Genomic DNA, 459,186 nt, shown 5'->3' on the forward strand with positions numbered 1-459,186 from the left:
CCACGCCCCAACGCCGGGCGAGGGCGGTGAGGAGGGCGAGGCCCCGGCCCGACTCGTCGTCCGTGGTGGCCTGTTGGAGTATCGGCAGGGTGTTGGGGGCGGGGTCCGTGACCTCGACTCGGGTGTGGCCGTGGGGTGTTGGGAGGACGCGGATCGTCACGGGGGTGCCGTCGCCGACATGGTCGATCACGTTCGTGATCAGTTCCGTCGCGCACAGGCGGACGTCGTACGAGTGCTCGCGGAGGCGGTGCCGGAGATCCGGGACCGCCTCCGGCGTTGCCAACAGGCTGTGCTCGAAGCTCACTTGGGCGCGGCCTCGCGGAGGATGGCCGCGAGGGCCAGGGCGGTGGTGGTGGGGCAGTTGCCGAGGGAGAGGAGGTTGAGGGGCGGGTTGTAGCGGCTGGCGTAACTGACGATGTCCAGGCCGAGGGAGGGGAACTGGAGGTTGTGGAGGGCGAGGGCCTGGCGGAGTACCTCAGCGACATCGAGCGAGGGGAGCGGACCATGCCGATCGAGTTGGCACGGCACGTGGACCAACGGCTTGGTACGGATGGGTACTTCGGGCGGAACTGTGAGGATGTGCGGAAGGCGCGGAAGTCCGGGCATGCCGCGTACTTCACCGACGTACTGGCGATGGAGAAACGGGCACGGGAGACGGCGGCCTGGGAGCCGATGCTGATTCCGGGGCCGCTTCAACTGGAGCCGTACATCAGGGCGGTGGTGCTGGCGGCTCACCCCAACGAGAGTGAGGAGTCCCTCGCCGCGAAGGTCGCCGACCGGCGCGAGCGGGCCTGGCTGTACGAGGGCAGGAGCTCGCCCGAGAGCTGGGTCGTCCTGCACGAGTCGATCCTGTGCGAACCCCTTCTGCCGCCGAGCGAGATGGCGGACCAACTCGCCCACGTCGTCGAGGTGTTGAGCAAACGCCGGGTCCAGCCCCAAGTGATGCCGAGGAACGCGGGCGTCGTCCCCTTCGCGATGGGCTCGACGAAGTTCATGACCTTCCCCGACGCCCCTCCGGCGCTGTACACGGAGGGCATGTACAGCGGCCAGTTGATCGACGATCCCCAACTCGTACAGCACTACTCGAAGGCATACGTCCGCCTCAGGTCTGCTGCGTACGACCCCAGAACGTCCCTGAAGATGATCGAACGGGCGGCCGAGGACTACCGCGTCGGCAAGCTTCCGGCGTGACTTGCGTACAGCCGCGACACGCGGATCCACGCCACCCCGGCCCCCCAGCTCAGGCCCGTTCCACCCGAGTTGCGTCCGCCCCCCAGCTCGCCAGCAGCCGTAGCGCCTCCGCGCTGGAGGAGTCCGGCTCCGCGTGGTACGTCACCAAGGTCTGCTCAGGGTCCGCCCCCAGGCTGAACCCCTCGAAGGACAGGGTGAGTTCGCCGACCAGCGGATGGTTCAGGCGTTTCACGCCGTTCTTCTTCTGCTTGACGTCATGCGCGGCCCACAGCCGGCGGAACTCCTCGCTCTTGACGGAGAGTTCGCCGACGAGGGCGGAGAGGCGGGGGTCGTCGGGATAGCAGCCGGCCTCCCAGCGAAGGGTGGCGACGATGTCGCTCGCCTTCTCCTCCCACGGCGTGAACAGGTCCCGGTAGTCGGGGCGCAGGAAGGTCAGGCGGGCCCAGTTCCGCTCGGCGGCGGGCAGTTCGGACCAGTCGCCGAAGAGGGCCGCGGCGAGCCGGTTCCACGCGAGGATCTCGGAACGCCGCCCGATGATGTACGCGGGGACACCGTCCATGGCGGTGAGGAGATGGTGCAGGGAGACACGGACCTGCTGAGGCCGGCCACCCCCCGCCTTCTTCTTGTGCTGCTTCGGCTTCGCGAGGTGCATGAGGTGCGCGTGCTCGGCCTCGGTGAGCCGCAGCGTCCGCGCGATCGAGTCGAGGATCTCCGCCGAGACGTTGCGCCCGTTGCCCTGCTCAAGACGCGTGTAGTACGCGACGGACACCCCGGCGAGCTGCGCCAGCTCCTCCCGCCGCAGCCCCGGCACCCGCCGGTGCCGCCCGAACCCCGACAGCCCCACGTCCTCCGGCTTCAGCCGGGCTCGCCGGGTCCGCAGAAACTCACTCAGCTCGGCCCGCCGGTCCAGCCCTGTCGGCAGCTCCTCGTCCATACACCCAGTATCGGTCACACCGCACCGTCGTACGTTCCTGATCCTGTCCCCGCCAGTAGTACGACCAGTGGACGTAGGCAGAGCTGTGACCTGGGTGAATGCTCGACACCGTGGCAAGGTGGAGGACGTGCCCGGCCCGAAGGCAGGCCGGGACGCACCCCCCCCGCTAGGAGAACCTCGGCATGACCACCGTCGCCGCGTACGCCGCACCCGCCGCCAAGGCCCCGCTCGCCCGCACCACCATCGAGCGCCGCCCGGTCGGCGAGTTCGACGTCCAGATCGACATCAAGTTCGCCGGAATCTGTCACTCCGACATCCACCAGGCCCGCGAAGGCTGGGGCACCGCCATCTTCCCGATGGTCCCGGGCCACGAGATCGCCGGCGTCGTCTCCGAGGTCGGCCCCGGCGTCACGAAGTACCAGGTCGGCGACCGGGTCGGCGTCGGCTGCATGGTCGACTCGTGCGGCGAGTGCGAGAACTGCCAGGCCGGCGTCGAGCAGTTCTGCACGCAGGGCAACGTCGGCACGTACAACGCCATCGGCAAGGACGGCGAGCCCACGTACGGCGGCTACTCGCAGCAGGTCGTCGTCACGGAGGGCTTCGTCGTCCGCATCCCCGACGGCCTCGCGCTCGACGTCGCCGCGCCGCTGCTGTGCGCCGGCATCACCACGTACTCCCCGCTGAAGCACTGGGGCGCGGGCCCCGGCAAGAAGGTCGCCGTCATCGGTCTCGGCGGGCTCGGCCACATGGCCGTCAAGATCGGTGCCGCGCTCGGCGCCGAGGTCACGGTCCTCTCGCAGACCCTCAGCAAGAAGGACGACGGCCTCAAGCTCGGCGCCACGCACTACTACGCGACCAGCGACGCCGACACGTTCAAGCAGCTCGACGGCACTTTCGACCTGATCATCTCGACGGTCTCGGCGCCGCTGAACTTCGGCGCCTACCTCTCCCTCCTCAAGACCGGCGGCGCGCTCGTCAACGTCGGCGCCCCCGAGGAGCCCATCTCCCTCAACCTCTTCTCCCTCATCGGCGGCAACAAGACCCTCGCCGGTTCGATGATCGGCGGCATCGCCGAGACCCAGGAGATGCTCGACTTCTGCGCCGAGCACAACCTGGGCTCCGAGATCGAGCTGATCTCGGCGGAGGAGATCAACGACGCGTACGAGCGGGTCGTGAACAGCGATGTCCGGTACCGGTTCGTGATCGACGCGGCGACGATCTGACCCTGACGGTCGTACGACGCTGAGGCTGGTCCTCCGGTATCCCCTACCGGAGGACCAGCCTCATGCCCGTCTCCCCAGCAGCCACAACAGGTACGGCCCCCCGACCAGCGCGGTGAGCGCCCCCACGGGTATCTCCACCGGAGGTACTAGTACCCGCGCCACCAGATCCGCCGTCACGAGGACGACCGCCCCGGTCAGCCCCGACGCGACGAGCGGCAGCTGCGGTGTACGAGTGAGCCTGCGCGCCAGCTGCGGAGACGTGAGCGCTACGAAGCTGATCGGCCCGGCGGCACCGGTCGCCGCGGCGGCGAGTACTACACCCAGGACCGTCAACCCCAGCCGCATCCGGTTCACCCGTACCCCTAGCCCCGCAGCGGTATCCGCGTCGAGCCCCAGGGGCCGCACCGCACGGCTCGCCCACACCAGCGCCGGAAGCGCCAGCAGGAGTACGGCGGCCAGGGGCCGCGCCTGCTCCCACCCGCGCCCGTTGAGGCTCCCTGTCAGCCACAGCTTGAGCTGCTCGGCGGCGTCCAGTTCGCTGTCGGCGAGGTACAGCTGGACCACGGCGGAGAGGGCCACCCCGATGCCCACGCCGGTCAGCACGAACCGGTTCGGCTGAAGCCCGTTCCGCCAGGCCAGGGCGTACACGAGGGCCGCGGCGGCGAGGCCGCCCAGCACGGCTACGACGGGCATCGCGGACGGCGACGAGACGGCGCCGGTCGCCAGTGCGCCGACGGTCGCCGCAGCCGCCCCGTGCCCGACGCCGATCACGTCGGGACTGGCGAGCGGGTTCCGGGTCACGGTCTGGATCAGGGCACCGGAGACCCCGAGCGCGAGCCCCACGAGGGCGCCGACGACGATGCGGGGGACCCGTAGCTCCGTCACCACCAGGTCGTACGGCCCCGGCGTCCCCCTGAGGGCGGCCCACACGTCACCCGGGGGTACCAGGGTCTGCCCCAGACAGGCGGAGGCGAGCATCGCGGCGCCGAGGAGGACGAGGAGGGCGGCGGCGACGGCGAGGGAACGCCGGTGGACGAGGAGGGAGAGGCGGGGGGTGGGGCGTAGTACCAGGGAGCCAGGGTGTACGCCGCTGGTGGGACCGCCGGAGTTCGGGCGGCCGGGGTTCGGGTCGCCGGGGTTCAGGCCGCCGGGCAGCGGACCGCCGGGCTCCGGGTCGCCGGAAGAGCCGACCGAAGGTGCGCCGGAGAGCCTCATACGACCGCCTTCTTCCGCCGCACCAGCACCACCAGCACCGGCACCCCCACCAACGCCGTCATCACCCCGGCCGGCACCTCGGCCGGCGCCCGCACCACCCGCCCGGCCACATCCGCGAGGACCAGCAGCGCCGCACCCGACAGCGCCGACAGCGGCAACAGCGAACGATGCCCTCCCCTGCGTACCAGCCGACGCGCGACATGTGGCACCACCAGCCCCACGAACACGATCGGCCCGGCGGCGGCCACAGCGGACGCCGTCAGCAGCGTCGCCCCCAACGCCGCGGCCCCGCGCACGAGTCGCACCCGATGCCCCAGCCCCCGAGCCGTCTCGTCCCCGAGGGCCAGCGCATCAAGACCCGGCGCGCACACCATCACCAGCACCGCCCCCACCAGCAGGAACGGCAGCATCCGTACGACGCTCCCAGCGTCCCGCCCGCTGAGCGCACCGACCTGCCAGAACCGGAACTGGTCGAGCGTCGCGGACGACGAGGTGAGGACGACGGTCGTCCCGCCCGCCGTCATCGCCGCCAACGCCGTGCCCGCGAGGGCGAGTTTGACCGGCGAGGCACCACCCCGGCCGCGCGAGGCGACCGCGTACACGAGACACGCGGCGACGACCGCACCCGCGAACGCGAACCACACGTACCCGCTGAAACCGTTCGCCCAGCCGAACGCGATCGCTGTGACGACACCGGCCGCCGCACCCTGGCTGAGACCGAGGATGCCGGGGTCGGCCAGCGGATTCCTGGTGACAGCCTGTAGCGCGGCCCCCGCGAGCCCCAGCGCCGCACCGGCCGTGAGCCCGATCTCGGTGCGGGGCAGCCGCAGGGACCGTACTACCAGGGCATCAGGGGACTCACCCTGATGGAGCAGCGCGTCCAGGACCGCCGCCGGGGGTACGGCTCTAGTACCCACGGCGAGGCTGAGCACGACGGCGGCGGCCACCACGAGGGCAGCCGCCGGCCAGACGATCAGGCGCCGGGTCACTTGGTCAGGTGCTCCGCGAGCTCCCCGACGACCAGGCGCGCGGCGGTGGGACCGGCGTTCAGGTACCAGGGGTCGTCGTCGACCTGCACGGCGTGACCCGCCTCGACCCCCTTCATGCCCTTCCACAGCGGGCCCGCGACCGTGCTCGCCGCGTCCGTCTTCGACGCGTCGCCCTGCACCGAGTAGAAGATCCAGTCGCCGTCCGCTGTATCGATCTTCTCGCTGCTGATGTCCTGCGAGATGGCCTTGAACCGCTGCGACGCGGGACGGGTGAGACCCATGTCCACAGCGAGCGAGCCCGTGAAGGAGGAGACCCCGAACATGCGGGTGCGTTCAGGGGTGAAGCGGATCATGGAGACGGTGGGCGACCCCTTCACCGCGGTCCCCTTGGACTTCGCGTCCGCGACGATGCCGTTCAGCAGGGTCCGCGCGGCCTGGCCCTTGCCGACCGCGTCCCCCACGAGTATGAGATCGCGCTTCCAGTTGATGCCCTGACCTGCGGTGACGACCGTCGGCGCGATCTTCGACAGCTTCGGGTACAGGTCGGCGAGGGACTTGTTGACCAGGATCAGGTCCGGCTTCGCCGTCGCGAGGGACTCCAGGTTGGGGGCCTGGCGGGTGCCGGCGTCCGACATCTTGGCCAGCTCCGGCTTGTACTGCGGGAACGTAGCGCTCAGGTAGTCAGGTACTAGTCCCGCGTTCGTAGCGCGCGTCGAGGCGGTCGGTACGACACCGAGGGTGAGGAGGTCGTCGAGCTGGCCGGTGCTCAGTACGGCGATCTTCGTGGGCGCCGCCTTGATCGTCGTACTCCCCTCGTAGTGCTTGACCGTCCTCGGGAAGCCGCCGTCCTTGGCGACGTCCGAGCCCATACCGGCGGCGAGCGCGCCGGGCGCGGCGGCGGGGCCCTCGGAGGCGCCGGCGACCTTGTTGACGCCGCCGGGGGTCCTGGCGTCGGTGGTGGTGCCGTCCGAGTCGGTCGAGCAGCCGGTCAGGACGGTGCCTGCGATCAGGGCGGCGGTCAGGACTGCTGTCGGCTTGGACGTGCGCACGGGGGGACTCCGGGGGCATAAGGGGTTTGCCCAGGCAAGGGGGGTCTCGCTAAGGCAAGGCTTACCTTAACCTCTCTTTTTGTGACGGGCCTTTGCGGGGGCCTGGTCAGGCGGCTCCGTGGTCCTCGGGGCGCTCGATGGGGAGGTTCGTGATGCCGAGGTCCCTGCGCATGTGCTGGCGTACCTCGTAGAGGCTCTCGGACGCTTTCTTCAACCGGTCGAGGAGTTCGTCCAGAGACTCCGGGTCCTGGCTGCCGGGGGAGTTCTGCTCGTGCCTCGCCAACTGGGTGTGGATGCGCTGGAGTTGGTGCACGAGACGGCCTGCCGCCTGCAATACCTCGTCCGTGACGACCAGTTGGGCCGTCGCGTACGCCTCCCTCAACTCGCGCTGGGCGTCGGCGCGTTCGGCGGTCTGGGCGGCCAGGTCACGCGCCGGGGTCGCTGCCAGCGCCTCCCGGTGCTGCCACAGCAACAGGTGCAACTCCCTTATCGCCCGGTTCAGTTGCACGTACGACGCCCTGCGCGCCTCCACGTTCTCCCGCTGCTCCACCGCGTCCCGCTCCGCCTCCCTCTCCAACCTCGCGTGCTCCAGCTCCATAGACGTGGAGCGCAGCGCGCCTCGGTGGGCGAGGACGCCGGACAGGAGGGTGCCGGCGACACCGACGACGGCGACGATGAGGGCACTGGTCGAGGGCGACATGGAGGAGACCGTAGCTCAGCGGCCCAGCCCCTCGTACGCCGTCGTCACCATCTCCAACCCCCGGTTGTCCTCGCCGGGGCGGCGCATCTGGTTCGTCACGTACGCGACCGTCATACCGGCGTCCGGATCCACGAGGACCAGGGAACCTCCCCAGCCGCCCCAGCCGAGGGTGTTGCCGAAGAGGCCGTACCCCAGGCCGTACTGGACGGACATGCCGAGGAGCCTGTCCTCGCCGGTGAACTGGGTGCGGCGCGCGAGGTCGAGGACGGGGCCGGTGAGGCGGCGGGACTGGACGAGGGCGACCGAGCGGGCGTTGCCGTAGCCGCTCGCGGCGGGGATCTGGGAGCGGCGCCAGGAGGGGGAGTTGCCGTGGCGGACGCGTACGGGGGTGGGCGGGGTTGTCGACGTCGTCGGGGTCGCCGAGTCCGTGTGCCCCGGCGTGTCCGAGGAGCCGCCTCCCGGTGCGCTGGCGGCGTACTCCTCCGTCTCCCCCTCGGGAGGGACGCTCGCGGCGACCCGGTGGTCGTGCTCGGCGGCCAGCCCGATGTGGAAGTCCGCCCCGAGGGGCCCCGCGATCTCCGTCGCGAAGTAGTCCCCGAGAGGTACCCCGGTAATCCTCCGGACCAACTCGCCCACCAGGTACCCCTGGGTCAGCGAGTGATACCCCGCCTCCGTACCCGGCTCCCACTGCGGAGTGAGGCCCGCGAGCCGCGCGGTCGCGGCGTCCCAGTCGTACAGCTCCTCCACCGTGCCCGGCCAGTCGGGGAGTCCGGCGGTGTGCGAGAGGACATGCCGTACGAGAACGTCCTTCGCCCCGAACTCCGGCCAGTACCGGGCGACTTCGGCGTCCGGGTCCAGCGAGCCCCGCTCGATCAGCGTCAATGCCGTCAGCGCGGTCATCGTCTTCGTCACCGACCACACGTTCGTGATCGTGTCCCGCTGCCAGGGGACGCCGCGCGCGGCGTCCGCGTACCCGCCCCATACGTCCACGACGGGCTCACCGCCCACGAACACGGCGACCGAGCCTCCCGCGTCACCCTCGTCCAGCAGCCGGGCGAGGAGGTTGGGGACGCCGAGGAAGAGGTCGTCGTAGGTGCCCTGAATGTCGGCCATGCAGTGCATTAGCGGGGGCGGGGCGGGCGGATGGCAACCGAATTACCTTGGCGGGAACGGGAGTTGGTGGTTCCGGCTGGTCAACCGGGTACGTTCGTCACGCGCATGGCGTACGCGAGGAGCCGACCGAACCGCAGGTGGTCCAGCGGCGCGTATCCGGGCCGGGTGAGCGCTTCGATCCCGTCGAGCGTGTCGGCCAACTCCTTCGCGGCGTCGGGACCTTGCCGACCGAGATCCGCCAAGTACGCGACGGCACAGGCGTCCAGTCGTGCGTGCGACTCGGCAAGAGGGGTCTCCCCGGCCGAGGCCGGCCAAGGCCAACTCCGAAACGCCGCATGTCTGTTCGCAACCGCCGCGATCAACCCGAGCCGCGACGGAGGCACCGTACCCGGCCAACGCGGCCCCCGGAACACGGCCGGATCCCGCACGCCCGGAGTCCGCCGCCCCGCCGCCTTCTCGACCCGCCGCCGCCCCGCGAACTCCCTTTCCTGGAACAGGAATACGTCCCTGCTCTCCTCCAGGACAGCCGGCGCACACGGCAGCGCCGCAGGTTCCGTACGCAAGTCCGGTGCGAGCGCCGCGAGATAGGCCCACGTCGCGTTGAACCCGAGCGGACAGTACCGCCCGACGGCACACCTCAACTCCCCGCGCCTGCGCACGAACGGCAGGCTCTCGTCGCGAACCCGGCGGGCATGAACGGTGAAACTCATGTCCGGTAAGTCACCCCCGTGCCCCCCAACCCGCAGTACCCGCCCGGGTTATGGGCCAGGTACTGCTGATGCAGCGAACTGGCCGGATAGAACGGATACTCCTCCGCCGCCAGAATCTCCGTGGTGATCTCCCCGTACCCAGCCTCCGCAAGGCACTTCTGATAGGCATCCCGCGACGACTCGGCGGCCTCCACCTCGGCGGACGTGCGAGTGAAGATCAGCGACCGGACATGCGTCCCGACGTCATTCCCCTGCCGAAACCCCTGCGTGGGATCGTGCCCTTCCCAGAAAACCCGCAACAACCCGTCGTACGAAACCAGTTCGGGGTCATACACGACCCGCACGGTCTCCGCATGCCCGGTCAACCCGGTCCGCACCTCGTCATCGACGGGAAACGGCGTAAACCCGCCCTGAAACCCGACAGCGGTGGTCCAAACCCCCGCAGGCAACTGCCAATACCGCCGCTCCCCACCCCAAAAACACCCCAACGCGAACTCGGCCACCCGGCACCCCTCGGGATAAGGCCCCTGCAACGCAGTCCCGAGCACCGCATGCCGCTCCGGCACCGCGTACGCCAACTCCCCCCGGCCTACCGGCGCTTCCTCCCGCGTAGGCATCCGCAACTCCCGCCTCCGACCGAACACCACGACAGCCCCTCCCGACCCGCACGGACATGAACTCCCCATTGTCCGACGCACCTTGTTCCCCGCACAGGGCCCACCCGGCCGGGGGAGAACGCCTTTCGGCCGTTGCCGGACGCGGGTTGCCTCATCCGGCAGGTTGAACATCCTCCGGTACGCCCCTTCAATGGCGGGATGACGACGGCGCGGACGCCCGCTTCCGCAATGCTGGCCGACACCGTTCCACTGGACGCGGTCATGGCCCAACTGGGCCGCCACAGACCCGTCTTCCACTCCGAGGCCGACCTGCAACACGGATTCGCCCGGGTGTTGTGGGAACTGGCGCCGGACGTGGAATCCAGGCTGGAGGTACCGCAGCGCGGGGAGCCGGGACGGCGGAGGTACCTGGATCTGCTGTGCATCGGCCGGACCCGTACCGCGATCGAGTTCAAGTACTTCACCCGGGGATGGACGGGTACCTCAGGGGTACCCCCTGAGGACTACGCCTTGAAGGACCACGCCGCGACGGACCTGGCCCGCCTGCACTTCGTACGCGACATAGCCCGGCTGGAGCGGTTCCGTGCGGAACGGAAGCAGAACGGCCTCGCCGTCATGGTGACCAACGAAGCGTCCCTGTGGACTCCCCCCGCCCCCGGCCGCAAGCAGACCCGCGACGAGGACTTCCGCATCCATCAAGGACGCACGCTCACCGGTACGTTGCTGTGGGCCGGGGGAACGTACAAGCGCAACACCTGCACCCTGCTGGGAACTTACGACCTCACCTGGAAGCCGTACTCCGAACTCGGCGGCCAGGGAGGGGAGTTCCGCTACCTGGCCGTGGAGGTCGGGTCGGTCTCGTTGCGGGACGCGGCTCAGTCGCCCGCCTTCGCGACGCCGATCGGGCACGAGACTCCCGTGCCGCCGATGCCGCAGTAGCCTGCCGGGTTCTTGTCGAGGTACTGCTGGTGGTAGGACTCGGCGGGGTAGAAGGGGCGGGTGTCGGCGGGGAGGATCTCCGTGGTGATCTCGGGGTGGCCGGCGTCCGCGAGGACCTTCTGGTACGACGTGCGGGAGGACTCCGCCTCGGTGGCCTGGGCGGGGGAGTGGGTGTAGATCGCCGAGCGGTACTGGGTGCCCACGTCGTTGCCCTGGCGGAAGCCCTGCGTCGGGTTGTGGGACTCCCAGAAGGTGCGCAGGAGGGTGTCGTACGAGACGACGGCGGGGTCGAAGACCACACGGACCACCTCCGTGTGCCCGGTCATCCCCGAGCAGACCTCTTCGTAGGTCGGGTTCTCGGTGTGACCGCCCTGGTAGCCGACGAGGGTCGTCCACACGCCCGCCGGGAGCTGCCAGAACTTCCGCTCGGCACCCCAGAAGCAGCCCATCGCGAAGTCGGCGACCTCGTACTCCTCGGGGTAGGGGCCCTGAAGGGGCGTGTCCAGCACGCTGTGCCGCTCCGGAACCTGGTACACGGGCGCCGCCCGGCCGGGGAGCGCCTGCTCCGGGGTGGGCAGTTGGGGCGTACGGCCGAAGAGCATCGCGTCTCCCTGTGGATCTGGGGCGGGTCCGCCGTCGCGGGCGGCGGCGCCCGGTACAACGTCCGGGACGCCGCGAGCATTCCGCGGGGCGGGATGGAGGCGGGGAGGCAGGGGTGGGGCGCCGGCCGGAGGTCCGCTGCGACACGTATGCCCGGGGGAGGGACGGATACGCCGCAGGGCGCGGGGGTACGGCTCCGGCGCTGGACCCGTACGCCGCCGTACCCCGCCGGTACTACCCGGGTACGTCCCCGGAGCCGCCCTCGTACCCCGCCGTGAACGCCGCACGGCCCCTGGTACTACCCGGGTAATACTCGGCCCCCTCGAACTCCGGCGGCGGCCTCACCCAGCGCCGTCACGCCGCCCCCCCTCACGCCCGCAACGTCGCCGGACTCCCCCCGTTCGCCTCGTACCCCGCCACCGCCAGCGCCCGGTACACCGCGAACTCGCCCGCCGGGTCCTCCGACAGCGTCCACGGCAGCGCGCCCACGTGGCCGTCGACATGGACGAGCTGGTTCATCGCCTCGGCCCACCGCTCGCTGCGGACCAGGAAGAACACCAGCAGATGCCGGACGTGCGCGAGCATCGGGTCGTCGCGGCGCGCGGAGTGCACCGCGTGCAGCGCGCCGTGCATCGCCTTGGTGACGACCTCGCTCTGGTAGAAGCCGCGCACGAGGTTGACCTCGGGAAGGTGCTCGAAGACAGCGAACAACGGCATCGCCGCGAGCAGCGAACCCTGGGGCGCGCGGGCTGCGGCGGCCTCCGCGAAGGACTGGGCGATCTCCCGCGAACCGTGCCACTTCTCGCACCAGTAGTGCAGGGCCGAGAGATGCGCGCCCATGTGGTTCGGGGCACGGTCCAGGATCTTCAGCCAGAGCTGCTCGAACTCCTCGCGGGAGTAGTTCAGCCCGCGCGCGATGGACAGCTCGACGATGTACGGGACCGGGTCACCGGGGGCGAGCAGCGCCGCCTGCCCGCACGCCTCCTTCGCCTCCTCCATGATGATCCGGAAGTCGTCGGTCCCCGGCGCGGACGTCCGCCACGCCTGCTGCACCAGGAACTCGGCGTGCACCGCCGCACCGCCCGCGTCCTTCGGCTGCTCGGCACGCCACACCCGCAGCCACTGCCCGCCCGGGCTGTCGCTCACCCCGCCCGGCCGCTGCTGCAACTCCAGCGAGGCCGCCCCCGCGAACGCCTGCACCCGCTGCCACCGCACCTCGCCGTCCTTCGCGGTGCCCGCCAGCAACTGCTGCGCCGCGCGGTAGTCCTGCGACCGCTGCACCACGTCCAGCACATCGACCAGGTCCCGGTCGGGACCCGGCAGCCGGACGTCCAGCTCCTCCTCGCGTGTGAAGCCGTAGTTCGCCGGGTCCGCCGCGTCCGGGTGCCCCGGCGAGACCAGCTCGATCCCGCCTCGCCTGCGCCGCAGGAACGGCAGCAGCACGAAGCTCAGAAGCAGCGCCGCGATCAGGACCAAGAGAATCTCCATGTCCAAAGCGAACCAGACCCGACCGACAATTGGCGAACCCCCTCCCACTGCCTGTGGATAACTTCGCGCCCCCCGACCCGAACCGCCGTCCCGAACCGTCTCCGTCCGAACCCGTACAGCACCACCGCTCCGAGCGCACTACCCTCGGAACCCATGAGCGACAGGCACATCAGTCAGCACTTCGAGACGCTCGCCATCCACGCGGGCAACACGGCGGACCCCCTGACCGGGGCGGTCGTACCGCCGATCTACCAGGTCTCGACCTACAAGCAGGACGGCGTCGGCGGCCTGCGCGGCGGCTACGAGTACAGCCGCAGCGCCAACCCGACGCGCACGGCGCTGGAGGAGAACCTCGCGGCGCTGGAGGGCGGCCGTCGAGGGCTCGCGTTCGCGTCGGGGCTGGCGGCCGAGGACTGCCTGCTGCGCACCCTGCTGAGCCCGGGCGACCACGTGGTCATCCCCAACGACGCGTACGGCGGCACGTTCCGGCTGTTCGCGAAGGTCGTCGCCCGCTGGGGCGTGGAGTGGTCGGTCGCCGACACCAGCGACCTCGCGGCCGTGCGCGCGGCGATCACGCCGAAGACGAAGGCCGTGTGGGTCGAGACCCCCTCCAACCCGCTGCTCGGCATCACCGACATCGCCGCCGTCGCGCAGGTCGCGCACGACGCGGGCGCGCGGCTCGTCGTCGACAACACGTTCGCGACGCCCTACCTCCAGCAGCCCCTCGCGCTCGGCGCGGACGTCGTCGTGCACTCGCTGACGAAGTACATGGGCGGCCACTCCGACGTCGTCGGCGGCGCCCTGGTCACCGCGGACGAGGCGCTCGGCGAGGAACTGGCGTACCACCAGAACGCGATGGGCGCGGTCGCCGGGCCCTTCGACTCCTGGCTGGTGCTGCGCGGCGCGAAGACGCTGTCCGTGCGCATGGACCGGCACAGCGAGAACGCCGTGAAGGTCGCCGACATGCTGACCCGGCACGCGCGCGTGACGAACGTCCTCTACCCCGGTCTGCCGGACCACCCCGGGCACGAGGTCGCGGCCAAGCAGATGCGGTCCTTCGGCGGGATGATCTCCTTCCGGGTGACCGGCGGCGAGGAGGCGGCCGTCGAGGTGTGCAACCGCGCGAAGGTGTTCACGCTGGGCGAGTCCCTCGGCGGCGTCGAGTCCCTGATCGAGCACCCGGGCCGGATGACGCACGCGTCGGTCGCCGGTTCCGCCCTGGAGGTCCCGGCCGACCTGGTCCGCCTCTCCGTGGGCATCGAGAACGTCGAGGACCTCCTGGAGGACCTCAAGCAGGCGCTCGGCTGACCTACCAGCCGACCATGGGTGGGGTCGTCTCGGACGGCGGCTCCACCCACGGCTGTGCCACGGCGGCCCACACGGCGAACGCGACGACCCCCGCGACCAGCACCGTCCACATCACCCGCCGCGCCAGCCGCCGCCACCACAGCAGCCGCCCACCGCGCCGCACGGCCTCGGCGACCACCTCGGCCGGTACCACCAGCACCGGCCCCTCCATCATCCGCCGCACGACGACCTCACGGTTCGACCGGCCGCTCACGACGGCACCGCCTTCGCCCCGCCCACCACCGGCGCGGGACCCCGGGGCGGATGCAGGAGGTTCGTGGTGGCGCGGTGACAGATCGCGCGGGCGCGTTCGGGGGAGAGGCCGAGGAGGGCGGCGATCTGTTCCTCCGCGATGCCCTCGTGGTGGCGCAGGACCAGGATCAGGCGCTCCTGGGGGGTGAGGCGGGCCAGCGGGGAGCCGGGGTGGGTGGTGTGGTGGCGCCACGCGGAGTGGGCGAAGCGGGTGGCCAGCTCCCCGCGCGCGTGGTCGTAAGGGTCGCTGTCCTGGACGCGGTCCCAGGACGCGTACGTGCGCGCGAGGGTGAGCGCCAGCAGGCGTCGCGCGCGCGGGTTGTCGTCCGCGACCTCGCCGGTGATGAGCGTGGCCGTCCACAGCAGCCGCCCCCCGGCCCCCGCGACGAACGCCTCGAACTCCCGCACCCGGCACCTCCCCCGCCGTCCTGACCGTCCTCATCTGAGACCGGCGACCCCCGACCGGTCAACCCCCGTGCCCGGTGAAGCGTCTGACGACGTGAAGACCCTCAGGACTCCTGTGCGGGCTCCGCCCCCGGCAGGCCCTGGGAGGACATGCGCGCGGAGAGGGCGGTGTTGAAGCGGGTGAGCAGGGAGCAGAACACCTCGCGCTCCTCGGGCTGCCAGTCCTGCGTCAGCTCGGCCATCAGCTGGCGCCGGGAGGACCGCACCTCCTCCAGGCGGGACGTGCCGCGCGGTGACAGCTGGAGGACGACGGCGCGGCCGTCCTCGGGGTGCGAGGTGCGCTTGACGAGGCCGGTGTCGACGAGGGGCGCGACCTGCCGGGTGACCGTCGAGGAGTCGATGCCCATGCTCGCGGCGAGCGCCTTCACGCCCATCGGGCCCTCTTTGTCGAGGCGGTTCAGCAGCAGGTACGCGGCGCGGTCCATGGAGTTGCGGACCTGGCCCACGCCCCCGAGCCGGGTCTGTTCGGCGCGGCGGGCGAAGAGGGCGACCTCGTGCTGGAGGTCGTCGAGAAGACCGGTGTCACCGACGGTCGTCATGTCCATCGACATTTCAGGTGTTGTGGGCATGGCCGGGGGCTCGCTCCATCATGGGGGTGCTGGGTTGGGGGACAGGGTACGCGGCCGGACGGGCAGTCGTACCGGCGCTGCGCAAACCCGTCCCGCGCCTTGGTCGGCGCACTCGTTCCCGCCTGTGAACTGCGATGCTGGAGGCATGAGCTACAGCACGGCTGACTCCTTGCGGCCCGTCACTCTCGACGACGTCCGGGGCGCACAGAAGATGCTTTCGGGGGTGGCCCGCATGACGGCCATGGAAGGCAGCCGGCACCTCACCCAGCTCGTCGGCTCCCCGGTGCACTTCAAGTGCGAGAACCTCCAGCGCACGGGTTCGTTCAAGCTGCGCGGCGCGTACGTACGGATCGCCGGTCTGCTCCCCGAGGAGCGCGCGGCCGGTGTCGTCGCCGCGAGCGCGGGCAACCACGCGCAGGGTGTCGCGCTCGCCTCGGCGCTGCTCGGCGTGCACGCGACGGTCTTCATGCCGCAGGGCGCGCCCCTCCCGAAGATCAGCGCGACCCGGGAGTACGGCGCGGAGGTCCGCCTGCACGGCCAGGTGGTCGACGAGACGCTCACGGCGGCGCAGGAGTACGCCGCTCGGACGGGCGCGGTGTTCATCCACCCCTTCGACCACCCGGACGTCATCGCGGGCCAGGGCACGGTGGGCCTGGAGATCCTGGAGCAGTGCCCGGAGGTCCGCACGATCGTCGTCGGCATCGGCGGGGGCGGGCTCGCGGCGGGCATCGCGGTCGCCGTGAAGGCGCTGCGCCCCGACGTACGGATCGTCGGCGTCCAGGCGTCCGGCGCCGCCGCGTACCCGCCCTCGCTCGCGGCCGGGCGGCCCGTGTCGGTGCGCGGCCCGCTGACGATGGCCGACGGCATCAGGGTCGGGCGCCCCGGTGACGTGCCGTTCGCGATCGTCCGCGACCTGGTCGACGAGGTGCGTACGGTCTCGGAGGACGCCCTGTCGGCCGCGCTGCTGCTGTGCCTGGAGCGGGCCAAGCTGGTCGTCGAACCGGCGGGCGCGAGCCCCGTCGCCGCGCTGCTGAGCGAGCCCGGCGCGTTCGAGGGGCCGGTCGTGGCGGTGCTGTCGGGCGGGAACGTCGACCCGGTGCTGATGCAACGCGTCCTGCGGCACGGAATGGCCGCGCAGGGCCGCTACCTCGCCGTACGGCTGCGGCTCACGGACCGGCCCGGTGCCCTCGCGACGCTGCTGGGGGTGCTGTCGGGGACCGACGCGAACGTCCTCGACATCAGCCATGTCCGCACCGACCCGCGGCTCGGGCTGGCCGAGGCCGAGGTCGAACTCCACCTGGAGACCAAGGGCCCGGCCCACTGCACCGAGGTCGGACAGGCTCTGCGGGCCGCCGGCTACACCGTCATCGACTAGGAAACCGCAGGTCACGAGAGTGCCGCTAGCCCGGACGGGTGAAGTGTATTGAGCAACGCGATACATCGCGTTATGGTGTGTCGTATGTCGCTCGAACGTTCTGTCGGGCGATCCGGAAGCCGCGAACCTACGCTTCTCGCACGACCCGTTTCACCCGAACCGAAGAATCCCCGAACACCCCGATGACGTGGAGAGCCCAATGCCGGGTGCCATCTACGCCGAAGGACTCGTCAAGACCTTCGGTGACGTCAAAGCCCTCGACGGCGTCGACCTCGACGTCCCCGAGGGCACGGTCCTGGGCCTGCTCGGCCCCAACGGCGCGGGCAAGACCACCGCCGTACGCTGCCTGACGACCCTGCTGCGCCCCGACAGCGGCCGGGCGGTCGTCGCCGGGCTCGACGTCCTCAAGCAGCCCAACGAAGTACGCCGGTCCATCGGCCTGTCCGGCCAGTTCGCCGCGGTCGACGAGTACCTGACCGGCCGGGAGAACCTCGTCATGGTCGGCCGCCTCTACCAGATGGCACCCCGGCAGGCGAAGACCCGCGCCGCCGAACTCCTCGACCGCTTCGACCTCATGGACGCCGCCGACCGCACCGCCAAGACGTACTCCGGCGGCATGCGCCGGCGCCTCGACCTCGCCGCCGCGCTCGTCGTCTCCCCGCCGGTCATGTTCATGGACGAACCGACGACCGGCCTCGACCCCCGCAACCGCCTGCTCCTGTGGGACGTCATCAAGAACCTCGTCGCCGGCGGCACGACGCTGCTGCTCACCACGCAGTACCTGGAGGAGGCCGACCAGCTCGCGCACGACATCGCCGTCGTCGACCACGGCCGGGTCATCGCGCGCGGTACGTCCGACCAGCTCAAGGCGCGCACCGGCGGCGAGCGCGTCGAGGTCGTCGTCCACGACCGGGCGCACATCCCCGTCGCCGCCGACCTCCTCACCGCCTCCGGCAAGGGTTCCGTCACCGTCGAGGAGCACACCCGCCGGCTCACCGTCCCCGTCACCGGCGGCGCCAAGCTCCTCGTCGAGATCATCCGCGAACTCGACCTGCGCGGCATCGAGATCGACGACATCGGGCTGCGCAGGCCCACCCTCGACGACGTCTTCCTCTCCCTCACCGGGCACGTCGCCGAGGAGAAGACCGACAACGGCAACGGCACCGAGAAGAAGGGCAGGGCCGCGACATGACCACCACCGAGCCCCGCGTCGTCCCCGCCCCGCCGCACCCCGCCGTGCAGTCCTTCCGGGACTCCATGGTCGTCGCCAAGCGGAACCTGATCCGCATGTCCCGCATCCCCGAAATGGTGCTGTTCGGGGTCATCCAGCCGGTCATGTTCGTCGTGCTGTTCGCCTACGTCTTCGGCGGGTCCATGAAGATCGGGAACAGTACCGATCCCGGCGTCTACAAGAACTTCCTGATGGCCGGGATCTTCGCGCAGACCGTGACCTTCGCGACCGCCGGAGCGGGCGCCGGTATCGCCGACGACATGCACAAGGGCCTCATCGACCGGTTCCGCTCCCTGCCCATGGCGCGCGGCGCCGTCCTCACCGGCCGTACGGTCGCCGACCTCGTCCAGACCGCGCTTACCCTCGTCGTCCTCGCCGTCGTCGCCCTCCTCGTCGGCTGGCGGCTCGGCACCGCGCAGCCCACCAACTTCGGCAAGATCCTCGGCGGCTTCGGCCTGCTGCTCCTCCTCGGCTACGCCTTCACGTGGATCGGCGCGCTGATCGGCCTCTCGGTCCGCACGCCCGAGGCGGCCACCTCCGGCGGCCTCATCTGGCTCTTCCCGGTCACCTTCATCTCCAACGCGTTCGTCGACTCCGGCCAGATGACCCCCTGGCTGCGGCACATCGCCGAATGGAACCCCTTCAGCGCGACCGTCCAGGCCTGCCGCCAGCTCTTCGGCGACCCCGGCCTGTCCCGTTCCGACGCCTGGCCCATGCAGCACCCCGTCTGGGCCTCGGTCCTCTACTCCCTGCTGATCATCGTCGTCTTCCGCACGCTGGCGGTCCGCAAGTACCGCTCGGCGACGGCATGATCGGCCCCCGTACCCCCGTACACGACGAAACCCCCGGCACCGAGGCGGCGGGGGTCTGTCGAGGGCGTGGGGCGGGTCAGCCGTTGTACGGGACCGCCTTCAGGATGCGGACCATCGCCTTCTTGCCGTTGGGGAGTTCGTACTCCGCGTCCTCGCCGACCTTGTGGCCGATGACGCCGGAGCCCAGGGGCGACTGGGGCGAGTACGTCTCGATCTCCGTGCTCGCGTATTCGCGGGAGGCCAGGAGGAACACCAGGGTGTCGTCCTCGTCGCCGTCGAAGGCGATGGTGACGACCATGCCGGGAGCGACCGTGCCGTCCGTGGACTGCGGGGTCTCGCCGACCTTGGCGCTCTCCAGCAGCTGCGTGAGCTGGCGAACGCGAAGCTCCTGCTTGCCCTGCTCCTCCTTGGCCGCGTGGTACCCGCCGTTCTCGCGCAGGTCACCTTCCTCGCGCGCCGCCGCGATCTTCGCGGTGATCTCCGAGCGCGCGGGACCAGTAAGGTGCGCAAGCTCGTCCTTGAGCTTGTTGTACGCCTCCTGGGTCAGCCAGGTGACGTTCTCGCTGGTCTGGGTCACAGGTGCTCCTCGTCGGTACTGGGAATACAAAGCATCGCCCTACCCCGAAGCATGTTCCTTCAGGGACGGGCGAAACCACGAGCCTAACAATTCGACGGCGGAAGGGGGAGGACATAAGTCACCGGAAAACCGTCACCGCAGGTCACAGCAGCCCCGCAGGCGGGATACGTCGAACGGGTGAGCGTGGGCCTCAGCCCGGATGGCACCCGAGCAGCTCGGCGGTCGTCCCCCGGGCCGTCGTACGGAGCGTGACGACCTTGTCGATCCGGGTGTCCGAGCCGGTGAAGCGGAAGTCCGCGCGGCCGACCTCGGCGCCGTTCTCGGCCTGGGAGCGGACCGTGCAGTAGCCGCTGGTCCCGGAGTCCTTGCGCACTTCGAGGTGGACCGAGACGGAGGAGTCGGAGACCTGGAAGGCGATCAGCTCACCGCTGATCTCGTTCTGGCCGACGTAGTGCCAGCCGAACCAGCCGATGACGCCGAGGAACAGGACGCCCAGGACCCCGCCGAGGACCTTCAGCCGGTGGTCGGCCCGGACGTCGGACGTACGGCCGTAGCGCCCCTCGGGCGCGCTCGCATGTGCCGTACTCATGATGGTCCTCCGGGCCCCGGAACAATTCGTCCCCCGATTCGGTCACTATAGAAGCCCCCCCGCGCGCGGGCGACCACCGCCCCTCGGCGACCTCCCTACGGGGCGGACCGACGTGATTGCACACCGGACGACCGGGTGCCGACTGACTGAGGATGAGTCTTGACTGATCAGCTGCGACTGATGGCCGTCCACGCCCACCCCGACGACGAGTCGAGCAAGGGCGCGGCCACCATGGCGAAGTATGTGGCCGAGGGGGTGGACGTCCTGGTGGTCACCTGCACGGGCGGGGAGCGCGGCTCCATCCTGAACCCGAAGCTCCAGGGTGACGCGTACATCGAGGCGCACATCCACGAGGTGCGCAAGAAGGAGATGGACGAGGCCCGCGAGATCCTCGGGGTCAAGCAGGAGTGGCTCGGCTTCGTCGACTCCGGCCTGCCCGAGGGCGACCCGCTGCCCCCGCTCCCCGAGGGCTGCTTCGCCCTGGAGGACGAGGACAAGGCCGCCGGGGAACTCGTCCGCAAGATCCGTTCGTTCCGTCCACAGGTGATCACCACCTACGACGAGAACGGCGGCTACCCCCACCCCGACCACATCATGACCCACACGATCTCGATGATCGCCTTCGATGCGGCGGCGGACACCGAGAAGTACCCCGAGTCCGAGTACGGCCCGGCGTACCAGCCGCAGAAGCTCTACTACAACCAGGGCTTCAACCGGCAGCGCACCCAGGCCCTGCACGACGCGATGATCGCCCGCGGCATGGAGTCCCCCTACGAGGAGTGGCTCAAGCGCTGGGACGAGTTCGAGCGCGTCGAACGCGTCCTGACCACGCACGTCCCGTGCGCCGACTACTACGAGATCCGCGACAAGGCGCTCATCGCGCACGCCACCCAGATCGACCCCGACGGCGGCTGGTTCCGTGTCCCGATGGAGCTCCAGAAGGAGGTCTGGCCCACCGAGGAGTACGAGCTCGCGAAGTCCCTCGTCTATACGTCCATCCCCGAGGACGACCTCTTTGCGGGCATCCGCGACAATGCCTGACATGAGCGCAAGCGTGAGCCTGGCAATGACGCATCTCGTCCCCCTCGCGAAGGAGGTCGACGAGAACAAGGTCACCCCCGGCGTCCTCGGCTTCATCGTCTTCGCCGCCATGGCCTTGGCGGTGTGGGGGCTGATGAAGTCGATGAGCAAGCACATGAACCGGGTCGACTTCAAGGAACCCGGGGGTCCCTCCGCACAAGAGGCCCCGGCGTCGGCTCCCGCAGCTGAGAAGCCGGCCAAGGGCTGACCGGCCGGTGGCTCGGTCGTACTACGGGTACGTCGTGACGACCGGGCCGCACAGTGTCATGTGACTGCCGTCACAGCACTGGTGCGGCCCGCTCCAGCCGCCGGTCCATCCCGCAGTGCAGCGCGTACGCGAACCCCAGCGGGTTGCGGAACGTGTCCGCGAAGTGCCGGGCCAGCGTGTGGGCGATCTCACCCGCCGTGTCGGCGGCGCCCAGATAGCGGGTGACGAACGCGTACGCGTACTCCGCCGCGAACACCTGCGGCATCTCGATCTGCGGGCCCAGCACGCCGCCCGCGCCCGCCGTGATCAGCGCGCCGCCGAGGTACGTGAGGTCCGCGCCGCCCGGCAGACCCGCGTAACACGCGTTGAACAGCACCAGCGGACGGTACGGCAGCAGGCCCGCCGTCCGCCTCGCCAACACCGTGTGCGCGTCGATGTCCTGACTGTCCGTCAGGCGTACGACCAGCAGGGGTGCGCTCGCGTCCTGCGCGGCCTCGAACCTGCCGTGGCACCAGAAGTACATCAACTGGTCGTCCATACGGCCCGACTTGAGCGCCGCCAGCAGCTCGTCACGGCGGGAGCGTTCCACGCATACGGTGCCCTCCGTGAGCGCCGTCGCCACGTCCGCCGCCCTCGTGCGGCCGTGCGGGTCGATGTTCTTGTCGTGGTTCAGGCTCACGACCGGGACGGGCGGGGGGAGTTGGAGGTCGGCCTCGTCCGGGAAGTCCGCGTACCTGCCGCCCGTCTGCTCCATCTGGTGGCGGTAGCCCAGGAAGCGGTGCAGGGGGTTCTCCTCAACTCCTGTCGGGAGCGCGAGCATGGGCCAGGGCAGGAACAGGGGCGAGTCCACCCTGATTCTGAGCGGCTTCTCGCTGGTCAGCGCTTCCTGCACGACCCTCCGCAACCGGTCGGCTCCCCGGCCGTCCGCGCCGAGGAGTTCGTGCCACAGGAGGTAGGCGCCCTGCTCGGCCAACTCGTCCAGGATCTCCGTGAGTTCGGGTTCGTCCGTGAGGTCCATGCGGGTCGCGTAGGGCTCGCTCACCGGTATGCCGGTTGCCGGGTCGGCCGGTTCGTATGCCACCAACTCCCTTTTCCACAACGCCCGTAGCCTTGCCGCGCTGGTTCGGATCGTCGCCGGGGAGACGTCCAGGCGGGCCGTGTACTCGTGCGGGGACGGGGGGAGTGCCGTGCCGTACGCGCGGGCCCTGATGCGGTCCTCCGCGTACGTGTCCAGGGTCAGGACCAGGTCCGGGTGGCGGATCGTCGACGCGGGGTGGCGGGTGAAGCCGTGGCTGGGGTCCTGGGTGATGCGGAGGGGTAGTTCTTTCGGCACCGGTCAGGTCCTCCCGAGGGAGGTGGGGGTGGTGCCGGTCAGGTCGGCTCCGGGGGTGTCCGTTACGTCGAACTCCGTCTCCAGCTCCTGGAGGACTGTGCCGGTGAGGTGGTGTTCCACGGTGAAGCGGATGCGGTGGCGGCCTGGGCGGTGGGGGGTGAAGTGGAACTCGGCGCCGGCGTCGGTGTTGTCCGGGGGGCCGGGGCGGATCGTGACGGCGTGGTCCGGTTCGATGTCCGCCGGGGTGAGGGGGGTGGCCCTCGCGGTGAGCCAGGGGAGGGCGGGGGTCGTGGACCAGGGGTGGTGGGGGCCGGGGATGACCTGGAGGGTGAGGCGGTTGTCGTCGTGGAGGGTGAGGCGGACGCGGGATTCTGTTGTGGGGAGGCGGAGTTGGGTGCCTTCGTAACGAGGCTCCGGGATGAGGAGGCGGGCGGCGAAGGGGATGCGGAAACGGCCGTGTTCCCAGGGCCATTCGGTGGTGGCCAGGAGGGCGGGTGGGTAGCGGCGGGCGAGTTCGTGGAGGGCTTCGGGGGGTGGGTCTTCGTTGTTGGCGAGGGCTTGGGCGAGGGTTACCCAGGCGAGGCCGGCTTCGTCGCCGATGGATTGGAAGCGGGCTCGGGCTTTGGCGAAGGCGTGGGGGCTGGAGGGGAGGTGGGGGGTGCGGATGGCTAGTTCGAGGGAGGCCCAGGCTTCGCCGTGGGGGGAACCGAGGCCAGCGAACGCCTCGACGTTCCGGGTGAGTTCGTGGATCAGGACCGTGTCGGAGTACAGGGGGTGCCGGGTTCGTATGCATCTGAAGTGCCGTGACCAGGTCGCGCAGAGTTGGTCCGAGGACACGAGCGGTTTCCAGCGGCTCAGGCGGGGGGTCTTCGGTAGCGCGAAGAACAAGTCGGCCCAGTCGCGGACCCGCCCGGACTCCTGACGTGGTCTCGTGGACGTGGGTTCGAGAGAAGCGTCGTTCACGAAACCGCTGACGCCCAATAGCAGGGTGAGCCGCTGCTGTTCGACGCCCACCTGCTCCACGCCCGCAGTGTCCTGGACGTCATGGAACGCCACCCGAGCGGCGTCGATCACTTTCTCCGCCTCGTCGAAGTCGCCGCTCAGCAGCCGCCAGTGACCGTAGTGGAGCATCGCCCACGCCTCGCCGCGCCGGTCCCCGGAGACCTGGTGCGCCTCAATTGCGCGGCGCAGTAAGGGGCCTATGCCGCGCAGGTCGCCCCGGTCGCAGGCGATGGAGGCGCGGGTGTGCAGGAGCCAGCCGTCGGCGGGGCGGCGTTCGGGGATCTCGGCGAGCAGTCGGGTGGCGTCGCGGAGGTTCCCTCGCTCCCACGCGCCCACGGCAGGTCGGAGTTGAGGAGGGACGACAACCGGTGAACCCACGAACCGCCAGAGCGCGGCCAGCGCCAACGTCTGCTGGGAGCGCTCCAGTTCCTGCGTCAGCGACCGCGCGGCATCCTTGCCCGCCCGGTCGTCCGGGGACAGGTCCAGGAGGCGTCCGGCGAGCAGGACGTACGTCCAGCCGAGCCGGTCGACCGCTTCGGGCCGGTGGGTATCCAGCAGCAGCCAGTGCAGTGCTGTTACGGCACGGGAGCGGGTCTCGTCGGGGGACCAGTGCCGGGTGATCTCGGTGGCGGCCGTGCTGTGGAGCCGTATCCCCGCGCTGTTCATGTCGGCCAGACCCGCTCTGGTCAACTGGCGAGCAGATTCGGGTGGCAGGTCCACCAGGAAAGCGAGCGGCACGCGAAGAGGGCCGGTCGTGGTCAGCGCGGCCAGGTTCTCGTACAGCCGCCTTGCTTCGGGCCCCAATGCCTCCGGGAGGACTGGCGGCACCTCGGGCGATGCGGTGACGGCCAGCACCATGACCGTTCCGTCCATCGCCAGCGGCGCCACGGTGTCGAGCAACGACCGGCCAGGGCCGTCGAGTTGCAGGACCAAGCCCTCGACCCCCGACAGCACCCGGCGGCACAGCCGGACGACGGACTCCGCGAACTCCCGAGGCGAGCCGACCAGTTCCTCGACGTCCGAGTCCCCCACCCGCTCCCGCACCCCCGGCTCCGCCAGCACCCGCAGCAACGTCACCTCAGGCGGCTCGGACACCCCAATGTCCTCGACCCGGATCACCGGCACTCCAGCAGGAAGCCGCACCTCCCCCTCCAGCACCATCATCCGATACCGGACCAACTCCTCGTACACATCCATGACTCAGCCCCCTCAAGCCGCCCCCGCCGACACCGCCACCCCCATGACTTCCCGCGCATGCCTCCCCGGCACCATCCGCAGCCGCCAAGCCTGCCACCCCGCCTCCAGATTCACCCCCCGCTCCAGCACCAGCCCATACGCGTCGACGAAGTCACCAAGCTTCTCGTCCCGCAAGTCATGCACCTCCCGCCCGAGTTGGAGCAACTCCTCCTGTGCGACAGCGGTCCCGATCTCGACCCCGCCGGGGGAGGCGTACGGCAGCAGCGTGCAGCGCAGGAAGCGTGCCCAGTCCTCCCCCCGCCGGTCCCCGTACGACGCGAAGAGGGCCATCGCCTCGTCGCACAGCGAAAGCGCCTGCGCCGTACGCGCGTTGCCCGCGTCGACGACGGCGAGTTCGAGGCACGTCCACGCCTCCCCGTGCGCGACCCCGATCCGCTGGAAGTCGGCGCGCGCGTCCACCAGCAACTGCCGGGCGAACCCGGAGTTGCGCAGGGACCCGGTCTGCGCGGCACGCTGATCGCGGGTGACGCGGGCGGAGTGATGGCGGGCGCAGGCCAGGCCGTACACGTCGCGCATGCGCGAGAACATGGTCCGGGAGCGCTCCAACTCGCGGACGGAGCGATCGAGTTGACCCATCTCCTCCAGGGCGAGCCCCAGGTAGTAGACGGTCCACGCCTCTCCCCGCGCGTCCTCGTTCTCCCGGTGCCGCGCGGCGGCGGCCCGCAGATCCTCGGCCGCGAGCACCGCGTCCCCGGCCATCAGCCGGGCCCGCGCGAGCTGCGTCAACGCCCACGCCTCACCACGGGAGTCACGGGTACGCCCGTACAGTTCGAGCGCCCGGTTCAACTCCCCGAAGGCACCGTCGAGTTCACCGCGCCGCAGATTCAACTGCCCCAACTGGTAGTGCGCCCACGCCTCCCCGTGCACGGACCCGCCCCGTCGGTGCAGGACGAGCGACTCGGTGAGCAGCTCCAGCGCCTCGGACAACCGCGCCCGGTCCCGCTCGACGGCGGCCAGCGCGTGCATGCTCCACGCCCGGTCGGTCGCCAACTCCGGTGTCTGTTGCAGGTCGATGGCCTCGCGCAGCTTCACGGCGGCCTCGACCAGGTTCCCCTGGTGATGCAGCGTGATCCCGAGCGAGCACAGCGCCCGCGCGGCCCCGGCGTCGTGATGCGACTGAAGGTACAGGTCGACGACGGACGTCAGCGTCGTGCGCGCCTTGTCCAGCTCACCGAGCTGCCGCGCGGCGATCCCGGTACGCCACTGCACGGACCGCACCAGCAGCCCCCGGTCGATGGACTGCGCCAACTCGCTGATCTCACCGAGCCGGTAGAGGTCACCGCGCAGCAGGCAGTAGTCGCACAGCGCGCCCAGCAGCGAGAGCACGGCGGCCTGGTCGACGCCCTCGGCGTGCCGCAGCGTCGAGGTGATGAAGCTGGACTCGTCGTCGAGCCAGCGCAACGCCTCGTCCAGGGACGTGAATCCGTGCGGGCTGAACCGGTCGGACCGCGTCGACATGTTGCCGTCGACCAACCGGAGCACGGAGTCGGCGAGTTCGGAGTAGCTGACGATCAACCGCTCCTGCGCGGCGACGAGTTCGCTCGTCTCCTCCTCGTCCTGCAACCGTGCGGCGGCGAACGTACGCACCACGTCGTGCAGCCGGAACCGGTCCCCGCGCACCCGGTCGATCAGCCCGGCGCGCGCCAACTCGCCCAGCAGCCGGGCCGCTTCGGTCCGGTCCGTGGCGAGGAGCGCGGCAGCGGCGGCGGCCCCCAGCGAGGCCCGCCCGGCGAGCGCGAGCCGGCGCAGCAGCCGCCGGGTCTGCTCGGGCTGGTCGGTGTAACGCAGCCACAACGCACGGTCGGTGGGCTGTACGGGGCCGTACGCGCCCAGTTCCGTGGCGAGTTGACGCGGCGAACGCGGGCCCAGCGCGGAACCGGCGATGCGCAGCGCCAGCGGGAGGCCGCCGCACAGGTCCAGGACCCGGTCGGTGGACTCCGCGTCGTACGGGCCCGTGCTGTCCTGCGCGGCGGCGGCCAGCAGCTCCTCCGCGCCGGCCGCCTCCAGCGGGCGTACCGGCAACTCGTGGACCCACGCGCCGAGTTCGGCGGGCAGCGGGAGCGGCGTGCGGGACGTCACCAGGACCAGGCTGTCCGAGCGCTCCGGGATCAGGGTGCGGACCTGCGCCGGGTCCGAGGCGTCGTCCAGGACGACCGTGACCGGGAGTTTCGTCAGGTGCTGGTAGTACAGCTCGCTCAGCCGCTTCACCTGCTGGTCCGCCGACGACCGCTCCCGGAACAGGAGTTGCTCGCGCGGCGCGCCCAGCCGGTTCAGCAGGTGCAGCAGCGCGTCCCGCGTCGACAGCGGGCCCTCGTCCGAACTGCCGCGCAGGTCCACGACACACGCGCCCCGGAACTGGTCGCGCAGATCGTGCGCCGCGCGCACCGCGAGTGCCGTACGCCCGCTGCCGGGGTCGCCGTGCAGCACCACCACCGTCGGCCGCGTCCGCGTGGACGCCCGGCCCGCCTGCACCCACTGCCTGATCCTCGCCAGCTCCTGCCGCCGCCCCGCGAACACCCCCGACGACTCGGGGAGTTGGGCGTACGACTGCTCAAGCAGCGTACGGCCGCGCGCGGCTGCGCTCTTGTCGGCGCCCTTCAGCTGCGGGCCCGTCGCCTTCGGGCCCGTCGACGCGCTCAGCACCCGCTGCTGGTCGAGGAACGGGCGGATGCCCCGCACCTCCAGAGCTGTCAGCCACTGGAGCCGGAGCTGTTCGGCCCCGCCCGGCTGTCCGGCGGCGCCGGCGCGGCGGCTCGCGGCCGGCAGGTGCGTGCCGGCTACCTTCACGACCGTCGCGGCGGCGCCGACGACCCCGACCGCGAGGCCCGCGCCGAACGCCGTACCCGTGTCCGTCCCCAGCACCAGGTCGGCCAGCGTCGTCGTCACCGCCGCGACTCCCGCGACCAGCAGGGGAGTTCGGCCGCCCTCCTCGGCGTACCGCTTCCCGAAGCTCACGTTCGCCGCCTCGGTCTCGCTCAACGCCCGTGTGTACGCCTCGTACTCGGCGCCGGCGGTCTCCGCCATGGCGTCCAGCGCCCCGCGCGCCCGCCCGAGCAGCACCTTCCCGTCCGTCCGCCCCCCGGACCTCCGCACCTCCTCCTCAACAGCCCGAACCACCAACCGCTCGGCCTCGACCCGATGACTGTCGCGCATGTCCCGTCCCCCTCCGGCGGCAACAGCTGTCCTTGGTCAAGTGTGCGGCGGGGGGCGCCCGGATGCGAAGGGCAGAACTGGCACCGTCCTGTCACAACTCGCTGCCGGGGACCGGCAGGGAAGGGCGCGGGGGCGCACCGCTGCGCCGCGAGCACCCCCGCACCCCGCGCCGCGAGCACCCCGTAGCCCCTGGTACGCGAGGATGACCCCATGACGAACCGCCTCGCGAACGAGACGTCCCCCTACCTCCTCCAGCACGCCGACAACCCCGTCGACTGGTGGCCCTGGTCGGCCGAGGCGTTCGAGGAGGCCCGGCGGAGCGAGCGGCCGGTGCTCCTGAGCGTCGGGTACAGCTCGTGCCACTGGTGCCACGTGATGGCCCACGAATCCTTCGAGGACCAGCAGACCGCCGACTACCTCAACGAACACTTCGTCAGCGTCAAGGTGGACCGCGAGGAGCGGCCCGATGTGGACGCCGTCTATATGGAGGCCGTGCAGGCGGCGACCGGGCAGGGCGGCTGGCCCATGACCGTGTTTCTCACGCCCGACGCCGAGCCGTTCTACTTCGGTACGTACTTCCCGCCCGAGCCGCGGCACGGCTCGCCCTCCTTCCGGCAGGTGCTGGAGGGTGTGCGGCAGGCATGGACCGGCCGCCGGGACGAGGTCGCCGAGGTCGCCGGGAAGATCGTGCGGGACCTGGGGGAGCGCGAGCTGTCGTTCGGGGACGCGCAGCCGCCCGGCGAGGAGGAGTTGGCCGCCGCGCTGCTGGGGCTGACGCGGGAGTACGACCCGCAGCGCGGTGGTTTCGGGGGCGCGCCGAAGTTCCCGCCGTCCATGGCGATCGAGTTCCTGCTGAGGCACCACGCGAGGACGGGCTCGGAGGGTGCGTTGCAGATGGCGGCGGACACCTGCGAGCGGATGGCGCGGGGCGGCATCTACGACCAGTTGGGCGGCGGCTTCGCCCGGTACTCGGTCGACCGCGACTGGATCGTGCCGCATTTCGAGAAGATGCTGTACGACAACGCCCTGCTGTGCCGCGTGTACGCCCACCTGTGGCGCTCGACGGGTTCCGAGCCGGCCCGCCGGATCGCCCTGGAGACGGCGGACTTCATGGTCCGCGAACTCCGCACGCCCGAGGGCGGGTTCGCGTCCGCGCTGGACGCCGACAGCGACGACGGCACCGGGAACCACGTAGAAGGCGCGTACTACGTGTGGACCATGGACGAACTCCGCGACACCCTCGGCGAGGACGCCGGTCTCGCCGCCCTCTACTTCGGCGTCACTGAGGAGGGCACCTTCGAGGAAGGCGCCTCGGTCCTGCAACTCCCGCAGACGGAGGGCGTGTTCGACGCGGACAGGATCGCCTCGATCCGCGCCCGCCTCCTCGCGAAACGCGCCGAACGCCCCGCCCCGGGCCGGGACGACAAGGTCGTGGCGGCCTGGAACGGCCTCGCGGTCGCGGCCCTCGCGGAGACCGGCGCCTACTTCGACCGCCCCGACCTGATCGAGGCGGCGGTCACGGCGGCCGATCTCCTCGTCCGCGTCCACCTCGACGACCACGCCCACCTCTCCCGCACCAGCAAGGACGGCCAACCCGGCGCCAACGCGGGCGTGTTGGAGGACTACGGCGACGTCGCGGAGGGCTTCCTCGCCCTGGCCGCCGTCACGGCCGAGGGCGTCTGGCTGGACTTCGCGGGCCTGCTCCTGGACCACGTCCTGGCCCGCTTCACGGACCCCGAGTCGGGCGCCCTGTACGACACGGCCTCGGACGCCGAGCAGTTGATCCGCCGCCCCCAGGACCCGATGGACAACGCGACCCCCTCCGGCTGGACGGCGGCGGCGTCGGCACTCCTGTCGTACGCGGCCCACACGGGAGCCGAACCCCACCGCACCGCGGCCGAAAAATCACTCGGCGTCGTCAAAGCGCTCGGCCCCCGGGTTCCCCGCTTCATCGGCTGGGGCCTGGCCGCGGCGGAGGCCCTCCTCGACGGACCGCGCGAAGTCGCCGTCGTGGCAAGGGAGTTGAGCGATCCGGCCGGAAAGAACCTACACCGACAGGCACTTCTGGCCACGGCCCCCGGGGCTGTTGTGGCCTATGGTGTGACGGACAGTGACGAATTCCCCTTGATCGCCGATCGGCCACTTTCGGGAAGTGAAGCAACGGCGTACGTCTGCCGTAACTTCACGTGTGATCTCCCGACGACCGACCCCGATCGCCTGCGCACCGCGCTGACCGGCCCGAACGGTCAGACCACTTGATCATTACCGGCCAAAAAAGAGACCACGTGTCCGGATATACGCAGCTAAGAACAACTCGGCTCTGAAACAAGCTATTTATCGGAAGACCTCCCCCCGTTCACAGTTTCCACTTAGTGTCAGCACATGACGCGACGCATGTGACGCGCCGTCGCGACAGGGGGCACTGAGATCTGGGGGGATCTTTTCTTGTTCACGTCCATCTTCATATCCGCCGTCTCGCTGGCCCTTTTCGGGATGGCCGCCTTCACCCTGTGGTGGCAGATGCACGCCTGGCGTACGCCGGAGGTGCTCGCCTCGACGAGTTTCGGCCAGCCGGACGGGGGTCAGCACACCTCGTTCTCCCTGCTGCTGCCGGCGAGACACGAGCAGGCCGTCCTCGACCACACCATCCGCCGGCTCCTGGAGTCGACCCACACCGACTTCGAGATCATCGTGATCGTCGGCCACGACGACCCCGAGACCACCGAGGTCGCCGAACGCGCCGCCGCCCGCGACCCCCGGGTGCGCGTCGTCATCGACACCCACGAGACGAAGAACAAGCCGAAGGCGATGAACACGGCGCTCCCGCACTGCCGGGGCGGCGTCGTCGGGGTCTTCGACGCCGAGGACCAGGTCCACCCCGAGCTCCTCGCGCACGTCGACCACGCCTTCCGCGCCACCGGCGCCGACGTCGTCCAGGGCGGCGTCCAGCTCATCAACTTCCACTCCAGCTGGTACAGCCTGCGCAACTGCCTGGAGTACTTCTTCTGGTTCCGCTCCCGGCTCCACCTGCACGCGCAGAAGGGGTTCATCCCGCTCGGCGGCAACACGGTCTTCGTACGGACCGACGTCCTGCGGGAAGCGGGCGGCTGGGACTCCAACTGCCTCGCCGAGGACTGCGACTTGGGCGTCCGGCTGTCGTCCGTCGGCAAGAAGGTCGTCGTCGCCTACGACTCCGACATGGTGACCCGCGAGGAGACCCCGGGCTCGCTCATGTCCCTGCTCAAGCAGCGAACTCGCTGGAACCAGGGCTTCCTTCAGGTCTACCGGAAGAAGGACTGGAAGCAACTCCCGGGCTTCGGACAGCGGTTGCTGGCCCGCTACACCCTCATGACCCCGTTCCTCCAGGCGTTCTCCGGCGTCGTCATCCCGCTGAACGCGGCGATCGCGCTCTTCCTCGACGTCCCCGTCGGCATCGCCTTCGTCACCTTCCTGCCGGCCGTCACCGCGCTCGTGACGTTCGTCTTCGAACTCGTGGGCCTCCACGACTTCGGCAAGCAGTACGGCCTGCGCGTGCGCTTCGTCCACTACGTCAAGCTCGTCGTCGGCGGCCCCTTCTACCAGGTCCTCCTCGCGGGTGCCGCGATCCGCGCCGTCTGGCGCGAGCAACGCGGGCGCAACGAATGGGAGTTGACCGAGCACACCGGTGCGCACCTGACCACCCGAGAGGACGTTGCCGCGTGACCTCCACGCTCCCGACGGTGACCACCCCGAAGATCCCCACGCAGCGCACCGTCGCGCCCCTGACCACCCCGGCGCCCCGAGCGCGCCTCTCGAAAAAACCCGATCTCCTGCTGTGCGGCGCCCTGTTGCTCGCCATCCTCGTCGTCCAGGGCTGGAACATAGCCGCCTACCCCACCCTCAGCGACGACGAGGGCACCTACCTCGCCCAGGCGTGGGCCGTCCAGGAGGGCAAGGGCCTCGCCCACTACACCTACTGGTACGACCATCCCCCGCTCGGCTGGCTCCAGTTGGCCCTGCTGACCTGGATCCCCAAGGCCCTCGACCCCGCCGCGATGACCGTCGGCTCGATGCGCGCGGTGATGCTCGTCGTCACGGCGTGCAGCGCCACCCTGCTGTACGTCCTCGGCCGCCGCCTCTCCCTCCCGCGCTGGGCCGCCGGACTCGGCATGGCCCTCTTCGGGCTCTCCCCGCTCTCCGTCGTCCTCCAGCGGGAGATCTTCCTCGACAACCTCGCGGTGATGTGGACGCTCCTCGCGTTCACGCTGGCCGCCTCCCCGAGCCGCCATCTGTGGCACCACTTCGGCGCCGGGATCGCCGCCGCGACGGCCGTCCTGACGAAGGAGACGATGCTCTTCGTCCTGCCCGCCGTGCTGCTCACGATGTGGCGCCACAGCCACCGCGACACCCGCAAGTTCGCCCTCACCGGCGCGATCACCGCGTGCGTCCTGATCGGCGTCTCGTACCCCCTCTTCGCCCTGCTGAAGGGCGAGTTGTTCCCGGGAGGCGGGCACGTCTCGCTGTGGGACGGCATCAAGTACCAGATGACCAGGCCGGGTTCGGGCTTCATCCTCGACAACGGCTCGGGCGGGCACGGGGTGTTGCAGTCCTGGCTCTACTACGACACCGTCCTGATCGTCGGCGGCCTCGCGGGCGCGCTGCTGCTCCTGGTCACCTGGCGCTGGTCGGTCACCGCCCGCGCGCTCGCCGGGCCCTCGCTCGCCGTCGCGATCCTGGCGGCCGTCGCGCTGCGCCCCGGCGGCTACCTCCCCGCGATGTACATCATCCAGGCGCTGCCGTTCCTCGCCCTGGTCCTCGCCGGCGCGGTCGCCTCGCTCGCGCACACGATCCTGCACAAGCGGCGCGGCTCCGCCGAGCACCACTGGGTCAGGTACGGGCGGTACGCGGTCGCGGCGACGCTCGCCGTCGCCGCCGCGCTGTACGTCGTACCCCGCTGGTACGACGGCGACCGCACCGCCGTGACCGCCGACGCGAACGGTCCCTACCGGTCGGCGGCGAAGTGGCTGGACCACCGGGTCGCCGACCCCGCCGCCACCCGCGTCCTCGTCGACGACGCCCTCTGGCTCGACCTCGTGCACGCCGGGTACCGACCCGGCCTGGGCGCCATCTGGTTCTACAAGGCCGACCTCGACCCGGCGGTCACCAAGACCCTCCCGAACGGCTGGAAGGACGTCGACTACGTGGTGGCCTCCCCGACGGTACGGCGCGACGCGCGCGACCTGCCGACCGTGAAGGCGGCGCTGACGCACTCGACGCCCGTCGCCGTCTTCGGCATCGGCGAGGACCGCATCGAGATCCGCAAGGTCGGAGGCGCGCTGTGAGCCAGGAGTACACCGCACCGGTCCCCGACGTCCGCGAGGACGACATCCCCGAACCCGGCGCCGTCACCATCGTCGTCCCCACCTTCAACGAGTCCGCGAACATCCGCCGACTCCTGCGCCAGATCCGGGAGTCCGTCCCCCGCAGCCTCCCCTGCGAGGTCGTCTTCGTGGACGACTCCACCGACGACACCCCCGAGGTGATCCGGGACGCGGCCGAGGACTGCCCGTTCCCGGTGACCGTCCTGCACCGTGAGGAACCGGTGGGCGGCCTCGGCGGCGCCGTCGTCGAGGGGATCCGGGCGGCCGGGTCGGACTGGGTCGTCGTGATGGACGGCGACTGCCAGCATCCCCCGTCCCTGGTGCCGGAGCTGGTGGCGACCGGCGAGCGCTCCGGCGCCGTACTCGTCGTCGCCTCCCGGTACCTCAAGGGCGGCAGCCGCGCCGGGCTCGCCGGCGGCTACCGGGTCGCCGTCTCGAAGGGCGCGACCTGGCTCACCAAGTCCCTCTTCCCGCGCAGGCTGCGCGGGATCAGCGACCCGATGAGCGGGTTCTTCGCGATCCGGCGCAGCGTCGTCAGCGCCGACGTCCTCAAGCCCCTCGGCTACAAGATCCTCCTCGAACTCGCCGTCCGCAGCAGGCCGGAGCGGGTCGCCGAGGTGCCGTTCGTGTTCCAGGAGCGGTTCGCCGGGGAGTCCAAGTCCACGGCGAAGGAGGGGATGCGGTTCCTGCGCCACCTCCTCGGGCTGCGCACCGCCTCGCCCCTCGCCCGCATGATCGGCTTCGGCCTGATCGGGCTGAGCGGGTTCCTGCCCAACCTGGTCGCGCTGTGGGCGCTGACCCGTGCCGGGCTGCACTACCTGCCCGCCGAGATCCTCGCCAACCAGTTCGGCGTGGCCTGGAACTTCGTCCTCATCGAGCACCTGCTCTTCCGCGACCGGCGTGCACACCGCCGCTGGTGGGACCGGGTCGGCAGGTTCGCGCTGCTCGCCAACGCGGACCTGGTCCTGCGCATCCCGCTGATCGCGCTGTTCGTGCACCGGTTCGGGATGGGCGCGCTCTCCGCGACCGCGCTCGCGCTGGTGACGACGTTCGTGCTGCGGTTCGTGGGCACCGAGGCGCTGGTGTACCTGCCGAGGAAGAAGAAGCGCACGACCGCGTGACCTGTTCGTGAGCAGCCTGTCGAGGCCGGTCGCCGGAAGCCGCGCGACGCCTCACCCGAAGCCGCGCGACGCCTCACCGAAAGCCGCCCGACGCCGGTCAAGAGCCGCCCGGCGTCGGCCGGTTGCCCCATCCCCGAAGGGAGCCGCATGAAACTGCCCCTCAACCACCGCAGAAAGACCGCCCTGTTGGCCGTCGCCGGCCTCACCGGCGGCCTGCTCCTCACCTCCCCGCAGCCCGCCTCCGCCGCGAACCTCGTCCTCAACCCCGGCTTCGAGACGGCCGGTTCGGGCGACATGCCGTACTGCTGGGAGAAGTCCGGCTGGGGCGACAACGACTTCACGTTCACCACGACCTCGGACGCGCACTCCGGGTCGAAGGCGATGAAGGTCGAGCTGACCCGGCGCGTGAACGGCGACCGCAAGGCCCTGATCACCGAGTCCGCGGCCTGCGCACCGACGGTCGTACCGGGCAAGCAGTACGACCTGTCCCTCTGGTACAAGTCGACGACCCCCGACACCTCCCTCACCCTCTTCCGGCACGACGCCACCGCCGGCTGGCAGTACTGGACCGACCTCAAGACCCTCGACCTGGCGGCGACTTGGGCCCAGGCGAGCGTCCGCACCCCCGAGGTCCCCGCCGGCACCGACCGGATCACCTGGGGCGTCTCCGTGTACGGCACCGGCTCGGCGACGACCGACGACTACACGATGGAGCAGGTCCCGGACGTCACCCCGCCGCCGACCTGCACGGGTACCAACGCCCAGTGCGCAGACGGCAGTTGGAACGTCCTCCCGACGCAGAACCCGGTCCGCTCGATGCACTCCGTCGTCCTCAACAACGGCAAGGTGCTGATGATCGCCGGCTCCGGGAACAGCGAGGAGCAGTTCGCGGCCGGTACGTTCACCTCCGCCGTGTACGACCCGGCGAACGGCACGTACAAGGTCGTCCCCACGCCGAAGGACATGTTCTGCTCCGGGCACGTCCAGCTCCAGGACGGGCGCGTGCTGGTGATGAGCGGCAACAAGGCGTACCCGGTCGCCGGCGGCCACGGCTACGAGGGGTACAAGGACTCGTACGTCTTCGACCCCGTCACCGAGACGTACAGCAAGACCAACGACCTGAACGACGGCCACTGGTACCCGTCCGCGACCGTCCTCGGCGACGGTGACGTGCTCTCCTTCGGCGGGCTGCGCGAGGACTCCTCCGGGTCCGTGACCGCCGAGCGCTGGTCCGACGCCGAGCAGCAGTGGCTGCCGCTGTGGCGGGTCAACCAGACCTGGTCGTACTGGGGGCTGTACCCGGCGATGGTCCTCATGCAGGACGGCCGGCTCTTCTACACCGGCAGCCATGTCTTCGGGAACAACATCCCGGGGACGGGTTCGGCCGTCTACGACTACGACGCGAACACCGTCACCCAGATCCCCGGCCTCCAGAACAAGGACCAGCGCGACCAGTCCGCCAGCGTGCTGCTGCCCCCGGCGCAGGACCAGAAGGTCCTCACCCTCGGCGGCGGCAACATCGACTCCAACCCCGAGGGCAACCGCCTCACCGACCTCATCGACCTCAAGCAGCCCAACCCCGCGTACGTCGCCGGCCCGCCGATCCCGCAGGGCACCGTCGACCTCGGCAACGGCCCGGTCCAACAGACCGGAAACCAGGGGAAGATGTACGTCTCCGCGGTCCTCCTGCCCGACGGCAAGGTCCTGGAGACCGGCGGCGCCCTGCACAACCGCGCCAACCCCGTGTACGAGTCCTCGCTGTACGACCCGGCGACCAACACGTTCGACCAGGTGGCCGCCGATCCCGAGGCGCGCGGCTACCACTCCTCGGCCGTGCTCCTCCCGGACGGCCGGGTGCTGACCACCGGCGACAACCCCGGCAACGGCACCTGGAACCACAACGTGTCCGTCTACTCGCCGCCCTATCTCTTCAAGGGCCCGCGTCCGGCGATCACTTCACTCATCGACACCGAGTGGCAGTACGGCGACACCCAGCGCATCACCGTCGACCGGCCCATCGCCAAGGCCGAGCTGATCCGTCCGGCGGCGGTCACGCACTCCTCCGACCCCAACCAGCGGTTCGTGGACCTGCCGCTGTCGGTGGACGGCAACAACGTCGACCTGAACGTCACGAGCAACCCCAACCTGGCGCCGCCCGGCTGGTACATGCTGTTCGCGGTCGACGCCAACGGCGTTCCCTCGGTGGCGAAATGGGTCCACCTGACCGGCCCGAAGGCGCTCGCGCTCGCCAAGACCGAGGCCGCACCCCATGTCCACGATTTCGCCGCCAAGTTGACCGGCAAGGTCACCGGCCCCGGCGCCAAGAAGCAGTCCCAGAAGGTCAGTCCGACCATCTCCGGCTGCGACCGCCACTACGGCTCGGTCAACGTCTGCGTACCGACGACGTTCCCGGCCGACGTGAAGAAGACGACGGCCGCGCGCTGCGCGTGGCTCGCCAAGAACGAGTACGGCCGTCTGACCGTCAACGGCGGTGACGATCCGCTAGGGCTGGACCCGAACCGCAACAAGGTGGCGTGCGACGCGAAGGATCTGAAGCGCGGCTGACCTTTCGAGGTGGGCAACAGGAGCCCCGTACCCGGCACTCGACCGGGTACGGGGCTCCGCTCATTCCGCCTTGCGCAGCGGGCAGCTCACGGGCAGGACCCGCTCGGACAGCTGCCCCGCGAGGTGCGTGTCCGTGAGGTCCGCCTCGGCCAGCCAGTCCGCCGCCGTCAACTGCTCGACCAGGTCCTTGAGTTCGTCGGTGTCGACCGGGACCCACGCGGTGAGCCTGTCCAGCGCGATGCCGTTCCCGCCGGGGCCGAGGCGGCCCGACGCGTCGGTCTGGGCCGCCAGGGCCAGGGTGAGCAGCCGGGTGGTGGCCGGTGCCTTCTTCTTGCGGAGCTTCTTGTCCGAGACGACCCGCTGGGCCCAGCCGGAGAGCTTGGGCCGCATCTTCTTGCCGAACGTGAACGGGCCCGCCTCGTCCTCGGCCGGCACCAGCGAGGGGACCGTGATCGGGGTGGGGTTCTCCGGCCGGGAGGCGAGCAACTCCTCGGCCGTGCACGGGATCTCCAGCCAGCCGCTGCCGGTCAGCTCCTCGACGAGGGCCTGCGGATCGGTCAGGCCCAGGCCCGCGAGGTCCTGGCCGACAAGGTTGCCGGTGCCCGTGTGCGCCGTGCGCAGCGTCAGCATCAGCACCGCCAGCCGGGCCTCCGGGCCGGGCAGGGGCGCGTGCTCGGCGACGTACGCCAGGACCGCGCGCGCGTGCTCCCACTGGGTCAGGCCGGTCAGCAGCCGGGTCACGGCCGGGCCGTCGCCGTCGACGACACCGTCGACCGGGCCGCTGTAGGCGATGCCGGTGCCCGTGCCGGTGCGCTGCTCGTGCTGCATACGGATCGTGGCGGCGGCCTGCTCGGCACGCTGCGCCTCGAACCGCAGGACACCCTCCAAGGTGGCGTCCGCCCACGCGACGAAGGCGCGCGCCTTGCGCTCCTGGAGGTCGGCCAGGACCGAGAGGTCGGGCTTGTCGCGCTTCTGGTAGGCGCGGAAGAGGTTCCCCAACTCGATGAGCTCGTCCCGCAGTTCGACCGGGCGCAGGTCGTGGGGGATGACGCGCTGGGCGATCTTCGCGATCTGCGGGCGGCGGCGGGCGGGGGCCGTCTTGGGCGCGGGGCGGGGGGCCGGGAGGGGGGTGGCGGGCTGGTGGTCGGAGAACTGGGGGGTGATGGGCTGGTGATCGGAGAACTGCGGGACGGCGGGGCGGCCGGGGGGCGTACCGGTGCCGGGGGCCGTGGCTGCGGCGGCGTGCGCGGGGTTGTGTACGCCCCCGGCTGCGCCTGCGCCCCCACTCGCGCCTGCGCTCGTACCCGCAACAGCCGACCGTTCGGCCGCCTGCCCCCCGGCTCCCTGCGCGGTGCCCACCGTCCTGGCCCCGGGCGTGGCCGCGACACACCGCGAGCAGCACTCCATGGCCTGCCACCACCGCCCCTCCCGGTCGGTGACCACGGCCAGCACGACCGGCCCACCGCACCGCCAGGGCTCGGCCCGAGGGGTCCGCCCGACGGCGGGCATGTGCGTACGGCAGCCGTCGGCCCTGCACGCGCAGTACACCCCGTCCCGGGGAGCCGGCGCGGCACGCAGATGCGCCTTGAGGTGAGCGACCGCAGCCGCCCGCCCCTCGGCCGCGGTCGGAAAGCGCTGCTCGGCACAGGCGGGACGACTGCACGACACCCGCACCACCCCGCCCCGGCCGACGGGGTCCAGCCGCACCGTCCACCGGCGCCCCGGCACCCGCTCGTCCACCCCGCCCACCTCGGCCTGCGTCATCCTGTGTCTTCCTCCCGTGCCCTGCCCAAAATGCTAGCCGCCGCCACCGACAGTGCCGAACGGCCTACGCGGACGCCGAAGCCACCGTACGGGGGCGCCGACGGCCCTGGGAAACTCAGAGCCACGCTCAGCCCGGCTCCCCCCGGAAACTCACCGCCTCCGCCACGATCGCCTCCAGCTGCTCGTGGTGCGCCCCCTTCCAGTACGCCTTCCCGCACTCCCCGCACTGCGCGAACACGTCGTACGACGCCTGCGTCCCCTCGCGCAGGCGGTCCGCGACCTCCGCCTTCGTCGCCGGGCGGAGCAGGCCGTTGCAGGAGGTGCAGCGGGTCCAGGGGGAGAGGGTGGGGGCGAAGCGGGTGAGGGTCTCGCGGAGCTGGGTGCCGGGGGACGTGTCGTAGACGTACGCGCCCGCCCAGAGCTCGCGGCGGCGCAGCAGGCCCCGGTCCCGGCTCAGGAGGACGCGTTTCTCGGCCGCCGAGCGGGACGCCAGCGCGGGATCGCCGATGTCCGTCGACTCGTACGCCGTGTCCACGCCCAGCAGGCGCAGGCGCCGCGCCAGGGTGCCGAGGTGGACGTCGAGGAGGAAACGCAGGGGCGCGCCCGGGACCCGCTGGGGCAGGACATGCGCCCGCACCTCCACCGACTCGCCGGGGGAGGGGACGTACGAGGCCGGCACCTCGCGGCCGTCCACCACCAGCGCCCCCACCTCCGTGAGGGGCACTCCGGCGGACTCCACGACGTGGCCCAGCGTCGAGACGCCGTCGATCCTCAGGGTCGTGGTGGCGCGGCGGACGAAGAGGGAGAGGGCGGGGGCGACTCGGAAGTGGATCTGCGGTGCGGTCGTCACCCGGCCAGCATGGAGGCGCTCGCCGGTCCGCTCAAGAGGTTTGCTGCCGCAGCCCCGGCGGACCCTTCTCCAGTACGTCGAGGGCGCGGTCGAGCAGGTCCAGCAGGTCGTCCTGGAAGTCGTTCTCCGCCCAGTACAGCACGATCTCCGACAGCCCCCCGACCAGCGACATCGTGTAGACCCGCGCCTCCAGGCCGTCCTTCTCCCGGCCGGTCCGGGAGGCGACCGCCTCGGCGAGCAGCTTCCCGGTCACCGACATGCTCTCCATCATCCGGGAGCGTACGGCGGGGACATGGGCGAGGAGGTGGGAACGGAGCCGGGTGTTCTTCTCCTCTTCAGCGGAGAGGCCCGCCCGCACCGCGAGTCGCATGATGTGCCGAAGGGACACCATCCACGGCTCGTCGGCGGGGCGTTTCGCCAGTTCATGGAGGAGCAGCGAGTCGAACTCGTCCGTGAGGACGATGTCCTCCTTCGTCGGGAAGTACCGGAAGACCGTGGACGGCGACACCTCGGCGCGTTCGGCGATCTGCTCGATCGTGGTCGCCTCGTACCCCTGCTCCCCGACGAGGGCGTACGTCGCGGTGCGGATCGCCGTCCGGGTCTTGATCTTCTTCCGTTCACGCAGACCGAGGGGGGAACCGGCGTCGAGGGAGAGGTGACTGGGGGGTGCCATGTACCTCATTGTCGTGCATCGGCCTGGTCAGGGACCACGTCCACAGCCTCGGGCGCCCCGTCCTCGGCCCTCGGCAGGAACGCCGCCGCCAGCAGCGCCGCGATCAGCGCGCAGACGCCGCACACCAGCAGCGCGAGGTTCATGCCATGGACGTACGCACTGTTCGCGGAAGCACCGAGACCGGGAACCCCGGCCTTCTCCGCCACCAGATGCGCCGCTACGACGGACTCCCCGGCCGTGTGCGCGAGGCCGGACGGCAGTCCCGTCACGTCGAGCCGGTCGCGGAAGTCGCTCGCGATGAGGCTGCCGAGCAGCGCGATGCCGATGGCCGCGCCGACCTGGCGGAGCGTCATCAGCAGCCCCGCCCCGCTGCCCGCGCGGTCACGCGGCAGGGCGCCGAGCGCGCCGTCCATGGCGGGGACGACGGAGAACCCGAAGCCGAGGCCGGTGATGGAGAGCCACAGCGCGGTGAACCCGTACCCGGAGTCCACCGTCGTACGGCTCCCGAGGAGCGCGGAGAACGCCAGCACCGCGAGCCCGGCGCTCACCACCGCCCGCGCGCCGAACCGCTCCACGACGGGTTGCGCGGCGCGCGCGGCGACGAGCAGGCCGCCCATCATCGGCAGCAGCCGTACGCCCGTGCCGAGCGCGTCGTTGCCCAGGACGGTCTGGAGGTACAGGGGGAGGACGAACAGCAGGCCGGACAGCACGAACATCACCAGCGTCGCGGCGAGCGTGTTGAAGAGGAAGCCGCGCTGGGAGAGCAGGGACATGTCCAGCATGGGCCGCGCCATACCGCGCTCGCGCAGGACGAGGCCCGTGAGGAGTACGGCGGACAGCGCGAACATCGCGACGATCAGCGGGTCGCCCCAGCCGCGCGTCGGCGCCTCGATGATCGCGAAGATCAGCGCGCCGAGGCCGGACGCGGTGAGCGCGGCGGACACCGTGTCGACCTTGGGGGAGGAGGGGTCGTTCGTCTCCGGGAGCAGGAAGACACAGGCGGCGATGCCGATCGCGGCCATCGGTACGTTGACCAGGAAGACCGAGCCCCACCAGAAGTGGTTCAGCAGCCAGCCGCCGATGATCGGGCCGAGCGGCAGGCCCAGCGAACTCGCGGCGGAGATGATGCCGACCGCCTTCGTACGCTCGTCCGCGCCGAACAGGGACGGCAGGACGGACAGCGCGAGCGGGGTGACCAGCGCGCCGCCGATGCCCATGAACGCGCGGGCCGCGATGACCCAGTTCACGTCGCCGGCGAGCGCGCCCAGGAGGGAGCCGGCGAGGAAAAGCACCAGTCCGACGACCAGCATCCGCCGCCGCCCGAACCGGTCACCGAGGAGCCCTGCGGGGAGCATCAGCGCGGCGAACACGACGACGTACGCGTCCGCCATCCACTGCTGCTGCCCGATCGACGCGCCGAGATCTCCGGCCATCGTGGGCAGGGCGACGTTGAGGATCGTGAGGTCGAAACCGAGGGTGAGCATGCTGGCGACGAGCGCGCCGAGGGCCCACCAGCGGCGGGGGTCGGGAGTGACAGTGTCCATGAAATGAGAGTAACTCTCAAAAGGTGGCAACAGTCAATCGGACTTGACTGTCTCTTTGCTTGGGGGTGCTTCCGAAACCCCGCCGGACATGACGAAGGCCCACCACCCGCATCCCGTCGAGGTGGACGGGAGGGGTGGCGGGCCCGGGGCGTGTACTCCGCCAGCCGTTCCCCGAGTCGGGCCGCCGGCTCCCTCGGCAACCTCGTCAAGCGCAGCTGATCTTCGTCTAGCTCATGTTGCAGCGATAGACACGGAACGGAACGGAACTTTCTAGTGCGAGATCCCGCCACGCGAGATACCTGCCGATATCCGGTTCCTGGATCAGCTCCCGGCTGATCTGGGTGCCATCGGTGCGGTAATTGAGATGGACGACGGTCTTTTCGTCGAAGAGCCAGAAATCCTGCGCGGGCAGTCCGGGGTTCGGCCGATCGGTCAGATCGATGATGCGGTAGTCCTCCCCCGCCTCGACATTTCCGGGGATGCACCATTCGAAGAGATAGCGGCTGTAGGACGTGAGCGGCCGACGCACGATCTTGGCGCGGGTCATGGTCCGCCCCGCCGCCGCGTGCCCCCGGACGGTCTCGTACCACGGCGCGTTGAAGTCCTCCGGCCTCGGCTCCCCGGCCTGGAAGGCCCGGACCGTTTCCGCCTCTGCGGGCATGGTGTACGTCTGGTGCACTTCGAGCCGGAACGCGGAGCGCTCGAAGTCGCGGAAGTACGCCTGCCACTCCTCGCCGTCCAGCAGCACAGGGCTAGGTCGTTTCTGATGGCTCTTGGACGGTGTCGCGGAGCCAGATGACGATCGCTGTGACGGTCAGGGTTCCGTTGAAGATGTAGTCGCGCTTGTCATACCTCGTTGCGACAGCGCGGAACTGCTTCCACTTGTTCACACACCGCTCAACGGCGTTGCGGCGGCGGTACTGGGTTTTGTCGAAGGCCGGGGGCCGGCCCCCGGCCCGTCCGCGGTTCTTGCGGTGGGCCCGCTGGTCGTCGGGCTGCGCGATGGTGGCCTTGATACCGCGCCGCCGTAGGTAGGCCCGGTTGTCGCGGCTGGAGTACGCCTTGTCGCCACGGACCCGGTCCGGCCGGCTGCGCGGGCGGCCCGGTCCACGGCGCCGGATGCGCAAGCCGTCCAGCACCGGCGCGAACATCGGGCTGTCACCACGCTGGCCCGGCGAGGTCAGCCAGGTCAGCGGGCGGGCCCGGTCGTCGGACAGCAGATGGACCTTGCTGGTCAGCCCGCCCCGCGAGCGCCCCAGTGCCTCGCGTCCATCTGCCTCCTCGCGCGTTCCGCCCCCTTTTGCGGGTGGTCGGCCGGAGGCTTGCGGGGCGCTCCGGCCGCATGCTGATGCGCCCGGCAGGAGGTCGAGTCGATGTTGACCGCCCACTCCTGCCGGGAGGTTTCGCGGGCGTGGGCCCGGTCCGGGTCGCCGGCATCCGCTTCGATCTGCAGCTCTTCCAGGATGGTCTGCCAGGTTCCGTCGGCCGACCAGCGGCGATGACGCTCGTAGACGGTCTGCCAGGGCCCGTACCGTTCCGGCAGATCAGGCCAGGGAACCCCGGTCCGGGCCCGGAACAGCACCCCGTTGACGACCTTCCGGTGATCAGCCCACTGCCCGCCCGGCCTGCCGTTCCCGGGCAGAAAAGGCTCGATCTTGTGCCACTGCGCGTCCGAGAGCTCGTGTCGCCGCACCATACGAGCGGCCTGCCCACGCGACAACGAGATCCACCCCGCCCATCAAGAGCCATCAGAAACGACCTAGAGCCACCCTCGGGCACGAGCGGCCTCCTTCAGGATGTCTTCCGGGATGAGTACGACCGACTCACCGTCCGGCGTCGGGTGAGCCACGTCGTAGCCCTGGACTGCCAGCATCCCGGGTTCCGGCGTCGTGTACACGGTCGGGCAGTCGCCGTTCCCGCACTTGTCGTCGCCGCCGCTGCCGCACGGCCCGCCGGCGACGATCCGCAGTTCGTCCACTGAACCCCTCCGGTTCTCTGTGGTGAGCAAGCTACGGACCGTCCTACCCCCGTCACAAGGACGGCCAGCCGTCCAGTCACGTAGTTGCATAGAGACGACGTGAACCAGCACCGCGAGAGGGCATGGAAAAGGCCACGGCATCGAACCGTGGCCTTGAAAGTCGTGCGGGGTCTACCCGTGCTGATAAGCCACCAGCGAGATCCCCACGTAATGCACCACGAACGCCGCCAGCGTCAGCGAGTGGAACACCTCGTGGAAGCCGAACCAGCGCGGGGAGGGGTTCGGCTTCTTCATGCCGTAGATCACGCCGCCCGCGCTGTAGAGGACACCGCCGACGATGACCAGGACCAGGACCGCGATGCCGCCCGCGCGCATGAAGTCGGGGAGGAAGAAGACGGCCGCCCAGCCCATCGCGATGTAGCAGGGGGTGTAGAGCCAGCGGGGTGCGCCGACCCAGAAGACCCGGAAGAGGATGCCGGCCGCCGCCGCGCCCCAGATGCTCCACAGCAGCCACGTGCCCTTCGAACTCGGCAGCAGCAGCATCGTCAGCGGGGTGTAGGTGCCCGCGATGATCAGGAAGATGTTGGCGTGATCCAGCCGTCGCAGGATGCCGTCCATGCGGGGGCTCCAGTTCCCCCGGTGGTACACCGCGCTCACGCCGAACAGCAGGCAGGCGGTCAGGATGTAGATCGCGCAGGCGATCCGGGCCTTCGGCGAGTCCGCGAGGGCGGTCAGGAACAGGCCCGCGATCAGGACGGTCGGGAACATGCCCAGATGCAGCCAGCCGCGCAGCTTCGGTTTGATCGGCTCGGCGAGGTGCTGGGCCTGCTGCTTGAGCTGGTGTGGCAGGGAGGGCGCAGTCATACGCGAAATCGTACCTACGGAGCCGTAAGTTACGTATCAGTACGACAAGACGACCAGCGCGGAGTGGCCATCCTCTCACGGGCGTTGCGGCCCACGGAAGGGCGCCTGTCGACCCGTAGAAGTCGGCAAAGTTCCGCCGTTCGCCCCACCCGCGCCACCCCCTGTTCCCCTCTGCGGTCGCGCGAACACGTGGCGAGCCTCACTCCGCTCATATGTGACGCCCTCTGGACAGATGCGCCGACCCGGCGGATGATCAAATGAGTGCGGACGGCACCGGATGAGCGCCCTTCAGTGAAGCGTCCGGGTCGTGGCCCCCACGGGGCAACAAACAAAAACCCTCGTCCCAGTAGGAGCAATCGTGGCGCGCGACATCGCGGCTCCCCCCACCCCTCACCAGGAGCTGGCCTCCTGGGTGAACGAGATCGCCGAACTGACCCAGCCGGACAGCGTCGTCTGGTGTGACGGATCCGAAGCCGAGTACGACCGACTTTGTGCGGAGTTGGTCGACAAGGGCACGTTCAAGCGGCTCGACCCGATCAAGCGGCCGAACTCCTACTACGCCGCCTCCGACCCGACCGATGTCGCGCGGGTCGAGGACCGGACGTTCATCTGCTCCGAGAAGGAGGAGGACGCCGGTCCCACCAACCACTGGAAGGCCCCCGCCGAGATGCGGGAGATCTTCACGGGTGAGCAGGGTGTCTTCCGGGGCTCCATGCGCGGCCGGACCATGTACGTCGTCCCGTTCTGCATGGGACCGCTGGGCTCCAAGCTCTCCGCGATCGGCGTCGAGATCACGGACTCCGCGTACGTCGCCGTGTCGATGCGGACGATGACGCGCATGGGGCAGGCGGTTCTGGACGAGCTGGGGACCGACGGGAAGTTCGTGCGTGCCGTGCACACGCTCGGCGCTCCCCTCGCAGCCGGCCAGGCCGACGTCCCCTGGCCCTGCAACTCCACCAAGTACATCTCCCACTTCCCCGAGACCCGCGAGATCTGGTCGTACGGCTCCGGGTACGGCGGCAACGCGCTGCTCGGCAAGAAGTGCTACGCCCTGCGCATCGCCTCCGTCATGGCCCGCGACGAGGGCTGGCTCGCCGAGCACATGCTCATCCTGAAACTGACCCCGCCGCAGGGCGAGGCCAAGTACGTCGCCGCCGCGTTCCCGTCCGCCTGCGGGAAGACGAACCTGGCGATGCTGGAGCCCACCGTCTCCGGGTGGACCGTCGAGACCATCGGCGACGACATCGCGTGGATGCGGTTCGGGGAGGACGGGCGGCTGTACGCCATCAACCCCGAGGCCGGGTTCTTCGGTGTCGCGCCCGGCACGGGTGAGCACACCAACGCGAACGCGATGAAGACGCTGTGGGGCAACTCCGTCTTCACGAACGTGGCGCTGACGGACGACGGTGACATCTGGTGGGAGGGGATGACCGAGGAGACCCCCGGTCACCTCACCGACTGGAAGGGCAACGACTGGACGCCGTCCTCCGACGCGCCGGCCGCCCACCCCAACGCCCGGTTCACCGTCCCCGCCTCGCAGTGCCCGATCATCGCGCCCGAGTGGGAGGACCCGCGCGGCGTCCCGATCTCCGCGATCCTCTTCGGCGGGCGGCGCGCCTCCGCCGTACCGCTGGTGACCGAGTCCTTCGACTGGAACCACGGTGTCTTCCTCGGCGCGAACGTCGCCTCCGAGAAGACCGCCGCCGCCGAGGGCAAGGTCGGTGAGCTGCGCCGCGACCCCTTCGCGATGCTGCCGTTCTGCGGCTACAACATGGGCGACTACATGGCCCACTGGATCGACGTCGCCAAGGACAAGGACGCGGACAAGCTCCCCAAGATCTACTACGTCAACTGGTTCCGCAAGGACGACGCGGGACGGTTCGTCTGGCCCGGCTTCGGTGAGAACTCCCGTGTCCTGAAGTGGATCGTGGAGCGCCTGGACGGCAAGGCGGAGGGGGTGAAGACCCCGATCGGCATCCTCCCGACGAAGGCGTCCCTGGACACGAAGGGCCTCGAACTCGCCGACTCCGACCTGGAGTTCCTCCTCACGGTGGACAAGGAGATCTGGCGCGAGGAGGCGTCGCTGGTCCCGGCCCACCTCAACACCTTCGGCGACCACACGCCGAAGGAACTCTGGGACGAGTACGAGGCGTTGGTGTCCCGCCTCTCGTAACCCCCTGTACTCCGCGGCCGGTTCACCGATCAGTCCCTGACCAGACGCGTCGTCACGAACCGGCCGCGGTACTTACCGGCGAGGCCCTGTACAACGGCGTACGGGGCCGGGCCCACCATCCCTTCCGTCAGCCCCGACGGATGTGGGTGGTGGGCCTTCGTCATGTCCGGGCGCCGGTTCAGGTCGTCACTCCGGCGACGATCCACGCGACGGTGACGACCCACATGAGTGCCGCGAGGACGACCACGACGGTGCACACGGCCCTCATGCGAGCCTCAGCTCGGACGGCGGGGCATCCCATTCGACGCCGCCGCCCTCGGGGCGGACGTACGCCATGAGCTGTGAACGGCGGTAGGCGGGAGGCTGGTCGGGGTTCTCTTGCTTGATCAAGGCCATGAGGGTGCCGGTGCGTCGGCCGTCGGTGACGGTCTTCCCGATGTGCTCAGTGGTGACCACGGGTCGCCTCCCGCGCGCAGTCGGGGCAGTTCTCGTAGGGGCAGGGGGTGTAGGCCGGAGTGGGAAGTTCGACCTTCCCCGTCGCGGGGTCGAGGGTGCCGCCGTACTCGGTCCGCCAGTCGGACTCTTCGGTGCCGTCGAGGAGTTGGACGAGTCGGGGTTCGCCCAGGGCGGTCACGCGGGCGTTCAGGGGCCTCACTTCGGCTCCCCGGGGTGCGTGTTCGTGACGTGCATCTTCCAGAGGACGGCGGCGTCGCTCGCGGCGGAGGGGTCGTGGTTCTCGTTCGGGGCGCCGTCCTTCGTCTTCGTGGCCATGTGCCGGAACCACTTGTCGACGAACACCTTGCAGTCGTCGCACTCGTCGATGATTTCGGGCTTGATGAATTCCTGGGGGTACGGCGTACTGTTGTTCATCGCCGTTGATCTCCTGGTGGTCGGGGTTTCCTCCTCTTCAGGGAACGACCCGTTCCGGGGCCTGCGCTACTGGCATCCTCGTTACAACCACACTGGGACAAGGGGGAGTTAGGCCATGGCCACGACTTACGGCGAGTGGTTGAAGGAAGCGCGGACCGCCAAGGGGTGGACTCAGCAGGAGTTGGCGGATGCGGCGATCATGTCCCGTTCGCACATTGCTGCGATCGAGAACGGGACTCGCCATCCCAGCGAAGAGGATGCCAAGAGGCTTGACCTGGCGCTGGGTACGGGGAATGTGCTGGCTACTTTCCGGCCGGGAAAGAAAGGTGACGTCCCCGACTGGTTCGAGCGTGCGCGCGAGTTGGAGCAACAGGCGACGACCATTCGGGAATTCGGGCTGTCGTACGTCCCTGGCTTCTTGCAGACCGAGGCATATGCCACGGCCGTCATCGGCACGGGGTACCCCCGGAAGAGCGAAGAGAAGCGTCACAAGGCCGTTGTGACACGGCTTGAGCGGGCCAAGTTGCTGAAGGACCCGACGACTCCGGAAGTATGGGCGCTGCTGGATGAGGCGGTCATCAGGCGTCCCTTTGGCGGACCCAAGGTCATGGCAGATCAGCTGGCCCACGTCGTGGCGCTTGTCGAGTGCGAGAGGATCAGGGTCAACGTGCTGCCGTTCACTGCCAGTTCGCACCCGTTGCTGGACGGACTGACAACGCTGATGTGGTTCGTGGATCAGCCACCCATCGCGTACACCGAGGGCATGCGTACGGGAACGGTGCATGACTCCCCCTCTATGGTTGAGGAGATCCAGGGAGCCTACGATCTTGCCTTGAGTGAAGCCCAACCGCTCCAGCAGTCACTAGCCCTGTTGAGGGCAGCAGAGAAGGAATACCGGCAACATGGCTGAGCAGCGCATAACGGACACGTCCACCCTGAGCGGTTGGCGTAAGTCTTCGTACAGCGGAGCGCAAGGGGGGAGCTGCGTCGAGGTCCTGGACGGCTACACGGCTGCCGTACCCGTCCGGGACAGCAAGAACCTCACCGGCCCGGCCCTGATCGTCCCGGCGGGCGGCTGGACCTCGTTCCTGGCGGCCGTCAAGCGCGGGCAGCTCTGACAAGCACCCAAGACCGTGGCAGCAGAAGACCTCCGCAAGTTCAGTGCGGGGGTCTTCCGGCTGTCCGGGCTAGTTCAACCAACCGGGGAGATGCCGCACCTGGGCAGTCGGCCTGAGCTTCCGAACCATGATCGCGTACAGCGGTGAGTCGTCATGCGACTTCGACTCGCCCACTTTGGTGTAGCCCCAACGCTCGTACATGGCCTGCACTCGGGGGTGTTCCGCTTCGACCTGGAGCGAGGCCAGGTCGGCAGTCACCCCGTTGAGCAGCGTGTCGTGGATTTTCTGCGCTCGGCCTGTGCCGCGCCATTTGGGGGTCACCATCAGTTCGGACAGGGCGAACACAGAGCCCCTGAGGTCGGAAGGGCGTTTGTGTCCCAACCACCAACTGGTCGGCTTGAACATCGCGCCATATGCGTAGCCGACCGGTTCATCGTCCTCCCAGCCCATGATGCATCGCCAGTCCTCTTTGGACGACCAGCGATCAAGGAAGTAGGTGAAGCGCTCCCGTGAGTGAAACGGGTTGGGGTCGTCCGCATACACCTCGTCATGGATGTCCAGCAACAGTGTGCGCATGTCCTGAGCGTCGCGGTGCCTGTAGCGCTTCAGATCCATTGGGCGGACTCCTCGATCCAGTCGGTGACCTCGGGAGCCATCGAACCAGACGCTATGAGGCGCTTTCGTGTCATGGCCAGAGTCCTGGCTGTGCGTTGCGAACCGCCGGGCAAAGGCAGCAGCGCGCACGCTTGACGGCTCGTCGCGCAAGCAAGCTCAAGCTCCCCTTGGTTGACCTGCGCGGCTGACAAGTGAGCGGTGTACAGCGCGCGATTCCTCACCATTTCGACCGAAAGGGAAGAAAGTGTGCGATGTAAGTGATACTCGGCCTTTCTGTGATCTTTCAATGCGGTCCATGTAAAAGCTGACAGTGCGTCGAACTCGCTGCGGTCGTAGAACCTGATCCACTCGGGACGCTGCTGGTCAGTAGCGCGTTCAAAGGCCCGCTCGGCATCTCCGAGCGCACGCATGGCTTCTGATGGCCGGTGTGTGCGGGCCAGTCCGTTGGCATTTCGGATGTGTCCGAGCGAGGCGTATAGAGGGTCTCGCCGAGAGATCGACGACCGCTTCATGACCTCGGCGCCGGCCACGGCTTCGGCGTGATTCTCACTCTGGCTGGAGGTGAGGAAGAGGTGGTTCCAGACGTGGTACATCACCTCGCTGTTCCGAGACAGGCCGGCGAAGGTCAGGGCCTTGTCCACATGCGCGCGTGCCCGCTGCGGTGCACGGCCGTCGATCGAGGCGAAGGCCGCAGTGCTGAGTACTTCTGCGGCGAGCTGATGAAGCATGTCCCGTACACGGGTTGAGGCGGTGGCCAGGACCAGGGAGGACTGGATTCGGGAGGCCAACTCCGTGGCAAGGCTCTCCACCTGACGCGGGCCTCGCCCCGCGTCATCGTGCCGAAGAATGGCCACGTAGTCCTGATGCAGGCGGCGGACATCGTTGACGCCGAGTTGCCCACGGTTGGTGGAGCCCGAGGCCGCAACAGCACTGCTCTTCTTGCGGGCCGTGAACCCCAGGTCCTCGGCGGTGGCAGAGAGAACCTGTTCCAGAGATCGCCTGATGCGTTCCTGCGGCCATTTCGTGGCACCGCGTCGCCACCGCCGCACATCGGCATCGGTGACGTTTCCTGGCCTCCCGGTCAGAAGTTCGATCTCGATGTTGACCTGACGCGCCAACTCGGCTTGCTTAAAGCCAAGTTCCGCCATCCGGGCTTCGAGCTTCAAGTTCACCTCTGGCATACGTTCACGATAGTTCCGAGCGACTACAGAGCCACGGGCGAAGGCAAAATTCACCGGTGCCACGTGAGGGCGTGCCCTTGTGTTTCACCTGTTCCGGTGGCCGTTGCTGCCGTTGACTGAGTACTCCTCCCAGTCAGCGCACGGCACGAGGTGATGAGATGTCGGAGCCCACGCCCCAGGTCGTAGAACGTCCTGGTGGACCGTCGAGCAACCGCTCCCAGGACGCCTACGAGGAGCTTCGGGAACTGCTTCGGCGGATCGAGGTGTTCCCTTCCGGAATGCGTGTGGACTGGGCCACCGAAGGACGGGAGGCACCTGTCGTCGTCGGTGCTCTCAGCGTCGTAGACGTCTTGAGGATCAACCGAGCCCTGAAGCGGGCGTTCACAGGTGAGGTCGGGGAGAGGGACAACCTGATCCGTGCTCGTATGGCGCAGCTCAATCGGGACCGTCGAGCAACCCCACCGCCGACGTGCCTGGAGTCTGAGGAGGCGGGTTTGTGATCGGTTCTGTTCCGGGGTCACTTCGCTAACAGAATCTCTGCCCCTGCCCGACATATCCGAAGAGAAGCTTCTTCCGGCGACCGGGAGGGTCAGTAAGCGCACAACAAAGCGGAGTTCGCCCTCCGCGTATCAACGCACTTGGAGGAAGTATGCCCCTGAACACCCCGGACCTCTACAGGCTGTCCATCAAGGAGGCTGAGTTCACGGCTTACTGCGGCGGAAACCTGGGCGGTGACAACGAGACGTGCGTGACGGTCGCCACCATCCCCGGCGTGACCGAGGCGTTCGTCATCCGCGACAACAAGCCCGGCGCCACCAACGTTGACCTGCGGTTCACCGGCTCCGAGATGGACACGTGGGCCATCAAGTGGGTGCGGGAGCGCGGCCTGACCGTCTGACCTGGCCGTCCCCTCAGACAGCACCACGACCGCCCCCGAAACCTTGGGGGCGGTCCCCAGCCCCTGCGGAGATCGAACATGAGTTGGCCTGGTGGACAGCCCGGACACTGGCATGGGTTCGCCTGGTCGGGAAGCCCGGCTCGGTACTTTCGAGAAGGCCACCGGCGGCCTCCGCACCCTGACGCACCCGAATTCGGAGTTCCGCACCACGAGAGTTACCGTGAGGCCGCCTTGGAGTTCGCGAACTCCAACCTTCCGCCTCTGATTCTGGGCCATTGGTTGATGAAGCGAGGGCAAGCGGCGGCCGACCGTACTTGGACTGATGTAGATGACGTTCTGGGCTGGCTGAAGCGGAATTATCTAGACAATCCGCCGTTTGTGAGAGAAGACGGAAAGCGAGCCTATCTTTCGCCGGAAGAGAAAATCGTGCATGCCTCCGACGCCCTGTCCAGAGGAACGGACATCGCTTGGGTGTACTACACCCCGTCTCAGAATATTCAGTCACTTCACGTCGTGTGCTGTCCGCACCGGATTTTTCCCGATGTGGCTTGCCCTTTCCCTCCGCACCTTCCCGACTGAGGAGATCGGTATGTCCTTGCGTCATCTGCTTCCTGAAGGCGGAGTTATCGAACTTCTGGAGTCGTGGCCTGACGAGCCCCGTTTGTACGAGCGCGGGACGACCGAGCTGGATCAGTACGTTGACGAAGACTTCTTCGAAACCTGGGCGTTCAATGGGTGTGTGCCGGCGGTTGAGGTAGCCGTTATGAACCACGGGGCCAACCCCCCTATGTCAGTCATCAACCCTCTGGGGTTCATGACTGGCGGGCGGACGGACGGCAGCAAGCTGAGGGCGTACCACGAGCGGGGATTCACGATCCGCCTGGGCAATCTTCAGAGGGTCGTTCCTGCCCTTAACAGCATCTCCCGGAAAATCCAGCAAGAGACTGGGTACTCGAACTACCTCCACGCATTTCTGACGCCTCCCGGTGGCCAGGGGCTAAGCCATCACTGGGACCAGCAGATGGCCGTCATCGTGCAGATTTCAGGGACGAAGACCTGGGAACTATGGCTGCCCAAGTGCAAGAGTCCCATGAGGCTCCATCTGGAATCGCCACGCGTTTGGCAGGAGAGCTGGAGGGCGGAGTGGGAGGCCAGGGGACCGGACCTGGTGTATGAGTTGCAGCCTGGGCAAAGCCTCTTGCTTCCCCGAGGATGGGTTCACAACCCTCATTCCAAGGATGCGACCGAGGACAGTATCCACTTGACCTTCGCCATCCGAGAGCGAACCCCATATTGGCTTGCGGAACAGCTCTTGGGGCGGGTGATCGAGTCTGAATATTTCCGTAGGGTTATTCTCCCGAGAGAAATCCACGGAACCGGACTCGCGTGCGAGGTCGACGAAACGCGAAGGGCGCTGATCAGCTACTTGGAAGGCGTCAGCCCGGAAGGAATGGCTTCCGTGATGCGTGAAGCCGCTCTTTCGGACCTGGAGTATACGACGTGAGAGAAAAGAGGTAGTGCTCCCATCGGGGGCCATATGGTCACGGCTTCCCGGCTGGGCAAAGCTGATGTGGTTCGAGGGTCAGCCACCCGTCGCGTACACGGAGGGCCTGCGTACCGGCAAGGTGCGTTACTCCCCTGACGCAGTCGAGGAGGTCCGGGGTGCCTACGACGTTGTCCTGAGCGAAGCCAGACCGCTGCGGGAGTCCGTGGCCATGCTGAAGGCGGCGACGGAGGGATTCAGGCAACGCGGCTGAGCAGTGCATAGCGGACGCGTCCACCTTGAGCGGTTGGCGCAAGTCCTCGTACAGCGGGCCACAGGACGGCTGGACCTTGTTCCTGGCGGCCGTCAAGCACGGACAGCTCTGGCAGAGTCGGAAAGTCGTCGGGGTCGTCTTGCAGGGGCGTGGGGCGTGGGGCTGTGTCGATGTGCGGCTCCCCTGCGCGGGGCGACCAGCCGCATCCCACCCACACCCGACACACAACCCCCCGGCGTACAAAAAAGTGGCACCCGGTCCGCGCGTCGCTGCGGGTGCGCGCGGACCGGGGCCGATCGGGGGTGGACCCCGTGGGGGGAACTAGTGGACGGCGAGGGCCGCCGTGTGGGCGTCCATCCGCTGCGCCGCCAGGATCGCGGACGTCGTGTCCGCGCGGGACGCGGCCACCAGCAGGGCGCGCCCGGCGAGGGCGTGGGCCCGTCGGTGCAGCGACACAGTCGAGTGGCTCGCGGCGTCCGCGTACGAACGCAGCGGGACCCGGCCGCCACGCAGCCGCGTGACCTGGTGGGCCAGGCTGTGCGCCGCCTTCTCCAGGTCCGGCGTCGAGGACTGGGCCCGGAGTTCGTCGGTCACGGCGAGCAGCGCGGAGAGGTGGCCCGCGAGCTGGATGTCCAGCTCTTCCTCACGCGTGCGGTACGGGACGTCGGAGGCGTGCACAGGCGTGCTGTGGACCGACTTCGTACGGATCGGCTCGTACATGAGGATGGCCTCCTGTGCTCTGACAGGAAACCATCCTAGCTTGGATTCTGTCTAAAGTTGGCGGCACTACAGAATTGACGCCCCTCGTCACCGACGGTCAGTGCTGGGCGTACCCGTCGAGGAAACGCCCGATCCGGGTGACCGCGTCCTTCAGGTCGGCGGCCGTCGGGAGCGTCACCACGCGGAAGTGGTCCGGCTCGGGCCAGTTGAAGCCGCTGCCCTGGACGACCATGATCTTCTCCTGGCGCAGCAGGTCGAGGACCATCCGCCGGTCGTCCTTGATCCTGTAGACCTGCGGATCGAGGCGGGGGAAGAGGTAGAGCGCCCCCTTGGGGCGGACGCAGGTGACGCCGGGGATCTGCGTCAACAGCTCATACGCCGTGTCCATCTGTTCCTTGAGGCGCCCGCCGGGGAGGACGAGGTCGTTGATGGACTGCCGTCCGCTGAGCGCGGCGACGACACCGTGCTGCCCCGGCATGTTCGCGCACAGCCGCATGTTCGCGAGGATCGTGAGGCCCTCGATGTAGGAGTCCGCGTGCGCGCGGGGCCCGGAGATGGACATCCACCCGACCCGGTACCCGGCGACGCGGTACGCCTTGGACATGCCGTTGAACGTGAGCGTGAGGAGATCGGGCGCGACGGCGGCGGTCGCCGTGTGCGTGGCGTCGTCGTACAGGATCTTGTCGTAGATCTCGTCGGAGCAGACGAGGAGGTTGTGGCGGCGGGCGATGTCGGTGAGGCCCCGGAGCATCTCCTCGTCGTACACCGCGCCCGTCGGGTTGTTCGGGTTGATGATGACGAGCGCCTTGGTGCGGTCGGTGACCTTGCGCTCGATGTCGGCGAGGTCGGGCATCCAGTCGGACTGCTCGTCGCAGCGGTAGTGGACGGCGGTGCCGCCGGACAGGGAGACGGCGGCCGTCCAGAGGGGGTAGTCCGGGGCGGGTACGAGGACCTCGTCGCCGTCGTCGAGAAGGCCCTGCATCGCCATGACGATCAGCTCGGAGACGCCGTTGCCGACGAAGACGTGCTCGACGTCGGTCTCGATGCCGAGGGTCTGGTTGTGCATGACGACCGCGCGCCGGGCGGCCAGCAGCCCCTTCGCGTCGCCGTAGCCGTGGGCCGTGGAGACGTTGCGGAGGATGTCCTCCAGGATCTCCGGCGGGCACTCGAAGCCGAACGCGGCCGGGTTGCCGGTGTTGAGCTTGAGGATGCGGTGACCTGCCGCCTCCAGCCGCATTGCCTCTTCGAGGACCGGGCCCCGGATCTCGTAACAGACATTGGCGAGCTTTGTGGACTGGATCACCTGCATGCCAGGGAGCTTACGGCCCGGTCACCGGGGTAGGGACGTGTTTTGCGCCACGTGGGGGTCAAAGAGGCCCGGCCGAAAACAAGTGCTTGTTCCCAGCGGTATGGATGTTGATTATGTGCATGACAAACATCTAGCCAGCAGCATCCAGTCACAGAGGGGACCCCCACATGAGAAAGCCTCTCGTCGCCGCGTTCTTCGCCCTGGCCCTGGCCGGGGTGGGCGCGGCACCCGCCGTCGCCGCGCCGGACGCGTCGGCCGCGACCGTAGGGAAGATCGCCACGGCGCCGGCCGCCACCCAGGCCGAAGCGGCTCCCGCGCTGAAGGCCGTCACCCTCGCCGGGACCGTCGCGCTCAGCAACTGTTCCGGTTCGGTGATCCGCTTCCCGAACTCGCTCGACACGGACCCGGCGCTGGTCATGTCCAACGGCCACTGCCTCACCGCCGGGTTCCTCGACCCGGGCGAGGTCGTCGTCAACCAGGCGTCCAGCCGGACCTTCGGCCTGCTCAACTCGGCGGGCACGCAGGTCGCGACGCTGCGCGCCAGCAAGATCGCGTACGCGACGATGACCGACACGGACGTGTCGATCTACCAGCTGACCAGCACGTACGCGACGATCCGCAACAACTACGGGATCGCGCCGCTCACCGTCCAGAACACGCACCCGACCGTCGGTACGGCGATCACGGTGGCCTCCGGGTACTGGAAGCGGCTCTACAGCTGCAACGTCGACGGCTTCGTGTACCGGCTGAAGGAGGGCGACTGGACCTGGAAGGACTCGCTCCGCTACACCTCCGCCTGCCAGACCATCGGCGGCACCTCCGGCTCCCCGGTCGTCGACCAGGCCACCGGCAACGTCGTCGCCGTCAACAACACGGGCAACGAGGACGGCGCGCAGTGCACCGTCAACAACCCGTGCGAGGTCACCGAGTCCGGCACGGTGACGGTCCGCAAGGGCATCAACTACGCGCAGGAGACGTACCAGATACCGGCCTGCTTCACGACCGGCAACCAGCTCAACCTGAACGCGAGCGGCTGCATCCTGCCGAAGCCGTAACGGAGTTCGTGTGCGGGGGCCCGTCCCACGGGACTGTGACGGGCCGCCCCGCGACACAGGTTCAGAAAAACGTCCGTACGTATTCGGCCACCGCGCCGTCCGCCTCCACCACCGGGATCAGCGGCCACTTCTCGAACGTCGTGCACGGATGCGACAGCCCGAGCCCGACCCAGTCACCGACCTCCAGATCCACGCCGGGTCCGGTTTCCAGCCAGGCGTGCTGATCGGAGAGCGCGGTCACCGAAACGCCGTCCGCCGTACGCTCGTCGCCCCCGCGCCGGACCACCTCGACGACCGGCAGCCCGAGGTCGTACGCCACGTCCCGTTTGCCCGCGTTGATGAACGCCTGGTGCGCGGTGGGCCTCGACACCACCTGCGCCCACAGCCTGAACGCCGGTTCCAGGGACCCCTCTTCGGGGACGCGGTTGAAGGGCGTGTGGTCGCGGTAGTGCAGGTGGTCGTGCGTGACGTACGCCCCCGAGCGCAGCAACTTCAGTACGGGCGCCGAGAGTTCGGGCATCTCCGCGAGGACGTCCGTCACCGCGTCGAACCACTCGCTGCCGCCCGCGCTGACGACGATCTCCGGCCCAGCGAACCGCCCCTCGCGGTCGAAGTCGACGGCCAGCGCGACGAGTTGGCGGGTCCAGTCGCGGACGGCGTCCGCCGAGGCGTCCGGCACCTGAGCCTCGTACCCCGCCACGCCGACGAGTTGGAGCGTGCGCGTCTTGGAGACCGCGTCGGCGACGACGGAAGCCTCCGGCGCCGTGCGTACCCCCGTGCGCCCCTCGGGGCCCGCCGCGAGTTCGACGACGACCTCCAACGGGCGTACCGCGCCCGCCTCTTGGAGCGCCGCGTCCATCAGCTCGACGCCGCGTACGGAGTCGACGTAGCAGATGTGGCGGAAAGCGGGGTCGGCGTCCTGTTCGGCGGCGAGCCAGCGGAGGGACGCCGGGTCCACCAGTTCGTTGGCCAGGAAGATGCGGGAGACGCCGAACTCCCTTGCCACGCGGACCTGGTGGGGCATCGCGAGGGCGATGCCCCAGGCGCCGTGGGCGAGTTGGCGGTGGAAGAGGGCCGGGGCCATCGTCGTCTTGCCGTGCGGGGCGAAGGCGAGGTGGTGGCGGGCCGTGTACGACTCCAGGAGCGCGAGGTTGTGGGCCAGGCGCTCGGCGGAGAGGGTGAGGACCGGGGTGGGGAAGCTGTCCGTGAAGAGGTTGCGGCGTTCGGCGGTCAGCTCGGCGACCGTACGGCCGTCGGCGTCCGGCGGTAGGCCCTTGAAGCGGTGGTCGAGGCGCTCGGCCGCGAGGCCGGCGAGGGCCTCCGGGGCGCCGGACGTACGGGACAAGGTCACTCCAGGTCGCGGCTCTGTCGTATAACGAAGTCGGGGCCGACTGTGTGCGGCACAGGATCTTCGACCATACTGCCCGCTGTGGAGCAGCGCATAGGACCGAGCAGCAAGCCCCTGGAAGGCGCCGGGTTCGACCCGGCCTTCATCCCCGGGCTCACCTCGCCCGTGGCGGCGAAGCCCTCCGGGGAGACGGCAGAGGAACCCGAGGACGCGAAGCCCTCGCCGGAAGCGGCTTCGGAGGAGGCCGCGAAGCCTTCGGGGGAGGCCGCCGTGAAGGGGGCCGCCCTGGAGGAGGCCGACGCCGAGGAGGCCCCCGGTGAGGAGTCTTCCGGCGAAGAGGAGGAGGCGCCCGCCGACGGCCCCGTCTTCGAGGCGGCCGACCGCCGCGCCTCCTTCGTCGCCGACCACAAGGGTGTCCGCCTCGCCCTCGACGACCAGAACTGCGAGTTCCGGTGGGACGAGATCGGCGCGGTCGAGACGGAGACGACCCGTTTCGGCAAGCGGTTCACGATCACCGTCCACACGCCCGACCGCCGCTGGTACCCGATCGAGATCGAGGCCAAGTCCCGTTCCGTGTTCCCCGGTTGGGAGCGCGAACTGGACGCCGTCCTCGACGCGTACTTCGAGGACGACGCCCAGCAGAAGGAAGAGCCGAAGGAAGAGCCGGAGGAGTCAGCGGCGGAGACCGACGACTAGCAGTACTGCGCCTGCTTGCCGATCGACCGGTACATGCAGTCGGAGTTCTCCAGCAGTTGCAGCACCGCGTCCCGGTTGCGCGACGTCTCCCGCTCGATCACCTCGTCGGGCGGGTAGAAGCCGCCGCCGGACGAGGACGACGGGTACATCTCGAAGGTGAACGAGAAGATCTTGTGCGTCCCCCAGAGGTAGTCGTCGATCGACCCGTCGGTGATGTACAGGTCGCTCGACTGCTCCGGGGTGTACCCGTTGCTCGCGGCCATCTTCTGCCCGACGGCCTTGAACGCCGCGTTGTCGTCGGCGGTCATGCCGGTCGCGGTGTCGGAGGTCGTGTACCCGAACGGCCACAGCACGAGCTGGCTGTACGTGTGGAAGTCGATGTTCGTCTTGATCTGCTGCACCCCGCCGACGACCCGGCTGCGGACGAAGTCGGCGACGACCTTCACCTCGGGCGCGGACTCGGCGGCCGTGCCCCGATACGTCTCGGAGGACGTCGACCCCGAGGAGCCGCCGCAGCAGCCCCAGCGGTAGTTCCAGTTCCGGTTGAGGTCCGTACCGACCGCGCTGGAACCGGAGTTGGGCTGCCGGTTCTTGCGCCACGAGCGGTACGAGCCGGTGGCGATGTCGTACTCGCCGCCGTCCGGGTTGAGGTCGGGGACGATCCAGATCTCGCGCCCGTTGACCATGTTGGTGATCCGTGAGTCGGTGCCGTACCCGGCGCCGAGTTCGCGGATCAGGTAGAGCGCCATCTCGACGGTGAGGTGCTCGCGCGCGTGCTGGTGGTGCGTGAACAGCACCTCGGGCTCGGCCTCGTCGGTGGCGACGTTGTCGCTGATCTTGATCGCGTAGATGTCCCGGCCCTGGTACGACGTGCCGATGACGCGCTTGCTCATGATGCCCGGGTAGGCCGCGAGCCGCTGGTCGATCTCCGCGTTCATCTCGGCGTAGTTGTGGTACCGCGAGTCCGCCGAGGGGAAGTCGAACAGCCGCATCTCGTCCTCGGCGAGCCGGTCCGGCGCGGCGCCGAGCGGGGTCACCTCGTACCCGGCGGCCTTGAGCTGCTTGATCTGGTCGCTGTGGCCCGATACGACGACGGCCTCGGAGTCCACCTCGTCGATGCTGACCCCGGCCCGCATGATCGCGGTGCGTACGGGCGCGGTGTTGTTGTGGACGTGGATCTCGTACTGCCGGATGTCGTCCGAGGCGGGGGCGGCCTTGGCGGCGCTGTCCGCCGAGGCGCTGGTCACCGACGCCGAGACGGGGGCGGCGAGCGTCAGGGCGAGGAGTGTGGCGAGGGCGGCGGTGCGTCTGCCTGATCGGGGGTTCGAGCCGCGGATGCGAAGGCGCATGAGGTCTCCTTGTGTCTCCAGTCCGTCCGGATTGTCCGGAGGGGTGGGGGTGGAGCAGGGGAGCTTTGCTGTGTACGGACTGTGCGGCGTGTCGCTCATGGTCGGGGGTGTGGCATGAGCAGGTCAAGAGCGCCTCATGGAAGGGCTTTGCGCGCGCCCCCTTGCCGTATACGAGACTTTGCGCATCCTTGACGTTCATGGCGGACACCACGGGAAACCCCACGACCCTCGCCCCCTCCACCCCCGTTCCCCGCAAGGCCAGTTGGCGCCACATCGGACCCGGCGTCGTCGTCGCGGCGACCGGTGTCGGCGCCGGTGACCTGGTCGCGACCCTCATCGCGGGCAGCAACTTCGGCTACACGCTCCTCTGGGCGGCGGTGATCGGCTGCCTGGTGAAGATCTCCCTCGCCGAGGCCGCCGGACGCTGGCACCTCTCCACCGGCCGCACCCTCTTCGACGGCTGGGCGAGTCTCGGCCGCTGGACCCTCTGGTTCTTCGGCGTGTACGCCGTGATCTGGGGGTTCGTGTACGGCGCGGCGGCGATGTCGTCCAGCGCGCTGCCGCTCCAGGCGCTGTTCCCGGACGTGATGGACCTCAAGTGGTGGGCCGTCGCCTGCGGTCTCTCCGGGCTCGTCTTCGTCTGGTTCAACAAGTACGCGGTGTTCGAGAAGGTCATGACGGTGCTGGTCGGCGTGATGTTCGTCGTCACCGTCTACCTGGCGATCCGGGTGACCCCCAACATCCCCGACGCCGTCGCCGGGTTGCTCCCGGTCCTGCCCGACGAGAAGGACTCGGTCCTCAACACGCTCGGCCTGATCGGCGGGGTCGGCGGGACCATCACCCTTGCGGCGTACGGGTATTGGGTCAACGCGAAGGGGTGGACCGACTCCGGGTGGATGAAGGTCATGCGGCTGGACAACCGGGTCGCGTACGCCACGACCGGCATCTTCGTCGTCGCGATGCTGTTCGTCGGGGCGGAGCTGCTGCACTCCGCGAACATCGCCATCGCCAGCGGTGACAAGGGACTTGTCCAGCTGAGCGACATCCTGGAGGCCGAGTACGGCTCCGCCACCGCCACGTTCTTCCTCATCGGGTTCTTCGCGACGTCGTTCACCTCGCTGATCGGCGTCTGGCACGGGGTGAGCCTGATGTTCGCGGACTTCGTCTCCCGGGTCAGGGGTGTCGGCGACTCGACCGCCGAGGACATCGCGTCCGGCGCCCGCGAGCGGTCGTGGCCGTTCCGCGCGTACCTGCTCTGGCTGACGTTCCCCCCGATCGTCCTGCTGTTCCAGGGCCAGCCGTTCCGGCTGATCATCCTGTACGGGGTGCTGGGCGCCGCGTTCCTGCCGTTCCTCGCGCTGACCCTGATCTGGCTGCTCAACTCCCGCCGTACGCCCGCCGAGTGGCGCAACGGGTGGCTCAGCAACGGGATGCTGGTGGTGGCCGGGGTGCTGTTCGTGGTGCTGTGCGCGAAGCAGGTGTGGGACCAGCCGTGGTCGGAGTTCTTCTGATCGGAGTTCTTCTGAGGGGTGTGATCAACTCCCGCCCTGCTGAAGCCACTTCGGGCTGAGCGCGATCGACCGCAGCTCCTTGGTGGACAGCGCCGGGGTGGTGCGGGTCGCCGGGGTCTGCTGGGTGGCCGCGTTGAAGGCGCTGATCACGACGCGGAAGCCGTCCGTGCGCAGGGTGTCGACCGTCCACATCACGACGCCCGGACCGCCCTTCTCGCCGGGGCCCTCGTGGGTGGCCACGAGGGTGCCGTCGGGGAGGGTCTCGGCGCCGGAGCCGAACAAGTCGTCCTTCACGTCGGCCATGTCGGGCTGGACGTTGATCTGGACGTAGCTCTGTCCCTTGCCGTCGTCGACGACGACGTACGCGAACTCGGGGTCGCCGTCGGGGCTCTTGGTGACGACCTTGAGGTGCTTGGGGAGCAGCGAGGCGAGGGTCTTGCCGACGGTTCCGGTCCGGGCGGGGGGAGTTGAGGGGGCGGGTGCCTCGGGGGTGCTGCCCGCTGTGAGCGCGCGCAGTTCCGCCGAGGACACGAGCTTCGTCAACTGGGCGGGGGAGAGCGGGGGATAGGCCCGGGTGACGTTCTCGCCCTTCTCCGCCGGGGCGTTCCACTCCATCAGGGTCACGTACTTGCCGTCCGGGGTGGCGAGGTCCGCGTACCAGAGCCGCGTCTCCTTGAGGCGGTTCGGGTACTCGTACCCCTGGAAGACGGTGACCTTGGAGCCGTCCGCGAGGCGCCGCGTCGTGCACGTGTCGGCGGGGACCAGGACCGGGTCCGGGCAGCCGTCGGTGCCACGCGAGGAGGAGGGGCCGACGGAGAGGGAGAGCGCGGCGGCGCCCTTGCCGTCGTCGAAGACGCCGGAGACGCTGGAGCCGCTGTCCTGGCCGACGGTGAACGTGCCTTTCGGCAGCAGCTTCTTGAGGATCTCCGTGATGTCCGGGGAGGTGGGGTTCGACGCCGGTGCCGATGCCGCCGGCGTACCCGTGCCGACGTCCCGGGGGGTGTCGCCCGGTGAGGTCAGGAGGGCGCCGCCGACGCCCAGCGCCGCCACCCCGGCCACGCTGCCGCCGATCACCGCGAACCGCTGCCGCAGACGCCGGGTACGGCCCCGGCGGACGCCGCCCTCGACGAGTTCCGTGCGGTCGGTGGTGAACGTGTCGCCGGTCTCGCGGAGGGTCTCGGCGAGGTGCCGCTCGAAGGGGTCGTACTCGGGCATGGTGAACCGCCTTGTCGGTCAATGGAGTTGAATGTCAGAACTTCGGCACTTCAGGGCCGCGCGTACTCGCCGATCCCCTCGCCGAGCAGCTCCCGCAGCCGCCGCAGCGCACGCGTGCTGCGGCTGCGGACGGCGGACGACGTCGTGTGCAGCGCGTGCGCGGTCTCCTCGATCGAGCGGTCCTCCCAGTAGCGCAGGACGACGACCGCGCGGTCCTTGGGGGAGAGCCGGGCCAGCGCTTGCAGCAGCGTCAGCCGCAGCGGCGCGTCCGCCTCCTCGGCGGCCGGCAGGTCGGGGAACGCGTCCGTCGCGCGCTCACCGCTGCTGCGGCGGCGCCGGTGCGTGAGGAAGACGCGGGTGAGGACGGTCTGTGCGTACGCCGCCGGGTTCTCGGCCTTCGAGACGCGCCCCCAGCGGACGTAGATCTTCCCCAGCGCCTCCTGCACGAGGTCCTCGGCCAGGTACGTGTCCCCGGCCGTCATCAGACACGCCGACCGGTACAGCTGCCCGGCGCGCGCCGCGGCGAACTCCGCGTACTCGTCCGCCCGCGACTGTCTCATCCGTATCCCCCCGCTGTACCGGCGCCCTCTGCCCCTGTCGACGCGGTGGCCCCCGGGAAATGTTTCAAGGAAGGCGCGCACTCCGCTTGTGGAGGGTACGTGGAGGTGAGTTGCGGCGGTTTGGGGGCAGTTGGCCGGTGGCGCTCCGGAGAAGAGTTCGTTACCGGCTCACGAAAGCTGTTCTCCCCGTGGTGAGGCGTGGATACAGTGCTGAGGTAGTCACGCAATGAAGTCATCCCGGTGCACCGGAGTAACGCCGGTGTGCCGGATCGCGGGAATCGGGGAGCTGCGCGTGCCAACTGCCATTGCGGTGACCGGTGCGGGCCTCGCGCTGCCGGCGCAGGACGAGCGGACGGTGCCCGCCGTCGTGCTGGAGGGCATCGAACGCCAGCCGCTGGAACAGGCCGTGGCCACGGTGCAGAGCGCCGTGGAGAGTTACGGCCATCTCGTCGTCGTCTGTTCCAAGGCCGCCCCCGCCGCCGTCGTCCAACGGCTGTACACGGTCCGCTCGTTGCTGGAGAGCGACCGCATCGCCATCCTCCAGCCCGACCTCCCGCCCCTCGGTCTCGCCGTGCTGGCCCGCCAGTTGAGGCAGCTCGCCTCCTGCGACCTGAGCCCCGGCGTCCTGGCCTCCGCAGGGCGGCTCCTCACCCACTACATCCACGCCGGCGCCCTGCTCGGCTCCGTCGCCCGCCTGGACCACGTACCGGTCACCCTCACCTCGCACGCCCGCTCCTGGGTCCCCGGCAGCCAGTTCGCCGTCCTCGCCCACCCCCAGCCGCAGTTGGTGAAGGCCGGGCCCGGAGTCACCGTCCCCGGGCCCGAGTTCGGTACGTGGCTGCTGCTCGCCAAGGGGCAGCTCCCGTCGGAGTGGGTGACCGAGACCCTCGCCCCGGCCTGGCGCGCGCAGGGCCTGCGCGAGACCCCGCTGCCCGCCGAGTCCGCCGTGTGGTGGGGGACCGGCAAGCTCGTCGAGTTCTGCGCTTATCTGCCGGATCTGTCGGTGCTGTACCAACTCGTCACCTCCGTACGGCAGTCGGTGTGCCACTGGTGCGGTGTCGACGTCATCGGCGACCGCTGCGTGTTCTGCTCCGCCACCCCGCCCCCCGTCCCCGCCGAACCGGTCCGCGCGCTCACCACGGGCGGCCCCCGCCACGCGCTCCCGGCCGGCTAGCCCGCCCGTCCGCTGGACCCGATCCCCCAACGAGGTTGCACGGCTCATGAACTCCCGTCAGCGCCGCGGCGTGATCCTTCTGCTCCTGTCGGTCCTGTGCGCCCTCGGCGCGTTCGCCGGCGTGCTGTCCGTCGTCGACGACGTCAAGTCGAAGGTCGGGCCCGAGGTCGCCGCGTACCAGGTCAAGAGTGACGTGGCGCCCTACACCGCCCTGTCCGCCGGGCAGTTCGAGAAGATCTCGATGCCGAAGCGGTGGCTGTCGGACAACGCCGTCACCGACCTCGCCGCGATCCGCGGCAAGATCGCCGTCACGACCCTCAAGGCCGGCTCCCTCCTCCAGAGCGACATGGTCGTCGACCAGCCCGCGCTGCGGCCCGGCGAGCAGGAGGTCGCCATCATGATCGACGCGGCGACCGGCGTCGCCGGGAAGATCACGGCGGGCGCGTCCGTCAACGTGTACGCCACCTTCGAGGGCGCCCGCGACGCCGACCCGGACGTCTCGAAGATCATCGTCACCAACGCGCGCGTCCTGGACGTCGGCAAGCTCACGGCCCTCGAACCCGACCGCGACGAGCGCGCCACCGGCCCCACCCAGGCGGTGCCGATCACCTTCGCCCTCTCCACGCTGGACGCCCAGCGCATCACGTACGCCGAGTCGTTCGCGAAGCGGGTCCGGCTCGCGCTGGTCGCGCCCGGCACCGGCACGGCCGTCCCGGAGAAGGACCGCACCTACCAGCTCGCCACGGACAAGTGAGAGGCCGACCATGCCCACGAGGATCCTCCCGGCCGTCGGCGACGCGGACGCGGTCCGCTCCCTCGTCTCCCTGCTGAGCCAGCTGCCCGACGCGGAACCGGTCCCGCCGGTCACCGACTCCACCCAACTCGTCGACACGCTCGCCCGGTTGGCCGCCGAGTCCGTCGACGAGCTGCCCGAGGTCGTCGTCGTCCACGAACGCATCGGCCCCGTACCGGCGCTGGAACTCGTCCGCGAAGTCGCCCTGCGCTTCCCGGCGGTCGGCGTCATCCTCGTCACCACCGACGCGAGTCCCGGCCTCTTCTCCGCCGCGATGGACTCCGGCGCGCGCGGCCTCATCACCTTCCCCCTCGCCTACGACGACCTCGCGACCCGCGTCCAGGCCGTCGCCCAGTGGTCGACCGGCGTGCGGCGCCATCTCGGCGGCTCCACCGACGTGTTCACCGGCCCCGGCGGCACGGTCGTCACGGTCAGTGGCGCGAAGGGGGGCGTCGGCACGACCCTCACGGCGATCCAACTCGCCCTCGCGGCCCAGGCGTCGGGCCGTACGACCGCCCTGTGCGACCTGGACCTCCAGACCGGCGACGTCGCCTCCTACCTGGACGTCCAGTTCCGCCGCTCGGTGGTCGACCTCGCGGCCATCACCGACATCTCCCCCCGCATCCTCGCGGAGGCCGTCTTCCGCCACGACACGGGCGTGGACCTCCTGCTGGCCCCCGGCGACGGGGAGCGGGGCGAGGAGGTCACGGACCGGGCGGCCCGGCACATCGTCGGTGCGCTGCGCGCCCGCTACGAGGTGGTGGTGGTCGACTGCGGCGCACAGCTGAGCGGCGCGAGCGCGGCGGCGGTGGAAACGGCGGACACGGCCCTGCTGGTCACGACCCCCGACGTCGTGGCCGTCCGAGGCGCCAAACGCACCGTCCGCATGTGGGACCGCCTCCAGATCCGCAAGGCGGAGGAGACGACGGTGGTGGTCAACCGCCACTCCCGCGCGACGGAGATCCAACCGGCCCTGATCCAAAAAATCACCGGAACGGCCTTGGCGGCAACGGCAGTTCCGGCGCATTTCAAGGAGCTACAGGCGGCCGTCGACTCGGGCCGTCTGCACGCCCTGGACCCCAAGGGCTCGGTACGCCAGGCCCTTTGGGCCCTCGCGGGCGAACTCGGCCTCGCCAAAGCCTCGGAGGCCCCGCAGGGACGCCGGGCGCGCGGCGGGGACCGGGGGTCGGCGGGACTGCGGCGGCGGAAGGAGTGAGCGCGATGAGACACCGGGTGATCGGCGGGGCGGAGCGCGGACCCTTCGCCGAGGGCTGGCGCGGGCTCGTCGGCGTGACGGGGCGCGCGTCTGCCGGCGGGGCCGGGCGCGGGTTTCCCGGCGCGGCGTGGCGCGGATCCGGCGGGGCGGGCGGACGCGGGCTCGCCGGGCGGATCAGGCGCTGGCTCACCAGCGCGGCGGGGCGTGGGTCTGTCGGTGCGGCGAGCGTCTTGAGGCACCGCCCCTACAGGTTCACCGGTGCGCCGGGCCGTGTGCTGACCGGCGTGGCGGGACGCCGCCCCACGCGCCCGCAGCAGCACCGGTCCGCCGCCTCCTCGCGTCACCCGGTCGCCGCCCCTCCGCCACGCCGCCTCACCGGCGACCGGGGCCAGGTCGCCGTCGAGTTCACCGGCATGCTTCCCGTCATCCTCGTCACGCTCATAGCCATCTGGCAGTGCGTGCTGGTGGGTTACACGTACACGCTCGCCGGGAACGCCGCCGATGCGGCCGTGCGGGCGGGGACGGTCGTGGGTCCGGGGGCGCGGGTGGGGGCGTGCCAGGAGGCGGGGACCGAGGATCTGCCGGGGGCGTGGCAAGGGGGAGCGCAGGTGGACTGCGGGGGGTCCGGGTTCGTCACCGCGACCGTCAAGCTTCAAGTGCCCGTGCTCTTCCCGGGAGTTCTGTCCCTGCCCTTCGAAGTCACCGGGCGCGCGGGGGCCGTCGAGGAATGGCACGGGCCCTGACATGAGGAAGCACCGTGGAGACCGGGGGCAAGTCGCCATCGAGTACCTGGGGTTCCTGCCGATCCTGCTGCTCGTCGGGATGGCCGTCGTCCAGCTGGGGATCATCGCGTACGCGGGACAGCAGGCCGGTACGGCGGCGCGGGCCGGGGCGCGGAGCGAGGCGCGGGAGGCCGGGACGGCGGGGCAGGCGTGCGGGGACGCCGTCAGTAGCTGGCTCGCGGACGGGACCAGCTGCGTCGCCACGAACCTCGGGACCGACGTCCGGGTCACCTCCTCCGTCGACATCCCGTCCGTGTTCTTCGGGTGGGGCGACTTCGGCCCCGCGCAGCGGACCGCGACCATGCCGAACGACCAGCGAACGGAGTCCCCATGAGCCTCAGGGCACGGATCAACACGCCCGAGGAGAACGGCAGTCGGGGCGAGGACGGCCACCTGGTCGCGACGTACCGCGCGAAGCTCCTGGAGGAGATCGACCTCGCGGAGATGACGTCGCTCGCGGCGGCCGAACGCCGCGCACGGCTCGAACGCGTCCTCGGCCACATCATCAGCCGCGAGGGCCCGGTCCTGTCGACGTCCGAACGCGCCAGGCTGATCAGGCGAGTCGTGGACGAGGCCCTGGGCCTCGGCATCCTGGAACCGCTCCTCGAAGACGCCTCGATCACCGAGATCATGGTCAACGGCCCGGACGCGATATTCGTCGAACGCGGCGGCCGGGTCGAGCAGTTGCCGCTGCGGTTCGCCTCCGCCGACCAGCTGATGCAGACCATCGAACGCATCGTCTCCACGGTCAACCGCCGCGTGGACGAGTCGAATCCGATGGTCGACGCCCGCCTCCCCTCCGGCGAGCGCGTCAACGTCATCATCCCGCCGCTCTCCCTCACCGGCCCGATCCTCACGATCCGCCGCTTCCCCCGCTCCTTCACCCTCCACGAACTCGTCGGCTTCACCTCCCTCGACGAGCACATGCTGTTCCTGCTCGCGGGCCTCGTGCAGGCCAAGTTCAACGTGATCGTCTCGGGCGCGACCGGCACCGGCAAGACGACCCTCCTCAACGCCCTGTCCGGACTGATCCCCGAGGGCGAGCGGATCATCACCATCGAGGACTCGGCGGAACTCCAGCTCCAGCAACAGCACGTCGTACGGCTGGAGTCGAGGCCGCCGAACGTCGAGGGCAAGGGCCACATCACGATCCGCGACCTGGTCCGCAACTCCCTGCGCATGCGCCCCGACCGGATCGTCGTCGGCGAGGTCCGCGGCGGCGAGTCCCTGGACATGCTCCAGGCGATGTCCACGGGCCACGACGGCTCGCTCGCCACCGTCCACGCCAACAGCGCCGAGGACGCCCTCACCCGCCTCCAGACGCTCGCCTCGATGTCCGACGTCGAAGTCCCCTTCGTCGCCCTGCACGACCAGATCAACAGCGCCGTCGACGTGATCATCCAGCTCACCCGGTTCGCCGACGGCGCCCGCCGGATCACCGAGATCGCGATCCTCGACAGCCACGGCGGCGAACCGTACCGGCTGGCCACCGCCGCCCGCTTCGACGCCCTGCCGATGTCCTCCGACGGCCGCATCCACGGCAGCTTCCGCTACTTCCCCCTCCCGCGCCGCACCGCCGACCGCCTGTACATGGCGAGCCAGCCCATCCCGCAGGCGTTCGGCGTGGCGCAGACCCCGGCCGAACTCGCGATCCGAGAAGCACGCTAGGCAGGACGACCATGGACCTCGACCAGCTCACCACGCTCACGACGGGCCTGACCGTCCTGTGCCTCACCCTGGCCGTCGCGGGCCTGCACGCGTACGCCACCGGCCGCGCCCAGCGCGCCGCCCTCGTCGACCGGCTCTCCTACACCGGCCAGTTGCCGCCGCCGGGACGCCGCCGCCGCTTCCGCGACCTCGACCGCCGCATCCGCCGCACCGGTCCGGGCCGTTCGCTGGAACGCCGCCTCGCGACGACCGGACTCGACGTCACCCCGGGCGAGTTCACCGCCTACCTGCTCGGCGCGGTCGCCGGACTCTGGCTGGTCACCCAGGCCGTCCTCGCCCCCTTCTTCGGCCCCATCGCCGGTCTCCTCGCGGTCGGTTCGGCCGTCCAGTTCCTCAACTGGCAGCGGCAGAAGCGCATCGAGCGGTTCATCAACCAACTCCCCGAACTGGCCCGCATCCTGGCCAACGCCACCCAGGCGGGCCTCGCCCTGCGCACCGCGATAGGGATGGCCGCCGAGGAGCTGGAGGCCCCCGCCGGGGAGGAACTCGCCAAGGTCGCCAACCAGTTGGCGGTCGGGCAGTCCCTGGACGACGCCCTCGGCGAACTCGCCCACCGGCTCCCCTCCCGCGAACTCGTCGTCCTCGTCACCACCTTGGTCCTCTCCAACAAGGCCGGTGGCCAAGTCGTGGGCGCCCTGCGGAACTTGACCGAGACGCTGGAGGAGCGCAAGGAGACACGGCGCGAGATCCGCACCCAGCTCTCCCAGGTGAACCTCACCGCGTACGCCGTACCCCTCCTGGGCGTCGGGTCGTTGTTCCTCATGGACGGCGTCAAGGAGGGGGCCCTGGAACGCATGACCGGCTCGCCGCTCGGCCAGGGCGCCGTCCTCATCGCCTTCGGCCTGTACGCCGTCGGCTTCGTCCTCATCCGGCGCATGTCCCGGATCGACGTCTGAGCGGGGGGAGTTGGACATGGCTCTGCTGCTCGCGCTCCTGATGGCGGCCTCCGTGTGGGGCGCCTTCACCGGCATCCGCATGTACCGCGCGGACGTCAAACTGCCCCCCGACCTCGCGCTCGCCCTGGAGGTCGGCGCGACCCGGACAGGCGCGGTGGACTCGGTGGTCGACCGCATGGGCATGCGGTACGCCCCCGCCGTCCTGCGCCTGATGGGCCCCCGCCTGGTCGCCAAGTACCGCCGCCGCATCGACCTCGCGGGCAACCCCGGCGGCCTCACCATCGACCGCTACGCCGCCCGCCGCGCCGTCTACGGCACGCTGGGAGCCGTAGGGGCCCTGATCTTCTTCCTCCGGGGCAACCCCCTCATCGCGCTGCTGATGCTCGCCTTCGGCGCCGTGTGGACCGAGGTCGGCATCTGGTCCGCGATCCGCGTCCGCAAGGACGTCATCGAACGCACCCTCCCCGACTTCCTCGACGTCCTCGCGGTCGTCGTCAGCGCGGGCCTCGGCTTCCGGCAGGCCCTCGACCGCGTCTCGACCCGCTACGAGGGCCCCTGGGCGGACGAGATCCGCATCACCCTGCGCCAGATGGACCTCGGCATGAGCCGCCGCGAAGCCTTCGCGGAACTCCGGCGCCGCAACGACTCCGAGCAGGTCGCCATGTTCGTCTCGGCGTTGCAGCAGGGCGAGGAACTCGGCGCGCCCATCGTCGACACCCTGGTCTCCATCGCCAAGGACATGCGCCGCACCGACGCCCAGAACGCCCGCCGCAAGGCCGCCCGCGCGGTCCCCCGGGCCACCCTGATGATCACCACGTTCATGGTCCCGGCGACGATGCTCCTCCTCGGCGCCGGCCTGCTGCTGGGGTCGGGCACCGACTTCGGCACGATCACGGGGAAGTAGGCGCCGCCATGGGGGTGTTGAGACGAAAGGGGATACTCCGCTCACCGGCTCCCCTCGCCCTCCAGGTCAACGCCCTCCAGGCCCTGTCCCGCCAGGTCTTCGGCTTCCGCCTCGCGATGATCGCCCTCGCCGCCCCCTCCGCCCTCCTCAACGCCTCACCGGGCGTGGGCGTCCGCCTCGTCGGCACGGCCGTCGTCGTCACCTTCATGGTGTCGTACGCCCTCCTGCGCGACTGGGAACGCTTCGGCCCGCTGCTCCTGAGACACCCCGGCCTGCTGGCGGTCGACACCCTGCTCGGCTCACTGCTGCTCGTCTCCGCCGGACCCGACACGACCCTCGCCTACGTCAGCGTCTGCACCCCCCTCCTCGCCGGAATCCTCTACGGCTGGCGCGGCGCCGCCTGCTTCGCCTCCCTGCAAGGCGTGATCCTGCTCCTCGTCCATACGACCCTGGCGGCCCGATCCGGCGCCGGGGTCGCCGAACGGCTGCTGCTCCCCGGGTTCTGCGTGATCACCGGCGCGCTCGGATCCGCCCTGCGGGGACTGATGCTGAGGTTCGGCGAGGCCACCGAGGCGCTCGCCCGCACCCGCGCCCGCCTCGCCGCCGCCGAGGCCGTCGCCGCCGAACGCGACCGGCTGGCACGGGAGATGCACGACTCCCTCGCCAAGTCCCTGTACGGCGTCGCCCTCGCCGCCGAGGCGCTCGCCGCCGGTGCCGAGCAACCCGTGCGCGAGCAGGCCGAGTTGATCGCGGGCGCCGCCCGGCGCGCGGCCGGGGAGTCACGGGAGCTGCTGACCGACCTGCGGGGCGGGGCGGGCGAGGAGCTGGACGTACTCGACGAACTGGCCTCCCGCACAACCGACTTCGCGTCCCGTACCGGGCTGCCGGCCACCTATCGCGCGACCGGTGAGCGCAGCGCCGTACCCGTACCCCCCTTCGTGGCGCGGGAGTTGCTCACCATCGCCGCCGAGGCGCTGGACAACGCGCACCGGCATGCCGACGCGAGCCGGGTCGAGGTGAGCGCGGGGGTGCACGGGGGCGTCCTGCGCGTCACCGTCCACGACGACGGCAAGGGGCTGCCGCCCGGCACCAGCCTCGACGCGCTGCGGCGGGCCGGGCACTTCGGGCTGCTCGGGATGAGTGAGCGTGCCGTGGCCCTCGGGGCGCGGCTGCGGATCGGGCGGGGCGGGCCGGGGACCGAAGTGAGTGTCGAGCTTCGACTCCCGCTCCAGGTGGGACAGTTCGAGAAGGGGGCGGCGTGACGGAAGGGGAACGGCGGATGAAGGTTCTCGTGGCCGACGACAATCCCGTGGTCCGCGCGGGGCTCGCCGCGCTGCTCGGCGGGGCCGGTGGCATGGACGTCGTCGCGCAGGCGGTGAACGGGCGGGAGGCGTGCGAACTCGCCGAGCTGCACCGGCCCGACGTCGTCCTCCTCGACGTCCGGATGCCCGAGGTCGACGGGCTCGCCGCGCTGCCCCGGCTCGTGCGGGTCTCGGCGGTCCTCATGCTGACGTACAGCGGGGAGTCCGAGACCGTGCGGGGTGCTCTGCGGCTCGGGGCGCGGGGGTATCTCGTGCACGGGGAGTTCGGGGTCGAGCAGTTGGTGCAGGCCGTGCGGGATGTGGTGCGGGGGCGTGCGCACTTGACGCCTACCGCCGCCACCGCGGTGCTGGAGGGGCTGTGGGACCCCTCGGGTGAGAGTGCGACTGCACACGGTGACCTCTCCTCAACTGCCCATTATTCAGGCACTTTCAGCAAAGGACTTTCACAAGTGCAACCGCTTGTGGGACAGTCTCCCTCAAGCAGGGGGAGGTTCCGGCTCAGTGCGAGGGAGGCGGAGATCATGGACCTCATCGCGTCCGGCATGTCGAACCAGCAGATCGCCGTGTCCTGTTTCATCAGCGAGAAGACCGTCAAGAACCACATCAACCGGATCTTCGCGAAGCTGCACAGCACGAGTCGCGCGGAGGCCACGGCGAAGTGGCTCGGCACGGCGCCGCCGCCGGTGCGGGGGGTGAGCTGAGCGATGCGTTCCCCTTCTTGGGCCCACATTTGGGCCCCCGGACCCTCGCGATCCGCTTGCCGCACGGCTTACGCTGCCGCCGAACGCGGGGAGCGCGGCGCTGCGACCGGAGGACAGGGCGATGAGGAATCTGCGGGACGACAAAGGCCAGACCGCGGTGGAGTACCTGGGCATCATCGCCGTGGTGGTGGCGATCGTGCTGGCGATCACAGGGACGGACATCGGGAACACGATCTACACCGCGATCACGGATCAGATCGCCAACGTCGTGGGCGGCTGAACCGGACACGCCGGTCCGGCGACGCGGGGCAGGCCTTCCCCATCTACATCACGGTGGTGGGCGGCCTGCTCCTGCTCGCGTTCGCCTACCTCGCGGTCGGACAGGCCGGAGCGAAACGGGGTGACGCCCAGGCCGCAGCGGACGCGGCGGCTCTGGCGGCGGCCCAGGAGACCAGGGACCGGCTCGCCGGCGCCTGGGTGGACAACGTCCTCGACCCGGCGAAGTGGAACGACATCTTCAACGGTTCCCCCTGGTACGACGGGTGCGGACGCGCGGCGCAACTCGCCGAGTCGAACGGGGCACACCTGGACGGATACGGGTGCGTCACCCAGGACATGGGCTACACGGTCTACGTGCAGACGGACGGCACCGTCGGCGACTCGGTCGTACCCGGCACGGAGAACACCCACGCCGAGGCCCACGCCCAGGCCGTGATCAAGGCGCTGTGCTCCTTCGACCCGCTCCCCGATCCCACCCCGACCCCCACTCCGACACCGACCCCCACTCCCACGGGAGACCCCGGCGGCGAGGAGCCCCCGCCGGTCCAACTGCCACAGCTCGACTGTGGCGGTGTCGAGTGGCCCTTGGACCCGCAGAACCTCCATCTGCCGGAACCCCAGGACCTCTTCGACGTCCATCTGGTCGACTGAGACGCCACGACTTCAAGGAAGCAAGGGGCATGAGCATGCGGTTCACCACGAAGGCCCGCAGGAGCGTGGTCGCACTGACCGTCGCCGCCGGTCTCGCTCTCGGGGCGACCGGATGCGGCGGTGGCGGCGACGACAAGAAGCCCGAGGCGTCGGCGCCCGCCTCCAGCGGCAAGAACGGGTCCGAGCCGAACCCCCAGCAGGGTACGGACGACCCGCCCATCGCGGAGCTGAAGGGGACGAGCGGGCTGATGCTCCAGATCACCGCCGCGAGCCGGGACTCCGGCGGCTTCGTCACGGTGAACGGCACCCTCAAGAACGACGGCGGCGAACGCATCACGGTACCGGCGGCAGTCCGCGGGGACGAGACGGAGGTCCTGCGCCACGGCATGTCCCTGGGCGGTGCCACCCTCGTCGACAGCCAGGCCAAGAAGCGTTACTACGTCCTCCGCGACACCGACGGCCGCCCCCTCACCACCACCGGCTTCACCTCCCTCAAAGCCGGCGAGGCATTGGCCGTCTTCATGCAGTTCCCCGCCCCTCCCGAGGCCACCAAGGAAGTCACCTTCCAGCTCCCCACCTTCGCCTCCGCCCCCCTCCAGATCACCGGCTGAGCCCGCCCATGACCCGCGCACGCACGACGCTCACCCTCACCGCCACCCTCCTCCTCACCCTCACCACCCCCGCCCACGCCACCGACGACCCCAGCGTCCCCCCCGGCACCGAACCCTCCGCCTCCGCCCCCGTCCAGGTCGACCCCAACGACCCCGACCTCAAGCTCCCGCAGGGGGGGACCCTCGCCACCCCCAAGGTGCTCGACATCAAGCAGGTCGTCGAGGACCAGACCGGCGACGAACGCCGGGAGGACACGAACGCGGACGTCAAGTTCGCGCTCCAGGCGGAGGTCCTCTTCGGCAGGGACAGCTCGAAGATCACCCCCACGTCGAGATCCCGCATCGCGGCGATCGCCGGGGAGATCAAGAAGCAGAACGCGACCCGCATCAGAGTCTTCGGCTTCACCGACGACCTGGGCTCCTCGGCGCACGGCGACGTCCTCTCCCGCCAGCGCGCGAACGCCGTACAGGCGGTCCTCGACGACGAGTTGAACGACCCGAACCTCACGTTCGACGTCCGGGGCTACGGCGAGCAGTACCCCATCGCGGACAACGCGACGGAACAGGGCCGCAAGAAGAACCGCCGCGTGGAGATCACGTTCCCGAGGGAGGGCTGAGGGACGGGCACAGGGCCCGAAGGCCGCCGTCCCTCAGGCCACACCCACCACCTCCACCCGGACCCCCGCCACGACCCCCCACCCGGCCATCACCCCCGCCTCCGCCTCCAGCACATGCCGGGCCCGCACCCGAGGCAGCCCCAGCCGCCCCGGAACCATCGTCCGCACGGCCAGCACCCTCAAGTCCCCGGACAGATAAGCCACATCGATGGCCATCCGCATCCGGAACGTATGAATCCCGGAAGCGGGGGACAACAGCAACGCCCCTTCGACGGACGACCGCCCGAGCAACCCCTTCGTACGGGCCCGGTACGACGAGGCGACCTCCAACGGCACCGACGTCGAAGACACCCCGTGCACGACCAGCACCCCGCGCCCGTCCCGCCAGCGTCCCATCACACGCCTCCCGATAAGGAGTTGTAGCCACCCGGCCCTCTGGATAGTAAGTCCCCATGACGATCAGCCTCGGTGCCATCCTCCGCCCCCAACTCCCCCCGGAACGCCTCAAGCAGGCCGTACGCCTGGCCGACGAGGCGGGACTGGACGAACTCTGGCTGTGGGAGGACTGCTTCCTCCAGGGCGGCCTCACCGCGGCGGCGGCGGCACTCGCCTGGACGGACCGCGTCCGCATCGGCGTGGGCCTCCTCCCGGTCCCGCTCAGGAACGTCGCGCTGACGGCGATGGAGACGGCGGCCCTGCACCGCATGTTCCCGGGCCGCCTGTCGCTGGCGATCGGCCACGGCGTCCAGGACTGGATGGCCCAGGTGGGCGCCCGCCCCGACTCCCCGCTGACGCTCCTGACCGAGTACACCGGCGCCCTGCGCGCCCTCCTGGACGGCGAACGCGTCACCCGCAAGGGCGTGTACGTCACCCTGGACGACGTGACCCTCGGCTGGCCCCCGCAGACCCCCGCCGAGATCCTGGTCGGCGGCGTCGGCCCCCGCACCCTGCGCCTCGCGGGCCGGATCGCCGACGGCACCGTACTGAACGAGTCGGCCACCCCGGACCGCGTACGCGAGATCCGCGCCGCCGCGAAGACCCCGCACCGCATCGTCGTGTACGTCTTCGCCGCGACCGGCCCCGACGCGGCCCCGCGCCTCGCCCGCGAGCTGGAACACCTCGGCCTGACGGGAGTGGGCGTCGCCGGGGACGCGGAGACGGTGGCGGCGGAGGTACGCCGGTACGCCGAGGCGGGCGCCGACAGCGTCGTACTCCTCCCGACACCGGACGAGCCGGACCCGGAGGGGTTCCTGAGGTTCGCGGCGCGGGAGGTACGCCCCCTCGTGGCATAAGACCGACCGGTCCGAGCGCACAAGAAAATCAGCGGCACCCCCACCCACCCCCTTGCCACCATCCCCGTATGACCGACGAAGCCACCTACGCATCCCTCGTCGCCGAAGCCGACTCCGCCCCCACCGACGGCTGGGACTTCTCCTGGTTCGAGGGCCGCGCCACCGAGGCGCGGCCCTCCTGGGGCTACGCCCTCTCCCTCGCCGCCCGCCTCGACGCCGCCGATGCCGCGCTGGACCTGGACACCGGGGGAGGGGAGGTCATGGAGTTCGCCCTGTCCCGTACGACGACCCCGCCCCGCGTCCTCGCGGCGACCGAGGCATGGCCCCCGAACGCGGCCAGGGCGACCCAACTCCTGCGCCCCCGCGGCGTCGTGGTCGTACGCCCCGGCGAGGACGGCGAACTCCCCTTCCCCGACGCCGCGTTCGACCTCGTCTCCAGCCGTCACCCGGTACGCCCGCACTGGGCGGAGATCGCCCGCGTGCTCACCCCGGGCGGCACGTACTTCGCCCAACACGTGGGCCACCGCAGCGTGTTCGAGCTGGTGGAGGAGTTCCTCGGCCCGCTCCCGGACGAGGTCAGCCGCGACCGGCACCCGGACGTCGAGACGGAGGCGGCGCGCAGAGCGGGGCTGGAGATCACCGACCTCAGGATGGAGCGCCTGCGGATGGAGTTCCACGACATCGGCGCGGTCGTCCACTTCCTGCGCAAGGTCGTCTGGATGGTCCCCGGCTTCACGTCCGCCCGGTACGAGACGGAACTGAGGGCGCTGCACGGCCGTATCACCGCCGAGGGCCCCTTCGTGGCGTACAGCGCGCGGCACCTGATCGAGGCGCGCAGGCCGGTCGCCGGATAAATGGCCGGGAACCGTCGCCGCGCCTCCCCGATCTCCACAGGGTTTCCACATCGTTATCGCGAACAGGTGCCCCGACCCCCCGGCATCACGTAGATTCGGCCACGGCAATTCGCGCGAGCAAAGCTGCGTGGGCGTCATCGCGCAGTGGAGGGGACCGCGCGGTGACGCCTCCGTCAAGAAGACGCCGCACGCCGCGTTCCCCCGTGCGAGGGACCCCCGTACACCCGCGTTTTCCGGCCACGAAACCCCCGTGAACAGGGCTTCCACCCCCGGATCGGCGTCGCCACCCAACTCCGGAGAGTAATAATTTCGCGTCGATGTGCGCAACATCCCTCACGAAGGGTTATGGTGGAAACCCCCCCTCGGGCCGGTCCGTATCCCCCCCACGGACCGGCCCGTTTTATTGAGCAGGATCGGGGGGCGTGCTGGATCGAGGGGCGGCCGATCCGAAGTCTTTTAGGGGCGCGGGGAACTGCGCGAGCAACCACGACGCACCCGCAGACGCACAACTAAGCACCCCTACCCCTTAGATTAGGCGCCCAATCCCCGGCCCAACTCCCAGTAGGGGTAAGCTCCCCGCCTGCGGGGACCGCCGTCGAGGAGGGGCTGAACATCACGTGATCCTGCGCGACAAACTGCGCGGCCTGCTGGTCAGGCTCTACGCGCGCCGGGTGGAAGGCCACCTCGACCACACCCAGGTGCCCAAGCACATCGGCGTCATCATGGACGGCAACCGCCGCTGGGCGAAGGCGGCGGGTTCGAGCACCGTCCACGGCCACCGCGCCGGCGCCGACAACATGTCCGAGTTCCTCGGCTGGTGCGCCGAGACGGATGTGAAGGTCGTCACGTTCTGGCTCCTGTCGACGGACAACTTCGACCGCCCGAAGGACGAACTGGTCCCGCTCCTCGGCATCATCGAGGACGTCGTCCGGACGCTCGCCTCGGACGGCCGCTGGCGGGTCCACCACGTCGGCACGAAGGACCTGCTGCCGGACCAGATGCAGCTCACGCTGAAAGAGGCGGAGCAGGCGACCGAGGACGTCGACGGAATACTGGTGAACGTCGCGATCGGCTACGGCGGCCGGCAGGAGATCGCCGACGCCGTCCGCTCGATGCTCCAGGACGCGCAGGACAGGGGCGTCTCGATGGACGACCTCGCCGAGTCCGTGGACATCGACATGATCGGCCGCCACCTCTACACGAGCGACCAGCCGGACCCCGACCTCGTCATCCGTACCAGCGGCGAACAGCGGCTGTCCGGGTTCATGCTGTGGCAGACCGCGCACTCCGAGTACTACTTCTGCGACGTGTTCTGGCCCGCCTTCCGCAAGGTCGACTTCCTGCGCGCCCTGCGCGACTACGCGGCCCGCCACCGCCGCTTCGGCGGCTGACCAAGGCCGACCGGCAACCGGTTTCGAAGCCTCCCACCACACACGTAACAAGCTGTTCACCAGGACGCCGTGCTTCGCCATGGCATGACGGCGCAAATTAGAGGGCATAAGCCAAGCAGGTCGACACCCGACCCACGGGTGTCGGATCTCAGCGGACGGCACGGGGCCGTCCGCCCGGGAGGCCCTTTGCACCAGCACGACCGTGCGGTCACGGCACGGACGCAGCAGTGGAGGGCCGGTTCTCGGCCCGTGCAAACGGGTCTCGGACCGGTCCAGCTCCACTCCGTCGCTCCCCGACCTCTTCCGAGGGGGTACGTCCTTCCGTGGTGACCAGCACAAAGCGCCACAAGTCCGACCGGCGCACCTATGTTCTCGACACCAGCGTCCTGCTGGCCGACCCGTCCGCGATGGCCCGATTCGAGGAGCACGAAGTCGTGCTCCCGATCGTGGTGGTGACCGAACTGGAGGCCAAGCGGCACCATCCCGAACTCGGTTACTTCGCCCGGCAGGCCCTGCGCCAGCTGGACGACTACCGGGTGAAGTTCGGCCGCCTGGACGCGCCCATCCCGATCGGGGAACTGGGCGGCTCGATCCGTGTCGAGCTCAACCACTCGGACCCCAGCATCCTGCCCAGCGGGTACCGGCTGGGGGACAACGACACCCGCATCCTGGCGGTCGCGCGCAACCTCCAGGCCGAGGGGTACGACGTCACCGTCGTCTCGAAGGACCTGCCGCTGCGCATCAAGGCGTCCTCGGTCGGCCTCATCGCCGAGGAGTACCGCGCCGAGCTCGCCATCACGGACTCCTCCGGCTGGACCGGCATGTCCGAACTGACGCTGCCGGGCGACCAGGTGGACGTCCTCTTCGAGGAGGGCCATGTGTACGTCCCGGAGGCCGCGAACCTCCCCGTGCACACCGGCCTCACCCTCCAGTCCGAGCGCGGCAAGGCCCTCGGCCGGGTCACCCCCGAGGGCAACATCCGCCTCGTACGCGGCGACCGGGAGGCGTTCGGCATCAAGGGCCGCAGCGCCGAGCAGCGCATCGCGCTGGACCTGCTGCTCGACCCGGACGTCGGGATCGTGTCGATGGGCGGCCGGGCCGGCACCGGCAAGTCCGCGCTCGCCCTGTGTGCGGGCCTGGAGGCGGTCCTGGAGCGCCGCCAGCACAAGAAGGTGATGGTCTTCCGCCCGCTGTACGCGGTCGGCGGGCAGGAGCTCGGCTATCTCCCCGGCTCCGAGGCCGAGAAGATGAGCCCGTGGGCGCAGGCCGTCTTCGACACGCTGTCGGCCGTCACGAGCCGCGAGGTCATCGAGGAGGTGACCGCGCGCGGGATGCTCGAAGTGCTCCCCCTGACCCACATCCGGGGCCGCTCCCTGCACGACGCGTTCGTCATCGTCGACGAGGCCCAGTCCCTGGAGCGGAACGTCCTGCTGACGGTCCTCTCCCGGATCGGCGCCAACTCCCGCGTCGTCCTCACCCACGACGTCGCCCAGCGCGACAACCTCCGGGTGGGGCGGTACGACGGGGTCGTGGCCGTCGTCGAGAAGCTGAAGGGACATCCGCTCTTCGCGCACGTCACCCTCACCCGCTCCGAGCGCTCCCAGATCGCCGCACTCGTGACCGAAATGCTGGAGGACGGCCAGATCTGACCCGCTTTCGACAGCAGTCCGGCGCCGTTCCGCAAAGGCCGAGAGCCTAGCGGGACGGCGCCGCCGTGTGTGAGCGTTCGCCGAAATCCCTTGCCCCACAGGCGATGTGAGCTTTCACACCCAACTCGGAATTGTCATCGGCGGCTTGTTACGGCAGAGTCTCGGTTCTGTCAGGCCCCGCGTACGACACAGCTGTACCCCCAGCGGTTCAGCGCCCCAAACTTCACATACGACGTCGTACGCCGCCCGATTACCAGAAGGCGCCCCCTTTCACGGGAGCGCCGGTGGGCCAGCGCTTCCCGTGACCCTTATTCGGAGGCCAGTGCCAAGGGGCACGATCGCGTCCGCCAGGGTCACCGAAGCGGGCGATGCTGGAAGGAAACCGTGTGAGCCGGGTCTCGGTCCGTGGGTTCGCAGTGGCTTCGGCCACCGCGGTCACCGCCGTCGGAAGTGTCGTGGGCGTTGCCTCGGGCAGCGTCGCCGCGCCGCAGAGCAACGATGCGCAGACGACGGCGGACGACGCCATTCTCCTCGCGGACATCCCCGTGGGGCAGCAGGCGGAGATCCAGACCGCCTCCCTGACGCAGCAGGCCGCCTACCAGGCCATGGCCGCGGACGAGAGCGCGAAGAAGGGCGCCGAGGAGGCAGCCCGCAAGGCCGCCGCCGAGGTCGCCATCGCCAAGAAGGAGGCCGCCGAAGAGGCGGCGAAGGCCAAGGCTGAAGCCGAGGCCAAGGCGAAGGCCGCCAAGGGCGACTTCCCGGTCCTCAGCTCCTACTCCATCTCGGACATCCAGTCGATGGCCCGCCAGATGGTCGCCGGCGGCCAGTGGCAGTGCTTCTCGAACATCGTCGACCACGAGTCGAGCTGGAACTACCGCGCGGTCAACGCCTCCTCGGGCGCGTACGGCCTGTTCCAGGCGCTCCCCGGCTCCAAGATGTCCTCGGTCGGCTCCGACTGGCAGACGAACCCCGCGACGCAGATCAAGTGGGGCCTGAACTACATGAACGAGCGCTACGGCAGTCCCTGCGACGCGTGGTCGTTCTGGCAGGCCAACAACTGGTACTAGACCCACCGGTCTCTCAACCTTCTTCAGCCCCTCCCCGTCCTCAGGGGAGGGGCTGTCGCCCTGTACGGTCTCCTTCGACGCGACTCCCGGGGAGGAGTGGTGGCTGGAACCGGGAGGACCCGGGAAACCCGGGAAACCGGGGCAAAGGGACGGACACGGATCATGTCGCGAGTGCCAGGGTGGCTCGGCCGGCTCGGCGCCGGTCTCACCGAGATCGGCGAGCGGCTCGACGAGCGGCGCGCGGAGGTCGAGCGGGACGGGGGAGTGCTGGACGAGCCGAAGCCGGAGCCCCGCGCGAAGCCGACGGCACCGGACACCGCGCCGGACGACCCGGAGCCGTACGCCGCTCCGCGCCCCGTGCGCCGTCGTACCCGGCCGCCCGTCCCCCGTACCGACCCCGCGCATGCCGTCCCCTGGGGGGTGCGGGTCGCCGCCGAGGCCGGCTGGCGGCTGCTCGTGCTCGCCGGGACCGTGTGGATCCTCATGCGGGTCATCAGCGCGGTGCAGCTCGTCGTCTTCGCCTTCGTCATCGGCCTGTTGCTCACCGCGCTGCTGGAGCCCGCCGTCGCCGCGCTCAAGCGGCGGGGGGTGCCGCGCGGGCTCGCGACCTCCCTCACCGCCGTCCTCGGCTTCGTCGTCATCGGGCTGCTCGGGTGGTTCGTCACCTGGCAGGTGATGGAGAACATCGACGACCTGTCCAACCAGATCCAGTCCGGCATCGACGACCTGCGGCGCTGGCTCCTCGACAGCCCCTTCCACGTCACCGACAAACAGATCAACGCGATCGCCAAGAACCTCCGTGACGCGGTCGGCGACAACGCGGACGAGATCACGTCGGCGGGCCTCGAAGGCGTGACGGTCATCGTCGAGCTGCTGACCGGCATCCTCCTCGCCGCCTTCTCCACCCTGTTCCTGCTCTACGACGGCCGCCGCATCTGGGAGTGGACCCTCAAGCTCGTCCCCGCGGCGGCCCGCGAGGGCGTCGCCGGCGCCGGTCCCCGCGCGTGGGCGACCCTCACGGCGTACGTCCGGGGCACGGTCGTGGTCGCCCTCATCGACGCCATCTTCATCGGCCTCGGCATCTACTTCCTCGACGTCCCCATGGCCGTCCCGCTGGCCGTGTTCATCTTCCTGTTCTCCTTCATCCCGCTGGTCGGCGCGGTGGCCTCCGGCGCCCTCGCGGTCCTGGTCGCCCTGGTCACGCAGGGCCCCTTCACGGCCGTCATGACCCTCGCCGTGGTCCTCGCCGTCCAGCAGATCGAGGGCCACATCCTCCAGCCCTTCATCCTCGGCCGCGCGGTCAGCGTCCACCCCCTCGCGGTCGTCCTCTCCGTCGCGGCGGGCGGCATGGTCGCGGGCATCGGGGGAGCGGTGGTCGCGGTGCCGCTGGTGGCGGTGACGAACACGGTCGTCGGCTACCTGCGGCGGTACGCGAGCGAACAGGCGGAGCTGGAGGCGGAGTTCGAGGCGGAGTTGGAGGAGGGGCCCGCTCAACAGGGCTGAGCGGGGTCGTCGTACGGCGCAGCCCCCGGCAACTCCCGCCCCAGCCTCGCCAGCGGCGACAGCGCCATCACCACCGGTGAGAGCAGCATCGCCGCAGCCGTCACCAGCAGACCGGTCCGCAGCCCCCACGCCTCCGCGAGGAACCCTCCGGTGAGCGAGCCGAGCGGGGCGAGCCCCATCCCGACGAACGTGATCGTCGCGGCGACCCGGCCCTGCATCGCGTCCGGGGTGACGGACTGGCGTACGGCCATGACGGTGACGTTCACGAGCTGTCCGCCGAGGCCGAGGACGAAACCGGCCGCGACGAGTACGGGGACCGTCGCGGCGGAGGAGCCGTGCAGCGCGGGTACGCACAGGAAGGCGCCGTCGCCGAGGGCCGCCGCGCACACGAGTACGGGGCCGTGACCGAACCGGGGCGGGAGGCGGGCGGCGAGCAGGGAACCCAGCAGCGCGCCCGGCCCCGGCGCGGCGAGGACCAGCCCGATCACCGTCCCCGAGAGGTGGAGTTCTCTCGGCAGGAACAGGAGGTGGACGGTCGTCGCCGCGGCGAAGGAGAACTGGAACGCGGCCGAGGCGAGGCAGACCGTTCGCAGGATGGTGTCGTGGACGACGAACCGCAGACCCGCACGGACCCCGCCGGGCCGGCCGGGGATCGGCTCGGCCCGGCGTATCCGCCGGATCGACAGGAACGACAGCGCGAAGAACACCGAGCTGAGGGCTAAGGCGACCGGAGCCGTCAGCAGCGAGACCGCCGAACTTCCCAGCGCCGGGCCCCCGATCTGCGCCGCGGACCGACTGCCTTCGAGCGCGCTGTTGCCCCGCACGAGTCGGCCGCGTTCCACCAGCCGTACGAGCGACGCCTGATACGCCACGTCGAAGAACACGGACAGCGTTCCGACGACGAAGGCGAGCACGAACAGACCGGGCATCCCGAGCCACCCGAAGAGACCGGCGAGCGCGGCGGCCCCCAGCGCCAGCGCGCGGCCCGCGTCGGTGAGCGCCATCGTCGTACGGGTTCGCCACCGGTCCACCCACGCGCCGGCGAGGAGCGCGAACAGGAGGACCGGGACCTGGCCGGCGGCTCGCAGGGCGCCCAACTGTCCGGCGCCGGCGTCCAGCGCGAGGACGGCGAGCAGGGGCAGGATCACGAGGGTCGCGTGCTCGGCGAGCTGGGAGGAGGTCTGGCCGAGCCAGAGACCGCGGAAGTCGGGGTTGCGCCAGAGGCTCATCGGCGATGGTCCCGCCCCGGGGAGGGCGGCGGCAACCAGATTTCGCCCTCCCGGAATCCCTTCCGCCGACCGCCTGGCCCGCCTCGCCGCGGCTGTGAGAACCCTGTTGCGGACCTGTGACAACCCTCCCTGACCTGCGGGAACAACCCCCAGCTCAGGGCCTACACACTCCGCGTATACACACCACGTATACACCGCATGTACAGTCCTCCCCATGTCCATCGGTCACACCCTCCTGGGACTCCTGGAGTCCGGACCCCGTCACGGTTACGACCTGAAGCGGGCGTTCGACGAGAAGTTCGGTCACGACCGGCCGCTGCACTACGGCCAGGTCTACTCGACGATGTCGCGGCTGCTGAAGAACGGCCTCGTGGAGGTCGACGGCATCGAGGCCGGCGACGGCCCCGAGCGGAAGCGGTACGCGATCACCGGCGCCGGCGTCACGGACGTCGAGCGCTGGCTGGCGACGCCGGAGAAGCCGGAGCCGTACCTCCAGTCGACGCTCTACACGAAGGTCGTCCTCGCACTGCTGACGCACCGCGACGCGGGCGACATCCTCGACACGCAGCGCTCGGAGCACCTGCGCGGCATGCGCATCCTCACCGACCGCAAGCGCAAGGGCGACCTCGCGGACCAACTCATCTGCGACCACGCCCTGTTCCACCTGGAAGCGGACCTGCGCTGGCTCGAACTCACCGCCGCGAGGCTGGAGAAGCTCCGCGAGGCAGTGACCCGATGACCCCGACCACCCGACCGACCCCGATACCAAGGACGGTGGCCCCGTGACCGCTCCCGCCGGCTCCCTCCTCACCGCCGAGGACCTCCGCAAGGCGTACGGCCCCACCCTCGCGCTCGACGGCGCCGAGTTCTCCATCCACCCCGGCGAGGTCGTCGCCGTCATGGGCCCCTCGGGGTCGGGGAAGTCGACGCTGCTGCACTGCCTCGCCGGGATCGTGACGCCCGACTCGGGGTCGATCATGTACGACGGCCAGGAGATGGCGACGATGAACGACGCCCGCCGCAGCGCCCTGCGCCGCTCGGAGTTCGGGTTCGTGTTCCAGTTCGGCCAGCTCGTACCGGAGTTGACCTGCGTCGAGAACGTCGCCCTGCCGCTGCGGCTGAACGGCACGTCCCGCAAGGCCGCCGAGAAGACGGCGCTGGGCTGGATGGAGCGCCTTGAGGTGGACGACCTGTCCCGCAAGCGCCCCGGCGAGATCTCCGGCGGCCAGGGCCAACGCGTCGCGGTGGCACGGTCGTTGGTGACGAGCCCGCGTGTCCTGTTCGCCGACGAGCCGACCGGCGCGCTCGACTCCCTGAACGGCGAGCGCGTGATGGAGCTGCTGACGGAGGCGGCCCGCACGACGGGCGCGGCCGTCGTCCTGGTCACCCACGAGGCCCGCGTCGCCGCCTACTCGGACCGCGAGATCGTCGTCCGGGACGGCAAGTCGAGGGACATGGAGCGCGTCGTATGAGGAGCACGAGATCGTGGTCCCGGGACCTCGGCATGGGGATGCGGTTCGCGTTCGCCGGGGGCCGCGAGGGCTGGTCGAGGGCGCTGCTGACGGCCATGGGCGTGGGCCTCGGCGTCGCGCTGCTGCTGCTCGCGGCGGCCGTCCCGGGTGCGTTGAGCGCGCGGGACGCGCGGGACGCCGCGCGCTCGGACTGGTCGTACGACTCCGGGACCGAGCCGAAGAAGGGTGACGACACCGTCCTGGTGATCCGCGCCGACACGACGTTCCGCGACAAGGCGGTGCGCGGACGCCTGGTCGAGCCGGAGGGTCCGCGCGCTCCGCTGCCGCCCGGCGTGAAGGAGTACCCGAAGACCGGCGCGATGGTCGTCTCGCCGAAGCTGAGGGAACTCCTCGACTCCGGTTCGGGCAAGCTGCTGCGCGAGCGGCTGCCGTACGACATCGTGGGGACGATCGGCGACCAAGGCATCGTCGGTTCCCAGGAGTTGTCGTTCTACGCGGCCGTGCCGAACCTCGCGGAAAAGGCCCCCGATACCCAGGTCATGCGGTTGGACAAGTGGGGACGGACCGGCAAGCCGCCGTCCCAGGCGCCCGATCCGATCCTCGTCCTGCTCACCGTCATCGTGATCGTCGTGCTGCTCATGCCGGTCGGCGTGTTCATCTCGGCGGCCGTCCGCATCGGCGGCGAGCGGCGTGACAAACGGCTCGCGGCGCTGCGGCTCGTGGGGTCGGACGGGTTGATGACGCGGCGGATCGCGGCCGGCGAGGCGCTCGCGGGAGCGCTCCTCGGACTCGTGCTCGGCGCCGCGTTCTTCCTGATGGGCCGTCAACTGGCGGGCGAGATGGAGATGATGGACGTCAGCGTGCAGGCGCGCGACCTGGTCCCCTCGCCGCTGCTGACGCTGCTGGTGGTCGTCGCGGTGCCCGCCGCGGCCGTCGGCGTCACCCTGTTCACGCTGCGCGGCGTCGTCATCGAACCGCTCGGCGTGGTGCGTACGGCGCGTCCCTCGCGGCGCCGGCTGTGGTGGCGGCTGCTGCTGCCGATCGCCGGAGCCGGACTGCTCTACCCGATGATGGGCCAGGGCCGCGACGGAGGCACCTTCAACGAGTACCTCGTCGTCGGCGGCGTCCTCCTGCTGCTGGTCGGCGTCACCGCGCTGCTGCCGTGGCTGGTCGAGACGGTCGTCGCCCGGCTCGGTTCGGGCGGGGTGTCCTGGCAACTGGCCGTACGACGGCTCCAGTTGAGCAGCGGTACGGCGGCCCGGATGGTCAACGGGGTGGCCGTCGCGGTGGCCGGCGCGATCGCGCTCCAGATGCTGTTCGCCGGAGTGAGCGGTCAGTACACCGAGTCGACGGGAAAGGACACGACCCGCGCGGGGATGCAGGTGTCGGCGCAGTTCGACCAACTCGTCGACTACGAGACCGCGTTCGGCAAGACCGAGGGTGTGCGGCGGGCCTCCGCGCTCGCCACGGTCTACGTCGGTAACCGGGCGTACTTCAAGCCCGAGAACCAAAGCGGCCGTTACCTCCGGGCGACGATCGGGAGCTGCGAGAGCCTGAAGGAGGTCGCCCAACTGCCGACCTGTAAGGACGGGGACGTCTTCCGGATCGGCAGGGAGGACGGGACCTACGAGAGCTCCGACTACGACGTGGGCGGCAAGGACCAGGGCCTCCTCAAGGCGGGCAGCACGCTCTACTACAACGTGGACGACAACAGCGACGAGACGGCGCCGTGGACCGTGCCGAGCGGCGTGAAGCCCGCGCGGACCATCGACGACCCCACGGGGGACCGGCGCTACGGGGTGCTGATCACCCCGAAGGCCACGCCGAAGGGGATGGCGAAAGCCGCGTGGGGCAGCGTCTACCTCAGCCTCGACGACTCCGTCCCCGACGCGGCCGACTTCGTCCGCAACACGGCGGCCCGCCTCGACCCGGCGTCCGACCCGATGATGTGGCACGACACCAAGGTGTCCGAGGAGTACGACAAGATCCGTACGGGTCTGCTGGTCGGCGCGGCCTGCGTCCTCGGCCTGATCGGCGCGAGCCTGCTGGTCTCGCAGCTCGAACAGCTGCGTGAGCGGCGGAAGTTGCTCTCCGCGCTGGTCGCCTTCGGCACCCGGCGCCGGACCCTCTCCCTGTCCGTGCTGTGGCAGACGATGGTCCCGATCGCCCTCGGCCTGATCCTCGCCGCCGTCATCGGCATCGCACTCGGCGCGATCCTGCTCCGCATGACGAGCGAGAGCATCCACGTCGACTGGGCCGGAGCTCTCACGATGACCGGTATCGCGGCGGGGGTCGTCCTGCTGGTGACCCTGCTGAGCCTGCCGCCGCTGCTGAAGCTGCTGCGGCCGGACGGACTGCGCACGGAGTAGCGACTCCGGTTCCCCGTCGGCGCCTTGGGTGAGGGGGACCGGTACCGGGCGGCGTGGGGAAACAGGGCCGCCCTCGGGCGAGCGGGCCGTGGGGGCCTGCTCGCCCGACTCCCTTCCACGGCACGGCTTTTCACGGCCCGGTCTGCGAAGCCCCGACCGTCCGCACCGGCAACGCCCGCAGCGACTCCCGCAACGCCGCCGCCAGTTCGCGGTACTCGCCCGCCCGCGCCGCCCCCGTCCGCGTTACGAGGGCGATCCGCCGCGAGGGCGCCGGAGCCGCGAACGCCGACACCAGCAGATGCGGGCTGCGCGCCGTCTCCACCGTCACCGCCGTACTCGGCAGCAGCGTGCAGCCGAGGCCGCCCGCGACGAGCTGGACGAGGGTGGAGAGGCCGGCGGCCGTCGTCGTGACCGGGGTGTCGCCCCGGCCGGCTTCGCGGCAGATGTCGAGGGCCTGATCCCTCAAGCAGTGCCCCTCGTCGAGAAGAAGGAGGTTCAGCTCCCTCAACTTCTCCCGGGGGACGTCCCGTTGGCCGCCGAGGGGATGGTCCAGCGGAGTCACCAGGACGAAGTCCTCGTCGAACAGCGGGAGTTCGACGACGCCCGACACGCCCAGCGGGATCGCGAGCAGCAGCAGGTCCAGGCGGCCCGTCGTGAGGCCGTCCAGGAGACTCGTCGTCTGCTCCTCGTGGACCTGGAGGTCCAGCGCCGGGTAGCGGCCGTGCACCAGGTCGATGACCGTGGGCAGCAGGTACGGCGCGACGGTCGGGATCACCCCGAGGCGCAGCGCCCCCGTGAACGGCGCGCGCACCGCCTCCGCCTCCTCCAGCAGCGACCCGACCTCCGCGAGCACCGCCCGCGCCCGCACCGCGATGCGCTCGCCCGCCGGGGAGAGCAGCACCTTGCGCGTCGTCCGCTCCAGGAGCGTCACCTCCAGAGCCTCCTCCAGCGCGGCCACCGCCCCCGACAGCGCGGGCTGGCTCATGCCGATCGCCGCCGCCGCGTCCCGGAAGTGCAGGTGCTCGGCGACTGCGGCGAACGCCCTCAGCTGAGCGAGACTGGGCTGGCGCCTTCTGGCCCCGGCATTACCCACGGTCACTGATAACCACCTCCGATCAACACTCCCGAGTGTAGCTATTTCCGTAATTAATGCACCTTGTGCAAGCATCTGCGTCGTCCGACCCCCTCGACCCTCTCGCTACAAGGAGCGCTCATGCTCACTGTCGGTGACAAGTTCCCCGAGTTCGAACTGACCGCCTGTGTCTCGCTGGAGAAGGGGAAGGAGTTCGAGACGGTCCACCACAAGTCGTACGAGGGAAAGTGGCTGGTCGTCTTCGCGTGGCCCAAGGACTTCACCTTCGTGTGCCCCACCGAGATCGCCGCGTTCGGCAGGCTGAACGACGACTTCGCCGACCGTGACGCCCAGATCCTCGGCTTCTCCGGCGACTCCGAGTTCGTCCACCACGCCTGGCGCAAGGACCACGACGACCTGCGCGACCTGCCGTTCCCGATGCTGGCGGACTCCCGGCACGAGCTGATGCGCGACCTCGGCATCGAGGGCGAGGACGGCTTCGCCCAGCGCGCCGTCTTCATCGTGGACCCCAACAAGGAGATCCAGTTCACGATGGTCACCGCCGGGTCCGTCGGCCGGAACCCCAAGGAGGTGCTGCGCGTGCTGGACGCCCTCCAGACCGACGAGCTGTGCCCCTGCAACTGGACCAAGGGCGAGGCGACCCTCGACCCCACCAAACTCCTGGCGGGTGAGTGACGTTGAGTCTCGACGCCCTCAAGTCCCGGATACCCGACTACGCCAAGGACCTCCGCCTCAACCTGAGTTCGGTCATCGCCAACTCCGAACTCCCGCCGCAGCAGCTGTGGGGCACGGTCCTGGCGACGGCCATCGCCTCCCGCTCACCCGTCGTCCTGCGTGAACTCGCCCCGGACGCGCGGGAGATGCTGTCGCCGGAGGCGTACCGGGCCGCGAAGTCGGCCGCCGCGGTCATGGCGATGAACAACGTCTTCTACCGCACCCGGCACCTGCTCTCGGACCACGAGTACGGCAACCTCCGCGCGGGCCTGCGCATGAACATCATCGGCAACCCCGGCGTCGAGAAGGTCGACTTCGAGCTGTGGTCGTTCGCGGTGTCGGCGATCAACGCGTGCGGGGCGTGTCTGGACTCGCACGAACAGGTGTTGCGGAAGGCGGGAGTCGACCGCGAGGTGATCCAGGAGGCGTTCAAGATCGCCTCGGTGATCCAGGCGGTCGGGGTCACGCTGGAGGCGGAGGAGATTCTCGGGGACTGACATACGCGTACGGCGGCCCCGCTGAGCGGGGCCGCCGTAGTGCGTTGGCGCCGACGGCCCAGCTCCCCTCACCGCCAGGAGGGTTACGCCCCGTCCCGGAACCCCGATCCCGACCCTGAACCGGACCCCCCCGGCGGCCTCCCCCTGCGCGGCAGCGGCCCCGCACCCCCCGGCAACCTCCCCGCCTCCTGCAACGCCTTCCGCAACAGGAACTCGATCTGCGCGTTGGCGGACCGCAGTTCGTCACCGGCCCACCGGGCCAGCGCGTCGTAGACGGACGGGTCCAGCCGCAGCAGGACCTGCTTGCGCTGCGGCCGACGCTCGCCGGGAGAGGGGGAGGAGGTCACTGGTAGAGGGTCCCGGTGTTGAGGACGGGCTGGGGCGCGCGGTCCCCGCAGAGGACCACCATCAGGTTGGACACCATCGCCGCCTTGCGCTCGTTGTCGAGTTCCACGATGTCCTGCTCGGTGATGCGGGCGAGCGCCGCCTCGACCATGCCCACCGCGCCGTCGACGATCTCGCGCCGGGCCGCGACGACCGCGCCCGCCTGCTGCCGCTGAAGCATCGCGGAGGCGATCTCAGGAGCGTACGCGAGATGCGTGAAGCGCGACTCGATGATCTGGACACCGGCGGTGTCGACGCGCTCGCGCAGTTCGACGGCCAGCTTCTCGGTGATCTCCTCGGCGTTGCCGCGCAGGGAGAGACCGCCCTCGTCGTGGGCGTCGTAGGGGTACTCGATGGCGATGTGCCGGACGGCCGCCTCGGTCTGCGTGGAGACGAACTCCAGGTAGTTGTCGACCTCGAAGCTCGCCTGAGCGGTGTCCTCGACCCGCCACACGACGACGGCGGCCAGCTCGATGGGGTTGCCGTACGCGTCGTTGACCTTCAGCACGGGCGTCTCGTGATTGCGCACCCGCGTCGAGATCTTCGCGCGGGACGAGAACGGGTTCACCCACCGCAGCCCGTCGTCCCGCAGCGTCCCCCGGTACCGCCCGAAGAGCTGCACGACCCGCGCCTCACCCGGCGCGATCATGTTGAGCCCGGTGAGGACGAAGAGCGCGACGACGGCGACGACGATGCCGCCGGTGATGAGGACGGCCTTGGCGGCGACGGCCGTGACGGCGGCGGCCGAGATCGCCGCGCCGATGCCGCCGAACAGCCCGAGGAGCCCGAGCGACAGGGCGAGCCCGCCGCCGACGCTGTGCGCCGGGAACTCTCGTACCGGATTGTCCGTCATGTTCTGTTCGGTCATGGGATGTCCCCCCGAGGTCACTAGCGTTGGTCTAGCTAAGTGATATCACTTTTTCGGCTCACGGCAACCCTTGGGCGTTCGGAAGCGTCGAAAACGTTGGGGAGGAACGGGTGTGCCCCTGGGGCCCGTTGTGCCCGGGTGCTCATTCTCACGCCCGTAAGAGTCCGCATCGGCGGACCTTTGTCATAGAGAGCGATGTTAGTTTTCTGAGCTGACCTGCCCACCGGGGCTGATCTGCCTCACGGGCACTGGAGTGACTGCCGAGAAGGAAGCGGAGCGAGCGGACTCATGGGACGAGCGGACGACAGACGTGCGCGACAGCGCGGTGGCCGCCGCGCCGCGCCCAGGGAACGCTCGGAGCAGGTGGCCACGGAGCCGCCCGCGGGTCCTTCGTACGAGGCTCCCGGCGCCGCTCCCGGCGGCCCTCCCGGCGCCTCGGAGCCGATACCCGGCGGCCGGGCGGCAGCGCGCCGCGCGGCACAAAAGAACGGTAAGAAAAAGGGTAAGGACGCGACCGGCCCCAAGGGCAAGGACGGCCGTAGCTTCCTGCGCAGGATGTTCACCTGGAAGAAGATCCTGGGGACGTTCCTCGGCGTGTGCCTCCTCGGCATCGGCACCTTCATCGCCGCGTACATGATGATCGACATCCCGGCCGGGAACGCCGACGCGCTCAAGCAGAGCAACGTCATCCGCTACAGCGACGGCACGGTCCTCGCCCGCGACGGCGACCTCAACCGCGAGAACGTCGCCCTCTCCAAGATCCCGAAGGACGTCCAGCGCACCTTCGTCGCCGCCGAGAACAAGACCTTCTACAGCGACTCCGGCATCGACCTCAAGGGCACCGCCCGAGGCATCCTCAACACCATCGCCGGGCGCGGCGCGCAGGGCGGTTCGACCATCACCCAGCAGTACGTCAAGAACTACTACCTCACCCAGGAACAGACGGTCACCCGCAAGCTCCAGGAGATCGTCATCTCCCTGAAGCTGGACCGCCAGAAGTCCAAGGACTACATCCTCGCCGGGTACATCAACACGAGCTACTACGGCCGTGGCGCGTACGGCATCCAGGCGGCGGCCCAGGCGTACTACCGCGTCGACGCGGACCGCCTCAGCGTCGAACAGGGCGCCTACCTCGCCGCCCTCCTCCAGGCCCCCAGCCAGTACGACTGGGCGGCGGCCACCCCGACCGGCAAGAAGCTCGTCCAGGCCCGCTGGAACTACGTCCTGGACAACATGGTCGGCCAGAAGTGGCTGGACAAGACCAAGCGGGACGCGATGACGTTCCCGATCCCGCTCGACCCCAAGCCCGCCGCCGGCAACAAGGGCCAGGTCGGCTACCTCGTCGACGCGGCGAAGAAGGAACTCTCCCGGCAACTCGTCGCCACCGGCCGCGCCGCCAGCAGGTCCGAGGCCGATGCCCTGGTCACCCGGGGCGGCTGGACCATCACCCTCAACATCGACAAGAAGAAGCAGGCGGCGCTCGAAACGTCCGTCAAGGAGCAGCTCACCAGCAAGCTGGACAAGAAGAAACGCTCCGTGGACGGCGACGTCCAGGCCGGGGCCGCATCCGTCGACCCGAAGACCGGGAAGGTCCTCGCGATGTACGGCGGTACGGACTACCTGGAGCACTACCTCAACAACGCGACCCGCACCGACTACCAGCCGGCGTCCACGTTCAAGCCCGTCATCCTCGCCGCCGCCCTCGCGCACGACGCGAAGACACAGGACGGCGACACGATCAACGTGAACTCGATGTACGACGGCACCAGCAAACGCCCGGTCGTCGGCAGTCCGATCGGGTTCGCGCCGGAGAACGAGGACGACCAGGACTACGGCCAGGTCACCGTCCAGACGGCGATGAACAAGTCCATCAACTCGGTGTTCGCCCAGCTCGGTGTGGACGTCGGGATGGACAAGGTGATGGACACCGCCAAGGCGCTGGGCATGGACACCGCCGACCTGAAGGCCGTCCCCGCGCAGACCCTCGGCACCATGGGGGCGAGCCCGCTCCAGATGGCGGGGGTGTACGCCACTCTCGACAACCACGGCAAGAAGGTCACCCCGGCGCTCATCGAGGAGGCCGAGTCCTCCACGATCACCATCAAGCCGAACCCGATCGGCGAACAGGTCATCACCCGCGAGGCCGCCGACACGGTCACGTCCGTCCTGACCGGCGTGGTCGACGACGGTACGGCCAAGACGTCCGTGCGGGACAACCCGAACCGCAACGGGCAGAAGGTCGCGGGCAAGACGGGTACCTCGGACGACAACAAGTCGGCCTGGTTCACGGCCTATACGCCGGACCTGGTGACGTCGGTCGGCCTCTTCGGCGAGTCCGCGAAGCCGCCGCACCCGCAGGTCACGCTGACCGGCGCGACCGGGCTGATCCCCGGCAAGGGCCGTATCAACGGCGGTGGTTACCCGGCGCAGATCTGGGCCGACTACACGTTCGGCGTCTCCTCGAAGGTCTCCAAGTTCGACCTGGAGACCACGCAGGGCGCGGCGGTCCAGCCGACGGTCACGGCCACCCCGTCCCCGAGCCCCTCGCCGAAGCCGAGCAACTCCCCTTCGCCGTCCCCGTCCCCGAGCAAGTCGCCCAGCCCGTCCCCGACCCCGACCCCGACGAACTCCCCGTCGCCGTCGTCGAGTCCGACCCCGAGCAACTCCCCGACCCCGACACCGACGGGCGGGGACACGCTGGGAACGAGCGGGGGGAACCCGTTCGAGCCGAGAGAAGGCCAGTAACAAGAAAGAGGCGCCCAGTACTTGGAAGTACGGGGCGCCTCTTTCTTGCCTGCTGTCAGTTCCTGTTCAGCTCGAACCAGACAACCTTGCCGGTGGAGAGCCGCGTAGCCCCCCACCGCCGGGCCAGCTTGTTGACGAGGTACAGCCCCCGCCCGCCCTCGTCCGTCGCGCGAGCGTTCCGCAGCCGGGGCAACTGCGGTACGTCGTCCCCGACTTCGCAGCGCAGGACGTCGGTCCGCAGCAGCCTCAGCGTCACCGGCCGGGAGGCGTACCGCACCGCGTTGGTGACGACCTCGCTCACCAACAGCTCGACGGAATCGCTGAGTTCCTCAAGTCCCCAGCGAGCCAGCGCCCTTCGCGCGAGCCGCCGCGCACGGCCGGGCGCCGCGTCCTCCGGCTCCAGGAACCAGTACGCGACGTCACTGGGCGCGATCCCGTCGAAGCGCGCGGCGAGCAGCGCGATGTCGTCGTCCCGGTCACCGGGACCGAGCATGTCGAGCACCTCGTCGCACAGCGCTTCGAGCGGCGGCGGATGATCGGGCCCGGTCAGCTGCGCGGTCGCGGCGAGCTTCTCGCGCAGGGCCTCTATCCCGGTCCAGACGTCCCGCAGCCGGGACTCCACGAGCCCGTCGGTGTACAGGAGCAGCGTCCCGCCGGCCGGCGCGTCCAGTTCGACGGCCTCGAAGTCGACTCCCCCGACTCCGATGGGCGCGTTCGGCGGCACCTTGAGGACCTCGGCCCGGCCGCCGAGGTGCAGCAGGACGGGCGGCGGATGACCGGCGTTGGCGACGGTGATGCGGTGCGACACCGGGTCGTACACCGCGTAGAGGCAGGTGGCCATGCGGTCCTGGCCGAGCCGCTGGGCCTGCTCGTCGAGGTGGTGCAGGACCTCCTGGGGCGGCAGGTCGAGCCCGGCCAAGGTCTGGGCGGTCGTACGGAGCTGGCCCATGATCGCGGCGGACGTCATCGAGTGGCCCATGACGTCGCCGACGACGAGGGCGACGCGGCTGCCGGGCAGCGGGATCGCGTCGTACCAGTCGCCGCCGACGCGGGCCGTCTCGGCGGCGGGGAGGTAGCGGGAGGCGAGGCGGACGCCGGTGGGGCGGGGGAGGTGGTCGGGCAGCATCGTGCGCTGCAACTCGTCCGCGATGTACGCCTCACGGCCGTACAGGACCGCCTTGTCGATGCCCAGCGCGCTGTGCGTGGCCAGTTGGGCGGCCACCAGCAGGTCGTCCGGCTCGAAGGGGAAGCGGTCCGCGCGGCGGATGAAGACCGTCGCGCCGATCACCCGGCGCCGACCGCGCAACGGCGCGAGAATCGCGCGCTGCCCGCCGGGGACGACCAACTGGCTGTCCTCACCGAGGAGTTCCGGCAGCGCGGCGCGTGCGGCGGGCGCGTCAGCGAACACCGGCCGTACCCCGCGCAGCACCTCCGCGAGCGCCCCGCCCTGCCGTACCTCGCACAACTCGGCGATCGCGGACGACAGTTCGGAGATCTCGGACGGCTCGGGCAGCGGCGCCGGGATGATGAACCCGGCCTCCGAGTCCTGCTCCTCGGGGATGCGGTCGGTACGGCGCAGGCGCAGCACCAGGGGTCCGGTGGGCCGTTCGTCGCCGACCGGCAGCGGGTCGCGCAGGTAGACGAGGATCGCGTCGGAGAAGGTCGGCACGGTCGCCCGGCACAGGCCCATCACGATCTCGTCGAGGTCGATGCCGCGCGCGATGCGCCGGGTGGCCGCGCCGACGAACCTGAGCCGGTCCCCGTCGCGCCGCATCGGCGTCGGCTGGCCCGGCGGCAGGCCCTCGCCCTTGCGCCGCTCCTGCGGCACTGCGCCGCCCGGCTGCGCGGGGATGGACTCCGGTGAGGGCCGGGGGCGGTGCGCGTCGGGCTCCGCGGCCACCGGCTGCGAGTGCTCGGGGTCCTTGCCCATGTCGCTCGCGTTGCTTGTGCCGCTTGTGCCGCTGGGGTTGCTCGGGTTGTCACCGCCCGGCTCGTACGGCGGTGTCTCCAGTGCCGCGGTGCCCGGCGTGTGCGCCGGGGAACGCAGGAGCGCCCCGCGGGGATCCGCGGGGTCGGCGCCCTGAGGGCGTTCGAAGGAGGTCGGGTGCTCCGTCACGCGTGTCGAATCCGTCCGTCCGGGGCTGCGCGCCGTACGCGCAGTCGGTCCCGCAGAAAATCCGATACCCGGAATACGTGTCCCCGGAACGGGAAACCGGCGTGAGCGCAGGCTGTTTCCGTGCCGGCCGGTGACGGCTTGCCGCCGTCCGGCCCGGTGTTGCCCTCGTACCCCTCGCTCACGTCCTGCCGCCCCTCGGTGACGTTCGGTCAGACCTGGTGTCTGCTCCGGGAGTTACTGCCGCACTGCCCTTCCGGACGACGATCCTACGGTTGCCGTCCCGGGGCGCATCAAGGGTCTCATGGTGAAGCATGCATGGGGGTACGGTCCCAGTCCTGCGGCAGAACGGGGACGTTCCAGGACGGATCCGGGCGCCAGCTCTCCCAGCCGTCCCGGTACGGCGCCCCCCAGGCGCGGATCACCTCCACCGCGGCGAGCCCCGCCGCGCGCACCCGCGCCGCCGCCTCGGTGTCCATCAGCCCGACCCGCTGCGCCTGCGCGAACTCGTCCTCGTCGAGCCATTCCCAACTCCGGTCCGGATGTACGCAGATGTCGAGGAAGTGGTCCTCGGAGTCCACGCCGCCCGCCCAACGGGCCAGCGGCTCCTCCAGATTGACGTACCAGTTCTTGAACTGCCAGCCCGGTTCCCAGAACAGCCACACCGACCACGGCTCGCCGGGCCGCGCGAGCTTCAGGACGCCGGTCCCGAACCAGCGGCCCCGCCGGAGGGTACGGGGCTTCGTGTACCGCGTCTCCAGCGGCTCCTGGTGCACCGGGGTGCCGTCCGCGAGGCCCGGCTTCACGCAGTCCGTGCCGGGCGCGAGCCAGACCGCGAGGAGGTCGGCGTCGTCCCGTACGACGGTGACGGGGCGGGCGATGTGGAAGCCCTCCGAGCCGTTGGCCCGGTAGCGCCACAGGACGGGGGTGCCCGGCGCCCAGCGGACCGGCGGGGAGCCACCCGTCACCGAACCGTTCACGCCGCTCACCGCTCCCTCGTCTGCCATGACCAGATATTAGGTGCCCAGGCCAATCAGCGCTGTGGCTTCGGTCATGGTTCTCGCGATCTTAAAGCTGCGTCACCGCTGGTTACGGATGTGTCATCCGCAGGACATCCAGCGCCTCGTCGAGCTGCTCGACCGTCAGATCCCCCCTCTCCACGTACCCGCCCTCGACGACCACCTGCCGGATCGTCTTCCTCTCCGCGAGCGCCTTCTTGGCGACCTTCGCGGCCTCCTCGTACCCGATGTACTTGTTGAGCGGCGTCACCACCGACGGCGACGACTCGGCGTACTCGCGCGCGCGTTCGCGGTGCGCCACGATGCCGTCGACCGTGCGGTCCGCGAGCAGGCGCGAGACGTTCGCCAGCAGGCGGACCGACTCCAGGACGTTCTTCGCGATCACCGGGAGCATCACGTTCAGCTCGAAGTTGCCGGCCGCGCCCGCCGTCGCGACCGTCGCGTCATTGCCCGTGACCTGCGCCGCGACCATCAACACCGCTTCCGGGATCACCGGGTTGACCTTGCCCGGCATGATCGAGGAGCCCGGCTGGAGGTCGGGGAGCGAGATCTCGGCGAGGCCCGTGCGGGGCCCCGACGACATCCAGCGCAGGTCGTTGGCGATCTTCGTGAGGCCGACCGCGATCGTCCTGAGCTGTCCGCTGGTCTCGACGATGCCGTCCCGCGCGCCCTGCGCCTCGAAGTGGTCGCGGGCCTCCGTGAGCGGCAGGCCGGTCGCGCGGGCCACCTCCGCGATCACCGCCGCCGAGAAGCCGGGCGGAGTGTTGATGCCGGTGCCCACCGCCGTGCCGCCGAGGGGGAGTTCGGCGAGGCGGGGGAGCGAGGCGCGCAGGCGCTCGACGCCGTACGTCACCTGCGCGGCGTACCCACCGAACTCCTGTCCCAGCGTGACCGGGGTCGCGTCCATCAGGTGCGTGCGCCCCGACTTGACGACGTCCGCGAACTCCCGCGACTTGCGGGTCAGGGACGCCGCGAGGTGCTCCAGGGCCGGGATCAGGTCGTGCGTGACCGCCGCCGTCGCCGCGATGTGGATCGACGAGGGGAAGACGTCGTTCGACGACTGGGAGGCGTTCACATGGTCGTTGGGGTGCACGTCCTTGCCGAGGCGCTCCGTCGCCAGGGTCGCGATCACCTCGTTCGCGTTCATGTTGGACGACGTTCCCGAGCCCGTCTGGAACACGTCCACCGGGAAGTGCTCGTCCCACTTCCCCTCGGCGACCTCCGCCGCGGCCTCCTGGATCGCCCGCGCGATGTCCGCGTCCAGCACCTTGAGCTCGGCGTTGACCTTCGCCGCCGCGCCCTTGATGCGGGCCAGCGCCTCGATGTGCGCGCGCTCGATGCGCTGGCCGGAGACCGGGAAGTTCTCCACGGCCCGCTGCGTCTGGGCCCGCCACTTCGCGTGCGCCGGGACTCTGACCTCGCCCATGGAGTCGTGCTCGATGCGGTAGTCGCTCATGTCCCGTACAGCGAACGGGGTCGCTCACTTGTTCCTGGCGGGGCGGATGTTCACCCGATCCGGTGAGGTCGGCCGCACAGCCGGAGGCGGTACCTGCGGCGGCGACGGCGGGCCCGAGCGCGGTGAAGGAGACGAGCCCTCGGTATCGAAAGCACACGGCCATCGGCAACAGGCGCATATGCCTCCCACGGCTGCCGCCCGCCGACCCGTTATTCCCGTGCGCCGCCCCCGCCGACCCCCGTAACCTTCCTCGCAAGGCGGGGTCGTAGCACAGAGGTAGTGCGCCGCGACATCATCTCGGAGGACGCCGGTTCGAATCCGGCCGCCCCGCCCCTTCAGTCGTACGCGTTGCTCATCCGGGAGCCGCCGGAACCGGATTCTCCGGATCGTCGAGCCAGACGGTCTCCGCGTCGGCGGTGACGGTCAGGCCGAACCGTCCGAAGCCGGGTTTCCCCTGCTCGTGCCACCACCTGTACGCCGATGCGGCCTCGTCCCAGAGGCGGCGCGGCCCCGCCTGCCATACGCGTGCGGGAGAGCCGTCGTGGAACACCGCGCACGCCCACGAGCGGTCGGTGAGTCCGTAGAACCACACAGGGCGTTTCCCGTCCCGCTTCTCAGCGGCGACGTGAACGCACTCGCGGAGACTCGCCCCGACGGCGAACCGCCGTGGATCGAAGCGTTCCCCGAGGAAGTCGCCTTCCGTGATCGTGGTGGACGACCTCTCGCGGTCGGGAGAGCCGTCGACGTAGTCGGAGTGGACGATGGACGGGAGTCGTTGAGTCCGTGCCTTCATGAACTCGACGGGGCCGGTGAAGGGGCCCGTGGCACTTTCGCCGTCCCCGGCGACCGCCAATCGGACAACGGCGTCGTCATGGCCGTAGTGCGTTCCCCAAGGGGCGACGATGACGCCGCCCGGCCGGCACTGGCGCACCCACGCGAAGGGCACGGAACGGATCCCGCACGTCGCGATGACCCTGTCGTACGGGGCTCCCTCCCAAACCCCCTTGAGCCCGTCGCCCAGCACGACCCGCACCGGGAGTACGCCTCGCGCCTGAGCCGCGACTCCGGGGTCGACCTCGACCGTGGTGACGTTCCCGGCGCCCAGCCGGTGTGCCAGCAGAGCCGCGTTCCAGCCGGTGCCGGTGCCGATCTCCAGTACGCGGTGCCCTGGCCGTACGCCGAGATCCCGGAGCATCCTGAGCACGACGGACGGCATGGACGCGGACGACGTCGCGACGCCCCCGGGCTCCGGGCCCACATGCTCTTCGTCGTCCCACTGCGTGACCAGGGGGACGTCCGACTCCGCATACCGCCACCAGAGTTCCGGCTCGGCCGGCCTCGACACGGGCACGCACCTCCCCGTCTCCATGTCGAACGGCCAGACGAGGTCGGGGAGGAACGGGGCACGGGGGACCGCGGCGAAGGAGGGCGCCCAGTCGGAAGAGAGGGCACCCCCGGCCGCGAGAACACGCCCCAACTCTTCCCAGCCGGGACTCAACTGACCCGCTTCTTGGGCGGGTTGGGGACGCCGGGGCCACCGTCCGGGGTGGGCGGGGCGGGCGGTCCGGGCCAGGGCTCGCCGGGCAGGCCGTCTCCGCCGCCAGTCATGTCAAGCATGTCGAGCACCTCCAGATGTGCGGTGGTTTCTCGTGGGCTTCTCAGGATGTGCGGTCGATCTCGAACCAGATGGTCTTTCCGACCGCGTAGTGGTCGTTGACCATGCGCGCGTCGACATGCCAACGGTCGGCCAAAGCCGCCACCAGCTGGAGACCCCGCCCTGCGTCGGCGTCCACGTCGGCATGCCGGAGGGTCGGGAATTCGTTGGAAGCGTCCGAGACCTCGATCCGTAGGGTTTCAGGGCTGAGCATGAATACGGTCTCGATCTCCCGGCCCGGCGGAACGTGTGCATGATTCACCGAGTTGGTCATCAGCTCGGAAAGCAGGAGAACGGCAACATCCTCCAGCTCGACCCCGCCTTGATTCGCCAGGTACTTCCGCAGCTGCGCCCTCGCCAGCCGAACGCATTTCGGATTCCTCTTCCAGCTCCACCGCATGACATCTGAAGCCGGGGCTTCCTCCTGAGTGACGTCGGCCATTCGACCCCCTTGTCCGCCTTGTTGCTGTCCTGACCCACGGTAGTGACGAGACGGGAGCACATCCATTGTTATTGGCGTTGTCGGGTGAAAATCATGGACCACTCGGCCAGAAGGGTCCGGAACTTGTCGCCAAACACTGCGTATCGCTTGTATGCCTCGAAGTCGCTTAAGTAGGCAGTCACGTCTCTGTGGTCACGCAATATCAGAGCGCCTGTGCCAGTTTCCACGGTGGCGAGGCGGCGGTCATAGAGCGTGAATGTGTTGAGTGGTCGTTCTGGAATATGTCCGCCCAGCGGGATCACTCCTATGTGAACGTTCGGAAAGCGGGAGACTGATGCGAGCCGGTCGAGTTGCATGGCCATGGCCATGGGGGGCAGGAGTGGCCACCTGACCGCTTGTTCGGTCAGAATGAAGGTGAACGACTTCGAGTTGTCGTAGAGAACCTGTTGCCGTTCCAGCTTCTTCGCGATGGTCTTCGACTGGTCGCCAGGAACATCGGCAATGCTCGCGCGCACGTATTCGGGTGTGGCGAGGAGCCCGGTAATCATGGAGAGCAGGAAGAATCGGAACTCTGTCGAGACTGCTTCGAGTCTAGCTAGCTCGTTCTGTTTCTTGTCCAATCCTTTGCGGCGAGACGACCAGTGGTCTTGCCATTCGGTATTGGCCGTCCTGGCCAGTGAAAGAATCTCGGCCGCAATGGGAGTGTCGGCTCCGAGGGCTTCCAGGATCAATTCAACGTCGACAAGAGAGGGAGTGAGCTTGCCGCTCTCGATGTTACTCACCTTGGTTTGAGACATGTTGCAGCGGCGAGCGAGCCAGGATTGTGTTTTCCCGGCTCGTCTGCGCTGGCCTCTCAGGGCTTCCGCTAGGTCAGACCTGGATTGACCTAGGCTTTCGGGCTCAAACGTCAATGCCCTTCACGTACTCCTCAAGGGGCATCGACTCGGCTACCGCGATGAGCTGGTATTCGATGAACCTGGCCACATCCCCTTCGTAGACTTCGCGGTTTATCTGCTGCCCGTCCGGGCGGTAATTCATCAGCACCACTTCGGCGTGGTCGAACATCCAGAAGTCCTGAACGCCGGCCAGCGGGTTGTCCCGGTCGGTCACGTCGAGAATGCGGATCCGCTCACCCGCCAGCGAGTGCGGCGCGTAATACTGAGCGAACTCGAATTGCAGATAGTCCGTCAGTGGTCGCGTAACGATGTGCACGCGCCCTTGGATGCGCCCTTCTGCGGCTTGTCGGCGCAGCCGGTCGGTGTACTCGTTCGACACGGCTTGGGGGTCTATTCGGGCCCCCGCTTTGAACGCCTCGAACTCGGCTGCTTCCTGCGGCATGAGGTACTGGGGCAGGGTCTCAAGTCTCCACGCTTCCCGCTGAAACCCTTCGAAGCGTGCCGCCCACTCCTCACCAGCCAAGAACACGAACCGCCTCCCTCAGTACGCTCTCGGGGATCTCCACAAGCCCTTCACCCTCGGACGGCGTGAACGCCTGGGAAAGGTCGCCCTGGACCACGAACGAGCCGTTGGCGGTGCGGTAGACGTTCGGGCAGTCGTCCTTGCCGCAGTTGCCGTCTCCGTCGCCGGTGAGCCGGGTCAGTTCCACGCGTGCCATGCCGAAACCCCCTTGTGGCTGGCCCTTGTCGGGGCCTGTGGTCATGACGGTACGAGGGGCCGGAATCCTCGTCCATGAGGCAACGTCAATATTCGCGTAGTCGGGTAAATCGAGGCCCCACGGGCAGCAGCAGAGCCCCCGGCAGGGTGCCGAGGGCTCTGTGAGTCTGTCGGGAGGCGGCTCAGACCAGCCCGGGCCCCCGTACCGGAATCGTCGTGAACGTAGGCGCAGGCGCCGGGTCCTGGAAGAAGTCGTTGCCCTTGTCGTCCACGACGATGAACGCGGGGAAGTCCTCCACCTCGATCTTCCACACCGCCTCCATGCCGAGCTCCTCGTACTCGACGACCTCGACCTTCTTGATGCAGTCCTGGGCGAGGCGGGCGGCGGGGCCGCCGATGGAGCCGAGGTAGAAGCCGCCGTGGGTGTCGCAGGCGGCGGTGACCTGCTGGGAGCGGTTGCCCTTGGCGAGCATGACCTTGGAGCCGCCGGCGGCCTGGAACTGGGCGACGTACGAGTCCATGCGGCCGGCTGTCGTGGGGCCGAAGGAGCCGGACGCGTAGCCCTCGGGGGTCTTCGCCGGGCCCGCGTAGTAGACCGGGTGGTCCTTCAGGTACTGGGGCATCTCCTCGCCCGCGTCGAGCCGTTCCTTGATCTTCGCGTGGGCGATGTCGCGGGCGACGACCAGCGGGCCGGAGAGCGAGAGGCGGGTCTTGACGGGGTACTTGGTCAGCTCGGCGAGGATCGTGTCCATCGGCTGGTTGAGGTCGATGCGGACGACGCCCTCCTCGTCGGCGGAGAGGTGCTCGTCCGTCGTCTCCGGCAGGAACCGCGCGGGGTCGGTCTCCAGCTGCTCCAGGAACACGCCCTCGGCGGTGATCTTCGCGACGGCCTGCCGGTCGGCGGAGCAGGAGACGGCGATGGCGACGGGGCAGGAGGCGCCGTGGCGCGGGAGGCGGACGACGCGGACGTCGTGGCAGAAGTACTTGCCGCCGAACTGCGCGCCGATGCCGATCTTCTGGGTCAGCTCGAAGACCTTCTCCTCCAGCTCCTTGTCCCGGAAGCCGTGCCCGAGCGCGGAGCCCTCGGTGGGGGCCTCGTCGAGGTAGTGCGCGGAGGCGTACTTCGCGGTCTTGAGGGCGTACTCCGCCGACGTGCCGCCGACGACGATCGCGAGGTGGTACGGCGGGCAGGCGGCCGTACCGAGCGAACGGATCTTCTCCTCCAGGAACTTCATCATGGAGGCCTCGTTCAGGACCGCCTTGGTCTCCTGGTAGAGGAAGGACTTGTTGGCGGAGCCGCCGCCCTTGGCCATGAAGAGGAACTTGTAGGCGCCGCCGTCGGTGGCGTACAGCTCGATCTGCGCGGGCAGGTTGGAGCCGGTGTTCTTCTCCTCCCACATGGTGATCGGGGCCATCTGGGAGTAGCGCAGGTTGAGGTTCAGGTACGCGTCGTAGATGCCGCGGCTGAGGGCCTCCTCGTCGCCCCCGCGCGTGAGGACGTTCTGGCCGCGCTTGCCCATGACGATCGCCGTGCCGGTGTCCTGGCACATGGGCAGGACGCCCGCCGCCGCGATGTTCGCGTTCTTGAGGAGGTCGAGGGCGACGAACTTGTCGTTGGAGGACGCCTCGGGGTCGTCGACGATCCGGCGCAGCTGCGCGAGGTGCGCGGGGCGCAGGTAGTGCTGGATGTCGTGGATGGCCTCCTCGGCGAGCTTGCGCAGCGCCTCGGGCTCGACCTGGAGGAACGTGCGACCGTCCGGCCCCTCGACGGTGGAGACGCCTTCGGAGGTCACCAGCCGGTAGGGCGTGGTGTCCTCTCCCAGGGGCAGCAGATCGGTGTACGCGAACTCAGGCATCGACGCCCATTCCTCATTCGACGGGGTGGCGGTCGGCGGTCGGCGCGGGGGCCGGCCTCCGTTGGCGAGCGCTGTCCAGCGTAGAACCTGCCACCGACAACGCCCCGGTGAGGCAAGGCTTAGTTCGATGATAATGAAAATCCCGTGGGGGTGTCGCGATCTATCGTGTTTCGCTACGCTGCTGTCGTGGACCTTCAGAAGCACACGCCGCCACAGCCCGCCCCGGCCCCCACCGACCTGCGCGCCTCGGACGCCGACCGTGACCGCGTCGCCGACATCCTCCGTGACGCCCTGGCCGAGGGCCGCCTCACAGCCGACGAGCACGCCGAGCGCGTCGAGGGCGTACTCGCCGCGAAGACGGTCGGCGAGCTGGAGGTGTTCGTCCAGGACCTCCCGGCCCCCGGCCAGAGCCGTACGGCGCCCCCGCCCCGCCCGGCGGGCCCCCCGCTGCCCGCCGACCCGGACGACAACATCGTCGCCGTCTTCAGCAGCGCCACCCGGCGCGGGCGCTGGCGCGCGGGGCGCCGTATCCACGCGTACGCGGTCTTCGGCAGCGTGGAGATCGACCTCAGCGAGGCCCTGTTCGAGTACCAGCAGGTCGTCGTCAAGGCGTACGCGGTGTTCGGCAGCGTCGAGGTCCGCGTCCCGGAGAACGTCTCGCTGCGCGGGAACGGCGGCGGCATCCTCGGCAGCTTCGAGGTCGACACGATGGACTCGGGCGATCCGGACGCGCCGGTGGTGCATCTGGACGGCTGGGCGGTGCTCGGCAGCGTGGAGGGCAAGCCCCGGCGCGGGCGCCTCGTCGCGGACATTCTCGATCGGGTTCAGCGCAAGGTGGATCGCGGTTTGCGCAAGCATCTGGACCGTTGACGCTCGTGAAGGGATGCGAAACCCGCGGTTCGGAACTCAGTGCATAGGTGCGCGTACAGCGGGTAGGGCTTGCTGCATCGCCTCTCGCAATCGTCTCTCGCTCGCGAAGCCGTCGTCAGGAGTAGACCGTGCCGCAACCGCCGCATTCGTCCCTGGTAGCTGCCGTTCCGGCCCAGCGGGTGCCCGTGCGGGACCAAGACGCCCCATGGCATACGGAGGCGGTGTGCCGTCGCGACGAGGCCGGACTGTTCTTCGCCCCCTCCAAGGAACCCACCGCGGCCCGCCTCTCCCGCGAGGAGGCCGCCAAGCGCGTCTGCGCCCGCTGTCCGGTCATGGTCCAGTGCCGCGAACACGCGCTGCTCCAGCCGGAGCCGTACGGCGTCTGGGGCGGGCTGACGGCGGCCGAGCGCCGCGTCGTCCTCGCGCGCAGGCGCCGCAGGGAGCTGGAGCTGAAGAAGGCGACGCGAGCGGCCGACAGCACCAGGGTCGCGCAGGCGGGTTGAGGAAACCCGCTCGCAGGAGCAGGAGAGGGCGTTCCCTGGGGAACGCCCTCGTTCTTGCTCCCGCCGCTCCCGCCGTTTCTACTTCGCCCGGTCGAAATCCACCGCGCTGTAGGCCCGCAGCTTCCGCAGCCGGTGCTCGGAGTCGATCCGCCGCACGGTCCCCGACTTCGAGCGCATGACGATGGAGTCGGTGGTGGCCGTCTCCGAGCGGTAGCGGACGCCGCGCAGCAGCTCCCCGTCCGTGATGCCGGTGGCGACGAAGAAGACGTTCTCGCCCGTGACGAGATCCTCGGTCGTGAGGACGCGGTCGAGGTCGTGGCCGGCGTCGAGGGCCCGCTCGCGCTCCTCCGCGTCCTTGGGCCAGAGCTTGCCCTGGATGACGCCGCCGAGGCACTTCACGGCGCAGGCGGAGATGATGCCCTCAGGGGTGCCGCCGATGCCGAGCAGGAGGTCGATGCCGGTGCCCTCGCGCAGGGCGAGGATGGAACCGGCCACGTCGCCGTCGGAGATCAGCTTGATGCGGGCGCCCGCGCGCCGGACCTCGTCGATGATGCCGGCGTGCCGGGGGCGGTCGAGGATGACGACGGTGACGTCCTCGGGCTTGGCCCGCTTCGCCTTGGCGACCCGCCGGATGTTGACCTCGACAGGCGCGTTGATGTCGACGAACTCGGCGGCCTCGGGCCCGGTGACGAGCTTGTCCATGTAGAAGACGGCCGACGGGTCGAACATCGCGCCCCGCTCGGTCGCCGCGAGGACGGCGATCGCGTTCGGCATCCCCTTGGCCGTGAGGGTCGTCCCGTCGATGGGGTCGACGGCGATGTCGACCTCGGGCCCGGTCCCGTCCCCGACCCGCTCGCCGTTGAACAGCATCGGCGCCTCGTCCTTCTCGCCCTCCCCGATGACGACGACGCCGTTCATCGAGACGGTCGAGACGAGCGTGCGCATCGCGCGTACGGCGGCCCCGTCGGCGCCGTTCTTGTCGCCGCGCCCGACCCACCGGCCCGCGGCCATCGCGGCGGCCTCGGTCACCCGGACGAGTTCGAGGGCGAGGTTGCGGTCGGGGGCCTCGGAGGGGACGTCCAGCTCGGACGGCAAGTGATGGTGCTCGGACACGAAGCGCACCTTTCTGACCGATACGACGACGGCCGGGGCGAGGTTCTGACTCCTGACTCTAACTCCAGTACGAAAAAATGAGCAGGGGACCCCACGGATGAGCGCGCGGGGCACCTGCGACGATAGGGGGCGTGGCAGGTTCGAACGGCAAGCAGAAGTCGGCCCGGGACATGATCCTCTCCCTGGGGCTCATCGTGGCGGCGGCACTGGTCATCTACCTCTTCATCCCGCACGACGACGGGGAGCCCGACCTCAAGCGGGTCGACTACACGGTGGAGCTGGCGACGGCCCGCCGCGCGGCGTCGTACCCGATCTCCGCGCCCGTGGGGCTGCCGGAGACCTGGAAGGCGACGTCCGTACGGTTCGACGGCGCGGACTCCGACGCCTGGCACCTCGGCTTCCGCGCGCCCGACGGGCAGTACGTCCAGGTCGAGCAGTCCGCCTCGGCGAAGCGCGACCGGTTCGTGGACGACGCGAGCCAGGGCGCGACGGCGACGGACGTCACCGACGAGATCGCCGGCGCGAAGTGGACCCGCTGGACCGGCGGCCGGTACGACGCGCTCGTCCTGACCGGCGCCGACGGCTCCACCACGGTCGTCGCCGGCACGGCCTCCTTCGACCGCCTCGCGGAGATGGCGCGGGCGCTCAAAACGGCCTGAGACACGGCCTGGCACGCAGAAACCCCCCGGTGCTCCCGGGGGGTTCCGTCCTGCCGTACGGCGCTGATCAGACCGTCGTGACGACGTCCTCGTACGCCAGGCGCGGCGAGCGCGGGTACGAGGCGCCCTCGGCGGCGTGACCGATGTTGACCACCATCAGCGGGGTGTGGTCGTCGTCGAGGAACTCGCCCCGGACGCCCTCGAAGTCGACGCCGGTCATCGGGCCGGCCGCGAGGCCCGCCGCGCGCACGCCGATGATGAAGTACGCGGCCTGGAGGGCGGCGTTCACCTTCGCGGAGCCCTCACGGGCCGGGCGCTCGGCGAAGAAGAGGTCCTTGGCCTGCGGGAACGCCGGGAACAGGGTCGGCAGCTCCTCGTGGAACTCGTTGTCCGCGGAGAGGATCGCGACCAGCGGCGCGGCCTGCGTCTTGGCCTGGTTGCCCTCGGCCATGTGCTTCACCAGGCGCTCGCGGGCCTCCGCCGAGCGGACCAGGGTGATGCGCAGCGGCGTCTGGTTGAACGCCGTGGGTCCGAACTTGACCAGGTCGTAGATCGCCTGGACCTGCTCGTCGGTCACCGGCTCGTCCGTGAAGGCGTTCGCGGTGTGGGCCTCACGGAACAGCAGGTCCTGGGCGGTGGGGTCGAGAACGAGAGACATGCGTGGCTTTCCTTAGGTGCGCGTCCGGGTACGGGACGCCGTACCGGTTGACGGGTACGACCGTACGCCACAGAAGTTCAAGGTTCAACCAAATGCCGCGCAGCTCACTCCGCCTCCTCCTCGTCCCCCTCCGCCAGCGCCGCGTCCAGCCGCGCCCGCGCGCCCTCCAGCCAGCGGCGGCACACCTTCGCGAGCTCCTCGCCGCGCTCCCACAGCGCGAGGGACTCCTCCAGGCTCGTACCGCCCGCCTCCAGCCTGCGCACCACGTCGATCAGCTCGTCCCTCGCCTGCTCGTAGCCGAGGGTCTCCTGCTGGGTGTCGGTCATCCCTGTGCTCCCCGCTGCTCCTGTGTCACCCGTACCGCGAACTCGCCCTCGGCGACCCGCGCGCGCAGTGTCTCGTCCGCCGCCACCTCGTCCGGGTCGCGGACCACGTGGCCGTCCTGCCGCTGGAGGACCGCGTACCCCCGCTTCAGCGTCGCCGCGGGGGAGAGGGCCACCACGCGCGCGTGCGTGTGCGACAGCTCCGAGTCCGCGCGGTCCAGGACGTGGCCCAGCGTCCGGCGCGAGCGCTCCAGCAGCGATGCCACGTGGTCCTCCCGCTCGGCCACCATCCGGTGCGGATCCTGTATCGCCGGCCTCGCGAGCGCGTGCGCCAGCCCCCGCTCCTCCCGGTCCACGAACCCCTCCACACACCGCCGGGCCCTGCCGCGCAGCATCCGTACGCGCTCCAGCTCCTCCCCGACGTCCGGTACGACCTTCTTCGCCGCGTCCGTGGGGGTCGAGGCGCGCAGGTCCGCGACGTGGTCCAGCAGGGGGTTGTCCGGTTCGTGCCCGATCGCCGAGACGACCGGCGTACGGCACGCCGCGACCGTCCGTACGAGCTGCTCGTCCGAGAACGGCAACAGGTCCTCGACGCTGCCGCCGCCCCGGGCCACGACGATGACGTCCACGGCGTCCATCGCGTCCAGCTCCTTCACCGCCTGGACGACCTGGGTGACCGCGTGCACGCCCTGTACGGCGACGTTGCGCACCTCGAACCTCACGGCGGGCCATCGGTGCCGGGCGTTCTCCAGCACGTCCCGCTCCGCCGCCGACGCCCTCCCGCACACCAGCCCGATCAACTGCGGCAGGAACGGCAGCCGCTTCTTGCGCTCCGCCGCGAACAGCCCCTCACTCGCCAGCGCCTTCTTCAACTGCTCCAGCCGCACGAGCAGTTCCCCCACGCCGACGGGCCGGATCTCGGCGGCCCGCAGCGACAGCTGGCCCCGGGGCGCGTACCACTCCGGTTTGGCCAGGACGACGACCCTGGCGCCCTCGCCCACGACATCGGCGACGGCGTCGAACACCTGCCGGAAACAGGTCACCCCGACCGAGATGTCATGGGAAGCGTCCCTGAGCGTCAGGAAGACGACCCCGGCGCCGGGCCTCCTCGACAGCTGCGTGATCTGCCCCTCGACCCACACCGCCCCCAGCCGGTCGATCCAACTCCCGATGAGCCGCGACACCTCCCCGACCGGCAAGGGAGCTTCAGCGGACGTGTTGACAGCCATGTGCCCGAGAGTATCGGCCGGGACTGACAACGGGGGTGGGCCGTTCGGCTGAGGGGCTGTTGTGGCCGGGTGCGGGGCCGTGGGCCTTTCAGGCCGCTGTCAGCGCCGCCAGCGCGCGGTCCATCGCCGCGTTGAACTCTTCCGGCGCCAGCGGCAGCCGGGACTTGACGTCCCGGCTCCACTGGTCGGCGAGGACCTCGGCGGAGCCCGCCTCGACGCCGTCGAGCGCCGCGTCGGCCAGGTCGGACGGCGCGAGCTTGGCCACCGGCCAGCCCGCGGCCATGTCGGTGTCGGCCAGGCCGAGGTGCACGGCCGTCACGAGCGTGCCCTGCCCGGCGAGCTCCAGGCGGACGCCGTTGGTCATGGCCCAGGCGGCGGCCTTGGCGAGGTGGTAGGCGTTGGCGCCACTGCCCCCGAACCACGACATCGCGGAGAGGACGTTGACGATCGCGCCCCCGCCGTTCCCGGCGAGCGCCGGCGCGAACTCCCGGATCATCCCCAGGTGGCCGAACACGTTGGTCTCCAGCTCGTGCCGCACCGCGTCCAGCGAGCCGGTCACCAGGTCGGTACCCGTCTGTACGCCCGCGTTGTTGACGAGCAGCGAGACGTCCGGGGCGGCCTCGGCGGCGGCCCGCACGGACGCGGGGTCGGCGATGTCGAGGCGCAGCACCTCGACGCCGGGCAGGTCCACGGTCTCCGGCCGGCGGGCCGTCGCGTAGACCTTGCGGGCCCCGCGTTCGAGCAGGCGCTGCGTGAAGGCGCGGCCCAGGCCGCGGTTGGCTCCGGTGACCAGAGCGACTGAGTTCTCGATGTCCATGCCCGGTACGCTAGAACCTGACGCTGACGTCAGAGGCAAGCAGTGCTGGGGGAGAGGATCGCCATGACCGTCACAGAGCCCGGAGCCGAGCGGCTGATCCGCATCGGCGAAGTGGCACGGGGCGCCGGAGTCTCCGTACGCGCCGTGCGCTACTACGAGCAGCAGGGGTTGCTCGTCGCGCGGCGCAGCGCGTCGGGCCAGCGCCTCTACCGGCCGGACGCCGTCGCCCGGGTCCGCTTCTTCCAGCAGATGTACGCCGCCGGCCTGACCAGCCGCAGGATCACGGAACTCCTCCCGTGCTGGGACGCGGGCCACACCGACGCGGACCAGCGAGCGATGCTGCGCGCCGAACGCGACCGCATCCGGGCCAAGGCGGACGACCTGCTGGCCACGCTGGAGCGCCTGGACGAGGTCATCGCGGTCACGGACACGCATCCGTAGGGGGCCGGTTCGGACGTCGCACCGGCGAGTTACGGCTGGAGCCACCACGAGCCGCAACGCCGGGCACTCGCACCCGACGAACCACAGTCACCCCCACCCACCTCAGGGGCGCGGGGCTGTATCGATGTGCGGCTCCGCCGCGCGGGCGCGACAAGCCACGACGAACCCGCACCCGCCCACTCACCCCACCTCCGGCCCCCTTCAGCCCGCGCGCACGCGCTGAGCCATCAGCACCGCCACCCCCACCGCCAGCCACACCACCCCCACCACCAACGCCGTACCCGACGCCTCCACGATCACCGCGACCGTGATCGCCGCACCCAGCGCGGGAACCGCGACGTGCCGCCACCAGCTCACCGGCCCGCCCGCGCGGCGTACCGCGAACCAGCCGACCACGCTCGCGTGGAGCAGCGTGAACGCGGTCAGCGCGCCGACGTCGACGACCGAGACCAGATGGTCCATGCCGTCGTCGCGGCGGGCGGCCCAGACCGCGGCGACGAGGGTGATCAGCGCCGAGGTCAGCAGCGCGGGGCGGGGGACGCCCGAGGTGGTCCGGGACAGGGCCCGGGGGAGTCGGCCGTCGCGGGACATCGCGAAGAGGAGGCGCCCGGCGGCGGCCTGCCCCGCCAGCGCCGCGAACGCCGCGCCGATCGCCTTGCCGACGGCGACGAGGTCGTGCAGCCAGGTGCCGACGGACGCCTCCACGGCGTCGTAGAAGGCCGAACCCTGCCGGGAGGGGTCGGCGGACAGCCGGGCGGACGAGAGGGGCTCCAGGAGGGCCACAAGGTACGTCTGGGCGATGAACAGGACGCCCGCGAGGGCGAGGCAGAAGAGCAGGGCGCGGGCCACGCGCGCGGAGCCGCCCGTGACCTCCTCCGCGAAAGAGGCGACCGCGTCGAACCCCAGGTACGACAGGACCGCCACGGAGACCGCCCCGAGGACGGCGGACCACGCGAACCCGCCCTGCGTGCCGTCCCCGGTGAACGGCGACAGCCACCCCCGCTCGGCGCCGTCTCGCGCGAGGACGACGACCGCCGACACGACGAACACCAGCAGGACGGCGATCTCCATCGCGAGGACGAGGAACCCCACGCGCGCGGCGGCGCGTACGCCCCACAGGTTCAACAGGGTCGTGACGACGACGGCGAGGGCGGTCCACACCCACCGGGACACCTCGGGGACCAGGGAGTTCATCGCGATACCGGAGAAGAGGTAGGCGACGGCGGGGATCAGGACGTAGTCCAGCGAGGCCATCCACCCGGCGACGAACCCGGGCCCGTCACCGAGCCCCACGCGCGCGTACGCGTAGACGGACCCGGCCTGAGGGGCGACGCGCACCATCTGGGCGTAACTGAACGCGGTGAACGCCATGGCGACGGTGGCGACGGCGTACACGAGGGCGACGGCGCCGTGGGACTTCGCGTCGAGCGTGCCGTACACACCCACCGGCGCCATGGGCGCGATGAACAGCAGCCCGTAGACGACGAGGTCACGGAAGCCGAGGGTGCGCCGCAACGGCGCCGTATCGACGTCCTTGGGGGTGCCGGTCATCGAGAACCTCCGCTCCCGCGCGCGTAGCGTGCCGTCAGTCTCCCCGAGGAGAGGATCTCCGGCCCCTCGGGCGCACCCTTACGATGGGACGCATGACCGCTTCGCCGCGCCGCCGTGTCCTGCTCGCCGCCCCCCGTGGCTACTGCGCGGGTGTGGACCGCGCCGTGATCGCCGTCGAGAAGGCCCTGGAGCAGTACGGGGCCCCGATCTACGTCCGGCACGAGATCGTCCACAACAAGTACGTCGTCCAGACCCTGGAGAAGAAGGGCGCGATCTTCGTCGAGCGTACGGAGGAGGTGCCGGCGGGGAACATCGTGATGTTCTCGGCGCACGGCGTCGCCCCCGTCGTCCACGAGGAGGCCGCGCGCGGGCGCCTGGCCACGATCGACGCGACCTGCCCGCTCGTCACGAAGGTCCACAAGGAAGCCGTCCGGTTCGCGAACGACGACTACGACATCCTGCTGATCGGCCACGAGGGCCACGAGGAGGTCATCGGGACCTCCGGCGAGGCCCCGGAGCACATCCAGCTCGTGGACGGCCCGGGGGACGTCGAGAAGATCACCGTCCGCGACGAGTCGAAGATCGTCTGGCTCTCCCAGACGACGCTGTCCGTCGACGAGACGATGGAGACCGTCGACGCCCTCAAGGAGAAGTTCCCGCAGCTCATCTCCCCGCCGAGCGACGACATCTGCTACGCCACGCAGAACCGCCAGCTCGCGGTCAAGCAGATGGGCGCGGAGGCGGAGCTGGTGATCGTCGTCGGCTCCCGCAACTCGTCCAACTCCGTACGGCTGGTCGAGGTCGCCAAGCTCGCGGGCGCGCGCGAGGCGTACCTCGTGGACTTCGCGAGCGAGATCGACGAGGCGTGGCTCCAGGGCGTGACGACGGTCGGGGTCACCTCCGGCGCGTCCGTGCCCGAGGTCCTCGTCGAGGAGGTCCTGGAGTGGCTCTCCGTGCGCGGGTACGGCGATGTGGAGCTGGTCAAGGCCGCCGAGGAGTCGATCACGTTCTCGCTGCCGAAGGAGCTGCGCCGGGATCTGCGGGACGAGGCGGCGGCACTGGTGGCGGAGCGCGGCGGGAGCGGGCCGGAAGCGGCCTGAAGCCGTCTTGACGGCCTCGGCTGGGTGACTGTCAGTGGGCCGTCGTAACGTGGAGCCATGCAGATCTTCGGTGTGGACATCGGCGGTTCCGGGATCAAGGGCGCTCCTGTGGACCTGGACAGGGGCGACCTCGCGCAGGAGCGCCACAAAGTGCTCACCCCGCACCCGGCGACGCCGGACGCGGTGGCCGACGGCGTCAAGGAGGTCGTCGACCACTTCGGCTGGACGGGGCCCGTGGGGCTCACCTTCCCGGGCGTGGTGACCGGCGGATCCACGGTGCGTACGGCGGCCAACGTCGACAAGAGCTGGATAGACCTGGACGCGCGGGCGCTGTTCTCCGAGCGGCTCGGGGGGCTGCCGGTGACGGTCGTGAACGACGCGGACGCGGCGGGCGTCGCCGAGGTCAACTTCGGCGCCGGGCAAGGGCGCAAGGGGACGGTCATCCTCCTCACCTTCGGCACCGGCATAGGCAGCGCCCTCTTCGTCGACGGCGCGCTCGTGCCCAACACGGAGCTGGGCCACCTCGAACTGCACGGTCACGACGCGGAGACCCGCGCCTCCAGCAAGGCCAGGGAGGACGGCGAGCTGACGTGGGAGCACTGGGCCCACCGGGTGACCAAGTACCTGGCGCACGTGGAGATGCTCTTCTCGCCGGAGCTGTTCATCATCGGCGGCGGGGTGAGCCGCAAGGCCGAGAAGTTCCTGCCGCACGTCCAGGGGATCGCGGCGGAGATCGTGCCGGCGCAGTTGCAGAACAACGCGGGGATCGTGGGGGCGGCGATGCGCGCGGCGGGGTAGCGGGTCAGCGTCCGGGGGGCGCGGGGTGCCGGTCCGCCGGGCGGGGCCGGAACCGGCGTACGGCGACCACCACCAGCGCGGCCAGCGTCCCCCCGTACAGCCAGCCCGCCTGCGTCGCCAGCGCCGTCACCAGGCCCATCAGGGTGGCGCCCACGCCGTCGCCGTCGTCCGTGACGAAGACGATGCCGACGGCGAAGGCGATCGGCAGCACGACCGGGGCGGAGATCAGGTCGCCGCGGCGGGTCCAGAGGGCCGTCAGCAGGCAGACCGGCAGGTAGAGCACGGCGTACACGGTCGTGGAGTCGCCGACCAGGAGGCTGACGAGGAGGCCGAGGGCGGTCATCAGGGTGGCACTGAAGAGGCCGCTGCCGAGGCCGGTGAGGCGGGGGGTGGCGCGCGGGGGGCGTGGCGCGGCGGTCCGGCCGGCTTGGAGGGAGCGGTTGCGGCGGGGGGTGCTGCGGCTCTGGGCGGGGGATGTGCGGCGGGGGGCGGCGAGTGGGGGGCTGCTGCGTACGGGGCCGGGGTCGCCGTTGCGGTTGGGCCGTACGGGAGTTGAGGCACGGGGAGTCGAGGCGGCGTTCCCGTCGGTGCGTACGCCCCCTGCGGTGCCCTTCGTGCCGGGTGGCCGTTCCCGCTTCGCTGGGCGGGGGACGTCTCCCCGGGGGCCGAGGAGGCTCAGCGCGTCGACGGTCGCCTCGGTGAACTCGTTCGCGCCGGTGCCGTTCGGGCGGGACCTGCCGTTGCCTGCCATGCCGGGCACCTCCACGCGGTCTCGCACCGGGCTTGTCGTACGCGCGGCCCTCCCCCTGCCGGGGAGCCGCCGTCACCCACGGATGGGTCGGTGCACTCGTCCACGTTAGGTCGGTTTATGTGGAGAATCCGGTGCGGGACACGCCGTCGGACCGGGCCTGTGCATGCGTTCGAGACGGACGGCGGGGCGGGGACGCGTACCGCTTAGACTGGGGGATCGGCCGGGTTTCCGGGCCGCGCCGGGGTCACCGGCCGAGTCCCCACCGCCCCGGCTCCTGGCCCTCCACTCACGGGAAGTCGCAACGTGTCGCTCACGATCGGAATCGTCGGTCTGCCGAATGTCGGCAAGTCGACCATGTTCAACGCCCTGACCAAGAACGACGTGCTGGCGGCCAACTACCCGTTCGCCACGATCGAGCCGAACGTCGGCGTCGTGGGCGTCCCGGACCCGCGCCTCGGCAAGCTCGCGGAGATCTTCGGCTCCCAGAAGATCCTCCCGGCGACCGTCGACTTCGTCGACATCGCGGGCATCGTGAAGGGCGCCTCGGAGGGTGAGGGGCTGGGCAACAAGTTCCTCGCGAACATCCGCGAGTCCGACGCGATCTGCCAGGTCATCCGCGCCTTCCAGGACGAGAACGTCGTACACGTCGACGGCAAGGTCTCGCCGAAGGACGACATCGAGACGATCAACACCGAGCTGATCCTCGCCGACCTCCAGACGATCGAGAAGGTCCTGCCGCGCCTCCAGCGGGAGTCGCGCATCAAGAAGGACATCGGGCCGAAGGTCGCGGCGGTCGAGGCGGCGAAGGAGATCCTGGAGAAGGGCGACACCCTGTTCTCCGCGGGCATCGTCCAGGGCTCCGGCAACGAGGAACTCCTCCACGACCTGCACCTCCTCACCACCAAGCCCTTCCTCTACGTCTTCAACGTCGACGAGGACGAGCTGACCGACGAGGACTTCAAGAACGAGCAGCGCGCCCTGGTCGCCCCCGCCGAGGCGATCTTCCTCAACGCCAAGCTGGAGGCGGACCTCGCCGAGCTCGACGAGGAGGAGGCGATGGAGCTCCTGGAGTCGGTCGGCGTCGAGGAGCCCGGCATGGCGACCCTGGCCCGCGTCGGTTTCGACACCCTGGGCCTCCAGACCTACCTCACCGCAGGCCCCAAGGAATCCCGAGCCTGGACCATCAAGAAGGGCGCCACCGCCCCCGAGGCGGCCGGCGTCATCCACACCGACTTCCAGAAGGGCTTCATCAAGGCGGAGGTCATCTCCTTCGCGGACCTGGTGGAGACGGGGTCGGTGGCGGAGGCGCGCGCGAAGGGGAAGGCGCGGATGGAGGGCAAGGAGTACGTGATGCAGGACGGGGACGTGGTGGAGTTCCGCTTCAACGTGTAGGGCCTGACTCAGCACTTCAGCGGCGGTCGGACGGACCCCCTTCGCCGGGCGGTTAGCGACAGGCGGAGGGGGCAGCATTTCCGGCGAGCGGACGAAGCGGTAGCGACGTCCACCGGGGGGTGTGAGTGAACACGTTCGAGGTTGCCGCGGTGACCGTGATCGCCGTGCTGCCGGGTGCTCTCTACCTCTTCGCGGTGGAACGTGAGACGGCCGTCGTCCGGGCCGGGCTGGCGGACCGCGCGATGCGGGTGGCGGCGATCGCGGCCCTGTTCCATGTGGCGTTCGCTCCGCTCACCGCGTGGGCGTATCCGCGTGTCTGGGAGTCGGGGCGGCTGACGCGGCCTCCGGTGCCGTGGGCCTGGTGGTGGCTGCCGCTCCCGTACGTCGTCGTGCCGCTGTTGGCGGGGGCCGCCGTCGGCAGTGCGTTCCGCAGGGGGCGCCGCTGGGCGCGGACCATCAACGGGCACACACCCGAGCCGCTGGCCTGGGACGCCCTGTTCGGCCATGACTCCGCGCTGTGGCTCCGCATCAGGCTGCGGGACACCGACGGCGGCACCAACGGCTGGATCCTGGGGGTCTTCGCCCGTGATGCGCGCGGCCGGCTCGACTCCCGCGCCTCGGCGTATCCGCAGCCGCGTGACCTCTACCTCTGCGACACCGCGGCGGCCCTGCCGGACGGTAGCTTCCGGCGTGGAGCCGACGGGCGACCGGTACTGCGCAACATCGGCCTTCTGATCTCCTGGGAGGAGATCACCTATATCGAGGTGATGTGGGGATGACCACGGATCAGCCCGAAGCGCACGAACAACCGGACAAGGCGCTGGCCGAACCGGAACAGACGACAACGCCGGACGACGATGTCGATCCGACCGAGACGCTGGGAGGCGGCGCCGGCCGCTCGCACGGGCGCTCGATGCTCACCCCGGACCAGATGCGTCCGCCTCCACAAGAGGCCATGGAGGGACCTCCGGCGCCGGTCCCGCCCGGAGAGGGGGGTACCACGACGGACCCTGGCACCGATGACTGACGGTTACCGGTTGCCGGCGCTTCACGTCAGGCACCGGTGTACGCGAAGGTGGCCCAGGCGAACGGATTGACCAGCAGACCCCGCCGCAGGACGCCGGCCTGCGCACGGGCGAGTGCCACCGAGGGATGGGCGCCGCCGAGCCAGCACTGGTAGAACTCCGTCATGAGCGGCGCCGTGAAGTCGTCGAAGCACATCCACTGCGTGGCGACGATCCCGCGCAGACCGGCCTGGACGAGCGCGGCCGGCAGTCCCACCACCTCGTCGGGCAGGGCGTCGCCGGTCACGGCGGTGCCGCAGGCGGAGAGCACCGCGAACGCGGCACGCACCCCACGTGCGGCCAAGAGGTCGCGTACCTCCAGTCGGGCGTCACCACCGAGATGGAGGCCACTGCCGAGCGGATTGCCGCCGTCCACGTCGCCATGTCCGGTGAAGTGCAGGACGTCGGTGGTTCGCAGCGCATCGAGCAGACACGCCCTGGAGACCTGCTCGGGTTCGATCTCCGTCAGCGTGACACCGGTGGGACGAGCGGACCTCACGCCGCTCAACTCCGCCACCACGTCCAGGGGAGGGTCGCTCCCGTCATGAGCCGGCGCCGGGTGCACCAGGGTGAGCCGGGTGATCGCCGGCCGGCCGCGCGCGGCGCTGCGCAGGGCCGCGGCGTGGGGGGCGTAGGAGAGCGCGGTCCTCTCCAGGAGGAACCACCACTCGTCGACCTGTTTCGAGGCACAGGTGCCGGCCGCGTGGAGCGGCAGCATCCCCAGCAGCCCTCCCGGCAGAAGGACGGCCCGTTCACAGGCACCGAGCACCTCGGCGACCGGCCGCATCACCTTCTCCCAGAGGTCGTTGACCACGTCTCTGGTCAACTGCCCGCGCGTCCTGCCGTACTTCGGGGACTTCTGTAGGTCCTGGAGGACTTCGGCTTCCCGCAGCCTGTCGCGCAGTCTCTGTACGACGCCCACGGTGAGCGCCGGCAGATCCACCGGTACGGGACCGGTCCTTCGGCACTCCTCGCCGGTCACCACGAGAGCCGCGCCGCCGTCCCCGGTCACGGTGAGATACACCAGGGGAGCGTCCGCGGCGAGTGTGACGATCTCCTGCCAGTCGGGAGAAGCCACGTCGCCGGACCTGTCCTGGCCGCGCGCTCGCACCAGGGCCAGCTGCCGCCGGCATGCGGCCATTCTCGCGGCTCCCTTCCACTCCGTACCGGCCGCGAGTTCCTGCCGCCGAAGCTCGTCCAGCTCACGCGTGAGGTTCTCGACGGCCCGTGCCGTCCTGGCGTCGTCCCCGACGGCCGGAGCGGGACCCGCGCGCTGGCCGAGTCCCTCGGCCAGCAGAACACCACGGGCTCCCTCCAGAGCGAGCACGGCCTCGATCCTGTCCTCGGCGGCGGACGAATTCGCCAGTTCCCTCGCGCACATCGGGAGAGCGTCGGCGGCCAGCGCCAGGGCCGACTCCTTGTCCGCACGGGTGATCTGGGTGTGCGTGAGCGCGGGGAGCACACGGAACGCGGCGGCATAGGCCCGGGCAGCCTCCTGCCGGCGGCCGTCCCGTAGCGCCCACCCGGCCTGCTGGGTCGCCGCGTCCCAGGCCGTACGCAGATTGCCGCGCGCGCCGGTCAGATAGGACTGCTCGAACGCGTCCCGGGCGAGTGGCCTGTACCGTTCGTCCCCGGTGCTGTCCGCGAGGAGCATCCGTGTCGTGGCCAGACTCAACTGCGCTGCCGCGATCACCGACTCCTCGGTGAGATCCGGCGCACGGAGAAGCTCCAGCAGCACCTCTTCCGCCCGGCGCAGATCACTGACCGGTGCTCCGGGTCCGCTGAGGGCTTGGGCGAGGAAGATCCGGGTACCGAGCCACGTCAAGCGCGCTCCCGTCGTGTCACCCGGTGGGGCGTAGGGGATCAGGTCCAACTCGGCGACAGCGGCACGCATGTCGGAGCCTGAGTCCGGGCCGGCCGGAAGGTCGGCGTACTTCAAGGACACGAGCCATGCCTTGACGGCCTGAAGCTGCTGTCCCGCCACGTGGAGTCGCGGATCCGAGCCGCCCCGGCGAGACGGCAACCGGGCGACTCCTCGCTCGACGGCGCGGAATGCCTCCTCCAGGTCGGCCCTGACCCGGTCCGGACGCACCGGAGGATCGGGGTGCACCAGGAATTCACGGTTCAGGTGGTAGCGAGCTCCCAGCGCCCCGGCCAGGCCGCAGTCGGCCAAGTGGATCTCGGCGGCGAACGCCGACCGTTCGGTTTCGTCGGCCGCTTCCCATACCTCCAGGCAGGTACGCCATGAGGAGATCGCCGCGTCGAGGCACTGCCGGTCGCCCATGTGGGCCTGGCTGAAGCGGACCGTGGCCAGGTAGACCAGGCTGTACATCCGACGGGCCGGTCCGGACGGCCGGTCCAGGTGTCCGCCTGCGAACATCACCCGTCTCGCGTCGTCGATGACGCCGGTCCCGAGCATCGACTCCGGCAGTGTCCGCAACCGCTGACGCAGTTCGTGCGCCTCGACCCTCGACGTCTCCTCGCCGGGTTCCTCCAACTCGTCGTGCGTCTGTACCGCGTCGGCGCAGTCCTGCCGCGTCCACCGGGGAATGCGCAGCAGCGCCCTCGCCCTGAGAACCGCGTACTCCTCAGTCACCGTGTCGGCCTGACAGCGGCGTCGGCGTGGACAGTGCTCATCGCTCGGTGTAGACGCGGACCTGTTGCGGACGCACGATGCGCTCGTCCATCCGGTAGCCGTGCCGCACGACTTCGGCGACCTCCCCGCTCTGCTCCGGGGAGAGCGGGGCGAGCGTCCCCACGGCCTCCTGCTTCTCGGGATCGAACGGGCTGCGGGTGACGGGGACGCGGGTCATGCCGTACTTCTCCAGGAGGGCCAGCAACTCCGCGGCGACGGAGCCGGCGAGGGCGTCGTCCTGCGCGGCCTGCCGCTCGATCCGGTCGACGAGGAGGACGAGGTCGTAGAGCAGCGGCTGTACGACTCGGCCTTCGGCGGCCCTGTGCGCGTGGTCGAGCTCTGTCAGCAGCCCGTCGAGGCTCCGGTGGACCTCCCGGTCGTTGAGCAGCCGACGGCGGAACTGGTCACCGAGTGCGGCCAGTTCCTCCCGCATACCGTCGACGGCATCGGCCACGACGGCGAACGGGTCGGACTCGGCCGCCGGGCCGGGCGGCGGCTCGGTCGGTTCCACGAGCCGGGGGACGGGCGGCTCCTCCGGCCGGGGCACGTGCGGTGGGGTGGTCATGGAACTCTCCTGGTCCGTGGCCTCAGGTGCGGGGGCAGGTCGTTGTAGGCGTGCCGCCAACGCGGCTTGATGCCCATCGCGGCCGGCAGCCCGAAGAATCCGGCAAGGGGCAGCAGGCCGAACGCCGACGGCAGGAGCACGATCATGAGCACGAGGCAGACGGCCATGACCGCGGCCATGCTCTTGTGCCAGCCCCAGGTCTTGGCGAGTGCCTTGCCCGCGTCCGCCCGGTAGGCGTTCAGGCGGATGAAGAGCCCGGCGTCCGAGATGCTGACGGCCAGCGCCTGGTCCACGCAGTGCGTGACCGTCGAGGCGCTGGTCTCCGAGGCGATGACGTACCGCCTCCTCACCGGGTGCCAGACCATGGCGCCCTCGGCGCGCAGCGACCAGATCCGGCCGATCTGGTCGCGGACGGCCACGTCACCGGGCTGTCTCGTCAGGGCCTGCTCGTAGCTGCTCAGCGCCTCGTCGTAACGCCCGGCCTGGTAGAGGCAGTTGGCGGCGGTGACCCGTGATCCGACGTCGCCGGGCGCGAGCCGGGCCGCCGCCAGATGCCAGTCGGCGGCGGCGGAGAGGTTGCCGAGCTGTTCGTGCACCTGGGCGATCAGGGTGTGGGTGAGTGCGTCGCGGGGGTACAGCGCCAGGGCCCGCTGGAACTCCTGCAACGCGTCTTTCAGCAGACCTTGGCCGGCATGGACGGCACCGAGCAGTCGCCAGGCGTCGCCGTTGCCGTCGTCGTGGTGCACGGCTTCCCGCAGCTCGTACAGCGCGCCCTCGTTGTTGCCCTGGCTGATCAGGCTGCGGGCGTGTGCCACCCAGTCCCGGCCGCCCAGGGTGGGTTGTGGCGGTGGCGGTGGCGGTGGTGTGGGTGTCGGCTTCGGTGCCCGCGCCTGGTCCAGTCTGCGGTGGTAGGCGTTGCGCCGGGTGCGGTCGAGCAGTTCCTCCCGCGCCTGGGAGATCAGCTCCACCTTGACCTCGGCCTCTCGCCGCTTCCTGGCGTCGGGGGTCCGGCTCGCTCGGCGCAACCAGGTGCGGCCGGCCTCGTCGAGCAGCTCGGAGACCCTGTCCGCGGTCGCGGACCGGTCGATGCCGAACTCCGCGTAGTAGTCGGGAACGTCGTCGGTCGTCATCGCTGCCGTCGGGACCTAGAGAGTCGGGATGCGAGCGACGCGGTCACCCAGCTCGGCCAGCTCGGCCGGGTCCAGGTTGTCGGGACGTTCGAGCTCGAACTCGCCGAGCCAGGTGCCTGTCGTGGCGTCCTTCACCTCGACGTGGATGACGCCGTCGACGTCGTAGGAGTAGAACACCTCGAACGGCGCACCCTTCGGGTAGCGCGGGATGTCGATGGTGCCCTCCCCGACCGTTTTCACGTACTCCAGATCCTCCCCCTCCCCCTCCGTCACCCGGACCCTGAGCCGGCTCTGCTGGTCGATGAGGGTGCAGAAGGTTTTGCTTCGCTTGGTCGGCACGGGTGTGTTGTGCAGGATGATCTCCTCGTTGTACTCAAGGGAGTGGTCGTTCTCGCGGGTCGTGATCATGCCGAGAGACTGCGAGGTGACGTCCCTGATGGACTTCACCTTCCCCTTGGTGAGGCGGGCCAGGCCGTCGCCGGGAGCGGAGTCGACGCTCGCCCCGCTGCCGACGTACTTCCGCTTCTCCTGCGCCTCCTCGGCACGCACCGCGACGTCCAGCGCGACCAGCGCGGCGCCGAGCGCGACCACCTCGTCCTGGGCGATGCCGCGCTCCGGGTCTCTGCCGGAGAGCCGCCGCATCAGCTCCGGCACCATGGGCATCCGGGTGGAGCCGCCGACCAGCAGCAGCCGGTCGATGTCGGCCCAGCCGAGCCTCGCCTCCGACAGCACACCTTCGGTGATGACGCGGGTGCGGTCGAGGAGTTCGGCGGTGATCTCCTCGAACTTCTCGCGGGTCACCCGGATCTGCTCGTGGCGGCCACCGGCGGAGAGCACCACGACGGCCTGGGGTGCGGTGGAGAGGGTCCGCTTGGCGATCTCCGCCTTGTCGCGCAGTTCGGCCTGTAGAGAGCTGTCGTCGTCGAGGTCCGGACCGCCCGAGGCCATGAACGCGTCGTTGAGGTGGTTCATCAGCACGCTGTCCCAGTTGAAGCCGCCGAGGTCGCGGTTTCCGTCGGTGCCGATCACCGTGTAGTCGCCGTCCTCGACCCGCATGACGGTGACGTCGAAGGTGCCGCCGCCCAGGTCGTAGACGAGCACGGTGCCGATCGCCGCGGGACCCTCGCCGTCGTCCTGGCCGTCCAGGGAGGACTGGTCGAGGCCGTAGGCGAGCGCAGCCGCTGTGGGCTCGTTGACGATACGCAACACCTCGAACCCGGCGAGCCGTCCGGCGTCCTGCGTCGCCTTGCGCCGGACGTCGTCGAAGTACGCGGGTACGGTGATGACCGCCTGCTCGACCGGCTCGCCGAGCGTCATCTCGGCGTCCTCCTTGAGGCGCTTGAGCAGCAGAGCGGAGATTTCCTCAGGGCGGTACGGCGTACCGGAATCCGAGTGGTAGACGGGGTTGGCCTCTCCCATGTAGCGCTTGACGAACTGCACCACGTGGTCGGGAGCCGTGGCCGCGGACCGCTTCGCCTGGGAGCCGACGATGACGGTGTCGCCCTGGAACATCACCACGGACGGGGTGATGTTCTCGCCCTCCCGGTTGCGGACGATGGACGGCCTTCCCGACCGGTCGGCGACCGCCATGGCGCAGTACGTGGTCCCGAGGTCGATCCCCACCACACGCGTCACCGCGCATTCCCCCTTATGTGCGCAGAACTGCTGACAGTCCCGATTATGCTCATTCCGGGGCTGGTTGACTGCCTTTCGACGAGAGTGCTTCAACGCTTCGGCCCGGCCCGCGCTTCGGTCGGGCCCGTTTTCCGGTTCCCGGCCGTGCGTGGACCAGCGGTTGGGCGGACCGTAGCGACGGAGGGGGTGGCCGGGCGGGAGAGGAAGGCCCGCGCGCGGGAGGCGGTCGCCGGGATACGGGCGCTCACCGAGGAGGCCGCGTCCGTCGTCGTCCTGTGCGAACCCCGGACCGCGCCGGCCCTCGAACGCCAGGCGGTGGCCCGTGCGCACCGCATGGGCCAGGTCAGGCCGGTCCGGGTGCACCGGCTGCTCGCCACCGGGGGAGTTGACGAATGCCTGCTTCAACTCCTCGCGCACAAGGCCCGGTTGTTCGACGCCTACGCCCGGCGCAGCGCCGTGGCCGAGGCCACCCCCCCGCCGACGCGGGTGACTCGCCCCGCGCGCCGATGTCACCCCTTCCGGACCGACACCCCCGTGAGCTGCGCCCCCGCCGCCGACGGCCCGCTGTCCAGCACCAGGCGCAGGATCCGCGACACGTCCTCCGTGGAACCCCCGCACCCCTGCTCGTCCGCCTCGGGATGGTACGCGCGCTGCCGTGCGCAGGTCTCCGAGCCGGCGATCAGGTGTGCGGCGAGGGCCGCGAGCGTCGACGGGTCGGCGCCCGGCGGGAGTTCGGCGGCGCAGACCGAGGCGAGGCGGTCGCGCAGGGCCGGCTGCCAGGCGGAGTACCAGTTCGGCGGCGTCCACAGCAGCTCGCGGGTGAGGCGGGCGGCGGCCCGTACCGTGGGGTCGCGGTCCAGCAGCCCGGTGAGCGCGAGAGTGAAGGACGCGAGCCAGTCCATGGACGACGCCGGGTGCGCGGGCAGCCCCGTGAGGGCGGCCCGCGTCGTGCTGACCCCCAGCTCGCCGACCGTCCTCGCCAGGTCCTCCTTGGACGCGAAGTGGAAGGTGAGCGCACCGAGCGAGGCGTCCGCGGCCTGCGCGACCCGGGTGAGGGAGGCGCCCTCGTAGCCGTCCCGGTCGAAGACCTCGGCCGCCGCGGCCACCAGAGTCCGCCGCGTCCGAACGGCCCTCTGCTGCCTCATGCCGCCCCTCCCTGAACACGCACCGCCAACAGGACAAACAGCCAGTAAAACAAAAACCTCACTAACCTTAGGCAGCTGTTCCGACGCGGTGTCAGGTTCGGGGAGCTGTCCCGAAAACAAAAAAGCCATTATTCTTTCGTGCGGTCGAGATCTGGAATCCGGCCGAGACTTGTGGCGAATCGCTTGGGGGCAGCGTGGACATCAAGGTACTCGGAACGTTCTCGGTCAAAGTGGACGGCATGCCCGTCCTCCCGGCCGCCCGGCTGACCCGCCAGACGCTGGCGCTCCTCGCCGCCTACCCCGGCCAACTCGTGCCCACCGCGGTGCTCGCCGAGGAGGTCGCCCCCCAAGAGCCGCCCGGCACCGGCAGGTTGGTCGTCCAGACAGCCGTACGGGAGCTGCGCGAGCGGTTCGCGGAGGCGCTGCGCGGCGGCCGGCGCGGCGAGGACCTGCTCTCCGAACTCCCGGGCGGATACCGGCTGGAGACCGGCGCGGGCACCCTCGACACCTGGGACTTCGACCGGTACGCGGGCGCCGGCTACCGCGCGATGGAGGCGGGCGACGCGGAGAGCGCGGCCCGCAGACTGCGCCAGGCCCTCGCCCTGTGGTCCGGCGAGGCGTTCAGCGGCGTGGAGGCGGGCCCACGGCTCCGGTTGAGGATCGACGACCTGGAACGCTCCCGCAGGCGCGCCGTCGACCAGTGGATCGAGGCCGAGCTGCGCGCGGGCCGCGACCGCCAGCTCATCACCGAACTCGTCGCCGTCATCGCCCGGTTGAGGCTGCGCGAGCCGCTCTACGAACGCCTCCTGGAGAAGCTCCACCCGGGCAACACCTCCCAGACCGCTCTCACCGCGTACTGGCAACTCCGCCGCGAACACCCGGCCTCGACGGCCGCGGGGGCGTGACGAAGAAAGACGCGACGAAGAAAGACCGGCATGTCCGGATAAAGAAATGCGGCACACAAATAGACCGGGCAGCGGTGGGCCGCCACGGATTTCGGCCGAGCCGCCGCCCGGAGAGCCGCTTTCACGCCACGGGGATTCCGTCCCTCGTCCACCCCGCCGCGCCACCGGCCGCGCCTCACTCTACGGACGCCGCACCCCCCGGCAAGAAACGCGCGGGAACAATGTCAAGTCCTCGACCTGATGGACTCCGCCGCACCTGACGTACTGCTCACAGGCCCGTTGGCCGGGGCTCGGCAGCGGCCCAAGAATCCTGGCGAGCCGTCACCCGCATCCCGCGCCGCGCCCCGCGCCGCCGGTTTCCTCCGAGCGCGCCACGGCTCGCCCCGCACCGCAGGCCGTGACCCCTCAGCTCTACGGAGACCCCAGTGGACAACACCCTGCTCGACATCCGGCTGAAACCCGCGCGGCAGCAGCCGGCATGGGACGACCTGGAGCAACTGGAGCGCGTACGCGACGAGTTGGTCCGGCGTCCCGCACTGGTCGCGGGAGCGGACGTACGGGCCCTGCGCGCCGCCCTCGCCGAGGTCGCCGCCGGGAACGCCCTGGTCGTCCAGGCCGGCGACTGCGCCGAGGACCCCGACGAGTGCACGGTCTCCCACGTCGCCCGCAAGGCCGCCGTCCTCGACCTCCTCGCGGGCGCCGTCAAGATGATCGCGCACCGTCCCGTCGTCCGCATCGGGCGCATCGCCGGGCAGTTCGCCAAGCCCCGCTCCAACGACACCGAGACCGTGGACGGCGTCGAACTCCCCGTGTTCCGGGGGCACATGGTCAACTCGCCCGAGTTCGACAAGGACGGCCGGCGGCCCGATCCGCTGCGGCTGCTCACCGGGTACATGGCCGCCGCCGAGATCATGGAGCACCTCGGGCGGCGCGGCGGCATCGAACCGCCCGTGTGGACCAGCCACGAGGCGCTCCTCCTCGACTACGAGATCCCCATGCTGCGCCGCGACCGCGAAGGACGGCTGCTGCTCGCCTCCACCCACATGCCGTGGATCGGCGAACGCACCCGGCAGGTCGACGGCGCGCACGTCGCGCTGCTCGCCGAGGTCGTCAACCCCGTCGGCTGCAAGGTCGGACCCAGGACGACGGGCGACGAACTCCTCGCGCTCTGCGAGAAGCTGGACCCCGAGCGCGAACCCGGACGGCTCACGCTGATCGCCCGCATGGGCGCCGACGCGGTCGCGGGCAGGCTGCCCGAGCTGGTCGCCGCCGTACGCTCCGCCGGGCATCCCGTGAGCTGGCTCACCGACCCCATGCACGGCAACACCGTCACCACCGCCGACGGCGTCAAGACGCGGCACACCGAGACCGTCCAGCGGGAGATCGTCGCGTTCCAGGAGGCCGTGCGCTCCGCCGGGGGCGTCGCGGGCGGGCTCCACCTGGAGACCACCCCGGACGACGTCGTCGAGTGCGTCACCGACTCCGGTTGCGCGACCGGGCGTTACACCTCCCACTGCGACCCCCGGCTCAACCCCGGCCAAGCGGTGGCGGTCGCCTCCGCGTGGCACCCTGCGAAGTGAGGAACTCCATGGACGGCATGGCGAACAGGACCGCGCTCGTGACGGGTGCGGCGGGCGGTATCGGTACGGCGATCGTCCACGCGCTCGCGTCCGCCGGGGCGCGGGTCGCCGCGGTCGACCGGGACGTGCGGGAACTGCTTGAGGTCACCACCAAGCTCTCCACCGGAGGGCTCGACATCGCGCCGCTGCCCGCCGACATCACCGACGAGGACGCGGTACGGCGTGTCGTCGACGAGACCGAACAGCGGCTCGGCGGCATCGACTTCCTCGTCAACGCGGCCGGGATACTGCGGCTCGGCACTGTTCGGGGGTTCCGTACGCAGGACTGGGCCGACACCTTCGCCGTCAACGCGACCGGGGTGTTCCACATGACCCGGGCCGTCGTCGACCGGATGATTCCCCGGCGGAGCGGGGCGATCGTCACCGTCGCGTCCAACGCCGCGCGTACGCCGCGCGGTGAGATGGCCGCGTATGCCGCGTCCAAGGCCGCCGCCGCGCAGTTCACCAAGTCGCTCGGGGTGGAGGTGGCTCGGTACGGGATCCGGTGCAATGTCGTGGCGCCGGGGTCCACCGATACGCCGATGCTCAGTTCTATGTGGGCCGATGAGAGTGGGCGGCAGAAGACGATCGACGGGTCGCCGGAGGCGTTCAAGCTGGGGATTCCGCTGGGGAAGATCGCTCGGCCTGAGGATGTGGCGGCTGCGGTGTGCTTCCTGCTGTCGGACGAGGCTTCGCACATCACGCTGCATGACCTGACGGTCGACGGAGGGGCGACGTTGGGGGCTTAGGCCGTTGCCGACTGCTGCGCCGTTGTGGCTGGTCGCGCAGTTCCCCGCGCCCCTGAGGGGCATGTCCTGAACCCCACTTGAAAGGAAACCCATGGCCGGGCTGCCGTCCATCGACCCCTACCCGATGCCCACCGCCGAGTCCCTTCCGGCCCGCATCCCCGGGTGGACCGTCGATCCCTCGCGAGCTGTTCTTCTCCTTCACGACCTTCAGCGCTACTTCCTCCGGCCCCTTCCCGACGCTCTGCGTACCGAACTCATCGGCAACGCGGCCGAGTTGACCTCCTGGGCCCGGGACGCCTCCGTGCCCGTCGCCTACACCGCCCAACCCGGTGGCATGACTCCCCAACAGCGCGGGCTCCTCAAGGACTTCTGGGGGCCCGGGATGCGCGTCGACCCCGCTGACCGGGAAGTCGTCGAACCCGTCGCTCCCCGAGACGGGGACTGGCTGCTCACCAAGTGGCGGTACAGCGCGTTCTTCAACACCGATCTGCTGCGGCGGATGCGGGACGCCGGGCGGGATCAGCTGGTCGTGTGCGGGATCTACGCGCACGTCGGCGTGCTGGCGACCTGCGTGGAGTCGTACACGCACGACATCGAGACGTTCCTGGTCGCCGACGCCGTCGCGGACTTCGGGGAGAGCGACCACCGGATGGCTCTGGAGTACGCGGCCCGCTGCTGCGCGGTCGTCCTGCCGACGAAGGAGGTCCTGGGATGACAACGGACGCTCTACAGAGGGTGCTTGAGGGGTCCGCCGGGCCGTTCGCCGTGTTGTTCCGGCCGGAGACGGCGGGGCCCCGTTCGCTGGACGTGCTGCTCGGGGAGGTCCGACTCCCCTCCACGCTCGGGGAGATACCGCTGTCCGACGACCGCGGGCCCGGCGCCGAAGTGCTCGTCCTCATCCCCTACCGGCAGGTCGCCGAGCGGGGGTTCGAGAGCCACGACGACGGCGCGCCGCTCATCGCGATGAGCGTCACCGAACAGGAGACCCTGCCGCTCGCCGAGGCGCTGGCACGCATCCCGGACGCCGGGATCGAGCTGACGGGGGGTCACTTCGACGTCGGGGACGAGGAGTACGCCGAGATCGTGCGGCGCGTCGTCGCGGACGAGATCGGCACCGGTGAGGGCGCCAACTTCGTGATCAAACGGTCGTTCACGGCCGACATCACCGGGTACGGCGTCCACTCCGCGCTGACGTTCTTCCGCCGCCTCGTCGAGCGGGAGACCGGGGCGTACTGGACGTTCGTCGTGCACACCGGGGAGCGTACGTTCGTCGGCGCGACGCCCGAGCGGCACGTCAGCCTGCACGACGGCACCGCCGTCATGAACCCGATCAGCGGGACGTACCGCTACCCCGAGTCCGGGCCGACCCTGCCCGGCGTCCTCGACTTCCTCGCCGACCGCAAGGAGGCCGACGAGCTGTACATGGTCGTCGACGAGGAACTCAAGATGATGGCCCGGATCTGCGTGGACGGCGGGCGAGTTGTCGGGCCGTACCTCAAGGAGATGGCGCGGCTCGCGCACACCGAGTACTTCATCGAGGGGCGCTGCGACCGCGATCCGCGCGAGATCCTGCGCGAGACGCTCTTCGCGCCGACCGTCACGGGCAGCCCGCTGGAGAGCGCGTGCCGGGTGATCGCCCGTCACGAGCCGCGCGGGCGGGGGTACTACAGCGGGGTCGCCGCGCTGATCGGGCGCGACGAGCGGGGAGTCCGCACGATGGACTCCGCAATCCTCATCCGTACGGCGGACATCGACGCCGGTGGCCGGGTGCGCATCGGCGTCGGCGCGACCCTCGTACGGCACTCCGACCCCCTCGCCGAGGTCGCCGAGACCCGGGCCAAGGCGGCCGGGCTGGTCGCGGCGCTGGAGGCGGGCGGGCCGACCCGGTTCACCTCGCATCCCGAGGTGCGGGCGGCGCTGGAGCGACGGAACCTCTCCGTCGCCGACTTCTGGCTGGCGGACGGCGCAGCGCAGGTCGGCTCCCGGCCCCGGCTCGCCGGACAGCGGGTGCTCGTCGTCGACGCGGAGGACACGTTCACGTCGATGATCGAGAAGCAACTCAAGGCGCTGGAGCTGGAGGTGACGGTCCGTCGGTTCGACGAGCCGTACGTCTTCGACGAGTTCGACCTCGTCGTCATGGGCCCGGGGCCCGGCGACCCCCAGGACACCGGGCACGTGAAGATCGCCCACCTCGACGCGGCGGTGAGCTGCCTGCTGCGGGAGCGGAGACCGTTCCTCGCGGTCTGCCTGAGCCACCAAGTCCTCGCCCGGCGGCTGGGGTTGGACCTGGTCCGGCGTGACGTACCGAACCAGGGGGTGCAGAAGGAGATCGACCTGTTCGGGGTGTCCGAGCGCGTCGGCTTCTACAACACGTTCTCGGCGCGGGCGGACCGGGACCGGCTGACCCTCCCCGACGGCACGGAGGTCGAGGTCAGCCGCGATCCGGCGACCGGGGAGGTGCACGCGCTGCGGTCGGGGCGGTTCGCTTCGATGCAGTTCCACGCGGAGTCGCTGCTGACGGTGGACGGGCCCCGGATCACGGCGGGGCTGCTCGACGCGCTGGTGGCGGGGCTGCCGGCGCTCGCGTCGTGAGGGGCGGGGCCGACTCCCGGGCCGGGCAGGCGAGTTGCCCCACCGGCGAGACCGGGGCGCGGACCACCGGCGCCCCCGGCCCCGTCCCGCACCTGACCGGCCCGCGCCTCACCGCCCCCGGCCCGCACCTCACCGGCCCCGGCCCGCACCTCACCGCCCCCGCCCCGCACCTCACCGGCCCCGTCGCGGTCCTCGTCGGCCCCATGGGCGTCGGCAAGTCCACCGTCGGCCGGCTCCTCGCCGCCCGGCTCGGCACCGGCTTCCGGGACACCGACGGCGACATCGTCACCGCCGAGGGCCGCACCATCGCCGAGATCTTCGCGGCCGACGGCGAACCCGCCTTCCGTACCGCCGAGAAGCGGGCGGTCCTCCGGGCGCTGAACGGGCACGGCGGTGTCCTCGCCCTCGGCGGCGGGGCCGTCCTCGACCCCGGTACGCGCGCGCTGCTCGCCGGACGCCGGGTGCTGTACCTGACGATGGGTGCCGCCGAGGCGGCCCGGCGGCTGGACCTCGGCGCCGGGCGCCCCCTGCTCGCCGCCGACCCCCTCGACCGGTGGCGGGAGTTGATGGCCGCACGCCGTCATCTGTACGAGGAGGTCGCCACGGCGATCGTCGCCACGGACCGGCGTACACCGGACGAGGTGACCGAAGCGGCCCTGGACGCGCTGGAGTTGAAGACCGCTGCCCTGCCGCCCCCCACAACCCCCCTTCAAGGAGCCCCCCTTGACCAGACTCCGCTGGCTCACCGCCGGTGAATCCCACGGCCCCGCCCTGGTCGCCACCCTGGAAGGTCTCCCCGCCGGAGTCCCCATCACCACCGCCGAGGTCGCCGACCACCTTGCCCGGCGGCGGCTCGGGTACGGCCGGGGTGCCCGGATGAAGTTCGAGCGGGACGAGGTCACCTTCCTCGGCGGCGTCCGGCACGGTCTCACCCTCGGTTCCCCGGTGGCCGTCATGATCGGCAACACCGAGTGGCCCAAGTGGGAGAAGGTGATGGCCGCCGACCCGGTGGACCCCGCCGAACTCGACGGCGTACAGCGGGGCGCCCCGTTGACCCGCCCGCGTCCGGGCCACGCCGACCTCGCCGGGATGCAGAAGTACGGATTCACCGAGGCACGGCCGGTGCTGGAGCGCGCGTCGGCGCGGGAGACGGCGGCCCGTGTGGCGCTGGGCGCGGTCGCGCGGGCGTATCTCCAGGAGACGGCCGGCGTGCGGATCGTCAGCCACGTCGTCCAACTGGCGGGCGCGCGGGCGCCGTACGGAGTTCTCCCCACCCCGTCCGACGTACGCGGACTCGACGCGGACCCGGTGCGCTGTCTCGACGCCGACGCCTCGAAGGCGATGGTCGCCGAGATCGACCGGGCCCACAAGGACGGGGACACGCTCGGCGGGGTCGTCGAGGTGCTGGCGTACGGCGTACCGGTCGGGCTCGGGTCGCACGTGCACTGGGACCGGCGGCTCGATGCCCGGATCGCCGCCGCGCTCATGGGAATTCAGGCGATCAAGGGCGTGGAGGTGGGCGACGGCTTCGCGCTCGCGGGCGTCCCGGGTTCACAGGCCCACGACGAGATCGTGCGCGGGCCGGACGGCGTACGGCGGGCCAGTGGGCGCGCGGGCGGGACCGAGGGCGGGCTGTCCACCGGTGAACTCCTGCGCGTGCGCGCCGCGATGAAGCCGATCGCGACGGTCCCGCACGCGCTGCGGACCGTCGACATGGCGACCGGCGAACCCGCCGTCGCCCACCACCAGCGCTCCGACGTCTGCGCGGTGCCGGCCGCCGGGATCGTCGCCGAGGCGATGCTCGCGCTCGTCCTCGCGGACGCGGTCGGGGAGAAGTTCGGAGGTGACAGCGTTGTGGAGGTCCGGAGGAACATTCGCGGATATCTGGAAACCCTTTAGCCGGCCGCGCCCCGTTTTTCCGCAGGGCTGAATCTGTTTTCCGCAGGGCTGAATCTTCATCAAGTACCCTGTCCTGTCGGCCACTTCGATCACCGATCTGACTGTCCGCTGCTGAAGTGTCGCAGAGCGTTGACCGATGGCCGGGCAGACCTCTACCTTCCGGGAAGATCGCATTTCGAACTACGGGGGATGGGTTGGGTGATGGAGCCGCCGAACTCGGACAGTCACATACTCGCCGTGCTGGAACTCCTCGCGGAGGACAGCCCGCCGAGCCGCTTCGACTCGCTGCTCGTACGGGCCCGCCGTGAGGGCCTGCCCGACGCGGAACTCGGGCGCCTGAGCCGGGCCGTACAGCTCGCCCGTGCCCTGCCCGAACGGCCCGGCAGACGCCGGCAGTGGGAGGACGACCTCACCGCGCTCGTCGACACCGCCCGCGACCTGATGGACGCGCCCGACGTCGACGCGCTGCTGCGGACCGTCGCGCGGCGCGCCCGCCGGCTCCTCAGCCTCGACATCGCCTTCGTCGTCCTCACCGACCTCGACGGCGAGATCCGCGGGCACGCGGCCGAGGGGTCCGTCACCGACCTCAGCACCAACGTCGACCTCGTCTCCGAGGGCAGCGTCGGGGCGCGCGTCCTGCGCACCAAGTCGCCCGCGTGGACCGCCGACTGCCTCCTCGACCACTCCTTCATCACGTCCAAGGGGCTCGACGAGGCCACCCAGGCGGAAGGGCTGCGCGCCCTCCTCGCCGTCCCTTTACGCGTCGGTGACTCCGCCGTCGGCGTCCTCTACGGCGCCCAGCGCGCCGTACGGCACTTCACGCCCGACGAGGTCGGCGCGATGATCCAGTTCGCCGACCTCGCGGCTCTCGCCGTCGACAACGCGCGCCTCCTCCAGCACGCCCGGCACCAGTCCACCGAGCTGGAGCAGGACAACTACCGGGTGCGCGCCGGGCTCGTCCGGCTCCAGGAACTCACCGACGCGTACGGGCGGATCATGAGCCTGCCACTGGTGGGGGCGAACCTCGCGACGATCGTCTCGGCGACGGGGGCCGCGCTGGACGGGCGGGCCCGGCTCTTCGACCCCGCCGGGAGGCTGCTGGCGAGCAGCGAGGGCGAGGACGAGGGCGCGGACGGCTTCGGCGGGGCCGCGGTCGCGGGTGCTCGCGGTACCGTCGCCGAGGCCATCCTCGACGCCCACGCCCGGCGGACCACCGTCCGTACCCCCGGCGGGGTCTGGGTCGCGCCCGTCATCGCCGGGGCCGAGAACCTCGGGTACCTCGTCCTCGACCCCGAGACCCCGCTCGTCGGCGCCGACGAGCGGCTCCTCCAGCTCGCCGCGCAGGTGTGCGCCGTTCAGCTCCTCATCCAGGGCAGCGCCGGCCTCACCGAGGGCCCCCAGCGCGACGAGCTCCTCGACGAACTCGTCTCCGCGCCGCCCCGCGCGCCCCGCCGGATCGCCCAGCGCGCGCGTCAGCTCGGCGTCGACCTCGACGAGCCGTACGTCCTCGTCGTCATGCGGCCCGAGGGTGGTGACCACGGGCGGGCCACCGTCTGGTCCCTCTCCTACGTCCACCGCATGACCGGCCTCAAGACCGAGCACGACGGCTGCATGGTCCTCCTCCTGCCCGGCACCGACGCGTCCGCCGCCGCGCGGGCCGTCGCCGGGGAGCTGTCGCCGCTGCTCGGGCGGCCGGTGTCCTGCGGGGCGGCCGGGCCGGGGCGGGGGGTCCTTGAGGTGCGGCGGATCTTCCAGGAGGCGGTGCGGTGCCTGGACGCGGTGACGGCCCTGGACGCGCCCGGTGCCACCGCCGCGCCCCAAGACCTCGGCTTCCTGGGCGTGCTGCTCTCCGACGACCGTGACGTCCGTGGCTTCGTCGACTCCACGATCGGGCCGATCCTCCGCCACGACGAGGAGCACTTCACGGAGTTCGCGGTCACGCTGGAGGCGTACTTCGCGGCGAAGTCCAGCCCCACAGGTGCCGCCGGCGCGCTTCACGTCCACCCCAACACGGTCTCCCGCCGCCTGGAACGCATCACCGCCCTCCTGGGTCCCGACTGGCAGAACCCCGGGCCCCTGCTGGAGATCCAACTGGCCTTGCGTCTCCACCGGGTCCGGGACGTCCTGCGCCGCTGAGTCGTACCGAACCCTGTCGGCGGGGGCTCGGTACGAGGGTTACAGGTGGGGCGGCATCGTCAGGGCGTGGTCCGCCCGTGCCAGCGACATCGCCGTGTGGGCGGCCGACGCGAGGGTCACGTGGCGGTGCCAGCCGGGGAAGGAGCGGCCCATGAAGTCCCGCAGGCCGCACGGTTCGCCTATCTCCGTGAAGTCCGTCTCCACCCGGCGGGGCAGTCGGGTGAGGCGGACCAGGCGGCCCACCGGCGACTGGCTCAGGTTCGTCAACCACGCCGCGGACGGCGGCTGGTTGGGGTCGGACCACTCGCCCAGGAGGAGCATCGGGTGGCGGCGCCCCTGCGCGTCGGGGACCGTCACGCGGACCACGGACGCCAGCGCGGAGCGCACCGCGCCGGCGTTGGCCGGGTCGGGCCACGTCACCGGGCGGCGCAGCCCCTTCGTCGCCTCCAGGATCTGCGACGCGCACAGGAGCCCGGCGCGGAAACCGGGAAGCGCGCGGTCGGCGACAGCCAGCCGCGTCGCCGCCGTCACCCGGGCCAGCACCGGGACCCCGGCGTCCGTGAGCCGCGTCAGCGTCGCCGCCGTCGTACCGCCCCGGACGTCGAGGACGACGGGCCTGCGCGCGACGCCGCCGCCCCGCTGGACGACCTCCAGGACGGCTTCCGCCGTGCACTGTTCGAGGCTCTCGGCGGGCGCTTTCTCCGGGACCTCCGCCCGGTCGCGGCGACGCCGGTCGCTGACCCAGGGGTCGGTGAGGAGGAGGCGCCAGTGGACGGGCGCGCTGAGCCGTTCGGACGCGTACCAGACGCCGATCGCCTGCTGTCCGGAGAAGAGCTGGCCCAGTTGGGGTGCGAACAGCCGGTCCACGCCGACGGAGTGCTCGCCGGCCTTGGGGATGTGCATGGAGCGGACGACCCACGCCTGGGCGGGCGCGAGCCGCTCCGTGTAGGCCGCGAGCGCGGCCCGCATGGGGCGCCAGTCCCATGTGGAACAGGAGATGAAGTGGTGCAGGCCCTGTTCCGCGCCGGGGTCGCCCAGGTGCGCGGCGATGTTCCGTACGGACTTGCGGCCGCTCGTGGTGAGCAGGCCCTGGAAGTACATCTCGGCCTTGCGCCGTTGGTCCCTTCTGCGGAACGGCGCGAACAGGACCCGGCTCAGGTCGGCGGCCACGGCGTCTACGGCCGGGGCGGGGGGCCGGCCCGCGGACTGGTGGCGTGTGGTCACGGACCCGGCGGGTGCGGACCCGGCGCAGGTGGACACAGGCACGACGGTCTCCTCAGCGGTGTGTGGGGGGACAGCTACTGTCGGTCGCTGTCCCAACCGTCTCTTTGGTCACCGCCCTGTAACCAGGTGGGCCCGCTATCGACTTTGGGGCGCCCGGTGGTTGTCCCGGCCCCATGTGCGAAGCCGTGATGACAACGCCGTCAACAAACGGCTTGCACCGCGTCTGCAACGAGCGGTGTAAGTGTTCCCGGACCACACCGCCCGCCCCCGCCCGGGGTCAGCCGCCCGTCCCGCCCCCGGATGGGGCAGCAAGCGGACGCGGGCCCACCGGACGGGGGGTGTGGACCTCGGGGGCGCGAGGCCGGTCACGTGGGGATGGTTCGCCGGGGATGCGGGGGAGGAGGGCCGGGCTGGTGCGTCTGACCTGCGGAAACCGTATGGGCCCACCTTCGGAGGACGCTCTCCCGGTGGGATGGGGACAGTGACGGCCGCCCCCCTCGGCCCCGCCCCGGAAACTCGTGACAGGCCCTCGCCCCACGACCCCCGCAGCTCCAGAGTCCGCCGCGCCCACACCCCGACCGCGCTGTCCACCCCGGCGACGTCCGCGAGCCCGGCGAGCAACTCCCGTGCCAGGGGCGCCGCCTGTGAGGCCGGTACCCCCGCCGCCGCCGACAGCTCTTCGCGGGCCGCCCCGTCCGCTCCGTCCGCGAGGAACGCCAGCGGCGGCCACACCCCGGCCGCCGAGAAGGCCGTACCGTGCGAGACGTCCACGGCTCCGGCCCACCGCGAGGTGAGCGCGTTCGCCGCCTGCACGGCCGTACGCATACGCGTTTCCGCCCCCGGTTACCGCTCGCTTACGATGCGCTCGCACATCTGTGTGAAAACCGGACCGTCCGAACCAGGAGCACGCCACCCGTGTCGACACTCCCGCCCGAGCCTCAGGACAACCCGTTCCGCGCCCCGGAGCCGGGACAGGTGCCGGTCGCCGCGCCGGTGCCGCAGGGCTGGGGACAGGGCTGGGCGCCGGGGCCGTTCCGGCCGGTGCGGCAGGTCAACGGCGTGGCGATCTCCGCGCTCGTGCTCGGCGCGCTGTGCTTCCTGCCCGCCGTCGGGATCGTCCTCGGGATCGTCGCGCTCGTCCAGATCAAGCGGCGCGGCGAGCGCGGGAAGGCGATGGCGGTCATCGGGATCGTCCTGTCGTCCCTCGGCCTCGCCCTGTGGCTCGTCGCGCTCACCACGAACGTCGCCCGCGACACCGTCCACGCCATCGAGGATGCCGCCGAGATCACCACCGTCTCCGCGCTCGACACGGGTGACTGCTTCGACCTGCCGCCGGGCGACACGATCGGCTCCGACGTGTACGACGTCGACGAGGCCGACTGCGCGGACCCGCACGACGCCGAGATCTTCGGCGTCGTACCCGTCGGCGGCGACGACTTCCCCGGGCGGGCGAAGCTGCGGGAGGTCGGCAACGAGAAGTGCTACGACCTCAAGCTCCGCTACACGATGGACCCGTGGGCCGTGCCGGACGGCACCGACTGGTACACGCTGCTCCCCGAGCGCGACGGCTGGGAGTCCGGCGACCGCGCGATCACCTGCGTGTACGCGCGCTCCGACCTCGGCAGCCCCATGCTCGGCTCGCTGCGCCGCGACGAGACCAACCTCGACGACGACCAGATCGCCTTCCTGACGGCCATGTCCGCGATCGACGACGCCCTGTACGCCGAGCCCGACGACTACCCGGAGGAGGACCTGCCGGCCAACACGGCGTGGGCCGCCGAGGTCCGTGACGCGCTCGGACAGCAGGCGACGGCACTTCAGGCGCGCCCCTGGTCCGACGCGCGGACCTCGATCGACCTTCTCGTCCGGGACCTGCGCGAAGCGCGCGAGTCGTGGCGCAAAGCCGCCGTGGCCGACGACGCGGACGCGTACTACGACGCGTACGACGCCGGGTACGCGTTCGTCGACGGTGCCACGACGATCGGGGCGCGCAGTGCGCTGGGGCTCGCGGTCACCGTGCCCTCGTCAGCCGACGACAGCGGCAGGCTCGACGTCTGAGGTGTGAACGCGGCTATACCGGGAGAAAGTTCCGGCGTAAAGCTCCACCCCGGATTTTGTCATCACATCGAGTGATTCTCTGGCCTTTGCTTGCATGGAGGAACCCACGGTTGCCAGGCTGTAGCTGTCTGTAAAGCCTGATGGGAGCGGCCTTGTGAGTATCGGTGAGCAACCGGCGTATCTGAGGGTCGCGGGGGATCTGCGCAGGAAGATCGCCGACGGTTCGCTCCCGCCGCACACGCGGCTGCCGTCCCAGGCGCGCATCCGCGAGGAGTACGGGGTCTCCGACACGGTCGCGCTGGAGGCGCGCAAGGTGCTGATGGCCGAGGGGCTGGTCGAGGGCCGCTCCGGGTCGGGGACGTACGTCCGTGAGCGGCCGGTCCCGCGCCGGATCGCCCGCTCCGGGTTCCGGCCGGTCGGGGGCGCCACGCCGTTCCGGCAGGAGCAGGCCGAGGGGGATGTGCGCGGAACCTGGGAGTCCAGCAGCGAGCAGGCCGCCGCGGACGCGGCTGTCGCCTCCCGGCTCGGGATCGAGAAGGGGGGGCGGGTCATGCGGACGCGGTACGTCTTCCGTGAGGGCGGGCGGACGATGATGCTGTCCACCTCCTGGGAGCCGCTGGCCCTCACGGGGCGCACGCCCGTCATGCTGCCCGAGGAGGGGCCCCTCGGGGGGATGGGGGTCGTCGAGCGGATGCGGGCCATCGACGTCATCGTCGACAACGTCGCCGAGGAGGTGGGGGCCCGGCCGGGGCTCGCGGACGAGCTGGCCGCGCTGGGGGGTGTGCCCGGGCATGTGGTGATCGTGGTGCAGCGGACGTACTTCGCGTCGGGGAGGGCGGTGGAGACCGCGGACGTCGTGATCCCGGCCGACCGGTACCGGGTGGCTTATCACTTGCCGGTCCGCTGAGGGGCCCTTCGGGGACCGGGCGGGGGCTCTGCGGGGTTCTGGTGGGCTTTCCCGCTGAATCCGGTCGTTTCTCGTCGGTCCCGTAGGCCGGTGGATTTCCGGGCCGGGCGGGCGGGAGCGGGCGGATCTCCCGCTCCGCGAGGTCGGTCGGGGGGTGTACGCCCCCTCCTGGCTGGCTTGTTGCATGTCTGTTGGTGAAAAGCCGTGTTCGGTGCGTGAAGGTTGGGCGTAGGCTCGGGCATATGCGGAGTGCGGTTTCCTCAGCGGGTGGGGCGTGCGGGAGGGGCGGGGCGCGATGACCGACAACAACACCATCTCCCTGCCCTGGCTGGTCATACGTCAGGACGACAACGGGAACCGGTACCGGGTGGGGCGTTACGCGACCCAGGACGAGGCGCAGAAGATCGCGGACAGTCTGGACGGTGCCGGGCATCGGCAGATGTATTGGGTCGAGCGGGCGGGCCAGCACGGGGATCCGAGCCGCAACTGACCGGTGGGGGCGGGAGGTCGGGGTGTCCCTGTGGTGGGTGGCGGGGCGGCGCCACGGTGCAGGACTCCGGCCCCTTCCCCGGCTCCCGTAGGCTCCCGCGCATGACTGAGCGGATCGTGGTGGTCGGGGCGGCGCTTCTCGACGGGGGGCGGCTGCTCGCTGCTCGGCGCAGTGCGCCGCCCGAGTTGGCCGGGCGCTGGGAGCTGCCCGGGGGGAAGGTGGAGCGCGGGGAGAAGGCCGAGGACGCGCTGGTGCGGGAACTCCGGGAGGAGTTGGGGGTGGACGCGGAGGTCGGGGAGCGGGTGCCGGGGGAGTGGCCGCTCCGGTCGCCGTACACCCTTCAGGTCTACGTCGCCCGGCTGCGGCCCGGTTCACCCCGGCCTGCGCCGCTGGAGGACCACGACGACCTGCGGTGGCTGGGGCGGGACGAGGTGTGGGGCGTCGAGTGGCTGGAACAGGATGTGGAGGCGGTGCGGGAAGTGGTGGGGAGGATGGGTACGGGGGTGGAGTGAGGCGGGGGTGGGCGACCGCGCGAGGGGTCGTGGGTGGTGTGTGCCGGAGTGCGGGGGCGGGTGTGCGCCGGGTGGGGTGGTGTGCGCCAAGTCGGGTGGTACCGGGCGTGCGATATCGGGTATGTGGTTATCGAATATCTGAAATCGGACATGGTGTGCATCGCTGTGCTGGGAAGTGATCGGCGTGATCGACACCGAAGGCGACTGCGCCGAGTGGACGTTCCCGGCGGATCCGGGAGCGGTGCGCGGGGCTCGTGCGGTTGTTCGGGGGCAGTTGCGGGGGTGGCGGCTGGAGGGGGTGAGCGATGTCGCGGTGCTGCTCGTCAGCGAGCTGGTGACCAATGCCCTGCGGCATGCGGCCGGGCCGATCCGGCTGCGGCTCGTCCGTCCCGCCGGGCTCGGTGGCGTACTCGTCGTCGAGGTCTCCGATCCGCTGCCCGACCCGCCCCGGGAGCGCGCGGCCCGGCCGGAGGACGAGGGCGGCAGGGGGCTCCAGCTGCTCGCGTCCGCGGCGAACCGGTGGGGTACGCGTCCGGACGCGTCCGGCAAGACGGTCTGGTTCGAACTGGCGGTGTCCGAGTGACCTGCGAAAACGCCGGCGCGGGCGCCTCGTCGGCGGCGTACGTCGGTTTTCGGCCAGGGGCTCGTGTCGATCCGAGTGGTTCGAGGGTGTGCCCGCTGGTTAGAAGAGTGGAAGTGTTGGAACGGAACGGTCCAAAAAACGCCTGGGCCGTGCTGTGATCGTGAACACCGTGCCGTGCGGCCCCGTAGTGCTGGATACTGCGGGCAGCCGCCCCTGGTGACCGGTACCGGGCGCGGTGAGCTGGAGGGGACGGTTCGCGTGAGCGAGATACCAGCGAAGGCCACGGAGTCGCCCGACCCGTCGGACGCCGCAGGCGCCTTCGGCGATGGCGCCTCGGCCGGAGGGGCGGGGCCGAGGGACACCGGGCGACCGGGCGCCCCGGGCCGCACCGACGCGTCCGAACCACGCCGGGCGACTCCCGACGACGCGCGGAACGAGACGCGGGACAACCCCGGCGCAGCGCACGGCCAGTCCCACGAGGTCTCGCGCGGCAGCGCTCCGGCCCGCTCCAGCGCCTCGCACGGGGACACCCCGGCCCGCTCCCGTGACACCTCCACGGACGCCCCCACCCCACGCCGGACAGGCGCACGCGGTGGCGACCCCACGGGCTCGGGGCCGAACCCCGCAGGCGCCGCGCACGGCGAGGCCGCCGCCGGTCCGCGTGCCAGCTCCGTACCCCCCTCCGCCCTCTCCGACATCCCCCCCGCCGACGCCGTCTGGCAGAGCAGCCCCCCGGGGTCCATCTACGACTACATCCGCGTCGCCTCCTTCTCCATCGGCCCCGACGGGCTCGTCGATCAGTGGAGCCTCAGGGCCGAGCAGATCTTCGGGATCGCCGCCGAGCGGGCTGTGGGGCTGGATCCGATCCAGGCGTTCATCGACCCCGACCTGCGCGCGCGGGGGCAGCGGAAGATGGCGGAGATCCTGGACGGGCGGGAGTGGACCGGTGTGGTGCCGTTCAAGGTGCCGGGGAGCGGGGAGCGGGGGCTCGCCGAGGTCTATGTGATGCCGACGACGACGCCGGACGGCGACAGGGCCGCCGTGTGCATCGTCGTCGATGTGAGGACCTTGCGGAGCATCGAGACCGACCTCGCCGCCTCGCAGTCGATTTTCGGCCAATCCCCGTTCGGGTTCCTGCTGATCGACCCGGACCTGAGAGTGCGGCGGGCCAACGAACGGTTCGCGTCGTTGTTCGGGGGGACGCCGGACGACCACCGGGGGCGCGGCGTCACTGATTATTTGCAGCGGTCGGAGGCCGAGCGGGTCACCGCGATCCTGAAGCGGGTGCTCCAGACCGGCGATCCGATCACCGACATGCACGTCACGGGCTTCACCCCGGGCTCGGACGAGCGCAGGCACTGGTCGATCAACCTGTACCGCGTGCACAGCGGCAGCGGACGCCCGATCGGCATCGCCTGGCTCGGCATCGACATCACGGCACGCAGAGCGGCGGCCAGGGAAGCGGCTGCGGCCCGCCGCAACCTCGCCCTCCTGAACGAGGCCGGCGCCCGCATCGGCAACTCCCTCGACCTGGAGACGACGGCCCGCGAACTCCTCGACGTGGTCGTCCCCGGCTTCTGCGACCTCGCGACCGTCGACCTCTACCAGGGCCTGCTGGCCGGCGACGAGACCCCGCCCGGCCTCGCGGACGGCAGCGCGGAACTCCGCCGCGTCGCCTTCGCGTCGGCCGTCTCGGACGTCCCGTTCACCGCGACCGGCGGCACGCCGATCCCCGTCGGCGCCGTCCACCACTTCCCGTTCACGTCCTCCCGCGCGGACGCGCTGCGCACCGCACGCCCCCAGCACATCTCCGGCGAGGAGGGCGGCCTCGTGCAGTCCACGCTGGCCGTGCCGATGGTCGCGCACGACACCGTCGTCGGGCTCGCGCAGTTCTCCCGTACGAAGGGGAGCGAGCCGTTCGGCGACCGGGACCGTGACCTGGCGGTCGAGCTGGCGGCGCGGGCCGCCGTCAGCATCGACAACGCGCGGCTGTACCGGCGCGAACGCGAACGCGCGTTGATACTGCAACGCTCGCTGCTGCCGCCGGGCGACCCGATCGCCTCCGGGCTCGACATCGCCTGCCGCTATCTGCCGGGCAACGCCGCCACGGGGCGCCCCAGCGAGGTCGGCGGCGACTGGTTCGACGTCATCGAACTGCCGGGCCACCGTACGGCGCTGGTCGTCGGGGACGTCATGGGGCGGGGGCTGCGGGCCGCCGTCGCGATGGGGGAACTCCGCACGGCCGTACGGACGTTGGCGCTGCTCGACACCGAACCCGCCGAAGTCCTCACCGCGTTGGACGAGATCGCGCGCGGGCTCGGTACGCCGGGGGGTGTCCAGCAGGCGACCCGTGCGGCCCGGCGGCCCCGGGAGGCGGACCTCTCCGAGGTGTACCTCGCGACGTGCGTGTACGCGGTGTACGACTCCGTCACCCGCCGGTGCACGTTCGCCAACGCGGGGCATCTGCCGCCGGTGCTGGTGGAACCCGGCGAGCCCGCGCTCATGCTGGACGTGCCGCCGGGGATGCCGCTCGGGGTGGGCGGGGAGCCGTTCGAGGAGGTCGAAGTCGAGCTGCCCGAGGGGGCGTTGCTCGCGCTGTACACGGACGGGCTGGTCGAGTCCCGTGACCATCCCCTCGATGAAGGGCTCCAGGCGTTCGTGGGGGCGTTGACCGATCCCTCCCAGCCGCTGGAGGACGTCTGCGATCACGTTCTCAACACGCTCGACTCCCATCATGGTGAGGACGACATCGCGTTGTTGATGGCCCGGGTGCAGGGGTTGCCCGCGGAGTCCGTCGGGGACTGGACGTTGCCCCGTGAGCCCAAGAGTGTGGGGCGGGCTCGGGAGTACGCGCGGGCGCAGTTGGTGAACTGGGACCTCGAACCCCTTGTCGACACGACCGAGTTGCTGGTGAGCGAGCTCGTCACGAACGCGTTGCGGTACGGCGAGGGGGAGATCCGGCTTCGGCTCCTGCTCGATCGGACGTTGGTGTGCGAGGTGTGGGACTCGGGGTTGGTCCAGCCTCGGCGGAGGCGGGCACGGGATACGGACGAGGGGGGTCGGGGGCTGCAACTCGTGGGGTTGCTGTCCGCGGCGTGGGGCTCCCGGCGGACCCCCCGGGGGAAGACGGTCTGGTTCGAACTCCCGCTGCCGGACGGGGACTCGACGCCGGTCGATCCTGCGGAGGCGTTGTTGAGCCTGTTCTAGGGGGCGGGATCGGACTGTGGGGCGGCTGCGGGTCCGTCGTGGCTGGTCGCGCCCACGCGGCGGTGGCCGCAAATCGACATGGCCCCGCGCCCCTGGAAGACGTGCAGCCGCCCCGCCCCATGCAAAACCCCTTGGGGCCGACTGGCCTGCTCCGGAAGACTCCCGCAGTGACCTCACCCCGAACCCACCTCACCACCCCCGACCTCGCCCCCCTCACCCGCGAAGCCTTCGGGAAGCGCCGTCAGCTTCTCCGCTCCGAACGTCTCCGTGGCGGCTCCAAGAAGGGCGTCTACCGGCTCCACCTGGACGACGCCCGCACCGCCATCGCCTACGTCTGGTCCCCCGACGAAAACTACTGGGACCACACCCAACCCCCCGACCCCCGCCACCCGTTCTCCCCGGCGACCGGACTCGACCTCCTCGTGGCCGCCCACGACCGCCTGACCGCCGTAGGCGTCCGCACCCCGCGCATCCTGTACGTCGGAGCGGACACGGTCGTAGCCGAGGACGTCACCGGCGGCACCCTGGAGGACGTACTCCAACGCGACCCCCGGCACCCGGCGTTGGACCGCCTCGCGGAAGCCCTGCGGGTCATGCACGCTCATGAGAATGCGCGGTACGGGAAGGTCGCCCTCGTCGATTCCGGCGGCGTCTCCCATGGGACCTCGTGCGAACAGGTCGTCTACGAAGGGGCGTTGAGGGAACTCGACAAGGGCGTGGCGCTGGAGCCGCGACTCGCCGCCGTACGCGAACCCCTCGCCGAGCGGATCGAGAGCCTTTACGGGGCCGTCCGGCCGCGCCGGCGGCACGCCTTGATTCACGGCGAACTCGGCGCCGATCACGTCCTGTTGACGGAAGACGGCGAGCCGGTGCTGATCGACGTCGAGGGGCTGATGTACTTCGACCTGGAGCAGGAGCACGTTTTCCTGGAGCTGCGCTTCGGGGACTGGTACGAACGCCTGCCGCACCCCGAACTGGACGGCGACAGACTCCGGTTCTACCGGCTGTGCATGCATCTCGGCCTGGTCAGCGGCCCGTTGACATTGATCGGGGGAGATTTCCCCGACCCCCGGTTCATGAAAGGCATCGCGGAGCACAATCTGGGAGAGGTGCTGCGTCTCCTGGCGGACGCCCGCTGAAACCGCCGGCCGCAAGCTTCACCGGAAGTTCATACCCGCTTCGCCGTCAGGGATCCACGTGTTGGTTGTGCGGCAGATGTGCACGCCCTAGCGTCCACATCTCCGAACTCTGTGAGGGATCCTCCCTGATGCGATCGCTACTCACCAGCAAGGCCGTCCGCCGTGCGCTGCGCCCGGCGGCGGAACTCATCGACCAGCGCATCGAACGGCAGGTCCGCAAGGCCGTGAAGAGCGCGGCTCCCGCACCCGCGTCGGCGGACATCCAGCGTGAGCTGAAGCAGCTGCGCGATCGCCAGCGCCCCATGGAACTGTTCTTCGACGGCACGGGACGCGGCGTCTCCCGGATGCCGGGCGGCGAGCACCTCGAAAAGGCGATCAGCGAGCTGACGGTGGTGACCGGCGACCGCGAGGGCTCCGAGCGGGCCGTCGCGCAGGCGTTCCGGCTGCTGATCGCCGTGGAGGCGCTCGGCGTCGGCCGGATCGCGGGCGGCACGATGAACATCGTCGGCAAGCTCTCCGCCGTCCCCCTCCTGGACCCGCCGAACGACGAGATCCTGGAGATCGGCACCCTGTACGGCATGTTCAGCGCGGCCCTGATCCGCATGATGGAGCGCGCGGGCCGCGACCCGCAGCTCACGATCGTCGACCCGCTCGCGGGCACGCAGCTCCAGCCGGGCACGACGATGGGCGACGACGCGACGGGCACGCCGGTGCGCGGCGCGGCCGTCCGCACCAACCTCTCGCTGGCCGGTGCGGCGGGCGCCTCCGCCCGCATCCAGCAGGGCTTCTCCGAGGACCCCGAGGTCCGCGCGCTGGTCTCCGACCGGAAGTACGGCGCGATCATCGTCGACGGCGACCACTCCGCGAACGGGGTCGCGCAGGACCTGGAGTGGGTCGAGGAGATCATCGCGCCGGGCGGCATCGTCGTCCTCGACGACTTCGGTCACCCCAAGTGGCCCGGGATCAAAGAGGCGTTCGACAAGCACATGGCCGGGGAGACCAGGCTCGAATTCCTCGGTTCCGTGGCGCACTCGGGGTACCTGCGGGCGAAGAAGGGCTAAGAAGTCCTACGCCGGATCTTGTTGCCGAGCCACACCAGCGGGTCGTACTTGCGGTCGACGGCCCGCTCCTTCAACGGGATCAGCGCGTTGTCGGTGATGTGGATGCCCTCGGGGCAGACCTCCGTACAGCACTTGGTGATGTTGCAGTAGCCGAGGCCGTGTTCGTCCTGGGCCGCCGTCTTGCGGTCCAGGCCGGACTCCTGGGCCGCGTCCAGCGGGTGCATGTCCAACTCGGCGACCCGCATGAGGAACCGGGGTCCCGCGAACGCCGTCTTGTTCTCCTCGTGGTCGCGCACGACATGGCACGTGTCCTGGCAGAGGAAGCACTCGATGCACTTGCGGAACTCCTGCGAGCGGTCCACGTCCTCCTGCATCATCCGGTACTCGCCGGGACCCACCCCGGCGGGCGGCACGAACGCCGGAACCTCCCTGGCCTTCTGGTAGTTGAAGCCGACGTCCGTCACCAGATCGCGGACGACCGGGAAGGTCCGCAGCGGGGTGACCGTGATGGTCTCCGTCCGCTCGAACACCGACATGCGGGTCATGCACATCAGTCTCGGGCGGCCGTTGATCTCCGCCGAGCACGAACCGCACTTGCCCGCCTTGCAGTTCCAGCGCACGGCCAGGTCCGGTGCCTGGGTCGCCTGGAGGCGGTGGACGATGTCCAGTACGACCTCGCCCTCGTTGACTTCGACGGTGAAGTCCTCCAGGCCGCCGCCCCCGACGTCACCCCGCCACACCTTGAAGCGGGCCTCGTATCCACTCACTCGTACAGCTCCTCTTCGGCGAGGTACTTGACCAGCTCCTCCTTGTCGAAGAGGGCGAGCAGGTCGGGGCGGATGGGGGTGGTCGTCTCACGGGTCAGGGTGATCTGGTCGCGCTCGGTCAACTCGCCCTTGGGGTAGGTGAGTTGGCACAGGAGATTGACGTTGCGCCAGGACCGCTCCATCGTCGGGTGGTCCTCGCGGGTGTGGCCGCCCCGCGACTCCGTACGCTCCAGCGCCGCCCGCGCCACGCACTCGCTGACCAGCAGCATGTTCCGCAGGTCCAGGGCGAGGTGCCAGCCGGGGTTGAACTGCCGGTGCCCCTCGACCCCGGCGCGGCGGGCGCGGACCCTCAACTCGGCGAGTTTTTCGAGGGCTTGGGCCATCTCGCCCTCGCGCCGGATGATGCCGACGAGGTCGTTCATGGCCTGCTGGAGCTCCTGGTGGAGGGTGTACGGGTTCTCGGGCGCCCTCGGCGAGGGCCGGTGAGCCTCCGGCACAGGCCGAGCGACGGCCGACGGGCTCTCCGCCCCGGCCCCGGCGCCCACGCCCGCCGACCCGGCCCCGCCTCCCGCTGCTGTGGCCCCGGCCCCTGCCTGCGCGTCCCCCGAAGCCCCCGGTGTCGCCCCCGCGTTCGCCCACACGGCCCCGGCGTCCACGCCCGGTGGCTCGGCTCCGTCTCCCGCTGCTGCGGCCCCGGCCCCTGCCTGCGTGTCCCCCGAAGCCCCCGGTGTCGCCCCCGCCCCCGAGGCTCCTGACGCCCCCGCGTCCGTCCACCCGGTCCCAGCCGCCACCTCCTCCTCCGCCGAGAACGGCCTGAGCGCCTCAGCCGCCGCCGCGTCGACCGCCCCCTCCTCCACCACCGGCCGTACCTCCAGGTCGTCCACATAGTTCGCCGCGTGCCACCCCGCCCTGCGCCCGAACACCAGCAGATCCGACAGGGAGTTGCCGCCGAGCCGGTTCGACCCGTGCATCCCGCCCGCGACCTCCCCCGCCGCGAACAGCCCCGGCACCCCGCGCGCAGCCGCCGTGTCGGAGTCGACGGCGATGCCGCCCATCACGTAGTGACACGTCGGCCCCACCTCCATCGCCTCGGCCGTGATGTCGACGTCCGCCAGTTCCTTGAACTGGTGGTACATGGACGGCAGCCGGCGCCGGATCACCTCGGCCGGCATCCGCGTCGACACGTCCAGGAAGACCCCGCCGTGCGGGGAGCCCCGGCCCGCCTTGACCTCGGAGTTGATCGCGCGGGCCACCTCGTCGCGCGGCAACAGCTCAGGCGGGCGGCGGTTGTTGTCGGGGTCCTCGTACCAACGGTCGCCCTCCGCCTCGGACTCGGCGTACTTCTCCTTGAAGACGTCCGGGACGTAGTCGAACATGAACCGCTCGCCCTCGGAGTTGCGCAGCACCCCGCCGTCCCCGCGCACCGACTCGGTGACGAGGATGCCCTTCACGGACGGCGGCCAGACCATGCCGGTCGGGTGGAACTGCACGAACTCCATGTTGAGCAGCGGCGCCCCGGCGAGCAGCGCGAGGGCGTGGCCGTCGCCGGTGTACTCCCAGGAGTTGGACGTCACCTTGAACGACTTGCCGATGCCGCCGGTCGCGATCACGACGGCCGGGGCCTCCAGCACGAGGAAGCGGCCCGTCTCACGGTCGTACGCGAAGACCCCGCAGACCCGGCCGTCCGGGGACTTCAACAGCCGTGTGACGGTGTGTTCCTGAAAGACCTTCAGGTGCGACTCGTAGTCGCCGGTCTCCTTGTGGTCCTCCTGCTGGAGGCCGACGACCCGCTGTTGCAGCGTACGGATCAGCTCCAGGCCGGTGCGGTCGCCGACGTGCGCGAGGCGCGGGTACTCGTGGCCGCCGAAGTTGCGCTGCGAGATCCGGCCGTCCTTCGTGCGGTCGAAGAGGGCGCCCCAGGTCTCCAGCTCCCAGACCCGGTCCGGGGCTTCGCGGGCGTGCAGCTCGGCCATCCGCCACTGGTTGAGGAACTTGCCGCCGCGCATCGTGTCGCGGAAGTGGACCTGCCAGTCGTCACCGGAGTTGACGTTGCCCATCGCCGCCGCGATGCCGCCCTCGGCCATCACCGTGTGCGCCTTGCCGAACAGCGACTTGCAGATCACGGCCGTACGGGCGCCGCGCTCGCGCGCCTCGATCGCGGCGCGCAGCCCGGCGCCGCCGGCACCGATCACGACGACGTCCCACTCCTGGCGGTCGACCACGGACATCAGAAGGCCCCACTCATTAGAAGAATCGCGGATCGTCGAAAGCACCGGATGCGACGAGGTACACGTAGAAGTCCGCGGCGGCCACGCTGATCAACGACGCCCAGGCCAGCAGCATGTGACGGTCATTCAGCTTCCCCACGAACCGCCACGCCCGGTACCGCACCGGATGCCTGGAGAAGTGCTTGAGCTTGCCGCCGACGATGTGCCGACAGGAGTGGCAGGAGAGCGTATAGGCCCAGATCAGGCCGATGTTGACGAGGAACACCACCGAACCCAGGCCCATATGGCCCCAGTTGTAGTGCTCGTCGCGGAACGACAGCACGGTGTCGTAGGTGAGGATCCCCGCGACGACCAGAGCCGCGTAGAAGAAGTACCGGTGGACGTTCTGGAGGATCAGCGGGAACCGCGTCTCGCCGGTGTACTTGGCGTGCGGCTCGGCCACCGCGCAGGCCGGGGGAGAGGCCCAGAAACCCCGGTAGTACGCCTTGCGGTAGTAGTAGCAGGTCAGCCGGAAGCCCAGCGGGAAGACCAGGATCAGGATCGCCGGGGAGATCCCCCACCAGCCCCCGAAAAGCCCGGCGTTGGGCCCCGAACGCATCGGGTCGCAGTTCTCCGCGAGGCACGGCGAGTAGAACGGCGAGACGTACGGCGCCGCGTAGTAGTCGGCGTTCGCGAACGCCCGCCACGTCGAGTACGCGACGAACGCGAGCAGCCCGGCGGCGGTGACGGCCGGCGCCAACCACCAGCGGTCGGTGCGCAGATGGGGTGCGGAGATCGCGGCGCGGGTCGGGGCGCGGACGCCGCCCCGGCGAGGACGAGGGTCTGTACCGGGTTCCGTGTCGGTTGCCAAGGATGACTCCCGTTCGGTGGTCAGGGTCGGTGGCGGTTGCCCACTCCCTCGTCGTCCGAGTCCGTCCACAAGGAGCTGTCGTACGGGGTGTCGGGGATGGGGACCAGGTCGGGACGGCGGGCCGCCGGGCCCGGGGTCGCCTCGCGCAGCAGCGCCAGGCTCTCGCGCAGATGGTTCGTGTCGGAGTGGACCCGGCGCAGCTCCAGCGAGCCGGGGTCGCACTGCTTCTCCAGCCGGCCGAGGGCACGCACCAGGTCGTCGAGGCAGCGCTGGACCGACGTGAGTTCGTCGTGAACGGACATGACGCGACCTCACTTCCGTGGGCGGACATGACGTTTCATGCGCCTGCGAGTGTCGCGCGTCACGCCACCCGGTGTGAAGCGCCGTGCACGGATTCGGTGACCGACGGGGCGCACGGGGGCAGATTTGCGCCGGGGTACAGGACGGGAGGCGCCGCGCGGCAGGGGCGCGCGCTGCCGGACGTACGCCGGAGCGCGTGACGGCGAGGAGAGCGCGCGGCCCCGGACGCGCCGTACACATCCCCCGCGTTGCGCCGTGCGAGTGGCCTTGTGCCCCGCCCCCGTCGTGTCGGGAGACCTCCGCGCACCCCGTCCTCTTCAGTGGCGGCGTACGCCCGCCCGTACATCCGATCAAGGGTTGATCGGACTTTACGTCGATCCGCGAGCGCCCCTCCCGCGGAGCCGGAGGTAACAGCGATGTCATACGACGGCGTCAGCACCCGCGCGGTCATGCGCTCGGTCGCCTTCCTCACCGCGGGTGCGCTCGCGGTCCCCCTGCTGAGCGGCTGCGCCGGCGACGACGAGGCCACCGAACCCCTCGCCGGCCAGCAGATCGCCGCCGCCGGCCGGGCCCTCGTCGCCGACGGCGGCACCCTGCGCTGGGCCGTCGACGACGTGCCCGACACCTTCAACACCTTCCAGTCCGACGCCGACGCCACCACCACCCGCGTCGCCCAGGCCGTCCTGCCGGCCATGTACCGCCTCGACGCGAACGGCCGCCCGCAGCGCGACGCCGACTACCTGGAGTCCGCGAAGGTCGTCGAGACCGAGCCCCAGCAGGTCGTCCTGTACCGCCTCAACCAGCAGGCCGTGTGGAGCGACGGCCGCGAGATCGGCGCCGCCGACTTCGCCGCCCAGTGGCGCGCCCTGTCCGGCAAGGACAGCGCGTACTGGACCGCCCGCAACGCCGGGTACGACCGCATCGAGAAGGTCGAGCGCGGCGCCAACGACCTGGAGGTCCGCGTCACCTTCAGCCGCCCGTACGCCGACTGGCAGTCCCTGTTCTCGCCGCTGTACCCCAAGGACGTCATGGGCACCCCGGACGCCTTCAACGACGGGGCGCGCCGCAGGCTCAAGGTCACCGCGGGGGTGTTCGCGCTCACCGACGTCGACCGCAAGAAGGACGTGATCCGCCTCACCCGCAACGCCCGCTGGTGGGGACGGCCCGCGAAGTTGTCCGAGATCCGCCTCACCGCCGTACCCCGCGCGAAGCGCTCCGCCGCCCTCGCTGCGGGCACCGTCGACCTCGCCGACATCGACCCCGCCGACGCGACCCGCATCGGCGAGGCCGCGAAGGGCACCGGCGGCCCCCTGACCGGCGCGGGCAGCGGCCGTACCGCCGCGAAAGCGCTGCGCACGGCGATGGCCCAGGCGTCGGCCGCCGCGAAGGCCGAGAGCGACGAGTACGAGGAGGAGGGCACCGACCGCAAGGTCCGCGCCGCCACCAAGCTGCGCAGGGCCATCGTGGCCTGGGAGAAGCAGCAGCAGACCCTCCAGGGCTTCGAGGTCCGCAAGTCCCTGGAGCCCGCGTACACGCAGCTCGCCATGAACGGCGAGAACGGCCCCCTCGCCGACGAACGCGTACGGCGCGCGGTCGCCCGCGCCCTCGACCGCACGGAACTGGCCTCCGCCGTCCTGAACCCCCTCGGCCTCCCCGCCGCCCCCGTCGGCTCCCACCTCGCCCTCGCCGGCCAGGACGCGTACGCCGACGGCAGCGGCGCGCTCGGCGGCCAGGACACGGCCGAGGCACAGGCCCTGCTGACGGACGCGGGGTGGGTGGCCGGGGGTCCGGTGACCGAGAAGAAGCCCGGGGAGAAGGGGGCGGGGCCGCAGAAGCCGGCGGATGCGGACGGGGGCGGCGACGGGACGTACATCGTGGGGGAGGACGACAAGGCACCCTCCTCCGACGCCTCGGCCCGAGCCCAGGACGGCAAGCAGTACGCCAGACAGAACGGCGCCCCCGGTGCGTACGCCCCGAAGGGCACTCCCGCCCCCGGCGGCGCCGCAGGTCCCCTCGCCAAGGACGGCAAGGCGCTCACCCTGCGCTTCGTCGTCCCCTCGGGCCCCGGCTCCGAGTCCCTCAGGGTCGTCGCCGAGCGGATCTCCCGGATGCTCGTCAAGGTCGGCATCCGCACCGACGTCAGCAAGGTCCCCGACGAGAGCTACTTCAAGGACCACGTCGCCTCGGGCCAGTACGACCTCGCCCTCTACACCTGGCCGGCCTCGGCGTTCCCCGCGACGGACGCCCGCCCCATCTACTCCAAGCCGGTCCCGGCGGCCGACGGCTCCCTGAACGTCGAGCAGAACTACACCCGGGTCGGCACGGACCAGGTCGACCAGCTCTTCGACCAGGCGATCTCCACCCTCGACGCCGACGAGTCCCGCTCCCTCATCCGCAAGGCGGACTCCCGCATCTGGGCCGCCGCCGGCTCCATCCCCCTCTACCAGCGCCCCCAGCTCACCGCGGCCCGCAAGAACCTGGCGAACGCGGGAGCCTTCGGCTTCCAGACCCCGGTCTTCGAGGACATGGGGTTCTTGAGGAAGGGGGCGAAGGTCTCGCCGTCGCCGACTCCCTGACGGGAAAGGCGTTTGCCGCGTCGGCCCCGGGACCAGCATCATCAGGCTCACACGACGATCGTGTGAGCCTGACGGCGGTCGTACACGGGGGGAACGGATGCGCGGTCTGATGTGGGCGGCGGCAGTGCTGGCTGTAGGTCTCGCGGCGTGCACCACGGACTCCGGCGACGGCGACGGCGACGGCGAGGCGGCCACCCCGACTCCGGTGACGACGAAGCAGGCGTGCGGCGACGGGACGTTCACCTGGTCGGCGATCCGCAGGACGGAGCAGTTGGCGGGCATCTCCCAGGCCCGGGAGGTCACGGGAGAGGTGGCTCGCAGCGGTGTCGAGCTGGAGCTGCCGATGCGACGCGTCTTCACTCCCCAGGTCTCGGTCGACGCCCAGGGGCCGGCACTGCCTTCCGCGGAGATCCTGTTCTCGCTGGGCAAGCAGGCCGGGGAGATCGACTCCACCGCTCGCACACTGGCCGAGGACTTCGGCATGGAGTATGTGTTCACGCAGGTCAGCGGCCGGGTCCTGACCCTGGAAACCTCTCCCGTCCCGATCAGCGGCGCCGGGGTGTTCGTCCGGTACGACGGGGTCACCGACGTCCAAGGAGATTTCCGTTACACCTGCGCCGACGGAACGTCCGTCCAAGGACATGCCCGCAGCTGGTCCGGCGGTGTCAGCGGGATCCTCAACTGCGAGAAACCCCTCGATGGCGGGGTCGTCTCCGCTGCCGCCGCCCGGAGCGCCTGCGAACCCGGTTCCGCCGCGCTGAGGTCCTCCTGACCCTCCCGCGAGCCACTGCCCTCCGGTGGCCGTAAAATAGGGTAAGGCCGTGGCATGTCAAGCCCGGCAGGGTCTGTGTCGTAGGCAGAGGCCTTCCTCAGATCTCTCAGGAGAACGCCGCACTATGGCCACGCGCCACGACATCCGCAATGTCGCCATCGTCGCTCACGTCGACCACGGCAAGACGACCCTGGTCGACGCCATGCTCAAGCAGGCCGGTGCCTTCGCCGCGCACGCCGCCGAGTCGCTCGACGACCGCATGATGGACTCGAACGACCTGGAGCGTGAGAAGGGCATCACGATCCTCGCCAAGAACACGGCGGTGAAGTACCACCCCAAGGACGGGGCGGAGGTCGTGACCATCAACATCATCGACACCCCCGGCCACGCCGACTTCGGCGGCGAGGTGGAGCGCGGCCTGTCGATGGTCGACGCGGTCGTCCTGCTGGTCGACGCCTCCGAGGGCCCGCTCCCGCAGACCCGCTTCGTCCTGCGCAAGGCCCTCCAGGCCAAGCTCCCGGTCATCCTGTGCATCAACAAGACGGACCGCCCGGACTCCCGTATCGACGAGGTCGTCAACGAGGCGTACGACCTCTTCCTCGACCTCGACGCCGACGAGGACCAGATCGAGTTCCCGATCGTCTACGCGTGCGCGCGGGACGGCGTCGCCTCCCTGACCAAGCCGGAGAACGGCACGGTCCCGCAGGACAGCGACAACCTGGAGCCGTTCTTCTCCACGATCCTGTCGCACGTCCCGGCTCCGGAGTACGACGAGGAGGCGCCGCTCCAGGCGCACGTCACGAACCTCGACGCCGACAACTTCCTCGGCCGTATCGCGCTGCTGCGCGTCGAGCAGGGCGAGCTGCGCAAGGGCCAGACCGTCACCTGGATCAAGCGCGACGGCTCGATGACCAACGTGCGCATCACCGAGCTGCTGATGACCGAGGCGCTCACCCGCAAGCCGGCCGAGAAGGCCGGTCCGGGTGACATCTGCGCGGTCGCCGGTATCGGGGACATCATGATCGGCGAGACCCTCGCTGACCCCGAGAACCCGATCCCGCTGCCGCTCATCACGGTCGACGAGCCCGCGATCTCGATGACCATCGGCACCAACACCTCGCCGCTGGTCGGCCGGGGCGGCACCGGCAAGGGCGCCGACAACAAGGCGGCCGTCAAGGACCGCAAGGTCACCGCCCGCCAGGTCAAGGACCGCCTCGACCGCGAGCTGGTCGGCAACGTCTCGCTGCGCGTCCTGGACACCGAGCGCCCGGACGCCTGGGAGGTGCAGGGCCGCGGTGAGCTGGCGCTGGCCATCCTGGTCGAGCAGATGCGCCGCGAGGGCTTCGAGCTGACCATCGGCAAGCCGCAGGTCGTCACGAAGGAGGTCGACGGCAAGACGTACGAGCCCGTCGAGCGCATGACGATCGACGTCCCCGAGGAGCACATGGGCGCGGTCACGCAGCTCATGGGCGTCCGCAAGGGCCGGATGGACAACATGTCCAACCACGGCTCCGGCTGGGTCCGCATGGAGTTCGTCGTCCCCTCGCGCGGCCTGATCGGCTTCCGTACGGAGTTCCTGACCGGGACGCGCGGTACGGGTATCGCGCACTCCATCCACGAGGGCCACGAGCCGTGGTTCGGCACGCTGACGACCCGTAACAACGGCTCGCTGGTCGCCGACCGCGCGGGCGCCGTCACCGCGTTCGCGATGACCAACCTCCAGGAGCGCGGCGTCCTGTTCACCGACCCCGGCACCGAGGTGTACGAGGGCATGATCGTCGGCGAGAACTCGCGCTCCGACGACATGGACGTGAACATCACCAAGGAGAAGAAGCTCACCAACATGCGCTCCTCCTCCGCCGACTCCTTCGAGGCGATCGTCCCGCCGCGCAAGCTGTCCCTGGAGCAGTCCCTGGAGTTCTGCCGCGACGACGAGTGCGTCGAGGTGACCCCGGAGGCGGTCCGCATCCGCAAGGTGGTCCTGGACCAGCGCGACCGCGCCCGCACGGCGAGCCGCGCGAAGCACAACTGACCTTCCCGCTGAGCGAGTCGGGCCTCCCGCAGGAGCGGGAGGCCCGACTCGTGTGCGTTCCGTGGGGCAGGGGTGAAGAGGGTGGCCGTAAGGGGGACGTAGGGAAAACCCTTCATCCTGCTCCGGAGGCCGCACTCGGGGCCTTTTCCCTATTAATCTGCTGGGGGTGGGGGTGTTCTGCGCGACTTCGCCGCGCCACCGCCGTATACGACTCCGGCATGCGGGTGCGGGCATGGTGATGCCCCCTTGCAGAGGGTCGCTTCAGTCGCAATCGATTTTTCTCCCATGCGTGTCCGGAATGCGGACACCCACCCCCGATAGATGTGTAACAAGTCCGTTTCGCAGGGATCTTTCTGCAAACCGTTTGTCCGGATTTTGGAAGAAGTACACGTCAGGTGTGATCGAACCGAGACCTTATCGGTGTGGTTCGGCCAGTGCCGATGGCAGATAGTTAGGCGCGTAGAGCTCGGATCAACGGGTGCTCGGCGTCTTCAGGTGGCGCCGCTCGGCTCGCGAGCGCTGTGGGGGCACAGACCACTCAGTCACCAATGACGGTGATCTTGTGCTGTGTGCTTGCCGTCGATGAACCAATAGGACTCTCTGGAGGAGGAACCCATGCGCGGTGCGAGAAGCGCCAAGTGGGTCGCGATAGCCGCGGTTGTGGCGCTGGCCGCGACCGCCTGTGGTGGTAGTGACAGCGACAACGACAGCGGCAGCGACAAGGCCGCCGTCGACCCGAACGGCACGTTCACCGTCGAGTCCGGCGAGCCGGAGAACCCGCTTCAGCCGGCGAACACGATGGAGTCCTACGGCTCCATCGTCATCGACTCGCTGTTCACCCCTCTGGTGACCTATGACGCCAGCGGCAAGATCGTCATGGAGAACGCGCAGTCCGTCGACACCACGGACAACAAGACGTTCACCGTCAAGCTGAAGGCCGGCTGGACCTTCCACGACGGCACCCCGGTCACCGCCTCGTCCTTCGTCAAGGCGTGGAACTGGGCCGCGAACCCGGACAACAAGCAGACCAACAGCTTCTGGTACTCGGACATCGAGGGCTACGACAAGGTCGCCCCGGCGGAGGGCAAGCCCACCGCCAAGGAGCTGTCCGGTCTGAAGGTCGTCGACCCCACCACCTTCACGATCACGCTCAGCAAGCCGATGCCGTACTTCATCTACAAGCTCGGCTACCGCGGCTTCGACCCGCTGCCCGACTCCTTCTTCAAGGACCCGGCGGCGGCGGGCCAGAAGCCGGTCGGCAACGGCCCCTACAAGTTCGTGAGCTGGGAGCACAAGAAGTCGATCCAGGTCGCCAAGTTCGCCGGCTACAAGGGTGCCAACCCGGCCAAGAACGGCGGGGTGATCTTCAAGAACTACTCCACCCCCGAGACGGCCTACGAGGACCTGAAGTCCGGCAACCTCGACGTCACGACCCAGATCGCGACCAAGGACCTCCCCGTCTACAAGACGGACCTCGGCAAGCGCGCGATCGACCAGCCGTACTCCGCGATCCAGTCCATCGCCCCCGCCTTCTACGGCGCGCAGTGGAAGAACGCCAACCCGAAGGTCCTCCAGGGCCTTTCGATGGCGATCGACCGCGACACCATCACCAAGACGGTGCTCCAGAACACCCGTGAGCCCGCCACCGGCTGGGTCGCCAAGGGCGTCCTCGGCTACCAGCCGAACGCGGCCGGCGACGTCACGACGTACAACCCCACCAAGGCCAAGCAGTTGATCAAGGAGGGTGGCGGCGTTCCGGGCAACGCCATCTCCATCCAGTTCAACTCCGACGGCGGCCACAAGGAATGGGTCGAGGCGGTCTGCAACTCGATCACCAACGCCACCGGCGTGAAGTGCACGGGCGAGGCCAAGCCGGACTTCCAGGCCGACCTCCAGGCCCGCAAGGCCAAGCAGGTCAAGTCCTTCTACCGCTCGGGCTGGGTGCTGGACTTCCCGATGAACGCCAACTTCGTCCGTGACCTCTTCGGTACGCGGTCGGACGGCAACCAGAGCGGCTTCTCCAACGCGACCCTCGACAAGGAGATCGCCGCGGCCGACTCGGCGGCGAACCTGGACGCCTCGGTGAAGGCGTACCAGGAGGTCGAGAAGCAGCTCCCGAACTACATGCCGAGCATTCCGCTCTGGTACTACAAGGTCAACGCGGGCTACTCGGAGCGGGTCCAGGGCGTCGCCTTCAACCAGCAGGGTGACCCGATCCTGACCGGCGTCGAGGTCAAGAAGAAGTAACCACCAGCCCGTACCCCGGGGCGCGACTGCCCGCGCCCCGGGCAACGGCAGTGGCCGGGGGGCCCTTTCCGTGCGCACCATTCAGGGGTGCGCAAGGGAAGGGCCTGTTGGCGCTGCTGTGACTTTTTATGGAGGCACGATGGGGCGCTACGTCGCACGACGACTGCTCCAGATGATCCCGGTGTTCTTCGGGACAACCTTGCTCATCTTTCTCATGGTCTACGCACTGCCCGGTGACCCCGTGGCGGGTCTGTTCGGCGACAAGGCGGGCAGCCCGCAGGTGATCGCCGCGCTGAGACACCAGTACGGCTTGGACCAGCCGATCTGGGAGCAGTACTTCAACTACATGAAGGGGATCCTCCTTCACGCGGACTTCGGTACGCAGATCGCCAGTGGCCGCCCGGTCACCGCCGTGCTCGGTGACGCCTTCCCGGTGACCCTGCGCCTGGGCGGACTCGCCTTCGCCATCGAGGTCGTCGTCGGTATCGCGCTCGGCGTCTTCGCCGGCCTGCGCGCGGGCCGCGCCGCCGACACCGGCATCCTGCTGCTCACGCTGCTGCTGATCTCGGTGCCGGTCTTCGTCCTGGGCTTCATCCTCAAGGTCGTCTTCGCGTTCGAGCTGAACTGGCTGCCGCCGAACGTCAACGACTCCACGAACTTCAACGAGCTGCTGATGCCGGCCATCGTGCTGGCGACCGCGTCGCTCGCCTACGTGACCCGGCTGACCCGTACCTCGGTCGCCGAGAACAAGCGCGCCGACTACGTCCGTACCGCCATCGCCAAGGGCCTGCCCCAGAGCCGGGTGGTCGGCGTCCACGTCATGCGCAACTCGCTCATCCCCGTCGTCACCTACCTGGGCACCGACATCGGCGCCCTCATGGGCGGCGCGGTCATCACCGAGGGCCTGTTCAACATCCAGGGCGTCGGGGGCACGATCTACCAGGCGATCATCCGTCGTGAGGGCACCACCCTCGTCGGCCTGGTGACCATCCTGGTCCTCGTCTACCTCATCGCCAACCTCCTCGTCGACCTGCTGTACGCGGTCCTTGACCCGAGGATTCGCTATGCCTGACATCACCAAATCCGTCGTCGAGGCCGCCCCCGAGGTCGCCGAGGCTCCCGAGAACGCCCCCCAGGCGCCCAAGCCCGAGCAGGCGCGCAGCCTCTGGGGCGACGCCTGGCAGGACCTGCGGCGCAACTGGATCTTCATCGTGTCCGCGGTGCTGATCGTGCTGCTGCTGGCCATCACGTTCTTCCCCGGCTGGTTCACCAGCGCCAGTCCCACCTACGGCGACCTGGCCCATCACTACCTCCAGAAGCCGAAGTACGGCAAGGTCTTCTCCGCCGAGTGGCTGGGCTACGACCAGCAGGGCCGCAGCGTCTACGCGCGGCTCGTCTACGGCGCCCGGGTCTCCATAGCCGTCGGCTTCGGCACCACCGTGGTGGTCACCGTCGTCGGTGGTCTGGTCGGCATGATCGCCGGGTACTTCGGCGGCATCATCGACTCGATCCTGTCCCGTGTCGCCGACGTGTTCTTCGGGATCCCGTTCCTGCTCGGCACCATGGTCGTCCTCAACACCTTCGTGGACCGCACGACCTGGGTCGTCATCGGCGCGCTGAGCGTCTTCGGCTGGACGCAGGTCGCCCGTGTCATGCGCGGCGCGGTGATCACCACCAAGCAGGCGGACTACGTCCAGGCGGCCAAGGCGCTGGGTGCGAGCACCACCCGCATCCTGTTCCGGCACATCCTGCCGAACACCCTCGCGCCCGTGATCGTCGTCGCCACCATCTCGCTCGGTGTCTACATCGGCGCCGAGGCCACCCTGTCCTTCCTGGGTCTCGGCCTCAACGGCGTCTCCTGGGGCAACGACATCTCCGACGGCGGCGACCAGATCCGCATCGCCCAGTGGATCATGATCTACCCGTCGATCATGCTCATCGTCACGGTGCTGGCGTTCATCATGCTCGGTGAGGCCGTCCGCAACGCCCTCGACCCCAAGTCGCGCTGAGGGAGGCGTACGACGTGACCATCATCGAAGAATCCACTGTGCCGTCCCCCCGTGACGGCGAGGACGCCCCGCTGCTCGAAGTGCGCGATCTGCACGTCGAGTTCCACACCCGCGAGGGTGTGGTCCGAGCGGTCAACGGCGTCAACTACAGCGTCAAGCCCGGCGAGACCCTCGCCGTGCTCGGCGAGTCCGGCTCCGGCAAGTCCGTGACCGCGCAGGCCATCATGGGCATCCTCGACATGCCCCCGGCGCGCATCCCGCAGGGCGAGATCCTCTTCCGCGGCCAGGACATGCTGAAGATGTCCGGCGAGGAGCGGCGCAAGATCCGCGGCAGCAAGATCGCCATGATCTTCCAGGACGCCCTCAGCTCGCTGAACCCGGTGCTCTCCGTCGGCTACCAGCTCGGCGAGATGTTCCGTGTCCACCAGGGCCTCTCCAAGAAGGAGGCCAAGGCCAAGGCGATCGAGCTGATGGACCGGGTGAAGATCCCGGCCGCCGCAGCCCGCGTCGACGACTACCCGCACCAGTTCTCCGGCGGTATGCGCCAGCGCATCATGATCGCCATGGCGCTGGCCCTGGAGCCGGACCTGATCATCGCCGACGAGCCCACCACGGCTCTCGACGTGACCGTCCAGGCCCAGGTCATGGACCTGCTCGCGGAGTTGCAGCGCGAGTTCAACATGGGCCTGATCCTCATCACCCACGACCTCGGCGTCGTCGCGGACGTCGCCGACAAGATCGCGGTGATGTACGCGGGCCGGATCGTGGAGCGGGCCCCGGTCCACGAGCTGTACAAGCGCCCGGCACACCCCTACACCCGGGGGCTGCTGGACTCGATCCCGCGCCTGGACCAGAAGGGCCAGGAGCTGTACGCGATCAAGGGCCTGCCGCCCAACCTGCTGCGCATCCCCACCGGTTGCGCCTTCAACCCACGCTGCCCCAAGGCCGAGGACGTCTGCCGGGAGAAGGTGCCGGCGCTCGCTCCGGTCACCGAGCAGGACGGCACCGAACTCGTCGGCCGCGCCTCGGCGTGCCACTTCTGGAAGGAGACGATCCATGGCTGAGCTCAGCAAGAAAGACGAGCAGCAGGACGCCACGCCGAACGTCTCCGAGGTGGAGGTCGTCGACGCGGCCTCCGAGGAGGAGGCGGTCAGCGCCATCGAGGCGCCGGTCGAGCGCGGGGAGCCGATCCTCCAGGTCCGGGGTCTCCAGAAGCACTTCCCGCTCACCCAGGGCATCCTGTTCAAGAAGCAGGTCGGCGCGGTCAAAGCCGTCGACGGCGTCTCCTTCGACCTGTACCAGGGCGAGACCCTGGGCATCGTGGGCGAGTCCGGCTGCGGCAAGTCGACGGTCGCCAAGCTCCTGATGAGCCTGGAGACGGCGACGGCGGGCGAGGTCTTCTACAAGGGCCAGGACATCACCAAGCTGTCCGGGCGGGCCCTGAAGGCGGTCCGGCGGAACATCCAGATGGTGTTCCAGGACCCGTACACCTCGCTCAACCCCCGTATGACGGTCGGTGACATCATCGGCGAGCCGTACGAGATCCACCCCGAGGTGGCTCCGAAGGGCGACAGGCGCAAGCGGGTCCAGGAACTGCTGGACGTGGTCGGCCTGAACCCGGAGTACATCAACCGCTACCCGCACCAGTTCTCGGGCGGTCAGCGCCAGCGCATCGGCATCGCCCGCGGCCTGGCCCTCAACCCCGAGATCATCATCTGCGACGAGCCGGTGTCGGCCCTGGACGTCTCCGTCCAGGCCCAGGTCATCAACCTGATGGAGCGCTTGCAGGACGAGTTCAACCTCTCCTACATCTTCATCGCGCACGACCTGTCGATCGTCCGGCACATCTCGGACCGCGTCGGCGTCATGTACCTCGGCAAGCTCGCCGAGATCGGCACCGACGAGCAGATCTACGACCACCCGACGCACCCCTACACCCAGGCGCTGCTGTCGGCGGTCCCGGTCCCGGACCCGGACGCCCGTGCCAACCGCGACCGCATCATCCTCACCGGCGACGTCCCGTCCCCGGCCAACCCGCCCTCCGGGTGCCGTTTCCGCACCCGCTGCTGGAAGGCCCAGGACAAGTGCGCCGAGGAGATCCCGCTGCTGGCGATCCCCGAGCGCTTCAAGGGGCAGGACACTCCGGCGGCTCATGAGTCGGCGTGCCACTTCGCCGAGGAGAAGGACGTCGTCCACGCGGCGTGACACGGTGAACGACACGGTTCCCGGCACCTTCCGAGGTGCCGGGAACCGGTGTTTTCGCAGAACGGAGTTGTGACGGCGATGCTGCACCACGTCGAACTGTGGGTCCCCGACCTGCCGCGCGCGGCAGCGGAGTGGGGCTGGCTGCTGGGGCGCCTCGGCTGGCGGCCCTACCAGGAGTGGGACCGCGGCAGGAGCTGGCGCGACGGACCGACGTACCTCGTCGTCGAGGAGTCTCCGGCGCTGACCGCTCCCCACCACGACCGGCTCCGCCCGGGCCTCAACCACCTCGCCTTCCACGCCGGTTCACCGGCCGACGTGGACACGCTGACGGCGGACGCGCCCGCACACGGCTGGCAGCCCCTCTTCGCCGACCGGTACCCGCATGCGGGCGGTCCCGACCATTACGCCGGCTACTTCGTGAACTCCGACGGGTTCGAGGTCGAGCTGGTCGCCGGGATCAGGCGGCCGGCTTCAGCTTGAAGAAGAACTGCTGCTTACCGCCGCACCACATGGCCTCGCTGCCGACCATGCCCACATCGAAGTAACGGCTGAGAGTGATGGCGCTCTTGTTGAACGTGACGGTCTTCTTGATCGGGTACGTCTGCGTCAGGGACTTGCCGCCCTTGATCAAGGCGGTGTACCTGGCGCCGGGGCTGTAGACGGCCGAGTTCTTGCCGTTCACCAGGTTGACGCGGCCCACGCTGACGTCCTTGCCGGCGATGATCGCCTTGTAGGTCACCGAGATCCGGTCGACGTACGCGCTGTCCTTGGTCACCTTCCCGAGGTACCAGGTGGCCTGCGCCGTGAGCTGGTTCCCCTTCTTGCAGGTCGCCTGCCCGGCGGCGTCGATGCTCAGCGTCTGCGTCTTGTACGCCGCCGCCGCGGTCGTCCGCTTCGCGGTGGTCGTGGTGCCCAGCAGGGTCGTCGCCGACGCCTGACTGACGAAGACACCCAGAGTCGCCGCGGCGGACACAGCGGCGACGAAGAGGCTCTTAGAGGTTTTGCGCATGAAACTACTCCCCGTGTTTCGGCGTCTCCTGGTCTGATGGAGACGTGCTGATCCTTGCAAGGGAGCGGCCTGAAATCAAACATATTTTCGAGGTGCGGGTGCAAAGAAGGTGAAGCTCAGCCCGCCCAGTGGCACGCCACCCGTGCCTCCCCGCCCCCGCCCAACACCCCCGGATCCTCCGTCCGGCACCTCCCCGCCACCCCCGCCCGCTCCGCCTCCCCGCTCGCCAGCACCGGGCACCGCACCCGGAAGCGGCAGCCGCCCGGGATGCGGGACGGGTCCGGGGGCTCGCCGGTGAGGACGACGGGGGTGCCAGGGGCGTCGGGGAGGACCGACAGCAGGGCCTGGGTGTACGGGTGCCGGGGCGCCGTCAGGACCTCCTCCACCGTCCCCGTCTCCACGATCCGGCCGAGGTACATCACCGCGACCCGGTCGGCGATGTTCCAGGCGAGGCCGAGGTCATGGGTGACGACGAGGGCCGCGAGGCCCAACTCCTCGCGCAGGCGCAGGAGAAGGGCGAGGATCTCGCCGCGTACGGAGGCGTCGAGGGAAGCCACCGGCTCGTCGGCCACCAGGAGTTCCGGTTCCAGGACCAACGCCCCGGCGATGACGACCCGTTGACGCTGGCCGCCGGACAGTTCGTGCGGATAGCGCAGGAAGAACCGCTCGGGAGGCCGCAACCCGGCCCGCGACAAGGCCCCCGACACGGCGGCGCGTTCGTCACCGCCGTACCCGTGGATGCGCAAGCCCTCGGCGACCGCGTCGTAGACGGTGTGCCGGGGGTTCAACGACCCGCTCGGGTCCTGGAGCACGAGCTGTGCCTTGCGCCGGTACGCCTTCAGCGCACGGGAGTTGTACGCCAGCGGCGCCCCGGCGAAGGTGACCTGGCCGGCGCTGGGCCGGACCAGTCCGAGCAGGGCTCGCGCGAGGGTCGTCTTCCCGCACCCCGACTCGCCCACGAGAGCGACGACTTCACCGGCGCGGACGGCCAACTCGACGCCGTCCACGGCCCGTACGGGTGGGCCGCCCCGGCGCCCGGGGAAGGTGACGTGGAGGGAATCGGCGGTCAGGAGGGGCACCGGGGGCTCCTTGCGTGGGGGCGGGAGAAGGGCTGAGGGGGCGGGGCGCAGGCGGTGGTCGCCTCATGGGCGCTCGCGCCGGATGGCTGCCTCGCGCACGGCTCACAGCCCGCGGAGCACGCCCCTCGGCGCCGGTCACCACGGGGCCGGTCACCACAGGGCCCCGGACAGGCACCCGCCATTCCCCGCCCCCCACTCGTGAACAGCCGCCACCCGGCACCCCGCGTGAGCAACGGCGGGCCGTTGATGGCCGGGGTCGGCACCCCGTGCGAGCAACGGCCGGCCCCACCCCTCACAGCGCCTCCCCCACCCGCACACAAGCAGCCACCCGCCCCACCCCCGCCCCCCGCAACACCTGGTCCTCCCGCCCGCAGACCTCCAACGCCACCCCGCACCGAGGATGAAACGCACACCCGCCCGGCAGGTCGGACGGATCCGGCGGATCCCCGGGCAACCCCCGTGGCGCGAACCGAGCCGCCGGGTCCCCGACCCGGGGGAACGCCGACGCGAGAGCGCGGGCGTACGGATGCCGGGCCCCCTCGAAGACCTCCCGCGCCGGACCCTCCTCCACCACCCGCCCCGCGTACATCACGGCGAGCCGGTCGCACGTCTCCGCGAGGACCGCCAGATCGTGGCTGATCATGATGAGGCTCAGGTCCTCCTCGGCCACCAACCCCTCGATGAGCCGCAGGATCTGGGCCTGGACCATGACATCCAGCGCCGTGGTCGGCTCGTCGGCGACGATCAGGTCCGGCGCGCACGCGAGGGCCATCGCGATCATCACGCGCTGGCGCTGCCCCCCGGAGAGTTCGTGGGGGTACGAGCGTCCGCGCGCCGTCGGCAGCCCGACCTGCTCCAGCAGCTCACCGGCCTTGCGGCGGGCGGCAGTTGCCGTCACCCCGCTGTGCAGGACGATCGGCTCGGCGATCTGGTCGGACACGCGGTGGACGGGGTTGAGGGAGTGCATCGCGCCCTGGAAGACGATGGACGCCCCGGCCCAGCGGACGGCCCGCAGCCGCCCCCAGCGCATCGCGAGGACGTCCTCGCCGTCCAGCAGGATCCGCCCCTCGACCCGTGTCCCGGCAGGCAGCAACCGCAGCAGCGCAAGGGCGAGGGTCGACTTCCCGCACCCCGACTCCCCGGCCACACCCAGCTTCTGACCAGACGTCAGATCGAGGTCGACGCCCCGCACCGCCGCGAACCCGCCCGCGTACGTCACCCGCAGATCCCGTACCTCAAGGACGCTCAACGCCCCACCCCCAGCCGGGGGTTGAGCACGGACTCGACCGTGCGCCCGCACAGTGTGAACGCCAGCGCGACGACGGCGATGGCGATGCCGGGCGGCACGAGGTACCACCAGTCGCCCGCGCTCACGGCGCCGGCCTCCCGGGCCTCCTGGAGAAGTCCGCCCCAGGACACGACAGTCGGATCTCCCAGTCCGAGGAACGCGAGGGTCGCCTCCGCGAGGATCGAGGACGACACCATGAGCGTCGTCTGCGCGAGCACCAGCGGCATGACGTTGGGCAGGACGTGCCGGACCATGATGTGCCGGTGCCCGCCGCCGAGCGCGGTGGCGCGCTCGATGTACGGCCGGGACTCGACGGCCAGCGTCTGCGCGCGCACGAGACGGGCTGTCGTCGGCCAGGAGGTCACGCCGATCGCGAGGATCACCGTCCCGAGGGACCGGGACAGGACGGTCGCGAGGGCGATCGCGAGGACCAGCGCGGGCATGACGAGGAACCAGTCGGTGACCCGCATCGCGACGGTCGCGTACGCGCCCTTGAAGTGCCCGGCGGTCACCCCGATCAGCGTGCCGATGGTCACCGAGAGGACCGCCGCGAGCAGCCCGACGAGCAGCGACACCCGCGAGCCCCAGAGCACGAGGCCGAGCAGGTCGCGGCCGTAGCGGTCGGTGCCGAGCCAGAACTCGCCGCTCGGGCTCTCCAGGGGCTGCCCGGGGGCGTCGGTCACGCCGGTGACGTCCGCGCCGACGGTCAGGGGAGCGGTGAGGGCGACGAGCGCGAACGCGGTGAGGGCGGCGAGCCCCAACAGGCCCGCGCGGTGCGTGCGGTAGGTGTTCCAGAAGCGTACGGCGCCGAGGCGTCGCCGCTGCCAGGCCATGGTCGTCATCGGGCGGCCACCCTCGGGTCGAGCAGCGGATAGACGAGGTCGGCGACGGTGTTCATGACGATCACCGCCGAGGCGAAGAAGAGGAACAGGCCCTGGACCAGGGGGAGATCGGGGACGCTGAGCGCCTGGTAGAAGAGCCCGCCGAGGCCCGGCCAGGAGAACACCGTCTCGACCAGGATCACCCCGGCGACGGTCCGGCCGAGGTTGACGAAGACGAGGGTCACCGTCGGCAGCAGCGCGTTCGGCACGGCATGGCGGCGCCGGACGACCGCGTCCCGAAGTCCCTTGGCGCGCGCGGTCGTCAGGTAGTCGCTGCCCATCTCGTCGAGCAGCGCGGACCGCGTCACGAGCAGCGTCTGCCCGTACTCGACGGCGACGAGCGTGACGACGGGCAGCACCAAGTGGTGGGCCACGTCCAGGACATACGCGAACCCCTCCTCACCGCCCGTCTCCATCCCGCCGGTCGGGAACAGGCCCGGGACCGGACCCGCCCCGACCGCGAAGACGATGATCAGCAGCAGCCCCAGCCAGAACGACGGCACCGAGTAAAGGACCAGCGCCAGACCGGTGTTGAAGCGGTCACCGAGTCCGCCGTGCCGCCAGGCGGAGCGCGTGCCGAGGGCGATGCCGAGGACCGTGTAGAGGACGAACGCCGTCCCGGTCAGCAGCAGCGTGTTCGGCAGGGCCTCGCCGATCTTGTCGACGACCGGCGTCCGGAACTGGTACGACGTCCCGAGGTCACCGGTCAGCGCCTTGCCGCAGTAGTCCGTGAACTGCCGCCACACCGGCAGGTCGAGCCCGAACTCCCTGCGGTACTGCGTGAGTTGCTCCGCCGACACCGGCCGGCCCCCGGTCATCGTCTTCACCGGGTCGCCCGGGATCAGCCGGAACAGGAAGAACCCGGTGACCAGTACGGCGAGCAGCGAGACGACCGCCCCGCCCACCTTGCCCGCGCCGTACCGGAGATAGCCGCTCGACGCCCTCGGCCTGCGCGCCTCCCCGACGACGACGGCGACCGTGTCGCTCACTCCCGGTCCTCCGCCCCCGCGCGCCGCCGCAGCCCGAGGAACACCCCGGCCCCGGCCAGGAGCACGGCCCCGGCGACGATCCCGGCGATCGCCCCGCCGGACATCCCCGACGAGGACGTGCCGGACGACGCGGCCGGCACCGCCGACCACCAACTCCAGTACCCGTCCTGTCCGTAGATGTTCCCGGCGGCCTTCGGCATCGTCTCGATGGAGGCGATCTGGTCGGTGCGGTACGCCTCGACGGAGTTCTGGTACGCCATGACGTTCATGTACGCCAGGTCGTACAGCCGCGACTCCATCCGCTTCACCAGGTCGGCGCGTTTCGCCGGGTCGTACTCGGCCAACTGCCGTGCGTACAGGGCGTCGTACTGCTTGTCGCAGATGAAGTTGTCGGTCGCGCCGGTGTCCTTGGGGGTCGCGGGCAGGGCCGCGCAGGTGTGGATGGAGAGGACGTAGTCCGGGTCCGGGTTGACCGACCAGCCGTCGAAGGCGAGGTCGTAGGTGCCGGCGAGCCAGGGGTCGGTGACGTTGTCGAGGCAGTCGAGACGGACGCCGATGCCGAGCTTGTCCCACCACTCCTTGAGGTACTGGCCGACCGCCTTGTCGTTGGGGTCCGTCGCGTGGCAGAGGATGCGGTACGTGATCGGCTTGCCGTCCTTGCCGAGGCGGCGGCCGTCCGCGTTCTTCTTGTAGCCCGCCTGGTCGAGGAGTTGGGCGGCGCGCTCCGGGGCGTAGAAGAGTTTCTGGGCGGGGGAGGGTTTCCAGTAGTACTCGATGAAGCGGGGCGGGATGTAGCCCTCTCCCTCCACGGCATGGCCCTGGAAGACCTTGTCGATCAGTGTCGTGCGGTCCACCGCGCGGAAGAGGGCCTGGCGGACGCGCTGGTCGAGGAGGGAGGGGTGGCCGTCCCCGAAGCGGGTGCCGTCCTTCGCGCGGGCGCCGGGGTTGACGGCGAGGGCGTAGAAGCGGCGGCCGGGAGCGTCGTTGACCTTGATGTTCTGCTGGGTGGAGAGCGACTTCGCCTGCGCCGGGGTGAGGTTGTTGACGAAGGAGACCTCGCCCTTCTGGAGCGCCGCGACCGCCGCGTCACCGTCCTTGTAGTACTTGAGGAGGAGCTCGTCGAACTTCGGGGCGCCCCGCCAGAAGTCCTTGTTGGCCTTGAGGCGGACGTAGCTGTCGGGCTTGTAGTCCGTGATGACGAACGGGCCGTCGCCGACGATCGGGAACGACTTGTCGTTGTTGAACTTCGAGAAGTCGCCGACCTTCTCCCACACGTGCTTGGGGACGATCGGCATGTCCAGGGCGGTCATCGTCGCCTGCGGGCTCTTCAGTCTGACGACCAGTTCGGTCGGCGTCGGGGCCGTCACCCGCGCGAAGTTCGTGACGTAACTCCCGTTCGCGGTGGCCGCCTTGGGGTCCGTCATCATCTTCGTGAACGTCCACGCCGCGTCCTCGGCGGTGACCCGCTCGCCGTCCGACCACTTGGCGTCCGAGCGGATCGTGTACGTCCACGTCAGCTTGTCGGGGGAGGCGGACCACTTGGTCGCGAGGCCCGGGACCGCGTGCGCGTCGCCGGGGTCGTAGTCCGTCAGGTACTGGTACGTGAGGCGCAGGAGGCTGGTGCTGACGAGGCGGGTGGCGAGGAAGGGGCTCAGGGAGTCGACGCTCTGGGCGACGGCGATGGTGAGTACTTTCGTATCGTCCTTCGCGTACGCCTGAGGTGCTCCGGCGAACACGGGGAGGAGTGACGCGGTGAGGGTGGCGGCCGTCAGGAGGCGCCCGGGTCGGTTCATCGCACATGACCTCGCTTCACACGACTCGCACAGGGACCGGTTGTCGGACGGTGTACCAGGGCGCGGAAGCCGTCGTCAACGATGCGTGCACCCCGTGTGGCCTGCGGAAACGCGGCGTTGATCGGATTGTCGGACGGCAATGGTCGAGACCGGTGAAGCGTGGCTGGTGAAACGTTGACGGCTCGCCGGTGACCTCACCGGCGAGCCGTCTCATCTCACTGTCCCGTCAGGACTACTTCCACTCCAGGCCCCAGACGTTGCTGTCCTTCTTCACCGGAGCGGTGATCCACTTCGCCCAGACCTTCTTCTCGATGTACTTGCAGTGCGCGTCGTAGTGGTACGCGTACTTCGTCGCGAGGAACTTCTTCGACTCGTGGAACATCGTCATGCGGACCTTGGTCTTGCCCGCCTTGTTCTTCGCCGGGATCGTGTACGACCAGCTGCTCGACTTGGTCCAGGTCTTGCCGACCGTGACGCTGAACGAGGTGCTGGCCTTGGCGAAGATGACACCGGCCTCGGTGCCGAGGGTCGCGGTGCCGCTCGCGTTGACGGCCGCCGTCGTCGTCTTGTTGTACGTGAGGGTGCCGCCGAGGTCGTCGTACATCCAGTCGCTGTGCAGGTTCGAGGACTGACGGACCGTCGACTTGTTGGTGATCGTGTAGCGGGTGCCCGCGTCGGGCGGGCAGGCGGCGGAGGCGGGGCCCGCCGAGACGGCCACGACACCGCCGGCGAGGATGGCGGACGCGACGACGGAGCTGGCGATTTTCCGCACGGAATCGGTTCCCTTCGATGAGCGGTTCACCGGCGGCGGTGGTCCGGGTCGCAGGTCCCGGCGCCGTGGCGAGGTGAAGGTTGGCCGTGGGGCGGGCGGGGTGACAACCGGGTTGTGCGGCAGGGGAGTTGGGGGAGGGGTTGACACGGAGACGGGGGCGCGCGGCAAAACGCCCATAGTGTCGACGGGGGTGGTGGAGTTGGCGGCACTGGGGGTGATTCGCCCCTATGTCTGAGCCGAATAATGTGACCTGGTTCACATCTTGGGGGCGTATGCCTTCCTCGGTATAAACACCCTCCGGAATGGTTCCCTCCGGTGAACCTCAAAAGTTGCCCAAACGAGGAACCACCCCCCGTGTCGCGGGTGTCCCCTGGGCATCGGCGCTCACTGCTTCGGCGCCGTCACCACGGGGAGATGAAGAAACATGGTCGTCCAGACCGAAGAACCACGTATCCAGCACGCCACCCGCGCCGGCTCCGGCTGGGACTGCCTCGGCACCCCCCTCGGCGCCGCGGTCAAGGCCCGCCGCGTAGAACTCGGCCTCACCCAGGAGCGCCTCGCCGCCCAGGCCGGCATGAGCCAGGGCGCCCTCTCCCGCCTCGAACGAGGCAGGGCCGTCCCCACGCTCCCGCTCCTCGAGCGCCTCGCCTCCGCCATGTCCGCCAACCTCCTCATCGCGCTCTCCCCGACGGGAACGGTCCAGGTGGCGTTCCGGGTGCCGGGCACCCAGGCGCGCCGCGCCCTGCCGGCGAGACGCCTGGCCGGAGTGCGCTGACCGCCGCGCCGGCGCCGTACGGGGCGGATGTTCCGTACGGCGCCGGCGCACCCGGCGTACGACCCGTGGCGCACCCCCCCGTCCCGCGAACGGACGCCCTAAATGTGCTGTATGTCCAACCTCTGGTGATAGTGGCCGGTAACGGACAGTGCCCGCCGCCCCCGACAAGGCGCGGACAGACGCAGTGCACAGAGGGAGGCATCCATGCGTGGAGCCACGCACGCCAAGTGGGTCGTAGGGGCGGCGGCGGTCGCCCTGGTGGCGACGGGATGTGGCGGGGACGACAACGGCGGCGGGGGCGGGAGCGGGGGCGGCGGCGGGGTGCTGACCGCGTCCTGGGGCGACCCGCAGAACCCGCTGGAACCCGCCAACACCAACGAGGTGCAGGGCGGGAAGGTCCTCGACATGACCTTCCGGGGACTCAAGCGGTACGACCCCGAGACCGGCAAGGCCAACGACATGCTGGCCGACAAGATCGAGACGACGGACTCGCAGAACTTCACGGTCACCGTCAAGGACGGGTGGACGTTCAGCAACGGCGAGAAGGTGACCGCGAAGTCCTTCGTGGACGCCTGGAACTACGCGGCGAGCCTCAAGAACAACCAGAAGAACGCGTACTTCTTCTCGTACATCGACGGCTTCGCCAAGGCGCACCCCGAGGACGGCAGCGCGCAGACCGCCGACACGCTCTCCGGACTGAAGGTCACCGGCCCGCTGACCTTCACCATCAAGCTCTCGCAGAAGTTCTCGACGTTCCCGGACACGCTCGGCTACAACGCCTTCGTCCCGCTGCCGCAGGCGTTCTTCACCGACCACGCGGGCTGGCTGAAGAAGCCGGTCGGCAACGGGCCGTACCAGATCGACTCGTACACCAAGGGCTCCCAGATGGCCCTGAAGAAGTGGGACGCCTACCCCGGCACCGACAAGGCCCAGAACAGCGGCGTCACCCTCAAGGTCTACACCGACAACAACACGGCGTACACGGACCTGATGGCCGGCAACCTCGACCTCGTCGACGACGTGCCCGCCGCGCAGCTGAAGAACGTCAAGAGCGACCTCGGCGACCGCTACCTGAACACACCCGCCGGGATCATCCAGACCCTCGCGTTCCCGTTCTACGACAAGAACTGGAACAAGGCGGGAGGTGAGAAACTCCGGCAGGGCCTGTCGATGGCGATCAACCGTGAACAGATCACGGACACGATCTTCCAGAAGACCCGTACGCCCGCCACCGACTGGACCTCCCCGGTGCTCGGCGAGACCGGCGGCTACAAGGCGGGCCTGTGCGGCGACGCCTGCAAGTACGACCCCGCCGGGGCGAAGAAGCTGATCCAGGAGGCCGGCGGGCTGCCCGGCGGCCAGGTCAAGATCAGCTACAACGCGGACACCGGCTCCCACAAGCAGTGGGTCGACGCCGTCTGCAACTCCATCAACAACGCCCTCGGCAACGACAAGGCGTGCGTCGGCAACCCCATCGGCACCTTCGCCGACTTCCGCAACCAGATCACCCAGCACAAGATGAGCGGCCCCTTCCGCGCCGGCTGGCAGATGGACTACCCGCTCATCCAGAACTTCCTCCAGCCGCTGTACTACACCGACGCCTCCTCCAACGACGGCCAGTGGTCCAACAAGGACTTCGACAAGCTCGTCGACCAGGCGAACGCGGAGACCGACACCGGCAAGGCCGTCGGCGACTTCCAGAAGGCGGAAGAGGTCCTGCGCGACAACATGGGCGCCATCCCCCTCTGGTACCAGAACGGCAGCGCCGGCTACTCGGACCGCCTCTCGAACGTCAAGCTCAACCCGTTCTCCGTACCGGTCTACAACGAGATCAAGGTCGGCTGACCCGTCATGGGACGCTACGTCGTCCGGCGCCTGCTCCAGATGGTGCCCGTCTTCGTCGGCGCCACGCTGCTGATCTTCCTCATGGTCAACGTGATGGGCGACCCCATCGCCGGCCTGTGCGGCGACCGGCAGTGCGACCCCGCGACCGCGGCCCAGCTCAAGAAGGAGTTCGGCCTCGACAAGCCGGTCTGGCAGCAGTACCTGACCTACATGGGGAACGTCTTCACCGGAGACTTCGGTACGGCGTTCAACGGCCAGAAGGTCACCGAGCTGATGTCGACGGCGTTCCCCGTCACGATCCGCCTCACGATCGTCGCCATCCTCATCGAGATCGTCGCCGGCATCGCACTCGGCGTCGTCACGGGGCTGCGGCGCGGCAAGCCGATCGACACGGCCGTACTCCTCGTCACCCTCGTCGTCATCTCCGTCCCCACCTTCGTCACCGGTCTGCTGCTCCAGCTGCTGCTCGGCGTCGAGTGGGGGTGGATCAAACCGTCCGTCTCCACGGACGCGCGGTTCGGCGAACTCTTCGTCCCCGGTCTTGTGCTGGCGTCCGTGTCCCTCGCGTACGTCACCCGGCTCACCCGGACGTCCATCGCCGAGAACCGGCGCGCCGACTACGTCCGTACGGCCATCGCCAAGGGGCTGCCGCGGCGGCGTGTCGTCGTCCGGCACCTGCTGCGCAACTCCCTCATCCCCGTCGTCACGTTCATCGGCACGGACGTCGGGGCGCTCATGGGAGGGGCGATCGTCACCGAGCGGATCTTCAACATCCATGGCGTCGGATACCAGCTCTACCAGGGGATCCTTCGCCAGAACACGCAGACGGTCGTCGGTTTCGTGACCGTGCTGGTGCTCGTCTTCCTGGTGGCGAACCTGCTCGTCGACCTCCTGTACGCCGTACTCGACCCGAGGATCCGCTATGCCTGAACCCCAGGAACCCGAGGGGGTGATCGCCGGGACCGGGATGGGCGCGGCGATGGACCTCGCGGTGAGCGAGGGAGCCAGCCTGGAGGGGGGCGGCGGCCCTCAGGGGCCCTCCGAGAAACCCCGCTCCCTGTGGTCCGACGCGTGGCGCGACCTGCGCCGCAACCCCGTCTTCATCCTCTCCGCGCTCGTCATCCTCTTCCTGGTCTTCGTCTCCCTGTGGCCGTCGGCCATCGCGTCGGGGAGCCCGCTCAAGTGCGACCTCGGCAAGGCCCAGCAGGGCTCCTCCGGCGGGCATCCCTTCGGGTACGACGGGCAGGGGTGCGACGTCTACACGCGTACGGTGTACGGCGCGCGCACGTCCGTCGCCGTCGGCGTCCTCGCCACCCTCGGCGTCGCCGTCTTCGGCAGCGTCCTCGGCGGCCTCGCCGGGTTCTTCGGCGGCATCTGGGACTCCGTCCTCTCCCGGATCACCGACATCTTCTTCGCGATCCCGGTGGTCCTCGGCGGGCTGGTCCTGCTGTCCGTCGTCACCAGCAACACGATCTGGCCGGTCATCGGCTTCATGGTGCTGCTCGGCTGGCCGCAGATCTCCCGCATCGCCCGGGGTTCGGTGATCACGGCGAAACAGAACGACTACGTCCAGGCCGCGCGGGCGCTCGGCGCCTCCAACTCCCGCATGCTGCTGCGCCACATCGCCCCCAACGCGATCGCCCCGGTGATCGTGGTGGCGACGATCGCGCTGGGCACGTACATCGCGCTGGAGGCGACGCTCTCGTACCTCGGCGTCGGCCTGAAACCCCCGAGCGTGTCGTGGGGCATCGACATCTCCGCCGCTTCCCCCTACGTCCGCAACGCCCCCCACGCCCTCCTGTGGCCCTCCGGCGCCCTCGCGATCACGGTCCTGGCGTTCATCATGCTGGGCGACGCGGTACGGGACGCCCTTGATCCGAAGCTGAGGTGAGGGCGGTGAGGCGGGAGTGGGCGGGCGCCGCGTACGGCGCCGGCGCGGGCTGTGTCCGGCAGGGCCGGGAGTCGGCGGTCCGTTCCGGGGGCGGATGGGGGACGGGGTCCGGGTTGGGCGATGCGTATCAGGGCGGCGCGACCTATGTCCGGCTGCGGTGCGTCTCGCGGTCCTGCGCGGTCTTCCCGTCCGGGGCCGTGTTCCCCGTGTCGGGGCGCGTCGCGCGTCCGGCCGGGTCGCTCGCTGTTTCTTCCCTCCTCGGTTCCATCTCCCCGTCCCCGCTTGTTCGTTCCCGTCCGTTCCCGTCCGTTCCCGTCCGTTCCCGTCCGGAGTGAGGTGAAGCGACGTCATGTTGCTCGAAGTGCGTGATCTGCATGTGGAGTTCCGTACGCGGGACGGGGTCGCCAAGGCGGTCAACGGGGTGTCCTACGGAGTGGAGGCCGGGGAGACGCTGGCCGTGTTGGGGGAGTCGGGGTCGGGGAAGTCCGTGACCGCTCAGGCGATCATGGGGATTCTCGATGTGCCGCCGGGACGGATCGGTGGGGGCGAGATCCTGTTCCAGGGGCAGGATCTGCTGAAGCTCAAGGAGGAGGAGCGGCGGAAGATCCGGGGCGCGCGGATGGCGATGATTTTCCAGGACGCGCTGTCTTCGCTGAATCCCGTGCTGACCGTGGGGGATCAGCTGGGTGAGATGTTCGAGGTGCACCGGGGGATGTCCCGGAAAGACGCCCGCGCCAAGGCCGTCGAACTCATGGACCGGGTACGGATTCCCGGTGCCAAGGAACGTGTACGGCAGTACCCCCACCAGTTCTCCGGCGGTATGCGTCAACGCATCATGATCGCCATGGCGATGGCCCTCGAACCCGCGCTGATCATCGCCGACGAACCCACCACGGCCCTCGACGTGACCGTCCAGGCCCAGGTCATGGACCTGCTCGCGGAGTTGCAGCGCGAGTTCAACATGGGCCTGATCCTGATCACCCACGACCTGGGGGTCGTCGCGGACGTCGCCGACCGGATCGCCGTCATGTACGCGGGCCGGATCGTCGAGCAGGCACCGGTGCACGACATCTACAAAGCACCGGCTCATCCCTATACACGCGGACTGCTTGATTCCATCCCCCGTCTTGACCAGAAGGGGCAGGAGCTGTACGCGATCAAGGGATTGCCGCCCAACTTGATGAACATCCCTACGGGTTGCGCGTTCAACCCTCGCTGTCCGATGGCTCAAGACATCTGCCGGACGGATGTACCGCCCCTGCACGACGCCGGCGAACACCGCACCAGCGCCTGCCACTTCTGGAGGGAGTGCCTCAATGGTTGATTCAACAGTTGAGCCGATCCTCGAAGTCACTGGACTGGTCAAGCATTACCCGTTGACTCAAGGCATCCTGTTCAGGAAACAGGTCGGTGCGGTCAAAGCGGTTGACGGTGTTGATTTCGCCGTCAACAGTGGAGAGACCCTCGGGATCGTAGGGGAATCGGGCTGCGGCAAATCAACTGTCGCCAAGATGCTGGTCAATCTTGAGCGCCCCACCGAAGGGGCGATCAAGTACAAGGGCGAGGACATCACCAAGCTCTCCGGCAAGGCGCTCAAGTCGGTGCGCCGGAACATCCAGATGGTGTTCCAGGACCCGTACACGTCGCTCAACCCCCGCATGACCGTCGGCGACATCATCGGCGAACCGTACGAGATCCACCCCGAGGTGGCCCCGAAGGGCGACCGGCGCAGACGGGTCCAGGACCTCCTGGACGTGGTCGGCCTGAACCCGGAGTACATCAACCGCTACCCGCACCAGTTCTCCGGCGGACAGCGTCAGCGCATCGGCATCGCGAGGGGCCTGGCGCTGCGCCCGGAGGTGATCGTCGCGGACGAACCGGTCTCGGCGCTGGACGTCTCCGTACAGGCGCAGGTGATCAACCTGCTGGAGCGCCTCCAGAGCGAGTTCGACCTGTCGTACGTGTTCATCGCGCACGACCTGTCGATCGTCCGGCACATCTCGGACCGGGTCGGCGTGATGTACCTCGGCAGGATCGTGGAGATCGGCAGGGACGCGGAGATCTACGACCACCCCACGCACCCGTACACGCAGGCGCTGCTGTCGGCGGTCCCGGTCCCGGACCCGGCGGCGAGGGAGCACAGGGAGCGGATCATCCTCTCCGGCGACGTGCCGTCCCCCACGAACGTCCCGTCGGGATGCCGTTTCCGCACGCGCTGCTGGAAGGCGCGGGAGAGATGCGAACTGGAGGTCCCGCTGCTGGCGGTCCCGGCGGAGTTCAGAGACGTCAGCGGCCCGGCGGCACACGACTCGGCATGTCACTTCGCGGAGGAGGCGCTATCCATCAGGCGCTCCGCGCCGGGGGTCGTCCCGCCGGAAGACGATCAAGGAAATGCACCCTGAAATCAACCCAAACGCACAGTAACCGCGTTAACGCGCAGGCAACTTTCCCGACCCGGTTCCGATATACGGACGCTCCAAGCTGAACAGCGTACGGCCGTGCGGGTGCCGTAAACGGGCCGGGAGCGCCATGTCTCCCGGCCCGTTGCCGTACCCGCCTCAGCCCTGGGGCAACCCCAGCGACCGCCTCAGGAAGTCCAGTTGGAGCCTCAGCAGGTTCTCCGCCACCTCCTCCTGGGGTGTCATGTGTGTGACCCCCGACAGTGGCAGCACCTCGTGCGGGCGTCCGTCGGCCAGGAGGGCCGATGACAGGCGCAGGGAGTGTGCGACGACCACGTTGTCGTCCGCGAGGCCGTGGATGATCATCATCGGCCGGTGGACGGGAGCCGCGTCGACCAGTCCGGCGTCGTCCACGAGGGAGTTGCGCCGGTAGACGTCGGGCTGCTCGGCGGGGTGGCCGAGGTAGCGCTCCTGGTAGTGGGTGTCGTACAGGCGCAGATCGGTGACGGGCGCGCCGACGACGGCCGCGTGGAAGACGTCGGGACGGCGCAGGACGGCGAGCGCGGCCAGGTAGCCGCCGAAGGACCAGCCCCGGATCGCGACCCGGCCCAGGTCGAGCGGGAACTCCCCGGCGAGCGCGTGGAGGGCGTCGACCTGGTCCTCCAGGACGACAGCGGCGAGCTCGTCGCGGACGGCCTTCTCCCAGGCCGGCGACCGCCCCGGCGTACCGCGCCCGTCGGCGACGACGACCGCGAACCCCTGGTCGGCGAACCACTGCGAGGTGAGGTGGGGGTTGTGCGCGGAGACGACGCGCTGGCCGTGCGGACCGCCGTACGGGTCGAGGAGCACCGGCAGAGGAGTGACACCGTCATGGTCCCGGGGCATGAGCACGGCGCACGGAATCCGGCGTGCGCCCCCCTGGGTGAGCTGAACGCGCGGGGACAGACCGGGATCTTCGGCGTACGAGGCGACGGTCGTGACGGGCTTGCCGTCCCGCAGGACGCGCGCGACGGACCCGGGGCGCTCCAGGGTCGCCGACACGAGGACCATGACGTCCCCTGAGCGCACCGCCGAGTGGACGCCGGGCTCCTGCGAAAGGCGCTCCACGCCCAGCTCGTTGACGCGGTAGACGTGCACCTCGCCGGTCTCGGGGTCGGCCTCCTCCCCGGCGGAGGCCGACACGAGCACGTCGTCGCCGGAGACGTCCAGGACCGCTCGCACATGCAACTGCGCCGTCGTCAGCGGACGTTCCCCGACGGCCAGCACGCGCGCGCCGCCCTCGTCGGCGATGCGGACGAGCTGTCCGGAAGGGCTCCAGCAGGGCACGCCGGGGAAAAGATCCAGCCAAATCCGATCTTCGTCCGCGTGCACCATCCGGGTCGCCCCGGAGTCGGTGTCGACGGCCAGGTACAGCTGGCTGTGCTGGTCGCGCGCTTGCACGAGCAGCAGCGGCGCACCCGCCGCTGACCAGTGCACACGCGCCAGGTACGGGAATTGCGCACGGTCCCAGACGACCTCCGTGCGGGACCCGTCGAGGCCCAGCGCGAACAGGCGTACGATCGCGTTCTCGGTGCCCGCCTGCGCGTACGGAATGTGCCGTGGCTCACGTTCCGGATGGGCCGGGTCGGAGATCCACCACCGCTTCACCGGCGTGTCGTCCACGCGCGCCACGAGCAGCCGGTCCGACTCCGGCGACCACCAGAACCCCCGGTGCCGGTCCATCTCCTCGGCGGCGATGAATTCGGCCAATCCATAGGTGACGGACGCCGATTCGGGTTCGGCGAGCGCGCGGTCGCCGTCCCCCTCCGCGCCGACGACCCGCAGGGCGCCGCCCGCGACGTACGCGACGTGCCTCCCGTCGGGTGCCGGACGGGGGTCGATCACCGGTCCGGCGACGGGGAGCCCGCGTGCCGTGCAGGCCCGCAGATCGGCCGTGAAAAGCCGCCCTGACAAGGCGAAAGAGGCCAGCTCGACGGCCGCGTCGGTGGCGTATCCGACGATGCCGGCGCCACCCTCGCGGGTACGTTCGCGGCGGGCGCGCTCCTCGGGCGGAAGGTCCTCGCCGGCGCCCCCGAGAAGGGCGACGGGATCGGCCGCGAGGCGCTCGGAGCCGTCCGCCGGATCGAGGACCCACAGGGCGTTCGCACGGTCCGTACCGGAGGGCGAGCGCAGGAACGTGACACGTTCTCCGCCCGGCGCGGCGCTGAACGAACGCGGCGCGCCGAGGGTGAACCGCTGGGTACGGGCGTGCCGCCGGGGGAAGGAGTCGGCGGGAGAACCGCTCTCGATGGTCATGTCCCGACCCTACGAGGCATGTTGGCCGCGCGCCCCCTTGCGCGTCCGTGCGCCGAAGGATGCGCGCATATCCGTAGCTATGATCACTACCGCTGCGTGGGTATGAACCTGCTGGCTGTTGTATGGATTTACACGTTCTCCCGCTCTGTTCCCCTGGTACCCGGGTTCTTGGAGGTGAGCCGCCGTGGCACTCTCGATATCGGCGGTGGTGCTGCTGGCGATCGTCGTCTTCTTGCTGGTCAAGAAGTCGGGCTTGAAGGGCGGTCACGCCGTCGTGTGCATCCTGCTCGGTTTCTATCTGGCGTCTTCCACGATCGCTCCGACGATCAGCGATCTGACGACGAGCGTGGCGAGCATGATCGGAGACCTCAAGTTCTGATGTCCGCCTGCCCGGATCGGCGCTGATCAGTCCTGTCCGTTTCGAGAGCCTCTGAGGGATCACGTTCCGGTCCCTCGTAGGCTGACCCCATGACGGATCTCCCCTCCCGCAGGCTCCTCCTGGTGCACGCGCACCCGGACGACGAGTCGATCAACAACGGCGCGACCATGGCCCGGTACGCGGCCGACGGCGCGCGGGTGACGCTGGTCACCTGCACGCTGGGGGAGCGCGGCGAGGTCATCCCGCCCGGACTGGCCCACCTGTCCGGCGCGGCCCTCGGCGCGCACCGCCGCCAGGAGCTGGCCGACGCGATGCGCGCGCTCGGCGTCGACGACGTACGCCTGCTCGGCGGAGCCGGGCGCTACGGCGACTCCGGGATGATGGGGACCGCCGACAACGACGACCCCGCGTGCTTCTGGCAGGCGGACGTCGAGACGGCCGCGGGGCAGCTTCTCGACGTCATCCGCGAGGTGCGGCCCCAGGTGCTCGTCACGTACGACGAGAACGGCGGCTACGGCCACCCTGACCACATCCAGGCGCACCGCGTCGCCATGCGCGCGGCCGAGCTCGCCGACGCCGAGGGTGTACCCGTCGCGAAGGTCTACTGGAACCGCGTCCCGCGCGCGGTCGCCGAGGGCGCGTTCGCGAGGCTGGAAGAAGACCTCCCGGCGCTGCCGTTCGACAAGGCGGGCGAGATCGCCGACGTCCCCGGAGTCGTCGACGACGGACTGATCACCACGGCGATCGACGGCGGACCGTACGCGGACGCAAAGGTGACCGCCATGCGCGCGCACGCGACACAGCTCGAAGTGGAGCCAGGGGGGCGGTACTTCATCCTGTCGAACTACCTCGCGCAGCCGTTGTTCACGACGGAGTACTACCAACTCGCGCGCGGAGAGAGCGGGGCGCGCGGCGTGGACGGCACGGACGACACGGATGGCATGGACGCTCGGGGCCGCGAGACCGACCTCTTCGCCGGGCTGGAGGTCTGATGTCGATCGACCTCGCCCAGCCCCTCAAACCCCCGTCCGCGGCCCGGATCGTGGCCTACCTCGGCCTCCTCCTGCTCGGCGCGGCGACCGGTGCCGCCGGTTCCCTCGTCCAGGCGGGCTGGTTCCCCGGCGGGCTCCTGCTCGCGCTCGCCGGAGCCGCGGGACTGTTCCTCGGCGGCGCGCGGGCGACCGGCATGCGCGCGGGGGCCGTCGCTCCCGCCGCCGGGTGGATGATCGCCGTCGTGCTGTTGACGGCCGGGCGTCCCGAGGGCGACTTCCTGTTCGCGGCGGGCGGCGGCTCGTACCTCTTCCTGCTCGGCGGCATGGCAACAGCTGTGATCTGCGCCACCCTTGGTGCCGGGAGGCAACCGATCGGCCCCGACGCCCGACTTGGGAAGTGACGTACCACTTCGCCGTGGCATGAGCGTGCGTATCCCGTGTGGGTTTCCCCGGCGCTCGTGGGATCGGTGGCGGAAGTGGCCAGTATGGTGGTGCGCGCCGCCGAGCTGCCCGTGAGGTCGTGGCGGGCGGCGGAGCCAACCTGGAGAAGCCTGCCTTGAGTCGTGAAACTGACACTCCGTCCTCCGGGCCCACCAACGGGCGCGGGGGAGCCGCGTACCCGTCGGGTACACCGCCGTACGGGACGCCGATGGTGTCCGACGGCGGTGCGGACGCGGGCCGTTCGGCCGCCCAGCCGGAGGAACGCAAGACCGAGACCACGGTGACGACCCGGATCCGCATCAACATCCCCGGATCCCGGCCCATTCCGCCGGTCGTCGTGCGCAAGCCCGTCGGCGAGGGAGAGGGCGACGAGACGGCCGCCGAGCCGCAGCCGTCCGTCCCCGCGCAGGCCACCGAGGCGCCCGCGCCCGAGCCCGCCGCCGAGAAGAACGACTGGTTCGCGCCGCGCCGATCCTCGGGCCCGAAGACCAACGGCGCGGGGATGCCCGGCGCTTCGTCCGGTACGAACGGCGGACAGCCGTCCGCCCCAGGTACGGCCCCGGGTACGGCGGGCGCACGACCGGCGGGAGGCGCCATAGGCGGCGCACGCCCCGGCGGCGTGGTCGGTTCGATGTCCGCCCCCGGCAAGCGCCCCGGAGGCACCAACGGTTCGGGCCTGCCCGGCGGCGCCACCGGCGGCCCCGTCGCGCCCGGCCACGGCGGCGGCACCGGCTCCTTCGACGTGACCGAGGTCCTCGCGGCGACCACCCCGCGCGCGAGCGCGCCGGAGCCCACCCGCGACGACCTGCCGTACTTCGCGGAGCCCGAGAGCAGCACGACGGCCCAGCACGACTTCTCCGACCAGCACAACTTCTCCGCCCCGAACGGCGGTTACCCGGACCCGGGCGCGCCCATGGGCCCCACCGCGGGCCCGGTGACCGGCGGTGTGGCCGTCCCCAAGGCGGGACCCGGCGCCCCCGGCACGGCTCCAGGGCCCGGCGGCCCCGGTCTGATGAACGGCCTGGCCACCCCCGGCGCTCCCGGCACCGGGCGGCTCCCCGGCGGCGGACTGAGCGACGACACGGCGATCCTGACGCCGCAGAAGCTCGTCCCGAACCCGGGCCCGAACGGCTTCCGCCCCGGCGGCCCCGGCCCTGAGGGACCCTCCGGGCAGACGCTGACCAGCGGCATCCCGGTCGTCCCCCCGGCCGGCCAGAGCGCCCCGCCGAAGCAGACGGCGCCCGCGAAGGGCAAGAAGCAGAAGAAGGGCCGCAGCAAGCTGCCCCTGCTCGCCGGCCTGGTCGTCGTCGCGGGCGCGGGCGTGTACGGCGCGGGCCTGCTCCTGAACCACTCCGACGTCCCCAAGGGCACCACCGTCCTCGGCGTCGACATCGGCGGCTCCACGCGCGACCAGGCTGTCAAGAAGCTCGACGACGCCTTCGGCACGCGCGCGCTGAACACCAAGCTCAAGCTGGACGTCGGCGGCAAGCAGGTCACGCTCCAACCAGACCAGGCGGGCCTCCAGTTCGACATCCCGTCCACCGTCGACTCGGTCGCCAAGAGCGACTACAACCCCGTCACCGTGGTCGGCGCCCTCTTCGGACAGCAGCGCGTCGTCGAGCCCGAGATGCCGGTCGACGAGGAGAAGCTCCAGGCGGCCCTGGAGAGCGCGGCCGGTGGCTCGGCCTCGTCCTCCGACGGCACGATCACGTTCGAGGACGGCAAGGCCGTCGCCGTCTACGGCAAGCCCGGCAAGGGCGTCGACACCGCCAAGGCCCTCCCCGCCGTCGAGGAGGCGTACCGCAAGCAGGTCGAGACCGGCGCCGCGGCCCCGGTAGCCGTCCCCACGACGACCAAGCAGCCGACGGTCTCCAACGCCGAGGTCGACCGGATGATGAAGGAGTTCGCCGAGCCGGCGATGTCCGAGGTCGTCATCATCCAGACGCCGGGCGGCGCGCAGAGCATCAAGTTCGGCGCCAAGTCCCTGCCGAAGATCATCGGTTTCAAGGCCGTCGACGGCAAGCTGGTGGACACGTACAACCTCGAAGCGCTCAAGGAGATCTACGGGTCGACCTTCGCCGGGGTCAAGGTCACGACGGCCACCGGCAAGCGTGACGTCCTGCCGCAGGACGTGGTCAACGCCCTGCGCAAGGCCCTGGTCGGCAAGACGACCGCGGAGCGCACCGTGGCCATCGAGACCGACCCGAGCTGACCTGCGAGGACATTCGTACCGAGGACATTCGTACCGGGGTGCCGCATGACTTCTGTCATGCGGCATTCCGTACGTCCGACACTGTGCGTGACGAGGTCCGCGAAGCGACCATGGACGCATGACAACGACAGCTTCGGTGGTCGCGTTCGACCAGGTCGGCAAGGCGTACGGCGAGGTCCGCGCCGTCGACGGACTGACTCTGGACCTGCGCCCGGGGGAGACCGTGGCGCTGCTCGGGCCCAACGGCGCGGGGAAGTCCACCGCACTCGACCTCCTGCTCGGCCTGAAGACCCCGGACAGCGGCAGCGTCCGCCTGTTCGGTACGACGCCGCGTGAGGCGATCGTCGCCGGCAAGGTCGGCGCGATGCTCCAGAGCGGCGGCCTGATGGACGAGGTGACGGTCGCCGAACTCGTCCGCCTCGCCTGCGACCTGCACCCCCGGCCCTACCGCCCGGCCGACGTGATGGCCCGCGCGGGCATCACCGCCATCGCCGACCGCAAGGTGAACAAGCTCTCCGGCGGCCAGGCCCAGCGCGTCCGCTTCGCCTTCGCCACGGCCGGCGACAGCGACCTGATCGTCCTGGACGAACCGACGACCGGGATGGACGTCACGACCCGCCAGGGCTTCTGGGCGACCATGCGCGAACAGGCCGACCAGGGCCGTACGGTCCTGTTCGCCACGCACTACCTGGAGGAGGCGGACGCGATCGCCGACCGCGTCCTGGTCCTGCACCGGGGCCGCCTCCTCGCCGACGGCACGGCCGCCGAGATCAAGGCCAAGGCGGGCGCCCGCCGCATCTCCTTCGACCTTGCGGGCGAGATCCCGCAGACCCTGCGCGACCTGCCCTTCCTCACCGCGCTCACGGTGTCCAACAGCGGCTCCGCCGCGGGTTCGGGCCGCACGGTCCGCATCCAGTCCACCGACGCCGACGCGACCGTCCACGCCCTGTACGGCACCGGCCTCTACCCCAGGAACCTCGAAGTCACCGGCCTCGGCCTGGAGCAGGCGTTCGTGGCGATCACCGAAGCCGAGGAGGCACGCACCCGATGAACAGTCTGATCCGGCTCGAACTCTCCCGCGCCCTGCGCAACCGCAAGTTCCTGTTCTTCTCGGTGATCTACCCCGCCGCCCTGTTCCTCCTGATCGCGGGCAGCGCGAACACCAAGGACAAGGTCGACGGCACGGGCCTCACCCTCCCGACCTACATGATGGTCTCCATGGCCTCCTTCGGTGCCCTCACCGCCGCCCTCACCGGCAACAGCGAGCGCATCGCCAAGGAGCGCGAGAACGGCTGGACACGGCAGCTGAGGCTGACCACGCTCCCCGGCCGGGGCTACGTCCTCGCGAAGACCGCCAGCGCGGCCGTGGTGAGCCTCCCGTCGATCGTCGTCGTGTTCGCCGTCGCCGCCCTCGTGAAGGACGTACGGCTGGACGCCTGGCAGTGGATCGTCCTCACCGCCGCGATCTGGGCGGGCAGCCTCGTCTTCGCCGCGCTCGGCGTCGCCCTCGGCTATGTGGCGACCGGTGACGCGGTCCGCCCGATCACGATGATCACCTACTTCGGCCTGTCCATCCTGGGCGGCCTGTGGATGCCGACGACGACGTTCCCCGGCTGGCTCCAGGACGTCTCGAAGTGGGTTCCCACCCACGCGTACGCCGCGCTCGGCCGGGCCATCGAGCAGAGCGAGCTGCCGCGCGCGACGGACGTCGCCATCCTCGCCGTGTTCTTCGTCCTCTTCACGGGCGGCGCGGCGTGGCTGTACCGGAAGGACACGCTGAAGGCTTGAACACCGTGAGCGCGACGAACGACGGCACCGAGCGGACCCAGCTGATCCCGCTCGGCCAGCCGATGGCGGGCAGGCGCGACCTGTGGCGGCGCAAGGTGCTGTGGATCGGCATCTGGCTGGTCTTCCTCAGCTCCCCGGTCCACGACCTGCTGACCGGCGACCACACCACCGCCGGTACGGCCAGCGGCTGGCTCGGACTCGGCGCGTTCGTCGCCGTCTACCTCTCCCTCCTGTTCCGCAACATGGGCGAGGCCCCCTGGCCGACGGTCCGGGTCGCCTCCCTGATCGGCTTCCTCGCCGTCCTCGCGACCGTCCTCTCCCTCACCCTCGGCTCCGCCTGGCTCGGCCTGTACTGCTACGTCTCCGTGTCCTGCGGCATCGCCCTCCCGCTGCGCGCCGCGTACTGGGCGGTGCCCGGCACGGGCGCGCTGATGATGCTGGCCGGCCTGCGCGCGGGGTTCGCCGACGCCGGGGACCTGCTGATCCTGGTCCTGCTCATCGGGTTCGCGATGACCGGCGTGAGCCAGCTCGTGCGGACCACCATCGAACTGCGCCGGGCCCGCGCGACGGTCGCCCACCTCGCCGCCAACGAGGAACGCCTGCGCCTCGCGAGGGACCTGCACGACCTGCTCGGCCACTCCCTCTCCCTGATCACCCTCAAGAGTGAGCTGGCCGGGCGGATGCTCCCCGGCCACCCCGACAAGGCCGCCGCGCAGGTCGCCGACATCGAGCAGGTCAGCCGGCAGGCCCTCGTCGACGTCCGGGAGGCCGTCACCGGCTACCGCAGGCCCCGGCTCGCCGCCGAACTCGCGGGCACGCAGGTCGCGTTGACGGCCGCCGGGGTCGAGGTGCGGCTCCCGGTCGATGTCCCGCTCGACGGGGTGTCCGAGGACAGCGAGTCCGCGCTCGCGTGGGCGCTGCGCGAGGCGATCACCAACGTCGTCCGGCACAGCGGGGCGAGCCGGTGCGGCGTCGACCTCGTCCGGCGCCAGACCCTCGACGGGCCCCTCCTCGAACTCGTCGTCGAGGACAACGGCTCCGGCGGCTCGCCGGGCATGCCCGGCAACGGGCTGACGGGGCTCACCGAACGCCTGGAGAAAGCGGGCGGCACGCTGGAGACGACCGGCACGAAACACGGCTTCCGGCTCGTCGCCCGCGTCCCCGTAGGATCCGCCCCATGACCCGCACGATCAAGGTTCTCCTCGCCGAGGACCAGTCGATGGTCCGTGAGGCCCTCGCCGCGCTGCTCGGCCTGGAGGACGACATCGAGGTGATCGCCCAGGCGGCGCGCGGCGACGAGGTCCTGCCGGCCGCCCGCGCGCACCCCGGCCTCGACGTCGCCCTCCTCGACATCGAGATGCCGGGCGCGACGGGGATCGAGGCGGCGGCCCGACTGCGCGGCGAGTTCCCGGGGATGAAGCTGGTCATCCTCACGACCTTCGGCCGCCCCGGCTATCTGCGCAGCGCGATGGAGGCGGGCGCGGACGCGTTCCTGGTCAAGGACGCTCCTGCGGCGCAGCTTGCGCAGGCGATCCGTAAGGTGCTCGCGGGCGAGCGGGTCATCGATCCCACGCTGGCGGCGGCGGCGTTGGCCGACGGCGCGAACCCCCTCACCGACCGCGAACGCGAGGTGCTCCGCACGGCGGCCGACGGCAGGACGAACGCGGAACTCGCCACGGAGCTGGGGCTGTCGCAGGGGACTGTCCGCAATTACCTCTCGATGGCGATCCAGAAACTGGCGGCGAGGAATCGGGTGGAGGCGGTGCGGATAGCGCGGGAGAAGGGGTGGTTGTAGGGGAGAGGTGGGTTCCCTGGCGGGTGCGGGCGGATGGGGTGGGTGTCGGGCGGCGACTGAGGTGAGGGGGCGGGGCCTCTGGCGCGCGTGGTGGGACGTGGGGTGGGTGCTGGGTGCGGCTGGGGTGAGGGTCGGGGTCGGTGTGCGTGACCAGACGTGGGGAGCTAGGGGCGGGTGTTCGGGTGTGGGGCCAGTTCGTGTCCAGCGCCAGGGGGACGGCCAGGGTGTGGAGTTGGGGATGCGGCCCGGTGCTGTGCCAGGGGCGCGGCACGGTACGGCGTCAGGACGCGGTCGGGAGTCGGGGGCGGGGGGTGGCTCCCCGGCCCCGGCTCTCCCGTCCCGGCTCCCGGCGTGCACCCCTACACGATGCCGTTCCGTGCCGCCCTGTCCGGCAGTTCCTTCGCCAGTGCCGGGGTCAGGCCCAGCGCCAAGAACGTCACCGGGGGCGAGCCGTTGCGGGAGATCACGAAGCGGTTGAACGTCGCGCCGGCCGCGAGACCGGCGGATCTGTTCAGCGTGGTCACGTCGCTCCAGGCGACCGCGTCGCGTACGCCGCCGAGGAGGTTCGTGACGACCAGGCCGCCGGTGTAGAGGTAGCACCGGCTGAGACCGAACCGGGCCGACAGGCGACGCCAGGCCAGCCGGAGGCCGTACACGACGAGGACGACGGCTACCGTGACAGCGGTCTTGAGCAGGGCGTTCGACGGTCTGTTGACGACCAGTAGGACGACGATCAGCGCGGCGAGGGCCAGGCCCAGCCGGCGGAACATCTGGAGGACCGCGCCGATCGGCCCGGTGACGGGATGGTTCCCGCAGTGCCGGCCGAGGCCGAGATCGATGGGCTGGCGCATGGTCACGTCACCTTTCACGGGGAGTACGAGGGGTACGAGGGGAAGAGGCACGAGGAGGAGGAACCCGGGAGTTCCCGGCCCCGGGCTCCCCGCACGGCGTACGCAGCACCGCCGCCACCAACCCCGCGAGCAACCGTGCACGCGGCACCATCCACCCCACCTCGACATGCTCCCCGTCCGCATGCGCACCCCCGCCGACCGCACCGAGCCCGTCCAGCGTCGGACAGCCCATGGCCGCCGTGCAGTTGCCGTCCGAGACCCCGCCGACGGCGACACCCCGGGGAGGCTCCTGACCGAGCCCCGCGGCGACCAGGGCGGCGAGGGCGAACAGTTCGGCGGAGGCTTCCATGGGCGGACGCCCCCCGAGGCCCAGCACTTCGACCCGCGCGCCCGGCGTCCGCGCGGTGAGCCCCCGCATGAGCGCGTCGACACGGCGGTACTCGGCGACGTCGGGAACACGCACGTCCACGGAGATCCGGGCCAGGTCGGGCACGGTGTTACGGGACGTACCGGACGACAGAAGAGTGGGCGTCACGGTCGTACCCGCAAGAACACCACCGCCCCCACCCCTCGCACCGACGCCCCCGACCTCGGCTTGGGCCTCCGTGCCGACGGCCCCGGTCCCGCCCCCGGCCTCCGCGCCGACGCCCCCCTCCCCACCCCCCATCCCCGCAACGGCCAACACCACATGCGCCGCCTCCACCGCCGCGTTCACCCCCCGCCCCGGCTCCACCCCGGCATGAGCCGCCCGCCCCCGCACCACGACCTCGTACCGGGCCGCTCCCTTCCGTGCCAGCTTCAGCGCGCCCCCGTCCCCCGCCGCCTCCAGCACGAACGCGGCGTCGGACCGTCGTGCCTCCTCCTCGATCAGTTCCCGTGACGTGCTCGACCCGACCTCCTCGTCACCGTTGACCAGCACGCACACCCCGTCGAGGGACGGCAGCGACGCCAGCGCGTGGAACATCTGCACGAGCCCGGCCTTCATGTCGAGGACGCCGGGCCCCCGGGCGACCCCGTCGGCCACGGACCAGGGCAGCCGACGCAGCGACCCGACGGGCCACACCGTGTCGTGATGCCCCAGCACCAGCACGCGCGGAGTCGCCGTCAACTCGCCGAACCGCCACCGCAGATGGCTCACCCCACCGATCACGACCGTCTCCGGCGGGGCGCCCAGCAGCCGCGCACCCACCGCCCCGACCACCTCCGCGCTGCGCCGCACCGCCGCATGGTCACCGGAGAAGGACTCGCACAGCACGAGTTCCCGCAGATCGTCGAGCATCGCCGTCAACAGCACGGTTCCCCCTGGGAGTTGGCGTACGACCGACGCTAGGGCCGGGCGAGGCATTCCACCAGCGACTAGATTGCATGGGATCGATGAGCCTCAGGAATACCCAGGAGGACCGGTGTTCGAGATCGACGCGCTCAAACTGCTCGTGGCCGTGGCCGAGACGGGCTCCTTCACCGGCGCCGCCGCCCGCCTCGACTACACGCAGTCCGCGGTGTCCCGCAGGATCGCGACCCTGGAACGCCAGGCCGGAGGCCCTCTCTTCGACCGCCTCCCGAGAGGCGTACGGCTCAACCCCGCCGGCCGCTCCCTGCACCGCCACGCCGTCGAGGTAATCGCCCGACTCACCCGCGCGGAACGAGAGTTGGCCGTCCTGCACGCGGGAAGCGGCGGCCTCCTGCACGTGGGTGCCTTCGCCACCGCCAACGTCTCCCTGGTCCCCGCGGCCCTCCGCGCCCTCCAGGAGACCCGCCCGGACGTCGAGATCATCGCCGTAGAGGGCCCGACGGACACCCTGATGCACCGCCTCGCGGACGGCACGCTCGACCTCGCGGTCGTCAGCGACTACCCGTACGGCCTCCCCTCGGCCGACGGCGTCACGACGACCCCCCTGTGCGCCGACGACCTCCTCGTCGCCCTCCCGAGCACCCACCCCCTGGCCGCCGAGGACACCGTCGATCTGCGGGAACTCCGTGACGAACCCTGGGTCCAGAACGCGTACGGCGACCGCCCCACGATGCTCGCGGACGCGTGCGCGCGGGCGGGGTTCAGCCCCCGGAAGGTGATCCGCATCGCGGAGTGGACAGGCAAGTTCGGGTACGTCGCGGCAGGACTCGGCGTCGCGCTGGTCCCGTCGCTGGCGGCCTGGGCGGTCCCCGCGGAACTCGCTCTGCGCCCCCTGACGGACCGCACACTGCGGCGCACGGTCCATGTGGCTCTGCCGGCGAGACCGCTCCAGGCGGCCCTGGAGCTAAGGGAGTTGCTGCGGGCCACAGATCTCGACCGGCTCACGGGACGCGCTGGATGAGCCAACGCCCCTGAAAAACGCCCCAGTTCGCCAACGCCCTAAGAGGAACCGCCTAGTTCGCCAACACCCCGATGAATTTGCCGAGTTCGTCAACACCCTGACTAATCCGCTCAGTTCAACAACGCCCGCGCCCCCAACGCCTCCCCCCGAACCTTCTCCGCCGCCCCCTCGTCAACCGCGCCCACAACCTCCGCGTACCCCTCCAACTCCACCGCCCCGCCCAGATAATCCCCTCGCTGCACCAGCAACTTCCCCCGCTCGTACCGCAGTTGCGCCGGATGCGAAGGCAGCAGCAACCCCAGCTCCACCGCCCACAACGCGTCCCCGCTCCGCTCCAACTGGCCGCCCGCCCAGGCCCGTACGTTGTTGAGGATCCGCGCCACCACGGCCAGCGGATCGGCGGCGCCCACCTCCCGCGAGGCCGACCGGGGCCCGCCCTCCATGACACGCCCCCCGTCGAAGGGGTCCGCGACGACCCGCTCGGCGCGGCTCCCGAACCCCACGACGAAGTGACCGGGTGCGGCGATCCCGTACACCGGAGCCCCCGCCCGCCGGGCGACCTCGATCCAGACGACCGACAGCAGGATCGGCAACCCCCGTCGGCGTTCCAGGACTTGGGGGAGGAGGGAGGAGTCGAGGCGCTGATAGTCGGACGCGTCGCCCCGGAACCCGTACCGCTCGCCCAGCAACACCCGTACGGCCTCGGCCCATGCGCGGGCGCCGCCGGGACGGTACGGCAACTCTCCGGCGAGGCGGTCGAGTTCGACCTGGAGGGCGTCCAGGTCGGAGGGGCCGAGCGACGGGTCCGCCTCCGCGCCGATCAGGAAACACAGGGTCGCGAGGTCGGGCCGCTCGGCGCGGGCCTCCTCGGCGAAGAGCCGCCGTACCTCGCCGGGCGGATAGCTCACGCCGGCTCCCGGTAGTGGTGGTAGGAGTGATGGACGGCGAACCCGAGCCCCTCGTACAGCGCGAGCGCACCGGAGTTGTCGGCCTCGACCTGAAGCCAGGCAGCCGAGGCCCCCTCCTTCAGCGCCCGCCCGGCAAGCACGGCCATGACATCGGTCCCAAGCCCCTCGCGCCGCCGCGCCGGATCAACCTCGACGGCGGAGAACCCGGCCCACCGCCCGTCGACGACACACCGCCCGATGGCGACGAGGCTCTCCACACCACCTCGCCCGGCACCTTCCACGGCCCCCTGCCCGGCACCCCCAACGCCCCCTCCCACAGCCGCGAACCACACCGAAGGCCCACTCCCCAGCACCCGCAACGCCACCTCGCCCACCCCCTTGCGCTGATACCGCCCCAGCCACCCCGCCCCCGCCTCACGCGACAGCGCGACCTCCGCCCGCACCCCCCGATCCGCCAGCGCCGCCAACCCCCCGACCATCACCCGAGCGGTCACCTCCCGCACCCACCCCCGAGCCTCCAACTCCCCGCACAACGCGTCCCCGTCCCCGACCTGGACGTACGCAGGCAGCCCCCGCACCCCGTACCACTCCCGCACCACCCGCAACGCCTCGTCCAGCGGCACCCCCGGATCCCCCAGCGGCAGCACGGAGTTGGCCCGGCGGGTGAACCCGGCGGCGGCCCGCAGCTCCCACCCCCCGAGCGGCGCACTCTCCACCGGCAGCCAGGAACGCGCGGCGACCCGCGAGAGTTCCTCGTACGAAGCCGCAGGCACCCGGCGCCGGGCGGGAGTCGGAGGGACGACCTTGCCCGCGACGAGGGACGCTGCGGGAATCCGCACCGCGATCCCGTCCCGGCGAGTGATCACGACCACATCGCCGTCCCATGATGTGAGAACACCCACCGTGTCGGTGAATTTCCCCTCCGTCACGGCGGGGTCGGAAACTCGCCGCACGGAGACGCGTTTGCCCACATCGGCGGCCGTAATGCGAACTTTGAGCCGACCTGCGCCTCGGATTTCCACGAGTCCGTCCACCCCTCCTGTTCGGATCATGCCCAAGAACGGAGATACTAGGTGGCGGGCATCGACGACGCCGCGCTCCCGCGCGCCAGGCGGCGGAGCCTGAGGCAGGCCCGCCAGCGCCCTATCGAGGAGGAACGACAGCGTGACCTACGTCATCGCGCAGCCTTGTGTCGACGTGAAGGACAAGGCGTGCATCGAGGAATGCCCGGTCGACTGCATCTACGAGGGCTCCCGGTCCTTGTACATCCACCCGGACGAATGCGTCGACTGCGGTGCCTGTGAGCCGGTCTGCCCGGTCGAGGCGATCTTCTACGAGGACGACACTCCGGAGGAGTGGAAGGACTACTACAAGGCGAACGTCGAGTTCTTCGACGAGCTGGGCTCCCCGGGTGGCGCCAGCAAGCTGGGCCTGATCGAGCGGGACCACCCGTTCGTGGCCGCGCTGCCGCCGCAGGCCTGACCCCACGGGCCCCAAGCACCGTCGCCTCGGTCCCCTCCAGGGGCCGAGGCGTTTGCCGTACCAGAAAGTGAGCGTCCCGTGTCTCTCGCCGACCTTCTTCCCGCGTTCCCCTGGGACAAGTTGGCCCCCTACAAGCAGACGGCCGCCGCGCACCCCGACGGCATCGTCGACCTCTCCGTGGGCACGCCGGTCGACCCCGTCCCGGACCTGGTCCAGCAGGCCCTGATCGCCGCCGCCGACTCCCCGGGCTACCCCACGGTCTGGGGCACGCCCGCCCTGCGCGACGCGATCACCGCCTGGCTCGGAACCCGTCTCGGCGCACGCGACGTCACCCACCACCACGTCCTGCCGATCGTCGGCTCCAAGGAGCTGGTGGCCTGGCTCCCGACCCAACTCGGCCTGGGCCCCGGCGACAAGGTCGCCTACCCGCGCCTCGCGTACCCCACCTACGAGGTAGGCGCGCGCCTGGCTCGCGCGGACTACGAGGTCTACGACGACCCCACGGCCCTCGACCCCACGAACCTCAAACTCCTCTGGCTCAACTCCCCGTCGAACCCGACCGGCAAGGTCCTCACGAAGGAAGAGCTGACCCGCACGGTCGCGTGGGCCCGCGAGCACGGCGTCCTGATCTTCTCGGACGAGTGCTACCTCGAACTCGGCTGGGAGGCGGACCCGATCTCGGTCCTCCACCCGGACGTCAACGGCGGTTCGTACGAGGGCATCGTCTCGGTCCACTCCCTCTCCAAGCGCTCCAACTTGGCCGGGTACAGGGCGGCGTTCCTCGCGGGCGACCCGGCGATCCTGGCCCCCCTGCTGGAGATCCGCAAGCACGGCGGCATGATGACGTCGGCCCCGACACAGGCGGCGGTGATCGCGGCGCTGGGCGACGACAAGCACGTACAGGAACAGCGGGAACGCTACGCGGCGCGGCGTACGGCGCTACGGGACGCGCTGCTCGCACACGGCTTCCGCATCGAACACAGCGAGGCGAGCCTCTACCTGTGGGCGACGAGGGACGAGTCGTGCTGGGAGACGGTGGCGTACTTGGCGGAGTTGGGCATCTTGGTGGCGCCGGGTGACTTCTACGGCGAAGCGGGGGCCGACTACGTACGAGTAGCCCTCACCGCTACGGACGAGCGCGTAACAGCGGCGGTAAACCGACTCCTTTAGGGGCGCGGGGCTGTATCAATTTGCGGCTGCCGCCGCGTGGGCGCGACAACCACATCGCACCCGCAGACGACAACGGGGCCCAGAGGTAAACACCCTCCGGGCCCCGCAGTTCAAGAAGTCTCAGCCCCCCAAGGGAAGCCCCTTCAGCGGCAGCGTCTGCGCCCCCTTGGTCAGCGAGTCGGTCGGCAGCCCACCCTTCGTCGCCGACTTCGCGGTCTCACCCACGAGATCACCAGAAGCCCCCGCAGTCGCACCGGCAGCCTTGGACGCCGGAGGAGTCACCTTCTTGACGGCCTGCCCCCCACTCTTGCCGACACCAGGAACCGCCTGCTCGGCAACCTTCGCCCCGTTCTCCCCGGCGGTGCTGGTCGCCCCCTCGCTCACCGCGTCGAGCGTGTTGGACACACTGGCCGTGTCGAGAGAGGTCAACCCACCAAGGCCAGGCACCGGAGCAGCCGGCGCGGCACTGGCGGAGCCGGCCACACCAACCCCGGCAGCAGCCCCCGCGGCGACGAGCAGCGCGGCACGGGCGATCCGACGGGTCAGGGGAAGGGAGGACATGTCGCTCCTACGATCTGGTTCGGACTCTGACGCCGTGAGAACACCCGCAGGCCCCAGGAAGGTTGCGGATCAGCAACGTAAAGACTTGGCAATGCGTCGCATTATCGGCTGTGAACACCCCGGGTGGCGTACCCCTCGTACTACTGACCGGTGGTGATCCGCACGGACTTCTCGCGGTCGGCGCGCGTCCCGCTGACCGGCTGCCACTGGCTGTCGCTGTTCCCGGCGACCCAGGTCCGCCCGGCGTAGGTGACGCGCTGGATGTGCAGCGCGGAGGAGTTGGCGACGGCCCAGTGCGCGAGCTGCCACCCGCGTTCCGGTACGGACCGCCCGGCGGAGGCGGTGTCGCTGACGACGGGGAGCGCGACGGTCTCGCCGCCGCTTATCGCCGTCGGCCCCTCGGACTGCGTACTCGCCGTGGACGTCGCCGCCGTCCCCTGGACCGCGTCGCGCCCGAAGTCCCGTACGAGGGCGGCCCGTACGGCGCTCTCGCCGGTCGCGGTGACGGTCGCGTCGGGCCGTCCCGTACACGTCAGGGTCGCGGCGGACCGCCCGGTGAGGGCGGCGGCCAGGACGGTCGCGTCGGGTTCGTGCTTGGCGTACGCGTCCGGGTAGCCGCTGCGCTGGACGCGCTGCGCGGCGACCGTGAGGGGGAGGTCCTCGTAGTCGCGGACCTTCTTGAGGTGCTTGTAGAACTCGCCCGCCGAATACGCCGGGTCCTGCACCTCCTCCTCGGTGCCCCAGCCCTGCGAGGGCCGCTGCTGGAAGAGGCCGAGCGAATCCCGGTCGCCGTGCGCGAGGTTGCGCAGCCCGGACTCCTGGAGCGCGGTCGCCAGCGCGATCGTCACCGCCCGCTCGGGCATCCCGAGGTTCGTGCCGACGGCCGTGATCGTCGCCGCGTTGACGGCCTGCTCCGGCGTGAACTCGTAACTCTTCCCGCCCTTCTGGGCGGCGGCGACTCTGCACCCCGGGTCACCGGTCCCGCCGGTGATGTACTGCACCACCACATAGCCCGCGACGGCGAGCAGGACGACGACCGCGGCCAAGGAGCGCAGCAGGCGGCCAGGATGCTTGGAGGAGGGGGACGGGGCTGACACGCGTACAAGGTACTGGAGAGTACGGTTGAGCATGGGCCAGGTGGGAACACTGGTCCGATCGCTTGGCGCGTTAGGGTCGACACCATGGCCGACACTCCGCTTGACCTCACTCTGGATGCCGCCGCGCTCACCGCGCGTCTCGTCGACTTCCCTTCGGAGAGCGGTACGGAGGAGCCTCTCGCCGACGCGATCGAGGCCGCCCTGCGCGCGCTGCCCCACCTGACGGTCGACCGCCACGGCAACAACGTCATCGCCCGTACGGGGCTGGGTCTGCCGGAGCGCGTCATCCTCGCCGGCCACATCGACACGGTCCCGATCGCCGACAACGTCCCCTCCCGCCTCGACCCCGACGGCGTCCTGTGGGGCTGCGGCACCTGCGACATGAAGTCCGGGGTGGCGGTCCAACTCCGCATCGCCGCAACGGTCGTCGCCCCCAACCGCGACCTGACCTTCATCTTCTACGACAACGAGGAGGTCGAGGCCACCCGCAACGGCCTCGGCCACGTCGCCCGCGCGCACCCCGAGTGGCTGGCCGGGGACTTCGCGGTCCTCCTGGAGCCGTCCGACGGCCAGGTGGAGGGCGGCTGCCAGGGCACCTTGCGCGTCCAGCTCCGCACGAAGGGCGAGCGCGCGCACTCCGCCCGCTCCTGGATGGGCGCCAACGCGATCCACGCCGCCGCCCCGATCCTGGCCCGCCTCGCGGCGTACGAACCCCGTCGTCCCGTCATCGACGGGCTGGAGTACCGCGAGGGGCTCAACGCGGTGGGGATCAGCGGGGGAGTGGCGGGGAACGTCATCCCCGACGAGTGCGTCGTGACCGTCAACTTCCGGTACGCGCCGGACCGCAGCGAGGACGAGGCGATCACGCACGTCCGTGAGGTGTTCGCGGACTGCTACGAGGAGTTGACGGTCACCGACCACAGCCCCGGCGCGCTCCCCGGCCTCTCCCACCCCGCCGCCGCGGCCTTCGTCGAGGCGGTCGGCGGCACCCCCAGCCCCAAGTTCGGCTGGACGGACGTGAGTCGCTTCTCCTCGCTCGGCGTCCCCGCCGTCAACTACGGCCCCGGCAACCCCCTGTTGGCCCACAAGCGGGACGAGCGCGTCGACACGGCCGCGATCCTGCACGCCGAGGAACGCCTGCGGAACTGGCTGACACGCTGACGTCCCCCGTCCGTAACCCCCGCGGATCTAGGCTGAGGTACGGAACCACCAGCAAGTGCAAGTGAAGGGAGCGCACATGACGGTCGAGGGAACCCCCAAGCCGGAAGAGCAGCGTCTGGGGCCGGTTCTGCGCAGGCGCTCCCAAGTCACGGCGAGTACGACGGACCAGCGGTTGTTGGACGCCGGAGGCCCCTCGGACTGGGTCCACACCGACCCCTGGCGCGTCCTGCGCATCCAGTCCGAGTTCATCGAGGGCTTCGGCACGCTCGCCGAACTCCCGCCCGCGATCAGCGTGTTCGGCTCCGCCCGGACGAAGCCGGACTCCCCCGAGTACGAGGCGGGCGTCCGCCTCGGCCACGCCCTCGTCGACGCGGGCTGGGCGGTCATCACGGGCGGCGGGCCCGGCGCGATGGAGGCCGCGAACAAGGGCGCCTGCGAGGCGGGCGGCATCTCGGTCGGCCTCGGCATCGAGCTGCCCTTCGAGCAGGGCCTCAACCCCTACGTCGACATCGGCCTCAACTTCCGCTACTTCTTCGTCCGCAAGATGATGTTCGTGAAGTACGCGCAGGGCTTCGTGGTCCTCCCGGGCGGCCTCGGCACCCTCGACGAACTCTTCGAGGCCCTGACCCTGGTCCAGACCCAGAAGGTGACCCGCTTCCCGATCGTGCTGTTCGGCACGGAGTACTGGGGCGGCCTGATCGACTGGATCAGGAACACGCTGGTCGCGGAGGGCAAGGCGTCGGAGAAGGACCTGTTGTTGTTCCACGTCACGGACGACGTGGACGAGGCGGTGGCGCTGGTGTCGAAGGAAGCGGCGCGCTGAGCCGTTGACCTGGGGCCGGACCCTCGTCCCACAGCACGGGGCCCGGCCCGGCCGCGTCATCCGCCACACCGTCCGGCGCCCCGAGGCTCGGGTGGCGGAACCGGCAGTGTGCGCACGGGTGTTCCAGGCCGCCCTCGCCGGGGCGTCGCGCTGTCGCGTACAGCATGGAGAGGGCGCCGATCCAGATCGTGACGAAGAGCATGACGGCCAGGGCGGACGCCGTTGCGGCGGTCACTCTTCGTCGATGCGGAAAGTACTGATCTTTCCGTCCGGTACGGGGAACACGCGGAATTCCGACGAGAGTTCGGATACGAGGAGGAGTCCTCGGCCGTGTTCTTCGTGGGGGTGGGGGTACGGGGGGCGGGGTTCCGGGATTTTGGGGGAGGCGTCCTTCACGTCGATCACGAGTGAGGCCCAGACGGTGACCTCGAAGCGGTCGCCTTCGGCGTGTTCGACGGCGTTGGTGGCGAGTTCGCTGACGAGGAGGGCACAGAGGCCGGGGTTTTTGCCGCCGGCCCTTTCGTACGCGCGTACGGCCCATTTCCTGGCGGCGGGGACGGATGCGGGGGTGCGGGGGAAGAGGGCGCGTTCCATGAGGGGTTCGTAGGCGGGCATGAGGGGCCTCCTCAGGGTGAATACGGGCCGTTGCAGGGTGTGTTCGGCGCGTGAGGTCGAGTGTGAGCGGAGTGGCTCTGCGATCGCAACCCAAACGCCGGAATCTCCCTCACAAGTGCTACGCGCCGCACCTTCGCGCTACGCTGCGCCGTGTCCGCAAGGTCGCCTTGAGGAGGGGTAGTTGTGGCGGTCAGCACCGCAGGCATCGTCGCCCGGCAGCGCTTCGGCGCCGCGCTGAAGGAGGCACGCCTCAATGCCCCCGGCGGCCCGGTCAAGCAGATCGAAGTGGCCCACGCGTTGGGACGCCGGACCGTGGATCGCGTCTCCCGCCTTGAGCGCGGGGCGACTTGGCCGGAGTTGAAAGAGCTGAAGACGCTTCTGCGGGTGTTCAAGGCGGATACGGAAACGCGGGTCCGGCTGGAGACGATGCTTGCGGAAGGGCGGGCGATCACGGGGGCTTGGTGGACGGAGTTCCAGGAGGAATTCCCGGAGAGTCTGATCGAGTTTGTCGCCTACGAGGACAGCGCCACTCAGATCGTCACCTGCGCGGGAAATGTGATTCCTGGTCTCTTGCAGACCGCCGAGTACGGTCGCACGCTCACCTCGGCCGTCACGAAAACCCGGAAGGGCGGACTTCTCGTCGACCGGGCGATCGAGTTGCGGCGTGCGCGGCGGCAACTCCTGGAGAAGCAGAATCCCCCGACGGTCGAGATGATCCTCGGCGAGGCCGCACTCCGGCAGATGATCGGCGGGCGGGACGTCATGCTGGCACAGTTCGACTCGCTCATCACGGACGTCGAGCAGCATCAAGTCACCCTGCGGATGGTCCCGTTCGACTCCAACATCGCGATCGCCTACATGTTCCACGTCATCGAGTTCGGCGGAGCCCACGAGCGGCCTGTCGTAGCGTTCGACGCGATGAGCGGGATGTCCTACCGGAAGGACATCAAGGAGATCCGGGGACTCAAGGTGCTTGTCGAGTCCCTGCGGGAACTCTCGTTCTCCCCGGCGGACACGCTGGAGCAGATCAAGGCGATGAAGAAAGAGCTGTTGCGTGACTGAGAGCAAGAAGCTGGCCGTTCTGAACGCGCTCCTGGAGCGCGACCTCTCGGATGCGGAGTGGACGAAGTCCGAGTTCTCCGGCACCGGTTCAGGCGACTGCCTCGAAGCCACCCACGTCCCCGAACTCGGCGGCTGGGTCCTCCGCCACTCCATCCTCACCCACCTGATGATCCCGCTCACGGAGTCCGAGTACGCGGCCTACACGCAAGGCGTCCAAGCAGGCCAACCCGGCCTCGTCCCCGGCGTCTGACCCGCGTCAGGGCGGTTCACCATGAGTCGAAGTGTCATCCAGGTGTACACTATGTTCATGTCCGCTACTTATCCCATCGCCGAAGCGAGGGGCAAGCTCGGTGAACTCGCCCGCAGGGCTGCCCAGCACGAGCACATCACCCTGACCGACCGTGGCATCGCGACCGCGGTTCTCATCTCTCCCGCGGAGCTGGAGGACCTGGAGGACGCGCTGGCCTTGGCGCGCCTGGAGCGTGACAGGGCGCTCGGACGTACCGAAACACCCGTCCCGCACGCCCAGGCGCGGCAGATACTGCTTGAGGCCGCTGGGAGGAACGCGGAGTGACGTGGGAGGTCCAGTGGGAGCCGACGGCGCTCGACGAGGCCACAGGTTTCCTGAAGGACGATCCCCGAGGAGCGGACACCCTCCTTCAGGCGACCGACAGGCTTTCCGAGGACCCGAGGCCCGAGGGGTCCCGCGCATGGGGTGTCCAGCATCGTCGTTTCCGCTGCGGCCCGTGGCGGATCTTGTATCGCGTTGACGAGGAGGCTCGGACGCTGCACATCGAGCACGTCGGCCGCACGCTTGAGTGAAGAGCCCCCTACGCCAACCCCCGCCGCGCCACCGCAGGTTCACGGTGGCCGGCGATCGACGCGACCATGTCGAGGACCTGCCGCGTCTCCGCGACCTCGTGGACGCGGTAGACCTGGGCGCCCAGCCAGGCGGAGATTGCCGTCGTGGCCAGCGTCCCGATCAGGCGTTCTTTCACCGGGCGGTCCAGCGTCTCGCCGACGAAGTCCTTGTTGGACAGGGAGACCAGGACCGGCCAGCCGGTGGCGGCCATTTCGCCGAGGCGCCGCGTCGCCTCCAGGCTGTGCCGCGTGTTCTTGCCGAAGTCGTGGCCGGGGTCGATGAGGATCGACTCGCGGGGGACGCCGAGGGCGGCGGCGCGCTCCGCCAGGCCGACGGTCACGTCGAGGATGTCGGCCATGACGTCGTCGTACGCGACCCGGTGGGGGCGTGTACGCGGCTCAGAGCGTCCGGCGTGCGTGCAGACCAACCCAGCCCCGTACCGCGCCGCAACCTCCGCCAGACCCGGGTCCACGCCTCCCCACGCGTCGTTCAGGAGATCCGCGCCGGCCTCGCAGACCGCCTCGCCGACGGACGCGCGCCACGTGTCGACGCTGATGACCACCTCGGGGAACCGGCGCCGGACCTCCGCGACGAAACCGACCGTCCGGCGGGCCTCCTCCTGCGCGGTGACCTCCTCGCCGGGACCCGCCTTGACGCCGCCGATGTCGACGATCGCGGCACCCTCGGAAACGGCCTGCGCCACGCGCGCGAGCGCGGGCTCGTCGGCGAAGGTGGCGCCCTGGTCGTAGAAGGAGTCGGGCGTCCGGTTGACGATCGCCATGATCACCGGTTCGTGCGGACCGAATTCACGCCTGCCCAGCCTGAGCATCCCCTGTGACCTCTCCTAGTACATGCGGGACATCCGCCGCCTGAGACCCTAACTGTCCGACCCGCATGGCACGATCAGGGACAAGACACGTCCGACGTTCGAGCGGGGCCCGCCGATGGTTATGTTCTTGTTCCTGGTCATCGCGCTCGCCGTGGTGGTCGCCGCGGTGACGCTCGCCGTGGTGGGCGGCGGCGAGGGTACGGGCCCGCTGCCGGAGGAGTCGCCGCAGCGGCTGCACGACCCGCTGCCGTGGGACCGCCCGGTCACGCGCGCGGACGTCGACAGCCTCCGCTTCCCGCTCGCCGCGCGCGGCTACCGCATGTCGGACGTGGACGACGCGCTGGGCAGACTCGCCGCGGAACTCGCGGAGCGGGACGCCCGGATCGCCGACCTGGAGGCCGCGCTGACGCCCCCGCACGTGTCCGTCGAGAAGGCCGCCCCGGAGGACACCCAGTGACCGACGCCCTCGCCGGTCCGGACGGCGTCCCGCGCTGCCCCTGGGCGCTCTCCACGCCGGACTACGTCACGTACCACGACGAGGAGTGGGGCCGCCCCGTCCACGGCGACGACGCCCTCTTCGAGCGCCTCAGCCTGGAGGCGTTCCAGTCGGGCCTCTCCTGGATCACGATCCTGCGCCGCCGCCCCACCTTCCGTACGGCGTTCAGCGGCTTCCGGATCGCCGAGGTGGCCGCGTTCACGGACGAGGACCGTACGCGCCTGCTGGGCGACCCCGGGATCATCCGCAACCGCGCGAAGGTCGACGCGACGATGGCCAACGCGCGCGTGCTGGCCGACTGGACGCCCGGCGACCTGGACGAGCTGATCTGGTCCCACGCCCCGAAGAAGCCCCGCAAGCCGCCGAGGACCCTGTCCGACGTACCCGCCGTGACGGACGAGTCGAAGGCGCTGGCGAAGGAGCTGAAGAAGCGGGGCCTCAGGTTCGTGGGACCGACGACGGCGTACGCGCTGATGCAGGCGTGCGGGCTGGTCAACGACCACCTCAAGGACTGCGGCGCGCGGGGTTAGCGCCCCACGTACTTCGGCTTCTCCTTGTTGACGAACGCCGTCACCGCGATCCGGTGGTCCTGCGCCGCGCCCGCGCGGGACTGCAACGCGTCCTCCTTGTCGAGCGTCTCCGTCAACGAGTGCGTCAGCCCGAACGCGACCGACTCCTTGAGCGCGGCGTACGCGACGGTCGGCCCCTCCGCGAGCGCGCGGGCCACCTTCAGCGCCTCCTCCCGCAGGGAAGCCGCGGGGACGACCCGGTTGGCGATCCCGAGGTCCAGCGCGTCCTGCGCGCTGATGTTGCGCGGGAACAGCAGCAGGTCCATCGCCCGGGACGGCCCCACCACGCGCGGGAGCGTCCACGAGATCCCGGAGTCGGCGGTGAGCGCGACCCCCGCGAACGACGTGTTGAACGACGCCGTGTCCGCGACGATCCGGTAGTCGGCGGCCAGCGCGAACCCGAACCCGGCACCGGCGGCGACCCCGTTGACGGCGGCGACCACCGGCTTCGCGGCGCCCGTCAGCGCGCGCGTGATGGGGTTGTAGTGCTCGCCGACCGTGCTCATCACGACGTCCGACCCCTCGGCGAGCAGCCCGATGTGCTCCTTGAGGTCCTGGCCCACACAGAACGCGCGCTCCCCGGCGGCGGTCAGCAGGATCGCGCGTACGGCGGGATCGCCCGCCGCGGACTCGGCGGCGTCCCGCAGCGCGACCTTCGTCGCGACGTTCAGCGCGTTCATCGCCTCCGGACGGTTCACGGTGATGATCGCGAGCCCGTCGGTCACCTCGTACAGCACGCTGTCGGCCATGGAGTCGTCCCCTCCGCATCGAAAAATGACGTCGTCAGGGACACAGCATGGCGGAGTCCGCCGTCCGGGGACCGGACGGAGCGTGTGACCTGCGTCAAAGAATACGGCCCCGTTCTCGGACGGCCTAACGCGGCGAGGCGGCGCAGTATCGCAGCCACACCGCCGAATTGGGTGGTTTTGCTCAGGCGCGTTGCCCAAGCGATGCCGTCCGAAGTTGGTCATCGGGTCCTGAGATGCGGGATAATGGCTTGGAAGCAATGTGTTCGATGCCGGTGTCGCGTGTCCCACGCAGGACCGCGCGTGCCCTCCCAGGGGCCGTCGGCTTTGACGGTTGAGCTGGTTTCAGGAAGGGGAACGAGCATGGCGGCCATGAAGCCGCGGACGGGCGACGGCCCGCTTGAGGTGACCAAAGAGGGGCGGGGCATCGTCATGCGCGTTCCCCTCGAAGGCGGCGGGCGGCTCGTCGTCGAGCTGACCCCAGACGAGGCCACGGCGCTCGGCGAGGCCCTCAACAAGGTCGTCAGCTGATCGCACAAGCAGCCCCTTACGACAGTCCCGGCATCGCGTGCGGCGCCGGGGCTGTCGTTTTCACCGAACAGGTACGCCGTCGCTCAGCGCTTGACCGCGCACAGCAGCCCGTCGCCCACCGGCAGCAGCGACACCACCAGCTCGGTGCTCTCGCGCACCGTGCGCAGCAGCTCGCGCACGCGCACGACCTCCGTCGGCTGGGGACCGGAGTCGACGGTACGGCCGTTGGCGAACACGCCCTCGAAGACGACCAGCCCGCCCGGCCGCAGCAGGCGCAACGATTCAGCTAGGTAGTCCAGCAGTTCCAGCCGGTCGCCGTCGCAGAAGACGAGGTCGTAGCCGGAGTCGGCGAGACGCGGCAGGACGTCCAGCGCGCGCCCGGGGATGAACCGCGCCCGGTTGCTGGCGAACCCGCACGCGCGGAAGGCCTGCCGGGCGAACTGCTGGTGCTCCGGCTCGGGGTCGACGGTCGTCAGGACGCCGTCGGGACGCATGCCGTGCAGGAGATGGAGACCGGAGACGCCGGTGCCGGTGCCGATCTCGGCGACCGCCTTCGCGTCGACCGTGGCGGCCAGCAACCGCAGCGCGGCGCCCGTGCTGGGCGACACCGAGCGCAGCCCTGCCTCACGGGCCCGGTCGCGGGCCCAGTGCAGCGCGTCGTCCTCGGCGGCGTAGGCGTCGGCGAACGCCCAGCTTGCCTGCCGGTTGCCGGTAATGACCCTCTCCTGTTCCCCATGATGTGCCTCGGCGTGACTGTATCCGTTGCGGGCGGGAACCCGCAGATGGGACCGCGCGTTTGAAGGGGTGGGAACGGTGATGGGGGGACACAGTTGGATCACGGCGGCGGGTGGCGCGGCGAGTTCGGACGGACGCAGCTGTATGAGCCGTATCAGCCCAGATCAAATTCAGGTAAAACCGCTTATCCGGAGCTAACGGGCGAGGTGGCTATGGTAGGGGCTCCACTGGACACCACCAGAGCCGACAGGGGAGGTGCGGCCCAGTCTGTGGATCGGGGAGGAGTGCTCCGGCGCTTTCTCGGATCGGCGGGCAGGCCGAAATCCGTGAATGACACCGCTGACCGCAACCACGCCGGCGACTACGCCCAGACCGCGACCTTCTCCACCGACGCGGACGGGCAGGCGTGGACTCCGCCCACGTGGGAGGAGATCGTCAGCACGCACAGCGGACGTGTCTACCGCCTCGCCTACCGCCTGACGGGCAACCAGCACGACGCCGAAGATCTCACGCAGGAGGTCTTCGTCCGCGTCTTCCGCTCCCTGTCCACCTACACGCCGGGCACCTTCGAGGGCTGGCTGCACCGCATCACCACCAACCTCTTCCTCGACATGGTCCGCCGCAAGCAGCGCATCCGCTTCGACTCCCTCGGGGACGACGCGGCGGAAAGGCTCGCCAGCAAGGAGCCGACCCCGCAGCAGCTCTTCAACGACGCCCACTTCGACGCGGACGTCCAGCAGGCGCTGGACACCCTCGCGCCCGAGTTCCGCGCGGCCGTCGTGCTGTGCGACATCGAGGGGCTGTCGTACGAGGAGATCGCGGCGACCCTCGGCGTCAAGCTCGGGACCGTCCGCTCCCGGATCCACCGGGGCCGCTCCCAGCTCCGCAAGGCCCTCGCGCACCGCTCCCCGCAGGCCCGCGAGGCCGAGCGGCGGCGGACGTTCATGGCCCGTGTCCCCGTCCTGGGGGGAGGGGGCGCGACCGCGTGAGTGGACTCGGTGGCTCCAGGCCCAAACCTTCCGTGAACCACGCGGAACAGCATCTCGGCGACCGGCTCTCCGCCCTGGTGGACGGAGAGCTGGGCCATGACGCGCGCGAGCGTGTCCTCGCGCATGTCGCTACCTGCGCGCAGTGCAAGACGGAGGTCGACGCACAGCGCCGTCTCAAGGGTGTCTTCTCCGAGGTGGCTCCTCCGACCCCGTCCGAGAGCTTCCTCGCGCGCCTTCAGGGGCTGCCCGGGGGTGATGACCCCGCGAGCGGGAGTCCCCTCGGGGGCGGCGGGCTCCTCGGAGGTGAGCGGGGGGCCAGATTCGGGTCCAGAGGGTTCGCGGGGCTCGGCGGGGGCTCCGGTGCGCTCGGTGACGGCAGGGGGTTCGGCGGGTCTTCGGGGGTTCTCGGCGGCGGGGGTTCCGTCTTCGGGGCGCGGGCCGGGGAGCCGTTCGAGTTCGGGTATCTGCCGGACGACGGGTCTGCGGGGTGGAGTGAGGGCGCCGGTGCCGACGGGCGGGCCGGGGATGCCGCCGCCTCTGTACGGGCTGCCGGTGACGCCGCTGCGGCGGTGCGGATCTCCGGGGATGCCGCCGCCTCCGTGCGGGGTTCCCGTGGTGCCGTTTCTCTCGGTGACACCGCCGCCGCGTTCTCCGCCTCCGTCGCCGAGAAGGGGTTCCGGGTTCATCCCGTCGGGCGGCACGAGGAGCGGTCGCGGAGTCTGCGGTTCGCGTTCGTCGCCGCCGGGGCCGTGTCGCTCGCGGCGATCGCGCTGGGCGGGGTGACCGGTTCGGCGCCGATCGACCAGACGACCGAGGCGCGGGGCGGTGCGGGGAGCAATGTGACGCCGTCCAGGGCTGCGGGGGCGGCGGTTCCCGACGGTTCCTCTCGGCGCCGGTCGGCCGGGCCGCTTCTCTCCCAGGGGGGCCAGGGCGTTCTGCGGAACACTCCCGCCGCCCCCACGGAGGTGGCCGCGCCGCTGCTGCCGGGCATTCCTACGCCGGTGTCCGCGCGGCACGAGGAGACGCTGCGGGCGTTGACCGCGCCGGTCGTCGCGGGGGCGGCTGCCATGTCGCCGCTGATACGCCCGCTGTCGGTGAGCTGGCCCACCACTCCGGGGCTGCTGTCTCCCGACGCCACGTCCACGCCTTAGTTCTTTCCGCGGGCGATCGGAGTGGTCCCGTGTGAGTCGGTGCGGCCGGCCGGAACGTGACAGCAGGGTCCGGGGCGACCTGGTTGAATCCCAGCGGGAACCCGTGTCCATGCCATCCCGGCCGGACGCACAGACAACGTCCGACCAGCCGCCCGACGCGTCCGGCTCCGGTCGGCTGGTGGGGAGAGCATGGACAGGAAGCCGAGTGAACGCCGGGCTGGGGAACCTGTCGAGGGAGCGGCGGCTTTGGGAAGTGCGGGGGGTTCCGGAGACGCCGGGGAGTTTGAGGGTGAGGTTGCTCTCGGCGGTGATTCCGGGGTGCTGTCCGTCGGCGGGAGTGGGGGTGACTTCGAGCTCGCTCGGCCCGAAGAGGGGCGTGGGGACGACGAGTTGAGGGAGCCGGAGCGGGTGGAACGGCCGGTGGTGTCGTTGATGAAGGGGGATGCCGGCGCCGCGGCGGGTCCCGTCGTGGAGGACGCGTACGTCAAGAGCGCGCCGCGCGATGGCGCGGGCCGTGTCACGGAGACGCCCTCAGGGCCGGCGCCGGACGCCTACAGGGCCGTCGTACCCCAGCCGTCCCCCGGCGCCGCACCGGATGCCCGCGCAGCCTCCGCACCCGAACCGCCCCTCGCGGCAGCGCCGGACGCCCCTCCGACCGCCGCCCCGGAGCCCCCCTCGGAAGCCACGCCGGACGCGCCTGTCACCCCCGTACCCGAACCGCCCCTCGATGCCGCGCCGGGCGTCCACGACACCCCCCTCCACACCCCCGACGCCTACAGCACACCCCCCTACGGCCAGCCGGGCCCCTGGGCCCCCGCGCCTCCCGTTCAGCATCCCGGCGTCGCGCAAGGCGACCCCTGGGCCCGGTACGACCCCTGGGCCGCCTCTCCCCTTCAGCAGACCGGCGAGAGTGTTCCCGGTGAGCGCCAGCGGAAGCGGGAGTGGCGGAAGGGGATCGTCGCCGGGGCCCTGTTGCTGGCGCTCGTGTCCGGCGGGGTCGGAGGTGTCGTCGGGGTGCGGCTGGAGCGGCACGGGATCGGGGGGATCGAGCTGCCGCAGGCCCCGCCCGAGCCCCCTGGGCGGGACGCCGACAGTGTCGCCGGGATCGCCGCGCGGGCGCTGCCGAGTGTGGTGACGTTGCGTGTGAAGGGGGGTTCGGAGTCCGGGACGGGGACCGGGTTCGTGCTCGACGACCTCGGGCACATCCTCACCAACAACCACGTGGTGCAGCCCGCCGGGAGCGGGGGAGACATAACCGTCGTCTTCAACGGGGGACAGGCCGTCAAGGGGGAGATCGTCGGACGGGACGCCGGATACGACCTCGCCGTCGTGAGAGTCAAAGGCGTACGGAACCTGACCCCCCTCCCGCTCGGCAATTCCGACGGAGTCCAGGTCGGTGACCCCGTCGTCGCCATCGGCGCCCCCTTCGACCTCTCCGGCACCGTCACCTCCGGCATCATCAGCGCGACGGAACGGCCGATCACCGCGGGTGGGGACGGGAGCGACGTGTCGTACGTGGACGCGTTGCAGACGGACGCGCCGATAAACCCCGGGAACTCCGGAGGGCCCCTGCTGGACGCGCGAGGGCGGGTCATCGGGATCAACTCGGCGATTCGCTCGGCGAGCGGGTCGGACACCGGAACGGGACAGTCGGGTTCCGTGGGGCTCGGTTTCGCCATCCCCGTCAACCAGGGAAAGCGGATCGCCGAGGAACTCATCAGGAACGGCCGCGCGACGCACCCGATCATCGGCATCACCCTCGACCTCGCGTACACCGGCGACGGCGCGCGCGTACGGACGGACAGCGGGGAGGCCGGTCCGCCGGTGACCGTCGGCGGCCCCGGGGACCTCGCCGGGATCCAACCCGGTGACGTCATCACGGAGGTCGACGGCAAGCCCGTGAACTCCAGCGACGAGCTGATCGTCAGGGTCAGGGCGCACCGGCCCGGCGACGAACTGCGTCTTACCGTCGTACGCGGCGGTAAGACGATGAGCCTCTCGCTGGTGCTCGGGAGTGCCGGAGGGTGAGAAAAGGGTGCGGGTGGGAACTGACAGAAACCTCACAGGTGACCCGCGCGCGCCCTTCCCCCTGGGCAAACATCCCGGAAAACGTCCCGGCCGGGGCGGTGAGGAATGCTCCCGGCGGTACCGGTTCGCCAGGTGTGACAGGTACCGTGGACGCGGCCCGGACCACGGAAGAACCCGCCGGCACCGCGGAGGGCCGAGGACCGCGGACATCGCAAGGAGCTTCAGGTGTTCAATGACATAGGACCGCTTGAGCTGGTGACCCTCGCCGTCCTGGCCGTGCTCATCTTCGGTCCGGACAAGCTCCCCAAGGTCATCCAGGACGTGACGCGGACGATCCGCAAGATCCGCGAGTTCTCGGAGAGCGCCAAGCAGGACATCCGTACGGAGCTGGGCCCCGAGTTCAAGGACTTCGAGTTCGAGGACCTCAACCCCAAGACGTTCATCCGCAAGCAGCTGGACAGCGATGAACTGGGGCTGAAGGAGATCCGCAACGGGTTCGACCTGAAGTCGGAGATGGCGGAGGTCGCCGACGCGGTGCACAGCACGGCCGAGGCCACGCCGTTGTCGCCCGCGCCCACCGGGACCGTCGACATGACGAAGCCCGATCTCGCGAAGAAGGCGGACCTCACGAAGAAGCCCGACACCGACGAGCGGCCCCCCTTCGACTACGACGCCACCTGAGCCGTCCGCCCGGCCGCTCAGCCGGGTGGATATGCTGCCGAGTTGTTGTGCGGACCTGACGTGTGCGCCCGAAGGGGGGCGGGCCGTACGGGTCCGCCGAGAGCGAGGAGGCGTCCGGTCACATGGAGACGACGAGTCGAGCGGTCGCGCAGGCGCCGGTCGCGGAGGGCGGACAACCCGCCCCCGCCGTCCGGCGCACCGTGGACGGCTTCCTGGAGGCGTCCTTCCCCTGGTACGGCCTCGACGAGGCGTACACGGGGCGCCGGTGGCTGATGCAGGTCGGTACGGCCGCCGACGGCGCGGTCGAGCACGGTTCCATCGGACACGGCGACGAGCCGTCCGTCCGCCACGAGACCGCCGGTGAGGACCGGGGGAAGTTCGCGGTCGTCGTCACGGTCGCCGCGAACCCGTCCCGGCGCAGCGCCGACGGCACAGGGCTCCTGGAGGCCACCTCGGTCTCCTCCGCCGCCTGGCTGGCCGGCGTGGGCCTGCTGTCCTTCACCTGGCCCGGCCAGATGGACCACAGCCTCCGCGACGACTGGCTCGAACAGCAGACGGAAACGGCGTGGGTCCTCGCGGACGACCTCTCCGGCGACGACTGGTCCACCCTGACCCTCCCCGTGGACGGGGTACCCACCCCGTTCCACTACCGGGAGTCGGAGTTCGGCTGGGTCCTCGCCGGGTCCACGCGGCAGGGGGTGCACCTCGGGGCGTACGGACGCGGGATGAGCGCGTACGGCCTGGGCTTCTCGACGGTGAAGGACATCGAGGAGTACGCGTAACGGCCACGGCACGGACCCCACGCGCGGTCCGTGCCGTACTCGGGGCCTAGAACTTGTTCCGCGGTGTGATCCCCAGCGACAGCCCCGAAAGACCCCGCTGCCGTCCCCCGAGCTTCTCCGCGATCCCCCGCAGCGCGGCGCCCGCCGGGCTGTCCGGGTCGGTCAGGACGACCGGCTTGCCCTCGTCGCCGCCCTCGCGCAGGCGGACGTCGATCGGGATGGAACCCAGCACCGGGACCGTCGCACCCGTCGTGCGCGTCAGGCCGTCCGCGACCGTCGCGCCGCCGCCCGTGCCGAAGACGTCGACCATCTCGCCGCAGTGCGGACAGGGGAGGCCGGACATGTTCTCGACGACGCCGACGATCTTCTGATGAGTCTGTACGGCGATGGAGCCCGCGCGTTCGGCGACCTCGGCCGCCGCCTGCTGAGGCGTCGTCACGACCAGGATCTCCGCGTTCGGGACCAGTTGGGCCACCGAGATCGCGATGTCGCCGGTGCCCGGGGGCAGGTCCAGGAGCAGGACGTCCAGATCACCCCAGTACACGTCCGCCAGGAACTGCTGGAGCGCCCGGTGGAGCATCGGCCCCCGCCACACGACGGGCGCGTTGCCCGGCGTGAACATGCCGATGGAGATGACCTTCACGCCGTGCGCCGACGGCGGCATGATCATGTTCTCGACCTGGGTCGGACGCCCGTCCGCACCGAGCATCCGGGGCACCGAGTGGCCGTAGATGTCGGCGTCGACGACACCGACCTTCAGCCCGTCGGCGGCCATCGCGGCGGCGAGGTTCACCGTCACCGACGACTTGCCGACACCGCCCTTGCCGGAGGCGACCGCGTACACGCGCGTGAGGGAGCCCGGTTTCGCGAACGGCACCTCCCGCTCGGTCTGCCCGCCGCGCAACGCCGTCGCCAGTTCCTTGCGCTGCTCGTCGCTCATCACGTCGAGCGTGACGTCGACCCGCGTGACGCCGTCGAGCGCGGCGACCGCGTCCGTCACGCGCTGCGTGATCGTGTCCCGCATCGGGCAGCCGGAGACGGTCAGGAACACGGTCACCGCGACCGCGCCGTCCGAACCGATCTCCACCGATTTGACCATCCCCAGCTCGGTGATGGGCCGGTTGATCTCGGGGTCGTTCACCGTCGCCAGTGCCTCGCGCACCGCGTCTTCGCTAGCCATACGACGATGGTACGGCGGTTGTCGGGGTACCCCGACAACCCCTCAGCGGTCGTCTACGTCACGCGCGGGTGACCGTTCCGCCGGGAATACGCCCTGCCCGTCCAGCTCCTTGACGAGGTCCTGGAGCTCCGACCTGATCCAGTCCCGCGTCGCGACCTCCCCGAGCCCGATCCGCAGCGCGGCGATCTCCCGGGTCAGGTACTCGGTGTCCGCGATCGACCGCTCGTTCTGCTTGCGGTCGAGTTCGAGGTCGACCCGCGCGCGGTCGTCCTGCCGGTTCTGCGCGAGCAGGATCAGCGGAGCGGCGTACGACGCCTGCAACGACAGCATCAGCGTCAGGAAGATGAACGGATAGTTGTCGAACCGCAGATCCTTCGGCGCGAAGATGTTCCACAGCACCCACAGGATGATGACGACGGTCATCCATACGATGAACCGGCCGGTCCCCAGGAACCGCGCGATCCGCTCCGACAGCCGCCCGAACGCCTCCGGGTCCCACTCCGGCAGGAACCGCCGCCGCTGCGGACGGGGCTGGTCGAGCCGTACGCGCGGACGCGCGCCGGTGGTGGTCTTCTCAGGCGCCATCGCTGACCGCCCCCTCCCCGGAGTCGAACTCCGTCTCCCGCCAGTCCTGAGGCAGCATGTGGTCCAGCACGTCGTCCACGGTCACCGCGCCGAGCAGCGACCCCGACTCGTCGACGACGGGCGCCGCGACCATGTCGTACGTCGCGAAGAACCCGGCGACGACCGGCAGCGCGGCGTCCGGGTCCAGGGGCCGCAGGTCGTCGTCGATGATCGAGCCGACGAGCGTGTACGGGGGGTCGCGCAGCAGGCGCTGGAAGTGGACCGCGCCGAGGTACTTGCCGGTCGGCGTCTCGTCGGGCGGGCGGCAGACGTACACCTGCGCGGCGAGCGCGGGGGAGAGGTCGGGTTCGCGGATGCGGGCGAGCGCGTCGGCGACGGTCGCGTCCGGCCGCAGGACGATCGGCTCGGTCGTCATCAGGCCGCCCGCCGTGTGCTCCTCGTACGTCAGCAGGCGCCGCATGTCCGCCGCGTCGTCCGGCTCCATCAGCGACAGCAGCCGCTCCTGGTCCGCCTCCGGCAGCTCCGCGAGGAGGTCGGCCGCGTCGTCCGGGTCCATCGCCTCCAGGACGTCCGCCGCGCGCTCCTCCTTCAGCTTGCCGAGGATCTCGATCTGGTCGTCCTCCGGCAGCTCTTCGAGTACGTCCGCGAGGCGGTCGTCGTCGAGCGCCGCCGCGACCTCGCCGCGCCGCTTGGCGGAGAGGTGGTGCAGGACGTTCGCCAGGTCCGCCGGGCGCAGCTGCTCGAACGTCGCGAGGAGGTTCTCGGCGCCCTGGCCCTCCTCCAGCGCGATGCCGTCGATGGCCGCCCACTCGACGGTCACCGCCTCGCCCTTCGCCCTGCGGAACGCGCTCGCCGGCTTCCCCTTGCGCAGGAAGACGCGGCTCACCTCCCACTCGCGGCGGGACGGCAACTGGTGCACCGACAGGTCGAGTACGGTCGCCTCCTCGCCGGTCTCCGCGAGCGTGACCCGGAGGTCGAGGAGCTCACCGAAGACGAGGCGCTCGGTCGGGCGCTGCTCGAAGCGGCGGACGTTCAGGACGCCGGTCGTCAGGACCTGGCCCGACTGCACGCCGGTCACCCGCGTCATCGGCAGGAAGACACGGCGGCGCGTCGACAGCTCGACGACCAGGCCCAGCAGCCTCGGCGCTCTGCGGTTCGTGCGCAGCATGACGACCAGGTCGCGGACGCGGCCGACCTGGTCGCCGTTCGGGTCGAAGACGGCGACACCGGAGAGGTGCGAGACGAAGATCCGGGGGGCGCCGGCTGCCATGACTGGGGTTCCTTCGCTATGGTCCGGAATGTCGGCTCGGGAGGGCTTAAGGCTAGCCCGTCCCGATCGGATACGCGCTGGTGAGGGGTACGGAAGGACTGCGTCCGCCGGGTCTTCGCGACCCCGGTACGCTGCCGTACGCCGTCCCTCACGTTCACGTCGAAAGCGAGCGTCTTTCGTGACCGCATCCTCTCCGGCCCGCACCCGCACCGCGCTGCTCGGGGCGGTGTGCGCGCTCGCCCTCGGGGTGAGCGGGTGCGGTGGCGAGGATCCCGACGCGGGGACGAACGGGGTGGGCAAGCTCGGCGCGGACAAGATCCAGGACCGGGCGAAGACGGCGGCGGCCGGGGTCGACGCGGTGCGGCTCGCCGGGACCGTCGTGACCAGTGGGCGGACGTACCGTCTCGACATGCGGCTGAAGAAGGACGGGGGCACGGGGTCGGTCTCCTCGCAGGGGACGACCTTCCAGCTCCTGCGCGTGGGCGAGGCGCTGTTCCTGAAGGCCGACGCCGGGTTCTGGAAACAGGACGGCGACGCGACGGACGCGGCCGGCAAGCTGGACGGCAAGTACGTCAAGATCCCAGCCGGGGACCCCTCGTACACGAAATTCAGCGGCTTCACGGACAAGGACCTCCTCCTCGACGGCTTGTTGACCCTGCACGGGTCCCTCTCCAAAGACGGCCATCACGAGCAGGCGGGTACCCGCACGATCAGAATCACCGGCGACAAGGGCTCCGGCGGCACGCTGGACGTCTCCCTGAAGGGCGAGCCGTATCCCCTCCTGCTCCAACGGGCGGGCAGCGCGGGTTCGTTGGCGTTCTCGGCGTGGGGGCAGGACTTCACGCTCGCCGAGCCGTCCAAGGACGAGACAGTGGACTACGGGAAGCAGCTGCCGGCTTCCTAGCGGGGGTTCTTCCGCTTTCTGAACAGCAGCTTCGGTACGGCCGCCGGGATCGGCTGTCTCGTCGTCGCCGGGGTCGGGAGCGGGCTCGCCGCCAGGTCGCCCTCCGGCGTCGGGAGTGTCTCCCCCGTCGGTTCCAGGCGGAGCAGCCTGCACTCCCGCGCCCAGCGCTCCACCATCGCCTCGCCGTCCGGAGCGTTGAGGCGTTTGGCCTTCAACTCCGTTGCCGCTGCCGTGTATTCATCCGTGCCCGGTTCCAGGTGGACGACTCTCGCCGTCCAGGTGACCAGCCAACCGCCCTTGTCCTTGCTGCGGACCGTCACCTCCGCCGTACCCCCGTCCGCCAGCCCCGGCAGGGGCTGTTCACCGGGGCCGTCGCCCAGGAGATGGGCCGCGCCCTCGTGCCAGGCGTGCCACAGGGGACGGGCGGGAGCGCCGGGGCCCTTGACCCAGATGAGACCCGACTTCTTCGTGGCCTCTTCGACGAGGGCCCTGTCCAAGGGTGACGTCATGACGTCACCTTAGAGCCAGCCGTTGCGCTTGAGGGTGCGGTGGATACCGAAGCACATGGTCACGATGACGGCCATGACCATGGGGTAGCCGTACTTCCAGCGCAGTTCCGGCATGTGGTCGAAGTTCATGCCGTAGACGCCGCAGACCATGGTGGGGACGGCGATGATCGCGGCCCAGGAGGTGATCTTGCGCATGTCCTCGTTCTGGGCGACGGACGCCTGCGCGAGGTTGGCCTGGAGGATGGAGTTCAACAGCTCGTCGAAGCCCAGGACTTGTTCCTGGACGCGGGCCAAGTGGTCGGCCACGTCGCGGAAGTACTTCTGGATGTCGGGGTCGACCAACCGCATCGGGCGCTCGCTCAGGAGCTGCATCGGACGCAGCAGCGGAGACACCGCCCGCTTGAACTCCAGTACCTCGCGCTTGAGTTGGTAGATCCGGCTCGGGTCGGTGCCACGCGGCGAGCCGTTGCGGCCCGGCGAGAAGACCTCCGTCTCGACCTCGTCGATGTCGTCCTGGACGGCGTCGGCGACGGCGATGTACCCGTCCACGACATGGTCGGCGATGGCGTGCAGGACGGCCGAGGGCCCCTTCGCGAGCAACTCGGGGTCGTCCTGGAGCCGGTGACGCAGCGCGCGCAGCGAACCCTGCCCCCCGTGCCGGACGGTGATGACGAAGTCCTTGCCGGTGAAGCACATGACCTCGCCGGTCTCCACGACCTCGCTGTTCGCGTCGAGCTGTGCGTGCTCGACGTAGTGGATGGTCTTGAAGACGGTGAACAGGGAGTCGTCGTACCGCTCCAGCTTCGGCCGCTGATGCGCCTGCACCGCGTCCTCGACGGCGAGCGGGTGGAGCCCGAACTCCCCGGCGATACCCGAGAATTCGGCCTCGGTCGGCTCGTGCAGCCCGATCCACACGAACCCGCCGTCGCGCCGCACCTGACGCATCGCCTCGTGCGGGGTGAGGGACTTGTCGTAGTGGACGCGAGCGCCGTTGCGGTAGACCGCGCAGTCGACGACGGCGGACGGCGTCGCGGGGTCGCGCGTCGTGTCGTACGGGCCGGTCAGGATCGCGTCCTTGCGGACCTTGCGCAGGGACGTGACACGGGACGGGCGGACCACGGCGGCACGCAGATCACGGATCATGGACATGGCAGGGCTCCTTCGCATCGTTGGCCAAAAGGCCACGCCGACGGGTGGAACTGCCCGGAATGAGGACGTCCTGAGCGCTGAGATGTTTCGCACGTCCACAAAGCGGGGAGCACCGCACCGTCGCGGCGGCTTACTTCAAGGAGATGAAACGAAGTGCTCTTCCGCGTGAAGGACGCTGGGAAGCGGGATCGGCCGTCTTCGAACGACAGCCGGGTTCGATCGCGTCAGCGGCGGGAAGAGCGAGTGGTACTGCACGGGTGACTTCGATCCATGACAGCCCCACCTCCTCCGGCCGGTCCCTCGTAAGGGAGATCCAGGTCGTCCGGACTTGATACGCGTGCTTCTGCAAGCTGCCCGGAACGACTCGGCCAGAGTATCAGCAGACAGAAGTGTCAAGGTGCTGCTTTGCCCCGTACTGGCGAGTTCTATGCTCGCGACATGGTTGATGTTCTCCCTCTGGTCGAGGCCCGGTTGCGCACCGCGCTGGGCGAGCCGGACGCGCGCGCGGCGGTCACCTTCCTCGGCACCGACCGCGTCGAGGTCCTCCGCTTCCAGCAGGGGGACGGCATCGTCCGCTACGCCACGCTCGGCATGTCCGCGCACCCCATGACCGACCCCACGGGCATGCTCGCCGACCCCCTCAAGGGCCCCCGCGCGGAGCTGGTCCTCTCGGTACGAGGGGGGCTCGCCGACACCGACAAGGTGCTCCGCCCGCTCGCCGTCCTCGCCGCGTCCCCGCAGGTCGAGGGCGTCGTCGTCGCCCCCGGCGCCTCGCTGGACGTCGGCGAGCCCCTGTGGCCGGACGCCCCCTTCACCTCCGTACTCGTCGCCGAACCCGGCGGCCTCGTCGAGGACCTCGAACTCGACGCCCCGCTCGACGCCGTGCACTTCCTCCCCCTCCTGCCGATGACCCCCAACGAGGCCGCGTGGAAACGCGTGCACGGCGCGCAGGCGCTCCAGGAACGGTGGCTGACGAACGGGACGGACCTCAGGGACCCGTCCCGTAGGTCCGTCCCGCTGGACTGACTTTGTACGTGATTCAACTCACCGTCAGTTCGCGAAGACCGTGACGGAATCCTGCGTCGCGTGCGCGGTCCGGTGGTCCTCCGCGTCGTGCGTCAGCGCCTTGCGCCGTACGACCACGACTCCCGCTCCGATCACGGCAGTCACCGCCGCCACCACGAACGGCATGTGGATGTCGGACCACTCCTCGATCTTCGGCGCGAAGTACGGCGCCGCAGCCGCCGCGAACCAGCGGACGAAGTTGTAGCCCGCGCTCGCCACCGGGCGCGGGGCGTCCGAGACGCCGAGGGCCAGCTCCGTGTAGACGGTGTTGTTGACGCCGATGAACGCGCCGGACAGGACCGTGCAGACGATCGCGGTGACGTGGTCGCCGTAGCCGAGGAGCAGGACGTCCGCCGCGAGCAGCACCAGCGAACCGCCGAGCACCTTCAGCGAGCCGTACCGGGCCTGGAGGCGCGGGGCGACGACGACCGAGAACAGGGCGAGCAGCAGGCCCCAGGCGAAGAACACGGCACCCGATTTGTACGGCGTCATGTCGAGGACGAACGGCGTGAAGGCCAGCACCGTGAAGAACGTGTAGTTGTAGAAGAACGCCGAGACCGCCGCCGAGGCGAGGCCGCCGTGGCCGAGGGCCTTCAGGGGGTCGAGGACCGACGTCTTCGTCGCCGGCTTCGGCTGCTCCTTCAGGAACACGGTGACGCACAGGAAGCCGACGGCCATCAGGAACGCCGTACCGAAGAACGGGTAGCGCCAGCTCGCGTCGCCCAGGAGCGCGCCGAGCAGCGGGCCGCAGGCCATGCCGAGGCCGAGCGCCGACTCGTACAGCAGGATCGCCGCCGCGCTGCCGCCCGCCGCCGCGCCGACGATGACCGCGAGGGCCGTCGAGACGAAGAGGGCGTTGCCGAGGCCCCAGCCCGCGCGGAAGCCGACGAGTTCGGCGACCGAGCCCGAGGTGCCGGCCAGCGCCGCGAACAGGACGACCAGGGCGAGGCCGAGCAGCAGGGTCCTCTTGCCGCCGATCCGGCTGGAGACGTAGCCCGTGATCAGCATCGCGAACGCCGTGATCAGGAAGTACGACGTGAACAGGAGGGAGACCTGACTCGGCGTCGCCTCCAGTCCCTTGGCGATCGACGGGAGGATCGGGTCGACCAGCCCGATGCCCATGAACGCGACGACCGAGGCGCCGGCCGTCGCCCACACGGCCTTCGGCTGCTTCAGGAGGCCGCCCGCGCCCGCGTCGAACGGGTCTGCGCTGTCGTCCTTCATCTCCTGTGTCCCTCCCGGTGCAGATGGTTGGTGTTTACACATACTAAGTTAGGTCGGCTAATTAATGCAAGCTACATCTACTTGCGCGGGCCCGGCTTCCCGGATGGGTGATCGCCGCTTGACGCGGGCCGGGGAGGGTAGGACCGTTGGGCCCTATGAGGGGCGAACCCAGTTGCCCGAAGTGTGGTGGCCGGGTCAGGGCGCCCGGTCTCTTCGCCGATTCCTGGCAGTGCGCTGACCATGGCACGGTGCATCCGGTCCAGCCCGTGATCCCGCCCAGCGTCGAGGCGCTCGGCGTGGTGGTGCACCGCACCCAGGTGCCCGTGTGGATGCCGTGGCCGCTGCCCGTGGGGTGGCTGTTCACGGGGGTCGCGTGCGCCGGTGACGACCGCAGCGGGGGGCGCGCCACGGCCGTCGCCTGCACGGGGCCCGGGCCGCTCGGCGGACTCGGCGAGCTGATCCTCGTCGCGGAGGAGCTGGGGGTGGGGCTGGGGGCGCGGTACGCGGGCATCGACGGGCCCGACCCCGGTCCGCATCTGGACGTCGAGAAGCCGCCGCAGGTGAAGGTGCTGGCCGCCGGGCGGCCCACGCCGTTGTGGCATGTCGCCGAGGCGCCGGACGATCGGGCGGTCTTCGCGGGGGAGGCGCTGGGGGTGTGGCTGTGGGCCGTGGTGTGGCCCGAGCGGGCGGGGATGCTGATGTACGACGAGCTGGTGCTGACGGATCTGCGGGATGCGGGGGCGGAGGTGGAGATGGTGCCCTGTGGGGCGCTGTCGCCGCGGTTGCTGGGGCCGTGAGGGGTGTGTGTACGGGGTGGCCGTGGGTCGGCGAGGGGCGCGTGCGGGTCAGTAAGGGGTGCCCCCGGATTTGAGGTGTGACAATCGCACTCTTCGGGACGGTTATTCTTAGGTCACCCTCGTCCCGTCAGTCACCCGTCTGGAGTCGTCCGTGCGCATCGACCTGCACTGCCACTCCACCGCCTCCGACGGTACGGACACCCCCGCCGAACTGGTCCGCAACGCCGCTGCCGCCGGGCTCGACGTCGTCGCCCTCACCGATCACGACACGACCCGCGGGTACGCCGAGGCCATCGCCGCGCTGCCCGAGGGGCTGACCCTCGTCACCGGCGCCGAGCTGTCCTGCCGTATCGACGGCATCTCCATGCACCTGCTCGCCTACCTCTTCGACCCCGAGGAGCCCGCACTCCTCGCCGAGCGCGAACTGGTCCGCGACGACCGGGTGCCCCGCGCGAAGGCCATGGTCGCGCGGCTGCGGGAACTCGGCGTCGACGTCACCTGGGAGCAGGTCGCCCGCATCGCCGGGGACGGGTCCGTCGGGCGTCCCCATGTGGCTGCCGCCCTCGTCGAGTCCGGCGTCGTGGCCTCCGTCGACGCCGCCTTCACCGAGCGGTGGCTCTCCGACGGGGGCCGCGCGCATGTCGCCAAGCACGAGACCGACCCCTTCGAGGCGATCCGGCTCGTCAAGGCGGCCGGCGGGGTGACCGTCTTCGCCCATCCCGGCGCCAGCAAGCGGGGGCTGACCGTCCCGGACGCCGCGATCGCCGAGATGGCCTCCGCGGGGCTCGACGGGATCGAGGTCGACCACATGGACCACGACGCCGAGACCCGCGTCCGGCTGCGGGGGCTGGCCCGCGAACTGGGGCTGCTGGTGACCGGCTCCAGCGACTACCACGGCAGCCGGAAGACGTGCGTGCTGGGGGAGTACACGACCGACCCCGAGGTGTACGGGGAGATCACGCGGCGGGCGTGGGGGGCATTTCCGGTGCCGGGGGCCGGGGGAGCCTGAGGCCGGGCGTGGTTCGGTTTCGTCGGGGCGGGGGCTCTTCGCTGGGGCGTTGTCGTCGAAGCCTTTGGGGGGTACGTCGGTACGCGTCGTGCCGGGGCCTGTGCGGCGCCGGTGCGCCTGGTGGCGGGTCGTCGTCGCCCGTCTCTCGGCCATGAGCCTCACCACCCCGGTCTGTTGACGCCCCACCCTCCCTCTCCTCTTTCTCCCAACTCTCTCAAGGCTGCTCCACCCATGTTCGACGTCGCTGTCTTCGGCTCTCTCTTCCTCACCCTTTTTGTCATCATGGATCCCCCCGGGATCACGCCGATCTTCCTCGCGCTCACCTCCGGCCGGGCCGCGAAGGTGCAGAAGCGGATGGCGTTCCAGGCCGTGTGTGTCGCCGGTGGGGTGATCACCGTGTTCGGTCTGCTGGGCCACCAGATACTTGACTATCTGCATGTCTCGGTGCCCGCATTGATGATCGCGGGCGGTCTGTTGCTTCTGTTGATCGCGCTGGATCTGTTGACGGGGAAGAGCGACGAACCGAAGCAGACCAAGGACGTCAATGTGGCCCTCGTCCCGCTGGGGATGCCGCTGCTGGCCGGCCCGGGGGCGATCGTGTCGGTCATCCTCGCCGTGCAGAAGGCGGACAGCGTCGCGACGCAGGTGTCCGTCTGGTGCGCGATCCTCGCGATCCACGCCGTGCTGTGGCTGGTGATGAGGTACTCGCTGCTGATCATCAGGTTGATCAAGGACGGAGGCGTCGTGCTGGTGACGCGCCTCGCCGGGATGATGCTGTCGGCGATCGCGGTGCAGCAGATCATCAATGGAGTGGTACAGGTGATCAATGCATCGTGAACATGGTGCATACACAGAGCCCCCGTACGGTGTTGGCACCGTACGGGGGCTCTGAAGTGTGGTGTGCTCGCGCGTTACGACGCCGAGCGGTCTGCCGGGCGGATCCAGAGTCGCTGCCCGATGGCGGCAGCGTCCTGCACGATCCGGTTGACGGAGGCGGCGTCCACGACAGTGCAGTCCACGGGCGTGCCGTCGACGTCGTCGAGTCGCAGGATTTCGAAGCGCATGGGCCTCTCCCTTCGTCGGGTGTCCTCCTGAGGAGAATCGCTGTTACATGGGTAGTCAACGGGACTCGTGTTACAAACATTCCCTACGCTAAGGAAATTTTTCGAACAGCTAACTACCAAGCGGTAGGGAAGACTGAACGGGATCGGTTGTGTTCGCTGCGTGACCGGCGGGACAATGGGGAGGATGAGTGACGACCTCGGGCCCCTCGTGGACCGCATCGACCGTACGAACGACCTGCTCAGACGGGTGCTCGCCGAGGTGGCGAAGACCCCTTCGACACATGCGATCTTCGTCGACGCGGGGTATCTCTACGCCGCGGCGGGCCGTCTGGTCGCCGGCACGGAAGACCGCAGGTCCTTCGACCTCGACGCGGAGGGCCTCCTGGAGGCGCTCATCGACCGCGCGCGCCAGGTCTTCGCGGACAGCCGGCTCCTCAGGGTCTACTGGTACGACGGCGCGAGACGCCGCATCCACACCGCCGAACAGCAGTCGATCGCGGAGCTTCCCGACGTCAAGGTTCGTTTGGGCAACCTCAACGCGAACAATCAACAGAAGGGCGTTGATTCATTGATCCGTACAGATCTCGAATCCCTCGCCCGGCACCGCGCGATCAGCGACGCGGCGCTCCTCGGCGGCGACGAGGACCTCGTCTCGGCGGTCGAGGCCGCGCAGGGCTACGGCGCGCGCGTGCACCTGTGGGGGATCGAGGCGCCGGAGGGCCGTAACCAGGCGGAGCCGCTGCTGTGGGAGGTCGACAGCCAGCGCACGCTGGACCTCGAGTTCTTCAAGCCGTACGTGTCGCGCCGCGCCGGCGTCTCGTACGACGGGCCCGCCGCGAACCGGCCCACGCGCGAGGACGTCCGGTTCGTGGGGGCGCAGATCGCGGCGAAGTGGCTGGTGGAGCGGGGGCGCGAGAGCCTCGCCGAACTCCTGCCGGGGCACCCGTACCTGCCGGGTTCCGTCGACCAGGATCTGCTGGTCGAGGCGGAGGGCATCTTGCAGTACTCGCTGCGGGGGCAGGCGGATCTGCGGCGGGCGCTGCGGGACGGGTTCTGGGAGCACGTCCAGACGCAGTACTGATTCCCGGGCGGGCAGGGCTAGTTGGGCTCGCACGCGAGGTCGTCCGCCTGGTGGTGCACCGGGTTGTCCGCCTGGTGGTGCACCGGGTTGTCCGCCTGACGCGTGTCCGGGTGTGTGCCCTGGTGTGTGTCCCAGAAGTCCGCCAGCGCCTTCGCGGTCGAGGCCGGCTGATCCTGGTTCGGCGAGTGGTCCGCGCCCTCGATCACCGTGCGGCGCGCGGAGAGCCGTACCGCCATCTCGTCCAGCAGGGGCACCGGCCAGGTGTCGTCGGTCGAACCCGACAGGACGTGGAACGGCAGGGCCAGCGCGGCGAGTTCATCCACACGGTCCGGTTCCGTGCACAACTGGCGTCCCGTGGCGCGGAGTTGGGCGGGCCTGTGCCCGGTCCAGCGGTTCCGCATCAACTCCGGTGTGCCGAAGCCCTTCGCCGGTCCGCCGACGTCCTCCGGCGGCCCCATCGCCACTATCACCTCCCACACCTCCGCCATGCTCATCACGGCCAGCGCCTCGTGCAGCATCGTGACGCGCTGCTTCTGCGAGTCGGAGATCTCCGCCGGGCCCGACGACATCAACGTCAGGCTACGGAAGGGGACTTGGTCGAGTAGCGCCGCCGCGCGCGCGACCTGCCCGCCCATCGAGTGCCCCAGCAAGTGCACCGGCCCACCGAGGAATCGCGCCTGCGCGAGGACGTCCCTCGCCAACTCGCCCTGCGCGTACGGAGTTTCGTCCACCTCGGGCCCGTACGACTGGTACTGCCCCCGGCCATCCACAGCGACCGTCCGATACCCCCACGCCGCCAACGGCCCCTGGAGGAAGTGGAAGTCCTCCTTGCTGCCGGTGAACCCGGGGAGCAGCAGGGCGACACCCCGGTAGGGCACGGTCGCGACGGCGGGCGTGTCGATCGCCGCGAAGTCGCCGCGGGGGGTGCGGAGGGTGAGGGGGCGGGCTGCGGGGGGCAGGGGGAAGGTCACCTGGGGAGGGTATCCGGGGGGCGGGGGAGACCGGGATGCGGGAGGCACCTCGGGAACGCCGACGGCCCGGCCCCGTGAAGAGGGGCCGGGCCGTCGGCGTTCGTCGCTGCTCAGCCGTCCGTGGGCTCCACGGCGGCGGCCTTCCGCGTGCGGCGCGGCTTCACGGCCGGCTCCTCCGTCGCCTGCGCCGGGATCTCGGCGGCGGTGGCCGCCTTCCGGGTCGTACGACGGCGGGGCTTGGCCTCCTCGGCGGCCTCGACCGGCGCGGCCGGGGCCTCGGAGGGGGCGGCGGTCTTGCGGGTACGGCGCGGCTTGGCTTCGACGGCCTCGGCCGTGTCGACGGCGGCCTCGGCGGCCTTGGTGGCGGCCGTCTTGCGGGTGCGGCGCGGCTTGGCTTCGACGGCTTCGGCCGTCTCCACCGCGGCCTCGGCGGCCTTGGTGGCGGCGGTCTTGCGGGTGCGCCGGGGCTTGGTCTCGACGGCTTCGGCCGTGTCGACGGCGGCCTCGGCGGCCTTCGCGGCAGCCGTCTTACGCGTGCGGCGCGGCGCGGCCTCGGCGGGAGCCTCGGCGACAGGCGCGACCTCGGCAGCAGCCGTCTTACGCGTCCGACGCGGCTTCGCCTCGACGACGGCGTCGACGACAGCCTCAGCGGCCTCCACAACGGCCTCGGCGGCCTTGGTGGCGGCGGTCTTCCGGGTCCGACGCGGCTTCGCCTCGACGGCCTCGGCCTCGGGCGCCTCCGCAGCGACGGCGGTCTTGCGGGTGCGCCGGGGCTTGGTCTCGACGGCTTCGGCCGTGTCGACGGCGGCCTCAGCAGCCTTCGCGGCAGCCGTCTTGCGCGTCCGGCGCGGCGCGGCCTCAGCGACCTCGGCGGGAGCCTCGGCGACAGGCGCGGCCTCGGCGGTCTTCCGCGTACGCCGAGGCTTGGCCTCGACCACGTCGACCACCGCTTCGGCAGCCTCCACCGGAGCGGCAGCGGCCTTCCGGGTCCGGCGCGGCTTGGTCTCGACGACCTCGGCCGCGACGGCCTCCACCACAGCCTCGGCGGCAGCCTTCCGCGTACGGCGCGGCTTCGCCTCGACGGTCTCCACGACAGCGGCAGCCGTCACCTCGGGCGCGGCGGCCGGCGTCGACTCCTTACGCGTGCGCGTACGGCGACGCGGCGCCCCCTCGGCCGTCTCCACGGCGACCTCGGCAGCGACCGGCGTCGTACCGGCGGCCGACTCGGTCTCCACCACGGACGCGACGGGCTGCTCGTCACTCCTACGCGTGCGCGTACGGCGACGCGGCTGGCCCTCGGCGGTCTCGACCGCGACCTCGGCGGCCGGCGCCTGCTCGACGGACGGCGTCACCGGCGTCGTGACGGCCGACTCCTGCGCCCCACTGCGCGTACGGCGGCGACGGCGCGGCGTACGGCCGACCGGAGCCGTCTCCTCGACGGCGGCCGGCTGCTGCTGCACGACGGGCGCGGCGCCCTGCTCCAGCGGCGAGCCGTTGCGCGTACGGCGACGGCGGCGCGGCGTGCGGGACGGGCGCTCGGACTCGGCCTCGACGGGCGCGGACTCGCCACGGCCACCACGGCGGTCACGGTCACGGTCGCCGGAGCCGCCACGGCGGTCACGGTCACCCCGGCCGCCACGGCCACGACTGCGGCCACCCGGCTCGCCCAGATCCTCCAGCTCCTCCGCGTCGAGACCCGCGCGCATGCGCTCGGAACGCGGCAGGACACCCTTCGTGCCCGCCGGGATCTTCAGGTCCTCGAAGAGGTGCGGGGACGTGGAGTACGTCTCCGGCGGATCGTTGAAACCGAGGTCCAGCGCCTTGTTGATGAGCTGCCAGCGCGGGATGTCGTCCCAGTCGACGAGCGTGATCGCCGTACCCGACGCGCCCGCGCGACCGGTGCGGCCGATGCGGTGCAGGTACGTCTTCTCGTCCTCGGGGGACTGGTAGTTGATGACGTGGGTGACGTTCTCGACGTCGATCCCGCGCGCGGCGACGTCGGTGCAGACCAGCACGTCGACCTTGCCGTTGCGGAACGCGCGCAGCGCCTGCTCGCGCGCGCCCTGGCCGAGGTCGCCGTGGACCGCGCCGGAGGCGAACCCGCGGCGCTCCAGCTGCTCGGCGATGTCGGCGGCCGTGCGCTTGGTGCGGCAGAAGACCATCGCGAGCGCGCGGCCCTCGGCCTGGAGGATGCGGGAGACCATCTCGGGCTTGTCCATCGAGTGCGCGCGGTAGACATACTGCGCGGTGTTCGCGACGGTCGCGCCCTCGTCGTCCGGCGACGTCGCGCGGATGTGCGTCGGCTGCGACATGTACCGGCGCGCGAGGCCGATGACGGCGCCCGGCATGGTGGCCGAGAACAGCATCGTCTGACGCCGCGCCGGCAGCATGGCCATGATCTTCTCGACGTCGGGCAGGAAGCCCAGGTCGAGCATCTCGTCGGCCTCGTCGAGGACCAGGCACCGGACGTGCTTGAGGTCGAGCTTCTTCTGGCCCGCGAGGTCGAGCAGGCGCCCGGGGGTGCCGACGACGACGTCGACGCCCTTCCTGAGGGCCTCGACCTGCGGCTCGTACGCGCGACCGCCGTAGATCGCCGTCACGCGCACGTTGCGGACCTTGCCGGCCGTCAGCAGGTCGTTCGTCACCTGCGTGCACAGCTCGCGCGTGGGGACGACCACGAGGGCCTGCGGAGCGTCTGTGAGCGCCTCTGGGGCGGCGCGGCCGGCCTCGACGTCGGCGGGGACGGTGACGCGCTCCAGAAGCGGCAGACCGAAGCCGAGCGTCTTACCGGTGCCCGTCTTGGCCTGGCCGATGATGTCCGTGCCGCTGAGGGCGACGGGGAGGGTCATCTCCTGGATGGGGAAGGGATTGATGATGCCGACGGCTTCGAGGGCCTCGGCGGTCTCGGAAAGGATTCCGAGATCTCTGAACGTCGTAGTCAGGGTGCTGCCTCTTCTGTGTACGCGGTGCGAGGCGAGCGCGGGGGTCTTTGGCAGACCGTGCCGGGGGACGTCGGCGGCCTTACGGACCAGCCGTAGGGCACGGGACCTCTGCCGACGCTCTAGCGCTCGTACCGCTGAGGGTCCCTCCGAACGCCGTACGCGATGTGCCGTACGGAACAGGAGGGCTGTCGGGTCGGAGCCGATCGGGCCAGCGACCGGGCATCCTCATACATGGGCCTGCGAGGTACACGAGGTACCAGCAGGCGCATTACCACCATACCCCGGAATCGTGCACATGTGATGGCCGATCGGGTCACGTCCTGGTTCTCACCGGATTCGGCCAGGGTTCGGCCCCCGCAGCCGTACGGCCGCAAGCCCGCCCGGCGGCGGGGCTCACGGCTTCTCGTCGGCGGACTATTGTGCGTTTCATGACGACGTCTGACCACGCCAACGAGTCCGCCGAAACCCCCGAGCACACCGGCATCGCCGCCCAGAACTGGGACCAGGCCGCCACCGAGCCGCAGTACCGGGCCGCCGTCGTGGACCTCCTCGGAGCGCTGGCCTACGGCGAGCTCGCGGCGTTCGAACGGCTCGCGGAGGACGCGAAGCTCGCGCCCACCCTCGCGGACAAGGCCGAGCTGGCGAAGATGGCGTCCGCCGAGTTCCACCACTTCGAGCGGCTGCGCGACCGGATCACCGAGATCGGCGCGGAGCCCACGGACGCCATGGACCCGTTCGTCGCGGCCCTCGACGGCTTCCACCGGCAGACGGCGCCCTCCGACTGGCTGGAGGGGCTCGTGAAGGCGTACGTCGGTGACTCCATCGCCAGCGACTTCTACCGGGAGGTCGCCGCGCGGCTCGACTCCGACACGCGCGCGCTGGTGCTCGCCGTACTGGACGACACCGGTCATGCGGGGTTCGCCGTCGAGCGCGTGCGCGCGGCCATCGACGCCGAACCGCGCGTGGGCGGGCGGCTCGCGCTGTGGGCGCGGCGGCTGATGGGGGAGGCGCTGTCGCAGTCCCAGCGGGTGGTGGCCGAGCGGGACGCGCTGTCGACCATGCTGGTCGGCGGGGTGGCCGACGGGTTCGACCTCGCGGAGGTGGGGCGGATGTTCTCGCGGATCACCGAGGCGCACACGAAGCGGATGGCGGCGCTGGGGCTGGCCGCCTGAGGGGTGTCCCGGGGGCGCGGGGAGTCATCCGCGCCCGCGTGGGTGTCCCGGCCGTGGGTGTCCCGGCTGTGGGTGTCCCGGCGTCACGCCGGGATCGATCGCTCCCGCAGGCGCCCCGTCGACGGGCGCAGCAGCAGCGACAGGGACGCCGTCGCCACGACCACCGCTCCCAGCAGGCTCGGCAGCAGGCCCGAGGCGAACGCCGTGTGTGTGACGAAGTCGCCGAACAGGGCTCCGGCCGTGCCGGTCGTCAGGACCAGGGAGGCGGCCGGGAGACGGTGCGGGAGGCGGCGGACCGCTGCCCACGCGAGTGCCAGACCGAGCATCGCGGAGGCGAGCGCTTCGAAGATCATGTGGGTCCCTCCCGTACGGCCGTCCCGTGCACCAAGGTCGTAGCCGTCATACCCGTGACCTGCGGAATGCAATCCTCCCCTGTGCGGGAGATGTGCTCCGTCCGTGAAGAAACGATCGAGGGCCCGGCGACTGGTGACAGTCGCCGGGCCCTCGCCGTGCATGTGCCTTACGCGCCGAAGCCCACCTTGCGCGGGGCCGGCTCGCCGAGCTCCACGTAGGCCAGACGGTCCGCGGGGACCAGGACCTTGCGCCCGTGGTCGTCCACGAGGCTGAGCAGCGACGACTGGCCCGCCAGTGCCTCGGCCACCGCCCGCTCGACCTCCTCGGCACTCTGACCGCTCTCCAGAACGATCTCGCGGGGTGCGTGCTGCACGCCGATCTTGACCTCCACGGCTATGTCCCTCCGACGGTCAGTGAGTGCGCGGGCGTCCGCGCCGTACGCTGCACACATTAGCCCGGCGGGGCGACGGACACGGCGCGGGCCACCCATGCCAGGAGCGAACACCGTCCGGGAACAAAAACGCGAGCCGTGACGTCAGTGGGTCTCCGTGCCGTGCTGTTCAGCTCCGTGCTGTTCCGCTCCGTGCAGCGGGAAGCCGGCGATGCCGCGCCAGGCGAGCGAGGCCAGCAGCTGGACGGCCTGGTCGCGCGGGACGCTGCGGTCGCTGTGCAGCCACGAGCGGGCGACGACCTGGGCGAGCCCGCCGAGCCCGGAGGCCAGCAGCATCGACTCTGCGCGCGAGAGGCCCGTGTCCTCGGCGATGACGTCGCAGATCGCCTCCGCGCACTCGTTCGCCACCTTGTCGACGCGCTCGCGCACGGCCGGCTCGTTCGTCAGGTCCGACTCGAAGACCAGCCGGAAAGCGCCGCCCTCGTCCTCCACGTACGCGAAGTACGCGTCCATCGTCGCGCGCACGCGCTGCTTGTTGTCGGTCGTCGACGCCAGCGCCGTGCGCACCGCCTGGATCAGGGCCTCGCAGTGCTGGTCGAGGAGCGCGAGGTACAGGTCGAGCTTGCCCGGAAAGTGCTGGTAGAGCACCGGCTTGCTGACGCCCGCGCGTTCGGCGATGTCGTCCATGGCGGCCGAGTGGTAGCCCTGTGCCACGAACACTTCCTGGGCGGCGCCCAGCAACTGGTTCCGCCGGGCACGGCGCGGCAGGCGCGTGCCTCGCGGGCGCGTAGCCTCAGTCTGCTCGATGGCTGTCACGCCGCCTCCCAAAGTTGTCCACATGCGGTGTGCTGTGCTTGGCCGCGTCGCCATCGTACTTTTCGGTAACCGTGGTGTGCGCGGTGCGAGCGCAGAATTTCACGGACCGGGGCGGTGGGAAAAGCCGCGCAGAAGTGACACGAGGGGTTTCGGCCCGGCACGTTCCGGGCATACGAGGCGCTCTCGGCGGCCGTTCCGGAGGTGGCCGGTCGGCTCAGCGGTAGTCGTCCTCGTCCTGCGCGACCACCCGGGACTGCTCCAGCAGGTCCCCCTCGGCGGCGCGGGTCGGGTCCGCGTCCTCCAGGGAGTCGTCCTGGCGCGGGGTCAACTCCGCGCGCTGTTCGGCGGCGTCGTCCTCGGGGGCCTCGACGTCGGTCTGCTCGTCGCGCTGTCCGTCGTGCTCGAAGGTGTCGGGATCCGTGGGGTCGACGGGGTCGGTGGTCATGACGGGTCTCCCTTCCGCTGGGGTTCGCGTCCACCGGGGTCCGGATGAGGCCGATGGGTCAGGGTGATGCCGAGTCGCTTCCGAGCCTAGGAGACGTCCCGCGCGGGTGCCATGCCGCGCAGCCGGCGCGGGCGCGCGTGACGTCCGCCGACCGGTCGCGTTCCTGAGTGATCGATTCTGTTCCCCCTTTGTGCGTTCCGTCACGCCTTCTGTGACGGCGATCGCGTGTAAGGGTGTGTGATCGTCTCGTAACATTGCCGCATGTCTTCGACCGAGGTGCCAACTCCGCCGCCCGTCAACGCCTTTCCCCAGGTGTTGCCCGTCCGGGTCGCGGAAGGCGAGCGCCTGAGGTCGGTGCGGCTGCCGGGGGCGACGCTCACGGTCCGTTCCCGGCCACCCGCGCGAGCGGGGCTGCCTCCGGCGCTGTACGTCCACGGCCTGGGCGGTTCCTCGCAGAACTGGTCGGAGCTGATGCGGAGCCTGGAGGGCGACGTCGACAGCGAGGCCGTCGATCTGCCGGGCTTCGGCGACTCCCCGCCGCCGGACGACGGCAACTACTCGGTCTCCTCGCACGCGCGCGCGGTCATCCACCTCCTCGACTCCTCGGGGCGCGGCCCGGTCCACCTGTTCGGCAACTCCCTGGGCGGCGCGGTCTCCACGCGCGTCGCGGCCGTCCGGCCCGACCTGGTCCGCACGCTCACCCTGGTCTCGCCGGCCCTCCCCGAGATCCGCGTCCAGCGCACCGCCGTCCCGACGGGACTGCTCGCCGTGCCCGGAGTGACCGCCCTGTTCACCCGCCTCAGCCGCGACTGGACGCCGGAGGACCGCGTCCGGGGCGTCACGGCGCTCTGTTACGGCGATCCCGCGCGCGTGACGCCGGAGGGCTTCCAGGCCGCCGTCGAGGAGATGGAGCGGCGGCTGCGGCTGCCGTACTTCTGGGACGCGATGACGCGCTCCGCGCGCGGGCTCGTCAACTCCTACACCCTCGGCGGCCAGCACAACATGTGGCGCCAGGCCGCCCGCGTCCTCGCCCCCACGCTGCTGGTCTACGGCGCCCGCGACCAGCTCGTCGGTTACCGCATGGCCCGCAAGGCCGAGCGCACCTTCCGCGACTCCCGGCTGCTGTCCCTGCCCGACGCCGGGCACGTCGCGATGATGGAGTATCCGGAGGCCGTCGCCGCCGCCTTCCGGGACCTCCTTGCCCAGAGCGCCGACGCCGACACCGGGAGCTGAGGCGCGTGGGACGGCACAGTCGACGGGGGCCCGCGCCGAAACCGGCGAAGAAGGGGGCGGGGGCCGCGCAGGGCGGGGTTCCCGCCGAAGGCGCGGCTTCCCCGCGAGGTGCGTCTCCCTCGCCGGAGGGTTCCGGGGAGCGGCCTCCGCTGCCCACGCGCAACTCCGAGGCGTCCTGGCACGAGAGCGGGGCGCCCTCCGCCGGGCCCTATCGCGGGAACGGCGCGCCCCAGGGGGGTGTTCCTCAGGGGACGCCTCCCTATGGGTTTCCCCCGCTCGACGGGACGCCCGCGCGCGGGTTCCCCTCCGTGCGCGGGGGGCATCCCGAGCAGCGGGAGGCCGGGGGCGGCTGGGGTGCGCTGGGGGAGGACGGTGCGGGGCGGCCGTCTGTCGTGCCGAGGCCGCGGGTGGGGGGTGGACCGCGGCGGGAGTATCTGGACGCGTTCGGGGACGGGGCGGGGCAGGTGGACGGCGGCGGTCATGCCGTCAATGCCGTCAATATGGTCAACAGGTCCGGCCGTATGGACACGGCCGTCCATATGGACGTCGATCTCATTGACCAACTTGATCGACGTGGCCGACTTGACGATGTTGATCGAGGTGTCGACCACCCATCGGCACCGCTCAACCCGGTCGACCCGATCAACCCCGACAGTGACGCCGAGGCCCCGGCCCCGACGAAGAGCGGCAAGGGCCGCGCCTTCACCGGCATCGCCGCGGCGGCCGTCACCACCGTCCTCGCCGTGGTCGTCGCCGGACAGGTCACCGACGACGGCAGCGACGACACGGCCCGCACCGAGTCGCAGAGCGAACGGTCCACACAGACGGGCGGCGCGGTCGGCGTCGTCCCGAGCCCGTCCGTGCCGGCGGACGTGAAGCCGCTGTCGTACGACGAGAGGATGGCCGCGAAGTACCCGCTGGCCGCTGACCTCAAGGGGTCGGGGAAGTTCGACGCGGTGCCGGGTGTCGACAAGGCGCCCGGGAAGGGCCGGAAATACACGTACCGGGTCGACGTCGAGCAGGGGATGGGGCTGGACGGCGGGCTGTTCGCGCAGGCCGTGCAGAAGACCCTGAACGACAACCGGAGCTGGGCGCACAACGGGGCCCGTACCTTCGAGCGGATCTACAGCGGACGGCCGGATTTCGTCATCACGCTCGCGAGTCCCGGCACCACCGCGTTCTGGTGCGAAAAGTCAGGCCTGGACACCACGCAGGACAACGTGTCCTGCAACTCCACCGCCACCGAGCGCGTGATGATCAACGCGTACCGCTGGGCGCAGGGTTCGCAGACGTACGGCGACCAGATGTACCTGTACCGGCAGATGCTGATCAACCACGAGGTGGGGCACCGGCTCGGGTACGGGCACGAGACGTGCGACAAGGAGGGCGACCTGGCCCCCGTCATGCAGCAGCAGACGAAGTTCCTGGTCTTCAAGGGAATCCACTGCCGACCCAACCCCTGGGCGTACCCGGGCAGTTGACAAACGACTCATAAGTCACGTTGACATGCGCACCGATTTTCGTTCATATTTCTGTCCATGTGGTCTAGTCATGCTGTCGCCAGCGCAGCCATCGAGCTCGCGCTCATCGGCGTGACCGCGCTCTGTGTAGCCGACATCCACTGTTGCTGACGCCCCGCCCTCATGCGTGCGCGCGTCGGATCACCCGCCTTATGTCGTGACCAGGGTCACGTTTTTTCGGCTCTCCGCCGCCGGGGCATACGTCTGTTCCCGGTCGTCTCATTCCTCGTCAATCTGTCTCGCATGTCGGGACGGCTGTCGGAATACAGGATGACCGGATCAAGTTGGTCAAGTGAATCAACCCCGCCGTCACCACACTCCGCCCGGTCAACCCGACCGGTCCGGTCGATCGAGAGGCCCCCACCGATGCGTCAACCGTCCGTCATAGCCCGCCGCGTGGCCGCGGCGTCCGTCAGCCTGGTCGTGGCAGCGGGTGTCGCCGCCTGCGGGCCGGAGGACAACGACGCCAAGGGCTCCTCCGGCGCCGACGCAACGCCCCACAAGGGCGGCACCCTCTCGGTACTCAACGCCAACCCCCAGAAGAACCTGGACCCAGCCCGCCTCTACACCTCCGGCGGCGGCAACGTGCCGTCCCTGCTCTTCCGCACGCTCACCACCCGCAACCGCGAGAACGGCGCCGAGGGCGCGAAGGTCGTCCCCGACCTCGCCACCGACACCGGCCGTCCCAACAAGGACGCGACCGTGTGGACGTACACCCTCAAGGAGGGCCTCAAGTACGAGGACGGCACCGCGATCACGACCGCCGACATCAAGTACGGCATCGAGCGCTCCTTCGCGCCCGAGCTGTCCGGCGGCGCCCCCTACCTGCGGGACTGGCTGGTCGGCGCCGCCGGCTACCAGGGCCCCTACAAGGACCCCAAGGGCCTGGCCGCGATCGAGACGCCGGACGCGCGGACCATCGTCTTCCACCTGAACAAGCCCGAGGGCGAGTTCCCCTTCCTGGCGACGCAGACGCAGTTCGCGCCGGTCCCGAAGGCCAAGGACACCGGCACCAAGTACGTCGAGCACCCCGTCTCGTCCGGCCCCTACAAGGTCGTCACGAACGAGAACAACGGCGAGCACGTCGTCCTGGACCGCAACCCCAACTGGTCGGCCGCGACGGACGCCGAGCGCAAGGCGTACCCGGACAAGATCGACGTACGCTCCGGCCTCGACTCCGCGGTGATCAACCAGCGGCTGTCCGCGTCCCAAGGGGCGGACGCCGCCGCGGTCACCACGGACACCAACCTCGGCCCGGCCGAACTCGCGAAGGTGACCGGCGACAAGAGCCTCGCCTCGCGCGTGGGCACCGGTCACTTCGGCTACACGAACTACATCGCCTTCAACCCGAAGGTGAAGCCGTTCGACAACCCGAAGGTGCGCCAGGCGATCTCCTACGCCGTCGACCGCTCCTCCGTGATCAACGCGGCCGGCGGCTCCGCGCTCGCCGAGCCCGCCACCACCTACCTGCCGAACCAGAAGTCCTTCGGCTACACGCCGTACGACCTCTTCCCGGCCGGTGCGACGGGCAACGCCGCCAAGGCCAAGGAACTGCTGAAGGAGGCGGGCCACCCGAACGGGCTGACCGTCACGCTGACGCATTCCAACGACAAGAACCCCGAGACCGGCCCCGAGATCGCGACCGCGATCCAGGACGCGCTCAAGAAGGCCGGCATCACCGTCAAGCTCCAGGGTCTTGAGGACAACGACTACTCCGACACGATCCAGAGCGTGAAGACCGAGCCGGGCCTCTTCCTCGCCCACTGGGGCGCCGACTGGCCCTCCGGCGGCCCCTTCCTCGCCCCGATCTTCGACGGCCGCCAGATCGTCACGGACGGCGCGAACTTCAACTCCGCCCAGCTGAACGACAAGTCCGTCAACGACGAGATCGACGCGATCAACAAGCTCACCGACCTCGACGCCGCCGCCAAGCGCTGGGGCGCCCTCGACAAGAAGATCGGCGAGCAGGCGCTGACCGTCCCGCTGTTCCACCCCGTCTACAAGCGGCTTGTGGGCAAGGACATCAAGAACGTCGTGATCAGTGACTGGACGGGTGTCCTGGACATCTCGCAGGTCGCGGTCAAGTAGTCGATACACACAATCAACGACGATCAAGCAATCAACATGAGTCAGGCACTCCACGCCCCCCAGGCCCCCGGGACGGACACCGCCGTCCCGGGGGCTTCGGGTGCCCGTCAGTTCTGGCGGCGGCTGCGCGCGCAGCGGGCCGCCATGGTCGCGGCGGCTGTCGTCGCCCTGCTGGTCCTGGTCGCGCTCGCCGCGCCCCTCCTCACCGCCCTGGAGGGCCAGGACCCCACCACCTACCATCCCGACCTGGTCGATTCGGCGCGCGGCGGCGTGCCCCTCGGCTCCTTCGGCGGCGTCAGCGCCGACCACTGGCTCGGCGTCGAACCGCAGACCGGCCGCGACCTGTTCGCCCGCCTCGTCTACGGCGCCCGCGTCTCCCTCGGCGTCGCGCTCGCGGCGACCGTCGTGCAGGTCGTCCTCGGCGTCGTCGTCGGCGTCACGGCCGCGCTCGGCAACCGATGGGTTGATCAACTGTTGAGCCGGATCACGGACATCATCGTCGCGATGCCGCTGATCATCATGGCGCTGGCCCTGCTGGCCGTCGTACCGGCCAGCTTCCCGCGCCCGGTGCTCGTCTCGCTCGTCATCGGGTTCGTCGCCTGGGGCACGATCGGGAAGATCGCCCGCGCGCAGACGCTCAGCCTCAAGGAGCGCGACTACGTGGCCGCCGCCCGGCTCAGCGGCTGGAGCACCTGGCGGATCGCCCACCGGGAGCTGCTCCCCGGGCTCGCCGCGCCGGTCATCACGTACGCCGCGCTGATGGCGCCCGCCAACATCGCCATCGAGGCCGCCCTGTCGTTCCTCGGCGTCGGCGTCAAACCGCCCACCCCCTCCTGGGGACAGATGCTCACCTCCGCCAACGTCTGGTACCAGACCGCCCCGCAGTACCTGCTGCTGCCCGCGGGCGCCCTGTTCGTCACGGTGCTGGCCCTCATGGTCCTCGCCGACGGCGTCCGCACCGCCCTCGACCCGCGCGCGGCATCGCGCCTGCGCGTCGGGACGGGCCGCAAGCAGGAGGCGAAGGCCGAGACCGCCAAGGGGGCCGCGCAGTGAACGGCCTCATCGGATTCCTCCTGCGCCGCGCGGTCGGCGTCGTCCTCACGCTGATCGCCCTCTCGGCGGTCATCTACGTGGTCTTCTACGTCACCCCGGGCAACGTCGCCCAGATCACCTGCGGCCCGCGCTGCTCGCCGGAACAGGTCCGCCAGGTCTCCGAACAGCTCCACCTCGACGACCCGCTCTACCTGCGCTACTGGGACTTCCTCCAGGGCATCGTCGTCGGCCACGACTACTCGACCGGCACCTCTGTCGAACACTGCTCGGCGCCCTGCCTCGGCATGTCGTACCAGACCGGCCAACAGGTCACCGAGACGATCCTCGGCAAGCTCCCGGTCAGCCTGTCGCTGGTGTTCGGCGCGATGGTGCTGTGGCTGATCCTGGGCGTCGGCACGGGCGTGCTGTCGGTGTGGCGGCGCGGCCGGTTCACCGAGCGCGCGCTGACCGGCGTCACCCTCGCCGGGATCGCCATGCCGGTCTTCGTCATCGGCCTCCTGCTGATGATCGTCGTCTGCGGACAGCTCGAACTGCTGCCGTTCCCGCAGTACGTCAACTTCTCCGACGACCCCGAACAGTGGGCGTGGAACCTCCTCCTGCCATGGCTCACCCTCGCGCTCGCGGAGGCCGCCTACTTCGCGCGCCTGACGCGTACGTCGATGCTGGAGACGCTCGCCGAGGACCACATCCGCACCTTCCGCGCGTACGGCGTCGGTGAGCGGGCGATCATCGGACGGCACGCCCTGCGCGGCGCGCTCGCGCCGGTCATCGCCCTCAACGCCAACGACTTCGGCAGCGCGATGGGCGGCGCGGTCCTCATCGAGACGCTGTTCGGGCTGCCCGGCATCGGCCAGGAGCTGGTCCACGCGGTCAGCGTCGTCGACCTCCCGGTCGTCGTCGGCATGGTCCTGGTCATCGGGTTCTTCGTGGTTCTCGCCAACGCCGTCGCGGACGTCCTGTACGCGGTGGCCGACCGGAGGGTGGTGCTCGCGTGAGCCTCGTGGAAGTCAGTGACCTCACGGTCGAGTTCGGCGCCCTGAAGGCCGTCGACGGCCTCTCCTTCACCCTCCAGGCGGGCGCTGCGCTCGCTCTGGTCGGTGAATCGGGCTCCGGCAAGTCCACGGTCGCCTCGGCGCTCCTGGGCCTGCACAGGGGCACTGGGGCGCGTGTGGGCGGCTCCGTGACCGTCGCCGGGACGGCCGTCCAGGACGCCTCGGACGACGAGCTGCGGCGGCTGCGCGGCGGGAAGGCGGCGATGGTCTTCCAGGACCCGCTGTCGTCCCTGGACCCGTACTACGCGATCGGCGACCAGATCGCCGAGGTGTACCGCGTGCACACGCGTGCCACGAAGCGTGCCGCACGCGCGCGTGCGGTCGAGGTCCTGGAACGCGTCGGCATCCCGGACGCGGCCCGCCGGTCGCGGTCGAGACCGCACGAGTTCAGCGGCGGCATGCGCCAGCGCGCGCTCATCGCGATGGCCCTCGCCTGCGAACCGGACCTGCTGATCGCCGACGAGCCCACCACGGCCCTCGACGTCACCGTCCAGGCCCAGATCCTCGACCTGCTGCACACGCTGCGCGAGGAGACCGGCATGGGCCTCCTGCTGGTCACCCACGACGTCGGCGTGGCCGCCGAGAGCGTCGACGACGTCCTCGTCATGCGCCACGGCAGGCTCGTCGAGCGCGGCACGGTCGGGGACGTCCTCGGCGCTCCGAAGGACGCGTACACGCGCGAGCTGCTCGGCGCCGTCCCGCGCGTGGACGTACGCCGCACGGTCTCCGGGGCGACCGACGACGTCGTCCTCGAAGCCACCGGCCTGCGGCGCGAGTTCGGGCGCGGCAAGAAGGCGTTCACGGCCGTCGACGGCGTCTCCCTGACCGTCCGCCGGGGCGAGACCCTCGGGGTCGTCGGCGAGAGCGGCAGCGGCAAGACCACCCTGGGACGCATGCTGGTGGGCCTTCTGAAGCCCACGGCCGGCGAGATCCGCTACGACGGACACGCGCACACGCGCGTGGACCCCTCCGTCCAGATGGTCTTCCAGGACCCCGTCTCCTCCCTCAACCCCCGCCGCACCGTGGGCGAGTCGATCGCCGACCCCCTGCGCGCGCGAGGCGAGAGGGACGAGAAGGCCATCCGCGCGCGGGTGACGGAGCTTCTGGAGCGCGTCGGCCTCGAAGCGGACCACTACGACCGCTATCCGCACGAGTTCAGCGGCGGACAGCGCCAGCGCGTCGGCATCGCCCGCGCGCTGGCCGCCGACCCGCGCGTGATCGTCTGCGACGAACCCGTGTCGGCGCTCGACGTCACCACGCAGGCGCAGGTCGTCGCCCTCCTGGCCGAGCTCCAGCGCGAACTCGGCCTCGCGCTCGTCTTCGTCGCCCACGACCTCGCCGTCGTCCGCCAGGTCAGCGACCGGGTGGCCGTCATGCGGCAGGGCCGGATCGTCGAGGAGGGGCCCGCCGACGAGGTGTACGACGCGCCGCGCGAGGACTACACGAAACAGCTCCTGGCGGCCGTACCGGCGCTCGATCCGGGCGTCGCCGCGCGCAGACGCGCCGAACGGCGGGAGCTGGCGGCGGCCTGAGCCGACCGAGCGCCCCAGGGTGTCACCCTGGGGCGCTTTCGTATGATTTTCGGCCCGTCGGTCGGTGACCGTGTGATCCCTTAGCGCGACAGAACGCGACCCGCACGGGAAAGTTACGACCGTTCACCCCTTTTGGTGGTGCGACGGACAACCGTCCACCGCACCACCGCCTTGTCCGCATACGTTCTTCCCGCTGTGAGCCGTCGGGTCAACGACGGCTCCCTGAACGGGAGATCGGGGGTGCGCTCGTGCGCATCGGACTGCTGACGGAGGGTGGCCGACCGCATCTGGGCGGTGACGCCGGACTCTGGTGCGACCGGCTCGTGCGCGGGCTCGGACAGCACGAGTTCGCCGTCTACACGCTCCACCCCGACGACCCCTGCGACGACGGCATCGTCCACGGCCGCCGTGCACGCGGGCGCTTCCTGGCCGCGTACGGCGAACTGGCCGCTGCCATCTGCTCCGCGTCCCCCTCCACCGCCGAGGCGGACCGTTTCAGCAACGCGCTGTACACACTCGCCGAACTCGCCCGCGACGAAGGCGGCCTGCCCGGCGCACTCCGCTCCGAACGGGCCGTACGCACCCTGGAACGTGCCTGCCGCGCGCCGGGCGCCCGACCCGCCGCCCACGAGGCCCGCGTCCCCGACCTGCTCGCCGTCGCGGACCGCCTGGAACGGGCCCTGAGGCCCCTGTCGCTGCCCTGGTACGACGCGGACGCCCTCGGGGCCGTCGACCTCTGCCACGCGGCCTCAGGCGGCGTCGTGGCCCTCCCGGGGCTCCTCGCCGGGCACTTCTTCGGGGTGCCGCTCGTTGTGACGGAGTACGGGGTGCGGTTGCGGGCGCAGTACCTGGAGAGCGCGGGGAGCGCGGAGGGGGAGGGGAGCGGGGGAGGCGCGCGCGAGAGAGACGGTGCTCACCGTGCGGGTGCCCCCGTACGCGCCCTGCTCGCCGCCTTCCACGGACGGCTCGCCGCCGAGGTGTACCGCGGGGCGGCGCGGATCACGCCCGGCAACGCGCATGCGCGCCGCTGGCAGGAGCGCTGCGGCGCCGACCCCGCCAAGCTGCGCACCGTCCACCCCGGGCTCGACGCCCGCCCCTTCGCCGAGGTCGGCGAGGCGCCCGACACCGCCGACCCGCGCACCCTCGTGTGGGTCGGCCGGATCGAGCCCGCCAAGGACCTGGTCTCCCTCCTGCACGCCTTCGCCGAGGTCCGCAGGCAGGAGCCCGGCACCCGGCTGCGCGTCGTCGGCACGCCCGCCGACGCCGAGGGCGCCGCCTACCTCGGCCACTGCCGCGCGCTGGCCGCCCAGCTCTTCCCCGACGAGGCCCCCGGCTCCTACGCCGTCGGCGACAACCCCGTCTCCTTCGAGGAACCCGGCGGCCCCGAACTCCCCGGCGCCGCCGAGGCGTACGCGGCGGGCGCCGTCGTCGTCCTCTCCAGCGTCGTCGAAGGGTTCCCCGACGGGCTCGTCGAGGCCATGCTCTGCGGGCGCGCCACCGTCTCCACCGACGTCGGCGCCGTCGTCGAGGCGATAGGCGGCACCGGGCTCGTCGTCCCTCCGCGCAATCCGCGGGCGCTCGCGGAGGCGTGCGTGGCACTCCTGCGCGACCCCGAGCGCCGTGCGCGCCTGGGTGCGGCGGCGCGGGCACGCGCGCTGGAGCTGTTCACCGTCGAGCAGAACGTCGCGACGTTCGACGCGATCTATCTGGACGTCGTGTCCCGGTGCCCCGTCCGGCGTGTCGTGGTCGGCGAGGACGGGGAGCCGATGCCGTTCGGCGTGCCCGCGGAGGCGCATCTGGCGGGGCGGTGGACGGGGCGCCGGGTGCCGGGGTGGGCGGTTGCGGGGGGCGAGGCGGCTGGGGTTGCCGGTGAGGGCGCGGTTGTTGAAGACGGGGCCTTCGAGGACGCGGTCTTCGAGGGGGCCGAAGCCGTAGGCGGGGCCGGGGGCTGCGGGGGCGCGAGGTCCGGGGCGCGTGCGGCCGTTCAGGGGACGGCTGCGGCGCGGGCCGAGGGCGCCTCTCGGGGTGACGGGAGCTGTGGGGTGTACGCCGTGCCCGTGGGGGTGGGTTCGGGGCCCGCGTGTACGGCGGTTTCGGTGGTGGAGGGGGTCCTGTGAGCGGGCTGGAGGGGCTCGACCGGCCCGGGACGCCGGGGAGTGCGGGGGCGTGGGACGAGCGGTCGCTGGAGTGGACCGGGCACGCTCCGGGGGAGCCGGGGCGTACGGCGCTGGGCGAGTCTCCGGCGTCGCGCGAAACCGTCGTCGCCACAGGGCCTCGGCGTACCGGCGTCGACCCCGTCAAGGCCCTGCTGCACCGCCACCGGGAGCTGTGCGAGCGCGCGGTGGACCCCCTGGAGATCGCCGCAGGACTGGAGGCGCAGGGATTCACCGACCGGGACGCCGCGCGACTGCGCCACCGGGATGTCTTCTCGCTCGCCGAGGAGATGTACGCGCGCGTGCCGAGGGAGAACGCGACAGAGCGGGCGCCTTCCCAGCGCCTCCCCTCACCCGCCCGCCCCGCGTGGGCGCTGCTCAGCCTCCTCCCGGGCGCCCTGTGCGCCGCGACGGTCGCCGGGCTGCACCGCACCTCCGGCACCGAACGGCAGGCCGTCCTCGGCATGGGCGTCCTCGCCGTCGCCCTCGCGCTGCGCGCCGTACTGCGCCACGGCCCGCTGAGCCCGCGCCGGCGCCCCCGCCCGGTGCCGCACCGGACCACCTCGGCGGCCTGCTGGCTCCTGCTGTACGCCGCTGTCGGCGACGGCTTCCTCGCCGCGACCGTCACCGGGGGCCCCGACAGCCCGCCAGGGCTCACCCCGGACGCCCCCTGGCCGCTGACCGCCGCGCCCCTGCTGACCCTCGCCCTGGCCTGCGCGCCCGCCGCGTGCTGCGCCCACCTCCTCGCCGTCCGCGCGGGCCGCAGACTGTGCGGCAGCCGCGGCCTGGAGGAGTTCGCCAGAGCCGTACGACCGCTGCTGCTCGGCACGGCCGCCCTGTACACGGCCGCCCTCACAGGTCTCACTGCGCTGTGCGGCGCGCTCCTGGGCGAACCCGCCGAGTACGCGCGCGTGGTCCCCCTCGGCCTGCTGCTGTTCCTCGCCCGCCTCCTCACGATCCACGGCTTCACGCACGCCCCCGCGGTCGTCCTGTCCGCCGCTGCCGCCGCCCTGGCCCTCGCGCCGGCCACCGTCCTCGCGGGCCGCCTCCCCGGCTGCGACGCCCTGTCCGTCCCGGTCGACACCCTGGTCACCGCCTGGGGCCCCGCCGCGCTCCCCGCCCTCACCGCCACGGCCGCCGCCGCGACCCTCCTGATCCACACGGCCCGCACCCTCACGAAGGCGTCGGCCCACGCGCGGACGGACCGGCCGTGCTGAGCGCCCACCCGGCGAACCCGGCACCCGCACCGAGCTCCAGCGTTCCGCACGCCCTGCTCCCCGGCTCCCCCCGAGGCCGCCCCCGGCGTGCTTCGGACGCGTCGTTCCCCTGTCCGCCGTACGGCCGCGCCGGTGTCGGCCGTGTCATGGCGGCCGGACGGTGCCTCGCCCCCGTGCACGGCCCTCGTCGGCCGCCCCCCACGCGCGTGGCGAGCGCGCCCCACCACCCCGCCGCGGGCAACCGCACCACCCTCGAAGGAGAGACCAGATGACCACGCCTCGACCCGGAGCGACCCGCTCCCTGCACTTCCTGGGGGCGGCGCGATGAGGGTTCTGCTGATCGGAGCCAACGGATACCTCGGCCGGTTCGTCGCGGACCGGCTGCTCGCCGACCCGGCGGCGCAGCTCACCGCGCTCGGGCGCGGGGACGACGCCGACGTGCGGTTCGACCTCGCGTCCGGCAGCCCGGGGGCGCTGACGCGCTTCCTGGACGCGGTCCACCCCCAGGTCGTCATCAACTGCGCGGGCGCCACACGCGGCGGCGCGAAGGAGCTGATCCGGCACAACACGGTCGCCGTCGCCACCGTCTGCGAGGCGCTGCGGCGCAGCGGCTGCGGCGCGCGCCTGGTACAGATCGGCTGCGGCGCCGAGTACGGCCCGAGCCAGCCCGGCTCGTCGACGGCGGAGGACGCCGTCCCGCGCCCCGGCGGTCCGTACGGCGTGAGCAAGCTCGCCGCGACGGAACTCGTTCTCGGCTCCGGCCTCGACGCGGTCGTGCTGCGGGTGTTCTCCCCGGCCGGCCCCGGCACGCCCGCGGGGAGCCCGCTGGGCCGCCTCGCGGAGGCGATGCGCCGCGCGATGCAGTCCGGCGACGGCGAGCTGAAGCTCGCGGGCCTCGCCGCGCAGCGCGACTTCATCGACGTCCGGGACGTCGCCCGCGCGGTGCACGCCGCCGCGCTGTCCGCCGCGCAGGGCGTCATCAACATCGGCTCCGGCCGCGCCGTACGCCTGCGGGACGCCGCCGCGACCCTCGCGCGGGTGGCCGGGTACGGGGGCGCGCTGCACGAACTCGACGTCCCCCCGGGCCCGATGCGGGCGGCCATCGGCCACCCCCGGCACGAGCACGACCCCGCCGCGCCGGTCGCGTACCCGTACCCGGACGGCTGCGGGAGCTGGCAGCAGGCGGACGTGCGCACCGCGCGCGACCGGCTCGGCTGGCGGCCCCGGATCAACCTGGAGGAGTCCCTCGCGGACATCTGGATGGAGGCCGCGTGCCGCATGTGACCGGGGCGAGCACCGGGGTGCGCACCGGCTTCGGCGTCCCCGGGTTCGCGCATCCCCTGCTGGCGCCGGGCGAGTGGGGCGAACTCGCCCGCCCGGGCACGCCGTTGCACTGGGCCGTCCTGGACGTCGCCGACGGCCCCGGGACGCGCCCCGACCCGCACTGCCTGGAGGCCGCCGGCCGGCTGCGCAACGCGGGCGTGCGCGTCCTGGGCCGCCTCGACGCCGTACACGGCACCCGCGCGCGGGGTGACCTCCTCGACGACGCGGGCCGCTACGCGAGCTGGTACCGGGTCGACGGCTTCCTCCTGGACCGCTGTCCCGCCGAGCGCGCCGGACTCGCGGGCACGGGCCTGCTGGCCGTCGCGCTGCGGGAGTTCGCCGACGACGCCCACCTGGTCCTCGGCCACGGCACCCACCCGCACCCCGGGTACGCCGAGCACGGCGACCAGCTGGTGACCTTCTCCGGGGCCTGGAGCGACTACCGCTGGTCGCAGGTGGCGGAGTGGACGGCCGAGTATCCGCCGGAGCGCTTCTGCCACTTCGTGCACGGGGTGCCCCGCGGGCATCTCGACGAGGCTCTGCGGGTCGCGCGCTGGCAGGGTGCGGCGACCATCTGGTTCACCGACCGTTCCGAGCGGGGCGGCCGGGACGACCCCTGGGAGACCCTGCCCGGCTACTGGGACGAGATCGTCTCGCGGATCGGAACAGGTGTCTCGGAATGAAGAAGTGCGTGGCAGTGTTACGGGGAGAACAACTGTAGTGATTGACCGACCAACGGAGTCCCCGTGTCGCTGCCACCCCTGGTCGAGCCGGCCGCCGAGCTCACCGTAGACGAGGTCCGCAGGTACTCCCGCCACCTGATCATCCCCGACGTGGGGATGGCCGGGCAGAAGCGGCTGAAGAACGCGAAGGTGCTCTGTGTCGGCGCCGGCGGCCTGGGCTCGCCGGCGCTGATGTACCTGGCCGCGGCCGGTGTCGGCACGCTGGGCATCGTCGAGTTCGACGAGGTCGACGAGTCCAACCTCCAGCGGCAGATCATCCACAGCCAGGCTGACATCGGCCGCTCCAAGGCGCAGTCCGCGCGGGACTCCGTCCTCGGCATCAACCCGTACGTGAACGTGATCCTCCACGAGGAACGGCTCGAAGCCGAGAACGTGATGGACATCTTCGGTCAGTACGACCTGATCGTCGACGGCACGGACAACTTCGCGACCCGCTACCTGGTCAACGACGCGTGCGTGCTGCTCAACAAGCCGTACGTGTGGGGCTCCATCTACCGTTTCGACGGCCAGGCGTCGGTCTTCTGGTCCGAGTACGGCCCCTGCTACCGCTGCCTCTACCCGGAGCCCCCGCCGCCGGGCATGGTCCCCTCCTGCGCCGAGGGCGGCGTCCTGGGCGTGCTGTGCGCGTCCATCGGCTCCATCCAGGTCACCGAGGCCATCAAGGTCCTCACCGGCACCGGTGAGCCCCTCGTCGGCCGCCTGATGATCTACGACGCCCTGGAGATGCAGTACCGCCAGGTCAAGGTCCGCAAGGACCCGGACTGCGCGGTGTGCGGCGAGAACCCGACGGTCACCGAACTCATCGACTACGAGGCGTTCTGCGGCGTCGTCTCCGAGGAGGCCCAGGAGGCCGCTCTCGGCTCGACGATCACCGCGAAGCAGCTCAAGGAGTGGATCGACGAGGGCGAGAACATCGAGATCATCGACGTCCGCGAGCAGAACGAGTACGAGATCGTCTCCATCCCGGGCGCGAAGCTGATCCCGAAGAACGAGTTCCTCCTCGGCACCGCCCTGGAGTCGCTGCCCCAGGACAAGAAGATCGTCTTGCACTGCAAGACGGGTGTCCGCAGTGCGGAAGTCCTCGCCGTCCTGAAGTCGGCCGGCTTCTCCGACGCCGTCCACGTCGGCGGCGGTGTCATCGGCTGGGTCAACCAGATCGAACCGCACAAGCCGGTCTACTGAGACCGCTCCCGCTCCCCGACGGCGGGGGCCTCGCCCACCACGCGTGGGGGAGGCCCCCGCCGCCGTCATGAGCAGACCTTTCCGTCCCGTGGCACCGTGCCGTCCAGCAGGTAGGCGTCCACCGTCGAGTCGACGCAGTCGCTGCCGCTGCCGTACGCGCCGTGTCCCTCGCCCTTCCAGGTGAGCAGCACCCCGACCTTCTCGCCCAGTTCGTCGGCCATCTTGCGCGCGCCCTCGTACGGGGTCGCCGGGTCGCCCGTGTTGCCGACCAGCAGGATCGGGGCCGCGCCCGGCGCGCTCACCTCCGGGGTCTCGTACTGGCCGGCCACCGGCCAGTCGTGGCACCAGCCCGCGCTGTCCCAGGCGAGGTACGGGCCGAAGACCGGGGAGATCCTCTCGAACTCCGGGAGGACCTTCCGTGTCTCGTCCGCCGTCGGACGCTGCTTGTCGTCCAGGCACGAGATGACCCGCTGGGAGTGGCTCGACGTCCCGTAACGCCCCGAGGAGTCGCGCTCGTTGTAGGCGTCGGCGAGCATCAGCAGGCCCGAGCCGTCGCCGTCCTCGGCCTCCTCCAGCGCGCGGGTGAGGCTCGGCCAGGCGGACTCGGAGTACAGCGGGGTGACGATGCCGGTGACCGCGAGCGTCTGGGTGAGCCTGCGGCCGGAGGACGCCGGCAGCGGGTCCGCGTCCAGTCTCTCCAGCAGGTCCGCGATCTTCCGGGTGCCCTCCTTCGGGTCCTGCCCGGTCGACTTCAGGTAGTTGTCGAGCGCCAGCTGGAAGCCCTGGGCCTGGTTGCGGGCGTGGCCCACCGCGTCGGCGGCCGGGTCGACCACCGCGTCCAGGACCAGCCGGCCCACGTTCTTCGGGAACAGGTGCGCGTAGACACCGCCGAGTTCGGTGCCGTACGAGACGCCGAAGTAGTACGTCTTCGCGTCGCCCAGGACCTGGCGCATCAGGTCCATGTCGCGGGCCGTGTCGGTCGTCGACACGTGGGCCATCAGCTCACCGGCCGCCTTCTCGCAGCCCTGCCCGAAGCTGTCGGCGTCCTGGAAGAACGCCCGCTCCTCGGCGGGCGTGTCCGGCGTGGCGTCCACGGTCTCGGCGGCGGCGATCTCCTTGTCGTCGCGGCAGCGCACGCCCTCGCTGCGGCCCACCCCGCGCGGGTCGAAGCTCACCAGGTCGTAGCGCTCGCGCAGCGCGGTGTAGTCCGGGGCGAACGACGGCAGGGAATCGACGCCCGAGCCGCCGGGACCGCCGAAGTTGAACAGCAGCGAACCGATCCGCTCGTCCGTCGATCCGCTCGACTTCGTCCGCACCAGCGCGACGTCGATCGTCCGCCCCTCCGGCCTCGACCAGTCGAGCGGCGCCTTCATCGTCGCGCACTGCCATGCGCCGCCCGGCGCCGAACTCCCCGTGCAGCGCCGCCAGTCGAGCTTCTGTCCGGTCAGGGGGACGGGGAGCCCGGACGCCGGGGGAGCGTCCGCCGCCGGCGCCTTCCCGCTGTCGTCCGCCTTCCCCTTCGACCCGCCACCACACCCGGCCACCACCAGCGCCGCGATCGCTCCCAACGCGGCCCACCGTACGATTCGCGCCATCGCGCACCCCCGCTTTCGCGCCGCCCGATCCGTGCGTCGAACGGCTGTGCAGCCATCGTAGGTGGAGCAAGCGGACGCCGTGCGAGCCTGTGGATAACTCTGTGACCTGCGGTTTCAGTGAGGGCAGACGGTTCCCGCCGCCGGGACCTTCCCGTCCAGCAGGTAGCCGTTCACCGCCGCCTGGACACATGTGTCCTTGCTGTCGTAGGCGCCGTGTCCCTGGCCCTTGTACGTCAGCTCGACCCCGACCCCTTTGCCCAGCGCCTCCACCATCCTGCGGGCACCCTCGTACGGCGTCGCCGGGTCGCCGGTGTTGCCGACGACGAGGATCGGAGCCGCGCCGGGCGCGCTCACGTCGGGGTGGCCGGCGGCGCCGGGGACGGCCCAGCCGGTGCAGCTGACCATGCCCCAGGCGAGGAAGTCGCCGAAGACGGGGGAGGCGGCGCGGAACCCGGGGAGTCCGCGCTCGACGTCCGCCGGGGTGTAACGGGGCTTGTCGTCGGCGCAGTTGATGGCGATGTTGGCGGCGGTCATGTTGCTGTACTCGCCGTTCGGGCTGCGGCCGTTCATCAGGTCCGACAGCAGCATCAGGACCTTGCCGTCACCCTCGTACGCCTGCTCCAGACCCTCGGTCAGGTACTCCCAGAAGTCCTTCGAGTACAGGGCCTGGGCGATGCCGTTCGTGGCGGCGGTCTGGGTCAGCACGCGCGGGAAGTTCCCCGGCAGCGGCTTCGCGTCGAGGCTCTTGAGCAGCTTGGCGATCCGGTCCTTCACGTCCTGCGCGGTGTCGCCGACGGGGCACTCCTCCGTCTGGGAGACGCAGTTCTCGGCGTAGTTGTCCAGGGCGAGCTGGAAGCCCTTCGCCTGTCCCAGGGAACCCTGTTCGGAGGTCTGTGTGGGGTCGACGACCGCGTCCAGGACCGCGCGGCCGACGCTCTTCGGGAACAGGTGCGCGTAGACGCCGCCCAGCTCGGTGCCGTACGAGATACCGAAGTAGTACAGCTTGTCGTCGCCCAGGACCTGCCGCATGAGGTCCATGTCCCGGGCCGCGTCGGTGGTCCGTACGTACGGGAGCATCTTCTGGGAGTTCTTCTCACAGGCCGCGTTGAACTCCTTGGTGGCGGCGAGGAGTCCGGCGCGTTCGGTGGCGTCGTCGGGGGTCATGTCCTGCTGGAAGTAGGCGTCCAGCTGCCGGTCGTTCTCGCACTTCACGCCGGCGCTGCGGCCGACCCCGCGCGGGTCGAAGCTCACCAGGTCGTACCGGGTGCGGAGCTTGTCGTAGTCCGCGCCGAACGACGGCAGGGTGGTCACGCCCGAGCCGCCCGGGCCGCCGAAGTTGAACACCAGCGAGCCGATCCGCCCGCCCGCGTCACCACTCGCCCGCGCGCGGATCAGCGCGATGCCGATCGTGTCCCCATGAGGCTTCGACCAGTCCCGCGGCGCCCGCATCGTCGCGCACTGCCACGTCCCGCCGTCCGGCAGCGGAGACGGCGCGTTGCCCCCGCCCTCCGCCTGCGAAGGCGCCGGACAGTCCTTCCACCCCAGCCTCTGCCCCGCCGGCCCTCCCTCCCCGGCCCCACCCCCACAGGCCGCCACCAGGGACGACAGCAGCACAACGCCGGAGAGCAACACGACGGAACGTTTCGCCATGATCCCCATCCTGCTGCCGGGCCCTCCCCCGCGCGCGTGGCGCGAGCCGTACGAGGGACCGGGGGACCGCTGAGGGGGAGCGACCGGGACTGCTCGCCGGTCATCCGGCACGTGCGCGCGTCGGGGGCTTTGGTGTCACCGGCTCCCTACAGCGCGCCCTTGCGGGACAGGTGGTTGAAGACGATCCAGCCGGGGAGGACCGGGAGCCAGAGGGTGAGGAGGCGGAAGAGGAGGACCGCGGGGGCGGCCACCTCCTTGGGGAGGCCCACGGCGATCAGGCCGACCGTGAGGGTGGCCTCGACCGCGCCCACGCCGCCCGGCGTGGGCGCGGCGGAGCCGAGGGCGTTGCCGGCGAGGAAGACGACCGCGACGCTGGCGAGGCTGATCGACGTCGACTCGTTGCCGAACGCGCGGATCGAGGCGTCGAGGCACATCACGAAGCAGGCGGTCAGCAGGAGCATGCCGCCGATGCCGGTGACGAGCTTCTGGGGCCGCTGGAGGATGTCCAGCATGCGCGGGACGACGCCCGCGAACAGCGACCGCACGCGCGTGGCGACGAACTTCCGCAGGAACGGCACCGACGTCACCACGAGGACGAGCACGGCGACCGTCAGCAGCCCGGCGATGACCGTACGGGACGGCGTCAGCGACGGCGTCTTCTCGATGCCCGTCAGGTAGCCGAAGGACAGCAGCATGACGATGTGGCAGCCCAGCCCGAAGAGCTGCGAGGCGCCCACGCTGGCCACCGCGAGCCCCGGCCGCACCCCCTGCCGCTGGAGGAACCGCGTGTTGAGGGCGACCCCGCCGACCGCCGCCGGTGCGACGATCTTCACGAAGGACCCGGCGACCTGCGCGGCGACGGTCCGCGGGAACGGCACCCGCTCCGGCACGAACCCCAGCAGGCTCATCGCCGCGGCGACGTAGCTGAGCGCGGAGAACGCCACCGCGGCGGCCACCCAGCCCCACTCGGCGTTGGAGATCAGCGGCCCGAACTCGATGTGGGTGAGTTGCGTCAGCAGGAAGTACGCGCCCAGGGCGCCCGCCATGAAGCTCAGCAGCGTGCGCGGGCGCACCCGCTCCAGGCGGGCCGGTTCGACCGGCGCCTGCGGGCGGATGAGCAGCACCTCGTGCCGGATCTGGGTGAGGAGGTCGTCCTCGCGCGCCTCCTCCACCGCTTCGTCCATGGCCCGCTTCTCGGCCCGCGCCTCGGCCTTCAGCGTCTTTTTGGCGGCCTTTCCGGAGGAGACCGCCTCTGGTTCCCCAGCGGCCTCCGGACGGGCCTGCTTGGCCTGTCTGGACGCCTCCAGGACGGCGTCCCGCTCGCGCTGCGCCTGCTCCCGGCCCAGCCGGCGCAGCGTGGAGCGCGTGGAGCGGGTCAGCGCGATCGGCTGGAGCATCGGCAGGCAGTCGGCGACCGCGTCCGGACCGAGCACGCTCACCGCCGAGGCCACCGCCCGCTCCGCGCCCACGCGCAGGCCGAGGGTCGTCACCAGTTGGGCGATGTCCATGAGCAGCAGCAGCGAACTCGCCGCGATCTCGCCGCCGCGCAGATCGGTGAGGATCACCGTGCCGGAACGATCCACCAGGATCGCGTCCCCCGCGAGCCTGCGGTGCGCGATACGCCGCGACTGGAGCGCGCGCACCTGGTGCCACGCGTTGTGCAGCACCTCGTCGGTGATCTCCGCGTCCGCCAGCGAGTCCAGCGTGCGCCCGCCGGTGTGCTCGTAGACCAGCATCACGGCGTCCGGGCCCAGCTCGGACATCGCGATCAGCTTGGGCGCGTTGGCGCCCGCCGCGATCGCCGCGTACGCCAGCAGCGCCTCCTGCTCCAGCGCCTGCCGCAACGACTGGAGGCTGGAGCGGGTCGCGAAGCCGCGCAGCGCCAGATTGCGCCACGCGCGGTAGAAGAACCCCTGCGCCTGCTGCTCCCGGTCGACGACCGTCACGTCCAGCGGCGCGCCGTCCTCCAGGGTGACGAAGTAGCGCCGCCCGCGGTCGCTGTCCCCTGACTCCGACGCCTCCACGCGCGCGGCGCTCACCGGCCGGAAGCCGACCGTCCTGAGGCCCGCCATCAGCGTGCGCCCGGTGGGCCGGACGTTCGGCGAGCCGACCGCGTACAGCGTGCCGTAGGCGACGCTCCAGCCGATCAGCACCGTGAGGATGATCGAGAAGGGGGTCGTGTAGCCGGTGACGAGCATCGACAGCGCGTCGAGCAGCAGCACGATCCACAGCACCGCGCGCCAGCGTGGTCGGCGTGACATGCCCACGGCCGACATATAGGCGATGACCGGCGCGAGATAGCCGTGCACCGGGTCCGTGAGGGCGTGGATGTCACCGGGGGAGGGCTGGGTGAGCGCGTCCCGGATGGAGCTCGGGGCGCCCTTGGCGACCCACAGGTCCATGGCGAGCGTCACCCCGTGCGCGAGGACGGCCGCCAGGACGCCGTCGGCGATGCGCAGCCCGTCGCGCTTGATCAGCCGTTCGATCGCGAACGCGACCGGCACCAGGAGGATCGCGATGCTGGACGCCAGCCCCGCGATCTTGATCAGCAGGTCGGGCGCCTGGCCGGTGCCCTTGTTGATGTCCTGCTCCAGGCCGGAGGTCGTGCCGTGCGCGAACGCGGCGATCGCCAGGAGCACCACGATCGCGAGGACGCCCGCCAGGAGCCGCATGAGGTCCGAGGGACGGTGCACGCGCGCGGGGAGCAGCGGTTCGTCGCCCTCCACCTCGTCCACGTGCGCCACGTCCGCGTACTTCTTCGAGCCCCCGCGCGCGGGCGGTTCGCCTGTGTCCGGGCGCGATGCGCCATCAGAGGTGCCCTCCGCGTCGTCGGAATGCACACCCTGCTGCTTCATCGTCTCTTCTTGATCTCGTATCACCGGTCACCGCCCGCACGATGGTGGCATGCCCGACCGACATCCGGTGATGTCAGGGTGCGAACGCGGGGCGCACAGTCTGCCCGAAGCGTCCTTTCGGGGCGAGGTCCACCGAGCGTCACGGACCCGTCGCATTGTCGGTGCGGTGCGGCAAGATGGGGCGGATGAGCGAGCAGAGCCTTCCCGACGACGCCCGCGCGGAGTACACGGACGCGCTGCCCGAGTACGCCGAGCGGGTCCTCGACGTCGCCGAGCTGATCCCGCCGGGCCGGGTCATGACGTACGGGGACGTCGCCGAGTGGCTCCAGGAGGGCGGCCCCCGGCAGGTCGGGCGTGTCATGGCCCTCTACGGAAGCGCCGTGCCGTGGTGGCGCGTCGTGCGCGCGGACGGCGCCCTGCTGCCCGGACACGAACTGCGGGCCCTGGACCACTACCGAGCGGAGGGCACACCGCTCAAAGCGGCGGGCGCCGCGGCCCAGGGGCATCTGCCGCGTATCGACATGAAGCGGGCGCGCTGGGACGGCGGCGGCACGGACGGTCACACCTGACAGCTTCCGCCATCGCGGGAACCCTCGAAGGACCTGTGCGCCGTTCGGGTGAACCGGGGCACGCCCGGAGCATGACGTACGTTCGAGGGGCAAGGGGCGTGCGAGCCGTACGAGGCGCACGGGACCGACCGGAAGGCCCTCACCGGGGCCGGCTCCCGGCGTAGCGTCGGCCGCACACGTCCCCCTCATCCCGAGACCACCGCCCGGCACGGACGGACGGCGGCGAACCAGCACACCCACCAGGACCGGCGAACCACGTGAGCACCTCTCCCTCCACCGGGCGCCTGCCGCACCCCCAGGTACGGCAGGGGACCCGTGGCGCCTACCGACTGGTGCGCACCCCTCCGGCCCGCGAGGCTCCCCCTCGTCTGGACGCCGCGCAGCGCGCCGTGGTTGACCACACCACCGGCCCCCTGCTGGTTCTCGCGGGTCCCGGCACCGGCAAGACCACCACCCTCGTCGAGTCCGTCGCCGCCCGCGTCGCGCGCGGCGGCGACCCCGCGCGGATCCTCGTCCTGACGTTCAGCCGCAAGGCCGCCGTCGAACTGCGCGACCGCATGGCCCTGCGCATGGGCGCCTCGCGCGCCCCCCAGGCGACCACCTTCCACTCGTTCTGCTATGCCCTCGTGCGCGCCCACCAGGACAGCGAACTGTTCGTGGAGCCCCTGCGGCTGCTCTCCGGCCCCGAGCAGGACGTCACCGTCCGGGAACTGCTCGCCGGCCAGCTCGACCTCCAGCGCCTCGGCCTCGCGCACGTGAGCTGGCCCGACGAACTGCGCGCCTGCCTCACCACGCGCGGGTTCGCCGACGAGGTCCGCGCGGTCCTCGCCCGCAGCCGCGAACTCGGCCTCGGCCCCGAGGCCCTGACCGCCTTCGCCGACCGCATCGGCCGCCCCGACTGGCGCGCAGCCGCCGTCTTCCTCGCCGAGTACCTCGACGTCCTCGACCTCCAAGGGGTCCTCGACTACGCCGAACTCGTCCACCGCGCCGTCCTCCTCGCCCAACGCCCCGAGGCCGCCGCCCACCTCGCCGCGCGCTACGACGCCGTCTACGTCGACGAGTACCAGGACACCGACCCCGCGCAGGTACGGCTTCTGCGCGCGCTCGCGGGGGACGGCCGCACCCTCGTCGCCCTCGGCGACCCGGACCAGTCGATCTACGCCTTCCGGGGCGCCGACGTGAACGGCATCCTCGACTTCCCGCACACCTTCCCGCGCGCGGACGGCACCCCCGCCCCCGTCGAGGTCCTGCGCACCTCGCGCCGCTCCGCCGCCCACTTGCTGACCGCCACCCGCCTGCTCGCCCAGCGCATGCCCCTCACCCGCCTCCCCGCGGACAAGGCCCGCGCCCACCGCGCCCTCGCCCCCACGCGCGACGGGGGTGGCGTCGAGGTGTACACGTACCCGACGACCGGCACCGAACTCGACAACATCGCCGACATCCTGCGTCGCGCCCACCTGGAGGACGGCGTCCCCTGGCGCGACATGGCCGTCCTCGTGCGCGCGGGCACCCGCTCCGTACCCGCCCTGCGCCGCGCCCTCAGCACCGCCGGCGTCCCCCTGCACACCGACGGCGCCGACGTCCCGCTGCGCCACGAACCGGCGGTCGCCCCCCTGCTGACGGCCCTGCGCGCGGTCGCGACGGCGGAGGCGACGAGCCGTACGGACACCACGGCCGACCCGGACACCGAGCCCGCCGAGCCCGCTGAACCGGCCGTCTGGCTCGACACCGAGACCGCCCTCACCCTCCTCGCCTCGCCCCTCGCCGCCATGGACGCCGCCGACGTCCGCCGCCTCGGGCGCGCGCTGCGCGACGAGGAACGGGCCGGCGGCAACCCGCTGCCGCCGCCCTCCGACGACCTGCTCGCGCGCGCGGTCGCCGAACCCGAACGACTGGTCGCGCACGACCGGGCATACGCGCGCGGCGCACAGGACCTCGGGAAACTGCTCGCCAAGGCACGCGCGCGCCTCGCGGACGGCGGCACCGCCGAGGAGGCGCTGTGGGAGCTGTGGGCGCGCACATCCTGGCCCGGCCGGCTCGCCAAAGCCGCCCTGCGCGGCGGCGCGGCGGGCCGCAACGCCGACCGTGACCTCGACGCCGTGTGCGCGCTGTTCGCGACGGCCGCCCGCGCGGAGGCCCGCACCGGCGGCCGGGGCGCCCTGAACTTCCTGGAGGAGCTGGAGGCCGAGGACATCGCGGCCGACACCCTCACGCGACGCGTCGTACGGCCGGACGCGGTGCGCCTGATGACCGCGCACCGCGCCAAGGGCCTCCAGTGGCGCCTGGTCGTCGTCGCCGGCGTCCAGGAGGGGCTGTGGCCCGACCTGCGCCGACGAGGCTCCCTGCTGGAGGCCGACCGCATCGGCCGCGACGGACTCGCCGAACCACTCACCCCGGGCGCGCTGCTCGCCGAGGAGCGCCGCCTGTTCTACGTCGCCGCCACCCGCGCAAGCGAGCGCCTCGTCGTCACCGCCGTGAAGACGCCCGCCGACGACGGCGACCAGCCCTCCCGCTTCCTCACCGAACTCGGCGTCGAACCCCAGGACGTCACCGGCCGCCCCCGCCGCCCCCTGTCGGTCCCCGCGCTCGTCGCCGAACTGCGCGCGACGACGGTCGACCCGCGCGCCTCCGACGCTCTCAGGGAGGCCGCCGCGCGCCGCCTCGCCCGCCTGGCCGCGCTCGCCGACGAGGACGGCCGCCCGCTGGTCCCCGCCGCCCACCCGTACCGCTGGTGGGGCATGTGGGACCGCACCGAGAGCAAGGTCCCGCTGCGCGACCGCGACCAGCCCGTCGTCCTGTCCGGCAGCGCCCTCGACCAGCTCGCCAACACCTGCGCCCTCCAGTGGTTCCTCGGCCGCGAGGTCAAGGCCGACGCACCCGCGACCGCCGCCCAGGGCTTCGGCAACGTCGTCCACGTCCTCGCCGACGAGGTCGCCTCCGGACGGACCCCCGCCGACCTCGACGTCCTCATGGAGCGCCTCGACTCCGTATGGAACGCGCTCGCCTTCGACGCGCCCTGGAAGTCCGACCAGGAGAAGCACAACGCGCGCGTGGCGCTCGAACGCTTCCTGAAGTGGCACGTGCTCGACCGCGCGGGACGCACGCCCGTGGCGAGCGAGCACGACTTCGACGTCACCCTCGAAGCGGGCGAGTACGAGGTGCGCATCCGCGGCCAGATGGACCGCGTCGAGACCGACACCGACGGCCGCGCGTACGTCGTCGACTTCAAGACCGGCAAGCAGGCGCCCACCTCCGCCGAGGTCGCCCGCCACCCCCAGCTCGCCGTCTACCAGCTCGCCGTGCGCGAGGGCGCCGTCGACGAGGTCTTCGACGGTGTACGGCCCGAGGCGGGCGGCGCGGAACTCGTCCAGCTCCGCCAGGGCGCCGCCCGGCGCGACGGCGGCGACACGCTGCCCAAGGTGCAGGCGCAGGAGCCGCTGTCCGGCGAGTGGGTCGGCGACCTGCTCGCCACGGCCGCGGGCAAGGTCCTCGACGAACGCTTCACCCCCGACGCCGGCCAGCACTGCACCCACTGCGCGTTCCGGGCGTCGTGCAGCGCGCGGCCGGAGGGGCGGCACGTGGTGGAGTGAGCGCACCTCAGGTGAGCGCACCCCATGTGACCGACCCCACCACCCCTCCCACCTGCTCATCTCCCGCCCCACCCGTCGATTTGTCCTCCGTTGTCAGTGCCGCCCACTAGCCTTCCCCGCATGTCCTCCCGCATCACCGACCCCGAGCAGCTCAAAGAGCTCCTCGGCATCCCCTTCACCCCGGAGCAGACGGCCTGCATCACGGCGCCGCCCGCCCCGCAGGTGATCGTGGCCGGGGCGGGGTCGGGCAAGACGACCGTGATGGCCGCGCGCGTGGTGTGGCTGGTCGGCACCGGACAGGTCGCCCCGGAGCAGGTCCTCGGCCTGACGTTCACCAACAAGGCGGCCGGGGAACTCGCCGAACGCGTCCGCAAGGCACTGGTCAAGGCGGGCGTCACCGACCCCGACCCGGTCGACCCCGACAACCCCCCGGGCGAGCCGGTCATCTCGACGTACCACTCCTTCGCGGGCCGCCTGCTCACCGACCACGGCCTGCGCCTCGGCCTGGAGCCGACGTCCCGCCTGCTCGCCGACGCGACCCGCTTCCAGCTCGCCGCGCGCGTCCTGCGCGAGGCCCCGGGCCCCTACCCGGCGCTCACCCGCTCCTTCGCCGACCTGACCGCCGACCTCCTCACGCTGGACGCCGAACTCGCCGAACACCTGGTGGACCCGGACGACCTGCGCGCGTGGGACGCCGACCTGCTGACGGCCCTGGACGGCGTGAAGCTCAGCAACGCCGACCTGCGCAAGGTCCCCGAGACGGCCGCCGCCCGCCGCGACCTCGCCGGACTGGTCCGCCGCTACCGCACCGCCAAACGCGACCGCGACCTCCTCGACTTCGGCGACCAGATCGCCCTCTCCGCGCGCCTCGCCGGCGTCCCCGAGGTCGGCCGGATCCTGCGCGAGGAGTTCAAGGTGGTCCTCCTGGACGAGTACCAGGACACCTCCGTCGCCCAGCGCATCCTCCTCGCGGGCCTCTTCGGCGGCGGCACCGGCCACCCCGTCACCGCCGTCGGCGACCCCTGCCAGGCCATCTACGGCTGGCGCGGCGCCTCCGTCGCCAACCTCGACGACTTCCCCGAACACTTCGCGCACGCGGACGGCCGCCCCGCCACCCGCCAGGCGCTCAGCGAGAACCGCCGCAGCGGCGGACGCCTCCTCGACCTCGCCAACGGCCTCGCCGAGCCCCTGCGCGCCATGCACGCGGGCGTGGAGGCCCTGCGCCCGGCCCCCGGCGCCGAACGTGACGGCACGGTCCGCTGCGCCCTCCTGCGCACCCACGCCGAGGAGACCGACTGGATCGCCGACTCCATCGCCCACCTCGTGAACACCGGCAAGGCCCCCGGTGAGATCGCCGTCCTGTGCCGTACGGCGACCGACTTCGCCGAGATCCAGGGCGCCCTCGTCGCGCGGGACGTCCCCGTCGAGGTCGTCGGCCTCTCCGGACTGCTGCACCTCCCCGAGGTCGCCGACCTCGTCGCCGTCTGCGAGGTCCTCCAGGACCCCGGCGCCAACGCCTCCCTGGTCCGCCTCCTCACCGGCCCCCGCTGGCGCGTCGGCGCCCGCGACCTCGCTCTTCTGGGCCGCCGCGCCCGGCGCCTTGTCACCCACGCGCGCGTGGACGACGACGGCGACCCCGACCGGCGCCTCGCCGCCGCCGTCGAGGGCACCGACCCGGCCGAGGTGATATCGCTCGCGGACGCCCTGGACACGTTCCTGGACGGCACCGGGGACGACGACGGCCTGCCGTTCTCGCCGGACGCGCGCGTGCGCTTCGCCTACCTCGCCACCGAACTGCGCGACCTGCGCCGCTCCCTGTCCGACCCGCTGATGGACGTCCTGCACCGCGTCCTCGCCGTCACCGGCCTGGAGGTCGAACTGTCGGCGTCCCCGCACGCGCTCGCCGCACGCCGCCGCGAGACCCTGTCGAACTTCCTCGACGTCGCCGCCTCCTTCACCGCCCACGACGGCCAGGCCACCCTCCTCGCCTTCCTCGCCTTCCTGCGCACCGCCGCCCAGTACGAGAAGGGCCTCGACAACGCCCTCCCCGGCGGCGAGAACACCGTCAAGGTCCTCACCGCGCACAAGTCCAAGGGCCTGGAGTGGGACGTCGTCGTCGTCCCCGGGCTCGTCGACGGCACCTTCCCCAGCGCCAAGGGCCGCGAGAAGTGGACCGCCCAGGCCAAGGTCCTGCCGCACGCCCTGCGCGGGGACGCCGACACCCTCCCGGACGTCACCGGCTGGGACGCCAAGGGCATGAAGGCGTTCCACGAGGACATGAAGGACCACCAGCACACCGAGGAACTCCGCCTCGGCTACGTCACCTTCACGCGCCCGCGCAGCCTCCTGCTGGGCTCCGGCCACTGGTGGGGCCCCACCCAGAAGAAACCCCGCGGCCCCTCCGGCTTCCTGACCGCCCTGTACGACCACTGCGCCGCCGGACACGGCGAGATCGAGGCGTGGGCCGACGCCCCCGAGGACGGCGAGGAGAACCCCACCCTCCAGGACACCACCGCCGACCACGCCTGGCCGCTCCCCCTCGACGACACGGCCCTGCGCCGCCGCCGCGCCGCCGCCGACACGGTCCTCACCCACCTGGACAACCCCACCGCCCTCCACGACCCCCACGCCCACGAGGACCCCGACTGGCCCCCGCCGCCGGACGACGACGACCCCTACGACCCCCGGTACGACGATCCGGACCCGTACGACGAAACGGCCGCGTACGACGAAACGGCCCCGTACGACGCCCCCCACACCCCCCACCCCGCCCCCACCGTCCCCCACCAGACCACCCCCCTCACCCCGGAGGACGCCCGCACGATCGCCTCCTGGGACCGCGACCTCGACGCCCTCACCGGCGAACTCCTGCGCGCGCGCAGGGCCGTCACCGACGTCCCCCTCCCGGCCGTCCTCACCGCCTCCCAGGTCATGCGCCTCGCCGAGGACCCCGACGGCCTCGCGCAGGAACTGGCCCGCCCCATGCCGCAGCCGCCGAAACCGGCCGCGCGCAGGGGAACGCGCTTCCACGCCTGGGTGGAGGCCCGCTGGGAGGCGCTCACCCTGCCCCTGCTGGAGCCCGAGGACCTGCCCGGCACCGAGGACGCGGAGATCGACGACGAACGAGACCTGGAGGAGCTGAAGGAGGCGTTCGAGCGCACCGCGTACGCACACCGCACGCCCCACCGCGTGGAGGCCCCCTTCCAGCTCTCCCTCGCGGGCCGCGTCGTACGGGGCCGTATCGACGCCGTCTACAAGGAGGGCGACGGCGCGACGGCGTCGTACGAGATCGTCGACTGGAAGACCCACCGGGAGCGGACCGCCGACCCCCTCCAGCTCGCGCTGTACCGGCTCGCGTGGGCCGAGCAGGAGGGCGTGCCCGTGGAATCCGTCACAGCGGCGTTCCTCTATGTGAGGACCGGAGACGTCGTCCGGCCCCCCGAGCTGCCCGGAAGGGCCGCTCTGGAGCGGATTCTGCGGGGTGCGAAGGCCACCGGGGAGCCCCTGGCGGAGGTCCGGGCGCCCGGCGACGATGTCGGTGCGGCCGGATAGGCTCGTGGACATGAGCCAGCCCATTGACAGCGCCGTCAGTGATGTCAGCGCCGTCCGCGCGTACATCGAGGAGCACCGGGCCGCCTTCCTCGGCGACCTCGCCGAGTGGCTGCGCATCCCCTCGGTCTCCGCCCAGCCGGAGCACGCCCCCGACGTCCGCCGCAGCGCCGACTGGCTCGCCGCGCAGCTCACCACGACCGGCTTCCCGGTCGTCGAGGTCTGGCCCACCCCCGGCGCCCCCGCCGTCTACGCGGAGTGGCCCGCGGGCGACCCCCAGGCCCCCACCGTCCTCGTCTACGGCCACCACGACGTGCAGCCCGCCGCCCGCGAGGACGGCTGGGACACCGACCCCTTCGACCCCGTCGTCCGCGAGAACCGCCTCTACGCGCGCGGGGCGGCCGACGACAAGGGACAGGTGTTCTTCCACACCCTGGGCGTGCGCGCCCACCTCGCCGCCACCGGCCGCACGGCCCCGGCCGTCCACCTGAAGCTGCTGATCGAGGGCGAGGAGGAGTCCAGCTCCCCGAACTTCCGCGCCCTCGTCGAGGCCAACGCCGGCCGGCTCGCCGCCGACGCGGTGATCGTCTCCGACACCGGCATGTGGGCCGAGGACACCCCCACGGTCTGCACCGGCATGCGCGGCCTCACCGACTGCGAGATCCGCCTGCACGGCCCCGACCAGGACATCCACTCCGGCTCCTTCGGCGGCGCCGTCCCCAACCCGGCCACCGAGATCGCCCGCCTCGTCGCCGCCCTGCACGACGAGCACGCGCGCGTGGCGATCCCCGGCTTCTACGACGGCGTCGTCGACCTCACCGACGAGGAGCGTGCCCTCTTCGCCGAGCTGCCCTTCGACGAGGAGCGCTGGCTGCACACCGCGCACTCGTACGCCGCTCAGGGCGAGGCCGGCTACAGCACCCTGGAGCGCGTCTGGGCGCGGCCCACCGCCGAGGTCAACGGCATCGGCGGCGGCTACCAGGGCGCCGGCAGCAAGACGATCGTCCCCGCCTCCGCGTTCGTGAAGCTGTCGTTCCGGCTCGTCGCGGGACAGGACCCCGACACCGTCGAGAAGGCCGTCCGCGCGTGGGTCGCCGGTCAGGTGCCCGCCGGGATCCGCTGCGAGATCGACTTCAGCCCCGCCACGCGCCCGTGCCTGACCCCGCTCGGTCACCCCGCGCTCCAGTCCGTCGTCCGCGCCATGGGACGCGCCTTCGAGCAACCCGTCCGCTTCACGCGCGAGGGCGGCTCCGGGCCCGCCGCCGACCTCCAGGAGGTCCTCGGCGCCCCGGTGCTGTTCCTGGGCATCTCCGTCCCCTCCGACGGCTGGCACGCGCCGAACGAGAAGGTCGAACTCGACCTGCTCCTCAAGGGCGCCGAGACCACCGCCCACCTCTGGGACGACCTCGCGCGCACCTGGCGCCATGCGCCCTGACACCCGACCGCACCCGCCCCTGCCGTACGTCCCGCCGAACCAACCGCTGCACCGGGGGAGTTGGAAGTACCCGTGACCACCTGGACCGACCCGAACGCCGACCGGCCCGTGTCGCTCACCGCACCCAGCGGCATCGACCGCGCCGCCCACCACCGGCTCGACGAGGCGTGGCTCGCCGCGGCGTGGAGCCACCCCACCACCCGCTGTTTCGTGGTCTCCGACGGACAGGTCCTCATCGACGAGACGCCCGACGGCCGGACCGAACTCGTCATGACGCCCTCCTTCGAGGCACCGCTCACCGAGGCGCACCGCTACTTCCTGGGCGCCGACGAGGACGGCGTCAGCTACTTCGCCCTCCAGAAGGACGCCCTGCCCGGCCGCATCGACCAGTCCGCGCGCCCCGCGGGCCTGCGCGAGGCCGGCCTGCTGCTGTCCGCACGCGACGTCGGCCTGATGGTCCACGCGGTCGGCCTGGAGAACTGGCAGCGCACCCACCGTTTCTGCTCCCGCTGCGGCGAACGCACCGTCATCGCCGCCGCGGGTCACATCCGCCGCTGCCCGGCCTGCGGCGCGGAGCACTACCCGCGCACCGACCCGGCCGTGATCATGGCCGTCACGGACGACGAGGACCGCCTCCTGCTCGGCCGCCAGGTCCACTGGCCCGAAGGGCGCTTCTCGACGCTCGCCGGGTTCGTCGAGCCCGGCGAGTCCATCGAGACCTCCGTGCGCCGCGAGGTCTTCGAGGAGGTCGGCGTCACCGTCGGCCGCGTCGAGTACGTCGCCAGCCAGCCCTGGCCCTTCCCGTCCAGCCTGATGCTCGGCTTCCTCGCGCGCGCCACGTCCACCGACATCGACGTCGACGGCGACGAGATCCACGAGGCCCGCTGGTTCTCCCGCGACGAGCTGTGCGCCGCCTTCGAGTCCGGCGAGGTCCTGCCGCCCTACGGCATCTCCATCGCCGCCCGCCTGATCGAACTCTGGTACGGCAAGCCCCTGCCGACCCGCAACTTCATCTGAGCGCGCGAAGACACGGAGAAGAACACAAAAGAGGGGCGGCCCCGACGAACCGGGACCGCCCCTCTCGCGCGTCCGCGCCTACGCGCCGACCTTCTGCTTGACCTGCGCCAACGACGGGTTCGTCAGCGTCGAACCGTCCGGGAACAGCACGGTCGGCACCGTCTGGTTCCCGCCGTTCGCCTTCTCGACGAAGGCCGCGGAATCCGGGTCGTGCTCGATGTTGATCTCCGTGTACGCGATGCCCTCGCGGTCCATCTGCTTCTTCAACCGCTGGCAGTAGCCGCACCACGTGGTGCTGTACATCGTCACAGTGCCCGGCATGTCTCTCGCGCTCCTTCGGCGGGTCGGGGAAGTCTGCTCGCAGAGGGGGAACGTACGTGAATCCCTGACCATTCCCGTCCCCGAGGTCACCCGGACGTGACACCCGACGCACTTGTACGACAATCGGGCCCCGCCTGTGGATAACTTTCTCGCCCGTCTCCGGAGACCTGGCAGCATGGCGGTGTGACAGCAGCAACGCACTCCCCTCTCTTCCCGCAGGCACCGGACTCTGCCGACGCGGTGCTCGAAGGGCTCGACCCCGAGCAGCGCGAGGTGGCGACCACCCTGCGCGGCCCGGTGTGCGTGCTGGCCGGCGCCGGCACGGGCAAGACCAGGGCGATCACCCACCGCATCGCCTACGGGGTCCGCGCGGGCATCCTCCAGCCCTCCAGCGTCCTCGCCGTCACGTTCACCAACCGCGCGGCGGGCGAGATGCGCGGCCGGCTGCGCCAGCTCGGCGCCCAGGGCGTCCAGGCGCGGACGTTCCACTCCGCCGCCCTGCGCCAGCTCCAGTACTTCTGGCCGAAAGCGATCGGCGGCGCCCTGCCTCGCCTCGTCGACCGCAAGTTCCAGCTCGTCGCCGACGCCGCCCTCTCCTGCGGACTGCGCCTCGACCGGGGCGAACTGCGGGACGCCACGGCCGAGATCGAGTGGTCCAAGGTCACCCAGACCGTCCCCGCCGACTACGCGCCGGCCGTCGCCAAGGCGGGCCGCGACGCCCCCCGCGACCCCGCCGAACTCGCCCAGGTGTACGCCGCCTACGAGAACCTCAAGCGCGAGCGCGGCGTCATCGACTTCGAGGACGTCCTGCTGCTGACCGTCGCCGTCCTCCAGGACCGCCGGGACATCGCCGACCAGGTCCGCGCCCAGTACCAGCACTTCGTGGTCGACGAGTACCAGGACGTCAGCCCCCTGCAACAGCGCCTCCTGGAGCTGTGGCTCGGTGACCGCGACGACCTGTGCGTGGTCGGCGACGCCAGCCAGACCATCTACTCCTTCACCGGCGCCACCCCCGACCACCTCCTCGACTTCCGCACCCGCCACCCCGGCGCGACCGTCGTCAAACTGGTCCGCGACTACCGCTCCACCCCCCAGGTCGTCCACCTCGCCAACGGCCTCCTCGCCCAGGCCAGCGGCCGGGCCGCCGACCACCGGCTCGAACTCGTCTCCCAGCGCGCCCCCGGACCCGAACCGGCCTACACCGAGTACGCGGACGAACCCGACGAGGCCGAGGGCGCCGCCCGCCGCATCCGCGAGCTGCTCACGGCCGGTGTCCCCGCCGCCGAGATCGCGATCCTGTTCCGCACCAACTCCCAGTCCGAGACGTACGAACAGGCCCTCGCCGACGCCGGCATCCCCTACCAGCTGCGCGGCGCCGAGCGGTTCTTCGACCGGCCCGAGGTCCGCAAGGCGACCGCCTCCCTGCGCGCCGCCGCCCGCTTCGGGGGCAACGACTCCGCGCTGGACGACGTCGTGGACCTGCCCTCGCAGGTGCGTGCCGTCCTCTCCGGCGAAGGGTGGACGACAACGCCCCCGGCGGGCTCCGGGGCCGTCAGAGAGCGCTGGGAGTCCCTCGCCGCCCTGGTCCACCTCGCCCGCGACTTCACCGCCGCCAAGCAGGACGCCACGCTCGCCGACCTGGTCGCCGAACTCGACGAGCGCATGAACGCCCAGCACGCCCCGACCGTCCAGGGCGTCACCCTCGCCTCCCTGCACTCCGCCAAGGGCCTGGAGTGGGACGTCGTCTTCCTGGTCGGCGTCGCCGAGGGCATGATGCCGATCACCTACGCCCGCACCGACGAGCAGGTCGAGGAGGAACGGCGGCTGCTCTACGTCGGCGTGACCCGCGCGCGCGAACGGCTCCACGTCTCCTGGGCGCTCGCCCGCTCGCCCGGAGGCCGCGCCAGCCGCCGCCCCTCCCGCTTCCTCGACGGCCTGCGCCCCGGCTCCGGCAGCGCGGCGGGCCGTACGGCCGCCTCGGGCGCCTCCGGGGGCGTCGAGCGCGGCACCCTGAAGGCCGCGGCGGGCCGGGCGGGCGCCCTCGGCCCGTCTCCCCGCCGCCAGCGCACGCCGGCGCGCTGCCGGATCTGCGGGCGCACATTGACCGACGGCGGCGAGCTGAAGCTCCTGCGGTGCGACGACTGCCCCTCCGACATGGACGAGGGCCTCTACGAGCGGCTGCGCGCCTGGCGAGAGGTCCAGGCCAAGCACACCGGACAGCCCGCTTTCTGCGTCTTCACCGACAAGACGCTGGTCGCCATCGCGGAGGCCGCCCCCGAGGAGCCGGGCGATCTCGCGCGCATCCCCGGCGTCGGCCAGCGCAAGCTCAACCGGTACGGCACCGATGTGCTGGCCATCTGCGCAGGTCAGGACTGCGTGGGAGAGGAAGGGGAGGGCTGATGCGAAGTCGTCGAAAAAATAGTTTGCGCATGCCCCGGCAATCCCCATAGGTTCTTAGACACCGGGGACGGCGGCCTTCTCGAAGGCCCCTGATCCGTGTTGTACTTGCGTATCCGCCGGACCGGTTTCATCCCCGGTCCTTGAGACGCCGAGAGGAGGCGATTCCAGTGATCATCAACAAGACCCGCTTCACCAGCACCGTCAAACTGACCGATCCCTCGGTCGTCTCCGTGTGCATCCTCGGCGCCTCGAACCCGGGCACCGGTCTGTCCGGCCTCCGCGCCGGCCGGTCCGAGTCGCTCTCCGTCGCCCCCGCGAGTGTTCCCACCCGCGACGAGCGACCGATGAAGGCACTGGAAGCAGTAGAGGCAAAGGCCCTGTCCTATGCCTTTGCGGCAGCCGGTGCCGGAAACCCGAAGCAGACGACGCAGCACCACCAGATGTGGGCCTTCCGCGGGCCAGATCCCTGGAGTGATCCAGCCTGATCGACGATCAGGCCGGCGCCTTCAGGGCCGCGGAACCCCATCCGGGATCCGCGGCCCTTCTGTTTGTCCCCACACCGGGGACGGGCAGCCGAAGGAGCCTCGGGACGACAAGCCGACACCGGCCCAACAGGGCCGGTCCGACAGACGAGGAAGACGAAACCGTGCAACTCGAAGCGCACGAAACGTCCGTACCGCCTTCCGAAACGATCCCCCCGCCCGGTCTCCAGGAGGACCCCGCCTTGACTCCCCTCACCGCGCTCACCGCGCTCACCGCGCTCACCGCGCTCGACGACGCCATCGAGAACCTCGGCGTACCCGTTCCCTGCCGCTCCTACGACCCGGAGGTCTTCTTCGCCGAGTCTCCCGCGGACGTGGAGTACGCGAAGTCCCTCTGCCGTACCTGCCCCCTGATGGAGGCGTGCCTCGCCGGGGCGAAGGAGCGGCGTGAGCCCTGGGGTGTCTGGGGTGGCGAGCTGTTCGTGCAGGGTGTCGTGGTCGCCCGCAAGCGGCCTCGTGGCCGTCCGCGCAAGAACCCGGTCTCAGCATGAACATCACCGGAACCATCGACCGCCCCCTCACGCACGACCCCCAGAAGCAGGCCCCGATGAAGCCGTCCGCCAGTGAGCCCGTGGGCTCCGCGAACACAGACGTCATTACCAGCGGCGCGAACGACTCGCGCCAGAACAGGAACCGAGAGATGCAACTCATCCCAGAAGCCTTGGCTCGTGCGCATATGCATGAGCGCATGCAGGAGGCCGAGCGGGAGCGGCTGGCCGTTCGTGTGGTCGCCGCGCGCCGGATGCAGCGTCGTGCGGAGCGGGCCTCGCGGCGCGCTCGGCGGGCGCTCGCCATGGCCGTCATGCAGTAAGGCGTACGCACCGTACGACTGAGGTTGTTCGTGGGGCCGGTCCGGTTTCGGGCCGGCCCCTTGTGGTGTGTGGATGAGGGGGTGCCAGAATCTGCGGGCTATTGAAGGGCGGTTGGATTCGGCTCGGTGGTGAAGCCGGGGAGCCACTCCTCCAGTTCCTCGCGCAGGCGGACCGTCGCGTTCAGCTGGCACAGGATGCCGATCGTGCTGAGGGTGACGCGGTGGATCAGGAGGTACGACGGGGGGAGGTTCAGCTGCTTGCCGAGTTGGTGTGCCGGTGAGCGGGGATCGGCGATGCGGGCCGCCTGGGTGCGGATCCAGGAGCGGGTGAACGTGAACTCCTCGGCCTGGACCGGCTCGATGATGGGGAGCAGGTAGTCGAGGATCGCGTCGGGGTCCAGGTCGATGGAGTCCTTGACGAAGCCCTCCGTACGCAGGTGCTCGTAGACCGCGCCCGCGTCACCCGCCAGGGTCATGCGCAGCGCCTCGCCTATCGGCCGGGGCAGCCCCCCGGGCAGCCGGTCGACGGTGCCGAAGTCCAGGACGCCCAGGCGCCAGCCGTCGCCGTCCGGGACCAGGCGGAAGTTGCCGGGGTGCGGGTCGGCGTGCAGCAGGCCCGTGCGCGCGGGGCCCGAGAAGAAGAACCGGGCGAGAAGCTGACCGGCCCGGTCGCGCTGCTCCGCCGTACCCCCCGAGATCACCTCGGACAGCGGCACGCCCTCGATCCACTCGGTGATCAGGACCTGGTCGGACTGGTGGACCACAGTGGGTACGACGATGTCGGGGTCGTCGGTGAACTCCTGCGCGTGCGCGCGCTGGGCGGTCGCCTCCAGGGCGTAGTCCAGTTCCTCGGAGACGCGGTCGCGCAACTCGGTGATCAGCGGCTTGACGTCCATGCCCGGCACCAGGGGGCCGAGGAGACGGGCGAAGCGGCTGAGCTGGTTCAGGTCGGAGAGCAGGGCCTCGCCCGCGCCCGGGTACTGGACCTTGACCGCGACGTCACGGCCGTCCCGCCACACCGCGCGGTGTACCTGGCCGATCGACGCGGCAGCCGCCGGCTTGTCGTCGAACTCCAGGAACAGGTCCTGCCAGTTCGCGCCCAGGTGTTCCGCCAGCACCGCGTGCACCGTGCGGACCGGCATCGGCGGGGCCGCCTCCTGGAGCTTCGTCAGGGCCGCGCGGTAGGGGCCCGCGACGTCCTCGGGGAGCGCCGCCTCGAAGACCGACAGGGCCTGGCCGAACTTCATCGCGCCGCCCTTCAGCTCGCCGAGGACCTTGAAGAGCTGGTCGGCCGTGCGCTGTTGCAGCTCGCGGCCGACGATCTCCGCCGACTCGCCCACGATCCTCTTGCCCAGGCCCCAGGTGGCCCGGCCGGCGATGCCGAGCGGGAGCGCGGCGAGCTTGGCGGTGCGGGTGACCGCCTTGCGGGGAAGATCAGACATGCGCCCTCCAAGTACCCACCGGCCGCGCCGCGTTCGCCGGACGGAGTGACTCTTTCGAATGCCGTTGCCCAGCCATTGTCTCGTGCGCCCCCGCGTCCTCCACGGGGTGTTCCTCAACAGAGGGAGAAGCTTCGGCAAGAAGGACCCGGGAGGGCCCTTCGGGGTTCCCGGTGACGGCCGCTCCGCACGCGCACTCCGGGTGCGCCTCGATCGTCCTCGCCCGCCACTGGAGCGCCGGGGTCGAGATCTCCCAGCGGGTGCTGTGGGCCGGTGCGGTCTGGCCGTCGAGGAACGCCAGGGCGTGGCCGGCGGCGAGGCCCGCGACCGTGGTGGCCAGGGCGAGGTCGCAGGGGAGGGTGGGGCGGCGATGGCCCGAGCGCCACTGGGCGAGGAGGCGCAGCCACGCCGGGTCGGCGTCGCACCGGGACTGCTGGAGGCAGCCCGCGCAGGCCGTCTCGCCGGGGAGGACGAGAGGGCCGACCATGCCCGTCGCCTCCACCACCCCGGCGTACAGGTGCGGGGTGCCCGAGGCGATCAGGGGTTCGGCGGCGGCCGGGTCCGGCGCGTACACGCCGACGTCGTCGCGCGGGGCCAGGATCACCAGGCCGAAGCCCGGCTCGAGGCCGGGTTCGCGGGACGGCGGACGGTCGGGGGACGCCGCACGCACCGCACGCCGGGCCGCGTCGCGGCGGGGCTCGCCGATCGCGCCTGCGGGCAGGCCGCCCGGCGCCACGTCACCCGGCTCCACCCGGCCCTCGTCGGACACCTCGACCGTGCCGACGCCCGCCCCCGACAGCAGCGCGGCCAGCACCGCGCCGACCCTGCCCGCGCCCCGCACCCGCACCCGCGCACGGCGCCGGGCCGCCAGCAGCCGCATCGCCTCGCCGGGCTCCGGGGTGAGCAGCGACAGCGCGGCCAGGTCCGGGCCCAGCCGCTCCAGGGCCTCGCCCCGGCGCCGCAGCGCGTCCGCCTCCGGCCCGCCCCCGCGCGCGTCGTCCAGCAGCCCCGCCCCGGCCAGCCCCCGCACCAGCCCGTCCACATGCCCTTCCGGCAGGTCCCGCCTCCGCGCCTCCTCCCGCAGCAGCGGCAGCCCCCGCGTGCCGTCCAGCAGATCGAGGAACCCTTGCGTGGCGCTGTCCAGCGGCCCCAGCGTCAGCGCGTGCGCCGGAGTCATCCCGAACTGCACGGTGCTCAGATCCCGCCACCCGCGCCGCAACGCCGGCTTCACCCTCGGATGCACAGCCACCACCCCCGTCGTCGTCATGGCCCCACGGCCTCGAACCCGGGCCGCACGACCCGGAGAACCCCGGAGCGCGCGCCCCGGCGGACCACCCCGGGCCCCACGCCCCGAACCCTCGGAACCACGGCCCCGGAGCCCGGCGCGCACAGGTCCCGGCTCCTCGCCGGAGCCCTCGCCCCGGCCGTCACCCTCAGCATGCCCACCCCCACGAAAACCCGCCGAAAGTTATCCACAGGTACCGGCATCAGTCGTACAAGTCGGCCGCTCGGGGCACCCGGATGCCACGGGAACGACACCGAACCGTCCCGGAGTCAAGACTTCTTCCGTGTGCAGCGGGTAACGTCAGGGCGTGTCCGCCGACCCATTGCACGCCGGAACATCACAGCGCAGCACGACGAATCCGCCGCAGAGCGGCTCGAAGGCGAGTGCGATCGAGGTCCGCAGGAGCGCCCGGCGCCGCCGGACGGTCTCCGCGTACCGCGAGGGCGACCGCACCGTCGTGCTCATCCCTGCCCGGATGTCCGAGGCCGAGGAGCAGCGCTGGGTGACTGTCATGCTCGCCAAGCTGGCCGCCCAGGAGAGCAAACGGGTCCTCGGTGACACCGAGCTCTCCGAGCGCGCGCAGCGGCTGTCCGCGCAGTACTTCGACGGGCGCGCGCGGCCCAGCTCGGTGCGGTGGGTGACCAACCAGAACACCCGCTGGGGCTCGTGCACGCCCGCGGAGGGCAGCATCCGGCTCTCGCACCGGCTGAAGGGGATGCCGGAGTACGTCATCGACTACGTCCTCCTGCACGAGCTGGCGCATCTCCTCGTACCCGGCCACGGGCCCGACTTCTGGCGGCTGCTGGAGGCGTACCCGCGCACCGAACGCGCGCGCGGGTACCTGGAGGGCGTCGTCTCCGCCGACCGGCTCCCGCATCTGCCGGGCGCGCGCGGGGAGTGACGCGGGGCGCGTGCCGTGTACCGGGTCTGTACCGACTTCCTGCGATGTCAGAGCCAGCGGTTAGCCTGGCGCGAACGAACTCGCATTCGGGAGTGGGGGACGGTCGTTGCACATGCCCAGGGAATTCCAACGCGGCCACAAGGCCAAGGTCGGCGATCTGACGGCGGGCACGGATCTGTACGTGGGGGTACAGATCTCGGCGCCGGGCCTGGCCTTCGACATCAGCTGCTTCGGACTGGACGCCGACGAACGGCTCTCGGACGACCGGTACTTCGTCTTCTTCAACCAGCCGAAGTCCCCCGAGGAGTCCATCCAGCTCCTCGGTGCGCAGGCCGGGGACACGGAATCCTTCCGGGTGACCCTGGACCGTGTCCCGCCGCAGATCCAGAAGCTGTCCTTCACCGCGACGATCGACGGCGACGGCCGGATGTCGCAGATCGCCCCCGGCTACCTGAGGATCGTCGCCGGCGGCGAGGAGGTCGCGCGGTACGCCTTCGACGGCTCGGAGTTCTCCACCGAACGCGCGGTGATGCTCGGCGACTTCTACCTCAAGGACGTCTGGCGGTTCGCGGCGGTCGGCCAGGGCTTCGACGGCGGCCTCGACGCGCTGCTGAAGAACTTCGGCGGCGAGGTCGCGGAGGAGGAACCGCACCCGGCGCCCGAGCCCCCGGCCGAGACCTCAGCCCCGGCCCCCGCCTTCGCCCCACCGGCCTTCGCACCCCCGGCGGCCCCCGCAGCACCGACGGCCCCGACGACGGCCGCCGTACCGCCACAGGCCCCCGCCCCGGCGCCCGCGGCCCAGCCCTCGTTCGGCGCCCCGGCCCTCACCACACCCCCACCGGCCCCCGCCCCCGCCTTCGCCCCCCACGCCGCCCCCACCATCGCCGCCGGCCTCCACACACCACCCGCCAGCACGGTCCCGCCGCCACCCACCCCCACGGCCCCCGCACCCCAGGGCGGCCCGTTCACCCCTCCGGGGACGACGCCTCCCGGCGCTCCTTTCGGCACCCCGGGTACGACACCCCCGGGAGCGCCTTTCGGCCAGCCCGGTACGACGCCTCCCGGTGCCCCCTTCGGCACCCCCGGCACAACACCCCCCGGCGTCCCCTTCGGCACCACCCCACCCCCCGGCGCCCCCTTCGGCGCCATCACCTCTCTCGCCCCGGTACCCCCCGAAGCCGGCCTCCGCGCAGTCCTCACCAAGTACGCCGAGGCCCCCGTGGGCGACCGCTGGACCGAGCAGAACCCGGAGCTCGTGCGGGCGACCCTCACCAAGGGCGCCAACATCCTCGCCAAACAGGGCAGCATGGTCGCCTACCAGGGCGACATCGACTTCGCCCACAAGGGTTCAGGACTCCTCGGCAAGCTGACGGGACAGCTCACCGGCCAGGGCATGAGCCTCATGCGCTGCTCCGGCGACGGCGAGGTGTTCCTCGCGGACGAGGCGAGCCGCCTCTTCGTGATCCGCCTCCAGGGCGAGCAGCTCTACACGTCCGCGCGCGGGGTGCTCGCCTTCGACGAGGCCCTCGACACCGAGGTCCGCCGCATCGAGGGCGTGGGCCTGCCCGGCGGCGGCCTGTTCAGCATGCTGTTCTCCGGCACGGGCGCGGTCGTCGTCAAGACCCGCGGCGTCCCCGTCGTCCTCCCGGTCGGCCCCGCCACGTACGTCGACGGCAACGCCGTCATCGCCTGGTCCGCGGGCGCGCAGGCGGTCACCACGACCTCGCTGCGCCTGCGCCGCTCCGGGTACGCCCGGCAGAGCGCGGAGGCCGTCAACCTCCAGTTCCGGGGCGCCCCCGGCAACTTCGTCGTCGTCCAGCCCTTCGAGGTGTGAGGCAGACCGTGGACCTCCAGACACTCAACGCGCAGCAGCCCGCGACGGCCGGCGTCCGGATGAGCGTGCACAGCTCCAAGACGCTCAAGGTCACCATGGTCACCGGCCAGGACCTGTACGCGAAGGCCGGCTCGATGATCGCGTACGACGGGTACGTCCAGTTCGACGGCGCCCCCGCGACCCTGCGGCGCAACGCCGAGGAGATGGTCACCGGCGAGGGCGGGCGGCTGATGCTGTGCCGCGGCGACGGCGAGCTGTACCTCGCCGACTACGGCGGCGACGTACTCGTCCTGCATCTGAACAACGAGGCGATCTCCGTCAACGGGCCCACGCTGCTCGCCTGCGATGCCTCCCTCGATCTCAGGATCGAGCCCGTCAAGGGGCTCGCCAAGCTCTCCGGGTCCGGGCTCACGAACCTCGTCGTGCGGGGGACCGGGTGGGTCGCGCTCGTCAGCCGGGGGGTGCCGATCTCCCTCGACTGCGCGGAGCGCGAGACCTACGTCGACCCCGACGCGCTCATCGCCTGGACCGACGGGCTCGACATGAAGGCCAAGCGCACGATCAAGGCGGGCGCGCTGATCGGGCGGGGCAGCGGGGAAGCCTTCCAGGTCGGCTTCAAGGGACAGGGGTTCGTCGTCGTCCAGCCCAGCGAGGACACCGGCGACCGATTCAAGATCCGGGGCTGAGGGGAGCCACGACAGACATGCACAGCACACTCTTCGCGCACATTCCGGTGGAGTCCACCGAGCGCTACACCCTCCAGAACCCGCAGCTCCTCAAGACGGACGTCACGCGCGGGCGCGGGGCGATCCTCGCGCGGCAGGGGGCCATGGTCGCCTTCGAGGGCGACGTCCAGTTCGACAGCCAGTACCGGGACCGGGGGTGGCGCAACGTCGAGCGGATGACGGGGGAGCGGCTCGAACTCATGCGGTGCAAGGGGAGCGGGGTCGTGTATCTCGCGAACTTCGCCCAGCACCTGCACATCATGGAGGTCGGGCGGGGGATCACCGTCGACTCGTCGTCCGTGCTCGCGTTCGACGGGTCCCTCAACGTCGGGATCGTCGCGATCGACAGTGCTGTCGAGGTGGCTTCCGCCGGGGCGTACAACCTGGAACTCGCCGGGGACGGGCAGGTCGTCGTGATGACGTCCGGGGAGCCGTTGGTGCTGGAGGTCGAGCCGGGGAAGAACGTCTGCTGCGACTCCGATGCGGTGATCGCCTGGTCCACCTCGCTGCGTACGCAGTTGCAGGCGCCGACGTCGACTTCCGCTGTCTGGCGGCGGCGGGGGTCTTCCGGGGAGGGGTGGGAGATGCAGTTCTCCGGGAGCGGGCATGTGCTGGTGCAGCCGAGTGAGTTGTTGCCGCCGCAGCATGTGCGGACGTCCGGGGTGCTGGGGCAGTTCGGGGTGGGGAGCGGGGGGCTGAGCGGGAACTCGTTGGGGGGTAGCCGGAACTAGCACCTAGGGGGAAACCCCCGATGCCCACCCCGCGTGTGTAAGGGGCGGCCCGCCGGGTGGGCGCCCCTTACCGCCTTACACCGCCAGCCTTCTCCTCGTTCCCTCCAGCAGGCGTACCACCGAGTCGTCCGCCACCCCCGCCACCTCGTCGTACGCGAACCACCGCAGGTCCAGTGACTCGTCGCTGATCGACTCCACCGCGTCCGGTGGAGCCACCGCCGCGTACTGCACGTCCAAGTGCCACGCGCACGGCGTCAAGTGGCGGTCCAGGCGGACCGGGCCGCCCGGCAGGAGGGTCAGGGCCTCGATGCCGGACTCCTCGACGCCTTCGCGGAGCGCCGACGCCGCCAGGCTCGTGTCGTCCGGCTCGCAGTGGCCCCCCATCTGGAGCCACATGCGCAGCTTTTTGTGCAGGGTCAGCAGGACCCGCTCGCGCACCGGGTCGATGACCAGCGCGCTCGCCGTGATGTGGCCGTCCGCGCACGCCTTCCACATGCCGTCCGGGTGGGACGCGAGGTGGGCGAGGTAGGTGTCGCGCAGGTCCGGCTGGGCCTCGTACTCCTTGAGGACCGAGGCCGCGTCGTCGTGCAGGCTCACTCGGTGTCGTCGTCCTTGTCGGTGGAGGGCTTCTTCTTCAGGTCGGGTCCGCCTTCCGCGGCCTCGCCGAGCAGCTTGTCCAGCTCGGAGAAGTCGAGCTGCTCGCGGTGGACGAAGCCGTCCGGGTCGTCGAGGTCGGTGGCGGTGGGGAGCATGTCCGGGTGGGCCCACAGGGCGTCACGGCCGTCGACACCGCGCGCGTCCGTGAGGGACGCCCACAGGCGGGACGCGTCGCGCAGGCGCCGGGGGCGCAGCTCCAGGCCGATCAGCGTGGCGAACGTCTGCTCGGCGGGGCCGCCCGAGGCGCGACGCCGGCGCAGGGTCTCGCGCAGCGCGTCCGCCGAGGTCAGCCGGGGTTTCGCCGCCGCGTGCACCACCGCGTCGACCCAGCCCTCGACCAGTGCGAGCGCCGTCTCCAGGCGGGCCAGCGCCGCCTTCTGCTCCGGCGTGTCCTCCGGCTGGAACATGCCCTGCTGGAGCGCGTCCTGGAGCTGCTCGGGGTTCTGCGGGTCGAACTGGCCGACCACGTCCTCCAGCTTGGCCGTGTCGACCTTGATCCCGCGCGCGTAGCCGTCGACCGCGCCGAACAGATGCGACCGCAGCCACGGCACGTGCGCGAACAGCCGCTGGTGGGCCGCCTCGCGCAGCGCCAGATACAGCCGGACCTCGTCCTTCGCGACGCCCAGGTCCTTGCCGAACGTCTCGATGTTCACCGGCAGCAGCGCCGCCTTCCCGGCCGGACCCAGCGGCAGACCGATGTCCGTCGAGCCGACGACCTCGCCCGCGAGCACGCCCACGGCCTGCCCGATCTGCGTGCCGAACATGGCGCCGCCCATCGAGCGCATCATGCCGATCAGCGGGCCCGCCATGGCCTGCATCTCCTCCGGCAGGACGTCACCCATCGCCGCGCCGACGCGCTCGGCGACCGGGTCCACCAGTTCCTTCCACGCGGGCAGCGTCGCCTCGACCCACTCCGCGCGCGACCACGCCACCGCCGTACCCGCGCCGGACGGCAGGGACGTCGCGTCGTCGAGCCAGAGGTCCGCCAGGCGCACCGCCTCCTCGACCGCCGTACGCTCCGCCGCGCCCACGCTCGCGTCCTTCACGCCGTCCTGCGTGCCCTGCGCGACCGTCTGGCGGGCGATCTGCTTCGCCATGTCCCAGTTCACCGGGCCGCCCTCGTACGACAGCATCTGCCCGAGCTGCTGGAACGCGGCCCCCAGGTCACCGGGGTTCATGGAGCCGAACATCGCGGCGAACGGGTTGTCCCCGCCCGGACCGCCGAAGCCGCCGGCTCCGAGGCCGAACCCGAACGGGTTGGCCGGTCCCTGACCACCACCGCTCTGGGGGTCCTTCTTCTTGCCGTCGCCGTCCTCCGGCTCCTCCGGCGGAAGGCCGAATCCGAATGGGGTGTCACTCACGGGGTTCCTCGGCTGGTAAGGCCACCGGTCTCCCGACCGGCGGCGCGGCTGCCCTGCAACACCACCCAGCGTAGACACCCGGGCCCGATCGGGCCTCGGTGCTCCGCCGACTCGCGGCCTGCGGCAGGATGGAGCCACCTGGTACGTACGCGTCATCCGCGCCGTATGCCATGACAACCGCTGGAGACACCTGGTGAGTTCCCCAGATCCGCAGGTTCGCGCAGCGCGAAACCACTCAACCGGTGCCGCCGCGCGCGGGCCCGTCGTCGCCGTCACCGGCGCGGCGCACGGGGTGGGCGCGCTGCTGACCGAGCGGCTCGCCGCGTCCGACGAGATCAAGCAGGTCGTCGCCATCGACGAGCGGCGGGGGGAGTGCGACGACGCGACGTGGCACGTCCTCGACGTGCGTGATCCGGCGATCGCGGAGAAGCTGCGGGGGGCCGATGTCGTCGTCCACCTCGCGCTGGATCTCGATCTCGGGTCCGACGCCGCCGCCCGTACGGCGTACAACGTGCGGGGTACGCAGACCGTGCTCACCGCTGCTGCCGCCGCCGGGGTCCACCGGGTCGTGCTGTGCACCTCCGCGATGGTGTACGGCGCTCTGCCCGACAACGAGCTGCCGCTCGCCGAGGACGCGGAGCTGCGGGCCACCGCCGAGGCGACCGGGGTCGGGGATCTGCTGGAGATCGAGCGGCTCGCGCGGCGGGCGCCCCGTGCGCATCCCGGGCTCAACGTCACCGTCGTGCGGCCCGCCACGCTCGTCGGTGGCACCGACACCGCCCTCACCCGGTACTTCGAGTCCCCCCGGCTCCTCGTCGTCGCCGGGTCCCGGCCCGCCTGGCAGTTCTGCCATGTCGACGATCTCTGTACGGCTCTGGAGTACGCCGTTCTGGAGAAGGTCGAGGGGGAGCTCGCCGTCGGGTGTGACGGGTGGCTCGAACAGGAGGAGGTCGAGGAGCTGAGCGGGATTCGGCGGATGGAGCTGCCGTCCGCGGTCGCTCTTGGTGCCGCTGCTCGGCTGCATCGGATCGGCCTGACTCCGTCGCCTGCGGGAGACCTCGCCTACACCATGTATCCCTGGGTGGTCAGTGGCAGTCGTCTGCACGCGGCCGGCTGGCGGCCTCAGTGGACCAACGAGGAGGTCCTGGCTGAGCTGCTTGAGGAGGTTGCCGGGCGGCACACCGTCGTCGGGCGGCGGCTGGGGCGTAAGGACGCGACTGCGGCGGGGGCCGCGGGGGCGACGGTTGCGCTGCTGGGCGCGGCTGCTGTGGTGCGGCGGGCTCGGAAGGCTCGGCGGCGGGTCTAGTACGGCGGGTGCGGGCCGAAGTTTCTCGCCCCCGCCGCCCCTACCCGTCCCGTCCTCAAGGGGCTCCGCCCCTTGGACCCCGGGGTGGGTGGGGATCGGCCCTGAAGGGGCCCGTCCTCAAACGCCGGACGGGCTGAAAAATGCTGAGCGCTCTTTTCTCTGTCCTGCCCCGATGAGGGACCATTGGTCCATGGCTGATGTTTCTTTTGATCATCCCGGGGAAGTCGGGGCTGCTGAGCCCGTCAAGCTGGTTGCTGTTCGGGGGGAGGCGTTGTCTCTCGATGAGGTGTTTCGGGCTGTGGGGGACGATGCCGCCGGGGGGATCTCGTTGTTCGTGGGGACCGTGCGGAATCACGATGAGGGGGCCGGTGTCGAGGCGTTGGGGTACTCCTGTCATCCCAGCGCCGAAGACGAGATGCGGCGGGTCGCCGAGAAGGTCGTCGCGGAGTTCCCGGTGCGGGCGCTGGCCGCTGTGCACCGGGTGGGGGAGTTGAAGGTGGGGGATGTCGCCGTGATCGTCGCTGTGGCCTGTGCCCATCGGGCCGAGGCGTTCGCCGCCTGCCGCAAGCTCATCGACGATCTCAAGCACGAGGTGCCCATCTGGAAGCAGCAGAAGTTCTCCGACGGGACCGAGGAGTGGGTGGGGGCCTGCTGAGGCTCGGGTTGCGTAACCGGCTGCCCCGCGTGAGCGTTGTCAGTGCGGATCGTCGATCTGCTGATCAGTCAGTTCGCGGTGGCTCGTCCGGGGTCGGGAGGTCGTACATGGGGGCGCTCGCCTGGTTGGTGATCCCGCTGCTCGCGGCGGTCGGCGCGGGACTGTGGGGCAGCTGGGTCAACCGCACGCGCAAGGCCCGCAGCGACGGCCCCGAACTGGACGGGTACGCCCGTTTCCGCGCGGCGATGGAGCGGCCGATCGTGCGCGACGGCGAGTTCCGGTACGCCGGGTTCGAGGACGCACACCGGAACGTCGCCGCCCAGGACACACCCCTCGACCACGGCCCCTTCGACGAACCCCCGCTCGCCCTCGGAGCCACGGCCCCCAAAAGGGCCCACACCTGACGGGCCCTCCCTGACGATGCACTGACAGCCCCGTCCCGTACTGTCGACCCATGCCACGCCGCACAGCGACGATGCTCGCCTCGACCCTGATGCTGATCGCCCTCCTGTGCGTGGGGGTGTTCGTCAAGGTGCCGTACGCCGAGATGTCACCGGGTCCGACGGTGAACACGCTGGGGGACCACGACGGGGAGCCGGTGCTCCAGATCTCGGGGCACAAGACGTATCCGACGTCCGGGCACCTCAACATGACCACCGTCCGCGTGACCGGCGCCGACTACCGGATGAACCTCGTCGAGGCCGTGTACGGCTGGCTCGCGCACGACAACAAGGTCGTCCCGCACGACACGCTGTACCCGGACGGCAAGACGGAGGAGCAGTCCACGCAGGAGAACGCGGAGGAGTTCAGCCAGTCCCAGGAGAGCGCGAAGGTCGCCGCGCTGAAGGCGCTGAACATCCCCGTGCAGTCGTGGGTGATCGTCTCGACGGTCGTCAAGGGTTCCCCGGCGGAGGGCAAGCTGCACGCCGGGGACGTCATCAAGGACGTGGACGGGACGGCCGTGAAGGAACCCGGTGACGTCGCGAAGCTGGTGACGAAGCACAAGCCGGGCGAGGACGTCGTGTTCACGATCACCCCGGCGAAGGCGCAGGAGACCGCGCAGAAGTCCGGCAAGACCGCGACGGCCACCCAGAAGGTCACCATCAGGACGGCGGCCTCGGACGACACCGGCCAGAAGCGGGCCATCGTCGGCATCTCGGCGGGGACGGACCACACGTTCCCCTTCAGTATCGACATCAAGCTCGCGGACGTCGGCGGCCCCAGCGCCGGTCTGATGTTCTCCCTCGGGATCTACGACAAGCTCACCCCGGGGAACCTCACCGGCGGCAAGTTCGTCGCGGGGACGGGGACGATCGACGACGACGGCAAGGTCGGTCCGATCGGCGGCATCGAGCTGAAGACGGTCGGCGCGCGCGACAAGGGTGCTCAGTACTTCCTCACCCCGGCCGACAACTGCGCGGCGGCGGCGAAGGACACGCCGAGCGGCCTCACCCTCGTCAAGGTCGCGACCATCAAGGACGCGCTCGGCGCGCTGGCCGACATCAGGGAGGGCAAGACCGACGCCCTGCCCAAGTGCACGACCAAGGGCTGACGGCCAATAACTGACGGAGGGTGCCCTCTGCCAAGAAGGGCACCCTCACCGTCGTAGAGATAGAGAAGTCAGTCCTCGAACGTCGCCGACAGGGCCTCCGCGAGGCCCGGGACCAGGGCACCCCCCGTGAGGACCTCCGTCGCGGCGTCCTTCTCGCGCAGGCGCAGCGCCGAGTCGCGGGTGCCGTCGCGCAGGACCGCGACGGTCATGCGGACCTCCTGGCGGTCGGGGTGGGCGGCGACCCACTGCGCGAGCTTCTTCTCGTTCAGGTTGGACGGGACCTGGGCCTCGGCGGACGGCGGGAGCATCAGGCGTTCGACGGTCAGCGCGCAGCCGGTGACCGCGGCCGGCCAGGCGATCGTGGCGAGGAACTCGTCGAGCGGCTGGGAGGCGGGCACCTCGTCCTGCTCGATCGGGGTGAGACCGGCGGTCTCGGGCGCGTCGTCGAGGCCGAGCTGGGCCGCGATACGGGGTTCCTCGCGGCGCAGGCGCGCGGTGTCGACGAGGGCGAAGAGGCGGGCGGGCTGGTCCCAGCCGAGACCGGAGACGTACTCGTCGATCTCCAGTACGGCCCGGGTGAGCGGGTTCGCCGCCATGGGAGTGTTGGACATGGTCACAATCCTCTCTCGTTCGTGACCTGAATCGGGAACCGAGTAAACGGTGAGTAAGTTGCATAGGTGTGGGCCCGCGATCATCGGGGGTCACGAGGGGTCGGCGAAAACGCGGGCCTGAGGGATCGACAGCGAACTTCGAGGTGCCACCTTGGCTTTCCAGATGCCGGACCGCGGCGGAGGCCCGACGGGGCCACGGATCAGAGTGGGCCGCCCGTCCAGGCGAGCCAGGACCCTGCTCCTGACACTGGGCGTGCTGGCCGTGCTCGGCATGGCGTTCACCATGTTCGCCGGGTTCTGGACCGACTGGCTCTGGTACCGGTCGGTGCATTACTCGTCCGTGTTCACCACCACCCTGTGGACCAAGGTCGGGCTCTTCTTCGTCTTCGGCCTGCTGATGGCCCTGGCGGTCGGCTTCAACATCTGGCTCGCGCACCGTCTGCGCCCGCCGCTGGCCGCCATGTCGGCCGAGCAGCAGAGCCTGGACCGCTACCGGATGGGCATCGCGCCGTACAAGAAGTGGCTGCTGCTCGGGATCACGGCCCTGGTGGGCCTGATCGCGGGCGCGTCGGCCTCCGGCCAGTGGCGTACGTGGCTGATGTGGGTCAACGGCGTGTCCTTCGGCAAGAAGGACCCCCAGTTCCACCTGGACGTGTCGTTCTTCGCGTTCGACCTGCCCTGGTACCGCTTCCTGCTCGGCTTCGGCTTCGCCGCGACGATCATCTCCCTGATCGCGGCGGCGCTCACCCACTACCTGTACGGCGGACTGCGCGTCACCAGCCCCGGCGCGCGCGCGACGGCGGCGGCGACCGGCCATCTGTCGGTGCTGCTCGGCATCTTCGTCGCCCTGAAGGCGGTCGCGTACTGGCTCGACCGGTACGGACTGGCCGTCAAGTCCAGCGACTTCAAGGCCACCGACAGCTGGACGGGCCTCAGGTACGTCGACGCCAACGCCTACCTCCCGGCGAAGACGATCCTGTTCTGCATCGCCGTCATCTGCGCCCTGCTCTTCTTCGCCACCCTGTGGCGGCGCACCTGGCAGCTCCCGGTCATCGGCTTCGGCCTGATGGTCCTCTCGGCGATCCTGATCGGCGGCCTGTACCCGGCGATCGTGCAGAAGTTCCAGGTCCAGCCGAACGAGCAGGCCAAGGAAGCCCCGTACGTCGAGAAGAACCTGAAGGCGACGCGCGAGGCGTACGGCATCGACGACGCGCAGGTCACCGAGTACTCGGGCAAGCCGGCGGCGACGGACAAGACCAAGCTGCGGACGGACGCCGCGGCGGCGGCCAGCGTCCGGATCATGGACCCGAACATCATCTCGCCGACGTTCCAGCAGCTCCAGCAGATCCGGAACTACTACGCCTTCCCGACCAACCTGGACGTCGACCGCTACACCAAGGACGGCAAGGACCAGGACACGGTCATCGGCCTGCGCGAGATCAACCTCGCCGGGATCCCGAAGAAGAACTGGATCAACAACCACTTCCGCTACACCCACGGCTACGGCGTGGTCGCGGCGCAGGGCACCTCGGTCGACTCCGAGGGCCGGCCGGTGTTCACCGAGTCCGACCTGCCGTCCACGGGCCAGCTCGGCGAGTACCAGCAGCGGATCTACTACGGCGAGCGCACGACGACGTACTCGATCGTCGGCGGCCCGCAGAAGGAGATCGACTACTCCGACGACAGCGGCGAGAAGACCACCAGCTACACCGGCAACAGCGGCGTCAACCTCTCCAACCCGGTCAACCGGGCGGCGTACGCGGTGGCCTTCGGGGAGCCGCAGATCCTGTACTCCGGCGCGATCGGCGAGGGCTCGCGGATTCTGTACAACCGCACGCCCAAGGAGCGCGTCGAGGCCGTCGCCCCCTGGCTGACGATCGACGGCGACGCCTACCCGGCGGTCGTCGGCGGCAAGATCCAGTGGATCGTCGACGCGTACACCACCACCAACGGCTACCCGTACGCCTCCCGTACGACGCTCGGTGACACGACGGCCGACTCGCTGACGGCGGCCAACAACTCGCGCGCGGTGGTGGCCCAGCAGAACCAGGTCAACTACATCCGCAACTCGGTGAAGGCGACCGTCGACGCGTACACCGGCCAGGTCAAGCTCTACCAGTGGGACACCCAGGACCCGGTCCTCAAGACCTGGATGAAGGCGTTCCCGGACACGGTCGAGCCGCGCGGCGCGATCTCCAAGGACCTGATGGACCACCTGCGCTACCCGCAGGACCTCTTCAAGGTCCAGCGCGAGCTGCTCACCCGCTACCACGTGAAGGACGCGACGACGTTCCTCAGCGGCAGCGAGGTCTGGCAGGTCCCGGACGACCCGACCAACAAGTCGGGCGACGCGGTCCCGCCGTACTACCTGAGCCTCAAGATGCCCGACCAGAAGGCGCAGGCGTTCTCGCTGACGACGACGCTCACGCCCAACGGCCGGGACAACCTGAGCGCGTTCATGGCGGTCGACGCGGAGGCCGGCACGGCGGACTACGGCAAGATCAGAATCCTGAAACTGCCGACCAGTACGACCGTCGACGGACCCAAACAGGTCCAGAGCCAGTTCAACTCCGAACAGGACATCGCCGAGTCGATCCGCCTCCTGAGAGGCGGCGACTCCGAGGTCGAGTACGGCAACCTGCTGACGGTGCCGCTCGACGGCGGACTGCTCTACGTGGAGCCGGTCTACGTACGCGGCGGTGGACTCAAGTACCCGCTGCTGCGCAAGGTGCTGGTGACCTACAACGGCAACACCGCGTTCGAGGACACCCTGGAGGCGGCGCTCGACAAGGTCTTCGACACGCAGAGCCCGCCGCCGACCACACCACCCGGTGAGGACGACGGGGGCGGCGGGACGACGCCCCCGCCGACGACTCCGTCCAACCCGACGGTCCAGCAGGCCCTCCAGGACGCGCAGAAGGCGTTCACCGCCGGCCAGGAAGCCCTCAAGAAGGGCGACTGGGAGGCGTACGGGCAGGCCCAGAAGGATCTGGAGTCCGCGCTCAAGCGGGCCGAGGACGCGCAGGCGGCGGCCGGGAAGAACACCGCCAAGCCGACCCCGGCGGCCAGTCCGACCCCCAAGCCGAGTCCCAGCTCCTCCTAGGGGCTTGAGCAGGTCAAAGGCTCCCTCCGCGCCGTGGTACGGTTGTCACAACACGGCGCGGGGTGGAGCAGCTCGGTAGCTCGCTGGGCTCATAACCCAGAGGTCGCAGGTTCAAATCCTGTCCCCGCTACTGAAGGCGAAGGCCCGGATCCTACTAGGATCCGGGCCTTCGGCGCGTCTTGGAAAGAAAATGGGTTTGATGTGTCTCTCTGTGGGCATGTCGACAAAACGCTGAAGTGACCTCACTGGCTGCGGTATACCAGATGTAACTCGGTTGCAGGTGGTGCGACGATGGACGTTATGGGGGACAAGGGAACTCTGTACGAGACAGGGCGAATTGCGCGGCCTTCGGGTGAGGCTTCGAGCGAGGCCGAGGAAGCGGCCCCGGACGAGACGGGGGAAGCCGCCGAGGAGGCGCGCCTGTGGCTCGCGGCGGAAGGCGGCGACACCGAGGCGGCCAGTGTCCTCGGTGCGCGGCTGCTGCGGCGCGGTGACCTGGACGGTGCGGAGCCTCGGCTGCGTGCGGCCACGGCCGCCGGGGACCGGGCCGCCGCCAACAATCTCGGAGTCCTCCTCCATCAGCGCGGGTACGCCGACGAGGCCGCTGGATGGTGGCGGATCGCCGCCGTCGCCGGGTCCTCCGCCGCCGCGCACGCGCTCGGGCGCCACCACCGCGAGCGGGGGGACGAGCCCGCCGCGGAGTACTGGCTGAGGCAGTCCGCCGAGCAGGGGCACACGCTCGGGGCCTACGCCCTCGCCGATCTCCTTGAGCACCGGGGGGACGCCGGGGCCGGCAGATGGCTGCGCGTCGCCGCCGAGCGCGGGCACCGCGAGGCCGCCTACCGGCTCGCCCGCGCGCTCGACCGGCCCGGCAGCGGGGGGCTCCTCGGGGAGCGGAGCGAATCCAGCGCCGAGGCCGAGCAGTGGTACCGGCAGGCCGCAGCGCGCGGGCATCTGCGGGCCGCGCTCCACCTCGGCGGGATCCTGGAGCGGCGCGGGGAGGCCAAAGAGGCCGGGCGCTGGTACCTCATGGCCGCCAAGGACGGGGACGCCCGGGCCGCCTGCGCGCTCGGGTTCCTGCTGCGCGACGCCGGGGACGTCGAGAATGCCGCCATCTGGTGGCTGCGGGGGGCCCAGGACGGGGACGGGAACGCCGCGAACGCGCTCGGCGCGCTGCATGCCGAGCGGGGGCAGAACCAGACCGCCGAGCGGTGGTACCGGGCCGCCATGGACGCCGGGGACATCAACGGGGCCTACAACCTCGGGCTGCTCTGCGCCGAGCAGGGGCGGGTCGCCCAGGCCGAGCAGTGGTACCGGCGGGCCGCGTACGTCGGGCACCGGGAGGCCGCCAACGCGCTCGCCATCCTGCTGCTGAGGAACGGGGACGCGAGCGGGGCCGAGCCGTGGTTCTCCAAGGCCGCCGAGGCCGGGAGCGTCGACGCCGCCTTCAACCTCGGGATCCTGCACGCCGGGCGCGGGGAGGAGGACGCCGCGCTGCGGTGGTACGAGCGTGCCGCCGCCGCCGGGCACACCGAGGCCGCGCTCCAGGTGGGGATGGCGCGGCTCCGGGAGGGGGACGAGCAGGCCGCCGAGCGGCATCTCCGGTGCGCCGCCGGCGGGGGGAGCGCGGAGGGGGCCTATCGGCTGGCCGCGCTGCTCGACGCGCGGCGGCCCGCCGTGTCCGCGCACGAGCTGGGCGAGCCTGTCCGGGAGAAGACCGAGTGCGAGGAGTGGTACGAGCGGGCCGCGTCCCAAGGGCATCGGCGGGCTCAGGTGCGGGTGGGGATGCTGGCCGCCGGGCGGGGGGACGTCGTCGAGGCGGCCCGGTGGTACCGCGCTGCCGCCGAGGCGGGGTCGCGCAACGGGGCCTTCAACCTCGGGCTGCTGCTCGTCCGGGAGGGGAGTGAGCCCGAGGCGGTCGTGTGGTGGCAGCGGGCGGCTGCCGCCGGGCACGGGCGGGCTGCTCTCCGGCTCGCGCTGGTGTGTGCGCGCAGGGGGGAGCTGGTCGAGGGGCAGCGGTGGGCTTCCCGGGCGGTGGAGCTGGGGCCGGGGGAGGTGGGGGAGCGGGCGGCTCGGCTGCGGGACGCGCTGCGGGAGGAGCTGAGTGCGTGATGTCGCCCCCGCCGCCCCTACCCTTCCCATCTCTGGGGGCTGCGCCCCAGGCCCCCGCTTCGGCCCGAAGGGCCTCGTCCTCAAGCGCCGGACGGGCTGGGGGTGGCTGAGCTTCGGGGGAATCGATTTGCCACTGCCCCCGCCCCTCGCGTAACGTTGTGTTCACGACGCGGGGTGGAGCAGCTCGGTAGCTCGCTGGGCTCATAACCCAGAGGTCGCAGGTTCAAATCCTGTCCCCGCTACTCATGACGAAGGCCCGGATCCTGGGAACAGGATCCGGGCCTTCGGCGTACTCGCCTTCAGGGCTTCGCGCAGTTCGGGCAGACGCCCTTGTACGTGACCTCGACCGCCTCGATCGTGAAGCCGAAGCGTTCCGTCGTGGGGAGGTCCGTGAGGGGGTTGCCCGTGGGGTGGACGTCGCGGATGGTGCCGCAGTGGGCGCAGACGAGGTGGTGGTGGGGGCGGTGGGCGTTGGGGTCGTAGCGCTTGGCCCGTTTGTCCGTCGTCACCTCCAGGACCTCGCCCAGCGTCACCAGTTCGCCCAGCGTGTTGTAGACCGTCGCTCGGGAGATCTCGGGGAGTTTCACCACCGCCCGGGAGTGGACTTCGTCGGCCGTGAGGTGGACGTGTTCGCCGTCGAGGACTTCGGCCACGACACGCCGCTGTGCGGTCATGCGCCATCCGCGTCCGCGCAGCCGCTCCAGAAGGTCACTCATGTTGTCCAGATTAACAGCCGGATGCCGTTTTCCGAACAGGTGTGACTTTGGAAGCTGGCTTGACTTGGAATGAGTCCAATGTAGGATCCGGAATGAGTTCGGCGGGCGGCTGGAGGCCGTGGTCCAGGCCCTGCACGGTCGCTCCAGCACTGGACCGCCCGCCGAGGCCGATGGGCCGGTCCCTGCGGGGGGCGGCCCATCTGTCATGCCGGTACGCGCACCTCCTCGGGCACCCAGCAGCGCACGATGTCGCGGACCGAGACGATGCCGGCGGGCTCGCCGCCGTCCAGGACGACGAGGTGCCGGAAGCCGCCGCGGGTCATCGCGAGGGCCGCCTCCTCCAGGGACATCGAGGGCGTCGCGAAGACGACGTCGGTCGTGGTGTGCGCGTGGGCGGGCTCGTGGTCGGGGTTCTGGCCGAGGCCCACGGAGTTGAGGATGTCGCGTTCCGTGAGGATGCCGATGTTGCCGGCGTCCGGGTCGAGGACGACGGCCGCGCCGACCCGGCGGGCGGACATCAGGGCGGCGGCCTGGCGGAGGGTGTGGGCGGGGCCGATGGTGAGGACCGTCGGGGTCATGGCTTGGTGGACGAGCATCGAGAGGTGACCTCCTCCTGTGATCCCCGAAAGTGCGGGGATTCACAAGTGCACAAGTGGGGGCGCCCTCAGCGTCGCAGGTAAAGCGGGGGTCAACAAGGGGGCGCGCGACGCCTGTTGAGGGCGTGCGCGCTCAGATGTGCCGACGGCCTAGCGCTGGTTCAGGTACCCCAGGAGTTCCTCGTGCAGCAGCCCGTTCGACGCCGCCGCGTTTCCGCTGTGGGGCCCCGGACGGCCGTCCAGACCGGTGAACATGCCGCCGGCCTCCTGCACGACGATCGCCGTCGCCGCCATGTCCCACAGCGACAGCTCCGGCTCCGCGCACAGGTCCACCGCGCCCTCGGCGACCATCATGTACGACCAGAAATCGCCGTACGCGCGCGTGCGCCACACCTCGCGGGTCAGGTCCAGGAAGCCGTTCAGGGTGCCGCGGTCCTCCCACCCGGAGAGCGAGGAGTACGCGAACGACGCGTCGGAGAGGTCGGCGACCCGGGAGACGTGCATACGGGACGCGGAGGAGAGGGAGCGGCCGGTGAAGGCGCCGTGGCCCTTCGCCGCCCACCAGCGGCGGCCCAGCGCGGGGGCGGAGACCAGGCCGACGACCGGCTGGTAGCCACCCTCGGACGCCTCCGTCAGCGCGATCAGGGTCGCCCAGACGGGGACGCCGCGTACGTAGTTCTTCGTACCGTCGATCGGGTCGATCACCCAGCGCCGGGGGCCCGTCCCCTCCACGCCGTACTCCTCGCCGAGGATCGCGTCCCTCGGCCGCGCGCGCTGGAGGTGGCCCCGGACCAGTTCCTCGGCCGCCTTGTCGGCCTCGCTCACCGGGGTCATGTCCGGCTTCGTCTCCACCTTCAGGTCGAGCGCCTTGAAACGGGCCATGGTGGCGGCGTCGGCCGCGTCGGCGAGGACATGGGCGAGGCGGAGGTCATCGAGGTAGTCCGGCATGGGGGAACCGTATCCGCCGAGGTGGGAACGGGGCTACGCGCGGGGGAACGAGGTGGTTGCGGGTTGGTGTCGGTTTTCCGGTGACGCGTTCCCGCCGTATCGGGACGCGGGCTATTGACAGTGGTCCCGGCCGCGTCAAATGTGTGCGGCAGAGTTGCTCGGCCCAGGGAGGCGACGATGCCCTCAGCGCGGGAGTCTCTGCTGGACGCCGCTTTCGCGGCGCTGGCGCGGCGGTCGTGGTCGACGGTGCGGATGGTGGACGTGGCCGCGGCGGCCGGGGTGTCGCGGCAGACGCTCTACAACGAGTTCGGCAGCAAGGACGGGCTCGCGCGGGCCCTGGTGCGCCGGGAGGCGGACGGCTATCTCGCGGGCGTCGAGCGGGCGTTCGCGGAGGAGGGCGACGTGGGCGAGCGGCTCGCCCTGCTCGCCGAGTGGACCGTCGCGCACGCGCGGGAGAACCCCCTCGTCCGGGCCATGCTCACCGGCTGCTGGAGCGAGCGGCTGCCCTCGCCGCCGCTCAGGGCGGTGCTGTCGGCGACGGCGGTGCCCGCGCAGCGGCGGGCGGACGGGGCGCTGCCCGCGCCGGGGGACTTCGTCGCCCACGTACGGGAGCGGTCGCTGGCCGTGCTGGCCCCGGCCGGGACCGGGAAGGGGGACGCCGACGAGGTGGTGCGCGGCGCGGAACTGGCGGTGCGGCTGGCGCTGTCGTGCGTCGCGGCGCCGGCGGGGGAGGGGGGCGTCAGGGAACTGGTGGCCGGGGCGCTGAAGCACGGGGCCCTTCAGCGGCGCCTCACCCCCTGACCGGCTCCCTCAGTGCGCCGACCCCGACAGCTGCAACCCGATCACCCCGATGATCACGAAGCTGATCGACACGAGCTTCAGCACCGAGACCAGGTCCCCCAGGAAGACCATCCCGTAGATCGCGGTGCCGGCCGCCCCGATCCCCGTCCACACCGCGTACGCCGGACCCACGTCCAGCTTTCTCAGCGCCAGCGTCAGCAGCCCGAAGCTGCCCAGCGCGAACGCCGCGAACGCGATCGTCGGCCACAGACGCGTGAAGCCGTGGGACAGCTTGAGGCACACCGCGAAACCTGTTTCGAGCAGTCCGGCCACGACGACCAGCAGCCATGCCATGTGCTGTCCTCCCGTTTTGGTGTCACGTTCGGTCATGTTCCGTCGGGGTCGGTGCGATTGTGCACTTACCGGACTCAGGTGCACACAAACAACACCCAGGTCAGGGACGTGTCCTGAGGGACCGTCAGTCGCCTTCCGTGCGCTCGCGCGTCGACAGCAGCCGGCGCAGCGAGTACAGGCGTGCCTGGTCCGCGTGGCCCTCGGCGACCCACGCGTCCAGCGCGCAGTCCGGTTCGTCGTGGCTGCACGCGCGCGGGCAGTTCGCCGTCCCCTCCTCCAGGTCCGGGAAGGCGTGGATGACGCGCGAGGGGTCGATGTGCGCGAGGCCGAAGGAGCGGATGCCGGGGGTGTCGATCACCCAGTCGTCAGCGCCGTGCAGCGGGAGCGCGAGGGCCGACGTCGTCGTGTGGCGTCCCCGGCCGGTCACCGAGTTGACGTGGCCCGTCAGGCGCCGGCGGTCGGCCGGCACCAGCGCGTTGACCAGGGTCGTCTTGCCCACGCCGGAGTGGCCGACGAACGCGGTCGTCCGGCCGGTCAGGAACTCCCGTACGCGGTCCGCCGCGTCGCCGTTCTCCAGCTCGTCGCGGTTCGTGACCACGTACGGGATGTCCAGGGCGCCGTACAGCTCCAGGAGCTCGTCCGGGGGGGCCAGGTCCGACTTGGTCAGCACCAGCAGCGGGTCGAGGCCGCCGTCGTACGCCGCCACCAGGCAGCGGTCGATCAGGCGGGGGCGGGGTTCCGGGTCCGCGAGCGCGGTGACGATCGCCAGCTGGTCGGCGTTGGCGACCACCACGCGTTCGTACGGGTCGTCGTCGTCCGCCGTGCGGCGCAGGACCGAGGTGCGCTTCTCGATGCGGACGATGCGGGCCAGGGTGTCCTTCGCGCCTGAGAGGTCGCCGACCAGGGCGACCCGGTCGCCGACGATCGCCGCCTTGCGGCCCAGTTCACGGGCCTTCATCGCGAGGACCGTGCGGTCTCCCACCAGGCAGGTCAGGCGGCCCCGGTCGACCGTGAGGACCATGCCCTCGGCCGCGTCCTCGTGCTTGGGGCGGATGTTCGTACGGGGACGGTTGCCCTTGCGGTTGGGGCGCGAGGGGATGTCGTCCTCGTCGGTGTGCTTGCCGTAGCGACGCATGATCGTCAGTTCCCGAGCATCCCGGTCCACATCTCCGGGAAGTCCGGGAGGGTCTTCGCGGTCGTCGCCACGTTCTCGATCTTGACGCCCTTCACCGCCAGGCCGATGATCGCGCCGGCCGTCGCCATGCGGTGGTCGTCGTACGTGTGGAACGTGCCGCCGTGCAGGGGCCTCGGGCGGATGTGCAGGCCGTCCGCCGTCTCCGTGACGTCGCCGCCGAGTTCGTTGATCTCCTTGGTGAGGGCCGCGAGGCGGTCCGTCTCGTGGAGGCGGAGGTGGGCCACGCCGCGCAGGGTCGACGGGGAGTCCGCGAGGGCGGCCACCGCCGCGATGCCGGGGGTCAACTCGCCCACGTCGCCCAGGTCCACGTCGATGCCGTGGACCTTGCCCGTGCCGGTGAAGGTCAGGCCCTCGTCCGTGAGGTCGCAGGAGCCGCCCATCGCCGTGAAGATCTCCCGCAGGGCGTCGCCGGGCTGCGTCGTGCGCCTCGGCCAGTCCGGGACGGTGACCCTGCCGCCGGTCACCAGCGCCGCCGCGAGGAAGGGCTGGGCGTTCGAGAGGTCCGGTTCGATGGTCAGGTCCCTGCCCAGGAGGGCGCCCGGGGTCACCCGCCAGACGTTGCGTTCGCCGCCCGCCTCCGGGGTGTCCACCTGGACGCCGGCCGCGCGGAGCATGTCCACGGTCATGCGGATGTGGGGGAGGGAGGGGAGGGTCGTGCCGGTGTGCCGCACCTCCACGCCCTGGTTGAAGCGGGGGCCCGAGAGGAGGAGCGCGCTGACGAACTGGGACGAGGAGGAGGCGTCGATCTCCACCGGGCCGCCGTCCAGGGCGCCTCCGCCGTGGACCGTGAGGGGGAGCGCGCCCCGTTCGTCGTCGTCGATCCTCGCGCCCAGGGTGCGCAGGGCGTCGATCACTCCGTGCAGGGGGCGTTCGTACGACCTCAGGTCGCCGTCGAACCTGATCGGGCCGTTGGCCAGGGTGGCGACGGGAGGGAGGAAGCGCATGACCGTGCCGGCGTTGCCGACGTCCACGGTCGCCGGGCCCCTGAGATCGGTGGGGAGGACGCGCCATGCCTCGCCGGTGCCGTCAGGGCCGACCCCCTCCTCGATCCCCACGCCCATCGCCCTCAGCGCGCCCGCCATGAGGAGGGTGTCCCTCGACCGCAGGGGGCGGCGCAGCCATCCCGGCTCGCTCGCCAGCGCGGCTAGCACCAGGGCTCGGTTGGTGACGGACTTGGACCCCGGCACGTGGACCGTCGCGTCGACGGCTCCGCTCGCGGTGGGGGCGGGCCAGTGGGCGGTGTGGACGGGGTTCTGCGGCATGCGTTCACTTTAGTCGGCCGTTGCGAATCGGGTCCGCCGTGGTGGTTGGGTGCGGCGCCGTCGTGGCTGGTCGCGCAGTTCCCCGCGCCCCTAAAGATGCGGGCCCCTGCGGGGCCGCATCACGGGCGGGGTGAGGGCGGAGGTGTCGTGGCTGGTCGCGCCCGCGCGGCGGTAGCCGCACATTGGCACAGCCCCGCGCCCCTAAAAGATGCGAGCCCCTTCAGGGCCGCATCACAACCCCAGCAGCCATCTCCCCCCACCCAGCAACGCACACAACGACACCGTATGGAACAGGAACAGCCACAACCCCGCCGGTACGTGCGTCAAGCGCGACAGCTGGTCCGCGTCCGACTCCCCCGCTCCTCCCCTTCTCCTCTTCGCCTGGAGCTCGAACGGCGGCCTCACCCCTCCCAGCAGCAGGAACCACACCACCGCGTACGCGAACGCCGCCTGGACCTGGGGGCCTGCCAGCCAGGAGACCAGGAGGAAGGCGCCGCCCGAGAGGACCACGGTCAGGACTCCGTACGCGTTGCGGATCATCACCAGCATCGCTACCAGGAGCGCCGTCGCCACCCACAGGAGCAGGGTGATGCGGCCCGCGCCCAGCAGGGAGGCGCCGCCCAGGCCCAGGAGTGAGGGGGCTGTGTAGCCTGCCGCCGCCGTGAGGATCATGCCCATGCCGTGCGGCTTGCCTCGGCTCAGGGTCAGGCCGCTGGTGTCCGAGTGCAGGCGTATGCCTGTCAGGGTGCGGCCCGTGAGGAGGGCGATCAGGCCGTGGCCCCCTTCGTGCGCGATCGTGATCGCGTTGCGGGAGATGCGCCACAGGTTGTGGGGGATCACTATCGCCAGGGCGGCTGCGGCTGTGGCCAGGACCACCCAGAGGTCGGGGTCGGGCTGGAGTCCGGTGACTCGGTCCCACAAGGTGTCCATAAGAGGCGGGGGCTCCCAACTGTCGTAAGGGGTCTGGCAGTGTGGCACGTATGTGCGGACGGTATGCGGCCAGTCGTGGACCCGAGGATCTCGCAGGAATCTTTGAGATCGAGAAGATCGAGCCGGAAGAGGCGTGGGCGCCGGATTTCAACGTGGCGCCCACGAAAGAGGTGTACGTCGTCCTGGACCGTCCGTTGAAAGACGCGGAGGACCGGCGGCCGGTTCGGCAGCTCCGTACGGTGAAGTGGGGGCTCGTGCCGGCGTGGGCGAAGTCGCCCGAGGGCGCCGCGCGGATGATCAACGCGCGGGCGGAGACCGTGCACGAGAAGCCCTCGTTCCGGCGCGCGTTCGCCACGCGGCGCTGCATCGTCCCGGCGGACGGGTACTACGAGTGGGTCACCGCCAGGGAGGAGCGGGAGCTGGAGGTCGAGGGGAAGAGGAAGCGGCCCCGCAAGCAGCCGTACTTCGTGTCGCCGGCCGACGGGTCCGTGTTCGCGATGGCGGGGCTGTACGAGTTCTGGCGTGACCGGACGCTGCCCGACGAGCACCCGCTGGCCTGGTGGGTGACGTGCTCGGTGATCACGACCGAGGCCGAGACCACGCCCCTCGCACTCGCCCCGGCCGACGGCCCCGGCAGCCTGGCCGAGATCCACCCCCGGATGCCGCTGATGCTGACGCCGGACCGGTGGGACGCGTGGCTGGACCCCACGACGACCGGCCTCGACGACCTCGTACCGATGCTGTCGCCCCCGCCGGCCGGCCTGATGCGGGCGTACCCGGTGTCGACGGCGGTCAGCAACGTCCGCAACAACGGCCCGGAGCTGCTGACGGAGCTGGAGGGGCCCGAGGAGGGCACACTCTTCTGACATGACCACCCAGCTCGTCCCCACCGACGCGGGCGACGCCCGTATCACCTGGCACCCGGCGCAGCACCCCCGCCTCGTCCTCGCCGTGAGCCACGGCGCCGGCGGCGGCATCGAGGCCCGCGACCTCCAGGCACTGGCCGCCGTACTCCCCGCCCACGGTGTGACCGTCGCCCTCGTCGAGCAGCCCTGGCGGGTCGCCGGCAAGAAGGTCGCCCCCGCGCCGAAGACGCTGGACGCCGGGTGGTCCGGCGTCTGGGGTGCCGTGGCCGCCGGGAACCTCCCCGTGATCGCCGGTGGCCGCTCCGCCGGCGCCCGCGTCGCCTGCCGTACGGCGAAGGACCTGGGCGCCGTGGCCGTCCTCGCGCTCAGCTTCCCCCTCCACCCGCCCGGCAGGCCGGAGAGGTCCCGCGCCGGGGAGCTGCTCGGCGCGGGCGTGCCGACGCTCGTCGTCCAGGGCGGGAACGACCCCTTCGGGAAGCCGGCGGAGTTCCCGGCGGGGGCGTTCGGGATGGTGGAGGTTCCGTACGGGGATCACGGGTTCGCCGTGCCGAAGCGGAGCGGGGTCACGCCGGAGGAGACCGTGACGGTCATCACGGACGGCGTCGTCCGGTGGATCGGGGCGCTCGGGAATGGTGAGTCCCGTACGACTGTTGAGGCAGACACAGGACGTTGAGAAGGCCGTAAGAGAGGGAGTCCGCCGCATGGGTTCGACCATCTGCCCGAACCGCTCCAGCCGTGCCGACCTGGACTGGACGGTGCTGCATGCGGCGAGGACCGCCCAGATTCCGGGGGCGGGAGGAGCGGGTCGTCGTCTATCCTCCGATTCTGGTGGCACCGGTCTCGGTGCTGCCTGGAATCTTGAGGAGGTGGGTCCGGTCACCGGTACCGACGCAGGGACCGAACACGGCCAGGCGGAGCAGCCCGAGGGCCGGGGCGTGAACGAGTCGACCGCGGAGCGCAGCGCGCGCTTCGAGCGGGACGCGCTCGAATTCCTCGACCAGATGTACTCCGCCGCGCTGCGGATGACCCGCAACCCGGCGGACGCGGAAGACCTCGTGCAGGAGATGTACGCCAAGGCGTACGCGTCCTTCCACCAGTTCCGCGAGGGCACGAACCTGAAGGCGTGGCTGTACCGGATCCTCACGAACACGTTCATCAACTCGTACCGCAAGAAGCAGCGCGAACCCCAGCGCTCCGCGGCCGAGGAGATCGAGGACTGGCAGCTCGCGCGCGCCGAGTCGCACATGTCGACCGGGCTGCGCTCCGCCGAGTCGCAGGCCCTCGACCACCTGCCCGACTCGGACGTGAAGGAAGCGCTCCAGGCGATTCCCGAGGAGTTCCGGATCGCCGTGTATCTCGCGGACGTCGAGGGCTTTGCCTACAAGGAGATCGCCGACATCATGGGGACACCCATCGGTACGGTGATGTCCCGGCTGCACCGGGGCCGGCGTCAACTGCGCGGCATGCTGGAGGACTACGCGCGTGAGCGCGGACTCGTCCCGGCCGGCGCGGGGGAGTCGAACGAAGCGAAAGGCTCGGGTTCATGAGCTGCGGAGACGCCCACGAGACGGACTGCTCCGAGGTTCTCGATCATCTCTACGAGTACCTCGACAGCGAGATGCCTCTCGGGGACCGGGACAAGTTCCAGGTCCACTTCGACGAGTGCTCGCCGTGTCTGGAGAAGTACGGGCTCGAACAGGCCGTGAAGAAGCTGGTCAAGCGCTGCTGCGGCCAGGACGACGTGCCGGCCGACCTCCGGGCGAAGGTCATGGGCCGGATCGACCTGATCCGGTCGGGGCAGGTCGTGCCCGACCATGACGTCACGGCCGCACCTCAGGAGACCTGAGAAAACACTCGGGAGACCTGAGAGGACACCATTCACTCGAATGGGGTACTACCTCTGGTTACCCCTTCCGCCTCGTCCGCCCGTCCCTAGGCTTCCCGTCCGTGGAGGCTATTGCGGGGCGGGCGCGGGTGTTTGTCGGGGCGGTCGTTCTGGTAGCCGGCGCGGTGTGTGTGCCCTCGCCCAGTAGGACGCCCTGGATCGCCGTCGGGTTGCTCGCGGTGGTGCACGGAATCGGGGAGCGGGTCGTCAAAGGGGCTTTCCACCCCGTGCTCCTGGCCGCCGTGTTCCTGCTGCCCCCTCCCGCCGCCGCCCTCGTGCCCCTGCCCGGCGCCCTGTGCGCGTCCGCCGGCTGGGTGCGCCGCGTCTGGCGGGGAGCCTCCGGGGCCGTCACTGTCTGGGCCGCGGGGTGGGTGCACTGGCGGCTCGGGGGGCGGGACGCCGTGGTCGCGCCGGAGTTCCCGTACGCCCTGGTGCCTGCCGCCGCCGCTGTGCTCGTCTACTGCCTCGTACTGACCGTCCTCGACAGCGCAGTGCGCGTTCTCGCCGGGGAGCCCGTGCGGCGGCCCGCGATCTGCCGGGCCCTGGCCCCTCTCGCCGTGCACGGGCTCGCCGGGCTGATGATGGCCGTGCTGTGGCGCAGCCCCTACGGGCCGGTCGCCGCGCTGCTCGTGCTGCTGCCGATGTGCGTGGCCTGGTGGGTGTTCGCCCAGGTGCACCGGGAACGCGCCGCCCACAGCGCGACCATCCGCGCGCTGGTGCAGGCCGTCGACATCAAGGACGAGTACACGCGCGGGCACAGCGAACGCGTCGGGCAGGCGTCCGTGATGATCGCCCGGGAGCTGGGCATGGACGAGGAGCGCGTCGAGCTGATCCGGTTCGCCGGAATCCTGCACGACGTGGGCAAACTCGGCGTCCCCACCCGGCTGCTCCGCAAGGACGGGCCCCTCACCCCCGAGGAGCGGCGCGTCATCGAGCTGCACCCCGAGTACGGGCACGAGATCACCCGGGGGATCGCGTTCCTCGGCGAGGCACGCTCCGCGATCCTCCACCACCACGAGCGGTTCGACGGGGGCGGCTACCCGTACGGCCTCGCCGGGTACGGCATCCCCGAACCCGCCCGCATCGTCGCCGTCGCGGACGCCTTCGACGCGATGACCTCGACCCGGTCGTACAGCAGGGCACGCCCGGTGCCGGTCGCGCTGGAGGAGCTGCGGCGGTGCGCGGGGGCGCAGTTCGACCCGCGGATGGTGGAGGCGCTGGGGAGGGCGCTGGAGCGGTGGGGGTGGCATCCGGTGGTGACGGCGGAGGAACCGGTGTGCACGGCGTCCCCGGCCACGGACGTCGCACACAAAGCGGTCCGACCGTGAGGCCCCGGCCCCTCCTGCACGCCTTCGCCGCCCTCGCCGTGGCCGCCTCCCTCGCCCTCACCTGCGCCGAGGGCCTCAAGGACGCCCCCACGGTCCTCGCCTTCGCCGCCCTGATCGCCCTCGGTGAAGCCCTCCGCTGGAGCGGGCCCGGCGTCAGGGACATGGCCCCCCTCGGCGCCGCCGCCGCTCTCGCGTACGCGCTCCTCGGGGACGACGCCGGCGCCCCCACCGGGCACGGCGCGGCGCAGGTCGTCGCCGTGGTCGCCGTCGCCTCGCTCATCGGGAACGTGCCGCACATCGCGCGCGGGCGCGGCAGCGTCGCCGACCACCTCGTACGCCGCCTCCTGTCCGTGGGGTTCGCGGCGCTGTGCTTCCAGCCCCTGTTCAACCGGGGTGTCCTCGCGGACGGTCCCGGGTACGCCGTCCTCCTGCTGGCGCTGCTCGTGCTGACGGCCCTGTGCGACGCGGTCGTCGCGGCGGCCCTCGCGCACGCGCGCACGGGATGGCCGTACGGGCCCCTGCTGCGCGACGAGCTGCGCGCGGTGCCCGGCATCGGGTCGGCCGTGTGCGCGACCGGCGCGGTGACCGCGCTCGCGGTGGCCGTCGTCGGACTGTGGGCGCTGCCCCTGTTCTGTGTGCCGCCGCTGCTGGCGCAGGTCGCGCTGCGCCGGTACGCGGCCGTACGGGCCACCTACCGGCAGACCATCGCGTCCCTCGCGCGGGCCACCGAGATCGCCGGGTACACGCCCACGGGGCACGCGCACCGCGTCGCCGCGCTCTGCCAGGCCGTCGGCCGGGAACTGGGGCTCACGGAGGCCGAGTCGACCGTCCTGGAGTACGCCGCGCTGATGCACGACATCGGCCAGCTCAGCCTCGTCGACCCCGTCCCCGAGGGCGCGACCAGCGGCCTGCCGCCCGAGGAACAGCGCCGGATCGCGCTGCTCGGCGGGGCCGTCGTACGGCAGACCGGCGCGGGCGCGCAGGTCGCCGCCGTCGTGGAGCGGCAGGCCGACCCGGGCACCGACCAGCCCCGGGCCGCGCGGATCGTGCGGGTGGTCAACGCGTACGAGGAGAAGGCGCGCGCCTCGGGGCCGCTCAGCGCGCTGGAGGAGCTGCGGCTCGGGACGGGCGACCGGTACGCGCCCGAGGTCGTCGCGGCGCTCGCGCGGGTGCTGTCCGGCGATCGGGGCGGGCTGTCATACCCCGGCCGCCCCTGGGTAACCCATGGGTAGGGAGCGCCCTTCCGGTCGTACGTGGTTTGATGCGATGAGCAGAGGGTGTCAGGGGAACTGGCGGGTGGTGATGTGAGGATCTTCGGCAAGGGACGGCACCGGCCCTCCGCCTCCTGGCGGCAGGCCACCGATCGCGCGTTCACACTGATCGGCGACGGGCGGTACGAGGACGCGGGAGCGCTCCTGACCCGCGCGGCCGATCTGGAACCGTGGCTGTCGGAGTCCTGGTTCAACCTGGCCCTCCTGCACAAGTTCCGGCACGACTGGGAGCAGGCGCGGGCCGCGGGCCTGCGCGCCGTCGCCCTCCTCGACCGGGACGCGGGCGCCCCCGACTGGTGGAACGTCGGCATCGCCGCGACCGCCCTCCAGGACTGGCCGCTGGCCCGCCGCGCCTGGGAGGCGTACGGACTGGACGTGCCCGGCGGCTCCGGCTCCCTGGCCGAGCCCGTCGGCATGGACCTCGGCAGCGCCGCCGTACGGCTCTCCCCCGAGGGCGAGGCCGAGGTGGTGTGGGGACGGCGGCTCGACCCCGCGCGCGTCGAGGTGCTCTCGATCCCGCTGCCCTCCTCCGGGCGGCGCTGGGGCGAGGTCGTCCTGCACGACGGGGTGCCGCACGGCGAGCGCACCACCTCCGCCGGGCACTCCTACCCGGTCTTCGACGAGATCGAGCTGTGGGCGCCGTCACCGGTGCCGACCTGGGTGGTGCTCCTGGAGGCGGCGACCGAGGCCGACCGGGACGCCCTCGAACAGCTCGCCGCCGACGCCGGGTTCGCCGCCGAGGACTGGTCGTCGTCCGTGCGGCTGCTGTGCCGGACGTGCTCCGAGTCGCGGATGCCGTCCGACGAGGGCGACGGGGAGCACCTCGACCCCCACGACCACAGCGAACCGGGCCAGCCGGGGCCGCTCGGCCACCGCACCGACGGCCAGCTGTGGGTGCCGGAGCGCGAGTGCGGGGTGGCCGCGCCGGCTTCGCTGGTGGCGGGGCTGCTGGAGGGATGGGTCGCGGACAGCCCGGACACACGGGACTATCGGGACGTCGAAGAGGTCTGCTGAACCGTTACGGCGCCGGATCTCCGGGGTGCGTCCCTTTAGGCTGTACCCGCAGATTTTTCTTCAGGTTGCAGGAAGGCTTACGTCGTCATGGCGCAGCAGGACACCGATCAGCAGCACGCGGGCGTGCTCCCCGTGGACGACGAGGGCTTCGTCATCGACACCGAGGACAACGAGGCGCGTGAGGCGGCCTACCGCGAGCGCGGGACCTCGCTGCCCATCACCGTCGTCGGCAACCCGGTGCTCCACAAGGAGTGCGAGGACGTCACCGAGTTCGACGAGTCCCTGCTGAAGCTGGTCGACGACATGTTCGCCTCGCAGCGCACCGCCGAGGGTGTGGGTCTGGCCGCGAACCAGGTCGGGGTCGACCTGAAGGTGTTCGTCTACGACTGCCCGGACGACGACGGGGTCCGCCACACCGGCGTCGTCTGCAACCCGAAGCTCGTCGAACTCCCCGCCGACAAGCGGCGCCTGGACGACGGCAACGAGGGCTGCCTGTCCGTGCCGACCGCGTACGCGGAACTCGCCCGCCCCGACTATGCCGAGGTCACCGGCCAGGACGAGCGCGGCAACCCGATCAAGGTGCGCGGCACCGGCTTCTTCGCACGGTGTTTGCAGCACGAGACCGACCACCTGTACGGCTACCTCTACATCGACCGCCTCTCCAAGCGGGACCGCAAGGAGGCGCTCAGGCAGATGGCCGAGAACGAGCCCCGCTACCCCGTGGTCGCCAACGACTGACACCCCGCGCGTACACGCGGACGACGCCCGGCCCGGAACCCCTCCGGCCGGGCGCCGCTCGTATGTCCCTCGCACGTCCGATCGCGTAAGCGCACCTTTTGATCCATAACCAGTCAGCCAGGGGTGGAATCTCATCATTCCGGGGTGGTGAAAGAAGCAAATCCGTTCCCAGAACGGTCAGTTGTGGTGCTGAATGGGAAGAGCGGGGATACGCAACGGCGCACGCCCGGCACAGCGGGAGGGGTGTGTGCGACAGGCGGCCGAGAGGGGTTGTTCGTGCCAGCTTTCCCACACAGCACCACATACAGCAGGACCGGTGCCGCACAGGGTGCCGCAAACCGCGAGCCGGGTACCGGCCCGGCGCCCGCGGTTCCGCCGTCGCTCAGTCTGCCGGTCGTCGAGGCGGAGTTTCCCCGGCTGAGGCATCCGTATTGGCCGCGGCTCCAGCGGAACACCCGGCGCTGGCTGCTGGAAAAGCGGCTCATGCCGCCGGACAAGGTCGCGGAATATGCCGATGGCCTGTGCTACACGGATCTGATGGCGTGCTACTACCTCGGCGCCCCCGACGCGGTCCTCCAGGCCGTCGCCGACTACAGCGCCTGGTTCTTCGTCTGGGACGACCGCCACGACCGTGACATCGTGCACGGCCGCACCGCGTCCTGGCGCCGCCTCAAGTCCCTGCTCCATCAGGCCCTCGACGCCCCGGGGGCGCACCTGCACCACCAGGACCCGCTGGTCGCGGGCCTCGCCGACAGCGTCCTGAGGCTCTACGGCTTCCTCCCCGAGAGCTGGAACGCGCGCTTCGCCCGGCACTTCCACCAGGTGATCGACGCCTACGACCGGGAGTTCCGCAACCGCGTCGAGGCGCGCGTCCCGCCGGTCGAGGAATATCTCGCCCTCAGGCGCCTCACCTTCGCCCACTGGATATGGACGGATCTCCTGGAACCCGCCGCCGGAACACAACTCCCGGACGCCGTACGGAAACACCCGGCATTCCGGCGGGCCGCACTTCTCAGCCAGGAGTTCGCCGCCTGGTACAACGACCTCTGCTCGCTGCCGAAGGAAATAGCGGGCGACGAGGTCCACAATCTCGGCATCAGCCTCATCGTCCACGAAAGGCTGACCCTGGAGGAATCCGTCGAGGAACTCAGGCGGCGGATTCTGGAATGCATCGCCGATTTCCTCGCCGCCGAACGGGAGACGCGCCGGTACGCGGACGGTATCGGCGACAAGGAAATCCGCGACGCCGTGCTCGCCTGCCTCGCGAACATGCGGAACTGGTTCGGTTCCGTCTACTGGTTCCACCACGAGTCCGGCCGCTACATGGTCGACAGCTGGGACGACCGGTCCACACCCCCTTATGTCGACAACGCGCCGTCGGGAGAGAAATAGATGACCCTCGAATCGGTACGGCCGGCCCCCGTGGAGGCACCCCTCGCGGGTGGCGGGCTCCCCCTCCTCGGCCACGGCTGGAAACTGGCCAGCTCACCTCTCGCGTTCTTCTCCCAGCTGCGCGACCACGGGGACGTCGTCCGGCTGAAGCTCGGGCCGAAGACGGTGTACGCGGTCACCTCGCCCGAGCTGATCGGCGAGGTCGCCCTCAGCCCCGACTACATCATCGCCGGGCCCCTGTGGGAGTCGCTGGAGAGCCTCCTGGGCAAGCAGGGGGTCGCCACCGCCAACGGGCCCCTGCACCGGCGCCAGCGGCGCACCATACAGCCCGCGTTCCGGCTCGACGCGATACCCGGGTACGGGCCCGTCATGGAGGAGGAGGCGCGGGCCCTCGTCGAGCGGTGGCGCGGCGCGGACAGCCTCGACGTCACCGCCGAGTCGTTCCGGGTCGCGACGAGGATCGCCGCGCGCTGCCTCATGCGCGGGAGCTACATGGACGAGCGGGCCGACCGTATCTGCGCGGACCTCGCGAGCCTCTTCCGCGGTATGTACCAGCGGATGGTGGTCCCCCTCGGACCGCTTTATCGCGTGCCGCTTCCGGCCAACCGCGAATTCAACCGGGCGCTGGCCGATTTGCACCTCCTCGTCGACGAGATCGTCGCCGACCGACGGGCCTCGGGGCAAAAGCCCGACGATTTGCTGACGGCTTTGCTGGAGGCGGTCGACGAGAATGGCGAACCCATCTCGGAACAGGAGATCCACGACCAGGTCATCGCGATACTCACCCCGGGGAGCGAAACCGTCGGGTCCATGATCATGTCGCTGCTCCTGGTGCTCACCGAGTACCCCGAACACGCCGACAAGATCCGGGCCGAGGTGAAAAACGTGGCGGGCGACCGGCCCGTGGGATTCGACGACGTCCGCAGTCTGCCGTACACCGGGAATGTCGTCGTCGAGACCCTGCGCCTCTATCCGGCGGTATGGATTCTGACCCGCCGGGCGGTGGCCGCCACCACTCTGGGCGGATACGACATTCCCGCCGGCGCCGACATCGTCTACAGCCCCTACGCGGTCCAGCGCGACCCCCGCTCCTACCACCGCGCCGAACTCTTCTCCCCCGACCGCTGGCTCCCCGGTGGCTCGGAGGAAGTCCCCAAACACGCGATGAGCCCCTTCAGCGTCGGCAACCGCAAGTGCCCCAGCGACCACTTCTCCATGGCGGAGATGACCCTCCTCACCGCCGCGATGGCCACGGCGTTCCGCTTCGAGGAGACCCCGGGCTCGGACTCCCGGCACCGGATCGGCATCACCCTGCGCCCGAGGGACCTGCGGCTGCGGCCGATCGCCCGCTGAACACGACGGCCCGGCACTCGGGGGAGTGCCGGGCCGTGGGTGACGGGACGCGCCGGGTCAGAAGTCCTCGTCCAGGTCGACCGTGCCTTCCACGGCGACCTGATACGCCGACGGGCGGCGCTCGAAGAAGTTCGTCAGCTCCTGGACGCCCTGGAGCTCCATGAAGGAGAAGGGGTTCTCGGAGCCGTAGACCGGGGCGAAGCCGAGACGGGCCAGGCGCTGGTCCGCGACGCACTCCAGGTACTGGCGCATCGACTCGGTGTTCATGCCGGGCAGACCGTCACCGCACAGGTCGCGGGCGAACTGGAGCTCCGCCTCGACGGCCTCCTTCAGCATGTCGGTGACCTGCTGCTGGAGCGCGTCGTCGAAGAGCTCCGGCTCCTCCTTGCGGACGGTGTCGACGACCTCGAACGCGAACGACATGTGCATCGTCTCGTCGCGGAACACCCAGTTGGTGCCGGTCGCCAGGCCGTGCAGGAGACCCCGGCTGCGGAACCAGTAGACGTACGCGAAGGCGCCGTAGAAGAACAGGCCCTCGATGCACGCGGCGAAGCAGATCAGGTTCAGCAGGAAGCGGCGGCGGTCGGCCTGGGTCTGGAGGCTGTCCAGCTTCTCGACCTCGTTGATCCACTTGAAGCAGAACTCGGCCTTCTCGCGGATCGAGGGGATGTTCTCGACGGCCGCGAAGGCCGCGTTGCGGTCCTCCGGATCGGGCAGGTAGGTGTCGAGCAGCGTCAGGTAGAACTGGACGTGCACGGCCTCCTCGAAGAGCTGGCGGCTCAGGTACAGCCGCGCCTCCGGGGAGTTGATGTGCTTGTACAGCGTCAGCACGAGGTTGTTCGCGACGATCGAGTCACCCGTCGCGAAGAACGCCACGAGCCGCCCGATGAGGTGCTGCTCCTCGGGGGACAGCTTCGCGAGGTCCGAGACGTCCGAGTGGAGGTCGACCTCCTCGACGGTCCAGGTGTTCTTGATCGCGTCCCGGTAGCGCTCGTAGAAGTCCGGGTAGCGCATCGGGCGAAGCGTCAGCTCGAAGCCCGGGTCGAGCAGGTTCTTGGTGGCTTCGGTGGTCATTACTGGCAGGCCTCGCAGGACTCGGGGTTTTCGAGGGAGCAGGCGACCGCGTCGGGGTCGGGGGTGGCCTGCACCGGGACAGCTGCCTGGGCCGCGCGCGCGATCCGCGTCGCCGGGCGCGAGCGCAGGTAGTACGTCGTCTTCAGCCCGGACTTCCAGGCGTACGCGTACATCGAGGAGAGCTTGCCGATCGTCGGCGTCTCCAGGAACAGGTTCAGGGACTGCGCCTGGTCCAGGTACGGCGTACGGGCCGCAGCCATGTCGATCAGACCGCGCTGCGGGATCTCCCACGCCGTGCGGTACAGCGCGCGGACGTCCGCCGGGATCCAGCCGAAGTCCTGCACCGAGCCGTTGGCCTCGCGCAGCGCCTCACGGGTACGGGCGTCCCACACGCCGAGGTCCTTCAGGTCCTGCACCAGGTACGAGTTGACCTGGAGGAACTCCCCGGACAGCGTCTCGCGCTTGAACAGGTTGGACACCTGCGGCTCGATGCACTCGTACACACCGGCGATGGACGCGATGGTCGCGGTCGGCGCGATCGCCAGCAGCAGTGAGTTGCGCAGGCCGGTCGACGCGATCCGCTCGCGCAGCGCCGCCCAGCGCTCCGGCCAGGTGAACTCGACGCCGAAGTGGTCGGGGTGCAGCACGCCACGGGCCGTACGGGTCTTCTCCCAGGCGGGGAGCGGACCGGACCGCTCGGCGAGGGTCGCGGACGCCTCGTACGCGGCGAGCATGATGCGCTCGGCGATCCGCGTCGACAGCTCCTTCGCCTCGGGCGAGTCGAACGGGATGCGCAGCTTGAAGAAGACGTCCTGGAGGCCCATCGCGCCCAGGCCCACCGGCCGCCACCGGGAGTTGGAGCGGCCCGCCTGCTCGGTCGGGTAGAAGTTGATGTCCACGACCCGGTCGAGGAACGTCACGGCCGTACGGACGGTCTCGTCCAGCCGCTCCCAGTCGATGTCGCCGCCGGTGACGAACGCGCCCAGGTTCACCGAACCCAGGTTGCAGACGGCCGTCTCCCCGTCGTCCGTGACCTCCAGGATCTCCGTGCAGAGGTTGGAGGAGTGGACCACGTGGCCCGGCTCGGCGGTCTGGTTCGCCGTACGGTTCGCGGCGTCCTTGAACGTCATCCAGCCGTTGCCGGTCTGCGCGAGCGTGCGCATCATCCGGCCGTACAGGTCCCGCGCGGGGATCGTCTTCTTGGCGAGCCCCTCGGCTTCGGCCTTCCGGTACGCCGCGTCGAACTCGTCGCCCCACAGGTCGACCAGTTCCGGCACGTCCGAGGGCGAGAACAGCGACCACTCCTGGTCGGCGTTCACGCGGCGCATGAACTCGTCCGGGATCCAGTGCGCGAGGTTCAGGTTGTGCGTACGGCGGGCGTCCTCGCCCGTGTTGTCCCGCAGCTCCAGGAACTCCTCGATGTCGGAGTGCCAGGTCTCCAGGTACACCGCCGCCGCGCCCTTGCGCCGCCCGCCCTGGTTCACGGCCGCGACACTCGCGTCCAGCGTCTTCAGGAACGGCACGATGCCGTTGGAGTGCCCGTTCGTGCCCCGGATCAGCGAACCCCGGCTGCGGATACGGGAGTACGACAGGCCGATGCCGCCGGCGTGCTTCGACAGGCGGGCGACCTGGTGGTAGCGGTCGTAGATGGAGTCCAGCTCGTCCTTGGGGGAGTCCAGGAGGTAGCAGGACGACATCTGCGGGTGCCGGGTGCCGGAGTTGAACAGCGTGGGGGAGGACGGGAGGTAGTCCAGGCGGCTCATCAGGCCGTACAGGGCGGCGACCTCGTCCAGGGCTCGTACGGTGTCGTCCTCGGCGAGCCCGGAGGCCACGCGCAGCAGGAAGTGCTGGGGCGTCTCGATCACCTTGCGGGTGATCGGGTGCCGCAGCAGGTACCGGCTGTGCAGGGTGCGCAGGCCGAAGTAGCCGAAGCGGTCGTCGGCCACCGGGTCGATCAGGCCGTCCAGGTAGGTGGCGTGCAGCCGCGCGAACTCCGCCGTGCGGTCCGCGATCAGGCCCTCGCGGTGGCCCACGGAGACCGACTCCGTGAACGTCGTCACACTCTGCGAGGCGGCCTCCGCGCGGATGCTGATCGTCAGCAGGCGCGCGGCGAGACGCGAGTACGCCGGGTCCTCCGAGATCAGGCCCGCGGCGGCCTCCGTCGCCAGCTCCCGCAGCTCGGCCTCGTCCGCCCGCGCGGAACGGCCCCGCAGCGCCGCGGCGGCGACCCGGCCGGGGTCCGCGTCGGGGAGGTCGGCGGTCAGCTCCGTCAGGGTCCGCAGCAGCGCGGTACCGGGACCGTCGGTTCCGGTCTCGACCGCCTGGACCTCTGAAACGGGTTCGGCTGGCGCGATGGTCACGTGAGGCTCTCCCTCGCTCGGCAAGGGGCCTTCGCGGGAGGGCATGGGGCAGCACGGACGCACGACACGTACGCGTACCCGGCCCACTCCGCGAGGCCCGGACGTCAGGGCACGCCGGGCCGTCCCTGAGCACGGCTGGCGCTTGCTGCCGACAGGTCCTCGGACTGACTCCTGGGCGCGTATGCGCACAAGTACACCGTTGCGGGACAGTTCCGGATTCCCACCGGATTCCCCTGCGGCGACAGCGAGCATGAGCATACATCTAGTGCCGGCCTGTCAGGTCACCCCCAGATGTTGTGTCGCGTCGGCTTCGGAGCGTCAACTGTTGGGTGGGAAGTGTGAACTCGGGAGTGTCGGGACGAAAGGCCGCGAGCCGCCGTGGGGCTTGCTGTCCGGGGGCGGCTGCGGGTCCGCCGTGGCTGGTCGCGCAGTTCCCCGCGCCCCTGGAAAAGATGCGCCGCGCGCACTTTTCGTCGGCGCGGCGGCAGCCGCGTACAGAGACAGCAGCGCGCCCCTGAAAGCGCGCGGCAGCGCGTCTTTCAGGGGCGCGGGGAACTGCGCGAGCGACCACGACGGTGCCGCAGCCGCCCGACGGCAGGGAGCGCCGAGCTAGTGGGCCGCTCCCGACGTCGCCGGGGGAAGTTCCGTCTGGACCCCCGGGTCGCCCGCGTCCGCCGTGTAGTCCGACGGACTCGTCTCGTCCACCCCGTCCGGCGCCTTCGCCGCGCGCAGGACGAACGTCAGGACCACCGTCACCGCCACGTTCAGGACGAACGCCGTGAGGCCGATGTAGCCGATCTCACCGATGCCCGGGATCTCCTTCGAGCTGCCGCCGAAGTGCTTCTGCGTGGGGGAGGCGACGCCGTACGCGGCGATCGTGCCGTAGATCATGCCCACGGCCCAGCCGCCCAGCAGGGCCCAGCGGTGGAACCAGCGGGTGAAGAGGCCGCCGACCAGGGCCGGGAAGGTCTGGAGGATCCAGATGCCGCCAAGGAGCTGGAAGTTGATCGCGGTGGTCTTGTCCATCGTCAGGACGAAGATCAGGGCGCCGACCTTCACCAGGAGCGAGACCAGCTTGGAGATCTTCGTCTCCTGCTCCGGCGTGGCGTCCGGCTTGAGGAAGTCCTTGTAGATGTTCCGCGTGAAGAGGTTGGCCGCCGCGATGGACATGATCGCCGCCGGTACCAGCGCGCCGATGCCGATCGCCGCGAACGCCACGCCCGCGAACCAGTCGGGGAACATGTCCTCGAAGAGCTGGGGGATGGCCAGCTGACTGTTGCCGTGGGTGTCGACGTTCGCCGCGATGGCCATGAAGCCGAGGAGGGCGAGCAGGCCGAGCATGAGGGAATACAGCGGCAGGATCGTCGTGTTGCGGCGGATGACGTTGCGACTCCGGGACGACAGCGTCGCCGTGATCGAGTGGGGGTACATGAACAGCGCCAGCGCGGAGCCCAGCGCGAGGGTGGCGTACGTCCATTGCCCCGCCTCGGCCGGGACGAGGCCCCCCTGTTTCGCGGCGGTGTACTTCTCGCTCGCCGAGGCGAAGATGTCGTCGAACCCGCCGAGCTTGATCGGGATGTAGATGATCGCCACCGTGATCACGATGTAGATCAGCGTGTCCTTGACGAACGCGATCAGCGCCGGCGCCCGCAGCCCCGAGGAGTACGTGTACGCGGCCAGCACGCCGAAGGCGATCAGCAGCGGCAGGTCCTTGACGAACCAGTTCGTGTCCTCGCCGCCCCCGACGCCCATCACGTCCAGCACCGCCTGGATGCCGACGAGCTGGAGCGCGATGTACGGCATCGTCGCGAGGATGCCGGTCACCGCGACCGCGAGGGACAGCCCCTTGGACCCGAACCGCCCGCGCACGAAGTCGGACGTGGTGACGTACCCGTGCTTGTGCGAGACGGACCACAGCCGGGGCAGGAACGTGAAGATCAGGGGGTAGATGAGGACCGTGTACGGCACGGCGAAGAACCCGGCCGCGCCGGCCGCGTACACGGCTGCCGGAACCGCGACGAACGTGTACGCCGTGTACAGGTCCCCGCCGAGCAGGAACCACGTCACCCAGGTCCCGAACGACCGCCCGCCGAGCCCCCATTCGTCGAGGGAGTCGGTCTCGGCCCGGCGCCAGCGCGCCGCGAGGAACCCCATGACGGTGACCGCGAGGAAGAAGAAGATGAAGACGCCGAGCGCGACGCCGTTCACGCCGTCGTTCACTTCGACGCACCCCCCTTGCGGGCGCGCTGGTCACGCTGCCACAGCTTGTACGCGGTCATGGTCAGCGCGGTCGAGATGAGGACCCACAGCATCTGGTACCAGTAGAAGAACGGGATGCCGATGAACCGCGGGTTCACATCGGCATACGACCCGACCCACAGCAGCGCCACGAAGGGCGCGAACAGACAGAGGGCGATGACGACGCGCACCGGCGTCACCACCGCTTCCTCTGCCCTCGGTGGGGTCTCTGACATCGGCGGCTCCGTCCCCTCGCTGGGATCACCAGTGATCACCACTGCAATGCGCAGGCAATCTAAGTGACGGATAAGCGCAGCGGAAGCCCTGCTGACGGATCGTCCTGAAGCTGTGTTGCTCCGTCGCTAGTCGACAGGCCGCTTGAGCCGTGCCACGAACTTGTACCGGTCCCCCCGCCACACCGACCGCACCCACTCCACGGGCTCCCCCCGCAGGTCCAGGGAGTGCCGGGACAGCATGAGCATCGGCAGCCCCACGTCCGTCCCGAGGAGCCCCGCCTCGCGCGGCGTCGCGAGCGCCGTCTCGATGGTCTCCTCGGCCTCGGCGAGCCGGACGTCGTACACCTCGGCGAGGGCGGTGTACAGGGACGTGTACTTGACGAGGGACCGGCGCAGGGCCGGGAAGCGCTTGGCGCTGAGGTGCGCCGTCTCTATGGCCATCGGCTCCCCGTTGGCCATCCGCAGCCGCTCGATGCGCAGGACCCGGCCCCCGGACGTGATGTCGAGCAGCTCGGCGAGCCGGTCGTCGGCGGTGACGTACCCGATGTCGATGAGCTGCGAGGTCGGCTCCAGCCCCTGCGCATGCATGTCCTCGGTGTACGAGGTCAGTTGGAGCGCCTGGGACACCTTCGGCTTCGCGACGAACGTGCCCTTGCCCTGGATGCGTTCGAGCCGGCCCTCGACGACGAGTTCCTGGAGGGCCTGGCGGACGGTCGTCCGGGACGTGTCGAACTCGGCCGCGAGCGTGCGTTCCGGCGGGACGGCCGTACCGGGTGCCTGCGTCTGGGTGATGTCCAGCAGATGCTTCTTCAGACGGTAGTACTTGGGCACACGCGCGGTACGGACGGTCGCTCCACCCTCGTTCTCCGCACTGCTGACGTCGGTGCTCATGGCCTGCCTTCCCGGCTCGCACGGGCCGACCTCCCGTCGGCCGCGGCTCACATCGTGGCACGGGATCGTGTGTACGGGTGCCCGTACGGCCAGGTCGGTTCCGGTCGCGGCCGGTAAGAACTCCCTGCGTACGGCGTCCCGGCCCTTGACACGACCCTTGGTCCGGTCCAAGCTCGCGATGCTGGTCTACACCATTCGGAGGGTGGCCTTGGCGGAGACGACTGTGACCCGGGACGCCCTCGCCGTCCTCCAGCCCGGCTTCACCGGGACGACCGCCCCCGACTGGCTGCTGCGCCGCCTCGACGAGGGCCTCGCCGCCGTCGGCCTCTTCGCCCGCAACATCGCCGGTCCCCGGCAACTCGCCGACCTCACGGCCGAGTTGCGCAAGGTCCGGCCCGATGTGGTGATCGCCCTCGACGAGGAGGGGGGTGACGTCACCCGCCTCGAAGCGCGCCGGGGGTCCTCCTTCCCCGGCAGCCTCGCGCTCGGCGTCGTCGACGACACCGGCCTCACGCACTCCGTCGCCGCCGAGCTGGGGCGCCGGCTCGCCGAGTGCGGGGTCACCCTCGACTGGGCGCCCTCCGCGGACGTCAACACCGACCCCGGCAACCCCGTCATCGGCGTACGCTCCTTCGGCGCCGACCCGGCGCTGGTCGCGCGGCACACCGCCGCGTACGTCGCCGGGCTCCAGTCCGCCGGGGTCGCCGCCTGCGCCAAGCACTTCCCGGGGCACGGGGACACGTCCGTCGACTCCCACGAGTCGCTGCCGCGCATCGACGTGCCGTACGGGACGCTGGCCGCCCGCGACCTGCCGCCCTTCCGCGCGGCCGTCTCCGCCGGGGTCCGCGCGATCATGACCGCCCACATCCTCACACCCGCCCTCGACCCCACCCGCCCCGCGACCCTCTCCCGCCGCACCCTCGACCTCCTGCGCCACGACCTCGGCTACGACGGGCTGATCATCACCGACGGCATGGAGATGCGGGCGGTGGCCGACACGTACGGCGTCGAACGGGGCGCCGTCCTCGCGATCGACGCGGGCGCGGACGCGATCTGCGTGGGCGGGGGCCTGTCGGACGGCGAGACGGTGATCCGCCTGCGGGACGCCCTGGTGACCGCGGTCCGCACGGGCGACCTCGCGGAGGAACGCCTCGCGGAGGCGGCGGGGCGGGTACGGGCGCTGGCGCAGTGGACGACGACGGCTACGCGGGCGGCGAGCTTGGGGACTGGCGTCGCTGCGAACTCGGGGGCTGGTCTGGGCGCGGGTCTGGGTGTGGGTGCGGGCTCGGGTGCGGGTCTGGGTGCAGGTCCGGGCGCGAGCCTGAGCGCCGGTCCTGCCGCGAGCCCGGGTATCGGTCTGGAGGCGGCTCGAAGAGCGCTCCGGGTGACGTCCCCGGAGAACCTCCCCCTGACGGCGCCCCCTTACGTCGCCGCCTTCACCCCGCTGGCGAACATGGCGGTGGGCGACGAGACCCCGTGGGGCCTGGCGCCTGCCCTGGCCGAGCTCCTCCCCGGCACCGGCACCGGCACGTTCACGGGCCCTGAGGCGGGCCGCGAGGCCCTGTCGGCAGCGGTCGGCCGCCGGATCGTCGCCGTCGTCCGCGACGAACACCGCCACCCCTGGATGTCCACGGCCCTCACCACCCTCCTCGACGCCCGCCCCGACACGATCATCGTGGAAATGGGCGTCCCCCACGCCGCCCCCCGAGGCGCGGCCCACATCGCGACCCACGGCGCGGCGAGGGTGTGCGGCTGGGCCGCGGCGGAGGTGATCGCGGGGGTGCGGGGGGTTTGAGAGGGCGGCGGGGTGGCTGAAGGCCGAGGGCGTACCCGCCGGCCCCGGGGAGGGCTGATGCGTGGTGAACCCGGCCTCGGCTTCCTGCCCCGGCCGGCTCCCGCCTGTTCCGGGCTCTCGCCGGTCCCCTCAGATCCCCTCAGATCCCCTGCCACTCCGGCTTGTTGTCGTACGTGTGCCGGAAGTAGTCCGCCAGCTTCAGCTTCGACGCCGCCGCCTCGTCCGCGACGATCGTCGCGTGGGGGTGGAGCTGGAGCGCCGAGGCGGGGCAGATCGCTGCCACCGGGCCCTCCACCGTCGCCGCCACCGCGTCCGCCTTGCCCTCGCCCGTGGCCAGGAGGACCAGGTGGCGGGCCTCCAGGATCGTGCCGATGCCCTGGGTGATGACGTGGTGGGGTACCTGGGCGATGTCGTCGTCGAAGAAGCGGGCGTTGTCGACGCGGGTCTGCTGCGTGAGGGTCTTGATGCGGGTGCGGGAGGAGAGGGAGGAGCAGGGCTCGTTGAAGCCGATGTGGCCGTCCGTGCCGATGCCGAGGAGCTGGAGGTCCACACCGCCGGCCTCCGCGAGCGCGCGGTCGTACGTCGCGCAGGCCGCCTGGATGTCGTCAGCGGCGCCGTCGGGGCCGAGGAAGGCGGACATCGGGATGCCGAGCGGCGTGAGGACCTCGCGGCGCAGGACCGAGCGGTAGGACTCGGGGTGCTCGGCGGGCAGCCCCACGTACTCGTCGAGCTGCGCTATCCGTACGGCGGAGACGTCCGTCCCGCCCGCGCGGACCCGCGCCGCGAGCGCCTGGTAGACCGGCAGCGGAGTGGACCCCGTGGCCACCCCGAGCAGGGCGTCGGGCTTACGGCCCACCAGCCGCGCAATGGCCTCGGCGACGAGCTCCCCGCCGGCGGCGGCGTCCGGGACGATCACAACTTCCACGCTGGCCTGCCGTTCTGAGGACGATCCGAAAAGGACATGTGGTTTAGACCACTCTAATCTAGTCGACCCGGTCCGGCCCCGGGGGTGTCGTCCGCCTGTCCGTCCGCTGAACATCCGCCGGAATCCGCTCCGGGACCGCCGAAATTGCCCCGCCGATCAGTCCCCCCACGGGAACCCGCACAGGCTAGGCTGCGTTGGAACGTGCAGAGCGTTCGACGCAGTACGGCTTCCGCTCTCCCCGCACAGGAGGGCGGACCGAGGACCCGGTGCTCTCTGCCCTGACTGCTCCGGTTCCTCACCTTTCGGCCGATCGGGACCGCACACCCCGTGGCCGGGATTGCTCCGGGCTGCGGTGCCGCGAGGGTTGAGGGTCCCTCCAGGCGCCGCGGCCCGCGGGTGTTTCCGGGGGCATACTCCGGGGCGCTCCCCGGGTATGCCGTGACGATGGGATTCAGCACATCGTACGAACGTCATATTTCGGCCAGCGACAAACCGGCGGGTACGCTCGCCCATGTGCCCTCCATGAACGAACTCGTACGCCAGCACACAGCCCTGGACGACTCCGACCTGGAGTGGCTGCACCTGCTGGTCTCGGAGTGGCAGCTGCTCTCCGACCTCTCCTTCGCCGACCTGGTGCTGTGGGTCCCGACGAGCGACGGCACGCGGTACGTCTCGGTGGCGCAGATGCGCCCCAACACGGGCCCCACCTCCTATCAGGACGACATGGTCGGCCACCTGGTTCCCCGCGGCCGGCGCCCGCTGCTCGACGTCGCCCTCGACGAGGGCCGTATCGTCCGCGAGGGCGACCCGGAGTGGCGCGAGGAGGTCCCCGTACGGGTCGAGTCGATCCCCGTACGGCGTGAGGGCCGCGTCCTCGGTGTCATCGCGCGCAACACGAACCTGCTGACCGTCCGCACCCCGAGCCGCCTGGAGCTGACCTACCTCCAGAGCGCCTCCGACCTCGCGCAGATGATCGCGGCGGGCGCGTTCCCGTTCGCCGGCCAGCAGATGGACATGGACGCCGCGCCCCGCGCCGGCGACGGCCTGATCCGCCTCGACGCGGACGGCATCGTCCAGTACGCCTCGCCGAACGCCCTCTCCGCGTACCACCGCATGGGCCTCGCCTCCGACCTCGTGGGCCACAACCTCGGGCTGACGACGGCCGAACTCGCGCCCACGCGCGGCCCGGTGGACGAGGCGCTCGCCAAGGTCGCGAGCGGGTGGGCGCCCCGCGAGTTCGAGGTCGAGGCGAACGACGGGGTGATCCAGTTCCGCGCGATCCCCCTCAAACCCAAGGGCACGCGCATCGGTTCACTGGTCCTGCTCCGGGACGTCACCGAACTGCGCCGCCGCGAGCGGGAGTTGATCACGAAGGACGCGACCATCCGGGAGATCCACCACCGGGTGAAGAACAACCTCCAGACGGTCGCCGCCCTGCTCAGGCTCCAGGCCCGCCGGATCGAGTCCGAGCGGGGGCGCGAGGCGCTGGAGGAGGCGGTGCGGCGGGTCGGGTCGATCGCCATCGTCCACGAGACGCTGTCTCAGAACCTGGACGAGCGCGTGGAGTTCGACGAGATCGCCGACCGGGTGCTCGCGATGGTCGCCGAGATCTCGCCGGGCAAGGTGACCGGGCGGCGCACCGGGCGGTTCGGGATTCTCGACGCCGAGGTGGCCACCCCGCTGTCGATGGTCCTCACCGAGATCCTCCAGAACGCGCTGGAGCACGGCTTCCGCGAGGGGGAGACCGGGACCGTCGAGGTGACGGCCGTGCGCGGCGGCACGACGAAGGACGCGCGGCTGCTCGTCACCGTCCAGGACGACGGGGTGGGGCTGCCCGAGGGGTTCGACCCGCAGGTCTCCGGCAATCTGGGGCTCCAGATCGTGCGGACCCTGGTGGAGGGGGAGTTGGGGGGCAGCTTCGACATGGTGCCGGGGCCCGAGGGGGGTACGCGGGTGATCCTGGACGTGCCGGTGCGGGCGCAGAAGTGACGGCCGCCGGGCAGCAAAGAGCCCCGGACCATGTGGGCCGGGGCTAGTGCTCCCTGCTGCGGTACTCGTGCATGTGGTGCAAGTCGTACTGAGCGCTTGGGGGTACTGCGCGCTGCGGTTCGGGGGCGGGAGCTGCGTACGTGCCGTACGCGCCGCCAACCTCAGGCTGTTTTCCGCGGGGCGGACGGGTCAGGCGGTGGCCTGACGGGCCCGGTTGCGGGCGGCGCGGCGCTTCATCGCACGACGCTCGTCCTCGCTGAGACCACCCCAGACGCCGGAGTCCTGACCGGACTCGAGCGCCCACTGCAGACACTGGTCCATGACGGGACAGCGCCGGCAGACGGCCTTGGCTTCCTCGATCTGCAGCAGCGCAGGACCGGTGTTGCCGATGGGGAAGAAGAGCTCGGGGTCTTCCTCGCGGCAAACGGCGTTGTGACGCCAGTCCATGGCTGCTACCTCTCCTTGGGTGTTACGTGCAGGTTGCTTGTGAATGTGAACGCTTTCACGAATCCCTCAACAAGGGAAGGGCCACCAGCCAGATACGCCTGGCGCGGTCCTGGTGTCGTGAAGAGGGGTTCCGGTGATCAGTGGATGCCGGTGTTGCGGGCTGTCCCGATCGCCACGTAGAGACTCGCAAACCTCAGCGGCGGATACAACCCCTTCTGGAAAGTTTTTTTTGATTCCTCGGTGTCGACTGGGTCACAGCCGTACTTCCAAGGGGTGGACCCTGGCCTAAACGTTCGAGTGAAAGGACTTCCGCCCTTTCTGCTCACACAATCACACGCAGTGCCCGTCGTACGCCTGTGAACGTCACGCTGGTTCGCAGTCCGAGGTGGTCTCCGTCCATCTGGAGCGGGAGTGGCACCTTCGAATGCAAGGTGAACTGGTCCACGTCGTGGAGGGAGACCGCGTGCTTGCCCTGGGGGCCCTTCTCGGGGGACGAAAGGAGCAATTGGGTCGCATACCGGGCAAGTGCGGGGCCGGACAGGCGGCTGAGACCCAGTACGTCGAGGGCGGTATCGAACGAAGCCTTAGGTGACGCGTACACCGGGCGATTGCCCAGATAGGTCCACGGAGCCGTGTTGCAGACTATGGACATCACCAAATCGGTCACGGGTTCTTCTCCGGCCCGTTCCAGAGTGATCGTTCCGCGGCGCCGGTGCGGTTCTCCGAAAAACTGACGGAGTGCCTGCTGAAGGTAAAGAGCGTGTGTGGATTTCCTTCCACGTTCGCGTTGTTGCTCCACCCGGCCGATGACTTTCGCGTCGAATCCCAGGCCGGCGTTGAAGGTGAACCACCGTGCGGGGACGGCCTCGTCCTCCGTCCCCGGGGTGCCCGTCGCCAGGCCCAGGCCCACGGTCCGCTCGCTGCCCAGCCGCAGCGCGTCCAGCAGGGCGCCGGTCGCCTCCACGGGGTCGTTCGGGAGGCCCAGGGCTCTCGCGAACACGTTCGTCGATCCGCCGGGGACGACCGCGAGGCCCGGCAGCCGCTCGGGGTCGGGCCCGCCGGTGAGGAGGCCGTTCACGACCTCGTTGATCGTGCCGTCGCCCCCCAGTGCGACGACCAGATCGATGTCCGAACTCGTCGCCGCCTGCCGGCCGAGGTCCCTCGCGTGTCCGCGGTACTCCGTGGTCACCGCTTCCAGCTTCATCTCGCTCGCCAGCGCGTGGATCAGGACATCGCGCGTACGCGCACTCGTAGTCGTCGCCGCCGGATTGACCACAAGAAGTGCACGCATGGATCGCAGCGTACCTACTGGGTGGTACCGGGCACAGGTCGAGGTAGGGAAGGGGTAAGAGATCAGGGAGTGAGTCTCGACACGGGGCGGGGGCGTGTGGGGGTGGACGGGGGGCGTGCGGGTGGGCGGGTGCTTCGGGAGGCCGGGGTTCCGACGCGGGGAGCCGTGCCTCGGGGGCGGCCCGTTACGCTTCAGGCGTGAGCAGTGAAAAGGCGCCCAAGCCCTCCCGGAACCCCGACGCGGCGGAGGGGACGGCCCCCACGGCCCCCGACGGGCCCCGGCCCCGCAGGCTGACGTACGCCGCTGTGCTGGCCGGTCTTGAGGGCGTGGCGTTGCTGGCGGGCGGTGTGTGGATGCTGGTCGTGGGCGTCAGTGGGGACGCGGACGACCGTCAGGGCGCGGTGACCGGAGGGATCACCCTCGCCGTCCTCGCCCTGCTGCCGCTGCTCGCCGCGAGGGGGCTGCTGAACCGCCGCAGCTGGAGCCGGGGTCCCGCCGTGGTCACCCAGGTCATGGCCCTGCCGGTGGCCTACAACCTGCTCCGGGCCGACAGCGTCGCCATCCCGGCGGGGATCGCCCTGGGCGTCGTGGCGATCGTGGCCCTGGTCCTGCTGATCAACCCCGAGACGACCCGGGCCCTGGGAATCCGAGGCCCGGGCGGCGCCCAGGAGTAATCCTCACTCCTCCACCAGCAGCTTCTCCCGCAGCTGGGCCAGGGTCCGGGCCAGCAGGCGGGAGACGTGCATCTGGGAGATGCCGACCTCCTGGGCGATCTGCGACTGGGTCATGTTGCCGAAGAAGCGCAGCAGGAGGATCCGCTTCTCCCGGGGCGGGAGGTCCTCCAGCAGGGGCTTGAGGGACTCGCGGTACTCGACGCCCTCCAGGGCCTCGTCCTCCGCGCCGAGGGTGTCCGCCACCGCCGGGGACTCGTCGTCCGTGTCGGGGACGTCCAGGGAGAGGGTCGAGTACGCGTTGGCGGACTCCAGGCCCTCCAGGACCTCCTCCTCCGAGATCGCCAGTTTCTCGGCGAGTTCGTGGACCGTGGGGGAGCGGCCGTGGAGCTGGGAGAGTTCGGCGGTCGCGGTGGTCAGGGAGAGGCGCAGTTCCTGGAGGCGGCGCGGGACGCGGACGGCCCAGCCCTTGTCGCGGAAGTGCCGCTTGATCTCGCCGACGACCGTCGGGGTCGCGTACGTGGAGAACTCGACGCCGCGGTCGGGGTCGAAGCGGTCCACGGACTTGATGAGCCCGATCGTGGCGACCTGGGTCAGGTCGTCCAGCGGCTCGCCCCGGTTGCGGAACCTCCGCGCGAGGTGCTCGACGAGCGGGAGGTGCATCCGCACCAGCCGGTTGCGCAGCTCCGCGTACTCGGGGCTGCCGTCCGCGAGGCCGCGCAGCTCGACGAAGAGTGCCCGCGCCTCGCTGCGGTCCTGATGACCGTGGTGTGGCACGGCGGCCACGCCGCCCTGCTGATCGTCTCGCTCGTGCTCGCTCATCGTCCCGCCCGTCGCCCTTTGTCGAGCCGTTCTCCCGGCCCGGCCAGGGGTGCCCTGCGCACCGTCCCGCTCCCGCCCTTCGCCGCCCGGAGTGTCGTCCTCCGGATGCGGCCGGGCCTGTTCGGGAATGCCGTCGACGCCGTCCGCCGTCCGCCGCGGGAAGCCCTCCTCGGTCGGCAGGCGCGCGCCCCGCTCCTCGCCTCGCACCGGCCCGTCCCCGTCCCTCACGCCGGCCCGGGGCCCGCGCCGCGCTGTTTGTAGAGGCTGATCGAGACGGTCTTGTCGTCGTCGACGGCGGAGGACACCTTGCCCGCGAGCGCGGACAGCACGGTCCACGCGAACGTGTCCCGCGCGGGCGCGTGGCCGTCCGTCGTCGGCGCGGAGACGGTCACCTCCAGCGAGTCGTCGACGAGGCGGAACACGCAGCCGAGCACCGAACCGGGCACGGCCTGCTGGAGCAGGATCGCGCACGCCTCGTCCACCGCGATGCGCAGGTCCTCGATCTCGTCCAGGGTGAAGTCCAAACGGGCCGCGAGGCCGGCCGTGGCCGTCCGCAGCACCGACAGGTAGGCACCCGCGGCCGGCAGCCGGACTTCCACGAAGTCCTGGGTCGCGGGCTCGCCTGCGATCTGGGACACCCTCACCTCCAAGGTGGTACAAGCTGTTCGGGCCGAGGGTCGTCGCCCCCCGGAGTAACGCGAAGTGTGGTGCAGCGGTGACGCTATCGCGCTCACCAGCGTCCTGTCCCGGGACCCCGACCCCATGGCGTCACTCACAGTAAAACTCTGAATACGCTCCGTGTCTAGGGGGTCTGCGGGCCCAAATCGGAAGAGCGCGCGCCGGGTTGACGTACCCCGGCATCAGACTCTCGAACCGTACCCGCTCCCGATCACACCAGGACGTGATCCACGAAGCACCACCGCCAGTCCTCGCCGGGCTCGAACGTCCGCATCACCGGATGGCCCGTCTCGTCGTGGTGGCGCGTGGCGTGCCGGCCGGGTGAGGTGTCGCAGCAGCCGACGTGCCCGCACGTCAGGCACAGCCGCAACTGCACCGGGTGGGTACCGTCGCGCAGGCACTCCGGACACGTCTCGTTCAGCGGCGTGGGATCCGGGTGCGGCAGCGTGTCCGCGTGCGTGCACTGTTTCATGATTGCCAGGTTACGACGGCCGTACGGACGACCGCGCGGAAAAACCGAGGAACGAGGGTGGGCCCGACATGGATGTGATGCCGCTGCTCCTGCTGGTGGCGGGCAGCGCCGCGTTCGCGGCGGCGGCCCGCCGTACGCCCGTACCCGCGCCCCTGCTGCTGGTCGCGGTCGGCCTGGTGGTGTCGTACGTCCCCGGGGTCCCCGACTACACCCTCGACCCGGACGTCGTCCTCCCGCTGCTCCTGCCGCCCCTGCTGTACACGTCCGCCGCCGACAGCTCGTACCTCGACCTGCGCGCGCAGGTACGGCCCGTGGCGCTGCTGTCGGTCGGGTACGTGCTGTTCGCGACGCTCGCCGTCGGGTGGGCCGTGTACGAGCTGGTCCCGGGGATGCCGCTCACCGCCGCGCTCGTCCTGGGAGCCGTCGTCGCGCCCCCGGACGCCGTCGCCGCCACCGCCGTCGCCCGGCGCGTGGGGCTGCCGTCGCGGATCACGACGATCCTCCAGGGCGAGTCCCTCCTCAACGACGCGACCGCGATCACCGCGTACAAGGTCGCCGTCGCCGCAGCCGTCGGGGAGGGCGCGTCCTGGGCGGGCGGGATCGAGGAGTTCCTGGTGGCCGCCGTCGGCGGGACCGTCGTGGGGCTCGTCCTGATGGCGCCCCTGCACTGGCTGCGCACCCGCCTCAAGGAACCCCTCCTCCAGAACACGCTCTCCCTGCTGATCCCCTTCGTCGCGTACTCCACCGCCGAGCAGTTCCACGCGTCCGGGGTGATCGCCGTCGTCGTGGTCGCGCTGTATCTCGGCCACCGCGCGTGGGAGGTCGATTTCGCCACCCGGCTCCAGGAGCACGCCGTCTGGAAGATGGTCGCCTTCGTCCTGGAGTCCGCCGTCTTCGCCCTCATCGGCCTCCAGCTCCCGGTCGTCCTCAAGGGGCTCGACGAGTACGACGGTGCCGACGCCGCCTGGTACGCCGTCGCCGTGTTCCTCGTGGTCGTCGCCGCACGGTTCCTGTGGGTGTTCCCGGCGACCTTCCTGCCGCGCCTGCTGTCGCGGCGCATCAGGGAGCGCGAGGACGATCCGACCTGGCGCGCGCCCGTGGTCGTCGGGTGGGCCGGGATGCGCGGGGTCGTCTCGCTGGCCATCGCGTTCTCCGTGCCGTTGACGCTCCACCACAGCGAAGAACCGTTTCCCGAACGGGACCTGGTGCTGTTCCTGACGTTCACGACCGTCATCGGGACGCTGGTCCTCCAGGGGCTGACGCTGCCCCCGCTGATCCGGCTCCTGAAGTTCCCCGAGGCGGACACGCGCGCGGCGACCCTCGCGGAGGCCAACGCGCAGGCGCAGGCGTCCCGCGTCGCCGAGCAGCGGCTCGACGAGCTGCTCTCCGACGAACGCAACGCCCTGCCACCGCCGCTCGCCGACCGGCTGCGGTCGGTCCTGGAGCGGCGGCGCAACGCCGTGTGGGAGCGGCTGGGGCAGGCGAACCCGGTGACCGGGGAGAGCGTCGACGAGACGTACCGGCGGCTGTCGCGGGAGATGATCAGCGCGGAGCGGGAGATGTTCGTGCGGCTGCGGGACGGCCGGTACATCGACGACGAGATGTTGCGGACGTTGCTCAGAAGGCTGGATCTGGAGGAGGCGGCGGCCTATCGGGAGGCGGAGTGAGGGCGTCCCGTACGCGCGCGTGGGTGGCGAGGGCGGCGGCGCGCTCCTCCGGGAAGGCGTCCTCGAGGAGGGCCGCGAGGACGGCGAGGGCTTCGGCCGAGAGGTGTTCGGCGGCCTCGAAGCGGTCGGTGAACAGCAGGTAGAAGCGCGCCTGGGCGTCCAGGGCCCGCAGCAGTTCGTCCGCGCCCTCGCCGGTCTCGCGGAACACTCTGCGCAGGATCTGCGCGGCTTTGACGTACACGCGGAACGCGACCAGCGGATGGCTGACGGGGATCAGTGACCGGGCCTGGAGGCGGAATGCTTCGCCGAGCAGGATCAGGTGCTCGCGGCCCTGGTCACGGACGAGCCTGCGGGCCGCCGTGACGGCTTCGTCGGCCGCTTCCAGGCTCTCCGCCCCCTCGGTGGCCTGTGCCACGACGAGGAGGATCTCCACGTAGTCCGACAGGTGGGCCTCCGGGCGGACGCGGGCCAGTGGGCGCCGGACGGACAGGTTCTCCCGGGCGGCCTCGACCAGGGCGGGCACGTCGTCGAGGTCCGCCAGGATCTGCACCATGTGGTCCAGCGTGGAGGCCAGTTCCGCGAGGTAGGCGTCCGGCTCCTCCTCGGCGGCCGACCTGCGCACCCTCAGCGACTCCTCGGCCGTCCTGAGCGCCTTCTGTGGATCGCCCGCGCGGTACTGGTGCCGGGACAGTGTGCTGAGCGAACGGGCGAGGCTGGGGAGCAACCGCGGGTGACGGTCCGACAGTTCCCGCCGCAGGACGACGGAGTCCCGCGCCCGCTCCAGCGCCTCACCGAGCCGGCCGCAGTCGGCGAGGCCGTAGGAGAGGTTGTTCAGCGTCGCGGCGACGGCCTCCGTCCAGACGTCGGGCTCCTCCGTGTCCGGCACCCTGGACAGCTCCCGGAGCGCTTCCTCGCCCTCGGTGACGGACTCCTCCGGCCGCCCGAGCGAGTTGAGCTCACGGGACCGCTGGCCCAGCAGCAGCCCCCGCAGCCAGGCCGGGGCATCCGGGACGCCGTCCAGGAGGGCCAGCGCCGACACCGTGGTCTCCAGCGCCTTCTCGTGCTGCCCGGCGGCCACGAGGCGTCCGGCGAGGTTGTGCAGCGATCCCGCGCGCGCGAGCGGTGAGCGTTCCTCCCCCAGGTCCACCGACAGCTGCTGGAGCCGCACACTCCACGACACCAGTGCCTGGCTCAGCAACGGCATCCGGTCGGCCAGCTCCACCACCTGCTCGTCCGGCAGCAGCCCTTCGTCCAGGATCACCTCCAACGCCCCCACCAGCACCGCCGGTTCCGCACTGCGCCGCACCGCCCCCAGCAGCCGGGGCGCCAGCATCCCCGGCGCCGCGCGCACCGCGTCGTACACGACCTCCGCCACACCCTCCACGCGCGCGGACGCGCGGCTCAGCACCAGCAGGGCGTTGACCATCTCCTCGTTGTCCAGGGTGTCGATCAACCGCAGGAAGATCTCCGGCTCCTCCACCACGCGCGTGCCCACGAGGTACTCACCCAGCGGATCGGGCTCCAGCACACCCCAATGCGCCGCACCCCCCTCCGGCCTCGGATACAGATCCCGCAGCCAGTCCGCGACACCCCTCCGTACCGCCTCCGCCTGATCCCCGACACGCGGCACGCGCGCGAGGACGGTGTGGGCGCGCTCGCGCGGGACGGGGCCGACGAGGGTGGCCGTGACGACGGCGTTGCGGAGGGCCGCCTCGCCGAGGAGGTTCAGCGCGGTGTCCCGGGACGCGCTCCGCCAGTACGCCGCCTCGTGCCGCAGCAGCGTGTCCTGGGCCGCCGTCCCCGCCGAGGGGGCCAGGAGGCTCGCCAGGGCCGCCATGTGGATCTCCAGGACGGTCCTGGGGGGCCTGGCGGGCTCCTCCCCGGGTGCGGGCGCCACCGGCAGCCCCAGGGCCGCCACACCGCGCGCCAGGTCCGTCACGGCCGTACGGAACACCTCGCGCGCGTCCGCGCCGAGGGACTCCGTGCCGGTGATGGACCAGCGGCGGGCGTTCTCCGCGAGGTCGGCGGCCTCGGGGCCGGCCGCGCGGAGTTCGTCCCACCAGCGGCCCTGCGCGCGGGCGATGAGCAGGATGCGCAGGGAGTTCCCGCGCGCGACGGTCTCCAGGAGCGCGGCGAGTTGTTCGACGCGGCTCTCGGCGTAGTCGACGACGAGCAGGACGGGCGCCGTCGTCGAGGCGAACAGGGCGTCCGGTACGGCACGGCGCGCCAGGTGGACGACGGCGTGCCGGGACGCGGCGAGGCGGTGGCCCAGCTCCCGTGCCACCCGGGACTTTCCGGCGCCGCCCGCGCCGGTGAGGAGGGCGAGGGAGACGCCGTCGCCGTCCGTGCACCAGGCCGTCAGCCCGTCCAGCAGTTCGGCGCGGCCCGTGAAGCGGACCGTCTCCGCGCGCGGGTGCAGCAGGAGGGCGACGGAGGCGGGGACGAGGGGCGCCGAGGGCTGGGCGTGGTCCGCGAACTCGGCGGGCTCCAACTGGGCGTCCTGGCCGGTGTGCCGGCGCAGCAGGTCGCGGAAGCCGGGGTCGGCCAGGAGGACGTACGCCGGGATCGCCTCCAGGCGGCTGTGCTGCCAGCCGGGGAGGTCCGCGACGGCCACGCCGAGCAGGAGGTCCCGGCACCAGACGGCGCCGCCGGACAGGCCCGCCCAGGGGGAGGCGCCTTCCGGCGGGGTGCCGGTGAGGTTCAGGACGTACCGGTCGCGCTCCACGGCGTCCAGGGGGTCGAGTTCGCCCCGGAAGGGACGGGAGCCGACCTGGTCGCCGGGCCCCGCGGCGAAGCCGAGGAGGGTGACACCGGCCGGCTCCGACGTGACCAGCGTCCCCCAGCGCACCGGTTCGACGTCCGGGAGGACGTCCTCCTCCGCGAGGAGCAGCGCCGCGTCGTAGTGCCGGTCGAAGCGGGACCAGACGACCTCGCAGCGTACGGCGGGGGTGCGGGGCGTGCGGACCGTCGCGTGCGTGCGCTCGCGCAGGACGTGGGCAGCCGTGAGGACCAGGCGCGGGGCGAGGACGAGGCCCGAGCCCTGGCCCGCCGCCTCGACCAGGGCGGCCCGGAGCCGGTCCGGCACGGGTCAGCGGCCGAACGCCGAGTCCAGGCCGCCGACTTCGGGCGGATTGTCGTTGCTGATCAGCAGCGGGTTGCCGGAGGCGTCCTTGGGGGTGAGGACGAACTTCACGCGGTGCGTGTCCTGTCTGGCCGCCTTGCCGCTGACGTCCGCCGACACGACCGCGCTGAAGATCCGGCTCACCCCGACCTTGGCGGTGGCCTCTTTGGTCAGCGTGAACGCGAACTCCAGCTCGATGGGCCCCACTTCGAAGGAGAGGCCGCTGCCCGTACCCGCCGTCGCCGCGCCGAGCAGCTCGTCGCGCAGCGCCTGGACCGCCTCGCCCACACCGATCTCGTCCGCCACGGGTTCCCCCTGCTCGCCGGTCAACTGGCTCACTGTACGGCCGGCGGATCAGCCGGGGAACGGGGTTCCCGTGATCACCGCCGCGAGCGTCGTCCCGCGCGGGAAGGCGCCCTCGCGGGTCAGGGTGACAAGTCCGTACAGCAACTTGGCGACATAGAGACGCTCGACCGGCAGGCCGTGGCGGTCCTCGAAGTCCCGGGCGAAATCCTCCAGTTCGGGGGTGGTGCGGGCGTAGCCGCCGAAGTGGAAGCGTTCGTCCAGGCGCCAGTTGGCGAACTCCTGGCCGAACGCCTCGCGTTGGAGGGCGCGGATCTCGGCGGCGAGGAAGCCGCCCTTCAACACCGGAATGCCCAGTGCGTGTTGGGCCGGGGTGAGGCCGGCCGCCATACCCGCCAGGGTCCCGCCCGTGCCGCAGGCGACCGCCGCCACGTCGACACCGGCGAGTTCCTCGCCCAGGGCCCGGCAACCGCGTACGGCTGCCGCGTTGCTGCCGCCCTCGGGGACGACGTACGCGTCCTCGGCGCCGGCCTCGCGGAGGATTCTCGCGAGGGTCGCCGGGTCGGACTTGTGGCGGTACGTCGCGCGGTCGGTGAAGTGGAGGCGCATGCCGTGCGCGGCGCAGTGGGCCAGGGACGGGTTCAGGGGGCGGGCGGCGAGTTCGTCGCCCCGGACGACGCCGATCGTGGGGATGCCCCGGGCCGCTCCGGCGGTGGCCGTCGCACGGAGGTGGTTGGAGTAGGCGCCGCCGAACGTGAGGAGCGCGCGGCCGGACGCCGCTTCGAGGTTTGGGGTCAGTTTGCGGTACTTGTTCCCGATCAGGGTGGGGTGCAGGAGGTCGTCGCGTTTCAGCAGGAGACGGACGTCGTGGCTGGTGAAACGTTCGTCCCGGGTTTCCTGGAGCGGGGAGGGCAGGGGCACCCGGTCATTGTCGAACACCGTTCGGTGAAACGTGCCTCTTCCCACTCTTGCGATGATCCATTCCCGCTCTTTCGTGTAATACCACTGGCGGCTCGGCTGCGGAAAGCTTGCCCGCGAGATGAGTGCCCGGCACACCACGTGCCGGTGCATGTAGCGGGGAGGGCAATCCACATGTCGGTAGGCGAAGAGATCCGCACCGAAGAGGGCGCGCCGCAGCAGAGCCTCGGGACGGCCGCGGCGCGGAACCTGGCCACCACCACCAAGTCCGTTCCGCAGATGCAGGAGATCAGTTCCCGCTGGCTGCTGCGCACGCTGCCGTGGGTCGACGTCCAGGGCGGCACGTACCGGGTGAACCGGAGGCTCACGTACTCCGTCGGCGACGGCCGCATCACCTTCGTCAAGACCGGCGACCGCGTCGAGGTGATCCCCGCCGAACTGGGCGAACTGCCCGCCCTGCGCGGCTACGAGGACGAGGCGGTCCTCACCGAACTCGCCTCGCGCTCCCGCCAGCGCGAGATCGGCGCCGGGGAGGTCATCGCCTCCTTCGGCAGCTCGAACGACGAGGTGTTCATGCTGGCGCACGGCCGCGTCGAGAAGGTCGGCACCGGCCCCTACGGCGACGACCAGGTCCTCGGCGTCCTCGCCGACGGCGCCTACTTCGGCGACGAGGCACTCCTCGACGACGACGCGATCTGGGAGTTCACCGCCCGCGCGGTCACCGCCTGCACCGTCCTCACCCTGTCCCGGCAGGACTTCCAGCAGGTCGCCGAGCGCGGCGACTCGCTCCGCGCGCACCTGGGGGAACTGCGCTCCATCCCCGAGCAGAACACCAACAAGTACGGCGAGAAGGCCGTCGACCTCGCGGCCGGCCACTCCGGCGAAGCGGACATCCCGCACACGTTCGTCGACTACGACGCCTCGCCCCGCGAGTACGAACTCAGCATCGCCCAGACCGTGTTGCGCATCCACTCGCGCGTCGCCGACCTCTACAACCAGCCGATGAACCAGACGGAGCAGCAACTCAGGCTCACCGTCGAGGCGCTGAAGGAGCGCCAGGAGCACGAGCTGGTCAACAACCGGGAGTTCGGGCTCCTCACCAACTGCGAGTACGACCAGCGCATCCAGCCCCACGACGGCGTGCCCGGGCCCGACGACATGGACGAGCTGCTCAGCCGCCGGCGCGGGACCAAGCTGTTCCTCGCGCACCCGCGTGCCATCGCCGCGTTCGGGCGCGAGCTGAACAAGCGCGGGCTCGTGCCCGAGACCATCGACATCGAGGGCAACCGCATCCCCACCTGGCGCGGCGTGCCGATCTACCCCTGCAACAAGATCCCCGTCACCGAGGCCCGCACCAGCTCCATCATCGCCATGCGTCTCGGCGAGAAGGACCAGGGCGTCATCGGGCTGCGGCAGTCCGGGCTGCCCGACGAGATCGAGCCCAGCCTGTCCGTGCGGTTCATGGGCATCAACGAGCAGGCCATCATCAAGTACCTCGTCACCGCGTACTACTCCGCCGCCGTCCTCGTCCCGGACGCCCTCGGTGTCCTGGAGAACGTCGAGGTCGGTCGTTGGTGACCCTCCGTCCCGCCGCGTGTACCCGCCCTTCGGGGCGGGTGCGCACGTGACCCTTCAGACCGGGGAAGTGGCCCACGAGGCCGCGCTCATCCTGGAGCGCGCCCGCGCCGACGTCGATCCTCAACTCCGCTTCGCCGTCGACTCGTTGCCACCCGAGATGCGGCGGGTCGCCCGGTACCACTTCGGGTGGCAGGACGCGGAGGGGCGGGCGGTCGACGGGAACGCGGGCAAGGCGATACGGCCCGCACTGGTGCTGGCGGCGGCCGAGGCGGTCGGGGGAACCGCCGGGCGTACGGCCGCCGTTCGGGCCGCCGCCGCTGTCGAACTCGTCCACAACTTCACGCTGCTCCACGACGACGTCATGGACCGTGATCCCACCCGGCGGCATCGGGCCACCGCGTGGAACGTCTTCGGCGATCCCGACGCGATCCTCTCCGGGGACGCGCTCCAGGCTCTCGCCTTCCAGCTCCTCGCCGGGGATTCCCATCCCGTCGCCCTTGCCGCCGTCGGGCGGCTCGCCGCCTGTGTCGTCGAGCTGTGCGAGGGGCAGCAGGTCGATACGGCCCTCGAACGCCGGGATCCCCGTGAGGTCGGGCTGTCCGAGGTGCTGCGGATGGCCGAGGCGAAGACCGGGGCGCTGCTCGGGTGTGCCTGTGCGATCGGGGGGTTGTACGGCGGGGGGTCCCTGGAGGTGGTCGAGTCGCTCGATGCGTTCGGGCGGCAGGCCGGGCTCGCGTTTCAGCTCATCGACGATGTCATCGGGATATGGGGGGATCCGTTGCATACGGGGAAGCCCGCGGGGGCGGATCTGGCGGCTCGGAAGAAGTCGTTGCCGGTTGTCGCGGCGTTGACCTCCGGTGGTTTGGCGGGGGAGGAACTGGCCGCGCTGTACTCCTTGCCGTACTCGGAGGGGGAGTTGGAGAGGGTCGTCCTCGCTGTGGAGCGGGCCGGGGGGCGGGACTGGGCTCAGATCGAGGCTGCGGATCGGATGGGGGTGGCGTTGGGGGAGTTGGCTCGGGCGGTGCCGGATCCGGAGCGGGCGGGAGGGTTGTTGACGTTGGCCGAGTTCGTTACTCGGCGGAGTAGTTGACGAGGGGGTGTCGGTCGGGTGCGGGTGCGTTGTGGCTGGTCGCGCAGTTCCCCGCGCCCCTGAAAGATGCGGGCCCCTGCGGGGCCGCATCACGGGGGTGGTAGCCGCACGTCGGATACAGCCCCCGCGCCCCTAAAGGGCGCTTGCAGCGCCCTATCTGGGCCAGGTCCCGCACATCCCCACGGTGTGCGGGGCCTGTTTTATCGTGGCGGCATGTCTGAGACCTCGTCCTATGTCCTGCATCTGACCGAGCGTGCTCTGTGGGAGGAGGCTCAGGAGCGGGAGCTCTATGAGTGGTCCACCCGGGGGCGGACCCTTCAGCAAGAAGGGTTCGTGCACTGCTCGACCCGGGAGCAGCTCGCCGGTACCGCCGCGCTCGTGTACGGCGATGACGACGTCGACCTCGTCGTGCTCGTGATCGATCCGGCTCGGCTGGGGGTGCCGGTGAAGTACGAGGGTGGGTTTCCGCATGTCTACGGGGCCGTTCCCGTGGGGGCGGTCGTGGATGTCGAGGCGTGGGCGTGAGGCGGTGGTACGACGCGAGGTCCACGCCGTCCCCCTAACCCCTCGGCAGGCCGCCCGTTTCCGCGTCCCTGCCTGTCAGGCAGTACAGGCCGTCGTCGGGGTCCCTCATCACCGTCCAGTGCGGGAACTCCGCCACCGTCCGTGCTCCCAGCTTCTCGTGCCGGGCCCGGACTTCCGGGATGTTCGGGGACGCCGCGAGGTCCAGGTGTGCGGTCAGGGGCTGTTCCCGGGCCGTGCGTTGGAGGAGGATGCGGAGGGGGAGGCCGGGGGGTGGGGTGAGGACGTGGAACTCCGGGAGGGAGCCGGGCGTTGAGGTCCATGTGGGGAGCAATGCGGTGAAGAAGGTTGTTTCGGAGGCGTAGGCGGAAGGGGGGATGTCGATGCTCACCTGGTCCAGACGGCTCGCGGCGTGGACAGGGGGGCGGGTGGACTCGCCCTGCCAGGGGACCGCGCAGAAGAGCTGGCCCGCGGGGGAGCGGAGCACGGCCCACGTGGCGTGGTCGGCGACCTTCCGCGCTCCCAGGTCCACCGCACGCGCCGCGAATCCGCGTACGTCCGTCACCGCGAAGTCCGGGTGCGCGCCGCCGGGGCCCTCGGCGACCGTCTGGAACTTGAGACACGGGTCGTATCCCTCGGGCGGGAGGAGCGTCGCGAACTCGGCCTCGTCTCCCCGGGGTTCGGACAGGCGCGTACCCGTCACCGTCGTCCAGAAGCCGGCGGACGCCGGAGAGGGGCGGTCTATGAAGGCGTAGGTCCAGCGGACGTCGCTCATACCGGTCGCTCCATGAAGCGCAGCAGGTTGCCCGCCGGGTCGCGCAGCGCGCAGTCGCGGACGCCGTACGGCTGGTCCGTGGGGTCCTGGAGGAGGTCGTAGCCCGCCTCGCGGACGCGGGCCGCGAGCGCGTCGCAGTCCGGGGTCGCGAAGATCGCCCCGCGTAGGAGGCCCTTGGCCAGCAGGCGGTTCAGGGACTCGCGGTCGGCGGCGGAGGCGTCGGGGTTCGCGTCCGGAGGTTCGAGGACGACGGAGACGTCCGGCTGGAGCGGCGAGCCGACGGTCACCCAGCGCATGCCTTCGTACGAGACGTCGTTACGGATCTCCAGCCCCAGCACGCCGACGTAGAAGTGCAGGGCCTTGTCGTGGTCGTCCACGGCGATGAAGCACTGGTGGAGTTTCAGGTCCATGCCGGTCAGCCTAGGGCGCGGCGTTTCGGCCTGGTGTACGTGCGGGCCACGCACGGCGGGATCACCGCGCTCTCCTCGTGCGACCGCGCCCGGTACGCGCTCGGCGTCTCCCCCACCAACTCGGTGAACCGCGAGCTGAACGACCCCAGCGACGTACACCCCACGGCCATGCACACCTCGGTCACCGACAGGTCCCCGCGCCGCAGCAGCGCCTTGGCCCGCTCGACCCGCCGGGTCATGAGATACGCGTACGGCGTCTCCCCGTACTCGGCGCGGAAGCTGCGCTGGAAGTGCCCCGGCGACATCAGCGCGGTCGCGGCGAGCACGGCGATGTCCAGCGGCTCGGTGTACTCCCGGTCCATCCGGTCCCGGGCCTGCCGCAGTCGCACGAGATCCTCGACGCTCACCATGCCCGCCAGCATGGCACGCGGCGCGTTCACTCTCCTGGCCGAGGCTTTGCCTCGGGTTCGCCCGGGATTGGCCTGAGCTTGTTTGCATGGGGGAATGGATCACATCACGTTCCTGGTGGCGGTGGTCATCGTCACGGCGCTGGCCTTCGACTTCACCAACGGTTTTCACGACACGGCCAACGCGATGGCGACGTCCATCGCGACGGGCGCGCTCGGACCGCGTACGGCCGTACTCATCAGCGGCGTCCTGAACGTCGTCGGGGCGTTCCTGTCGACGGAGGTCGCGAAGACGATCTCCGGCGGGATCGTGGACGACACGCTCGTCACGCCGGGGATGATCTTCGCCGGGTTGGTCGGGGCCATCCTCTGGAACCTCATGACCTGGCTGGTCGGGCTGCCGTCCAGCTCCTCGCACGCGTTGTTCGGCGGGCTGATCGGCGCGGTGTGGGTCGGCGCGGGCGAGCACGGCGTGCACTTCGACAAGGTCGCCGAGAAGGTGCTCATCCCGGCGGTCGCCTCCCCGGTCGTCGCCGGGGTCGCGGCGCTCGGGGCGACGTATCTCGCGTACCGGATCACCGAGCGGGCCAAGAAGAAGCCGGTCGAAAAGGGGTTCCGGTACGGGCAGATCGCCTCCGCCTCCCTCGTCTCCCTCGCGCACGGCACGAACGACGCGCAGAAGACCATGGGCGTCATCACCCTCACGCTGATCTCCGCCGGCGCGCTCGGGCACGACGCCGGACCGCCGGTCTGGGTCATCGCCTCCGCGGGCCTCGCGATCGGCCTCGGCACGTACCTCGGCGGCTGGCGGATCATCCGGACGATGGGCAAGGGGCTGACCGAGATCCAGTCGCCGCAGGGGTTCGCGGCCGAGACCGCGTCCACGACCGTCATCCTCACCTCCGCACACCTCGGGTTCGCGCTCTCCACGACCCAGGTCGCCTCCGGGTCCATCCTCGGCGCCGGGCTCGGCCGCCGGCTCGCGGAGGTCCGCTGGAGCGTCGCCGGCAAGATGGTCGTCGCCTGGCTGGTCACGCTGCCGGCCGCCGCGCTCGTCGGAGCCGTCGCCGCGTACGCCGTCAAGCACGGCGGGAACTTCGGTACGACGGTCGTCGCGCTGATCGGCGTCGCCGTCGCCGGGGGGATCTTCCTCGCGTCCCGGCGCAATCCCGTTCACGCGAGCAACGTCAATGACGCGCACGAGGTCACCCTGCGCAGTGAGGCGCCGGCGCACGTCGGCACGGCCGCCTGAGCCTTTCACCGGCCGACCGAGCTTTTGAGCTGACCGAGCTTTGAGCCGACCGAGCTTTTAGGAGACACCTGATGCATCTCAACTGGAGCGCCCTCGGCCAGGTCGCCGTGGTCAGCCTCGGCGTCACCGTCGCGGTGGTCGTCGTCTTCAGCCTCGGCGTCCTCGGCCTCGCCCGGGGCCCGGAAGAGGGCACGGCGACGGACGGTACGGCGTCGGTGGCCGGCCGCGTCCAGGCGGGCCTGTGCTTCCTCGCGTGCGCGGCGGTGGTGGCGTACGGGATCTATCTGATCGTGCCGCAGTTCCACTGAGCGGTCCTGGCGTACGGCGGCGGCTCGGGCTTCGGCTCGGGCCGCCGCCGTCGTACGGGGCTGCTCAGGGCTGCGCCGCCAGGCGAACTCCCAGGCCGATCAGGAGAGTTCCGCAGAGGCGTTCCATGCGGCGGCGGATCGGGGGGCGTTGGAGGAAGCCCCCCGCGCGGCCGGCGAGCCAGACCAGGGGGGTGTACCAGATGAGGTCCGTGATGGCCCAGATCACCGCCAGCACGATGAGCAGGGGGAGCGCGGGAGCCGAGGAGGGGACGAACTGGGGGAGGAAGGCGATCGCGAAGACCCCGGCCTTGGGGTTCGCGAGGTTCGTGACCAGGCCCTGGGCGAAGGCGCGGTGCAGGGAGGGGGCGGAGGCGGGCGGGGCCTGTGCGGGGGCGGCGTGGAGGCGGCGGGCCTGCCACAGGGCCCGGGCGCCCATCCAGACCAGCACCACCGCGCCGGTGAGCCGGATCGCGTCGTACGCCAGCCGCGAGGCCAGCAGCAGCGCCGAGAGGCCGAAGGCGGTGGCGAGGCCCCAGAGCAGGACGCCGCACTCGTTGCCGAGGACCGTGGCCATGCCGTAGCGGCGGCCGTCCGTGGCCGCGCGGCGCAGGATGACGATCGTGCTCGGGCCGGGGACCATCGAGACGAGGAGGGCCGCGCCCGCGAACGCGGCGAGAGAGGTCAGCACAGCGGCAGTGTCCCCGGCGGGGAACCGGATGGACAGAGGGCCGCCTTCCGCACATGATCGGGCGCATGATCAGAGACGCCACCGTGGACGACGTCGCGGACATCCGCGCCATGATCCGTGAACTCGCCGAGTACGAGCGGGCGGTGGAGCAGGCGACGGCCACCGAGGAGCAGCTGAGGGAGGCGCTGTTCGGGGCGGAGCCGGCGGCGTACGCGTTGGTCGCCGAGGACGACGGGACCGGCGCGACCGTCGGATACGCCCTGTGGTTCCCCCGCTTCTCCACCTGGACCGGGACCCGGGGCCTGCACCTGGAGGACCTCTACATCCGCCCCTCCGCACGCGGCGGCGGCCACGGCAAGGCCCTGCTCGCCGCGCTCGCCGCGATCTGCGTGAGCCGGGGCTACGAGCGCTTCGAGTGGTGGGTCCTGGACTGGAACGAGCCCGCCATCGCCGTGTACAAGTCCCTCGGCGCGGAGTTCCTGGACGAGTGGCGGATCTGCCGGCTGAGCGGTACGCCGCTGGAGACGCTCGCCGCATCCGCCTGAGAACGACCGCACCCGGCGCCCATGAGAGGCGGCCGGGTGCGGTCGGGGAGAAAGCGGAAGGCCGATGGTCAGGCCTTCTTGGTCTCCCAGAAGATGCGGTCGATCTCGGCGATGAGTTCGAGCGCCTTCTCGCCGGTCTTCGGGTCCGTGGACGCCTTCGCGGCCGAGAGGGCCTTGAGGGTGTCGTTGACCAGGACGTGCAGCTCCGGGTACTTCTCGAAGTGCGGGGGCTTGAAGTAGTCGCTCCAGAGCACGGACACGTGGTGCTTCGCGAGCTCGGCGCGCTGCTCCTTGATGACCACGGCGCGGGCCTGGAAGTGCGGGTCGTCGTTGGCGGCCATCTTCTCCTGCACGGCCTTCACCGACTCCGCCTCGATGCGGGCCTGGGCCGGGTCGTACACGCCGCAGGGCAGGTCGCAGTGGGCGCTGACCTTGACCTTGGGGGCAAACAGGCGGGAAAGCATGGAGCGTTCCTTCCTCGTGATCGTCTTCTCAAGTGGGAGATTACTCCCTGAGGGACGGCTTTTCGCGGGCGCCCCCGGGGGCTTAGGACCAAAGTCCGGGGTGACACTGGACCCGCGGAGGACATATCCAGGGGAGGTGCCGGCGATGCCGGAGCTGTCGCGGGAGGCAGGAGTGGAACGCGGAAGGGCGGCCACGCCGTTCGGACTCGCCGAGGTCACGGGGCCGTCCATGGTGCCCACGCTGCGCCACGGCGACCAGCTGGTCGTGCGGTACGGCGCGAAGGTGCGGGCCGGGGACGTCGTCGTCCTGCGCCACCCCTTCCAGCAGGACCTGCTCGTCGTGAAACGGGCCGTGGAGCGCCGGGACGGGGGGTGGTGGGTCCTCGGGGACAACGCGTACGCCGGCGGCGACTCCACGGACTACGGGACCGTTCCCGACGACCTCGTGCTCGGGAAGGTCCTCTTCCGGTACCGGGCGGTCGAATCCGGTCAGCGCTCGCCGCTCGCGCTCGCGCGCTGGGCGCTCACCGCCGTACGGCCCGTGCTGTCCGACCGGTCGGCCTCCAGGCGCTTGCGGGCGCGGTAGGCCGCCACGTTCGCGCGGGTCGCGCAGCGGTCCGAGCAGTAGCGCCGGGAGCGGTTCGTCGACGTGTCCAGGTACGCGTTGCGGCACGGCGCCGCCTCGCACAGGCCCAGGCGGTCCACGCCGTGCTCCGTGAGGTGGAAGGCCAGGCCCATCGCCGCGATCGCCGCGTAGCCCGCCGTGGCGTTCGACGGGTGGTCCGCGAGGTGCATGTGCCACAGCGGGTTGCCCTCGTCGTCCCGGAAGTCGTGGCCCGAGATCTGAGGGCTCACCGGGAACTCCAGGAGCAGGGAGTTCAGCAGGTTCACGGCGAGGGGCTCGTCCTTGGCGTCCGCCGCGTCGAACACGGCCCGCAGGCGGGCCCGTACGGACCTGAAGCGGGTCACGTCCGCGTCCGTGACCCTCCTGGCCGCCTCCTGGCTGCCGCCGAACAGGTCCCTCACCGCGTCGACCGAGGTCAACGCGTCCTTGTTGCGCGCCGGTTCCTCGGTGTTCACCAGACGTACGGCGTAGTCCGAGTAATAGGCCAGTTCCACTTGTAGTCCTTACGGAGGCGTTCTATCGTCGTCGTGGGCTCGGTCGGTAATGGCCGGTTGCCCTTACAGGGTATTACGTGCGCGGGGAGGCTTCATGAGTACCGTCGACATCACCGACTGGGCCGGGTGGCAGCGGAGCTGGGACCGGCAGCAGGAGTGGTACCTGCCGGACCGTGAGGAGCGGTTCCGGGTCATGCTCGACATGGTGGAGGCGTTCGCCGGTACGGCGCCGCGTGTGCTCGACCTCGCGTGCGGGACCGGGACCATCACCGCCCGGCTCCTCGAACGGTTTCCCGACGCCGTTTCCACCGGCGTCGACCTCGATCCCGCGCTCCTCGCCATCGCGCACGGGACCTTCGACGGGGACACGCGGGTGACGCTCGTCGAGGCGGACCTCCACGATCCCTCGTGGGTCTCCCGGCTGCCCTACGACTCGTACGACGCCGTCCTCACCGCGACCGCGTTGCACTGGCTCCGGCGGGGACCCCTGGAGACGCTGTACGGGCAGCTCGCCGGGCTGCTTCCCGAGGGCGGGGTGTTCCTCAACGCCGATCACATGACCGATGAGTCGACTCCTCGGATCAACGCGGCGGAACGTGCGCTGCGGGTTGCCCGGCAGGGTGCCGCGAAGGACTCCGGCGCCGTCGACTGGGCCGAGTGGTGGCAGCTCGCCGCCGCCGACCCTGTCCTCGCCGGGCCCACCGCTCGGCGGTTCGAGATCTACGGGGAGCATGCGGAGGGGGACACGCCGTCCGCGCAGTGGCATGCCGAGGTCCTTCGGGGGGTGGGGTTCGGGGAGGTGCGGGGGGTGTGGTGCTCGCCTTCGGACACGTTGCTGTTGGCGCTGCGGTGAGGGGTTCGCCCCCGCCGCCCCTACCCGTCCCATCCTGAAGGGGCTCCGCCCCTTCGACCCCGCCAAGGGCTCCGCCCCTGGACCCCGTTCGGCCCCGAAAGGGCCTCGTCCTCAAACGCCGGACGGGCTGGAATGGTCGGTGAGGGGCCGTACTTGTGTACGGCCCCTCGTGGGTTACAGCACCTTCGACAAGAACGACTTCGTTCGTTCGTGCTGGGGGTCCGTGAGGACGTCCCTCGGGTTGCCCGACTCGACCACTACGCCGCCGTCCATGAAGACGAGGCTGTCGCCTACCTCCCTCGCGAAGCCCATCTCGTGCGTGACGACGACCATCGTCATGCCCGATTCCGCGAGGTCCCGCATGACGTCCAGGACGTCGCCCACCAGCTCCGGGTCCAGGGCCGAGGTGGGCTCGTCGAAGAGCATCAGCTTCGGGTCCATGGCCAGGGCTCGGGCGATGGCCACGCGCTGCTGCTGACCGCCGGAGAGCTGCGAGGGGTAGTTGGCCGCCTTGTCCGCCAGGCCCACTCGGTCCAGGAGCTGCATCGCCCGGTCCTTGGCCTGGGACTTCGCGGTGCCTCTGACCTGGACCGGGGCTTCCATGATGTTCTCCACCGCCGTCATGTGCGGGAAGAGGTTGAAGCGCTGGAAGACCATGCCGATGTCGCGCCGCTTGAGGGCGACCTCGCTGTCCTTCAGCTCGTACAGCTTGTCGCCCTTCTGGCGGTAGCCGACGAGTTCGCCGTCCACGTACAGGCGGCCGGCGTTGATCTTCTCCAGGTGGTTGATGCAGCGCAGGAAGGTGGACTTGCCGGAGCCGGAGGGGCCGATCAGGCAGAAGACCTCGCCGGACTTCACCTCCAGGTCGATGCCCTTGAGGACCTCGACGGGGCCGTAGGACTTGTGGACGCCCTCGGACTTGACCATGGCGGTCACGCGGCACCTCCCTTGGGGCGGCCGAGGCCCAGTACGTTGACCTTGATCTTCTGGAGCGGCGTCGGCGGGAGCTGGCGCGAGGAGCCGCGCGCGTAGTACCGCTCGATGTAGTACTGGCCGACGCTGAACACCGAGGTCAGCAGCAGGTACCAGGCCGCGGCGAGGAACAGCATCTCGGCGGGTGCGCCGGAGGTCTGCCCGATGTCCTGGGCGACCCGGAACAGTTCGCTGTACTGGACGACGGACACCAGGGACGTCGTCTTCAGCATGTTGATGACCTCGTTGCCCGTCGGCGGCACGATGACCCGCATGGCCTGCGGGATCACGATCCGGCGGAGCGTCCTGGCCTGGCTCATGCCGAGCGCATGGGACGCCTCGGTCTGGCCCTCGTCCACCGCGAGGAGGCCCGCGCGGCAGATCTCGGCCATGTACGCGGCCTCGTTGAGACCGAGCCCGAGCAGCGCCGTCAGCAGCGGCGTCATGAAGCTGGACCAGTAGTCCTTGTAGATCGGCCCCAGGTTGATGTACTCGAAGACCAGGCCCAGGTTGAACCAGACGACGAGCTGCACCAGGACCGGCGTACCCCGGAAGAACCAGATGTAGAACCACGCGATGGACGAGGTCACCGGGTTCTTGGAGAGCCGCATGACGGCCAGCAGGATGCCGCCGACGATGCCGATCGCCATCGAGAGGACCGTCAGGAGCAGGGTCTTGCCGACGCCTTCGACGACCCGGTCGTCGAAGAAGTAGTCCGGGATCGCCCCCCAGTTGATCTTGCCCTGGGAGAAGGCGTAGACGATGCTGCCCAGCAGCACCAGGGCGACCACGGCCGCCACGTAGCGGCCGTAGTGACGGACCGGGATGGCCTTGATGGCCTCGGGGCCGGCCGGCGGGGTGTCCGCCGGGCCGCCGTCCGTCTTGTCGATGTCAGCAGTCACGGGTGTTGCCTCTCAGTGCCCGTCTCTCCGGGTCACTTGCCGGCATTGACGGTGGCCTGGGTGACGGCACCGGAGGGGACGCCCCACTTGGCGAGGACCTTGGCGTACTCGCCGTTCTTGATGATCGCGTCCATCGCGGCCTGGACCGCGTCCCGCAGCTGGGTGCCGGTCTTGCTGAACGCGATGCCGTACGGCGCCGCCTCGACCTGCTCGCCGACGAGCTGGAAGTCCTTGCCGCCGCCGGACGTCTTCACCGCGTACGCCGCGACGGGGAAGTCGGACGAGCCCGCGTCCGCGCCGCCCGCGCGCAGGCGGGTCTGGGCGTCCTGGTCGCTGTCGAAGGACTCCATGGCGATCGTCTTGCCGGCCGGACACTTCTTCGACTCGGACTTCGCGAGGTCCTCGGAGACCGTGCCGCGCTGCACGACGATCTTCTTGCCGCAGAGGTCGGCCCAGGTCTTGATGCCCTGGTCCTTGCCCTTGGGGGTGTAGATCGAGACGCCGGCCGTGAAGTAGTCGACGAAGTCGACGCCCTCGCCGACCTTCTTGCCGGTGTCCTCGTCGACGCCGTTCTGGCGGTTCTTGGTGTCGGTCATCGCGGACATGACCAGGTCGTACCGCTTGGCGCGCAGACCGGTGACGAGGGACGTGAACGTGCCGTTCTCGAACTCGAACTTCACGCCGAGCTGCTTGCCCATCGCGTCGGCGAGGTCGGGGTCGATGCCGACCACCTTGCCGGAACCGTCCTTGAACTCGACCGGCGCGTACGAGATGTCCGAGCCGACCTTGATGACGCCCTTGGAGCGGATGTCCGCGGGGAGCTTCGCGGCGAGCGGGGCCGAGGCGCTGGAGGTGTCGGCCGAGGACGACCCCTTGTCCTTGTCCTTCGTCTGGTCACCGCACCCGGTGAGGATCAGCGCGCCCGCGACCGCGAGGGAGCCGACCGCGGCCAGACGGGTGCGCGCGGTGGTCGTACGGCGGGTGGTGCTTGCGGTCATCGTGGGTTCCTCCGGCGGATGGATGGAGTTGCCGATCGTGCGGGCACGGTCGACGGAGTCGGCCGTACTCCAGGACGGTGAGCGCTGCCGATGGGTTCGGTGGCGCCTGGTCGCGTCTACACACACCTTCGAGTGTCGCGACCTCGTGTGATTACGGCATCTTGCCATTCGGACCATGCCGTGCACGCGGGAACCGATGTCAAAATCGGATAACGGGCGGTCCGGAAGAAGCGTCGGTCCGCGCCGCCGTGGCCGGTCCTGGCCGGATCATCTGCTGGAATGGTCCGTTCCGCCCGGAAGATCTTCTGCGTATCTCAGGATGCGGAACCGGACCGGCTGGGTTTTCGAGGTTGTCAAGAGTTGTTCTTGAGCTTGTCCGTATATCACTGCATGAGTCATGTCACTGGGATATGACCTCCGGAGCGGGCTGTAGAGCGTCGACAGATCGAGGCATGTGACCTTGCACGGATCCGACTCGTGCCGGGTGTGGTCCGTCGAGTACAAAGGTTGTTCTACACCCCTCATCCGGGGCTCAAGGGCGCGTGTGCGGCGTGCTCGTCGCGTACTGGTCTGGTCTGGCGTCACCGCCGTGGGTCGTACGCGGTCCCGCCCGCTCCTCAATCAGGGGCGGCCACCCTCAACCATGAACGAGTAAGGGGTACGACACAGTGGCAGCGGAGATCGTCAATCCTCGCAGCGACAGCACGGACGACGCGTTCGATCCGGCTTTCGCGCTGCACCGGGGCGGGAAAATGGCCGTTCAGGCCACCGTTCCGATCCGTGACAAGGACGACCTGTCCCTGGCCTACACGCCCGGCGTCGCCCGGGTGTGCACCGCCATCGCCGAGAATCCGGAACTCGTCGACGACTACACGTGGAAGTCGTCCGTCGTCGCCGTCGTCACCGACGGTACGGCCGTCCTGGGGCTCGGCGACATCGGGCCCGAGGCGTCCCTCCCCGTGATGGAGGGCAAGGCCATCCTCTTCAAGCAGTTCGGCGGCGTCGACGCGGTGCCGATCGCGCTGGCCTGCACGGGCGTCGACGAGATCGTCGAGACCGTCGTGCGGCTCGCACCCTCCTTCGGGGGCGTCAACCTCGAAGACATCTCGGCGCCCCGGTGCTTCGAGATCGAGCGGCGGTTGCAGGACGCGCTCGACATCCCCGTCTTCCACGACGACCAGCACGGGACCGCTGTCGTCACGCTGGCCGCGCTGCGGAACGCCGCTCGGCTGAGTGGGCGGGCCGTCGGGGAACTCCGTGCGGTCATCTCCGGCGCCGGGGCCGCGGGCGTCGCCATCGCGAAGATGCTCGTCGAGGCCGGGATCGGGGACGTTGCCGTCGCCGACCGGAAGGGGGTCGTCTCCGCCGACCGCGACGACCTCACGGACGTCAAGCGGGAGCTTGCCGGGTTCACCAACAAGGCTGGGCTGAGTGGGTCCCTTGAGGACGCGCTTGCCGGGGCCGACGTGTTCATTGGGGTGTCCGGGGGGACGGTGGCCGAGTCTGCCGTTGCTTCCATGGCGCCCGGGGCGTTCGTCTTCGCCATGGCCAATCCCAATCCCGAGGTTCATCCCGAGGTCGCGCACAAGTACGCGGCTGTCGTGGCCACCGGGCGGTCCGACTTTCCCAACCAGATCAACAACGTGCTGGCGTTTCCGGGGATCTTCGCCGGGGCGCTTCAGGTGCGGGCGTCTCGGATCACCGAGGGGATGAAGATCGCTGCGGCTGAGGCGTTGGCCGGGGTGGTGGGGGACGATCTCGCCGCTGACTATGTGATTCCGTCGCCGTTCGACGAGCGGGTGGCGCCTGCGGTGACCGCGGCTGTTGCGGCTGCGGCTCGGGCGGAGGGTGTTGCTCGCAGGTGAGTTGAGATGGCCCCGTCTGTCTGGCGGGGCCATTTCTTTCCCACCCGCCCACCCGTGCGGGTTTGTTGAGGGGTGGGATTTTTGCGGGGCTCGCTGTGGGTGGTTTTGTTCGATGTCGGGTGCGGGTTCGTTGTGGCTGGTCGTGCCCGCGCGGCGGTAGCCGCAGATCAGATACAGCCCCGCGCCCCTTTAGGGCGTTGCCCTTGGAAGTCGTTGTCTTTCTGGCTGTGATCGTTGAGTTTCCGCTGATCAGGCATGGTGTAGACCCTTGCGGGAGAGTTCGGGCGTCTGGTTCGGTCTCGGTGATGCGGAGTTGAGCGTGACGTCGGTGATGGCGTTGGTGGAGGAGCGGGAAGCGGCTGCCCGGGTGCGGGCGGAGGAGCTTCGCGCCGAAGCGGAGCGGGTTCTTGCCGAACTCGCGGAGGCAGAAACGTTGTTGGAGCGGCGGGTGATCGCCACGGCCGAACTCGCCGAGACCCTGGCCGGCCGGGACGCGATGCTGAAGGAACAGCCCGTCCCGGTGCGCGAGGCGGTGGCCGCAGTGGCGGTGGACGTGGCGGAGACGTCGGTCGCGGGCTCGGTCGTGCCGCGCTGGCATGCGGGAGCGACAGTGCTGGCGCTCACGGCGGATCACCGGCAGATCGTCGAGCTGGTGGAGGCCCGTCCGGACGACGGCGAGGGCGTCTCGGCCAAGGAGCCGGCCGGGCGCCTCGGCCTTGCGGCGGTACCGGCGAAGACCGAGGGAGTGCGCTCGAAGGCGAAGCGGTTGGCCAAGCGGGGCTGGCTGACCGCGTTGCAGCCAAAGCGGACTCCACCCCGGTGATGCCGTACAGAAGCGGCAGAAGGTCCTCCGGGACGGCTTGTCGGCGTCGGCACTCTCCGAGCTGCCGCGCGGCCCCATTTCCTATGCCCGGCGCCGACCACGATCACCCCATCGAGAAGGCGATCTGGCCTTCAACGACAGCCTGCACAAGATCGCTGACACGCCCGTGACCTGCACGTCGAGGGGGCGGGGCGGTTCGCCGAAATGATCGGCCGGGTGAGCGGGGTGGACGAGTCGGGCTGGGCGAGGATGCCGCGACCAATCGGTACGCCGATGGTCAGGAGCGTTGTTGTGCGCGGAAGGTGCCGGGGGGCAGGCCGGTCTCCCGGGCGAAGAACTTGCCGAAGTTGGTGGGTTCGGTGAAGCCGAGTCGGCGGCCGATGGCGGCAACGGGCAGGTCGGTGTGGGCCAGGAGGCGACTGGCTTCCAGGGCGACGCGGCCGTCGATGAGGGTTTTGGCGTTGCGTCCGGCGGCGGCTTGGCAGACGCGGTTGAGGGTGGGCAGGGAGTAGCCGACCCGGGCGGCGTAGGCGGCGGCGTTGCGGGTGGTGGCGAAGGAGCGTTCGAGTTCGTGCTGGAAGCGCAGGAAGGTGTCGCCTCCGGTGGTGGCGGGTCTGGGCAGGCTGCCGTGCGGGGTGGGGAGTCTGGCGATGCGCACGACGAGTGCGGCGAGCAGGTGGCGCAGGAGTTCCGTGGTGGCCGCGCTGCCTGGGTCTCGCACGGCGCTTCGGTATTCGGCGGCCAGTTCGCCCAGGGCGGCGGTGAGCAGGGTGTTCTCGTGTGGTGCGAGGTGCCGGACGGGGGGACTGAAGGGCGCGAGCAGGGTGCGGGCGGCCCCCAGGGGCGGCAGGAAAGCGGGGGTGAACAGCACTATGGCCGCCTGGACCAGGTCTGCCGGGCGGACGGGTCGGGGCAGGCGCAGTACCCGGCCGGGGGCCACGTGCAGCAGAGTGCCCGGGGATGAGGGGTGATCTTGGAAATCGACCATGGTGACGGCTTCGCCCGCGGTGACCAGGATGATCTGATGGAAATCGGTGCGGTGTACGCCGGCAAGCGTCTGCGGGGAAATTCTGCTGGCCAGACGCGTAATGCTGGTCACTTCGATACCCAGAGGGGCGCGGTCGGGGTTGCGGAAGCCGTACTCGGCGACGCGCGTACCTTCGTCCGGATGCTCGATTCTGACCATGATGCTTTCGGATCCTACCTCGCGCGCGTGGCGCACCTGGCCGAAGGTGGAGGTGCGACTGGTGGAGACGGCTCCGCCTCCATACGGGAAGGAACGTGTCATGGGCAACAAGGGACTGGTTCTGCAGGCCGCCGATGAGCTGTTCGGCAAGAAGGACCCCTCCGCAGTGGACCGCTGGGTCGCGTCCGACTACCGCCAGCACAGCAGTCTGGCCGCCGACGGTCCCCTGGCACTGCGCGACCTGGTGGCCGGTCTGCCCGAAGGTTTCCGCTACGAGGGCGCCCGGGTGATCGCGGACGGTGACCTGGTCGCCTTGCACGGCACTTACTACGGCTTCGGACCGGACCCGCTGGTGGCCTTCGACCTGTTCCGCGTCGACGCGGACGGCAAGCTGACCGAGCACTGGGACGCCCTGACCCCGGTCGTGGCGGAGACCGCTTCCGGCCGCTCGCAGACCGACGGGCAGAGCGAGCCGCGTGACCTGGACAGGACCGAGGCCAACCGTGCCCTGGTCCTGGAGTTCGCGGAGAGGGTCCTCAAGGGCGCCGACTACTCGGTGCTGACCGACTTCATCTCCACCGAGACCTACCTCCAGCACAACCCTGAGGCCGCCGACGGCCTGGACGGCTTCGGCGCCGCCGCCGCGAAGTGGGGCGAGCAGGGAAAGAACCTGGTCTACAAGACGGTGCACAAGGTCGTCGCCGAAGGCGACCTGGTGCTGGTGCAGTCCGAGGGCGAGTTCGGCGTGCCGGTGGCGTACTGGGACCTGTTCCGTGTGGCCGACGGCAAGATCGTCGAGCACTGGGACGTCATCGCGCCGGTCCCGGCCGAGCTGCCGCACACCAATGGCCTGTTCTGAGCGGCCGGAGGACGTCGTGAGCACTCTGACCTACGCCGGGAAGAAGTTCCGGTTCACCGTGGACAACGGCACGGTGTTCCACAACACCTACGCGCCCGACGGCACCGAACTGCGCTACGAGACCGTCGCCGGCCCCGGCACAGGCACGGTCGAAGATGTCGGCCTGCACGCCGCGGAGGTCGCCCCCGGGGTGTTCCTGGTCGGCTGGACGGAGAAGTCCGGCATGAGCGTCACCCACGCCATGAACATGAACACCAACACGGTCCACGCCTTCTGGACCTACGAGACTCCCGACGGCCGGGTGGGCGAACTGCACACCGGCACCCTCGAAGAGCTCTGAGGACAACCGACGGCGAGCGGCCGGACCGCCCCCGCGGTCCGGCCGCTCGCCGCTTGGCACCCGAATCCCCTTTTGCCTCCACCGCCTCCGAGGCATCCCGCGGCCGATGTCCGCGATCGGGCTTCCCACGTCTGCGATCCGACTGCTGAGGAGTACCGGTGACCACCGAGCCCGGCACCATGCCCGCCGTCTTCGTCGGCCACGGCAGCCCCATGAACGCCCTGGAGCCCAACGAGTGGACTTCAGGATGGGCGGAGCTCGCCCGGTCCATGCCCCGCCCGCGTGCCATCCTGTCCGTCTCCGCCCACTGGTACGTGCCCGGTGTCCGCGTCACCGCAGCCGAGCAGCCCCGCACCATCCACGACTTCGGCGGCTTCCCGCCCGCCCTGCACCAGGTGCGGTACCCCGCGCCGGGCTCGGCGGAGCTGTGCCGCCGGGTGGCCGAGCTGCTCGGCCCGCAACCGGTGGCCGCCGACCAGCGGTGGGGCCTGGACCACGGCACCTGGTCGCTCCTGGTCCACATGTACCCCGAGGCCGACATCCCCGTCGTGCAGCTCTCCGTGGACGAGAACCTCACCCCGCGCGAACACTACGAACTGGCCGAACGACTTCGCCCGCTGCGCGAGGAAGGCGTCCTGATCCTCGGCTCCGGCAACGTCGTGCACAACCTGCACACCTACGCCTGGGGCCTGACCCGCGACGAGCTCTTCGACTGGGGCGTCCGCTTCAACCAACGGATCCGTGAAGCCGTCCCCGCCGGCCGCATCGACGAACTCGTCGACTACGAGCAGTGCGGCCAGGACGCCTTGCTGTCCGTACCGACCCCCGAGCACTACCTGCCGTTCCTGTACGTCATCGCTCAGTGCCGCCACGACGAAGGCATCCAGGAGCCGGTCACCTTCCCCGTTGACGGGTACGACGGCGGCGGAGCGATCTCCATGCTCTCCGTCCGCATCGGCTGATACCCGCCATGACCCCGAACGCCCTGCGCCTGGACGCCTACCGGGCCGCGATCGCCCTGAACAGCCCGCCCCGGCCGCTCGCACCACCCGCGCCCGGCTACTGCTGCGCACCGTACTGACCGTGCGCGCCCCCGGCCCGCTGCCCGTCCCGTTCGACGCCGACCTCTTGCTCGACGCACTCGACAGCGGGCCGTACGACGCATGGGCCCCCTCGACGAGGTAGCCAAGACGTCGAACACGACTTGGCTCCAGGGCCTCGCCGATGTCGTCGTCCGCGACGGACGTCAGCGGCCGACCCGTGCCGGGCCGCTCTCCGGTCCTGCCCACCCGCGCCCGAAGCCACGGACCGTATTCGAGGACGCCTCGATGTATCGCCGTCATCGGCGACTCGCTAGCAGCGGACGACGACCAGGTCGCCGCCGAGCCTGCCTGACGCTGCTCTCACCGGTAGCTGCCGAATCACGTGACCAGGTCACCTGTACGACCAGCATCCCTCAAGACCGGAACGACAACAGCTACTTACGGCCGTTGGATGCGTCACGTTTCCTCGTGGGCGTGTGTCACAGCCCTGCCCTGTGTCGTTTCCCTCCCTTTCTCTCTATCGTCTGACCCATGTTCGCTGCCTACGCCGCCCGCATCGACCGTGATCAGCCGCTCAACGGGCTGGAGTTGGGGGAGCGGCCGGCCCCTGTGGCCCCGCCGGGGTGGAGTGTTGTCGATGTGCGGGCCGCCTCGCTGAATCATCACGATCTCTGGTCCCTGCGCGGCGTCGGGCTTGCCGAGGACAAGTTGCCGATGATTCTTGGGTGTGATGCCGCTGGGGTCGACGCGGACGGGAACGAAGTCGTTCTGCACTCCGTCATCGGGCAGACCGGGCATGGGGTCGGGCCCCGGGAGCCCCGGTCGATTCTCACCGAGCGGTATCAGGGGACGTTCGCCGAGCAGGTCGCCGTGCCTACCTGGAACTTGCTGCCCAAGCCGAAGGAGCTGTCCTTCGCCGAGGCCGCTTGTCTGCCCACCGCCTGGCTCACCGCCTATCGGATGCTGTTCACCAACGCCGGTGTGCGGCCCGGGGATTCGGTGCTCGTGCAGGGGGCCGGGGGCGGGGTCGCGACCGCGGCGATCGTGCTCGGGAAGGCGGCCGGGCTGCGGGTGTTCGCCACCAGCCGGGACGAGGCCAAGCGCAAGCGGGCTGTCGAGCTGGGGGCCGTGGAGGCCGTCGAGCCCGGTGCTCGGCTGCCGCAGCGGGTCGACGCCGTGATCGAGACCGTGGGGGCCGCGACCTGGTCGCACTCCGTCAAGTCGCTGCGGCCCGGCGGCACGCTCGTCATCTCGGGAGCCACCAGCGGGGACCGGCCCTCGCACGCCGAACTGACCCGGATCTTCTTCCTGGAGCTGAAGGTCGTGGGGTCGACGATGGGGACCAAGGACGAGCTGGAGGACCTGCTCTCCTTCTGCGCCGCCACGGGCGTACGGCCGGTGATCGACGAGGAGTTGCCACTCGACCGGGCGCGGGAGGGGTTCGAGCGGCTGGAGTCGGGGGGGCAGTTCGGGAAGATCGTGCTGACTCGGGGGTGACGGGTCGCTGACGGGCGGGTCCGGGTGGGCCCGCCCTTTTTCATGCCGGTGATGTCAACTTTGGTTGACGGTGACGTGGTGTCAATGTACGTTGACATGCATGACCGAAGCTACGGATCTCGCGGCGCGGGCCGGGGATCGTGACCCCAGGGTCGGACTGCGCGCCGTCGTCGCCCTGCGCAGGCTGCTGGAGCAACTGGAAGCCGTGCAGGTGCGCAGCGCGCGGGTGCAGGGGTGGTCGTGGCAGGAGATCGCCACGGAACTCGGCGTCAGCAGACAGGCCGTGCACAAGAAATACGGGAGGCAGTGATGTTCGAACGCTTCACCCAGGACGCCCGTGACGTGGTGCGCGGCGCCGTCGACCGGTGCGAGGAGTCCGGCGCGCGGACCGTCGCCGTCGAGCACCTGCTCCTCGCGCTCCTGGAACGGGAGGGCAGCCGCGCGTCCTTCGCCCTCGCCTCGCTCGGCGCCGAACGCTGGCGCGACTCCGTACAGGAGGAGCTCGCCGACGCCCGCCGCCGGGCCGGCCTCTCCCGCGCCGAGTCCGACGCGCTCGCCGGACTCGGGATCGACGTCACCGAGATCGTGGCCCGGGTGGAGGAGGCGCACGGGGTGGGGGCGCTGTCCGGGTCCGGGGGCGTGCGGGGCAAAGGGTGGCGGCGTTCCTTCGGGCGGGAGGCGAAGGGTGTGCTGGAACGGTCGCTGCGTATCGCTCTCGCTCATCGGGACCGGCATATCGGGGACGAGCACATCCTGTTGGCGGTGACCGTCCTGCCGGGGGTGGCGGGTGAGGTGCTTGCGGATCGGGGGGTTACCTATGAGGCGGTGACCCGGGTGTTGTACGGCGGGGGTGAGCTGCGGGCGGGGTGAGGGGCCGGCCTGTACGCGGGGGCCCCACCGGCCGGGCTTGTGCGCGCCGGGTCCCTGTACGCCGGGTTCCTGCGCGCCGGGCCTCCGTGCTGAGGGCCTCCTGTGTGCTGAGCCCCTGGAAATGGGGCCCGCCGCGTTCGTGGGCCCCTTCTCTCATGCCTTCGGCTGCCTCAGGACTGCCTCGATGTGGGCCGCCGCCGTGGACAAGTGGTGGCGGGTCTCCCGGAGTTGGTCCGACGTGACGCCGTGGTCGCGGGCCGCGTCGCGGATGTCGTCGCGGAAGCGGTCGAGGAGGCGGTCGAGGTCGCGGGCGGGGTTGTCGGTGGGGGGTTCGTGGGTCCAGGAGGGCTCGTACGCGAACGGGACGTCCTCGGCGGTGGAGTGGTGGTCCGAGGTGGCCGCGCCCTCCCGGGAGGGCGTGCCCGCGCCGAACGTGAAGCCCAGGTCCTTGCCGAAGCCCTTCCCGAAGTCCTTGCCGAAATCGCCGAACTCCTTGGCCAGCTCGGTCAGGCCCTCGCGGACGCCGGTCGGCCAGTCGCCCCGGGAGAAGTGGTCCTGGACCTGCTCCTGAACGCGGCGGGCGATGCGCTGCACCTCCTCCTGGGCCTGCGCGCGGGCGTGGTCCTGCGCCTCCTTGGCCAGGCGGCGGGCGCGCTGGGCCTCCTCGCGGGCGCGGCGGCTCTCGTCCTTCGCGCGGCGGGCCTGGTCCTTCCAGCCCTGCTTGACGCGGCGCATCTCCTCCTTCGCCGCCTGCCAGGACTCGTCGTCCTCGCCGCCCTTGGTGTGGAAGCCGTCGCCGTCGGTACCCTCGCGAGCCTGTGTCGCCGCCGCGCGCATCTCCCGGCGCAGGTCGCCGGCCGCGCCCCGAACGTCCGCCCGGATCTCCGCCGCCAGCTCGGCGACCGACTCGCGGATCTCCAGCTCCAGGTCGGCGAGTTCGCCGCTGCGGTCGGCGAGTTCGGCGCGGCCGGCGTCCGTGATGGCGTACACCTTGCGACCGCCCTCGGTGGTGTGGGTGACCAGTCCCTCGGCCTCCAGCTTGGCGAGGCGGGGGTAGACCGTGCCGGCGGAGGGGGCGTACAGGCCCTGGAAGCGTTCCTCCAGGAGGCGGATCACCTCGTAGCCGTGGCGCGGGGCCTCGTCCAGCAGCTTGAGCAGGTAGAGGCGCAGACGGCCGTGGGCGAAGACGGGGGGCATGTCAGAGCACCTTCTTGTCGGTCGGGCCGCCGGGGGTGTCGCCGGTGGGGGAGGGGGCGGGGTCGGTGGGGGTGGCCGGGGAACTCTGGGAGGTCGAAGGGGAGTTGGCGGTGGCCGGGGTGGCCGGGGTGGCCGGGGTGGCCGGGGTGGCTCGCGGGGCCGCCAGGTCCGCCGGGTCTATGGGGGCGGAAGGGGCCTGGGCGTCTCGTGGGTCCGCCGGATCCACGGGGTTCGACGGGGCACCGGCTTCTCGGGGGTCCGGTGTGTCCTGGAGGTCGGTGGCGTCCCTCGGGTCCCGGGGGTCGGGGGACGTCGGGGTGTTCTGGGGGTCCTGGGGCTTTCCTGTGCCGGTGTTGTTCGTTCCGTTCGTCTCCGCAGGGTTCTGCGGCCATGCGCCGTCCTCCGTGGGCGGCCTGCGCAGGAGGGCGATCGAGCCGGAGACCGTTGTCGCCTTGAGGCGGCCGTTGCCGTTGCCCAGGCGGCCGGTGATGCGTTTGGCGCCCCACTGGCCGCTGACACGGAGGTCCTCGAAGGCGTTGGAGACCTTGCCGCTGGTGGTGTTGGCCTCGACCGTCGCGTCGGCCGGGTGGGGGAGGCGGATGGCGATCTCGCCCGAGACGTTCGTGAGGGAGACGTCCGTGGGGCCCGCCGTCGGGTCCAGGTCGACGATCATCGAGCCGCTCACCGAGTCCGCCTTGACGGAGGAGCCCGCCTCCACGACCGTCAGATCCCCGGAGACCGAGTTGAAGCGCAGGTCGCCGGTGAGCGCCTGGGCCTCCACGCCGCCGGAGACCGTCTCCGCGCGGACCGGCCCCGAGAGGCCCACCAGCGTGATGTCCCCGGTGACGCCCTGGACGCTCGCGCGGCCGTCGATGCCGGAGACCACCGCCGCCGCGCTCACCACGCCCACCGCGACCCGCGTGTCCGTCGGCACCGCCAGGGTCACCACCGCGTGCCGCCGCCAGCCCTTGCGGTCGAGCCACTTGAGAAAGCCCTTCCAGGGCAGATCCTCGTACGTCACCGTCAGGACGCCGTCCCGGTGCGTCACGATCAGGGGCGGGCCCTCGATCGCGGAGACCTCCAGGCGGGGGGAACCTTCGTCGGTGCCCACGACGTTCACCGCTCCGGAGACCAGCCGGACGTTCAACTCCCGCACCGGTTCGTCGAAGGAGAACTTCTTCAGTTCGGACACGGACCACTCGGGCATGACGCTGACCCTCCTCCTCGACGACACGCCATATCGCGTCTTCTGTCCTTCACGATATATCGCGCTCCCGTGGAGTCAAGACATATCGAGACACTCTTTCCGGTGACTCCCCCCGCCCAAAGGTGACGAATTGTCCTACGGTGTGAGCATGTCGCCGACCGAACAGCCCGGCGCGCTGCTGCTCTGCCGGGCCGAACCCGACGCCGTCGCCCCCGCAGCGCACCTGCTGCGCGAACGCATGCTGCTGATCCGGGCCGGGGCCGAGTGGAGCGTGCTCGTGCCCGAGGGCACGCCCTGGCAGGACGGCGGCGAACCCGTCGACCGGGTCCTCACCGGCTGGGCCGCCGCCCTCGCCGTCGGCGCGCCCTGGCCCGTCCTCGCGCTGTGGTGGGACGCCGAACGCTCCGGCTGCGCGCTCGCCTCCGGGTTCCGGCGGCCCGTCGGCTACGACTGGCTCGCGGACGGCACGCCCGCCGGGGAGGACGAGGCGATGCGGACGTTCGCCTCGCGGCTCGGGCTCGACCCCGTCTTCGACATGCAGTCCCTCGAAGAGCTGACCCGGGCCGACCCCGCCGCCGACGCGCGCGGGCGCCTGCGCGGACTGCTCGCCGTCCTCACGCGCGCGGGCGTCGCGCTGCCCGCCGGGATCGTCCCCGGCGAGAGCGCCGACCGGCTGCGCCGCGCCGCCCTCGAACGAGGCGACGTCCAGCGCGTCGAGTGGGGCGGATGGCGGGAGACCGTGCGCGCGGAGATCGACGCCGTCGAGCGCAGCCCCCTCGGACCCTGGCTGCCCTGGACCGGCAGCCCCCGCGCGCGGGCGCTCGCCGTCGCCCAGGTCGGCCTCGGCCTGCCGCTCACCCTCTGGGGCGTACGGCGTCGCAGCGCGGGCTGGACCGCCGCCGGGGCACTGCTCCTCGGGCACGGGGCGCTGGGGCTGGCGCACGACATGGGGCGATCCCGGACCTGACGGGAACCGGCGGGCGATGCCGGTCGTTACGAGAGGAACCGGGCGGGTTCGTCTACTCGTCGTCCTCGTCGTCCAGGCGGGCCAGCCAGGTCGCGAGACGTTCCACCGGTACCTCGAAGTCCGGGTTGAGGTCGACGAAGGTGCGGAGCTGTTCGGCCAGCCACTCGAAGGTGACCTCCTCCTCACCGCGCCGCTTCTCCAGTTCCTCGATGCCGCGGTCGGTGAAGTACATGGATCGTGCTCCGTGGGTGGGTCGTCGGGGTTGGGAAGTGCCACCGGGGGAATGAGCTTGTTTCCCACGTGCGGCCCGCGAGGGGGCCGTGGGGGCACAGGGCAAGGATAGGCCGCCGGTCGGGGCGTCGGGCGGGCGGCGGCAGGGGGAACACGGCAGCGGGGGGAGCGCCATGAGCCAGGAGACCGAGCGGGCGGGACAGGATGTGACGCGCGTCGCACGCGTGGCGCTGCCGGACGGCACGCCCGTGTGGGCGCGGATCTCCGGTCCGGGGGAACTGCGCGCACCCTCCGCGCCACCGGGCCAACTGTCGTACAGCGACACGGGCTTCACCGAACGCGTCGAAGCCGGCGTCGAGAGCCTCCACTCCCTCATCACCGGCGTCGCCCACTCCCTCGCGGGCCCGCTCCGCGCGGTCCGCCCCGACGAGGCCAGCGTCGAGTTCGGCATCGAACTCACGGCCAAGGCGGGCAAGGTGGTCGGACTGCTGGCGGACGGCGAGGCGAAGGCGGCGATCACGGTGACCCTGACATGGGGCGCGGGCGGCCCTCCGGACGGGACGACTCCCACCGCCCCTCCGGGAACGCCTCCCGGGAACTCCCCTGACGGGGGAACGCCGTCCGGGGACGACACGCCACCCACACCACCGGGCACTCCCCGCCCCGACCTGGGCGACACCCCCTCCCCACCGGCGAACGGCAGCCCGGACGGCACACCGCGTGCGCGGGCGGGCGGCGCCGCTGCGGGGGCGGCGAGCGGGGAGCCTGGGGAGCAGGCGGGGGACATGCGCCGGGGGCAGGTGGTCGGTGGGTCCGGTGCCTCGGTGGGTGGTGCTGCTGCTGTGGGGGCGCCAAGGGGGCAGTCCGGCGAGCAGACGCAGACAGGGAGCGTGCCTCGGGATCGGGCGGGCGTCAGAGCTTTCGCTCCGGTGCGCGGCGCTCTTGCGGAGCCGGTGAGCAGCAGGTCGGCCGTGCCCGAGGAGTACGTGCCGGCAGGCGGTGTGCCGTGCGCATCGGTGCGGGACGTGGCCTCGGAGTGGCCGCTCGGTGCGTCTTCCGTACCGGTGACCGGTGGTGTCGCTTCCGCGTCCGTCCTCGGTGAGCGCCCCGCCGGGCGCGTGAGGGGTGCCGCCGTGTTGGAGGTGGTGCGTGGTGGACGTGTCGCTCCAGGGCTCCCGCCCGAGCTGTGTGCCACTGCGAGGGCTGTGCCCGCGCTGTCCGGTCGCTCTGCGGCGGACGTCACCCGCACTCCCGTGCTTTCCGGCGCCGCAAGACATGTCGTCGGTGTCCCTCCCGAGCCGCTTTCCCCGGCTCCCTCCCCCGCCCCTCCGGCGTCCCTTCCCGCACCCGCCGCACCCCCCTCCCCGCGAGCCGCAGCCCGGTCCCCCCGCCCGCACGATGCCCCCGTTCGCCCCCTCTCACCCCCGGAGGGCGTCGCATCGGGCGGCGCGTCGGGGCACGGGGGCGGTGGGGGTCGGCGTGGTCGGGGGTGGCTGTGAACGGGGGGCGCGTCGGGGGCGCGTCGGACGGTGGGGATGCCGCCCGGCGTGCACTGCGTGGACTCGTTGTCGCGGCTACCGTGCGCATTCACCGCGCTGGGGGCGGGTATGAGATCGATGAGGTCGACAGTTTTCTGGGAAGCGGGTTCTTCGTCGCACCCAACTGGGTGCTGACCTGCGCACATGTCGTCGGCGCCGGGGAGGGGGGCGAGGTCGTGGTGGTCTGCCAGAGCGCGCCCGGCACGGAGGCTCGCGCCGTACGCGGGCGGGTCGCCGCGACCGTGCCCGAGCGCCCCGCGCGGATGCCCGCGTCCGGGAACTGGCCCGCCCCCGACCTCGCGCTCGTACAGCTCGCCGAACCGGTCGACGACCACGAGTGCGTGTACGTCTCCGAACGCCCCGCCGCCTACTTCGGCGAGGGCCGGGTGCTGTACGCGGGCTGGACCGTCAGCGAGGGACGCCTCCAGGTCCTCGACGGCACGCTCTCCGTCCAGGGCACGATCGGCGGCTGGAACTCCGACGTACAGATGCGGCTCGGCGACAACGACCTGCCGTACGGGGTGTCGGGCGGGCCGGTGATCGACCTCGCGCGCGGGGAGGTCATCGGCGTGCTCAAGGCGCGCTCGGACCACCGTCCGGGCGGCACCTCCACCGGCATCGAGCAACTGCGCACGCTGCGGGTACAGGCCGGGGAGATCACCGCCGAGCACGACGACCTGTACCAGGCGGTGTTCCACGCGCACGACCGCTACCACCGGGACCGTCAGCGGCATCCCTCGGCGCGCGCGCAGACCTGGACGGACGTCCAGGGCGGCCTCGGCGCGCGGCCGGGCCGTACGCTCAGCCCCGACGAGCGCGTGCAGTTGCTGGGCCGGCTCGCCGACCTCCCGCCGCCCGCGAGCACGCGCGCGCTGCTCGACATCCTGGACTCCCTGCCGGACCTCCAGGGCCCGCCGCCCCTGCCCGCGCCGCGCGGCTGGCGCGACGGGCTGGGCACGCTGTACGAGAGCGCGCGCGACGACGGCGCCCTCGAACTCGTCCTCGACTACGCGATGCGCGTCCTGGCCGCCGACCGCCCCTTCGCCTCCGCGACCACCCCCGACGCCGAGGAATCCCTCTGGTCCTGGATCTGGCAGTCGGCGGGCCGCCTTCCCGGCCGCTACCGCGCGGGCCTGGCGGAACAGCACATCGACCGCCTGCGCCACCGCGAACGCCGCGTGCGCGAGAGCGGGCAGGGGGGTACGCCGAGGCCCGGCACGGACACGCGGACGGGCGCGGGAGGGGGGTTCGTGACCGCGATCGGACCGGGTACCGGCCCGGGCCCCGGAACGGACACCCCGGCCGACACCGGGACCGCGTACGAAGCGTCCGGTGCGGACACCGCGTACGAAGCCGTCGCGCCCGGCGTCGGGACCGGGACCGTTCCATCGGCCGGCACCGACACCGCGTACGGAACCGTCGCCCCCCTGACCACCCCCGTCCCCCCGCACCCCAACGGCACCCCCCTCGCCACCCCGGGCCCTGTCCCCGGCGTCCCCGTCCATGCCTCCCGCGCGCAGCGGACTCGCCCCCGCCCCGCCGTCCTGCTCGAAATCCTCCCTCGCCCCTGGGAGCCCGACCGCTGTGACTGGACGGTCTCGGTGCTGCACGCGGACGGTGGGGCCGATCCGCTGCCGGGGGAGGAGCGGGCGCGGATCGTGGAGTTGCCGGGGCGGATCGCGGGCACCCTCGCGGAGGCGTTCCGGCGGTGTGACGAGCCCGGGCGGCCGGCGGTGCTGCAAGTGGCCGTGCCGCATGTGCTGTTGGGGCTGGACGTGGACGCGTGGCGGCCGGTGCCGGGGGAGGAGCCGCTCGGGGTGGCGCGGCCCGTGGTGGTGCGGGTCGCCGACCGGGAGCAGCTCGTCGACGACATGGAGGCGATGGAAGGGGAGTGGTTCGACGCGCAGGAGGAGCGCGGCGCGCGCTGGCGCTGGCTGCACGCGCACCGCGCGCAGGCCGAACTCCTGGACTGCGACGACGGGTTGCGGGTACCCGTCCCGACGGTGGAGAAGCTGCGCTCGCTCGCGTACGGCACGGTCCCCGTACTGTGCCGGTACGGCGACCACCGGTACGAGGACGACGCGGCGGCGCTCGCGCGGATCGTGCACGGCGGGTACGGCGTCGCCCTGTGGCGGCGCGGGAGGGCCCGCCCGGACACGGTGTGCGGGGAGTTCCACCGGGGCAGCGTCGACGAGATCGCCCGCCCGCCGAGCGCGGCGCGCCTGCCCGAGGCCGTCCACGACCTCAGGGTGCGGCTGAACCAGGGCCGCGGCGAGACGTTCTGGGCGTCCGGCGTGGCCCTGCTGTACGACGACCCGGCCCAACCCCTGCCGGGGACGGGCGAGTTGCTGGAGGCGCCGTGACGCGACCCCTACCAGCTCTCCGCCCGCATCGATACCGTGAGCACGGCCGCCCGGGGAGTGGACGAGTGACGAGGACCGGATCATGACGGAATCCAGTGAGTGGCTCATCTACCGGGGCGCGGGGGAACCGCACGACGGCGTCGAGCGGCTGCCCGCGCCGCCGCCCTGGCGGGACTTCGCGGGGCGGGACACGCCGGGCGAGGGGTCGGAGGACCGGCGGCTCGGGGCGCACCGGCACCTCGCCGAGCTGCACCGGCCCGGCGCGGAGGAGCTGGAGATGATCAACGCGGCGCTGTACCTGCGCCGCCCGCTGCTGGTCACCGGCAGCCCCGGCGCGGGCAAGAGCACGCTCGCGCACTCGGTCGCGTACGAACTGGGCCTCGGCAACGTCCTGCGCTGGTCCATCGTCAGCCGCTCCGCCCTCCAGGACGGGCTGTACCACTACGACGCCATCGCGCGCCTCCAGGACGTCCAGATCGCCGCGCAGGGGGATGGGGGCACCTCCCTGTTCGAGCGAAGCCGAGAACTTGGGGGAGGCAAGGCGGTGGGGTCGCCGGGGGCCGTCGAGGGGATCGGGAGCTACATCCGGCTCGGGCCGCTCGGTACGGCGCTGCTGCCGTCCGCCACGCCGCGCGTGCTGCTCATCGACGAGCTGGACAAGAGCGACATCGACCTGCCGAACGACCTCCTGAACGTCCTGGAGGAAGGGGAGTTCGCGATACCGGAGCTGGAGCGGATCGCCGACCGGCTGCCGGACGGGGAGGCGGAGGTGCTCACGGCGGACGGGGAGAAGGTCCGCGTCAAGGACGGGCGGGTACGGTGCCGGGCGTTCCCCTTCGTCGTCCTCACCAGCAACGGTGAACGCGACTTCCCGGCCCCCCTGATGCGCCGCTGCATCCACCTGGAGCTGGGCCGCCCCGACCACAACCGGCTCGCGAACTTCGTCCGCGCCCACCTCGGCGACGAGGCCGCGCGCTCGGGCGACGACCTGATCACCCACTTCCTGGAGCGCTCCCGCAGCGAACTCCTCGCCGCCGACCAGCTGTTGAACGCGATCTACCTCACGGACGCCGCGGCCCCACCGAGCCGCGACCGCCTCGCCGACCTCCTCATCCAACGCCTCGACCGCCCGAGGTGACCCCCGATGCCCGAAGCGACCCCCCGCCACGGCCCGGACGACGACCCCACCCCTGACAACACCCCCGTGCACGACGACTCCGCCCACGGCGCCCCGGCCCGCACCCCCGCCCACAGCCCCGCCCACACCCCCGCCCACACCCCCGCCCACACCCCCGCCTTCGACCCCCTGGTCGAGCTCATCACCCGTCTCCGCGCCGCCGGACTCGACCCCGACCAGCGGCAGTTGAGCGACGCCCTCTGGCTGGCCCGCTTCACGCGGCGCCCCGCCGCGCAGGACGTCCCCGGGGGAGCCGTGCCCGAAGGGCCCGGTCCGCTGGGGGAGTTGGCGGCCGGGCTCGCCCCCACCGACCCGCCCGCCCCCGCCGCCGAGGTCCAGCGACCCCCCAAACGCCCCGTGCTGGACGGCCAGGTCAGCCTCTACCCCATGCCCCGCAACGCGGCGAAGGCCCGTGCCGGTGCGCTCGACATCGGCGTTCCCGCCGCCCCCGTCCTCCCCGCCCCCCTCGAACTCCAGCGCGCCCTGCGGAGATTGCAGGGATACCGGAGCCCGGCGCCGCCGCTGAAGACCTCCCTCGACGAGGCCGCGACCGCCGAACTCAGCGCGCAGGCGGGCGGGTTGATCCTCCCCGTGTACCGGGCGGTGACCCGCAGGGACGCGCGGCTGCAACTGGTCCTGGACGCGTCCTCCTCGATGCGCGTCTGGCACCGCATGTTCGACGAACTGGAGCAGGTCTTCGGCCAGTTGGGCGCGTTCTCGGACATCCAGGTGAGCTTCCTGCACCAGGGCCCCGACGGCGAGCCGACGGTGAGCCGCAGCCCCGAGGCGCAGGCCGCGCCGCTGAACTCGGCGGAGCGGCTGAGCGACCCGACGGGCCGCAGGATCGTGATCCTGGTGAGCGACTGCGCGGGCCCCCTGTGGCACAGCGGCCGGGCCCACCGCCTGCTCCACCACCTCTCGGGACAGGGCCCGGTGGCCGTCCTGCAACCCCTCCCGCAGCGCATGTGGGCCCGCACCCGACTCCCGGTCACCTTCGGCGAGTTGAGCCGCGCGGAGACCTTCGGCGGCGCCCTGCGCGTACGGACGGCCGGCGAGGTCCGCAAGCCGGGCGCGCTGCCCGTGCCGGTGCTGCCGCCCGAGCCGGTCGCGCTCGGCGCCTGGGCGCGCCTCCTGTCGGGCGCCGGCTCGGGCCCCGTACCCGGCGCGGTCGGCTGGGTCCGCGCCGACCAGCAGCCCGCCCCGCCCGCCCGCGCGGACCGGCGGCGTACGGCGCTGGAGCGGGTCAGCCGGTTCAGCGCCAGCGCCTCGCCGACCGCCGGACGCCTCGCGGTGTACCTCGCGGCGGCGCCCCTGTGCCTGCCGGTGATGCAGCTCGTGCAGCGCACGATGCTCCCCGGCTCAGGACCCGCCGAACTCGCCGAGGTCCTGGTGGGCGGCCTGGTCGGCAGGGCCGGCGAGGATCTCGACGGGGACGGCGCCCAGTGGTACGAGATCGAGCCGGACGTCCGCGACGCCCTCCTGTCGAGGCTGGGGCGCGACGAGGCGATGCTCGTCCTCAAACACACCTCGGAGTACATCGAGCAGCGCTTCGGCAAGGGCGGCCCCAACTTCCCGGCCCTCGCGCTGGCCCAGTTGGGCGACGGCGGCGCGGGACGGCCGTACGCGCCCGGCGACGACGACAGCGCCGCCCCGCCCGTGCCGCAGCCGTTCGCCGAGGTCGCCGCGCGAGTGCTCAGGCGGTTCATGCCGCTGCCCCCGCACTACGAACAACCCGGAATCGGGGCGGTGGTCGAGCGCCGTACGCACCCGGTCGTGGTGCGCGCCCGCACGCTCATCGGACGCTTCGACCGCGAGGGCATGATCCAGGACGCCATCGACGCCGTGCAGTTGCTGCGCGGCGCCACCGAGCGCGACGAACAGGCCGCCGCCGACCCCGAGTTGTGGGCCGAGTACGCGCACTGCACGCTGCGCCTGTGGGAGGTGCAGGGCGGTGACGACCTCCTGCGCCGGGCCGAGGCCGCCGCCGAACGCGCCGTCGCGCACCCCCGCGCCCTGCACGAACGCGCCGTCCTGGCCCGGGTGTTGCACGCCTGTGCCGGGGACCGCAGACGGCGCGGCGACCTGGCCGGCGCCCTCGACCTGCTCTCGCGCGCCGACCGCGAGTACGCCGTCGCCTGCGCCGCGCCAGGACTCGGCGAGAAGGAGGCCCTCAAGCTCACCCTGGAGCGCGTGCGCGCCCTGGAGGAGCAGTGGCGGCTCGGCGGGGACAGCGCCCTCCTCCAGGTCTCCGTCGGCATGCTGGAGGCGTTCGCCGACGTCTGGCCCGACCGGCGCACCCGCCCGCCCGAACTCCCCCTCGTGCACGGCCGCGTCCTCCTCCTGCTGTCCGGCGCCACCGCCGACCCCGACCAGGCCCGCCGCTACGCCGAACAGTCCGCCCGCTCCCTGACCGCCGCCCTGGAGACCACCCCCGAGCCCGACACCCCGGACGAGATCCGCGCCCGCGTACGCATCCTCCTGGACCTCATCGACGCGCTGCTCGGCGCGGGCGGCCCGCTGGACGACGTACAGGGCCGCGTCGACGAGGCCCTGACCGTCGTCCGCGAACAGGCGCAGCGCGCCGCGCTCGCCGTACGCTCCGGGCGGGTCGCGGTCGCCCGGTACGGCGAGTCGGGGCTCGCCGCCGACCTGGAACGCGCCGCCGGGCACTTCGACCGGGCCGCCCAACGCGTGCCCCGCGACTCGCCCGCGCACGCCGACGTCCTCGCCGAATGGGGCGAGGCGCTGCTGAGGCTCGCCGCGGCCGGCGACCGGTACGTGCTCTCGCGGGCCATCCGCGTCCTGCGCGACTGCCGCATGGAGACCTCGGCCGGCAGCACCCGCCTCGCCCACCGGCTCCTGCTGCTGGGCCGCGCCCTGATGCTGCGCTACCGCTCCCGGGGCGACCGCGTCGACCTGCGCGAGGCCGAACACCTCTTCGGGCTCGCCGCCGACGAGGCCGACGACCCGCTGCTCGCCGCGCACTGCCTCCTGGACCTCGGGCAGGTCCAGTACGAGGCGTACCGCAGCCTGCGCCGGCCCACCCGCCTCGACCTCGCCGTCGACGCGTTCCGCGACGCGGCTCAGTCGGCCCGCGAGGCGGAGGAGTCGGCCGGTACCGAGCGGCGCCGCCAGGAATGTGTCCGCGCTCGCGCGCAGGCGCACCACTGGCGGGGTATGTCCTATGAAGCGGCCACCCGGCCCCGCGCGGCCCGCGAGGCGTACCGCGCGGCGCGGGCCGAGTGGGCGCGGCTGCCCGAGGACAGCGTCGTCCCGGACAGACCGACACCGCAGGAGACCACCGAGCGCCTGGCGGCGCTGGAATGACCGAGGGGACACCGTGAACCACGAGGACCTGCCGGATCTGCTCACCCTGGACCTGGAGGAGCTGAGGACCACCGACCACCCGGTGCTGCGCGAACTCGTCGACGACCTCACGGTCCGGGCGGGCCGGCCCACCGAGATGCTGTGGAGATACAACAGCGCGCTGTGACCTGAACCTTTCGGTCGGTCTACCCGCGTGAACCGGTCAAATTCTGTACGGCGGGGTGTGTTGGTGGCCGGATCGCGGGAACACGAGTGGTGTACAGGCGCGCACGCATGGGGGGTGCAGAGTGACTGGACACGTGGCCGCACCCGTGCAACTCGCCTTCCCTTTTCAGCAGTTCATCGTCAAAGTGCACGGCCGCTGCAACCTCGCCTGTACCTACTGCTACCTTTACGAGGGCCCCGACAGCACGTGGCGCACGCGCCCCCGACGGGCCTCCGAGGACGTCCTCGACCGGACGGCCGACCGCATCGCCGAACACGCCCGCACCCATGAACTCGCCGAGCTCTCCCTGGTGTTGCACGGCGGCGAACCCCTCCTCGCCGGTGCCGGCACGCTCGCCCGCTTCACCGACCGGGTCCGCGCGCGCGTACCGGCCGGCTGCGCGGTCCGGCCGGTCGTCCAGACCAACGCCACACTCCTCACCGCGCCGCGCCTCGCCGTCCTCGCCGCCACCGGCATCCGGGTCGGCGTCAGCCTCGACGGCGGCACCGCCGCGCACAACACCCGCCGCGTCGACCACGCCGGACGCCCTTCCTGGCCGGCCGCCGCACGCGGCACCCGGCTCCTCGCCGAGCAGTTCCCCGACGTGTACGGCGGCATCCTGACCGTCGTCGACCCGACACTCGACCCGGTCCGGACGTACGACTCGCTCGTCGGACTCCGGCCGCCCGCCCTCGACCTGCTGCTCCCGCACGGCAACTGGTCGGCTCCCCCCGACCACTTGGGCTGGTACGGCGGATGGCTCAGCGCCGTCTTCGACCGCTGGTGGGACGCCGGTCGGCGGGAGACCCGTGTCCGGCTCTTCGAGGCGTGTCTCACCCTGCTGCTGGGCCGGGACACCAGCATCGAGGCGCTCGGCCTCGCCCCCTTCGACTCCGTCGTCGTCGAGACCGACGGGACGATCGAGCAGGTCGACTCGCTGAAGTCCGCCTACGACGGCGCCGCCCGCACCGGCCTCGACGTCTTCCGCCACCCCTTCGACGACGCCCTGCGCCACCCGGCGGTCGCCGACCGGCAGGCGGGCGCGGCGGCGCTGGCCGAACAGTGCCGGACCTGCCCCCTGCTGCGGGTCTGCGGAGGCGGCCACTACGCCCACCGCTACCGTGCCGGTCACGGCTTCCGCAACCCGTCCGTGTACTGCGCCGACCTCCAGCACTTCATCCGGCATGTGGCCCACCGGCTCGCCGCCGCCATCGGGAAGGGGACGCCATGACCCTCTCCGACGCCGCCGTCGCCGCCCTCGGCCGTACCGGCGCCGACCCCAAGACCCTCGACCTCCTCGTCCGCGACCAGCACCGCCGCCAACTGCTCGTCGTGCGCGCCGTGCTGGACGCGACCGGAGAGCAACTGCTGGACGCCTGGGACTTGTTGACGCAGGCCGACCGGGCGGCGTCCGGACCGGATCGCGCCGACAGCCCCGTCCGTGCTCTCCTCCTGCACCCTCTCACCGGCTCCTGGGCCTGGCACACGCTCCGTAACCCCGGACGGCCGCAAGCCCTCGCTCACCTGGGGATGATCGCCGCCGCCTGCGCGGTGCGGGCCGGACTCGACTTCACGCTCCGGACCACGGCGTACGACGGGATGCTCGTCCTGCCGTCCCTCGGAGCGCTGCGCACCGAGGGAGAGGCCGAAGTCACCTACCGGAACAGGATGGTGACGATCCGTCAGTTTGGTGAGCTGGACGTCACTGTGCACCCGGAACCCGGCGTCGGCGCCTGGTCCGCCTCGGGCGCCTGGCTGCCCGCGCACGCACTGCCCGGCCTGGTGAGCGGCGCGCCGCTGGTGCTGCTGGAGGACCTCGACCCGTACCGCACCGCCCGATCACCTCGCGGCCAGGCCGGGCTGGGGGAGGCGGCGGTGCTGGACGACGCCGGACGCAAGCGCTGGGCGCAGGTGTGGTCCGGCGTGGGGGAGGCGCTGCGAACCGGCGGGGAACACCGGGTGCGGGAGGCGCTGACGCTGCTGCGCTGCCTGGTGCCGCTCACCCCGCCCCCCGACGTCTCCGCCGTGCACGGGACGAGCAGTGCGACCCGGCGGGAGGCGTTCGGAGCGCTGCTCAGCAGCATCCCGCCCGGACCGGTGTCGTTCGCCTCGACCCTCGTCCACGAACTGCACCACGCCAAACTCTCCGCGCTCTCCGAACTCGTGACACTCCATCAGGCAAGCGACGAGGAACGGTACTTCGCACCCTGGCGACAGGACCCCCGCCCCTTCGACGGCCTCCTCCAGGGGACCTACTCCCACCTCGCGATCGCCGACTACCAACAGCACCTCGCCCTCACCGACCCCGCGCACCGCGAGCGGGCCTGGACCGAGCACGCCCGCTGCCACGCCATGGTCGGCGCGGCCCTGCCCGCGCTCGTCGGATCACCCGATCTCACCGTCCGGGGACGGCTGTTCGTCGACGCGATGGCCGACGCCCACGAACGCATGCGCGACCACCCGGCACCCCGGGGCCAGCAGGCGCGCGCCCAGGCGTACGTGCACGCCGCACGCACGCTGTGGACACAACGGCACGCTTCCGCCCAAGGACGCCCGAACGAGTGAGGGGACGGAGGACGAGTGGCCAAACGCCCGCGCGCGTACGGGCTCCTGCGCGAAGATCTCCCTGCCCGGACGTCCGCCCGCCGTCTTCCGAGACCTTACGAGGGACGTGCCGAGGCCCTACGATTTTTCTTGGAACGACGCGCTGGAGGCCGCCTTGTCTGGAGCCCGCACACCGGTCAGGTCCACCGAGAGGGGGACCCCGCGGCCGACCGTCACGATCAGCTACGCGGGTTTCAACCGGGCCTGGGCCGCCTGGATCGCCGACCGCCTGGAGCGCAACGGCGTCCGGGTCGTGCTGGTCCGCTGGGACGCCCCGCCGGAGGTGCCGCTGCCGGACCTGCTGCGTGACCTGATGCTCTCCGAGGGCCGCATCCTCGTCCTGGTCAGCGAGTGGTACTTCCAGCTCGGCCCGCGCAGCCACGAGGAGTGGAACGCGGCGCTGCGCGAGGTCGTCGCCCCCGACCCGTCCCGCTTCGTCGCCGTCTCCCTCACCAACGCCTCCCTCCCGCAGGCCGTGACGGTCCTCGCCGCGGAGAACCTCACCAACCTCGGCTCCGACGAGGCCGAACGCCGCCTCTTCGACCGCCTCGACCTGCCCTACGACCCGCACGCGAACGGCGTCGACGGCCGGCACGGACCCCGCTTCCCCGCCGCCATGCCCGACGTCTGGGGCGGAGTGCCGCGCCGCAACACCCGCTTCACCGGCCGCGAACCCTTCCTCAACGACATCCACCACATCCTTCAGAGCGCCGAACCCGGCGCGGGCGTCGTCACCCTGCACGGCATGTCCGGCGTCGGCAAGACCCAGCTCTCCACCGAGTACGTCTACCGCTTCGGCTCCGAGTACGACGTCGTCTGGTGGGTCAACGCCGACAAACGCGTCACCTACCGGCGCTTCCTCGCCGAACTCGCCCCCAAGCTCGACCTCCAGACCGGCCAGGAGTACGGCGAGCGGCTGCGCGCCGTCCGCGATGCGCTGCGCCGGGGCGAGCCGTACTCCCGTTGGCTGCTCGTCCTCGACGGCGCCGACGAACCCGAACAGATCTGGGACCTCCTGCCGACCGGCCCCGGACACGTCCTGATCACCTCCCGCAACCCCGAATGGTCCGAGCACAACAGCCAGTTGGTGGAGATCCCGGTCTACTCCCGGGACGAGTCCGTCGCGTTCGTCCGCCGCCGCGCCCCCCGGCTCTCCGAGACCGAGGCCGACCAGCTCGCCGACGCCCTGGAGGACCTGCCGCTGCTCCTCGACCAGACGGCCGGCTGGCTCAACGACTCCGACCTGTCCGTGCGCGACTACATCGCCCTCCTGGAGGGCGGCATCGACTCCGACGTCGTCAAGGTCTCCGCGGACTTCCCCGTCGCCTTCCAGACCGCGTGGTCGATACTGCTGAACAAACTCCGCGACACCGTCCCCGAGTCCGTCGACCTGCTGCGGCTGTGCACGTTCTTCGCGCCCGGCTTCATCCCCGTACGCCTCCTGCGCGACCTCCCTGGGGACGAACTCCCCGAGCAGATCGCCGGGTTGGTCAACGACCCGCTGCTGTGGAACAAAGCGATCAACCAGCTCCGCCAGTACTCCGTCGTCCGCCTGGAGTCCCACGAGGTCTCCCTCGACGAGCCCGTCACCACCGGCGACTCCCTCTACCTGCACCGCATGGTCCATCAGATCGTCCACAAGGACATGCCCGAACCGGAGCGCGGGGAGTTCATCGACGTCGTCCGCAGGGCCCTCGCCCTCGCCGACCCGCGCCGGCCCACCGACACCCGGATGTGGCCGTCGTACGCGGAGATCGTGCCGCACCTCAAGTACGCGGACGTGCTGCGCACCAAGAACCCCGACGTGCAGCAGCTCGTCCTCAACTGCCTGCGCTACATGTACTTCTCCGGCGAGTACCGGGCCGGCATGAAACTCGGGCAGCGCGCCATGAAGGCATGGCGCGAACTCCTCGGCGAGACCCACCCGCGGATCTGGGACCTGTCGTACCACTACTGCAACCTGCTGAGGTCGACCGGCGACTACGCGGCCAGCGCGGAGCTCAACCGGACCGCCGCCGAGCACCTGCGCGAGGAGCGCGGGCCGCAGGACCTCGAACACCTGCGGGCCGCGAGCGGACTCGGCGGGGACCTGCGGGGTCTCGCCCGGTACGAGGAGTCCCTGGAGCAGTCCCAGTGGGTCCTCGCCGCCTACCGCGACCTGCTCGGCGACCAGGACTCCCGCACCCTCAACGCGATCAACAACCTCGCCGTGTCGCTGCGGCTGCTCGGCCGGTACGAGGAGGCTCTCGACACCGACCGCAGGGCCTGGGAGGCCCGCCGCAACCTGCTGCGCGCCCGGCACCCCTGGACCCTCCAGTCCGAGTTGCAGTACGCGGTCGACCTGCGCCTGCTCGGCCGGTACGCCGAGGCCGAGTCGGTGCAGGCGCGCAACGTCGACGAGCACCGGATCGTCATGGGCGACGACAACCCGATGACCCTGTACGCCGAGCACAACCACGCCATGTGCCTCTACCGCACCGGCAACCGCGACGCCGCGGGACCCCTCTTCGCGAGCATCCTCGAACGCGGCGAGCGCGTCCTCGGCGAGAACTCCCCGACCACCCTCATCTCCGCCATCGCCCAGAGCTGCTTCGTCCGCGAGCACGGCGACATCGACCAGGCCCGCGAGCTCAGCGAGTCCATCGTCGCCCGCTACGAGCTCACCCTCGCCGACACCCACCCCTTCCTCGTCGGCGCCCGCGCCAACCAGGCGCTCGTCCTGCGCAACGTCGGTGAACGCGACCACGCCCACGCGATGCTGGAACAGGCGCTGACCGACATGACCGCGAACCTCGGCGCCACCCACCCCTGGACCCTCGGCACGGCCCTCAACGCCGCCGCCCTGCGCAACCTCGTCGGTGACACGGAGTCGGCGGAGAGCCTCAGCCGCACCACGATCACGAACGCCACCGAATCCCTCGGCCGCACCCACCCCCTCACCCTCTCCGCCCGCGTCGCGCACTCCGCCGACCTGCGCAACCTCCGCGAACGCCGGCAGGCCGAGAAGGTCGAGCAGGAGGCCCTCGCCGACTTCGAGGCCACCTTCGGCCGCCAGCACCCCCACACGATCTCGGCCCGCTCCCGGATCCGGCCCTACTGGGACTTCGAGCCGCTGCTGAACTGAGCGGCACCGCACAACCGAGAGGCACCGCGAAAGGGTCCGGCCCCGGAGGTTCTCCTCCGGGGCCGGACCCTTTCAAACTGTCACGTCACAGCACTCACGCCTCGAACACCTCACGCACCAGCTGCTCCTGCTCCGCCTGATGCCGCTTCGAGGAACCCACGGCCGGGGACGAGCTGTGCGGACGCGAGATACGGCGCAGCCGCTCACCGTGCGGGACGTCCGCGCCGACCGCCAGGTCCAGGTGGTCGATCAGGTTGAGCGCGATGAACGGCCAGGCACCCTGGTTCGCCGGCTCCTCCTGCGCCCACAAGTACTTCTCGGCGTTCGGGTACTTGGCGATCTCGGCCTGGAGCTCCGCACCCGCCAGCGGGTACAGGCGCTCGATCCGGATGATCGCCGTGTCCGTGATCCCGCGCTTCTGCCGCTCGGCGTCGAGGTCGTAGTAGACCTTGCCCGCCGTGAAGACGACCTTGCGGACCGCGTTCGGGTCGACCGAGGTGTCGCCGATGACCGGGCGGAACTGCCCGTTCGTGAACTCCTCCGCCTTCGACGCCGCCGCCTTCAGACGCAGCATCGACTTCGGGGTGAAGACGATCAGCGGCTTGTGGTGCGGGTTGTGGACCTGCCAGCGCAGCAGGTGGAAGTAGTTCGACGGCAGCGTCGGCATGGCGACCGTCATGTTGTTCTGCGCGCACATCTGGAGGAACCGCTCCGGGCGGGCGGACGAGTGGTCCGGGCCCTGGCCCTCGTAGCCGTGCGGCAGCAGCAGCGTGACGCCGGAGGTCTGGCCCCACTTCTGCTCGGCGGAGGAGATGAACTCGTCGATGACGGTCTGCGCGCCGTTGACGAAGTCGCCGAACTGCGCCTCCCACATGACGAGCGCGTCCGGGCGGGCCAGCGAGTAGCCGTACTCGAAGCCCATGGCCGCGTACTCGGAGAGCAGCGAGTTGTAGACGTTCAGGCGGGCCTGGTCCTCCGAGAGGTAGTTCAGCGGCGTGAACTCCTCGGCGGTCTCGCGGTCGATGATGACCGCGTGGCGCTGGCCGAACGTACCGCGCTGCGAGTCCTGACCGGCGAGCCGGACCGGCACGCCCTCCAGGAGCAGCGAGCCGATCGCGAGGGTCTCGCCCATGCCCCAGTCGATCGTGCCGTCCTCGACCATGGCCGCCCGGCGCTGGAGCTGCGGCAGCAGGCGCGGGTGGGCCGTGATGTGGTCCGGGATGTTGACCTGGGACTCCGCGATCCGCTTGACGGCCTCGGTGGAGATCGCGGTCGGCGTGGCGACCGGGAACCCGTCCTGCGCGTCCGGGGCACCGGTGGCGGGCGTCTGCGCGGTGGCCTCGCGGACCTCCGTGAAGACCTTCTCCAGCTGGCCCTGGTAGTCCTGGAGGGCCTGCTCGGCCTCTTCCAGGGTGATGTCGCCACGGCCGATCAGGGACTCGGTGTACAGCTTGCGCACCGAGCGCTTCTTGTCGATCAGGTCGTACATCAGCGGCTGCGTGAACGCCGGGTTGTCCGACTCGTTGTGGCCGCGGCGGCGGTAGCACAGGAGGTCGATGACGACGTCCTTGTTGAACGCCTGGCGGAACTCGAACGCGAGCCGCGCGACGCGGACGACGGCCTCGGGGTCGTCGCCGTTCACGTGGAAGATCGGCGCCTCGATCATGCGGGCCACGTCGGTGGCGTACATGGAGGAGCGCGACGACTCGGGGGCCGCCGTGAAGCCGACCTGGTTGTTGATGACGATGTGGACCGTGCCGCCGGTGCGGTAGCCGCGCAGCTGCGACATGTTCAGGGTCTCGGCCACCACGCCCTGGCCCGCGAAGGCCGCGTCGCCGTGGATCGCGACCGGCAGGACCGTGAAGTCGGTGCCGCCCTTGTTGATGATGTCCTGCTTGGCGCGCGAGACACCCTCGACGATCGGGTCGACCGCCTCCAGGTGCGAGGGGTTCGCGACCAGGCTGACGGTGATCTCCTCGCCGTCCAGACCGGTGAACGTGCCCTGCGCGCCCAAGTGGTACTTCACGTCGCCGGAGCCGTGCATCGACTTCGGGTCGAGGTTGCCCTCGAACTCGCGGAAGATCTGCGCGTACGACTTGCCGACGATGTTCGCCAGCACGTTGAGCCGGCCGCGGTGGGCCATGCCGATGACGACCTCGTCCAGGCGGGACTCGGCCGCGCTGTCGATGACCGCGTCGAGCAGCGGGATGACGGACTCGCCGCCCTCCAGGGAGAACCGCTTCTGGCCGACGTACTTGGTCTGGAGGAACGTCTCGAAGGCTTCCGCCGCGTTCAGGCGGCGCAGGATGCGCAGCTGCTCCTCGCGCTCCGGCTTGGAGTGCGAGCGCTCGATGCGGTCCTGGATCCACTTGCGCTGCTTCGGGTCCTGGATGTGCATGAACTCGACGCCGGTGGTGCGGCAGTACGAGTCGCGCAGCACGCCGAGGATGTCGCGCAGCTTCATCAGGGACTTGCCGGCGAAGCCGCCGACCGCGAACTCCCGCTCCAGGTCCCACAGGGTGAGGCCGTGCTCGGTGATGTCCAGGTCGGGGTGCTTGCGCTGCTGGTACTCCAGCGGGTCGGTGTCGGCCATGACGTGGCCGCGCACCCGGTAGGAGTGGATCAGCTCGAAGACGCGGGCGGCCTTCGTGACGTCATTGTCGTGCGAGGCGTCGATGTCCTTGAGCCAGCGGATCGGCTCGTAGGGGATGCGCAGCGACTTGAAGACGTCGTCGTAGAAGCCGCTCTCACCGAGCAGCAGGTTCGCGACGATGCGCAGGAACTCGCCGGAGGCGGCGCCCTGGATGACCCGGTGGTCGTAGGTCGACGTGAGCGTCATGACCTTCGAGATGCCGAGCTTGTTCAGGGTGTCCTGGGAGGTGCCCTGGAACTCCGCCGGGTAGTCCATCGAGCCGACGCCCATGATGACGGACTGACCGGGCATCAGACGCGGCACGGAGTGGACGGTGCCGAGGCCGCCGGGGTTGGTCAGGGAGACCGTGACGCCGGTGAAGTCGTCCATCGTGAGCTTGCCGTCGCGGGCGCGGCGGACGATGTCCTCGTACGCCTGCCAGAACTCGAAGAAGCCGAGCGTCTCGGCCTTCTTGATGCCGGCGACGACGAGCTGACGGTCGCCGTTGGCCTTCACCAGGTCGATCGCGAGGCCGAAGTTGATGTGCTCCGGCTTGACCAGGGTCGGCTTGCCGTCCTTCTCCGCGAAGGAGTGGTTCATGGCCGGCATCGCCTTGATGGCCTGCACCATCGCGTACCCGATGAGGTGCGTGAAGGAGATCTTCCCGCCCCGGGCGCGCTTGAGGTGGTTGTTGATGACGATGCGGTTGTCGAAGAGCAGCTTCACCGGGACCGCGCGCACGGACGTCGCCGTGGGCACCTCCAGGGAGGCGTTCATGTTCTTCGCGACGGCGGCGGCGGGGCCGCGAAGGGTCACGAGTTCGGGGCCCTCGGGGGCTTCCTTCGCGGGCGCGGCGGGGGTCGTCACGGGAGCGGCCTTCGGCTTCGGAGCGGGTGCGGGCACAGGCGCGGCGGCGACGGGCTTCGGGGCCGGCGCCGGGGCCGCGGGTGCCGCGGGAACGGGAGCAGGGGTGACAGGTGCCGTGGGCGTGGTGGTCGCTGCGGCCCCCGCGGCCACAGTGTCCGCCGCAGCCGGGGCGGCGGTCTCGGCAGCCCCCGGCTTGTAGTCGGCGAAGAAGTCCCACCAGGCCCGGTCTACCGAGTTCGGGTCCTGGAGGTACTGCTGATAGATCTCGTCGACAAGCCACTCGTTCGGTCCGAAGGCGGCGGCGGGATTCGTACCCGTTCGGTCCGCTTCGGTCGAGGTGCTCGATCCGTTACTGGGGGACTGTGACGACACGGCGGCAACCGCCCTCTTCCGCTTCACAAGGTGATGGACAGCGGGAATAAAGGCTACGCCTCCAAGACCGAGAAGGAGAGGCCGGGCCGCCGCATCGTCGTGTAAGTCACATCGAACGCCGTGTTTCATCGCCGGAAATGGCGGGAAACAAGCGGGGTTCCGCCCGAAACGGCTTCTCTTCGTCCACAACGACGCTGGTCCGGCACCTTTACTGCCCGACGATGATCGAACTGTACGTCAACCGCCGACACGGGACTCCCCCGGAAGGGTGACGAGAATCCGGCATCCCCGCTCCGATTCGGCCACCCCGATCCGGCCCCCGTGCAGATCGACGGCCCAGCGCGCGATCGCGAGCCCGAGCCCCGTACCCCCGTCGCTCCCCGGCCCGTGCGGACGGCGTACCGAGCCCCGGTTGAAGCGCTCGAAGACGCGGTGCCACTCGGAGCGCGGGATGCCCGGACCCTCGTCCAGGACCTCCAGCTCCAGCGAGTCCGGCAGCGCGCCCCGGCGTGCCTTCAGCGTGACGCGGCCGTGCGGCGGGCTGTGCTTCACGGCGTTGTCGATGAGGTTCGCGACGACCTGGTGGATGCGCTCGGGGTCCGCGTGCGCGGTCAGCTCGGGCGGCGAGACGTCGAGGTGGAGGTGGACGTCCGAGCGGGTGTGGTTGCCCGAGCCCGAGGCCATCCCCGCGCGCGCCGAGGCGACCATGTTGGCCTCCTTCAGCACACCGGAGAGATACGGCCACACCTCGAAACGCCGCTTGCGCAGCGGGACGACGCCGTTGTCCAGGCGGGACAGGTCGAGCAGCGTCTCCACCAGGCGGCCGAGGCGCTCCGTCTGCTTCAGGGCCGTGCGCATCGTCTCCGGATCGGCCTCGGCGATGCCGTCGACCACGTTCTCCAGGACGGCGCGCAGGCCCGCGATCGGGGTGCGCAGCTCGTGCGAGACGTTCGCGACCAGCTCTTTCCGCTGCTGGTACTGCGCCTCCAGCTCGTCGGCCATGACGTTGATCGTCTCGGCCAGGTCGCCCAGCTCGTCGCGTCTGTTCTCGCGGACCCGGCGCGTGTAGTCGCCCTGCGCGATGGACCGCGCGACGAGGTTCATCTCGTCCAGCGGCGCGGTCAGCGAGTGCGCCACGAACTGGGTGATCAGCAGCGTCGCGATCATCGAGAAGACCATGATGAAACGCAGCTCGGTCTTCGTGTGCACGGCGATCATCGACAGCCCGGTCGTGATCAGCACCGAGATGACGACCAGCGCCCCGAGCTTGGTCTTGATCGAGAACGGCCGCATACCCGCCCAGGGCTCCCCTCTCGGCCCGCCGTCCGGCCCGGCGCTCATGGCGTCGGGGTCTCCAGCGCGTACCCGACCCCGTGGACGGTCCGGATGCGTTCGGCGCCGATCTTCCGGCGCAGCGCCTTGATGTGGCTGTCGACCGTACGGGTGCCGGAGGCGTCCGCCCAGTCCCAGACCTCGGCGAGGAGCTGCTCGCGGGAGAGCACCGCGCGCGGGGTGTTCGCCAGGCAGACCAGGAGGTCGAACTCGGTGGGCGTCAGGTGCACGTCCTCCGAGCGGACCCGGACCCGGCGCTGCGCGTGGTCGATCTCCAGTTCGCCCAGGCGCAGGATGCCCGAGCGCGGGGTCGCGGCGGCGATGGCGGCCCGCTCGACCCGCCGCAGCAGCACGTGCACGCGCGCGGCCAGTTCCCGCATCGAGAACGGCTTGGTCATGTAGTCGTCGGCACCGACGCCGAGCCCGACCAGCATGTCGGTCTCGTCGTCCCGGGCCGTCAGCATCAGCACCGGGACGGGCCGCTGGGCCTGCACGCGGCGGCAGACCTCCAGGCCGTCGAAACCCGGCAGCATGATGTCGAGAATCAGCAGGTCCGGCTGCCATGCCTCGGCCGTGTCGACCGCCGCCGGACCGTCTCCGGCCGTTTGCACGAGGAATCCCTCGGCGCGCAGTCGGGCCGCGATGGCGTCGACGATCGTCTGGTCGTCCTCGACGACCAGGACGCGGCGCTGTGCGCCCGGGGTAGCCGTCGTCGTGCCGTTCTGCGAGGTGTGTGTCTGCTCCATCGCCCGCCCCTGAGGTGCTTTCCGGAATCCGTGGGGTGATCCCATGTCTGCGCATGACTGCGATCGACGCATGAATGATCGGCGTCAGGTGAGCAGAGTACGGGGAGTCACCATCGCTTTGCTATCCAGGCCGGACGGCGAGGTGGACGACGTCCGGAACGCCTCGGGCAACGGCTACCTCTTCGGTACGCACCGCCCGGAACCCGGCATTCCAGAGGGTTCCCTCGAAGTCGGGCGAGGGCTGCGCGGACCATACGGCGAGTACCCCGCCCGGTCTCAACACCCGGGCGCAGCCCGCGAGTCCGGCCGGGCCGTACAGGCTGTCGTTGCCCTCGGTGACGGTCCAGTCCGGGCCGTTGTCGATGTCCAGGCACAGCGCGTCGAACGTGTCCGATGTCTCACCGAGGAAATCCAGGAGGTCGGTGACGACGACGTCCGTGCGCGGGTCGTCCAGCGCGGCCCCCGACACGGCGCCCAGCGGGCCGTCCGTGTGCCAGTCGACGACCGCGCGCTCGCGTTCCACGACCGTGATCCTCGCCCAGTCCGGGTTCGCTGCGGCGTGTGCGAGCGAGAATCCGACGCCGAGTCCGCCGATGAGGAGCGTGGGGCGGGTGGTGCGGGTGGTGCGGTCTTTGTCGAGTGTTTGCCATGCGGCGTCGATGAGCAGGCGTTCCGAGCGGCCGTCCGACGTATCCATCAGGAAGCAGCCGTTGGCGATGATCTGGAGGAGGGCGCCGTGTCTGCGGAGCACCACTTCGCCGTAGGGGCCCTCCCGGCGGTCCAGGACCTCCGGGGCGTCGTACAAGGGGGTGTGCACGGAGGGTGACGGCTGCGGTGGCATCGGTTGCGGCATCGGCCCATCCTGGCACTCGGGGCACCCGGGGCCGACGGAATTTCACCGGCCGGGGCCGCGTTCGGGGTGAGTGCTTGTTTGAGAGCTTGCTGAGAATCCGCTCTTACGTGGTCTGAGTCACAGACAGCGGGGGTGTGGGGCGCGAAAGGTGTAGCTGAAACGGAAGGAGCGCCTCACGGTGGAACGTACCGAGACGGCTGGAGCGGGGGAGTTGTCGGTTCCCGGGGCGCTGCTGGACGGGGTGCCGAGACAACGGCCGCGCGTCGCCGAGGCGGCCGACCCGGTCGCCGCGGCGCCGGTGTCCGATGCCGTCGCCGCGGCGCCTGCCGTCAAGGACGTCTCCGTCCGGCCCTTCCCCCGCGTGTGGCGGCTGCTGCCCACGCCCACCGGTACGCCGTTCACCTTCTGGTACGCCGTGCTGCTCGCCGTCACCTCGTACGTCGCCGACAACGCCGATCCCGGCTGGGTGGACGGTGTGCTCCAGGCGTCCAGTACGGATGTCACGCATCTCGTGCAGGCGCCGGTGCTGGTGCTGGTCGCGAGCGCGCTGTGGGTGGCCGGAGGGCTCGGTTCGCCCTTCGTCGCCGTCTTCCTCCTGGTGCTGACGGCCCTTGAGCGGCGTATCGGGGGGCTGCGGACCGCCCTCGTCTTCCTCGCCGGGCACGTCGTCGCGACGCTCGCGACCGAGCTGCCGGTCGGGCTCGCGGTCCTCGCGGGCCGGCTGCCGGACAGTTCGCTGCACCGGTTCGACTACGGGATCAGCTTCGGGGTCGCGGCGAGCGTGGGCGCGGTGGCGGGGCTGCTGCGGCCGTGGCTGCGGTGGCCGGTGCTGGTGCTGTTCGGGGGGATGCTGCTCCAGGATCTGGTGAATCTGACGGATCCGGTGAGCAACTGGGGGCATCTGATCGCGCTGGGTGTGGGGGTCGGGACGTGGCGGTGGGTGCGGAGGTGGAGCGCGGGGGGAGTGCGGCGTACGGCGCTCGCCGCTTGAGTGTTCCCGAGAGGCGCGGTTCCTGAGGGGGCGGTCTTGAGGGGCGCGGTTTTCGAGGGGCTCAGTCCTCGTGGATCACCGTTCCGTCCTCCAGCAGCGTCGGGTGCATCTTCGACGGGCCGTACTGGTCGACGTCCGAGGGGCGGGGTGTCTCGGGGCCGTCCGGGCCCATCCGGACGACCCGCTCGACGCGGCACACGCGGAAGTGGCGGCCCGCGACGGTCGCCTCGTCGGCCCGGCCCGCCGAGCGGAACTCCCACGCCCCCTCGGCGTACTCGGCCCTGCGCGCGTCGTCGTCGCGGTGCATCAGCGGCCAGTACCGGGTCATCGCCTGGTACAGCCAGCGCCGCGCCTCGTGCGGGGTCGCCTTCGGGGAGCTGCACGCCGTCCACCCCTTCTCGTCGCGCTCGACGATCGCGAAGCCGACGGGGAGGCGGACCAGGTCGGGGTGGGTGGTCACCGCGCGCCGCGAGTCGTCCTGTGCGTCCGGGGGGAAGCGGGTCCCGACGTAGCTGAACTCCCTGAGGCCCAGGCGCAGGGCGCCCGCCATCGGGCTCTCGTCGCGGGCCGGGTCCAGGACGAAGCCGACGTCCGGGGAGGGGCCGTCCAGCGCGTCCCAGTCGAGGTCGGCGGGCTCGGGGTCGGTCGGCCTCGGCGGCTCCAGGCCGTACTCGCCGCTCCACGCGAACTCGTCGCCCCGCACGATCCGGTAGCGGACGCCGAGCGCCTCGACCTCGTTCGCCGGCTCCTTCTCCAGGACCGACACGGCGGCGATCAGCGCGCGGCGTTCGGCGGGGTCGTCGGTGTCGTCCTTCGCGGCGAACCAGAGGTGGGAGTGGAGTTCGTCGCGGGCCATCTGCGGCATGCCGTCCACCAGTGCCGTCTTCACCCGCCACCTCCCCTCGCCCTCCCGTACGGCCACCCCGAACACCGGGCCCCTCAGCGCCATCAGGGGATACCGCCGCGACGCCTCCACCGCGTCCGCCTCCATCACCCACGCGACCGGGTCGTCCCGCCGGACCAGCTCCGCGTGCAGCTCGTCGATGTGTCGCTTCCAGTCATCGTTCATGTGCGCATTGTGGTCGCGGCGGGGGTGCGCGGCGGGGGGAACCGGGAAAGTGGGGGCCTTTGTTCGACCTGGCCGGAACGGGTGCGGGTGCCGTGCGGCGCCTGCGCGGGTCCCACGGGCACCACGGCGTCACAGTCCCGTCACAGCGCTACCCCCGGTCCTGGCCGGAGCCCGATGATGATCCCCCGATCACCGCGACCCACCCCAGGGGGACCCATGGGCTTCATCAACAACGCCAAGGCCAACGAGGCGTCCCGCATCGCCGCCCTCGCGTACACCGAGGGCCGCCGCGTCCTCACCTTCAAAATCATCGAGGCGGGCTCCTCCTCCCGCACCACCGGCCTCATGCCGGGCGTCGGCGAACAGATCGAGGCGATCGAGGCGCAGGGCTGGACCCTGTCCGACATGGCGGCAGCGGAGGGCAAGACGCTCACGGGTGAACGGACGTCCCTGATCTGCCTGTTCCGGCGGAACTGACGCTTATTGATTGCCGCTCGCAGTGGAAAGCAAATTCCCGGAAATGCCCGAGGGGCTCCGGGAAAATAGATGGCCTCGTTCCGGACGATATTCATCGGACTTGTCGACAGCGGCAGCCGGTTTTGGTTAGGTGCTACCTGTCCGGCGGGGACGAGTACGACAAGATCCCCGTTGCTTTCGACGGAGCGGGGGCTCCAGTCGAGTTTCGGACAGTTATCTCCCCTTCCTGTACAGCCCCGCGTGTTCCTCACGCGGGTACCTCAACGGAAGGAACGAATCCATGCTCAAGCGCAGGATCGCCGCCGCGGCGTTGGCTACGGCCGCCCTCGTCGGCGGGGCCGTGGCCACCGCCGGGCCGGCGCAGGCCGACACCGTCGTCGGCATCTTCTACCTGGACATCAACTACGGCGGCGTGACGTACACGGTCACCGCGTCCGGCACCGTCTCGTGCACCACGACCACCAGCGACTCCGACTTCACGTCGGGCTTCAGCGCTGCCTGGAACGACCAGGCGTCCTCGCACAAGGGCTTCGCCAACTGCGCCATCAAGGTGTACGAGAACGCCGGACAGAGCGGGGCGTCACTGCCCTACTACGTCAACCTCTCGGCGTACGGCGTTCTCAACGACCAGGTCAGCTCCGCCAGATACTCCTGAGTGAGCGGCCCGGCGGCCGTGGCCGGAACCGGGCCGTGACAGAGGTGAGGCCGGAACCGCTTCCGGCCTCACCCCGTGTGAGAGACGGGAACGACACCCGAGGGGGTGCGGTGAGAACGCTTCGTACGACAGCGGTGACCGCCACGGCGCTGGGGGCCCTCGCGCTCGCCGGCTGCTCCGGAGGGGGCGGCGGCGGTGGCGAACCCGCCCTCGGCACGGTCCCGAAGGTGATGAGCCCGGCGGACGTACCGTCCCTGCCGATGAACAGGTACGTGCTCACCGACAAGGAGATGCGCGCCTACAGCCAGGCACAGGCGGTGCTCTCCCGGCGCTGCATGCAGCGGTTCGGGATGTCGTGGCTCAGCGACGCCCAGGTGACCTCCGACCTGCCCTCCCTCGGCGCGGACCCCACCCGCTACTTCACGATCATCGACGCCGAGGCGGCCCGCCTGCACGGGTACGGGGACCCCGCCGGCGGCAGCGCGAAGGAGAAGGACAGGGCGGGGTACGAGCCCTCCGCCGCGGAACGGGCCGTCTACAACGGCACCGCGAAGGGCGTCACCGACACCACCGGCAGGCCCCTGCGGAAGGGCGGCTGTTCGGCGGAGGTCGACGCGGAGATGGAGAAGGGCGGCGTGCGGGGCGTCAACGCCCTGGCCGTCGGGAACGAGTTCTACGGCCTTTATGCGAAGGTCCAGCAGGACAGCCGGGTTTCCGGTGCGTTCGCGAAGTGGTCCGCGTGCATGAAGGAAAAGGGGTTCAGTTATCAGAACCCGCACGACGCCGCCAACGACCCGGAATGGGAGACCGGCGCCGGGACCCGTACCGCGATCGCCACGGCCGTCGCCGATGTCGCCTGCAAACAGCGCGACAACACCGTAGGGATCTGGTACGCGGTCATGGACGCCTATCAAAAAGCCTATATCGACAACAAGGCCGAGCATTTCTCCGAGATCCTCGCCAACAAGAAGGCGCTGGTCGAGAACTCCGCCCGGGTCATGAGGGGGGCGTGATGAGGCCCCCGGGGCTCCGGCTCCTGGCGGTCGTCCTCCTCGCCACCGGTACGGCGCTGACGGCCTGCTCCGACGGGGGCGGGTCCGACGGAGGCGGCGCCACGGCGACGGCCGGCGGGACGGGCGGCAGCGGGACCGGCGCCGCGGGGGACGCGACCGGCGCCGCCGTGGCCGGTGACCGCAGCGTCGCGGCGTACACGGCCTGCATGGCCGGCCACGGCGTACGGGTCGTCGACGGCGAGGCGCGCGCCGACGGCGTGGCCGACGCGACGCTCGGCCGGGCCGCCCGCGCCTGCCGCGCGTCCGCACCCGACGGCGTACGGGTCCCGGTCACGCGCTGGGAGGTGGCCCTGCTCACCGACTTCGTGACCTGTATGCGCGGCAAGGGGCACGCCGGGTACGGCGACCCCGACCCCCGGACGGGGACGTACGCGATGCCGGAGGACTCCGCGATCGACAAGGGGGACGAGATCGCCTGTCTCACCTCGGCGGAGCAGAAGGCGGGTCGGTGAGCGCGGAGCACCCCGACCCGGACGAGGGCCCGCTCGGCGCGAGCGCCTTCGACGACGAGCCGCCGGACCGGCCCGGCGGCTTCCCCTACCGGGGCCGGCGCGTCCTCATGGGGGTCGTGGCCACCGCCGCGCTCTTCTCCGCGGCCGGCGTCGGCGCGGGCATGTGGATCAAGTCGCCCGCCCAGCGGGCCGCCGAGGCGGGGCCGCCCGCGCGCTCCGTGCTCACCCGGCCCGTGGAGCGGCGGGTCCTCACCAGCGACGTCGTCACCCGGGGCCGGGTCGTGGCCGGGCAGACCGTGAACGTCGCGCCGCAGCCGGGCGCCGAGGGCGGGGCCCCGGTCGTCAGCCGGCTCCCCAAGAAGGCCGGCGACCGGATCAGGACCGGCGAGGTGCTGGCCGAGGTGTCCGGGCGGCCGGTGATCGCGCTGGAGGGCAAGGTGCCCGCCTACCGCGACCTGAAGCCCGGGTCCCACGGGCAGGACGTCCGCCAGCTCCAGGACGCGCTGGCGAAGCTCGGCTTCTCCTCGGGGGCGGACGAGCGGGGGGTGTTCGGCGCCGGGACGAAGGGCGCGGTGCGGGAGTTCTACGGCTCCGTCGGGTACGAGCCGCTGCCCGCGACCGACGACGCGGGCGCGGCGGTGAAGGCGGCCCAGACCGCGGACCGCGCGGCGGACCGGGCCGTCGAGGACGCGCGGACCGCTCTGGACGACGCCCGGTCCGCGCGGGGCCGGGTGCCGGCCGCGGCGGACCGCACGGCGGCGGACAACGCCGTGCGGGACGCGCGGCGCGTGCTGGAGCGGGCGGTCGAGGACCGGCGGACCGCGCGGGGCGAACTGGCCGCCGCGCGGGCCTCGGACGGGCCGAAGGTGCCCGCCGCCGAGGTCGTCTTCCTGAGCGGGTTCCCGGCGCGGGTCGACACGGTCGCCGGGCGGGTCGGGGGGCCGGTCGGGGAGTCGGTGATGACCGTGTCCGCCGGGGAACTCGTCGTCCACGCCTATGTCGACGCGCTCCAGGTGAAGCTGCTCAAGGGCGGGCAGCCCGCCGAGATCTACGCCGAGCTGGACCGGAAGCGGGCGGGGGCGCGGCTGGTGTCGGTGGCCGCGTCGCCGAGTGCGGCGGGGGGCGGGAGCGGAGGCGGGGACGGAGGTGGGGGCGGCTCGGGCTCCGGGTCGGGCTCGGGCTCCGGGTCGGGTTCTGGTTCGGACGCGGGGTCCCAGGGGGCCTCCGTGGCCGGCGGGGAGGGGTATCTCGTCGTGCTGCGTCCCCGGACCGCGCTCGACGCGAGCCTGTCCGGGCAGGACGTCCGCGTCACCGTCCAGGCCGCTTCCACGGGCACGGAGGAACTGGTCGTCCCGGTGACCGCGGTGACCGCCGGGCGGCAGGGCACGCTGCACGTCACGGTCGTGTCGGCGGGGGACGAGCAACGCCGGGTGGAGGTACGGGAGCTGACGACCGGTGACGGGTACGTCGCCGTCGCGCCGGTCGGCACCGGGGAGCTGACGGCGGGGGACCAGGTCGTCACGGGGGTGAACGCGGGGGAGCCCACGCCGGGGGACCGGCAGAGCCCGGACGACGGACAGGAGCTGGGCGACGGGGAGGCGAGCCTGTCATGACCGCCGCCCCCGTCATCGACCTGCGGCAGGCCGGGCTGACGTACCCGGGCCGGACCCCGGTCGTCGCGCTGCGGCCCAGCGATCTCACCGTCCGCCGGGGGGAGTTCGTCACGGTCGTCGGCCCTTCCGGGTCCGGCAAGTCGACCCTCCTCAACGTGATCGGGCTCCTCGACCGGCCGACCACCGGCAGCTACTTCCTCGACGGCCGGGACACCGGCGGACTCGGCGACGCGGCGCGGACCGCTCTGCGCGGGCACCGCATCGGGTTCGTCTTCCAGGCGTTCCACCTCCTCTCCCACCGCACGGCGCTGGAGAACGTCGCGCTCGGCATGGTCTACAACACGGCCGTCCCCCGGACCGACCGCCGCGCCCGCGCCCGCGAGGCGCTCCTGCGCGTCGGCCTCGGCCACCGCCTGCACTCCCACCCCACCCGCATGTCCGGCGGTGAACGCCAGCGCGTCGCGATCGCCCGCGCGCTGGCTCACGGTCCCTCCCTCCTCCTGTGCGACGAACCCACGGGCAACCTGGACTCCGTGAACTCCCGGCGGGTGCTGGATCTGCTGGCGGGGCTGCACGAGGACGGGATGACGGTGCTGGTCATCACGCACGACCCCGAGGTGGCTGTCCGGGGGGTACGGACGATCGCTGTGCGGGACGGGGTTCTGGGGGAGGGCGGCGGGATCGAGGGCGACGACGCCGAGGGCGGCGGGATCGGGGGTGCCGGGGCGGAGGGCGGCGCGGTCGAGGGGGTCGAGGTCGAGAGCGGCGGGGCGGAGCCGGTGGGGAGCGAGGCCGTGGGCAGCGAGGCCGTGGCGAGCCGGGCCGAGCGGGGGAGGAGCGCGTGAGGTGGCGCCGTACGGATGCTCCCGGCGAGGTGTCCGCCGGTGCGTCCGCCGGTGCCGGGAGGGACGCGGTGCCGGCCTCCCGGCTGGACTGGCGGGACCTGTTCGCCGAGGCGCTGTCCGGGGTGTTGCAGCGGCCCGCGCGGTCCGCGCTGACCTCGCTCGGGACGGTGCTCGGGGTGGGGGCGTTCGTGGCGGTGCTGGGGCTGACGGCGACCGCGTCGGCGCAGATCGACGACCGGTTCAACGCGCTGACGGCGACCGAGGTGACGTTGCAGGACGCGGCGGCCGAGCGGGACCCCGGGGGCGGGACGGCGTTCGGGCCGGACGCCGAGCAGCTGATCACGCGGGTCAACGGGGTGCGCGCGGGGGGTGTGCTGTGGCCCGTCAAGCTGCCCGCCGGCCAGCAGGTCACCGGCTCCCCGCTGGTGAGCGGCGTGCACGCCGACACCACCGTCTACGCCGCGTCCCCCGAGGCACTGGACGCCGCGCACCTCACGCTCACGCAGGGGCGCCTGTACGACCGGCGGCTCAGCGAGCGCCGCGAGCCGGTCGTGGTCGTCAGTGAGACGGTGGCCCGGCGGCTGGGCATCACCAGCCTGGACACCGACCCCGCGGTGTTCATCGGCGACCGGTCGTTCACGGTGACGGGCATCGCCTCCGACGCCGAGCGGCGGCCGGAACTCCTGCTGTCCGTGATGGTGCCGCGCACGACCGCCGAGGCCCTGTGGGGGCCGCCGGCCGAGGGGTCGGCCACGATGCTCGTCGCGACTCGGCTGGGCGCCGCCGGGCAGGTGGCCCGCGAGGCGCCGGTCGCCGTACGCGCGGACCACCCCGAGTACGTCCGCGCCGTCGCGCCGCCCGATCCGCGGACCCTGCGCTCCTCGGTCGGTGACGACCTCGCGCAGCTCTTCCTCGCCCTCGCCGGGATCTGCCTGGTCATCGGCGCGGTCGGCATCGCGAACACCACCCTCGTCGCCGTCCTGGAACGCACCGCCGAGATCGGCCTGCGCCGCGCCCTGGGCGCCCGCCGCCACCACGTCACCCTCCAGTTCCTCACCGAGTCGGGAGCCCTCGGCGCCCTCGGCGGTCTGGTCGGCACCAGCGTCGGCGTCCTGGTGGTGATCACGGTCTCCCTCGCCCGGACCTGGTCCCCGGTCGTCCACCCCCTGGTGGTCGCCTCGGCCCCCCTGATCGGCCTCGTGACCGGCCTCCTCGCGGGCCTCTACCCCGCGAGCCGGGCGGCGAGGGTGGAACCGGTGGAGGCCCTGCGCCGCTGAGCGCTCCGCCGGCCCGGTACCGAATCCGGTCCGGACGGTGTTGTCGAAAGGGCGGTTCCCCAGGTGCCCATGTGTTGCCTCCCCGTCCGTCTCGGTGGTCCCCAGCGTCGCACCCGGCACTGACAACCGCCCTGACCTGCGAAATCCTTGTGATCGCTCACGGCGAACACGGAGCCGGGAACATTCGGCGGCTCACATGCATTGAGTCGGCATAGCTCAACTTGACTGCCGAAGGGGAGATCATGGCTTCGTCGTCCTCAACGCTCACTCTGCCCGTGCTGCCGCTCGACGGCGAGGTCGTTCTGCCGGGCATGGTGGTTCCGTTGGATCTGAATGACGCTGATGTGAGGGCCGCGGTGGAGGCGGCGCAGGCCGCCGCGCGGACCGAGTCCGGGAAGCCGAGGGTGCTGATGGTGCCCCGGGTGGACGGGAATTACGCGGGGACCGGTGTGCTCGGGACCGTGGAGCAGGTCGGGAGGCTCGCCGACGGTGATCCCGGTGCGCTGATCCGTGGCCGGGCGCGGGTGAAGATCGGCGCCGGGACCACCGGACCGGGCGCCGCGCTGTGGGTGGAGGGGAGCCGGCTCGACGAGACGCTGCCCGACCCGCTGCCGGGGAGCGTCACCGAGCTGGTCAAGGAGTACAAGGCGCTGGCCACCGCGTGGCTGCGCAAGCGCGGCGCCTGGCAGGTCGTCGACCGGGTACAGGCCATCGACGACGTGTCCGCGCTGGCCGACAACTCCGGATACTCCCCGTTCCTGACCGTGGACCAGAAGGTCGAGCTGCTGGAGACGGCCGACCCGGTCGCCCGCCTGAAGCTGGCGGCCCAGCAACTGCGCGACCACCTCGCCGAGCAGGACGTCGCCGAGACGATCGCGAAGGACGTCCAGGAGGGCGTCGACAAGCAGCAGCGCGAGTTCCTGCTCCGCCGCCAGCTCGACGCCGTCCGCAAGGAGCTGCGTGAGCTGAACGGCGAGACCGAGGGGGAGGAGTCGGACGACTACCGCGCCCGCGTGGAGGCCGCCGACCTGCCGGAGAAGGTCCGCGAGGCCGCCCTCAAGGAGGTCGACAAGCTGGAGCGGTCCAGCGACCAGTCCCCGGAGGGCTCCTGGATCCGCACCTGGCTGGACACGGTCCTCGAACTCCCGTGGAACGAGCGCACGCAGGACGCGTACGACATCCAGGGCGCCAAGTCGGTCCTGGACGCCGAGCACGCGGGCCTGGAGGACGTGAAGGAGCGCATCACCGAGTACCTGGCCGTCCGCAAGCGGCGTGGGGACCGGGGCCTGGGCGTCATCGGCGGCCGGCGCGGGGGCGCCGTACTGGCCCTCGTGGGGCCGCCCGGCGTCGGCAAGACGAGTCTCGGTGAGTCCGTCGCGCACGCGATGGGCCGCAAGTTCGTCCGCGTCGCCCTCGGCGGCGTCCGGGACGAGGCCGAGATCCGGGGCCACCGGCGTACGTACGTCGGCGCGCTGCCCGGGCGGATCGTGCGCGCGATCAAGGAGGCCGGGTCGATGAACCCCGTCGTCCTGCTCGACGAGATCGACAAGGTCGGCTCCGACTTCCGGGGCGACCCGGCCGCCGCCCTCCTCGAAGTCCTCGACCCCGCGCAGAACCACACCTTCCGCGACCACTACCTGGAGGTCGAACTCGACCTGTCGGACGTGGTGTTCCTCGCCACGGCCAACGTCCTGGAGGCCATCCCGGAGGCCCTGCTCGACCGGATGGAACTGGTCCGGCTCGACGGGTACACGGAGGACGAGAAGGTCGTCATCGCCCGCGACCACCTGCTCCCGCGCCAGCTGGAGCGCGCGGGCCTGAACACCGACGAGGTCACCCTCGACGAGAGCGCGCTGCGCAAGCTCGCCGGGGAGTACACCCGCGAGGCCGGGGTCCGCACCCTGGAGCGGTCCATCGCACGCCTGCTCCGCAAGGTCGCCGCGCAGCACGAACTGGGCGAGCGGGAGCTGCCGTTCACGATCCGGGACGAGGACCTGCGCGCGCTCATCGGGCGCCCGCACCACGTGCCGGAGTCCGCGCAGGACCCCGCCGAGCGCCGTACGGCCGTCCCGGGTGTCGCGACCGGGCTCGCGGTGACCGGCGCGGGCGGCGACGTCCTGTTCGTCGAGGCGTCCCTCGCGGACCCGGAGACGGGCGCGGCGGGCCTCACCCTGACCGGGCAGCTCGGGGACGTGATGAAGGAGTCCGCGCAGATCGCGCTGAGCTTCCTGCGCTCGCGCGGCGCCGAGCTGGAACTGCCGGTCGGCGACCTCAAGGACCGGGGCGTGCACATCCACTTCCCGGCGGGCGCGGTCCCCAAGGACGGCCCGAGCGCCGGCATCACGATGACGACCGCGCTGGCCTCGCTGCTCTCCGGACGGCTGGTCCGCACGGACGTGGCGATGACCGGCGAGGTGTCGCTGACCGGGCGCGTGCTGCCGATCGGCGGCGTCAAGCAGAAGCTGCTGGCCGCGCACCGGGCCGGGGTGAAGACCGTCATCATCCCCAAGCGCAACGAGGCCGACCTGGACGACGTCCCGGCGGAGGTGCTGGACAAGCTCGACGTCCACGCGGTGACGGATGTGCGGCAGGTGCTGGAGCTGGCGCTGACGCCCGCGAGGAATGAGGTTCCGGTGGCGGCGTGACGGGCGTCGCCGGATGAAGTGAAGGCTCGGGTTCCCCTCGCGGGGGCCCGAGCCTTCGCGGACCGAACTGGACCCGTCCCCTGACAAGCCCCCTACGCCGACCTGCGAAATACTGTCCGAACTGCGGCGATGAGCCGAGCGGACGACAGGGAGCACCGAAGTGAGTGACGACGGGAACGGCGGCGTCGTGGGAGGGGCCGACCGGGAGTTCCTCTCGCTGGAACGGGAGCTGACCGTGTTGCTGCGGCGGGCTCGCGCCAACCAGGGCGAGATGGCCCGCGAGGTGCACCCCGACCTGGAGCCCGCCGCGTACGGGCTGCTCGTACGGCTGGAGGAGACCGGGCGGCGCCGGGCCACCGAACTGGCCGCGTACATCGGCGTCGGCAAGGCGACGATGTCCCGGCAGCTGCGCGCGCTGGAGGAGCTGGGCCTCATCGCCCGCGAGCCCGACCCGGCGGACGGCAGGGCCTGGCTCGTCGAGCTGACGGAGGAGGGCCGCAGCCGGGTGAGCCGGGTCCGCGAGGCGCGGCGCGCGATCTACGTGGCGCAGCTCGCGCACTGGGACCGCCGGGAGGTCTCGGAACTGGCGCGGCTGCTGGGGGAGTTGAACCAGGTGATGGAGAAGCAGAGCTGACAGCGCCCTTGTCGACGCCCCGCGCTACAGCTCCACGTACACCGCGCTCGCGTCGTCGTGCGTCTTGCTCCGCCGCAGGAACACCCGCGCCTGCGCGTCCGCCGTCTCCAACTCCCGTACGCGGGAGACGAGTCCGTGTGCCCCCGCCTTGCGGACGTACGGCAGCAGGTCGGCCCAGCCGCCCTCGTGGAACTTCTCGGTCCAGCGGGTCGCGCCGTCCGTGAGGCCGAGGAGGGTGCGGACGTCGGAGCGCGGGACGCGGCCCGTCACCGCGCGCGCCGCCACCGACGGGTCCGCGGCGGCCGTGAAGAAGCCGCCCTCCTTGTTGCGGGCACGGGCGTCGGTGACCTCGTCGGAGACGAGGAGCTCGCGGGGGAGGCGGGCGAGGCGGTCGTCGAGGACCGGGGTGACCGTGCCGTCGGGGGACTCCAGGAGGAGCGCCGCGTCGGACAGGACCAGGTACTCCACGGCCTCGGCACCCCACCGCGCGAGCGCGACCGTCGCCTGCGGCGTACGCGGGTGAGAAAGGTCACAGGTTTGTGAATGGGAGGTCGCGGTTCGGTGGATCGCCCGGGACAACGCCTCCACCAGCGGAACATCCAGGAGGGAAACGGTCAGTTCGGTCAGCGCCCCGCCGAGCCGCGCGGTGTACCAGGGCACCGTGTGGACGCACCCCGTCGGACCGCGCGGCGGCGTCACCCCGTCCAGCACGACGAGCACGCCCCCCTGCCCGGCTGCGGGAACGCAGAGCGCCGCGAAGTCCTCGTTGGGGCGGGCCGGATCGCCCGGCTCGGACACAAGTTCCGTACGCATGGGGCCAGTCTGCACATACCCGGGTGTACGGCGCCCGAACGGCTCGCGATGATCGCCCCGTTGAGGTTTCCTCGCAGGTCAGGCGGGTGATTTGGGCGGTAATCGAGCCCTTGGGGAATACGTGGCGGCGAATACTGCCAAAGCCCGGCGCCCGCGTCCAACCGACGGGCCGCAGGGCCGACCGGTGCGCGTCGGCGGAACTTGCCCGCCAACTCCCCTCCGATGTTCACTCCTTCGGGTGGCGGGTCAGGTGATGAGCGCTTCCCGCCCACCGGCACTGGGAGGGTCGGGGACCGTACCGGTTGTGCGCTGTTGTTGACCGAGCGTCATCCGGTCCCATGGGTACACGAGTTACAGGAATGCGAGCACCGGTGCAGAAGACGCGGCCTGGGCGCACAGAACAGTCGGCTTCCGGGGCAGGTTCGCCCGCCGGTGCGGCTTCTTCGGGTGCGCCCGTCGGCAAGGGCCGGCCGACCCATGTGCGCAACCGGCTGATCATCGCCGTGGCCGTGGTGGCCGCCGCGATCGGCGCGGCCGGTACGCCGTCCGTGCTCGCGCTCTCCGCCGAACTCAAGGACTCCCAGGAGCTGGTGACGCTCGCCGAGCGCACCCAGGAGGCGCTGGTCCTCGCGCACTCCCTCGCCGACGAGCGCGACCAGGTCACGGCGTACGTCGCGACCGGCCGCGACAAGGAGAGCGCGCCCGACACGCAGGTCACCGCCCGTGTCGACCGGCAGCTCACCGACCTGCGCGCCGCCGGGAACCTCCCCGCCGCCGTCTCCGGCATCGCCGCGATCCGGAAGAACGCGCTCGACGGGAAGAGCACGCCGCTCCAGGCGCACGAGGCGTACTCGAAGACCATCACCGAGCTGCACCGCCTCGCCGAACAACTCGCCCAGCAGACCCCGCCGCGCGCGGGCGCGGGTGCGTACGCCCTCGCCGAGCTCGACTCCGCCGTCCAACAGGCCGCCGCCGCCCGGGGGTTGCTGGTCGCCGCGCTCGACGTGCCGGTCGACGACGGCTACGACACGTCCGGCGCCGCCGAGGTGCGCGACGCCCTCAGCGCCGCCGCCCAACAGGCCCGCCTGCGCTCGGACTCGGCGCTCGCGGACTTCCGCGAGACGGCTCCGCGGCGGATGGTCGACGCGTACGACTCGACGGTCACCGGCGGCGAGAACGACGCCGCCGAGCGGTACTTGACCCGGCTCACCGACCAACCCGTCCTCGGCGACGACGACGTGAAGGCCGCGCCGGCCGCGGTGGACGCGGCTCTGTCCGCCCGCATCGAGCTGATGCGCGGCGTCGAGGCGTCCCTGTTCGACCGCCGTACCAAGGAACTCGAGACCCTCCGCGACGACGACGTCACCGGGCTCGAACTGCGCGTCGCGCTGCTCGGGGCGCTCATGCTGGTCGCCGTCGGCGTCGCCACCGGGATGGCGCGCAGCCTCACCCGGCCGCTGTCCGCTGTCCGCCGGGGGGCCGGGCGGCTCGCCGAGGCGGCGGAGCCCGGCGCCGAGGAACCGGTCAAGTTCACCGGCCGCAATGACGAGTTCGCGCAGGTCGTGCGGTCGATCAACGCGCTGCACGCGCACGCCGCCGGGCTGCACGAGCGGATCGGCACGCTGGAGGCCGACCGCAAGCACCTCGTCGGGCAGCGGCAGAAGATGGCCGACGCGCGCGAGGAACTCCGTACCGAACTCGCCTCGGTCACCGGGCAGTTGGAGCGGCTGCGGGCGTCCATCGGGTCCACGTTCGGCACCCTCTCGCTGCGGACCCTCGGGCTCATCGAGCGTCAACTCGCCGTCATCGAGGGGCTGGAGGAGCGCGAGCAGGACCCCGAGCGGCTCGCGACGCTGTTCAAGCTGGACCACTTCGCCACCGTCATGCGGCGGCACAGCGAGAACCTGCTCGTCCTCGCGGGGACCGAGCATGTGCAGCAACACCCCGGTCCCGTACCGCTCGTCGACGTCGTGCGCGCCGCAGTCTCCGAGATCGAGCGGTACGACCGGGTCCGGATCTCCGCCCTTCCCGCGCACGCCCACATCGCCGGGTTCGCCGCCGACGACCTCTCCCATCTGCTCGCCGAGTTGATGGAGAACGCGACCTCCTTCTCGCCGCCCGACCTGCCCGTCGAGGTCTCCGGCTGGCTCCTGGAGAACGGCGACGTCATTCTCTCCGTCCAGGACGAGGGCCTCGGCATCGAACCGGCCCGCCGCGACGCCCTGAACACCCGCCTCGCCGAGTCCGACCCCGAGGTGCCGTTCGAGGGGGAGGACGAGGAGGGGCTCGGCCTGTACGTCGTCTCGCGGCTCGCGGGGCGGCACGCTGTGCGGGTGCGGTTGAGGGGGCAGAAGAAGACGCCGGGGACCGCTGCGGTCGTCGTCGTCCCTACGGCCGTACTGGCGCCGGCACCGGCCGGTGCCGTGCCGTCCTCCACGCCGGGTGCGGTCTCGGGCGGGGTGACGCTGCCGGGGGCTGATGCCGAGGTCAACTCGCATGTCATCGGGGGACGTTCGCGGGGCAAGGACCTTGCGGTGGAGTTGGCGGAGAGGGCGATACGGGCGGCGGGGGGCGGGGTTCCCAGCGAGGGGGGTGGTGCGGAGGGCGGGGGTGCCGAGGGTGGGGGAGTTCTCGGGAGCGACGCCGGGGATGGGGATGACCGGGGGGAGACGCAGGGGGAGGCGGTTACGGCTGCTTCTCCGGAGGACGCCGTTTCGCCGGAGGAACTCGCCGCCGCGCCTGCCGACTCCGGTGACCACGTCGAGCACGCTGCTGCCGCCGAACCCGGTGAAGTTTCGGAACCTGGTGAAGTTTCGGAACTCGGCGAATCTTTGAAACTCAGTGAAGTTTCGGAACTCGGTGAAGTTTCGGAACTCGGTGAAGTTTTGGAACTTGGCGAACTTTCGGAACCCGGCGAATCTTCGGAATCCGGCGAACCCCCCGTCTCGTCCGAGACGACCATGGCCCTCTTCCTCCCCTCGCCGCCGCGAACCGCCGACGACCCGCGCATCGACTCCGGCCCGTACCCCGGCGTCGACCCGAGCACCGCCACGCACCCGGAAAACGCCTCGCACCCCGAGCCGGTGGAGCACTCCCGTGCCGAACCCGCCGAGCAGGTCACCGAGAAGGGGCTCCCCAAGCGGACGCCCAAGGTGACCGCGCCCGAGCAGGTCGTCCGGCCCAGGGTGGCGGGCGGCGTCGATGCCGAGGCGCTCAGGAAGAAGCTCGGCGGATTCCGGCGGGGGGCCGTCGCCGGGTACCGGGACGCAGAGTCGGAGATCGCCGAGGAGACGGCCGTAGGGGAACCGCCCTCGAATGAGGGGGTAGTCGAGCGTGGGACGTATGGACATGCGGGGGACACCACGGGGGGCACCGTCGAGGAGGCAAGCAGTTGACCGCGCCCGGTACCTTCGGCCTGAGCAGTGAAGCCCGTAACCTGCACTGGCTGTTGAACAACCTCGTCGAGGAGGTCCCCGGCATCCAGTCGGTGGCCGTGGTCTCCTCCGACGGCCTGTTGCTCCTGTCCTCCGACCCGGGCGCCAACGCCCAGGCCAAGGAGGAGAGTTCGAGCAAACCGGCCGGACCGAGAGGCTCGTCCGCCGACCTCGCCACGATCGTCTCCGGCATCGGCAGCCTGACCCTCGGCGCCGCCCGTCTGATGGACTTCGGCGGCGTGAAGAACACGATGGTCGCGATGGACGACGGCAGCCTGTGCGTGATGTCGATCAGCGACGGCTCCTTGCTCGGCGTGCACGGCGACACGGACTGCGACATGAGCACCGTGGCGTACCACATGGCCCTGTTCGTCGGCCGCGTCGGACACGTCCTGACCCCCGAACTCCGCACGGAACTACGGAAGTCGCTGGAGGCGGAAGGGAGCACGCGATGACCAGGAACCAACTCCCGGTACGCGGCGCGGGCCTCCCCCAAGTTCTCGGCTCCGCTCGAACAGGGCGGTACCCCCTTCCGGCACGCGTACGGCCGTACTCCCTGACCGGCGGACGCACCCGCTTCGGCCACGTCCTCCTCGTCGAGACCTTCGTCGCGGCGCTCGAAGCGCCCGAGGGGCACAAGGAGTTGACGAGCCGTCGGGACGACTTCAGGGGCCTCCCCGAGCTGGCCGCGATCGTCGAACTGTGCCGCCGGATGCGGACCGTGGCCGAGATCGCGGCGCTGCTGCGCATGCCGCTCGGCGTGGTCCGGGTCCTGCTGAGCGACCTCGCGGACCAGGGAAAGATCCGGGTGTACGGCACCGGTACCGCCCACGGTACGGGCCGTCCCGACCGCGCTCTGCTGGAAAGGGTGCTGAGTGGACTCCGTCGTCTCTGACCGCGTCCCCGTATGGGGAGTTGACGAGGACGAGAACCTGAAATCCTGGCAGACGGACCGCAGCCGCGCCCCCGTCGCCACGAAGATCGTCGTCGCCGGCGGCTTCGGCGTCGGCAAGACGACGCTGGTCACGGCCGTCTCGGAGATCACCCCGCTCCAGACGGAGGCCCTGATGACGCAGGCGTCCGCCGCGACGGACGACCTGAGCGCCACCCCGCAGAAGCTCACGACGACCGTCGCGATGGACTTCGGCCGCCTCACCCTGGACGAGGACCTGGTCCTGTACCTCTTCGGTACCCCGGGCCAGCAGCGCTTCTGGTTCATGTGGGACGACCTGGTGCGCGGCGCGCTCGGCGCGGTGGTCCTCGCCGACACCCGCCGCCTGAAGGACTGCTTCCCGGCGCTGGACTACTTCGAGAGCTGCGGACTGCCGTACGTCGTCGCCGTCAACCACTTCGACGGCACCGAACGCTTCGAACCGGACGACGTGCGCGAGGCCCTGACGATCCCTCAGAAAGTGCCGGTCGTCGTCATGGACGCCCGCCGCCGGATCGCCGTCATCGACACCCTGCTCTCCCTGGTGACGCACGCGCTCGACGAAACACCCGAATAGGAGCGACTCCCCGCATGCGGAAGATACTCGTCGTGGGGGCCGGCCAGTCCGGCCTCCAGCTCGCCCTCGGCCTCCAGCGGCACGGCTACGAGGTCACCTTGATGTCCAACCGGACGGCGGACGAGATCCGTTCGGGCCGCGTGATGTCCACGCAGTGCATGTTCCACACGGCCCTCCAGCACGAACGCGACCTCGGGATCGACTTCTGGGCGAGCCAGGCACCCCGGATCGAGGGCCTCGGCGTCTCCCTCGCCGCCCCCGGCTCCTTCGACCCCGGCCCTTCCCAGCGCGCGATCGACTGGCTCGGCCGCCTCGACGGCTACGCCCAATCGGTGGACCAGCGCGTGAAGATGGCGGGCTGGATGGAGACGTTCGCCCAGCGCGGCGGCCAACTGGTCATCCACGGCGCGGCAGTTGGCGACCTCGACTACTTCTCCCGTACGTACGACCTCGTCCTGGTCGCCGCCGGCAAGGGCGAACTGGTGTCGATGTTCGCCCGCGACCCCGAACGCTCCCCGTACGACGCCCCGCAACGTGCCCTCGCGGTCGCGTACGTCCACGGCCTGGGCCCGCGCCCCGAGCACCCCGACACGGAGGCCGTCCGCTGCAACCTGGTACCCGGCGTGGGGGAGTTGTTCGTCATGCCGACGTTCACCACCTCGGGCCGCGCGGACATCCTCTTCTGGGAAGGCGTGCCCGGCGGCCCCGTCGACGCCTTCGACGGTGTCAAGGACCCCGCCGAACACCTGGCTCTCACCCTTGAGTTGATGAAGACGTTCCTGCCCTGGGAGTACGACCGGGCCAAGGGCGTCGAACTCACCGACGCGGGCGCGACGTTGGCGGGCCGTTACGCCCCGACCGTCCGCAACCCCGTCGGGCGGCTCCCCGGCGGCGGACTCGTCCTCGGTGTCGCCGACGTCGTCGTCGCGAACGACCCGATCACCGGCCAGGGCTCCAACTCCGCCTCGAAATGCGCCGCTTCGTACCTCTCCTCCATCCTCGACCACGGGGAGAAGGAGTTCGACGAGGAATGGATGCGGTCCACCTTCGAGCTGCACTGGGACACCGCGCGGCACGTCACGAAGTGGACCAACGCGATGCTCGCGCCGCCGCCGGAGCACGTCGTCAACCTCCTTGGCGCGGCAGGTCAGTTGCAGCCCGCAGCCGACCGGTTCGCCAACGCGTTCAACGACCCGGCGGACTTCGAGGGCTTCTTCTACGAGCCGGAGCGGACCGCCGCGTACCTGTCGTCGCTGGCCTGATCCGGCGCCGGTCGGTCGAGGCTCGGTCGGTCGAGGGCCGGGTAGTCGAGGTATCCCGTCTCGCCACCCGTGTACATCATCAGGGCGTCCCGCACCTCGTTGAGCGGGGCGCCCCGCCGGATCCGGGCGACGAGGTCGGGGTTCGCGAGGAACGCCCGGCCCAGAGCCACCAAGTCGGCGCCGACCGCGAGGAGTTGCTCCGCCGCGCGCTGTCCGCCGTCGGCGTACGCGGTCGGGCTGAACAGTACGACCATCGGTCGGTTGCTGCCGTGTATGCGGGACGCGGACGGGGGGCCGAGTGCGGTGGCGGACGGGAAGCTGGTGGAGGAGTTGGTGGCCGGGCGGGCTCGGATCGATCGGTTGATCGCTGAACTGGCTTTGTCCCGTGAGGTGTTGGACGAGGCGATCGAGGCGGCTGCCGGGGAGTGAGGGGCCCCGTCATGTGGGTCTCACCGCTCCCAGCACCGGGTCGGTGGCGATGGGGGTGACCTTCACTTCTCCGCCCGGGCCCGGTGCCTGGACGACCTTGCCCTTCCCCACGTACACCGCCACGTGCGTCGCCTCCGGGTAGTACAACACCAGGTCCCCCGGGCGGAGTTGCTTCAGCGGGATCCTCGGCAGCCTCGCCCACTGCTCCTTCGCCGTACGGGGGATCCGTGCGCCCGCGTGTCCCCAAGAGCCCGCGGCCAGGCCCGAGTTGTCGTACGCCGCCGGTCCCGCTGACCCCGTCTCGTACGGCTTGCCCACCTGGTCCATCGCGTAGCGCACCGCCTGTTCGCCCTCCGGTGAGGTGGGGGAGTCGGTTCCGGTGAGGTCGTTGGTTGCCAGGAACTTCCGTTGCCGGTCGTCCACTTGGGCGCGTTCGAGGAGGGCGAGGCGGGCGAGCTGGTCCGGGGTGAGGGTCGCGAGGAGTTTCTGTACGGCGTCCAGGCGGGTGCGGACGTCGTCCCTGGCCTTCTTCTTGCCCGCGGTGAGGGCGAGTTGGGTGTCCAGGGCGGTGCGGGCGGTGCGGGTCACGGCGCTGCGGCGGTGCTCGTCCTGGGCCAGCCGGGTTGTCGCGGACGCGCGGTCGCGGGCCAGCTGGCCGATGATGTGGCCCTCGTCCAGGGCGTGTTGGGGGTCCTTGGCGAGCAACAGCCGTACGTAGGGCGAGATGTCGCTGTGGGACTGGTACTGCTGCCTGGCCAGTCGGCCCGCGAGGTCCCGGCTGCCGTCGAGGGCGAGGCGGGCGCGGACGAGGTCCGCGTCCAGCTTCGCGACCTCCGCCTTCTTCTTCTTGAGCCGTTCCTCGGTCGCGTTGTACACCTCGGTCGCCGACTCGACCTCCCGGTACACCCGCTGAAGCTCCGTCAGCAGTTCGGTGACCGTGCGCTCGGGGGGTTCGGGCGCACCCACGGCGACAGTCGGCACCAGCACGACCTGTGCCACGAGTCCCGCCGTGCACACCAACCGCAGCAACCGTCCTGACATACCGTCACCTCCACCGGGCCGGCGTCTCCGCCCCGCAGGGCGAGCATCGACGCCAGGGCCTGTCGGCGCGCGCTGAGGGTGAGCGGTTCGGCGCAATGGCGTCACCCGTGGGCGTCATGGGGGGGGCGGCGCGGCGCGGTAGCCGCCCCGTCCCCGGTCCGACTGCACAGGTGTCCTCGGCGTCGTACCCGCGCAGCCCCCGGCAAGGGGCCGCGGTACCTCAGTCCAGGCAGAACTCGTTGCCCTCGATGTCCTGCATGACGATGCACGACTCGTTGAACTCGTCGGCGAGCAGGACGCGTTCGCAGACCGCGCCGAGGGCGATCAGGCGGTCGCGTTCCGCTTCCAGCGCCGCGAGGCGTTCCGCGCCCACCAGGCCCGTGCCCGCGCGGACGTCGAGGTGTACGCGGTTCTTGACGACCTTGCCCTCCGGGACGCGCTGGAAGTACAGGCGGGGCCCGGCGCCCGTGGGGTCCATGGCGACGAAGCTCGCGCCCCGGCGTTCGGGCGGGAGGGTGAGTTCGTAGTCGGCCCAGGTGGCGTAACCCTCAGGCGGGGGCGGTACGACATACCCCAGTACCTCGCACCAGAAGCGGGCGACCCGCTCGGGCTCGTGGCAGTCGAAAGTGACCTGGATTTGTCTGATCGTAGGCATCGGCCGCACCTTAGCAAGGCCGTGAGCTGCACCGGGAACGGTTTTCCACCGCTCACCCCGCCACCCCGTCAGGCCCTCCCTCGGCCCTCTTCTCCGGCTTGGACCAGGGCCACCGGGGCTTCGAGGACCCACCCTTGCCGTCGGGGTCGTACGCGTACTTCCACCCGGTGGGCACCCCCAGCCGCTTGCTGTGCCCCCGGGGCACCCGCCGATAGACGAGCACGGTCGGAGGCCCGCCCGCACTGTCGGGCACGGGGATGCGGTAGGTCTTGGGCGGATGCCCGGTGGGCCCGAGGAGGACGGGAAGGGAACGACCGTCCATGGGCCCACCCTCGAAGGGAGTGTTCTGACTCTTCACGGCACCAGTCTCAAGCACACACGGCCCAGGGGCACGCGCCGCCCTGGCATGCACCCGGCGAAGCCCACTCGCCCCACCTCACCCCCTCTCCGCAACCCCCTCCAGTACCCCCGCCGTCTCCGCGTCCCGCCCCGCCGTCACCGTCAGCACCGCCACGAACTGCTCCACCAGCCAGTCCCGCAACTCCGCCAGAGGCGGCTGCTTCCCCTCGTCCAGCCAGATCAGCGACGCCGCCTCCACCGCCGTGATCCACATCCGCACCGTCATCCGCAGCCGAGGCCCGGGGTCGATGACGTCCAGATGGCGGTAGATGTGCTCGGCGGCGGCCCGCCGCACCTCGTCGACCGTCGCCGTCGTCCGCGACGTCTCCACCACACTCCCGCCCTGCAACAACGCGCTGAACCCGGTGTCATGCCCGTCGACGAACCCGAGATACCGGTCGAGCGCCCGCCCGAGCCGGGCGAGAACCGGCCCCTCCCGGGGCTCGTCGAAGCACTGCTGAAGCTCCTCCGCGGCGGACCGCAGAGCCGCTTCGTACAGTTGCTGCTTCCCACCGGGGAAGTACCGGTAGACGAGCGGCCGTGACACCCCCGCCGCCTCGGCGACGTCGTCGAGGGACACCTCCTCGGGAGCCCGGTGCGCGAAGAGCGTGAGCGCGGAGTCGAGGAGCTGACTGCGCCGCTCCTCGACACTGAGACGACGGTAGGCGGGTACGGCGGGGGGCGGCATGACGTGCAGCGTAACTGTTCGTCCCTCTGAGGTATGAGACGGTGAACCCTCAGGTACGACGGCGAACCCTCAGGCCAGCAGCCCCGAGGACCGCCACAGCCGCCGCCCGACACCCCGCAGTACGCCGATGTCGTCGAGGAACTCGGTCAGCCGCCCGGCGCCCTTCTGCATGACCTCCCGCCGGTGCCCGCTGACCCGCACCTGCTCGACAGCCTCCCGCCGGTCGAGCCCGACGTTGGTGTACACCTCGGGGTTGACGAAGGCGACGGAGAACACCCGCGCGAACTCTCCGGACGTCACACGCGTGAACTCCCGCGACCAGCGCGGAGCGGTGAGCATCTGCCGCCGCAACTCCTCGCGGGCGTACCGCACATGGCGCGCCTCCTCGACGACGTGGATCCGCGTCACCCCCCGGACCAGCGGCTGCACGCGCTCGTCGGGGAACGTGAGGCGCTGCATCCAGTCGAGCACCTCCTCCCCGAGCAGCGTCGCGGTGAACGAACCCGGCGTCGTGGAGATGGTCTTGAAGACCCGCCCGAGGTTGTGGTGCGCGCGGCTCACGGGGTACCAGGGGGTGTCACCCCGGGTGACGAGGCGCGCGAACATCTTGGAGTGCCGGCACTCGTCCTCGATCTCGGTGAGCGCGTACCGCACGTGCGCGCTCGTCGCCGCCTTGTCGTAGATGTGCCGCACCAGCAGCTGCATGAGGATCAGCTCGAACCAGATGCCGAGCGAGGCGAGCGCGGCGGCCTCGTGCCGGGAGAGCAGGATGCGCTGCTCCTCGCTCATCCGCCGCCACATCGGGGTGTCGTACAGGGACACCAGCTCCGGCGGCCAGAACCACTTGCCGTCCTCGAAGGGCGCGTCCCAGTCGAGTTCCTCGTCCGGGTCGAACGAGTGCTTCGCGGAGGAGGCGAGGAGACGTTCGGCCACCTGCTCGCGGTCCTTGAGCAGTCCGAGGGCGTCCCGCAGCCCGTCGACGACGTCGGCGTCGGTCTCTGTGAGGGTCGTCATGGCACTTATGAGACTGCTTGTCAGCAAGGCCGTCAATCCCCCGTGCGGTACTTGTCGGCTACCCGTCTACGCCCCGGGAGGTACGCGTACACCTCCGGTCCGGGCCGTCCCCCAGGTGGAGTACGGTTCTGGCGTGTCCACGCCTCCGCCGCCCCAAGGCCCGTACGGCCCACAGCAGCAGCCCAATCCGTACGGCCAGCCCGCGTACGGGAGTCCTTACGGGCAGCCGCAGCAGACCCCCTACTCAGGTACCCCCTACCCCGGTACTCCGTACGGACAGCAGCCCGGCATGCCCCCCTACGGCCAGCAGCCCTGGGGTGCCCCCGCGATGCCGCCGCCCCCGCGCAGGCGCCGCACCGGTCTCATCCTCGGCATCGTCGGCTCCGTCCTCGTCCTGCTCGTGGTGGCCGTGGTCTCCCTGGTCGTCGTCGGCAGCTCCGACAAGGGGTTCCCCGAGGCCAAGTACCAGCTGACGCTGCCGAAGACGCTGCTCGACGGGAAGTACGCGTTCGCCCAGGACATGTCCGGCACGCTGGGTCGGCAGATCGAGCGCGAGAGCGGCGCCTGGAACGCGCGCGACGTGAAGGCGAAGGTCGGCCAGTACGACGTCGGCGGCGACCAGACCAAGGGCAGCCTGGTCATCTCCGGCATGTACGGACGCTTCAAGGACACCGCCGCCTCCCGCGCCAGCATGATGAAGGGCGTCGGCCAGGCCGACAACGCGACCATCGCCGTCCCGCCCGAGGACTTCGACCTCCCCGGCGCCGACACGACGATCACGTGCGAGGTCGTCGCCCAGGAGCAGCTCGGGACGAAGCTGATGTACCCCGCCTGCGCGTGGGTCGACGGCAACACGGGCGCGACCGTCGCGGAGGTATCGGCGGGGACGGTCCACCAGAAGGCGGAGGACGTCGACCTGGAGGCGGCGGCGAAGACGACGCTCAAGGTCCGCGAGGAGATCCGCCAGCCGCTCTGAGGCCGTGGGCGGGGTGGTACGAGCCTGCGCATCCCCCTACGCCGGTACTAGTACCGGCGCCTCACACCCCGCACCCCAACCCCTCCGGCACCTCCCCCGCCACCGCCTCCTGAGACCCCGCCGGGAACGACGTCCGCAGCGTGAACGCGTACGGCGTGGGCCCGTTGGCCCGCAGGTGCAGCAGCCGCGCCTCCGCCTCGGCGACGGTGGGCCGGTGCCCGGCCGGCACCCACCACAGCGCGGTCATCGCCTCCGCCACCTTCTCGAACCACTCCCGCCTGCGCTGGAGCAACTCCCGGTGCTGCCCTTGGTACATGAACGCGGTCAGCGCGTCCGTGTCCCGCCACACCGACATGTTGACGATCAGCCACGCGTCCCCGAAGACCCGGATCTCGGTCGCGTCCCCGCCCTCCGACTGGAGCCGCCAGACGAACCCCCGCGCCGCGTCGGCGTCCGCGTTGACGGGTTCCAGCCCGTCGACGAAGTCCTTCAACTCCGGTGAGTCCAGCGGGAACTTGAGACGGGAGATGTTCACCTGGGCGAGTTCGTAGGAGGTCATGACCGAACGGTAGGTCGGGAGCCGCGCCGGGGAACACCCCCCGTCTCACGACGTGAGCACGGCCTCCATCACGGCCCGCGCGATCGGCGCCGCGACGTCCCCGCCGCTGATGTCGCCCCGGTCGGCCGACCCGTCCTCGACGACCACGGCGACCGCCACCCGGGGCTCGATGTCCCGCTCACCCCGCGCCCACGACACGAACCAGGCGTACGGCGTACCGGAGTTGCCGACGCCGTGCTGGGCGGTCCCGGTCTTGCCGCCGACGACCGCCCCGGGGATCGCCGCGTTGGTCCCGGTCCCCTCGCGCACGACGTCCTGCATAAGTTCCCGCAGCTGCAAGGCCGTTGAGGGGTCCATGGCCTGACGAGCCGGACGGGAACCGGAAGCCGACACCGTCGCCCCGCCCTTCCGCGTCGTCCGCTCGACCAGGTACGGCGTCCGCACCTGACCCCCGTTCGCGACGGCCGCCGCGACCGTCGCCATCTGGAGCGGCGTGGCCCGCGTGTTGTACTGCCCGATGGACGACAGCGCCAACTGCGCCTGGTCCACGGTCCGGTCGAAGGTGGACGGCGCGACCGCGAACGGGATGCGCACACCGGGGTCGTTGAACCCGAACGCCTCCGCCGTCGCCACCATGTCCCGCACCCCCACCCGCACCCCGAGCTTCGCGAACACGGTGTTGCAGGACCACTCGAAGGCGGCCCGCAGCGGCGCGTCCTCGCACCCCGACCCCTCGTTGGTGAGACTCGTCGTCGTCCCCGGCAGAGTGTAGGGCGCGGGGGAATCGGTCGCCGCGTCAAGGTCCTTGACGATTCCGGCGTCCAACGCGGCAGCCGCAGTCACCACTTTGAAGGTCGACCCCGGCGGATACGTCTGCCGTACCGCCCTGTTGAGCATCGGCTGGTCGGGATCGGCGTTCAGCCGCGCCCAGGCCCGGCGCACGGCGGCCCCGTTCCCGGAGAGCGCGGCGGGGTCGTACGACGGGGTCGACACCAGCGCCAACACCCGCCCCGTGGACGGCTCGACGGCCGCGACCGCGCCCTTCCGGTCGCCGAGACCCTCGTAAGCCGCCCGCTGCGCACGGCGGTTGAGGGTCGTGACGACCTGGCCCCCGGCCGGGCGGGCCCGGGTGACGCCGTCGATGAGGGGGAACGAGGACAACGCCGGGTCGGCGCCGGAGAGTACGGGGTCCGCGCTGTGCTCCAGGAGCGTCGTCCCGTACCGCTGCGAGGAGAACCCCGTCACCGGCGCGTACAACGGGCCGTCCCGGTACGTGCGTTCGTAGCGGAGCTGCTCCCTGGTGTCCCGCGAGCCGGTGACGGGGGAGCCGTCGACGAGGATGTCGCCGCGCGGTTTCGCGTAACGGGCGATGTCCGCACGGCGGTTGGCCGGGTTGTCGTCGTACGCCGGGGACTGGACGACCTGGACGCGGGCCGCGTTGACGAGGAGGGCGAGCAGGAGCAGGCAGGAGAAGACGGCGGCGTGGCGGATGTGGCGGGTCATGCGGAGGTGGTTCTTCACCGGTCCCCTTTTCTCGCCGCGTGGCTCAGCCGGATCAGCAGCGCCACGATCGCCCAGTTGGTGACCACCGAGGAGCCGCCCTGCGCGAGGAACGGCATCGCCATCCCCGTCAGCGGAATCAGCCCGGTCACGCCGCCCGCGATGACGAACACCTGGAGCGCGACGATCGAGGCGAGCCCGACGGCCAGCAGACGGCCGAACGGGTCGCGCAGCGCGAGGCCCGCGCGGTAACCCCGCTCCACCAGCAGGCCGTAGAGGACGAACAGCGCCGACAGGCCCGCGAGCCCCAGCTCCTCGCCGGCCGTCGCGAGGATGAAGTCGGACTTCGCGGCGAAGCCGATCAGGACGGAGTGGCCGAGCCCGAGGCCGGTGCCGAGGACACCGCCCGCCGAGAACGCGAAGAGGGACTGGGCGAGTTGGCCGGGCCCGAGGCCCGCGTCGATCGACGCGAACGGGTGCAGCCAGTCCTCGACGCGGCTGTGCACATGGGGTTCGAGCGCGCTCACGGCGACCGCCCCGAACGCCGCGAGCAGCAGGCCGACGGCGATCCAGCCGGTGCGGCCGGTCGCGACGTACAGCATCACCACGAACAGGCCGAAGAACAACAGCGAGGTGCCCAGGTCGCGTTCGAGGATCAGGACGCCGACACTGATGAGCCAGATCGCGACAATCGGCCCCAGGACACGGCCCGTTGGGAGCTGCACGAACCAGATCCGGCGGCCCGCGTACGCGAGCGCCGTGCGGTTGTCCGCGAGGTACGCCGCGAAGAACACCGCGAGCAGCACCTTCGCGAACTCCCCGGGCTGGATGGAGAATCCGGCGATCCTGATCCAGATCCGGGCGCCGTTGACGGCCGGGAACAGCACCGGCAGCGTCAGCAGCGCGAGGGCGGCGGCGACACCGACGTACGCGTACCGCTTCAGGACCCGGTGGTCGCGCAGCGCCAGGACCACGAAGGTGAAGAGGACAACTCCCGAGGCGGACCAGGCGAGTTGGGCCGGGGCCGCGTGTTCTGTCGGGGTCTCCAGGTCGAGGCGGTGGATGAGGACCAGGCCGATGCCGTTGAGCAGGACGCCGATCGGCAGCAGCAGCGGGTCCGCGTACGGGGCGCGCAGCCGTACCGCGAGGTGCGCGCACAGGGCGAGCGCGCCGAGCCCGGCGCCGTAAGCGGCGGCGCCGGGCGGGATCGCGCCGGTCCGCGCCAGTCCCACGGCGCAGTAGCCCGACACGCAGAGCAGGACGGCGACGACGAGCAGGGAGAGTTCGACGCCACGGCGCCGGGGGAGCCGCTGGGCCGCGTCGGCTGCGGCGATCCCGATACCGGCACTCGTCATGTCCGGAACCTACCCAAATGGTGCTCCTGCTCCTCGTGGGCCCGGTCTTAGCACCAGCGCGGCGCCGGGCCAATGTTGTCGATGTAGCGCGCGGCACCCCAGGCCCAGGTGCCGTCGGTGAGCAGGTACCACAGGGGGTTGCCCTGGATGGACTGGCCCGAGGTCTTGCAGAAGATCGTCACCACCTCACCCTGGGGAGCTACGCGGATGACCGCGCTGCCTCGGTTCGGCGCGCTGCGCAGCACGAGTCCGCCGTTCGCCGTCACGACGCCCTGGTACAGGCGCGGGTTGTCGTGGTGGTGGTGACCACCTTGCCCCCAGGTGTCCCGGGGGCCGCCGCCGTCCCAGTCGTCGTTCGCGGCGGCCGGTACGACGGCGGCGGCGAGCGCGAGGGCGGCGGTGGCACCGGCTATGCCGAGGCGGGTGAGGGTGGAGCGCATGGCGGTTCCTCCGGGAGAGGGGCGGGTCCGGCCCAGGCCGGGTATTAGCGGACTAACGCCACGGTAGGGGTGAAAAGGGGTGGACTGCCTTTCAGGTTGCGCCGGTCGGGGACGGCCCCGACGGCAGCGTCAGCGTCGCGACGGCCCCGCCGGCCGGCGCGTTCCCGAACGCGAGCCGCGCGCCCAGCGCCCCCGCCTGCCCCACCGCGATCGTCAGCCCCAGCCCGTGCCCGCGCGCCCCGCCCTCCGTACGGAACCGCTGGGGCCCGTGCAGCACCAGGTACTCCGGGTAGCCCCCGCCGTGGTCCCGGACCGTCACCACCGGCCCGTCCACCGTCACCACCACCGGCTCCGAACCGTGCTGGTGCGCGTTCGACACGAGGTTGCCGAGCACCCGCTCCAGCCGCCGCCGGTCCGTCTCCACGACCCGGTCCTCGACGACGACGACCTGTGCCGACCCGCCCGACGCCGCCGTGACCCGGCGCGCCAGTGCCCCCAACTCGACCGCACCGACGTCCAGTTGCTCCCTGCCGGTGTCCAGGCGGGAGATCTCCAGGAGGTCCTCGGTGAGCGTCCGCAGCGCGGCGACCCGGTCGCGGACCAGTTCCGTCGGGCGGCCCGGCGGCAGCAGTTCCGCCGCCGCGTGCAGGCCCGTCAGCGGGGTGCGCAGCTCGTGCGCGACGTCCGCCGTGAAGCGCTGCTCGCTCAGCAGCTTGCCCTGGAGCGAGGCCGCCATCCGGTCCAGCGCGGCGGCCACCGCGGCGACCTCGTCCTGCCGCGACTCCTTCGCGAGCGGGTCGTCGACCCGGGCGTCCAGGTCGCCCGCGCTGATCCGGCGCGCGACCTGCGCGGTCGCCTGGAGGCGCCGGGTCACCCTCGCCACCGCCACCGCGCCGACCAGCAGCGTCACGCCGATCGCCAGGCCCGACGACCACAGGATCGCGTTGTCCAACGCCTCGATCGTGCGCGCCTGTTGGCCGTACTCGACGGCCACCGCCAGCGCCTTGCCGCCGGCCGCCGGGCCCGCCGCCCACATCAGCGGGCGGCCCCGGTAGTCCGCGACCATCGTGCCGCGCTCGCCCGCCGCCGCCAGCGCCTTCAGCTCCGTGGGCAGCCCCTCGGGGTCCACGCTCGCGTTCGGCGCCAGCGCGTCGCCCGCCTCGTACGCGTCCGTCGCGTCCGCGAGCTTCGACAGCGCGACGTCCCTCGACTGGCCGACCGTCTGGTTCGTCACCTGGACGTGCACGAGGATGCCGAGCATCGTCGCCAGCGCGCAGCACATCACCGTGATGAACGCCGCGGCCTTGAAGGCGAGGGTGCGGGTCCAGCGGGGGTTGCGGATGAGGCGCGGGGGGCTCATGCGGGGCTCGGGGGGTACGGGTAGTACGGGGCCGGCGACAAGGTCGGGAGGGGAGCCTCGTACACGTCCTCGTCGTACGCCCCGGGTACTACGTACGAGACCCCCGAGTCCGCCCCCGTCGCCGACGGCAGTGGCTGTGGGGTCGCGGAGGGCATGCCGTGCCGCTTTCCGCTCGGCTCGCGTCTGCCGTCCGTGCGGAGCATCTCGTCGTGGGTCAGGAGCATCGCCTTCTGCTCCGCGTCCCAGGTCCACTGGAGGCGGTACTCGTAGTCCGCGAGGTCCGAGGGGGAACGGATGATCACCGACCGCCCGGCCAGCTCCACCGCACTGACCGCGTCCTCCCAGGCCATCACCTGCACGAGGCGGTGCGACTCGACGGTGTAGACGCGTACGGCGGTGAGGTCACCGGGGCTCAGCCGGAACCCGAGCGTGAGGTCGGGCTTCCCGTCGCCGGTGAGGTCCCGGTAGTAGGGCTGTAGTACGGGGCACTCGCCCTTGCCGGCCGTCCCGCACGCGCTCATCAGCCGGTTGGTATCACGGTAGGGGGCCTTCGCTCCCGCGTAGTCGCTCGGGTCGGACGCGATCTCCGCCCGTACGACCGTGACCGGGTTCACCCGGCGGATGTCGTCCCCCGGCACGGTGACCCCCTGGACCACGTGGGTCTCCGCCTCGTCCAGGTCCCATGCCGGGCTCGACGCGGGCTTGATCTGCGGCCACAGCCGCTCCGGACTGTTCGCCGTCGCGGTCGGCCCCGCCCCACGCAGCCCACCGGCATCACCGCACCCCACCGCCGCCGCCCCCACCAGGGCGACGACGAGCACGAGACGAAGACGCCGGGCGAGACTCAAGGGACTCCTGCATGCCGCACTGAACACTGATCCCGTTCACCTTATTCGTGCGGAAGTCCTTTTTGCGTACTGGACTGGACCAAGGGTTGGGCAAGAGGGGATGGGGGCACGGTGGGACGGGGCATACGCGAAGAGGCCGGCGAGCATGCGACTGCGTCGCGGGGCGTCGCCCGGACGGCCGAGGGGCGCGGCGGCCTGCCCGGCTCGGCTCGGCTCGTCAACCTGTGAGGCCACGACCGTCGCCCGTCGAGCGGAGCACGACAACCTCGGCGGGTTCGGAGCGAGGGGGCCCGATGCGACGCGACGGGAGGGGGTGGCCGGGGCGAGAGGCGCCGATGCCGAGGTCGCCGTCCGGGCCCGACGTGGCTGTGGGGAACGTGGTGGAGCGTGCTCAGTCCTTCACTCCGCAGCGCCGGGCGAGGGCCTTGAGGCGTTCCAACTCCCGTTTCGCCGCGTTGACATGGGCGAGGTCGAGGGCCATCTCCGCCCGTGCGGTGATGTGGATGACGTCGTCGCGGATCGCCGTGTCGAGACCGGGGGTGTCACGGAACCGGCGTCCCAGCACCCGCAGCGGGAGTCCGACGTGGTCGAGTCGGTCCCGCAGGGGGAGGGGGAGGATCTCCGGGAGCAAGTCCTTCGCGTAGTCGCGGACTTGCCGGTCCTCCTCGTCGGCGCGAGGGGGAGTGGGGGCCCATGTCAGGCCGCCCTCGCGGGCCCTGTCGTGCATCTCCGCGAACTGTCTTCGGGCCCAGGTGAATTCGCCGTCCTCGGTGTCCTCCAGGGCGGACTCCAGCAGGGAGTCGAGGACCTCGCGGACGTGCGGATCGTCTCCGGTCGAGGCCGCGAGGTACCCCGACCACACGTCGTACGCCTTCCTCGACTCGGCGTCCTGGAACACCTCGTACACGTCTGTCAAACCCCCGCCTTCCGATGACCGAAACCGTTCGGCTCACGATAGGAGGGGCGGCGGGAGGACGCCCGGTAATTTCCGAGGGGGTCGACCCTCGGCGGAAAGCTCATGCCGAAACGATTGCTCAGTTCTTCACTCGGTCAGTTCCTCCAGTAATCGGGCGGTCGACAAGCCCGCTTGCAGGTACTCGACGAACAGTTCGTTGTGCAGGGCCCACGGCGAGCGGTGGGTGCGGATCAGGCGGATCGCCTCCTCCGCGCCGTAGCCCCGGCGTTCCAGCGCGTGGGCGACGACCAGGCCGGAGCGGTTGTAGCCGTGGTAGCACCGCACCAGTACCCGGCGCCCCTCGTCCAGGGCCTCGCTCGCCGCTCGGGCCAGGCGGATGACACCGGCCAGCTGGGTGCCGTCCAGAGGGCCGTCGGGGATGTCCCAGATGTGGTGTTCGACGCCCGTGTCGGGGCCGTAACCCGGTAATCGCAGCAGCGTCTGCACCAGGTCGAACTGATCGCGTACGACGGCCCGTTCCACATGCCCGGAACGGCCCCGGAACTCGTGTCCGCCCATCCACAGCCCGGGCACGATCTCGTTCCACGGACTGTCGGGGGCGGGTACATCGGGCTGCTTCCTGCGGGTCCGCAACAACGCCTCCCCAACGCGCGCTCGCTTGGAGTACCTCGGAGGTATGAGGCCGACCGGCACATGGAGTGCGGTCGGTCTCGCGGGACGTGTGCATAGGGATCTGCCACTGGCCTGCCCAACTCACGCCAAAGGTAACCGCCTTCTTGCCCCTGGCGTACCGGTCCTGTTCCCATGGTCCCTGGGGTGATGGCGCATGACCGCACTGCGCGTCGTACCGGCCTGGCGTCACGGCCAGGAGCGGCTCTACGTCTGTCTGGCCGACGGAAGGAACATCGCCTGGTACGACCGTGAGGCCGCCAGGGTCAACCTGCTGAGTGACGACCGTAGAACTGAGGTACTGGATGCGCTGGCCCCCTTCCTCACCGGCCCGGTGACGGTCGGCCCGCCCCCTGTCCCCACCCCCGCCGAACTGGCCCTCCTCGCCCTCCACCCCGACGACGACCTCGCCCCCAACCGTCCCGGCGAGGCCCTGCTGATCGCCCTCGACCGGACCCCGTCGGCCGGGTCACGCCTGCGTCCCGACCCCCGCCGCCGGGCCCTCGCCGCCGAGCAGGCGGTCGGCGAAGCGCTCGACGCCCTCGACGGCGCCGGCTGGCACACCCTCCACTCGGTCCCCCTGCCCGGCGGCGACCGCCTCCACCACCTCGCGATCGGCCCCGGCGGGCTGTACGCCGTGCACTCCCTGTACGCCCGCAAGCAGCGCGTCCTCGTCGCCGACCCGCACGTCACCCTGGGCCGCCGCGACGCCCAGCCCCTCCTGCGCCGGGTCCGCGCGGACGCCGCGCGGGCGTCGTACGCCCTGACCGCGGAGGTACGCCCCGTACTCGCCCTCGTCGGCGCGACCGAGATCCGGGTCACGGCTCCCCTGCGGGAGGTACGGGTACTACGGGACGACGCGTTGCCCGAGCTGGGGCGGCAGGGCGGGGTGCTGAAGCCGGCGGATGTGGAGGCGCTGCACGCGATGGCCCGGGACCGGGGGACGTGGGGGAGGGTATGAGGGACCTGAGGGGTACGGCTTGGGTAGGGGATACCTGGGAGGTACCTCTCCGGTAGGGGGTACTCGGGAGGTACCTCTCCGGAGCTACCCCTGAGGTACGACCCCCGCCCGCCCCGCCTCGAACAGCGGTGCCAGCAGGTCCCCGTACTCCGCCACCCTCCGTACGACGTCCCCCGCGCGGAACGCGAGATCGTCCCGGCACTGAGCCACCTCCTCCCAGCTCACCGGCGTGGAGGCCGTCGCCTCCGGGCGGGCGCGGAGGGTGTAGGGGGCGGCCGTCGTCTTGCGGGCCGCGTTCTGGCTCCAGTCGACGAAGACCTTGCCGGGGCGCAGGGCGCGGGTCATGCGGTAGACGGCGAGGCCGGGGAGGGCGGCCTCGGCCTCGACGGCGAGCTGCCGGGCGTACGTACTCACCTGATCGGGGGACGCGTCGCGGACCGGCGCGAGGAGGTGCAGGCCCTTCGCGCCGGACGTCTTCGCGTACGCCTCGATGCCGTCCGCCGCGAGCCGTTCCCGTAGCCACAGGGCGACCCGGCAGCACTCGGCGACGCCCGCCGGCGCGCCCGGGTCGAGGTCGAGGACGAGGCGGTCGGCGCGGTCGGGGCTGCCGGTCGTCCACTGGTGCGTATGGAACTCGGCGACCAGGTTCGCCGCCCAGATCAGGCTCGGCAGATCCTGGACGACGACCATCCGCGCGGTTCCGTCCGACCGTGCGACCTGCGCTTTCGTGACCCACTCGGGGGTGCCCGGCGGGACGTTCTTGGTGAAGAAGACCTGGCCCGCCGCGCCGTCCGGGTAGCGCAGGAACGAGACGGCGCGGTCCCGCAGGTGCGGCAGCAGGACGTCCGCGATCGTCGCGTAGTAGTGCAGCACCTCGCCCTTCGTGAACCCGTCCGCCGGGTACAGCACCTTCTCCAGATTGCCGATCGCGAGCCGCCGCCCGGCCACGGAGGTGATAGGCGTCATACGATAAGAATCACGCATAACGGTGCTTAGTGGGACGGAAAGGATGCCAACCGTGCGATCCATATGGAACGGCGCCATCTCCTTCGGCCTGGTCAGCATCCCCATCAAGCTCGTCAACGCCACCGAGAGCCACTCCGTCTCCTTCCGGCAGATCCACGCCGAGGACGGGGGCCGGATCCGGTACCGCAAGGTCTGCGAGCTGGAGGACCGCGAGGTCGCCACCGCCGAGATCGGGAAGGGGTACGAGGAGGCCGACGGCACGATCGTCCCCATCACCGACGACGACCTCGCCCACCTGCCGCTTCCCACCGCCCGCACGATCGAGATCGTCGCCTTCGTCCCGGCCGACCGGATCGATCCCCTTCAGATGGACACGGCGTACTACCTCGCCGCGTCCGGCGTGCCCGCCGCGAAGCCGTACACGTTGCTGCGGGAGGCGCTCAAGCGCAGCAACAAGGTCGCCGTCGCCAAGTACGCGCTCCGGGGGCGCGAACGTCTCGGCATGCTCCGGGTCGTCGGGGACGCCATCGCCATGCACGGGCTGCTGTGGCCGGACGAGGTCCGCGTGCCCGAAGGTGTCGCGCCCGAGACGGAAGTCACCATCCGCAAAGAGGAGTTGGACCTCGCGGACGTTCTGATGGACACGCTGGGGGAGGTCGACCTCGATGACCTCCACGACGAGTACCGCGAGGCGCTGGAGCAGTTGATCGCCGTCAAGTCCTCCGGTGAGCCCCCGACCGAGACCCCTGCAACTCCCGCTTCCGCCAAGGTCCTTGACCTCATGGCGGCGCTGGAGAAGAGCGTGAACGCGGCGAAGGCGTCGCGGGGGGAGGGCGCGGAGGCGGACGCGGAGGTCAAGCAACTCCCGGCCCGCAAGAAGGCGGTGGCGAAGAAGGCGGCGCCGAAGAAGAGAACACCCGCGAAGAAGACGACCGCCCGGAAACGGACGGCGTGATCACATCACGGACGACCGCCCTCCGCACCGGAAACTTTCTTACGCCCCCACCCGAGGCACCCCCACCGGACCAGGACTCCCACTCCCAGCGAGACGATCACGGCACCCCAGTCGATGACGTGCGGCAGCCCCGGAAAGAACGCGAAGAAAGCCAGCCCGACCACAACTCCCGCAACGAACCCGCCCACTCCGACCCGCCGCAACCAGACATCCTGCCGCTCGCTCACAACACCCCTCATTTCGTGACGTGATGACACTGACTCACCCGCCGCACCCCACCGACATACAGATGCGCGCACGCCCTGCCGTAACGCGGCAGCGTCTGAGGGGAGTTGTTCCGCATCGGGTCAATTTTGCACTCACTGTGCGTCACGCCCCGTGATGTCCGATAAACCTTGTTGTTCGTGTCGGAGTACGTGAAGTCGATCCGCCAGTTACAGAACCCACTGCTGAGCGCCCCGACGAACGCACAGTCCACCCCGGCGTTCTGATACGTGATCTTCCGCCCGCTCCCCTTGATCGCATGCGTGAACATGCACCCCGTCGGCACCTTCACGGTCATCCCGCCCACGCTGTACTCGAAGGTCCGCACAGGCGTCGTCCCCACGGCTGTGGCATGGGCCGACCCTGGCAGGCCCAAGGCGAGTACACCCCCTGCGGCAAGCCCTGCGACAACCCGTACGACACGTTCCCCGACCACGACACCCTCCCGTCGAATATTCCGCTCGCATTTACCGAGCGGCTGTCCGGGACAACCGGCACAGATCGAAAGCGGTTACAGGAACGGCCGCGAAGTCACCGCACCGAGCGAGCGCGGACCACGAACCGCACGCCCCCGGGCGGGAGTTCACCGCCCCGCAGGGGCCGGCCACCCCGCCCGTCGCGCTGTCGCGGCCACGAAGGGGACCGAGGGCTGGCTTCGCCGGGCAGCTAGGTGTCCAGGGTGGGGTCAGCTCAGGTGAGTGATGAAGCTGCGCCAGGCGCCGGAGGTGAAGACGACCACAGGGCCGGTGGAGTGCTTGCTGTCGCGGACCGGGACGAGGGTGGGGAGGTGGTTGGCGACCTCGACGCAGTTCCCTTGCCCGCCGCTGTAACTGCTGGCACGCCATACGGCATCCGCGAGGGCGGGACGTATCGGGTGGTCCTGGGTCATGCTCTGTACTCCTTGGCGATGCGGCGGATCAGGGTGAGCGATTCCGTCGGCGGCAGTGCTGTGGTCCGGGCATCGTCGAAGAGGGCGCGGTAGTACGCGACTTCCGGTTCTTGCTCCATCCAGATGTTGCCGGTCGGGGTTTCCGTCAACACGAGGTCCAATGACGCGACTTGGGGAAAGCTCAGCAGCAGGTACGGGCCGAACATACCTGAGTGCGCGCCACGCGAGAACGGCAGCACCTGGACGGTGATGTTGGGCCGCTCCGCCATGGCGGCGAGGTGTTCCAGCTGGGCGTGCATCACCGTGGGGCCGCCTACGTGCTGGCGGAGGACCCCTTCCGCCAACACGACCCAGAGCGCCATGGGGTTCTCGTCGGTCAGCCGTCGCTGCCGGGCGAGCCGCACCTGGACGAACTGATCGACTTCGTCGGCTGTCTTCCAGGCCCTTGAGGCCACCGTTACCGCTCGGCCGTACTCGGCGGTCTGGAGGAGGCCCGGGATCAGTTGCGCCTCGTACGACCGGATGCTGTCGCAGATGGCCTCCAACTCGATCTGATCGCGGTACGAGTCGCCCAGGACGGAGCTGTACTGGTGCCACCAGCCCTCGCGTCGACGCCGGTTGGCTCGCTGGGCCAGGGCGGTGAGGCGGTCGCGAACCTCCGGGTCCTCGATTCGGTACGCGTGCATGAGGGCGGTCAGGTCAGGCGTACGGACGGGGACGTGTCCGTTCTCCATCCGGCTGATCTTCCCCTTGGTGCAGTCGAGCAACTCCGCAGCTCCCGCCATGGATACGCCTGCGGCCTCGCGGCACTTGCGGAGTTCGTCGCCGAGCTGACGCCCGAGCACGGTGGACGGTTTCACAGTGGGCATGTGCGACTCCTACCAGAGGTCAGGGCTGTCGGGTGCGCCGTTTACTCGGAAGAGTGAAACGAAATCGAAAGGCTCTATGCAACGTTGCGCCAGTTTATATGCTGCGCCATGACGAACCATCGGCTACCGACCCTCAGGGGGCGTCATGGCAGAAACCTCGGACCCGAACGACGTCAGCTTCCGCATGTCCCGCACCCTCCGCACCGTCCCGAGATCCCGAGCCGCCCTCCACGCCGTGCTCAGCGACTGGCGCATCAGTCAAGACGTCCTGGAAACAGCCGAGTTGGTGCTCTCCGAGCTGGTCACCAACGCACTGCGCGTGAAGGTTCCCTGGGACCGGCAGGTCGGCGTGCGGATCGTGCGGATGTCGGGGGACGGGCTACTGCGGCTGGAGGTCAGTGACGCCGGCTCGGGACGGCCCGAGGTTCGGCAGCCCGGTGACGAAGAGACCTGCGGGCGCGGGCTGTTGCTCGTGGAGGCGTTGGCCCACAGGTGGGGAGTCGCCGAGCGGGAAGGCGGTATCGGCAAGACCGTCTGGGCCGAGCTGAAGGCCCCGGACCTTGTGGCCGAGCCCGAGGGGAGGGAGGTCGCGGCGGTCACGGTGCGGGCCGGTCAGTACGTACGGGTGTGGGGGACGTGGCACACCGTCCGTACCGTGCGTACGGAACCGTTCGCCACCGGCGGACTCGCCGTCGTACTGGGACTGGACGACGGCCCGGCACTGCGCGTGCGCGCGGGCGAGCCGTTCATGGTCCGGGACGGTGGCGTGCCTTCCGCACGGGAGGGGGAGGACAAGCGGCGGGAGTGCTGACAGACGCCGACGGCCAGAGTGCTTCCCGGGGCCACCCAGGTGATCTCTGGAAACTCTCCGCCCCGGCCGCTCCCGTACAGTGAAAACCACGTCGCGTGAGCGTTGCGACGCTCTTCACGGAGTCCAGCCAGGCAACGAGAGGTGCACTGTGAGTACCCCAGCTCATCACCCCATTCCCGTGCGCCGTGGACACCTGCGCGAGGCCGCGGAGAGTATCGAGCAAGCCACGGGCATGAGAGTTGAGATCATCGGAGGAACACTCTTGATGTCCCCGAGCCCGAGCGGTAAACACGCCGGGATCATCATCGACCTGCGTGACGCCATTCGCCCCGGGCTCCCGGCCTCGTACGAAGCGTTCGAGAACGTGTCCGTGCCGATGCCCGGCGATCCGGACGACTACGCGACCCCCGACCTGACCATCGGGCCACGCGCCTTCCGGGACGACGACGGCTGGCTCCTGGACGCCGACGCGGTCGAACTCGCCGTAGAAGTCATCTCTCCGAACGAACGGCTGAAGGGGATCAACGAGAAGACCGCGTGGTACGCGGCGGCGGGCGTTCCCCTGCTGCTCCAGATCGACCCCCGGACGGGGACGTGGTCGCTCTTCGGCCGGCCCGGGGAGGGCCAGTACCGGAGCGTGGTTCACGGAAAGTACGGGGAGGAAGTGCCGCTGCCCGCCGCACTCGGTGGCGACCTGTCCACGATCGGCCTCAGCTTGTACGGGACGCGGCCGAAGAGTTGACCCCGGCCGCCCCGAAGGACGGCCGGGCCCGGCGTCACCCCAGCGCCTTCACCGTCCGCCAGTCCAGCGGCTGCACCACCTTCACCGGCGCGTTCGTGTTCGTCTGCGACGGGTAGTACACCTTCACCTGCCCGTCCGCCCCGAACCGAGCCCAGATATCCGGCACCCCGTCCTTGTTGACGTCGGGGATGCCCAGGGCCGTCGAGACGTTGGCCTCGGTCCAGCTCGTCCCGTACGCCACGTCGCCGTTCAGGGAAGCCGCCGCTGTTTTCAGGGAGTCCAGCGCGACACTTCCCGCCACCGACCCCGGTTTGCCGTGGCGGACGTACATGTTGCCGTTGTCGAGGTTGCGCCAGAGCAGGTCGGGGACGTCGTCCGCGTTGATGTCCGCGATGTTGACGATGTCGCGGCGGGCCCAGGCGTCGGCGTTCATCAGGGTCGCCGTCTGGAACTTGCCGCCGGTGTAGCCGGAGAGGACCCAGTACGTGAGACCGGAGCGCAGAGTGAGATCCGGCAGCCCGTCACCCGTGATGTCGCCGACGGCCTTGAGCTGGATCCAGGTGGAGGGGGCGGGGGCGTTGGAGGGCAGGAAGACCTTGAGGCGCTTGCCCACGTCGAAGCTGCCGTAGCCGTCCCCGGGGTAGAGCCAGAAGCCCCCGTCGGGGGTGACCGCGAAGAGGTCGGTGACGCCGTCGCCGGGGTACGCGTCCGCGTAGTGGCTGATCAGCGCCGCCTTCCCGGTCGACGCGTTGTACCAGTGCCCGGCGGGGTTCAGCGTCCCGTCCGACGTGTACGCCGCGTCCAGGCACTCGTTCAGCTCGCCCCCCTCGTCGCCCACGCAGTTGATCAGCTTCCCGTCCGCGTCCACGACGAGCAGGTCGGGAAGGGTGTCGCCGGTGGTGTCGCCGGGAGCGTCGCCGATGTCGCGGGGCGGGAGGTAGAAGGTGTAGTTCGTCGTCTTGCTGGGGTTGCCGACGGAGTCGTACGCGATGACGTTGAGGGTGTTGGGCCCCGCGTGCTTCGGCGTCAGGTCGGGAACCGTCGACACGCCCGCCGTGGGAGCCGGCGCGTCCTTCCAGTTCAGGCCGTCCACCGCGTAACGGAACTTCGCCGCGCCGGACGACGTGAACGTCACCGCGCCCGGCTTGCCGAACTTCACCGTCGCCCAGGTCGCCCCGTCGTCGGTGGCCGCGAGGAACACCTCGCTGTCCACGTCTGGCGGCGGCGGAGCCGAACCGTCCACGGTGAGGGTGCAGTTGCCACTGGCCGGGTAGTACGCGGAGCGCCCGTCGCCGGAGTCCTCCGCGCGGACGTTCCAGTAGTAGACGCCCTTGTCGACGAGCGAGCTGGACGGGATCGTCAGCGTCGCCTTGCCGGCCGACAGGCTCGTCACGAGCGTGCCCGCCGGCACCGCCGCGTCCTTCTTCCAGAACCGGAACCGCAGCCCCGCCAGGTTGCCGTCGGGGTCGGTGGACTTGGCGGACAGGACGACGTTCGTCTTGCCGATCGTCCGGCCCGCCGCAGCGGTGCTGCACGTGCCGCCGGGCGCGCTGGACACGCTCGACGGGACGGCCGGGTCACGGTTGTAGGTGACGTTCATCTCCGCGGACGTCGCCTTGAACTTCCGCCACGTCTGTGTGTCGCTCTCGCTGGTCGCCCGCATCCCGAAGGTGATGTTGGACCAGCCCTTGTCGGCACCCGTCTGCGCGGCCGACCGGACGTTGAACTCCTCATAGTCGTCAGGGCAGTCCGCCGACGACCAGCCGTGCGCGAACGACTTCCGCTGGATCTCGTCCGACCAGCTCGGCTGCTTGTTCCACGTCGTCCCCGACGAGATCGACCCCGTCAGCCAGAACTGGAACTCCCGCTTCGTGCACGACCAGGAGTGGTTGTTCAGCACCGTGAACGTCGCCTTGCTGACCGACGCGCCCTTCAGCGAGGTGCTGTAGTTCATCCGCCAGAACGAACGCGCCGTCCCGTTCGTGTCGTTCTCCCGCCCGACCCGCGCGTCCGAGGTCCCCGAGCTGAAGTTGGTGCCGTTCCAGAAGCTGGAGTTCGGGTACGGCTTGTACGCCACCGTCCAGGCCAGCCACCCCGAGTTGAGCGGCGGGTCGACGAAGAGCGGGAAGCGTACGGCGGGGTCGTCGAGCAACCCGGTTTCAAGAACGCGGAGTTCGAGCCGGGCGTCCCGCGTCCCGTCCCCGGCCAGCCGCACCGGCGTCGGAGCCTGCCGGGCCCCCGGCTCGATCCCGCTCAGCCCCGACAGTTTCAGGACATCGGCGGGGGACGCCACGGACGTACGAGCGACCTCGCCGGCCGGCAATTCGGGGTCACGCCCGCCGGAGTCCCACGCGAACGGCGTCGGGATCGACCCGACTTCGCGGCGCGAGGGGTCCAGCACGAGGACTCGGCCCGCGCCGGCGTCGTAACGGAACGAAGCGGTGGGCGACTTCAAGCCGTACGACACGGTCGCGAGCGACGCGGCCGACGTACGGTCCTTCACGATCAGGAGCTGCGCGAGGCCGCCCTCCTCGCGGGCGACCAGCAACAGGTCGACGCCGGGCAGGACTTCGGAGTACAGCGCACGCGGCCCGTCGAGCACGGGCTCGGGCAGCGCGCCCGGCCAGGTGTAGGTGACGGTATGCCCGCCGAGGACGGTCTCGGCGAGGAAGGAATCGACGCCGGTCAGCGGCTGACGTGCGTACGACCGGTCAGCCCGCGAACTCCCCGCCGCAGAGCCCGCAGAGCCCGCAGAGCCCGCAGAGAACCGCACCGGCACCACCGGATTGACCGGCCGTACCCCGTCCCCGACCACCCGCAGCCGGTTGTCGACAGCAGCCCACTTCCCCTGCGCATTCCGCGCCCGCACAGGCAACGCGTTGATCCGCGTCCGCAACCCCCCACCCGGCTGAGCCCACGTCATCTCCGTGGCAGTGGTCGCCGTATCGACGACGACCTCCTTCCCGGTCCGCCGGGCCTCGGCCGCGGCGGCGTTCTCGTCGCGCGGCCCGGTGCCGACGGGACGTGCGTCAACAGGCGTACGGGCAGCGGGAGTCGACGGCTCCGACCCCTGCCACCAGGGCAGCAGTGCGGCGGTCAGCGCGGCCAGCACCAGGCCGAGGGTGAGGGTGAGCCGGGTGCGCGTGCGCACGAAGGGGCTGAGAAAGCGGGGCGGCGCGGACACAGCGGTCTACTCCCGTGTGATCCAGGCGGACATGGGCGCGCACACGATCACACGGTTCTCATGGATCGTCCACATATGAAGATTTTATAAAGCTGTGATGAAGGCTTGAAAGGACCCTTACCGCGCTCTTACGTGCCAGCCGTGCGCCGATCTGGCTGGAAATCTCCTGTGACGGACATCTCAAGGGGACCCCATCCGTCCACTTCGACCGGCTTGATCCCTGTGCGGTTCATGTCAGAAGGTGCCGAGCACATCTGTTGTTGCATCACCTGGGTGGAGTCGACGCGTATGCGTGCTCAAGGTCCACGACGGCGTCGGCGGCTCGGCCGCGTGGCGACCGTCCTCCTGCTGTCCTCGACGTTGACGGTGACGACCCTGTCCGCCGAGGCGTGGGCGGTACCGCCGGCCCCGGACGCGACCCGCAGCGTCGACCTGCCCGACCTCCCCGAGAGCACCGCGCTGGCCGGTGACGAGGAGGCCGTCAAGACGATCACGACCGCGCCCGAGGTCCCGGTCGACCCGTACGCGCCGACCGCCGTCACCCCGTGGACCGAGGACAGCGGCACCGCGACGATCACGACGGGCACCGCGCCCGGCACCACGCTCCCCGTCGAGGACCTGCCGATCGCGGTCGGCGTCCCCGAGGGCGGTGACCCGGCGGCGCTGGCCGGCACCTGGAAGGTCGAGCTGGCCCCGCCGGCCACCTCGCAGGACGCGGGCGTCTCGGGCCTGGTCATGCGGGTCACCCCACCGGCCACCGCCGACCCCGCAGCCCAGGTCGCGCTGGCCGTCGACACCACGGCGTTCGCCGACCTGTACGGCCCTCAGGCCGCCGACCGCTTCGGCCTGATGCTGCTGCCGAACTGCGTCCTGGACGCCCCCGGCACCGGCGACTGCGCCCCCGAGGGCACGGCGACGATGTCCGGCAAGCGGGAGGACAAGGCCGAACGCCTCTCCAGCACGGTAGAGACGGTCCCGGCGTCGAAGGCACCCACCCGCACGACGGCGGCGAAGAAGGCGACGACCAGGAAGATCCTCTCGGGCTCGGTCCCGGTCGCGGAACTCCTGCCGGGCGACAGCACGGGGACGACGGGAACGACAGGGACGACGGGCACGGCCGTACGGACAGCGGCGCTTCAGACCACCACCGCCCTCCCTGCCGTAGACGCCTCCGCCCCCCAAGTGATCGGCGCCCTCGACACCGGCTCCTCCGCCTCCGGCGACTACACCGCCGCCCCCCTCCTCTCCTCCGGCTCCTGGTCCTCCGGTTCCTCCTCCGGCGCCTTCACCTACGGCTACCAGGTCCAGGTCCCGGAGTCGGCCGGCGGTCTCACCCCGAAAGTCGCGCTGAGCTACAGCTCCCAGACCGTCGACGGCCGCACCTCCGCGTCGAACAACCAGGCGTCCTGGATAGGCGACGGCTGGGACTACGCCCCCGGCTCGATCACCCGCACCTACGCCACCTGCCGCGAGGACTCCAAGAAGGACGGCTCGAACAACAAGACCCACCGCACGGCCGACCTCTGCTGGGGCTCGGACAACGCGACCCTCTCCCTCGGCGGCACCACGACCGAACTGGTGTGGGCGAACGGCAAGTGGACGACGGCCAACGGCGACGGCGCGATCGTCCAGCAGATCCGCGACGACTCCACCGGCAACGGCGCCTACAAGGGCGAGTACTGGATCGTCACCACCCGCGACGGCACCAAGTACCACTTCGGCAAGCACAAGCTCCCGGGCGCCCCGAGCGGCACGGTCACCGACTCCGTCCTGACGGTCCCGGTGTACGGCAACCACAGCGGCGAGGACTGCTACCAGTCCGAGTGGAAGAACTCCGCCTGCACCCAGGGCTGGCGCTGGAACCTGGACTACGTCGAGGACCTCCACGGCAACGCCATGTCCCTGTGGTGGAAGAAGGAGGACAACTACTATGCCCGCAACTTCAACTTCAAGGACCCGGTCAAGTACGACCGGGGCGGCTGGCTCGACCACATCGACTACGGCCAGCGCAACACGCTGAACAGCATCTTCACCACCCCGGCGACCTCCCGGATCAGCTTCGCGGTAGCCGAGCGCTGCATCGACACGGCCACCCTGAAGTGCACGGACACCAACTTCGCCGACAAGGACCCGGGCAAGTACCGCATCTGGTACGACACCCCGGCCGACCTGCGCTGCCAGTCGAAGAAGATGTGCTGGAACGCGGGCCCGTCGTTCTGGACCCGCAAGCGCCTGACGTCGATCTCCACCGAGACCCAGCGCGCCGCGGGCTCGACGGCACGGCAGCCGGTCGACAAGTACACGCTGACCCAGAACTTCCCGGTCCTGAGGACGGGCCCGAACACGGCCCTGTGGCTGGAGTCCGTCCAGCGCACCGGCTACGACCCGGCGGGCGCGAGCACGTCCCTGAACGCGGTCCGCTTCGAGTCCAACGCCGAGGACATGCCGAACCGCGTCAAGGACGACGCGCGCCCCGGCTTCTCCCGCCTGCGCGTCGGCCGCGTCATCAACGAGTACGGCGGCGAGACCGTCGTCTCGTACAAGACCCCCGAGGGCGACTGCAAGACCGGCACGGGCCTCCCCGGCAAGGACGACAAGGCGGAGCTGAAGGCCAACACGCGGCTGTGCTACCCGTCGTACTGGAACCCGGACCCCGAGGTCGAGGACATCGACTGGTTCCACAAGTACGTCGTGGACACGGTCGAGGAACTCCCCAACGTCGACGGCGCGTTGGCCACCCGTACCGAGTACCAGTACAAGAACCCCGGCTGGAAGCTCGCCGAGGCCGAGTTCACGAAGAAGTCGACGCGGACGTACTCGCAGTTCGCGGGCTTCGAGCAGACCTCGGTCATCACGGGCGCCGACGACGACAAGATCGGCAGCAAGAAGTCCAAGTCCGTGACCCGGTTCTTCCGGGGTATGGGCGACGACGTCCCCGTCAAGGACATCACCGGCGCGGAGATCGCCAAGGACCGCGAGCCGTTCGCGGGCCGGATCGCCGAGGAGCTGACGTACACCAACGCGGACGACGCCGACACCGACTGGCTCTCCCGCTCCGTCACCGTCCCCGCCGCCACCGAACTCGCCAGCCGCACCCGCGACGACGGCCTCACCCCCCTGAAGGCGTGGCGCGTCACGGAGCCCGAGGAGATGGCGTACACCCGCTCCTCCGGCACCGGCGACGACACCCGCACCCTGCGGACGGTCCGCACCTCCACGACGTACGAGCCGACGTACGGCCTGCCCACCCAGGTCGAGTCGCTCGGCGACACCGGCAAGACCGGCGACGAGTCCTGCACCAAGCTGGAGTACGTCCACCAGACGGCGAAGAACCTGATCGGCCTCTCCAAGCAGGTCCTGGTCTCCCCGACCACCTGCGCCGCCGCCGACTTCACCAAGCTCTCCACCCTCAGCGGCGGCGTCCGCACCGCCTACGACGGCCAGGGCTACGGCGCCGCGCTGCTCGCCGGGACGCTGGGCGAGGCGTCGCAGACCTGGTCGCTGAACGGCGACGGCACGGACTTCCAGACCGACGGCCGTACCGAGTTCGACGACTACGGCCGCGTCGTCAAGCGGTTCGACCCGGACAACAACCCCTCCTCGATCACCTTCGACCCGCCCACCGGCCAGGTCTTCACGGTCACCGAGACCAACGCGGCCGGCCACTCCCAGATCCAGACCCTGGAGCCGGGCCGCGGCACCTCGCTGAAGACGACCGACGCGAACAACCTGGTCAGCGAGGCGAAGTACGACGCGCTGGGCCGGATGACCGAGGCGTGGGCGGCGGGCCGCACCCCGTCCTCCTCGGCGGTCCCGGACTTCCGGGCCGTCTACACGATCCCGAAGTACGACGAGGACAACCCGGACCGCAAGCCGCCGTACATCACCACCTACGCGCGCGGCCACGACAACAAGATCGAGACCTCCGTCACCCTGTACGACGGCCTCGGCCGCGAACGCCAGACGCAGGAAGAGGCCGACGGCGGCGGCCACCTGATCACCGACACCCTCTACAACAGCTCCGGCGAGGTCTGGCAGACCAACAACGCCTACCTCACCCGCGACGCGAAGCCCGGCGAGCTGTTCCAGCCGGAGAGCGACCTCGCGGTCCGCAACATCACCCGCTACACGTACGACAGCCTCGGCCGCGTCCTCACCGAGACCCCGGTCCTGCGCGTCACCGACCCGCTGACCGGCGAGTCGTCCTCCGAGCCGGTCGCCGAGAAGGCCACCCGCTACGAGTACGGCCAGGACTGGTCGAAGGTGATCAACCCGGCCGGCACCTCGTCGTACCGCGTCTTCACCGACGCGCTGGGCCGCACCTCCCGCGTCGACACCTTCAACCCGCAGGCCCCGAACGGCTTCACGTCGATGCGGTACGCGTACAACCGCGACGGCCAGCCGCAGACGGCGACCGCCTCCTCGGACACCGCGCACCCGTGGTCGTGGACCTACGACCACCGGGGCCGCCAGCTCACCGCGACCGACCCGGACACCGGCACGACGAGCACCAAGTACGACGCGCGCGGCCGGGTCCTGAGCACGACCAACGCGCGCGGCACGGTCTGGAACGGCTACGACCTGCTGTCCCGGCCGACGGAACAACGGGAGGGCGCCTCCGATGGCAAGCTGCTGGCGTCCTTCGAGTACGACAAGGCCCCCGGCGGCAAGGGGATGCCGTACGCGGCGACCCGCTACACCGGCGGCGAGGCGTACACGCAGAAGGTCGACGGCTACACCAAGGACTACCAGCCGACCTCGACCACCCTGACCCTCCCGCAGTCCGTCAAGGACGCCTGGGGCCTGGACCTGGAGTACCGCTCCGAGTTCTCCTACACCGACACCGGAATGCTCCAGGAGGCGACCCTCCCCAAGGCGGGCCGCTTCGACAAGGAGACCCTGGTCGTCCGCTACAACGAGGACGGCAAACCGCTCTCCGTCTCCGGCAAGGACTGGTACGGCTCCGAGACCGAGTACGACGCCTACGGCCAGGTCCTGCGCTCGACGCTGGGCGCGCAGCCGTACCGGGTGTGGACCCAGGCGACGTACGACGAGTCCAGCGGCGAACTCGCCGAACAGGCCGTCTACCGCGAGCAGACCGGCGACAAGAACGTCGTCTCCGGAAACCTCGTCTCCCGCCGCACCTACGCCTACGACCCCTCCGGCAACGTCACCTCGATCAACGAGAACGCCGCCGGCAAGGCCACCGAGCGCCAGTGCTTCACGTACGACCCGCTCGGCCAGCTCAAGTCGGCGTGGACCGCGTCGGACCAGTCCTCCTGCGTCGGCCCGAAGAAGTCCGACGGCACGCTGAACGTGACGGCGGGCGCGGACAACTCCGGCTACTGGCAGGAGTACGAGTACGACCTGGCCGGCAACCGCAAGACGCTCACCGAGAAGAACCTCACCGGCGACGCGACCAAGGACGCCGTCACGTCGTACGCGTACGGCAAGGCCGACGGCAGCCAGCCGCACACGCTCACCAAGGTGTCGAAGACCTTCAGGACACCGCAGGGCGCCGAGGTCAAGGCCGAGGCGGAGCGGCTGTACGAACTCACCGGCGAGACCAAGACCGTCACCTCCCTCCAGAACGGCGACAAGCAGGAGCTGGCCTGGACGTACGACGGCAAGATCGAGCGGATCACGGGCGCGGGGACGGGAGGCAAGACCCCGTACGTCGGTCTCGCCGACAAGTGCCTCGACCTGAAGGGTGGCCTCACGGTCACCGACCAGCCGGTCCACCTCTACTCGTGCAACGGCACCCCCGGCCAGAGCTGGCGCTTCTCGCAGGCGCCCGGCACGGACGCGGACAAGGGGACCCTCAGCGTCTACGACGACTGGTGCCTCCAGCCCGCCGCCGGCACGGCCGGTTCGGCGTTCGGCATCCGGAAGTGCGACGGCACCCCGGCCCAGGAGTTCAAGCGCAACACCGCGGGCCAGCTCCTGTACGGCACGCTGTGCGCGGCGGTCAAGGACGCCTCGTCGGCGAACTCCACCCCGGTCGTCCTCGCGACCTGCGACGCGTCCCGCGCGGAGCAGAAGTGGGCGGCGCAGAACGACACCCGGTACGTGTACGGGCCCGACGGCAACCGTCTGCTGTCCATCAAGGGGAAGCAGGCCACCCTCTCCCTCGGTGACACCGAGGTCACCGTCATGGCGGGCGGCGCGCTGATCAACTCCCAGCGCACGTACTCGGCGCCGGGCGGCGCGGTCATGCGGTACGCGTACGGCCTCGGCACCGAGAACCTCGTCGCGCTCGCCGGGGACCACCAGGGGAGTACGTACGTCGAGGTCGCGCTGAACAGCACGAACACGGTGCGGCTGCGCAAGCAGGACCCGTTCGGGAACCAGCGCGCGGCGAGCACGGTCGGTGTCAACGTCCAGACGCACACCGGGTTCCTGGGCGCGACACGCGACGACGCGTCGGGGTACCAGCCGCTCGGTGCGCGGCTCTACGACCCGGTGGTGGGGCGGTTCCTGTCCGCCGACCCGGTGCTCGACCTGAACGACGTACTCCAGTCCAACGGGTACTCCTACGCCCACAACAACCCGGTGACCATGTCCGACCCGACGGGCCTGGCGATCAGCCTCACGGCGTCGGAACGGGCGGCGGCACTGGTGGGGGCGGGCCTCTCGGCGGCGCAGGTCGCGCAGGCCCAGTCGATGATGGGCAAGTCGCTGACCTCGGTGATCCTCGCGGTCGCCTGGGAGACGCTGAAGGACTTCATCGGCATCAACGACGCGATGGCCTGCTTCGGCGGGGACATGTGGTCGTGCGGCAGCCTGATCATCGGGGCGATCCCCTGGACCAAGCTCGGCAAGATCCCGTCGGTCCTGAAGGCGGTCAACCGCACGATCAAGGCGATCGAATCCTTCCGCGCGGCGAAGAAGGCCGCCGAACTGGTCCTGAAGGCCGCCAAGGCGGCGGAGTCAGCCGCCCTGCGCGCCAAGAAGGCGGCGATCGAACGGGCCAAGAAGGAAGCGGCCCAGAGAGCCAAGAAGAAGGCGGCGGAACAGGCGAAACGCACGGCCGACGCGGCTGCGGCACGGGCGAAGAAGACGGGCAACGCGGCCCAGAAACAGGCCCAGGCGAAGGCGGCGCCCAAGGTCTCCACGGCGAAGAGCGCGGGCTCCGGCTCGGGTTCGGGGAAGGGTGGCGGTGCCAAGCCCGGGGGCAGCTCCGGAGGGTCGTCGCGGGGCAACGGCGGTTCCAGCGGCAGCGGTGGCTCCGGGAAGGCGGGCGAGAGCGGGCCGACCTGCAACAGCTTCGTTCCCGGCACCAAGGTGCTGATGGCCGACGGTTCCGCCAAGCCGATCGAGCAGGTCAGGGCCGGTGACAAGGTCGTCGCCACCGACGAGCGGTCCGGTGAGACCCGGGCCAGGACGGTCACGGCCGAGATCAAGGGGCGGGGGCTGAAGCACCTCGTCAAGGTGACGGTCGACATCGACGGTGTCAGGACCGCTTCGGTCACCGCGACCGCCGGGCACCCCTTCTGGGTCCCGGAACTCCGGGAGTGGATCGGCGCCACCGACCTGCGGGCCGGGGAGTGGCTGCGCACCAGCGCCGGGACGCTCGTCCGGATCACCGCGGTCCAGCGGTGGACGCAGCGGACGGCGGCCGTCCACAACCTGACGGTCAGCGACGTCCACACGTACTACGTGCTCGCCGGGCCGGCGACGGTCCTCGTCCACAACTGCCCCCCGTCGCAGGCGCTGCTCGACACGGCCGACGTGGCGGAGGCGTACGGCGCGGAGTACGCCGCCGAGTACACCTCGCCCTCCGGCGAGACCTATCGGGCGCACAACAAGGAGCAGCTCGCCGTGCCGCCGGGCATGGAGGACGTGTTCGACGAGTTCGACCACCACGGCGGCTGCGCCGAGACCAAGTGCCTGATCAAGGCCTACAATGCCGAGGGCCCGGACGCGATACGCGGCGGTCACATGGACGTCGTCCACGTGGGCGACGACGATGACGGGCAGTGGGAGCACGGCGACACCGCCCGACCCTGCGGACGCTGCTCCCGCCTCAAGAAGGGACTCTTCATTGGGCCCTGATCCGACGGTCGACGAGCGTGGGCTGAGCGGCCCCGTCCGTGACTCCCTGCTGGCCGCCGACTGGCAACCAGGCCGGCGGGTGGACATCTCGGACACGGTGGAACGCCTTACCGACGCCGGATACGAGGTCAGCGGGCCCTTCCGCTCCTTCATCACCGAGTTCCGGGGCCTGGAGATCCAGCCCGCGCTGTCCGCCGGCCCCAACTTCGCGAACGACGAGCCGTACTGGATCACCCCGAACCGGGGGGTCCGGTACCGCGACGAGGCGCGCTTCCTCTCCGACCTGTTCGGGGAGGAGCACGATCCGGTGGGGTGGTGGCTGAGCAGCAGTCACGTCTTCATGGGGGCGAGCGGCAGGGTGCGGGCCCACTTGGACGGCCTGGTGTGGGAACTAGGGGAATCCCCGCTCGCGGCACTGGAGTTCGCGGTGCGGCCGGGGCGTCCGCTGGTGTGCGCGTGGTCGGCACCGGGGCGGACACCGTGGCCCAAAGAGTGACGTACCCGGTGTCCTAGTCGGGTGTGGGGAGACCGACGATGACGAGCCTCTTCGAGATCGAAGAGAGCGTGGCGCATCTTCCGGGGCGGATCACGGAGCTGGTCGGGCTCGACGGGGAACACGGAGAGGCGTTCACCACCTCCCTCCACGACCACGTCATGACCCCAGCGGACGGTCTTCTGCCGGTGTCGGCGGCGTTCGTGCCGGTTGCGTACGCCGCCCTCGGCGGGGCGCTGTCCGAACCCGCCCGGGCGACCTGGACCGGCTCCGGGCGGCGCAGGCGGCGGCGGGGGAGCGGCTGCCGTGGGATCTGCGGTCGGAGGAGATCTGACGCCGGTTTGAAAGACGGACGCCGGTTTGAAAGACGGAAGGGGCCACCCCGGAGGGCGGCCCCTTCTCGTACGGGTGTCAGCCGATCGCCCGCACCGATCTCCAGTCCGCCGACAGCACCACCTTCACCGCCGCGTTCGTGTTCGTGCGGCTCGGGTTGTACAGCCGGATCTGGCCGTCCGTCGCGGACCGCGCCCAGATGTCGGGGATGCCGTCGCCGCTGACGTCGGGGATGCCGATGGCGGTGGAGACGGCGGACTCGGCCCAGCCGGTGCCGTACGCGACGTCCGTGCCGCCGAGGGAGCTGGAGCCGAGCTTGAGGGATTCGAGGTCGACGCTGCCGGTGACGGGGCCGGGTTTGCCGGGGCGGACGGACATGGTGCCGTTGTCGAGGTTGCGGAAGAGCAGGTCGGGCGTCTTGTCGCCGTTGATGTCCGCGACGTTGACGATGTCGCGGCGGGCCCAGGCGTCGGGGTTCATCATCGTGGCCGTCTGGAACTTCCCGCCGGTGTAGCCGGAGAGGACCCAGAAGGAGCCGCCGGAGCGCAGGAAGAGATCGGGGAGCCGGTCGCCGGTGATGTCGCCGACGGCCCTGATCTGCGTCCAGGTCGAGGGCGCGGGTACGTCGGACGGCAGGATGATCCGGATGCGCTGGTCGACGTCGAAACTCCCGTACCCGTCCCCGGGGTAGAGCCAGAAGGTCCCGTCGGGGGAGACGGCGAAGAGGTCGGTGATGCCGTCCCCGGGGTACGCGTCGGAGAAGTGGGTGATCAGCGCGGCCTTGTTCGTCGCCGCGTCGTACCAGTGCCCGGCGGGGTGCAGCGCGCCGCCGGTGGTGTACGAGGCGGGCATGCAGCCCTGGAGTTCACCGGCCGGCAGGCCGACGCAGGTGAAGAGCTGGCCGTTGCCGTTCACGTGGAGGATGTCGGGCAGCTTGTCGCCGCTGACGTCGCCGGGCTCGTCGCCCGTGTCACGGGGCGGGACGTAGAAGCCGTGGTTGGTGACCGCGCTCTGATTGCCGGCCGCGTCGAAGGCGTACACGTTCAGCCAGTTGGGGCCGGTGTGCTGGGGTTTGAGCGCCGGGTCGGTGAAGGTGCCGCCGACCGCGTCCACGGTCTTCCACCACAACCCCTCGATGCCGTACCGGAACTTGGCCGCGCCCGGGGAGGTGAAGGTGACGGCTCCGGTATTGCCGAACGTGACCTTCGCCCAGGTCTGCCCGTCGCTGGTCAGCTCGGGGAACACCTCGCTGTCGACCGTCGGCGGCGGCGGGGCCGACGCGTCGATGGTCACCGCGCACCGGTTGCCGCTGGTCGGGAAGTAATCGGAGAACCGCCCGCCGGAGTCCTCCGCGCGGACGTCCCAGAAGTAGACCCCCTTGTCCGCCAGGTTGGCCGCCGCGATGGTGATCGACGCCTTGCCGCTGGACAGGCTGGTGACGAGGGTCCCCGCCGGGACGGCGGCGCCGGACTTCCACATCCGGAAGCGCAGGCCCTTGAGGTTGCCGTCCGGGTCGGTGGACTTGGCGGACAGGACCACGTTGGTCTTGCCGATCGTCGCACCGGCCGTGGCGGTGTTGCAGGTGCCGCCAGGGGCGCTGGTCACGCCGCTGGGGGTGGCCGGGGGGCGGTTGTACTCGACCGTCAGCTGCGCCGTGGCCGCCTGGAACTTGCGCCAGGTCTGGGTGTCGCGCTCGCTGGTCGCGCGCATCCCGAGGGTGAGGCTCGACCAGCCGGCGTCCGCGCCTTTCTGCGCGGCGGCCTTGATGTCGAACTCCTCGAATTCGTCAGGGCAGTTGCTGGACTTCCAGCCGTGTGCGAACGACTTCCGGTCGAGTTCGGTCGTCCAGGCCGGCTGCTTCTTCCACGTGGTGCCCGACGAGATCGCTCCCGTCATCCAGAGCTGGAACTCCCGCTTCTCGCACGACCAGGAGTGGTTGTTCAGAACCTTGAAGGACGCCTTGCTGATCGTCGCGCCCTTCAGCGAGCTGCTGTAGTTCATCCGCCAGAACGAACGGGCGGTGCCGCCGGTGTCGTTCTCGTGGCCCACCCGAGCCTCGGGCGTGCCGTCGTTGTAGTTGACGCCGTTCCAGAAGCTGGAGTTGGGGTGGGGCTGGTAGGCCACGGTCCAACCCGACGTGCGCGGCTGGATCGCCGGGTCGACGAACACCGGGAAGCGGGCCTCAGGATCACTGAGCAGCCCGGTCGCACCGGCCTTCACCTCAAGCCGCGCCGTCCCCGTACCCTCCCCGGTCAGCGCCATCGGCGCCGGTGCCTGCCGTGAGCCCGGCTCGATGCCGTTCAGCCCGGACAGGGCCAGCACTTCCTCCGGCGTCGCGACGGAGTCGCCCGGCGCGTCCGGGTCCTCCGGCAGCTCCGGGTTGCGTCCGCCGGAGTCCCACGCGAACGGCGTCGGCACGGACCCGACCTCCGCGCCGGAGGCGTCCGTGATCAGCACGCGCTGCGCCGACGTATCGGACCGGAAGACGGCCGTGGACGACTTCAGCCCGTACGACAGCGACGCCAGCGCCGGATTCGCCGCCGCCTCACGGGTCTTGACGATGAGGAGCTGGGCGAAACCGCCCTCCGCGCGGGCGACCATCAGGAGGTCGACGCCGGGCAGCACCTCGGAGTAGAGGGCGCGCTGACCGCTCAGCACCGGCTCCGGCAACTCGCCCGGCCAGGTGTAGGAGATGGCGTGCCCGCCGATGACGGTCTGCGCCAGCACGGTGTCCTGACCGGCCGTCAGGGTGCGGCGTGCGTACGACCGGTCCGCCCTGTCCTGCCGCGTCCCGGCCGAGAACAGCAGCGGCACCACCGGGTTGGCCGGGCGTATGCCGTCGTCGGTGCGCCGGAGCCGGTTGTCGACCGGCGCCCAGCGGCCCTCGGCGTTCTTGGCGCGCCGGGGGAGCGCCGCGATCTCCGTCCGCATCCGGCCGTCGGGCAGGGCCCACGTCAGCGCGGTGGCGGTGGTCGCGGTGTCGACGGCCACCGCCTTGCCGGTACGCCGCGACTCGGCCACGGCCGCGGCCTCGTCCCGTGGGCCGACCTCGGCCTTGCGAGCGTCAACGGGCCCTCGGGCAGCGGGAGTCGGCGGATCGTCGGGATGCCACCAGGGCAGCAGGGCGACAGTCAGGGCGGCCAGAACCAGGCCGATGGCGAGGGTCAGCCGGGTGCGTGTACGCACGGACCACTCCCGTGTGAACCAGGACGGATGGAGACATGTGCGCCGACACGATCACACGGTTCTCACCGTTCGTCCACGGATGAAAATTTTATGAATCCGTGATGGAGGCTTGGTGAGCGCTTTACCGGGGATTTTGTGTCCGGTTCGGCACGCTCGGTGACGGATTGGCCTGTGGTGCAAGTCTCAAACGTACGGTTCTGCTCCACTTCAAAGCCCTTGAACTCTGCGGTGCTCATGCCAGAAGGTCCTGATCAGCTCTGTTGTCTGCATCGCCTGGGTGGGGTCGACGCGTATGCGTGTGCGATTGCGTTCTCAAGGTCCAAGACGGCGCCGCGTCCGCGTGGCGACGGTCCTGCTGCTGTCCTCGGTCCTGACCGTGACGAGCCTCAACTCCGAGGCGTGGTCGGTGCCGGCGCCCGGCATGACCAGGGCGATCGAGCTGCCGAAGCTGCCGGAGACCCAGCCCCTCGACGGCGACGAGGAGGCGGAGAAGAACCTCACGACCGCGCCCGAGGTCCCCGTCGAGCCGTACGTGCCGACCGCCGTCACCCCGTGGACCGAGGACAGCGGCACCGCGACGATCGCGGCGGACACCGCCCCCGGCACCACCGTCCCCGTCGAGGACCTCCCGATCGCGGTCGGCGTCCCCGAGGGCGGTGACCCGGCGACGCTCGCCGGTGCCTGGAAGGTCGACCTCGCCTCACCGGCCACCTCCCAGGACGCCGGCGTCTCGGGCCTGATCATGCGGGTCACCCCGCCCGCCACCGCCGACCCGGCCGCCGAGGTCGCCCTCGCCGTCGACACCACCGCCTTCGCCGACCTGTACGGCCCCCAGGCCGCCGAGCGCTTCGGCCTCACCCTGCTCCCGGACTGCGTCCTGGACGCCCCCGGCACCGGCGACTGCGCCCCCGAGGACGGCGTCACGACCATGTCGGGCACGGCCGAGGCGCGGCCCGAGCTGCTGTCCAGCGCGGTCGAGGAGGTCCCGGCGGGCGACGCCCCGGCGAGGATCACCGCCGCGAAGAAGGAGACCACCCGCACGATCCTGACGGGGTCGGTGCCGGTCGCCGAGCTGCTGGCGGGCGCGGAGACCTCGACCACGACCGGCGCGTCTATCCGGACCGCCGGCACGGCGTCCGGGTCTGGCTCCGGGTCTGGCTCCGGGTCTGGCTCCGGGTCTGGCTCCGGGTCTGGCTCCGGGTCTGGCTCCGGGTCTGGCTCCGGGTCTGGCTCCGGGTCTGGCTCCGGGTCTGGCTCCGGGTCTGGCTCCGGGTCTGGCTCCGGGTCTGGCTCCGGGTCTGGCTCCGGGTCTGGCTCCGGGTCTGGCTCCGGGTCTGGCTCCGGGTCTGGCTCCGGGTCTGGCTCCGGAGCGCCGTCCGACAGCGCCGGTGCGACTGCCGCGTACAGCTCCCGCGCTCTGGCCGGCACCGCCGGCGCGGCTGTCACGTACAGCTCCGCCGCTCCGGCCGACACCGCTGGCGCGGCTGCGCGGGACACATCCGCCACCGCGTCCCGCACGGCCGGGAAAGCGACCCCGTCAGCCGGGAAAGCCACCCAGGCCGCAGGGAAGGCCACCCCGGCCACCACGCCCCGAACCACCTCCACCACGGCCCCCGCCACCACCGTCCTCCCCGCCGTAGACGCCGCAGGCCCCCGCGTCGTCGGCGCCCTCGACACCGGCTCCTCCACCTCCGGCGACTTCTCCGCCACCCCCCTCCTCTCCTCCGGTTCCTGGTCGGCGGGCTCCTCCTCGGGTGCCTTCACCTACGGCTACCAGCTCCAGGTCCCGGAGTCGGCGGGCGGCCTCACACCGAAGGTCAGCTTCGGCTACTCCTCCCAGACGGTCGACGGCCGCACCTCCGCCACCAACAACCAGGCGTCCTGGATCGGCGACGGCTGGGACTACAACCCCGGCTCCATCACCCGCAGTTACGCCACCTGCCGTGAGGACTCCAAGAAGGCGGGCTCGAACAACAAGACCCACCGCACCTCGGACCTGTGCTGGGGCTCGGACAACGCCACCCTCTCCCTCGGCGGCACCACGACCGAACTGGTGTGGGCGGACGGCAAGTGGACCACCGCCAACGGTGACGGAGCCGTCGTCCAGCAGATCCGCGACGACTCCACCGGCAACGGCGCCTACAAGGGCGAGTACTGGATCGTCACCACCCGCGACGGCACCAAGTACCACTTCGGCAAGCACAAGTTGCCCGGCTGGTCGAGCGGAAAGCCGGTCACCGACTCGGTGTTGACGGTCCCGGTGTACGGCAACCACAGCGGCGAGGACTGCTACCAGTCCGAGTGGAAGAACTCCGCCTGCACGCAGGGCTGGCGCTGGAACCTGGACTACGTCGAGGACGTCCACGGCAACGCCATGTCCCTGTGGTGGAAGAAGGAACAGAACTTCTACGCCCGCAACTTCAACTTCAAGGCCCCCGTCGAGTACGACCGGGGCGCCTGGCTCGACCACATCGACTACGGCCAGCGCAAGGACGCCGACGGCAGCGTCCTCGACACCCCGGCGACCTCCCGCGTGACCTTCTCCGTCGCGGAACGCTGCCTGCCGAAGGACGGCGTCTGCTCCGAGGCGAACTTCACCGACAAGGACCCCGGCAAGTACCGCATCTGGTACGACACCCCGGCCGACCTGCGCTGCGCCGCCTCCGGAAAGAAGTGCTGGAACGCGGGCCCGTCCTTCTGGACCCGCAAGCGCCTGACGGCCGTCACCACCGAGACCCAGCGCGTCGCCGGCTCCACGGCCCGCCAGCCGGTCGACAAGTACACCCTCACCCACGACTTCCCGGTCCTGAGGACGGGCCCGAACACGGCCCTGTGGCTGGAGTCGGTCCAGCGCACCGGCTACGACCGCGCAGGCGCGAGCACCACCCTCAACGCGGTCCGCTTCGAGTCCAACGCCGAGGACATGCCGAACCGCGTCAAGGACGACGCGCGCCCCGGCTTCTCCCGCCTGCGCATCGCCCGCGTCATCAACGAGTACGGCGGCGAGACCGTCGTCACCTACAAGACCCCCGAAGGCGACTGCAAGACCGGCACCGGCCTGCCCGGCAAGAAGGACACCGCCGAGCTGAAGGCCAACACCCGCCTGTGCTACCCGACTTACTGGCACCCCGACCCCGAGGTCGAGGACATCGACTGGTTCCACAAGTACGTCGTGGACACCATCGAGGAACTCCCCAACGTCGACGGCGCGTTCTCCACGCAGACCGCCTACCAGTACAAGAACGCCGGATGGCGGCTCGCCGAGGCCGAGTTCACGAAGAAGGCCACCCGCACGTACTCCCAGTTCGCGGGGTTCGAGCAGACCACCGTCATCACCGGCAGCGACGAGCCGTCCATCGGCAGCAAGCGCTCCAAGGCGGTCACCCGCTTCTTCCGGGGCATGGGCGACGACGTCCCCGTCAAGGACATCACCGGCGCCGAAATAGCCAAGGACCGCGAGCCGTTCGCGGGGCGGATCGCCGAGGAGCTGACGTACACGAACGCGGGCGACGCCGACACGGACTGGCTCTCGCGCAGCGTCACCGTCCCCGAGGCGACCGTCCTCGCGACCCGCACCCGCGACGACGGCCTGTCCCCGCTGCGGGCCTGGCGCGTCACCGAGCCCGAGGAGATCGCGTACACCCGCTCCTCCGGTACGGGTGACGACACCCGCACCGAGCGGATCGTCAAGTCCACGACGACGTACGAGCCGACGCACGGCCTGCCCGCTCAGGTCGAGTCGCTGGGTGACACCGGCAAGCCGGGCGACGAGTCCTGCACCAAGCTGGAGTACGTCCACCAGACGGCGAAGAACCTGATCGGCCTGACCAAGCAGGTCCTGGTCTCCCCGACCACCTGTGCGGCGGCCGACTTCAGCGACCTGTCCACCCTGAGTGGCGCCACCCGCACGGCATATGACGGTCAGTCATACGGCGTCGCCCTCCTGGCCGGCACCCTCGGTGAGGCGTCGCAGACCTGGTCCCTCAAGGGCGACGGCTCCGGCTTCCAGCCGAACGGCCGCTCCGAGTTCGACGCGACCGGCCGGGTCGTCAAGCAGACGGACCCCGACGGCAATTCGGGCACGATCGCCTACGACCCGCCCACCGGCCAGGTCTTCAAGGTCACCGAGACCAACGCGGCCGGCCACACCCAGATCCAGGAACTGGAGCCGGGCCGGGGAACGTCGTTGAAGACCACCGACGCCAACGGCCGTACCAGCGAGGCGAAGTACGACGCGCTCGGCCGCCTCGTCGAGGCCTGGGGCGCGGGCCGCACCCCGTCCGCCTCGGCCGTACCGGACTTCAAGGCCGTCTACACGATCCCCGAGTACGACGCGAACCGCGAGAACCGCAGACCGCCGTACGTCACGACGTACGCGCGCGGCCACGAGAACCGCGTCGAGACCTCCGTAACGCTCTACGACGGCCTCGGCCGTGAGCGCCAGACGCAGGAAGAGGCCGACGGCGGCGGCCAGTTGATCACCGACACCCTCTACAACACCTCCGGCGAGATCTGGCAGACCAACAACGCCTACTTCACCCTCGACGCGAAGTCCGGCGAACTCTTCTCCCCGCTCGCCGACACCGCCGTCCCCAACATCACCCGCTACACGTACGACGGCCTCGGCCGCGTCCTCGCCGAGACCCCGGTCCTGAAGGTCAAGGACGCGCAGTCCGGCGAGGCCACCTCACAGCCGGTCGAGGAGCGCGCCACCCGCTACGAGTACGGCCAGGACTGGTCGAAGGTCATCAACCCGGTCGGCACCTCGTCCTACCGCGTCTTCACCGATGCGCTGGGCCGCACTTCGCGCCTCGACACCTTCAACCCGCAGGCCCCGAACGGCTTCACGTCCACGCGCTACACGTACGACCGCCACGGCCGCCTGACCAAGGCGGTCAACTCGGCCCAGCCGAACAGCCCGTGGAGCTGGACGTACGACAACCGGGGCCGCCAGGTCACGGCGACGGACCCCGATACGGGCACGACGCGCACCGAGTACGACCACCGCGACCGCACGCTGAAGACCAGCACCCAGCGCGCCACTGTCTGGAACGGCTACGACGTCCTCTCCCGCCCGACCGAGCAGCGCCTTGGGGATGACAAGGGCACCCTGCTCGCGTCCCTCGACTACGACAAGGCCCCCGGCGGCAAGGGGATGCCGTACAGCGCGACCCGCTATACGGCTGGCGAGGCGTACACGCAGAAGGTCGACGGCTACACGAAGGACTACCAGCCGACGTCCACGACGCTGACCCTCCCGCAGTCCCTCAAGGACGCATGGGGCCTCGACACCACATACAAGTACGGCTACGCCTACACCGACACCGGCAGCCTCCAGGAGGCGACCCTCCCCAAGGCGGGCCGCTTCGACGCCGAGAACCTGGTCGTCCGCTACAACGAGAACGGCAAGCCGCTCTCCATCAGCGGCAAGGACTGGTACGGCGCGGAGACCGTCTACGACGTCCACGGCCAGGTCCTGCGCTCGACGCTGGGCGCGCAGCCGTACCGGGTGTGGACGAGCGCGCTGTACGACGAGTCGAGCGGGGAGTTGACCGAACAGTCGGTCCACCGCGAGAAGTCGGACGACAAGGCGATCGTCGCCGGAAACCTGGTGTCGAGGCGGACCTACGCCTACGACCCCTCGGGCAACGTTACTTCGATCCGCGAGAACGCCGAGGGCAAGGCCGCCGAGCGCCAGTGCTTCACGTACGACCCGCTGGGCCAGCTCAAGACGGCGTGGACTTCAGGTGATTTGTTGTCCTGCGTGGGCCCGAAGAAGTCCGACGGTTCTTTGAACGTGGCGGCGGGTGCGGACAGTTCGGGTTACTGGCAGGAGTACGAGTACGACCTCGTCGGCAACCGCACGAAGCTGACGGAGAAGAACCTCGCGGGTTCGGCGGAGCTGGACGCGGTCACGTCGTACACGTACGGCAAGACGGACGGCAGCCAGCCGCACACGCTCACGAAGGTCGCGAAGAAGTACCGCGCCGCTGCTGGTGGGCCGGAGGTCACGGCCGAGGCGGAGCGCCTGTACGAACTCACCGGCGAGACCAAGTCGATCACGTCCGTCCAGAACGGTGACAAGCAGGAGCTGGCCTGGACGTACGACGGCAAGGTCGAGCGGATCACGGGTGCGGGGACGCGGGGTCGCACGCCTTATGTGGGGCTCGCGGACAAGTGCGTGGACCTCAAGGGCAGCGTCACGACCGCCGGTCAGCCGATCCAGCTGTACTCCTGCAACGGCACGCCGGCGCAGCGCTGGAGCTTCGCGGTGGCCGCTGGGCAGGCGGATCCGAATCGGGGGACGTTCAGGATCTACGACGACTGGTGTGCTCAGCCTGCGGGTAGTGCGGCGGGGGCGGCGGTCCAGCTCCAGAAGTGCGTGACGGGAGCTTCTGCTGTTTCGCAGGAGGTGCGGCGGACGACTGCCGGTCAACTCGTGCACGTGGCTTCGGGGTTGTGCTTCGCGGTGAAGGACGCTTCGTCGGCGAACTCGGCGTTGATCGTGCTGGCCGCGTGTGACGCGTCTCGTGCGGAGCAGCAGTGGGCGGCGCAGGACGATACGCGGTACGTCTACGGTCCCGACGGCTCGCAGCTTCTTGCCGTCAAGGGGAAGCAGGCGACGCTGTTCCTGGGTGACACCGAGGTGACCGTCGCGGCGGGTGGGGCGCTGGTCAACTCGCAGCGGACGTATTCGGCGCCGGGTGGCGCGGTGATGCGGTACGCGCAGGGGGCGAGCACGGAGTTCCTTGTCGCGCTGGCCGGGGATCATCAGGGCAGTACGTATGTCGAGGTGGGTCTCGACGGGTCGATGCCGGTGCGGGTGCGCAAGCAGGACCCGTTCGGCAACCAGCGGGGCACCGGGACGGTGGGGGTCGACTTCCAGTCGAACAAGGGGTTCCTGGGGGCGGATCGGGATGATGCGTCGGGGTTCCAGCCGCTGGGTGCGCGGTTGTACGACCCGGTGGTGGGGCGGTTCCTCTCGGCGGACCCGGTCCTTGACCTGAACGATGTGTTGCAGTCCAACGGGTACTCGTACGCGCACAACAACCCGGTGACGATGTCGGATCCGACGGGGTTGTCGATCAGCTTGACGGCGTCGGAGCGGGCGGCTGCGCTGGCGGGGGCGGGGTTGTCGCTGGCCCAAGTCGCACAGGCGCAGGCGATGATGGGGAAGTCGCTGACGTCGGTGATTCTGTCGGTGGCGTGGGAGACGCTGAAGGACTTCATCGGGATCAATGACGCGATGGCGTGCTTCGGCGGGGACATGTGGTCGTGCGCGGGCATGGTCATCGGAGCCATCCCGTGGTTCAAGGCCGGCAAGATCCCGGGGGTCCTCAAGGCCGTCAATCGGACGATCAAGGCGATCGAGTCGTTCAAGGCGGCGAAGAAGGCTGCCGAGTTGGTGTTGAAGGCGGCGAAGGCTGCCGAGACGGCCGCGTTGAATGCCAAGAAGGCGGCGATCGAGAAGGCGAAACGGGAGGCTGCGCAGCGGGCGAAGAAGAAGGCTGCGGAACAGGCGAAACGTACGGCTGACGCGGCTGCGGCGCAGAAGAAGAAGACCGGGAATCCGGTCCAGAAGCAGGCCCAGGCGAAGGCTGCGCCGAAGGTTTCCACGGCGAAGAATGCCGGTGGGGGCTCCAAGCCTGGCGGTTCCAAGCCCGGCGGCAACGCTGGAGGATCCTCGCGCTCCGGTGGCGGGTCGAGTGGGGGTGGGGGTTCCGGCAAGGCCGAGAGCGGCGGTTCCTGCTCGATCAGCAACAGTTTCGTCCCCGGCACCAAGGTCCTGATGGCCGACGGTTCGACCAAACCGATCGAGAAGGTCAAGGCGGGTGACAAGGTCATCGCCACCGACCCGAAGTCGGGTGAGACCCGCGTCGAGACGGTCACCGCCGAGATCAAGGGGGAGGGGCTCAAGCACCTGGTCAAGGTGACGATCGACGTCGACGGGGAGAAGGGCACCAAGACGGCCTCCGTGACCGCGACCGACGGGCATCCGTTCTGGGTTCCTGAACTGCGGGAGTGGGTCGACGCCACCGACCTGAAGGCCGGACAATGGCTGCGAACTGGGGCGGGCACGCTCGTCCAGATCGCTGCGGTGGAACGGTGGACCAGCACGGGCGCGACGGTCCACAATCTGACCGTCGGCGATGCTCACACGTATTATGTGCTGGCAGGCGGCACGCCGATTCTGGTCCACAATTCCAGCGGGTGCGGTCCGGATAATCAAACGTTTGCGACACGGTCTGAAGCGAAGGCGGCGGCGTACAGTCGGGCGGGAATTTCATCTGATGCAGTTCCGGATGCGGTATGGACAGTTGGCGACGATGTGACCCAGCGCGGAATGCCTGGCTATAGATTTGATTCAAATCCGGGTGCGCATGGAGTCTATGAGCAGTTCGAATCAGAGGATGGTTCCCGCCTGATCGCCGAGCACACTAATGATCCGAATGCGCCGTTCTCTCACTTCCATGCAGGACAGCCGAAGATTGACTCGACTCGTGAAGGTGTGAATTTTGGCTGGGATATGACCTCTGAATTTGAGCGATATTCCCCGGTGGGAGGTTCGCATCACATGTACTACGAATCGATCGGGTGAGTATTTTGGATCTCGAAGCGCGCAGGTCCTTGCTGGAGTCGGCGGGTCTTGCCGTCCTAGACAGTGCATGGTCGGGAGAAGTCCCGGAACCCATGAAGGCGTGGCGTCCAATTGTCAGCGGTGGGGCTGAGCCCGCAGCTCGGATTCGCGTACTAGAGGCGAATTTTCATCTTTCCGAGGTGCAGGACCAATGGGTGAGGATTTCCGACGAAATTGGACTCTTTGGGGGGCAAGGTGACTTTCTCATCAGTGTGGCTGGTGCGGGGGCCGTGAATGCCCCATGGGCTCGCGTCCGGCGCACCTGTTCGATGAGATTGGCTCAGCTCCTTGGTTCCATTGAAGGAGAGCCGGAGTTTGTTGCAATGTCCCTCGATGGTCGCGTTTCATGCGGAGTGACAACTGAGGAATATGAGGTCTGGATTGTTACGACGCTGATCGATTAAGCGTCATCAGGCCACACCCCCAGAGGCCCCACCAGATTTATTTCTGGTGGGGCCTCTGGGGGTGTCTGCTGTCAAGGGCGAGCAGGCGACGCTGTATTGGCTGTGTGTATTTCGAGGCTGGCGGCGGCGAAGTCGGCCAGGTCGCGCTTGACCAATGATCAGATGCCGTCCTGCGGGTTGAGGTCAGAAGCGTACGGCGGCAGCTGGGACACCGTCAGCCACTCCTCGTACGCGTACATGTCGCCCCCAGACTGCTCCAGCCAGCGCATGAATGCCGAACACGCAGTGCGTGACAGTGAGTTGAACTGCCGGAACCTTGCTGTGCCAAACAGGCTGCCGTGCTATCGCAACTCGGTACCGCTTGCTCGTACCAGAGGTTGCGACGGCCTCGGCTTTACTGCCGGGAGAGCGTGGCCGGGTCGATCTCGATGGGGAACGGTGTGTTCAGGTGGGTTGTCGCGCCGGCCAGGGCTGTTGTCCGTTCCACGTACCGGCCGCCTTCCAGTTCGTAGACCGCGAGCATCGGGGCCGGGTCGAACTCCAGACGCCAGAAGTGCGGGATCGCGGCCTCCGCGTACAGCAGGGGTTTGATCTTGCGGTCCATGGTGCGATTGCCGGGGGAGACGAGTTCGACGACGAGCTGGACCGCGTCGACGTCGACGGTGACGGGGTCGTCGGCGGTCGCGCCCGCGTCGGCTAGGACCAGGTCGGGTACGACCAACCCGGACGGCAGGACGACGTTGACACCTGCCAGGGTCTCTACCGGCGCGCCGACGGCTCTGGCGGCTGTGTCGAGAACGACGTGGAGACGGAACGAGGCCCGCTGGTGGCGGATGCCGGGCGCGGGGGACGTTACGAGGGATTCCCCCAGCAGCTCGTAACGGACGGTGCGATCTTCGGGCAGAGCCAGGACGTCGGCGACGGTCCAGGGTCCGGTGTGGTCGATGGCAACGCCCATTCCCTTTCACCTCCTCGTCCGACCGGGAGTCCTGGGTGTGACCCCGACAGGCGGTATACGGCCAGCATACGGACGTCTTCACTCGACGACACCGGGTTCGTCGGTGCGGGTGAGTTACCGGACATGCTCCGACTTGACGGCGTTCACGAAGGTCAGCCAGGAGTGGGTGGGGAAGACGAAGGCTCCGTGGGAGGGGGCCTTCGAATCGCGGACCGCGACCTCGCCGGCGGGGAGGGGGAGGTACTCGACGCAGTCGGCGCCGCCTCCGTTGCTGTAGCTGCTCTTCGTCCAGCCGCCTGCCGGGAGGTTCTTGCGGATCATCGTCTTCCTCTAGCTTCTCTCGAAGTCCCGCATCGCGAGCCTGATCAAGTCAGTGGTCTGCCGTGACGATAGGGCGGCTGCGCGAATCTCGTCAAAGAACTTGCGATGCCCCGTGACGTCAGCAGCGTCTTGCATGAAGAGGGCCTTGGTAGGGGTGTCGATCTCCACGACGTCCAAGGTGGTGGCGTCCTCGTTGATGAGGATTCTGAAGGACCCTTCGAGCCCAGCGTAGACCGCCTGATCGAGTGGTACGACCTGGATGGTCACGTGAGGTTTCCGCGTCAACTCAAGCAGGTGACTTAGCTGCTTCACCATGGCTTCGGGGCCGCCGACCGGCCTGCGTACGACCCCCTCGTCAAGGATGAACACCGCCTGCGGTGGCTCCTCTTGCTCGAAGACTCCCTGCCGCGCCATCCGGAGTCCGACGTAGTGCTCTACCTCCTCAGGGCTACGCCACGGTTCAAGCCCCTGGATCATGGCGTAGGCGTACTCAGGTGTCTGGAGTAGGCCCGGCGTGTACATGGCCGCGAACTCCTCGATGCGCGTGCACTCCGACTCCAGAGCCACGATCTCGCGCAGGTTCACGCCGAGGTTGTACTCCGGGAAGTACTGCCGCTGACCGCTCTCCCGGAGCAGCGTGAGCAGGTCCATGCGGACCCTCTCGTCCTTCACGCCGTACAGGTCGAGCAGGGCCTGGAGCTCCAGACGGCGGAGTCGGAGCTTACCCGTCTCCATCTTGGAGATCTTGCTCTGCTGGCCGTCGATCTCGGCGGCGGCCTCTTTCTGGCCGATGCCCGCGGCCTCGCGCAGCCGCTTCATGTCGGCTCCGAGCTTGCGCTGCCTGAGCGTCGGGCCTTGCCTGCTGGTCACATCTCCTCCTTGAGCGGGACCAAGTCTGTCGTACGACGCAACTCGGGGAGAAGGTCACGCCTGTTGCGGCATATGCCAGAGTCCCGTGAGTGTTTAGCTCGTTCGGATTTATTCCTCTAAGTATGTTGCGAGCAGGCAAGTGGCTAGCTCACTCTGGTGCCCAGTCAGTCAAGTCTTGCCCGTCAGCATCAAGCTACTGGACCTGGGCCGACCTTGGCTGCCGAACCCCCCAACTGGAGGCGGCATGGCACAACACGCCCAACAGGTGCACCACGAGTTCCGGTTGCCCCTGTTCGTCGAACCGGAGGAGCTGCGCTGGGTACGCAGGGTGGTCGGAACTCACGTTCGAGCATGGGGACTTGACGCCGTCGTGGACGACACGCTCGAAGTCGTCACCGAGCTGCTGACCAACGTCCACCGATACGCCGGCGGCCTCGCCCTCCTCGTACTGCACGTCACCGCCCACGAGTTGCGCGTCACCGTCAGCAACCGCTCCCGCGCGCTCCCCGTTGTGAGGGAGCCGGACTGGGAGGCGCAGTCGGGGCGGGGGATGCTACTCGTCGCGGCGCTGACGGACTGGTTGCGGGCGGAGTTGACGCCGACGGGCAAGGATGTGTGCTGCGGGCTGGGCGCCGGGAGGAGGGCGACGTCGTGATCGTCCCGTACATCACCTGCCGCGCAGGCGAGGACCCCGTCAAGCGCAAGGCGCTGTGCGGAAGTTGGGGCCCGGACGGCCGCCCCCGGCTCGCCTACCGCACCGAACTCCCCGGCGACAGAGACCTGCACGACGTCCTGTGGGCCCGCTGCCCGCAGAAACGCGGACCCGACGGCCTCCCCACCGGCGAACCCCGATGGCGAGACGTCCACCCGACCCGCCAACGCGAGTGCATGCAACGCCTGTTGTGCCAGGTCTGCGCCCAACCCGCCCGCACGAAAAGGGGGTTCACCTTCCTGGTCGCTCCCGGCGAACTACGCCCGCACGAAACCACCCTCCTCACCACCCAACCCCCGGTCTGCCGCAGGCACGTCCGCACCGCCGCCGCCCTATGCCCCTACCTCCGCGACGACCCGACGGTCCTCCTCGTCCCCGCGCCCCGCCTCCACGGCGTGGTCGGCGCCCTCTACGAACACACCGGCCATCACGTCCGCCCCGCCCCGGCCGACATCGGCTTCCTTCCGTACGGCCACGCCTGCCTGCGCTGGTATCTCGCGTCACAGATGGTCCGCAGACTTCACTCGTTCGAGACCGTCGACTTGAAGCGGTTCGCCGACAACCGGGAGAGCGGCGAGGCGTGACCCGCTCGCGCGGCGCGCGCCGAGCCCGGCCGGCACACCACTCCGTCCCCATGCCCGGCGCCCTCGACGGCTACGTGACCCCCGACCTCACCAGTGGTATGCGGCGGCGGGCGTTCCCCTGCTGTTGCGGATCGCCCCCCGGACGGGCACGTTGTCCCTGTTCGGCAGACCGGGGGAGGGCCAGTACGACAGCGCGCACCAGGGCAAATACGGCGAGGAAGTACCCCTGCCCGCCCCGGCCGCCCTCGCGATGTACGGGACCAGGCCGCGCGCCTGACCGCGACACCCCGAGCGATTCCTGAGCCACGCGGCGCCCTGCGCACCCCCTCTGTCCAGCCCTTTCGCAAACCCTCGTACAAACCCTGTTGACGACGTCTATGTTACCGGTAACATCATCGGCCGTCGGAGGTTTTGAGAGCCGCTCACGATGATGTGGGCCGTCCCCGGGAGGCTGCGTGCCCGATCCGCGTCCTCAGGGTTCTGCCTGCTCTCCGTCCCGTACCCCCCTCTCCGGAAGGACCCCCATGTCCGCCCTGACCACCACCCCTACGTCTTTCGAGCTCAACGGCGAGCCCTTCCGGATCATCTCCGGGGCGCTGCACTACTTCCGGGTGCACCCGGACCAGTGGGCGGACCGCCTGCGCAAGGCGAGGCTGATGGGGCTCAACACCGTTGAGACGTACGTGCCTTGGAACCTGCACCAGCCGGAACCGGGGACGCTGGTGCTGGACGGCCTGCTGGACCTGCCACGGTTCCTGCGGCTCGCGCAGGCCGAAGGGCTGAAGGTCCTGCTGCGGCCCGGCCCCTACATCTGCGCGGAGTGGGACGGCGGCGGCCTCCCGCACTGGCTCATGTCGGAGTCGGGCGTCCAACTCCGCAGCAGCGACCCGAAGTTCACGGCGATCATCGACCGCTACCTCGACCTCCTCCTGCCCCCGCTGCTCCCGCACATGGCCGCGTCCGGCGGCCCGGTGATCGCGGTGCAGGTGGAGAACGAGTACGGCGCGTACGGCAGTGACGCCGAGTACCTCAAGTACCTTGTGGAGGCGTTCCGTTCACGCGGCATCGAGGAACTCCTGTTCACCTGCGACCAGGTGAACCCCGAACACCAGCAGGCCGGCAGTATCCCCGGCGTCCTGTCCACCGGGACCTTCGGCGGAAAGATCGACACCGCGCTGGCGACACTGAGGGCGCACCAGCCCGAAGGCCCCCTGATGTGCGCCGAGTTCTGGATCGGCTGGTTCGACCACTGGGGCGGCCCGCACCACACCCGGGACACCGCGGACGTCGCCGCCGACCTGGACAAACTCCTCGCGGCCGGCGCCTCCGTGAACATCTACATGTTCCACGGCGGCACCAACTTCGGCCTCACGAACGGCGCCAACCACCACCACACGTACGCCCCCACGGTCACGTCGTACGACTACGACGCACCCCTCACCGAGAACGGCGACCCGGGCCCGAAGTACCACGCGTTCCGCGAGGTCATCGCCAAGTACGCACCGGTACCGGAGGAGTTGCCCGCCCCCTCGGCCAAACTGCCCGTCACCGAGGTCGAGTTGACCGAACGAGCCCCGCTGCTGCCGTACCTGTCCGAACTGTCGGGCCGGACCGTCCGCACCGAAACCCCCATCACCGCCGATGAGTTGGGGATGCGGGCCGGATACGTCCTGTACCGCAGCAGCCTGCCGAAGAACGGCCTCGGCGTGCTGCGCTTCGAGGGCGGCGTGGGGGACAGGGCACAGGTGTACGTCGACGGCGCGCCGGTCGGCGTGCTGGAGAACGAGCGCCGCGAGACCAGCCTCCCGGTCCAAGTGCACCGCAGGGGCGCCGTGTTGGAGGTGCTCGTGGAGAACATGGGCCGCGTCAACTACGGCCCCAAGATCGGCGCCCCCAAGGGCCTGCTCGGCCCGGTCACGTTCGACGGCATGCCGGTCACGGGCTGGGAGTGCCGCCCGCTCCCGATGGACGCCCCCCTCGGCGCCGCGCTGTACGCCGACGCGGAGACCGAGGCGTGCGCCGAACCCGCCTTCCACCGGGGGACGTTCGAGGTCACCGACCCCGCCGACACGTTCCTCTCGCTGCCGGGGTGGACGAAGGGCCAGGCGTGGATCAACGGCTTCTCGCTCGGCCGGTACTGGAACCGGGGCCCTCAGCAGACCCTCTACGTCCCGGGCCCTGTCCTGCGCCCCGGCGCCAACACGCTGATCGTGCTGGAACTCCAGGCGAACACGACGAACCGCGCGCACCTCGTAGACGTGCCCGACCTGGGCCCGAAGGGGCAGTGAGGCCAGTGACCCACCACCTGCACCTCCCGCCCCCGCCCACCCCACCCCGCACCGGCCACCTCCCCTTCTCCGACGCCCCCGGCGTCCCCGACCCCATCGAGGTCACCAGCCGCTGGCTCACCCGGGGCGGCGAACCCTGGTTCCCGGTCTCGGGCGAGTTCCACTACTCCCGCTACCCGAACGCCGGTTGGGAGGAGGAACTCCTCAAGATGAAGGCGGCGGGAGTCACCGCCGTCGCCTCGTACGTCATCTGGATCCACCACCAGCCGACCGAAGCCGCCCCTCGCTTCGACGGCGACCTCGACCTCCGCCGCTTCGCCGAACTCTGCGCCCGCCACGGCCTCGACTTCATCCCCCGCGTCGGCCCTTGGTCCCACGCGGAGGTACGAGGCGGCGGCCTCCCCGACTGGGTCCTGGCCCGCACGGACGCCACCCGCACGGACGACCCGGCGTATCTCGCCGCCGTACAGCCCTGGTTCGAGGCGATAGCGGCCCAACTCGACGGCTTGCAAAGGGCGTCGGGCGGCCCGATCGTCGCGATCCAGATCGAGAACGAGCTGTACGACCAGCCGGGCCACCTGCTCACCCTCAAACGGATGGCCCAACAGGCGGGCATGGACGCTCCGTTGTGGACGTCCACCGCCTGGGGCGGAGTCCAGCTCCCCGGGGACGAACTGATGCCGCTCTACGGCGGCTACCCCGAGACCTTCTGGACCGAGGCCGACGGCGGCTGGCCCGACACCTGCCGCAAGCACTTCTTCTTCACGCACCAGCGGGACGACGAGGACATCGGCGCGGACCTGCGCCCGACGACTGTGCGGGGCGTCGACTCGTCCGTGTACGCCGAGCGATTCCCGTGGGCCACCTGCGAGTTGGGCGGAGGAATGGCCGTCGCGTATCACCGCCGCCCGCGCGTCGACGCCGCCGACATCGGGTCCCTCGGCCTCACGAAGATCGGCTGCGGTTCCGTCTGGCAGGGCTACTACATGTTCCACGGCGGGACCAACCCGGGCCCCGGCCTCCAGGAGTCCCACGCCACCGGGTACCCCAACGACTTCCCCACCCTGACCTACGACTTCCAGGCACCGCTGGGGGAGTACGGCCAGTACCGCGACTCGTACGACGAACTCCGGCTCCAGCACCTGCTGTTGGCGGAGTTCGGGGAGCGCATCGCGCCGATGGAGTCGGTGCTTCCGCTGGAGGCGCCGACGGGGCAGCACGACATGGAGACGCTGCGGTGGGCCGTACGGACCGACGGGGAGTCCGGGTTCCTCTTCGTCAACAACCACCAGCCGCACGGGGAGTTGGCGGAGCATCCCGGCACGACGTTCACCGTCGGCGGGCTGACCTTCCCGAATGAGCCCTTCACGGTTCCCCAAGGTGCCTATTTCTGCTGGCCGTTCAGGATGGAGTTCGGCGGGCTGCGCGTCGAGTGGGCCACGGCTCAGCCCGTGTGCACGGTCCAGGACGGCGCCCGTACGGTCCTAGTGCTGGCCGCGACCGAGGGGGTGCCGGTCGAAGTCGCGCTCGGCGGGGGCGTCGCGGTGAACGCCATGCCGGAAGGAGCCGCAGTCGGACCGGCGTTCGACGACGGGAGCGGCGTACTGATCACCGGCATCCGGCCCGGCACCGGCGCGTGGATCGAGGCGGAGAACCTCGACGAGGAGCTGATCGCCTTCCTCGTCCTCGACGCCGCCACCGCCCGCACCGCCTACAAGGGCTTCGCCTGGGGCGCCGAGCGGCTGATCCTCTCCGCCGAGGGCGTCGTCCTCGACCAGTACCGCGCCGAGGTCCGGCTGCACGGCCGTACCCCGCACAGCGCGGACACCGTCTCCTTCGCCGTCCTCCCTGCACCGGACCGGCTCCCGAAGGCGGAGGCGCTGAGCGAGACGCGGGACGGGGTACTAACGCGGTACACCCTGTCCGATGCCGATGCCGATGCCGATGCCGATGCCGGTGACCCGGCCCCCGTACCGGCCGTCGACCTCGTACGCCCTGCGGATGACCCGCCCCCACCCACGACCGGCGTACTCCAGCGGGCCAGTGCCCCCGGCGACGAGTGGTACGACCGGTCCGCCGCCGAGTACCGCGTACGCGTCCCCGCGCACGACCGGCACGGCGTCCTACGGCTCCACTGGCACGGCGACGTGGCCCGGGCGTACGTGGGGGAGCGGCTCGTCGCCGACCAGTTCTCCTCCGGCAGGCCCTGGGACATCGGACTGGAGCTGATACCTGAGGGTGAGGAGCTGACGGTACGGGTACTGGCGTCCGACCCGTCCGCGCGGGTGTACCTGCCGGTGGAGCGGGAGGAGGGCGCCGGGATCCGGGGCGCTGAGATCGTCACGGCGAGGGTCTGGACGGTGGGCTGAGAGGCCGGCGCCGTCTCCGGGAGACCCGAGGCGTACCCGCGTACTACTTCAGAGCTACTTCCGGCAGACCCGTACGGCCCGTAGTACCTGAGAGCTACGGGCCGTACAGCCCCTGCAACCCGTAGTACTCCAGAGCCACCCCTCCACCCACCCCCGTCCTATCCTGTGAATCCGTCGGCCACCCCAGCGCCGGCGACCCCAGGCCCCGGAATCGAGCGGGCCGGGGGACGGCCGAGGGAAGAAGCACCCACCATGACGAGAGGCGCTGCCGGGAACCCGGGGACGAAGGGAGGCGGGCGCAGCCGGCGGAACTTCGCGGGGAACCGGCCGGTGATGGAGGACGTCGCGCGGCTCGCCGGGGTCAGCAAGCAGACCGTGTCGCGGGTGCTGAACGAGAACCCGGCGGTCAGGGCGGAGACCCGCGAGGCGGTGCGCGCGGCGATGCGGACCCTCGGCTACCGGCCCAGCCGCAGCGCCCGCTCGCTCGCCAGCGGCCGTACCCGCATGCTCGGCGTGATCTCCTTCGACGCCGCCCGCTACGGCCCCGCCTCCACCCTCACCGCCGTCAACACCGCTGCGCAGGAAGCCGGTTACCTCGTCAGCTCCATCGCGCTCGACACCGCCGACCCCGACACGGTCGTCGAGGCGGTCGAGCGGCTCTCGGCGGAGGGCGCGGACGGCATGATCGCGATCGCCCCCCAGCTGTGGATGGCCGCCGCCCTCGCACAGGCGCGCCTCGACATGCCGCTCGTCATCATGGACAACGACCTCGGCGACGGCACCCCCATGATCACCGCCGACGCGCACACCGGCGCCCGCAAGGCCACCGAGTACCTCCTCTCCCTCGGCCACCCCACCGTCCACCACGTCGCCGGCCCCACCGGCTGGACCTCCGCGAGCCGCCGCGCGGAGAGCTGGGAGGCCGCCCTCAAGGCGGCCGGCGCCCCCGTCCCCGAGCCGCTCGTCGGCGACTGGAGCGCGGACTCCGGGTACGACCTCGGCCGGCAGCTCGCCAAGAACCCCGAGGTCACCGCCGTCTTCGCGTCCAACGACCAGATGGCGCTCGGTATCCTGCGCGCCCTGCACGAGGCGGGCCGCCGCGTCCCCGAGGACGTCAGCATCGTCGGGTACGACGACGTCCCCGAGGCCGCGCACTACCTCCCGCCGCTCACCACGATCCGTACGGACTTCCAGGAGATCGGCACCCGCTCCCTGCACGCCCTCCTCCACCGCATCGAGGCGGGCCCTACCCCTGAGGTACCCCCGTCCGTAGTACCGGTGGACCTGATCGTCCGCGAGAGCACGGCCCCGTACCGACGCTGAGGAGAGGGCACCAGGGTCACGCTGAGTAGTCCTTCAGGGTTAACCGGGTACGACCCGCGTAGGCACCGAACAACCCCTAGACTCCTTACGGCCGTTGATCCGTACTCCGCACCGGAAGGCACCGACATGCGCCGCACCGCGATCAGCACGACCGTCCTCGCCCTCACCCTCCTCGCCGCCCCGGCGACCGCTACCGCACAGGCCCAGCCCCAGCACGCCGGCACGAACGCGCCGGTCAAGGTCACCCTGACCGTGCAGGGCCCCGACGGCCTCCTCTTCAAGGGCAAGGTCAGGACGAAGGGCCACGACGTCACCCCCGCCACGGGCGGCACCCACCGGTGCGACGGCACGAACGCGGGCGCCCACCCCTCCCCGGTGCCCACCCCGACGGCGGCCCTGGACGACGCGGCCCGCGCCAACGGCTTCACCTGGGACGGCACTTGGTACGCCTCGTTCGACGACTACTTCGTGGAGAGCATCAAGAACGTCAAGAGCGACGCCACCGCCTACTGGAACATCTCCGTCAACGGCACCTCGACCCCCGTCGGCGGCTGCCAGTTCAAGCTGAACGCCGGGGACGCGGTGGCGTTCACCTGGACCACTCTCTGAACTCCCGCACCGGGAACGACTCGGGAAGCCACGGGGAACGTCCTGCGGCACCATCGGTGACATCCCGGCAGCGGGACGAACGCCGACGACACTGGGGGACAGCGATGCGCACGAGCACTCCGCGGAACAAGGCGGCCATGACGGCCGTGACCGGCCTGGCGGCCCTCGCCATCGGAGCGCTCGCCGTCACGCACCCCGCCCACACCGTCCGCGCGGACGACCGGGGGCCGGGCTTCACCGGCCCGGTCGTCCTCGCCGACGACCGGGGCCCCGGCAGCGTGCGGTACTGACACGAACGGTCGCTACAGGACCGCGAGTTGCCGGTAGCAAAGAGGGGGCGGGCTGTCCGAGAGGGACGGCCCGCCTTCGTCGTCCGTACGCCCCTCACATCCCCCGCCCCACCTCCCAAACCCCCATCGCGTCGAACAACTCCCCAGCCGCAGCCCGGTGTTCCGCCGCCGCCTCCAGATCCCCGAGCGCCGCCATCACCTCTCCCATCCCCGCCGCGGCCCGAGCCGTCTCGATCCGGTACCCCAGCGTCGACGCGAGCTGATGCGCCCGTCGGTGCAGCTCCAACGCCCGCTCGGGCTCCCCCTGGAGCCGCCGCACCACCCCCACCACGTTGGCAACAGCCGCCCGCCGCAGGGACGTTCCCCGCGAGGACACCAACTCCAGGGCCTGCTCGGCGAATTCGCGTGCCTCCCGCTCCTGCCCCCGCCGCTGGCACAGCAACGCCCAGTGCGCGTGCACCAGCGCGACGTTCCCCGGCTGGAGACTCTCGTCGCACAGTTCGAGCGCCTGCGCGAGACACACCCGCCCCCGCTCGGACTCCCCGAGCCCGAGATGGGCCAGCGCCAGCCAGGTCAACGAAGTGATCTCGTTGCCCCGTTCACCGAGCCGCCGGTTCAACTCCGTGGCCCGCGCGGCGAGTACGGCGGCCTCCGCGTACCGCCCGCTCCAGGTCAGCACGGAACTCAGGTTGGCCAGCGCCTCCGCCTCCATCCGCGCCGACCCCGACTCCCGGTGCAGCGCGATCCCTTGCTCCAGATAGGCGCGGGCCCGCTCGAAGTTCCCGAGCGCGCTGTGCAGCAGCCCGAGCACATCGAGACAGAACGCCTCGGTCGCCCGGTCTCCCCCCTCCAGCCCGAGCGCCTCCCCGGCAGCCTCGATCCCGTCCTGGAACGCCCCCAGCCACCAGTGCGCGATGCCCAGATTCCCGAGGCTCACCCGCAGCAGCAACGGATCCCCGAGCACCCGCGCCGACGCCACCGCACCCCGCGCGGCAGCCCCGAACTCCTCATGCCGGCCAAGGAGGTTGAGACAGAACATGAGATTCCGGCTCAGCACGACGGTGTCCCGGTGCAGCCCCGCGACCCCCGCCCGCTCCACCACCGCCCGCAACGCGTCGTGCTCCCGCCGGAACCACCCGAGCGCCTGCTCGGCCGTCACGAACTCCGGTACCCGCCAGGCCGGTTGATCGGCGTCCGCCTCGTACCGCGTCCGCCCCGGGAACAGCGCGTCGCAGGCCGCCTCGGTCGCGGCCACGTAGTACGACACGAGCCGCCGCAGCGCCCCGGCGCTGTCGTCCTCGTCGCCGCGCAACCCCAACGCGTAGGTGCGCACGAGGTCGTGGAAGCTGTAGAGCCCCATCTCCGGCTGGTCCAGGAGGTGGATGTCGAGGAGGTGCTCCAGGACGTCCTCGGCCGTACGGACACAGCCGTCGAGCAGCGCGGCGACGGAGTGCACGTCGAGCGTGGACCCGGGATGCTCGGCGAGCAGCCGGAACGCGGCCCGCCGGGGCTCCTCCATCGCCTGGTACGACAGCCGGAGCGTGGCCTCCACGCTCCGCTCGCCGGTGCTGAGTTCGTTCAGCCGGCGCGTCTCGTCGGCGAGCCGGTCGACGAGGTACTGGAGGGTCCAGCGGGGCCGGTTGCGCAGCCGGGCGGCGGTGATCCGCAGCGCCAGCGGCAGCCCCCCGCACAGCTTCACGAGCTGCTCGGCGGCCTCGGCCTCGGCGGCGACGCGGTCCGCGCCGAGCGTGCGCTCCAGGAGGGCGGTGCTGTCGGCGGGGGAGAGGAGTTCGAGGGAGAGCCACTCGGCGCCGTCCAGGTCGAGCATCCGCATCCGGCTCGTGAGCAGGACCAGACACCCCTCGGACGCGGGCAGCAGCGGGCGGATCTGCGCGGCGTCCACCGCGTTGTCGAGGACCAGCAACAGGCGCCGCTTCGCGGAGAGTTGCTGCCAGAGAGCGAGCCTGCGCTCGATGCCCTCGGGCATCCGGTCGTCCGGTACGCCCAGGCTGCGCAGCAGCGAGTCGACGACCGGACCGGCCTCCTGCGGCTTCTCGCCGGGACTGAACCCCCGCAGATCGACGAAGAGTTGGCCGTCCGGGTACTCCTCGGCGAGCCGGTGCGCGGTGTGCACGGCGAGCGCGGTCTTGCCGCTGCCGCCCATGCCGTCCACCCCGACGAGCCGGGCCGCTCCCCGGCCCGGGGTCCGTCCGGCGGTGACGATCCGCTCCAACTCGGCCTGCCTGCCCGTGAAGTCGGGGAGGTCGTACGGCAACGTCCTTGGCGCGTCGGCCGGTTTGGAGTCCGGAGCCGGACCGACGGCCACCGCACCGGCCGGCGACGACCCGGGCGCCGCGCCGGATGCCGTCGAACCAGCCGCCGCCGTACCGTTCAACGCCCTGCGGACCGTCGGCGAACGCGGTGCCACCTCCGGACTGTCGCGCAGGATCGCCTCGTACAGCCGCGTCAGTTCCGCCCCCGGATCGATGCCCAGCTCCTCGACGAGCAGCTCCCGCACCCGCGCGAACTCCTCCAGCGCCTCCGCCTGCCGCCCCGACCGGTACAGCGCCAGCATCAACTGGCCTCGCAGCGCCTCCCGCAGAGGATGCGAGGCGATCAACTCGCGTAGAGAACCGACGAGTTCACCCGCCTCGCCGAGTTCGAGCCGCAGCTCGTGGTACTGCTCGGCGACGGCCATGTGCCGTTCCTCCAGGGCGGCGGAGGCGGCGGCCAGCAGCGCCCCGCCCGCACCCGCGAGGACCGGACCCCGCCACAGGTCGACGGCGGCCCGCAACTCCTCGATCGCCTCGGTGAGTTGCCCGGCCGCCGAGGCCTCGCGGGCCCGGCGCGTACGGTGGTTGAACTCGTGCAGGTCCAACTGGTCGTCGGCGAGGACGGCCCGGTAGCCGGTGCCGTCGGTGACGATCAGGTCCGCGCCGCCCGGAATCCGGGTGCGCAGCGCCGCAACCGCCTTGCGGACCTGGTGAGATGCGGTCTGCGGCGGTTCGTCGTCCCAGGCGGCGGCCACCAGCCGGGAGACCGGGACCATCCGGTCCGGTTCGAGCAGCAGGGTGACGAGCACCCGCTCCTGGGTGGGGCTGCCGAGTTTCAGCCGCCGGTCGCCGTGCCAACCCTCAAGCGAACCAAGGATGTTGAAGCGGACGTCTTCTGGTTTCCCATACGCCACGTACCCTCTCCCAGCCCCCGTGTTCCGCTCCGCTTCCGAGCGGAGAAGAACGGATTCATCTTAGTCCCGTGCCGGTGTTCCGTGCGATTGTCGGGCAGGGAGAGGCTGGTGCGGTTCAACTGGGTGGATACTTTGGGAGGTTCGGGCCCGAACCGGCACTCCCGGGCCGACCGTCCCACGGCCCGGGTGCCGGCTCCGTCACGGCGTCTCGGCCAGCCGGAACCCGATCGCGTAGATGGGCTTGTCGTACCACCCGTGCCGCCGGGTGCACCGCGTGAGATCCCCGTACCGAGTGAAACTCCCGCCCCGCGCGACCCGGTACGACCCCCGCGTCAGCAGCAGGTCGTCCGGCTCCGCCACGCCCCCGGGATACCCCGCGTAGTCGTCCGCGACGAACTCCTCGACGTTCCCGGCGACATCGTCGAGCCCGAACGGACTGCGCCCCGCCGGATAGATCCCCACCGGCGTCGTCCTGAGCGGCCCCGCCTCCACGGTGTTGGCGCACTCCGCCCGGAACCCCTCGCCCCACGGGTACTCCCGCCCGTCCCCGCCGGACGCCGCGTACTCCCACTCGGCCTCCGACGGCAGCCGCAGCCGCCGCCCGGTACGCCGCGACAGCCACGCCGCGTACGCGTCCCCGGCCTCGGCGGGCACCCCCCACACGGGATGGTTGGCCAACTCCCGTGGGAACACGCCGAATTGCCAGGACCCCGGCAGCCACCGCGCCTGCGTCTCCTCCAGGAACACCCGGTACTCGCCGTTCGTCACCGGATACCGGCCGATCCTGAACTCCGCGATGTCGACGTCGTGTTGAGGGGCCTCCTTGGCGATCCACTCCTCCAGCACCCCCACATGGGACCACCGCCGGGCCACCCCGGCGACCCGCTCCTCCGCCAGCCCGATGGTCACCTTCGCGGCCGGCACCTCCACCAACTCCGGCTCGAACACACGCAGGCGGGGATCACCGAGCAGGGCGAGCAGCGTCCCGGCCGCATACCTCCGCTCGTACGGCTCGTGCGCGGACCCCGCGACGACGGCGAGCGTCTGCGGCGACGCCGCCAGCAGCTCGCCGTCGAACTCCGGCTCGGGACCGCGCCGTACGAAGGACTCCGGGAGCCCCATCGCGGCGCGGTCGGCGAGTTCGTTCGGGTTCACGCCTCGGTCCCCGGAACCTCGTACACCTGCCCGTCGTACGAACCGGCAAGGAACACACCCGCGTCGGTGTCGTACGTCAGCGACGAGATCCCCGACGTCGTGGGGCGGCGGACGGCCGACCACGCGCGCGAGCCGGTGTCGAAGACCGCCACCAGACCGTTGTACGACCCCGTCGCCACGTACCGCCCGTCCGGCGAGGCCGTCACGCACTTGATGGAGTGGTCGTGGGGCGTGGAGTGCGAGGTCGCCGAGGCACCGTCCCACAGGCGCAGCACCAAGTCCCGGCTCACGCTGGCGAATCGGCCGCCCGGCAACCCCGCGCAGCCGTTGGCGATCCGGTCGTGCGCCGCGTCGGCCCGCGCGAGTTCGGAGAAGTCGGCCGTGGAGAACCAGGACGCGGCGGCGTCGGCGCACACCGAGAAGATCTGCCCGTCGGAGACGGCGACTCCCTTGACCGCACCCGCGTGCAGCGGAAGCGTCGCCTCGTGCTTGACGGCGCCGTCCGGCCCGACCGAGAACACCAGCCCTTCACCCGTGTACGCCCCGAGGACGACGTGCGGCACGCCGTCCCGCTCGAAGGCGGCGCCGCAGTTGAGCGGCGAGCGGTGCTGGTGGAGGACCTCACCCGTCAACGCGTCGAAGACCGTGCCCATTTGGCCGCCGCTGAACACCCGCCCGGCGACCGGCGTGAGGAAGTTGCACAGGCTGCCCGTCTCGGCGACCGGGACGCCGTCCCGGCGGAGGATTCCCGCGTCCCCGATGGTGAGCCGGGCCCCCTCGTGCACGGCGACCGCGTTCACGCCGTGCGTCGGCTCGACGTGGTCGAGGTCCCAACTCCCGCTGCCGATACGGTGGATGGCGTACGAAGAGCCGAACGTCGCGAAGACCAGGGTGTCTTCGTCGAGGAAGGCGCAGGAGCGGGGCCACACGTCGGCCGGGAAGGTCGACGCGGCGACCGGCCGCAGCCCGTCCGTCACGTCCCACACCCGCATCGTGCGGTCGTAGCTCAGGCTCACCATCCGCCCGTGCGCGGCGTCCAGGACGAGCCGCTTGATGCCGGCCTCGTGCGCGTGGTGCGTCGCCGTGCCCTCGCCGCGCAGCTCGACGATCTCACCCTCGTCGTTGCCCGCGAACACCGTGCCGTCCGGCGTCACCGCGAGCGTGTCCGTCTCGACGTCACCGAGGTCCGTGTCGGAGACCAGCCCGCCGGTCCCGATCGACCAGCGCTTGATCGTGCCGTCGTCACTGGACGACACCAACTCGTCGCTGCCGTACGCCCATTCGACCGAGATGACGTCGGCCGTGTGCCCGGTGAACGTGTGCAGGAGGACGCCCGAGAAGTCGTACACCCGCACCCGGTGGTCCCGCGACGCCGTCGCGATCAGCGGCTTGACCGGGTGGAACGCCGACATCTCGACGTCGTCCTCCTGGTCGGAGAGGACCGCGAGCAGCTTCAGGTCCGGCACCGACCACAGCCGGGCCGTGTAGTCGCTGGAGGAGGACACCAGGTGCCTGCCGTCGGGGCTGAACGACACCTGGTTGGCGAGGTGGTCGTGGACCGCGCGGGCCAGCGCCCGCCGCGTCGCCACGTCCCACAGGACGAGCTGGTTGTCGTAACCGGCGGTCGCCACGAACCTGCCGTCGTGGGCCGCGATTCCGCTGATCGGACCGTTGTGGCGGATCACAGGGCAGACACCTCCAGGGAGTTGGGGTTCGGTACGGGCAGGGTGTGGCCCGCGTGCCGGGCCTTCGCGTCGAGATAGCGGCCGTTCTCCCCGGTCAAGTACACGCCGGTGGGCACCCGTTCGACGACCTCGATGCCCAGCTCCGTCAACTGCTCGGCCTTGTCGGGGTTGTTGGAGAGCAGCCGGATACGGGTCAGGCCCAGCGCGCGCAGCATCTCGGCCGCCGCCGTGTAGTCGCGCTCGTCCTCGCCCCGGCCGAGCAGCCGGTTCGCCTCGAAGGTGTCGCTGCCGCGGTCCTGGAGGACGTACGCGTCGAGCTTGTTGTACAGGCCGATCCCGCGCCCCTCCTGGCGCAGGTACAGCACCGCTCCCCCTTCCCCGGCGACGAGTTGGAGCGCCTCCTCCAGCTGCGGGCCGCAGTCGCAGCGCGCCGAGCCGAAGACGTCACCGGTCAGGCACTCGCTGTGCAGCCGGACCAGGGGAACCGTGCCACGCGGCACCGGGACCACCACGGCCACGTGCTCCTGGTGGTCGGCGAGTTCGGTGAAGGTCACCAACTCGGCAGCGGTGCCGGCCCTGTTGAGGGTGACCTGGACCCGGGCGCGGATGCCCGGCGAGGTGTCGCGGGTGGCATCGCTGCTCAACCCCTTGTTGTTGCCGTCGCTCATGCCGGGACGGCCTCCTCTCGGGACGAGGTGTGCGGGGAAGGCGCCCACTGCCGCCAGGTCCGCCACAGCCAGAGCAGACCGGCGAGCTGTACGGCGCCGAAGGCGAGGAACACGGCGGAGGAGCCCAGGAGTTCGGCCAGCGCGGGCACCACGAGGGGACCGGCGAGGATCGGCAGCCCCAGCACCAGGTCGACGATCCCGCCGACCCGGCCCAGCGCGTCCGCCGGCACGAACTTGAACACCATCAGGTCGCTCGCCACGCTGAGCGCCGCCTGGAAACCGAACATCACGACCATCGCCGCGACGAACACATGCACCGACCCCGACGCCATCAGCAGCAGCGCCGCGCCCATGCCGACCGTCCCGACCAGAGTGATCGCCCGGAACGGGAACGTCTTGCGCTCGGAGACGAGGATCGTCCCGAGCACCCCGGCGATCCGCACCCCGACCAGCACCAGGCCCACCGCGCGCGGCGACAGGTCCCAGTCGTGCTGGAGGCGGAACAGCGACAGCGTCATGGTGCCGGTGGTGCCGACCACCAGCATCGGTACGAAGACGAGGATCGCGTGCAGCAGGACGGGCGCCCGCCGCATCACCTGAACGCTCTCCAACAGGCCCTTGACCAGGCCGACTTGGGCCGGGCCGCCGGGCTCCACGCGCGGCGGGTGCACGCCGACCAGCCACACCACGATCGGCGCGAAGAACGTCAGGACGTTGAACCAGAGCAGCCCCTTGTACCCGACGACCAGCAGCGCGGCGCTGACCAGCAGCGGGCCGACCACGTTCGTCACCGTGTACAGGCTGCCGAGGCTCGCCCGTGAACGCACCGGATTCTCCGGGAACATGTGCGCGACGCCGGTCATCCAGCCCATCCGGTACCCGGCGCCGCCGATCTGCACCAGCGCCCCGAACACGAACAGCGGCCAGACGGGGGCGTCTTCGGCAAGTCCCGTCAGATTCAGGGCAATTGCCGCGGCGGCCTGCACGAGCAGGCCCGGGACGACCAACACCCGTGCCCCGTAACGGTCCACGACCGCGCCGAGCACCGGCGCCAGCAGCAGCGTCGCCGGGGTCAGCACCGCCAGCAGCGACATGATCGCGAGGGACCCGGTGCGTTCGTACACGAACAGGGGGAGGGCGACGGTGTAGACGGCCTCCCCGATGTTGTTGACGACATTGCCGGTCGCGAAGATCTGGAACCGCCGGTCCCGCCAGGGGGAGGGCTTCGCCTCGTCGAGGTCGGGAGCCGACAACGGGCCGGATGCGGCGGTGAGTTCGGGTCCGTCCGCCGGGCCGGGGGCGTTCACGGGTCCATCGGTCCTGCTCACGCCCTCGCCCCTTTCCGCATCGCTCTTGCTCACGGCCTCGCCTCCTGTGGGTGCGGTTCGCTCACGGCATCGTCTTCTGCCGGGGCACGATCAGGTCGCGTACGCGCGTCAGCGGGGCCTTGCGGTCCTCGGTGGCCGTCAGGAAGACCCGGATCCAGCCGCCCCGGCCGCCGGCCAGCAGCACCTGCTGTCCCTCGTCCCCGAACGGCACCGCCGCGAGTGCCTTCGCGAAGTCCGGCAGGTCCTCCACCAGGGCCGTGATCTCCGTCGACTCCCGCTCGTACACGGAGAGTTGGGCGCCGTACGACACCGCGTACACCGTGTCGCCGAGGAACGCGCCGTTCTCGACGGTGTTGTCCAGCAACTCCGTCCAGCGGTGCGTCACTTCACCCGTCAGCAGCGAGAGGCGCTTCACGCCGTTCTCGCCGGTGATGATCAGGTGGTCGGCGTCCTCCGCCCACATCCGCTTCGGGTACTCCTCGGTGTTGAACTCCCGCAGCACCGCGTCCCCTTCGGCCGGGTACACGCTCACGAGGCCGGTGCTGGAGGCGATCACCCGCTCGCCGGACGGCAGGTAGCAGCCCGCCCACGCGGAGGCCCGGCCGATGTCGATGCGGGCGATCAACTCACCGGTGTTCGCGTCGAGTTCGTCCACCCCGTCGTTGTGGCAGGCCAGCAGCCGGGAGTGGTCCGCCGACCCCGACACGGTGTGCGCGAGCGCGGCGAGCCGGTGGCGCCACAGCTGCGTGCCGTCACGGCCGGTGCGGAACACCCACTGGTCGCGGGTGACGCCGGCGTACCCGCCGGGGAGCGGGACGACGCGGCGCGTGAAGCCCATGCCGTGCACGTGGTGCGCGCGGGTCGCGAGGTACGGCTCGCCCAGGTTGTCGGCGAGGACGGCCAGCACGGCGACACCGTCGTCCGTCGCGACGTACAACTCGTCCGACTCCAGGGCCGGTTGGATGTCCCACACGCACTGCCGCCGGAACGGGGCGCGGGCCAGCGTCGTGGTGCCGTCCGCGGTGAGGCGGCGCAGGTCGCCGTCCTGGGTCAGCGTGTAGATCGAGCCGTCGTCGTGCACGGCGAAGTCCGTGAGCTGGTGCGCGAATCCGGTGACCGTCGAGCCGACCTTCAGCTCCGGCGCGCTGTTGTCCAGCAGGTGCAGTACGCCGTCGAAGCCGCCGACGTACACGGTCCGGTGGTCCGGCGAGAACGCCAGGAACTCCACATCGTCGCGGGCCAGCAGGAGTTGACCGGTGACGTTGCCCTGCGCGTCCAGCGTCAGCACGCCGTTCGCGATGTTGTTGTTCTCGTCGACGCCGTCGTCCTGCGTCGCCCAGAAGCGGTCGTGCAGCGGGTCGTACAGGATGCGGTGGATGTTCCCGCCGTCCGCCTGCACGACGGTGGGGAAGTCCAGGGTCTCCAGGTCGCCGAGGAACACGCGCCCGGCCTTGTCGGACGCGGCGTCGATGCTCGGGTGGTCCTGGCAGAACCACTCCAGCGGTACGTGGCCCGCGAAGTTCGGCTCGATGCGCTCGACCGCGAACGTCTCCAGGTCCAGCACCGCCATCTGGCGGTACCCGTTGTTCATGTAGACCTTGCCCTTGTGCACCGTGATGCCCCGGCTCATCACCGGCGACGGCTCCTCGCCGTCCAGCAACTCCCCACGATTGGCGGTCCGGTCGGCATCGAGCACGTCGACGAGCTCCAACGTGTCAAGTCGCCACCGCAGCAGGGTTCCCCGCTTGTCGCGGCCCACCACCCAGCCGTCGGCCGCGGTGATCGTGTACACGGGCGCGTGCCCGGCGGCGACGGTGCCGGTCGGCGCGGGCGAGGAACGCAGAATGCGCAGGTCATCGTCCAACAGGTGGATACGGCCGGTGACATCGGCGGCCAGCAGCCCGGCTCCCGGTACGTGCACGATCCGTACGACGCGGTCGGTCAACTCCATCTCAGGCTCCTTCAAGGGGTGTTCGGGATCTCGGGGGCGGCCGTGGTGCCAGGTACGGCCGTGGCGGGCACCGCGCGAAGCGCCGTGCCCGCCACGGAGAAGAGGCGTCGCCTTACGCGGCGGACTTGCGGGAGCTGACGCCCCGGCGAACCGGCTTGCGGATCATGGCAGTACCTCCTTCACGCGTTCCGTAGGGACGGGGGAGTGCGACCTCAGGCAGACACGGCCTTACGGGCGCTGACACCACGGCGAACCGGCTTGCGGATCATGGCTGTTCCTCCTTCCCTGCCCTAGAAGAAACGGAAGACGCTCCTCAGAGCGCGGACTTGCGGGAGCTGACGCCCCGGCGAACGGGCTTACGGATCATGGCGGTACCTCCTCCCACGACTGGTTCTCGCCGCCGTCTCCCGGCGACACCCCAAAGGTGCCGCGCGCCCTTACCGAACGGGTCCCGATGCGTTCCCCGCCGGGGGAGGGGGCGGGGAGGAGGACTTGAGAGTTACGCCCCGGGTACGACAGACCTCGGTACGACGACGCTGCGGCCACCGTCACCCCACAGAGCCACCCCGCCCCTCACCCCGCCCCGATCAGCCCGCCAACTCCCCTACCCGCCCCGCGAGTTCCAGCGCCCCCTCCGCCGACTCCGCCCCCAGTACCACCTGCCCCCACCCCCCGGACACCGCGACCGCCACCGCGTACCGCCCCGCCCGTACCGGCGCCACATCCCGCCCGGCGAGCACCTCGAACGCGTCCCGCACCGGATCCCGCCCCGCGGCCACCCGCACCAACCCCGCCACCACCTCCTCCGCGACGACGGTCCGGCACCCGGTGGTGACGGGCCCCCGCGGCGTCAGCACGACGAACGTGTGCGCGGGCCCGTACTGATACCCGGCGAGATCGAGCAACGACCCCACGGCGGACCGCAACGTCGCCGCGACACCCCCACCGACCGGCGCGGGAAACAACACCCCGTACGGCGTCTCGACGCTGATCCCGACGACGCGATGCATCCCGTGCACGCTCAACGTGTCGACCCGGAACAGCTCCCCACCCCCCGAACCCCCCACCCCCGCAAGCCCGTTGACACCCCCCGCCCGCCGCACCGCCTCCACGTCCCCCAACAACCGCACCGCACCGGCCGGATTGACACACAGCCCCGCCTTCTCCGCCACCCCGACCGCCTCCTCCAACGCGGCCTCGTCCCGAAAGTCGACGACCATCAACCGCTCGGAAAGATCCGCGAGTCGACCCCCTGAGGGACATCGCCCCGCATCGCACAACGACCACACCCGGAACCCCGCCGCGCCGGCCGCCCGCACGACCTCCACGGACGGTCTGACCAGCAGGATCCGGGACTGCCGGGACGGTTCACTCATGACGACGACTTTCGCGAAGAGTAAGGAGAGGAAGGCACGTGCAACGACGGCAAAAGCCGGGCCCGGACGCCGACTTGCCGTCCGTGCCCGGCCATGGACCGGTGAGGGGATCGAGCGATGACAGAGGTCAGACAGCGATCGAGGCGGCACCTCGCCCGGCCGCCTCCAACGCGGTCCGCACGAGGCTCTCCAGTTCGGCCAGCACCCCAGGGTCCTCGAACTCCCCCTCGATGGTGACCAGTTCCTCCGCATGGGCGACAGCCACCGGCGGATGCTCCACGACCAGGGCCCCCGCATGTCCGAGCACCTCGACCAGCCCGGCCTGGGCGTCGACGGCTCCCCGGGGCCCGGGCGAAGCGCTGACGACAGCCACGACCCGCCCGTCGAGGCAGCTCTCCCCGTAGGGCCGCGACAACCAGTCCACGGCGTTCTTCAACACCCCGGAAGAGGCTCCGTTGTAGGACGGCGTACTCATCAACACCACATCAGCACCGGCCACTTGCTCCCGCATCCGCACCACAGCCTCGGACCCGTCCACCGCGTCCAAGTCCTCGTCGTAGAACGGCAGTTCCCCCGGCCGCACCACCACGGCCCGCACCCCACCGAACCGCTCCGCCACGATCCGCCGCACCGTCGCCACGACAGCCGAGTTGTACGACCCACCCCGAACACTCCCGGACATAAGCACAATCTCGGTCACTTCACCCTCCCTCTCAGCCCGAACGATTCCCCCGCACCCTAAGAACCCCGGATTCCGATCCGTTCCCGGTCCGGTACCGCCCCGTACGTACGAGTGGACCGAGAGGGGACGCACAACCAGCAATGGACAAAGCAAGAGGGCGGGAGCCAGTAAGACTGACTCCCGCCCTCTTCGTATCGGCATCCGCTGCAATCAGCGAGTGCCCCCGGCAGGATTCGAACCTGCGCACACGGCTCCGGAGGCCGCGAACCCTACGTGCCCCATTGTGGCTCTGACCTGCGATCCAGCCGTTTCATGATCACTTGTTTCGATGATCCACGCACTGCTCACACACCGCCGCCCGAAACTGCGCCGCGCGAGCGCGCCGGGCGCCCTCCCGATGGCAGTGCATCACTGGAGGAAGCTTGGCTCTGTCCCGCTACCCTGGTACGCACCACGGCAGAACGGGGAGTGCTCCGCGCATGGGACCGAAGACGACCAAGGTCTATGAGACGCTTCGCGAACGGCTCGCCTCAGGCGAGTACGACGCTGGCGACAAGTTCCCGTCTGAACGCACCTTGACCAAAGATCTCGGCATCGGCCGGACGGCGCTTCGGCAGGTGCTCGCCCGGCTGGTGTCCGAGGGCGCTTTGGAGGTTCACGGTCGTAGTTCGTACCGGGTTCCGGGTGCGGTAACCGTGAAGGCGCCTGAGGGGCTTGAGCCGTGGCGCATCCACGGTGAGCGCGACCTCTATGACAACCGGTGGGTCAAGCTCCAGCTCTGGGACGTCGAACCGCCCGGCATGGAACGGTTCGAGCATCACGTGGTGAAGCTCAACCATGTGGCGATCACGGCCGTTGTCGACGACCAGGACCGCGTACTCATGCTGTGGCGGTATCGGTTCGTCCCTCAGCAATTCGGTTGGGAACTGCCCGGCGGGATTGTCGACGAAGGGGAAGACTCCGCAGAGACCGCACTTCGGGAAGTCGTCGAAGAGACGGGGTGGCGACCGAATTCCGTTGAGCGTATCGCCGTCTATCAGCCCATGGTCGGCATGGTGGATTCGCTCCATGAAATCTTTGTCGCCCATGGCGCCGAAAAGGTGGGGTCTCCGACAGACCTCGAAGAGGCCGGGCATATCGAGTGGGTTCCTCTCGCCGATATTCCGGGGCTCATGGCGCGTGGCGAACTACTCGGTTCCGGAACCCTTGTGGGCTTGCTGCATATCCTTGCGAACCGTAACAAGCCAACCGCTACAGCCTCTCACTGAGCAAGTCGACGCGACGGCGCTGCCGCACCGAACCGGTGCGGCTTGCCAGCATCCTGGCTTGCTGTAGATGCTTCCGCGCGTCGTCATATTCGGCGCGCGCCACGTGTGCTTGGGCCAAGTCTGTGTGCACTCCGGCCCGCGCTCTCACAAAGGTGGGGTCCATGTCCTTTGCAGCTTCATAGAGACTGGCCAACGCGTCGACGTCTCCGAGGAAAGCGAGGATGTTGCCACGCCATCGGGTGAGGTGTGAGCCGTTGAGGAAGATGCTCAGCATGTCCGGGTCTCGGGCGTCTATCCCATCGGGAATTCGTTCCGTCGCCGCTTCCAGCGCACGCCGACTGTCGTCAGCCATTTCGGCGTGCGCGCACAACTCCGCTTCCGTGGCATAGAGCCATGCCCAAAGTCGGGGTGAGCCGTCCCGCCCCAGGGTTCGTTGAGCCTCACGAACCAATTCGACCGCGAGGGCCGGTCGGCCCGCTTCGCAGAGCACGAATGCTTGTTCCCCCATCGCGTGCGAGAGATACATCGGGGCCTCAGCGTCCCGCGCCGCCCGCTTCGCGAGTTCGTAGTGGCGCCACGCTCGCTCCACCGCCCCGGAGTCGACGGCTTGCCACGCGGCGAGGGTGGACGCCCCCGCGAGTGCGAGCGCGACCGGCCGGCGCGCACTCGGCAGCACCGCGAAGTTCAGCGCGTCCTCAAGGGCGGAGAGGTGCCCCGTCATCTGGTCGACAAGACCCGCCGCACCCATCTGGCGATCCATCGTGCGCAGTAGCTCCGTCTGAGCCTCAAGCGCGCCAACCATGGAGTCACCCACGCTGCCCGCCGCATCGATCCTGCTGAGCAAGTCGTCGTAGCCGTCTGCCACGGGTATTGCCGTGGTCGCCGTGACGCCCCTGAGTTCGACGTCGGTGACTCCGAGGATGTTGCGCAGGATCTCCGCGTACCGGTCGGAGAGGGCGCGCTTGCCGTTCTCCCACTCGGACACGTACACCCGCAGACTCGCCGTCGACGCGACGTCGACGAGGTGGTGTCGGGCCCACTGCTCGATCTCGCGGATCAACCGCTCCTGAGACCAGCCGCGCGCCGTGCGCGCGTTCTTGAGTCCTGAACTCACAAGACACCACCCGGCGTTGGTTCCGTCGCCACCTCCCCCATCGTGCCTCACATTGGCACGGCCCAACAGGGGGTTAACAGGCCGGGGTTAAGCCCTGTGAGCTGCCGAAACACCAGTCTCGGGCTGTCTCCTGAAGGTGCGCTAAGACAGGCGGTTGCCGATTGATTCGGCGAACCACCTTGACTCTGGTGCGCACCAGATGCCAATCTTCTGGTGCGCACCAGAAAGTGGGATCGCATCCCGCTCATGGTGCGTAAGGGGCCCGGGACAGAGCGGGCCGAGGGACCCGGACCCCTGGTCAACCGGAGGGCTTAGACCGAAAGGTCACGTCTCCATACGCCTGAAACGGGAGCTCGTGTTCCCGAAGGAGACCTGTTCACGTCGCTGCCACGTAGGGGGCTCGATGCACGACGAACGAAGGACTTGGGCGCCGCCGTGTTGGACCGGCCGGCGGCGCCCGTGCTTCACCTGAGTCCGTGAGCGGAACGCGCGCTCACGGCCGATCCGGTCCACCTCTTCAACCGCTCTCGCGGCGGCTATCGCTGCGCCGGTTGCCTCTCCTGCCCGTGCCGCTCACGCCTTCGGCGTGCTGGTTGTACGGGTGGGCGGGGGGAGCCGGAATGTCCCTTCCTTCCTTTGGAGTTCAGACATGGTCGCAACGCTGATTGCTGTGTTCGGGACGCTCGCGGGAGCGGTCGTCGCGGGTCTCATGCAGCATCTGACGGCCGCTCGTACGGCGCGTGCGGCGTTAGCGGAACGGCGTCGTGAGGCGCTGGCGAGTGCGGTTCCGGCGCTGCTGTCGGCGCTGGTCGGTCACCGTGAGCAGCAGTACTTGAAGATTGCGGCCCGGCGTGAGGGCCGGGAGGACACCCCGGAGGCGCGGCAGTCGCGGTACGCGGCCCGTTCTGCGGTGACGTCGGCGATGGACACGCTGCACATGGTCACCCGGGACGCGGAGCTTCTGACGCTGGCGCAGGACGCGGTGAACGCCGCGATGGCGGTCGGCGACGCGTCGGAGGACGCGTTGGAGGCGGCGGGGCTGCGGGCCCGCAAGGCCCACACCGCGCTGCGTGAGGCCGGTGCCCGCTACGTCTACGCCTGACCCGCTCACAGCCCCGATGGTCCAAGGCGCCGGGTTCGACTCCCGGCGGGGGCACTCCGGCCACCACCGGCCGGTCCTTGACCCGACAGGAGATCTTCCGTGGCGCTCAGCAACGAGGACATCAGGAACATGGCCGCGAACGTCATCGAGTCCGCCGAGGGCCCGCTCAACCTCGGTGGCGGGCAGCAGATCAACACCACGTCCGACAACCCGGTGACCATCACCGGGTCGAACACGACCGTCGTCGACGGCGACAACACCGGCGGCATCGTCCAGAGCTTCCGCCGCTGACCGCTTCCCGCACCACGGCCCCGGCATCCTGCCGCGAGGGCGTCCGATCGGATCGGGCCCGGGGCGCTGCGGTCGCTGTCAGACCGCATGGCATGACCGTCCCTGTATTTGTCCTGGGAGGACACCGGATGTTCGACGAGCTGTTTGCGAAGCGTCACAGCTTCCGCATCGTGCCTGCTCAGCGCGGTACGAGGGTTCAGTACGTCTGTTCCTGCGGCGCCCGTGGCTGGACGACCCCGAGTACCGGGGAGGCCGACCGGATGGGCAGGAAGCACGTGGCCATGGCCACGGAGCGGGCCAGGGCCAAAGCCAAGGCCAACCCGTTCAAGTTCAAGATCTGACCCACCCCACACACAACGGCGCGCACCCCCCGGAGGGCCAACTCCGGGGGGTGCTGTTCGAGCCGTTCAACCCTGGAAGGAACCACGACCCGATGAACCCCATTGTGACTGTTGCGAACGCTGTCACGGCGTTCGCGGACTGGATCGAGCCGACGGCGGCCGAACTGGACGCGGTCGAGATCGAGATGCCCGTGATCCTGGCGGACGTCGACCTGTTGGACGCGCAGATCATGACCCTGGACCGCACGCCGTCCGAGGTGGACGTGCGGCGTATCCGCCGGGCCCGCCGTCGGGCGCTGGCCGCGCGGGTCGCGCTGGTCAACCGCACCGCCGGCGCGACGGTGTCGGGCGGTGCGGCATGAGTGCCCCGGAGTCGGGTGCGGCCGTGAAGGCGGTTGAGGCCGCGCACGCCGAGGTGAAGGCGGAGATCACGCGGACGGACACCAAGACCGGGCTGTTGCTGGCGTTCGTCGGCGCGGTCCTCGCGGGTGTGTGGACGGTCGCCAAGGACGTCCCCCTCACCCTCCCCGCCTGGATCGTCGGCGGGTTCGGGGTCACGGCGCTGGTTGCGGCGGCGGGGCTGTTGCTGCGGTCGACGCGGCCGAACCTGCGCGGCCGTCACGGGTTCCCGTTGTGGGCGACCCTGACCGGCGAGGAGATCACCGCCCACCTCGCCGCGCGGGACCTCGCTGCGGACGTCGCGGGGCTGTCGCGGCTGGCGGTCGTGAAGTTCACGTGCCTGCGTCGCGCGATCGACGTCATGGGCGTCGGGTGCGCGCTGCTGATCGTGGCGGGCGTCCTCGCCGGGATCGGGGGTGCGCTGTGAGTGACGACACCCGTGCGTTGCTGGCCGCTGTGCTGGAGGCGATCGACCTTCCCGCACCGGCCACCATCGGTGACCGCGAAGCGTTCCGGCTCCTGTTGGAAGACCGTGTGCTGGACGCGGTCGTCGCCCTGACCGGCGCCTTGGGGGAGCCGCCAGAGGCCGACTGGGGGCTCGGCTGGCACACCGCCTACCTGCGCAAGCAGCTCGCGTCGAAGCCGCCGGTCACCTACACCCACCACGGCACCGATGGGGGTGCGTCATGAGCGAGCTGTTGTCCGCGGTGTCGGGCGCGCTGGCGGCCGGCTGGTCGGTGCACGCCCTGCGGCTGTCCCGCCGGATCGAGGCGGCGCGGCGTGACCCGCTGACCGGGCTGTGGACGCGCGACGCGTTCGAGGACCGGGCCCGCAAGCTCCTGGCCAAGGCCGAGGGCCGGGCAGTTCTCCTTCTGGACCTGGACGGGTTCAAGGAGATCAACGACACGTTCGGGCACGCGGCCGGTGACGCGGTGATCCGCGCGACCGGGATGCGGCTGGGGGCGTGGGCCGCCGGATGCGGCGGTGTGGCGGGACGGCTGGGCGGGGACGAGTTCGCCGCCGTCGTCGACGCGGGCGAGGGTCTGGGCGGCCGGGTGCTGGACCTGGTCGGCAGCATCGAGCGGCCGGTCCTGTCCCAGGGCCGCATGGTCGACGTGTCCGTGTCGGTCGGCGTCGCCCGGCACGCGGGCCGTGGCGGGGACCTGTCCGCGCTGCTCCGTGCGGCCGATGAGCGGATGTACGGGATCAAGCGTGAGGGCGGGGGCGCGAGCATCGCCCCCGACGACGCCACGGTTCCGGTGCTGCCGACCGTGAACGGCCGGCGCTTCGGCCGGTCCGGCACCACCGGCAGGGAGGGGGTCCGATGACCGCCGCCAAGCCCTTGACGCGTGTTCAGATCGGGGTGCTGTCGGCGGCGTTCGTGCCGATGCTCGCCACCGGTGTGGTCGGCGGGATCGGCACCTACAGCAACATCGGCCACGCCTACGGGCGCGGTACCGCGCTCGGTGCCCTCGGTGCCGGTGAGGGCGCCACCGCCGTCCTCGCCCTGGTCCTGCTCGGGCTGACGATGCTGGGCCAGTCCTCGCCGCGCGTCGTCCGTATCGGGCTGTGGGCGCTGCCGACCGCCGCCGCTGTGATGGGGGCGATGGCCGCGCCCGACGCAGGCCGCACGGTCGTCTACGCGCTGACCCCGATGGGGATGTCCGTGTCGGCGGAGGGCATGGCGTTCCTGGCCCGGCGGATCGTCGTGCACACCGACGGCCGGGACGCGGAGAACGAGCGTCGCACCGCCGACATCGTGCAGGCCCTCGCCTACCACCGCGCCCGCGCCGCCCACCACCCCAGCGATCGGGTGCGCAAGCGGTCGGACCGGACGTCGTGGCGCCTCGCGCGGAAGGTCGGGATCGGGGACGCGGAACTCGGATCGAGGCTGCTCGATGTCCAGCGCGCCCGGATCACCGCCGGTGCGGACGCGTCCCTCGCCGCGATGTTCGGGGGCGTCGTCCCCGATCCCGCACCCGATCCCGCACCGGCTGCGAATGCGGAGGAATCCACTGACTCCGTGAGGAAACGGTCTATGGCTGACCTGCGGGGATCGACCCCGCCGCCGTCGGTCGTGCTGGCCCGGTTCTCGGTGCCCGATCCGGTCGCGGTCGACTTGGGCAAGTCGATTCCCCCGCTCAAGCCCGTACGGGCGATCGCCCCGGCGGCCGGTCTGGTCACCGCCGATCCGGCGCCGGTCGAGTCGACCGTGCGGCGGGCGGTTGCTGCCGAATCGGTTCCGGCCCGTCGGGCGACCGGCCGGGTTCCGGAGGTGGCGCGGTCGCCGCGTCCGAAGCGGACACCGGCCCAGTTGCTCGCCGAAGCACGGAAGGTCACGGCCGAGTGGCCGGCCGCGAAGGTGACCGCTGAGGGCATCCGCCGCGAACTCCACACATCACCGGCGAACGCGCGGCTGCTGCGGGACACGATCCTCTCTGAGCGCACCGCCGACGCGACGGGGGTGACGGCATGACCACACCCACCACGGACGCGGTGAAGTCGTTCAGCTTCGGCGGGGGCGTGCAGTCCACCGCCGCCCTGGTCCTCGCGGCCAAGGGGGAGTTGGACTACCGCACATTCCTGATGGCGAACGTCGGGGACGACTCCGAGCACCCCGGCACCCTGCGCTACCTACGCGAGTACGCCATCCCCTACGCCCAAGAGCACGACCTCGAACTGGTCGTGCTGGACCGGGTCATGAAGCGGTCGGGGGAAAAGCGGACCCTGTACGAGGACCTGACGCGTGAGGGTTCGCGGTCGCTGAAGATCCCGGTACGCATGTCGAACGGGGCCCCCGGCACCCGCGCCTGCACCGCCCAGTTCAAAATCAAGGTCATCGGCGACGAGCTCAAGCGCCGGGGCGCCACGAAGGACAGCCCGGCCACGGTCGGGATCGGCATCAGCCTGGACGAGATAGGCCGGGCCAACAACCGGCGCTGCGAACCGCACGAGCGGATCGAGTACCCGCTGCTGGAACGCGGTATCCGCCGCATCGACTGCGCCCGCATCATCCGCGAAGCCGGGTTGCCGGTGCCTCCCAAGAGTTCGTGCTGGTTCTGCCCCTTCCACCGGCCCGAGACCTGGCACGACATGCGCCGCAATGAGCCCGAGCTGTTCGAGCGCGCGTGCCAGCTCGAAGAACTCCTCAACCGCCGCCGTGACGAACTCGGCAAGGACCACGTCTGGCTGACCCGCTTCAACCGGCCCCTGCGCAAGGCGATCCCGGACGGCGTGGACACCCTCCCGTTCGACGAATGGGACTCCGGATGTGACTCCGGCTGGTGCATGACCTGACGGGCCCCCACCACCACCCCGAAATCCCACCTTCCCGAGCACGACGACTGTGAGGACTGCTGACCATGAACGACGACCTCAACTTCTCCGACTTCACGACCGGCGAGAAGCTGCGCATCGCCGCCCTCACGGCCCGGATGGCCAAGCGGGGCCTCGCCGGTGACCGCGTCGACCTCTCCGACCTGCAACGCCGCGTGGAGCGCATCGAGGACGCCGCCGCCCGCCGACGCCGCAAGGGCAAGAAGTAGCAACGCCCCGGGGGCGGTCGTCCCGGCCAAGGAAACAAGGCCGCCCCCGGGCCCCATCCACCACCCCGTTTCCGTGAGCAGCAGGGAGTACCCAGCATGACGGACAGCACGACGGAACCGCACCTGCGCCCCGTCCCCGACACCCAGCCCGACGACGACGCCCCCACGGCGCCCGTGCCGGTGGACAACCCGGCGCTCCCCGAGCCGAAGGTGCGTACCGAGAAGCGCAAGCCGGTGCTGGCCGGATGGCTCACCAACCGGCGTGACTTCCTCGCCACCGCCCGCCACACGGGCGCGAACGTCGGATACGCCGCCCTGTACCACGGGGTGCGTATCCCGGTGTATGCCGGACGCCTCGCCCTGATGTCACCGAGGGGTGCGTGCCGGTTCGTCGCGTCCACCAACCGGTGGGTGTGGGACCGCGAGGCCGCGCCGCTGCGGGACTTCGCGGTCCGCACCGAGGACGTCGAGGAGTACATGCGGCTGGCGCGGCTGCGGTCCGGACGCATCCGGCTGCGCAGCCTGGTCACGCTGGTCGCGGCCGTGTTCGGCGTCGGCTTCGCGCTCTACCTGTACGTCCTG

The 459,186-nt window shown here is 70.7% G+C and carries 416 protein-coding genes, 3 tRNA genes, 5 pseudogenes and 1 riboswitch (2 of these 425 only partly in view); of the genes and pseudogenes, 238 read left to right on the forward strand and 186 right to left on the reverse strand.

Annotation, left to right across the window (positions count from 1 at the left end):
- Positions 1-304, reverse strand: the 5' portion of a protein-coding gene (locus tag ACQCO7_RS27155; RefSeq protein WP_464074253.1) for an ATP-binding protein. The gene continues 50 nt to the left of window position 1, outside the view; the window shows 304 of its 354 coding nt (coding positions 1-304); its start codon is at positions 302-304; its stop codon lies beyond the left edge, outside the window.
- Positions 301-528: a hypothetical protein gene (locus ACQCO7_RS27160; protein WP_464074254.1), complete on the reverse strand. Its 228-nt coding sequence runs from the start codon at positions 526-528 to the stop codon at positions 301-303. The genes ACQCO7_RS27155 and ACQCO7_RS27160 overlap by 4 nt, the downstream gene beginning before the upstream one ends.
- Positions 529-579: 51 nt before the next feature.
- On the opposite strand from ACQCO7_RS27160, the gene ACQCO7_RS27165 reads away from it, so the two are divergent.
- Positions 580-1,191 carry a DUF5753 domain-containing protein gene (locus ACQCO7_RS27165; RefSeq protein WP_464074255.1) on the forward strand — a complete coding sequence of 204 codons (612 nt, stop codon included), beginning with the start codon at positions 580-582 and terminating at the stop codon, positions 1,189-1,191.
- 49 nt (positions 1,192-1,240) lie between these two features.
- Here the strand turns inward: ACQCO7_RS27165 and ACQCO7_RS27170 are convergent, their stop codons facing one another.
- The gene (locus ACQCO7_RS27170) at positions 1,241-2,125 is read right to left on the reverse strand and encodes a helix-turn-helix domain-containing protein (protein WP_464074256.1); all 885 of its coding nucleotides are present in this window, start codon (positions 2,123-2,125) and stop codon (positions 1,241-1,243) included.
- 182 nt (positions 2,126-2,307) lie between these two features.
- Here ACQCO7_RS27170 and ACQCO7_RS27175 point away from each other — a divergent pair, with 182 nt between their 5' ends.
- Entirely contained in the window at positions 2,308-3,348 is a 1,041-nt protein-coding gene (locus ACQCO7_RS27175; protein ID WP_464074257.1) for an NAD(P)-dependent alcohol dehydrogenase, read from the forward strand.
- A 60-nt stretch (positions 3,349-3,408) separates the two neighbouring features.
- Here ACQCO7_RS27175 and ACQCO7_RS27180 read toward each other — a convergent pair whose 3' ends face one another.
- From ACQCO7_RS27180 to msrA (ACQCO7_RS27210), 7 genes are all read right to left on the reverse strand, one after another.
- On the reverse strand, positions 3,409-4,563 hold the full coding sequence (locus tag ACQCO7_RS27180) for a FecCD family ABC transporter permease (RefSeq protein ID WP_464074258.1): 1,155 nt from the start codon (positions 4,561-4,563) through the stop codon (positions 3,409-3,411).
- Positions 4,560-5,552, reverse strand: coding sequence for a FecCD family ABC transporter permease (locus ACQCO7_RS27185; protein ID WP_464074259.1), 993 nt, complete (start codon positions 5,550-5,552; stop codon positions 4,560-4,562). Before ACQCO7_RS27185 ends, ACQCO7_RS27180 begins: the two co-directional genes overlap by 4 nt.
- Positions 5,549-6,601: an ABC transporter substrate-binding protein gene (locus tag ACQCO7_RS27190; protein WP_464074260.1), complete on the reverse strand. Its 1,053-nt coding sequence runs from the start codon at positions 6,599-6,601 to the stop codon at positions 5,549-5,551. The genes ACQCO7_RS27185 and ACQCO7_RS27190 overlap by 4 nt, the downstream gene beginning before the upstream one ends.
- Positions 6,602-6,707: 106 nt before the next feature.
- Complete coding sequence (locus tag ACQCO7_RS27195; protein WP_464074261.1) at positions 6,708-7,301, reverse strand: hypothetical protein; 594 nt, start codon at positions 7,299-7,301, stop codon at positions 6,708-6,710.
- A 15-nt stretch (positions 7,302-7,316) separates the two neighbouring features.
- Positions 7,317-8,414: a serine hydrolase domain-containing protein gene (locus tag ACQCO7_RS27200; RefSeq protein WP_464074262.1), complete on the reverse strand. Its 1,098-nt coding sequence runs from the start codon at positions 8,412-8,414 to the stop codon at positions 7,317-7,319.
- A gap of 80 nt (positions 8,415-8,494) precedes the next feature.
- Positions 8,495-9,124, reverse strand: coding sequence for a hypothetical protein (locus ACQCO7_RS27205; RefSeq protein WP_464074263.1), 630 nt, complete (start codon positions 9,122-9,124; stop codon positions 8,495-8,497).
- Positions 9,121-9,771 carry a peptide-methionine (S)-S-oxide reductase MsrA gene (msrA, locus tag ACQCO7_RS27210; RefSeq protein WP_464074264.1) on the reverse strand — a complete coding sequence of 217 codons (651 nt, stop codon included), beginning with the start codon at positions 9,769-9,771 and terminating at the stop codon, positions 9,121-9,123. The genes ACQCO7_RS27205 and msrA (ACQCO7_RS27210) overlap by 4 nt, the downstream gene beginning before the upstream one ends.
- A gap of 168 nt (positions 9,772-9,939) precedes the next feature.
- Here msrA (ACQCO7_RS27210) and ACQCO7_RS27215 point away from each other — a divergent pair, with 168 nt between their 5' ends.
- On the forward strand, positions 9,940-10,680 hold the full coding sequence (locus ACQCO7_RS27215; protein WP_464074265.1) for a hypothetical protein: 741 nt from the start codon (positions 9,940-9,942) through the stop codon (positions 10,678-10,680).
- Here ACQCO7_RS27215 and msrA (ACQCO7_RS27220) read toward each other — a convergent pair.
- A complete protein-coding gene (msrA, locus tag ACQCO7_RS27220) occupies positions 10,617-11,282 on the reverse strand; it encodes a peptide-methionine (S)-S-oxide reductase MsrA (RefSeq protein ID WP_464074266.1) in 666 nt (221 codons plus the stop codon). The two genes, ACQCO7_RS27215 and msrA (ACQCO7_RS27220), sit on opposite strands and share 64 nt — an antisense overlap.
- Before the next feature lie 367 nt (positions 11,283-11,649).
- Entirely contained in the window at positions 11,650-12,768 is a 1,119-nt protein-coding gene (locus tag ACQCO7_RS27225) for a hypothetical protein (RefSeq protein WP_464074267.1), read from the reverse strand.
- 153 nt (positions 12,769-12,921) lie between these two features.
- Between ACQCO7_RS27225 and ACQCO7_RS27230 the strand changes: the two genes are divergently transcribed.
- Positions 12,922-14,076 carry a cystathionine gamma-synthase gene (locus ACQCO7_RS27230; protein WP_464074268.1) on the forward strand — a complete coding sequence of 385 codons (1,155 nt, stop codon included), beginning with the start codon at positions 12,922-12,924 and terminating at the stop codon, positions 14,074-14,076.
- 1 nt (position 14,077) lies between these two features.
- Here the strand turns inward: ACQCO7_RS27230 and ACQCO7_RS27235 are convergent, their stop codons facing one another.
- From ACQCO7_RS27235 to ACQCO7_RS27245, 3 genes are all read right to left on the reverse strand, one after another.
- The gene (locus ACQCO7_RS27235; RefSeq protein WP_464077300.1) at positions 14,078-14,290 is read right to left on the reverse strand and encodes a hypothetical protein; all 213 of its coding nucleotides are present in this window, start codon (positions 14,288-14,290) and stop codon (positions 14,078-14,080) included.
- A gap of 35 nt (positions 14,291-14,325) precedes the next feature.
- Entirely contained in the window at positions 14,326-14,775 is a 450-nt protein-coding gene (locus ACQCO7_RS27240; RefSeq protein ID WP_464074269.1) for a sigma factor-like helix-turn-helix DNA-binding protein, read from the reverse strand.
- 101 nt (positions 14,776-14,876) lie between these two features.
- Positions 14,877-15,383 (reverse strand): MarR family winged helix-turn-helix transcriptional regulator, encoded by a 507-nt coding sequence (locus tag ACQCO7_RS27245; protein WP_029183975.1) that lies wholly within the window; start codon positions 15,381-15,383, stop codon positions 14,877-14,879.
- Positions 15,384-15,546: 163 nt separating this feature from the next.
- Between ACQCO7_RS27245 and ilvA the strand changes: the two genes are divergently transcribed.
- The 3 genes from ilvA (at position 15,547) to ACQCO7_RS27260 (ending at position 18,819) form a co-directional block, all read left to right on the forward strand.
- Complete coding sequence (gene ilvA / locus ACQCO7_RS27250) at positions 15,547-16,776, forward strand: threonine ammonia-lyase (protein WP_464074270.1); 1,230 nt, start codon at positions 15,547-15,549, stop codon at positions 16,774-16,776.
- Between the two features lie 199 nt (positions 16,777-16,975).
- Positions 16,976-17,968 carry an ATP-binding cassette domain-containing protein gene (locus ACQCO7_RS27255; RefSeq protein WP_464074271.1) on the forward strand — a complete coding sequence of 331 codons (993 nt, stop codon included), beginning with the start codon at positions 16,976-16,978 and terminating at the stop codon, positions 17,966-17,968.
- Positions 17,965-18,819 (forward strand): ABC transporter permease, encoded by an 855-nt coding sequence (locus ACQCO7_RS27260; RefSeq protein ID WP_010354612.1) that lies wholly within the window; start codon positions 17,965-17,967, stop codon positions 18,817-18,819. Before ACQCO7_RS27255 ends, ACQCO7_RS27260 begins: the two co-directional genes overlap by 4 nt.
- A gap of 76 nt (positions 18,820-18,895) precedes the next feature.
- Here the strand turns inward: ACQCO7_RS27260 and greA are convergent, their stop codons facing one another.
- Complete coding sequence (gene greA, locus ACQCO7_RS27265; protein WP_464074272.1) at positions 18,896-19,396, reverse strand: transcription elongation factor GreA; 501 nt, start codon at positions 19,394-19,396, stop codon at positions 18,896-18,898.
- A 190-nt stretch (positions 19,397-19,586) separates the two neighbouring features.
- Positions 19,587-19,985 carry a DUF4307 domain-containing protein gene (locus ACQCO7_RS27270; protein ID WP_464074273.1) on the reverse strand — a complete coding sequence of 133 codons (399 nt, stop codon included), beginning with the start codon at positions 19,983-19,985 and terminating at the stop codon, positions 19,587-19,589.
- Between the two features lie 159 nt (positions 19,986-20,144).
- Between ACQCO7_RS27270 and mca the strand changes: the two genes are divergently transcribed.
- The gene (gene mca / locus ACQCO7_RS27275; RefSeq protein ID WP_464074274.1) at positions 20,145-21,026 is read left to right on the forward strand and encodes a mycothiol conjugate amidase Mca; all 882 of its coding nucleotides are present in this window, start codon (positions 20,145-20,147) and stop codon (positions 21,024-21,026) included.
- A complete protein-coding gene (locus ACQCO7_RS27280; RefSeq protein ID WP_464074275.1) occupies positions 21,019-21,273 on the forward strand; it encodes a hypothetical protein in 255 nt (84 codons plus the stop codon). Before mca ends, ACQCO7_RS27280 begins: the two co-directional genes overlap by 8 nt.
- 70 nt (positions 21,274-21,343) lie before the next feature.
- Here ACQCO7_RS27280 and ACQCO7_RS27285 read toward each other — a convergent pair whose 3' ends face one another.
- Genes ACQCO7_RS27285 through ACQCO7_RS27295 form a run of 3 tightly spaced genes read right to left on the reverse strand, consistent with a single transcriptional unit; the run spans position 21,344 to position 28,018 of the window.
- On the reverse strand, positions 21,344-22,606 hold the full coding sequence (locus ACQCO7_RS27285; protein WP_464074276.1) for a CHAT domain-containing protein: 1,263 nt from the start codon (positions 22,604-22,606) through the stop codon (positions 21,344-21,346).
- Between the two features lie 3 nt (positions 22,607-22,609).
- Positions 22,610-24,805: a tetratricopeptide repeat protein gene (locus ACQCO7_RS27290; RefSeq protein WP_464074277.1), complete on the reverse strand. Its 2,196-nt coding sequence runs from the start codon at positions 24,803-24,805 to the stop codon at positions 22,610-22,612.
- A gap of 12 nt (positions 24,806-24,817) precedes the next feature.
- A complete protein-coding gene (locus ACQCO7_RS27295) occupies positions 24,818-28,018 on the reverse strand; it encodes a tetratricopeptide repeat protein (RefSeq protein WP_464074278.1) in 3,201 nt (1,066 codons plus the stop codon).
- Between the two features lie 210 nt (positions 28,019-28,228).
- On the opposite strand from ACQCO7_RS27295, the gene ACQCO7_RS27300 reads away from it, so the two are divergent.
- The 5 genes from ACQCO7_RS27300 (at position 28,229) to ACQCO7_RS27320 (ending at position 37,064) form a co-directional block, all read left to right on the forward strand.
- Positions 28,229-30,277: a thioredoxin domain-containing protein gene (locus tag ACQCO7_RS27300; RefSeq protein ID WP_464074279.1), complete on the forward strand. Its 2,049-nt coding sequence runs from the start codon at positions 28,229-28,231 to the stop codon at positions 30,275-30,277.
- Between the two features lie 186 nt (positions 30,278-30,463).
- Positions 30,464-31,720, forward strand: a complete 1,257-nt coding sequence (locus ACQCO7_RS27305; RefSeq protein ID WP_464074280.1) for a glycosyltransferase — start codon at positions 30,464-30,466, stop codon at positions 31,718-31,720.
- A complete protein-coding gene (locus tag ACQCO7_RS27310; RefSeq protein WP_464074281.1) occupies positions 31,717-33,339 on the forward strand; it encodes an ArnT family glycosyltransferase in 1,623 nt (540 codons plus the stop codon). Before ACQCO7_RS27305 ends, ACQCO7_RS27310 begins: the two co-directional genes overlap by 4 nt.
- Positions 33,336-34,499, forward strand: a complete 1,164-nt coding sequence (locus ACQCO7_RS27315; protein ID WP_464074282.1) for a glycosyltransferase — start codon at positions 33,336-33,338, stop codon at positions 34,497-34,499. Before ACQCO7_RS27310 ends, ACQCO7_RS27315 begins: the two co-directional genes overlap by 4 nt.
- Before the next feature lie 147 nt (positions 34,500-34,646).
- Complete coding sequence (locus tag ACQCO7_RS27320) at positions 34,647-37,064, forward strand: galactose oxidase-like domain-containing protein (protein ID WP_464074283.1); 2,418 nt, start codon at positions 34,647-34,649, stop codon at positions 37,062-37,064.
- A 60-nt stretch (positions 37,065-37,124) separates the two neighbouring features.
- Here ACQCO7_RS27320 and ACQCO7_RS27325 read toward each other — a convergent pair whose 3' ends face one another.
- From ACQCO7_RS27325 to trhA, 8 genes are all read right to left on the reverse strand, one after another.
- Positions 37,125-38,828, reverse strand: a complete 1,704-nt coding sequence (locus tag ACQCO7_RS27325) for a hypothetical protein (RefSeq protein ID WP_464074284.1) — start codon at positions 38,826-38,828, stop codon at positions 37,125-37,127.
- A gap of 127 nt (positions 38,829-38,955) precedes the next feature.
- Positions 38,956-39,678 (reverse strand): Mut7-C RNAse domain-containing protein, encoded by a 723-nt coding sequence (locus tag ACQCO7_RS27330; RefSeq protein ID WP_464074285.1) that lies wholly within the window; start codon positions 39,676-39,678, stop codon positions 38,956-38,958.
- 31 nt (positions 39,679-39,709) lie between these two features.
- Positions 39,710-40,351: a TetR/AcrR family transcriptional regulator gene (locus ACQCO7_RS27335; RefSeq protein ID WP_464074286.1), complete on the reverse strand. Its 642-nt coding sequence runs from the start codon at positions 40,349-40,351 to the stop codon at positions 39,710-39,712.
- Positions 40,352-40,356: 5 nt separating this feature from the next.
- On the reverse strand, positions 40,357-41,895 hold the full coding sequence (locus tag ACQCO7_RS27340) for an MFS transporter (RefSeq protein ID WP_464074287.1): 1,539 nt from the start codon (positions 41,893-41,895) through the stop codon (positions 40,357-40,359).
- 226 nt (positions 41,896-42,121) lie between these two features.
- On the reverse strand, positions 42,122-42,643 hold the full coding sequence (locus ACQCO7_RS27345) for a DUF6879 family protein (RefSeq protein ID WP_464074288.1): 522 nt from the start codon (positions 42,641-42,643) through the stop codon (positions 42,122-42,124).
- A gap of 4 nt (positions 42,644-42,647) precedes the next feature.
- Positions 42,648-43,591 (reverse strand): IS5 family transposase gene (locus ACQCO7_RS27350; RefSeq protein WP_464074289.1). Its coding sequence is split into 2 segments (ribosomal slippage): positions 42,648-43,172 and positions 43,175-43,591, totalling 942 coding nucleotides; the frame shifts between segments, so codons are not numbered across the junction.
- Positions 43,592-43,654: 63 nt separating this feature from the next.
- Positions 43,655-43,903 carry a hypothetical protein gene (locus ACQCO7_RS27355; protein ID WP_464074290.1) on the reverse strand — a complete coding sequence of 83 codons (249 nt, stop codon included), beginning with the start codon at positions 43,901-43,903 and terminating at the stop codon, positions 43,655-43,657.
- Between the two features lie 141 nt (positions 43,904-44,044).
- A complete protein-coding gene (gene trhA, locus ACQCO7_RS27360; protein WP_464074291.1) occupies positions 44,045-44,737 on the reverse strand; it encodes a PAQR family membrane homeostasis protein TrhA in 693 nt (230 codons plus the stop codon).
- 358 nt (positions 44,738-45,095) lie between these two features.
- Here trhA and ACQCO7_RS27365 point away from each other — a divergent pair, with 358 nt between their 5' ends.
- Positions 45,096-46,910, forward strand: coding sequence for a phosphoenolpyruvate carboxykinase (GTP) (locus tag ACQCO7_RS27365; RefSeq protein WP_464074292.1), 1,815 nt, complete (start codon positions 45,096-45,098; stop codon positions 46,908-46,910).
- 264 nt (positions 46,911-47,174) lie between these two features.
- Here ACQCO7_RS27365 and ACQCO7_RS27370 read toward each other — a convergent pair whose 3' ends face one another.
- From ACQCO7_RS27370 to ACQCO7_RS27380, 3 genes are read right to left on the reverse strand one after another with little or no spacing between them, the layout of a single operon-like run.
- On the reverse strand, positions 47,175-47,366 hold the full coding sequence (locus ACQCO7_RS27370; RefSeq protein WP_464074293.1) for a hypothetical protein: 192 nt from the start codon (positions 47,364-47,366) through the stop codon (positions 47,175-47,177).
- The gene (locus tag ACQCO7_RS27375; RefSeq protein WP_464074294.1) at positions 47,353-47,565 is read right to left on the reverse strand and encodes a hypothetical protein; all 213 of its coding nucleotides are present in this window, start codon (positions 47,563-47,565) and stop codon (positions 47,353-47,355) included. Before ACQCO7_RS27375 ends, ACQCO7_RS27370 begins: the two co-directional genes overlap by 14 nt.
- The gene (locus ACQCO7_RS27380) at positions 47,562-47,780 is read right to left on the reverse strand and encodes a hypothetical protein (RefSeq protein WP_464074295.1); all 219 of its coding nucleotides are present in this window, start codon (positions 47,778-47,780) and stop codon (positions 47,562-47,564) included. Before ACQCO7_RS27380 ends, ACQCO7_RS27375 begins: the two co-directional genes overlap by 4 nt.
- A 115-nt stretch (positions 47,781-47,895) precedes the next feature.
- On the opposite strand from ACQCO7_RS27380, the gene ACQCO7_RS27385 reads away from it, so the two are divergent.
- Together ACQCO7_RS27385 and ACQCO7_RS27390 are read left to right on the forward strand one after the other, a co-directional pair.
- Positions 47,896-48,690, forward strand: coding sequence for a helix-turn-helix domain-containing protein (locus ACQCO7_RS27385; protein WP_464074296.1), 795 nt, complete (start codon positions 47,896-47,898; stop codon positions 48,688-48,690).
- Entirely contained in the window at positions 48,683-48,898 is a 216-nt protein-coding gene (locus ACQCO7_RS27390; protein WP_464074297.1) for a DUF397 domain-containing protein, read from the forward strand. Before ACQCO7_RS27385 ends, ACQCO7_RS27390 begins: the two co-directional genes overlap by 8 nt.
- Positions 48,899-48,967: 69 nt before the next feature.
- Here ACQCO7_RS27390 and ACQCO7_RS27395 read toward each other — a convergent pair whose 3' ends face one another.
- Together ACQCO7_RS27395 and ACQCO7_RS27400 are read right to left on the reverse strand one after the other, a co-directional pair.
- Positions 48,968-49,513, reverse strand: coding sequence for a GNAT family N-acetyltransferase (locus tag ACQCO7_RS27395; protein ID WP_464074298.1), 546 nt, complete (start codon positions 49,511-49,513; stop codon positions 48,968-48,970).
- Positions 49,504-50,694: an XRE family transcriptional regulator gene (locus tag ACQCO7_RS27400; protein WP_464074299.1), complete on the reverse strand. Its 1,191-nt coding sequence runs from the start codon at positions 50,692-50,694 to the stop codon at positions 49,504-49,506. The genes ACQCO7_RS27395 and ACQCO7_RS27400 overlap by 10 nt, the downstream gene beginning before the upstream one ends.
- 158 nt (positions 50,695-50,852) lie before the next feature.
- Between ACQCO7_RS27400 and ACQCO7_RS27405 the strand changes: the two genes are divergently transcribed.
- From ACQCO7_RS27405 to ACQCO7_RS27415, 3 genes are all read left to right on the forward strand, one after another.
- Positions 50,853-51,194 carry a hypothetical protein gene (locus tag ACQCO7_RS27405; RefSeq protein WP_464074300.1) on the forward strand — a complete coding sequence of 114 codons (342 nt, stop codon included), beginning with the start codon at positions 50,853-50,855 and terminating at the stop codon, positions 51,192-51,194.
- Between the two features lie 149 nt (positions 51,195-51,343).
- Entirely contained in the window at positions 51,344-51,592 is a 249-nt protein-coding gene (locus tag ACQCO7_RS27410; protein ID WP_464074301.1) for a DUF397 domain-containing protein, read from the forward strand.
- Positions 51,593-52,181: 589 nt separating this feature from the next.
- Complete coding sequence (locus ACQCO7_RS27415) at positions 52,182-53,096, forward strand: JmjC domain-containing protein (RefSeq protein ID WP_464074302.1); 915 nt, start codon at positions 52,182-52,184, stop codon at positions 53,094-53,096.
- A gap of 574 nt (positions 53,097-53,670) precedes the next feature.
- Here ACQCO7_RS27415 and ACQCO7_RS27420 read toward each other — a convergent pair.
- Together ACQCO7_RS27420 and ACQCO7_RS27425 are read right to left on the reverse strand one after the other, a co-directional pair.
- On the reverse strand, positions 53,671-54,069 hold the full coding sequence (locus ACQCO7_RS27420; protein ID WP_464074303.1) for an SCO4983 family protein: 399 nt from the start codon (positions 54,067-54,069) through the stop codon (positions 53,671-53,673).
- Between the two features lie 97 nt (positions 54,070-54,166).
- Entirely contained in the window at positions 54,167-55,378 is a 1,212-nt protein-coding gene (locus tag ACQCO7_RS27425) for a pyridoxal phosphate-dependent aminotransferase (protein WP_464074304.1), read from the reverse strand.
- Positions 55,379-55,545: 167 nt separating this feature from the next.
- On the opposite strand from ACQCO7_RS27425, the gene ACQCO7_RS27430 reads away from it, so the two are divergent.
- Positions 55,546-56,433 carry a S1 family peptidase gene (locus ACQCO7_RS27430; protein ID WP_464074305.1) on the forward strand — a complete coding sequence of 296 codons (888 nt, stop codon included), beginning with the start codon at positions 55,546-55,548 and terminating at the stop codon, positions 56,431-56,433.
- Positions 56,434-56,494: 61 nt separating this feature from the next.
- On the opposite strand, the gene ACQCO7_RS27435 is transcribed toward ACQCO7_RS27430, so the two are convergent.
- Positions 56,495-57,784: a type III PLP-dependent enzyme domain-containing protein gene (locus ACQCO7_RS27435; RefSeq protein WP_464074306.1), complete on the reverse strand. Its 1,290-nt coding sequence runs from the start codon at positions 57,782-57,784 to the stop codon at positions 56,495-56,497.
- A 78-nt stretch (positions 57,785-57,862) separates the two neighbouring features.
- On the opposite strand from ACQCO7_RS27435, the gene ACQCO7_RS27440 reads away from it, so the two are divergent.
- A complete protein-coding gene (locus ACQCO7_RS27440) occupies positions 57,863-58,477 on the forward strand; it encodes a hypothetical protein (protein WP_464074307.1) in 615 nt (204 codons plus the stop codon).
- Here the strand turns inward: ACQCO7_RS27440 and ACQCO7_RS27445 are convergent.
- Positions 58,474-59,826 carry a M14 family metallopeptidase gene (locus ACQCO7_RS27445; RefSeq protein ID WP_464074308.1) on the reverse strand — a complete coding sequence of 451 codons (1,353 nt, stop codon included), beginning with the start codon at positions 59,824-59,826 and terminating at the stop codon, positions 58,474-58,476. The two genes, ACQCO7_RS27440 and ACQCO7_RS27445, sit on opposite strands and share 4 nt — an antisense overlap.
- Before the next feature lie 197 nt (positions 59,827-60,023).
- Between ACQCO7_RS27445 and ACQCO7_RS27450 the strand changes: the two genes are divergently transcribed.
- Positions 60,024-61,337 (forward strand): Nramp family divalent metal transporter, encoded by a 1,314-nt coding sequence (locus ACQCO7_RS27450; RefSeq protein WP_464074309.1) that lies wholly within the window; start codon positions 60,024-60,026, stop codon positions 61,335-61,337.
- 24 nt (positions 61,338-61,361) lie between these two features.
- Here ACQCO7_RS27450 and ACQCO7_RS27455 read toward each other — a convergent pair whose 3' ends face one another.
- Both ACQCO7_RS27455 and ACQCO7_RS27460 read right to left on the reverse strand, forming a co-directional pair.
- A complete protein-coding gene (locus ACQCO7_RS27455) occupies positions 61,362-62,552 on the reverse strand; it encodes a hypothetical protein (RefSeq protein WP_464074310.1) in 1,191 nt (396 codons plus the stop codon).
- Between the two features lie 50 nt (positions 62,553-62,602).
- Complete coding sequence (locus ACQCO7_RS27460) at positions 62,603-63,112, reverse strand: SigE family RNA polymerase sigma factor (RefSeq protein ID WP_464074311.1); 510 nt, start codon at positions 63,110-63,112, stop codon at positions 62,603-62,605.
- Positions 63,113-63,338: 226 nt separating this feature from the next.
- Here ACQCO7_RS27460 and ACQCO7_RS27465 point away from each other — a divergent pair, with 226 nt between their 5' ends.
- The 14 genes from ACQCO7_RS27465 to ACQCO7_RS27530 all read left to right on the forward strand — a co-directional run bounded on the left by ACQCO7_RS27465 (position 63,339) and on the right by ACQCO7_RS27530 (position 74,786).
- Positions 63,339-64,286: a hypothetical protein gene (locus tag ACQCO7_RS27465; RefSeq protein WP_464074312.1), complete on the forward strand. Its 948-nt coding sequence runs from the start codon at positions 63,339-63,341 to the stop codon at positions 64,284-64,286.
- A gap of 46 nt (positions 64,287-64,332) precedes the next feature.
- Entirely contained in the window at positions 64,333-65,040 is a 708-nt protein-coding gene (gene cpaB, locus ACQCO7_RS27470) for a Flp pilus assembly protein CpaB (RefSeq protein WP_464074313.1), read from the forward strand.
- 10 nt (positions 65,041-65,050) lie between these two features.
- Positions 65,051-66,295 (forward strand): AAA family ATPase, encoded by a 1,245-nt coding sequence (locus tag ACQCO7_RS27475; protein WP_464074314.1) that lies wholly within the window; start codon positions 65,051-65,053, stop codon positions 66,293-66,295.
- A 413-nt stretch (positions 66,296-66,708) separates the two neighbouring features.
- Positions 66,709-67,038, forward strand: coding sequence for a pilus assembly protein (locus tag ACQCO7_RS27480; protein ID WP_464077301.1), 330 nt, complete (start codon positions 66,709-66,711; stop codon positions 67,036-67,038).
- Position 67,039: 1 nt separating this feature from the next.
- Positions 67,040-67,411, forward strand: a complete 372-nt coding sequence (locus tag ACQCO7_RS27485) for a TadE/TadG family type IV pilus assembly protein (protein ID WP_464074315.1) — start codon at positions 67,040-67,042, stop codon at positions 67,409-67,411.
- Positions 67,408-68,745 (forward strand): CpaF family protein, encoded by a 1,338-nt coding sequence (locus ACQCO7_RS27490; protein ID WP_464074316.1) that lies wholly within the window; start codon positions 67,408-67,410, stop codon positions 68,743-68,745. The genes ACQCO7_RS27485 and ACQCO7_RS27490 overlap by 4 nt, the downstream gene beginning before the upstream one ends.
- A gap of 11 nt (positions 68,746-68,756) precedes the next feature.
- The gene (locus ACQCO7_RS27495; protein WP_464074317.1) at positions 68,757-69,701 is read left to right on the forward strand and encodes a type II secretion system F family protein; all 945 of its coding nucleotides are present in this window, start codon (positions 68,757-68,759) and stop codon (positions 69,699-69,701) included.
- 16 nt (positions 69,702-69,717) lie between these two features.
- Complete coding sequence (locus ACQCO7_RS27500; protein WP_464074318.1) at positions 69,718-70,605, forward strand: DUF5936 domain-containing protein; 888 nt, start codon at positions 69,718-69,720, stop codon at positions 70,603-70,605.
- 8 nt (positions 70,606-70,613) lie between these two features.
- A complete protein-coding gene (locus tag ACQCO7_RS27505; protein ID WP_464074319.1) occupies positions 70,614-71,867 on the forward strand; it encodes a sensor histidine kinase in 1,254 nt (417 codons plus the stop codon).
- A 17-nt stretch (positions 71,868-71,884) separates the two neighbouring features.
- The gene (locus ACQCO7_RS27510; RefSeq protein WP_464074320.1) at positions 71,885-72,628 is read left to right on the forward strand and encodes a response regulator; all 744 of its coding nucleotides are present in this window, start codon (positions 71,885-71,887) and stop codon (positions 72,626-72,628) included.
- A gap of 121 nt (positions 72,629-72,749) precedes the next feature.
- Positions 72,750-72,908: a Flp family type IVb pilin gene (locus tag ACQCO7_RS27515; RefSeq protein ID WP_464074321.1), complete on the forward strand. Its 159-nt coding sequence runs from the start codon at positions 72,750-72,752 to the stop codon at positions 72,906-72,908.
- Entirely contained in the window at positions 72,905-73,558 is a 654-nt protein-coding gene (locus tag ACQCO7_RS27520) for a pilus assembly protein TadG-related protein (RefSeq protein WP_464077302.1), read from the forward strand. The genes ACQCO7_RS27515 and ACQCO7_RS27520 overlap by 4 nt, the downstream gene beginning before the upstream one ends.
- Positions 73,559-73,587: 29 nt before the next feature.
- Positions 73,588-74,169 (forward strand): hypothetical protein, encoded by a 582-nt coding sequence (locus tag ACQCO7_RS27525; protein ID WP_464074322.1) that lies wholly within the window; start codon positions 73,588-73,590, stop codon positions 74,167-74,169.
- 8 nt (positions 74,170-74,177) lie between these two features.
- Positions 74,178-74,786, forward strand: a complete 609-nt coding sequence (locus tag ACQCO7_RS27530) for an OmpA family protein (protein ID WP_464074323.1) — start codon at positions 74,178-74,180, stop codon at positions 74,784-74,786.
- Between the two features lie 33 nt (positions 74,787-74,819).
- Here ACQCO7_RS27530 and ACQCO7_RS27535 read toward each other — a convergent pair whose 3' ends face one another.
- Positions 74,820-75,182 carry a DUF192 domain-containing protein gene (locus ACQCO7_RS27535; RefSeq protein ID WP_464074324.1) on the reverse strand — a complete coding sequence of 121 codons (363 nt, stop codon included), beginning with the start codon at positions 75,180-75,182 and terminating at the stop codon, positions 74,820-74,822.
- A gap of 56 nt (positions 75,183-75,238) precedes the next feature.
- Between ACQCO7_RS27535 and ACQCO7_RS27540 the strand changes: the two genes are divergently transcribed.
- The 6 genes from ACQCO7_RS27540 (at position 75,239) to ACQCO7_RS27565 (ending at position 82,542) form a co-directional block, all read left to right on the forward strand.
- Positions 75,239-76,078 (forward strand): LLM class flavin-dependent oxidoreductase, encoded by an 840-nt coding sequence (locus ACQCO7_RS27540; RefSeq protein ID WP_464074325.1) that lies wholly within the window; start codon positions 75,239-75,241, stop codon positions 76,076-76,078.
- Between the two features lie 68 nt (positions 76,079-76,146).
- Entirely contained in the window at positions 76,147-76,932 is a 786-nt protein-coding gene (locus tag ACQCO7_RS27545) for a methyltransferase domain-containing protein (protein ID WP_464074326.1), read from the forward strand.
- 617 nt (positions 76,933-77,549) lie between these two features.
- A complete protein-coding gene (locus ACQCO7_RS27550) occupies positions 77,550-78,323 on the forward strand; it encodes an isoprenyl transferase (RefSeq protein WP_464074327.1) in 774 nt (257 codons plus the stop codon).
- Between the two features lie 323 nt (positions 78,324-78,646).
- Positions 78,647-79,972, forward strand: a complete 1,326-nt coding sequence (locus tag ACQCO7_RS27555; protein WP_464074328.1) for a PhoH family protein — start codon at positions 78,647-78,649, stop codon at positions 79,970-79,972.
- Positions 79,973-80,358: 386 nt separating this feature from the next.
- Positions 80,359-81,039, forward strand: coding sequence for an aggregation-promoting factor C-terminal-like domain-containing protein (locus ACQCO7_RS27560; protein WP_010352744.1), 681 nt, complete (start codon positions 80,359-80,361; stop codon positions 81,037-81,039).
- A gap of 162 nt (positions 81,040-81,201) precedes the next feature.
- The gene (locus ACQCO7_RS27565; protein WP_464074329.1) at positions 81,202-82,542 is read left to right on the forward strand and encodes an AI-2E family transporter; all 1,341 of its coding nucleotides are present in this window, start codon (positions 81,202-81,204) and stop codon (positions 82,540-82,542) included.
- On the opposite strand, the gene ACQCO7_RS27570 is transcribed toward ACQCO7_RS27565, so the two are convergent.
- Entirely contained in the window at positions 82,530-83,771 is a 1,242-nt protein-coding gene (locus tag ACQCO7_RS27570; RefSeq protein WP_464074330.1) for an MFS transporter, read from the reverse strand. The two genes, ACQCO7_RS27565 and ACQCO7_RS27570, sit on opposite strands and share 13 nt — an antisense overlap.
- A gap of 214 nt (positions 83,772-83,985) precedes the next feature.
- Here ACQCO7_RS27570 and ACQCO7_RS27575 point away from each other — a divergent pair, with 214 nt between their 5' ends.
- From ACQCO7_RS27575 to ACQCO7_RS27585, 3 genes are read left to right on the forward strand one after another with little or no spacing between them, the layout of a single operon-like run.
- Positions 83,986-84,510: a PadR family transcriptional regulator gene (locus ACQCO7_RS27575; RefSeq protein WP_010352749.1), complete on the forward strand. Its 525-nt coding sequence runs from the start codon at positions 83,986-83,988 to the stop codon at positions 84,508-84,510.
- Between the two features lie 43 nt (positions 84,511-84,553).
- A complete protein-coding gene (locus ACQCO7_RS27580; RefSeq protein WP_010352750.1) occupies positions 84,554-85,243 on the forward strand; it encodes an ABC transporter ATP-binding protein in 690 nt (229 codons plus the stop codon).
- The gene (locus tag ACQCO7_RS27585) at positions 85,240-87,612 is read left to right on the forward strand and encodes an ABC transporter permease (protein WP_464074331.1); all 2,373 of its coding nucleotides are present in this window, start codon (positions 85,240-85,242) and stop codon (positions 87,610-87,612) included. The genes ACQCO7_RS27580 and ACQCO7_RS27585 overlap by 4 nt, the downstream gene beginning before the upstream one ends.
- A gap of 130 nt (positions 87,613-87,742) precedes the next feature.
- On the opposite strand, the gene ACQCO7_RS27590 is transcribed toward ACQCO7_RS27585, so the two are convergent.
- Complete coding sequence (locus ACQCO7_RS27590; RefSeq protein WP_464074332.1) at positions 87,743-88,711, reverse strand: LysR substrate-binding domain-containing protein; 969 nt, start codon at positions 88,709-88,711, stop codon at positions 87,743-87,745.
- 114 nt (positions 88,712-88,825) lie between these two features.
- Between ACQCO7_RS27590 and ACQCO7_RS27595 the strand changes: the two genes are divergently transcribed.
- The gene (locus ACQCO7_RS27595) at positions 88,826-89,380 is read left to right on the forward strand and encodes a peroxiredoxin (RefSeq protein ID WP_464074333.1); all 555 of its coding nucleotides are present in this window, start codon (positions 88,826-88,828) and stop codon (positions 89,378-89,380) included.
- A gap of 2 nt (positions 89,381-89,382) precedes the next feature.
- A complete protein-coding gene (locus ACQCO7_RS27600; protein WP_464074334.1) occupies positions 89,383-89,916 on the forward strand; it encodes an alkyl hydroperoxide reductase in 534 nt (177 codons plus the stop codon).
- A gap of 83 nt (positions 89,917-89,999) precedes the next feature.
- On the opposite strand, the gene ACQCO7_RS27605 is transcribed toward ACQCO7_RS27600, so the two are convergent.
- A complete protein-coding gene (locus ACQCO7_RS27605; protein WP_464074335.1) occupies positions 90,000-90,263 on the reverse strand; it encodes a type II toxin-antitoxin system antitoxin in 264 nt (87 codons plus the stop codon).
- On the reverse strand, positions 90,260-91,168 hold the full coding sequence (locus ACQCO7_RS27610) for an SPFH domain-containing protein (RefSeq protein ID WP_464074336.1): 909 nt from the start codon (positions 91,166-91,168) through the stop codon (positions 90,260-90,262). The genes ACQCO7_RS27605 and ACQCO7_RS27610 overlap by 4 nt, the downstream gene beginning before the upstream one ends.
- 288 nt (positions 91,169-91,456) lie before the next feature.
- Here ACQCO7_RS27610 and ACQCO7_RS27615 point away from each other — a divergent pair, with 288 nt between their 5' ends.
- The gene (locus tag ACQCO7_RS27615) at positions 91,457-93,913 is read left to right on the forward strand and encodes a transglycosylase domain-containing protein (RefSeq protein WP_464074337.1); all 2,457 of its coding nucleotides are present in this window, start codon (positions 91,457-91,459) and stop codon (positions 93,911-93,913) included.
- A gap of 55 nt (positions 93,914-93,968) precedes the next feature.
- Here the strand turns inward: ACQCO7_RS27615 and ACQCO7_RS27620 are convergent, their stop codons facing one another.
- The 10 genes from ACQCO7_RS27620 to ACQCO7_RS27665 form a co-directional block, all read right to left on the reverse strand.
- Positions 93,969-96,029: a SpoIIE family protein phosphatase gene (locus ACQCO7_RS27620; RefSeq protein WP_464074338.1), complete on the reverse strand. Its 2,061-nt coding sequence runs from the start codon at positions 96,027-96,029 to the stop codon at positions 93,969-93,971.
- A 299-nt stretch (positions 96,030-96,328) separates the two neighbouring features.
- Positions 96,329-97,033, reverse strand: coding sequence for a cytidylyl-2-hydroxypropylphosphonate hydrolase (fomD, locus tag ACQCO7_RS27625; RefSeq protein ID WP_464074339.1), 705 nt, complete (start codon positions 97,031-97,033; stop codon positions 96,329-96,331).
- 82 nt (positions 97,034-97,115) lie between these two features.
- The gene (locus ACQCO7_RS27630; RefSeq protein ID WP_464074340.1) at positions 97,116-98,501 is read right to left on the reverse strand and encodes a class II fumarate hydratase; all 1,386 of its coding nucleotides are present in this window, start codon (positions 98,499-98,501) and stop codon (positions 97,116-97,118) included.
- Positions 98,502-98,853: 352 nt separating this feature from the next.
- Positions 98,854-99,978, reverse strand: a complete 1,125-nt coding sequence (locus ACQCO7_RS27635) for a methyltransferase domain-containing protein (RefSeq protein ID WP_464077303.1) — start codon at positions 99,976-99,978, stop codon at positions 98,854-98,856.
- 17 nt (positions 99,979-99,995) lie between these two features.
- The gene (locus ACQCO7_RS27640; protein ID WP_464074341.1) at positions 99,996-100,118 is read right to left on the reverse strand and encodes a hypothetical protein; all 123 of its coding nucleotides are present in this window, start codon (positions 100,116-100,118) and stop codon (positions 99,996-99,998) included.
- 41 nt (positions 100,119-100,159) lie between these two features.
- Entirely contained in the window at positions 100,160-100,597 is a 438-nt protein-coding gene (locus ACQCO7_RS27645; RefSeq protein ID WP_464074342.1) for an ATP-binding protein, read from the reverse strand.
- A gap of 68 nt (positions 100,598-100,665) precedes the next feature.
- Positions 100,666-101,508: a helix-turn-helix domain-containing protein gene (locus tag ACQCO7_RS27650; RefSeq protein ID WP_464074343.1), complete on the reverse strand. Its 843-nt coding sequence runs from the start codon at positions 101,506-101,508 to the stop codon at positions 100,666-100,668.
- The gene (locus ACQCO7_RS27655) at positions 101,498-102,022 is read right to left on the reverse strand and encodes a DUF6879 family protein (protein ID WP_464074344.1); all 525 of its coding nucleotides are present in this window, start codon (positions 102,020-102,022) and stop codon (positions 101,498-101,500) included. The genes ACQCO7_RS27650 and ACQCO7_RS27655 overlap by 11 nt, the downstream gene beginning before the upstream one ends.
- Entirely contained in the window at positions 102,006-102,212 is a 207-nt protein-coding gene (locus ACQCO7_RS27660; RefSeq protein ID WP_464074345.1) for a hypothetical protein, read from the reverse strand. The genes ACQCO7_RS27655 and ACQCO7_RS27660 overlap by 17 nt, the downstream gene beginning before the upstream one ends.
- A 181-nt stretch (positions 102,213-102,393) precedes the next feature.
- The gene (locus ACQCO7_RS27665; protein WP_464074346.1) at positions 102,394-104,067 is read right to left on the reverse strand and encodes a fumarate hydratase; all 1,674 of its coding nucleotides are present in this window, start codon (positions 104,065-104,067) and stop codon (positions 102,394-102,396) included.
- Positions 104,068-104,253: 186 nt separating this feature from the next.
- Here ACQCO7_RS27665 and ACQCO7_RS27670 point away from each other — a divergent pair, with 186 nt between their 5' ends.
- Both ACQCO7_RS27670 and ACQCO7_RS27675 read left to right on the forward strand, forming a co-directional pair.
- Positions 104,254-104,937 (forward strand): DUF1707 SHOCT-like domain-containing protein, encoded by a 684-nt coding sequence (locus tag ACQCO7_RS27670; protein WP_464074347.1) that lies wholly within the window; start codon positions 104,254-104,256, stop codon positions 104,935-104,937.
- Between the two features lie 128 nt (positions 104,938-105,065).
- Positions 105,066-105,440, forward strand: a complete 375-nt coding sequence (locus ACQCO7_RS27675) for a WhiB family transcriptional regulator (protein WP_464074348.1) — start codon at positions 105,066-105,068, stop codon at positions 105,438-105,440.
- 78 nt (positions 105,441-105,518) lie between these two features.
- On the opposite strand, the gene glpX is transcribed toward ACQCO7_RS27675, so the two are convergent.
- Positions 105,519-106,553 (reverse strand): class II fructose-bisphosphatase, encoded by a 1,035-nt coding sequence (gene glpX / locus ACQCO7_RS27680; protein ID WP_464074349.1) that lies wholly within the window; start codon positions 106,551-106,553, stop codon positions 105,519-105,521.
- 131 nt (positions 106,554-106,684) lie between these two features.
- Here glpX and ACQCO7_RS27685 point away from each other — a divergent pair, with 131 nt between their 5' ends.
- Positions 106,685-107,212: a DUF4245 domain-containing protein gene (locus tag ACQCO7_RS27685; RefSeq protein ID WP_464074350.1), complete on the forward strand. Its 528-nt coding sequence runs from the start codon at positions 106,685-106,687 to the stop codon at positions 107,210-107,212.
- A 67-nt stretch (positions 107,213-107,279) separates the two neighbouring features.
- Here ACQCO7_RS27685 and ACQCO7_RS27690 read toward each other — a convergent pair whose 3' ends face one another.
- The 4 genes from ACQCO7_RS27690 to ACQCO7_RS27705 all read right to left on the reverse strand — a co-directional run bounded on the left by ACQCO7_RS27690 (position 107,280) and on the right by ACQCO7_RS27705 (position 110,239).
- Positions 107,280-107,870, reverse strand: coding sequence for a malonic semialdehyde reductase (locus ACQCO7_RS27690; RefSeq protein WP_464074351.1), 591 nt, complete (start codon positions 107,868-107,870; stop codon positions 107,280-107,282).
- Positions 107,871-107,974: 104 nt separating this feature from the next.
- Positions 107,975-108,196 carry an exodeoxyribonuclease VII small subunit gene (locus ACQCO7_RS27695; protein ID WP_010352771.1) on the reverse strand — a complete coding sequence of 74 codons (222 nt, stop codon included), beginning with the start codon at positions 108,194-108,196 and terminating at the stop codon, positions 107,975-107,977.
- Positions 108,193-109,422, reverse strand: a complete 1,230-nt coding sequence (gene xseA, locus ACQCO7_RS27700; RefSeq protein WP_464074352.1) for an exodeoxyribonuclease VII large subunit — start codon at positions 109,420-109,422, stop codon at positions 108,193-108,195. Before xseA ends, ACQCO7_RS27695 begins: the two co-directional genes overlap by 4 nt.
- A gap of 88 nt (positions 109,423-109,510) precedes the next feature.
- A complete protein-coding gene (locus tag ACQCO7_RS27705; protein ID WP_464074353.1) occupies positions 109,511-110,239 on the reverse strand; it encodes an SDR family oxidoreductase in 729 nt (242 codons plus the stop codon).
- 63 nt (positions 110,240-110,302) lie between these two features.
- Between ACQCO7_RS27705 and ACQCO7_RS27710 the strand changes: the two genes are divergently transcribed.
- The gene (locus ACQCO7_RS27710) at positions 110,303-110,680 is read left to right on the forward strand and encodes a MerR family transcriptional regulator (protein WP_464074354.1); all 378 of its coding nucleotides are present in this window, start codon (positions 110,303-110,305) and stop codon (positions 110,678-110,680) included.
- Between the two features lie 201 nt (positions 110,681-110,881).
- On the opposite strand, the gene ACQCO7_RS27715 is transcribed toward ACQCO7_RS27710, so the two are convergent.
- Complete coding sequence (locus ACQCO7_RS27715) at positions 110,882-112,231, reverse strand: APC family permease (protein WP_464074355.1); 1,350 nt, start codon at positions 112,229-112,231, stop codon at positions 110,882-110,884.
- Between the two features lie 83 nt (positions 112,232-112,314).
- Here ACQCO7_RS27715 and ACQCO7_RS27720 point away from each other — a divergent pair, with 83 nt between their 5' ends.
- A complete protein-coding gene (locus ACQCO7_RS27720; protein ID WP_464074356.1) occupies positions 112,315-113,331 on the forward strand; it encodes a 4-hydroxy-3-methylbut-2-enyl diphosphate reductase in 1,017 nt (338 codons plus the stop codon).
- Between the two features lie 57 nt (positions 113,332-113,388).
- Positions 113,389-114,129 carry a polyphosphate--glucose phosphotransferase gene (gene ppgK / locus ACQCO7_RS27725; protein WP_464074357.1) on the forward strand — a complete coding sequence of 247 codons (741 nt, stop codon included), beginning with the start codon at positions 113,389-113,391 and terminating at the stop codon, positions 114,127-114,129.
- A 4-nt stretch (positions 114,130-114,133) separates the two neighbouring features.
- On the opposite strand, the gene ACQCO7_RS27730 is transcribed toward ppgK, so the two are convergent.
- Complete coding sequence (locus ACQCO7_RS27730) at positions 114,134-114,880, reverse strand: DUF6542 domain-containing protein (protein ID WP_464074358.1); 747 nt, start codon at positions 114,878-114,880, stop codon at positions 114,134-114,136.
- 303 nt (positions 114,881-115,183) lie between these two features.
- Here ACQCO7_RS27730 and ychF point away from each other — a divergent pair, with 303 nt between their 5' ends.
- The 3 genes from ychF to ACQCO7_RS27745 all read left to right on the forward strand — a co-directional run bounded on the left by ychF (position 115,184) and on the right by ACQCO7_RS27745 (position 117,299).
- Positions 115,184-116,272 (forward strand): redox-regulated ATPase YchF, encoded by a 1,089-nt coding sequence (gene ychF / locus ACQCO7_RS27735; protein WP_464074359.1) that lies wholly within the window; start codon positions 115,184-115,186, stop codon positions 116,270-116,272.
- A 125-nt stretch (positions 116,273-116,397) separates the two neighbouring features.
- Positions 116,398-117,051, forward strand: a complete 654-nt coding sequence (locus ACQCO7_RS27740) for a DUF6338 family protein (protein ID WP_464074360.1) — start codon at positions 116,398-116,400, stop codon at positions 117,049-117,051.
- Positions 117,048-117,299: a hypothetical protein gene (locus ACQCO7_RS27745; RefSeq protein WP_464074361.1), complete on the forward strand. Its 252-nt coding sequence runs from the start codon at positions 117,048-117,050 to the stop codon at positions 117,297-117,299. Before ACQCO7_RS27740 ends, ACQCO7_RS27745 begins: the two co-directional genes overlap by 4 nt.
- A gap of 26 nt (positions 117,300-117,325) precedes the next feature.
- Here the strand turns inward: ACQCO7_RS27745 and ACQCO7_RS27750 are convergent, their stop codons facing one another.
- The 5 genes from ACQCO7_RS27750 to ACQCO7_RS27770 all read right to left on the reverse strand — a co-directional run bounded on the left by ACQCO7_RS27750 (position 117,326) and on the right by ACQCO7_RS27770 (position 124,446).
- Positions 117,326-119,932: a CHAT domain-containing protein gene (locus tag ACQCO7_RS27750; protein ID WP_464074362.1), complete on the reverse strand. Its 2,607-nt coding sequence runs from the start codon at positions 119,930-119,932 to the stop codon at positions 117,326-117,328.
- Between the two features lie 37 nt (positions 119,933-119,969).
- On the reverse strand, positions 119,970-120,536 hold the full coding sequence (locus ACQCO7_RS27755; RefSeq protein WP_464074363.1) for a nucleotide exchange factor GrpE: 567 nt from the start codon (positions 120,534-120,536) through the stop codon (positions 119,970-119,972).
- On the reverse strand, positions 120,533-121,666 hold the full coding sequence (locus tag ACQCO7_RS27760) for a tetratricopeptide repeat protein (protein ID WP_464074364.1): 1,134 nt from the start codon (positions 121,664-121,666) through the stop codon (positions 120,533-120,535). Before ACQCO7_RS27760 ends, ACQCO7_RS27755 begins: the two co-directional genes overlap by 4 nt.
- 15 nt (positions 121,667-121,681) lie before the next feature.
- Positions 121,682-123,301 (reverse strand): Hsp70 family protein, encoded by a 1,620-nt coding sequence (locus ACQCO7_RS27765; RefSeq protein ID WP_464074365.1) that lies wholly within the window; start codon positions 123,299-123,301, stop codon positions 121,682-121,684.
- A gap of 509 nt (positions 123,302-123,810) precedes the next feature.
- The gene (locus tag ACQCO7_RS27770) at positions 123,811-124,446 is read right to left on the reverse strand and encodes a TetR family transcriptional regulator (RefSeq protein WP_464074366.1); all 636 of its coding nucleotides are present in this window, start codon (positions 124,444-124,446) and stop codon (positions 123,811-123,813) included.
- Between the two features lie 239 nt (positions 124,447-124,685).
- Here ACQCO7_RS27770 and ACQCO7_RS27775 point away from each other — a divergent pair, with 239 nt between their 5' ends.
- From ACQCO7_RS27775 to ACQCO7_RS27810, 8 genes and pseudogenes are all read left to right on the forward strand, one after another.
- Positions 124,686-125,351: an AfsR/SARP family transcriptional regulator gene (locus tag ACQCO7_RS27775; RefSeq protein ID WP_464074367.1), complete on the forward strand. Its 666-nt coding sequence runs from the start codon at positions 124,686-124,688 to the stop codon at positions 125,349-125,351.
- Positions 125,352-125,776: 425 nt separating this feature from the next.
- The gene (locus tag ACQCO7_RS27780; protein ID WP_464074368.1) at positions 125,777-126,931 is read left to right on the forward strand and encodes a 3-deoxy-7-phosphoheptulonate synthase; all 1,155 of its coding nucleotides are present in this window, start codon (positions 125,777-125,779) and stop codon (positions 126,929-126,931) included.
- A gap of 17 nt (positions 126,932-126,948) precedes the next feature.
- Positions 126,949-127,719, forward strand: a complete 771-nt coding sequence (locus ACQCO7_RS27785; RefSeq protein ID WP_464074369.1) for a 2,3-dihydro-2,3-dihydroxybenzoate dehydrogenase — start codon at positions 126,949-126,951, stop codon at positions 127,717-127,719.
- A gap of 91 nt (positions 127,720-127,810) precedes the next feature.
- Positions 127,811-128,434: an isochorismatase family protein gene (locus tag ACQCO7_RS27790; RefSeq protein ID WP_464074370.1), complete on the forward strand. Its 624-nt coding sequence runs from the start codon at positions 127,811-127,813 to the stop codon at positions 128,432-128,434.
- Entirely contained in the window at positions 128,431-130,311 is a 1,881-nt protein-coding gene (locus tag ACQCO7_RS27795) for an anthranilate synthase family protein (RefSeq protein WP_464074371.1), read from the forward strand. Before ACQCO7_RS27790 ends, ACQCO7_RS27795 begins: the two co-directional genes overlap by 4 nt.
- Positions 130,312-130,514: 203 nt before the next feature.
- Positions 130,515-130,994 (forward strand): annotated as a pseudogene (locus tag ACQCO7_RS27800) (shikimate kinase); the annotation flags it as partial.
- A 40-nt stretch (positions 130,995-131,034) separates the two neighbouring features.
- Entirely contained in the window at positions 131,035-132,210 is a 1,176-nt protein-coding gene (aroC, locus tag ACQCO7_RS27805; protein WP_464074372.1) for a chorismate synthase, read from the forward strand.
- Between the two features lie 201 nt (positions 132,211-132,411).
- Positions 132,412-134,346, forward strand: a complete 1,935-nt coding sequence (locus ACQCO7_RS27810) for a helix-turn-helix domain-containing protein (RefSeq protein ID WP_464074373.1) — start codon at positions 132,412-132,414, stop codon at positions 134,344-134,346.
- Between the two features lie 39 nt (positions 134,347-134,385).
- On the opposite strand, the gene ACQCO7_RS27815 is transcribed toward ACQCO7_RS27810, so the two are convergent.
- On the reverse strand, positions 134,386-135,570 hold the full coding sequence (locus ACQCO7_RS27815; RefSeq protein ID WP_464077304.1) for an IS701 family transposase: 1,185 nt from the start codon (positions 135,568-135,570) through the stop codon (positions 134,386-134,388).
- Between the two features lie 915 nt (positions 135,571-136,485).
- Between ACQCO7_RS27815 and ACQCO7_RS27820 the strand changes: the two genes are divergently transcribed.
- The 8 genes from ACQCO7_RS27820 (at position 136,486) to ACQCO7_RS27855 (ending at position 145,527) form a co-directional block, all read left to right on the forward strand.
- Complete coding sequence (locus ACQCO7_RS27820; RefSeq protein ID WP_464074374.1) at positions 136,486-137,628, forward strand: DUF4190 domain-containing protein; 1,143 nt, start codon at positions 136,486-136,488, stop codon at positions 137,626-137,628.
- A gap of 154 nt (positions 137,629-137,782) precedes the next feature.
- Positions 137,783-138,535, forward strand: a complete 753-nt coding sequence (locus tag ACQCO7_RS27825; protein ID WP_464074375.1) for a GntR family transcriptional regulator — start codon at positions 137,783-137,785, stop codon at positions 138,533-138,535.
- 295 nt (positions 138,536-138,830) lie between these two features.
- Positions 138,831-139,025 (forward strand): SPOR domain-containing protein, encoded by a 195-nt coding sequence (locus ACQCO7_RS27830; protein WP_409117663.1) that lies wholly within the window; start codon positions 138,831-138,833, stop codon positions 139,023-139,025.
- 101 nt (positions 139,026-139,126) lie between these two features.
- Entirely contained in the window at positions 139,127-139,537 is a 411-nt protein-coding gene (locus tag ACQCO7_RS27835) for a (deoxy)nucleoside triphosphate pyrophosphohydrolase (RefSeq protein WP_464074376.1), read from the forward strand.
- A 175-nt stretch (positions 139,538-139,712) separates the two neighbouring features.
- The gene (locus ACQCO7_RS27840) at positions 139,713-140,120 is read left to right on the forward strand and encodes an ATP-binding protein (protein ID WP_464074377.1); all 408 of its coding nucleotides are present in this window, start codon (positions 139,713-139,715) and stop codon (positions 140,118-140,120) included.
- 258 nt (positions 140,121-140,378) lie between these two features.
- Positions 140,379-143,327 (forward strand): SpoIIE family protein phosphatase, encoded by a 2,949-nt coding sequence (locus tag ACQCO7_RS27845; protein WP_464074378.1) that lies wholly within the window; start codon positions 140,379-140,381, stop codon positions 143,325-143,327.
- A gap of 167 nt (positions 143,328-143,494) precedes the next feature.
- Positions 143,495-144,466 carry a phosphotransferase gene (locus ACQCO7_RS27850; protein ID WP_464074379.1) on the forward strand — a complete coding sequence of 324 codons (972 nt, stop codon included), beginning with the start codon at positions 143,495-143,497 and terminating at the stop codon, positions 144,464-144,466.
- Positions 144,467-144,594: 128 nt separating this feature from the next.
- Entirely contained in the window at positions 144,595-145,527 is a 933-nt protein-coding gene (locus tag ACQCO7_RS27855) for a class I SAM-dependent methyltransferase (protein WP_464074380.1), read from the forward strand.
- On the opposite strand, the gene ACQCO7_RS27860 is transcribed toward ACQCO7_RS27855, so the two are convergent.
- The 5 genes and pseudogenes from ACQCO7_RS27860 to ACQCO7_RS27880 form a co-directional block, all read right to left on the reverse strand.
- Positions 145,524-146,294 (reverse strand): succinate dehydrogenase/fumarate reductase iron-sulfur subunit, encoded by a 771-nt coding sequence (locus ACQCO7_RS27860; protein WP_464074381.1) that lies wholly within the window; start codon positions 146,292-146,294, stop codon positions 145,524-145,526. The two genes, ACQCO7_RS27855 and ACQCO7_RS27860, sit on opposite strands and share 4 nt — an antisense overlap.
- Positions 146,291-147,154, reverse strand: coding sequence for a hypothetical protein (locus ACQCO7_RS27865; protein WP_464077305.1), 864 nt, complete (start codon positions 147,152-147,154; stop codon positions 146,291-146,293). Before ACQCO7_RS27865 ends, ACQCO7_RS27860 begins: the two co-directional genes overlap by 4 nt.
- A pseudogene (locus ACQCO7_RS27870) lies at positions 147,146-148,522 on the reverse strand (fumarate reductase/succinate dehydrogenase flavoprotein subunit); the annotation flags it as partial. The gene ACQCO7_RS27865 and the pseudogene ACQCO7_RS27870, both read right to left, overlap by 9 nt.
- Before the next feature lie 16 nt (positions 148,523-148,538).
- Positions 148,539-149,372 carry a hypothetical protein gene (locus ACQCO7_RS27875; RefSeq protein WP_464074382.1) on the reverse strand — a complete coding sequence of 278 codons (834 nt, stop codon included), beginning with the start codon at positions 149,370-149,372 and terminating at the stop codon, positions 148,539-148,541.
- Positions 149,373-149,392: 20 nt separating this feature from the next.
- Entirely contained in the window at positions 149,393-149,674 is a 282-nt protein-coding gene (locus ACQCO7_RS27880) for a hypothetical protein (RefSeq protein ID WP_464074383.1), read from the reverse strand.
- 414 nt (positions 149,675-150,088) lie between these two features.
- On the opposite strand from ACQCO7_RS27880, the gene ACQCO7_RS27885 reads away from it, so the two are divergent.
- The 9 genes from ACQCO7_RS27885 (at position 150,089) to ACQCO7_RS27925 (ending at position 161,993) form a co-directional block, all read left to right on the forward strand.
- The gene (locus ACQCO7_RS27885) at positions 150,089-152,248 is read left to right on the forward strand and encodes an ABC transporter family substrate-binding protein (RefSeq protein ID WP_464074384.1); all 2,160 of its coding nucleotides are present in this window, start codon (positions 150,089-150,091) and stop codon (positions 152,246-152,248) included.
- A gap of 97 nt (positions 152,249-152,345) precedes the next feature.
- The gene (locus tag ACQCO7_RS27890; RefSeq protein WP_464074385.1) at positions 152,346-153,020 is read left to right on the forward strand and encodes a hypothetical protein; all 675 of its coding nucleotides are present in this window, start codon (positions 152,346-152,348) and stop codon (positions 153,018-153,020) included.
- 124 nt (positions 153,021-153,144) lie between these two features.
- Entirely contained in the window at positions 153,145-155,052 is a 1,908-nt protein-coding gene (gene typA, locus ACQCO7_RS27895) for a translational GTPase TypA (protein WP_409117675.1), read from the forward strand.
- A gap of 615 nt (positions 155,053-155,667) precedes the next feature.
- On the forward strand, positions 155,668-157,299 hold the full coding sequence (locus ACQCO7_RS27900; protein WP_464074386.1) for a peptide ABC transporter substrate-binding protein: 1,632 nt from the start codon (positions 155,668-155,670) through the stop codon (positions 157,297-157,299).
- A 139-nt stretch (positions 157,300-157,438) separates the two neighbouring features.
- Positions 157,439-158,371, forward strand: coding sequence for an ABC transporter permease (locus ACQCO7_RS27905; RefSeq protein ID WP_464074387.1), 933 nt, complete (start codon positions 157,439-157,441; stop codon positions 158,369-158,371).
- The gene (locus tag ACQCO7_RS27910) at positions 158,364-159,308 is read left to right on the forward strand and encodes an ABC transporter permease (RefSeq protein ID WP_464074388.1); all 945 of its coding nucleotides are present in this window, start codon (positions 158,364-158,366) and stop codon (positions 159,306-159,308) included. The genes ACQCO7_RS27905 and ACQCO7_RS27910 overlap by 8 nt, the downstream gene beginning before the upstream one ends.
- Positions 159,309-159,322: 14 nt before the next feature.
- Positions 159,323-160,372, forward strand: a complete 1,050-nt coding sequence (locus tag ACQCO7_RS27915; protein ID WP_409117679.1) for an ABC transporter ATP-binding protein — start codon at positions 159,323-159,325, stop codon at positions 160,370-160,372.
- Positions 160,365-161,513: an ABC transporter ATP-binding protein gene (locus ACQCO7_RS27920; protein WP_464074389.1), complete on the forward strand. Its 1,149-nt coding sequence runs from the start codon at positions 160,365-160,367 to the stop codon at positions 161,511-161,513. Before ACQCO7_RS27915 ends, ACQCO7_RS27920 begins: the two co-directional genes overlap by 8 nt.
- Before the next feature lie 78 nt (positions 161,514-161,591).
- Complete coding sequence (locus ACQCO7_RS27925) at positions 161,592-161,993, forward strand: VOC family protein (RefSeq protein ID WP_464074390.1); 402 nt, start codon at positions 161,592-161,594, stop codon at positions 161,991-161,993.
- Here ACQCO7_RS27925 and ACQCO7_RS27930 read toward each other — a convergent pair.
- The 7 genes from ACQCO7_RS27930 to ACQCO7_RS27960 all read right to left on the reverse strand — a co-directional run bounded on the left by ACQCO7_RS27930 (position 161,971) and on the right by ACQCO7_RS27960 (position 169,324).
- Entirely contained in the window at positions 161,971-162,522 is a 552-nt protein-coding gene (locus ACQCO7_RS27930; RefSeq protein ID WP_464074391.1) for a hypothetical protein, read from the reverse strand. The genes ACQCO7_RS27925 and ACQCO7_RS27930 overlap by 23 nt on opposite strands.
- Before the next feature lie 116 nt (positions 162,523-162,638).
- Positions 162,639-163,601, reverse strand: a complete 963-nt coding sequence (locus ACQCO7_RS27935) for an oligopeptide/dipeptide ABC transporter ATP-binding protein (RefSeq protein ID WP_464074392.1) — start codon at positions 163,599-163,601, stop codon at positions 162,639-162,641.
- A 292-nt stretch (positions 163,602-163,893) separates the two neighbouring features.
- A complete protein-coding gene (locus tag ACQCO7_RS27940; protein WP_464074393.1) occupies positions 163,894-164,850 on the reverse strand; it encodes an ABC transporter ATP-binding protein in 957 nt (318 codons plus the stop codon).
- Complete coding sequence (locus ACQCO7_RS27945) at positions 164,847-165,731, reverse strand: ABC transporter permease (RefSeq protein WP_464074394.1); 885 nt, start codon at positions 165,729-165,731, stop codon at positions 164,847-164,849. The genes ACQCO7_RS27940 and ACQCO7_RS27945 overlap by 4 nt, the downstream gene beginning before the upstream one ends.
- Positions 165,728-166,759, reverse strand: coding sequence for an ABC transporter permease (locus tag ACQCO7_RS27950; protein ID WP_464074395.1), 1,032 nt, complete (start codon positions 166,757-166,759; stop codon positions 165,728-165,730). The genes ACQCO7_RS27945 and ACQCO7_RS27950 overlap by 4 nt, the downstream gene beginning before the upstream one ends.
- Positions 166,756-168,552, reverse strand: coding sequence for an ABC transporter substrate-binding protein (locus ACQCO7_RS27955; protein ID WP_464074396.1), 1,797 nt, complete (start codon positions 168,550-168,552; stop codon positions 166,756-166,758). The genes ACQCO7_RS27950 and ACQCO7_RS27955 overlap by 4 nt, the downstream gene beginning before the upstream one ends.
- Before the next feature lie 232 nt (positions 168,553-168,784).
- On the reverse strand, positions 168,785-169,324 hold the full coding sequence (locus tag ACQCO7_RS27960) for a hypothetical protein (RefSeq protein WP_464074397.1): 540 nt from the start codon (positions 169,322-169,324) through the stop codon (positions 168,785-168,787).
- A 424-nt stretch (positions 169,325-169,748) separates the two neighbouring features.
- Here ACQCO7_RS27960 and ACQCO7_RS27965 point away from each other — a divergent pair, with 424 nt between their 5' ends.
- The 6 genes from ACQCO7_RS27965 to ACQCO7_RS27990 all read left to right on the forward strand — a co-directional run bounded on the left by ACQCO7_RS27965 (position 169,749) and on the right by ACQCO7_RS27990 (position 176,237).
- Positions 169,749-170,099 carry a helix-turn-helix domain-containing protein gene (locus ACQCO7_RS27965; RefSeq protein WP_464074398.1) on the forward strand — a complete coding sequence of 117 codons (351 nt, stop codon included), beginning with the start codon at positions 169,749-169,751 and terminating at the stop codon, positions 170,097-170,099.
- 204 nt (positions 170,100-170,303) lie between these two features.
- Positions 170,304-171,944 carry a peptide ABC transporter substrate-binding protein gene (locus ACQCO7_RS27970; protein ID WP_464074399.1) on the forward strand — a complete coding sequence of 547 codons (1,641 nt, stop codon included), beginning with the start codon at positions 170,304-170,306 and terminating at the stop codon, positions 171,942-171,944.
- A 6-nt stretch (positions 171,945-171,950) separates the two neighbouring features.
- A complete protein-coding gene (locus tag ACQCO7_RS27975; protein WP_464074400.1) occupies positions 171,951-172,874 on the forward strand; it encodes an ABC transporter permease in 924 nt (307 codons plus the stop codon).
- Positions 172,867-173,835, forward strand: a complete 969-nt coding sequence (locus ACQCO7_RS27980) for an ABC transporter permease (RefSeq protein ID WP_464074401.1) — start codon at positions 172,867-172,869, stop codon at positions 173,833-173,835. The genes ACQCO7_RS27975 and ACQCO7_RS27980 overlap by 8 nt, the downstream gene beginning before the upstream one ends.
- 349 nt (positions 173,836-174,184) lie before the next feature.
- Positions 174,185-175,159, forward strand: coding sequence for an ABC transporter ATP-binding protein (locus tag ACQCO7_RS27985; RefSeq protein WP_464074402.1), 975 nt, complete (start codon positions 174,185-174,187; stop codon positions 175,157-175,159).
- A complete protein-coding gene (locus tag ACQCO7_RS27990) occupies positions 175,152-176,237 on the forward strand; it encodes an ABC transporter ATP-binding protein (protein WP_464074403.1) in 1,086 nt (361 codons plus the stop codon). The genes ACQCO7_RS27985 and ACQCO7_RS27990 overlap by 8 nt, the downstream gene beginning before the upstream one ends.
- Positions 176,238-176,393: 156 nt before the next feature.
- Here the strand turns inward: ACQCO7_RS27990 and ACQCO7_RS27995 are convergent, their stop codons facing one another.
- Positions 176,394-178,529, reverse strand: coding sequence for a S9 family peptidase (locus ACQCO7_RS27995; RefSeq protein WP_464074404.1), 2,136 nt, complete (start codon positions 178,527-178,529; stop codon positions 176,394-176,396).
- A gap of 184 nt (positions 178,530-178,713) precedes the next feature.
- Between ACQCO7_RS27995 and ACQCO7_RS28000 the strand changes: the two genes are divergently transcribed.
- The 8 genes from ACQCO7_RS28000 (at position 178,714) to ACQCO7_RS28035 (ending at position 186,136) form a co-directional block, all read left to right on the forward strand.
- Positions 178,714-178,908 (forward strand): hypothetical protein, encoded by a 195-nt coding sequence (locus ACQCO7_RS28000; protein ID WP_010350549.1) that lies wholly within the window; start codon positions 178,714-178,716, stop codon positions 178,906-178,908.
- Between the two features lie 89 nt (positions 178,909-178,997).
- Positions 178,998-179,900: an N-acetyl-1-D-myo-inositol-2-amino-2-deoxy-alpha-D-glucopyranoside deacetylase gene (mshB, locus tag ACQCO7_RS28005; protein ID WP_464074405.1), complete on the forward strand. Its 903-nt coding sequence runs from the start codon at positions 178,998-179,000 to the stop codon at positions 179,898-179,900.
- Positions 179,900-180,301: a DUF6113 family protein gene (locus ACQCO7_RS28010; RefSeq protein ID WP_464074406.1), complete on the forward strand. Its 402-nt coding sequence runs from the start codon at positions 179,900-179,902 to the stop codon at positions 180,299-180,301. The genes mshB and ACQCO7_RS28010 overlap by 1 nt, the downstream gene beginning before the upstream one ends.
- Before the next feature lie 155 nt (positions 180,302-180,456).
- Complete coding sequence (locus tag ACQCO7_RS28015; protein WP_464074407.1) at positions 180,457-182,553, forward strand: hypothetical protein; 2,097 nt, start codon at positions 180,457-180,459, stop codon at positions 182,551-182,553.
- 118 nt (positions 182,554-182,671) lie between these two features.
- Positions 182,672-183,604 carry an ABC transporter ATP-binding protein gene (locus ACQCO7_RS28020; protein WP_464074408.1) on the forward strand — a complete coding sequence of 311 codons (933 nt, stop codon included), beginning with the start codon at positions 182,672-182,674 and terminating at the stop codon, positions 183,602-183,604.
- On the forward strand, positions 183,601-184,341 hold the full coding sequence (locus ACQCO7_RS28025; protein ID WP_464074409.1) for an ABC transporter permease: 741 nt from the start codon (positions 183,601-183,603) through the stop codon (positions 184,339-184,341). The genes ACQCO7_RS28020 and ACQCO7_RS28025 overlap by 4 nt, the downstream gene beginning before the upstream one ends.
- 62 nt (positions 184,342-184,403) lie before the next feature.
- Positions 184,404-185,522 (forward strand): sensor histidine kinase, encoded by a 1,119-nt coding sequence (locus ACQCO7_RS28030; protein ID WP_464077306.1) that lies wholly within the window; start codon positions 184,404-184,406, stop codon positions 185,520-185,522.
- Complete coding sequence (locus ACQCO7_RS28035) at positions 185,519-186,136, forward strand: response regulator (protein ID WP_464074410.1); 618 nt, start codon at positions 185,519-185,521, stop codon at positions 186,134-186,136. The genes ACQCO7_RS28030 and ACQCO7_RS28035 overlap by 4 nt, the downstream gene beginning before the upstream one ends.
- A gap of 359 nt (positions 186,137-186,495) precedes the next feature.
- Here the strand turns inward: ACQCO7_RS28035 and ACQCO7_RS28040 are convergent, their stop codons facing one another.
- Both ACQCO7_RS28040 and ACQCO7_RS28045 read right to left on the reverse strand, forming a co-directional pair.
- A complete protein-coding gene (locus tag ACQCO7_RS28040; protein WP_464074411.1) occupies positions 186,496-186,987 on the reverse strand; it encodes a hypothetical protein in 492 nt (163 codons plus the stop codon).
- A 7-nt stretch (positions 186,988-186,994) separates the two neighbouring features.
- A complete protein-coding gene (locus ACQCO7_RS28045) occupies positions 186,995-188,266 on the reverse strand; it encodes a M20/M25/M40 family metallo-hydrolase (protein ID WP_464077307.1) in 1,272 nt (423 codons plus the stop codon).
- Between the two features lie 124 nt (positions 188,267-188,390).
- On the opposite strand from ACQCO7_RS28045, the gene ACQCO7_RS28050 reads away from it, so the two are divergent.
- On the forward strand, positions 188,391-189,299 hold the full coding sequence (locus ACQCO7_RS28050) for a LysR family transcriptional regulator (RefSeq protein ID WP_464074412.1): 909 nt from the start codon (positions 188,391-188,393) through the stop codon (positions 189,297-189,299).
- A gap of 110 nt (positions 189,300-189,409) precedes the next feature.
- On the opposite strand, the gene ACQCO7_RS28055 is transcribed toward ACQCO7_RS28050, so the two are convergent.
- Positions 189,410-190,207: a transglutaminase family protein gene (locus ACQCO7_RS28055; protein ID WP_464074413.1), complete on the reverse strand. Its 798-nt coding sequence runs from the start codon at positions 190,205-190,207 to the stop codon at positions 189,410-189,412.
- Entirely contained in the window at positions 190,204-191,229 is a 1,026-nt protein-coding gene (locus ACQCO7_RS28060) for a GNAT family N-acetyltransferase (RefSeq protein WP_464077308.1), read from the reverse strand. The genes ACQCO7_RS28055 and ACQCO7_RS28060 overlap by 4 nt, the downstream gene beginning before the upstream one ends.
- A gap of 142 nt (positions 191,230-191,371) precedes the next feature.
- Between ACQCO7_RS28060 and fdxA the strand changes: the two genes are divergently transcribed.
- Positions 191,372-191,689: a ferredoxin gene (gene fdxA / locus ACQCO7_RS28065; protein WP_010350536.1), complete on the forward strand. Its 318-nt coding sequence runs from the start codon at positions 191,372-191,374 to the stop codon at positions 191,687-191,689.
- A gap of 78 nt (positions 191,690-191,767) precedes the next feature.
- Complete coding sequence (locus ACQCO7_RS28070; protein WP_464074414.1) at positions 191,768-192,859, forward strand: bifunctional succinyldiaminopimelate transaminase/glutamate-prephenate aminotransferase; 1,092 nt, start codon at positions 191,768-191,770, stop codon at positions 192,857-192,859.
- A gap of 120 nt (positions 192,860-192,979) precedes the next feature.
- On the opposite strand, the gene ACQCO7_RS28075 is transcribed toward ACQCO7_RS28070, so the two are convergent.
- Together ACQCO7_RS28075 and ACQCO7_RS28080 are read right to left on the reverse strand one after the other, a co-directional pair.
- On the reverse strand, positions 192,980-193,420 hold the full coding sequence (locus tag ACQCO7_RS28075; RefSeq protein ID WP_464074415.1) for an ATP-binding protein: 441 nt from the start codon (positions 193,418-193,420) through the stop codon (positions 192,980-192,982).
- A gap of 140 nt (positions 193,421-193,560) precedes the next feature.
- Positions 193,561-194,517 (reverse strand): heavy metal transporter, encoded by a 957-nt coding sequence (locus tag ACQCO7_RS28080; RefSeq protein WP_464074416.1) that lies wholly within the window; start codon positions 194,515-194,517, stop codon positions 193,561-193,563.
- An 84-nt stretch (positions 194,518-194,601) separates the two neighbouring features.
- Between ACQCO7_RS28080 and dapE the strand changes: the two genes are divergently transcribed.
- Both dapE and ACQCO7_RS28090 read left to right on the forward strand, forming a co-directional pair.
- Positions 194,602-195,678 (forward strand): succinyl-diaminopimelate desuccinylase, encoded by a 1,077-nt coding sequence (gene dapE, locus ACQCO7_RS28085; RefSeq protein ID WP_464074417.1) that lies wholly within the window; start codon positions 194,602-194,604, stop codon positions 195,676-195,678.
- Between the two features lie 76 nt (positions 195,679-195,754).
- Entirely contained in the window at positions 195,755-196,501 is a 747-nt protein-coding gene (locus ACQCO7_RS28090) for an LOG family protein (RefSeq protein WP_029183385.1), read from the forward strand.
- A 231-nt stretch (positions 196,502-196,732) separates the two neighbouring features.
- Here ACQCO7_RS28090 and ACQCO7_RS28095 read toward each other — a convergent pair whose 3' ends face one another.
- Entirely contained in the window at positions 196,733-197,116 is a 384-nt protein-coding gene (locus ACQCO7_RS28095; protein WP_464074418.1) for an ATP-binding protein, read from the reverse strand.
- A 183-nt stretch (positions 197,117-197,299) separates the two neighbouring features.
- On the opposite strand from ACQCO7_RS28095, the gene ACQCO7_RS28100 reads away from it, so the two are divergent.
- From ACQCO7_RS28100 to ACQCO7_RS28115, 4 genes are read left to right on the forward strand one after another with little or no spacing between them, the layout of a single operon-like run.
- Complete coding sequence (locus tag ACQCO7_RS28100) at positions 197,300-198,178, forward strand: DUF5753 domain-containing protein (protein WP_464074419.1); 879 nt, start codon at positions 197,300-197,302, stop codon at positions 198,176-198,178.
- The gene (locus tag ACQCO7_RS28105; RefSeq protein ID WP_464074420.1) at positions 198,171-198,428 is read left to right on the forward strand and encodes a DUF397 domain-containing protein; all 258 of its coding nucleotides are present in this window, start codon (positions 198,171-198,173) and stop codon (positions 198,426-198,428) included. The genes ACQCO7_RS28100 and ACQCO7_RS28105 overlap by 8 nt, the downstream gene beginning before the upstream one ends.
- A gap of 57 nt (positions 198,429-198,485) precedes the next feature.
- The gene (locus tag ACQCO7_RS28110; RefSeq protein WP_464074421.1) at positions 198,486-198,752 is read left to right on the forward strand and encodes a type II toxin-antitoxin system prevent-host-death family antitoxin; all 267 of its coding nucleotides are present in this window, start codon (positions 198,486-198,488) and stop codon (positions 198,750-198,752) included.
- Positions 198,749-199,000, forward strand: coding sequence for a type II toxin-antitoxin system RelE family toxin (locus ACQCO7_RS28115; RefSeq protein ID WP_464074422.1), 252 nt, complete (start codon positions 198,749-198,751; stop codon positions 198,998-199,000). Before ACQCO7_RS28110 ends, ACQCO7_RS28115 begins: the two co-directional genes overlap by 4 nt.
- Before the next feature lie 8 nt (positions 199,001-199,008).
- On the opposite strand, the gene folP is transcribed toward ACQCO7_RS28115, so the two are convergent.
- Positions 199,009-199,869, reverse strand: coding sequence for a dihydropteroate synthase (gene folP, locus ACQCO7_RS28120; RefSeq protein WP_464074423.1), 861 nt, complete (start codon positions 199,867-199,869; stop codon positions 199,009-199,011).
- Positions 199,870-199,990: 121 nt separating this feature from the next.
- Here folP and ACQCO7_RS28125 point away from each other — a divergent pair, with 121 nt between their 5' ends.
- Together ACQCO7_RS28125 and ACQCO7_RS28130 are read left to right on the forward strand one after the other, a co-directional pair.
- Positions 199,991-200,326 (forward strand): DivIVA domain-containing protein, encoded by a 336-nt coding sequence (locus tag ACQCO7_RS28125; protein ID WP_464077309.1) that lies wholly within the window; start codon positions 199,991-199,993, stop codon positions 200,324-200,326.
- Positions 200,323-200,895, forward strand: a complete 573-nt coding sequence (locus tag ACQCO7_RS28130; protein WP_464074424.1) for a DNA-3-methyladenine glycosylase I — start codon at positions 200,323-200,325, stop codon at positions 200,893-200,895. Before ACQCO7_RS28125 ends, ACQCO7_RS28130 begins: the two co-directional genes overlap by 4 nt.
- Here ACQCO7_RS28130 and chcB read toward each other — a convergent pair.
- Positions 200,892-201,683, reverse strand: a complete 792-nt coding sequence (chcB, locus tag ACQCO7_RS28135; RefSeq protein WP_464074425.1) for a 2-cyclohexenylcarbonyl CoA isomerase — start codon at positions 201,681-201,683, stop codon at positions 200,892-200,894. The two genes, ACQCO7_RS28130 and chcB, sit on opposite strands and share 4 nt — an antisense overlap.
- A 360-nt stretch (positions 201,684-202,043) precedes the next feature.
- Here chcB and ACQCO7_RS28140 point away from each other — a divergent pair, with 360 nt between their 5' ends.
- Complete coding sequence (locus tag ACQCO7_RS28140; protein ID WP_010350523.1) at positions 202,044-202,211, forward strand: DUF3117 domain-containing protein; 168 nt, start codon at positions 202,044-202,046, stop codon at positions 202,209-202,211.
- Positions 202,212-202,294: 83 nt separating this feature from the next.
- Here the strand turns inward: ACQCO7_RS28140 and ACQCO7_RS28145 are convergent, their stop codons facing one another.
- Positions 202,295-202,993 carry an O-methyltransferase gene (locus ACQCO7_RS28145; protein WP_464077310.1) on the reverse strand — a complete coding sequence of 233 codons (699 nt, stop codon included), beginning with the start codon at positions 202,991-202,993 and terminating at the stop codon, positions 202,295-202,297.
- 237 nt (positions 202,994-203,230) lie between these two features.
- Between ACQCO7_RS28145 and sigE the strand changes: the two genes are divergently transcribed.
- The 5 genes from sigE to ACQCO7_RS28170 all read left to right on the forward strand — a co-directional run bounded on the left by sigE (position 203,231) and on the right by ACQCO7_RS28170 (position 208,577).
- Complete coding sequence (sigE, locus tag ACQCO7_RS28150) at positions 203,231-203,935, forward strand: RNA polymerase sigma factor SigE (protein ID WP_464074426.1); 705 nt, start codon at positions 203,231-203,233, stop codon at positions 203,933-203,935.
- Positions 203,936-203,967: 32 nt separating this feature from the next.
- The gene (locus ACQCO7_RS28155; protein ID WP_464074427.1) at positions 203,968-205,086 is read left to right on the forward strand and encodes an anti-sigma factor family protein; all 1,119 of its coding nucleotides are present in this window, start codon (positions 203,968-203,970) and stop codon (positions 205,084-205,086) included.
- A gap of 432 nt (positions 205,087-205,518) precedes the next feature.
- Positions 205,519-207,114: a S1C family serine protease gene (locus tag ACQCO7_RS28160; protein ID WP_464077311.1), complete on the forward strand. Its 1,596-nt coding sequence runs from the start codon at positions 205,519-205,521 to the stop codon at positions 207,112-207,114.
- A 225-nt stretch (positions 207,115-207,339) separates the two neighbouring features.
- Positions 207,340-207,795, forward strand: a complete 456-nt coding sequence (locus tag ACQCO7_RS28165) for a sec-independent translocase (protein WP_464074428.1) — start codon at positions 207,340-207,342, stop codon at positions 207,793-207,795.
- 122 nt (positions 207,796-207,917) lie between these two features.
- On the forward strand, positions 207,918-208,577 hold the full coding sequence (locus tag ACQCO7_RS28170) for a hypothetical protein (protein ID WP_464074429.1): 660 nt from the start codon (positions 207,918-207,920) through the stop codon (positions 208,575-208,577).
- Between the two features lie 46 nt (positions 208,578-208,623).
- On the opposite strand, the gene ACQCO7_RS28175 is transcribed toward ACQCO7_RS28170, so the two are convergent.
- From ACQCO7_RS28175 to ACQCO7_RS28185, 3 genes are read right to left on the reverse strand one after another with little or no spacing between them, the layout of a single operon-like run.
- On the reverse strand, positions 208,624-209,757 hold the full coding sequence (locus ACQCO7_RS28175; RefSeq protein ID WP_464074430.1) for an Mrp/NBP35 family ATP-binding protein: 1,134 nt from the start codon (positions 209,755-209,757) through the stop codon (positions 208,624-208,626).
- Positions 209,758-209,799: 42 nt separating this feature from the next.
- Positions 209,800-210,342, reverse strand: a complete 543-nt coding sequence (locus ACQCO7_RS28180; RefSeq protein WP_464074431.1) for a DUF1003 domain-containing protein — start codon at positions 210,340-210,342, stop codon at positions 209,800-209,802.
- Positions 210,332-211,612 carry a magnesium transporter MgtE N-terminal domain-containing protein gene (locus tag ACQCO7_RS28185; protein ID WP_464074432.1) on the reverse strand — a complete coding sequence of 427 codons (1,281 nt, stop codon included), beginning with the start codon at positions 211,610-211,612 and terminating at the stop codon, positions 210,332-210,334. Before ACQCO7_RS28185 ends, ACQCO7_RS28180 begins: the two co-directional genes overlap by 11 nt.
- A 178-nt stretch (positions 211,613-211,790) precedes the next feature.
- Here ACQCO7_RS28185 and ACQCO7_RS28190 point away from each other — a divergent pair, with 178 nt between their 5' ends.
- On the forward strand, positions 211,791-212,516 hold the full coding sequence (locus ACQCO7_RS28190) for a hypothetical protein (protein ID WP_464074433.1): 726 nt from the start codon (positions 211,791-211,793) through the stop codon (positions 212,514-212,516).
- On the opposite strand, the gene ACQCO7_RS28195 is transcribed toward ACQCO7_RS28190, so the two are convergent.
- Positions 212,513-213,025 carry a hypothetical protein gene (locus ACQCO7_RS28195; RefSeq protein ID WP_464074434.1) on the reverse strand — a complete coding sequence of 171 codons (513 nt, stop codon included), beginning with the start codon at positions 213,023-213,025 and terminating at the stop codon, positions 212,513-212,515. The genes ACQCO7_RS28190 and ACQCO7_RS28195 overlap by 4 nt on opposite strands.
- 9 nt (positions 213,026-213,034) lie before the next feature.
- Positions 213,035-214,174 carry a magnesium and cobalt transport protein CorA gene (locus ACQCO7_RS28200; RefSeq protein ID WP_464074435.1) on the reverse strand — a complete coding sequence of 380 codons (1,140 nt, stop codon included), beginning with the start codon at positions 214,172-214,174 and terminating at the stop codon, positions 213,035-213,037.
- Positions 214,175-214,612: 438 nt separating this feature from the next.
- On the opposite strand from ACQCO7_RS28200, the gene ACQCO7_RS28205 reads away from it, so the two are divergent.
- Entirely contained in the window at positions 214,613-215,200 is a 588-nt protein-coding gene (locus tag ACQCO7_RS28205) for a suppressor of fused domain protein (protein WP_464074436.1), read from the forward strand.
- A 24-nt stretch (positions 215,201-215,224) separates the two neighbouring features.
- Here ACQCO7_RS28205 and ACQCO7_RS28210 read toward each other — a convergent pair whose 3' ends face one another.
- Positions 215,225-216,463 carry an MFS transporter gene (locus tag ACQCO7_RS28210; RefSeq protein WP_464074437.1) on the reverse strand — a complete coding sequence of 413 codons (1,239 nt, stop codon included), beginning with the start codon at positions 216,461-216,463 and terminating at the stop codon, positions 215,225-215,227.
- A 155-nt stretch (positions 216,464-216,618) separates the two neighbouring features.
- Between ACQCO7_RS28210 and ACQCO7_RS28215 the strand changes: the two genes are divergently transcribed.
- The 3 genes from ACQCO7_RS28215 to ACQCO7_RS28225 all read left to right on the forward strand — a co-directional run bounded on the left by ACQCO7_RS28215 (position 216,619) and on the right by ACQCO7_RS28225 (position 219,106).
- On the forward strand, positions 216,619-217,260 hold the full coding sequence (locus ACQCO7_RS28215; RefSeq protein WP_464074438.1) for a DUF6758 family protein: 642 nt from the start codon (positions 216,619-216,621) through the stop codon (positions 217,258-217,260).
- A 151-nt stretch (positions 217,261-217,411) separates the two neighbouring features.
- Positions 217,412-218,269: a PHP domain-containing protein gene (locus tag ACQCO7_RS28220; RefSeq protein WP_464074439.1), complete on the forward strand. Its 858-nt coding sequence runs from the start codon at positions 217,412-217,414 to the stop codon at positions 218,267-218,269.
- 231 nt (positions 218,270-218,500) lie between these two features.
- Entirely contained in the window at positions 218,501-219,106 is a 606-nt protein-coding gene (locus ACQCO7_RS28225; protein WP_050372419.1) for a MarC family protein, read from the forward strand.
- Positions 219,107-219,180: 74 nt separating this feature from the next.
- Here ACQCO7_RS28225 and ACQCO7_RS28230 read toward each other — a convergent pair whose 3' ends face one another.
- Complete coding sequence (locus ACQCO7_RS28230; RefSeq protein ID WP_010350503.1) at positions 219,181-219,333, reverse strand: hypothetical protein; 153 nt, start codon at positions 219,331-219,333, stop codon at positions 219,181-219,183.
- A 184-nt stretch (positions 219,334-219,517) separates the two neighbouring features.
- On the opposite strand from ACQCO7_RS28230, the gene ACQCO7_RS28235 reads away from it, so the two are divergent.
- Positions 219,518-220,414 (forward strand): NYN domain-containing protein, encoded by an 897-nt coding sequence (locus tag ACQCO7_RS28235; RefSeq protein ID WP_464074440.1) that lies wholly within the window; start codon positions 219,518-219,520, stop codon positions 220,412-220,414.
- Positions 220,415-220,431: 17 nt separating this feature from the next.
- Here the strand turns inward: ACQCO7_RS28235 and ACQCO7_RS28240 are convergent, their stop codons facing one another.
- Positions 220,432-221,385 carry an alpha/beta fold hydrolase gene (locus ACQCO7_RS28240; protein WP_464074441.1) on the reverse strand — a complete coding sequence of 318 codons (954 nt, stop codon included), beginning with the start codon at positions 221,383-221,385 and terminating at the stop codon, positions 220,432-220,434.
- A gap of 110 nt (positions 221,386-221,495) precedes the next feature.
- Positions 221,496-224,234 carry a DEAD/DEAH box helicase gene (locus ACQCO7_RS28245; RefSeq protein WP_464074442.1) on the reverse strand — a complete coding sequence of 913 codons (2,739 nt, stop codon included), beginning with the start codon at positions 224,232-224,234 and terminating at the stop codon, positions 221,496-221,498.
- Positions 224,235-224,746: 512 nt separating this feature from the next.
- Here ACQCO7_RS28245 and ACQCO7_RS28250 point away from each other — a divergent pair.
- Positions 224,747-225,499, forward strand: coding sequence for a ferritin-like fold-containing protein (locus ACQCO7_RS28250; RefSeq protein ID WP_029183382.1), 753 nt, complete (start codon positions 224,747-224,749; stop codon positions 225,497-225,499).
- Positions 225,500-225,582: 83 nt separating this feature from the next.
- On the opposite strand, the gene ACQCO7_RS28255 is transcribed toward ACQCO7_RS28250, so the two are convergent.
- The 4 genes from ACQCO7_RS28255 to ACQCO7_RS28270 all read right to left on the reverse strand — a co-directional run bounded on the left by ACQCO7_RS28255 (position 225,583) and on the right by ACQCO7_RS28270 (position 227,505).
- Positions 225,583-225,852, reverse strand: coding sequence for a hypothetical protein (locus ACQCO7_RS28255; RefSeq protein ID WP_464074443.1), 270 nt, complete (start codon positions 225,850-225,852; stop codon positions 225,583-225,585).
- 167 nt (positions 225,853-226,019) lie between these two features.
- Positions 226,020-226,244: a DUF3107 domain-containing protein gene (locus tag ACQCO7_RS28260; protein WP_010350493.1), complete on the reverse strand. Its 225-nt coding sequence runs from the start codon at positions 226,242-226,244 to the stop codon at positions 226,020-226,022.
- 144 nt (positions 226,245-226,388) lie between these two features.
- Positions 226,389-227,060 (reverse strand): TetR/AcrR family transcriptional regulator, encoded by a 672-nt coding sequence (locus ACQCO7_RS28265; protein ID WP_464074444.1) that lies wholly within the window; start codon positions 227,058-227,060, stop codon positions 226,389-226,391.
- A gap of 214 nt (positions 227,061-227,274) precedes the next feature.
- Positions 227,275-227,505, reverse strand: coding sequence for a hypothetical protein (locus ACQCO7_RS28270; protein WP_464074445.1), 231 nt, complete (start codon positions 227,503-227,505; stop codon positions 227,275-227,277).
- A gap of 261 nt (positions 227,506-227,766) precedes the next feature.
- On the opposite strand from ACQCO7_RS28270, the gene ACQCO7_RS28275 reads away from it, so the two are divergent.
- The 12 genes from ACQCO7_RS28275 (at position 227,767) to moeZ (ending at position 242,601) form a co-directional block, all read left to right on the forward strand.
- The gene (locus tag ACQCO7_RS28275) at positions 227,767-228,738 is read left to right on the forward strand and encodes an alpha/beta fold hydrolase (protein WP_464074446.1); all 972 of its coding nucleotides are present in this window, start codon (positions 227,767-227,769) and stop codon (positions 228,736-228,738) included.
- A 5-nt stretch (positions 228,739-228,743) separates the two neighbouring features.
- On the forward strand, positions 228,744-230,219 hold the full coding sequence (locus ACQCO7_RS28280) for a DUF3152 domain-containing protein (RefSeq protein WP_464074447.1): 1,476 nt from the start codon (positions 228,744-228,746) through the stop codon (positions 230,217-230,219).
- Between the two features lie 57 nt (positions 230,220-230,276).
- Complete coding sequence (locus ACQCO7_RS28285) at positions 230,277-230,369, forward strand: Ms4533A family Cys-rich leader peptide (protein ID WP_316685627.1); 93 nt, start codon at positions 230,277-230,279, stop codon at positions 230,367-230,369.
- Positions 230,370-230,624: 255 nt separating this feature from the next.
- Positions 230,625-232,346: an ABC transporter substrate-binding protein gene (locus ACQCO7_RS28290; RefSeq protein WP_464074448.1), complete on the forward strand. Its 1,722-nt coding sequence runs from the start codon at positions 230,625-230,627 to the stop codon at positions 232,344-232,346.
- Positions 232,347-232,382: 36 nt separating this feature from the next.
- Entirely contained in the window at positions 232,383-233,399 is a 1,017-nt protein-coding gene (locus ACQCO7_RS28295) for an ABC transporter permease (protein WP_464074449.1), read from the forward strand.
- A complete protein-coding gene (locus tag ACQCO7_RS28300) occupies positions 233,396-234,394 on the forward strand; it encodes an ABC transporter permease (RefSeq protein WP_464074450.1) in 999 nt (332 codons plus the stop codon). Before ACQCO7_RS28295 ends, ACQCO7_RS28300 begins: the two co-directional genes overlap by 4 nt.
- Positions 234,391-235,983, forward strand: a complete 1,593-nt coding sequence (locus ACQCO7_RS28305; protein ID WP_464074451.1) for a dipeptide ABC transporter ATP-binding protein — start codon at positions 234,391-234,393, stop codon at positions 235,981-235,983. Before ACQCO7_RS28300 ends, ACQCO7_RS28305 begins: the two co-directional genes overlap by 4 nt.
- Positions 235,984-236,231: 248 nt before the next feature.
- Entirely contained in the window at positions 236,232-238,100 is a 1,869-nt protein-coding gene (locus tag ACQCO7_RS28310) for a glycosyltransferase (RefSeq protein ID WP_464074452.1), read from the forward strand.
- Positions 238,097-239,353 (forward strand): hypothetical protein, encoded by a 1,257-nt coding sequence (locus tag ACQCO7_RS28315; protein ID WP_464074453.1) that lies wholly within the window; start codon positions 238,097-238,099, stop codon positions 239,351-239,353. The genes ACQCO7_RS28310 and ACQCO7_RS28315 overlap by 4 nt, the downstream gene beginning before the upstream one ends.
- Positions 239,354-239,677: 324 nt before the next feature.
- Positions 239,678-240,637, forward strand: coding sequence for an NAD-dependent epimerase/dehydratase family protein (locus ACQCO7_RS28320; protein WP_010350480.1), 960 nt, complete (start codon positions 239,678-239,680; stop codon positions 240,635-240,637).
- Positions 240,625-241,359: a spherulation-specific family 4 protein gene (locus ACQCO7_RS28325; protein WP_464074454.1), complete on the forward strand. Its 735-nt coding sequence runs from the start codon at positions 240,625-240,627 to the stop codon at positions 241,357-241,359. The genes ACQCO7_RS28320 and ACQCO7_RS28325 overlap by 13 nt, the downstream gene beginning before the upstream one ends.
- A gap of 63 nt (positions 241,360-241,422) precedes the next feature.
- Positions 241,423-242,601 (forward strand): adenylyltransferase/sulfurtransferase MoeZ, encoded by a 1,179-nt coding sequence (gene moeZ, locus ACQCO7_RS28330; protein ID WP_464074455.1) that lies wholly within the window; start codon positions 241,423-241,425, stop codon positions 242,599-242,601.
- A 65-nt stretch (positions 242,602-242,666) separates the two neighbouring features.
- Here the strand turns inward: moeZ and ACQCO7_RS28335 are convergent, their stop codons facing one another.
- The 3 genes from ACQCO7_RS28335 to ACQCO7_RS28345 form a co-directional block, all read right to left on the reverse strand.
- Complete coding sequence (locus ACQCO7_RS28335; protein ID WP_464074456.1) at positions 242,667-244,196, reverse strand: alpha/beta hydrolase; 1,530 nt, start codon at positions 244,194-244,196, stop codon at positions 242,667-242,669.
- Between the two features lie 114 nt (positions 244,197-244,310).
- Positions 244,311-245,855 carry an alpha/beta hydrolase gene (locus tag ACQCO7_RS28340; protein ID WP_464074457.1) on the reverse strand — a complete coding sequence of 515 codons (1,545 nt, stop codon included), beginning with the start codon at positions 245,853-245,855 and terminating at the stop codon, positions 244,311-244,313.
- Between the two features lie 137 nt (positions 245,856-245,992).
- Complete coding sequence (locus ACQCO7_RS28345; RefSeq protein ID WP_464074458.1) at positions 245,993-248,701, reverse strand: lysylphosphatidylglycerol synthase domain-containing protein; 2,709 nt, start codon at positions 248,699-248,701, stop codon at positions 245,993-245,995.
- A gap of 185 nt (positions 248,702-248,886) precedes the next feature.
- Between ACQCO7_RS28345 and ACQCO7_RS28350 the strand changes: the two genes are divergently transcribed.
- The 5 genes from ACQCO7_RS28350 (at position 248,887) to nudC (ending at position 258,861) form a co-directional block, all read left to right on the forward strand.
- Positions 248,887-249,270 carry an MGMT family protein gene (locus tag ACQCO7_RS28350; RefSeq protein ID WP_464074459.1) on the forward strand — a complete coding sequence of 128 codons (384 nt, stop codon included), beginning with the start codon at positions 248,887-248,889 and terminating at the stop codon, positions 249,268-249,270.
- A 257-nt stretch (positions 249,271-249,527) separates the two neighbouring features.
- Positions 249,528-252,860, forward strand: coding sequence for an ATP-dependent helicase (locus ACQCO7_RS28355; protein ID WP_464074460.1), 3,333 nt, complete (start codon positions 249,528-249,530; stop codon positions 252,858-252,860).
- 120 nt (positions 252,861-252,980) lie between these two features.
- The gene (locus tag ACQCO7_RS28360; RefSeq protein ID WP_464074461.1) at positions 252,981-256,412 is read left to right on the forward strand and encodes a UvrD-helicase domain-containing protein; all 3,432 of its coding nucleotides are present in this window, start codon (positions 252,981-252,983) and stop codon (positions 256,410-256,412) included.
- Between the two features lie 10 nt (positions 256,413-256,422).
- The gene (locus tag ACQCO7_RS28365) at positions 256,423-257,844 is read left to right on the forward strand and encodes a dipeptidase (protein ID WP_464074462.1); all 1,422 of its coding nucleotides are present in this window, start codon (positions 256,423-256,425) and stop codon (positions 257,842-257,844) included.
- A gap of 72 nt (positions 257,845-257,916) precedes the next feature.
- Positions 257,917-258,861 (forward strand): NAD(+) diphosphatase, encoded by a 945-nt coding sequence (gene nudC, locus ACQCO7_RS28370; protein ID WP_464074463.1) that lies wholly within the window; start codon positions 257,917-257,919, stop codon positions 258,859-258,861.
- A 78-nt stretch (positions 258,862-258,939) separates the two neighbouring features.
- Here the strand turns inward: nudC and ACQCO7_RS28375 are convergent, their stop codons facing one another.
- Positions 258,940-259,182, reverse strand: a complete 243-nt coding sequence (locus tag ACQCO7_RS28375; RefSeq protein WP_010360086.1) for a mycoredoxin — start codon at positions 259,180-259,182, stop codon at positions 258,940-258,942.
- A gap of 183 nt (positions 259,183-259,365) precedes the next feature.
- On the opposite strand from ACQCO7_RS28375, the gene ACQCO7_RS28380 reads away from it, so the two are divergent.
- From ACQCO7_RS28380 to ACQCO7_RS28395, 4 genes are all read left to right on the forward strand, one after another.
- Complete coding sequence (locus ACQCO7_RS28380) at positions 259,366-261,582, forward strand: ATP-dependent DNA helicase UvrD2 (RefSeq protein WP_464074464.1); 2,217 nt, start codon at positions 259,366-259,368, stop codon at positions 261,580-261,582.
- Positions 261,583-261,749: 167 nt separating this feature from the next.
- Positions 261,750-262,067 carry a hypothetical protein gene (locus ACQCO7_RS28385; RefSeq protein WP_409116719.1) on the forward strand — a complete coding sequence of 106 codons (318 nt, stop codon included), beginning with the start codon at positions 261,750-261,752 and terminating at the stop codon, positions 262,065-262,067.
- A 161-nt stretch (positions 262,068-262,228) separates the two neighbouring features.
- Positions 262,229-262,615: a WhiB family transcriptional regulator gene (locus ACQCO7_RS28390; RefSeq protein ID WP_464074465.1), complete on the forward strand. Its 387-nt coding sequence runs from the start codon at positions 262,229-262,231 to the stop codon at positions 262,613-262,615.
- Complete coding sequence (locus ACQCO7_RS28395) at positions 262,612-262,935, forward strand: hypothetical protein (protein ID WP_409116720.1); 324 nt, start codon at positions 262,612-262,614, stop codon at positions 262,933-262,935. Before ACQCO7_RS28390 ends, ACQCO7_RS28395 begins: the two co-directional genes overlap by 4 nt.
- Positions 262,936-263,033: 98 nt before the next feature.
- On the opposite strand, the gene ACQCO7_RS28400 is transcribed toward ACQCO7_RS28395, so the two are convergent.
- Positions 263,034-264,377: an ABC1 kinase family protein gene (locus ACQCO7_RS28400; RefSeq protein ID WP_464074466.1), complete on the reverse strand. Its 1,344-nt coding sequence runs from the start codon at positions 264,375-264,377 to the stop codon at positions 263,034-263,036.
- On the reverse strand, positions 264,370-265,617 hold the full coding sequence (locus ACQCO7_RS28405) for a TOMM precursor leader peptide-binding protein (RefSeq protein ID WP_464077312.1): 1,248 nt from the start codon (positions 265,615-265,617) through the stop codon (positions 264,370-264,372). Before ACQCO7_RS28405 ends, ACQCO7_RS28400 begins: the two co-directional genes overlap by 8 nt.
- 349 nt (positions 265,618-265,966) lie before the next feature.
- On the opposite strand from ACQCO7_RS28405, the gene ACQCO7_RS28410 reads away from it, so the two are divergent.
- The 4 genes from ACQCO7_RS28410 (at position 265,967) to ACQCO7_RS28425 (ending at position 269,850) form a co-directional block, all read left to right on the forward strand.
- The gene (locus tag ACQCO7_RS28410) at positions 265,967-266,560 is read left to right on the forward strand and encodes a M48 metallopeptidase family protein (RefSeq protein ID WP_464074467.1); all 594 of its coding nucleotides are present in this window, start codon (positions 265,967-265,969) and stop codon (positions 266,558-266,560) included.
- Between the two features lie 112 nt (positions 266,561-266,672).
- Positions 266,673-268,394, forward strand: coding sequence for a TerD family protein (locus ACQCO7_RS28415; RefSeq protein WP_464074468.1), 1,722 nt, complete (start codon positions 266,673-266,675; stop codon positions 268,392-268,394).
- Between the two features lie 8 nt (positions 268,395-268,402).
- Positions 268,403-269,080 carry an AIM24 family protein gene (locus ACQCO7_RS28420; protein ID WP_464074469.1) on the forward strand — a complete coding sequence of 226 codons (678 nt, stop codon included), beginning with the start codon at positions 268,403-268,405 and terminating at the stop codon, positions 269,078-269,080.
- A 17-nt stretch (positions 269,081-269,097) separates the two neighbouring features.
- The gene (locus tag ACQCO7_RS28425; protein ID WP_464074470.1) at positions 269,098-269,850 is read left to right on the forward strand and encodes an AIM24 family protein; all 753 of its coding nucleotides are present in this window, start codon (positions 269,098-269,100) and stop codon (positions 269,848-269,850) included.
- 75 nt (positions 269,851-269,925) lie between these two features.
- Here ACQCO7_RS28425 and ACQCO7_RS28430 read toward each other — a convergent pair whose 3' ends face one another.
- Together ACQCO7_RS28430 and ACQCO7_RS28435 are read right to left on the reverse strand one after the other, a co-directional pair.
- Positions 269,926-270,447 (reverse strand): NUDIX hydrolase, encoded by a 522-nt coding sequence (locus tag ACQCO7_RS28430; RefSeq protein WP_464074471.1) that lies wholly within the window; start codon positions 270,445-270,447, stop codon positions 269,926-269,928.
- Positions 270,444-271,868, reverse strand: a complete 1,425-nt coding sequence (locus ACQCO7_RS28435) for a zinc-dependent metalloprotease (RefSeq protein WP_464074472.1) — start codon at positions 271,866-271,868, stop codon at positions 270,444-270,446. Before ACQCO7_RS28435 ends, ACQCO7_RS28430 begins: the two co-directional genes overlap by 4 nt.
- A gap of 193 nt (positions 271,869-272,061) precedes the next feature.
- Between ACQCO7_RS28435 and ACQCO7_RS28440 the strand changes: the two genes are divergently transcribed.
- From ACQCO7_RS28440 to ACQCO7_RS28455, 4 genes are all read left to right on the forward strand, one after another.
- Complete coding sequence (locus ACQCO7_RS28440) at positions 272,062-273,174, forward strand: SDR family oxidoreductase (protein ID WP_464074473.1); 1,113 nt, start codon at positions 272,062-272,064, stop codon at positions 273,172-273,174.
- Between the two features lie 172 nt (positions 273,175-273,346).
- Positions 273,347-273,829, forward strand: a complete 483-nt coding sequence (locus ACQCO7_RS28445; protein WP_464074474.1) for a molybdenum cofactor biosynthesis protein MoaE — start codon at positions 273,347-273,349, stop codon at positions 273,827-273,829.
- 107 nt (positions 273,830-273,936) lie between these two features.
- Positions 273,937-274,233, forward strand: coding sequence for a hypothetical protein (locus ACQCO7_RS28450; RefSeq protein WP_464077448.1), 297 nt, complete (start codon positions 273,937-273,939; stop codon positions 274,231-274,233).
- A 50-nt stretch (positions 274,234-274,283) separates the two neighbouring features.
- Complete coding sequence (locus ACQCO7_RS28455) at positions 274,284-275,381, forward strand: YlbL family protein (protein ID WP_464074475.1); 1,098 nt, start codon at positions 274,284-274,286, stop codon at positions 275,379-275,381.
- A 68-nt stretch (positions 275,382-275,449) separates the two neighbouring features.
- On the opposite strand, the gene ACQCO7_RS28460 is transcribed toward ACQCO7_RS28455, so the two are convergent.
- Entirely contained in the window at positions 275,450-275,992 is a 543-nt protein-coding gene (locus ACQCO7_RS28460; RefSeq protein WP_464074476.1) for a PPA1309 family protein, read from the reverse strand.
- A gap of 163 nt (positions 275,993-276,155) precedes the next feature.
- Between ACQCO7_RS28460 and ACQCO7_RS28465 the strand changes: the two genes are divergently transcribed.
- From ACQCO7_RS28465 to ACQCO7_RS28480, 4 genes are all read left to right on the forward strand, one after another.
- Positions 276,156-279,095 carry a UPF0182 family membrane protein gene (locus ACQCO7_RS28465; protein WP_464077313.1) on the forward strand — a complete coding sequence of 980 codons (2,940 nt, stop codon included), beginning with the start codon at positions 276,156-276,158 and terminating at the stop codon, positions 279,093-279,095.
- A 56-nt stretch (positions 279,096-279,151) separates the two neighbouring features.
- A tRNA-Met gene (locus tag ACQCO7_RS28470) sits at positions 279,152-279,225 on the forward strand.
- Positions 279,226-279,386: 161 nt separating this feature from the next.
- Positions 279,387-281,207 carry a tetratricopeptide repeat protein gene (locus ACQCO7_RS28475; RefSeq protein WP_464074477.1) on the forward strand — a complete coding sequence of 607 codons (1,821 nt, stop codon included), beginning with the start codon at positions 279,387-279,389 and terminating at the stop codon, positions 281,205-281,207.
- Positions 281,208-281,375: 168 nt separating this feature from the next.
- Positions 281,376-281,449 (forward strand) — tRNA-Met (locus ACQCO7_RS28480).
- 57 nt (positions 281,450-281,506) lie between these two features.
- Here the strand turns inward: ACQCO7_RS28480 and ACQCO7_RS28485 are convergent.
- From ACQCO7_RS28485 to hisN, 3 genes are all read right to left on the reverse strand, one after another.
- The gene (locus tag ACQCO7_RS28485; RefSeq protein WP_464074478.1) at positions 281,507-281,923 is read right to left on the reverse strand and encodes a Fur family transcriptional regulator; all 417 of its coding nucleotides are present in this window, start codon (positions 281,921-281,923) and stop codon (positions 281,507-281,509) included.
- A 203-nt stretch (positions 281,924-282,126) separates the two neighbouring features.
- Positions 282,127-282,519 carry a CBS domain-containing protein gene (locus ACQCO7_RS28490; RefSeq protein WP_464074479.1) on the reverse strand — a complete coding sequence of 131 codons (393 nt, stop codon included), beginning with the start codon at positions 282,517-282,519 and terminating at the stop codon, positions 282,127-282,129.
- Positions 282,520-282,669: 150 nt separating this feature from the next.
- The gene (gene hisN, locus ACQCO7_RS28495; protein WP_464074480.1) at positions 282,670-283,467 is read right to left on the reverse strand and encodes a histidinol-phosphatase; all 798 of its coding nucleotides are present in this window, start codon (positions 283,465-283,467) and stop codon (positions 282,670-282,672) included.
- A 177-nt stretch (positions 283,468-283,644) separates the two neighbouring features.
- Between hisN and ACQCO7_RS28500 the strand changes: the two genes are divergently transcribed.
- Entirely contained in the window at positions 283,645-284,268 is a 624-nt protein-coding gene (locus ACQCO7_RS28500; RefSeq protein WP_464074481.1) for a TetR/AcrR family transcriptional regulator, read from the forward strand.
- A 9-nt stretch (positions 284,269-284,277) separates the two neighbouring features.
- Here the strand turns inward: ACQCO7_RS28500 and ACQCO7_RS28505 are convergent, their stop codons facing one another.
- From ACQCO7_RS28505 to ACQCO7_RS28520, 4 genes are all read right to left on the reverse strand, one after another.
- Entirely contained in the window at positions 284,278-284,601 is a 324-nt protein-coding gene (locus ACQCO7_RS28505) for a DMT family transporter (protein WP_464074482.1), read from the reverse strand.
- Between the two features lie 124 nt (positions 284,602-284,725).
- A complete protein-coding gene (gene rsgA / locus ACQCO7_RS28510) occupies positions 284,726-285,736 on the reverse strand; it encodes a ribosome small subunit-dependent GTPase A (RefSeq protein WP_464074483.1) in 1,011 nt (336 codons plus the stop codon).
- A gap of 5 nt (positions 285,737-285,741) precedes the next feature.
- Positions 285,742-287,058 (reverse strand): 3-phosphoshikimate 1-carboxyvinyltransferase, encoded by a 1,317-nt coding sequence (aroA, locus tag ACQCO7_RS28515; protein WP_464074484.1) that lies wholly within the window; start codon positions 287,056-287,058, stop codon positions 285,742-285,744.
- 231 nt (positions 287,059-287,289) lie between these two features.
- Positions 287,290-287,988: a M50 family metallopeptidase gene (locus ACQCO7_RS28520; protein ID WP_464074485.1), complete on the reverse strand. Its 699-nt coding sequence runs from the start codon at positions 287,986-287,988 to the stop codon at positions 287,290-287,292.
- A 50-nt stretch (positions 287,989-288,038) separates the two neighbouring features.
- Between ACQCO7_RS28520 and ACQCO7_RS28525 the strand changes: the two genes are divergently transcribed.
- The 10 genes from ACQCO7_RS28525 (at position 288,039) to ACQCO7_RS28570 (ending at position 297,835) form a co-directional block, all read left to right on the forward strand.
- Positions 288,039-288,854, forward strand: a complete 816-nt coding sequence (locus ACQCO7_RS28525) for an SOS response-associated peptidase (RefSeq protein WP_464074486.1) — start codon at positions 288,039-288,041, stop codon at positions 288,852-288,854.
- A 1-nt stretch (position 288,855) separates the two neighbouring features.
- A complete protein-coding gene (locus ACQCO7_RS28530; protein WP_464074487.1) occupies positions 288,856-289,527 on the forward strand; it encodes an alpha/beta hydrolase family protein in 672 nt (223 codons plus the stop codon).
- A gap of 193 nt (positions 289,528-289,720) precedes the next feature.
- Positions 289,721-290,401, forward strand: coding sequence for an RNA polymerase sigma factor SigR (gene sigR / locus ACQCO7_RS28535; RefSeq protein ID WP_010353635.1), 681 nt, complete (start codon positions 289,721-289,723; stop codon positions 290,399-290,401).
- Positions 290,398-290,700 (forward strand): mycothiol system anti-sigma-R factor, encoded by a 303-nt coding sequence (gene rsrA, locus ACQCO7_RS28540; protein ID WP_010353634.1) that lies wholly within the window; start codon positions 290,398-290,400, stop codon positions 290,698-290,700. The genes sigR and rsrA overlap by 4 nt, the downstream gene beginning before the upstream one ends.
- Positions 290,701-290,801: 101 nt before the next feature.
- Positions 290,802-292,067 (forward strand): HD-GYP domain-containing protein, encoded by a 1,266-nt coding sequence (locus ACQCO7_RS28545; protein ID WP_464074488.1) that lies wholly within the window; start codon positions 290,802-290,804, stop codon positions 292,065-292,067.
- Positions 292,064-293,299, forward strand: coding sequence for an HD-GYP domain-containing protein (locus tag ACQCO7_RS28550; RefSeq protein ID WP_464074489.1), 1,236 nt, complete (start codon positions 292,064-292,066; stop codon positions 293,297-293,299). The genes ACQCO7_RS28545 and ACQCO7_RS28550 overlap by 4 nt, the downstream gene beginning before the upstream one ends.
- A 72-nt stretch (positions 293,300-293,371) precedes the next feature.
- A complete protein-coding gene (locus ACQCO7_RS28555) occupies positions 293,372-294,352 on the forward strand; it encodes a tetratricopeptide repeat protein (protein ID WP_464077314.1) in 981 nt (326 codons plus the stop codon).
- 87 nt (positions 294,353-294,439) lie between these two features.
- Complete coding sequence (def, locus tag ACQCO7_RS28560; RefSeq protein ID WP_050372380.1) at positions 294,440-295,090, forward strand: peptide deformylase; 651 nt, start codon at positions 294,440-294,442, stop codon at positions 295,088-295,090.
- A gap of 276 nt (positions 295,091-295,366) precedes the next feature.
- Complete coding sequence (locus tag ACQCO7_RS28565; RefSeq protein ID WP_464074490.1) at positions 295,367-296,482, forward strand: terpene synthase family protein; 1,116 nt, start codon at positions 295,367-295,369, stop codon at positions 296,480-296,482.
- Complete coding sequence (locus ACQCO7_RS28570) at positions 296,483-297,835, forward strand: bifunctional albaflavenone monooxygenase/terpene synthase (RefSeq protein ID WP_464074491.1); 1,353 nt, start codon at positions 296,483-296,485, stop codon at positions 297,833-297,835. It abuts the gene before it with no gap.
- A gap of 57 nt (positions 297,836-297,892) precedes the next feature.
- Here the strand turns inward: ACQCO7_RS28570 and ACQCO7_RS28575 are convergent, their stop codons facing one another.
- The 5 genes from ACQCO7_RS28575 to ACQCO7_RS28595 form a co-directional block, all read right to left on the reverse strand.
- Positions 297,893-298,909 carry a ribonucleotide-diphosphate reductase subunit beta gene (locus ACQCO7_RS28575; protein ID WP_464074492.1) on the reverse strand — a complete coding sequence of 339 codons (1,017 nt, stop codon included), beginning with the start codon at positions 298,907-298,909 and terminating at the stop codon, positions 297,893-297,895.
- A complete protein-coding gene (locus tag ACQCO7_RS28580; protein ID WP_464074493.1) occupies positions 298,909-301,269 on the reverse strand; it encodes a ribonucleoside-diphosphate reductase subunit alpha in 2,361 nt (786 codons plus the stop codon). The genes ACQCO7_RS28575 and ACQCO7_RS28580 overlap by 1 nt, the downstream gene beginning before the upstream one ends.
- A gap of 133 nt (positions 301,270-301,402) precedes the next feature.
- Positions 301,403-301,527, reverse strand: a riboswitch (cobalamin riboswitch).
- Positions 301,528-301,878: 351 nt separating this feature from the next.
- Positions 301,879-303,489 carry a monocarboxylate uptake permease MctP gene (mctP, locus tag ACQCO7_RS28585; RefSeq protein WP_464074494.1) on the reverse strand — a complete coding sequence of 537 codons (1,611 nt, stop codon included), beginning with the start codon at positions 303,487-303,489 and terminating at the stop codon, positions 301,879-301,881.
- The gene (locus ACQCO7_RS28590; RefSeq protein ID WP_464074495.1) at positions 303,486-303,743 is read right to left on the reverse strand and encodes a DUF3311 domain-containing protein; all 258 of its coding nucleotides are present in this window, start codon (positions 303,741-303,743) and stop codon (positions 303,486-303,488) included. Before ACQCO7_RS28590 ends, mctP begins: the two co-directional genes overlap by 4 nt.
- Before the next feature lie 126 nt (positions 303,744-303,869).
- Positions 303,870-304,634, reverse strand: a complete 765-nt coding sequence (locus ACQCO7_RS28595; RefSeq protein WP_464074496.1) for a GntR family transcriptional regulator — start codon at positions 304,632-304,634, stop codon at positions 303,870-303,872.
- A gap of 178 nt (positions 304,635-304,812) precedes the next feature.
- On the opposite strand from ACQCO7_RS28595, the gene ACQCO7_RS28600 reads away from it, so the two are divergent.
- Positions 304,813-306,429 (forward strand): glycoside hydrolase family 3 protein, encoded by a 1,617-nt coding sequence (locus tag ACQCO7_RS28600; protein ID WP_464077315.1) that lies wholly within the window; start codon positions 304,813-304,815, stop codon positions 306,427-306,429.
- Between the two features lie 139 nt (positions 306,430-306,568).
- On the opposite strand, the gene nagB is transcribed toward ACQCO7_RS28600, so the two are convergent.
- Positions 306,569-307,354: a glucosamine-6-phosphate deaminase gene (nagB, locus tag ACQCO7_RS28605; protein WP_464074497.1), complete on the reverse strand. Its 786-nt coding sequence runs from the start codon at positions 307,352-307,354 to the stop codon at positions 306,569-306,571.
- A gap of 522 nt (positions 307,355-307,876) precedes the next feature.
- On the opposite strand from nagB, the gene ACQCO7_RS28610 reads away from it, so the two are divergent.
- Positions 307,877-309,343: a sensor histidine kinase gene (locus tag ACQCO7_RS28610; RefSeq protein WP_010353617.1), complete on the forward strand. Its 1,467-nt coding sequence runs from the start codon at positions 307,877-307,879 to the stop codon at positions 309,341-309,343.
- A 189-nt stretch (positions 309,344-309,532) separates the two neighbouring features.
- On the opposite strand, the gene ACQCO7_RS28615 is transcribed toward ACQCO7_RS28610, so the two are convergent.
- Both ACQCO7_RS28615 and ACQCO7_RS28620 read right to left on the reverse strand, forming a co-directional pair.
- Positions 309,533-309,790 (reverse strand): WhiB family transcriptional regulator, encoded by a 258-nt coding sequence (locus ACQCO7_RS28615; RefSeq protein ID WP_010353616.1) that lies wholly within the window; start codon positions 309,788-309,790, stop codon positions 309,533-309,535.
- Positions 309,791-310,112: 322 nt separating this feature from the next.
- Positions 310,113-311,081: a diacylglycerol/lipid kinase family protein gene (locus ACQCO7_RS28620; RefSeq protein WP_464074498.1), complete on the reverse strand. Its 969-nt coding sequence runs from the start codon at positions 311,079-311,081 to the stop codon at positions 310,113-310,115.
- A 197-nt stretch (positions 311,082-311,278) separates the two neighbouring features.
- Between ACQCO7_RS28620 and ACQCO7_RS28625 the strand changes: the two genes are divergently transcribed.
- Positions 311,279-311,755 (forward strand): hypothetical protein, encoded by a 477-nt coding sequence (locus tag ACQCO7_RS28625; protein WP_464074499.1) that lies wholly within the window; start codon positions 311,279-311,281, stop codon positions 311,753-311,755.
- Positions 311,756-311,758: 3 nt separating this feature from the next.
- On the opposite strand, the gene ACQCO7_RS28630 is transcribed toward ACQCO7_RS28625, so the two are convergent.
- The 3 genes from ACQCO7_RS28630 to ACQCO7_RS28640 all read right to left on the reverse strand — a co-directional run bounded on the left by ACQCO7_RS28630 (position 311,759) and on the right by ACQCO7_RS28640 (position 313,724).
- Entirely contained in the window at positions 311,759-312,781 is a 1,023-nt protein-coding gene (locus tag ACQCO7_RS28630; protein WP_464074500.1) for an RNA polymerase sigma factor SigF, read from the reverse strand.
- A 17-nt stretch (positions 312,782-312,798) separates the two neighbouring features.
- Positions 312,799-313,212, reverse strand: a complete 414-nt coding sequence (locus ACQCO7_RS28635; protein ID WP_010353612.1) for an ATP-binding protein — start codon at positions 313,210-313,212, stop codon at positions 312,799-312,801.
- Between the two features lie 251 nt (positions 313,213-313,463).
- A complete protein-coding gene (locus tag ACQCO7_RS28640; protein ID WP_010353611.1) occupies positions 313,464-313,724 on the reverse strand; it encodes a UBP-type zinc finger domain-containing protein in 261 nt (86 codons plus the stop codon).
- Positions 313,725-313,792: 68 nt separating this feature from the next.
- On the opposite strand from ACQCO7_RS28640, the gene ACQCO7_RS28645 reads away from it, so the two are divergent.
- Positions 313,793-315,391 (forward strand): Na+/H+ antiporter, encoded by a 1,599-nt coding sequence (locus ACQCO7_RS28645; RefSeq protein WP_464074501.1) that lies wholly within the window; start codon positions 313,793-313,795, stop codon positions 315,389-315,391.
- On the opposite strand, the gene ACQCO7_RS28650 is transcribed toward ACQCO7_RS28645, so the two are convergent.
- The 3 genes from ACQCO7_RS28650 to ACQCO7_RS28660 are packed head-to-tail and all read right to left on the reverse strand — an operon-like array spanning position 315,342 to position 319,736.
- Entirely contained in the window at positions 315,342-318,476 is a 3,135-nt protein-coding gene (locus ACQCO7_RS28650; RefSeq protein ID WP_464074502.1) for a P-loop NTPase, read from the reverse strand. The two genes, ACQCO7_RS28645 and ACQCO7_RS28650, sit on opposite strands and share 50 nt — an antisense overlap.
- A gap of 3 nt (positions 318,477-318,479) precedes the next feature.
- A complete protein-coding gene (locus ACQCO7_RS28655) occupies positions 318,480-318,842 on the reverse strand; it encodes a trypco2 family protein (protein ID WP_464074503.1) in 363 nt (120 codons plus the stop codon).
- Positions 318,843-318,866: 24 nt separating this feature from the next.
- Entirely contained in the window at positions 318,867-319,736 is an 870-nt protein-coding gene (locus ACQCO7_RS28660; RefSeq protein ID WP_464074504.1) for a 1-aminocyclopropane-1-carboxylate deaminase/D-cysteine desulfhydrase, read from the reverse strand.
- A 171-nt stretch (positions 319,737-319,907) separates the two neighbouring features.
- Here ACQCO7_RS28660 and ACQCO7_RS28665 point away from each other — a divergent pair, with 171 nt between their 5' ends.
- The 3 genes from ACQCO7_RS28665 to ACQCO7_RS28675 all read left to right on the forward strand — a co-directional run bounded on the left by ACQCO7_RS28665 (position 319,908) and on the right by ACQCO7_RS28675 (position 322,926).
- On the forward strand, positions 319,908-321,311 hold the full coding sequence (locus ACQCO7_RS28665) for a family 2B encapsulin nanocompartment shell protein (protein ID WP_464074505.1): 1,404 nt from the start codon (positions 319,908-319,910) through the stop codon (positions 321,309-321,311).
- 16 nt (positions 321,312-321,327) lie between these two features.
- A complete protein-coding gene (locus ACQCO7_RS28670; RefSeq protein ID WP_464074506.1) occupies positions 321,328-322,401 on the forward strand; it encodes a family 2 encapsulin nanocompartment cargo protein polyprenyl transferase in 1,074 nt (357 codons plus the stop codon).
- Positions 322,402-322,614: 213 nt separating this feature from the next.
- Complete coding sequence (locus tag ACQCO7_RS28675) at positions 322,615-322,926, forward strand: DUF952 domain-containing protein (protein ID WP_464074507.1); 312 nt, start codon at positions 322,615-322,617, stop codon at positions 322,924-322,926.
- A gap of 34 nt (positions 322,927-322,960) precedes the next feature.
- On the opposite strand, the gene ACQCO7_RS28680 is transcribed toward ACQCO7_RS28675, so the two are convergent.
- The 3 genes from ACQCO7_RS28680 to ACQCO7_RS28690 are packed head-to-tail and all read right to left on the reverse strand — an operon-like array spanning position 322,961 to position 324,518.
- Positions 322,961-323,698: a VOC family protein gene (locus ACQCO7_RS28680; protein ID WP_464074508.1), complete on the reverse strand. Its 738-nt coding sequence runs from the start codon at positions 323,696-323,698 to the stop codon at positions 322,961-322,963.
- Positions 323,695-324,108, reverse strand: a complete 414-nt coding sequence (locus ACQCO7_RS28685; RefSeq protein WP_464074509.1) for a VOC family protein — start codon at positions 324,106-324,108, stop codon at positions 323,695-323,697. The genes ACQCO7_RS28680 and ACQCO7_RS28685 overlap by 4 nt, the downstream gene beginning before the upstream one ends.
- 5 nt (positions 324,109-324,113) lie before the next feature.
- Positions 324,114-324,518 (reverse strand): helix-turn-helix transcriptional regulator, encoded by a 405-nt coding sequence (locus ACQCO7_RS28690; RefSeq protein WP_464074510.1) that lies wholly within the window; start codon positions 324,516-324,518, stop codon positions 324,114-324,116.
- A gap of 94 nt (positions 324,519-324,612) precedes the next feature.
- Here ACQCO7_RS28690 and ACQCO7_RS28695 point away from each other — a divergent pair, with 94 nt between their 5' ends.
- Both ACQCO7_RS28695 and ACQCO7_RS28700 read left to right on the forward strand, forming a co-directional pair.
- Entirely contained in the window at positions 324,613-325,767 is a 1,155-nt protein-coding gene (locus tag ACQCO7_RS28695) for an anion permease (protein WP_464074511.1), read from the forward strand.
- Between the two features lie 71 nt (positions 325,768-325,838).
- Positions 325,839-326,075 (forward strand): hypothetical protein, encoded by a 237-nt coding sequence (locus ACQCO7_RS28700; protein WP_464074512.1) that lies wholly within the window; start codon positions 325,839-325,841, stop codon positions 326,073-326,075.
- Between the two features lie 64 nt (positions 326,076-326,139).
- Here the strand turns inward: ACQCO7_RS28700 and ACQCO7_RS28705 are convergent, their stop codons facing one another.
- Positions 326,140-326,763 (reverse strand): LysE family translocator, encoded by a 624-nt coding sequence (locus tag ACQCO7_RS28705; protein WP_464074513.1) that lies wholly within the window; start codon positions 326,761-326,763, stop codon positions 326,140-326,142.
- 65 nt (positions 326,764-326,828) lie between these two features.
- Between ACQCO7_RS28705 and ACQCO7_RS28710 the strand changes: the two genes are divergently transcribed.
- A complete protein-coding gene (locus ACQCO7_RS28710) occupies positions 326,829-327,308 on the forward strand; it encodes an N-acetyltransferase family protein (protein WP_464074514.1) in 480 nt (159 codons plus the stop codon).
- Between the two features lie 68 nt (positions 327,309-327,376).
- Here ACQCO7_RS28710 and sodN read toward each other — a convergent pair whose 3' ends face one another.
- A complete protein-coding gene (sodN, locus tag ACQCO7_RS28715) occupies positions 327,377-327,772 on the reverse strand; it encodes a superoxide dismutase, Ni (RefSeq protein ID WP_010353595.1) in 396 nt (131 codons plus the stop codon).
- 145 nt (positions 327,773-327,917) lie between these two features.
- On the opposite strand from sodN, the gene sodX reads away from it, so the two are divergent.
- Positions 327,918-328,358 (forward strand): nickel-type superoxide dismutase maturation protease, encoded by a 441-nt coding sequence (sodX, locus tag ACQCO7_RS28720; protein WP_464074515.1) that lies wholly within the window; start codon positions 327,918-327,920, stop codon positions 328,356-328,358.
- On the opposite strand, the gene ACQCO7_RS28725 is transcribed toward sodX, so the two are convergent.
- Positions 328,262-328,891, reverse strand: coding sequence for a CGNR zinc finger domain-containing protein (locus ACQCO7_RS28725; protein WP_409116772.1), 630 nt, complete (start codon positions 328,889-328,891; stop codon positions 328,262-328,264). The genes sodX and ACQCO7_RS28725 overlap by 97 nt on opposite strands.
- A gap of 94 nt (positions 328,892-328,985) precedes the next feature.
- Here ACQCO7_RS28725 and ACQCO7_RS28730 point away from each other — a divergent pair, with 94 nt between their 5' ends.
- Complete coding sequence (locus tag ACQCO7_RS28730; protein ID WP_464074516.1) at positions 328,986-329,744, forward strand: class I SAM-dependent methyltransferase; 759 nt, start codon at positions 328,986-328,988, stop codon at positions 329,742-329,744.
- Positions 329,745-329,918: 174 nt separating this feature from the next.
- On the opposite strand, the gene ACQCO7_RS28735 is transcribed toward ACQCO7_RS28730, so the two are convergent.
- From ACQCO7_RS28735 to ACQCO7_RS28745, 3 genes are read right to left on the reverse strand one after another with little or no spacing between them, the layout of a single operon-like run.
- Entirely contained in the window at positions 329,919-330,680 is a 762-nt protein-coding gene (locus ACQCO7_RS28735; RefSeq protein WP_464074517.1) for an amino acid ABC transporter ATP-binding protein, read from the reverse strand.
- Positions 330,677-331,618: an amino acid ABC transporter permease gene (locus tag ACQCO7_RS28740; RefSeq protein ID WP_464074518.1), complete on the reverse strand. Its 942-nt coding sequence runs from the start codon at positions 331,616-331,618 to the stop codon at positions 330,677-330,679. Before ACQCO7_RS28740 ends, ACQCO7_RS28735 begins: the two co-directional genes overlap by 4 nt.
- Before the next feature lie 32 nt (positions 331,619-331,650).
- Positions 331,651-332,616 (reverse strand): ABC transporter substrate-binding protein, encoded by a 966-nt coding sequence (locus tag ACQCO7_RS28745; protein WP_464074519.1) that lies wholly within the window; start codon positions 332,614-332,616, stop codon positions 331,651-331,653.
- 668 nt (positions 332,617-333,284) lie between these two features.
- Here ACQCO7_RS28745 and ACQCO7_RS28750 point away from each other — a divergent pair.
- Entirely contained in the window at positions 333,285-334,481 is a 1,197-nt protein-coding gene (locus ACQCO7_RS28750) for an NAD(P)-dependent malic enzyme (protein WP_464074520.1), read from the forward strand.
- 268 nt (positions 334,482-334,749) lie between these two features.
- Complete coding sequence (locus ACQCO7_RS28755; protein ID WP_464074521.1) at positions 334,750-335,304, forward strand: hypothetical protein; 555 nt, start codon at positions 334,750-334,752, stop codon at positions 335,302-335,304.
- A 277-nt stretch (positions 335,305-335,581) separates the two neighbouring features.
- Here the strand turns inward: ACQCO7_RS28755 and ACQCO7_RS28760 are convergent, their stop codons facing one another.
- Complete coding sequence (locus ACQCO7_RS28760) at positions 335,582-336,526, reverse strand: AraC family transcriptional regulator (RefSeq protein WP_464074522.1); 945 nt, start codon at positions 336,524-336,526, stop codon at positions 335,582-335,584.
- 64 nt (positions 336,527-336,590) lie between these two features.
- Between ACQCO7_RS28760 and ACQCO7_RS28765 the strand changes: the two genes are divergently transcribed.
- From ACQCO7_RS28765 to ACQCO7_RS28790, 6 genes are all read left to right on the forward strand, one after another.
- Positions 336,591-337,349 (forward strand): nuclear transport factor 2 family protein, encoded by a 759-nt coding sequence (locus ACQCO7_RS28765; RefSeq protein ID WP_464074523.1) that lies wholly within the window; start codon positions 336,591-336,593, stop codon positions 337,347-337,349.
- Between the two features lie 16 nt (positions 337,350-337,365).
- The gene (locus ACQCO7_RS28770; RefSeq protein ID WP_464074524.1) at positions 337,366-337,689 is read left to right on the forward strand and encodes a phenolic acid decarboxylase; all 324 of its coding nucleotides are present in this window, start codon (positions 337,366-337,368) and stop codon (positions 337,687-337,689) included.
- A gap of 158 nt (positions 337,690-337,847) precedes the next feature.
- A complete protein-coding gene (ygiD, locus tag ACQCO7_RS28775; protein WP_464074525.1) occupies positions 337,848-338,651 on the forward strand; it encodes a 4,5-DOPA-extradiol-dioxygenase in 804 nt (267 codons plus the stop codon).
- A gap of 612 nt (positions 338,652-339,263) precedes the next feature.
- Positions 339,264-340,229 (forward strand): zinc-binding dehydrogenase, encoded by a 966-nt coding sequence (locus ACQCO7_RS28780; RefSeq protein WP_464074526.1) that lies wholly within the window; start codon positions 339,264-339,266, stop codon positions 340,227-340,229.
- A gap of 100 nt (positions 340,230-340,329) precedes the next feature.
- Entirely contained in the window at positions 340,330-340,539 is a 210-nt protein-coding gene (locus tag ACQCO7_RS28785) for an RNA polymerase sigma factor sigma-70 region 4 domain-containing protein (RefSeq protein WP_010353586.1), read from the forward strand.
- Positions 340,539-341,099, forward strand: coding sequence for a Clp protease N-terminal domain-containing protein (locus ACQCO7_RS28790; RefSeq protein WP_464074527.1), 561 nt, complete (start codon positions 340,539-340,541; stop codon positions 341,097-341,099). Before ACQCO7_RS28785 ends, ACQCO7_RS28790 begins: the two co-directional genes overlap by 1 nt.
- A gap of 153 nt (positions 341,100-341,252) precedes the next feature.
- Here ACQCO7_RS28790 and ACQCO7_RS28795 read toward each other — a convergent pair whose 3' ends face one another.
- Both ACQCO7_RS28795 and ACQCO7_RS28800 read right to left on the reverse strand, forming a co-directional pair.
- Positions 341,253-342,296 (reverse strand): PadR family transcriptional regulator, encoded by a 1,044-nt coding sequence (locus ACQCO7_RS28795; RefSeq protein ID WP_464074528.1) that lies wholly within the window; start codon positions 342,294-342,296, stop codon positions 341,253-341,255.
- Between the two features lie 390 nt (positions 342,297-342,686).
- Positions 342,687-343,503 (reverse strand): annotated as a pseudogene (locus ACQCO7_RS28800) (DUF4097 family beta strand repeat-containing protein); the annotation flags it as partial.
- A gap of 148 nt (positions 343,504-343,651) precedes the next feature.
- On the opposite strand from ACQCO7_RS28800, the gene ACQCO7_RS28805 reads away from it, so the two are divergent.
- Positions 343,652-344,470 (forward strand): hypothetical protein, encoded by an 819-nt coding sequence (locus tag ACQCO7_RS28805; protein WP_464074529.1) that lies wholly within the window; start codon positions 343,652-343,654, stop codon positions 344,468-344,470.
- A gap of 52 nt (positions 344,471-344,522) precedes the next feature.
- On the opposite strand, the gene ACQCO7_RS28810 is transcribed toward ACQCO7_RS28805, so the two are convergent.
- Complete coding sequence (locus ACQCO7_RS28810; protein ID WP_003992906.1) at positions 344,523-344,702, reverse strand: DUF6104 family protein; 180 nt, start codon at positions 344,700-344,702, stop codon at positions 344,523-344,525.
- 172 nt (positions 344,703-344,874) lie between these two features.
- On the opposite strand from ACQCO7_RS28810, the pseudogene ACQCO7_RS28815 reads away from it, so the two are divergent.
- The 8 genes and pseudogenes from ACQCO7_RS28815 to fxsT form a co-directional block, all read left to right on the forward strand.
- A pseudogene (locus tag ACQCO7_RS28815) lies at positions 344,875-345,444 on the forward strand (CU044_2847 family protein); the annotation flags it as partial.
- Positions 345,445-346,280: 836 nt separating this feature from the next.
- A complete protein-coding gene (locus tag ACQCO7_RS28820; RefSeq protein WP_464074530.1) occupies positions 346,281-348,602 on the forward strand; it encodes a VMAP-C domain-containing protein in 2,322 nt (773 codons plus the stop codon).
- A gap of 82 nt (positions 348,603-348,684) precedes the next feature.
- On the forward strand, positions 348,685-349,740 hold the full coding sequence (locus tag ACQCO7_RS28825) for an AAA family ATPase (protein ID WP_464074531.1): 1,056 nt from the start codon (positions 348,685-348,687) through the stop codon (positions 349,738-349,740).
- 6 nt (positions 349,741-349,746) lie between these two features.
- A complete protein-coding gene (locus tag ACQCO7_RS28830) occupies positions 349,747-353,106 on the forward strand; it encodes an SAV_2336 N-terminal domain-related protein (RefSeq protein WP_464074532.1) in 3,360 nt (1,119 codons plus the stop codon).
- Positions 353,107-353,119: 13 nt separating this feature from the next.
- The gene (gene fxsA, locus ACQCO7_RS28835; protein WP_464074533.1) at positions 353,120-353,272 is read left to right on the forward strand and encodes an FxSxx-COOH cyclophane-containing RiPP peptide; all 153 of its coding nucleotides are present in this window, start codon (positions 353,120-353,122) and stop codon (positions 353,270-353,272) included.
- Between the two features lie 133 nt (positions 353,273-353,405).
- Positions 353,406-354,542: an FxsB family cyclophane-forming radical SAM/SPASM peptide maturase gene (locus ACQCO7_RS28840; RefSeq protein WP_464074534.1), complete on the forward strand. Its 1,137-nt coding sequence runs from the start codon at positions 353,406-353,408 to the stop codon at positions 354,540-354,542.
- On the forward strand, positions 354,539-355,876 hold the full coding sequence (locus ACQCO7_RS28845) for an aKG-HExxH-type peptide beta-hydroxylase (protein WP_464074535.1): 1,338 nt from the start codon (positions 354,539-354,541) through the stop codon (positions 355,874-355,876). The genes ACQCO7_RS28840 and ACQCO7_RS28845 overlap by 4 nt, the downstream gene beginning before the upstream one ends.
- A gap of 154 nt (positions 355,877-356,030) precedes the next feature.
- Positions 356,031-359,039, forward strand: a complete 3,009-nt coding sequence (fxsT, locus tag ACQCO7_RS28850; RefSeq protein ID WP_464074536.1) for an FxSxx-COOH system tetratricopeptide repeat protein — start codon at positions 356,031-356,033, stop codon at positions 359,037-359,039.
- Positions 359,040-359,133: 94 nt separating this feature from the next.
- Here the strand turns inward: fxsT and ACQCO7_RS28855 are convergent, their stop codons facing one another.
- The 4 genes from ACQCO7_RS28855 to ACQCO7_RS28870 form a co-directional block, all read right to left on the reverse strand.
- Positions 359,134-362,910 (reverse strand): multifunctional oxoglutarate decarboxylase/oxoglutarate dehydrogenase thiamine pyrophosphate-binding subunit/dihydrolipoyllysine-residue succinyltransferase subunit, encoded by a 3,777-nt coding sequence (locus ACQCO7_RS28855; protein WP_464074537.1) that lies wholly within the window; start codon positions 362,908-362,910, stop codon positions 359,134-359,136.
- 237 nt (positions 362,911-363,147) lie between these two features.
- Positions 363,148-364,251 carry a sensor histidine kinase gene (locus ACQCO7_RS28860; protein WP_409116789.1) on the reverse strand — a complete coding sequence of 368 codons (1,104 nt, stop codon included), beginning with the start codon at positions 364,249-364,251 and terminating at the stop codon, positions 363,148-363,150.
- On the reverse strand, positions 364,248-364,988 hold the full coding sequence (locus ACQCO7_RS28865; RefSeq protein WP_055721112.1) for a response regulator transcription factor: 741 nt from the start codon (positions 364,986-364,988) through the stop codon (positions 364,248-364,250). The genes ACQCO7_RS28860 and ACQCO7_RS28865 overlap by 4 nt, the downstream gene beginning before the upstream one ends.
- A 121-nt stretch (positions 364,989-365,109) precedes the next feature.
- On the reverse strand, positions 365,110-365,841 hold the full coding sequence (locus tag ACQCO7_RS28870; protein ID WP_464074538.1) for a spermine/spermidine synthase domain-containing protein: 732 nt from the start codon (positions 365,839-365,841) through the stop codon (positions 365,110-365,112).
- Positions 365,842-366,019: 178 nt separating this feature from the next.
- Between ACQCO7_RS28870 and ACQCO7_RS28875 the strand changes: the two genes are divergently transcribed.
- On the forward strand, positions 366,020-366,832 hold the full coding sequence (locus ACQCO7_RS28875; protein ID WP_464074539.1) for a rhomboid-like protein: 813 nt from the start codon (positions 366,020-366,022) through the stop codon (positions 366,830-366,832).
- Positions 366,833-366,893: 61 nt separating this feature from the next.
- Here ACQCO7_RS28875 and ACQCO7_RS28880 read toward each other — a convergent pair whose 3' ends face one another.
- Positions 366,894-367,901: a DUF5954 family protein gene (locus ACQCO7_RS28880; RefSeq protein ID WP_464074540.1), complete on the reverse strand. Its 1,008-nt coding sequence runs from the start codon at positions 367,899-367,901 to the stop codon at positions 366,894-366,896.
- A gap of 216 nt (positions 367,902-368,117) precedes the next feature.
- Between ACQCO7_RS28880 and ACQCO7_RS28885 the strand changes: the two genes are divergently transcribed.
- The 9 genes from ACQCO7_RS28885 (at position 368,118) to ACQCO7_RS28925 (ending at position 377,572) form a co-directional block, all read left to right on the forward strand.
- Complete coding sequence (locus ACQCO7_RS28885) at positions 368,118-368,378, forward strand: hypothetical protein (RefSeq protein WP_464074541.1); 261 nt, start codon at positions 368,118-368,120, stop codon at positions 368,376-368,378.
- 280 nt (positions 368,379-368,658) lie between these two features.
- Positions 368,659-369,033 carry a hypothetical protein gene (locus ACQCO7_RS28890; RefSeq protein ID WP_464074542.1) on the forward strand — a complete coding sequence of 125 codons (375 nt, stop codon included), beginning with the start codon at positions 368,659-368,661 and terminating at the stop codon, positions 369,031-369,033.
- 110 nt (positions 369,034-369,143) lie between these two features.
- On the forward strand, positions 369,144-370,046 hold the full coding sequence (locus ACQCO7_RS28895; protein WP_464074543.1) for a hypothetical protein: 903 nt from the start codon (positions 369,144-369,146) through the stop codon (positions 370,044-370,046).
- A complete protein-coding gene (locus ACQCO7_RS28900; RefSeq protein WP_464074544.1) occupies positions 370,046-370,558 on the forward strand; it encodes a hypothetical protein in 513 nt (170 codons plus the stop codon). Before ACQCO7_RS28895 ends, ACQCO7_RS28900 begins: the two co-directional genes overlap by 1 nt.
- Positions 370,555-372,171, forward strand: coding sequence for a peptidoglycan-binding protein (locus tag ACQCO7_RS28905; RefSeq protein WP_464074545.1), 1,617 nt, complete (start codon positions 370,555-370,557; stop codon positions 372,169-372,171). Before ACQCO7_RS28900 ends, ACQCO7_RS28905 begins: the two co-directional genes overlap by 4 nt.
- The gene (locus ACQCO7_RS28910) at positions 372,168-373,016 is read left to right on the forward strand and encodes an ABC transporter ATP-binding protein (protein WP_464074546.1); all 849 of its coding nucleotides are present in this window, start codon (positions 372,168-372,170) and stop codon (positions 373,014-373,016) included. Before ACQCO7_RS28905 ends, ACQCO7_RS28910 begins: the two co-directional genes overlap by 4 nt.
- Positions 373,017-373,045: 29 nt before the next feature.
- On the forward strand, positions 373,046-374,293 hold the full coding sequence (locus tag ACQCO7_RS28915) for an ABC transporter permease (RefSeq protein ID WP_464077316.1): 1,248 nt from the start codon (positions 373,046-373,048) through the stop codon (positions 374,291-374,293).
- A 242-nt stretch (positions 374,294-374,535) separates the two neighbouring features.
- Positions 374,536-376,938 carry an endopeptidase La gene (gene lon / locus ACQCO7_RS28920; RefSeq protein WP_464074547.1) on the forward strand — a complete coding sequence of 801 codons (2,403 nt, stop codon included), beginning with the start codon at positions 374,536-374,538 and terminating at the stop codon, positions 376,936-376,938.
- A gap of 160 nt (positions 376,939-377,098) precedes the next feature.
- On the forward strand, positions 377,099-377,572 hold the full coding sequence (locus ACQCO7_RS28925) for a MarR family winged helix-turn-helix transcriptional regulator (RefSeq protein WP_464074548.1): 474 nt from the start codon (positions 377,099-377,101) through the stop codon (positions 377,570-377,572).
- Between the two features lie 24 nt (positions 377,573-377,596).
- Here ACQCO7_RS28925 and ACQCO7_RS28930 read toward each other — a convergent pair whose 3' ends face one another.
- Positions 377,597-378,385, reverse strand: a complete 789-nt coding sequence (locus tag ACQCO7_RS28930; RefSeq protein ID WP_464074549.1) for a protein phosphatase 2C domain-containing protein — start codon at positions 378,383-378,385, stop codon at positions 377,597-377,599.
- A gap of 371 nt (positions 378,386-378,756) precedes the next feature.
- On the opposite strand from ACQCO7_RS28930, the gene ACQCO7_RS28935 reads away from it, so the two are divergent.
- The 5 genes from ACQCO7_RS28935 to ACQCO7_RS28955 are packed head-to-tail and all read left to right on the forward strand — an operon-like array spanning position 378,757 to position 384,589.
- Positions 378,757-381,780, forward strand: a complete 3,024-nt coding sequence (locus ACQCO7_RS28935; RefSeq protein WP_464074550.1) for a sensor histidine kinase — start codon at positions 378,757-378,759, stop codon at positions 381,778-381,780.
- Positions 381,777-382,274, forward strand: coding sequence for a roadblock/LC7 domain-containing protein (locus tag ACQCO7_RS28940; protein WP_464074551.1), 498 nt, complete (start codon positions 381,777-381,779; stop codon positions 382,272-382,274). Before ACQCO7_RS28935 ends, ACQCO7_RS28940 begins: the two co-directional genes overlap by 4 nt.
- Positions 382,271-382,714 (forward strand): DUF742 domain-containing protein, encoded by a 444-nt coding sequence (locus tag ACQCO7_RS28945; protein WP_464074552.1) that lies wholly within the window; start codon positions 382,271-382,273, stop codon positions 382,712-382,714. Before ACQCO7_RS28940 ends, ACQCO7_RS28945 begins: the two co-directional genes overlap by 4 nt.
- Positions 382,695-383,327, forward strand: coding sequence for a GTP-binding protein (locus ACQCO7_RS28950; protein ID WP_464074553.1), 633 nt, complete (start codon positions 382,695-382,697; stop codon positions 383,325-383,327). Before ACQCO7_RS28945 ends, ACQCO7_RS28950 begins: the two co-directional genes overlap by 20 nt.
- Before the next feature lie 14 nt (positions 383,328-383,341).
- Positions 383,342-384,589 carry a styrene monooxygenase/indole monooxygenase family protein gene (locus tag ACQCO7_RS28955; protein ID WP_464074554.1) on the forward strand — a complete coding sequence of 416 codons (1,248 nt, stop codon included), beginning with the start codon at positions 383,342-383,344 and terminating at the stop codon, positions 384,587-384,589.
- Here the strand turns inward: ACQCO7_RS28955 and ACQCO7_RS28960 are convergent.
- Positions 384,544-384,813: pseudogene (locus tag ACQCO7_RS28960) on the reverse strand (hypothetical protein); the annotation flags it as partial. The gene ACQCO7_RS28955 and the pseudogene ACQCO7_RS28960 sit on opposite strands and share 46 nt — an antisense overlap.
- A gap of 49 nt (positions 384,814-384,862) precedes the next feature.
- Between ACQCO7_RS28960 and ACQCO7_RS28965 the strand changes: the two are divergent.
- Entirely contained in the window at positions 384,863-385,018 is a 156-nt protein-coding gene (locus tag ACQCO7_RS28965) for a hypothetical protein (RefSeq protein WP_464074555.1), read from the forward strand.
- A gap of 9 nt (positions 385,019-385,027) precedes the next feature.
- Here the strand turns inward: ACQCO7_RS28965 and ACQCO7_RS28970 are convergent, their stop codons facing one another.
- The 5 genes from ACQCO7_RS28970 to ACQCO7_RS28990 all read right to left on the reverse strand — a co-directional run bounded on the left by ACQCO7_RS28970 (position 385,028) and on the right by ACQCO7_RS28990 (position 388,815).
- Positions 385,028-386,059, reverse strand: a complete 1,032-nt coding sequence (locus tag ACQCO7_RS28970) for a C40 family peptidase (protein ID WP_464074556.1) — start codon at positions 386,057-386,059, stop codon at positions 385,028-385,030.
- Positions 386,060-386,279: 220 nt separating this feature from the next.
- Complete coding sequence (locus tag ACQCO7_RS28975) at positions 386,280-386,714, reverse strand: VOC family protein (RefSeq protein WP_464074557.1); 435 nt, start codon at positions 386,712-386,714, stop codon at positions 386,280-386,282.
- A gap of 52 nt (positions 386,715-386,766) precedes the next feature.
- Positions 386,767-387,072, reverse strand: coding sequence for a hypothetical protein (locus ACQCO7_RS28980; protein WP_464074558.1), 306 nt, complete (start codon positions 387,070-387,072; stop codon positions 386,767-386,769).
- Between the two features lie 78 nt (positions 387,073-387,150).
- Positions 387,151-387,801, reverse strand: coding sequence for a TetR/AcrR family transcriptional regulator (locus tag ACQCO7_RS28985; RefSeq protein ID WP_464074559.1), 651 nt, complete (start codon positions 387,799-387,801; stop codon positions 387,151-387,153).
- Positions 387,802-387,870: 69 nt separating this feature from the next.
- A complete protein-coding gene (locus ACQCO7_RS28990) occupies positions 387,871-388,815 on the reverse strand; it encodes an AurF N-oxygenase family protein (protein ID WP_464074560.1) in 945 nt (314 codons plus the stop codon).
- 133 nt (positions 388,816-388,948) lie between these two features.
- Here ACQCO7_RS28990 and ACQCO7_RS28995 point away from each other — a divergent pair, with 133 nt between their 5' ends.
- The gene (locus ACQCO7_RS28995) at positions 388,949-389,791 is read left to right on the forward strand and encodes a hypothetical protein (protein WP_464074561.1); all 843 of its coding nucleotides are present in this window, start codon (positions 388,949-388,951) and stop codon (positions 389,789-389,791) included.
- Positions 389,792-389,852: 61 nt separating this feature from the next.
- Here the strand turns inward: ACQCO7_RS28995 and ACQCO7_RS29000 are convergent, their stop codons facing one another.
- The 8 genes from ACQCO7_RS29000 to ACQCO7_RS29035 all read right to left on the reverse strand — a co-directional run bounded on the left by ACQCO7_RS29000 (position 389,853) and on the right by ACQCO7_RS29035 (position 397,402).
- A complete protein-coding gene (locus ACQCO7_RS29000; protein WP_464074562.1) occupies positions 389,853-390,350 on the reverse strand; it encodes a DUF3291 domain-containing protein in 498 nt (165 codons plus the stop codon).
- Positions 390,351-390,395: 45 nt separating this feature from the next.
- Positions 390,396-391,853 carry a peptidoglycan D,D-transpeptidase FtsI family protein gene (locus ACQCO7_RS29005; protein ID WP_464074563.1) on the reverse strand — a complete coding sequence of 486 codons (1,458 nt, stop codon included), beginning with the start codon at positions 391,851-391,853 and terminating at the stop codon, positions 390,396-390,398.
- 14 nt (positions 391,854-391,867) lie between these two features.
- Positions 391,868-393,205 carry an FtsW/RodA/SpoVE family cell cycle protein gene (locus ACQCO7_RS29010; protein WP_464074564.1) on the reverse strand — a complete coding sequence of 446 codons (1,338 nt, stop codon included), beginning with the start codon at positions 393,203-393,205 and terminating at the stop codon, positions 391,868-391,870.
- A 47-nt stretch (positions 393,206-393,252) separates the two neighbouring features.
- Positions 393,253-393,645: an SH3 domain-containing protein gene (locus ACQCO7_RS29015; RefSeq protein ID WP_464074565.1), complete on the reverse strand. Its 393-nt coding sequence runs from the start codon at positions 393,643-393,645 to the stop codon at positions 393,253-393,255.
- A 91-nt stretch (positions 393,646-393,736) separates the two neighbouring features.
- The gene (locus ACQCO7_RS29020; protein ID WP_464074566.1) at positions 393,737-395,005 is read right to left on the reverse strand and encodes an ATP-binding protein; all 1,269 of its coding nucleotides are present in this window, start codon (positions 395,003-395,005) and stop codon (positions 393,737-393,739) included.
- Positions 395,002-395,853 carry a hypothetical protein gene (locus ACQCO7_RS29025; protein ID WP_464074567.1) on the reverse strand — a complete coding sequence of 284 codons (852 nt, stop codon included), beginning with the start codon at positions 395,851-395,853 and terminating at the stop codon, positions 395,002-395,004. Before ACQCO7_RS29025 ends, ACQCO7_RS29020 begins: the two co-directional genes overlap by 4 nt.
- A 391-nt stretch (positions 395,854-396,244) precedes the next feature.
- Positions 396,245-396,760: a hypothetical protein gene (locus ACQCO7_RS29030; protein WP_464077317.1), complete on the reverse strand. Its 516-nt coding sequence runs from the start codon at positions 396,758-396,760 to the stop codon at positions 396,245-396,247.
- Positions 396,761-396,895: 135 nt separating this feature from the next.
- Positions 396,896-397,402 (reverse strand): protein-tyrosine phosphatase family protein, encoded by a 507-nt coding sequence (locus ACQCO7_RS29035; protein WP_464074568.1) that lies wholly within the window; start codon positions 397,400-397,402, stop codon positions 396,896-396,898.
- A gap of 193 nt (positions 397,403-397,595) precedes the next feature.
- Between ACQCO7_RS29035 and ACQCO7_RS29040 the strand changes: the two genes are divergently transcribed.
- Positions 397,596-398,399: a nuclease-related domain-containing protein gene (locus tag ACQCO7_RS29040; protein ID WP_464074569.1), complete on the forward strand. Its 804-nt coding sequence runs from the start codon at positions 397,596-397,598 to the stop codon at positions 398,397-398,399.
- 84 nt (positions 398,400-398,483) lie between these two features.
- Here the strand turns inward: ACQCO7_RS29040 and ligD are convergent, their stop codons facing one another.
- Positions 398,484-399,365, reverse strand: coding sequence for a non-homologous end-joining DNA ligase (ligD, locus tag ACQCO7_RS29045; RefSeq protein WP_464074570.1), 882 nt, complete (start codon positions 399,363-399,365; stop codon positions 398,484-398,486).
- Positions 399,366-399,417: 52 nt separating this feature from the next.
- On the opposite strand from ligD, the gene ku reads away from it, so the two are divergent.
- Entirely contained in the window at positions 399,418-400,320 is a 903-nt protein-coding gene (gene ku, locus ACQCO7_RS29050; RefSeq protein ID WP_464074571.1) for a non-homologous end joining protein Ku, read from the forward strand.
- A gap of 5 nt (positions 400,321-400,325) precedes the next feature.
- Here ku and ACQCO7_RS29055 read toward each other — a convergent pair whose 3' ends face one another.
- The 4 genes from ACQCO7_RS29055 to ACQCO7_RS29070 form a co-directional block, all read right to left on the reverse strand.
- On the reverse strand, positions 400,326-400,547 hold the full coding sequence (locus tag ACQCO7_RS29055) for a hypothetical protein (RefSeq protein ID WP_464074572.1): 222 nt from the start codon (positions 400,545-400,547) through the stop codon (positions 400,326-400,328).
- 8 nt (positions 400,548-400,555) lie between these two features.
- Positions 400,556-400,882, reverse strand: coding sequence for a hypothetical protein (locus ACQCO7_RS29060; RefSeq protein WP_464074573.1), 327 nt, complete (start codon positions 400,880-400,882; stop codon positions 400,556-400,558).
- 387 nt (positions 400,883-401,269) lie between these two features.
- A complete protein-coding gene (locus ACQCO7_RS29065) occupies positions 401,270-401,473 on the reverse strand; it encodes a DUF397 domain-containing protein (RefSeq protein WP_464074574.1) in 204 nt (67 codons plus the stop codon).
- Positions 401,470-402,342 carry a helix-turn-helix domain-containing protein gene (locus ACQCO7_RS29070; protein WP_464074575.1) on the reverse strand — a complete coding sequence of 291 codons (873 nt, stop codon included), beginning with the start codon at positions 402,340-402,342 and terminating at the stop codon, positions 401,470-401,472. Before ACQCO7_RS29070 ends, ACQCO7_RS29065 begins: the two co-directional genes overlap by 4 nt.
- A 145-nt stretch (positions 402,343-402,487) precedes the next feature.
- Between ACQCO7_RS29070 and ACQCO7_RS29075 the strand changes: the two genes are divergently transcribed.
- Positions 402,488-403,153 carry an ATP-binding protein gene (locus ACQCO7_RS29075; RefSeq protein ID WP_464074576.1) on the forward strand — a complete coding sequence of 222 codons (666 nt, stop codon included), beginning with the start codon at positions 402,488-402,490 and terminating at the stop codon, positions 403,151-403,153.
- 178 nt (positions 403,154-403,331) lie between these two features.
- Complete coding sequence (locus ACQCO7_RS29080; RefSeq protein WP_464074577.1) at positions 403,332-403,895, forward strand: Uma2 family endonuclease; 564 nt, start codon at positions 403,332-403,334, stop codon at positions 403,893-403,895.
- 34 nt (positions 403,896-403,929) lie between these two features.
- Here ACQCO7_RS29080 and ACQCO7_RS29085 read toward each other — a convergent pair whose 3' ends face one another.
- Positions 403,930-407,079: a DNRLRE domain-containing protein gene (locus tag ACQCO7_RS29085; RefSeq protein ID WP_464074578.1), complete on the reverse strand. Its 3,150-nt coding sequence runs from the start codon at positions 407,077-407,079 to the stop codon at positions 403,930-403,932.
- A gap of 288 nt (positions 407,080-407,367) precedes the next feature.
- Between ACQCO7_RS29085 and ACQCO7_RS29090 the strand changes: the two genes are divergently transcribed.
- Positions 407,368-415,134: a ricin-type beta-trefoil lectin domain protein gene (locus tag ACQCO7_RS29090; protein WP_464074579.1), complete on the forward strand. Its 7,767-nt coding sequence runs from the start codon at positions 407,368-407,370 to the stop codon at positions 415,132-415,134.
- Positions 415,124-415,630 (forward strand): SUKH-3 domain-containing protein, encoded by a 507-nt coding sequence (locus ACQCO7_RS29095; protein ID WP_464074580.1) that lies wholly within the window; start codon positions 415,124-415,126, stop codon positions 415,628-415,630. Before ACQCO7_RS29090 ends, ACQCO7_RS29095 begins: the two co-directional genes overlap by 11 nt.
- A 408-nt stretch (positions 415,631-416,038) precedes the next feature.
- Here the strand turns inward: ACQCO7_RS29095 and ACQCO7_RS29100 are convergent, their stop codons facing one another.
- On the reverse strand, positions 416,039-419,146 hold the full coding sequence (locus ACQCO7_RS29100) for an FG-GAP-like repeat-containing protein (RefSeq protein ID WP_464074581.1): 3,108 nt from the start codon (positions 419,144-419,146) through the stop codon (positions 416,039-416,041).
- A gap of 340 nt (positions 419,147-419,486) precedes the next feature.
- Between ACQCO7_RS29100 and ACQCO7_RS29105 the strand changes: the two genes are divergently transcribed.
- On the forward strand, positions 419,487-427,745 hold the full coding sequence (locus ACQCO7_RS29105) for a ricin-type beta-trefoil lectin domain protein (protein WP_464074582.1): 8,259 nt from the start codon (positions 419,487-419,489) through the stop codon (positions 427,743-427,745).
- A gap of 837 nt (positions 427,746-428,582) precedes the next feature.
- Here the strand turns inward: ACQCO7_RS29105 and ACQCO7_RS29110 are convergent.
- The 3 genes from ACQCO7_RS29110 to ACQCO7_RS29120 all read right to left on the reverse strand — a co-directional run bounded on the left by ACQCO7_RS29110 (position 428,583) and on the right by ACQCO7_RS29120 (position 430,337).
- Positions 428,583-429,146: a Uma2 family endonuclease gene (locus tag ACQCO7_RS29110; protein ID WP_464074583.1), complete on the reverse strand. Its 564-nt coding sequence runs from the start codon at positions 429,144-429,146 to the stop codon at positions 428,583-428,585.
- A gap of 114 nt (positions 429,147-429,260) precedes the next feature.
- Positions 429,261-429,467, reverse strand: coding sequence for a DUF397 domain-containing protein (locus tag ACQCO7_RS29115; RefSeq protein ID WP_464074584.1), 207 nt, complete (start codon positions 429,465-429,467; stop codon positions 429,261-429,263).
- A gap of 9 nt (positions 429,468-429,476) precedes the next feature.
- Positions 429,477-430,337 carry a helix-turn-helix domain-containing protein gene (locus ACQCO7_RS29120; protein ID WP_464074585.1) on the reverse strand — a complete coding sequence of 287 codons (861 nt, stop codon included), beginning with the start codon at positions 430,335-430,337 and terminating at the stop codon, positions 429,477-429,479.
- 244 nt (positions 430,338-430,581) lie between these two features.
- On the opposite strand from ACQCO7_RS29120, the gene ACQCO7_RS29125 reads away from it, so the two are divergent.
- From ACQCO7_RS29125 to ACQCO7_RS29160, 8 genes are all read left to right on the forward strand, one after another.
- On the forward strand, positions 430,582-430,992 hold the full coding sequence (locus ACQCO7_RS29125) for an ATP-binding protein (RefSeq protein WP_464074586.1): 411 nt from the start codon (positions 430,582-430,584) through the stop codon (positions 430,990-430,992).
- Positions 430,989-431,633: a hypothetical protein gene (locus ACQCO7_RS29130; RefSeq protein WP_464074587.1), complete on the forward strand. Its 645-nt coding sequence runs from the start codon at positions 430,989-430,991 to the stop codon at positions 431,631-431,633. Before ACQCO7_RS29125 ends, ACQCO7_RS29130 begins: the two co-directional genes overlap by 4 nt.
- Before the next feature lie 124 nt (positions 431,634-431,757).
- On the forward strand, positions 431,758-431,910 hold the full coding sequence (locus ACQCO7_RS29135; RefSeq protein ID WP_464074588.1) for a hypothetical protein: 153 nt from the start codon (positions 431,758-431,760) through the stop codon (positions 431,908-431,910).
- Positions 431,911-432,157: 247 nt separating this feature from the next.
- Positions 432,158-433,921, forward strand: coding sequence for a beta-galactosidase (locus ACQCO7_RS29140; protein ID WP_464074589.1), 1,764 nt, complete (start codon positions 432,158-432,160; stop codon positions 433,919-433,921).
- Positions 433,922-433,926: 5 nt separating this feature from the next.
- Positions 433,927-436,290, forward strand: coding sequence for a beta-galactosidase (locus ACQCO7_RS29145; RefSeq protein WP_464074590.1), 2,364 nt, complete (start codon positions 433,927-433,929; stop codon positions 436,288-436,290).
- A gap of 252 nt (positions 436,291-436,542) precedes the next feature.
- Positions 436,543-437,613 carry a LacI family DNA-binding transcriptional regulator gene (locus ACQCO7_RS29150; protein WP_464074591.1) on the forward strand — a complete coding sequence of 357 codons (1,071 nt, stop codon included), beginning with the start codon at positions 436,543-436,545 and terminating at the stop codon, positions 437,611-437,613.
- Between the two features lie 126 nt (positions 437,614-437,739).
- Entirely contained in the window at positions 437,740-438,222 is a 483-nt protein-coding gene (locus ACQCO7_RS29155; protein ID WP_464074592.1) for a DUF4430 domain-containing protein, read from the forward strand.
- Between the two features lie 104 nt (positions 438,223-438,326).
- A complete protein-coding gene (locus ACQCO7_RS29160) occupies positions 438,327-438,512 on the forward strand; it encodes a hypothetical protein (protein WP_464074593.1) in 186 nt (61 codons plus the stop codon).
- A gap of 94 nt (positions 438,513-438,606) precedes the next feature.
- Here ACQCO7_RS29160 and ACQCO7_RS29165 read toward each other — a convergent pair whose 3' ends face one another.
- From ACQCO7_RS29165 to ACQCO7_RS29205, 9 genes are all read right to left on the reverse strand, one after another.
- Positions 438,607-441,699 carry an AfsR/SARP family transcriptional regulator gene (locus ACQCO7_RS29165; protein WP_464074594.1) on the reverse strand — a complete coding sequence of 1,031 codons (3,093 nt, stop codon included), beginning with the start codon at positions 441,697-441,699 and terminating at the stop codon, positions 438,607-438,609.
- A 198-nt stretch (positions 441,700-441,897) separates the two neighbouring features.
- Positions 441,898-442,854, reverse strand: coding sequence for a formylglycine-generating enzyme family protein (locus ACQCO7_RS29170; RefSeq protein ID WP_464074595.1), 957 nt, complete (start codon positions 442,852-442,854; stop codon positions 441,898-441,900).
- Positions 442,851-444,539 (reverse strand): WD40 repeat domain-containing protein, encoded by a 1,689-nt coding sequence (locus ACQCO7_RS29175; protein ID WP_464074596.1) that lies wholly within the window; start codon positions 444,537-444,539, stop codon positions 442,851-442,853. The genes ACQCO7_RS29170 and ACQCO7_RS29175 overlap by 4 nt, the downstream gene beginning before the upstream one ends.
- Entirely contained in the window at positions 444,536-445,207 is a 672-nt protein-coding gene (locus ACQCO7_RS29180) for a GTP cyclohydrolase II (RefSeq protein ID WP_464074597.1), read from the reverse strand. Before ACQCO7_RS29180 ends, ACQCO7_RS29175 begins: the two co-directional genes overlap by 4 nt.
- Positions 445,204-446,535 (reverse strand): MFS transporter, encoded by a 1,332-nt coding sequence (locus ACQCO7_RS29185; protein WP_464074598.1) that lies wholly within the window; start codon positions 446,533-446,535, stop codon positions 445,204-445,206. The genes ACQCO7_RS29180 and ACQCO7_RS29185 overlap by 4 nt, the downstream gene beginning before the upstream one ends.
- A gap of 61 nt (positions 446,536-446,596) precedes the next feature.
- The gene (locus ACQCO7_RS29190) at positions 446,597-448,486 is read right to left on the reverse strand and encodes a WD40 repeat domain-containing protein (RefSeq protein ID WP_464074599.1); all 1,890 of its coding nucleotides are present in this window, start codon (positions 448,484-448,486) and stop codon (positions 446,597-446,599) included.
- Between the two features lie 587 nt (positions 448,487-449,073).
- On the reverse strand, positions 449,074-449,862 hold the full coding sequence (locus ACQCO7_RS29195) for an ATP-grasp domain-containing protein (RefSeq protein WP_464074600.1): 789 nt from the start codon (positions 449,860-449,862) through the stop codon (positions 449,074-449,076).
- A 127-nt stretch (positions 449,863-449,989) separates the two neighbouring features.
- Positions 449,990-450,562, reverse strand: a complete 573-nt coding sequence (locus ACQCO7_RS29200) for an NADPH-dependent FMN reductase (protein WP_464074601.1) — start codon at positions 450,560-450,562, stop codon at positions 449,990-449,992.
- Between the two features lie 200 nt (positions 450,563-450,762).
- A tRNA-Arg gene (locus ACQCO7_RS29205) sits at positions 450,763-450,832 on the reverse strand.
- Positions 450,833-451,023: 191 nt separating this feature from the next.
- Here ACQCO7_RS29205 and ACQCO7_RS29210 point away from each other — a divergent pair.
- On the forward strand, positions 451,024-451,812 hold the full coding sequence (locus tag ACQCO7_RS29210) for an NUDIX domain-containing protein (RefSeq protein WP_464074602.1): 789 nt from the start codon (positions 451,024-451,026) through the stop codon (positions 451,810-451,812).
- Here the strand turns inward: ACQCO7_RS29210 and ACQCO7_RS29215 are convergent.
- Positions 451,796-452,926, reverse strand: a complete 1,131-nt coding sequence (locus tag ACQCO7_RS29215) for a helix-turn-helix domain-containing protein (RefSeq protein ID WP_464074603.1) — start codon at positions 452,924-452,926, stop codon at positions 451,796-451,798. The genes ACQCO7_RS29210 and ACQCO7_RS29215 overlap by 17 nt on opposite strands.
- Before the next feature lie 649 nt (positions 452,927-453,575).
- Between ACQCO7_RS29215 and ACQCO7_RS29220 the strand changes: the two genes are divergently transcribed.
- From ACQCO7_RS29220 to ACQCO7_RS29270, 11 genes are all read left to right on the forward strand, one after another.
- Positions 453,576-454,028 (forward strand): hypothetical protein, encoded by a 453-nt coding sequence (locus ACQCO7_RS29220; protein ID WP_464074604.1) that lies wholly within the window; start codon positions 453,576-453,578, stop codon positions 454,026-454,028.
- 99 nt (positions 454,029-454,127) lie between these two features.
- On the forward strand, positions 454,128-454,319 hold the full coding sequence (locus ACQCO7_RS29225) for a hypothetical protein (protein WP_464074605.1): 192 nt from the start codon (positions 454,128-454,130) through the stop codon (positions 454,317-454,319).
- A gap of 128 nt (positions 454,320-454,447) precedes the next feature.
- Entirely contained in the window at positions 454,448-454,660 is a 213-nt protein-coding gene (locus tag ACQCO7_RS29230) for a hypothetical protein (RefSeq protein ID WP_464074606.1), read from the forward strand.
- A 92-nt stretch (positions 454,661-454,752) separates the two neighbouring features.
- Entirely contained in the window at positions 454,753-455,022 is a 270-nt protein-coding gene (locus ACQCO7_RS29235) for a DUF6284 family protein (RefSeq protein ID WP_464074607.1), read from the forward strand.
- Positions 455,019-455,486 (forward strand): Pycsar system effector family protein, encoded by a 468-nt coding sequence (locus ACQCO7_RS29240; protein ID WP_464074608.1) that lies wholly within the window; start codon positions 455,019-455,021, stop codon positions 455,484-455,486. Before ACQCO7_RS29235 ends, ACQCO7_RS29240 begins: the two co-directional genes overlap by 4 nt.
- Positions 455,483-455,749 carry a hypothetical protein gene (locus ACQCO7_RS29245; protein ID WP_464074609.1) on the forward strand — a complete coding sequence of 89 codons (267 nt, stop codon included), beginning with the start codon at positions 455,483-455,485 and terminating at the stop codon, positions 455,747-455,749. The genes ACQCO7_RS29240 and ACQCO7_RS29245 overlap by 4 nt, the downstream gene beginning before the upstream one ends.
- Positions 455,746-456,387, forward strand: a complete 642-nt coding sequence (locus ACQCO7_RS29250) for a GGDEF domain-containing protein (protein WP_464074610.1) — start codon at positions 455,746-455,748, stop codon at positions 456,385-456,387. Before ACQCO7_RS29245 ends, ACQCO7_RS29250 begins: the two co-directional genes overlap by 4 nt.
- Complete coding sequence (locus ACQCO7_RS29255) at positions 456,384-457,535, forward strand: conjugal transfer protein (RefSeq protein WP_464074611.1); 1,152 nt, start codon at positions 456,384-456,386, stop codon at positions 457,533-457,535. Before ACQCO7_RS29250 ends, ACQCO7_RS29255 begins: the two co-directional genes overlap by 4 nt.
- Positions 457,532-458,356, forward strand: a complete 825-nt coding sequence (locus ACQCO7_RS29260) for a phosphoadenosine phosphosulfate reductase (protein ID WP_464074612.1) — start codon at positions 457,532-457,534, stop codon at positions 458,354-458,356. Before ACQCO7_RS29255 ends, ACQCO7_RS29260 begins: the two co-directional genes overlap by 4 nt.
- 65 nt (positions 458,357-458,421) lie before the next feature.
- Positions 458,422-458,604, forward strand: a complete 183-nt coding sequence (locus ACQCO7_RS29265; RefSeq protein WP_464074613.1) for a DUF6257 family protein — start codon at positions 458,422-458,424, stop codon at positions 458,602-458,604.
- Between the two features lie 96 nt (positions 458,605-458,700).
- Positions 458,701-459,186, forward strand: partial view of a cell division protein FtsK gene (locus ACQCO7_RS29270; protein ID WP_464074614.1) — the 5' portion only. Its footprint extends 1,596 nt past the window's final position; the window shows 486 of its 2,082 coding nt (coding positions 1-486); the start codon lies at positions 458,701-458,703; its stop codon lies off the right edge, out of view.

The organism is Streptomyces saintjeani, assembly GCF_055409605.1.

Coding starts and splice junctions, on each gene's coding strand:
- ACQCO7_RS27195 (WP_464074261.1), bottom strand. CDS start 7,301: ATGTCGCCCTCGACCAGTGCCCTCATCGTCGCCGTCGTCGGTGTCGCC.
- ACQCO7_RS27810 (WP_464074373.1), top strand. CDS start 132,412: ATGGAGCCGCCGAACTCGGACAGTCACATACTCGCCGTGCTGGAACTC.
- ACQCO7_RS27340 (WP_464074287.1), bottom strand. CDS start 41,895: ATGGACACTGTCACTCCCGACCCCCGCCGCTGGTGGGCCCTCGGCGCG.
- ACQCO7_RS28180 (WP_464074431.1), bottom strand. CDS start 210,342: ATGGCGCCTGAGAAGACCACCACCGGCGCGCGTCCGCGCGTACGGCTC.
- ACQCO7_RS28230 (WP_010350503.1), bottom strand. CDS start 219,333: ATGCGCTTCGAAATCCTGCGACTCGACGACGTCGACGGCACGCCCGTG.
- ACQCO7_RS27710 (WP_464074354.1), top strand. CDS start 110,303: ATGACCGTCACAGAGCCCGGAGCCGAGCGGCTGATCCGCATCGGCGAA.
- ACQCO7_RS29065 (WP_464074574.1), bottom strand. CDS start 401,473: ATGACCCAGGACCACCCGATACGTCCCGCCCTCGCGGATGCCGTATGG.
- ACQCO7_RS27505 (WP_464074319.1), top strand. CDS start 70,614: ATGGGGGTGTTGAGACGAAAGGGGATACTCCGCTCACCGGCTCCCCTC.
- ACQCO7_RS27290 (WP_464074277.1), bottom strand. CDS start 24,805: ATGGATGTGTACGAGGAGTTGGTCCGGTATCGGATGATGGTGCTGGAG.
- ACQCO7_RS27485 (WP_464074315.1), top strand. CDS start 67,040: ATGAGGAAGCACCGTGGAGACCGGGGGCAAGTCGCCATCGAGTACCTG.
- ACQCO7_RS28500 (WP_464074481.1), top strand. CDS start 283,645: ATGCCCTCAGCGCGGGAGTCTCTGCTGGACGCCGCTTTCGCGGCGCTG.
- ACQCO7_RS27905 (WP_464074387.1), top strand. CDS start 157,439: ATGGGGCGCTACGTCGCACGACGACTGCTCCAGATGATCCCGGTGTTC.
- ACQCO7_RS28465 (WP_464077313.1), top strand. CDS start 276,156: ATGCCGGACCGCGGCGGAGGCCCGACGGGGCCACGGATCAGAGTGGGC.
- ACQCO7_RS27390 (WP_464074297.1), top strand. CDS start 48,683: ATGGCTGAGCAGCGCATAACGGACACGTCCACCCTGAGCGGTTGGCGT.
- ACQCO7_RS28375 (WP_010360086.1), bottom strand. CDS start 259,182: ATGCCGGGCACTGTGACGATGTACAGCACCACGTGGTGCGGCTACTGC.
- ACQCO7_RS29155 (WP_464074592.1), top strand. CDS start 437,740: ATGCGCCGCACCGCGATCAGCACGACCGTCCTCGCCCTCACCCTCCTC.
- ACQCO7_RS28620 (WP_464074498.1), bottom strand. CDS start 311,081: ATGCGTGCACTTCTTGTGGTCAATCCGGCGGCGACGACTACGAGTGCG.
- ACQCO7_RS28975 (WP_464074557.1), bottom strand. CDS start 386,714: ATGCCTACGATCAGACAAATCCAGGTCACTTTCGACTGCCACGAGCCC.
- ACQCO7_RS28160 (WP_464077311.1), top strand. CDS start 205,519: ATGAAGGGGGATGCCGGCGCCGCGGCGGGTCCCGTCGTGGAGGACGCG.
- ACQCO7_RS27415 (WP_464074302.1), top strand. CDS start 52,182: ATGTCCTTGCGTCATCTGCTTCCTGAAGGCGGAGTTATCGAACTTCTG.
- ACQCO7_RS27420 (WP_464074303.1), bottom strand. CDS start 54,069: ATGTACGAGCCGATCCGTACGAAGTCGGTCCACAGCACGCCTGTGCAC.
- ACQCO7_RS29005 (WP_464074563.1), bottom strand. CDS start 391,853: ATGACCCGCCACATCCGCCACGCCGCCGTCTTCTCCTGCCTGCTCCTG.
- ACQCO7_RS28870 (WP_464074538.1), bottom strand. CDS start 365,841: ATGCCGCAACCGATGCCACCGCAGCCGTCACCCTCCGTGCACACCCCC.
- ACQCO7_RS28795 (WP_464074528.1), bottom strand. CDS start 342,296: ATGCCCCCCGTCTTCGCCCACGGCCGTCTGCGCCTCTACCTGCTCAAG.
- ACQCO7_RS28985 (WP_464074559.1), bottom strand. CDS start 387,801: ATGCCGCCCCCCGCCGTACCCGCCTACCGTCGTCTCAGTGTCGAGGAG.
- ACQCO7_RS27230 (WP_464074268.1), top strand. CDS start 12,922: ATGAGCGACAGGCACATCAGTCAGCACTTCGAGACGCTCGCCATCCAC.
- ACQCO7_RS28445 (WP_464074474.1), top strand. CDS start 273,347: ATGAGGGACCATTGGTCCATGGCTGATGTTTCTTTTGATCATCCCGGG.
- ACQCO7_RS29220 (WP_464074604.1), top strand. CDS start 453,576: ATGGTCGCAACGCTGATTGCTGTGTTCGGGACGCTCGCGGGAGCGGTC.
- ACQCO7_RS28290 (WP_464074448.1), top strand. CDS start 230,625: ATGCGTCAACCGTCCGTCATAGCCCGCCGCGTGGCCGCGGCGTCCGTC.
- ACQCO7_RS28730 (WP_464074516.1), top strand. CDS start 328,986: ATGAGTACCGTCGACATCACCGACTGGGCCGGGTGGCAGCGGAGCTGG.
- ACQCO7_RS28350 (WP_464074459.1), top strand. CDS start 248,887: ATGAGCGAGCAGAGCCTTCCCGACGACGCCCGCGCGGAGTACACGGAC.
- ACQCO7_RS27325 (WP_464074284.1), bottom strand. CDS start 38,828: ATGACGCAGGCCGAGGTGGGCGGGGTGGACGAGCGGGTGCCGGGGCGC.
- ACQCO7_RS28035 (WP_464074410.1), top strand. CDS start 185,519: ATGACCCGCACGATCAAGGTTCTCCTCGCCGAGGACCAGTCGATGGTC.
- ACQCO7_RS28335 (WP_464074456.1), bottom strand. CDS start 244,196: ATGGCGCGAATCGTACGGTGGGCCGCGTTGGGAGCGATCGCGGCGCTG.
- ACQCO7_RS27965 (WP_464074398.1), top strand. CDS start 169,749: ATGGTCGTCCAGACCGAAGAACCACGTATCCAGCACGCCACCCGCGCC.
- ACQCO7_RS28665 (WP_464074505.1), top strand. CDS start 319,908: ATGTCGGTAGGCGAAGAGATCCGCACCGAAGAGGGCGCGCCGCAGCAG.
- ACQCO7_RS28845 (WP_464074535.1), top strand. CDS start 354,539: ATGACCCTCTCCGACGCCGCCGTCGCCGCCCTCGGCCGTACCGGCGCC.
- ACQCO7_RS27595 (WP_464074333.1), top strand. CDS start 88,826: ATGCTCACTGTCGGTGACAAGTTCCCCGAGTTCGAACTGACCGCCTGT.
- ACQCO7_RS28490 (WP_464074479.1), bottom strand. CDS start 282,519: ATGCTCGTCCACCAAGCCATGACCCCGACGGTCCTCACCATCGGCCCC.
- ACQCO7_RS27585 (WP_464074331.1), top strand. CDS start 85,240: ATGAGGAGCACGAGATCGTGGTCCCGGGACCTCGGCATGGGGATGCGG.
- ACQCO7_RS28790 (WP_464074527.1), top strand. CDS start 340,539: ATGTTCGAACGCTTCACCCAGGACGCCCGTGACGTGGTGCGCGGCGCC.
- ACQCO7_RS28095 (WP_464074418.1), bottom strand. CDS start 197,116: ATGCCCGCCTACGAACCCCTCATGGAACGCGCCCTCTTCCCCCGCACC.
- ACQCO7_RS29230 (WP_464074606.1), top strand. CDS start 454,448: ATGTTCGACGAGCTGTTTGCGAAGCGTCACAGCTTCCGCATCGTGCCT.
- ACQCO7_RS27660 (WP_464074345.1), bottom strand. CDS start 102,212: ATGGCACGCGTGGAACTGACCCGGCTCACCGGCGACGGAGACGGCAAC.
- ACQCO7_RS28450 (WP_464077448.1), top strand. CDS start 273,937: ATGGGGGCGCTCGCCTGGTTGGTGATCCCGCTGCTCGCGGCGGTCGGC.
- ACQCO7_RS28575 (WP_464074492.1), bottom strand. CDS start 298,909: ATGACCACCGAAGCCACCAAGAACCTGCTCGACCCGGGCTTCGAGCTG.
- ACQCO7_RS29070 (WP_464074575.1), bottom strand. CDS start 402,342: ATGCCCACTGTGAAACCGTCCACCGTGCTCGGGCGTCAGCTCGGCGAC.
- ACQCO7_RS27695 (WP_010352771.1), bottom strand. CDS start 108,196: ATGACCGACACCCAGCAGGAGACCCTCGGCTACGAGCAGGCGAGGGAC.
- ACQCO7_RS28360 (WP_464074461.1), top strand. CDS start 252,981: ATGTCCTCCCGCATCACCGACCCCGAGCAGCTCAAAGAGCTCCTCGGC.
- ACQCO7_RS28475 (WP_464074477.1), top strand. CDS start 279,387: ATGGACGTTATGGGGGACAAGGGAACTCTGTACGAGACAGGGCGAATT.
- ACQCO7_RS29115 (WP_464074584.1), bottom strand. CDS start 429,467: ATGATCCGCAAGAACCTCCCGGCAGGCGGCTGGACGAAGAGCAGCTAC.
- ACQCO7_RS27490 (WP_464074316.1), top strand. CDS start 67,408: ATGAGCCTCAGGGCACGGATCAACACGCCCGAGGAGAACGGCAGTCGG.
- ACQCO7_RS27200 (WP_464074262.1), bottom strand. CDS start 8,414: ATGGCCGACATTCAGGGCACCTACGACGACCTCTTCCTCGGCGTCCCC.
- ACQCO7_RS28340 (WP_464074457.1), bottom strand. CDS start 245,855: ATGGGGATCATGGCGAAACGTTCCGTCGTGTTGCTCTCCGGCGTTGTG.
- ACQCO7_RS29060 (WP_464074573.1), bottom strand. CDS start 400,882: ATGACCGTGAAGGTGCCGACGGGGTGCATGTTCACGCATGCGATCAAG.
- ACQCO7_RS28700 (WP_464074512.1), top strand. CDS start 325,839: ATGCATCTCAACTGGAGCGCCCTCGGCCAGGTCGCCGTGGTCAGCCTC.
- ACQCO7_RS28125 (WP_464077309.1), top strand. CDS start 199,991: ATGTTCTTGTTCCTGGTCATCGCGCTCGCCGTGGTGGTCGCCGCGGTG.
- ACQCO7_RS28810 (WP_003992906.1), bottom strand. CDS start 344,702: ATGTACTTCACCGACCGCGGCATCGAGGAACTGGAGAAGCGGCGCGGT.
- ACQCO7_RS29235 (WP_464074607.1), top strand. CDS start 454,753: ATGAACCCCATTGTGACTGTTGCGAACGCTGTCACGGCGTTCGCGGAC.
- ACQCO7_RS27855 (WP_464074380.1), top strand. CDS start 144,595: ATGCGATCGCTACTCACCAGCAAGGCCGTCCGCCGTGCGCTGCGCCCG.
- ACQCO7_RS27665 (WP_464074346.1), bottom strand. CDS start 104,067: ATGCCTGAGTTCGCGTACACCGATCTGCTGCCCCTGGGAGAGGACACC.
- ACQCO7_RS27615 (WP_464074337.1), top strand. CDS start 91,457: ATGGGACGAGCGGACGACAGACGTGCGCGACAGCGCGGTGGCCGCCGC.
- ACQCO7_RS28945 (WP_464074552.1), top strand. CDS start 382,271: ATGACCAGGAACCAACTCCCGGTACGCGGCGCGGGCCTCCCCCAAGTT.
- ACQCO7_RS27525 (WP_464074322.1), top strand. CDS start 73,588: ATGAGCATGCGGTTCACCACGAAGGCCCGCAGGAGCGTGGTCGCACTG.
- ACQCO7_RS27730 (WP_464074358.1), bottom strand. CDS start 114,880: ATGGCAGGCAACGGCAGGTCCCGCCCGAACGGCACCGGCGCGAACGAG.
- ACQCO7_RS28590 (WP_464074495.1), bottom strand. CDS start 303,743: ATGTCAGAGACCCCACCGAGGGCAGAGGAAGCGGTGGTGACGCCGGTG.
- ACQCO7_RS27170 (WP_464074256.1), bottom strand. CDS start 2,125: ATGGACGAGGAGCTGCCGACAGGGCTGGACCGGCGGGCCGAGCTGAGT.
- ACQCO7_RS27755 (WP_464074363.1), bottom strand. CDS start 120,536: ATGACCACCCCACCGCACGTGCCCCGGCCGGAGGAGCCGCCCGTCCCC.
- ACQCO7_RS29015 (WP_464074565.1), bottom strand. CDS start 393,645: ATGCGCTCCACCCTCACCCGCCTCGGCATAGCCGGTGCCACCGCCGCC.
- ACQCO7_RS27480 (WP_464077301.1), top strand. CDS start 66,709: ATGCTTCCCGTCATCCTCGTCACGCTCATAGCCATCTGGCAGTGCGTG.
- ACQCO7_RS27995 (WP_464074404.1), bottom strand. CDS start 178,529: ATGACCATCGAGAGCGGTTCTCCCGCCGACTCCTTCCCCCGGCGGCAC.
- ACQCO7_RS27495 (WP_464074317.1), top strand. CDS start 68,757: ATGGACCTCGACCAGCTCACCACGCTCACGACGGGCCTGACCGTCCTG.
- ACQCO7_RS27175 (WP_464074257.1), top strand. CDS start 2,308: ATGACCACCGTCGCCGCGTACGCCGCACCCGCCGCCAAGGCCCCGCTC.
- ACQCO7_RS27455 (WP_464074310.1), bottom strand. CDS start 62,552: ATGCCCGAGTACGACCCCTTCGAGCGGCACCTCGCCGAGACCCTCCGC.
- ACQCO7_RS28425 (WP_464074470.1), top strand. CDS start 269,098: ATGCACAGCACACTCTTCGCGCACATTCCGGTGGAGTCCACCGAGCGC.
- ACQCO7_RS27795 (WP_464074371.1), top strand. CDS start 128,431: ATGACAACGGACGCTCTACAGAGGGTGCTTGAGGGGTCCGCCGGGCCG.
- ACQCO7_RS28175 (WP_464074430.1), bottom strand. CDS start 209,757: ATGGCTAGCGAAGACGCGGTGCGCGAGGCACTGGCGACGGTGAACGAC.
- ACQCO7_RS27460 (WP_464074311.1), bottom strand. CDS start 63,112: ATGAGACAGTCGCGGGCGGACGAGTACGCGGAGTTCGCCGCGGCGCGC.
- ACQCO7_RS27300 (WP_464074279.1), top strand. CDS start 28,229: ATGACGAACCGCCTCGCGAACGAGACGTCCCCCTACCTCCTCCAGCAC.
- rsrA (WP_010353634.1), top strand. CDS start 290,398: ATGAGCTGCGGAGACGCCCACGAGACGGACTGCTCCGAGGTTCTCGAT.
- ACQCO7_RS27320 (WP_464074283.1), top strand. CDS start 34,647: ATGAAACTGCCCCTCAACCACCGCAGAAAGACCGCCCTGTTGGCCGTC.
- ACQCO7_RS28020 (WP_464074408.1), top strand. CDS start 182,672: ATGACAACGACAGCTTCGGTGGTCGCGTTCGACCAGGTCGGCAAGGCG.
- ACQCO7_RS28900 (WP_464074544.1), top strand. CDS start 370,046: ATGAGGCCCCCGGGGCTCCGGCTCCTGGCGGTCGTCCTCCTCGCCACC.
- ACQCO7_RS27500 (WP_464074318.1), top strand. CDS start 69,718: ATGGCTCTGCTGCTCGCGCTCCTGATGGCGGCCTCCGTGTGGGGCGCC.
- ACQCO7_RS29190 (WP_464074599.1), bottom strand. CDS start 448,486: ATGGAGTTGACCGACCGCGTCGTACGGATCGTGCACGTACCGGGAGCC.
- ACQCO7_RS28610 (WP_010353617.1), top strand. CDS start 307,877: ATGAACGAACTCGTACGCCAGCACACAGCCCTGGACGACTCCGACCTG.
- ACQCO7_RS27645 (WP_464074342.1), bottom strand. CDS start 100,597: ATGGCCGACGTCACTCAGGAGGAAGCCCCGGCTTCAGATGTCATGCGG.
- ACQCO7_RS27835 (WP_464074376.1), top strand. CDS start 139,127: ATGACTGAGCGGATCGTGGTGGTCGGGGCGGCGCTTCTCGACGGGGGG.
- ACQCO7_RS27410 (WP_464074301.1), top strand. CDS start 51,344: ATGCCCCTGAACACCCCGGACCTCTACAGGCTGTCCATCAAGGAGGCT.
- ACQCO7_RS27990 (WP_464074403.1), top strand. CDS start 175,152: ATGGTTGATTCAACAGTTGAGCCGATCCTCGAAGTCACTGGACTGGTC.
- aroA (WP_464074484.1), bottom strand. CDS start 287,058: ATGCCGCAGAACCCCGTCCACACCGCCCACTGGCCCGCCCCCACCGCG.
- ACQCO7_RS27430 (WP_464074305.1), top strand. CDS start 55,546: ATGAGAAAGCCTCTCGTCGCCGCGTTCTTCGCCCTGGCCCTGGCCGGG.
- ACQCO7_RS28255 (WP_464074443.1), bottom strand. CDS start 225,852: ATGATCTTCGAAGCGCTCGCCTCCGCGATGCTCGGTCTGGCACTCGCG.
- ACQCO7_RS28025 (WP_464074409.1), top strand. CDS start 183,601: ATGAACAGTCTGATCCGGCTCGAACTCTCCCGCGCCCTGCGCAACCGC.
- ACQCO7_RS28010 (WP_464074406.1), top strand. CDS start 179,900: ATGTCGATCGACCTCGCCCAGCCCCTCAAACCCCCGTCCGCGGCCCGG.
- ACQCO7_RS28885 (WP_464074541.1), top strand. CDS start 368,118: ATGGGCTTCATCAACAACGCCAAGGCCAACGAGGCGTCCCGCATCGCC.
- ACQCO7_RS28210 (WP_464074437.1), bottom strand. CDS start 216,463: ATGAAGGACGACAGCGCAGACCCGTTCGACGCGGGCGCGGGCGGCCTC.
- ilvA (WP_464074270.1), top strand. CDS start 15,547: ATGAGCTACAGCACGGCTGACTCCTTGCGGCCCGTCACTCTCGACGAC.
- ACQCO7_RS28205 (WP_464074436.1), top strand. CDS start 214,613: ATGGTTGATGTTCTCCCTCTGGTCGAGGCCCGGTTGCGCACCGCGCTG.
- ACQCO7_RS29040 (WP_464074569.1), top strand. CDS start 397,596: ATGACCGCACTGCGCGTCGTACCGGCCTGGCGTCACGGCCAGGAGCGG.
- ACQCO7_RS27245 (WP_029183975.1), bottom strand. CDS start 15,383: ATGTCGATGGACATGACGACCGTCGGTGACACCGGTCTTCTCGACGAC.
- ACQCO7_RS28680 (WP_464074508.1), bottom strand. CDS start 323,698: ATGAGCGACGTCCGCTGGACCTACGCCTTCATAGACCGCCCCTCTCCG.
- ACQCO7_RS27890 (WP_464074385.1), top strand. CDS start 152,346: ATGCGCGGTCTGATGTGGGCGGCGGCAGTGCTGGCTGTAGGTCTCGCG.
- ACQCO7_RS29010 (WP_464074564.1), bottom strand. CDS start 393,205: ATGACGAGTGCCGGTATCGGGATCGCCGCAGCCGACGCGGCCCAGCGG.
- ACQCO7_RS27790 (WP_464074370.1), top strand. CDS start 127,811: ATGGCCGGGCTGCCGTCCATCGACCCCTACCCGATGCCCACCGCCGAG.
- ACQCO7_RS27405 (WP_464074300.1), top strand. CDS start 50,853: ATGTCGGAGCCCACGCCCCAGGTCGTAGAACGTCCTGGTGGACCGTCG.
- ACQCO7_RS28285 (WP_316685627.1), top strand. CDS start 230,277: ATGTGGTCTAGTCATGCTGTCGCCAGCGCAGCCATCGAGCTCGCGCTC.
- ACQCO7_RS27930 (WP_464074391.1), bottom strand. CDS start 162,522: ATGCGCAAAACCTCTAAGAGCCTCTTCGTCGCCGCTGTGTCCGCCGCG.
- ACQCO7_RS28595 (WP_464074496.1), bottom strand. CDS start 304,634: ATGAGCACCGACGTCAGCAGTGCGGAGAACGAGGGTGGAGCGACCGTC.
- ACQCO7_RS27335 (WP_464074286.1), bottom strand. CDS start 40,351: ATGGCACCCCCCAGTCACCTCTCCCTCGACGCCGGTTCCCCCCTCGGT.
- rsgA (WP_464074483.1), bottom strand. CDS start 285,736: ATGCGTCGCTACGGCAAGCACACCGACGAGGACGACATCCCCTCGCGC.
- ACQCO7_RS28890 (WP_464074542.1), top strand. CDS start 368,659: ATGCTCAAGCGCAGGATCGCCGCCGCGGCGTTGGCTACGGCCGCCCTC.
- sodN (WP_010353595.1), bottom strand. CDS start 327,772: ATGCTTTCCCGCCTGTTTGCCCCCAAGGTCAAGGTCAGCGCCCACTGC.
- ACQCO7_RS27920 (WP_464074389.1), top strand. CDS start 160,365: ATGGCTGAGCTCAGCAAGAAAGACGAGCAGCAGGACGCCACGCCGAAC.
- ACQCO7_RS27945 (WP_464074394.1), bottom strand. CDS start 165,731: ATGACGACCATGGCCTGGCAGCGGCGACGCCTCGGCGCCGTACGCTTC.
- ACQCO7_RS28600 (WP_464077315.1), top strand. CDS start 304,813: ATGCTGGTCTACACCATTCGGAGGGTGGCCTTGGCGGAGACGACTGTG.
- ACQCO7_RS27970 (WP_464074399.1), top strand. CDS start 170,304: ATGCGTGGAGCCACGCACGCCAAGTGGGTCGTAGGGGCGGCGGCGGTC.
- ACQCO7_RS28110 (WP_464074421.1), top strand. CDS start 198,486: ATGTCCGCTACTTATCCCATCGCCGAAGCGAGGGGCAAGCTCGGTGAA.
- ACQCO7_RS28520 (WP_464074485.1), bottom strand. CDS start 287,988: ATGGACACCTTGTGGGACCGAGTCACCGGACTCCAGCCCGACCCCGAC.
- ACQCO7_RS28570 (WP_464074491.1), top strand. CDS start 296,483: ATGACCCTCGAATCGGTACGGCCGGCCCCCGTGGAGGCACCCCTCGCG.
- ACQCO7_RS28745 (WP_464074519.1), bottom strand. CDS start 332,616: ATGACCGCAAGCACCACCCGCCGTACGACCACCGCGCGCACCCGTCTG.
- ACQCO7_RS28485 (WP_464074478.1), bottom strand. CDS start 281,923: ATGAGTGACCTTCTGGAGCGGCTGCGCGGACGCGGATGGCGCATGACC.
- ACQCO7_RS27400 (WP_464074299.1), bottom strand. CDS start 50,694: ATGCCAGAGGTGAACTTGAAGCTCGAAGCCCGGATGGCGGAACTTGGC.
- ACQCO7_RS28645 (WP_464074501.1), top strand. CDS start 313,793: ATGGATGTGATGCCGCTGCTCCTGCTGGTGGCGGGCAGCGCCGCGTTC.
- ACQCO7_RS28830 (WP_464074532.1), top strand. CDS start 349,747: ATGCCCGAAGCGACCCCCCGCCACGGCCCGGACGACGACCCCACCCCT.
- mshB (WP_464074405.1), top strand. CDS start 178,998: ATGACGGATCTCCCCTCCCGCAGGCTCCTCCTGGTGCACGCGCACCCG.
- ACQCO7_RS28955 (WP_464074554.1), top strand. CDS start 383,342: ATGCGGAAGATACTCGTCGTGGGGGCCGGCCAGTCCGGCCTCCAGCTC.
- ACQCO7_RS28675 (WP_464074507.1), top strand. CDS start 322,615: ATGTCTGAGACCTCGTCCTATGTCCTGCATCTGACCGAGCGTGCTCTG.
- ACQCO7_RS27955 (WP_464074396.1), bottom strand. CDS start 168,552: ATGAACCGACCCGGGCGCCTCCTGACGGCCGCCACCCTCACCGCGTCA.
- ACQCO7_RS28785 (WP_010353586.1), top strand. CDS start 340,330: ATGACCGAAGCTACGGATCTCGCGGCGCGGGCCGGGGATCGTGACCCC.
- ACQCO7_RS27255 (WP_464074271.1), top strand. CDS start 16,976: ATGCCGGGTGCCATCTACGCCGAAGGACTCGTCAAGACCTTCGGTGAC.
- ACQCO7_RS28695 (WP_464074511.1), top strand. CDS start 324,613: ATGGATCACATCACGTTCCTGGTGGCGGTGGTCATCGTCACGGCGCTG.
- ACQCO7_RS29090 (WP_464074579.1), top strand. CDS start 407,368: ATGCGTGCTCAAGGTCCACGACGGCGTCGGCGGCTCGGCCGCGTGGCG.
- ACQCO7_RS28185 (WP_464074432.1), bottom strand. CDS start 211,612: ATGGCAGCCGGCGCCCCCCGGATCTTCGTCTCGCACCTCTCCGGTGTC.
- ACQCO7_RS27985 (WP_464074402.1), top strand. CDS start 174,185: ATGTTGCTCGAAGTGCGTGATCTGCATGTGGAGTTCCGTACGCGGGAC.
- ACQCO7_RS28615 (WP_010353616.1), bottom strand. CDS start 309,790: ATGGACTGGCGTCACAACGCCGTTTGCCGCGAGGAAGACCCCGAGCTC.
- ACQCO7_RS28530 (WP_464074487.1), top strand. CDS start 288,856: ATGACCACCCAGCTCGTCCCCACCGACGCGGGCGACGCCCGTATCACC.
- ACQCO7_RS27510 (WP_464074320.1), top strand. CDS start 71,885: ATGAAGGTTCTCGTGGCCGACGACAATCCCGTGGTCCGCGCGGGGCTC.
- ACQCO7_RS27705 (WP_464074353.1), bottom strand. CDS start 110,239: ATGGACATCGAGAACTCAGTCGCTCTGGTCACCGGAGCCAACCGCGGC.
- ACQCO7_RS28245 (WP_464074442.1), bottom strand. CDS start 224,234: ATGACCCTCCCCGTCGCCCTCAGCGGCACGGACATCATCGGCCAGGCC.
- ACQCO7_RS27640 (WP_464074341.1), bottom strand. CDS start 100,118: ATGCTTGACATGACTGGCGGCGGAGACGGCCTGCCCGGCGAGCCCTGG.
- ACQCO7_RS29255 (WP_464074611.1), top strand. CDS start 456,384: ATGACCGCCGCCAAGCCCTTGACGCGTGTTCAGATCGGGGTGCTGTCG.
- ACQCO7_RS28365 (WP_464074462.1), top strand. CDS start 256,423: ATGAGCCAGCCCATTGACAGCGCCGTCAGTGATGTCAGCGCCGTCCGC.
- ACQCO7_RS27630 (WP_464074340.1), bottom strand. CDS start 98,501: ATGAGCGACTACCGCATCGAGCACGACTCCATGGGCGAGGTCAGAGTC.
- ACQCO7_RS29250 (WP_464074610.1), top strand. CDS start 455,746: ATGAGCGAGCTGTTGTCCGCGGTGTCGGGCGCGCTGGCGGCCGGCTGG.
- ACQCO7_RS27880 (WP_464074383.1), bottom strand. CDS start 149,674: ATGTCCGTTCACGACGAACTCACGTCGGTCCAGCGCTGCCTCGACGAC.
- ACQCO7_RS28320 (WP_010350480.1), top strand. CDS start 239,678: ATGAGGGTTCTGCTGATCGGAGCCAACGGATACCTCGGCCGGTTCGTC.
- ACQCO7_RS27745 (WP_464074361.1), top strand. CDS start 117,048: ATGACCACGGATCAGCCCGAAGCGCACGAACAACCGGACAAGGCGCTG.
- ACQCO7_RS27830 (WP_409117663.1), top strand. CDS start 138,831: ATGACCGACAACAACACCATCTCCCTGCCCTGGCTGGTCATACGTCAG.
- ACQCO7_RS28910 (WP_464074546.1), top strand. CDS start 372,168: ATGACCGCCGCCCCCGTCATCGACCTGCGGCAGGCCGGGCTGACGTAC.
- ACQCO7_RS28090 (WP_029183385.1), top strand. CDS start 195,755: ATGACGGTCGAGGGAACCCCCAAGCCGGAAGAGCAGCGTCTGGGGCCG.
- ACQCO7_RS27770 (WP_464074366.1), bottom strand. CDS start 124,446: ATGAGGCAGCAGAGGGCCGTTCGGACGCGGCGGACTCTGGTGGCCGCG.
- ACQCO7_RS27760 (WP_464074364.1), bottom strand. CDS start 121,666: ATGACGACCGACGACGTTCCCGACTACTACGCGGAGTTCGGCATCGAC.
- ACQCO7_RS28685 (WP_464074509.1), bottom strand. CDS start 324,108: ATGGACCTGAAACTCCACCAGTGCTTCATCGCCGTGGACGACCACGAC.
- ACQCO7_RS29140 (WP_464074589.1), top strand. CDS start 432,158: ATGTCCGCCCTGACCACCACCCCTACGTCTTTCGAGCTCAACGGCGAG.
- ACQCO7_RS27925 (WP_464074390.1), top strand. CDS start 161,592: ATGCTGCACCACGTCGAACTGTGGGTCCCCGACCTGCCGCGCGCGGCA.
- ACQCO7_RS29210 (WP_464074602.1), top strand. CDS start 451,024: ATGGGACCGAAGACGACCAAGGTCTATGAGACGCTTCGCGAACGGCTC.
- ACQCO7_RS27610 (WP_464074336.1), bottom strand. CDS start 91,168: ATGACCGAACAGAACATGACGGACAATCCGGTACGAGAGTTCCCGGCG.
- ACQCO7_RS28415 (WP_464074468.1), top strand. CDS start 266,673: ATGCCCAGGGAATTCCAACGCGGCCACAAGGCCAAGGTCGGCGATCTG.
- ACQCO7_RS28295 (WP_464074449.1), top strand. CDS start 232,383: ATGAGTCAGGCACTCCACGCCCCCCAGGCCCCCGGGACGGACACCGCC.
- ACQCO7_RS29260 (WP_464074612.1), top strand. CDS start 457,532: ATGACCACACCCACCACGGACGCGGTGAAGTCGTTCAGCTTCGGCGGG.
- ACQCO7_RS28075 (WP_464074415.1), bottom strand. CDS start 193,420: ATGTCCTCCCTTCCCCTGACCCGTCGGATCGCCCGTGCCGCGCTGCTC.
- ACQCO7_RS28860 (WP_409116789.1), bottom strand. CDS start 364,251: ATGAGCGCCGGGCCGGACGGCGGGCCGAGAGGGGAGCCCTGGGCGGGT.
- ACQCO7_RS27180 (WP_464074258.1), bottom strand. CDS start 4,563: ATGAGGCTCTCCGGCGCACCTTCGGTCGGCTCTTCCGGCGACCCGGAG.
- ACQCO7_RS28225 (WP_050372419.1), top strand. CDS start 218,501: ATGTTCGACGTCGCTGTCTTCGGCTCTCTCTTCCTCACCCTTTTTGTC.
- ACQCO7_RS27545 (WP_464074326.1), top strand. CDS start 76,147: ATGACCGACGAAGCCACCTACGCATCCCTCGTCGCCGAAGCCGACTCC.
- ACQCO7_RS27900 (WP_464074386.1), top strand. CDS start 155,668: ATGCGCGGTGCGAGAAGCGCCAAGTGGGTCGCGATAGCCGCGGTTGTG.
- ACQCO7_RS28505 (WP_464074482.1), bottom strand. CDS start 284,601: ATGGCATGGCTGCTGGTCGTCGTGGCCGGACTGCTCGAAACAGGTTTC.
- ACQCO7_RS27465 (WP_464074312.1), top strand. CDS start 63,339: ATGAAGTCATCCCGGTGCACCGGAGTAACGCCGGTGTGCCGGATCGCG.
- ACQCO7_RS29075 (WP_464074576.1), top strand. CDS start 402,488: ATGGCAGAAACCTCGGACCCGAACGACGTCAGCTTCCGCATGTCCCGC.
- ACQCO7_RS28040 (WP_464074411.1), bottom strand. CDS start 186,987: ATGCGCCAGCCCATCGATCTCGGCCTCGGCCGGCACTGCGGGAACCAT.
- ACQCO7_RS27235 (WP_464077300.1), bottom strand. CDS start 14,290: ATGATGGAGGGGCCGGTGCTGGTGGTACCGGCCGAGGTGGTCGCCGAG.
- ACQCO7_RS28990 (WP_464074560.1), bottom strand. CDS start 388,815: ATGACGACCCTCACAGAGACCGACGCCGACGTCGTCGACGGGCTGCGG.
- ACQCO7_RS27270 (WP_464074273.1), bottom strand. CDS start 19,985: ATGAGTACGGCACATGCGAGCGCGCCCGAGGGGCGCTACGGCCGTACG.
- ACQCO7_RS28275 (WP_464074446.1), top strand. CDS start 227,767: ATGTCTTCGACCGAGGTGCCAACTCCGCCGCCCGTCAACGCCTTTCCC.
- ACQCO7_RS29150 (WP_464074591.1), top strand. CDS start 436,543: ATGACGAGAGGCGCTGCCGGGAACCCGGGGACGAAGGGAGGCGGGCGC.
- cpaB (WP_464074313.1), top strand. CDS start 64,333: ATGAACTCCCGTCAGCGCCGCGGCGTGATCCTTCTGCTCCTGTCGGTC.
- ACQCO7_RS29180 (WP_464074597.1), bottom strand. CDS start 445,207: ATGAGCGACGGCAACAACAAGGGGTTGAGCAGCGATGCCACCCGCGAC.
- ACQCO7_RS28880 (WP_464074540.1), bottom strand. CDS start 367,901: ATGAACGATGACTGGAAGCGACACATCGACGAGCTGCACGCGGAGCTG.
- ACQCO7_RS29020 (WP_464074566.1), bottom strand. CDS start 395,005: ATGAGCCCCCCGCGCCTCATCCGCAACCCCCGCTGGACCCGCACCCTC.
- ACQCO7_RS28640 (WP_010353611.1), bottom strand. CDS start 313,724: ATGAAACAGTGCACGCACGCGGACACGCTGCCGCACCCGGATCCCACG.
- ACQCO7_RS28460 (WP_464074476.1), bottom strand. CDS start 275,992: ATGTCCAACACTCCCATGGCGGCGAACCCGCTCACCCGGGCCGTACTG.
- ACQCO7_RS29000 (WP_464074562.1), bottom strand. CDS start 390,350: ATGACCTCCTACGAACTCGCCCAGGTGAACATCTCCCGTCTCAAGTTC.
- ACQCO7_RS28395 (WP_409116720.1), top strand. CDS start 262,612: ATGAACATCACCGGAACCATCGACCGCCCCCTCACGCACGACCCCCAG.
- ACQCO7_RS27475 (WP_464074314.1), top strand. CDS start 65,051: ATGCCCACGAGGATCCTCCCGGCCGTCGGCGACGCGGACGCGGTCCGC.
- ACQCO7_RS28170 (WP_464074429.1), top strand. CDS start 207,918: ATGGAGACGACGAGTCGAGCGGTCGCGCAGGCGCCGGTCGCGGAGGGC.
- ACQCO7_RS28200 (WP_464074435.1), bottom strand. CDS start 214,174: ATGTCCATGATCCGTGATCTGCGTGCCGCCGTGGTCCGCCCGTCCCGT.
- ACQCO7_RS27980 (WP_464074401.1), top strand. CDS start 172,867: ATGCCTGAACCCCAGGAACCCGAGGGGGTGATCGCCGGGACCGGGATG.
- ACQCO7_RS27885 (WP_464074384.1), top strand. CDS start 150,089: ATGTCATACGACGGCGTCAGCACCCGCGCGGTCATGCGCTCGGTCGCC.
- ACQCO7_RS27450 (WP_464074309.1), top strand. CDS start 60,024: ATGGCGGACACCACGGGAAACCCCACGACCCTCGCCCCCTCCACCCCC.
- ACQCO7_RS27280 (WP_464074275.1), top strand. CDS start 21,019: ATGCCTGACATGAGCGCAAGCGTGAGCCTGGCAATGACGCATCTCGTC.
- ACQCO7_RS27530 (WP_464074323.1), top strand. CDS start 74,178: ATGACCCGCGCACGCACGACGCTCACCCTCACCGCCACCCTCCTCCTC.
- ACQCO7_RS27540 (WP_464074325.1), top strand. CDS start 75,239: ATGACGATCAGCCTCGGTGCCATCCTCCGCCCCCAACTCCCCCCGGAA.
- sodX (WP_464074515.1), top strand. CDS start 327,918: ATGCCGGAGCTGTCGCGGGAGGCAGGAGTGGAACGCGGAAGGGCGGCC.
- ACQCO7_RS28400 (WP_464074466.1), bottom strand. CDS start 264,377: ATGTCTGATCTTCCCCGCAAGGCGGTCACCCGCACCGCCAAGCTCGCC.
- typA (WP_409117675.1), top strand. CDS start 153,145: ATGGCCACGCGCCACGACATCCGCAATGTCGCCATCGTCGCTCACGTC.
- ACQCO7_RS27425 (WP_464074304.1), bottom strand. CDS start 55,378: ATGCAGGTGATCCAGTCCACAAAGCTCGCCAATGTCTGTTACGAGATC.
- ACQCO7_RS27445 (WP_464074308.1), bottom strand. CDS start 59,826: ATGCGCCTTCGCATCCGCGGCTCGAACCCCCGATCAGGCAGACGCACC.
- ACQCO7_RS28865 (WP_055721112.1), bottom strand. CDS start 364,988: ATGGAGCAGACACACACCTCGCAGAACGGCACGACGACGGCTACCCCG.
- fomD (WP_464074339.1), bottom strand. CDS start 97,033: ATGGCAGACGAGGGAGCGGTGAGCGGCGTGAACGGTTCGGTGACGGGT.
- ACQCO7_RS29195 (WP_464074600.1), bottom strand. CDS start 449,862: ATGAGTGAACCGTCCCGGCAGTCCCGGATCCTGCTGGTCAGACCGTCC.
- ACQCO7_RS28140 (WP_010350523.1), top strand. CDS start 202,044: ATGGCGGCCATGAAGCCGCGGACGGGCGACGGCCCGCTTGAGGTGACC.
- ACQCO7_RS27385 (WP_464074296.1), top strand. CDS start 47,896: ATGGCCACGACTTACGGCGAGTGGTTGAAGGAAGCGCGGACCGCCAAG.
- ACQCO7_RS28965 (WP_464074555.1), top strand. CDS start 384,863: ATGCGGGACGCGGACGGGGGGCCGAGTGCGGTGGCGGACGGGAAGCTG.
- ACQCO7_RS28970 (WP_464074556.1), bottom strand. CDS start 386,059: ATGTCAGGACGGTTGCTGCGGTTGGTGTGCACGGCGGGACTCGTGGCA.
- ACQCO7_RS27225 (WP_464074267.1), bottom strand. CDS start 12,768: ATGGAGATTCTCTTGGTCCTGATCGCGGCGCTGCTTCTGAGCTTCGTG.
- ACQCO7_RS29110 (WP_464074583.1), bottom strand. CDS start 429,146: ATGGGCGTTGCCATCGACCACACCGGACCCTGGACCGTCGCCGACGTC.
- trhA (WP_464074291.1), bottom strand. CDS start 44,737: ATGACTGCGCCCTCCCTGCCACACCAGCTCAAGCAGCAGGCCCAGCAC.
- ACQCO7_RS28215 (WP_464074438.1), top strand. CDS start 216,619: ATGAGGGGCGAACCCAGTTGCCCGAAGTGTGGTGGCCGGGTCAGGGCG.
- ACQCO7_RS28930 (WP_464074549.1), bottom strand. CDS start 378,385: ATGCGTACGGAACTTGTGTCCGAGCCGGGCGATCCGGCCCGCCCCAAC.
- ACQCO7_RS27205 (WP_464074263.1), bottom strand. CDS start 9,124: ATGAGTTTCACCGTTCATGCCCGCCGGGTTCGCGACGAGAGCCTGCCG.
- msrA (WP_464074266.1), bottom strand. CDS start 11,282: ATGCTCTTCGGCCGTACGCCCCAACTGCCCACCCCGGAGCAGGCGCTC.
- def (WP_050372380.1), top strand. CDS start 294,440: ATGGCGCAGCAGGACACCGATCAGCAGCACGCGGGCGTGCTCCCCGTG.
- ACQCO7_RS28195 (WP_464074434.1), bottom strand. CDS start 213,025: ATGACGTCACCCTTGGACAGGGCCCTCGTCGAAGAGGCCACGAAGAAG.
- ACQCO7_RS27565 (WP_464074329.1), top strand. CDS start 81,202: ATGTCGCGAGTGCCAGGGTGGCTCGGCCGGCTCGGCGCCGGTCTCACC.
- dapE (WP_464074417.1), top strand. CDS start 194,602: ATGGCCGACACTCCGCTTGACCTCACTCTGGATGCCGCCGCGCTCACC.
- ACQCO7_RS27215 (WP_464074265.1), top strand. CDS start 9,940: ATGACGACGGCGCGGACGCCCGCTTCCGCAATGCTGGCCGACACCGTT.
- chcB (WP_464074425.1), bottom strand. CDS start 201,683: ATGGCCGACAGCGTGCTGTACGAGGTGACCGACGGGCTCGCGATCATC.
- ACQCO7_RS27535 (WP_464074324.1), bottom strand. CDS start 75,182: ATGGGACGCTGGCGGGACGGGCGCGGGGTGCTGGTCGTGCACGGGGTG.
- ACQCO7_RS27720 (WP_464074356.1), top strand. CDS start 112,315: ATGGGACGCATGACCGCTTCGCCGCGCCGCCGTGTCCTGCTCGCCGCC.
- ACQCO7_RS28825 (WP_464074531.1), top strand. CDS start 348,685: ATGACGGAATCCAGTGAGTGGCTCATCTACCGGGGCGCGGGGGAACCG.
- ACQCO7_RS27910 (WP_464074388.1), top strand. CDS start 158,364: ATGCCTGACATCACCAAATCCGTCGTCGAGGCCGCCCCCGAGGTCGCC.
- ppgK (WP_464074357.1), top strand. CDS start 113,389: ATGCAGATCTTCGGTGTGGACATCGGCGGTTCCGGGATCAAGGGCGCT.
- ACQCO7_RS27395 (WP_464074298.1), bottom strand. CDS start 49,513: ATGGATCTGAAGCGCTACAGGCACCGCGACGCTCAGGACATGCGCACA.
- ACQCO7_RS28270 (WP_464074445.1), bottom strand. CDS start 227,505: ATGACCACCGACCCCGTCGACCCCACGGATCCCGACACCTTCGAGCAC.
- ACQCO7_RS27295 (WP_464074278.1), bottom strand. CDS start 28,018: ATGCGCGACAGTCATCGGGTCGAGGCCGAGCGGTTGGTGGTTCGGGCT.
- ACQCO7_RS29240 (WP_464074608.1), top strand. CDS start 455,019: ATGAGTGCCCCGGAGTCGGGTGCGGCCGTGAAGGCGGTTGAGGCCGCG.
- ACQCO7_RS28030 (WP_464077306.1), top strand. CDS start 184,404: ATGGCGGGCAGGCGCGACCTGTGGCGGCGCAAGGTGCTGTGGATCGGC.
- xseA (WP_464074352.1), bottom strand. CDS start 109,422: ATGGCTGTCAACACGTCCGCTGAAGCTCCCTTGCCGGTCGGGGAGGTG.
- hisN (WP_464074480.1), bottom strand. CDS start 283,467: ATGCCGGACTACCTCGATGACCTCCGCCTCGCCCATGTCCTCGCCGAC.
- ACQCO7_RS28765 (WP_464074523.1), top strand. CDS start 336,591: ATGGGCAACAAGGGACTGGTTCTGCAGGCCGCCGATGAGCTGTTCGGC.
- ligD (WP_464074570.1), bottom strand. CDS start 399,365: ATGACGCCTATCACCTCCGTGGCCGGGCGGCGGCTCGCGATCGGCAAT.
- ACQCO7_RS29125 (WP_464074586.1), top strand. CDS start 430,582: ATGGCACAACACGCCCAACAGGTGCACCACGAGTTCCGGTTGCCCCTG.
- ACQCO7_RS27715 (WP_464074355.1), bottom strand. CDS start 112,231: ATGACCGGCACCCCCAAGGACGTCGATACGGCGCCGTTGCGGCGCACC.
- ACQCO7_RS27380 (WP_464074295.1), bottom strand. CDS start 47,780: ATGAACAACAGTACGCCGTACCCCCAGGAATTCATCAAGCCCGAAATC.
- ACQCO7_RS28345 (WP_464074458.1), bottom strand. CDS start 248,701: ATGAAGCAGCAGGGTGTGCATTCCGACGACGCGGAGGGCACCTCTGAT.
- lon (WP_464074547.1), top strand. CDS start 374,536: ATGGCTTCGTCGTCCTCAACGCTCACTCTGCCCGTGCTGCCGCTCGAC.
- ACQCO7_RS28690 (WP_464074510.1), bottom strand. CDS start 324,518: ATGGTGAGCGTCGAGGATCTCGTGCGACTGCGGCAGGCCCGGGACCGG.
- ACQCO7_RS27785 (WP_464074369.1), top strand. CDS start 126,949: ATGGCGAACAGGACCGCGCTCGTGACGGGTGCGGCGGGCGGTATCGGT.
- ACQCO7_RS28805 (WP_464074529.1), top strand. CDS start 343,652: ATGTCGCCGACCGAACAGCCCGGCGCGCTGCTGCTCTGCCGGGCCGAA.
- ACQCO7_RS27570 (WP_464074330.1), bottom strand. CDS start 83,771: ATGAGCCTCTGGCGCAACCCCGACTTCCGCGGTCTCTGGCTCGGCCAG.
- ACQCO7_RS29160 (WP_464074593.1), top strand. CDS start 438,327: ATGCGCACGAGCACTCCGCGGAACAAGGCGGCCATGACGGCCGTGACC.
- ACQCO7_RS28710 (WP_464074514.1), top strand. CDS start 326,829: ATGATCAGAGACGCCACCGTGGACGACGTCGCGGACATCCGCGCCATG.
- ACQCO7_RS27975 (WP_464074400.1), top strand. CDS start 171,951: ATGGGACGCTACGTCGTCCGGCGCCTGCTCCAGATGGTGCCCGTCTTC.
- ACQCO7_RS28045 (WP_464077307.1), bottom strand. CDS start 188,266: ATGCTCGACGATCTGCGGGAACTCGTGCTGTGCGAGTCCTTCTCCGGT.
- ACQCO7_RS28235 (WP_464074440.1), top strand. CDS start 219,518: ATGAGTGACGACCTCGGGCCCCTCGTGGACCGCATCGACCGTACGAAC.
- ACQCO7_RS27690 (WP_464074351.1), bottom strand. CDS start 107,870: ATGTCTCTCGTTCTCGACCCCACCGCCCAGGACCTGCTGTTCCGTGAG.
- ACQCO7_RS29265 (WP_464074613.1), top strand. CDS start 458,422: ATGAACGACGACCTCAACTTCTCCGACTTCACGACCGGCGAGAAGCTG.
- ACQCO7_RS27515 (WP_464074321.1), top strand. CDS start 72,750: ATGAGGAATCTGCGGGACGACAAAGGCCAGACCGCGGTGGAGTACCTG.
- ACQCO7_RS27260 (WP_010354612.1), top strand. CDS start 17,965: ATGACCACCACCGAGCCCCGCGTCGTCCCCGCCCCGCCGCACCCCGCC.
- ACQCO7_RS28780 (WP_464074526.1), top strand. CDS start 339,264: ATGTTCGCTGCCTACGCCGCCCGCATCGACCGTGATCAGCCGCTCAAC.
- ACQCO7_RS27575 (WP_010352749.1), top strand. CDS start 83,986: ATGTCCATCGGTCACACCCTCCTGGGACTCCTGGAGTCCGGACCCCGT.
- ACQCO7_RS28455 (WP_464074475.1), top strand. CDS start 274,284: ATGCCACGCCGCACAGCGACGATGCTCGCCTCGACCCTGATGCTGATC.
- folP (WP_464074423.1), bottom strand. CDS start 199,869: ATGCTCAGGCTGGGCAGGCGTGAATTCGGTCCGCACGAACCGGTGATC.
- ACQCO7_RS27775 (WP_464074367.1), top strand. CDS start 124,686: ATGCCCGTCCTCCCGGCCGCCCGGCTGACCCGCCAGACGCTGGCGCTC.
- ACQCO7_RS28525 (WP_464074486.1), top strand. CDS start 288,039: ATGTGCGGACGGTATGCGGCCAGTCGTGGACCCGAGGATCTCGCAGGA.